318 protein-coding genes, 5 pseudogenes and 8 riboswitches are annotated in these 326,971 nt (G+C 42.2%); of the genes and pseudogenes, 77 read left to right on the forward strand and 246 right to left on the reverse strand.

The window, feature by feature from the left end; all coding sequences use genetic code 11:
• Positions 1–302: 302 nt before the first annotated feature.
• From ACGTN9_RS08645 to ACGTN9_RS08660, 4 genes are all read left to right on the forward strand, one after another.
• Positions 303–608, forward strand: coding sequence for a hypothetical protein (locus ACGTN9_RS08645; protein ID WP_499591942.1), 306 nt, complete (start codon positions 303–305; stop codon positions 606–608).
• A 384-nt stretch (positions 609–992) separates the two neighbouring features.
• Positions 993–1,940, forward strand: a complete 948-nt coding sequence (locus tag ACGTN9_RS08650; protein WP_499591943.1) for a D-alanyl-D-alanine carboxypeptidase family protein — start codon at positions 993–995, stop codon at positions 1,938–1,940.
• Positions 1,941–2,198: 258 nt separating this feature from the next.
• Positions 2,199–3,380, forward strand: coding sequence for a D-alanyl-D-alanine carboxypeptidase family protein (locus ACGTN9_RS08655; RefSeq protein WP_499591944.1), 1,182 nt, complete (start codon positions 2,199–2,201; stop codon positions 3,378–3,380).
• A gap of 159 nt (positions 3,381–3,539) precedes the next feature.
• Positions 3,540–4,454, forward strand: coding sequence for a ketopantoate reductase family protein (locus ACGTN9_RS08660; RefSeq protein WP_499591945.1), 915 nt, complete (start codon positions 3,540–3,542; stop codon positions 4,452–4,454).
• A 66-nt stretch (positions 4,455–4,520) separates the two neighbouring features.
• Here the strand turns inward: ACGTN9_RS08660 and ACGTN9_RS08665 are convergent, their stop codons facing one another.
• Positions 4,521–5,039 (reverse strand): GNAT family N-acetyltransferase, encoded by a 519-nt coding sequence (locus tag ACGTN9_RS08665; RefSeq protein ID WP_499591946.1) that lies wholly within the window; start codon positions 5,037–5,039, stop codon positions 4,521–4,523.
• A gap of 129 nt (positions 5,040–5,168) precedes the next feature.
• Here ACGTN9_RS08665 and ACGTN9_RS08670 point away from each other — a divergent pair, with 129 nt between their 5' ends.
• Both ACGTN9_RS08670 and ACGTN9_RS08675 read left to right on the forward strand, forming a co-directional pair.
• The gene (locus tag ACGTN9_RS08670; RefSeq protein WP_499591947.1) at positions 5,169–5,807 is read left to right on the forward strand and encodes a hypothetical protein; all 639 of its coding nucleotides are present in this window, start codon (positions 5,169–5,171) and stop codon (positions 5,805–5,807) included.
• Positions 5,808–5,871: 64 nt separating this feature from the next.
• Complete coding sequence (locus tag ACGTN9_RS08675) at positions 5,872–6,105, forward strand: YczO family protein (protein ID WP_499591948.1); 234 nt, start codon at positions 5,872–5,874, stop codon at positions 6,103–6,105.
• Positions 6,106–6,587: 482 nt separating this feature from the next.
• Here the strand turns inward: ACGTN9_RS08675 and ACGTN9_RS08680 are convergent, their stop codons facing one another.
• The 20 genes from ACGTN9_RS08680 to ACGTN9_RS08775 all read right to left on the reverse strand — a co-directional run bounded on the left by ACGTN9_RS08680 (position 6,588) and on the right by ACGTN9_RS08775 (position 20,954).
• Positions 6,588–6,836: a hypothetical protein gene (locus tag ACGTN9_RS08680; RefSeq protein WP_499591949.1), complete on the reverse strand. Its 249-nt coding sequence runs from the start codon at positions 6,834–6,836 to the stop codon at positions 6,588–6,590.
• 18 nt (positions 6,837–6,854) lie between these two features.
• Positions 6,855–7,499, reverse strand: a complete 645-nt coding sequence (locus tag ACGTN9_RS08685; RefSeq protein ID WP_499591950.1) for a class D sortase — start codon at positions 7,497–7,499, stop codon at positions 6,855–6,857.
• Positions 7,500–7,553: 54 nt separating this feature from the next.
• Positions 7,554–8,282, reverse strand: a complete 729-nt coding sequence (locus tag ACGTN9_RS08690) for an LPXTG cell wall anchor domain-containing protein (protein WP_499591951.1) — start codon at positions 8,280–8,282, stop codon at positions 7,554–7,556.
• A 48-nt stretch (positions 8,283–8,330) separates the two neighbouring features.
• Positions 8,331–9,311 (reverse strand): hypothetical protein, encoded by a 981-nt coding sequence (locus ACGTN9_RS08695; RefSeq protein ID WP_499591952.1) that lies wholly within the window; start codon positions 9,309–9,311, stop codon positions 8,331–8,333.
• 99 nt (positions 9,312–9,410) lie between these two features.
• Positions 9,411–10,001: a TasA family protein gene (locus ACGTN9_RS08700; RefSeq protein ID WP_499591953.1), complete on the reverse strand. Its 591-nt coding sequence runs from the start codon at positions 9,999–10,001 to the stop codon at positions 9,411–9,413.
• A gap of 66 nt (positions 10,002–10,067) precedes the next feature.
• Positions 10,068–10,613 (reverse strand): signal peptidase I, encoded by a 546-nt coding sequence (locus ACGTN9_RS08705; RefSeq protein WP_499591954.1) that lies wholly within the window; start codon positions 10,611–10,613, stop codon positions 10,068–10,070.
• A gap of 313 nt (positions 10,614–10,926) precedes the next feature.
• Positions 10,927–11,127: a YwbE family protein gene (locus ACGTN9_RS08710; protein ID WP_499591955.1), complete on the reverse strand. Its 201-nt coding sequence runs from the start codon at positions 11,125–11,127 to the stop codon at positions 10,927–10,929.
• Between the two features lie 215 nt (positions 11,128–11,342).
• Complete coding sequence (locus ACGTN9_RS08715; protein WP_499591956.1) at positions 11,343–11,792, reverse strand: ferritin-like domain-containing protein; 450 nt, start codon at positions 11,790–11,792, stop codon at positions 11,343–11,345.
• A gap of 55 nt (positions 11,793–11,847) precedes the next feature.
• On the reverse strand, positions 11,848–12,297 hold the full coding sequence (locus ACGTN9_RS08720; RefSeq protein WP_499591957.1) for a hydrogenase maturation protease: 450 nt from the start codon (positions 12,295–12,297) through the stop codon (positions 11,848–11,850).
• The gene (locus ACGTN9_RS08725; RefSeq protein ID WP_499591958.1) at positions 12,297–13,706 is read right to left on the reverse strand and encodes a nickel-dependent hydrogenase large subunit; all 1,410 of its coding nucleotides are present in this window, start codon (positions 13,704–13,706) and stop codon (positions 12,297–12,299) included. The genes ACGTN9_RS08720 and ACGTN9_RS08725 overlap by 1 nt, the downstream gene beginning before the upstream one ends.
• Before the next feature lie 5 nt (positions 13,707–13,711).
• Positions 13,712–14,608, reverse strand: coding sequence for a hydrogenase small subunit (locus ACGTN9_RS08730; protein WP_499591959.1), 897 nt, complete (start codon positions 14,606–14,608; stop codon positions 13,712–13,714).
• Positions 14,605–15,135 carry a cytochrome b5 domain-containing protein gene (locus tag ACGTN9_RS08735; RefSeq protein ID WP_499591960.1) on the reverse strand — a complete coding sequence of 177 codons (531 nt, stop codon included), beginning with the start codon at positions 15,133–15,135 and terminating at the stop codon, positions 14,605–14,607. The genes ACGTN9_RS08730 and ACGTN9_RS08735 overlap by 4 nt, the downstream gene beginning before the upstream one ends.
• Before the next feature lie 14 nt (positions 15,136–15,149).
• Positions 15,150–15,404, reverse strand: a complete 255-nt coding sequence (locus tag ACGTN9_RS08740; RefSeq protein ID WP_499591961.1) for a hypothetical protein — start codon at positions 15,402–15,404, stop codon at positions 15,150–15,152.
• Positions 15,405–15,426: 22 nt separating this feature from the next.
• Entirely contained in the window at positions 15,427–15,882 is a 456-nt protein-coding gene (locus ACGTN9_RS08745) for a HypE family hydrogenase expression/formation protein (protein WP_499591962.1), read from the reverse strand.
• Positions 15,848–16,426, reverse strand: coding sequence for an AIR synthase related protein (locus ACGTN9_RS08750; protein WP_499591963.1), 579 nt, complete (start codon positions 16,424–16,426; stop codon positions 15,848–15,850). Before ACGTN9_RS08750 ends, ACGTN9_RS08745 begins: the two co-directional genes overlap by 35 nt.
• 13 nt (positions 16,427–16,439) lie before the next feature.
• A complete protein-coding gene (gene hypD / locus ACGTN9_RS08755) occupies positions 16,440–17,558 on the reverse strand; it encodes a hydrogenase formation protein HypD (protein ID WP_499591964.1) in 1,119 nt (372 codons plus the stop codon).
• Positions 17,555–17,761, reverse strand: a complete 207-nt coding sequence (locus tag ACGTN9_RS08760) for a HypC/HybG/HupF family hydrogenase formation chaperone (RefSeq protein WP_499591965.1) — start codon at positions 17,759–17,761, stop codon at positions 17,555–17,557. The genes hypD and ACGTN9_RS08760 overlap by 4 nt, the downstream gene beginning before the upstream one ends.
• Positions 17,742–20,084, reverse strand: a complete 2,343-nt coding sequence (gene hypF / locus ACGTN9_RS08765; RefSeq protein ID WP_499591966.1) for a carbamoyltransferase HypF — start codon at positions 20,082–20,084, stop codon at positions 17,742–17,744. The genes ACGTN9_RS08760 and hypF overlap by 20 nt, the downstream gene beginning before the upstream one ends.
• Positions 20,027–20,710, reverse strand: a complete 684-nt coding sequence (hypB, locus tag ACGTN9_RS08770) for a hydrogenase nickel incorporation protein HypB (protein WP_499591967.1) — start codon at positions 20,708–20,710, stop codon at positions 20,027–20,029. Before hypB ends, hypF begins: the two co-directional genes overlap by 58 nt.
• Entirely contained in the window at positions 20,703–20,954 is a 252-nt protein-coding gene (locus tag ACGTN9_RS08775; RefSeq protein ID WP_499591968.1) for a hydrogenase/urease maturation nickel metallochaperone HypA, read from the reverse strand. The genes hypB and ACGTN9_RS08775 overlap by 8 nt, the downstream gene beginning before the upstream one ends.
• Before the next feature lie 279 nt (positions 20,955–21,233).
• On the opposite strand from ACGTN9_RS08775, the gene ACGTN9_RS08780 reads away from it, so the two are divergent.
• A complete protein-coding gene (locus ACGTN9_RS08780) occupies positions 21,234–22,220 on the forward strand; it encodes an acrylyl-CoA reductase family protein (RefSeq protein ID WP_499591969.1) in 987 nt (328 codons plus the stop codon).
• A 46-nt stretch (positions 22,221–22,266) separates the two neighbouring features.
• On the opposite strand, the gene ACGTN9_RS08785 is transcribed toward ACGTN9_RS08780, so the two are convergent.
• Together ACGTN9_RS08785 and ACGTN9_RS08790 are read right to left on the reverse strand one after the other, a co-directional pair.
• Entirely contained in the window at positions 22,267–23,310 is a 1,044-nt protein-coding gene (locus ACGTN9_RS08785) for a M14 family metallopeptidase (RefSeq protein WP_499591970.1), read from the reverse strand.
• A gap of 197 nt (positions 23,311–23,507) precedes the next feature.
• Entirely contained in the window at positions 23,508–23,978 is a 471-nt protein-coding gene (locus ACGTN9_RS08790) for a DUF2188 domain-containing protein (protein WP_499591971.1), read from the reverse strand.
• Positions 23,979–24,124: 146 nt separating this feature from the next.
• Between ACGTN9_RS08790 and ACGTN9_RS08795 the strand changes: the two genes are divergently transcribed.
• From ACGTN9_RS08795 to ACGTN9_RS08805, 3 genes are all read left to right on the forward strand, one after another.
• Positions 24,125–24,637: a DUF3231 family protein gene (locus tag ACGTN9_RS08795; protein WP_499591972.1), complete on the forward strand. Its 513-nt coding sequence runs from the start codon at positions 24,125–24,127 to the stop codon at positions 24,635–24,637.
• 108 nt (positions 24,638–24,745) lie between these two features.
• A riboswitch (SAM riboswitch) is annotated at positions 24,746–24,854 on the forward strand.
• Between the two features lie 80 nt (positions 24,855–24,934).
• Positions 24,935–26,047, forward strand: coding sequence for a methionine biosynthesis PLP-dependent protein (locus tag ACGTN9_RS08800; protein ID WP_499591973.1), 1,113 nt, complete (start codon positions 24,935–24,937; stop codon positions 26,045–26,047).
• Between the two features lie 114 nt (positions 26,048–26,161).
• Positions 26,162–26,557 carry a hypothetical protein gene (locus tag ACGTN9_RS08805; RefSeq protein WP_499591974.1) on the forward strand — a complete coding sequence of 132 codons (396 nt, stop codon included), beginning with the start codon at positions 26,162–26,164 and terminating at the stop codon, positions 26,555–26,557.
• Between the two features lie 181 nt (positions 26,558–26,738).
• Here ACGTN9_RS08805 and ACGTN9_RS08810 read toward each other — a convergent pair whose 3' ends face one another.
• The 5 genes from ACGTN9_RS08810 to msrA all read right to left on the reverse strand — a co-directional run bounded on the left by ACGTN9_RS08810 (position 26,739) and on the right by msrA (position 31,103).
• Positions 26,739–28,160 carry a hypothetical protein gene (locus ACGTN9_RS08810; RefSeq protein ID WP_499591975.1) on the reverse strand — a complete coding sequence of 474 codons (1,422 nt, stop codon included), beginning with the start codon at positions 28,158–28,160 and terminating at the stop codon, positions 26,739–26,741.
• A 143-nt stretch (positions 28,161–28,303) separates the two neighbouring features.
• Entirely contained in the window at positions 28,304–29,212 is a 909-nt protein-coding gene (locus ACGTN9_RS08815; RefSeq protein WP_499591976.1) for an HD domain-containing phosphohydrolase, read from the reverse strand.
• Positions 29,213–29,239: 27 nt separating this feature from the next.
• Entirely contained in the window at positions 29,240–29,668 is a 429-nt protein-coding gene (locus ACGTN9_RS08820) for a hypothetical protein (RefSeq protein ID WP_499591977.1), read from the reverse strand.
• Positions 29,669–29,856: 188 nt separating this feature from the next.
• Positions 29,857–30,555, reverse strand: a complete 699-nt coding sequence (locus ACGTN9_RS08825) for an AIM24 family protein (RefSeq protein WP_499591978.1) — start codon at positions 30,553–30,555, stop codon at positions 29,857–29,859.
• Between the two features lie 74 nt (positions 30,556–30,629).
• The gene (gene msrA / locus ACGTN9_RS08830; protein WP_499591979.1) at positions 30,630–31,103 is read right to left on the reverse strand and encodes a peptide-methionine (S)-S-oxide reductase MsrA; all 474 of its coding nucleotides are present in this window, start codon (positions 31,101–31,103) and stop codon (positions 30,630–30,632) included.
• 215 nt (positions 31,104–31,318) lie between these two features.
• Positions 31,319–31,433, reverse strand: a riboswitch (SAM riboswitch).
• Positions 31,434–31,584: 151 nt separating this feature from the next.
• Here msrA and ACGTN9_RS08835 point away from each other — a divergent pair.
• Positions 31,585–32,994: a Na+/H+ antiporter NhaC family protein gene (locus ACGTN9_RS08835; RefSeq protein ID WP_499591980.1), complete on the forward strand. Its 1,410-nt coding sequence runs from the start codon at positions 31,585–31,587 to the stop codon at positions 32,992–32,994.
• 145 nt (positions 32,995–33,139) lie between these two features.
• Here the strand turns inward: ACGTN9_RS08835 and ACGTN9_RS08840 are convergent, their stop codons facing one another.
• Both ACGTN9_RS08840 and ACGTN9_RS08845 read right to left on the reverse strand, forming a co-directional pair.
• Positions 33,140–34,447, reverse strand: coding sequence for a lysine N(6)-hydroxylase/L-ornithine N(5)-oxygenase family protein (locus tag ACGTN9_RS08840; protein WP_499591981.1), 1,308 nt, complete (start codon positions 34,445–34,447; stop codon positions 33,140–33,142).
• Positions 34,448–34,593: 146 nt separating this feature from the next.
• The gene (locus ACGTN9_RS08845; protein WP_499591982.1) at positions 34,594–35,652 is read right to left on the reverse strand and encodes a C45 family autoproteolytic acyltransferase/hydrolase; all 1,059 of its coding nucleotides are present in this window, start codon (positions 35,650–35,652) and stop codon (positions 34,594–34,596) included.
• Positions 35,653–35,784: 132 nt separating this feature from the next.
• On the opposite strand from ACGTN9_RS08845, the gene ACGTN9_RS08850 reads away from it, so the two are divergent.
• Positions 35,785–36,267 carry a DinB family protein gene (locus ACGTN9_RS08850; RefSeq protein ID WP_499591983.1) on the forward strand — a complete coding sequence of 161 codons (483 nt, stop codon included), beginning with the start codon at positions 35,785–35,787 and terminating at the stop codon, positions 36,265–36,267.
• A gap of 195 nt (positions 36,268–36,462) precedes the next feature.
• Here ACGTN9_RS08850 and ACGTN9_RS08855 read toward each other — a convergent pair whose 3' ends face one another.
• The 3 genes from ACGTN9_RS08855 to ACGTN9_RS08865 all read right to left on the reverse strand — a co-directional run bounded on the left by ACGTN9_RS08855 (position 36,463) and on the right by ACGTN9_RS08865 (position 39,195).
• Positions 36,463–36,888, reverse strand: a complete 426-nt coding sequence (locus ACGTN9_RS08855) for a universal stress protein (protein ID WP_499591984.1) — start codon at positions 36,886–36,888, stop codon at positions 36,463–36,465.
• A 70-nt stretch (positions 36,889–36,958) separates the two neighbouring features.
• Complete coding sequence (locus ACGTN9_RS08860) at positions 36,959–37,696, reverse strand: Cof-type HAD-IIB family hydrolase (RefSeq protein ID WP_499591985.1); 738 nt, start codon at positions 37,694–37,696, stop codon at positions 36,959–36,961.
• 158 nt (positions 37,697–37,854) lie between these two features.
• Complete coding sequence (locus ACGTN9_RS08865) at positions 37,855–39,195, reverse strand: MATE family efflux transporter (protein ID WP_499591986.1); 1,341 nt, start codon at positions 39,193–39,195, stop codon at positions 37,855–37,857.
• Positions 39,196–39,678: 483 nt separating this feature from the next.
• Between ACGTN9_RS08865 and ectA the strand changes: the two genes are divergently transcribed.
• From ectA to ACGTN9_RS08890, 5 genes are all read left to right on the forward strand, one after another.
• The gene (ectA, locus tag ACGTN9_RS08870) at positions 39,679–40,155 is read left to right on the forward strand and encodes a diaminobutyrate acetyltransferase (protein WP_499592423.1); all 477 of its coding nucleotides are present in this window, start codon (positions 39,679–39,681) and stop codon (positions 40,153–40,155) included.
• A gap of 51 nt (positions 40,156–40,206) precedes the next feature.
• A complete protein-coding gene (gene ectB, locus ACGTN9_RS08875; protein WP_499591987.1) occupies positions 40,207–41,484 on the forward strand; it encodes a diaminobutyrate--2-oxoglutarate transaminase in 1,278 nt (425 codons plus the stop codon).
• A 28-nt stretch (positions 41,485–41,512) separates the two neighbouring features.
• Positions 41,513–41,899 carry an ectoine synthase gene (locus ACGTN9_RS08880; protein WP_093043017.1) on the forward strand — a complete coding sequence of 129 codons (387 nt, stop codon included), beginning with the start codon at positions 41,513–41,515 and terminating at the stop codon, positions 41,897–41,899.
• Positions 41,900–42,575: 676 nt separating this feature from the next.
• Positions 42,576–43,808, forward strand: coding sequence for a peptidase T (pepT, locus tag ACGTN9_RS08885; protein WP_499591988.1), 1,233 nt, complete (start codon positions 42,576–42,578; stop codon positions 43,806–43,808).
• 79 nt (positions 43,809–43,887) lie between these two features.
• On the forward strand, positions 43,888–44,721 hold the full coding sequence (locus ACGTN9_RS08890; RefSeq protein WP_499591989.1) for an STAS domain-containing protein: 834 nt from the start codon (positions 43,888–43,890) through the stop codon (positions 44,719–44,721).
• A 56-nt stretch (positions 44,722–44,777) separates the two neighbouring features.
• Here the strand turns inward: ACGTN9_RS08890 and ACGTN9_RS08895 are convergent, their stop codons facing one another.
• From ACGTN9_RS08895 to ACGTN9_RS08940, 10 genes are all read right to left on the reverse strand, one after another.
• On the reverse strand, positions 44,778–45,341 hold the full coding sequence (locus ACGTN9_RS08895; RefSeq protein ID WP_499591990.1) for a TetR/AcrR family transcriptional regulator: 564 nt from the start codon (positions 45,339–45,341) through the stop codon (positions 44,778–44,780).
• A complete protein-coding gene (locus ACGTN9_RS08900) occupies positions 45,338–46,738 on the reverse strand; it encodes an efflux RND transporter permease subunit (protein WP_499591991.1) in 1,401 nt (466 codons plus the stop codon). The genes ACGTN9_RS08895 and ACGTN9_RS08900 overlap by 4 nt, the downstream gene beginning before the upstream one ends.
• Positions 46,728–48,224: an MMPL family transporter gene (locus tag ACGTN9_RS08905; RefSeq protein ID WP_499591992.1), complete on the reverse strand. Its 1,497-nt coding sequence runs from the start codon at positions 48,222–48,224 to the stop codon at positions 46,728–46,730. Before ACGTN9_RS08905 ends, ACGTN9_RS08900 begins: the two co-directional genes overlap by 11 nt.
• A 189-nt stretch (positions 48,225–48,413) precedes the next feature.
• Positions 48,414–49,205, reverse strand: coding sequence for an SDR family oxidoreductase (locus ACGTN9_RS08910; RefSeq protein WP_499591993.1), 792 nt, complete (start codon positions 49,203–49,205; stop codon positions 48,414–48,416).
• 14 nt (positions 49,206–49,219) lie between these two features.
• Complete coding sequence (locus ACGTN9_RS08915; RefSeq protein WP_499591994.1) at positions 49,220–50,098, reverse strand: fumarylacetoacetate hydrolase family protein; 879 nt, start codon at positions 50,096–50,098, stop codon at positions 49,220–49,222.
• Positions 50,099–50,111: 13 nt separating this feature from the next.
• Entirely contained in the window at positions 50,112–52,283 is a 2,172-nt protein-coding gene (locus ACGTN9_RS08920; protein WP_499591995.1) for a TRAP transporter permease, read from the reverse strand.
• Positions 52,284–52,287: 4 nt separating this feature from the next.
• Positions 52,288–52,773, reverse strand: a complete 486-nt coding sequence (locus ACGTN9_RS08925) for a DUF1850 domain-containing protein (RefSeq protein ID WP_499591996.1) — start codon at positions 52,771–52,773, stop codon at positions 52,288–52,290.
• 44 nt (positions 52,774–52,817) lie between these two features.
• Positions 52,818–53,822 (reverse strand): TAXI family TRAP transporter solute-binding subunit, encoded by a 1,005-nt coding sequence (locus ACGTN9_RS08930; RefSeq protein WP_499591997.1) that lies wholly within the window; start codon positions 53,820–53,822, stop codon positions 52,818–52,820.
• 244 nt (positions 53,823–54,066) lie between these two features.
• Positions 54,067–54,756, reverse strand: a complete 690-nt coding sequence (locus ACGTN9_RS08935) for a response regulator (protein WP_499591998.1) — start codon at positions 54,754–54,756, stop codon at positions 54,067–54,069.
• Complete coding sequence (locus ACGTN9_RS08940) at positions 54,753–56,354, reverse strand: ATP-binding protein (RefSeq protein WP_499591999.1); 1,602 nt, start codon at positions 56,352–56,354, stop codon at positions 54,753–54,755. Before ACGTN9_RS08940 ends, ACGTN9_RS08935 begins: the two co-directional genes overlap by 4 nt.
• Before the next feature lie 64 nt (positions 56,355–56,418).
• Here ACGTN9_RS08940 and ACGTN9_RS08945 point away from each other — a divergent pair, with 64 nt between their 5' ends.
• Both ACGTN9_RS08945 and ACGTN9_RS08950 read left to right on the forward strand, forming a co-directional pair.
• Positions 56,419–57,507 carry a DctP family TRAP transporter solute-binding subunit gene (locus ACGTN9_RS08945; RefSeq protein WP_499592000.1) on the forward strand — a complete coding sequence of 363 codons (1,089 nt, stop codon included), beginning with the start codon at positions 56,419–56,421 and terminating at the stop codon, positions 57,505–57,507.
• Between the two features lie 21 nt (positions 57,508–57,528).
• Positions 57,529–57,834: a DUF3870 domain-containing protein gene (locus tag ACGTN9_RS08950; RefSeq protein WP_028784830.1), complete on the forward strand. Its 306-nt coding sequence runs from the start codon at positions 57,529–57,531 to the stop codon at positions 57,832–57,834.
• 101 nt (positions 57,835–57,935) lie between these two features.
• Here ACGTN9_RS08950 and lhgO read toward each other — a convergent pair whose 3' ends face one another.
• The 5 genes from lhgO to ACGTN9_RS08975 all read right to left on the reverse strand — a co-directional run bounded on the left by lhgO (position 57,936) and on the right by ACGTN9_RS08975 (position 63,044).
• A complete protein-coding gene (lhgO, locus tag ACGTN9_RS08955; RefSeq protein ID WP_499592001.1) occupies positions 57,936–59,171 on the reverse strand; it encodes an L-2-hydroxyglutarate oxidase in 1,236 nt (411 codons plus the stop codon).
• A 27-nt stretch (positions 59,172–59,198) separates the two neighbouring features.
• Complete coding sequence (gene glaH, locus ACGTN9_RS08960) at positions 59,199–60,134, reverse strand: glutarate dioxygenase GlaH (RefSeq protein ID WP_499592002.1); 936 nt, start codon at positions 60,132–60,134, stop codon at positions 59,199–59,201.
• A 617-nt stretch (positions 60,135–60,751) separates the two neighbouring features.
• The gene (locus ACGTN9_RS08965; protein ID WP_499592425.1) at positions 60,752–61,474 is read right to left on the reverse strand and encodes an amino acid ABC transporter ATP-binding protein; all 723 of its coding nucleotides are present in this window, start codon (positions 61,472–61,474) and stop codon (positions 60,752–60,754) included.
• The gene (locus ACGTN9_RS08970) at positions 61,474–62,130 is read right to left on the reverse strand and encodes an amino acid ABC transporter permease (RefSeq protein ID WP_499592004.1); all 657 of its coding nucleotides are present in this window, start codon (positions 62,128–62,130) and stop codon (positions 61,474–61,476) included. The genes ACGTN9_RS08965 and ACGTN9_RS08970 overlap by 1 nt, the downstream gene beginning before the upstream one ends.
• Before the next feature lie 134 nt (positions 62,131–62,264).
• Positions 62,265–63,044, reverse strand: a complete 780-nt coding sequence (locus ACGTN9_RS08975; protein WP_499592006.1) for a glutamine ABC transporter substrate-binding protein — start codon at positions 63,042–63,044, stop codon at positions 62,265–62,267.
• Positions 63,045–63,340: 296 nt separating this feature from the next.
• Between ACGTN9_RS08975 and ACGTN9_RS08980 the strand changes: the two genes are divergently transcribed.
• Positions 63,341–63,592 (forward strand): hypothetical protein, encoded by a 252-nt coding sequence (locus tag ACGTN9_RS08980; RefSeq protein WP_499592007.1) that lies wholly within the window; start codon positions 63,341–63,343, stop codon positions 63,590–63,592.
• Between the two features lie 101 nt (positions 63,593–63,693).
• Here ACGTN9_RS08980 and ACGTN9_RS08985 read toward each other — a convergent pair whose 3' ends face one another.
• The 9 genes from ACGTN9_RS08985 to ACGTN9_RS09025 form a co-directional block, all read right to left on the reverse strand.
• Positions 63,694–65,142: an aldehyde dehydrogenase family protein gene (locus ACGTN9_RS08985; protein WP_499592009.1), complete on the reverse strand. Its 1,449-nt coding sequence runs from the start codon at positions 65,140–65,142 to the stop codon at positions 63,694–63,696.
• 16 nt (positions 65,143–65,158) lie between these two features.
• Complete coding sequence (locus ACGTN9_RS08990; protein WP_499592011.1) at positions 65,159–66,208, reverse strand: homoserine dehydrogenase; 1,050 nt, start codon at positions 66,206–66,208, stop codon at positions 65,159–65,161.
• Positions 66,201–67,421, reverse strand: coding sequence for a M20 metallopeptidase family protein (locus ACGTN9_RS08995; RefSeq protein ID WP_499592013.1), 1,221 nt, complete (start codon positions 67,419–67,421; stop codon positions 66,201–66,203). Before ACGTN9_RS08995 ends, ACGTN9_RS08990 begins: the two co-directional genes overlap by 8 nt.
• 15 nt (positions 67,422–67,436) lie before the next feature.
• Positions 67,437–68,636 (reverse strand): cystathionine gamma-synthase family protein, encoded by a 1,200-nt coding sequence (locus tag ACGTN9_RS09000; RefSeq protein ID WP_499592015.1) that lies wholly within the window; start codon positions 68,634–68,636, stop codon positions 67,437–67,439.
• A gap of 20 nt (positions 68,637–68,656) precedes the next feature.
• Positions 68,657–69,604 carry a cyclodeaminase gene (locus ACGTN9_RS09005; RefSeq protein WP_499592017.1) on the reverse strand — a complete coding sequence of 316 codons (948 nt, stop codon included), beginning with the start codon at positions 69,602–69,604 and terminating at the stop codon, positions 68,657–68,659.
• Positions 69,605–69,617: 13 nt separating this feature from the next.
• On the reverse strand, positions 69,618–70,823 hold the full coding sequence (locus ACGTN9_RS09010) for a M24 family metallopeptidase (RefSeq protein WP_499592427.1): 1,206 nt from the start codon (positions 70,821–70,823) through the stop codon (positions 69,618–69,620).
• A 180-nt stretch (positions 70,824–71,003) separates the two neighbouring features.
• Entirely contained in the window at positions 71,004–72,680 is a 1,677-nt protein-coding gene (locus ACGTN9_RS09015) for a PucR family transcriptional regulator (protein WP_499592019.1), read from the reverse strand.
• Positions 72,681–72,704: 24 nt separating this feature from the next.
• Positions 72,705–73,685, reverse strand: a complete 981-nt coding sequence (eutB, locus tag ACGTN9_RS09020; protein ID WP_499592021.1) for a hydroxyectoine utilization dehydratase EutB — start codon at positions 73,683–73,685, stop codon at positions 72,705–72,707.
• A gap of 127 nt (positions 73,686–73,812) precedes the next feature.
• The gene (locus tag ACGTN9_RS09025; RefSeq protein WP_499592023.1) at positions 73,813–74,364 is read right to left on the reverse strand and encodes a CotY/CotZ family spore coat protein; all 552 of its coding nucleotides are present in this window, start codon (positions 74,362–74,364) and stop codon (positions 73,813–73,815) included.
• Positions 74,365–74,553: 189 nt separating this feature from the next.
• Here ACGTN9_RS09025 and ACGTN9_RS09030 point away from each other — a divergent pair, with 189 nt between their 5' ends.
• Positions 74,554–75,351: a LysM peptidoglycan-binding domain-containing protein gene (locus ACGTN9_RS09030; protein ID WP_499592025.1), complete on the forward strand. Its 798-nt coding sequence runs from the start codon at positions 74,554–74,556 to the stop codon at positions 75,349–75,351.
• Between the two features lie 66 nt (positions 75,352–75,417).
• On the opposite strand, the gene ACGTN9_RS09035 is transcribed toward ACGTN9_RS09030, so the two are convergent.
• The 14 genes from ACGTN9_RS09035 to ACGTN9_RS09100 all read right to left on the reverse strand — a co-directional run bounded on the left by ACGTN9_RS09035 (position 75,418) and on the right by ACGTN9_RS09100 (position 89,738).
• Positions 75,418–76,863, reverse strand: coding sequence for a carbon starvation CstA family protein (locus ACGTN9_RS09035; RefSeq protein WP_499592027.1), 1,446 nt, complete (start codon positions 76,861–76,863; stop codon positions 75,418–75,420).
• 159 nt (positions 76,864–77,022) lie between these two features.
• Positions 77,023–78,072: a pseudaminic acid synthase gene (pseI, locus tag ACGTN9_RS09040; RefSeq protein ID WP_499592029.1), complete on the reverse strand. Its 1,050-nt coding sequence runs from the start codon at positions 78,070–78,072 to the stop codon at positions 77,023–77,025.
• Positions 78,072–78,620 (reverse strand): UDP-4-amino-4,6-dideoxy-N-acetyl-beta-L-altrosamine N-acetyltransferase, encoded by a 549-nt coding sequence (gene pseH / locus ACGTN9_RS09045; RefSeq protein WP_499592031.1) that lies wholly within the window; start codon positions 78,618–78,620, stop codon positions 78,072–78,074. Before pseH ends, pseI begins: the two co-directional genes overlap by 1 nt.
• Entirely contained in the window at positions 78,610–79,689 is a 1,080-nt protein-coding gene (gene pseG / locus ACGTN9_RS09050; RefSeq protein WP_499592033.1) for a UDP-2,4-diacetamido-2,4,6-trideoxy-beta-L-altropyranose hydrolase, read from the reverse strand. The genes pseH and pseG overlap by 11 nt, the downstream gene beginning before the upstream one ends.
• The gene (locus tag ACGTN9_RS09055) at positions 79,686–80,438 is read right to left on the reverse strand and encodes a cytidylyltransferase domain-containing protein (RefSeq protein ID WP_499592034.1); all 753 of its coding nucleotides are present in this window, start codon (positions 80,436–80,438) and stop codon (positions 79,686–79,688) included. Before ACGTN9_RS09055 ends, pseG begins: the two co-directional genes overlap by 4 nt.
• Positions 80,439–80,446: 8 nt before the next feature.
• Complete coding sequence (gene pseC, locus ACGTN9_RS09060) at positions 80,447–81,646, reverse strand: UDP-4-amino-4,6-dideoxy-N-acetyl-beta-L-altrosamine transaminase (protein ID WP_499592036.1); 1,200 nt, start codon at positions 81,644–81,646, stop codon at positions 80,447–80,449.
• 20 nt (positions 81,647–81,666) lie between these two features.
• A complete protein-coding gene (locus tag ACGTN9_RS09065) occupies positions 81,667–82,611 on the reverse strand; it encodes a dTDP-glucose 4,6-dehydratase (RefSeq protein ID WP_499592038.1) in 945 nt (314 codons plus the stop codon).
• Positions 82,612–82,686: 75 nt separating this feature from the next.
• Positions 82,687–84,192, reverse strand: a complete 1,506-nt coding sequence (locus ACGTN9_RS09070) for a hypothetical protein (protein ID WP_499592040.1) — start codon at positions 84,190–84,192, stop codon at positions 82,687–82,689.
• Positions 84,193–84,215: 23 nt separating this feature from the next.
• Positions 84,216–85,220 (reverse strand): SDR family NAD(P)-dependent oxidoreductase, encoded by a 1,005-nt coding sequence (locus ACGTN9_RS09075; RefSeq protein WP_499592428.1) that lies wholly within the window; start codon positions 85,218–85,220, stop codon positions 84,216–84,218.
• Between the two features lie 209 nt (positions 85,221–85,429).
• Positions 85,430–86,701 (reverse strand): surface carbohydrate biosynthesis protein, encoded by a 1,272-nt coding sequence (locus tag ACGTN9_RS09080; RefSeq protein WP_499592042.1) that lies wholly within the window; start codon positions 86,699–86,701, stop codon positions 85,430–85,432.
• A 60-nt stretch (positions 86,702–86,761) separates the two neighbouring features.
• Positions 86,762–87,907 carry a hypothetical protein gene (locus ACGTN9_RS09085; RefSeq protein ID WP_499592044.1) on the reverse strand — a complete coding sequence of 382 codons (1,146 nt, stop codon included), beginning with the start codon at positions 87,905–87,907 and terminating at the stop codon, positions 86,762–86,764.
• A gap of 208 nt (positions 87,908–88,115) precedes the next feature.
• Complete coding sequence (locus tag ACGTN9_RS09090; protein ID WP_499592046.1) at positions 88,116–88,424, reverse strand: hypothetical protein; 309 nt, start codon at positions 88,422–88,424, stop codon at positions 88,116–88,118.
• Positions 88,414–88,992 carry a hypothetical protein gene (locus tag ACGTN9_RS09095; RefSeq protein ID WP_499592048.1) on the reverse strand — a complete coding sequence of 193 codons (579 nt, stop codon included), beginning with the start codon at positions 88,990–88,992 and terminating at the stop codon, positions 88,414–88,416. The genes ACGTN9_RS09090 and ACGTN9_RS09095 overlap by 11 nt, the downstream gene beginning before the upstream one ends.
• 68 nt (positions 88,993–89,060) lie before the next feature.
• Positions 89,061–89,738: a BMQ_0737 family morphogenetic spore coat protein gene (locus ACGTN9_RS09100; protein ID WP_499592050.1), complete on the reverse strand. Its 678-nt coding sequence runs from the start codon at positions 89,736–89,738 to the stop codon at positions 89,061–89,063.
• Positions 89,739–90,008: 270 nt separating this feature from the next.
• On the opposite strand from ACGTN9_RS09100, the gene ACGTN9_RS09105 reads away from it, so the two are divergent.
• Both ACGTN9_RS09105 and ACGTN9_RS09110 read left to right on the forward strand, forming a co-directional pair.
• Complete coding sequence (locus ACGTN9_RS09105) at positions 90,009–91,067, forward strand: hypothetical protein (RefSeq protein WP_499592052.1); 1,059 nt, start codon at positions 90,009–90,011, stop codon at positions 91,065–91,067.
• Between the two features lie 7 nt (positions 91,068–91,074).
• The gene (locus ACGTN9_RS09110; protein ID WP_499592053.1) at positions 91,075–91,479 is read left to right on the forward strand and encodes a M67 family metallopeptidase; all 405 of its coding nucleotides are present in this window, start codon (positions 91,075–91,077) and stop codon (positions 91,477–91,479) included.
• Positions 91,480–92,222: 743 nt separating this feature from the next.
• Here ACGTN9_RS09110 and ACGTN9_RS09115 read toward each other — a convergent pair.
• From ACGTN9_RS09115 to ACGTN9_RS09165, 11 genes and pseudogenes are all read right to left on the reverse strand, one after another.
• Positions 92,223–92,822, reverse strand: coding sequence for a transposase (locus ACGTN9_RS09115; RefSeq protein WP_499592055.1), 600 nt, complete (start codon positions 92,820–92,822; stop codon positions 92,223–92,225).
• A 53-nt stretch (positions 92,823–92,875) separates the two neighbouring features.
• Positions 92,876–93,106 (reverse strand): DUF4372 domain-containing protein, encoded by a 231-nt coding sequence (locus tag ACGTN9_RS09120; protein ID WP_499592057.1) that lies wholly within the window; start codon positions 93,104–93,106, stop codon positions 92,876–92,878.
• 425 nt (positions 93,107–93,531) lie between these two features.
• Positions 93,532–94,182, reverse strand: coding sequence for a hypothetical protein (locus tag ACGTN9_RS09125; protein ID WP_499592059.1), 651 nt, complete (start codon positions 94,180–94,182; stop codon positions 93,532–93,534).
• A 220-nt stretch (positions 94,183–94,402) separates the two neighbouring features.
• Positions 94,403–95,503 (reverse strand): hypothetical protein, encoded by a 1,101-nt coding sequence (locus tag ACGTN9_RS09130; protein WP_499592061.1) that lies wholly within the window; start codon positions 95,501–95,503, stop codon positions 94,403–94,405.
• Between the two features lie 208 nt (positions 95,504–95,711).
• A pseudogene (locus tag ACGTN9_RS09135) lies at positions 95,712–97,014 on the reverse strand (AMP-binding protein).
• 51 nt (positions 97,015–97,065) lie between these two features.
• Positions 97,066–97,833 (reverse strand): 3-hydroxyacyl-CoA dehydrogenase, encoded by a 768-nt coding sequence (locus ACGTN9_RS09140; protein ID WP_499592063.1) that lies wholly within the window; start codon positions 97,831–97,833, stop codon positions 97,066–97,068.
• Between the two features lie 3 nt (positions 97,834–97,836).
• Entirely contained in the window at positions 97,837–98,985 is a 1,149-nt protein-coding gene (locus ACGTN9_RS09145) for a thiolase family protein (RefSeq protein ID WP_499592065.1), read from the reverse strand.
• Entirely contained in the window at positions 98,982–100,097 is a 1,116-nt protein-coding gene (locus ACGTN9_RS09150) for a CaiB/BaiF CoA transferase family protein (protein ID WP_499592067.1), read from the reverse strand. The genes ACGTN9_RS09145 and ACGTN9_RS09150 overlap by 4 nt, the downstream gene beginning before the upstream one ends.
• Complete coding sequence (locus tag ACGTN9_RS09155) at positions 100,097–101,245, reverse strand: acyl-CoA dehydrogenase family protein (RefSeq protein WP_499592069.1); 1,149 nt, start codon at positions 101,243–101,245, stop codon at positions 100,097–100,099. Before ACGTN9_RS09155 ends, ACGTN9_RS09150 begins: the two co-directional genes overlap by 1 nt.
• A gap of 261 nt (positions 101,246–101,506) precedes the next feature.
• Positions 101,507–101,908: a hydroxyphenylacetyl-CoA thioesterase PaaI gene (gene paaI / locus ACGTN9_RS09160; protein ID WP_499592071.1), complete on the reverse strand. Its 402-nt coding sequence runs from the start codon at positions 101,906–101,908 to the stop codon at positions 101,507–101,509.
• Positions 101,909–102,105: 197 nt separating this feature from the next.
• Complete coding sequence (locus ACGTN9_RS09165) at positions 102,106–103,431, reverse strand: phenylacetate--CoA ligase family protein (RefSeq protein WP_499592430.1); 1,326 nt, start codon at positions 103,429–103,431, stop codon at positions 102,106–102,108.
• A 292-nt stretch (positions 103,432–103,723) separates the two neighbouring features.
• Between ACGTN9_RS09165 and ACGTN9_RS09170 the strand changes: the two genes are divergently transcribed.
• Positions 103,724–104,785: an SDR family oxidoreductase gene (locus tag ACGTN9_RS09170; RefSeq protein WP_499592073.1), complete on the forward strand. Its 1,062-nt coding sequence runs from the start codon at positions 103,724–103,726 to the stop codon at positions 104,783–104,785.
• Positions 104,786–105,003: 218 nt separating this feature from the next.
• Here the strand turns inward: ACGTN9_RS09170 and ACGTN9_RS09175 are convergent, their stop codons facing one another.
• The 6 genes from ACGTN9_RS09175 to ACGTN9_RS09200 all read right to left on the reverse strand — a co-directional run bounded on the left by ACGTN9_RS09175 (position 105,004) and on the right by ACGTN9_RS09200 (position 109,922).
• Positions 105,004–105,780 carry an enoyl-CoA hydratase-related protein gene (locus ACGTN9_RS09175; RefSeq protein WP_499592075.1) on the reverse strand — a complete coding sequence of 259 codons (777 nt, stop codon included), beginning with the start codon at positions 105,778–105,780 and terminating at the stop codon, positions 105,004–105,006.
• Between the two features lie 208 nt (positions 105,781–105,988).
• Complete coding sequence (locus ACGTN9_RS09180) at positions 105,989–106,153, reverse strand: hypothetical protein (RefSeq protein WP_499592077.1); 165 nt, start codon at positions 106,151–106,153, stop codon at positions 105,989–105,991.
• Between the two features lie 80 nt (positions 106,154–106,233).
• On the reverse strand, positions 106,234–107,157 hold the full coding sequence (locus ACGTN9_RS09185; protein WP_499592079.1) for a VanW family protein: 924 nt from the start codon (positions 107,155–107,157) through the stop codon (positions 106,234–106,236).
• A gap of 156 nt (positions 107,158–107,313) precedes the next feature.
• The gene (locus ACGTN9_RS09190) at positions 107,314–108,639 is read right to left on the reverse strand and encodes a uracil/xanthine transporter (RefSeq protein WP_499592081.1); all 1,326 of its coding nucleotides are present in this window, start codon (positions 108,637–108,639) and stop codon (positions 107,314–107,316) included.
• A 172-nt stretch (positions 108,640–108,811) separates the two neighbouring features.
• A complete protein-coding gene (locus ACGTN9_RS09195) occupies positions 108,812–109,417 on the reverse strand; it encodes a TetR/AcrR family transcriptional regulator (protein ID WP_499592083.1) in 606 nt (201 codons plus the stop codon).
• A gap of 55 nt (positions 109,418–109,472) precedes the next feature.
• Positions 109,473–109,922, reverse strand: coding sequence for a DUF5392 family protein (locus tag ACGTN9_RS09200; RefSeq protein WP_499592085.1), 450 nt, complete (start codon positions 109,920–109,922; stop codon positions 109,473–109,475).
• Between the two features lie 1,738 nt (positions 109,923–111,660).
• Here ACGTN9_RS09200 and ACGTN9_RS09205 point away from each other — a divergent pair.
• Positions 111,661–113,028 carry an N-acetylmuramoyl-L-alanine amidase gene (locus ACGTN9_RS09205; protein WP_499592087.1) on the forward strand — a complete coding sequence of 456 codons (1,368 nt, stop codon included), beginning with the start codon at positions 111,661–111,663 and terminating at the stop codon, positions 113,026–113,028.
• 98 nt (positions 113,029–113,126) lie between these two features.
• On the opposite strand, the gene ACGTN9_RS09210 is transcribed toward ACGTN9_RS09205, so the two are convergent.
• Complete coding sequence (locus ACGTN9_RS09210) at positions 113,127–113,840, reverse strand: sulfotransferase family 2 domain-containing protein (RefSeq protein ID WP_499592089.1); 714 nt, start codon at positions 113,838–113,840, stop codon at positions 113,127–113,129.
• A gap of 196 nt (positions 113,841–114,036) precedes the next feature.
• Between ACGTN9_RS09210 and ACGTN9_RS09215 the strand changes: the two genes are divergently transcribed.
• The 4 genes from ACGTN9_RS09215 to dapA all read left to right on the forward strand — a co-directional run bounded on the left by ACGTN9_RS09215 (position 114,037) and on the right by dapA (position 118,397).
• Positions 114,037–115,293, forward strand: coding sequence for an SLC13 family permease (locus ACGTN9_RS09215; RefSeq protein WP_499592091.1), 1,257 nt, complete (start codon positions 114,037–114,039; stop codon positions 115,291–115,293).
• Between the two features lie 7 nt (positions 115,294–115,300).
• Positions 115,301–115,888 (forward strand): adenylyl-sulfate kinase, encoded by a 588-nt coding sequence (cysC, locus tag ACGTN9_RS09220; RefSeq protein WP_499592093.1) that lies wholly within the window; start codon positions 115,301–115,303, stop codon positions 115,886–115,888.
• 18 nt (positions 115,889–115,906) lie between these two features.
• Positions 115,907–117,052, forward strand: coding sequence for a sulfate adenylyltransferase (sat, locus tag ACGTN9_RS09225; protein WP_499592095.1), 1,146 nt, complete (start codon positions 115,907–115,909; stop codon positions 117,050–117,052).
• Positions 117,053–117,201: 149 nt separating this feature from the next.
• Positions 117,202–117,380, forward strand: a riboswitch (Lysine riboswitch).
• A 129-nt stretch (positions 117,381–117,509) separates the two neighbouring features.
• Positions 117,510–118,397, forward strand: a complete 888-nt coding sequence (gene dapA, locus ACGTN9_RS09230) for a 4-hydroxy-tetrahydrodipicolinate synthase (RefSeq protein WP_499592097.1) — start codon at positions 117,510–117,512, stop codon at positions 118,395–118,397.
• Between the two features lie 270 nt (positions 118,398–118,667).
• Here dapA and ACGTN9_RS09235 read toward each other — a convergent pair whose 3' ends face one another.
• The gene (locus ACGTN9_RS09235; protein ID WP_499592099.1) at positions 118,668–118,931 is read right to left on the reverse strand and encodes a DUF4190 domain-containing protein; all 264 of its coding nucleotides are present in this window, start codon (positions 118,929–118,931) and stop codon (positions 118,668–118,670) included.
• Between the two features lie 204 nt (positions 118,932–119,135).
• Here ACGTN9_RS09235 and ACGTN9_RS09240 point away from each other — a divergent pair, with 204 nt between their 5' ends.
• Entirely contained in the window at positions 119,136–119,531 is a 396-nt protein-coding gene (locus tag ACGTN9_RS09240; protein WP_499592432.1) for an SET domain-containing protein, read from the forward strand.
• Between the two features lie 847 nt (positions 119,532–120,378).
• Entirely contained in the window at positions 120,379–121,626 is a 1,248-nt protein-coding gene (locus ACGTN9_RS09245) for an MFS transporter (protein WP_499592434.1), read from the forward strand.
• Here ACGTN9_RS09245 and ACGTN9_RS09250 read toward each other — a convergent pair.
• From ACGTN9_RS09250 to ACGTN9_RS09285, 8 genes are all read right to left on the reverse strand, one after another.
• Positions 121,561–122,373 carry a helix-turn-helix transcriptional regulator gene (locus ACGTN9_RS09250; protein WP_499592101.1) on the reverse strand — a complete coding sequence of 271 codons (813 nt, stop codon included), beginning with the start codon at positions 122,371–122,373 and terminating at the stop codon, positions 121,561–121,563. The two genes, ACGTN9_RS09245 and ACGTN9_RS09250, sit on opposite strands and share 66 nt — an antisense overlap.
• 67 nt (positions 122,374–122,440) lie before the next feature.
• Positions 122,441–123,115: a VOC family protein gene (locus ACGTN9_RS09255; RefSeq protein WP_499592103.1), complete on the reverse strand. Its 675-nt coding sequence runs from the start codon at positions 123,113–123,115 to the stop codon at positions 122,441–122,443.
• A gap of 3 nt (positions 123,116–123,118) precedes the next feature.
• Positions 123,119–123,643, reverse strand: a complete 525-nt coding sequence (locus ACGTN9_RS09260) for a hypothetical protein (protein ID WP_499592105.1) — start codon at positions 123,641–123,643, stop codon at positions 123,119–123,121.
• Positions 123,644–123,658: 15 nt separating this feature from the next.
• Complete coding sequence (locus ACGTN9_RS09265; RefSeq protein ID WP_499592107.1) at positions 123,659–124,075, reverse strand: DUF4181 domain-containing protein; 417 nt, start codon at positions 124,073–124,075, stop codon at positions 123,659–123,661.
• A gap of 110 nt (positions 124,076–124,185) precedes the next feature.
• Positions 124,186–124,563, reverse strand: coding sequence for a hypothetical protein (locus ACGTN9_RS09270; protein ID WP_499592109.1), 378 nt, complete (start codon positions 124,561–124,563; stop codon positions 124,186–124,188).
• Between the two features lie 59 nt (positions 124,564–124,622).
• On the reverse strand, positions 124,623–124,913 hold the full coding sequence (locus tag ACGTN9_RS09275) for a hypothetical protein (RefSeq protein WP_499592111.1): 291 nt from the start codon (positions 124,911–124,913) through the stop codon (positions 124,623–124,625).
• Between the two features lie 122 nt (positions 124,914–125,035).
• Positions 125,036–126,370: a Na+/H+ antiporter NhaC family protein gene (locus tag ACGTN9_RS09280; RefSeq protein WP_499592113.1), complete on the reverse strand. Its 1,335-nt coding sequence runs from the start codon at positions 126,368–126,370 to the stop codon at positions 125,036–125,038.
• A gap of 276 nt (positions 126,371–126,646) precedes the next feature.
• Positions 126,647–126,750: riboswitch (SAM riboswitch) on the reverse strand.
• A 114-nt stretch (positions 126,751–126,864) separates the two neighbouring features.
• The gene (locus ACGTN9_RS09285; protein ID WP_499592115.1) at positions 126,865–128,346 is read right to left on the reverse strand and encodes a BCCT family transporter; all 1,482 of its coding nucleotides are present in this window, start codon (positions 128,344–128,346) and stop codon (positions 126,865–126,867) included.
• Positions 128,347–128,600: 254 nt separating this feature from the next.
• Between ACGTN9_RS09285 and ACGTN9_RS09290 the strand changes: the two genes are divergently transcribed.
• Positions 128,601–129,206, forward strand: a complete 606-nt coding sequence (locus tag ACGTN9_RS09290) for a MerR family transcriptional regulator (protein ID WP_499592117.1) — start codon at positions 128,601–128,603, stop codon at positions 129,204–129,206.
• Between the two features lie 63 nt (positions 129,207–129,269).
• Here the strand turns inward: ACGTN9_RS09290 and ACGTN9_RS09295 are convergent, their stop codons facing one another.
• Complete coding sequence (locus ACGTN9_RS09295) at positions 129,270–129,413, reverse strand: hypothetical protein (RefSeq protein ID WP_499592119.1); 144 nt, start codon at positions 129,411–129,413, stop codon at positions 129,270–129,272.
• A 267-nt stretch (positions 129,414–129,680) separates the two neighbouring features.
• On the opposite strand from ACGTN9_RS09295, the gene ACGTN9_RS09300 reads away from it, so the two are divergent.
• On the forward strand, positions 129,681–130,109 hold the full coding sequence (locus tag ACGTN9_RS09300) for a hypothetical protein (RefSeq protein WP_499592121.1): 429 nt from the start codon (positions 129,681–129,683) through the stop codon (positions 130,107–130,109).
• A 27-nt stretch (positions 130,110–130,136) separates the two neighbouring features.
• On the opposite strand, the gene ACGTN9_RS09305 is transcribed toward ACGTN9_RS09300, so the two are convergent.
• Both ACGTN9_RS09305 and ACGTN9_RS09310 read right to left on the reverse strand, forming a co-directional pair.
• Complete coding sequence (locus ACGTN9_RS09305) at positions 130,137–131,567, reverse strand: alanine/glycine:cation symporter family protein (protein WP_499592122.1); 1,431 nt, start codon at positions 131,565–131,567, stop codon at positions 130,137–130,139.
• A gap of 392 nt (positions 131,568–131,959) precedes the next feature.
• Positions 131,960–133,627 (reverse strand): glycoside hydrolase family 13 protein, encoded by a 1,668-nt coding sequence (locus tag ACGTN9_RS09310; protein ID WP_499592124.1) that lies wholly within the window; start codon positions 133,625–133,627, stop codon positions 131,960–131,962.
• Between the two features lie 284 nt (positions 133,628–133,911).
• Between ACGTN9_RS09310 and ACGTN9_RS09315 the strand changes: the two genes are divergently transcribed.
• The 5 genes and pseudogenes from ACGTN9_RS09315 (at position 133,912) to ACGTN9_RS09335 (ending at position 138,926) form a co-directional block, all read left to right on the forward strand.
• The gene (locus ACGTN9_RS09315; RefSeq protein ID WP_499592126.1) at positions 133,912–134,769 is read left to right on the forward strand and encodes an STAS domain-containing protein; all 858 of its coding nucleotides are present in this window, start codon (positions 133,912–133,914) and stop codon (positions 134,767–134,769) included.
• A gap of 129 nt (positions 134,770–134,898) precedes the next feature.
• Positions 134,899–136,290, forward strand: a complete 1,392-nt coding sequence (locus ACGTN9_RS09320) for a sodium:solute symporter family protein (RefSeq protein ID WP_499592128.1) — start codon at positions 134,899–134,901, stop codon at positions 136,288–136,290.
• A gap of 159 nt (positions 136,291–136,449) precedes the next feature.
• Positions 136,450–137,358: a homoserine O-acetyltransferase MetA gene (metA, locus tag ACGTN9_RS09325; protein WP_499592130.1), complete on the forward strand. Its 909-nt coding sequence runs from the start codon at positions 136,450–136,452 to the stop codon at positions 137,356–137,358.
• Between the two features lie 367 nt (positions 137,359–137,725).
• Positions 137,726–138,112, forward strand: coding sequence for a sporulation protein (locus ACGTN9_RS09330; RefSeq protein WP_499592132.1), 387 nt, complete (start codon positions 137,726–137,728; stop codon positions 138,110–138,112).
• Positions 138,113–138,140: 28 nt separating this feature from the next.
• A pseudogene (locus ACGTN9_RS09335) lies at positions 138,141–138,926 on the forward strand (TerC family protein).
• A 39-nt stretch (positions 138,927–138,965) separates the two neighbouring features.
• On the opposite strand, the gene ACGTN9_RS09340 reads toward ACGTN9_RS09335, so the two are convergent.
• The 4 genes from ACGTN9_RS09340 to ACGTN9_RS09355 all read right to left on the reverse strand — a co-directional run bounded on the left by ACGTN9_RS09340 (position 138,966) and on the right by ACGTN9_RS09355 (position 142,132).
• Positions 138,966–139,898, reverse strand: a complete 933-nt coding sequence (locus ACGTN9_RS09340; RefSeq protein ID WP_499592133.1) for an Nmad3 family putative nucleotide modification protein — start codon at positions 139,896–139,898, stop codon at positions 138,966–138,968.
• 67 nt (positions 139,899–139,965) lie between these two features.
• Positions 139,966–140,394 carry an NUDIX domain-containing protein gene (locus ACGTN9_RS09345; RefSeq protein WP_499592135.1) on the reverse strand — a complete coding sequence of 143 codons (429 nt, stop codon included), beginning with the start codon at positions 140,392–140,394 and terminating at the stop codon, positions 139,966–139,968.
• Positions 140,395–140,508: 114 nt separating this feature from the next.
• A complete protein-coding gene (locus ACGTN9_RS09350) occupies positions 140,509–141,564 on the reverse strand; it encodes an acyl-CoA dehydrogenase family protein (protein ID WP_499592137.1) in 1,056 nt (351 codons plus the stop codon).
• Between the two features lie 37 nt (positions 141,565–141,601).
• The gene (locus ACGTN9_RS09355; RefSeq protein WP_499592139.1) at positions 141,602–142,132 is read right to left on the reverse strand and encodes a DUF4242 domain-containing protein; all 531 of its coding nucleotides are present in this window, start codon (positions 142,130–142,132) and stop codon (positions 141,602–141,604) included.
• Positions 142,133–142,287: 155 nt separating this feature from the next.
• Here ACGTN9_RS09355 and ACGTN9_RS09360 point away from each other — a divergent pair, with 155 nt between their 5' ends.
• Positions 142,288–142,713 carry a winged helix-turn-helix transcriptional regulator gene (locus ACGTN9_RS09360; RefSeq protein ID WP_499592141.1) on the forward strand — a complete coding sequence of 142 codons (426 nt, stop codon included), beginning with the start codon at positions 142,288–142,290 and terminating at the stop codon, positions 142,711–142,713.
• A 33-nt stretch (positions 142,714–142,746) separates the two neighbouring features.
• Here the strand turns inward: ACGTN9_RS09360 and ACGTN9_RS09365 are convergent, their stop codons facing one another.
• The 8 genes from ACGTN9_RS09365 to ACGTN9_RS09400 form a co-directional block, all read right to left on the reverse strand.
• The gene (locus ACGTN9_RS09365) at positions 142,747–143,514 is read right to left on the reverse strand and encodes an ABC transporter permease (protein WP_499592143.1); all 768 of its coding nucleotides are present in this window, start codon (positions 143,512–143,514) and stop codon (positions 142,747–142,749) included.
• 4 nt (positions 143,515–143,518) lie between these two features.
• The gene (locus ACGTN9_RS09370) at positions 143,519–144,478 is read right to left on the reverse strand and encodes an ABC transporter substrate-binding protein (RefSeq protein ID WP_499592145.1); all 960 of its coding nucleotides are present in this window, start codon (positions 144,476–144,478) and stop codon (positions 143,519–143,521) included.
• Between the two features lie 25 nt (positions 144,479–144,503).
• Positions 144,504–145,283, reverse strand: a complete 780-nt coding sequence (locus ACGTN9_RS09375; protein WP_499592436.1) for an ABC transporter ATP-binding protein — start codon at positions 145,281–145,283, stop codon at positions 144,504–144,506.
• Between the two features lie 124 nt (positions 145,284–145,407).
• Entirely contained in the window at positions 145,408–145,860 is a 453-nt protein-coding gene (locus ACGTN9_RS09380) for an Hsp20/alpha crystallin family protein (RefSeq protein WP_499592147.1), read from the reverse strand.
• A 593-nt stretch (positions 145,861–146,453) separates the two neighbouring features.
• On the reverse strand, positions 146,454–147,869 hold the full coding sequence (locus ACGTN9_RS09385; protein ID WP_499592149.1) for an NAD-dependent succinate-semialdehyde dehydrogenase: 1,416 nt from the start codon (positions 147,867–147,869) through the stop codon (positions 146,454–146,456).
• Positions 147,870–147,883: 14 nt separating this feature from the next.
• The gene (locus ACGTN9_RS09390; RefSeq protein WP_499592151.1) at positions 147,884–149,275 is read right to left on the reverse strand and encodes an APC family permease; all 1,392 of its coding nucleotides are present in this window, start codon (positions 149,273–149,275) and stop codon (positions 147,884–147,886) included.
• Between the two features lie 18 nt (positions 149,276–149,293).
• Entirely contained in the window at positions 149,294–150,652 is a 1,359-nt protein-coding gene (gene gabT / locus ACGTN9_RS09395; protein ID WP_499592153.1) for a 4-aminobutyrate--2-oxoglutarate transaminase, read from the reverse strand.
• A gap of 17 nt (positions 150,653–150,669) precedes the next feature.
• The gene (locus ACGTN9_RS09400; protein ID WP_499592155.1) at positions 150,670–151,341 is read right to left on the reverse strand and encodes a GntR family transcriptional regulator; all 672 of its coding nucleotides are present in this window, start codon (positions 151,339–151,341) and stop codon (positions 150,670–150,672) included.
• 270 nt (positions 151,342–151,611) lie between these two features.
• On the opposite strand from ACGTN9_RS09400, the gene ACGTN9_RS09405 reads away from it, so the two are divergent.
• Complete coding sequence (locus ACGTN9_RS09405; protein WP_499592157.1) at positions 151,612–152,175, forward strand: hypothetical protein; 564 nt, start codon at positions 151,612–151,614, stop codon at positions 152,173–152,175.
• Positions 152,176–152,341: 166 nt separating this feature from the next.
• Here the strand turns inward: ACGTN9_RS09405 and ACGTN9_RS09410 are convergent, their stop codons facing one another.
• The 7 genes from ACGTN9_RS09410 to ACGTN9_RS09440 all read right to left on the reverse strand — a co-directional run bounded on the left by ACGTN9_RS09410 (position 152,342) and on the right by ACGTN9_RS09440 (position 158,910).
• Positions 152,342–153,628, reverse strand: coding sequence for a GntP family permease (locus ACGTN9_RS09410; protein ID WP_499592159.1), 1,287 nt, complete (start codon positions 153,626–153,628; stop codon positions 152,342–152,344).
• Between the two features lie 54 nt (positions 153,629–153,682).
• Positions 153,683–154,861, reverse strand: coding sequence for a thiolase family protein (locus ACGTN9_RS09415; protein WP_499592161.1), 1,179 nt, complete (start codon positions 154,859–154,861; stop codon positions 153,683–153,685).
• Between the two features lie 21 nt (positions 154,862–154,882).
• The gene (locus ACGTN9_RS09420; RefSeq protein WP_499592163.1) at positions 154,883–155,659 is read right to left on the reverse strand and encodes a 3-hydroxybutyrate dehydrogenase; all 777 of its coding nucleotides are present in this window, start codon (positions 155,657–155,659) and stop codon (positions 154,883–154,885) included.
• Between the two features lie 26 nt (positions 155,660–155,685).
• Complete coding sequence (locus ACGTN9_RS09425) at positions 155,686–156,360, reverse strand: 3-oxoacid CoA-transferase subunit B (RefSeq protein ID WP_499592165.1); 675 nt, start codon at positions 156,358–156,360, stop codon at positions 155,686–155,688.
• Positions 156,361–156,374: 14 nt separating this feature from the next.
• Complete coding sequence (locus ACGTN9_RS09430) at positions 156,375–157,070, reverse strand: CoA transferase subunit A (protein WP_499592167.1); 696 nt, start codon at positions 157,068–157,070, stop codon at positions 156,375–156,377.
• Positions 157,071–157,300: 230 nt separating this feature from the next.
• On the reverse strand, positions 157,301–158,665 hold the full coding sequence (locus ACGTN9_RS09435; RefSeq protein ID WP_499592169.1) for a sigma-54 interaction domain-containing protein: 1,365 nt from the start codon (positions 158,663–158,665) through the stop codon (positions 157,301–157,303).
• A 98-nt stretch (positions 158,666–158,763) separates the two neighbouring features.
• Entirely contained in the window at positions 158,764–158,910 is a 147-nt protein-coding gene (locus ACGTN9_RS09440; protein ID WP_499592171.1) for a hypothetical protein, read from the reverse strand.
• A gap of 240 nt (positions 158,911–159,150) precedes the next feature.
• Between ACGTN9_RS09440 and ACGTN9_RS09445 the strand changes: the two genes are divergently transcribed.
• Positions 159,151–159,645 (forward strand): L,D-transpeptidase family protein, encoded by a 495-nt coding sequence (locus ACGTN9_RS09445; protein ID WP_499592173.1) that lies wholly within the window; start codon positions 159,151–159,153, stop codon positions 159,643–159,645.
• 321 nt (positions 159,646–159,966) lie between these two features.
• On the opposite strand, the gene ACGTN9_RS09450 is transcribed toward ACGTN9_RS09445, so the two are convergent.
• The 3 genes from ACGTN9_RS09450 to cidR all read right to left on the reverse strand — a co-directional run bounded on the left by ACGTN9_RS09450 (position 159,967) and on the right by cidR (position 161,952).
• Complete coding sequence (locus ACGTN9_RS09450) at positions 159,967–160,341, reverse strand: hypothetical protein (protein ID WP_499592175.1); 375 nt, start codon at positions 160,339–160,341, stop codon at positions 159,967–159,969.
• The gene (locus tag ACGTN9_RS09455; RefSeq protein ID WP_028784763.1) at positions 160,341–160,874 is read right to left on the reverse strand and encodes an acyl-CoA thioesterase; all 534 of its coding nucleotides are present in this window, start codon (positions 160,872–160,874) and stop codon (positions 160,341–160,343) included. The genes ACGTN9_RS09450 and ACGTN9_RS09455 overlap by 1 nt, the downstream gene beginning before the upstream one ends.
• A 184-nt stretch (positions 160,875–161,058) precedes the next feature.
• The gene (gene cidR / locus ACGTN9_RS09460; RefSeq protein ID WP_499592177.1) at positions 161,059–161,952 is read right to left on the reverse strand and encodes a cidABC operon transcriptional activator CidR; all 894 of its coding nucleotides are present in this window, start codon (positions 161,950–161,952) and stop codon (positions 161,059–161,061) included.
• Positions 161,953–162,102: 150 nt separating this feature from the next.
• Between cidR and ACGTN9_RS09465 the strand changes: the two genes are divergently transcribed.
• Positions 162,103–162,402 (forward strand): DUF3243 domain-containing protein, encoded by a 300-nt coding sequence (locus ACGTN9_RS09465; protein WP_028784761.1) that lies wholly within the window; start codon positions 162,103–162,105, stop codon positions 162,400–162,402.
• A gap of 128 nt (positions 162,403–162,530) precedes the next feature.
• Here ACGTN9_RS09465 and ACGTN9_RS09470 read toward each other — a convergent pair whose 3' ends face one another.
• The 3 genes and pseudogenes from ACGTN9_RS09470 to ACGTN9_RS09480 form a co-directional block, all read right to left on the reverse strand.
• On the reverse strand, positions 162,531–164,891 hold the full coding sequence (locus ACGTN9_RS09470) for an FdhF/YdeP family oxidoreductase (RefSeq protein WP_499592179.1): 2,361 nt from the start codon (positions 164,889–164,891) through the stop codon (positions 162,531–162,533).
• A gap of 125 nt (positions 164,892–165,016) precedes the next feature.
• Positions 165,017–165,373 carry a Na-translocating system protein MpsC family protein gene (locus tag ACGTN9_RS09475; protein ID WP_499592181.1) on the reverse strand — a complete coding sequence of 119 codons (357 nt, stop codon included), beginning with the start codon at positions 165,371–165,373 and terminating at the stop codon, positions 165,017–165,019.
• Between the two features lie 60 nt (positions 165,374–165,433).
• Positions 165,434–166,687: pseudogene (locus ACGTN9_RS09480) on the reverse strand (L-lactate MFS transporter).
• Between the two features lie 350 nt (positions 166,688–167,037).
• On the opposite strand from ACGTN9_RS09480, the gene fdhD reads away from it, so the two are divergent.
• The 3 genes and pseudogenes from fdhD to ACGTN9_RS09495 form a co-directional block, all read left to right on the forward strand.
• Entirely contained in the window at positions 167,038–167,823 is a 786-nt protein-coding gene (fdhD, locus tag ACGTN9_RS09485; RefSeq protein ID WP_499592183.1) for a formate dehydrogenase accessory sulfurtransferase FdhD, read from the forward strand.
• 148 nt (positions 167,824–167,971) lie between these two features.
• Positions 167,972–168,304 (forward strand): hypothetical protein, encoded by a 333-nt coding sequence (locus tag ACGTN9_RS09490; protein ID WP_499592184.1) that lies wholly within the window; start codon positions 167,972–167,974, stop codon positions 168,302–168,304.
• Between the two features lie 185 nt (positions 168,305–168,489).
• Positions 168,490–168,660 (forward strand): annotated as a pseudogene (locus ACGTN9_RS09495) (cupin domain-containing protein); the annotation flags it as partial.
• 171 nt (positions 168,661–168,831) lie between these two features.
• On the opposite strand, the gene ACGTN9_RS09500 reads toward ACGTN9_RS09495, so the two are convergent.
• The 8 genes from ACGTN9_RS09500 to ACGTN9_RS09535 all read right to left on the reverse strand — a co-directional run bounded on the left by ACGTN9_RS09500 (position 168,832) and on the right by ACGTN9_RS09535 (position 174,242).
• Positions 168,832–169,449, reverse strand: a complete 618-nt coding sequence (locus ACGTN9_RS09500; protein WP_499592186.1) for a hypothetical protein — start codon at positions 169,447–169,449, stop codon at positions 168,832–168,834.
• 15 nt (positions 169,450–169,464) lie between these two features.
• Complete coding sequence (locus ACGTN9_RS09505; RefSeq protein ID WP_499592188.1) at positions 169,465–169,620, reverse strand: hypothetical protein; 156 nt, start codon at positions 169,618–169,620, stop codon at positions 169,465–169,467.
• Positions 169,621–169,881: 261 nt separating this feature from the next.
• Entirely contained in the window at positions 169,882–170,901 is a 1,020-nt protein-coding gene (locus ACGTN9_RS09510; RefSeq protein WP_499592189.1) for a serine hydrolase domain-containing protein, read from the reverse strand.
• 17 nt (positions 170,902–170,918) lie between these two features.
• A complete protein-coding gene (locus ACGTN9_RS09515) occupies positions 170,919–171,392 on the reverse strand; it encodes an RDD family protein (RefSeq protein ID WP_499592191.1) in 474 nt (157 codons plus the stop codon).
• Positions 171,393–171,962 (reverse strand): GNAT family N-acetyltransferase, encoded by a 570-nt coding sequence (locus ACGTN9_RS09520; protein WP_499592193.1) that lies wholly within the window; start codon positions 171,960–171,962, stop codon positions 171,393–171,395.
• A gap of 236 nt (positions 171,963–172,198) precedes the next feature.
• Positions 172,199–172,921, reverse strand: a complete 723-nt coding sequence (locus ACGTN9_RS09525; RefSeq protein WP_499592195.1) for a nucleotidyltransferase domain-containing protein — start codon at positions 172,919–172,921, stop codon at positions 172,199–172,201.
• 33 nt (positions 172,922–172,954) lie between these two features.
• Complete coding sequence (locus ACGTN9_RS09530) at positions 172,955–173,401, reverse strand: NUDIX hydrolase (RefSeq protein WP_499592438.1); 447 nt, start codon at positions 173,399–173,401, stop codon at positions 172,955–172,957.
• A 61-nt stretch (positions 173,402–173,462) separates the two neighbouring features.
• A complete protein-coding gene (locus tag ACGTN9_RS09535; protein ID WP_499592197.1) occupies positions 173,463–174,242 on the reverse strand; it encodes a nucleotidyltransferase domain-containing protein in 780 nt (259 codons plus the stop codon).
• Positions 174,243–174,500: 258 nt separating this feature from the next.
• On the opposite strand from ACGTN9_RS09535, the gene ACGTN9_RS09540 reads away from it, so the two are divergent.
• Positions 174,501–174,668: a hypothetical protein gene (locus tag ACGTN9_RS09540; RefSeq protein WP_499592199.1), complete on the forward strand. Its 168-nt coding sequence runs from the start codon at positions 174,501–174,503 to the stop codon at positions 174,666–174,668.
• A gap of 169 nt (positions 174,669–174,837) precedes the next feature.
• Here the strand turns inward: ACGTN9_RS09540 and ACGTN9_RS09545 are convergent, their stop codons facing one another.
• From ACGTN9_RS09545 to ACGTN9_RS09630, 18 genes are all read right to left on the reverse strand, one after another.
• Positions 174,838–175,377, reverse strand: a complete 540-nt coding sequence (locus ACGTN9_RS09545) for a P-loop NTPase family protein (protein WP_499592200.1) — start codon at positions 175,375–175,377, stop codon at positions 174,838–174,840.
• A gap of 134 nt (positions 175,378–175,511) precedes the next feature.
• Complete coding sequence (locus tag ACGTN9_RS09550) at positions 175,512–175,934, reverse strand: GNAT family N-acetyltransferase (RefSeq protein ID WP_499592202.1); 423 nt, start codon at positions 175,932–175,934, stop codon at positions 175,512–175,514.
• A 146-nt stretch (positions 175,935–176,080) separates the two neighbouring features.
• Entirely contained in the window at positions 176,081–176,941 is an 861-nt protein-coding gene (locus ACGTN9_RS09555) for an AraC family transcriptional regulator (RefSeq protein ID WP_499592203.1), read from the reverse strand.
• A 96-nt stretch (positions 176,942–177,037) separates the two neighbouring features.
• Positions 177,038–177,397, reverse strand: a complete 360-nt coding sequence (locus tag ACGTN9_RS09560; RefSeq protein ID WP_499592205.1) for a cupin domain-containing protein — start codon at positions 177,395–177,397, stop codon at positions 177,038–177,040.
• A 28-nt stretch (positions 177,398–177,425) separates the two neighbouring features.
• Positions 177,426–178,025, reverse strand: a complete 600-nt coding sequence (locus ACGTN9_RS09565) for a kinase (protein WP_499592207.1) — start codon at positions 178,023–178,025, stop codon at positions 177,426–177,428.
• Between the two features lie 26 nt (positions 178,026–178,051).
• On the reverse strand, positions 178,052–178,558 hold the full coding sequence (locus ACGTN9_RS09570) for a GNAT family N-acetyltransferase (protein WP_499592209.1): 507 nt from the start codon (positions 178,556–178,558) through the stop codon (positions 178,052–178,054).
• Between the two features lie 276 nt (positions 178,559–178,834).
• A complete protein-coding gene (locus ACGTN9_RS09575; RefSeq protein ID WP_235062676.1) occupies positions 178,835–179,023 on the reverse strand; it encodes a hypothetical protein in 189 nt (62 codons plus the stop codon).
• A 104-nt stretch (positions 179,024–179,127) separates the two neighbouring features.
• Positions 179,128–180,111 (reverse strand): ring-cleaving dioxygenase, encoded by a 984-nt coding sequence (locus ACGTN9_RS09580; RefSeq protein ID WP_499592211.1) that lies wholly within the window; start codon positions 180,109–180,111, stop codon positions 179,128–179,130.
• 203 nt (positions 180,112–180,314) lie between these two features.
• Positions 180,315–180,725, reverse strand: a complete 411-nt coding sequence (locus ACGTN9_RS09585; RefSeq protein ID WP_499592213.1) for a VOC family protein — start codon at positions 180,723–180,725, stop codon at positions 180,315–180,317.
• Between the two features lie 17 nt (positions 180,726–180,742).
• Positions 180,743–181,777: an ABC transporter permease subunit gene (locus ACGTN9_RS09590; RefSeq protein WP_499592215.1), complete on the reverse strand. Its 1,035-nt coding sequence runs from the start codon at positions 181,775–181,777 to the stop codon at positions 180,743–180,745.
• Positions 181,774–182,646, reverse strand: coding sequence for an ABC transporter permease subunit (locus ACGTN9_RS09595; protein WP_499592217.1), 873 nt, complete (start codon positions 182,644–182,646; stop codon positions 181,774–181,776). The genes ACGTN9_RS09590 and ACGTN9_RS09595 overlap by 4 nt, the downstream gene beginning before the upstream one ends.
• A 111-nt stretch (positions 182,647–182,757) precedes the next feature.
• Complete coding sequence (locus tag ACGTN9_RS09600) at positions 182,758–183,189, reverse strand: DUF1801 domain-containing protein (protein WP_499592219.1); 432 nt, start codon at positions 183,187–183,189, stop codon at positions 182,758–182,760.
• Between the two features lie 55 nt (positions 183,190–183,244).
• A complete protein-coding gene (locus ACGTN9_RS09605; protein WP_499592221.1) occupies positions 183,245–183,703 on the reverse strand; it encodes an ASCH domain-containing protein in 459 nt (152 codons plus the stop codon).
• Positions 183,704–183,856: 153 nt separating this feature from the next.
• Entirely contained in the window at positions 183,857–184,282 is a 426-nt protein-coding gene (locus tag ACGTN9_RS09610) for a DUF2935 domain-containing protein (RefSeq protein ID WP_499592223.1), read from the reverse strand.
• Positions 184,283–184,386: 104 nt separating this feature from the next.
• Positions 184,387–184,851, reverse strand: a complete 465-nt coding sequence (locus ACGTN9_RS09615) for an OsmC family protein (protein WP_499592225.1) — start codon at positions 184,849–184,851, stop codon at positions 184,387–184,389.
• A 125-nt stretch (positions 184,852–184,976) separates the two neighbouring features.
• Positions 184,977–186,149, reverse strand: a complete 1,173-nt coding sequence (gene chrA / locus ACGTN9_RS09620; protein ID WP_499592227.1) for a chromate efflux transporter — start codon at positions 186,147–186,149, stop codon at positions 184,977–184,979.
• 20 nt (positions 186,150–186,169) lie between these two features.
• Positions 186,170–186,475 carry a PadR family transcriptional regulator gene (locus ACGTN9_RS09625; RefSeq protein WP_499592229.1) on the reverse strand — a complete coding sequence of 102 codons (306 nt, stop codon included), beginning with the start codon at positions 186,473–186,475 and terminating at the stop codon, positions 186,170–186,172.
• A 145-nt stretch (positions 186,476–186,620) separates the two neighbouring features.
• Entirely contained in the window at positions 186,621–187,823 is a 1,203-nt protein-coding gene (locus tag ACGTN9_RS09630) for an MFS transporter (RefSeq protein ID WP_499592231.1), read from the reverse strand.
• 149 nt (positions 187,824–187,972) lie between these two features.
• Between ACGTN9_RS09630 and ACGTN9_RS09635 the strand changes: the two genes are divergently transcribed.
• Complete coding sequence (locus ACGTN9_RS09635; protein ID WP_499592233.1) at positions 187,973–188,356, forward strand: RidA family protein; 384 nt, start codon at positions 187,973–187,975, stop codon at positions 188,354–188,356.
• Positions 188,357–188,475: 119 nt separating this feature from the next.
• On the opposite strand, the gene ACGTN9_RS09640 is transcribed toward ACGTN9_RS09635, so the two are convergent.
• Both ACGTN9_RS09640 and ACGTN9_RS09645 read right to left on the reverse strand, forming a co-directional pair.
• Positions 188,476–189,072, reverse strand: a complete 597-nt coding sequence (locus ACGTN9_RS09640) for a YpjP family protein (protein ID WP_499592235.1) — start codon at positions 189,070–189,072, stop codon at positions 188,476–188,478.
• A gap of 156 nt (positions 189,073–189,228) precedes the next feature.
• Entirely contained in the window at positions 189,229–189,618 is a 390-nt protein-coding gene (locus ACGTN9_RS09645; protein ID WP_499592237.1) for a YuzC family spore coat inner layer protein, read from the reverse strand.
• A gap of 145 nt (positions 189,619–189,763) precedes the next feature.
• Here ACGTN9_RS09645 and ACGTN9_RS09650 point away from each other — a divergent pair, with 145 nt between their 5' ends.
• Entirely contained in the window at positions 189,764–190,252 is a 489-nt protein-coding gene (locus ACGTN9_RS09650) for a DUF2243 domain-containing protein (protein WP_499592239.1), read from the forward strand.
• On the forward strand, positions 190,245–191,021 hold the full coding sequence (locus tag ACGTN9_RS09655) for a cytochrome c oxidase assembly protein (RefSeq protein ID WP_499592241.1): 777 nt from the start codon (positions 190,245–190,247) through the stop codon (positions 191,019–191,021). The genes ACGTN9_RS09650 and ACGTN9_RS09655 overlap by 8 nt, the downstream gene beginning before the upstream one ends.
• A gap of 160 nt (positions 191,022–191,181) precedes the next feature.
• Here the strand turns inward: ACGTN9_RS09655 and ACGTN9_RS09660 are convergent, their stop codons facing one another.
• Together ACGTN9_RS09660 and ACGTN9_RS09665 are read right to left on the reverse strand one after the other, a co-directional pair.
• Positions 191,182–192,567 (reverse strand): NADP-dependent glyceraldehyde-3-phosphate dehydrogenase, encoded by a 1,386-nt coding sequence (locus tag ACGTN9_RS09660; protein ID WP_499592440.1) that lies wholly within the window; start codon positions 192,565–192,567, stop codon positions 191,182–191,184.
• Between the two features lie 229 nt (positions 192,568–192,796).
• On the reverse strand, positions 192,797–193,027 hold the full coding sequence (locus ACGTN9_RS09665; RefSeq protein WP_499592243.1) for an excisionase family DNA-binding protein: 231 nt from the start codon (positions 193,025–193,027) through the stop codon (positions 192,797–192,799).
• Positions 193,028–193,205: 178 nt separating this feature from the next.
• Between ACGTN9_RS09665 and ACGTN9_RS09670 the strand changes: the two genes are divergently transcribed.
• Positions 193,206–193,460: a hypothetical protein gene (locus ACGTN9_RS09670; protein WP_499592244.1), complete on the forward strand. Its 255-nt coding sequence runs from the start codon at positions 193,206–193,208 to the stop codon at positions 193,458–193,460.
• Between the two features lie 38 nt (positions 193,461–193,498).
• Here ACGTN9_RS09670 and ACGTN9_RS09675 read toward each other — a convergent pair whose 3' ends face one another.
• The 5 genes from ACGTN9_RS09675 to ACGTN9_RS09695 form a co-directional block, all read right to left on the reverse strand.
• The gene (locus tag ACGTN9_RS09675) at positions 193,499–193,999 is read right to left on the reverse strand and encodes a hypothetical protein (RefSeq protein WP_499592246.1); all 501 of its coding nucleotides are present in this window, start codon (positions 193,997–193,999) and stop codon (positions 193,499–193,501) included.
• An 85-nt stretch (positions 194,000–194,084) separates the two neighbouring features.
• Positions 194,085–194,384 (reverse strand): TIGR04104 family putative zinc finger protein, encoded by a 300-nt coding sequence (locus ACGTN9_RS09680; RefSeq protein ID WP_499592248.1) that lies wholly within the window; start codon positions 194,382–194,384, stop codon positions 194,085–194,087.
• 36 nt (positions 194,385–194,420) lie between these two features.
• The gene (locus ACGTN9_RS09685) at positions 194,421–194,945 is read right to left on the reverse strand and encodes a GNAT family N-acetyltransferase (protein WP_499592249.1); all 525 of its coding nucleotides are present in this window, start codon (positions 194,943–194,945) and stop codon (positions 194,421–194,423) included.
• Positions 194,938–195,420 (reverse strand): hypothetical protein, encoded by a 483-nt coding sequence (locus ACGTN9_RS09690; RefSeq protein ID WP_499592251.1) that lies wholly within the window; start codon positions 195,418–195,420, stop codon positions 194,938–194,940. Before ACGTN9_RS09690 ends, ACGTN9_RS09685 begins: the two co-directional genes overlap by 8 nt.
• A 104-nt stretch (positions 195,421–195,524) precedes the next feature.
• Positions 195,525–196,298: a class I SAM-dependent methyltransferase gene (locus ACGTN9_RS09695; RefSeq protein WP_499592253.1), complete on the reverse strand. Its 774-nt coding sequence runs from the start codon at positions 196,296–196,298 to the stop codon at positions 195,525–195,527.
• A 157-nt stretch (positions 196,299–196,455) separates the two neighbouring features.
• On the opposite strand from ACGTN9_RS09695, the gene ACGTN9_RS09700 reads away from it, so the two are divergent.
• The gene (locus ACGTN9_RS09700) at positions 196,456–197,286 is read left to right on the forward strand and encodes an ABC transporter ATP-binding protein (RefSeq protein ID WP_499592255.1); all 831 of its coding nucleotides are present in this window, start codon (positions 196,456–196,458) and stop codon (positions 197,284–197,286) included.
• A gap of 51 nt (positions 197,287–197,337) precedes the next feature.
• On the forward strand, positions 197,338–198,069 hold the full coding sequence (locus tag ACGTN9_RS09705) for a MerR family transcriptional regulator (protein ID WP_499592257.1): 732 nt from the start codon (positions 197,338–197,340) through the stop codon (positions 198,067–198,069).
• Between the two features lie 68 nt (positions 198,070–198,137).
• On the opposite strand, the gene purU is transcribed toward ACGTN9_RS09705, so the two are convergent.
• Complete coding sequence (purU, locus tag ACGTN9_RS09710; RefSeq protein ID WP_499592259.1) at positions 198,138–199,040, reverse strand: formyltetrahydrofolate deformylase; 903 nt, start codon at positions 199,038–199,040, stop codon at positions 198,138–198,140.
• A gap of 244 nt (positions 199,041–199,284) precedes the next feature.
• On the reverse strand, positions 199,285–199,761 hold the full coding sequence (locus ACGTN9_RS09715) for a YkvA family protein (protein ID WP_499592261.1): 477 nt from the start codon (positions 199,759–199,761) through the stop codon (positions 199,285–199,287).
• A gap of 173 nt (positions 199,762–199,934) precedes the next feature.
• Positions 199,935–200,045: riboswitch (SAM riboswitch) on the forward strand.
• A gap of 86 nt (positions 200,046–200,131) precedes the next feature.
• On the opposite strand from ACGTN9_RS09715, the gene metC reads away from it, so the two are divergent.
• The 3 genes from metC to metH are packed head-to-tail and all read left to right on the forward strand — an operon-like array spanning position 200,132 to position 206,609.
• Positions 200,132–201,313 carry a cystathionine beta-lyase gene (gene metC / locus ACGTN9_RS09720; RefSeq protein WP_499592263.1) on the forward strand — a complete coding sequence of 394 codons (1,182 nt, stop codon included), beginning with the start codon at positions 200,132–200,134 and terminating at the stop codon, positions 201,311–201,313.
• A gap of 3 nt (positions 201,314–201,316) precedes the next feature.
• Complete coding sequence (locus tag ACGTN9_RS09725) at positions 201,317–203,176, forward strand: bifunctional homocysteine S-methyltransferase/methylenetetrahydrofolate reductase (RefSeq protein ID WP_499592265.1); 1,860 nt, start codon at positions 201,317–201,319, stop codon at positions 203,174–203,176.
• Positions 203,157–206,609 (forward strand): methionine synthase, encoded by a 3,453-nt coding sequence (gene metH / locus ACGTN9_RS09730; protein ID WP_499592267.1) that lies wholly within the window; start codon positions 203,157–203,159, stop codon positions 206,607–206,609. Before ACGTN9_RS09725 ends, metH begins: the two co-directional genes overlap by 20 nt.
• A 240-nt stretch (positions 206,610–206,849) precedes the next feature.
• Here the strand turns inward: metH and ACGTN9_RS09735 are convergent, their stop codons facing one another.
• The 10 genes from ACGTN9_RS09735 to ACGTN9_RS09780 all read right to left on the reverse strand — a co-directional run bounded on the left by ACGTN9_RS09735 (position 206,850) and on the right by ACGTN9_RS09780 (position 221,972).
• Complete coding sequence (locus ACGTN9_RS09735) at positions 206,850–208,769, reverse strand: glycoside hydrolase family 13 protein (RefSeq protein ID WP_499592269.1); 1,920 nt, start codon at positions 208,767–208,769, stop codon at positions 206,850–206,852.
• 24 nt (positions 208,770–208,793) lie between these two features.
• Positions 208,794–211,232 carry a glycogen/starch/alpha-glucan phosphorylase gene (locus ACGTN9_RS09740; protein ID WP_499592271.1) on the reverse strand — a complete coding sequence of 813 codons (2,439 nt, stop codon included), beginning with the start codon at positions 211,230–211,232 and terminating at the stop codon, positions 208,794–208,796.
• Positions 211,233–211,259: 27 nt separating this feature from the next.
• Complete coding sequence (gene glgA / locus ACGTN9_RS09745; RefSeq protein WP_499592273.1) at positions 211,260–212,690, reverse strand: glycogen synthase GlgA; 1,431 nt, start codon at positions 212,688–212,690, stop codon at positions 211,260–211,262.
• A 74-nt stretch (positions 212,691–212,764) separates the two neighbouring features.
• On the reverse strand, positions 212,765–213,871 hold the full coding sequence (glgD, locus tag ACGTN9_RS09750; RefSeq protein WP_499592275.1) for a glucose-1-phosphate adenylyltransferase subunit GlgD: 1,107 nt from the start codon (positions 213,869–213,871) through the stop codon (positions 212,765–212,767).
• 14 nt (positions 213,872–213,885) lie between these two features.
• Positions 213,886–215,052 carry a glucose-1-phosphate adenylyltransferase gene (locus ACGTN9_RS09755; protein WP_499592277.1) on the reverse strand — a complete coding sequence of 389 codons (1,167 nt, stop codon included), beginning with the start codon at positions 215,050–215,052 and terminating at the stop codon, positions 213,886–213,888.
• Positions 215,053–215,055: 3 nt separating this feature from the next.
• The gene (glgB, locus tag ACGTN9_RS09760; protein WP_499592279.1) at positions 215,056–216,963 is read right to left on the reverse strand and encodes a 1,4-alpha-glucan branching protein GlgB; all 1,908 of its coding nucleotides are present in this window, start codon (positions 216,961–216,963) and stop codon (positions 215,056–215,058) included.
• A gap of 411 nt (positions 216,964–217,374) precedes the next feature.
• A complete protein-coding gene (locus ACGTN9_RS09765; RefSeq protein ID WP_499592281.1) occupies positions 217,375–218,286 on the reverse strand; it encodes a CBASS cGAMP-activated phospholipase in 912 nt (303 codons plus the stop codon).
• A gap of 18 nt (positions 218,287–218,304) precedes the next feature.
• Positions 218,305–219,387: a Ger(x)C family spore germination protein gene (locus tag ACGTN9_RS09770; RefSeq protein ID WP_499592283.1), complete on the reverse strand. Its 1,083-nt coding sequence runs from the start codon at positions 219,385–219,387 to the stop codon at positions 218,305–218,307.
• Entirely contained in the window at positions 219,377–220,486 is a 1,110-nt protein-coding gene (locus ACGTN9_RS09775) for a GerAB/ArcD/ProY family transporter (protein WP_499592285.1), read from the reverse strand. The genes ACGTN9_RS09770 and ACGTN9_RS09775 overlap by 11 nt, the downstream gene beginning before the upstream one ends.
• Positions 220,479–221,972 (reverse strand): spore germination protein, encoded by a 1,494-nt coding sequence (locus tag ACGTN9_RS09780; protein ID WP_499592287.1) that lies wholly within the window; start codon positions 221,970–221,972, stop codon positions 220,479–220,481. The genes ACGTN9_RS09775 and ACGTN9_RS09780 overlap by 8 nt, the downstream gene beginning before the upstream one ends.
• Before the next feature lie 112 nt (positions 221,973–222,084).
• On the opposite strand from ACGTN9_RS09780, the gene ACGTN9_RS09785 reads away from it, so the two are divergent.
• The gene (locus ACGTN9_RS09785) at positions 222,085–222,255 is read left to right on the forward strand and encodes a hypothetical protein (protein ID WP_499592289.1); all 171 of its coding nucleotides are present in this window, start codon (positions 222,085–222,087) and stop codon (positions 222,253–222,255) included.
• Positions 222,256–222,302: 47 nt separating this feature from the next.
• Here ACGTN9_RS09785 and ACGTN9_RS09790 read toward each other — a convergent pair whose 3' ends face one another.
• The gene (locus ACGTN9_RS09790) at positions 222,303–223,220 is read right to left on the reverse strand and encodes a DMT family transporter (RefSeq protein WP_499592291.1); all 918 of its coding nucleotides are present in this window, start codon (positions 223,218–223,220) and stop codon (positions 222,303–222,305) included.
• Positions 223,221–223,337: 117 nt separating this feature from the next.
• Entirely contained in the window at positions 223,338–224,687 is a 1,350-nt protein-coding gene (locus tag ACGTN9_RS09795) for a DHA2 family efflux MFS transporter permease subunit (protein WP_499592442.1), read from the reverse strand.
• 290 nt (positions 224,688–224,977) lie between these two features.
• Here ACGTN9_RS09795 and ACGTN9_RS09800 point away from each other — a divergent pair, with 290 nt between their 5' ends.
• Positions 224,978–226,582: a BCCT family transporter gene (locus ACGTN9_RS09800; protein WP_499592293.1), complete on the forward strand. Its 1,605-nt coding sequence runs from the start codon at positions 224,978–224,980 to the stop codon at positions 226,580–226,582.
• Between the two features lie 203 nt (positions 226,583–226,785).
• Here ACGTN9_RS09800 and ACGTN9_RS09805 read toward each other — a convergent pair whose 3' ends face one another.
• Positions 226,786–227,259 (reverse strand): divergent PAP2 family protein, encoded by a 474-nt coding sequence (locus ACGTN9_RS09805; protein ID WP_499592295.1) that lies wholly within the window; start codon positions 227,257–227,259, stop codon positions 226,786–226,788.
• Positions 227,260–227,437: 178 nt separating this feature from the next.
• Between ACGTN9_RS09805 and ACGTN9_RS09810 the strand changes: the two genes are divergently transcribed.
• Positions 227,438–228,604, forward strand: a complete 1,167-nt coding sequence (locus tag ACGTN9_RS09810) for a DUF4317 domain-containing protein (RefSeq protein ID WP_499592296.1) — start codon at positions 227,438–227,440, stop codon at positions 228,602–228,604.
• Between the two features lie 73 nt (positions 228,605–228,677).
• Here the strand turns inward: ACGTN9_RS09810 and ACGTN9_RS09815 are convergent, their stop codons facing one another.
• From ACGTN9_RS09815 to gatC, 6 genes are all read right to left on the reverse strand, one after another.
• Positions 228,678–229,139 carry a UPF0158 family protein gene (locus tag ACGTN9_RS09815; protein ID WP_499592298.1) on the reverse strand — a complete coding sequence of 154 codons (462 nt, stop codon included), beginning with the start codon at positions 229,137–229,139 and terminating at the stop codon, positions 228,678–228,680.
• 104 nt (positions 229,140–229,243) lie between these two features.
• Positions 229,244–230,620: a 23S rRNA (uracil(1939)-C(5))-methyltransferase RlmD gene (gene rlmD, locus ACGTN9_RS09820; RefSeq protein WP_499592300.1), complete on the reverse strand. Its 1,377-nt coding sequence runs from the start codon at positions 230,618–230,620 to the stop codon at positions 229,244–229,246.
• A gap of 213 nt (positions 230,621–230,833) precedes the next feature.
• A complete protein-coding gene (locus tag ACGTN9_RS09825) occupies positions 230,834–231,769 on the reverse strand; it encodes a diacylglycerol kinase (protein ID WP_499592301.1) in 936 nt (311 codons plus the stop codon).
• A 158-nt stretch (positions 231,770–231,927) separates the two neighbouring features.
• Positions 231,928–233,358: an Asp-tRNA(Asn)/Glu-tRNA(Gln) amidotransferase subunit GatB gene (gene gatB / locus ACGTN9_RS09830; protein ID WP_499592303.1), complete on the reverse strand. Its 1,431-nt coding sequence runs from the start codon at positions 233,356–233,358 to the stop codon at positions 231,928–231,930.
• On the reverse strand, positions 233,355–234,827 hold the full coding sequence (gatA, locus tag ACGTN9_RS09835) for an Asp-tRNA(Asn)/Glu-tRNA(Gln) amidotransferase subunit GatA (RefSeq protein ID WP_499592305.1): 1,473 nt from the start codon (positions 234,825–234,827) through the stop codon (positions 233,355–233,357). Before gatA ends, gatB begins: the two co-directional genes overlap by 4 nt.
• 13 nt (positions 234,828–234,840) lie before the next feature.
• Positions 234,841–235,131, reverse strand: a complete 291-nt coding sequence (gene gatC / locus ACGTN9_RS09840) for an Asp-tRNA(Asn)/Glu-tRNA(Gln) amidotransferase subunit GatC (protein ID WP_093045347.1) — start codon at positions 235,129–235,131, stop codon at positions 234,841–234,843.
• Between the two features lie 295 nt (positions 235,132–235,426).
• Between gatC and ACGTN9_RS09845 the strand changes: the two genes are divergently transcribed.
• Positions 235,427–236,233: an alpha/beta fold hydrolase gene (locus ACGTN9_RS09845; RefSeq protein ID WP_499592307.1), complete on the forward strand. Its 807-nt coding sequence runs from the start codon at positions 235,427–235,429 to the stop codon at positions 236,231–236,233.
• Between the two features lie 75 nt (positions 236,234–236,308).
• On the opposite strand, the gene putP is transcribed toward ACGTN9_RS09845, so the two are convergent.
• The 9 genes from putP to ACGTN9_RS09890 form a co-directional block, all read right to left on the reverse strand.
• On the reverse strand, positions 236,309–237,823 hold the full coding sequence (gene putP, locus ACGTN9_RS09850; protein WP_499592309.1) for a sodium/proline symporter PutP: 1,515 nt from the start codon (positions 237,821–237,823) through the stop codon (positions 236,309–236,311).
• A 535-nt stretch (positions 237,824–238,358) separates the two neighbouring features.
• Positions 238,359–239,909: an L-glutamate gamma-semialdehyde dehydrogenase gene (pruA, locus tag ACGTN9_RS09855; protein ID WP_499592311.1), complete on the reverse strand. Its 1,551-nt coding sequence runs from the start codon at positions 239,907–239,909 to the stop codon at positions 238,359–238,361.
• A gap of 178 nt (positions 239,910–240,087) precedes the next feature.
• Entirely contained in the window at positions 240,088–241,209 is a 1,122-nt protein-coding gene (locus ACGTN9_RS09860; protein WP_499592313.1) for a CamS family sex pheromone protein, read from the reverse strand.
• An 11-nt stretch (positions 241,210–241,220) separates the two neighbouring features.
• Positions 241,221–243,224, reverse strand: coding sequence for an NAD-dependent DNA ligase LigA (gene ligA, locus ACGTN9_RS09865; protein ID WP_499592315.1), 2,004 nt, complete (start codon positions 243,222–243,224; stop codon positions 241,221–241,223).
• 15 nt (positions 243,225–243,239) lie between these two features.
• Positions 243,240–245,468 (reverse strand): DNA helicase PcrA, encoded by a 2,229-nt coding sequence (gene pcrA, locus ACGTN9_RS09870; protein ID WP_499592316.1) that lies wholly within the window; start codon positions 245,466–245,468, stop codon positions 243,240–243,242.
• A gap of 21 nt (positions 245,469–245,489) precedes the next feature.
• Positions 245,490–246,173: a heptaprenylglyceryl phosphate synthase gene (gene pcrB / locus ACGTN9_RS09875; RefSeq protein ID WP_499592318.1), complete on the reverse strand. Its 684-nt coding sequence runs from the start codon at positions 246,171–246,173 to the stop codon at positions 245,490–245,492.
• Between the two features lie 402 nt (positions 246,174–246,575).
• Positions 246,576–246,878, reverse strand: a complete 303-nt coding sequence (locus ACGTN9_RS09880; protein ID WP_499592320.1) for a YerC/YecD family TrpR-related protein — start codon at positions 246,876–246,878, stop codon at positions 246,576–246,578.
• Positions 246,879–246,904: 26 nt separating this feature from the next.
• On the reverse strand, positions 246,905–247,972 hold the full coding sequence (locus ACGTN9_RS09885) for a DUF3048 domain-containing protein (protein WP_499592322.1): 1,068 nt from the start codon (positions 247,970–247,972) through the stop codon (positions 246,905–246,907).
• 41 nt (positions 247,973–248,013) lie between these two features.
• On the reverse strand, positions 248,014–249,756 hold the full coding sequence (locus ACGTN9_RS09890; protein ID WP_499592324.1) for an adenine deaminase C-terminal domain-containing protein: 1,743 nt from the start codon (positions 249,754–249,756) through the stop codon (positions 248,014–248,016).
• Between the two features lie 113 nt (positions 249,757–249,869).
• Between ACGTN9_RS09890 and ACGTN9_RS09895 the strand changes: the two genes are divergently transcribed.
• Both ACGTN9_RS09895 and ACGTN9_RS09900 read left to right on the forward strand, forming a co-directional pair.
• Positions 249,870–250,130: a YgaP family membrane protein gene (locus tag ACGTN9_RS09895; protein WP_499592326.1), complete on the forward strand. Its 261-nt coding sequence runs from the start codon at positions 249,870–249,872 to the stop codon at positions 250,128–250,130.
• Between the two features lie 72 nt (positions 250,131–250,202).
• Positions 250,203–250,298 (forward strand): EYxxD motif small membrane protein, encoded by a 96-nt coding sequence (locus ACGTN9_RS09900; RefSeq protein ID WP_499592444.1) that lies wholly within the window; start codon positions 250,203–250,205, stop codon positions 250,296–250,298.
• Here ACGTN9_RS09900 and purD read toward each other — a convergent pair.
• The 14 genes from purD to ACGTN9_RS09970 all read right to left on the reverse strand — a co-directional run bounded on the left by purD (position 250,266) and on the right by ACGTN9_RS09970 (position 264,080).
• Complete coding sequence (purD, locus tag ACGTN9_RS09905; protein WP_499592328.1) at positions 250,266–251,549, reverse strand: phosphoribosylamine--glycine ligase; 1,284 nt, start codon at positions 251,547–251,549, stop codon at positions 250,266–250,268. The genes ACGTN9_RS09900 and purD overlap by 33 nt on opposite strands.
• 21 nt (positions 251,550–251,570) lie before the next feature.
• On the reverse strand, positions 251,571–253,109 hold the full coding sequence (gene purH, locus ACGTN9_RS09910; protein WP_499592330.1) for a bifunctional phosphoribosylaminoimidazolecarboxamide formyltransferase/IMP cyclohydrolase: 1,539 nt from the start codon (positions 253,107–253,109) through the stop codon (positions 251,571–251,573).
• Positions 253,106–253,684: a phosphoribosylglycinamide formyltransferase gene (gene purN, locus ACGTN9_RS09915; protein ID WP_499592445.1), complete on the reverse strand. Its 579-nt coding sequence runs from the start codon at positions 253,682–253,684 to the stop codon at positions 253,106–253,108. Before purN ends, purH begins: the two co-directional genes overlap by 4 nt.
• Positions 253,681–254,703: a phosphoribosylformylglycinamidine cyclo-ligase gene (gene purM, locus ACGTN9_RS09920; protein ID WP_499592331.1), complete on the reverse strand. Its 1,023-nt coding sequence runs from the start codon at positions 254,701–254,703 to the stop codon at positions 253,681–253,683. Before purM ends, purN begins: the two co-directional genes overlap by 4 nt.
• Before the next feature lie 42 nt (positions 254,704–254,745).
• Positions 254,746–256,158: an amidophosphoribosyltransferase gene (gene purF / locus ACGTN9_RS09925; RefSeq protein ID WP_499592333.1), complete on the reverse strand. Its 1,413-nt coding sequence runs from the start codon at positions 256,156–256,158 to the stop codon at positions 254,746–254,748.
• Positions 256,134–258,359: a phosphoribosylformylglycinamidine synthase subunit PurL gene (gene purL, locus ACGTN9_RS09930; RefSeq protein WP_499592335.1), complete on the reverse strand. Its 2,226-nt coding sequence runs from the start codon at positions 258,357–258,359 to the stop codon at positions 256,134–256,136. Before purL ends, purF begins: the two co-directional genes overlap by 25 nt.
• Entirely contained in the window at positions 258,343–259,026 is a 684-nt protein-coding gene (gene purQ, locus ACGTN9_RS09935; protein WP_499592336.1) for a phosphoribosylformylglycinamidine synthase subunit PurQ, read from the reverse strand. Before purQ ends, purL begins: the two co-directional genes overlap by 17 nt.
• Positions 259,023–259,271: a phosphoribosylformylglycinamidine synthase subunit PurS gene (gene purS / locus ACGTN9_RS09940; RefSeq protein WP_499592338.1), complete on the reverse strand. Its 249-nt coding sequence runs from the start codon at positions 259,269–259,271 to the stop codon at positions 259,023–259,025. Before purS ends, purQ begins: the two co-directional genes overlap by 4 nt.
• Entirely contained in the window at positions 259,259–259,981 is a 723-nt protein-coding gene (gene purC / locus ACGTN9_RS09945) for a phosphoribosylaminoimidazolesuccinocarboxamide synthase (RefSeq protein ID WP_499592340.1), read from the reverse strand. Before purC ends, purS begins: the two co-directional genes overlap by 13 nt.
• Positions 259,982–260,046: 65 nt before the next feature.
• Positions 260,047–261,339, reverse strand: a complete 1,293-nt coding sequence (gene purB, locus ACGTN9_RS09950; RefSeq protein WP_499592342.1) for an adenylosuccinate lyase — start codon at positions 261,337–261,339, stop codon at positions 260,047–260,049.
• 33 nt (positions 261,340–261,372) lie between these two features.
• Positions 261,373–262,497 (reverse strand): 5-(carboxyamino)imidazole ribonucleotide synthase, encoded by a 1,125-nt coding sequence (purK, locus tag ACGTN9_RS09955; protein WP_499592344.1) that lies wholly within the window; start codon positions 262,495–262,497, stop codon positions 261,373–261,375.
• The gene (purE, locus tag ACGTN9_RS09960; protein WP_499592346.1) at positions 262,487–262,978 is read right to left on the reverse strand and encodes a 5-(carboxyamino)imidazole ribonucleotide mutase; all 492 of its coding nucleotides are present in this window, start codon (positions 262,976–262,978) and stop codon (positions 262,487–262,489) included. Before purE ends, purK begins: the two co-directional genes overlap by 11 nt.
• Positions 262,979–263,168: 190 nt before the next feature.
• Positions 263,169–263,269, reverse strand: a riboswitch (purine riboswitch).
• Positions 263,270–263,338: 69 nt separating this feature from the next.
• Complete coding sequence (locus ACGTN9_RS09965) at positions 263,339–263,542, reverse strand: NETI motif-containing protein (protein ID WP_499592348.1); 204 nt, start codon at positions 263,540–263,542, stop codon at positions 263,339–263,341.
• On the reverse strand, positions 263,514–264,080 hold the full coding sequence (locus tag ACGTN9_RS09970) for a DUF2179 domain-containing protein (protein ID WP_499592350.1): 567 nt from the start codon (positions 264,078–264,080) through the stop codon (positions 263,514–263,516). The genes ACGTN9_RS09965 and ACGTN9_RS09970 overlap by 29 nt, the downstream gene beginning before the upstream one ends.
• 139 nt (positions 264,081–264,219) lie before the next feature.
• Here ACGTN9_RS09970 and ACGTN9_RS09975 point away from each other — a divergent pair, with 139 nt between their 5' ends.
• A complete protein-coding gene (locus ACGTN9_RS09975) occupies positions 264,220–264,645 on the forward strand; it encodes an Hsp20/alpha crystallin family protein (RefSeq protein WP_499592352.1) in 426 nt (141 codons plus the stop codon).
• A gap of 96 nt (positions 264,646–264,741) precedes the next feature.
• On the opposite strand, the gene ACGTN9_RS09980 is transcribed toward ACGTN9_RS09975, so the two are convergent.
• The 5 genes from ACGTN9_RS09980 to ACGTN9_RS10000 all read right to left on the reverse strand — a co-directional run bounded on the left by ACGTN9_RS09980 (position 264,742) and on the right by ACGTN9_RS10000 (position 272,610).
• Complete coding sequence (locus tag ACGTN9_RS09980; protein ID WP_499592354.1) at positions 264,742–266,076, reverse strand: NCS2 family permease; 1,335 nt, start codon at positions 266,074–266,076, stop codon at positions 264,742–264,744.
• A gap of 149 nt (positions 266,077–266,225) precedes the next feature.
• Positions 266,226–266,327, reverse strand: a riboswitch (purine riboswitch).
• Between the two features lie 79 nt (positions 266,328–266,406).
• The gene (gene guaA / locus ACGTN9_RS09985) at positions 266,407–267,948 is read right to left on the reverse strand and encodes a glutamine-hydrolyzing GMP synthase (protein WP_499592447.1); all 1,542 of its coding nucleotides are present in this window, start codon (positions 267,946–267,948) and stop codon (positions 266,407–266,409) included.
• A 90-nt stretch (positions 267,949–268,038) separates the two neighbouring features.
• A riboswitch (purine riboswitch) is annotated at positions 268,039–268,140 on the reverse strand.
• A gap of 32 nt (positions 268,141–268,172) precedes the next feature.
• On the reverse strand, positions 268,173–270,386 hold the full coding sequence (locus ACGTN9_RS09990; RefSeq protein ID WP_499592356.1) for a transglutaminase TgpA family protein: 2,214 nt from the start codon (positions 270,384–270,386) through the stop codon (positions 268,173–268,175).
• Entirely contained in the window at positions 270,383–271,648 is a 1,266-nt protein-coding gene (locus ACGTN9_RS09995; protein ID WP_499592358.1) for a DUF58 domain-containing protein, read from the reverse strand. Before ACGTN9_RS09995 ends, ACGTN9_RS09990 begins: the two co-directional genes overlap by 4 nt.
• Positions 271,645–272,610 carry an AAA family ATPase gene (locus ACGTN9_RS10000; protein ID WP_499592360.1) on the reverse strand — a complete coding sequence of 322 codons (966 nt, stop codon included), beginning with the start codon at positions 272,608–272,610 and terminating at the stop codon, positions 271,645–271,647. Before ACGTN9_RS10000 ends, ACGTN9_RS09995 begins: the two co-directional genes overlap by 4 nt.
• Positions 272,611–273,156: 546 nt before the next feature.
• Between ACGTN9_RS10000 and ACGTN9_RS10005 the strand changes: the two genes are divergently transcribed.
• From ACGTN9_RS10005 to ACGTN9_RS10015, 3 genes are all read left to right on the forward strand, one after another.
• Positions 273,157–273,300: a hypothetical protein gene (locus ACGTN9_RS10005; protein WP_499592362.1), complete on the forward strand. Its 144-nt coding sequence runs from the start codon at positions 273,157–273,159 to the stop codon at positions 273,298–273,300.
• 113 nt (positions 273,301–273,413) lie between these two features.
• Positions 273,414–273,839: a MarR family winged helix-turn-helix transcriptional regulator gene (locus ACGTN9_RS10010; protein ID WP_499592364.1), complete on the forward strand. Its 426-nt coding sequence runs from the start codon at positions 273,414–273,416 to the stop codon at positions 273,837–273,839.
• A 6-nt stretch (positions 273,840–273,845) separates the two neighbouring features.
• On the forward strand, positions 273,846–275,045 hold the full coding sequence (locus tag ACGTN9_RS10015; RefSeq protein WP_499592366.1) for an MFS transporter: 1,200 nt from the start codon (positions 273,846–273,848) through the stop codon (positions 275,043–275,045).
• Between the two features lie 179 nt (positions 275,046–275,224).
• Here the strand turns inward: ACGTN9_RS10015 and ACGTN9_RS10020 are convergent, their stop codons facing one another.
• From ACGTN9_RS10020 to ACGTN9_RS10040, 5 genes are all read right to left on the reverse strand, one after another.
• The gene (locus ACGTN9_RS10020; RefSeq protein ID WP_499592449.1) at positions 275,225–275,989 is read right to left on the reverse strand and encodes an STAS domain-containing protein; all 765 of its coding nucleotides are present in this window, start codon (positions 275,987–275,989) and stop codon (positions 275,225–275,227) included.
• Positions 275,990–276,199: 210 nt separating this feature from the next.
• Positions 276,200–276,415 (reverse strand): DUF2187 family protein, encoded by a 216-nt coding sequence (locus ACGTN9_RS10025; protein ID WP_499592368.1) that lies wholly within the window; start codon positions 276,413–276,415, stop codon positions 276,200–276,202.
• 148 nt (positions 276,416–276,563) lie between these two features.
• On the reverse strand, positions 276,564–277,994 hold the full coding sequence (locus tag ACGTN9_RS10030) for a bifunctional metallophosphatase/5'-nucleotidase (RefSeq protein WP_499592370.1): 1,431 nt from the start codon (positions 277,992–277,994) through the stop codon (positions 276,564–276,566).
• Positions 277,995–278,055: 61 nt separating this feature from the next.
• Positions 278,056–278,679 carry a hypothetical protein gene (locus ACGTN9_RS10035; protein WP_499592372.1) on the reverse strand — a complete coding sequence of 208 codons (624 nt, stop codon included), beginning with the start codon at positions 278,677–278,679 and terminating at the stop codon, positions 278,056–278,058.
• 760 nt (positions 278,680–279,439) lie between these two features.
• Positions 279,440–280,978, reverse strand: coding sequence for a BCCT family transporter (locus ACGTN9_RS10040; RefSeq protein ID WP_499592374.1), 1,539 nt, complete (start codon positions 280,976–280,978; stop codon positions 279,440–279,442).
• A 213-nt stretch (positions 280,979–281,191) separates the two neighbouring features.
• On the opposite strand from ACGTN9_RS10040, the gene ACGTN9_RS10045 reads away from it, so the two are divergent.
• On the forward strand, positions 281,192–281,623 hold the full coding sequence (locus ACGTN9_RS10045) for a hypothetical protein (protein WP_499592375.1): 432 nt from the start codon (positions 281,192–281,194) through the stop codon (positions 281,621–281,623).
• A 184-nt stretch (positions 281,624–281,807) separates the two neighbouring features.
• Positions 281,808–282,533 (forward strand): toast rack family protein, encoded by a 726-nt coding sequence (locus ACGTN9_RS10050; RefSeq protein ID WP_499592377.1) that lies wholly within the window; start codon positions 281,808–281,810, stop codon positions 282,531–282,533.
• A gap of 105 nt (positions 282,534–282,638) precedes the next feature.
• Here ACGTN9_RS10050 and ACGTN9_RS10055 read toward each other — a convergent pair whose 3' ends face one another.
• Positions 282,639–283,235, reverse strand: coding sequence for a hypothetical protein (locus ACGTN9_RS10055; RefSeq protein WP_499592379.1), 597 nt, complete (start codon positions 283,233–283,235; stop codon positions 282,639–282,641).
• A gap of 194 nt (positions 283,236–283,429) precedes the next feature.
• Entirely contained in the window at positions 283,430–284,155 is a 726-nt protein-coding gene (locus tag ACGTN9_RS10060; protein WP_499592381.1) for a YybI family spore inner coat protein, read from the reverse strand.
• A 127-nt stretch (positions 284,156–284,282) separates the two neighbouring features.
• Between ACGTN9_RS10060 and ACGTN9_RS10065 the strand changes: the two genes are divergently transcribed.
• Positions 284,283–284,507, forward strand: a complete 225-nt coding sequence (locus ACGTN9_RS10065) for a hypothetical protein (RefSeq protein ID WP_499592383.1) — start codon at positions 284,283–284,285, stop codon at positions 284,505–284,507.
• A gap of 143 nt (positions 284,508–284,650) precedes the next feature.
• On the opposite strand, the gene ACGTN9_RS10070 is transcribed toward ACGTN9_RS10065, so the two are convergent.
• Positions 284,651–285,175 carry a YehS family protein gene (locus ACGTN9_RS10070; protein ID WP_499592385.1) on the reverse strand — a complete coding sequence of 175 codons (525 nt, stop codon included), beginning with the start codon at positions 285,173–285,175 and terminating at the stop codon, positions 284,651–284,653.
• 150 nt (positions 285,176–285,325) lie between these two features.
• On the opposite strand from ACGTN9_RS10070, the gene ykzP reads away from it, so the two are divergent.
• Positions 285,326–285,490: a protein YkzP gene (gene ykzP / locus ACGTN9_RS10075; protein ID WP_499592387.1), complete on the forward strand. Its 165-nt coding sequence runs from the start codon at positions 285,326–285,328 to the stop codon at positions 285,488–285,490.
• Positions 285,491–285,572: 82 nt separating this feature from the next.
• Here ykzP and rlmD (ACGTN9_RS10080) read toward each other — a convergent pair whose 3' ends face one another.
• On the reverse strand, positions 285,573–287,045 hold the full coding sequence (gene rlmD / locus ACGTN9_RS10080; RefSeq protein ID WP_499592389.1) for a 23S rRNA (uracil(1939)-C(5))-methyltransferase RlmD: 1,473 nt from the start codon (positions 287,043–287,045) through the stop codon (positions 285,573–285,575).
• A gap of 202 nt (positions 287,046–287,247) precedes the next feature.
• Between rlmD (ACGTN9_RS10080) and ACGTN9_RS10085 the strand changes: the two genes are divergently transcribed.
• On the forward strand, positions 287,248–288,006 hold the full coding sequence (locus ACGTN9_RS10085; RefSeq protein ID WP_499592390.1) for a DUF4397 domain-containing protein: 759 nt from the start codon (positions 287,248–287,250) through the stop codon (positions 288,004–288,006).
• Between the two features lie 86 nt (positions 288,007–288,092).
• Here ACGTN9_RS10085 and katG read toward each other — a convergent pair whose 3' ends face one another.
• The 6 genes from katG to ACGTN9_RS10115 form a co-directional block, all read right to left on the reverse strand.
• The gene (katG, locus tag ACGTN9_RS10090; RefSeq protein WP_499592392.1) at positions 288,093–290,297 is read right to left on the reverse strand and encodes a catalase/peroxidase HPI; all 2,205 of its coding nucleotides are present in this window, start codon (positions 290,295–290,297) and stop codon (positions 288,093–288,095) included.
• A 521-nt stretch (positions 290,298–290,818) separates the two neighbouring features.
• Positions 290,819–291,580 carry an RQC-minor-1 family DNA-binding protein gene (locus ACGTN9_RS10095; RefSeq protein WP_499592394.1) on the reverse strand — a complete coding sequence of 254 codons (762 nt, stop codon included), beginning with the start codon at positions 291,578–291,580 and terminating at the stop codon, positions 290,819–290,821.
• Complete coding sequence (locus tag ACGTN9_RS10100; protein ID WP_499592396.1) at positions 291,577–291,882, reverse strand: hypothetical protein; 306 nt, start codon at positions 291,880–291,882, stop codon at positions 291,577–291,579. The genes ACGTN9_RS10095 and ACGTN9_RS10100 overlap by 4 nt, the downstream gene beginning before the upstream one ends.
• 96 nt (positions 291,883–291,978) lie before the next feature.
• Positions 291,979–293,094: a glutamate 5-kinase gene (proB, locus tag ACGTN9_RS10105; RefSeq protein WP_499592451.1), complete on the reverse strand. Its 1,116-nt coding sequence runs from the start codon at positions 293,092–293,094 to the stop codon at positions 291,979–291,981.
• 243 nt (positions 293,095–293,337) lie between these two features.
• Positions 293,338–295,479, reverse strand: coding sequence for a type IA DNA topoisomerase (locus tag ACGTN9_RS10110; protein ID WP_499592398.1), 2,142 nt, complete (start codon positions 295,477–295,479; stop codon positions 293,338–293,340).
• Between the two features lie 361 nt (positions 295,480–295,840).
• The gene (locus ACGTN9_RS10115) at positions 295,841–296,356 is read right to left on the reverse strand and encodes a pyridoxamine 5'-phosphate oxidase family protein (RefSeq protein ID WP_499592400.1); all 516 of its coding nucleotides are present in this window, start codon (positions 296,354–296,356) and stop codon (positions 295,841–295,843) included.
• A 315-nt stretch (positions 296,357–296,671) separates the two neighbouring features.
• Here ACGTN9_RS10115 and ACGTN9_RS10120 point away from each other — a divergent pair, with 315 nt between their 5' ends.
• Positions 296,672–297,673: a tRNA dihydrouridine synthase gene (locus tag ACGTN9_RS10120; protein ID WP_499592402.1), complete on the forward strand. Its 1,002-nt coding sequence runs from the start codon at positions 296,672–296,674 to the stop codon at positions 297,671–297,673.
• Between the two features lie 269 nt (positions 297,674–297,942).
• On the opposite strand, the gene ACGTN9_RS10125 is transcribed toward ACGTN9_RS10120, so the two are convergent.
• A complete protein-coding gene (locus tag ACGTN9_RS10125) occupies positions 297,943–299,196 on the reverse strand; it encodes a benzoate/H(+) symporter BenE family transporter (protein ID WP_499592404.1) in 1,254 nt (417 codons plus the stop codon).
• A 321-nt stretch (positions 299,197–299,517) separates the two neighbouring features.
• On the opposite strand from ACGTN9_RS10125, the gene ACGTN9_RS10130 reads away from it, so the two are divergent.
• On the forward strand, positions 299,518–300,303 hold the full coding sequence (locus ACGTN9_RS10130) for an SDR family oxidoreductase (protein WP_499592406.1): 786 nt from the start codon (positions 299,518–299,520) through the stop codon (positions 300,301–300,303).
• A gap of 192 nt (positions 300,304–300,495) precedes the next feature.
• On the opposite strand, the gene ACGTN9_RS10135 is transcribed toward ACGTN9_RS10130, so the two are convergent.
• The gene (locus tag ACGTN9_RS10135) at positions 300,496–301,347 is read right to left on the reverse strand and encodes a DegV family protein (RefSeq protein ID WP_499592408.1); all 852 of its coding nucleotides are present in this window, start codon (positions 301,345–301,347) and stop codon (positions 300,496–300,498) included.
• Positions 301,348–302,038: 691 nt separating this feature from the next.
• A complete protein-coding gene (locus ACGTN9_RS10140; RefSeq protein WP_085505212.1) occupies positions 302,039–302,314 on the reverse strand; it encodes a hypothetical protein in 276 nt (91 codons plus the stop codon).
• Positions 302,315–303,363: 1,049 nt separating this feature from the next.
• Here ACGTN9_RS10140 and ACGTN9_RS10145 point away from each other — a divergent pair.
• The gene (locus tag ACGTN9_RS10145) at positions 303,364–304,869 is read left to right on the forward strand and encodes a potassium/proton antiporter (RefSeq protein ID WP_085505211.1); all 1,506 of its coding nucleotides are present in this window, start codon (positions 303,364–303,366) and stop codon (positions 304,867–304,869) included.
• A 286-nt stretch (positions 304,870–305,155) separates the two neighbouring features.
• On the opposite strand, the gene ACGTN9_RS10150 is transcribed toward ACGTN9_RS10145, so the two are convergent.
• The 7 genes from ACGTN9_RS10150 to ACGTN9_RS10180 all read right to left on the reverse strand — a co-directional run bounded on the left by ACGTN9_RS10150 (position 305,156) and on the right by ACGTN9_RS10180 (position 310,869).
• The gene (locus ACGTN9_RS10150) at positions 305,156–305,344 is read right to left on the reverse strand and encodes a hypothetical protein (protein ID WP_085505210.1); all 189 of its coding nucleotides are present in this window, start codon (positions 305,342–305,344) and stop codon (positions 305,156–305,158) included.
• Positions 305,345–305,992: 648 nt separating this feature from the next.
• Positions 305,993–306,661, reverse strand: coding sequence for a P-II family nitrogen regulator (locus ACGTN9_RS10155; protein WP_085505209.1), 669 nt, complete (start codon positions 306,659–306,661; stop codon positions 305,993–305,995).
• Entirely contained in the window at positions 306,651–308,153 is a 1,503-nt protein-coding gene (locus ACGTN9_RS10160; protein ID WP_499592411.1) for a DUF1538 domain-containing protein, read from the reverse strand. Before ACGTN9_RS10160 ends, ACGTN9_RS10155 begins: the two co-directional genes overlap by 11 nt.
• A gap of 364 nt (positions 308,154–308,517) precedes the next feature.
• Entirely contained in the window at positions 308,518–308,787 is a 270-nt protein-coding gene (locus tag ACGTN9_RS10165; RefSeq protein ID WP_499592413.1) for a hypothetical protein, read from the reverse strand.
• Between the two features lie 28 nt (positions 308,788–308,815).
• Complete coding sequence (locus ACGTN9_RS10170) at positions 308,816–309,298, reverse strand: class I SAM-dependent methyltransferase (protein ID WP_499592414.1); 483 nt, start codon at positions 309,296–309,298, stop codon at positions 308,816–308,818.
• A 124-nt stretch (positions 309,299–309,422) separates the two neighbouring features.
• Complete coding sequence (locus tag ACGTN9_RS10175; RefSeq protein WP_499592415.1) at positions 309,423–310,448, reverse strand: serine hydrolase domain-containing protein; 1,026 nt, start codon at positions 310,446–310,448, stop codon at positions 309,423–309,425.
• A gap of 154 nt (positions 310,449–310,602) precedes the next feature.
• A complete protein-coding gene (locus tag ACGTN9_RS10180) occupies positions 310,603–310,869 on the reverse strand; it encodes a CD3324 family protein (protein ID WP_085505204.1) in 267 nt (88 codons plus the stop codon).
• Positions 310,870–311,765: 896 nt separating this feature from the next.
• Here ACGTN9_RS10180 and ACGTN9_RS10185 point away from each other — a divergent pair.
• Together ACGTN9_RS10185 and ACGTN9_RS10190 are read left to right on the forward strand one after the other, a co-directional pair.
• Entirely contained in the window at positions 311,766–313,007 is a 1,242-nt protein-coding gene (locus ACGTN9_RS10185; RefSeq protein WP_499592416.1) for an IS110 family RNA-guided transposase, read from the forward strand.
• A gap of 277 nt (positions 313,008–313,284) precedes the next feature.
• Entirely contained in the window at positions 313,285–314,046 is a 762-nt protein-coding gene (locus ACGTN9_RS10190) for a MerR family transcriptional regulator (RefSeq protein WP_085505203.1), read from the forward strand.
• Positions 314,047–314,584: 538 nt separating this feature from the next.
• Here ACGTN9_RS10190 and ltrA read toward each other — a convergent pair.
• From ltrA to ACGTN9_RS10210, 4 genes and pseudogenes are all read right to left on the reverse strand, one after another.
• Positions 314,585–316,396 (reverse strand): annotated as a pseudogene (gene ltrA / locus ACGTN9_RS10195) (group II intron reverse transcriptase/maturase).
• A gap of 779 nt (positions 316,397–317,175) precedes the next feature.
• Complete coding sequence (locus ACGTN9_RS10200; protein WP_085505202.1) at positions 317,176–317,628, reverse strand: hypothetical protein; 453 nt, start codon at positions 317,626–317,628, stop codon at positions 317,176–317,178.
• A 366-nt stretch (positions 317,629–317,994) separates the two neighbouring features.
• Complete coding sequence (locus tag ACGTN9_RS10205; RefSeq protein WP_085505201.1) at positions 317,995–318,573, reverse strand: GNAT family N-acetyltransferase; 579 nt, start codon at positions 318,571–318,573, stop codon at positions 317,995–317,997.
• A 176-nt stretch (positions 318,574–318,749) separates the two neighbouring features.
• A complete protein-coding gene (locus tag ACGTN9_RS10210; protein ID WP_085505199.1) occupies positions 318,750–319,514 on the reverse strand; it encodes an AAA family ATPase in 765 nt (254 codons plus the stop codon).
• Between the two features lie 467 nt (positions 319,515–319,981).
• Between ACGTN9_RS10210 and ACGTN9_RS10215 the strand changes: the two genes are divergently transcribed.
• Entirely contained in the window at positions 319,982–320,539 is a 558-nt protein-coding gene (locus ACGTN9_RS10215) for a YqxI family protein (RefSeq protein ID WP_085505198.1), read from the forward strand.
• 18 nt (positions 320,540–320,557) lie between these two features.
• Positions 320,558–320,896: a hypothetical protein gene (locus tag ACGTN9_RS10220; protein WP_499592417.1), complete on the forward strand. Its 339-nt coding sequence runs from the start codon at positions 320,558–320,560 to the stop codon at positions 320,894–320,896.
• Positions 320,897–321,158: 262 nt separating this feature from the next.
• Here ACGTN9_RS10220 and ACGTN9_RS10225 read toward each other — a convergent pair whose 3' ends face one another.
• From ACGTN9_RS10225 to ACGTN9_RS10255, 7 genes are all read right to left on the reverse strand, one after another.
• Positions 321,159–321,440, reverse strand: coding sequence for an immunity protein CdiI family protein (locus tag ACGTN9_RS10225; protein ID WP_499592453.1), 282 nt, complete (start codon positions 321,438–321,440; stop codon positions 321,159–321,161).
• Positions 321,441–321,624: 184 nt separating this feature from the next.
• Entirely contained in the window at positions 321,625–322,095 is a 471-nt protein-coding gene (locus tag ACGTN9_RS10230; RefSeq protein WP_499592418.1) for a VOC family protein, read from the reverse strand.
• A 125-nt stretch (positions 322,096–322,220) separates the two neighbouring features.
• The gene (locus ACGTN9_RS10235; RefSeq protein WP_499592455.1) at positions 322,221–322,997 is read right to left on the reverse strand and encodes a class I SAM-dependent methyltransferase; all 777 of its coding nucleotides are present in this window, start codon (positions 322,995–322,997) and stop codon (positions 322,221–322,223) included.
• Positions 322,998–323,022: 25 nt separating this feature from the next.
• On the reverse strand, positions 323,023–323,568 hold the full coding sequence (locus ACGTN9_RS10240; RefSeq protein ID WP_499592419.1) for an HAD-IIIA family hydrolase: 546 nt from the start codon (positions 323,566–323,568) through the stop codon (positions 323,023–323,025).
• A 102-nt stretch (positions 323,569–323,670) separates the two neighbouring features.
• The gene (locus ACGTN9_RS10245) at positions 323,671–324,513 is read right to left on the reverse strand and encodes a tyrosine-type recombinase/integrase (RefSeq protein WP_499592420.1); all 843 of its coding nucleotides are present in this window, start codon (positions 324,511–324,513) and stop codon (positions 323,671–323,673) included.
• Positions 324,514–324,801: 288 nt separating this feature from the next.
• Complete coding sequence (locus ACGTN9_RS10250; protein ID WP_499592421.1) at positions 324,802–325,608, reverse strand: DUF5677 domain-containing protein; 807 nt, start codon at positions 325,606–325,608, stop codon at positions 324,802–324,804.
• 94 nt (positions 325,609–325,702) lie between these two features.
• Entirely contained in the window at positions 325,703–326,239 is a 537-nt protein-coding gene (locus tag ACGTN9_RS10255) for a GNAT family N-acetyltransferase (RefSeq protein ID WP_499592422.1), read from the reverse strand.
• Between the last annotated feature and the right edge of the window lie 732 nt (positions 326,240–326,971).

The raw sequence follows: 326,971 nt of genomic DNA on the forward strand, positions 1-326,971 counted from the left end.
ATTGTTGATTGCCAATTTGGGCAGGGAAACGATGAGACTCCTACGGGAGAGGCAAGGCTGACGAGGCCCCGCAGGGCGAAGCCCGAGGAGACTTGTCGTCTTCCCCGTGGAAAGGGAATCGTTTCCCTGCCCCACTTTTCCAGTATCAACAATAATGAAAAAAAAGGCTGCCCCTATAAGTCTCTTATAGACTTATGGGACAGCCCCTTTTTTATTAAAAATAGTTTATATGTCCTGTTGAACAGGAAAACTGATAAAATAGGACTACTAATAGTTTTTATATAGAATAGGAGTGAATCGCAATGATATCAATAACCTTAAAATGGGTAACAGGTATATTAGAAGGCCTGCTGGCCATCCCTATCGCCGGTGGATTATTCATCCTCGGATCCGGGTGGCAGCCATTGATGTTCATGTTTGTCCTTCACTTGATTACCCTTATCTTTTCCGTTAAAGACAGCCGCTTCAGCGCCGGAAGTGTGCTGGGACTGATCACCAGCGTTGTCGGCATCATCCCGGGAATCGGCTGGTTGATGCATACCATTACAGCAATTGTATTGATCATTGACGCTTCCATCTCGTCAAAAGCGATGAATAGCGCGAAATAATTATGCTATCAGGCTTGTTCCGTATTAACGGGATGAGCCTTCTTTATGGCATGTTTAATAAGGTTATGTTTTATTAGACACTCCAGCTGATTACCAGACAACAAATAGGGTGTGCTAGATAATTACGATGGTTCACTAGATAGTAATGTACGATACCATCCTAAAGAGTCGCCCTCCTACTTTTTCAGGTAACCCATCAATTCCCTGCTACCTTAATCATAATACAATATAGAGTTTTCCGTTTTTTGGCATAATCATGTTGCCTCTGTCCCTCTCCCCTTTTATGTAAATGGTCTTATTTTATAAGTATTTCTCTATAAGTATTCTTAATATTTCCTCTAAATGATAATCTTGTAAATAATCCATAGAAGGAGGAAAGAATACATGAACATACTACAAATGAAAAGATTCGTTCAGCTTTTTACGATTCTGTCGCTTATCTTACTCTTGTCATGGCCTATGTCTTCCAGTGCCCGTGATAAAGACGACATCCTGCTCGTCAACAAACAGTCGTCTCTTTCGGAAGACTACATACCTGCTGACCTAGTAACTCCTGATGTAGCTTTTTCTGGAGACGAGGAACAATTACAGGCTAAAGCGGCCGCAGCCTTAGAGGCAATGTTCACGGCTGCTGAAAGGGACGGCGTCCAATTGTATGCCGCTTCTGGTTATCGTTCATACCAGTATCAAAAGGGGCTCTTTCAATTCTGGGTCGACCAATATGGAGAAGCGCAAGCGAGCCGGGTGAGTGCCAAGCCAGGTCACAGTGAACATCAGACAGGCCTGACCATGGATGTAACCAGTAAGGACGTAGATTTTCAATTAAAAAAATCATTCGGTAAAACCAGAGCTGGTCACTGGATTGAAAAGCATGCCGCAGAATATGGCTTCATCATCCGGTATCAGGAAAATAAAGAGCCGGTCACAGGGTACGATTATGAACCCTGGCACCTAAGGTATGTTGGAAAAGACCACGCTAAGATTATCACAAATTATAATATCGCCCTGGAAACTTATCTTTCACATGACATGGATAGCATGCCAAATACATACACTGTACAAGGTGGAGATACATTCTACAGCATTGCGAAAAACAACGGAACCACCGTCGAACATGTCCTGGCTTTAAATCCTGAAATAAAGACTCGCTCCCTTCCTGTAGGCGCTGAAATTCAATTACCAGGTCAAGACGTCCATATAGTCAAAAAAGGCGATACCATTTCAGAGGTGGCAGCCAAATATTCAGGTGTCACTCCTGAACTGTTGATGGATGTGAATGATCACGTCGACCCAAACCAGCTTCCTATTGATGCCGCCATCAATATTCCATAACGCTTATGCCAAGCCTTATTCATCTGAGGCTTGGCATTTTCTATTTATATACAAGGGTTGTTAGCATCCATCCCCCTCTCTTGCTTGGTCACTTCCCATATTTTACCTTATATTACATTTATGTTACGGTTATTACATAACGATTACTGAAAACCACTTAAGGAGGGGTATCATTAATCAATTATTTTATTGCGTGTTCTAGTTGGAACTTCCTTGTTGTTGCGTTGGGTTTTAACAACTATAAGGAGGATGATTTTTTTGAATATCCGTGAATATTCTGCAAGAATAATAAATGTTTTAATGATACTCACCATTAGCGCATTCGTTGCTTGGCCTGCTACAGTTAAAGCACACGATAAAGATGATATTTTACTAGTCAATAAAAGCCACTCCTTATCGGAAAGCTATGTACCTGGTAATCTTGTTTATCCTGACGTTTCCTATTCCGGTGATCGAGAACGGATGCGGTCGTATGCCGCTGATGCTTTAGAGGATATGTTCTATGCCGCTAAACAAGATGGAATTCAGCTTTATGCCGCTTCTGGTTATCGCTCTTATGCATACCAGGAAGACTTGCATCAGTACTGGGTGAATCAATATGGGGAGGAAGAAGCTAACCGGATCAGTGCGAAAGCTGGCGAAAGTGAACACCAGACAGGGTTGGTTATGGATGTGACCAGCGCATCCGTAAACTTTGAATTAGTGAAAGGCTTCGGGGATACAAATGCCGGACAATGGATTGAACAAAATGCTGCCGCTTACGGTTTTATCGTCCGTTACCCTGAAGGTAAAGAGCATGTAACAGGCTATAGCTATGAACCATGGCATTTACGATATGTCGGTGCTGATCATGCCCAGGACATCATGGGGCAGGATATTACGCTCGAAACCTATCTATCTAGCAATTCTGAATCAGAACAAACTACTTCTTATACCATCAAGGCTGGTGATACTTTATACAAAATTGCGCTTGATCAAGGTACAACGGTAGACCAACTGGTGAGCTTAAATCCGGGCATTCAACCTCGATACTTGCAGATCGGAATGACGATCCAGCTGCCAGGCAGCTCATCTTCTCCCGATCAACCAAGAACAAGTACGTCTTATACCATCGAGCCTGGCGATACCTTCAGCGGGATTGCAGCTTCCTATTCTGGAGTGACTACCCAGGAATTGATGGATGCCAATCCGGGAATCAACCCTCGTTATCTGGTAATCGGTTCGACGATAACAATCCCTGGAGAATCTTCTGATAACCAAACTTCCTATGTAGAAGCTGACGGAAACGTATGGATCCATGCTACACCCGATTTCAACGCGTCCTCCCGACTCGGGGTTTTCTATGAAGGGGAAAAAGAAAAACTTCTGGGAGAAACGCCAAATATGTATCAAATCAGCAGTGGTTATGTTTCTAAACATTATGCTGATGTTATCGAATGATAGAGACAGCTGATTTCCTTTTCCCAGGTCAGTCAGCACTAAATGATAAAGGTGTCGGAAAATCTGTAATAAATTTTCTGGCACCTTTTCTAGTAGGTCTGCCATGATAATTAACAGGCTTCATGCTAAGATAAAGGTAAATGATCCGGAGGTGGAAAAATGAAAATTGTTATTATCGGCGCAGGTGCCTTGGGCGCTTATTTCGGCGGCCGCTGGCAAGAAGCAGGGCATGAAGTTACATTTTTGGTTCGTGAACGGCGGGCAAATCAGATTCAAGAGAATGGCATTCATATACATAGCCCCTATGGTGATTATAAAATGGACAACCCCTCCATCATCCGCCAGGCGGACGAAGCTGAAGGTGCAGACCTCGTTTTTTTATCCGTAAAAGGGTATCATCTTCCAGGCGCAATGGAAGATTTGAAGACACTGACTGCAAAAGGAGCGAAAGTCCTTCCGGTTCTCAATGGTGTTGAACACATCCCTACGTTACAAAAAGAACTGGGCGAAGAAACGGTGATCGGGGGACTATCCTTCATCATTGCCACTTTGGATGAACAAGGCCATGTCGTCCATTCAGCCAATGTACATGACCTCGTATTCGGTGCTCTCCACCAGTCCCAGCAACAGCTGGTTGATGAACTGGGCTTAGTCTGTGAGCAAGCTAATTTTGATGGAAGATTAAGCAACGATATTTTAAAAGAATTATGGAAAAAGTATATGTTCATCACAGCTTTTTCTGGAATTACAACAGCAGCCAATCTGCCAATCGGAGAGATTCGCAAGTATCCGGAAACCTACCACATCGCACGTAAGGTTTTAGAAGAGATGAAACAGCTGGCCAACAGTCATGGCCTCGAACTAACCGATAAACACGTAGACAAGGCGTTTGAAAGTATTAATAATCTAGGTGATGAAGCTACTTCTTCTATGCACCAGGATCGTCGCAAAGGACTTACGCTGGAAGTCGAACATTTACATGGTGGTGCACTTCGGTTAGGGGAAGCTGTAGACCTGAAACTTCCTTATATTGAATCGATTTATGGCATTATTAAACCATTCGAAAATGCTTGAAATAATTAAAAACAGCCCTGAAAATGGGCTGTTTTTTGCTGAGGATAAAAATACTATTACCCGGGTTCAAATTGTTATCCACTTTTCATAACAATTATAACGTTGTGCATCACTCGGCCGGTGGGGAAACTCTACAAATCCTCGCAATTGAAAATCATTATGAAGATATAACTGGTTGGAGACTGGATTTCCGTCAAAAGTGTCCAGGCGGATGCTTGTGTAATCTTGTTCTTTTGCATAGTTGTCACACCACTTTATCAACTGGCGCCCGTATCCTTTCCCCTGGTGGGTCGGCGAAATACAGAGACCATGCAATACCAGTGGCTTGCCAATTACATCCCGCCATTCGATTGCTTCCCACTCAAGCGTCCCCTCTTCATTCAATATCACCGCTCCGATAATACTCTCTTCCTCCACCATTACATATAGTTGCTTATTCATTATCGCCTGGAAAATAAAATCCCTGCCTGGATAATTTTCATCCCACTGAGAAATCGCTTGTGCTGCCAGCACCTCTGCACAAGCCTGGTAAAGATTAAAGACTTCTTCCGCCTGATGCTCTTCCGCCAATATGATGTCCGTCATTGCTCTTCCCCTTTTTAATTTTTAGATGTGATAAACTGGTATAAAGTATGTTTTTACCAGTAAATCTATGTTTCTATAATTTTAGCATAATTCAGATAAATACCAGAAATAATTTTAAGGATGGACGCCATGGGTTTTTTCACTGACCGAACCAAAACGCAAACTACATTTGAAATCTTCATGCTGCTTCTTGCTACAATATCCGTGGCTACTATTTGGAAAGAGACCGGTTATAACAGTATTATCGTCTGGACTACATGGGCAATATTTTTCCTCGATTTCCTGTACCGTTTATACAAAAGTGAGAGTATGTGGAAATTCATCAAAAAGCATCCCTTCCTGCTTATCGCTGCCATCCCTTTGGATGCCGTTTTTCAGTTTGCCCGGTTTGCAAGGATTCTCCATTTACTAAGACTGAAATCAATCACCAAATTTTACACCAAACCATTTATTAAATACTTTAAGCGACAGCATCTAGGTTTTGTAGCTGGGGCAACGGCAATAGTCCTCTTTCTAGCTATTATTCCGCTTTATCAATTCGAATCGGGAGTAGAAAGCTATGTTGAAGCTATGATTAGTGCCCTCACTGCCATTACATTTTTCGGCAGGACGGCATTTGAACCGGCGACAGGTATTGGTCAAACAATCATAGTAATTCTGACGATTTTCGGCGTTATTTTGCACGGACTTATCATCAGCACAGCATTCGATATCTTCTATCATTCAAAATGGGTGCAAACTTTTGTAAAGAAATTGAAAAACAGATAAGGTTTAGGATTTTCTCGCACGAGGTATACTCCACATATAACGCTGATGAATGAGGTGACTTAAGATGGCTGAAAACCAAAAGAAAAACGACCGCCAGCAAAAAGGTATGGCCAGAAGGAATCAGCCTGAACAAATCGAGTCTGATAATGAAAGCTTGCTGGACAAGCATAAAGATGAACAGTTGACTGATCCTATTCCGATGGATGACTTAAATAAAGAAATGAAGGAAGAAAAGAAAAAAGATAAAACAAAGAAAGATTCAGGTTCAGAAGAAAAATATAAGAAGGATTATAAGTAGCCGCATTGTTTGGGGTTTAAATTCAAAAACTTTTTGTTGACATGATGCTCGATATCCTGTAATATTGTCATTTGTAGCTATATAGCGAATGGAACGTAGAAATGTATAGACACGTCAAGAGTGTAGTATGATCGAACTTTTGACGAAACTAAACTGGCATTCTGTGCTAAGTTTTTGAAACACTTATTCACACTGGATCGGCTTCGGAGCCGTAAGGATGCAAGAGAGGTAGGGCTTGCGTCGTCTAAGTTAGAAAACTACCAAACGGAATTATAACCGCGGCAAATAGACACACATTAGAAAAACTTGGCTTGTCGCCAAGTACTAATGGCGAAAGCCTTAGTATTTTCTTATACTTTAACTCTTCAAAGTTTAACTTTCTTAAAGTATAACAAAAAAGTGTGCAACATAAATAAGCATTTCCAAACGTTTAAACTACAAAGCGGGTCTGACTGATTGTCGGATCCGCTTTTCCAATGGAATTATATTTTCATATCGATTGTAGCACAGTTAAGTTCCTGGAAAAGTACCGAGTCTTCGATATACTCTACTCTAGTGCGAGGCTGAAGTTTTTCAAGCAAATTGATTTGTTCTTTGATGTAATTAAACGGGCCAATTCCTCTGTACTGGCTATTTATATATATTTCACAGCGGTTTTCGCCAAGCAATACCAGCTTAACAAGCCTGCCATTAATCAGACTTACATAGGTTTTATCTAACAAACGAATCATATCCCTGCCTCCTTAAAATCAACTGCCTTCTTCTACAAGTTCAGCCTGGACAATTAACCGATGGGTCGGATCTTTAATCGGATGACAGGTGATCAGCGTCACCATCGACTTATCTGTTGGCTGTTCTAAAACCGACAAATCTGTGGGCAATACCAGCAATGTCTCTGTCACACGATAGGTGAAGGTTTCGTTCTTGTTGGCTACCTTCACATCCTGTCCTTCCTTCACTTCATCGAGACGATTGAACAATCGTCCATAGCTATAACCACGGTGGCCAGCCAAAGCTGCATTGCCGATTTCCCCTACTTGAGCTGTTTCTGACATATGACCGACTGCATATTCAAGGTTATCCATGCCTGCTCCTTCTAATAATGGAAGTTTTAAATCTATGGTTGGAATTTCAATACTTCCGATTAAAGGATCTTCTGAGACTTGCTGAGATTGTTTTTGCTGCGAACTTTCCCGCTCGCCAGCTTCCAGTATTTGATTTACGTTTTGATAACTTTCAATCATTTCATTGGTATCGATTTCTGGCTGTGTTTTCTCCAGTGCCTCCAGCATTTGACTTTGCTGGTTAGAGGTGTAATGGTTTTCTATAGTCGGATAAAGCAAAAAGCCAACACCTATCAGTACGACTATGGCAGCTATACCTCTCATCAGCATTTGACCCTCCCTCTATATAAAAAGAGCAGTGGAGTGTATTATGCTTGTTCCCCACTACTCTCTTCTTTTCACCTGTACAGAAGCATATAAAGCAAACCCAAAGGCAACGAGTAACCCGCCAATCAAATAGAACATAGTTGGCATTGATTCACCTGTTTGCGGTAAACCTCCTGAAAATGCAGGTGTTGCAGTGCCGGTTTGTGGCGTTCCTGAATCGTCTCCAGTGGTAGGAATACCTTGACCACCGCCGTCATCTTTATCTGATGGAGTAGAAGGTTCACCTGTTTTTGGTTTTTCTGGAGCTTTCCCCTTAAAAACAAAGTTAATCTGGAATAAAGTTTTTAATCCTTGATATTCATTACCTGCTTCTTTACCTAGTGCTACTTCAAAAGTCAGCTTATCAGCAGTTGATTTCTTTAAATTCCTTTGTTCATTAAGTTCAAACTCACTAAGTTTTCCTTTAAAGAGTTCATTACCTTTCTCATCAAACACCTTACAGGTTAATATATTGTAGAGTTGCTTTGACCCGTTTTTATAATTAGAAGTCACCGTATATTTAAGGTTGAAATCTTTTGTGTTGTTTACTATGATTTCTTGAGAGACGGTTCTCCCCGGGGCCAATTTTGACGAGTTAAATAATAGCCTATCAGGAAATATCCCTCCCACATTTACTTCGATTGAATCGTCATCACTGGCCAATGTGGGTAAGGCAGTGAGTAGAAAGCTTCCGAAAAAAATCAGGAAACCTAAACAGAACAAAGATATCTTATTAATGTTTTTCATTTCACATACATCCTTATTATTTGAGAATTGAATGATGATTTATAATCATTATTCATCTTCACTCTGTTTAAGGTTTTCCTCATCCTCTGGTTTATTACTTTTTGGTTTTACCCCATCTTCAACTTCTGATTCTTCTTGAGAATCTTTCACTGGATTATCTTTTTTAGAAGTAGCAGCAGTTACATTATCTTCACTTTCTTCTCCAACGGTATCTATAGATTCGTCTTTAGACTCAGTGCTGTCACCTTCTTGTTCATCCTTCTCTTCACTTTGATTACTGTCTACTTCTTTATTTTCGGTAGTATCACCTGAAGTCTCTTGGTTATTTACATTTTGATCTTCTTGTTTAGTATTTTCGTGATTGGATTCAGTATCTTTTGGTTCTTCCTCTTTCTTACTACCTTCTTCACTTTCATCATTTTCAAGTTTGGTTGACTCTTCTTCATCAGTCTCTGTAGTTTGTTTAGTAACTTCATCTCGTCCTTCTTTTCCTTGATTTCCACAATGCTTTCCTTGACCATTATCATTCGGTTTCCCATTGGCCTTATCGATAGCAGGTTGAGGGCATGGATTTAATTGTTCTTTTTCAACTTCCACATTTACAACATGGTCAAAATAGTTAACGAAGCCAATTATATGGTATTGTTTAGTACCAAAATCCCCACATGAATTGGCTAATGTCTTGGTATGGGTGGTTTCTTCACCGGGACTTAATCGATATGAAGTTCCATCCACTTTAATGTCAACAAAATAATCAAAGACATTCAAAATGGTTACATCCTGCTTAGCAACACAATCTTTCTTATAAACCACCTTACCTTCTGTAATTTTAACCAAATCTTCTTTAGTGGCATTAGTGATTTGAGAGTTGGCTTTATATCCAGCAGTGAAATATGAATAAGTATAATCTGACCAGTTACTAAACGAGACTAATAATAGATTAATAAAAAAAACAAGCAATAACGTTACCTTAAGATTTCTAAAATATCTATTTATTCTCGACTCAATATATTCGTCTTTTCTCCCCATAATATTATCTCCTTGAATTAATTATATTTTTAGTTCAGGGATAGAAAAAGTTAATATACAAATGGCCGGTATATTACCGACCATTTGAGATGATTAATATTAGTCATTAAATGTAGATGCAGCTTCAGTTTGTCTGGCATCTACTTCAATTGAGCCAACTAACTTTTTACCTTGATATTCATTGCCAGCTGAAGATTTAAGTCTAACACCTAAATCAAACGTCACTTCTGCTCCAGGAACAAAATAATTACCTTCATGCCCGGTATCGTCTGGCAACCATTCGCCATCCTTAAAGAATGTATCAATATCTTCTGCGCTAAAAGTTTGATTCACTACTGTAGTACCATTGTATTTCGCTAAAACATCTACCTCGTATTCACCTTTGTCAAGGCTTACTAATTGATTGCCATCATAGATTGCCAAATCAAGTTTTCCTCGAACAATCTGATCCATTGACCCCGTGTTTTTAATTGAAAAGCTATCTTCAACTGTGCGACTCGGTGCTAAGGTGGCTCCCTCAAAAAGTTTTTCATCAAAGGTAGTTTCTCCATTTAGTTGAAGTGTTTCATTTGTGATTTCTCCACTTGCTGTATACTCTGCATTAAACCAGGAATATGTACCTGCTCCTGCACCTACAACTAAAGTTCCTGCCAACGCTGTTCCTACTAAAGCTTTCTTAATGTTTTTCATTTTAATTCCTCCTGAATAATATTTTTTTTATAATAATAGGAGTATCTACTCCTAATACTATTAAAGCTAATTCTGAACTTGTTCCTTTTTCCTTTGACCAATTATTCCTAACCTTTGAAAAATCTCTATGACCAAGACTGCTAGTATCGGCATCGCTATCAATAAGAAGAAGCCAACCGGTCCTGAAACAAATTCAGCTACATAGCCAGCGTTAGGAATGATCACCTGCTGTACTCCTAATACGTCTGAAGTAGGAACTAAAACTTTGTCCTCTACATTGTTGTTGTCACCTTTTGTTTCATAAAAAGTTTTACCTTCTTTTTCAACTATGTTGATTACCCTGTGAGTAACTAATATTCCATCTGAATGTTTGAATGTGATGACATCTTGTTCCTTAGGCGTGTTGTTAACGTTGATTAATATGACATCCCCTGCACTGAAAGCGGGCTCCATACTATTTGATAATATAGTCAGAGGTTTATATCCGAATAAATCCGGCGCTTTTTCGATATCTCCTTTTGATTGGAAAACAACAATCACAACAGCTATGGCAGCTATAGCTAAAAGAGCAAGAAAGGTTGACGAAGCAATTTTCAGGGTTTTTTTAATCATCAAAATCACGCTCCTAAAAAATCTATGTTCTTTATACAAATCATTCCGTTCTCTTTTGAGAACTACAAGTTGATTATATGCTAACCCCCCTAGATGTAAAACTTCCGAAATCGCTCAAATATTCTATATAAAGAACAAAAACCATTCGTTTTCTCTCATTATCTGCTAATATCTTACTTTTTTACTTTATAAAGAACTATTTTGTGTTATATAAAGAACGGTAAATTACACTATTCCCTAACCTTTCTTACTCCTCAACGAACGAACCCCCAAGCTGATGATCCAGCTTGGGGGTTCATAGTACTAATATTTGTTATTCATATATTTCTTTCACTCTACCAACCTGACCGTCTTCTAGACGGACCTTTATACCGTGGGGATGCTGGGCTGACTTGGTAAGAATGTCCTTGACTACTCCTTTGGTAAGTTTTCCAGTCCGTTGATCCTGCTTTAAAACGATAGCCACTCCTGCTCCTGGCTGGATATCTTTACGGTTTTGACCGCTTTTGCTCATTTCTTTCACATACCTTCCATTGCAAATTTACTTCTTTCATTTTGACGCTAATTTTCCATTCCTGCAAGCTTAATATACGGCCAGGAGTAAATATTGATAAAGAAAAAATGCCAATTCTGATTGAATCGACATTTTTTTGACTCAACTTCTATATATTTAAGGTAATTAATTAGGCATTTAATCAGCCAGATTAGACGCCCACCAATTCTTATTGCCTAACGTCTTTTTGTCATAAAATATAAGAACCAGACGGCGTGGTTCTGTTCATCCGCGGAAGCACGGCGGAACGTTTGCTGAATGAACGGATCAGTGGCTTGCTCGGCGATATCCTGATAAAAATCTGCTGTATCCTGTTCATCTTTAAAAGCAGCTTCGATTCCCCTCCGATAATTATTCGGGCAGTCTTCAATCTGCTGCGGGTCAGGCTGCCTTCCTGTCAGGCTCCGGTAGATACGGCTAAATTGTCGTAAATGCTTCTCTTCATCGCGGCGGATTTCACGAATTTGGCGCTTTTCTTCATTGGTCGGTGCCAGTTCGATTAGTTTAGCATAACATTGGACAGCACTATATTCTCCGTTGATTGCCTGAGCGATACTACTAATTAACTGCTGTTGATTTTGTCGGTTCATTGGCTGATAATACGGATAATAATATGGATAATACATAAGAATCCCTCCCTATATTTCCCTCTCATTCTTAACTATGTGGTGGATATTCAAGCTATTTTTCTAACATTTTTATCTCGTCTTCCATTGTCCTCTTAACTTGCTCTACTATTTTCAAAAACTTTCTCTCTAATCCCTCACTCAATCCCAAGTTGAAATCAATGGTGGCAGCCTCGATGCCGATCAATTGCCCCTTAACTTTGCTGTCATGGAGCATATGGAAAAGGTGAAGGTTATGAGCGGATATCCCTAACTCCATTACTGGCATTTGCCTAAGGTCATAACGGCTGATTGTCCCTGGTGGTTTTCCGGTCGTAATAGCGTCAATCACAAACAGAAAAGAGGCATCTTCAGCCGCGGCAAGACAGTAATCCAGGTCAGTCTCTCCGATAATATACGTGACATCCAGCTGACCCAGCCCTTTTAAACTTTCCACCACATATACACCTATCCCATCGTCCCTCATTAATGTATTTCCGATTCCAAGCACCACTATTTTTTTCATTAAAACACCTGGATCGTTTTTGTTTCTTGACCTGGACTTGAGACATGGGTGGCGCATGACATACAGGGATCAAAGGAGCGGAGTATCCGTCCAAGCTCTACCGGCTGTTCCGGGTCAGCGATAGTTGTCCCCATAACAGCCTGCTCAGCAGTCCCCAGGCTGTTCTCGTCCGAAGCAGAATAATCCCAGGCAGAAGGTGTAATGATTTGATAAAAAGAAATCGTTCCATCTTTTATTTTCAGCCAATGACCCAAGGTGCCTCGAGTGGTTTCCACTAACCCGGCTCCCTGAGCCGACGAGGGAAGTTCCCACTCTTTCTGTACCATGTAATCAGGTACGACCTGGTCGAGTAACGTCGATATAATACTAGCAACCTTCGCTGCTTCCAGTGACCTGGCTATCGTCCGGTCCATAGCGGATATACCATTGCGGTAATCACCGCTCAACCAAAGCCTCGCCAAAGGGCCCACCTCTACCGCCATTCCATCATAGCGTGGGGCCTTGACCCAGGTATAGGCGTCTTCTTTCTCCATGTCGGGTTCAGGCATTGTTTCAAATGGCTTATATGTCTTTTTTCCTTGATACCAGGAATAATTGATATTCTCGGTAATCAAACCCGCATCAAAACGGGAAGTTTTATTCGTCTTGCCATTAAAAACAAGAGGTTCTGTGTACAAAGTGCCGAGCGCCTCATACCCATGGAAAGCGCCACAAGACATGAGATTTCCCGGTCCTTTCCCCATCTGGAATAACTCTGAATAATAGCGGCTGATGGTATACGTATCAGGAATCATCTTATCGACGATGAAGTTCCTTATTTTCTGCAGCATCGACTTGGCTTCAATAATTTTCACTGCGGTCGCAGGGGTCGTATAGCCGCCTACATAAACCCCATGATTATGCGGGGCTTTTCCGCCAAATAGCGCTAACAGTTGATGGGCAAGACGGCTGATGGCAAGCGATTCAAAATAGTGTTCCACGATGGCAGCATTTTCTCTATCCGGCAGCCTTGCCGTTCCTTCGTAGGAAGTGAAAAGTGGATGTTCGGGAGGCATTTTTACGTAGTCTGGAACGGAGTACTGGTAGAAGTGGCGGATATGATTCTGTAAAAATTCGCAGCCGTGGATGATGTCTCTCAAATAGCGTCCCTGTTCCTCCACAGTCACATTCAAAGCGTCTTCCAAAGCAAGGGATGAGCCTACAGAATGAGCAGTCGAACAAATCCCGCAAATCCGCTGGGTCAAATAGATGACATCAAACGGCTTCCTCCCTTTCATCATTTGTTCAAAACCACGGAACATCATGCCTCTCGTTCGCGCTTCGCTTACTACTCCATTTTCTACCGTGACATCCAGTTCCAAAAATCCGCTAATTCTGGTAACTGGGTTAATGATGATTTTTCGCGCCATACGAATTACTCCTTTGTTGTGTCATACGAAATGAAAGGGGCCATCCGGTCCGGAAATCCGAATTGCGCACAGCCGATACAGGTGCTGGCTCCGATGGGCCAGTTGACATGATCGTTCCACTTCCTGGTAGGGCAATCCGTACGTGTCACCGGACCACGGCATCCGACCTTGAACAAACAATATGGCTCTCCCAACTTTTCTGCAAAAATTCCCTTGTCAAAAAATGGTCTTCTTGGACAGCGGTCGTGGATAAGTGTGCTATAAAACATCAGCGGTCTGTTCATATCATCAAGCTTCGGTTCCCCGAACATTAACAGGTGGGCAAGTGTCCCTAGAAACCAGTCGGGATTGACCGGACAGCCTGGAAGCTTAATAATGTGCCGTTCCAGCACCCCTTGCAGTCCAACCGACTGTGAAAGGTTTGGACGTGCAGCCGAGGGCCCGCCATCTACAGAACACGCGCCGACAGAGATGACATGAGCCGCTTTTTTTCCAAGCAGTTCAGCCATTTCAAGCCCAGTCACAGGTCTGTCGCCAATTTTTCCGACCAGATGATACATGCCATTATTTTTTAAAGCCACAGCTCCCTCGACAGCCAGGATAAATTCTTCATCGCTGTCGGCAAGATCAAACAGCCGCTGCATCGCCTGTTCTCCTTCGGCTGCCATCAGACTGTTGCTGTACAGGAGATCCACCATCGATGTAATCATATACTCGAAATCCGGATTCGATCCGTTCAGAAGAGAGATGATATTGCCAGAACAGCCGTTCAGCTCCAGATAGACTAATTTCTTTTTTTTCAAATTGCCTTGAGCCACTTGCCGTTTCGCTTCCCTTGCCAGTCTTGCTGCCACTGATTCGTTATCTGTAGACTCTGGTGGCAATACAGGATGCTCACTCATGCTATCAGCCTCCCTACCGGTACGAGTGTGTCCAGAATCCATTGCTGCCCGGTGTGGCAGGAGGCGAATTCCTGAGTCAAATCCCTGCCTGCTGACAAACCGAAATGAGTAGCAACCGACCAGGCGGCGTTATTGGTAACATCATAAACGATGCCATTTACCGCCACATAGGCAGGCTGACCATTCATACCAGTGAATTGAGCCAGCTGTTCACGAGTGAACTCCATTTGGTTATTGGCAACAGGAGCGCTTGTAGAATCTGGAAGCATGGTTTGTGGAGAATTTTGTATTGGTATGGCTGCCTGCCCCTGTTGGAAACTCGCCGTAACAAGCAGCTGGTTCAAGAATTGCAGGTGGGCAATCTTATTCCACATCTGATTCAATGTAAGGTTTTTTGTATGTTCATCCTCTGTTGCATACATTAGGCGGATCAAATAGTTAATTTCAGCAAACGTCAAGTCTATCTGCCTTTGTATCATATCCACATCTATCATCAGGGCACCTTCCTTTCCAAAGATGAAGTTCATGCTGCCTTGCCCCGTCAATATTCCGTTATGGTTACATCCTCCTCCATCTGCCCGCCAGAAAGATAGTTCAGTTCAATTTGTCGCAGTTGGCCGATCAATTGCTCGGTGGAACGTTCTGCTTCTTCAAAATCCAGGCGGCACTTTGTCCCCTCTTTATCTGCCACCAGCTGTTTCCAGAGTCCAATATACGTATGAGCACTTGCAATCGATTCCTGCAGCTGCCTGAATGCCAGCTGCGCCTCCTGACGGTTCAATTTTTCCTGGCACATCAAACCACTCCTTCTCCTTGTGTTAACAAATCCGGGGCAAAGGTTCTCCGGACAACATATCTAATACGCGTGTACCTCCAAACTCCGTTTTCAATAGCACCTGACCGCTGCCCTCTGTCACTTCCCCTATCGCTGCAGCCATTTCATGCCCCTGGATATCCTGCAAAAATTGGACAAGTGCTTCCGCTTCTTGCGGACCTGCAATCAGCAGCACTTTTCCCTCATTCGCCATGTAGGCTGCATCCAGTCCCATCAATTCCAGCGTGCCCCTCACCTCTGGCTTGACCGGTATCCGCTCTTCTTCAAGTACAATATTCAGGGTTGTTTTCAAGGCGATTTCTTTTAAGGTTGTTGCTATTCCTCCTCTCGTCGGATCACGCATGAAACGTACCGTTTTAAATTCCTCCATAATCTTTTTTATCACCGCATGAAGCAGCTGGCAGTCACTCGTAATCGGTGCTGTAAAAGGAATTCCCATCCGTTCTCCTAATACGGCTGCGGCATGTTCGCCTATCCCCATTTATAATTACTCGATCTCCCGGCTGAATATGATGATAAGCCAGTTGGACGCCCTGCTCGCGATACCCGATGCCTGTGGTATTGATATACAGCTGATCGCACTTACCTCTTTCCACTACTTTGGTATCGCCTGTTACAATCCGGATTCCCGCTTCCTTTGCTGTCGCAGCAAACGACTGGACAATTTTCTTTAACAGCTTCATTTCCAGTCCTTCTTCTAATATAAATCCAACAGACATGTAAGCAGGCCGGGCACCACTGACAGCCAGATCATTGATGGTACCGGTCACTGCAAGCTTCCCGATATCCCCGCCTGGGAATTCTACCGGATTGATAACAAATGAATCCGTGCTGACCACCAAATCGCCGCTCTGAAATGGCAGAACTGCCGCATCATGTTCTTGTTCCAGTTCAGCATCACCGAATGCAGCTTGAAAAACTTCACTTATCAACTGGTGCGTCTGGCTCCCACCATCACCGTGAGACAATAAAATTTTCTTCATCATAACCGCTCCTTCATTTGGACAACGAATGCTTTTGCCGTTCATATTGATAGTAGGTCGAGCAGGTGCCCTCGGACGATACCATGCATGGTCCTAGAGGGTTGTCCGGCGTACAGGCAGTGGCGAACAGCTTGCAATCAAACGGCCCCTCTTTCCCTTTCACAATTTCTCCGCAACGGCACCCTTTCACGACCCTCGACTTCGGCTTGACAGTGAGAATGTTTTTCCTGGCATCAAACTCTTCATAATCAGAATGGATGGTCAGCCCACTTTCCGGAAGCTTGCCAAACCCCCGCCAGGAGGGAGAATGGACTTCAAACACTTCACCAAGTAAATGCTTAGCCCGTTCATTTCCGAATTCCCTGACATTCCGTTGATAATTATTTTGGATGACGCGCACCGGCTTCTCCATTTCCTTCAGCAATAATACGACCGATGTCAATAAATCAATCGGTTCGAATCCACTGATGACAGCCGGAACATTGTACTTTTCCAGCCCTCGCCAGCCATCACGGCCAATAATTACAGACACGTGACCAGGCAGCACAAAGCCGTCAATTTTGTGGTCACTATCTTGAAGCAGAGATTCCACAGCAGGAGGTGTCAGCTTATGGGCAGCATAGACATAATAGTTATCTACTTTCTGTTCTTTGGCTTTTTTCAACGTCAGTGCGATACTGGGGGCAGTCGTTTCGAATCCTACCCCTAAAAAAACGACCCGTTTACCAGGATTTTCTTTTGCGATTTCCAATGCTTGTGACGGAGCATGTACGATGCGGATATCCGCCCCATTCGCCCGTTCCTGGTATAAGTTCGACTTTGTCCCCGGCACCTTCATCATATCTCCGAAAGTCGTTACGATGACGTCCTCACATTTCGCATAGGCAATCATTTGATCAATATCGCTTTGATCTGTAACACAGACAGGGCAACCGGGGCCGCTGATCAGATTGACATAAGGAGCCAGCAGATCTCTGACTCCGGTTTTTGAAAAAGCGACCGTATGAGTACCACACACTTCCATAAAATTGAGCTTTCTCCCCACGCGTTCGTGTTGTTCTTTCAACAGAGGTGCCGCCTTGCGGAAAAGCCGCATAAACAATGGACCGTTACGATAAGCCAACAGGTTCATTCCAACAGCTCCTTCCATAAATCTAATGATTGTATGGCCTGTTCTTCGTCAATGACCTGGATTGCTTCTCCTGCATGTACCAGCACATACTGTCCGGTTTCCACTACCTCAAGTAATTCCACGCCCACCATGATCCTGCTTCCTAAATAATCAACAATAGCAGTACATTTTTCCTCCCCAATTTCAACAACCCTTGCTGGCATCGATAGACACATTATTTTTGCTACACCTCCATTTTGCTACAGCCGCTTGTCCCAAAGCGATGTTGCCATCTCCTGCTGGCACCTGCCGATGAGTGAATACGGAATATCCCTGCTGTTCAAGCAGGCGCTTCGTAACTTTTACGAGATATCGGTTGTGCCACACTCCGCCACTTAGTACAACCGGAAGTTTACTCATTTCCCCTGAAGCGATAAAAACGCCAGCACTAACCATTTCAGCAATCGTATGATGAAACTTTGCTGCAATCGTCTTTTTTTCTATGCCGTGATGGATATCTGCCAGAATTCCCTGGATCATTCCGTCAATCTTCCATTCTCCTTGAGCGATCGTAAACGCATAGTGGTCTGAAGTCTCGGGTTCTAAGGATTGCTTCTCCATCATTTCACTCAACAGAATAGCGGCTTCCCCTTCATACGAACTTTTCTTACATAAACCAAGCATCGCAGCTACCGCGTCAAACAATCTTCCCGCGCTGCTCACCCGGATTCCCTGACTCCTCTTCAGATGAGCAGCTACAAGAGAGACCTCATATTCCGGAAAAAGTGAAGCTGCAGCTTTACTCGCAATTCCTTTATCCTCTACAGCTTCGTAAATCAGTGAAACTGCCATCATCCATGGATGACGGATTGCTGCTTCCCCACCTGGAAGCCTAACGGGTTGCAGGTGGACTTTGCGCTCGAAATTGCTATAGTCTCCGGTTAGTATTTCAAATCCCCACATCGTGCCGTCTGTTCCGTATCCAGTTCCATCAAGAATGCAACCAATGACTGAAGTGTTCAGCTGGTGTTCAGCCATGCAAGCAGCCATATGGGCATGATGATGATAGACAGGTAAGGGATTTTCCAGTCCAGCGGTTATCTCCTTTGAAATCATATAAGCAGGATGAGGATCGTAAGCAATCACTTCCGGACTTGTTTCCGCCAGGTGCAGTACATGATCCAGCCGCTCCTGATAGCTTGCCAGGCTTTCCAAACTATCGATGTCTCCGATGTGCTGACTAAGCAGTGCTTTATCCTTGTCTAAAACGCAAAAAGTGTTCTTCATTTCCGCCCCTGCACCCAGAACAGCAGGGGCTTCCCCACTTATTGGAATGGAGAGCGAGTCAGGGACGAACCCTCTCGCTCTTCTGATAAGACAAAAATGCCCGTTCATGCTTTGTCCAACCGAATCATCAATACGGGTGACAATAGCACGGTCATGTATCAAAAAGCCTTCCACAACCCCCTTCAACTGGGTCAGTGCCTCATCATTTGTTTTGGCAATTGGCAAGCCGCTCTTGTTGCCACTCGTAGCTATCATCAACTCAGGACCTTGGGTGAATAGCAAGTGGTGGAGCGGGGTATAAGCCATCATCACACCGATTCTGTACAAGCCAGGGGCAATGGCATCCAAAGGCAGGACATCTTTCGCTTTTTGTTTAGGAGTAAGCAAGACGATGGGAGCCTGAGGGGATTGCAATGCTTTTCGTTCCGTTTCATCGAGATTAAAATACTGTTCGATTACATTGATGTCCGCAGCCATTAAAGCAAGCGGCTTACTCGGACGATTCTTCCGTATTCGCAAACGTTCAATAGCTTGTTGGCTCAACGCATTGCACATCAAATGAAAACCGCCGATTCCTTTCACTGCAAGAGTGCCACTATTGCCCAAGATACCTGCAGCTCCCCGCAGCCAATTGACTGCCTCCTCTTTTCCATTTTCATTAAGAAACTTCACCTGCGGCCCACAGACAGGACAAGCGATTGTCTGGGCATGAAAACGCCTGTTATTCGGGTCTTCATATTCTTGCTGGCAATCTTCACATAATTCAAACGTGCTCATTGAGGTAGTTTTCCGGTCATAGGGAAGTTCCTCGATCACCGTATACCTTGGACCGCAGTACGTACAGCTGGTAAAAGGATACTGATAATAACGGCTTGTCTCATCATAGATTTCTGCGAGACATTCCTCACAAACAGCCAGGTCAGCCGGAAAAGCGGTGGCAGCTTTATCATTCTTTTCACTTTGCTTGATTGAGAAATTTCCCTCTCCCGAAGGAACCAGCACGGTACCTTTGAGAGCATCGATCCGGGCCGGCGGAGCTGTCTCTGTTTTCAAAGCATGATAGAAAGCATCAATGTCTCCTTTTCTTCCTTCCACTTCAATGGATACTTTTCCAGCATTGTTAAGGACAAACCCAGTCAGGTGATTCTTCTCAGCCAGCCGATAAATGTATGGCCGAAAACCTACCCCCTGAACAACACCTGTCACGTCCAGTCGAAGTCTTTTACCTGTGTTTGCGCCACCCAGCTTTCCTTTAGCCACTTGGTCCACCTCCCGATCCCTTCTCCATTGTGTGCCGATAATTCAAAAATCGGGGCATCTGGATTGAGCTGGTGGACTTCATCTCTGAATTGCTTCAAATCAAACCTTACATAGGGCAGTAAATCTATTTTATTCAGAAGAATGACATCAGCATTTTCGAACACAGCCGGGTATTTAACAACCTTATCGACACCTTCCGTGGTGCTTAGCAGCGCGACATTCACATGCTCGCCTAAATCGAAAGCTGCTGGACAGACAAGGTTGCCGACATTCTCGATCACCATCAGATCAATCTCTTGCAATGGAAAACGCGAAAGCACCCCTGCTATCATTTTGGCATCCAGGTGGCAGGCTCCGTGCGTATTGATCTGCACCGCTTTTACGTTGTGTTTCGCAATACGTGCCGCATCTAAGTCAGTTGCCACATCCCCTTCAATCACGCCGATGTTCATGGTCGTTTTCAAATTATCGATTGTTTTTTCCAGCACAGCGGTTTTCCCTGAACCTGGGCTGCTGATTAAATTAATAGTGAAGACATTTTCATCATAAAAACGGGTACGATTCTGCTCTGCATATGTCTTATTGGTTTGAAGTACATCCTGTTTCATGGGGATATGTTTAGTCACTTGCGTCCTCTCCTTCAATATAATCGATATAAAAATCATTTCCTTCGACAGTCTCCCATTTCAGCTCTGCTTCATCTGCCGGTTCCCTCTGCAACGTATCAAAGGCAAACTGCAGTGCTTCAGGCATGACCATCATCTGGTTCCCAATCGTTAATTTAATCGTGGTAACCTTATCCATTCCTTCCTGTCTTGATGCTTGTTCCACATGTAATAACACTTCATAGATCAGACTAACTTCATGCATTGCGCTCACCTATTTCAGTCATAGTACATCGTATGTAAACTAGAGACTTAATATCACTTGTACGCATTTGTGCAAATAAAAAAAGCCAGCACATTTACTGGCTTCTAAACTTCTGGAATGAACATTCCGGTTTGCGGACGCCGAGAACGTAAATCTATTCTTTGAATAGCAGTCGAGGTTAGTGCCCCTGGATTAAATCCTACTTAAGGTGCAGTGTGCGAGAACTGTAAGCAGGGTAAACAAATGCTAGACTGATAGATAAGGAAAGGGGAGTTGTAAATGACATTTAAAGCTTTTCGAGTCAACCAGCAAGAAGAGGAATTTTCATCAGGAATAGAAGAACTGGAACTGGAGGATTTATCTGAAGGCGACGTAATAATCAAAGTTCATTATTCCAGCGTCAACTATAAGGATGCTATGGCTAGTGTAAAAAATAGTAAAATTGCACAGAAATATCCGTTGACGCCAGGAATCGACCTTGCCGGCGAGGTAGTCGAATCTCATTCAGAGCAATTCCGTGAAGGTGACAAAGTGATTGCAACCAGTTATGACATCGGAGTCGCCAAGGATGGCGGTTACAGTGAATACGCCCGCATCCCATCAGAATGGATTGTTGAACTGCCAGAAGGGCTGACGCTTGAGGAATCGATGATCTATGGCACAGCAGGGTTCACGGCTGCGTTATCCGTCCACCGGCTGGAGGAAGCGGGAATCAGGCCGGAGGATGGTGCTATAATTGTAACTGGTGCGACCGGCGGGGTTGGCAGTATGGCTATAGCGATGCTAGCGAAACTCGGTTATAGCGTAGTGGCCAGTACCGGTAAAGAAAGCGAACATAGTTATTTGAAAGAACTAGGGGCAAAAGAGGTCGTGTCCAGAGAAGCTGTCTATGATGGCAAAATCAAGCCATTGGACAAACAGCTTTGGGCCGGAGCGGTAGATGCCACCGGAGGCAATAACCTGGCTGCTATCTTAAGCAAGCTCCAATACAGCGGTGCAGTTGCTGTCAGTGGTCTGACAGCAGGTACGGACGTACCGACTACTGTCTTCCCATTCATCTTACGAGGGGTCAGCCTGCTTGGCGTTGATTCCGTCCAGTGTCCGATGACGATACGCAGGCAAATCTGGAACCGTATGGCGACTGATTTGAAGCCAGAAGGACTATTTGAGCAAATGAAAAATGAAGTAACCTTAGAAGAGTTGCCGGAAACGATAAATACTCTCTTGGAAGGAAAAGCCCGTGGAAGAAATATCGTGAAGCTGTAACCAATAAAATCAGAGCGCCTGCAATTAATGCAGGCGCTCTTTGTAATTATTCTTCTCCATGATAATAGCTTTGTGTTAACGTATCCCAGAAAGATGTATCAGCATCTTCAATCGAACCATCAGCGATCGCTTTCAATGTTGCTTTCATCGTTACTACACCCTGCTGAATCAGGTAGCCATTGCTTTTTTGGCCTAATACATAGTCTTCACGATAATGATCGGCCATCCCACGCATTTCAAATAATAATGTGGAAATACCATACTCATTCGCCAGCCCATTACGACTGATGGTATTGGCACTTCCGCCAGGATACTTGGATAATGTACCATATCCTTTCGATTCTACTGCATCATAGACAACTGCACCAAGTTTCTTGGAGCCTTCCAAAACTTCAGAATCGACTGTTTCATTGGTTGGATAAAGAATGGAGCCAGAAACTAGTGGCCCATCTTCACCTTTAGTCACCTGTGTTCCTTGATGATGAAGGTCGATCATGTAGTCTGGGCTGTATTTTTGCAGGACATTTTCATGCAAGGCTTTCGTTTCCGGCTGCTTACGGTCGACATGATCACGGTTCAGATCGACACCATTTGCGTTGTAGCGGGTATGTGTACCGGCGACATAATCATCGAGTGAGAAGTTGACATCACCTTCTGCCCCGTCGACATTCAGCCGTGGAGCTATCAACACGTTGACATTCGCAAGGATATCCTGGACTCCCTTACTGTTCGTGCTTAAGTATTTTATCATTTTCAAAGCAGCTTCCGTAGTCAATGCTTCGTTTCCATGCTGCTGGGTCAAAAACAAAATCGTTGGATTTTCTTCATTTTCCCCAAATTTCGCAAGATACAAGTCTCTATCTTTTACGGACTGGCCATACACTTCTAATGTCAGATTTTCGGACTGTTGATCGACCCTTTCAAGCAGCTTCGCCATTTCGCTATAGGAATGCAACCGTTCATTCTGAATCGTTTCATTACCATTGTAGTTCGGTCCATCGGCACTTACAGAGTTTACACCTGTTCCTAACACCACTCCAGAACTTAGCAATACTCCAGATAATGCGATATTCAATGCTTTTCTTTTCAAGATCCATCCATCCTTTCGTCATTTTTCTCGGGGTTCCTTTTGAGCTTTCTAGACGGTTTTCGAGGAATCCTGTCAAAAAAACTAAAGTCAGGAACATCGCCCTAACAAAAGGATGCCTTGGACCTATGCGTTTTACATGCAACTCCCATAAATACTATTCAATAAAAAACAGACCCTCATGTGAAGGTCTGCTTGCATTAGTTATTGCTATTCTCGTAATTGTGTTCGTTCTGGACGTCACCGTTTTTCTTATGGATGACTGCTTTTGTTCCTTTATTTTCAGCAATTTCTTTAGCGCGCTTGATCGCTTCATCTTTATTATCGAATACCTGGTCCGGCTTTTTAGCGCCTTTCGCCTGGACAGCCCAACCGTCATCATGTGCGACAACATGCTCACCGCGATCCAATAATTCAGGACGGTTGTCATATTGTTTATCTTCTTCGTCACGATCCTTCAACTCTTTATCGTCGGCGTCCTTCATTTCATTGATTTCTTTATTGGAAGCATTATCATACCATTCTTTCGCCTGACTGGTAGCAATAGGAATCGCACGGTTCTCATCATAACCTTCATCTACCATAGCATTCGCAATTTCAATTGCTTTATTCCTCACAGCAGTGTTCAAGTTTTTTAATGAGCTTGGATAATCATTCTTATCCCAAGGCATTGCGCTCACCTCCACGTAATATTTGTTTATTATGTTCCGCATTAGTGGCATTTATAAACATCTCCTGCCTGTTTTAGGAAGGTATACGTTTATTACAACGTATGAATACTACATGTGTACCACAAAATTAAAAAGGAGTGTTTCCAATGGGTATTTTAACTGGTGACCCCAAAGAACAGCCTCTTCACTACGGGGAAGTATTCGGAATGTGGTCCTATTTGACAGTAGCAAAAGGTAATTACACACGTTACCAAACGTTTATGAACCATACTGGTGATAAAGAATTGATGAAGTTGCTGGAGGAACTGATCGAAGGTATCAAGCATGAATCAGAAAGTATTGAAGAAATTTTAAAAACCAATGGAATAGCACTGCCTCCATCGGCTCCTGAACGTTCGAACGCAACTCTTGAAGATATCCCAGTCGGTGCACGATTCAATGACCCTGAAATCAGCGCGCAAGTCTCCGCCGATTTATCAGCCGGATTGGTTGCTTGCAGTACCGTTATCGGACAGTGCACGCGGGAAGATATTGCTATGATGTTTGGACAGTTCCACATGAACAAAGCTCAGGCAGCTGCAAAAGCACTTCGACTTAATAAAGAAAAAGGCTGGTTAGTAACACCACCGATGCACACTAAAGTACCAGAACCAGTTTAACCGGCAAAGGCAGACCACTTATGCGGTCTGCCTATTTTTTTCAAAAAATGATTGCATAATATTCAAAATTCCTGTATGTTGGAAATTAAATCAATTGAATATTCACTATTCTTATGAAGAGAAGCTGAGGGAACTGGACCGACGAAGCTTCAGCAACCTGCCGATTTCGGTGAGGTGCTACATCCAGCGAGCGGCTAAGCCGTTTGAAAAATAAGAAGAAGTGGCTAATTTACGGATAAAATCAGCTCTTCTTCTTGAGAGCTGATTTTTTTATTTTACGATAAAGGAGACGGAATCATGGGCACTTATCATCTTGATACGACATTAGCACAAACAGGAAACCGAAGCGAAACTACGACTGGAGCGGTGAATCCTCCCGTATATTTTTCTACTGCTTATCGCCATGAGGGCATCGGAAAATCAACCGGGTACGATTATTCGCGAACCGGCAACCCTACCAGGGACTTATTAGAACAGGCTATCGCTGATTTAGAAAACGGGTCTGGAGGTCTTGCTTTCAGCTCAGGAATGGCCGCAATCCAGGCTACTTTTTCAATTTTTGAGCCGGGAGATGAATTCATTGTTACAAAAGATGTTTACGGAGGCTCTTATCGTATTTTTGAAACCCATTTTAAAAAATTCGGCTTGCAATTCCGTTATGTAAATAGCTCGGACCCAGCCGATTTTGAACAAGCTATTACTGCCCGCACCAAAGGACTATTTATCGAAACACCAACCAATCCATTGATGACCCAGGTTAATATTGAATCACTTGCTCAGATAGCTGAACGAAATGGAATTATTTTGATTGTGGACAATACGTTTTACACCCCCTATTTGCAGAGGCCTCTTGAACAAGGAGCAGATATTGTCGTTCACAGTGGTACCAAGTATTTAGGAGGTCATAATGATGTCCTGGCAGGACTTGTCGTTGCTAAAAGTGAGAAATATTTAGAGGAGCTACGCCTGGAGCAAAATTCTTCCGGAGCGGTGTTATCTCCTTTTGACAGCTGGTTATTGATGAGAGGTCTTAAAACTCTAGGGCTGCGTATGCGTCAACACGAGGAAAACGCTAAACGAATGGTCGAATTTCTTGAACGCAGTGCTTTTATCCGTGATGTCCTTTATCCCGGTCAGGGAGGTATGGTTTCATTTCGCGTGGAAGATGAAAATGCTGTCCCCCATCTTCTCGAGCAATTGAAGCTTATCACATTCGCGGAAAGCCTGGGCGGTACAGAGACGTTCATCACGTATCCAGCTACCCAGACTCATTATGATATTCCAGAAGAAGTTCGCAGCAGTTACGGAGTCTGTAACCGGCTGCTTCGTATGTCTGTAGGTATTGAAAATATCGAGGATCTTTTACAAGATTTACAAGAGGCGTTAGAGGCTTCCCACCAGCGAGCCTGATTTTCAGCGGCTCGTCCTTTATACCAATTCTGGGCATCTGTCGTGCCATACCGTCAAAAGCCTACATAGGCTATACGGAATTGTTAGAATACCTAGTTAAGGGAGACGATCAGCATGAATCCTTACTATCTACCACAGAGCCACATGCCGCTGAATATGGAAGAGACGATGGGGTACGGTTTTGAATTTCAGCCAATAAACCATTTCCCCCAATATGATGGATATGAGCACTTTGACAACTATTACGGCCAGGATCGACAACCGCCTCAATTGGAAAGACGGGTAACTGCTCTGGAGAGGCAAAATGAACAGCAAGGAAGAGAAATCAACAGGTTGGATCGAGAAAACAATAGGCAAGCGAGAGAAATTAACCGTCTCAACAATGAAATCAATCAATTACAGCGAACTGTGGAGCAGCACACTAGAAGACTAAACCGTTTGAATCAACGGCTGCGGACAGTCGAGAACAGATTGGGCGTCCCATTCTCACCAGGGGAAGGCGGCTTTTAGTCTATATCCGCCTGCTTTTCTGAGATGCTCCCTGTTATGGTTGACAGATGTTTCACCATACGGGGAGTTTTCTATGTCCAATATAATAGTATTATGTCTTACATATATGTTCATGAACACTGAACACTACTAAACGATAAAAAAAGAACAGCAACGAAATGCTGTTCTTTTTTATATTAATTCACCAGATGAACAAGGCAAGGGTGGTTGATATGATCAATCCCATAATTACCGGGAAGAAATTTTTGCGGACCAGTTCCATTACTGAAATGCCGCAGAAACCGGCTACAGCTACCAGGGAAGACCATGCAATCAAGGTACCTCCACCAACCCAAATCGAACCCATCTGGCCGATTGCTGCCAGTGTAGCAGGATCGACATTGCCTGAAGCAAGCGCCCCGGATAACGCGCCTGTCAAAGGAAGCCCTGAAAAACCAGACCCATCAAGCCCGGTGATCATACCAATAATCAAAATCCCGAAAGCGGAAAGTACCATATTTTCAGGAATCACATTTTGCCCTGCCTGGACAAGATCGAACAAAAATGCCGGACTAGCCTCTTCTCCTAGTGACATAATGCTTCCAGCAAAATCTCCGCTTCCGAGGAAGAAAAAGCCTGCTATTGGAATCACAGGTCCCATCGCCTTGAAGGCAAAAACGAAACCTTCAGTAATATGCTCGGAAATACGATCCAGCGCTTTCCCTTTTCCAAAAGCAAGAGTGGCGAAAGATAGCAATAATACGGCCACTCCACCTATGAAAGCAGCACCATCTCCTCCTTCAAAACCGCCCATCCTGCCACCGCTGAATTTCGTATAAGCCATATATAACATAACAAGCAGCATAGAAAGCGGCACCACTATAGCAAATATTTTTCCCCAACGGGAGTTTAAGCTAGTAGCAGCAGCTGCTTTTGTACCGCCACCTGGAAGGGTTTTCAATTCCTTTTCATTTTGTGGATCATTCGGCTTACGTATTTGTTTGCGAATCATCATATATGCGATACCGATCGCAACGGCTCCCGTAATAACTGAAAGTAGCAATGCTTTATCAGCGACTGCCGTTGTTTCAATGCCAGCTGATTTAGCACTTAGCATTGGAGCCACCTGGATGACATAGTCAGAAGACAATGCCATACCCTGGCCGGATAAAGCGACAATCATCGCCGCTCCCATCACTGGAAGTCCCGCCCTCACAGCTGCTGGCACAAGAAGTGCACATATCAAAGGTACAGCCGGTGTCGGCCAGAAAAACAACGAGATGACAAAAGTAACGATAATAAGCATGACGAAGGCAATATGGCCATTAGTCATCACTTTTTGTATGGGGGCGATCATTTGACGATCGGCACCTAAATCTTTTAATGCATGCAGTAAAGCTACCATGAATGTAATGATAAGGAAAATACTGAATAACTCTTTTGCAGCGGTCAAGTTTGCATTAAATACAGACGTGAATCCACTGACAAGACTGCCATTGTACACCCATGCGACCAGAAAAGTACCGAGTAATGTCGGTAGCACAACTCCCTTTCTGAATATCATGGTAAGAATGACAGCAAGCGTCACAATTGCATAAACCCAATGAGCTGCAGTCAATACCATCTTGATGTCTCCTTTCGAGTCCATAACCCGAGTTTGGAGTATCATATGTGCATACGCCTATAAGCGTGTGTGCTCTTTGACCTTTCCGCTAAATAATCCATTCGGCCAATAAAAAGACATCCCGGATTACGGGATGCCTTCTTTTAAAATAATTTACCTTCTTCTTTCAATACCTCTTCAAATACCGATACAATTTCAGCCTCGTAATGAATTCCTACAAGACTTTTAATTTCTTCTATCGCGTATTCTGCTGTGAAAGCTTTGCGATACGTACGATCTTCCGTCATCGCATCAAATGTATCACAGACAGCGATGATCTTTGCTTCAAGACTAATCTCTTCCCCAGTCAGACCAAACGGGTACCCGGAACCATCCAGGCGTTCATGATGCTGTATGATGATAGGCGCGAGATCTTTATAATAGGTCTTCTCCACCATATCCGCGCCTTCACCTGGATGCTTTTTAATGAGGTCAAATTCTTTCGTAGTAAGTTTACCAGGCTTATTCAGAATTTCCTTAGGAATATTTATTTTTCCTACATCATGCAGTTCAGCTGCTAAATGTGCATATTCTAATTGCTGTTTATTCAAATTAAGCTTTTGAGCTACTTTTACTGTATAATGAGCGACCCTTTTACTATGCATGTAAGTATATCGATCTTTTCTTTCTACTGTATAGACGATATCTTTCAGCTTCTTTATATAATCACTTACATTTTTAAATGTAGGTTCTGTTATCACCCATAAATACCTGGTATCCTTTTTTGCTGTAAAATGTACAGGTGAGGAAAGGTTTTTAGTAGAAAAATAATCATTTTTCTTAAGATTAATCTTACGTCCTTCCACTTCCCCTTGAAGCTCTCCATTTAAAATATAGAAAAACTCCATTACCTCTTTATTTTCGCTTGGATAAATATAAAATATATTATCTTCATATACGGTTTGAAGCATGATTTCTACTCCATCACCATGCTCTAACAGGCTGAGTTCATGGGAACTTACTTTATATTTATCTAGGTATGAGCCGCTTTTTGCTATTTTAATGCCTTCCACATTCACTCCTCCTTACAAACCGTAAAATCATACACCTACTACTCGTACAGGATCAATCCATACCTGCCTGTCTGCGATATCGACAAGTACCCATTCACACTTCGCAGTTACTCCGAGTTTCCCGACAGTGGCAATCGTGCTTTGCGTCAATGTGCGAGTTGTATGATCCAGCACATCAATCAGTAAATCCAGGTCCTGATTATATTTTTCTGTGCGTGTAGCCGCTTCCTCTTTATCTTCGGTAGTTTCCATATCTGCTAAGTAATCCTCTTGAAGCATGTCCCCGGCCTCTTGAGCTTTTTCAATCAACCATTCAATTTGGCTGTTGGTTGCGTCCACAAGCTTTAACGCTGTTTCCGTTTTTTCGTCTTCGGAATCTGCAGCGAATACATTAACCCCTGTGGATAATGTCAAAATAATAGATAAAAGCATCATTCCAACTAACTTTTTCATCATTTGTCAAACCTCCTGTTAATTTGTTTTTGCTTTTATGTCATCTAAGTTGTCACTCGGTACCTTGAAAAGGGTCCAATCAGCTTTTATATCGGAAATTTTTTTGTAAACTTAACAATATCTTCGAATTTATGACAAAAACCGCAAAAAATACTCTATCGCCTGTAGAATTCAGCGATAGAGTTTGGTTCTTAACTGTTTTTATTGTTAGAGTAATAAACTTCTTCGAAAGGCTGGACGATTACAAAGCCTTCACCAGCGAATCTCATTTGAATCGATTCGCCGCTGCCTCTCCCCAAAAACGTCTTCAGCGTAATATCCGTCTGGAATTCCGGTTGCAAATGCCCCGACCAGGCAACCGTTGCATTTGGATCTGTGATGACCGGCTGGTCAGGCGTAACAAGCAGCGTGAGCGGTTCATAGTGAGAGGTAATTGCAACTCTCCCACTTCCCTGCAAAGTGATATTGAAAAGGCCGCCAGACATCATGCCTGCTACTTTTTTCATCAATTGGATATCCCACTCGATACCTGGCTCGAATGCGAGCAAATCATTCCCATTGACGGTGATGGCTTCATTATCCAAGTCTAAAATGGTAATTTTCTTACCTTGATCGGCAAGGTATAACCTCCCGTTCCCTTTCGCTTTCATCAAGGAACTGCCTTCTGAGGTAAAGGCTTTCTTCAACATCTTTCCTACCCCATGCTCCAAAATCCCTTCCCGTTCAAACTTGATTTCTCCCTGATAAGAAATCATCGCCCCCATTTTCGCCCATACATCTCCGGCAAGATTGACTTCGAGTAAACGAGGTGTTTCCAATTCGAAGTATTCATTTTCCGATTCATCCTGTTTCGTTTCCCTGATGAATGATGAGATAGAGTACTTACTCATTTCCGATCGCCTCCTATGGATAATACTTACGCCTTTAGCAATAAAAAGTTTCAAAAAAAAATCGTGTGATTGACTCACACGATTCCGCAAGAAGCAGTTCCATTCTTTTGTAAGTATTTTTGATGGTACTCTTCGGCTTCATAAAAAGGTCCTGCTTCTACAATTTCTGTAACAATTTCCGTTCGGAAAACACCCTTTTGGTTCCATTCGCTCAGCTTTTGCTCCGCTGCCTGCAGTTGCGTTTCATCAGTATAAAAAATAATAGAACGATATTGAGAACCGATGTCTTCTCCCTGACGATTACGTGTCGTCGGATTATGACATTCAAAAAATGCATCAATAAGCGACTCATAAGATATTTTTTCAGGATCGAAATCGACCTTCACTGATTCTGCATGGCCGGTTTTGCCTGTTTTCACTAATTCATAAGAAGGGCTTTCGACGTTGCCACCGCTGTATCCTACTCTTGTCTGTTCTACTCCATTTATTCTTTCAAACCATGCTTCTACTCCCCAAAAACATCCTGCTGCAAAAATTGCCGTTGCCATCACTCATCGCTTCCTTTCCACTCACGTAACTTCTTTCGCAAGAGATTGACGAGGCTTTATACGTTTAGAAAAACTCGGCTTCACGCCAAGTCTTATGGCGAAAGCCTAAGTGTTTCTTATACTTTAATCCTTTAACTAAAGTTAAATTTTCTTAAAGTACAAAAAGATCCCTCTCTTATCCAAAAGAAAGGGATCCGTACGTTTATGCATACGTCCTCTCATCTTTCAGGATCATTCATCCTGCAGGAATTGGCACCGTTCGAATCATGTGTTTGATCCGATGGTTGCCGGGCATCAAAGGGCCAGTCCCTCCGCCTCTCTGGATAAGAAGTTAACGATAGTATTTAAATTTGTAATTCTTATCTTACAATAAATTCTATGCCGAAGTAAAGGGATAAAAACCATTTTTTTCGAATACTTTACTTTATTTTTCCACAACCTATATGGAGCATGTTTAGGGAAAAGGGAAAGAGGTGTACATATGGGTTGGCTGTCGGTAATACCATTTATTGCGGTTGTCATTGCTGCTATTTGGACGAAACAAGTTGTGCCCAGTCTATTATTCGCTGTAGTGGTTGCTGGTTATCTGGCAGAGCCTGACTGGCTTGGCGGGATGACCACTTCTTTGGGTTTTATCATCCAAGGCTTACAGGATGAAAACAATTTAAAAATCATCATCTTTCTTTATGCTTTCTCATCGTTGATCGGTTTGATCAAATTCGCTGGCGGCATCAAAGGGTTCGTCCGGGCTGCAACAGAAAAAGTCAATACCAAACGTGGCGCATTCATGCTCACATGGTTATCCTCTCTCGGCACTTTCAGCGCACCCAGCTTTCGTATCGTAACGATAGCCCCAGTAATGAAAGCTATGAGAAAAAAACTGCCGATGACAAAACAGGAACTGGGATTCGTCATTGAAACGACCGCTTCTCCTCTGGTAGTCCTAATACCTGTAGCTACTGCTTTTGTAGGCTATATGAGCTCGGTCATTGAAATGTCGCTGCATCAGGCAGGTGCAAAAGGTGACCCTTATATGCTTTATTTACAGAGCATCCCTTTTAATTTCTTCGCTTTCGCTATGCTTATCATCGGCTTTTATCTGAGTTTTTTTCATCGTAATAAAAAGTCAGCAACCTGCGCGGAAGATGGCACAAATGAAACCGCTGACGATGATGATCAGTGGGAAGACTGCCACCCTGCTGTTGCTAAAGATTTACCAAACCGGCCCTGGACACTAATCTTGCCTCTTTTCACCGTCATCCTCCTGACTTTCTTCCTTATGTATGTGTTGGGGTTGAAAAAAGATAAAGAAGGGCTTCAGGCGTTAATCAATGCCAACGTGCTCGATGCGATGGTGTTGGCAGTAGTATTGACCGTAGTATTCTTGATGGTTTATCTAAAAATCGTCAACCAGCCCCTGAGGCAAATGATGAAGACGGTGATCAATGAAGGTAACGAAATGATGGGGGTCATCGTCCTTCTTGCCATGGTATGGGGGCTGAGTAAAGGATCAGAGGAATTGAAGTTTGCTGATACGGTTTCTTCATCGTTTGAATGGATACCGCCCGGTTACGTCGCCGTTGTATTATTTGTAGTAGGGTGCGGGTTGTCCTATTTCATCGGCTCTTCATGGGGGACATGGGGCATACTAATGCCAGTCGGCTTGTCCATTGCCGTCACTGCGGGCAGCTCCCTGCCTATCGTTATCGGAGCTGTATTCGCAAGTGGTACATTCGGGGCTTTTGCTTCTCCTTTAAGCGATGACACAAACACTACGGCCGGAATATTGAAGTTGAATCCTGTAAAATACGCAAAATTCAAGCTTAAACCCGCTCTGATTGCTGCCGGTGTGGCTGCTGCCATATACTTTGCATTGTCCTTTATCATATAAACGCTCGTATTATTTGGATGTTGATCGCAAATAAATCCGCTCGAAAATGAACCTTTTTTGTCTTGTATCAAATTTTTTGTTCACTTTAAAAAATTTCCCATTCAAAAACGACCAGCTCTTCTTAGTTAGAAGAACTGGCCGTTTCTTATTGTGCACTGAAATTTTGAAATACGTTTTTCTTCGGAACCTTATATATTTGACGATCGAGCAAATGATTGATAATCACTTTATTTCGATGAATCGCCAGACCAAGATTGGTAGACCCGACGCCATGGGTATGAGAAATCCCGCTGTGAACATAAATTTCATTCGCTTCTTCTGTTGTTTTCAAACGGTAATCCCCTTCAACCTTATAGCGTCCCTTCCCGTCCCATTCGATGATTGATTTAAGACTATCAATGAATTCAGGAACAAGCGGCTTGTACCCTGTTGCTGTGATTACCACTTCACTGTCATGGGTGAAAGTTTCCCCGGTTTCGGTCTGTTTACAATTGATTCGATATTCATTCCCATTGCCCTTAGCTTCAATATTCTCTACTTCTGACAATACTTGAAGCCCGACATTCAACTCTTCCTGGCCTACCGAATGTTCATATAGCAGATTATAGATGTCAGTCACCGTATGATTGCTGATCCCTTTATAGTAAAGTCCCTGGGTCGGGAAAATTTCGTCCTTCTTTTCCTGTGGCAGCTGGTAAAAATAATTGACGTAATCCGGAGAAAAATGCTCGAGACTCAGTTTGGACTCTTCCATCGAATCGAAGCCAGGAGAGCGAGTTATCCAGTCAAGTCTGTAGCCGTGTTCCTTTTGTTCTTTTAATAATTCACGGAATGCTTCCGCAGCACTCTGACCGGAACCAATGACAGTAACTGACTTTGCTTGTTTGCAGCGGTCTTGATGTTTCAAGAAGTCGGCTGTATGAAAAACATCTTCCTCAGGCAGTCCTTGGAAGGAAGATGGTACTGCAGGTACACTCCCCGTTCCTAGCACCAAATTTTTAGTGTGGAAAGCACCTTTTTCATTCGTGCCCAGATTCAGCACTTCCACTTCAAAGTAACTTTCATTATCTTTTACATGCCGAAGATTCGTTACCCTATGTCCAAACTGGCAACTTTCCAGCTGGTGGGCTACCCACTGGCAATAATCATTATATTCCCGACGCGGGATATCAAGGCGCTGTAAAAAATAAAATTGATACATACGTTCATGTTCATTGATATAGTTTAAAAAAGTATACTTGCTGCGTGGATCGGCCATCGTAACCAAATCAGCGAGGAACGGTACTTGCAGCTTCGTTCCTTCAATCAACATTCCTGGATGCCATTCGAATTTTTCTTTCTGCTCGAAAAAAAGCGCATCCACCTCAGGCTGATCATCCAGTAATGCGGCAAGGCTCAAGTTGAACGGTCCTACGCCGACGCCGACTATATCGTATAGTTTATCTGTGTCCAAATTCTTCACTTCCCCTGTCCGTTGAATTTCTCGGTTAGTCTTACCTGCCTTCTATCGTACCATATAATTATGTAAGCACTCTTTCATCAAAAAAAGAAGACCATAAGCAGTTAATCTTATAGTCCTCCATTTCGGGCTAATCTATTCTATTTTGAACTGAAGTGCGCTCCTTCCTCGCTATGAACAAACGGGATGTCTGTATCGACTTCTCCCGTTATTCGATTCATTGCTATGTCTTCGCCTTTCAGCCATTTACCGAAATCCAACTCGACCGGCTCCTGGTCTCCACCCAATGCAAACCAGGCAATCATATCGTGAGGCAAGTAAGCGGACGTATGGATGGTACCAGCCCAGCTTTTATATTTCTTTGAAAAAACACCTTTATCGGTATCATTCATTAATCGGAAAGCGTCATAAGCTTTTTCTGTCTCGCCCTGCTCCATTGCGTTCATCCGCTTATAGGAGTCGACAAGGTGGTTACGGTTTTCATGCTTCATAATTTCAAAATGGTTGGTACATATCGCTGACTTCCGTACCTCTACCCCCCGTGGAGAAGCCTCGATAACATAGGTCTCTCCACTTCGGTCATACACAATATAGCTGAATGAGTGACGATGAGGGATATCCTTTAACATTGCTATCGCTTCTGCCACGTCAGCACAGCTCTCTAACACGAGGCGTCCGATCATACAACAGATAAAACCTAAGCCCGGCTTTTTGCGATGCATAAAATTGTATCCCATCACGAGTCCTTTTTCATTCATTCCGTCCATACGTCCAGTAATCCGCTGAGAAGGGCCTGCAATTGCGTAACCCTGGTCCGTCGGCTGGAAAAATACATATCGGCCTTCATACGTTTTCGGCTGGTAATCATAATTACGTACAAAATAATTGGTCCCTGTCAAAATGGAGCAGCCAGACTTTTGATAATTAACGCGATAACCGCCAAATTCCTTCATAATCCGCTCCATCGGCCAATCAAGTGAATCCCGAAGCCCTTCCAGTTCAGCCCAGACTCCCGGAGCGAATTTTGTAATGGCCGCTTTTACTTCGGCTTCTTCGACCGTAAAACGTGGTATTCTTACCTTCCATTGCTTTTCACGGTTTTTCACCGTGAGAGAATCCCGTAATAACTCTCCCTGTTTATAGCCAAAATCGTAATGTGTGCCTCTGAATTGCAGTATGTCACTATGTATTTTCTTCAAGATGATCCCTCTTTTTGTCAAAGTATGTAATGTCATGTCATAATCCTACCTGTAATCGTCATCGTTTTTCAAATGAATGCAATTATTTTATGATAGAAGAAGTAATTCATTCCAAACGAAAGGGTGAATCCAATGTATCAAATAGATGAGAAGCGCCAGGAAGTCCTGGACTTTGTTAATGGTATAAACGATGAAGAGGCACGTACAAAACCTGATGAAAATACATGGTCGATTCTCGAAACACTTGAACATTTGTACTTGATTGAAGGCTGGGTCACGCAGCAATTAAAAGAGGCTTTAGCCAAAGAAGAAGTGCAAGAAGTCAGGGAAAAGCCGATTGAACGTACCGTAGATCGTTCCCATAAAGTGGATGCCCCAGAGTCTCTGCGCCCGAAAGGCCAGTTCGACTCTATCGAGGAAGCCACCGACAGCCTTGCCAAAACAAGAGATTCGTTATTATTTCTCATCCGAAACTATGACCAGGAACACCTTCGAAAAAGAGCCCTTCCGCACCCTGCTTTTGGAACAATGAATCTAGAGCAGTGGGTCGAGTTCATCGGCTTTCATGAACTCCGTCATCTTGAACAAATGAAAGAAGTGAAAAACGCTCTATAGTGGCTTCCACTTTAGAGCGTTTTGCGTTTTATGGAATCATAGGTTTTGCGCTTAGGCTAGGGAATACGCCTAAAATCCAATGATTTCGCGTATTAATTTGAAATTTATCCCCGCGCCCCACCCACATGTCGCAGCATGGCTGGCATTAAAAAAGCCAGCCCTCAAATTGGGCTGGCTAAAGCTTCTAAGGTTTAGTTATGGCACAATAGTTACTGGAACTTTTGCTGAATGAAGCACGCTGTAGCTTATGCTGCCTAGAATCGCACCTTTCAATGCGCCCCTTCCACGTGATCCCATAATGACTCCTTCGATGTCGTCCTCATCCGCTACTTCACAAATAGCTGGAGCTATTTTCCCAACCATCTTTCTCGTTTCTACCGAGACAGAAACGCTTTTCAGATGTTCATCCGCCAAAGCAATAGCTTCGTTAGCAGCTTTTTCCTGCTGGGCTTCAATTTCTTCATTAGTAAACACACGATGGGTGTTATATGTGTCAAATAACGGTTGTACATTGACGAGAAGGATACGATTTCCATTTTCCCTGGCCAGTTTAGCTGCATAATCAAGGGCGCGCAGGGAGTGCTCTGAACCGTCTACCGGAACGACGTATTTCTTGACCATACTATCCCTTCCCTTCTCTAGGAATCTACCTTTATTATACCATATTTTTACCTATTAGCGGACGTTCTGCTCAACCGTTCAAAATTCGTTCAATTGCATGCGCAACTCCGTGATCAGTATTCGACAATGTCACCCAGTCCGCTTCTTCTTTAACGATATCCTGGGCATTCCCCATCGCTACCCCTACACCTGCCTCGCGAATCATTGCGATATCATTCAAGCTGTCACCTACCGCCATCATTTGATTCATGGATAGATCGAGCCATTTGCTTACTTTCCTCAATGCAGCAGCTTTATTGACACCTGAAGCATTGACCTCGATATTCGTCAGGCTGGAATTAGTAACTTCCAGTGCTTCATTTTTTACTAATTCGTCAAAAATCACTTGTCGTACTTCATCGTCTTCAATATCAAAACCGAATTTAAGCCATTCATATGTTTCGATGTCTCTATCGAATGGCTGTCCTGAATTGAACATCCCTTCAGAGGTGGTCGACCAAAAGATAGTATCGTGCTGCTCTTTCAGTTCCCATAGCCGTTTAACCAGGTTGGCATCAAGGGGCTGACGATCAACCAAGCTAAAATTGTGATCATAAATTTCTCCGCCATTAACTGTGACAATATAGGAAGAGCGGCCAAGTTCTTCAGCAATGTCACGACAGTTCGGCAGCGACCGGCCAGTACTCAATACTACATGAATACCTTTTTCCTTAGCCCGCTGAATTGCCTGTTCATTCTCTTTTGATACGTGTCCTTCGTTATTAACAAGGGTTCCATCCATATCTAGTGCAATTAATTTTATATCCATAGCTAACACGTCCTCTCATTTGCTGACCTCATTTTAATATAACTTCATAACTTTTTACAGAATAACAGATAATGAAGGATGGATTCATCTTAGAATCCTTTTTAACGATACGAATGAAGTAGAAAAGAACAAGGATGAATCTCCCTCTTCGAGAGAATTCATCCTTGTTCAAATAACTGCTTACTGCTCCATTTTCCGTAGATATAATAAAGGGTGGCTACCACACTGCTGATGATAAAACTCACCCCCATACCTAGCGCAATTCCCGACTCTCCAAACAGATCTGAAAATAGCGCGGTCAAAGGGTATCGTAGAACCCAGAAAGATATGATATTCAGCACCAGTACCTGGTACATCGCACCTGACGCCCGGACGATGCCATTCAAAATAAAGTTTATGCCTAAGAATGGGTAAAAGAAGGCTACGATACGGAGGTATTCACCACCGAACGCAACAGGAGCTTTTTCCTGTACGAATAATTTGATTCCATACTCTCCAAACAACACTAAAGCCAGGGCCACAACCATCATTATGATCAGCGTATATAACAATCCATAACGAGCGATTTTATGTACCCTTTCCCAGTTTTGCACCCCGATATTCTGTCCGGCCATACTGTTTACAGCTGTAGCCAAAGCCATTGGTGGCAGCATCAATACACTATCCAAACGCTGGGCTGCACTGAAACCTGCTACTACATCCTCTCCAAAGGTTGTAACCACACTCATTATGGCAGCCACTCCTGCTGATATTACAGCCATCTGAAGCCCGGAAGGTATCCCTAATTGCAGAATTACCCCCACTTCCTGTTTATTTGGGATGGCAGGAATAGTGAATGGAGCCAATTGGTATTTAAGAACTATGTAAACGCCATACAGGAAAGATATTCCCTGCGAAACAACAGTTGCATAAGCCGCGCCGTCAATGCCAAGGTTGAACACAGAAATGAATATGGGGTCAAGAATAGCATTCAATATAACAGCCACCATGACAAACCTGAGCGGGGTCTTGCTGTCTCCTATTGCTCGCATGACTGTTCCAATGAAGTTGTACCCCATTAAGAAAAAAATGCCGATAGAGTTGATCTGCAAATAGGCTTTTGCTCCAGGTATCATTGCTTCTGGAGTTCCAAGCAGCAATAACACCCGTTCAGCCAGAATAAATCCAAGCAAGCCAAGGACGGTGGATATAAATAATAAAACCACCACAAAAGCATTTAAATATCGTTTCAGCCCCTCTGCGTCATCCTTCCCCTTCTGTTGGGATAAAACCGTTAACGTCGCGTTATTAAGCCCTATAATGAATGATAGCATGGTAAATATTACGGTACTAGCAACAGCAACGGCGCCTAATGCATTTCCGCCCAGGAGGTTTCCGACCCACATGCTGTCGATGAATTGATAGGATACCTGCAGCAGATTGGTCAACAGAATCGGACCAGAAAAGACAACCAGCTGTCTCCCTATACTTCCACTTGTAAAATTATGCTGGTTTTCCATAACAAACTTCCTTTCAACTATTACTTTACCATCATGCCTGAGTAATTGCTGTTTATAATTTTTCCAGTTGGGTATTTAAAGGTTGAACACTGCTGTGACAGTGATCAGTGTAATAGGAGGTACGGGAAGATAAGCATGTGCAAATGATTTTCTTTCCAAATAAGGGGGTTGAAGACTGGAAAAACAGCTAAATAAAAAAGTAATTTTATCCAACGTTTGAAAACCCTATCATATCAAGGGTTTAACTTTCTCTTTTTTTAAAACTTTTAGAAAATTATAGGATACTAAAGCATTTTTTAAAGAATTAAGGCTTAAGCGTCACTCAGTATAACTCAGCGACAATAAACCTCATTCAGCGTGATTAAGCTAGTTTGATAAAAAAATAAGCTCGATTTAACATTATCAAGTATGTAAGGTCACCATTATAAACAATGGAAAGGAGAATCCACCATCGCTCAAACGACCAAAGAACGAACTGTTACCATTACATTTAGCGAACCAACATTAGATGATGGAAAAGCAATGTGGGAATTAGTAGATAATTCCAGTCTCGATCAAAATTCAGCTTATAAATATCTCATGATGAGTGAGTTTTTTTCTGATACTTGTGTGATAGCCAAGGAAAATGAAAAGTTAGTTGGATTTGTTACCGCGTTTATCCCCCCTGAACATCCTGATGTGGTGTTTGTCTGGCAAATTGGCGTCGATTCTTCCCAGCGTGGCAAAGGAGTCGCATCCAAACTTCTCAATGAACTTGTAGCACGAGAAGCATGCCAGGAAGTTCGCTACCTTGAAGCGACTGTCACCCCATCGAATGAAGCATCTCAATCATTATTCCGAAGACTAGCACGTGATCACGACACTGAATGCAAAGTGACGGAGCGTTTCACCGAAGAAATGTTCCCAGGTGATAATCACGAAGAAGAATTGAATTTCAGAATTGGACCATTTAAACGGTAAATTTCAAATATAAATACCAAGTAAACCGATGATAAAACAAGGAGGAAAACAATGACTAAAACTAATATGAATATCTTTGAAAAATACGAATCTGAAGTACGCAGCTATTGCCGCGGCTTCCCTACTGTTTTTTCTAAAGCGAAAGGTTATAAAATGTGGGACGAAAACGGAAAAGAATATATCGATTTCTTCTCCGGAGCTGGCGCTTTGAACTACGGCCACAATGATGACCATATGCAGGATAAGCTCGTGGATTATATCAAAAGCGACGGCCCTACCCATACGTTGGATATGGCTACGACCGAAAAAGCAAACTTCCTGCAAAAATTCAATGATGTCATTTTGAAACCACGCGACCTCGACTACAAAATCATGTTCCCTGGCCCAACTGGAACTAACACGGTAGAAAGTGCTTTGAAGCTTGCTCGTAAAGTGACAGGCCGTACAGATGTCATCAGCTTCACGAATGGCTTCCATGGTATGACAATCGGTTCTCTATCTGTTACTGGTAATGCCATGAAGCGTAAAGGTGCCGGAATTCCATTGAATAACACGGTTACTATGCCATACGACAACTTTGTTGACGAAAGCATGGATACGCTTGATTATTTAGAGCGCTTCCTGGAAGACAACGGCAGTGGTGTTGATTTACCCGCTGCGATGATTCTTGAAACTGTCCAGGGCGAAGGCGGCATCAATGCTGCACGTATGGAATGGCTGAAAAAAGTTGATGAAATTTGCAAGAAGTGGGACATCCTGCTGATCATCGATGATGTGCAGGCAGGTGTAGGCCGTACAGGAACTTTCTTCAGTTTCGAGCCAGCAGGTATCAAACCTGACATCGTATGCCTGTCTAAATCTTTGAGCGGCTACGGTCTACCATTTGCTATCACCTTGTTCCGTCCTGACCTTGATATCTGGGCTCCAGGTGAACACAATGGAACATTCCGCGGCTTCAACCATGCATTTATCACAGCTTCTGCCGCGCTGGATTATTGGAAAGATGAGCAATTCGAGAAAGGTATCCAGCAAAAATCCGAGAAAGTCAAAGATTTCCTTGTTGGACTAACGGAAAAATATCCAGAGCTGCAAGGTACTTTCTGCGGCCGTGGACTGATGGTAGGTATCGAATGCGCAAAAGAAGGTCTTGCCGATGAAGTTGCAGCTGAAGCCTTCAATCGCGGATTAATCATGGAAACATCCGGACCGAAAAGCGAAGTATTCAAATTGTTCCCACCATTGAACATTGATGATGAAGGTCTACAAAAAGGCTTTGACATCATAGAAGAAAGTGTAAAAGCACTAGTAAGTGAACCAGTAACTAACTAAACTACCAACAAACCAGGAGGAATCAGACATGAAAACAGTCAAACTACAAGACGTAATCGATTCAGAAAATCACGTAAAAGCAGACACTTGGGAAAGCAGACGTCTGGTTTTGAAAAAAGACAACATGGGCTATTCTGTCCATGATACAATCATCAAAGCTGGTACAGAAACACACATCTGGTACCAGAACCATTTAGAATCAGTCTACTGCATCGAAGGCGAAGGCGAAGTAGAAACAGTAAAAGACGGAAAAGTATGGCCAATCGAAAAGGATACCATCTATGTGTTGGATCAAAATGACGAACATTACCTGCGTGCCAAAACAGATATGCGTATGGTATGCGTCTTCAACCCTCCGATCACAGGACAAGAAACACATGACGAAAATGGTGTTTACCCATTAGTGGAAGATTAATTTCTGGAAAGCAAAAGCTCTCAACTTAGGTTGAGAGCTTTTTTCATTTTATCTTCAGGTGCCAGGACACCCCCATAATTTTTTGTTGTTTTTTCATAAGATCCTTAATCAATTATAGATCCGAAAAGTCGAAGACTTGATTTCGAGATATTATTGGAGTTTAGGGGCTCCAGGAAACGATTCGCTTTCCGTGGGCGTGTGCTGAGTCTCCTCAGGCTTCGCCTTGCGGGGCCTCAGCGATCCCGCATTTCCCACAGGAGTCTCACCGTTTCCCTACGCCCCTAGTCATGGGAAGTTTTCGAAATCACCCTTGTAGAAACTGCCCTATTATAATAGAAAGAAGACAATGGTCACTTTATCTCCTTCATAAATGCGTCAGAATGAAGTTTTTAGTTGTGCCCTATTCTCTTTTTAAAGGGTCCGTTTAGTACAAAAACAGGCTGGATGGGAAGGGAAACGGCGAGACTCCCGCGGGAGAAGGGGCTAGGCAAGATCCCACAGGGCGCAGCCCGAGGAAGCTTGCCAGGTCCCCCGCAGGAAAGCGAGTTGTTTCCCAGACCATCCTATTTATCTCGTGGTAACGAACCCAATTCCTCTCGACAGTCTTAAGCTCTGTCTGGCTATCTATGACTTTCATGCTATATAATGGATGAAAAAGCATTGGAGGCTTACTATAATGAAAGATATATTGATCGATCGCTTTACGAGATATGTCAAAATAGATACCCAATCTGATGAAAACAACCCGGAGTGCCCTTCTACTCCAGGCCAGCTTACCCTTGCCAATATGCTTGTCGATGAGTTGAAAGAAATCGGCATGCACGACGTATCCATTGATGAACACGGTTATGTAATGGCCACGTTGCCCTCAAACACCGATAAACAGGTCCCTGCTATCGGATTTCTTGCTCATGTAGATACAGCTACTGATTTCACAGGGAAAAACGTCAATCCTCAAATTATAAAAAATTATAATGGCAATTATATTAACCTTAATGCTATACATAAAACCATTTTGTCACCGGACGAATTTCCGGAACTCGCAGGATATATAGGTCATACGCTTATAACCACGGACGGAACTACACTGCTTGGCGCTGATAATAAAGCGGGCGTGACCGAAATCATGACAGCAATGAACTATCTCATTAATCACCCTGAAATCAAACACGGTGATATCCGGATCGCTTTTACTCCTGATGAAGAAATTGGCCGCGGCCCTCACAAGTTCGATGTCGAGCGGTTTAATGCTGAATTCGCTTATACAGTAGATGGGGGTCCTATCGGTGAACTACAATATGAAAGCTTCAACGCAGCAGGAGCCCGTCTCACTTTTAAAGGAAATAGCGTCCACCCCGGTACAGCAAAAGGAAAAATGGTCAATTCCACTAAATTGGCGATGGAATTCAATGACCAGCTTCCAACAGAGCAAGCTCCAGAGTATACCGAAGAATATGAAGGATTCTATCACCTGATTTCCATGAACGGCAATGTCGAAGAAACGGAAATGATTTATATTATCCGGGATTTTGATAAAGAAGAATTCGCTGCAAAGAAAGAAAACATCCGCCGCATTGCATCAAGTATGAAGAAAAAATATGGAGAAGAACGTATTGTTTTAGAGATGGAGGACCAATATTATAATATGGGCGATAAAATCAAACCCGTCAAAAAAATTGTCGATACCGCATATCAAGCGATGAAAAACCTCGACATAGAACCACTCGTCAAACCGATCCGTGGAGGTACTGATGGCTCCCAGCTCTCCTATATGGGGCTTCCGACACCAAATATTTTTACTGGCGGTGAAAATTTCCATGGGAAATATGAATACATCTCTGTAGATAATATGGAAAAAGCGACGCACGTCATCGCGGAAATCGCCCGCTTATTTGAAAAGCAGGCATGAGGAAATAAATTCATGTGTGAAGCCATCCTCTAACGGGTAATACCTTAAAGGAGATCATTGATTTTTGGGGGAGTGCAAATTGACAAAAAATGAAGCATTACGTGCATACTTTCTAGATCATGCGCAGCAAATGACTGACGAATGGTATGAAACATTAGAAGAAAACGATCCAGCTTCTATCTATGCTGTAAGAACACCTGAAGTCGCCGAAAAGTTGAAAGAGCAAAATTATCAGTTCCATCCTTTTTTCACTCAGATTTTTATCCTTGATGAAGAACAATGGAAAAAAACATTTCAGGAGTGGGCATCGGACATATCAAGTGATGAAAACCACTTGACCACACCAAGTCATTATGTCATCCGTGAATTCATGCGGGTGCGTATGCAATACATTACTTATTTGAAACAATTCATTCAGGAATATGAGGGAGAAATCACTCAACCGGAAATTGACAGTTGGAATGAACTGATTATCCGTGGTTTCGATAACGCTATCCTGCAATTTGTCGAAGGTGCGAATAAAAACTCCAAAGAACTCTTAAAAGCGAAAGAAGATATTATTCAGCAGTTGAGCGCCCCTGTCATCGCTCTCGATGAAAAACGGGCATTGCTCCCGCTTATCGGTGAAATCGACAGTGAACGTGCCGGGGTAATCCTTGAGAACACCCTTAACCAATGTTCGAAGCTAGGAATTGGTCAATTATATATCGACTTGTCTGGAGTAGCAACGATTGATACCCTGGTCGCCCATCAGATCTCAAACTTGATCCAATCCCTGCAACTGCTGGGTATCAAACCGACGATTTCCGGTATGCGCCCAGAAATCGCCCAGACAGCCATTCAACTTGGTATCGCATTCGATGATGTTTCCATCAAATCATCATTAGCCAATGCGATGGGCACAAATAAATGAACAGCATATTAATGCCACAAAAAAGTCAGTATGTCTAAGCATACTGACTTTTCACGTCATGTTAAGGCCATCAATGATTTGGCGTACTTTTCCACAAGTTTATCCTTCTCCATTCTATCCAGCGTATGGAAAGGCTGCTGATTCGGAAGTACTATGTGACTCAGGAATATTCCGCCCAACTGCCGCGCACATAATTCTGTATCTACATCTTCTTCCTCAAAGTGATGATCCAGGCCCTGTTTCAAACTCGTAAATATAATATTCGGAAGGTCAATCTCTTCCGTGAGATTTCCCATCAGACTTTCTGAAATCAACATCTTAACCAATGGGGTGTTTTTTGAAAGCACCTCCAGCCGGTTTTCAATGATTGATTTAAAGAAATACTCGGTATTCCCTTCGTTTGCCAGCTTCATGACATGGGAATTGAACTGATTTTCAAGCACATGCTTAATGACAGTGATGAATAAATTTTGCTTGGTAGCAAATTTACGATACAACGTCACTTCAGCTACATCCGCTTCCTTAGCTATTTCCTGTGTGGTCGCCTGCAGCCCTTTCTTAACAAAAACTGCGACAGCCGCCTTTAATATTTGATCTGTTTTATCTCTCAAGCCCTTCACCCCACTTGTACTTCCTTCTTAACCTTTATTTTCACAAAACGGTCCAGAATAATCAAGATAGCAGGCATGACAACGACAGTACTGAACAGTGCCAATGAAATATTAATCAATGTCATCAAGCCAAAATTGCTTAATATCACAAAGTCAGATATGAGCAAGGCACTGAAACCGCCAATGGTGGTCAATGCAGAAGTGAAAATCGCCTTTCCGATTTTCTGGTTAGAGATCCTGATTGCCGCTTCACTATCGTGGCCTTTTTTTCGTTCTTCATAATAACGTTCCATGATAAGAACCGTAAATTCTGTGCCAATACCAATGATCAGTGCTCCTAGAGTAGCCGTCAACGGCGTATAATCAATACCTAAAAAGTACATCGCTGCCCCGGACCAACCGACAATCAGGATGATCGGAATCAAGGGAATGAACGCTATTACCGGGTGGCGATAAATGAGAAGAAGTCCTAAGAAGACAAGGCCCATTCCGAGCAAGGTCATTTGGTACCTTCCCGAAGTCAATGCAGAAATCATCTCAACATCAAGGACGGATTTTCCTGTAATTGTAGTTTCTACATTTGCAGCCTCTTTTTCCTCTAAATAAGTTTCTAAATCATTCAGGAACGCTTGCAGAGGTTCGGATTCCATATGCTTGATTCCTATATTGATCACACCCTGGGTATGCTCTTCATTGATCAGCAGCTTGACCTGTTCCTCTGGCATATCTTCCAAATACGGTACCCAGTCCCCATTTTCAGGGAGTTCACCATCATTCATCTGCTTGACAGCAGTAGTGATTGACTTCGTATCTACAACTTCTGCAAATTCCTCATCCAACGATTCACTGACATCATCCACCCAGTGCATTATTTCAGGGTTTATTACGTCCTTGCCTTTATAAACGAGGGACACCTGGTCAGTCGTCCCAATGATGTCTCTGAGCTTATGAATATCCGCAAGCGCCGGGTCATCCTGGGGCATGAAATTTTCAACATCGGTTTCCACACCGGCGTCTGTGTCGACCCATATCCCTAACGCTGCAGTTACGATAGCGAGGGTGATGATAAGCCACCTTAATTTAATTAATATTGTCGTTAATTTATCAAGAAATCGATCAGCCTTCCCTTCCTTTTTACTCTTGGATTCCTTTTTTCTCTTGCTTCCAAAAAAATGATCTCGTGTATATAAGATAGGAATCAGCAAAAATAACCCGACAAAAAAGCTTACAATCATACCTAATGTCAACATTTTACCGAAATCCTGAATCATAGGAACCGGCGAGGTATAGAGTGATATGAAACCTAACGCTGTTGCTATCAAAGCAGTCATAACCGCTGGAACCATCTTTGTAACGGTACGCCACAAGCTTTTTCCTGACTGGCTTGCAAAAAATTTATTCCTCATAAGAATCCGCTCCTTCACGCAATTCTTCAGTGTAACGGCTATGGAACTGGATAGCATAGTCAATCCCTAATCCAATCAAAATCGGGAATACAGCCATGGAGACCATTGTAATCGGTATATTGAGCCACCCCATTAGACCGACTGTGCCGACAACAGCAACCAGAATCACAACTAATGGTAGTAAGCGCCAACTTACTTTAAAGACCACAGAAAGGACAATGATCATGAATGCCACAGAGAGCATCATCATTTTCTGCATGCTTTCTTTCATGGACGTCCGGATGGAATCATCCAAGACAGGCTTTCCAGACACCATTATTTCTGCATGATCATTCGGATTTTCTTTCATATAGTTATTGATCGCTGCTACGGTATCACTTTTGGTGGTATCGTCTACATTTCCCTCAAACTTAATAATCATTAACATATACTCATCATCAATGACAATTTCTTCAAAAGAGCTTCTAAGCTGATCGTCATCAGTATAAATCATATGGTCAAGGGTCGTTTGTTTTTCCGGCAGTCCAGCCTTCATCGTATCAGAATTAGCGATCATCTTTTCCATGTTCTTGCTGATGGAAATAAGGTTATCTCCCATTTCTGTCAAGCCATCACCTAACTTGGCCAGCTCTTCCATCTGCTGTTTCTGTTCTGCCTGGAAATTCTGGAGCTTGCCGGTTTGCTGGCTCAGTCCTTGTTCCATATTGTTCAGCCCATTAACGGTACGGTCAGGTATTTGGGACAGGGTAGCAGATTTTTCTGAAGTCTGCATCATTTTCTGGGATAACTGCATCAACTGTCCACCTAATTGTTCTAATTGTCGGGCTTGTGGGTTTTGGTCTGCCTTCATTTCCTGGGACATGTTATGCAGATTTGCCCCAACTTCCTGCGTCTGCTTTCCATATTCGGCTAACCCTGTTTTCAGCTGTCCTGTTCCTGCTTTCAGCTTTTTCTGCCCAGACGTCATCTTAGCAAAAGCATCTTCTAACTCAGCCATTTTACTCTCCATATCTGGAAGCTGGGTCTGGCTGTCATCACGAGAATTTTCGGTTAGTTTTTCTCCGGATTCTTTTAACTTAGTACCCATTTCGTCTAAACCATCTATCATATCTATTAACCCTTCCTGATAGTTTTCCTGCTGCTTTGTTGACATATGTTCTACTAACGTAACCGGGCTTAAAATGCTGAAAATAGCGTTATTTTGTTCAAGCTGATCCTCTAACCCTTTCATATGATTCAAGTTATTCGGGGTAAGTAAATCCTCCCCTTCATACAATACGGTGATGGACTCTCCGCCAAATGCTTCTTCCAATTTTTTATTATCCTGATATACATCTGTATCCGTACTTACCAATGTTTCGTTACCAGTGGCCATATTCACATTACGCGCTCCCACTCCGAGCAATAATATGACCAGTAAAGCTATGAATATCATACGCATCGGATGATTAATTAATAGCTTGGATAGCTTCTTTAAGAACTTCATGTTTGTTCTTCCCTTCAAAGAATGTTAGTGACAACTAACATAAAGGTTAAAAAAATACTCCAACTATTTCAGTTGAAGATATTCATACTATTGTTAGTTGTCACTAACATTCATTATATACAACCTTTTCTTGTTTGTAAAGATAAGAAAATCCAGCCTTCTTTGTCATCGGCTGGACTTTCTTAACCATTATAGTGCTTTTACCAATCCACCATCAACAACAAGTGCCTGGCCGGTTAAATAAGTATTGGCCCCCGAAGCGAGAAACACTACCGCTCTGGCAAATTCGTCCGGCTCTCCATATCGCCCGATTGGAATCGACTGCTCGGTTTGTTCTTTTACTTCCTCTGCTGTAGTTCCCAGTTTTTCTGCTCTTTTTTCATCAAGCTGAGCCACTCTGTCCGTAGCAATCCGTCCAGGCCCGACGGTGTTGATGAGGATATTATCACCAGCAAGCTCCTGAGAAAGGGATTTTGATAGACCGACGATGCCGGCACGGAACGTGTTGGATAAAATCAAATTATCCAGTGTCTGTTTGATCGAAGAAGAAGCGATATTAATAATTCTTCCACTTTGCTGCTTACGCATAGAAGGCAATACTTCCCTGACGGTCCGGACAAAACTGAGGAGGTTTAATTCGAACGCATTCTCCCAATCTTCATCTGTGAATTTATCAAATGTTCCAGCTGGAGGCCCGCCGGCATTATTGATCAATACGTCTACCGTGCCATTCCAGTCCACCGCTTTTTTAACCAGCTGCTTGATTTGCTCTGCATTAGTAACATCACATACCGCATAATCAACATTATTATTTCCGCTCTCTTCCTGGATCTCTTTTTTTGCTGCCTGAAGCTCTTCTTCATTTCGGCTTGAAATCAAGACATGGGCACCCTCTTTAGCAAACTCCATGGCTGTTGCTTTTCCAAGACCTTTACTGGATGCTGTTACAATTACTGATTTTCCTTGCAATTGAAAGTCCAAAACATTCATCCTTTCTATCGTTTCTTCAAGTCTACTACATTATTTTTCAGTGGTGGAAAGCCATCTATCTGACATTCAATCACATCTCCGTCACGGATAACTATAGCGCCAGGAGTCCCTGTCGAAATGATATCTCCCGGTTGTAATGTCATCACCTGCGAATGGAAAGCGACGAGATAATAGGGATCAAATGTCATATTACTCACCACATTCTTCCTGTGTAATTCTCCATTGATAATGGTAGATACATTCAATTGGAACACATTGTCCACTTCATCCGGCGTAACCAGCTGGGGACCAAAGCTGAAAAAGGTGTCAAAACTTTTCGACCTTGTCAAATAACGGGGATTGCGCTGCAGGATATCTTCTGCTGTCATATCGATGACAGTCGTATAGCCAGCAATGGCATCCGGTGCCTCTGATTCGGAAATATTTTTACACGCCTTCCCGATGATCACCCCTAATTCAGCTTCTCCCGTGGTGCGATCCGACTGGACTGGTACCTTAATGGTATCTCCATGGCCGATAATGGTAGTGGATGGTTTCATAAAACTTGCTGGCTCAGAGCTTGGGGCTTTTTCATTCAAATCGGAAGCATGATCGACATAGTTGAGCCCGATTCCCCAAATTTTTCGAGGTTCACGATAAAGCGGCCGATATAGCGCTTCATCTCTTGCCAAATAGTGAGAATCCAGCCGATTTTTTTCATCAGCTGGTTGCTCTTTATACCATTCCGCTAATGAAGATATCTTCCCAGTATCAATCAAATCAAACAGGCTGATCGGCCAGTCCGTTTTAAGTTCTTCATTAATTGATGTGATGGGAAGCAGACGCTCCCCATCTACAATTGCGGCCATTTCTGTTCGATCTTTTTCGATCGTTGCAAACCTCATTTGCTACTTCCCCCTAATTCTTCGCTTCTACAGGCTGGTTCGATTGTAAATCAGGCTTATTCTTAAAATTGGTGAACAACACATATGCGAATACGACCAATCCGATAATATCTGTCCAGATACCCGGATAAATCAGCAACAATGCTGCTAGTCCGGATACCGCCCTCAGCCAGCCAGGGACCTCTTTCATCACATATCCTTCCGTCATGACGGATAATAAGAAGACACCGATCAATGAAGTGATTGTGATAACGAGAATATTCATGAAGTTAGCATCAATCATCAGCATCTCATGAGAGAAAACGAACATAAACGGTACAATGAACCCTGCGATTGCCAGCTTCATCGCCTGGAAACCGGTCTGGTTCGGGTTTCCTCCCGCTATTCCGGCTCCTGCGAAAGCTGCCAGGGCAACCGGCGGTGTAATATTGGCAAAAATCCCGAAATAGAATACAAACATGTGCGCTACAAACGTAGCCGTTTCGGTAGAGCCAGCCAGTTCTCTGTACAATGGAAGCTGCAGCAAAATTGGAGCTGCCATTGTGCTGGTGATAATATAGGTCGGAATGCTAGGTAGACCCATACCAAGGATAATTGAGGTAATCATGGTCAAGAACAACGTAATGATCAACTGGATCAACGGGCTGTTGACCGCACTACCGATATTGACAATACTGTTGGCTATTTCAAGCGCTACCCCCGTCAACGAGGCGATACCAACTACGATGCCGACTGCACCACAGGCAATTGCTACCGGAACGGTGGTCCTTGCGCCATCTTCTAAAGCGTTAAGGGCATCTTTCACCCCGACTTCATCAGCTTCAAGCTTCAGCCACTTTCTCCATAGGTTGATTGCCAATGGTATGGCAATAATCAATAACAGTTCCCACCAGTCACTTCGAACTTTTGGAATAGCACTGCCGCTAAGCATAGCAGTAAGCTGGGGCTGGAAAATCAGGAACATAGCTATCCCTGTTATAACAGGCACCATCTGTTTCGAACCGGCAATTACTACAGTTGCGATGATGGACCAGAAAGCCGCGTAAAACGGTGTCTTACCGGAAAACAGCAAATACAGCAAAATTAACATTGGAATGATCAAGTGACCACGTTTCGCGATGACATCTTTCAGCTTTGGCAGTTCACTTTTTGGCATCCCCTGTAAGCCCCGTTTGGAGGCACGGAAGTGCACTTGCAGCAAAATGCCAACATAAAATAACAAAGCGGGAATGATACCAGCAAGAATGATTTTTGTGTAAGCAAGATTCAGGTTTTCAGCCATGATGAAGGCAGCTGCACCCATGATCGGAGGCAATATTTGTCCGCCAACACTGGCTGCTGATTCAACAGCCCCTGCAAAGTTTTTCTTATACCCGATTTTTTTCATCAATGGAATCGTAAATGCACCTGTCGTTACGACGTTAGCAATGGCAGAGCCGTTGATAGAGCCAAGAAATCCACTCGAGATGACCGCGACTTTTGCCGGACCACCTTTTGTATGACCAGCTACTGCAAGAGCGAGATCATTGAATAATTGGCCCATCCCGGAGCGGCCCAGGAATGCCCCGAACAGGATAAATAGAATAATATAACTTGCCGAGACCCCGATGGCTGTACCTAAAACGCCTTCCGTTATAAAAACAAGTTGAGCAATAATTTGTTTGGAAACACTCATGACCACCGGTGTTGTCAACTCTGGGTAAATGGATAGTTTTACATAGAAACCATAGATTAAGAAGCCAAGGCCTAATAAAGCAAGCCCCCACCCAGTGACCCTGCGGGTAATATCAAATAATAGGAAAATGATCAAAATTCCAACATAGAAATCGGTGTCATTGATCCGTCCGCCAGATTCGATGATCCGTTCTGCGGTCATGAACATATAAATTCCTACGCCAAGGGATAAAGCGGCAGTAATGTAATCGTAGAAAGGAACCGACTTTGCCCCTTTTCCCTTTTTTCTTATAAATGGGTACAATAAGAATCCAAGCGTCATCAATGTGTACAAATGAATGCTTCGCTGTTTGATATCGACGAGCGATCCAGCGTAAGAAGTATATAAATGAAATAGCGACAGGGAAATCGCCAGGACGGAAATCACTAACGCAATCGGTTTGGCTATCCCTGTCCGCACTGTACTTTCGCGGTCATAATCTTCTGCGGATTTTTGTTGTTTCTTCCCCATACTCTCACCTCATTCTAGTAGCAATAAAATAGCCGATGGCATGCAATAGGTTTATTTTTTCAACGGTCACACGATAAGATTGGGCGGGTTCTAATTTAAAAACCTCATCCTCTTTAATGAAACGGTGCTCTGTCGTTTTTCCGGTTCTTGTGACCAGCTGATGGCCAATCGGCTGATAAATTTCTGTCATGTATACCCAGCCGTCTTTTATGAAAGTATCCTCACCTGCATCATTTGGCACCCCGGCGCCAAACGTCTTGAATCTGGTAGAATCTAAGACGATCTGTCCGTCTTCGACTACAAACATTTCTTCCCATTCCTCTTTCTCAACCGAATGAACCCAACGAATAGAAAAGGATTCTTCCTCTTGAATAAAAAAGGCCCTCTCTAGATCGTCATTAACAGAGACGGTGAGCACTGTTAGATGGATGAAAAGCAGCGGCAGCAGGAGGAGAATGAAAGCAGCTAGAAGCAGCAATAGTCGTTTCATAGAATTATTTTAAAAAGGGCACCAAAATTGATGCCCTTTTTTTATTACTCCAAAATCCCTTGTTCTTCATAGAATTTTTTCGCCCCAGGATGAAGCGGTGCAATCAAGCCTTTGGCAATTTCATCCCGATCCAGCTGCTTAAGTGCGCCAACAGCTACTTCTTCTGTGCCCAGGTACTCGTAATAACGTTTTGTGATATCGTAAACCAGGTCTTCACTCAAGTCAGGAGATACGATAATCATGTTTTGAATACCTACTGTTTCTACTTTGTTTTCTAAGTTGTATTGCGCTTCATTTCCTGCCTCAATAGTATATTCTTTATAGAAAGGATATTTTTCCATCAGCTTGGAAGCTATATCCCCTTTAATTTCAACAAAATTGATATCCGTATGCTGCATCAAATCAGTGATGTTGCTGTTTGGTACTCCGGATGTGAAGAAAGCAGCATCAAGGTTGCCGTTTTTCATTTCCTGGACACTGTCCGCGTAACCTGTATGCGTAACTTTTCCAAGATCCTCATAAGTAAGGTCGACAGCTTCTAACACTTTCTTCGCGCTTTGTTCTACCCCGGAACCAACCTTACCAACGCCTACTTTTTTACCTTTCAGATCTTCAATGGACTCAATTCCACTGTCTTTCAAAGCGACAACTTGTACGACATTCTGGTACATTCCGGCAACCGCCTGAACATCGACAGCATTGCCTTCAAATTGACCCTTACCTTCAATCGCGTCGTAGCCGACATCACTCATGATGATAGCCATCTGATTCAGTCCATCCTGGATATTCTGGATGTTCGCCACAGAAGCACCAGTAGATTCAACCGTTACATTTCCTACCTGATCGCTCTCTTCAAAAATCGGCTTCAGTGCGCCACCGATCGGATAATACGTTCCAGAAGTACCACCTGTACCAAATACTAGAGACTGAGCGCCCTCAGAACCGCCGGATTCTCCTCCGCCAGAACCTTCAGACCCTCCGTCACCGCCACAAGCAGCCAGCAGCATGACAAAAGTCAAAGCAAGAATAAAAGATAATTTCTTTATCATATAATTAACCCCCATTTCGAATTTTGAACTATCTCTATGTTATCGCTTACATGATATTTTTTGAATATTATGACCATATTGGACATTTTGGTCATTTTGGTCAAAAAATGACCTATTCCCCTTACCTTACATGGGAAGCCAGTCTGGTAAAGAGCCCCAATATTTCATCCGCTCGAAAGGGAACGATTTTGCTCCCCATTAACAATAAAAAAAAGACTGTCTCTTCACATTCGAGACAATCTTTTTACTGAGAGATTTTATAACGATTCACCGGTCGTCCTACTCCCCCATACTGGATATCAAGAACGACATCACCGGTATTCTTTAAGTAGTCCAGGTACCTTCTTGCCGTCACACGGGCAATACCAATCCCGTCAGCAACCTGTTCTGCCGACAGTGCTGCTTGCTGCTCTTTCAAAAAGCGGGTAATTTGTTGCAAGGTCTGTTCATTCAGCCCCTTTGGCAATTCTTTTGGTACGGATGATTTTTGTTTAGGAGTCTGGATGATATCATCAATCTGCTGCTGGCCAAGCTCCCCTTCTCCTGAAAAACGCACATGAAGTTCCCGGTAGCGGGTCAATGCCTGCTCCAGCCGCTCAAATTTAAATGGCTTGACGATGTAGTCAGCAGCCCCATGCTGAAGCATTTTCTTTATAGTACCTTTATCGTTGGCGGCCGTTATAACAATAACATCAATATCCAGTTGTTCAGCACGGAGATACTCTAGAGTTTCTACCCCGTCTTTTTCCGGCATATAGATATCTAATAGAATAAGGTCGGGGGATAGCTCCCTTGCAAGTGCCAGCCCCTCTTCGCCATCCGATGCAATCGCTGCAACCTTAAAGGCAGCAACCTGTTCGATGAACTGCCGGTTCACTTCTTGAACCATGGGATCATCTTCAATCAACAAAACCTTAATCACCGGCTGCGTCATGCGGAACCCTCCTCCAAACTCATTGGGAATGTCAATAATATGCTTGTCCCTTCACCTTCCTGTGAAATGACTTCTACCTCTCCAAGTCCCTTTTCAACTACGTTGTTGATGAGATACAACCCGAACCCGGAGCCTTCTTTCCCTTTGGTTGTATAACCTTTTTCAAAAATATGATCGATTTGCTCCTTTGGAATACCCTTGCCATTGTCCTCCACCGCTATTGTACAGACATGGTCGTTCTGACTGATGGAAATGTCCACCCACTTTTGATCCCGTTTGACACCCTGAAAGGAATGGAAAGCATTTTCAATCAAGTTGCCTAAAATAAGCACAAAATCATGCTTATCCAAAAGTGGCGGATAAGCTTTCAGCTCACTTGTCTCATCAATGGAAACATCTACTCCTATCTCTCGTCCACGGCTGACTTTACTGAGTAACAATCCAGAAATACTGTAATCTTTCATTTTCGTAATTAAAAATCGTGATAATTCTTCCTGCTTTTCAGAAGCATCAAACACAAATTGCAGCGCCTGTTCTTTTTTACCCAACTGGATCAGTCCTGCAATCGTATGTAATTTGTTCAAATGTTCATGGTTCTGGACACGAAGTGCATCGACAAAAGCTTTGACACCAGTCAATTCTTCAGCCAGCCTGGTTGCGTCTGTTCTATCCTGGAAAACTGCAACAGCACCTACGATTTCATTTTCAACCCGAATCGGCACACGTGTACTCATGATCAGCTTGTCCCCAATCCTCATTTCTTCATGATAGACAGGAATGCCCTCACGTAATACCTTCAATAACTTTGTCTCACGGATGACAGCTTCAATCGGCTGGCCTACCCAATCCCCTTCAATTCCTAATATCTGTTTAGCTTTATCATTTAAAATAGTTACCTTTCCTTCTTTATCAATGGCAATGATCCCTTCATTCATCGCCTGGAAGGTTGCAGTCCGTTCTACCAGCAGCTGCACGATTTCATGAGGCTCCAATCGAAAAGTCTGCTGCTTCAGATGGCGAGCCAGCAGCCAGGAGCCGGTAACACCGAACAATGCTGTCAGAAATAGAATGAACAGGATTTCATTTTTAATATCAAACAGAATTTCTCCAACCGATGGAAGAATATTTCCCACGATAGCTATGCCAATCTGTTCATGCTCATTATTCATGATCGGGACGAACGCACGTATGGCTGTCCCCATCTCCCCTTGCGCTTTTGCCGTATAACTATGCTCAGCAAAAGCCGGTCCTTCATCTTTTCCCGAAGAAACCTTACCAAGCTTTTCCGATACAGGATGGGAGTAGCGTATCCGGTTCATATTAAGTATCACGATATAGTCAGCGTCGTTAACGGTGCGAATTCTTTCTACGATGGGGTTTATTTTTGTCCATCCGCCAGGCTCCACCAGATATTCCTTGATATCCGGAAGGTTTGCGACTGTACGCCCGGTGATCATCGCTTGTTTTCCCAGCGCATCCTCTTTCGATTCAATCGTATTGCCGATGACAATAATTCCACCGATGACAATAGAGAATAAAACGACGCCGAACGATAAGATTGTAATTTTCCAACGGATCGGCATGTGCTTGAGTTTCATGAGGAATCTTCCTTCCCATCAGGCTAACCCTAGTGTACCATTTATTCTTTCTTGTGTTACACTGTTGAAAACGATTACGGGAGAGGTGAAAGCATTGCGTACAGTCATCATGATTACGCTTTTCATCATAACCGGCATTTTCACTGCCTTATTTTTCGGTTTCGATTTGAGTGAAGCATCCAGAACGCTGGAATATGATGATGAGCAGGAAGGCATCCAGGACGAACTCGTCATCCAATTCAGTCACGTAGTTGCCGAAAACACGCCAAAAGGCATGGCGGCAAGACGGTTCGCCTCTCTTGTAGAATCGCGTACGGATGGAGAAATCAAAGTACAAGTCCATTCCAATGGCACCCTCTATAATGATCAGCAGGAATATCAGGCGTTAAAAGAAGGGCGCGTGGAAATGATTGCGCCGGCTACGTCTAATTTGACAGAACGCTTTCCAAAATGGCAAGTGCTTGACCTTCCCTTCGCTTTTCCAAGCCACCAGGCTGTTGAGGAAGCATATGAAGGTGTCATCGGAGAGACATTGCTACAGGAGCTGGAGAAGGAAGGCATCAAGGGTTTGACTTTTTGGTATAATGGATACAAGCAAGTCACCAATAACAGCCGGCCGATTGTATATCCGAACGATTTCGACCGTCTTCATTTCCGAATCATGCCAAGCCCTGTCATAGAAGCCCAGTTCGAGCAATTAGGTGCAAGCACCAGTGTCCTTCCGTTTAACAAAACCTACCGGAACCTGGAAGTTGGATTTGTCAATGGACAGGAGAATACCGCGTCCAATATTTATTCCAAAAAACTCTATCAGGATCAGTCCTACATGACGTTCAGCAATCATGGCTATCTTGGTTATGCTGTACTGATTAATCAAGAATTTTGGGACAGCCTTTCACAAGAACATAAACAGATCATCGAATCATCGATGGCCGAAACAACCAGCTGGGTTCGCCGCCATGCTATCGAGTTGAACGACGAACATTCCAGAAGATTAAGGCAACAGGAAAACTTGCAGATCGATTACCTGACATATACACAAAGGGAAGCATGGAAACGAAGATTAGCACCGATTTATGACGAAGTCGAAGCAGTCGTAGGTGAAGATTTGATGAGTGAAATCTATGATTTGCAAGATAAATATGGCAACTAATCAGCTTTAGGAGGAGAAAAGATGAACACAATATTTGTAGCCGGACATTCTAAACTGCCAACAGGGATTGCCGCCAACCATATATCCGAATCTCTGACATTGACGCTTGAAATCGATAAAAAGTACGGGGTAATCGTTGATGCTTCTTGTACACTTGCAACCGATCACGGTAGAGAATATGTAAAGAACCTTTTGAAGGGATACAGTTTAAAAGAAGGGTTAGATGAACCCTTGAAACAACTGGAAGACGGCTACCGTGGAAAAGCAGGTAATGCTATCGCGGCAGCTTTGAAGGACTCTTACAAACAATATCAAATGCATGATTAGAAGAGCCTAAGTGTTTCTTATACTATAACCCTTTAACAAGATTAAACTTTCTTAAAGTCTTAAAAAAAGCCGCTCACTATGAGCGGCTTTTTCGTTGTGGATTAACTGGTTACAAGGCTTGGTTTAAGGTCATCCGTCGCCTTCAGATGATCCTGAGGAGGAATGCGGTGCACAATCTCTTTTCCGATTTCCAGGGAGGCAGTAGCCGCTGGTGACGGCGCGTTGCAAACATGGATGGATTTCCGGCCAGGAATGATATAAAAGTCATCGACCAGGCGGCCATCTCGCAGCATTGCTTGCGCCCGGACACCGGCATGAGTTGGAACAACATCATCCACCTGGATTTCTGGAACTAAACGCTGCAAACTTTTCACAAACGTCTGCTTATGGAAAGAGCGAACCATTTCTTTCATGCCTTCCTGAAGATTGCTTCCCGCCATTTTCCAGAACCCAGGAAAAGAGATTGTATCCAGCGCATCTTTGAGATGGAAAGCAGTTTTATGATAACCTTCACGCTTGAAGCTCAACACAGCATTCGGGCCGGCATGGATACTCCCATCGATCATCCTGGTGAGATGAACGCCCAGGAATGGAAAATCCGGGTTCGGAATCGGATAAATCAATCCTTTGACCAGGTGACGTTTCTCCTCTGTGAGGGTGAAATATTCTCCACGGAAAGGAACGATCTTTACATCCGTTTGGATCTTGGCCATCTTTACCAGACGATCACTATGAAGACCTGCACAGTTGATCAGAAAACGGGACATGATCGTTTTCTTGTCCGTATCAATGAACACTTCACGTGATGACTCATCAATGTTCATCACTTTAGTACCCAGCATCAAATCGACACCGGCTTCCTCTACCAGCCTGGCAAGGGTCTCGGTCACCTGCTTATAGTCGACAATCCCGGTCGTCGGTACCTTCAGACCAGCAATCCCATTGACGTGGGGTTCTATTTCAAGCAGCTCTTCCCGGTTCAACTTCGTCACATTCAATCCATTTTTGTGGGCATTTTGATGAAGCTTTTCCATCCTGGGAAGCTCTTCATCATCTGTTGCAACCAGGACTTTACCGCAAACCTCATGATCGACACCATGTTCTTTACAAAATTCGACCATGGAAGCGGCACCTTGTTTCGCAAGTTTCGCCTTCAAGCTGCCGGGCTTATAATAGACACCAGAGTGAATGACCCCGCTATTGCGGCCGGTCTGATGGCTGGCCCAGGATTTCTCTTTTTCAATGACCGCGATCTTCGCGGCTGGATATTTTTTGGTGAGGGAATAGGCGGTCGATAAACCGACTATTCCCCCACCGATAATGGTAAAATCATACATGCTGACTACTCCCTCCTCATCCAACAATTACTCGGCGAAACGGCCTCGCTGACGCAATAACTCTCTATGAAGTTCGGTATTTTTTTCAAAAGCTTCTCTGCCGTGAAGCCAGAAACGGTTGTTAAGCATAATCAAGTCACCTTCCGGCAGATCTAAACCGGTGGTAGCTGGTGAATTTTCCATTGAATGGGACAAGTCCTTCAAATACTTTGCCTGATCAATCGTTTCCGGATAAACGAACTGATCAATGAAGCAGATGCAAGGACCGTTGTTATTCTCATAGAACGTCTGGCGAAGGATATCTTCCGAGACATTTTTACTTGCTGGAGCTTTGTAGATAAACTTGTATTTTGCCAGTGGGTGGTTATAAAAATAATCCATCTCTTCCCAATCATCTAAATGGAGAATACGGGAACGTCCACCTACCGCATTTTCTTCCTCGAACTTCATCATCAACAGCCAGTCTGTCGGCTCATCAACATACGTTCCGTCGGTGTGAAGCGTGAATGTACGATATGCCTGGCGCAGGTAGGAATCACTGTCATCCGTATGCTTAACTGAAAAGCGCGCATAGTATTTCCCTGACATCGCATCGAAGTTCGGCGTACCAACAAGGTGAGTAAGAGCCGTGGAGAACTTCACATAATCCTGATCGTCTTTCGTACGTCCCTGCAACCCTACTGTGAATCCTCCTGTCTGCCGATCATGGAGAATGCCGCGAATCGTTTGAATGAACTCCTCTCCTACTAATTCTACTAGTTTATCAGCTGCCATCAACCGCATATATGGTACATATTCCAATTGCTCGTCACTGACATCCTTCAAATCCTCAATAAACTTGTCAATTACTTCATTTTCAAATTCGATATGATAAAGACGATGATGCTTCGGATGCTGTTCCACCTTATACCCTTTTCCAGTTTGAAGCTCTAATTTACCTTTTTGTAGATCCATCGCACACATTGTTAAAAACCTCCCGAGTTTTTAGATAGTTGTTTAGTTGCTGACGGGCCCTTTCAGCGATTAAAAAAAGCCAGTATTATCCCTTGATTAACAGGAAAAATACTGGCTTCTAAACTGCGTGGGTGCTCTGGCGTTCAGAGTTATAGCAGTCTTGACAGTCCTATATTCAAATGAATTACTAATAAACTAGCAAACCGGCTTTGAAAGGGGGTGCCTTTCTAAAGGTTGCTTTCTGATATCTACTATATAACAATCAAAATTTTCTGTCAACAATGTTTTTAACTTTTATATGGTGATAATAGTTAAATAGAGGCTATTCCTGTGGGTAAATTCCAATCCCATAGAGATCAAGCGGCAAAAAACACGGGCTAGCTATGCAGTTAAAGCTCACGATGGCTGAAGACTGATTCGAGATAGATACAACATCTTAAAATCAAGTCTTCTGGAACATCAAAAAAGCCTTCCCATTTTTCAGGGAAGGCTTTCTACGCTTTGTGGCGAAGGACCGACGACCACATTCGTCGTTTAGCTATAAAAGCATATCCATTCGTCTTACACAAGTTAGCTCATCGCTCAATTACTATACCACGCTTATCTGGTAAACACAATCTTTATTTTTATAATACTTTACTCAGGAATTCCTGTGTCCTCGGATTCTGTGGATTACCGAACAGATTCTCCGGTACATCTTCTTCCATAATGATGCCTTCATCCATGAACAGGACTCGGTCCCCTACTTCACGGGCAAAGCCCATTTCATGGGTGACAACTACCATTGTCATGCCTTCTTTGGCAAGGTCTTTCATGACCTCAAGCACATCCCCGACAAGTTCCGGATCGAGTGCAGATGTCGGTTCATCAAACAACATGATTCTTGGTTCCATCGCAAGTGAACGTGCGATGGCGACACGCTGCTTCTGCCCACCGGACAAACTTTCCGGGTAGACATCGGCTTTATCGCTGAGCCCGACTTTTTCCAGTAGCGGCAAAGCAGCTTTTTCTGCATCCTTTTTCTTTATTCCCTTTACTTTGATTGGACCGAGCGTAATATTTTCGAGTACGGTTTTATGAGGAAACAGGTTGAAATGCTGAAACACCATTCCTACTCGTGAGCGTACTTCGTTTATGTTGATTTTTGGATCAGTCAGGTTATCTCCTTCAATATAAACCTCTCCTGAAGTTACCTCTTCAAGCAAGTTCAAGCATCGCAAAAACGTACTTTTACCTGACCCTGAAGGTCCGATAACACAAACTACTTCCTGCTCTTTTATTTCGGCATCGATTCCTTTCAATACTTCTACGGAACCGAATGATTTATGCAAATCTCTCACGCTGATCATCATACGTCAAGTCTCCTTTCTACTCTTCTCAAGTAAACGGCTGTCGGTACTGTAATGACGAGATACATGATACATACCATCGTCAATGCTTCGAATGCAGCAAAGGTTGAACCATAATATTGCTGCCCCATGTATAGCAATTCTCCAACAGCGATGACAGAGAAAAGAGAAGTGTCTTTCAGGCTGATGACAAACTGGTTACCAAGGGGTGGGATCATTCTTCTGAATGCCTGCGGCCAAATGATATACCTCATCGTCTGGTTACGGGTAAGACCGATCGAACGGCCTGCCTCATCTTGTCCTTTATCGATCGAGTAAACCGCTCCACGGACAATTTCAGCAATATAAGCCCCGGCGTTAATAGCAATCGCTATAATAGACGCAGTAATTTTATCGATATTGACGCCCATCAAATCAGATAGACCAAAATAAATGAATAAGATCTGTGCAAGAATTGGTGTACCACGGATCACCTCTACATACACTGTGGCAAGCCCGTAAATGAGTTTATTTTTGGAAAGACGGGCAAAGCCGAAGATAGCCCCGAGGATAAAACCGAAGATCAACCCGATACCAGTAATCAATAATGTCCATACCAGCCCTTCGAACAGCATAGGCATGACTCGGTAATAATGAGATTCTGTTATAAAGTCCATATGTGTTTTCGCTCCTTATTCTACGAATTGTGCGATAAATGAAGTAGATTTTTTCAAAATAATAGCGCAACAAGCTAATCACTTGCTACGCTTTTACCGATCAGCTATATCTCTTCTCTTGGTGTCATTAAACGTTATTCAGATGATTCTGTACCGTATTTACGCTCACCGAACCATTTTTCATAGATGTCATCATACGTACCGTTTTCTATCAAAGTTTCCAGTGCCTTGTTTACATCTTCAACCAGCTCAGAATCTTTCGGGAATGCGATACCATACTGCTCCCCTTGAAGGATGTCGCCGACTGTTTTCAAATTAGCAGAATCATTAGCCACATAATATTGGACGCTAGGAACGTCATACATAACCGCGTCAAGACGACCGGACTCCAGGTCCATATATGCTTCAACGATACCAGGGAATGTTACCAACTCGGCATCTGGATGGTTTTCTTTAATGTAGGCTTCACTAGTAGTACCAGAACGTGTCCCTACTTTTTTGCCAGCAAGGTCATCTTCTGATTTGATTTCATTATTATCTTTATTAACAGCGATCATCAGACCGGCATCATAATATGGATCAGAGAAATCAATTGTCTCTTTACGTTCTTCTGTGATCGTCATACCTGCAATCCCGATATCGAAACGACCGGACTGCATGCCACTTACAACACCGTCAAATTTCATCGACTCGATATTGACCTTGAAACCAGCTTCATCAGCCACTGCTTTGATCAAATCGATATCGAAACCTTCCATCTCACCTGTTTCTTCGTTCAGGAATTCGAATGGAACGAAGTTGTTATCTGTAGCAACTGTGTACTCTTCCGCTGCATCACCGGAGTTACAGCCTGCTAATAGAAGAGCTGATAGTGCAATTGCAAGAATAAATAAGTACCCTTTTCCTTTTATCATGTTTCTTCCCCCTTTTTATGTGCGTAATTAATTATCTCAAAATTTGTTATTAATTAAAATTTTCTGAATTATATGTATTTTGTCATATAGATGCAAAATTTATTATTTTTATTAGGTATTACACCTGTTGCTAACAATTACGACTAATTAATCCTATTTCCTCTTTATTACGAAGAATTTACAACTTGACCTTCTGGCAATCTACTTTTCACCTAATCTTTTTTAGGAAATAACTAGGATAATTAATCTTATTCATAGAACTAAGTACTCATATAGAATTATAAAGGAGGAGCTTTATGAACTTCCTCGTCAACTTGATCGATTACTTGATTTCTACAAAAAAGACATTCATTTACTCAACCTACAGCTTGAAAGAATACTACAGAATTATTTCTAAACTAAAGGCGGCTTCCATCAAATACCGAGTCGCTTCGAACGTTCATATGTCCTCACATAGCGGAGTGACAAAAAATGACTATGGCAATGAATATAAATTTTACGTCAAAAAGGAAGACGAACATAAAGCCCTGGAAGCCATTCATAAATGATTATTAAATTGAAGTATTAGGGGTGTAATGTGCTAATAATCTACCAGGAATATACGAATAGAAAAACCGCCTGGAGATTCCAGACGGTTTCATTATTAGAATTATAATAGATTTTCCTGCAGCCGGAAGCAAACAACTTTCTGCTCGGTCATCGACTCGATTGCATAACGTACACCCTCGCGTCCGATACCGGAACCTTTCGTCCCCCCAAATGGCATCGCGTCGATCCGGTAGTCACTGCTGTCGTTGATCATGACACCACCGACGTTCAACCCTTTAATGGCATGGAAAGCGTTATTAATATCCGATGTGAAAATACCTGCCTGCAGTCCGTAATCCACATCATTAGAACGGTCGACTGCATCGTGGAGGTTTTCCACTGGCATAATCAATACGACTGGACCGAAAATTTCTTCGTAAGCGATTTTAGCCGTTTTCGGTACATCGCTTAGAACGGTCGGATAATAAAAACTTCCTTCGCGCTTTCCGCCAATATGGAGTTTGGCTCCTTTCATCAAAGCTTCGTTGACCCAGCTATCGACACGCTTCGCTTCCCGTTCATTGATCATAGGTCCGACATCCGTCAGTTCATCCATTTTATCGCCGACCTTCAATTCTCCCGTACGACTGATGAAGGTATCAAGGAAGCGGGAATAGCTATCTTTTTCTACATAAATCCGCTGGACACCGATGCAGTTTTGACCGACGGCAGAGAAAGCGCCGGAAACACAGGATTGGACCGCATCATTCAAATTAGCATCGTTCAACACAATCACCGGAGAGTTGGATCCCAGCTCCATGCTCACTTTTTTAGGCCCGGCTTGTTCGGATATTCTCGTCCCGGCGTCCGCACCGCCTGTGAATGACAGTACTTTGACCGCTGGGTGAGTCACGAGCGTTTCGCCAATTTCACGGCCGGATCCAGTTACAACGGACAAGAAGCCATCCGGTAAGCCTGCATGCACGAACGCTTCTGCCAGTTTGAGCGCACTTAACGGTGTTACGGAAGCCGGTTTTACGACAATCGCATTACCCGCTGCAATCGCAGGTCCGACTTTATGAGCAACAAGATTCAATGGATCATTGAATGGGGTGATCGCCCCAACGACTCCAACCGGAAAACGATAATGATAACCGACACGGTTTTCGCTGCCTTCATTCTGGTCAAAGTTGATAGTTTCTCCATTAATCCTGCGTGCTTCTTCCGCACTAATCTGAATGGTCTGGATCGCCCGCTTCACTTCCCCGCGGGCTTCATTGATCGTCTTACTACCCTCTGAAGCTATTGTCATGGCAAAATCCTCAGCATTTTCTTTCATATAAGCTGCGGCTTCAGATAAAACACGGATCCGTTCATGGGTCGGCCAGACCGCCGTTTTTGTATAAGCCTCTTCCGCTTTTTCGATGGCTGCTAGCATATCTTTACTGCTTGCTGATGGCACGGAAGCGATTGGACGGTCGTTCTGGGGATCGACCACCTCAAATGTTTGGTTAGAATGAACCCATTCTCCTCCGATCAGCATCTTCACTGCTTTCACTTTGGTATGCATGAAAACACCACCTTCCTTAAATTTTTTCCATCGTCTTTTGGCGCTGGTAGTCAATCAAATCAATCAATAAGGAGAAACCCGTTTCCTTTAATCCTGCGCCTGCTCCCGTCAACATGATCGGTCCTGCCAGGTCGCATTCATACAAAATCGCGTTGGTTGCTCCTGTGACTCCTGCGAGCGGATTATCAGCGTCCAAAAGCTGCGGCTCTACGGAAGCAATTACATTGCCATTTTCTTTTTTTACCTGTGCTAACAAGCGCCACTTTTTATTTTGCTCAAGAGCGTCATTGACCATTTCAAGCGTCATATCACTGATACCCTTGCAAGGAATATCTTTTGATGAAATTGGTGTCCCCATCAAGTATCCGGAGAGGATGGCTGCTTTATACCGGGCATCATATCCTTCCACATCATTCGTAGGATCCGCTTCGGCATATCCTAATTCCTTCGCTTTTTGTAAGGCTTCCTCATAAGACTTACCTTTTTCCATTTCCGTTAAAATATAATTGGTCGTACCGTTCAAAATCCCTTTAATTTCTGTAATTTCGTTGCCAGCCAGGGTAGCGACAGGCATCCTTAACGCCGGTGTACCACTCATTACCGTACCTTCAAAACCCCAGTAGGCGCCATTTTTATCTGCCAGTTCACTCAGTTCCTCGTAAGCGAGGGCTGCCGGTCCTTTATTGGTCGTAACGACACTTTTCCCTTTTTCAAAAGCGGCCCGGCAATGGTCGATGGCAGGCTGCCCTGTTACCACGTCTGTAAAAGTGACTTCGACAATCATATCAGCATTAGTCTGCTGGATCGTTTCCATACTGTTGAGTCCTTTCGTCACTCCTGGTCCATCTGGGTAATTCTCCACATTTCCGGTCTCCCGAACTGCTTCCAATAACTGATCAATATCCAACCCATCAGGCTTATAGACCGCACCTTTCATCATATCCGAGACAGCTACTACTTCTGCTTCAAGTCCATAAGAACTTGCAAGGTGCTCCTTACGTTCCTGCAAAATTTCGGCAAGCGCCTGACCGACACCACCGAAGCCGACAAAAGCTATTTTAGTCATCGACCTTCCTCCCTTCTTGAACTTGTAACAACCGGTGAGCACAGTTCGTTAAAATCGCTGCACCAATGGGCAATGCCTTTTCATCTATTTGAAAATCTCCTGTATGAAGCTTCCGTTCCGGAATCCCTTTTTGGGCGCACCCCAGGAAAAACATTGCACCAGGTTTATTCTCGATCATATGGGCAAAGTCTTCGCCTCCCATACCAAATGGCCCTTCATGGATTTTCATATTCGGATAGAGATGCCTGGCAGCCTTTTTAATCTGTTCATTTACAATGTGATCGTTATCCAAAGCAGGCTCTCCCGTTTCAATATATAAATCATAGGAGCCACCGAGTGGAGGAATGACGTCAGCTATTTGTTCCAATTCCCGGACTAGCTGCGCCCGCATTTCTTTTGTGTATGAACGCATCGTGCCAGTAATCGTCACTTCATCGGGAATGACGTTCGCTGTCTCCCCTCCATGAATTTCACCTACGCTGATCGTACCTACTGATAATGGATCGACTTTCCGACTGATCAGACTATACAAGGCCTGTAAAAAGTAGCTCGACATCCAAATCGGATCAGTAGCCAGGTGAGGATACCCGCCATGCCCGCCCGTTGCTTTGATGGTCATCCGGAAGTTATCGATATTCGCCATACTCGGTCCGTCGTTTACCTGGATTTCTCCGGTTGGACGCCAGGGACATACATGTAAAGCCAGGAAAGATTCAATGTCATCCAAAAGACCGGACTGCAGCATGAGTGGCGCCCCGGTCACTCCTGCTTCATTGGTATCTTCTTCAGCAGGCTGGAAAATGAACTTAATGGTTCCAGTCAGTTTACCTGTTTTAGCCTCTTCACTCAGCAGTCTGGCAGCCCCAAGCAAAATAGCAGTATGGGCATCATGGCCACAGGCGTGCATAACCCCAGGATGAACAGATTGATAATCTAAATCAGTGTGTTCATTAATAGGCAGAGCGTCCATATCTGCACGCAATCCCACCGTAGGCCCTTCCCTGCCAGTCAAGGTAGCAATTATCCCGTATCCTCCGACATTGGTTTCCAGATCAAAAGCATTCATCTTTTCTAATTCCTGCCTGACGTATGCACTTGTTTCTCTTTCCTGGAAACTAAGTTCCGGATGGCGGTGCAAATGGCGCCGCCATCGGATCAAATCTGCTTTGATTCTTTCTACATTTACGGTTACTGGATCATGTTTGATCTGCAACGGGATCCCTCCCTATCAGCCTTTCACTGTCAGGCTCTCTGGCAGCGACTGGAATGCTTGATTCAGATCCTCTTTCAAATCTTCAATATCCTCTATACCAGCCGAGTAGCGGATCAACCCTTCTGGAATGCCCATGGCTGCCCGCTCTTCCGGCGTACACTCCACATGACTGGTCGTTCTCGCCGGCCCGACGATTGTTTCTACTGCGCCAAGGTTCGCGGCACGATTGGAATATTTCAGTTTTGGCAGCAAATGACGGACGGTGTCCATGCCACCCTTGACAGAAAAGCTAAGCATGCCGCCGAATCCCTTCATTTGTGCTTTAGCAATATCGTGACCTCTATGCTCTTCCAGTCCCGGGTAGAATACGTCATCCACAACATCGATGGTTTTCAAATGACGTGCAATAGCGAGTGCATTTTCATTTTGACGGTCAATCCGCAGTTTTAATGTCTTCATCCCGCGAAGGAGCAGGTATGCTGCCATCGGATCGAGCGTGGCACCGTTTATTTCGCGGTAATGGTACACTTTTTCGACCAGCTCCTTGCTGCCGACTAAGGCTCCACCAAGCGCATCGGCATGCCCGCCTAAAAATTTGGTTGCACTGTGGATGACAAGATCCGCACCTAATGCCAATGGATTCTGGTTCACAGGAGTTGCAAACGTATTATCGACAACCACGATGGCTCCAACCTTTTTTGCCACCTTTGCCACCCGCTCAATGTCGGTGATTTTGACGGTCGGGTTGGTTGGGGTCTCCAAATAAAGTACTTTACAGCCTTTCATTACCTCTTTTTCAATTGCTTCATGATTCCCTGTATCACACAGTTCCACCTCAATGTGCTGTTGTGGCAGAAATTCCGTAAAAATCTTATTCGTGCCTCCGTACGTATCTTTGATAGATACGATCCGGTCTCCAGGGAAAAGCAAGGTACCAAGTGTATTGCTGATGGCTGCCATCCCGGTCGAAAAACTGGTTGCAGCTTCAGCATCTTCCAGGATTCTGATTTTTTCTTCAAAAGCCTGGACGGTCGGGTTCGTATTACGTCCGTAAATGTGTCCTTCTTTATTGCCTACGGCTACCTCATACCAATCATCCATATCGTCATAACCGAAAGATACACTGTGTACAACTGGAACTTGTGTTGCTCCAAATGCTAATTGTTCCTTTTCCCCCGCCCAAATGGCACGTGTTCCAATATTTGCTTTTTTCATCCTAAATTCCTCCCTTATCTTTATTTAGTAAGCCTGTCGTATGCAAATCTGGCAATGGCTGTATCCTGAACACCCGTTCCAGTCAAATCGCAGACGGTAATTTGCTTCTCATTTATGCGGCCTTGTTTATTGCCAGCGGTGATCTCACCAATTTCGATTGCTTCATCGATCACTCGCTGGTTATTACAGGCCCTCATTTCCCCGAGTCGAAGTGACTGCGCTTTGACATCACATACCACGTAATCCGTTTTCTCCAATACACTGCTTTCGAGTTCCTGCTTATGTTCCGCATCCGATCCCATAGCAGTGATATGCAAGCCTGGGTGGAGCCATTCGGCTTTTATCAGCGGATCTGTTGACGGTGTCGTTGTAATCACCACATCACTTTCAGTCACCACGTCTTCAGGAGATCTGACGATTTCTACATCGATGCCCAGTTCCTGTAACATCTCCTGTTGATACTGTTCCGTCTTTTCCGGAGTGCGTCCGTAAACGAGCAATTTATCAAAATCACGGACTAGCTTAAGCGCCTGGACTTGCAGACGTGCTTGGGCTCCTGTTCCGATAACCCCGATTGTTTTGATATCCTTACGCGCCAAATGTCTGGCTGCGACTGCTCCGGCAGCTGCCGTCCGGACTTCTGTGAGAAAACCGTTATCAGCAAGCACAGCTTTTGGAATCCCAGTTTCCGAACTCAACAGCAGCATCATCCCATTAGCGCTTGGAAGACCACGTTTATAGTTATCGAAAAAACCGGAGGACAGCTTTACGGCAAAACTATCATAACCTGCTACATAAGCCGATTTGATGTCAACTTCCCCATTATGTTCGGGGACATCAATCCTCATGATCGGTGGCATCTGCACCTTTTTCTGAACCAAATCATTAAATGCCTCCTCGACCACATCGACTACCTCGCTGTCGAGACGGATGACTTTTTCGATCTCCTCCTTAGTGAAAAGCTTCATAACCAGACACCCCCTAGCTGATCTTATCGGTTGGATTGATATTCAGTGGATCCCGTACGATCAACCCTTGCGGATAATTGGTGAACTGTTCACATCCTGTATCCGTCACCCGGAAGGTCTCAGAGATTTCAATACCGTAATGATCGAACCAAAGCCCTGGAATCAGATGGAATGTCATATTCGGTTCAAGCACCGTCTGATCCCCTTTTCTCAGGCTTGCCGTATGCTCACCCCAGTCAGGCGGGTAGCCTAATCCGACTGAGTAGCCGAGTCTCGATTCTTTTTCCATCCCATACTTTTTAATGCTCTTACGCCACGTTTCCTCAATGTCTCCGCAAGTGATTCCAGGCTTGATGGATGCTAATACTTCCTGGATCCCTTCGGTTACAATCGGTGATAGTGTGGTCATTTCTTCTGAAGGCGTACCGATCGAAACCGTCCTTGCTAATGGAACATGGTAACGTTTATAACATCCGGCCAATTCAATGATTACAGATTCTCCAGTCATGAATGACCGCTCTGACCAGGTAAGATGCGGTGTACACGTGTTTTCTCCTGAGGGTAATAATGGAACGATGGATGGGTAATCCCCGCCATGACCATTAGATCCTTTAACGAGATGATAATATATGGAAGCAGCCACATCGGATTCCTTCGCACCTGCATAGATGCTTTCAATACCTTTTTCCATGGCATGTTCGGCTATCATAGCTGCCCGTTTCATGTATTCAATTTCCTGATCCGATTTGACGATCCGAACCCGATTAACAAGTAAGTCCGCATTTTTGAATGTCGCGTTCTGCAGGTTTTTCTTCAACTGTTCAAAAGCTTTCGCTGAAAAATAATAGTTATCCATCTCCACACCGATTGTCCGGTTGCCTTGACCAATCTGCTTCAAAATTTCTGCGATGAAATCCATCGGGTGGTATATATCAGAATGCACATAGTAATCCGGGTAAGCGATTACATTTTCGTCATAGATCCAGGTCGTCTTCCTGGCGCCATTGGCATCCTGGAACCTGCCTATCCATAGCGGCTGTGCTTCATCAATGATAATCACAAGCATCTGATGCACATAAAAAGACCAGGCATCGTAGCCGGAAAGGTAGTTCATATTGGCGGGGTCTGTAATTAGCAGCACCTCTACCCCTTTCTCTTCCATCCGCTTCTTCGTTTTTTCCAGCCGTTCATGATATTCCAAAATATCAAACGGAAGCATCATCATATCCCTCCTTACAATAACTGAATATTTATATAATTCTTACTTCTAATTGTATTCATCTAACTCCTCAGATGTAATGTCCAATCTGTATGAACTTTTGTAGCTAGGCTTTATACAAAATAAATAGGCGCTCCGCAAGAACCCATCATGGGTCTCACAAAGCGCCTTATTCTGGCATTATTCCAGCTTTTTCAGCATCCATAGGCGGACGCTTAATTCCAGTAAAAACAAATCATCCGAATCCACCAGTGACAATTGTGTCAGGTGTTCGATATTCCTTAATCGATGCAACAGTGACTGCCGGTGCAAATTCAATGCCCGGGCTGTCTGACTGACATTACTGTTGTATTTGTTGTAAACGATGAACGTGTGAATCAGGTCTGTCTGCCGCTTCTTATCATATTCAATAAGCTTCTCTAATGTGTCTTTGACGATCGCGGATATATCAGGGTCATGGGATAAAGCCATCAGCAAACGGTTGATCCTTGTGTCGCTGAAAAAAGTCCGCTCCCCTTTTCCATATTGCTGCTTGCCGATATCAAGTGCCGTTTTGGCTTCCTGGTAGCTTTTATGGAATGAGTAATGGCCATCCTTATGAATGGCAATTCCCCAGGAAATCTCAATTCCAGCCAGCAAGTCGTTCAAACGCCGTTCTACCATATCGAGAAACTGATTGGAAGCTTCCATGTATGGGTGATGGTCTGCTTCCAAATAGACGATTACTTCTCCGTCCTCAAACGTCGTCATTGCGCTTCGATTCAATAGTTCCCCAGCCTGGTGGATTTCTTTTTGAATATAATAATTACGGCTATGAAGGGAAGATCCTGCTGAACGATCCGTTTTCTTCAGCTGCTTATTGGTTTCTGTAAAGCTGATTTCACCAACCATGCAGATATAGGACTTCGTCAAGTCATAGCCCAGCAGCTGACCCTTTGATAACGTCTGTTTCGTAATATCATTTTCATTCTTGGCAAGGTCTAATAAAAAATTATCTTTTAAGCGGATTTCTGTCATTTCAATGGCGTTTTCCTGTAAAAAATAAAGCGCACATGCGGTCAGGGCGTGTTCTAAAATGTTCATCACCAGCCAGGTCAGCTGATGACGATCGTCCGGCTTGAAAATAAGGTAGCCCTGCTTTTTCTGATTCGATAAAATCGTCAGCTGGTAGCACGTTTGCTGGTCGATGACAAATTCTTCAATATGATGATAGAGGGGATGCTCGCTGAACTGGATGTCCGTCTGGGGAATCTGTTGGACCTGACCCTCGACTTTTCCATTGAATACATCCAGCAAATGCGGGTCGACGTCATGATTAGCGCGGATTCGCTTATTTTGATCACTGATCGCAATTGGGATGTTGGTCTTCTCATAGAGCAGATTCGAAATTTCCTGCAAGCCTTTCCCGTTCAATACAAATGTTATCAATTCCTGTCTGATTTCTTCCGCCTGTTGTCTTTCTGCCTTTTTCTCCTGGCTGATTTCTTCCAGCACCACTTGCAGTATATCGCCGAAACGTACTTCCCAGGGGAGGTCGATGACGATTAAATCGTTTTTCTCAGCAAGTTGCAAAATACGATCAGGAATATCATAGATGTAACGGCCCGTGGCGAAAGCCAGGACAGAAGCTCCGGAGTGAATGACATCTTTTGTGAACTCTTCTAATAATAACGGGTCATTCTCACAGCCAATCCCAGTACTCAGCACGAATTCATTACTACGTACAAAATTCTCCACCGGTGTTTCAATTACCGAAATCCAATCCACCTCTTTCTCATTCAAAACAGCCTTACCTGTCTTTACCTTGGCCGTTTCCATAATCGGAAGCTGGATGATATCTTTAACTGTCAACCCCATATCCCCCACCTCACCCTTAGTGAACTAATACTTGTCAGTCAATGAACGGATCATGTCATGGTCCACATTATTTCCGCTGATAATGATGACAATGTTTTTATATCTATTACTTTCTTCTCCCAGCAGCCAGCCAATTCCTGCCCCGGCCGCCCCCTCTATTGCCATTTTATGATATTCGAGCATAAACATTATTCCTTTTGCAATTGCGGCTTCCGAAACCAGCACACTTTGATCCATCAACTGCTTCACCATTGGGAAAGTATAGCGATTGTCAGGCCCTAGCCCTCCCAACAGGCTGTCCGCTAATGTATCCGATTCTTTCAAAATCACGGGCTTGCCATACTTCAGACTCTCATGCATGACCGCCCCTTTTTCCATGGAAACACCAGTAATATCGATTTTAGGATCAGTGGATTTCAACGCCAGGCTGATACCGGAAAGAAGCCCTCCTCCTGAGAGTGGAATGATGGCTTGATCGACCTCGGGACATTCTTCTAAAATCTCTAAACCAATTGTTCCTTGGCCAGCAATCACTTCCCGATCATCAAACGGCTTTATCACGGTGATCCCGGATTGTTTTTCTAATTCATAGCAATACTGTTCCGCATCGTCCTGATTTTCACCGACGATTTCTACATGTGCACCGAGGCGCTTCAGCTTTTTGACCTTTTCCTGTGGTACTCTCCTGGAAATACACACGGTCGCTGGTATATGATGAGCTCCTGCAACATGAGCGACGGCGATGCCATGATTTCCTGTTGAAAAAGTAGCCACCCCTTTTTTCTTTTCTTCTTCAGTCAACGACAGAATTTTATTGGCCGCACCTCTTAATTTAAATGCCCCGGTCGGCTGCATGTTCTCAAGCTTCAAGTATACATTTGCGCTTGCCCGATCGGATAAAGGCTGTGAATATAACAACGGAGTCTTTTCTATTACGCCGGAAATACGTTTTTTTGCTTTCCAAATATCACGAAACACCACACCAGCTGTCTGCAAATTTTCCATTCGGTCACCCCCAATACCTTTCCTGAATTATATATAACGGAATAATTGTCGGTCAATTCAAAATTTTAAGTTTACAACAAAAAAAGAACCAGATACGTATTGGTATCTGGTTCTTTTTTTGGTTTTCTTAACAATCTTCTTCTTCACCCATTGTAAATTCAGATGCTGGAAGAGGTGTTGTCGGACTCAAGCAGGCAATGCCGCAGAAGCAATCCAAGTCGATTGTTATGCAGATGCCAGTTGCTTGCAGGTCGCGGATACTGTTACCAGGGAAGTACGAACATACAGTATCTCCACGCTCACCTGGAGTAGACCCTCCCTGTGTTACCGGTAACAACAACTCTAATTGTACACAGCATTCATCTTCATCGACGAACTTTTTCGCACGGAAGATAGGCGTTTGTACACAGCGTAAAGCAGTCATTCCAGATCCGCCAATAGGTGACTGGAAGACACCACTTCCGATGAATGGTTTACAGTTCCCTTTACAATACAGGAAGAACGGAATAGTGGTTGCCCCATTGCCATTCGTTGTTGGTGAAAGCAAATCTTGGATCGATTGCTCACACCCTGTCGAACAACAATCATCTGCGCCTGCAACTTCATTCTGAACCCGCACTATCTCACGAACGGTATCACAAACACATGTGTCAAAGTCTTTTCCTTTACCACAGCTCATTCATATTTCTCTCCTTTTCATAGTAGTTGCCCTATTAGGGTATGAGAAATAACGAATATTGGCAGGACATTTGTCTATATATAAGAAAAAAGTGGAGAAGCAGATCATTTTCGAACCAAAATTAAATTGAAATTGTAGTTCTCACTCGATGCCCTCGGCCATATTTTACTAGAAGAGGAGGTGTGAGCTTTGCCAATTATTCAGAATAAAAGCTATATGTACACAATAAAGCGCGGGGACACCTTATATGCGATTGCCAGGCGATTCGGCAGTACGGTAGAGGCAATTGAACAGTCCAATCACTTGTACCCGCCAGTAACAGATCGTGGATTGATTTTTCCTGAAGATGTATTGGTTGTTCCTACAGCTGAGCAGAATGCGATCATGAGTTATGTCGTCTTCCCTGGTGATGATGTAAGAGGAATTGCCGCTTCTTTTCAAGCTTCCGTGGACTTGGTTGCAGGTATTAATAGACTGGATAATCCAAACCTTATTTATATCGATCAATTATTGCTAGTCCCGGCTTTTACGTACGAAATTGAAACCGGCGACACGCTATATCGTATCGCCAGGCGATTCGGGGTGACCGTTGATGAGATAGAGCAAGCAAATAGTGACAGGCCTGGATTCCAAAGAGATGTTATCTGGCCAGGTTTCCACCTCGTGATACCTATTCGTACTTCAGAAAATATTTTCGTCACTAATCCTTTACCAGGGGTTAAAATAATGAACGGACAGCAAGTAGAAGGTTTTGCACGGGCTTTCGAAGCTACTGTGCTGCACCAATTACGAGATAGTAATGGAAATGTTGTATCCGATGAGCGCTTTACTACCGCTGATGAAGGGGCACCCGCCTATGGACGATTCACCAGCATGCTCCCATTTGACCGTCAGCCTGCGACCAATTCCGGAGAACTTTGGATATATACCAGAAGTGCGAAAGATAATAGTATCCAGGATCTAGTCCGCACCCCCGTCTCTTTTTAATTCATTAGCGGTGAGATTCACTCCATGCAAAAGCCCCAATCATAGGATTGGGGCTTTACAACTCTATCAACCTGCTTCTCTCGCGACTACTTGTTCACTAGAAGCACCTCTATATTTCAACATCTGTACGACAAACCAGGCAGCCACTGCCAGCCAGATCACTGCTCCAATCACCATCGAAGTGGAATAGGCTAAACCGAAGCCTTCTGGAGCATAGAAAATATACGTACTGACAACGCCTGTCATAAACAAAGCCGGGACACTGGCAATCCAGTGAAATTTCTTATTCTGGAGCAAGTACATCGCACCTGTCCAAAGCATGACCGTGGCCACCACCTGATTGGACCAGCCGACATAGCGCCATAGAAAACTATAATCCATTTGTGTCAATAAAAATGTCGGAATCGCAACAGGGAAAACAAGCACGATTTTTGACCATTTTCCGTTGAAGTCTTTGTTACTTACTTGTTTCAGGAATTCGGACAGCATCATTCTGGAAGAACGAAGTGCTGTATCCCCTGTTGTAACTGGCAGAATGATGACACCAAGTACAGCAAGTATACCGCCTAAAGTGCCAAGGGTTGTTTTACTGATTTCGTTGACGACTCCCGCAGGCCCTCCAGCAGCAAGGGCTTCTTGAAGACCTCCAGTACTGCCGAAGAACGCCATCCCGGCGGCTGCCCAGATCAATGCAATGACCCCTTCTGCAATCATTGCTCCGTAAAATACTTTGCGACCTTCACTTTCTTTTTTCAGTGTACGGGCAAGAATCGGGCTCTGGGTGCTATGGAATCCGGATATCGCGCCACAGGAAATGGTGACCATCAATAGCGGCCAGACTGGTAAATTATCAGGATGAAGACTATTGATCGTTAAATTCGGGACTGGATTTTCGAAAAAGAATAATCCGATACCAATGGCAACTGCCATGAAAATCAGTACGGCTCCAAAAATCGGATAAACTTTTCCAATGATTTTATTGACCGGCAATATGGTCGCTATCAGGAAGTAAGCGAAAATGATCAGCAGCGATGCCATAAAGCCCAGTGGTGTGACCTCTGCCATCAACTGTGCCGGTCCAGCCGTAAATGCAGCTGCTACGAGAATCATTAACCCAATCGATAACATATTAATAATCGTTTTAGCGTATTTTCCTAAGTATTTCCCTACAAGGGTGGGGTACTGTGCCCCATTATGCCGAAGCGACAACATCCCTGAAAAATAATCATGGACAGCTCCTGCGAAAATGGAACCGACGACAATCCAGATAAACGCTATCGGACCATACAATGCTCCGAGGATCGCGCCAAATATCGGACCAAGCCCAGCGATATTCAACAGCTGGATCAAGCTTGCCTTCCACCAGCTAATCGGCATGTAATCAAAGCCGTCATTGTTCGTGTATGCTGGAGTTTCTTGTTCATCGTTAATGCCGAAAATTCGTTCGACCACCTTTGCGTAAAATAAGTAACCTGCGAGTAATAATGCGATGGATGCAACAAATGTAATCATCGCTGAGCCTCCCTTCAAAAATGAGTGATAGGGAGTATTCTATAACGGAATTAGACAAAAAACAATATTTTTTCTGAAAAGTTTTTATTTTTCTATAACATTGAACGCTTTCATTGAAATAAAATGCTTTTTTTCATTCACATGAACATTTCAGTTATTTTAAATCAAATCCCAATTAAGAGGACTTCCTTTTTTAACGTCACGTATAATTTTTTTCCCTAAAAGAACATCGTAATATTTTGGGGGGAGACCATAACCGGGTCTAATAATTTTCATGTTTTCTTTTGTTAAACGGTCTCCTTTCTTTAAGTTTTTTACAATATATAAAGAACGACGGTACTGTTTTGAAGATTTTTCTGCTTCTGTTACACCATAAGCGACCTTTCCTAGAGCTTCCCATGCCCTTCTGGTTTCAGTTACCAATGCGGACATCTCCTCCGGCTCTAGTGAAAATGATGCATCTACTCCACCTTCTCTACGTGATAGCGTGAAATGTTTTTCGATAACTGTACCTCCCAAGGCTACGCTTGCTACAGCTACTCCATTTCCCATCGTGTGATCAGATAAACCGGTAGGGCATTGGAACAATTCTTTCATATGCGGAATTGTGAGAATATTGGAGTCTTTAGGAGAAGCCGGATAGTTGCTGGTGCATTTCAATAAAATCAGTTCCTTACAGCCTGCTGCACGGGCAGCAACTACTGAATCTTCTATTTCAGCAACTGAACACATCCCCGTAGAAAGGATGATGGGCTTACCTGTTTTTGCAACTTTTCTGATTAACGGCAAATCAGTGTTCTCAAAGGAGGCTATTTTGTAACAAGGAACATTGAAGGATTCCAGAAAATCTACAGCACTCTCATCAAATGGAGTGCTGAAGGCTGTCAGTCCTAATTCTTTACAGCGTTCAAAGATAACCTTGTGCCAATCCCACGGAGTATACGCTTCTTGATACAGCTCATAGAGTGTTTTATTTCTCCACAGGCTTTTTGAATCTTTGACAGTGAAATCATCTTTTTTTTCATTTAATGTCATGGTATCTGGGGTGTAAGTTTGAAGTTTTACAGCATCAACCCCAGCATTAGCTGCTGCTTCTACTATTTTCAAGGCACGTGATAAGGACTGGTTATGGTTCCCCGACATTTCTGCAATAATAAAGGGATAATGATCCCCGCCTATTATTTTCCCATCAATAATAATATCGCTCATCAATTACCCCTTTCTTGGATGTTAGCTAGTCCAGTTCTTACTTTCTGCCATTTGTCATTGAATAAGGCCATCCGAATCACATCTTTAAATTGATTGTCTTTCCAGACATGCTGGGCTAAAACTCCTTCCTGTTCAAAGCCTAACTTTTTGTGATATCGGATGCTCCCTGAATTGGAATCGATAACTTCAGCACATACTTTGTTCATCCTGGACTCCTGGAAAATTTTATCCAATGCCAAAACACCCATGATTGTACCTGCTCCCTTCGGAGCTTTTTCTTCCCCAATATAAAAGCCCCAAAAACACCGTGAATGCTCCTTGTTTATATCAGAAAAACTGACTAACCCTAATGGTGAATTCACATCATATAATACCCACACTAAATCACTGGAGCTTTTATTTATTTTATGGAACCATCGTATATGCTCTTCCCATGTAATATTATGGTTTGTATACATGAGAGATTTGATCCTTTCTGAGTTTCTCCATTCAAAGATGGTCTTCAAGTTGTCAAAAGTTAATGGCTTCAAAAAAAATTTATTCTTCATCTCTGCTTCCCCCAAGCAACTGCCGAACTGCTAATCCACTTTCAAAGTCTTTCATTATCTCTTTTGAACTCTTAATCATTTTCTCCAAGACACGTGGATTTTCCATCAACTTTTTAACAGCTCTTGCAATATCTTTTTCATCTACATCCTCACTTGTTCCTAAATGGTAAACAACACCTAATTTTGATAAACTGTACAATATTTCGGATTGGTTTTCAGCCGTTTCAATTGTTATTGCAGGTAAGGATAAATAACACCGCTCCCATGTTGTGCTTCCTCCTGCACCAATTGACAAGTCGGCTTTTGCCATCAATTCCGCTATATAGTCTATTTGATAATGCATCCGGATATTTGGATTGTCAGCACAGATAGATTTAATAGAAACATAGTCCAGATTGGATTTTCCGATGACGACATCAATGATACATTCAGTATTGTTAAGACATTGGACAGCTTTAAGAGCTTTCAATGTTTCTTTAGTAGGATCGCTCCCACCGAAAGATATCAGGATTCGAGTTACTGCCCCATCTCTTTCCCTTTGACGGACAAACTTAAATTCTTCTCGAAGAAGAAAATATTTAGGACCCAATAGCATGATAGTTTGAGGGCCTACCAGATGCTCATATCGTTTCTGTGAATTTGGATAGAAGTTCTGATCTAAAAGAACCTTACAGTTATGGGGGCGATCTGCAAGATCATCTATTACCATTATTTGATTTGCGTATGGTTTTGTGAACTGTTCCCACTTCTCATCAATTGCATAGTGGTCAATGACCAGCCAATCTACCTGCTTCTTTCTGATGAAATTAATGGTTTGCATTGCATCTAGTTTCCAGTTCTCTCTAAACCATTGAAAATAATGTTTCTGGTCTGTACTTTGCAAAGAAGGGAGCGTCCTTAGCCCATATCCCCGATTTTCAATAAACCCGGTCAAATCACCAGGGAGTCTCCGGCAAACGAAAGTAACTTCTGCGCCATTAAGCTGAAGCTGCTCTGCTAATACAAGACATCTCATGACATGGCCGGTGCCAATCCACCTCGATGAGTCAACTCTGAAGCATACATTCATTCATTTTCCTCTTCACTCTTTTTTTGTAAGATGTGAGCATTTATTTTCTGCCATTCCGGATGTTTTTCCAGTAATTCTAAAATATTTTCTAACGTAAAGTATGGGTTCCTGGGATATAATGCCTCCAAGATTTTTTTAACCAATAAAAAATCTTCCGTAGTATCCACAGTCCAACGGTGATTGCTTTCGTCCCGGCTATAGTTAACATTTGTCAGCCTGAATATATCAGGATGATCGATCATGTATTTAGTTACATGTTCTCGTTCGTTTGGTTTCTTTGCTCCATTATGAGCTGCTTCTAAAGCTTTATATGAAAAGATTTCTGTATCCATTCCCCTTGGAAAGGTTCGTTTCAACGTATTTGAGACATATTGAAGTGGATGATCATCTTTGAGTGATAAATATTTATTTACAACGTTATCGATTTGAAACGGATCAATCAACGGACAATCGGCCGTAAGACGGATTACTGTTTCTGCCTTTACCGATAAAGCAGCTCTATAATACCGCTGTAATACGTCTGTTTCTGAACCCCGATAATAAGTGACTCCATTTTTCTCACACCAGCTTACGAGCGGATCATCTTTGGCTGTATCAGTTGTAGCGATAACGATTTGATCAGTAAATAACGACCGTTTAACACGTTCAAGCTGATAGGCTAATAAAGGTCGATTCAGTACTTTTTTAAGCACCTTTCCGGGCAATCTTGTGGATCCCATCCTCGCCTGAACGATTGCAGCTACTTTCATATAACACCTCACATAACAGTGTAATAAGAGATCACTTTTTTCACACCATCAATGACATCCTCTACATCTTTTATAGACATTTTAGGAAACAAAGGAAGGGTAAGTATGGTACCGTAAGCTTCTTCAGCATTGGGACAGATCCCTTTCCTATAGCCTAACTGCTGATAATATGGATGCCAGTATACGGGAATATAATGTACATTAACGCCAATATTCTCCTTTTGTAATGCCTTGAATATTTCAGCACGGTCTGCGGATAAAACAGCTGGATCCAGTCGGAGGATATATAAATGCCAACTTGAATTACCATCTTTATTTTGAAAAGGGGTAATGACACCATCGATTTTATCGAACGCCTCCGTATATCTGGAAGCATATTCCCTTCTTTTTTTCAAAAAGCCGGGCAGTTTACCTAGTTGGCTCAAACCTAATGCAGATTGAAAATCCGTAATCCTGTAGTTAAAACCCAATCTTTGCATCTCATAAAACCAAGGCCCCGGATTATTTTCCAACTTATCGGGGTCACGCACAATTCCATGGTTCCTGAACAGTAATAATTTCTCATAATAGTCTTTATTATCAGTGGTAACCATTCCTCCTTCTCCAGTTGTTATGTGTTTAACCGGATGGAAGCTGAATATTGTCATATCACACATAGATCCGACCATCTTTCCTTTGTATGAGGCTCCTAATGCATGGGCTGCGTCACTAATTACAACTAGCCCAAATTCTTTGGCAATTTCCAGTACCTCCTCATATTCGATTGGCTGTCCGGTAAAATCAACAGTAATAATAGCTTTAGTATTATCATTGATAGACTCTCTGATTGAGGAAGGAGAAATATTGCAGGTAGCGGAATCAACATCTGCAAATACCGGTTTGCCACCAACATAAAGGATACAGTTAGCACTGGCCGCGAAAGTTAATGAGGTAGTTATCACTTCATCACTTTCACCTATTCCGGCTGCAAAACAGGAAGCGTGTAATGCTGCTGTCCCACTAGAAAAAGCTACGGCATACTTAGCACCTACATAATCAGCCATAGCTTCTTCAAAATTAGAGACAGCGGGTCCAGTTGTAAGCCAGTCACTTTTTAATATACGGATAACCGCTTCAATATCCTGATCATCAATCCATTGACCTCCATAAGCTAAATAAGAATCTCTTACAGGTTTTCCACCATATAAAGCCAGCTTAGCTTTTTGCATTTCCTCCCTCCCCCCATTATTCACAAAAGATCGGTTGTTTTTATCCATTTTTCCGTCTGGGCCAACCCTTCAGCCAAACTGTACTTAGGCTCCCATCCCAACAATTTTTTTGCTTTACTGAAATCGCACACTAGTTTCGGTATCTCACTTTGAGGATGAATATGTGGGACATGCTTGATTAATTTTCTATCTTTAACAATCAGTTCAGCTAATTTATTTATACTTATATCCTTGCCAATCCCTGCGTTTAGAATTTCTCCATCTGCTTTTTCCGAATAGCCTGCCTCCACCACAAAACGGGCACAATCTTCCACATACAACAAATCTCTTGTCTGGCTGCCATCGCCATATATAGAGAGTGGAAGTCCTTCTAGTGTGTTTTTCAAAAATATCGCTACAACTCCTCCTTCTCCTCCCGTTTTTTGATAAGGGCCATACGTATTGAACGGACGAAGAACAGTGACGGGGAGATCGTAGGCATGATAATAGGACAGAACTATATTCTCTGCCGCAATCTTTGAACCAGCATAAGGAGAGGCAGGCTTAATTGATGCTGTTTCTCTGATTCCACCTTCATTGTGAGCCCGGTCATACACCATGCATGTACTCATAAAAACAAGCTTGGTTTTATGCTCTCTGCTTTTTTCCAGAATATTGAACGTCCCAACAACATCATTATGAAATGTGGTATGAGGATCATCAATGCTATCCTGAACGTTAATGCTGGCTGCCAGGTGGTAACAAATATCAAACTTATGGGTAAATAGTTCTTTTATCAGCTTTGAGTCTTTGATATCCCCATGAATAAATTGTTTAAAATTAGGATTATCCTTTAAGGTTTTGAGGTTTTCCTCTCTCCCATTCGATAAGTCATCCAGGACCCAAACAAAGTGTCCTTCTTCCAATAACCTCGCTACAACCCATCGCCCGATAAATCCGGCGCCACCAGTTACAAGAATATTCATGACCCTCACCCTTTCATGTTGCTTCTTAAAACATACTATTACCGCTTTAACCAATATATGCTCTCCACACTTATTCTAGCTTGTCAGTCTATTAATTAATTTCCGCAGTCTTTTCCCCGACAAAGCCGGAACAGGGTATGCGTAAGAAAGAAAATCCTTAGTAACTTTTTGGGCCTTCCTTATCATTTGCTCCTTGCCAAAATACTTGATGACAATGTCGCCCAGTTGGTTTGCGTCATTCTGTGATAACTCTCCCAGTCGATTGTAGTACCCGGCAGAACCTGGAAAGTCCATATTCAAGATAAAAACAGGCTTGCCTGCAAGCATTGCTTCTAACCCAACGGTGGAAGGATAAGAAACGACTCCATCTATATTAGGGAGTATATCGTACAAATCTACATTCAAAAGTGAGTGAACTGATGGAAATTCTTTGGAGAGGGGGTGGGGTCTTTTATTAGGGTAATCTTTAATTAAGATGTTAATATCCAGTTTTTTTGAAATTTTTTTTATAAACAATCGCCAGCTGTCAATTTCTTTATTTCCTCTTACAATTATCAAGAGATTCTTTTTATTTGGGGCTAAACCGAATTTTTCATTAAACTGTAATCGACAGAAACGGGGCTTTTCAAAAGCCTGATCGAACCTCGGATGACCAATAACCTCTACTGTCTCGTCAGCTGCACCCTTTTCTTTAAACCAATCCACCTCAAACTGTCCATAAACAGCATCCACAGTAGCGACTTTGGGGAGATAGCCATGTTCACTTGAGATGATTCCATGCTGCATACATATAGTGGGTATGCCTTTTTCAGCTGCTACCAGCGCTAAGGTACGACATTCTGGGTAGTGAGTCGAGGGAACAACTATACATGAAACAGGGAAAAGTTCCAGTAGATTAGCAGATTCTTCTATCCGGTTAACAATCTTGGATAATTGTAGAAAAAAAACTTTTTTAAAACTTTCTTGGCTATATAGGGGATGGTTATGATGTTTCTTTATAATGGAATTTGCTTTTCTTGTTAGATTTTCTACCGCTTTCCTTGTATCAACAGAAAAGTCCGAAAAATACTTGACAGATGGTGTGCTGCCTGCTGCCTTTGCTTTCTTATTGTCCTTCATCCTCTTTGCTCCATTACCATCCCGATCATTAATTACTCTGATGTTTTGATAGCTTTTTGCTTTTGTACGCCTCTTCGTTTTCCTTCTATTTCCACCTTCATATAAGCGCATAACTTGGGAAGAATTAAAATACTTTATGAAGGTCTTTTGCGGTAATTTAAGCAGATTGTATACATCATGAAATATTACTATTCCATTTTTATTTCGTTCCAAAGGTTCATTAATATGTGACTGTACAAACTCATTAAATACTATTTGGATTTCTCTATTTTCTGTTATACTTCTGGGCAGCTTTGCGGTAAATGCTTGATTATACAAGCTATCCCATAGCTTTTCATTTCCTTTTAACAGACTTCTAAAATGATATAAATAAGGTATTGAAAAACCTTTATACTTTATATCTTCGAAGTCATTTAAAAAATTAATATATAGTGACCAGTAATTTTTTGAAAAAATGTCCATTTTATCTCCATACTTTCCATTTATTAAATTAGATTTGCTTCTCTTAGCACTCTTCTTAGTTGTTCTTTTGAAATGGCATCTTGCTCTTTTGAGCTATAAGTTCCTGGGATAATTTTTTTCGAACCGGCGTAAAAGACATCATTTCTTGCCCCTTCCACTATAATGTACATGTCTTTTAATTCTAAAGCTGATAACGACTCATCATAAGTCATCAATTCTTCATACATTTTTTCACCAGGTCTTAATCCCATCATTTCTATACCAATTTCTTTTTCCTCAATCCCGTATTTTTTGCATGTTTCCTCAATCAGTACAGATGCAAGATCATCCAATTTAATCACAGGCATTTTCAAAACAAAGACTTCTCCGCCCTTCGCTTCTCTAAGTGCTTTAATTGTCAATTCTGTAGCTTGTTCCAAAGTCATCATAAATCGTGTCATATTTCTATCGGTTAGGGTGATAATTTTTTCGTTTTGAATTTGCTTTTGGAAAAGTGGAATAACCGACCCTCTGGAACCCATTACATTTCCAAACCTTACACTTGCAAATATTGGATTAGTTACTGCTTTATTAAGTTCGACAGAAGTAATTAGTCTTTCCCCGATCAGTTTAGTTGCACCATATGTGTTGGTTGGTGAAATGGCTTTATCTGAACTTGTGAAGAGCACTTTTTTTACGTTTTGTTCAATAGCTGCATTTATTACATTAGTAGTGCCAAAGATATTTGTTTTCACAGCTTCATAAGGATTAAATTCACATGCAGTTACCTGTTTCATTGCGGCAAGGTGAAAGACATAGTCAATTTCATTCATTGTATTTTTCAAGACTTGGTAATCTCTTACATCTCCTAGAATAAACTCCAGCTTCTTATTATCTCCTAATTCCTTTTGCATCTGATATTGTTTAAATTCATCACGGCTAAAAATCCTAATCAAACTTGGCTCCTCCGTGAGAATGTTACGTACTAGACTTTTACCTATAGTTCCAGTACCACCGATAATTAATATTTTCTTTTCTTTGAAAAACACCATTATTTCCTCTTTTCCTATAAAAATGATTATAAACTTTTTCAGTAATACCATTTATATTCACCATTTTGCACTTAGTGAATATAATAGACTTTCACCTATCAAATTGGTCAATTGTCATAAAAACCAAAAAGGAAGCTATGCCTGCTTTGTTCAGCCTAGCTTCCTTTTTGTTTCAAACTTTCCTCAATTTTCAGGAAAAACATATATTACATCGAACGTATTGAATATAAATTTTCACCTATGGGGGTTACAGAAAGAACAGTATCCTGATTTTCTATCTCATCTATTTTATTAAAAAATAATTGTATTTCCTGTTTTGATAGAAACGGGAATAGATGTTCAAGTTTTTTGTTGGGTTTTACATTGAATGAATGATTGAAACGAGGGATTGGTTTCGTGGGAGTAAGGGATATTCCATCCATTATTTTAAGAATTGAATGATAAGAAAACTGGCCACTATCTTTTAAATAATAGCTGGACAGCAATTTATTCGCTGTGTCCTTATGTTTTTGGTTGAAATATTCCTGGAATTGTTTACTGTTTAAAATCGATTCCATAATTAATATTACATCATTTACTTTGACTGCCTTAATTCCTAATTCGTTCGGGAGTTTCATGTCCATTTCTTTAAAAGTAACAGGAATATAAGTTATGATTGGCTTTTCGAGCAAATAAGCTTCAATACTTGATGTACAATCATTGTGAACAATTGCCTTTGCAGCCATTAACCATTTGATAATGTTTCCTTCAAAAATCACATTGACATTATTTAACATAGAAAACGCTTCCCGATAAGGGTCAGTGTTTTCAGCAGGATGAGGTCTAACAATAATTTGATGATGGGGAAAAGCAACTGCCAGTCCCTTCACCATCTCAATAAAAGAGATGTATAATTGTTTAATATATAAAAGGAAAGAGTTGGAGTCATCTTCTCTCTTCCCCTGACTTCCATTATAAAGAGGAAACCTCGTATTAACTAAAATAAAGTCACCATATTTTTCTTTAATCCGATCAGCATCCTGGAGGTATAAGTTTTGAAATTTCGGATGTAATAAATCAAACCTGGGATTCCCTACAATATGGCATTTTTTTTTCTGGCTTGGATAAGCGTTCCCTATCACTTCGCACTGATAATGTCCCCAACAAAATTCTTTTGTTATCATTTTGAGGACCTCTTTTTGCATTCTGGTATTTAAATACCTGTCAGAATCCGGGAAAATCAAACCTTCTTCATCAAGCTCCACCACTTCGTGTCCATTAGTTACTGCTTGTTTGATCACTTTCTTTCTGTAGCCTCTGGAATATCCTTTCGAATAAAATATACCCTCAGGAAATTCGGCCGCTGCTAATTCTACCATTCTCTGCTCGCCTAAAATAACATGGTATTCTTTTTTAATTGCGTAGTAAGCAAGAAGTAATTTAGCATCCAATTCTCTCGCTTTTACTTCGACAGGTAAATATAACCATCTTTCACCCACAGTAGATCCCCCCTCAATTACTCTCCTGCTCAACAATATTTTCGAAAGCCGGAAAGAAGATTATTCTTCCTGCTCTTTTGCATCTATTGTTTCTTCATTATGCTCCATTGCTTCGCTCTCTAGCTTTTTGATCTTTTCCGATAATGTACCTATTTTATTTTCAAGTATTCGAATGATCGTATTTTGGGGATCCTCTTTTTTCGATGCATCAAATGAATCCTCTAATAATGTTTTTATATGAGTATCTAAAAAAGAAATCATATCATAAGGGTCTGCATCTTCGAAAATATCCAAAAATTCAGTTTGGACCTTAGCATCTTTTAATTTCTCCACTTGGTTTGACAATGTAAAATTCTCTTCTTTTAATTGTTCTATTATTTCTTCTTTACTTTTTAGTTTCTTCTCAAAGTCTGATTTTTCTTCTGCTAGTAAATTGTCCCGATGTGCAGCGATCTCCTGATTTTCTTTTTCTAATTGTTCCTTTTCAGTCTTTAACTGAGAATGGTCCTTTCTGATCTTATCAATATTTTTTTGGTAAGAGTCTATTTCTATTGTATGTTTTTCCTGAAGTTCACATATTTCCTTTTTTAATTGGTCAATATTTATACTTTGCTCCTTATTTTGGTGCTCCAATTCCTTGATTGTATTTTCTAACTTTATTATTTTCTTATATCTTGTTTCATTCTCTTCGTTTAAGTCAGTAACCTGTTTACGTAAGTTTTCTTTTACTACCTGGAATTCTTTTGTGCTTTCATCTAAGTTCTCATATAAATCCTGATTTGTTTTTTGCAGTTGAATAATCTCATTTCGGCTTCTTGAATAAGAAGATTTCAGATCATTTATTTCACTTCTTAATTTTTTCTCCTTGGATATTAACTGTTTGTTGCACATTTCCTCATAAACTAATTTTTCCTCTAAGGACTCCAGTTTCACACGCAGTTTCTCTTCATTATATCTGCTGCTTTTTAACTGAAATGCTATATTGCTAATTTTCTTGTTCATTTCCTTCTTTGTTTGACTTAATTGATTAGTCACCCTTTCCTTTTCCTCTAATAACTCAATATTTTGTTCTTTAAGGCTCTTAAGCTGGGAGTAATGGTAATTTTCCTGGTAATCCTTTACTTTCCCTTTATATTTTGCAAGCTCAGCTTTATAGTAAATTATCATTTGTTGGAGTTGAATAGGATCTGTTGTCGTTTTTTTCATTCGTCAACCTCCTTAGGAACATACTGATTAACTCTGGGCTATAGTATCTATATGTGCAACTAAGCTAAACGTTCCTTGGATATATGCAGATTCCTTCCTGTTTGTCGCCAAGTGTTTATAACAAAAAGCACTTACGCTTTAATCCTTAAAAACGTTAGAGTTTCAATAAAGTACAAAAAAAAGAACTGCCCGGAACAGTTCCTAACGCTTATTCTTTCAAAGATTTAATAATATCCTCATAGGCTGCCTTAGTTTCTGTGATGATTTGATCTAACCGTGAACTTACAGTTTCATATTGGAATAGGTCATCTTTTTTCGTCTCCGTTTTTAAAGGAGAAGAATGTCCCTGCATTAACATATATACAAGAATCAATTGAAAAATATCACCATCAAGATATAAAAAACTATTATTTTTATGATTATTATTTTTTATATCATTTAAATGATTTTTTAAATAATATCTAATTAACTGATGAACAAGCACTTCATTTTCTTTATCATGATAATCATTTGTCATCGCTCTCCCCCTCAGATGAAACCTTACCACTGATATTAATTTGATTAAACGCATTGATTCCACCTTGTATTTCATCTCCATAGATGTATCCCATTATTCCTCCGGTATATGAAGAACCTGCTTCCCACTTCAACTGAAAATTTGAAAAAACGAGTGTTTCCGACGGCTCCAGAGTATGAACATCTACAGGTTTCAACCAGAATTCTTCTCTATCTTCCGGACCATTTATGCGTTCCCAGGCATTTGATAATTTCAGCTTTTGTTTTGAATCCTTATAAACATACTTTCCCGAAAAAGTGAATGGAGCCGTGTTAGAAATTTTAATGCATATATAAGGGTTGGAAAGGGAACGACCTCCTGCATTCAAAATGTGAAAGTTGCCAATACATATATTTTCCCCATTACTTTTATGCTGGATGTTAAAGGAATAAGTAAAATAGCCTATGATTTGCATAGTATTTAATTCTCTTGTTTTTTCTGCCATATGTTTGATTTCTTTTAAGTATGAAGCATTCAATGTTTGCCACTCATCTAGTTTATCAAGAATTTTCGACTCCTTTTTTCTCATTGAGCCCACCTCCCCAAAAAAATAAAGAGAGGAAAATAAATTCCTCTCTTTATAGCTATGCTGAGTGATCAGCCATTATCACCGTCATCCCCGCTCGGGAAAATCACAGGACACTGTGGCGGCATGGTTGGTGCAGGGCATGGTGGGATAGGAAGCATATCTCTTGGTGCACAGAAGTCAGCGACAAGTTCAAGAGTTACTTCAAATGTTGATTGAATACTTTGGCATAGGCGAACGGATACTGTAATATCAGTTAGTTCATCCACCTCTGTACCGTTTTCAACACAGATAGCTGTACATACGAAGCAGTCTAAATCTGTGAACGTTACATCAACGTCTGTACCCTCTGGAGCACATAGGATTACCTGTTCACATCGTGTGAAGGATACCGTACCTACCTCAATGGTGGCTCCACCAAGTTCCGGTAACAGTTCAACAAAGACCGTAACGTCAAAGTTCTTCTGAATATTTACCAGTTGCAATGTTACAGTTGTGCCATCAATGACAAATTCCTGATCTACACGCCCAAGAACAACAATCGGGTCCACCTCAGCTGGAGCTACTTCACAAGTAACACCATTGTCAACGATATCATCACACTCGATTGGATCTCCTGTAGGACCAATTGGGAGTTCCAAATCACCTAAAGTCAAATCGAACGTTGTCTCATTAATAACCCAGTCATACACTTTCTCGGTATTAATGCATAGGAGCTCTTGGCCCCCGGTCAAATTTTTCGCTTGCATAATGCAAACTACACCTCCGAATAAGATATTTTGTTTTCACTCATAGCATATGAATGAAAGCTGAAAGCGGTATAGTGAAAGCGCGGAAATAGAAAACCTTTTGCGATATATGCAAATATCCAATTAAAAACTAATTATTTTTGCTAAACTTGTTGGCATCTACATAAAATGGATTAATGGAGGAATAAAAGTAACAATGTAACCGGACATTTGTCACGTATCGAAGGTTCATCAATAGTATATTAATGTGCTGCAAAAGGGTGATGAGTGATGTATAAATACAAGTTATATAGCACCGATGACATTGAGCGATTGAAACATCAGCTTAAGGTGTATGAACAAACCCTTAACGTAGTAAAAAAAGGGGAAGCTGTGGACGATTATCTTCTAATCAAGCACGAGTTTAATGAAACTCATTCAAAACTTATTAGATTAGAAGGAGAAATGAAAAGTATGGAAGAGAAATACCAGAGGCAATTAACCGATTTTGAGGAGAGGGAAGAAAATTTTTCTGATTATATGGCAAATGTTAATAAAATGATGAGCCAGTTAAAAGAAGATATCAGTAAAGTAATAGATAAAGTTGATCAGCTTAATATTAATGAATTGATGGAGAAAATAAATACAGTTATTTATTCTCAAAACAGTCATTTCAGGGAAAGCATTAGAGAAATCGACCGACTAAAAGAGGATATAGCACAAATTCAAGACCAAGTCGTCATTAACCAGGAGAATAATCAAAAAGCTCAAAATCCAAGAAAATCGGAGTACCGACAGCTGCAAAATATGCTCCAATCTTACAGGAACGTAGAGCAGCCATCTCAATCATTCAGCAGGCAAAATTCCAGCTTCACAAGAACCAGCAGCCAAAAACATCAGTCCAATATACCTTCGACAGGTGGGCAAAACACCTTATCAAGGGGAAAATCTAAGAGAAGAACTTTTCAGCAATCTCAGAATGAATTAAATAAAAATATCATCTATTCCAAACAACAAGGAAAAAAAAAAGCTAACCAGTTATCCAAATCACCAGAAAAACAACGCTCTGCAGTGAATCCAACAGAAAATATAACTGAAGAAATCCAAAGTAAGCTTTCTAAACAAAAACAAGCAAAAAAATCACAGGATTCCAGTGAAAACCTTATTAAAAATAATGAGTTTAAAAGCACACATGTTGATTCCAAAGCTTCAACACCAAAAAATAACGACATAACTGAACAAGATATGAAAAAGCAAGCACAACAAGAAACAAACGAGGAGACCCATCCTAAAAGCCAAAAGAAAATTGAGTTTTCATCTCTGTTCTCGATTTTCCAAAAAAAGGATTGACATGGTAATGAACAAAATTACACTTTCAAACACTATATATAATCAGCTTGTTGAACACGGTAAATCTTGTTTACCCTATGAAGCTTGCGGCCTTTTGGCAGGAAACAAGGATGATATAACCTCTATATGGCCATTGGATAATGAATGGAAGTCAGACAGACGTTTTTTTGTAAGCGAGAAGATAGTCGCACAAACCCTTAACGAAATTAAAATACGAAATGAACTGGTAATTGCAATTTATCACTCACACCCGACAACAGCACCTATTCCCTCAAGGTATGACCTCATCAACCACCCAGATAAGAATGTGAAGATGGCAATTGTTTCCTATAAAACTGCACAGCCCTCCCTCAAAACTTACATTATTAATAAAGGCAACTATAAGGAGTGCCCTTTTTTAATAAGAACATAGTAAAAGCCCGTACTTATTAGAAAGTCCCGAGTACAATATATTATCAATAGAAGGAGTTGATTTTTTTGATGAGAAGGACTTCCAAAGGAAAAAAAGTTTACCAAAATAGGTTTTTCAAATCGACAGATGAGCCAATCGTATTGGATGCTTCATTAGTTAAAAAAAGGCCTGTCAGTAGAGGCGGCTGTTGTGGTAAGAAGAGAAAAATTTAGACCATTACTATCATCTTCCGAATAAGATAAATATCAGTACGGTCTTCAATAAATTGTAATGACTTATTATATAAATTATTTAGGTGATCCACCTAGAAAAAGAGGGGAGGCAAACAACCTCCTCCCTTTCATTCTTAGTACATAGAGTTTCGATTACAATACTACAATAGCTTATCAATAAGGGAATGTAATTGGGAAGTTATTAAATGTATAAGTCAAGATGGGGTCCAAATTCAGTAGAATTGAAATGGATGTAAATCTTTGATGAAATCAAGCACGAGGCGTAGAAGAAATTTTTTCTTTTTGATGGATGGATGCGACCCACAACAAAATGTTATCCACAACCATTATTTTTATAATTTCCTCACTAGCGTTGCATAAAAAAATAATCGGAATGTCAAAAGTAAAAAATGGAAAAAATCCTTTTCATTCCATTTCAAAACATTCAGTTATTGATTTTTCTATTTCATTAGCCAAAAGGATAAGGGGGGACTTAGTGAAGGTGATCCTTATCCTTTTATTTCCATTTGTTTAAATTATGATTAGATCGTATGTTAAATCATCGAGGTGCTCGACCTGAGCACTTCTTTTGGCATCATTCATGTAGATTCTAATGAGGTTTCCTTGGCTGTCTTCGTTCTCAATTAACAGTACAGGGTGCTTCATTTTTCTTAACTTTACCATAGTTTCCAGAAGAACGGACATAGATGGGTCTATATCACATTCTTCGATGACCTCAATGATGGTATTGTCCTTAATACACGTACAAAAACGAACTTTCTTTTCGCAGTACTCATCAAACTTCTCAAAATTATAATAGCCACGATCAAATACGTTCAGCGCTCCTTCATCGACGACCATTAACGCGTTCAATTGGGTAGCGACCGCCGGTCTATCCGGTGTTGCGATTACCTTGTCGGGAAAGGTACACTCTTCGCGGAAGACGACCCGAGTATGAATTTTAACCCCGGCTTTCGTTTCGCGAAAATCAGCCCATTCATGTTGGGTTAAGCACATGGAAATCGTTGAAGAATCAATCAAATGAACCTTCTCTAAAGCTTTATCTCCATTCACTTCCCCTAACTCCTGATGAACTTGTTGGACCAGGTGATGAAAGACGGCTTGAAACAAGGCAGGAGGAAGCTCTGAGAGCTTCCGGGAGAGTTGCGATTTTCTGATACTTTTTAATCCCAAGATCCGTTGAAAGCGCTTGTTACGTTTGACTTTAAAACTAATCTTTTTAGGCTGTCGAACCTTGTCAATTGAGCGTAAATCGTAAGTTTGAGAAAAGGAAGACTATAAAGCTTTTTGGTAAAGTTATCGAGCTGCATATAATCAACCATTGCCTCAATAACTTTTTCATTAATCGGGTGGATGTATTCCGTAAAAACTGTATTTATGGTATGCTTGTCCATGGTTGTCTCCTTATGTTTAGGATGAGACAAGGTACCGACCTCCCCCCAAGTATTAGGGGTTTTTTTATGGCTTAAAAGACTATAAAATCCCATAAAAGGAAAATATTCACCTGATAATGAGGGTTGACAAATACAAAGAAGTTTTATGCAACGCTAGTGTAATTTCATAGACTATAAAAACAGAGCATCCCCAATTAAGAATGCTCGTTAAAAATATTGTTTTTTACCAGGTACCGTACTATCTAATGAGCGAGCTTCAAGTAAGATAGCCAACTGGCCCCTGGCGATGAACTAACTGCTTATTATCGAAAGGCTGAAGTAAAGGTTCTTAAAGTGAAAGTATTCATCTTGCCAACCCATTAATAAAGCCGAAAGACGTCTCACCCCAATAACTATCTTACCACTCTTCCGCACCATGACCGTACTTAAATTGATTCTTTGTTATCCAATTTTGCTTTCAACTTTTCAACCTGTGATTTTAAAATAAGGTTATCCTGAGTCAATTCTTCAATTGTTTCCTCTTTTGCCTGCTTCCATTTTTCCCATCCGTTAATTTTTTCTTCATTTGAATGGTACCGCTCTATTTGGCTTCTCAGCAGTTGTTCTGCCTCCTCATAGTTAGCCAGCTGCTTTGAAGTTTTCTGATATTTTTCCTGTAGTTCCCTATGGGCCTGCTTTAGACCGATCAACTTGGTTTGCAACTTCTCGTTCTCTTTCTGGATATGTTCATTCTTGGCCAATAAATTCTCTTTTATAACCTGGAATTCGCATTCCTGCTTTTGCAGAAGCTCCTGTAAGGATTTATTTCTAATTTGCATCCTTGAGCGATCACTTTGCTGCTCTGCAATGATTTCCTCAGCAGCCTGCAACTCTTTCTCCATCCGTTCTACTCGATAATCTAATTCCGCGTTATTTTCCATCAGCTGAATGTTTTGTTCTTTTAAGTTATCCAGATGGGCATAATGATAGTTTTCCTGATAATCTTTCACTTTCTCTTTATACTTAGCCAGTTCCGCTTTGAAATAAATGATTTTCTGCTGAAGCTGTATCGGGTCTTCCATGTTGTTTTTGTTCATACCGTAACCTCCCCAGGTTGACGTTTATATTATATATATGTAAGGATGGGCTGAAAGGTTACGAAAGTATGGACATATGTAAAAAAGCAGAGTTCCCCCTGCTTTTTATATGCTTTTTTCACACTAGGTATATACTTGGTTTCCTGAAACGCTTCTTGAAACTTCATTTACAGCAAGTAAGTTCTTAAAAAAACGTTTTATTTTATTTAGATTGATTATTTTAAAATAATTCTTTTCTAACTTTTTTAGGTTTATTATCTTTTTTTAGTTTTCTGAATTCATTACGGAGGGATTGTTCCCTGTCGATTGTTTTTATTAGGCTTTTTTTTAATTTTTGTATTTCTCTTATTTTTTCATGCATTTCTTCCTCAAGATAACTATATTTCTTCGTCCATTCACTTATATCTTCATCTCCTTTTTCTTTTTTGGTCTGAAAATAATTATTTTCCATTTGCAGACGATCCACTTCACCCTCAAACTTTTTTATCTGAGTCTTTAATAATGTATTTACTTTTTCTTTTTCTTTTAATTTATTTTCTGTTTCATCAAGCTTCTTCATATTTTCTGCCTGGCAATTTGTCAAAATACGACAGGTATCTTCGAGATTAGATATATTTCCTTCCTTAACCCTTATTTTTTCAATTAATTTCTGTTTAGCAAGTATGGACTTTTTATAATTTATATTAAGCTTCTCAAAAGCACCCCAAATTGCCTGCTCCCTTTTCTCATATTCCTTTTGATACTCATGTAGTTTATCTTTCTGATGACAATTTTCAGCTCTTAACGATGTTACAACTTGCTGGGAAATTAAATAATTCTTATGAAAATTTTCAATATCTTTCTTTAATAAATATAATTGTGATTGGTAAGTTCGGTATTTTTCTTTTTTGTAATTTATTACTTCATTAAAAGCGATGATTTCCTTAAGATATGACTCATTCTGTTGTTTAAGCTTTCTTGAAGTTTGTTTTTCTTCTTTCAAAGATTCTTCCGTTTCTGAGAGGCGTTCTTTCAATTCCTGCATATAATGTTGGAATTCTGAAAAATTTTGCTCTTTTTCCTGTTCTCTTAAGAGGTTTTGCTCTTCTTTACTTTCACGCAGATTGTTTCGCATAAGTTCTTTGCTTCTTCTAAGTTCTTCTGTCATTCTTTCATTATTTAAATAAAGTTGATGTGATTTTGTCTTGAATCTGTAATTTTCTTTATAGAGTTTTTCATTCTCCAACTTAAGCTTTTCTAGCTCATCCATTAATTTCTTGTTCTCTTCTGAGATCGCATTCATCATTTCAAATTGTGGCGGAAAGCTATTTCTTTTCCTCACACTTCATCCCCCTATCTTTTAAAAATGAAACTTATAATATAACTCAATGATTAATGTTTCCTCTTATAAATTTATGACTGGATTTCAAAAAAATGAGAATTTTTCCTCTGGGAGAGGAAGATATAAAACCATGATTTAAGAATGCTTATGTATAATCTATAAAAAGTGTCTTAAACCTAAAGAATCCAGGGATAGATCCCTGGATTCTTTAAATTTCCTTTGCTAATTCTTCCCTCAACTTGAACTTTTGCAGCTTCCCGCTGGCATTACGAGGCAATTCCTTAACGAATTCATAACGGCGCGGACGTTTATATCTAGCAAGCCGCTCATTAGCCGTACAAAACTCATCTAACTCTTTCTCTGTGAGTGAATCGTCTTTTTTCACAATATAAGCGACCACACGTTCTCCCCACATCTCATCCGGTTCACCAATGACAGCGGCATCCATTACCTGTTCGTGATCGAAAAGGACATCCTCAACTTCCCGGGAGTAGATGTTTTCCCCGCCGGAAATAATCATATCCTTTACTCGATCACTCACCCAGAGGTAGCCTTCTTCATCGAACGAACCGATGTCACCGGAATGATACCAGCCTTTATACATTACTTCCTCCGTCGCCTCTGGGCGATTATAATATCCTGGCATCATGCTTGGACCCTGGACGATAATTTCTCCGAGCTCCCCTGGTTCGCATATATCCGCGGGATCTGCTGGTCCGTCCTCTCTAGTTCGGACCACTTTGACTTCATGATTCAGCAAGGCCCTTCCTGCTGACCCTGCCTTGTCAATTTGTTCATCCTCGGTCAGCACTGTAATGGCCGGTCCCATTTCCGTCATACCATAGGCTTCGAACAAACGTATTCCTAATGTATCATGTAAATTCTTCACTAGTGCCGGGGCCATTGGAGCACCGCCATACAACCCTTTATTCAAAGTAGAAAAGTCAGCATCAGACAAGTCTTCATGCAGCATCATGTTCCACATCGTCGGGGCAGCAAAAAAGGTAGTGATCGCTTCTTCTTTTACCGTTTGAATAAGTGGCTTAGGATCGAAATGGTGCATGATGATATTGGTTCCCCCCATCATCACCCGCGGGAAAAAGGCGCAGTGCAGCTCAGCACAATGGAACATAGGAGCGACACTTAGTCCGCGTTCTTTGTTCTACCTGGGGATGGGTCGCTTTTTCAAATAAAACAACCTTAGGATCGGCATCCTGTAAAATGAAAGTGATTTCTTTCGCGGTCAAACGGAAGTTGATTGGGTTGAAAACTGCCCCTATTTTTATACAGGCGAATAACGTAGTCGCAAACTCTGCTGTATTAAATAATACGGTTGATACTTTATCTCCCTTATTGACTCCAGCATCCTTTAATGTATTAGCAAGACAATTGACTTCCTCATCCCACTCCCTATACGTCCACCGTTTAACTAAGCGAACATCAACTAATCCCTCTTTCTCCGGATATTTCGCCACCGTCTGTTCAAACATGCTACGCAAGGTTGGTCCCATCGATTCATCTCCCCTTATTAAAAGTTGAATTGCCAGTCATCTCTACTTTTCTTATTTTGGCTGCATCCGAATCGCTCCGTCTAACCGGATCACCTCCCCGTTCAACATCGGATTACCAATGATGCTTGCCACAAGCTCAGCATATTCTGCCGGCCGTCCTAACCTGCTCGGGAACGGGGTCATCTTACCAAGCGCCTCACGAGCGGATTCCGGAAGTGTCGCGAACATTGGGGTTTCAAATAAACCCGGGGCTATCGTCATGACTCTTATCCCATAGCGGGCAAATTCCCTGGCAATCGGAAGGGTCATACTGGCTACTCCACCTTTGGAGGCGCTGTAGGCTGCTTGTCCAATCTGCCCTTCGAAAGCGGCGACGGAAGCTGTATTGATAATTACTCCGCGTTCCTCATCCGCATTAACATCATTGCTTTGCATCCTTTCCCCTGCCAGACGGATCATATTGAAAGTACCGATCAGATTGACTTCGATCACTTTAGAAAAACTGCCCAAATCATGGGCTCCCTCTTTCCCGACAACTTTTTCAGCAATTGCAATGCCGGCACAGTTGATGACTGCGTTAAGATTCCCGAATTGATCGATCGTCAAATCCAGCAGCTGGTTGATATCCTGTTCAGAGGTTACGTCTGTCGTATGAAACAGACAACGATCACCAAGTTCCTGGGCCAGGTCTGCAGCACGTTCCTCATTTCGATCTGCAATCACTACTCTTCCGCCAGCTGTGATAATTTTTCTTACAGTGGCTTCTCCAAGTCCGGACGCGCCGCCAGTCACGATTGCTACGATATTTTTAAGCTTCATTTGTCATTCCTCCAATCGTTCGATGATAGTTGCGTTTGCCATGCCCATTCCTTCACAGACAGCCTGCAAGCCGTACCGCTTTCCTGTCCGCTCTAATTCATGGACTAAGGTGGTCATCAGTCTCGTTCCAGTCGCCCCAAGAGGATGACCAAGTGCGATCGCTCCTCCATTGACACTCAGCTTAGCAGGATCTGCACCTGTCTCTTTCAACCAGAATAAAGGAACTGGTGCAAAGGCTTCATTCACTTCAAACAAGTCCATATCTTCTAAACTTAGTCCAGCTTTTTGCAGTATTTTATAAGTGGCAGGAACAGGCCCTGTCAGCATGAATGTAGGATCCGAACCAACTACGGACCTTGCTACAATTCTGAAGCGTGGTTTCAAGCCCAGCTGCTCCGCTTTTTCACGCGACATAAGAAGCACTGCCGAGGCACCATCACTGATTTGACTGGCATTCCCGGCCGTTATCTTTCCGTCTTGCTTAAAGGCAGGCTTTAGTTCTGCCAACGTTTCAAGTGAAGTTCCTGGCCGCGGCCCTTCATCGGTATCCATTAAATTAACTGTTCCATTCCGATCGGTCACCGGCATGATTTCTTTTTTAAAACGTCCTTCCTTTATTGCATTCAGTGCTTTTTCATGGCTTTCCACAGCAAACTGGTCAAGCTCCTGCTTTGAATATCCCCAGTGCTCAGCAATCCGCTCGGCAGACAGCCCTTGATTGATGATTTCATAATGGTCCGTAAGTCTTTTACTGTGTTCCGTCCCTTGAATATTAGAGAACATTGGAACGCGTGTCATATTTTCAACACCACAGGCAACTACTGTTTCCATGTCACCACTGGCAATCGCCTGAGCTCCAAAGTGAACCGCCTGCTGGCTCGATCCGCACTGGCGGTCGATGGTCACCCCGGGTACTTCTTTCGGGAAACCTGCTATCAAGGCAGCTGTACGGGCGATATCCATCCCTTGCTCTCCGACTTGGGACACACAACCTGCAATCACATCTTCCACAGTTGCCGGGTCAACCTGTGCCCGGTCCACCAATTCCTTTAAAACATCTCCTAATAAATCGTCCGGCCGCTTTTCACTCAGCAGCCCTTTTCTCCTTCCAACTGGACTGCGGACCGCTTCAACGATGACAACTTCTCTCATTGGTTATCTCCTCCTGTTGAATTGACTCCTTTCTGGAGCCACGTTTCTACTATTTCTGTCTGGTGCTCTCCTTTTTTAGGAGGACGTTTTTTCATGGCAGGCGCTGGGTACATGGTAGCCAGTTGTGTTAAGCCGCCTTCCCTGATCTCCATCGTGCGCTGCTTCCATAATGGATGATGTTCCAACTCTCCGATCTCCATGACCGGAGTCAAACAGCAATCCACTTGTAACGAGATTTCCATCCACTCTTCTAGTGGTTTAGAACAAAAGTAAGCGCTTACTTGTTCAAAAATAGGAAAGCCCTTTTCCGCACGAGTAAATTGATGTTCGACCCAATCATTTCTACCAGCAAACTGACAAAATGAACGCCAAAATTTAGGTTCCAATGCGGCAAGAGCTATATAACGTCCATCCATTGTTTCATAGATGTGATAACATACTTTTTCTCCACTGATTTCTTTAATTCCTTTGTTATAACCACTTTCTTTTGCAAGGGCAACGTTGGTATTTAACATTGCATAAAGACCATCTGTCAGTGCCACGTCGAGATAGAAGCCTTCCCCAGTCCGAAAACGTTGTACAAGCGCAGAGAGTATCATCTCCGATGCGGTCAATCCTCCGATAAAATCAGCAATCTGAATCGAAGGATGAACTGGCTTTCCATGCTCATCTTTCAGCTGCGACAGCATGCCACTAAGTGCCATATAATTCAAATCATGACTAGCCAGAGAACTCATTTGGGTAGTGTCCTGCCCATAGCCCGATATCGAGCAGTAGACGATGCCTGTGTTGTGCTCCTGCACTTTTGCATAATCAAGTCCCATCCGTTTCATAACACCTGGACGGTAGCTTTCTACAATAACATCAGCTTTTGAAGCAAGTTCAAGCGCTGTAGTCTGGTTATTTGCCTCTTTTAAATCAAGCATAATACTTCTTTTCATTCGATTGTTTACAGTAAAGACGGTACTGTTCAAACTTCGTGCGGGTTCACCTTCAGGTGGTTCCACCAGAACGACATCGGCTCCTTTCTCCGCCAGTCTCAATGTAGCATAAGGACCTGGGAGATACCTCGAAAAGTCCAGGACACGGACTCCCTCGAGCATTCGCTCCATCATTCCAACCCCATCTTTTTAGCGATAATCGTTTTCATAATTTCATTGGATCCTGCATAAATAGCGGAAACCGGTGCGTCCCGATACCTTCTTGCAATCTCGTATTCTTCCATATAGCCATAACCACCATGCAGGTGCATACATTCCTCTGCCACTTTCTTGGTAAGATCGGTAATCCACCATTTGGCCATCGATACTTCTTTGACGACATCCTCCCTTTTGATATGGGAATCTATCACGCGGTCCAGGAATGTCCGGCCGATTTCTACTTCAGTTTCGAGTTCTGCCAGTTTGAATTGTGTATTTTGAAAAGATGCGATACTTCTCCCGAATGCTTTACGATCTTTAACGTATTGCGTAGTGATTTCCAGCATCCTTTCCGAGGCTGCAATGCCCCCGATAGCGACAATCAGCCGTTCCTGCTGGAGATTTTTCATTAAATAGTAGAAACCTTCGCCTTCTTCACCGATCAAGTTAGAGGCGGGTACTCTGGCATCTTCAAAAATCAATTCAGCCGTGTCCTGACTATGCAAGCCAATTTTATTAAGTTTTTTCCCTTTTGAAAAACCAGGTGTGTCCTTTTCCACAACTAGCAGGCTTATTCCTTTATGTGCAGGCTTTGCTTTCGGATTAGTTTTACAGACGACAAGCACTAAGTCTGCCTGGATGCCATTCGTGATAAACGTCTTCTCTCCATTTACTATGTAGTCGTCTCCGTCACGGACTGCCGATGTTTTGATGCCAGCCAGGTCAGAACCAGCACCGGGTTCGGTCATAGCAATCGCTGTAATAATTTTTCCTGTCGCGCATTTAGGCAGCCAACGCTTCTTTTGTTCATCTGTACCGTATTGCTCAAGGTATGGGACAACAATGTCACTGTGTAAGCCGATTCCAATCAGGCCGGTACCCACTTTTTCCAGTTCCTCATTGATGATAACCGAGTAGCCAAAGTCTGCCTCAACCCCTCCATGCTGTTCATCCAGCCAGGGACATAGATACCCCTGTTCCCCCATCTTTTCCCAAAAAGACCTGGGGATCAGCCCATTTCGCTCCCATTCATCAAAATAGGGATAAGCTTCTTTCTCTAAGAACTTGCGCAACGCTTCCCTTAAAATATCATGTTCTTCTTTTATGTAAGCTGCCTTCATGTTAAACCCCCTTACATTTAATTCATATGAAAATTCAGACTATAATTATTTTACCTTATTTTGCAAGTAAGGGAAAATAATTTATCAGCAAGACCGAGCACTTATAGCGCCCTATCAGTGATATGTTCAACCATAATTCAGAGGTATTCTTCCCTCACAGAGATACATACTACTCTAACTTATAATGATTCTTCTTTAACACATAAACATGCTGACTTAACGAAGCTGCAGAAAAAAAGACAGACATCTAGATGTCCGTCTTTACGCAAATATCTCTTTTTTACGGTAAACCATCCCATCAGCAGTTGCCAGCAGCTCTCCCGCATCATTTTTAACCATCATCCGGTACAGGCCGAGCTTCGGATTCTTTGATTCTTCGGTTGCGGTAGCAATAATTCTATCCTCAAGCATTCCCGCACGCATATAATTCATATTTACATTAATACCGACCGCTGTCTGACCATAAGAATTGCTGGCGATCGCAAATGCTACATCTGCCAGGGAGAATAGGACGCCTCCGTTAGCCGCTCCATGAAAATTCATCATATTCTCTGTGATCGTCATCGAAACTGTTGCTTCTCCTTCACCGACATGGTCAATTTCTATTCCCAGGAATCTGGCATACGGATCTCTGGATACCCGTTCTAAAATTGCTTCTTTCATTATTCATTCTCCCCCATACAGGAAAGGGACATCCCATTCGACGTCCCCTCCTTGCTTAATTTATTATTTAAACGTTCATTCCCACCGGGAGTTCAAAATTGCAACGAATCTAAAATTACATCCTTTCTCCCTTAAGAAATATAATTCTATTACGTTGATTTAACCAAACGAATATATTCATCATATCCATACGCTTTTTACACCTCGATAGCATCATTGGTACGGTCGACTATCCGCACTGCTTTTCCTTCCGATCGAGGAACCGACTTCGGTCCAAGAACTTTAACATCAACAGAAATAAGACAATGGTTTTTCATTACTTTCTGTATGTGCTTACCAAGCTTCACTACATCGGGGTGATCCAGATCTTCCTGGATGCGATTGTAAAAGGGTTCGTCTACCTCTACTTGGAGTTCTACATGCTGCATGCTTCCCTTTTTAAAGACATGGAGCTGGTAATGAGGAACAATATCCTCGACACTCAACAGATAATGTTCAATTTCTGAAGGGAACACATTCACCCCTCTGATAATCAGCATGTCATCAATCCGACCTTTCACCCGGGACATCTTGACAGTCGTCCTTCCGCATTTACACTTGCCGCGTTGCAAAGAAGCAATATCACCTGTCCGGTAACGTATGACCGGGAATGCTTCCTTCGTCAAACTGGTGAAAACGAGTTCACCATCTTCGCCATCGGGTACAGGTTCAAGTGTATCAGGGTCGATTACTTCAGCGAGGAAATGGTCTTCTGCAATATGTAGCCCGTCTTGTGCTTCATGGCATTCCATGGCCACCCCAGGCCCTAACACTTCACTTAACCCATAAATGTCACACGCCTTGATATCGAATTTTTCTTCCAGGGTACGTCGCATTTCTTCTGACCAAGGTTCAGCTCCGAATATGCCATATTTCAATGATGTCTGACGGGGGTCTTTTCCGTCCTGTTCCATATGCTCGGCAATGTTCAAAAGGTAAGATGGTGTTCCGCAAATGACAGTCGGTTTGAAATCCTCAATCAAAGTAATCTGGCGTTCTGTGTTTCCACCCGAAATCGGCACAGTAGCCATTCCCAATTCTTCACTTCCGCAATGAAGCCCCAGGCCACCTGTAAATAACCCGTAACCATAAGCGTTATGAAGTACCTCGCCCGGCTTACCTCCGCCGATAGTAATGGCTCGTGCAACCAATTCCGACCACATACAGATATCATTTTTGGTATAGCCGACAACCGTAGGCTTTCCGCTGGTCCCGGATGAAGCATGGATACGCACCAACTCACTACGATCTACCGCGAATAAGCCAAATGGGTAGTTATCCCTCAGCGCTTTCTTCTCAAGAAACGGCAGCTTGGTCACATCATCCAGCGAACGAATATCCTCAGGTACTAAACCCATTTCATCGAACTTTTGTTTGAAAAAAGGTACTTTTTCATAAACACGGTGAACGGTCTCCTGCAGTCTTTTTAACTGCATTTCTTTCCTATCTTCTGGTGAAGCGCTTTCAACTCCGTGCAATATCATTTCCCATCTCTCCCCTTGCATAGTATTAGCCCCTGACATCACCAAACAAATAAACTATTAATATGACGTAAATAATACGACATACAATTATTATGTTATTTAACACTAAATTTAACGTTAAAATAATGGAAAGTCAATGTTATTTTCGAATTTTCTGAAATTATTACGGTTAAACAAAGTTTTGACAGGAATGAAAAAATACAGTATTTTAAGCGGAGCAGGTACACAGGAGTTTCGCCAGTATCTTTTATCGGGAAAGACTAAGGGAAATGAATTACGGGAGTGAACACCTTTGAACATATTATTAACTGGCTCCACCGGTTTTCTCGGAGGAAAAGTCATGAAGGAACTGATCCACGGGACAAGCCACCACTTATATATCCTCGCAAGAAACCGTAAAAAAGCAGAACGATTGAAAGACAGCTTCACCAAGGAAGAACAACACCGAGTCCATTTGATAACCGGCGACATTACACTTCCATCGTTCGGCATGGAAGAGGAACGTATCAGCTCGCTTGCCGGTAAAATTGATTGCTTCTATCATTCCGCAGCCCTGGTAAAATTTGATGAATCTCTCAGAGACGAGTTATTTGCCATTAACTACGAGGGTACAAAGCATGCCCTGGAACTCGCAAAAAAACTCCAGGTGCCTAAGTTCTTCTATGTAAGTACCGCTTATACCGTCGGGAAGAGGCACACAGGAGTCGAGGACCTCTACCCGGAAGATGAGAGTTACCATAACCCATATGAAGAAAGTAAAGTAAAAGCGGAACATCTGGTGTTCAGCTATGGAGATGAAATGGATGTGTCCATTTTCCGGCCATCCATCATTGTGGGCGATTCGAAAACTGGGGAAGCGGATTCGGAGTTCACGCTTTATGGCTTTATGCGGGCATTGGATATTTTCAGGCGTAGAGTTGAACGTAAAAATGATGCTGAAAATGATAGTCTTTACCGGGTGGTCGCCAATCCGGCTGGCACCTCCAATTTTGTCCCAGTCGATTATGTAGCAGAAATTTTGGCACTTGCTATAACGAAAGCAGAACCTTACGGAATTTATAATATTACCAATCCAAGCCCTCCGACCAATGCAGAAGTGCTCGATATGTTCCAGGATGCTTTGGATTTCCACCGATTGACTACAGTAGACGACCACCATAATTATCAGCTTAGTCCAGAAGAAGAAAAATTGAATGAAATGATCGATACGTTCAAAGTTTATTTAGCTAGTGATATCACGTTTAAAGATGACAATACCCAACAGTTGATTAGCGGAACCGATACCGATCACCTTCATATGTCACGCGAGATGCTGGAAATGATCATTGGCGCCTATTTTACGTTCGATCAATAAAAACAAAAGCGCAAGCGCCTTGCTCACCCCCGACAAGCTTAAGACAAGCCTCGGCGTGACGTTCTTTGTCACAGAGAGGTTTGACTTAAGACCTCGAGGGGGTAGGCGCTGGAGCTGGATGACACCCACTACCAAAAATTACCCACAAAAAGAAAATTTTATAATTTCCTAACCTATAACAAAAGGGCTGGCCCCACAGGAGGACAACCCTTTTTCTGCTATTTCCCTTTAAAATTGGCTGGCCGCTTCTCTTTGAAAGCTTCCAATGCCTCGATTCGGTCTTCTGTCGGAATGATTACTTCATAAGCCTTTGCTTCAATCGCCAAGCCAGTATGTATATCTACATTGTTACCATGGTTGATGGCATATTTAGCCTGAGTGACAGCCAGTGGACCATTTTTCTTGATTTCATGAGCAAGAGCATTTGCGCCGTTCAGTAAATCCTTCCGGTCGAACACCTCATTGACCATCCCGATATTCAACGCTTTTTCAGCATCGATTCGGCGAGCGGTCAAAATCAACTCCTTTGCCCGTGACGTCCCGACTAATCTCGACAAACGCTGTGTTCCACCTGCCCCAGGTATGATCGCCCAACTCACTTCGGTGAGTCCCATGACAGCATCAGACACGGCATACCTGAAGTCACAGGCGAGAGCCAACTCCAGACCTCCTCCGAGGGCATAGCCATTGATGGCCGCAATTGTTGGCTGAGGAAGTTCCTCAATCGCTGTGAAGACATCGCGGATTGCCCGTACATTGCGGCGTACTTCCTTTTCTGACAATGTTCTGCGCTCTTTTAAATCAGCTCCGGCACTAAAAGCTTTCTCTCCTGCACCTGTGACGATGACCGCCCGAACATCTTTATCCGCCTGAATGGTTTCAACAATTTCTCCTAACACAGCAAGCGTTTCATAATCAAAAACATTCAATTGATCCGGCCGGTTGATGGTAATTCGGCCAAGATGCCCATCTTTCTCAAATAAAACTTTTCCCACGATTAATCCCCCAAGTTTTATGAATTTTAAACACCATTTCACTTAATTTAATGATTCGACACGAATCTTCGATCACCTGTAAAAATAAGCGAATATTTGTAAGAGCGAACTGAGTACGGCCGTCAAGGTATACTTGTAAAAGGGAACAAATAAAACATTGGACAATAAATAAGCAAAGAGCTGACAGCACCTCTATTGTCAGCTCTTTCTATTCTTCCACCGTTCCATGGAGCATCGCATAATAGTCAACTTTTTCATCAGATGTTGAAAAGCCATGATTTCCGTTATTATATGCAATCAATATATAACCCAATTCGCTTTCTAACTCCATAATTCTTCTTATCTGATCCTCACTTAAATGCGCAAATTCCATTTCTATAGTTCCACCTGCTTTCGTAGATTATATAGTTAATTTAACCAATAACAGAGCAGCCTGTCCTAAGGTCTGCTCTGTTATTCGCCTTCTTCAGTTGAATCCAGCTCGATTTCCTCAGGCAGTTTCTTCGTTGCTCCAGGAATCTTCCTTGATTCGAAGTCGACTACATCCGAAGAATACACGTTGATGCTTACATGTCCATTGGTCACTTTTGTCCGAATCAGCAATGGCTGATTGTAGACATTCTTAAAGGTAAAATCCGGGCCATACCAGCTGACAGTAGCATCTCTTCCTTCCGGTACATAAGGGACACGTTTGCTATGCGAGTAGCGTTGAAGAATTTCGACCCCTGCATTATCAACAGCATTATACATCGTGGATGAGATCTGACATATTCCACCGCCTATTCCTTCTGTGACTTCCCCTTTGACGATAACCGGGGCAGGTTTATAACCTTTCTCTTTCGTCCGTTTGCCTACTACCTCATTGAAAGAAAATGTCTCGCCTGGAAAGACCACATGGCTATCGATGGCTTCAGCAGCGAGCCGTATATTGTGAGATCGCTCTTTATTTTTAGGATTGAAATAAGTGACGTAACTACCGATTTCCTGCGTTCGAATGTTCGCCAGCAGTTCACTGTCCACTTTCGGGTGGACCGTTATTTCCGGCACCTCTATATTCGAACCACCACTCCCATACAAATAGCTGAACAGGCCTTCTGTAAATTTCTCCCGATTCAACTGGCGACCTACCTTCTCCTGTTTAATATCCCCATCCTTCCCGATTTTTGCATTTCTTGCCTGTTCATGCACTTCTTTCTCTACTTGTACGATCAATTGCTGGATTTTATCCAGGTTGAAAAAAGTATCAAGCAGTCCGTTTTCAACAAATTGAGTGCGGTTGATGTGTTGAATCACTTCATCATCGTGTGTAATCGTCAAGTCTTCATCATAAGTCATCGGTTGAATAAAAAGTAATAAAGTAACTATCACTGTAAACATAGGCATCCTCCCACGGATAGTATGGCAAAAATGCTCGATGTTCATGTGAAAGAGATACACAAGTTAAATTTTGGCATAAAAAAAGGAGAAGATAATCTCCTCCTTTGCTTGTATATACTCCTCTTCATTTATAATGGAATTTCTGTTCCAAAGAAGCTAGCCGCTTTTTTTCATAGCATCCCGCTGGACTTCTGAACCTTCCTCGTACTTCTCCCAGTTCACGGACTGTTCTAATAAAATGGCGAGCAAAACTCCAACGATAAACCCATTTGAGACAAGCGGCTGAACCAAAGCTGGCAGCTGATTAAATATAGCGGGATCAAGAAACATAATACCGATCCCGACCAATACCGGACCTGCCAACCGATGAATAGTTACAGAATTAAACCGATAACCGCCCAGACTCTTCAACGAAGTACCAAAGAGCTGCAGATAAGCGACAAATAAAACAGCATTTCCTACTGTAATGGGTAAAGTAGCCAATACTCCACCAAGGATTGGAATGATACCAAGCAATGACATCAGGGCACCACCGATTAAGAAAGGTTTACGATCAAAAATACGGGTACTTTCCAAAAATCCCACCGATGAAGCGAAAGGTGCATACGACACAAGTCCGAAGATACCTGCTACTACCGAGTAGCTTCCTGTTAACATATAAGATCGAAGGAATTGTCTCTCGTGCGGACTTTTTCTCATCAATTGAGAAGCGGCGCGAACAGAGGCAATCGTATTGCTTAAGTTAATCATGCTTGCTAAAAAGGTGATCAGGACAATCCCGACATTAAGATTAGGAGTTCCAAATGGAAATAATAACAACCCACCATTCGATTGCATGGAAGTACCCTGGTCGGATGGAAAAATTATCAGATAAAGTACCCAACCGACAACCATCCCAATCAAAATAGAAAAATTACTGACAGCCGGTTTGCCTTTTATCTTCAGCAGGCTGACAAGGATGACAATACCAAAGGAAAACAAGCTGACAGGAATATTCAGCACGCCCTCAGCATCAACTTTTAGCATCCCCTCAAAGAAAATAAGAATTAATTGGAAAGTCAATAAAAACAGGTAGACGCTCATCACCATTGGAGTGAATATCAATTGCATAAAAGAAAGAAGCTTTAATACCCCTAATAGAAGAACGACAACGCCTGCGAGAATCATGCCTGTAGCAATGCCTCCGCCAATAGAAGCCAAACTCACCCCCATTGCTGATGATGCCGCACTAAGGTTCAATATTAATCCCCACATGACGCCAGAAGGTCCTTCCATGAGTGGGTAACGGTGGCCGATCCATCCTTGCAGTACACAAGCTATCCCTGTAAAAATCAGTGCACTTCTGAGAATGGAAGCAATCTCTTCCTGAGACAATCCAAACGCAGCACCTACTGAAATCGGTACAACTACCGTGTTTGCAAAAATAAAAAACAACCACTGCAGCGATGCAGCAGCCGTGCCCCATGACGATAGCCGATTCATATAACCACCTCTTCTTTAAGAACTGTCACATTCCTCTCATTTTACTACTTTTTTCAGATTCCAGCCATTTTCCAGAACAAAACAGAACCATTATCCTATAAGAAATAGGAATAAGGCAAAGTTTTCTCCAAAAAAACAACTGCCTCTGGTGGAAGCTGAGGCAGTTTTACTGTTAACCGATATATATCCCTTTTTTCAACAAATTCATTTCCATACGATATTTCTCCATCATCTGATCTTCAGACAATCCTTTAGCAAATTTCTCGACAAAGTTTCGGAACGTCACTGCTGTAATGATCTGCATAACATGATACAATTCCTGCTCCCCTGATATATTCAGCTTGTTTTTATCTATCTTTTCACTCACTTCATCAAATTCGTCGATGCTTTCTTTATCACTGAAAATACCGAGAAAGCTATGTTCAACTTTATGTGTCATATTCAGGAAGGCATTCTTCATAAAGCTGACATTCTCTTCCTCGTCCAACATACACTCGAACATCGCGATCATTGCATCAACCAGATCCCCATCATGTTTTTGCAAAAAGGCGATGAATTTATCTTTGCGAAGCTGGGCCAGTTCGTCCAATAAATAAAAGTAGAGATCTTCTATTCCTTCAAAATACTGATAAAAGCTGCCGCGTGGAATGCCGGCAGCTTTGACAATATTGGATATAGATGCTTTAAATAATGGGACGCGGGAAAATTCTTTTTCCGCAGACTGGATCAGTACCTGTTTTTTTGCTTCTGGTAAATTGAAAAAAGTTAGTTTCGGCAATAATCTCCCACCATTCTCTATGTAAAGAAAACACCAGCATGTGGTGTTCCTTTTTCTAATATCCTCTATATAAATTCAACTTTTCTTGTCTTTTTTCTTCTTCTAAGAATGCGACGAAATGCTTCATCGCATTCATTGGCTGAGACTTTACCTGATCCGTAAAATCCTTTTTGGCCCGCTCCGTCGCGATATTACTTTTTCGGATTCGCTCGATAATATAATCAACGCTCCGCTTTTGGATTTCTTTTTGTTTATGTTTCGCTTCCTTCGATAAAGCCATACCCACCGCTCCGATAAGTGCATAAATAGCAATGGATGATAACCTTACTTCTTCCTCCGGTACCATGAATAATAACGTTAGGAGGTTAACGGTTGCGATTGCGATTAAAGGGAATGACAAAAATACATACTTTGCAGCTTTTTTAGTAACTGGTGACAGGTTTTTTTCTAGTTCCTCCACCTCTTGCTTCACAGAATTCGGCATATCCGTCATGGAAAAATTCATGTGATTTCCCCTTTTCTTAATAATAAAGTTAGTATTCAATCTTCCCTTTGTACGAGCTGCTTAACCATCGGTTTTTTACAAATTTTCACATCTACACCTTTGTGGCGCAAATCGAAGGCTAGCTTCTTTAGCTTCTCTACATAAACAGGGTTAATTTCCATATTTTTATGCACCTCTATGTGACATTATGTCTTTTATGTTCTATATCTAAACTATATATGACACTTTGTCATAGGTCAATTTTTAGGAGCGGTTGCTGTACTTACCTCTTTAAAATTTCAACAAGCTTAATTTCTGTTGAAAGGTTTGCCCTTCTCCGCTAAAAATAATATCTGGATTGCAATAGTTCTCGCCATTAATAAAAAATCGAAAATAACGAATAATACATTACTAGCTACTAATTTACATACAAGAGAAGGTAAAGCATTGTAATTTTGGTTGAATTAGGTAGGAGGTATAATATCAGTGTGAATTTACAGAAGAAGCAGTTGATTATCAAATATAAAGAAGTGATTCCTATGTTAATGAATATAATGGTTGGTATAGTTATCCCATGGAAAAATAAAAAGGGGGATAGCATATGGTGAATCTAATTATGAATAACACCACGATTTTCGTTATCTTAATTTCCGGGGTCCTTGTAGTTATAATGGGTTGGATACTTTATAAAGTTTTTTCATTACCTGCTAAAGAAAAAACAAACTTTAAAATTCAGCAAAATCATTCTACTTAACAATGGTTTTGTCTTAATTAAACCCTTTCTTTGAATAGCAGAGAATCATTATCGAAGTAATTCCCTATACAAACCTCTTGTTTAACCCGGTTGTCTATTCTAAATTACTATCAAAATAGATCATCATCCCCAAGTAAAAACCATACTCCTCTAAATATCCCAACCAAATTTGATTCTTCATAGATAAACGAAAATCGTACAGATTCCCATATGCCACTTGTAGTGATGGACTTTCTTTTTTTTTATTACTCAAAACGTTAAGCACATACTAAAATCAGGAAACCTCCAAAATAGGCTGGATAAAGAAATCAATTTGTAATACATCTAATATGATTCGTAACTTATCAATTTTACTCATCTTAATATTGACTGACACCTACACACCTTGACATACCAAAACAATAGCAGTTGCAAGGCTGTTCGCATTTATATAAAAGCCAAAATTAAACAACTTCACGACCCGCATTATTAACAGTTCGACTGTTACAGGAAAACCTAGAGTAACTAACATATTTTTTTACGGTCTACTTCCCAATAGCCGTATTTAGCTTCTCAAGCGTTAATCTCTACGTCAAGAGACATAAAGACTGCGATACAAATAGCTAAAACAGCTTTTGTCACACCAAATGCTGAAACGAACGCCACACCTAACTGTGAGACTAAATAAGTACCCCTCTCCAAGGAAATTATCTACTGATAAGCGATTTGTGAGAATCAGCACTTCACTTAGCAGTTTCTTTAGATTAAAGAGAATTATTCAGTTTTCTCGAGCTACTCAACCTTTTTTGGGCATAAATATGACCTACTCCTTCCAGGTAAGTTAACTCAATAACACCACAGGCGAAACAGATATTCAGTTAACACAAGAAATATTACTTTATCATTAACCCTTCTAGATTGCCTAGTCCTTACCATGTGCCTTTTTTATCTGTAATTATATAATAGTCCAACCTGGATTGTCTTACTATTCATATAATATGAGTAGTCTTGAAAGGAGGCTAATGAATGAAAAAAATAATTATTGACCCTGGACATGGAGGAAATGATCCTGGGGCAACTTACAAAAGTTATGAGGAGAAGCAATTTAATCTTTCAATCGCTTTAAAGGTGAGAGATTACCTGCTCAAAAACTACGAAGTGGATATAGGAATGACAAGAACCAGGGATATAACGGTTTCATTAGAAGAAAGAACCCGATTGGCAAATTCCAAGGATGCCGATTTCTTCCTATCCATTCACAACAATGCTGCTGGGGGAACTGGTTTTGAGAGTTATATTTTTAGCGGTACTGTCCCTCCGGCCACTAAAGCCCATCAGAACATTATTCATGATATGATCTTAGATTCCGTGGAATCAAAATATGGTATTAATGATAGAGGGAAAAAGCGAGCCAATTTTCATGTGCTAAGGGAGACAAAGATGTCTGCATTATTATTAGAGGTTCTATTTCTGGATAATCCTGACGACCTTGAGCATTTAACCGATCCTGAATTTATTCAAGATGTTTCTATAGCCATTGCGGAAGGAGTTAAGGAAGCCTTTGATTTACCGGCTAAAACTGTACCAGGTGTTCTTTATAAGGTCATTGCTGGTTCTTTTAAAAACCGTACCAATGCAGAAAACCGAGTTCAGTACCTAGCGACTCACAACATTGATTCTTTTATCGTGCCTACTACCATATCGGGAGAGCAATATTATAGAGTGCAAGCTGGAGCTTATTCTCAAAGAGAAAATGCAGAACAGCAAGTACAGAAATTGAAGAGCATCGGAATTACAGACGCTTTCATTCTGACAGAAGGCGAAGTGCCTTCCCCACCTCCATCAACCCCGGAAGAACGTTTTACCATCCAAGGAGATATTCATTTAAACCCTTGTCAATTAGAGGAATTTGTAAAAACGATTAATCCGGACGCTCCAGATCTTGGAGCCTACTATATGGAATATGGTGAAATTTATGGAATAAGAGCAGATGTGGCGTATGCGCAGGCTATTCACGAAACGGATTACTTCCGTTTTACAGGTGTAGTAGACGATAAACAAAACAACTTTGCCGGAATTGGAGCCACTGGCCCAGATAATCCAGGAGCAAGTTTCGCTACCCCTGCAGAGGGTGTCCATGCTCATATCCAGCACTTATATGCTTATGCATCCTCAGAACCGATTCCAAATGGATATACTAAAGTCGATCCAAGATTTGACCTAGTCAACAGAGGAAGCGCAACTACTTGGACACAGCTTAACGGAAAATGGGCAGTTCCAGGAAACAATTATGGCCAAAGTATTATAAGTATTTTTAGACGAAATATAAACCATGCTCTTGAACAAATTGATGCACAGCAAGTAGAATTGCAAGAGCTGTTAAACGATTTATAAGTGAATTCATTAACAGGAAAGGCCAGAACTCCTTAGTTCTGGCCTTTCCTGTTAATGAAAGATATTCTGTGAAAGCTATACCAACAATAAAATATCTACTAATGCATAGCTTTCCATTGATTTAACTTTTGGATTGATGTGCTGTCCATTTGGTTTAATTTATTATTAAATTCTTCCTTTGCCGATTGATACAATTCTATATCCAGGCTATTTAATTCAGCTATAGTTTTAATGATGGATTTGGGTACAACATTCTTTTTTGGCCGTTTCCTGTTAGTATTTATTTTATCTACTTTGGAAATATCAAAGTTAAAATGCTCTTTTAATAAAAACAGTGATTCATTATACATATCTGTAAAACCAACAACCGGGAAATAGTTTTTAAGATTTTCTTTAGCCTTCTTTATATCTGAAGGATTACCACCTGATAAATAACGGGTAGCAAGATTTACTGTTCTAAAACGTATACTACGCAAATCTTTTTTAGGATAAGGTTTATCTCCGATATCCTCATTCTTCATGTATTCAACAAATTCCTCGAAATTCATTCTCTTTACTTTTTTATGCAAAGGATCGCGCTCATAATTCTGTATATAGTAAAAGGTTGATAGCACTCGATCAACTGGATCCCTTAGGAATGTAAAGAATTCAAAAGGTTTACTGAGCTCTTCAAAAAATTTCCCATGCCAAACAAGGACATCTTCACTTTGTTTCTCTAATATATTCCATAACGTTTTCCCACCAGTTTTTGGTATATGCAAAAAACACACTAAACGATCTTGTTCAAGGTCATTTTTATTGAAATGAATCACACTAATTCATCCTTCTCTTTGATGTTATTTGGTCAATGTACTGTATTATAAAACGATTTTAAGCAAAAGGTGTGGGTTTATAACATTGTTATGTAACCCCTGCAAGAAAGATAGTACCCATACCCATTTTTATAACAAAAGTATAGAAAATGCATATTGTAGTCATAGTTATCAATATCATGGTGGTGGGCTCTAGATGGAGATCTTTTATGTAACACTTGTTTTAGCAGGAATGTTTACCATATTAATTAAACAGTGGTTCCCACCTGATTTGACTCTCTTTTCTGTATTATCGATCTTTATATTAACAAATGTCATCTCAGTTGAAGAAGCTTTTCAAGGTTTTGCAAATAAAAGTGTAATTACCATAGCCCTTCTTTTTATTATCAGTAATGGATTATTTAATAGTGGTATACTACATTATCTGATTGAAAAAGTATTAAAATACAATGGAAATTTTCCTTTGCTCCTTCTTAAAATGATGATATCAGTTTCAATGTTATCAGCTTTTATCAATAATACTCCTATAGTTTCTACGCTCACCCCACTTGTACGTAATTGGGGATTATCCAACGGGGTTAATCCCTCTAAACTATTAATCCCCTTATCCTATGCAGCAATTTTAGGTGGAACGATCACTTTATATGGCACTTCTACGAATTTAATGGTGCACGGTATGCTGCAGAAAAGCGGACATCCAGGGTTTACGGTTTTAGAATTCTCTTATCTCGGCATTCCTCTTACCCTTGTTGGCCTAGTTTATATGTATTTAATTGGCAGACACCTGCTTCCTCACAGGAATTATAAAAGCAACCTCACACCTATGGAGAAAAGCGATAATTCAGAAAATATACAGACAAATCTCTTTCGAAACAACAAAATATTAGTCTTTGTTTTACTTGTAATGTTCACCCTTGCAGCCTTCCAATTCATCTCCATCATAAAAGCTGCAATTATTGCTGTCCTCATTTTACTGGCTACTAAATCGATAAGTCCTGCAGAAGCACGAAAATCGATTGATTGGAGTGTAATTATCCTTATCTCTTCTGCTATAGGGATAGGGGCAGCTATAGAAAAATCAGGAGTAACCGAAGCGATTTCAATTGCAATATTATATATAAATGACATATTTGGTTTATTAGGAACAGCGATAACAATTTATCTGGTAACAATGGTACTAACTGAAATATCTCATAATATTGCTGCCGCAGCTATGATGTTTCCTTTGGGACATTCGGTTGCGTTAGAAATAGGAATCGACCCCAAAATGTTTGCGATGATAATAGCAATTTCTGCTTCATGCAGTTTCATCACCCCAATTGGATATCAAACAAACCTAATTATTTACGGCCCAGGAGGTTATAGATTTACCGATTATTTAAAGGTCGGATTTTTACTAAGTATTTTTTGTTTAATTTGTACTGTATCACTCACATTTTTAATTTGGAGGTAAGTTTTTTATGAGTGAGCATATCACTTGGAACCAAACCAATGTATCAAAAGAAGAACGAGAGAAAGCTTATGGTCATAAAAGCTTAATTATATGGCTTACTGGATTATCAGGGGCTGGTAAATCTACAATTGCTAACCATGTAGAAAGAGAATTATTTAATCAGGGTATCCATACGTACTTGCTTGATGGAGATAACCTGCGACATGGCATTAATAACAATTTAGAATTTACTCCTAAGGATAGAGCGGAAAACATTCGCCGAATTTCTGAAATTGGAAAATTGTTTGTTGATGCAGGAATGGTTGTCTTCGTCGCCGCAATTTCACCCTATAGAAAAGATAGGGATGAAGCTCGTCAAAGGTTTAAAGATAATACATTTGTTGAAGTATTCGTTAAATGTTCTGTTGAAGAATGTAAGAAAAGGGATCCTAAGGGTCTTTATAAAAAAGCCCTTGAAGGAAAGATAAGTAATTTCACTGGTATTTCACAAGATTATGAAGAACCTTTAGCACCAGAAGTAGTTATCGACACAACTGAAAAATCCATATCAAGCTCTGTGAATCATTTGGTGGATTTTATTCAAGATAGAATTTAAGAAAGAAAGGGTATTATTATGACTATTATAGAACCACATGGACATAAACTGATTTCCAAAGTAGATTATAATTATGATTATAGCTCTATATCAAAAGAAATTGAATTAGATTTAATGGCTCTTTCTGATTTAGAGTTAATCGCTACAGGGGCCTATAGTCCTTTGACAGGGTATATAGGAGAAAAAGATTATAATTCAGTGGTGGAAAAAATGAGATTAGCTAATGGATTGGTATGGAGTATACCTATTACACTGCCAGTTACTGCAGCCCTTTCTTCACGTCTTACAATTGGGGAAAAGATAAAACTGGTATTTGCTGACGAAGTATATGGAATTCTTCAATTAAATGAAAAATATAAACCTGATAAAAAGCTAGAAGCAAAACAAGTATTCAAAACCACTGACCCTGCTCACCCTGGAGTAGCAAAACTCTTTAATCGACCTGACGTTTACTTAGCAGGTCCTATTACATTAGTCAGACCTCCCAGATCCAAAAACTTATTTCCGGATTTTTATTGTAAACCAAAAGAGACAAGGGAAGAATTCATTAAAAGGGGATGGGAAACAATTGTAGCCTTCCAAACAAGAAATCCTATTCATCGTGCACATGAATATATACAAAAGTGTTCATTGGAAGTAGTAGATGGTCTTTTTTTACATCCTCTTGTCGGAGAAACAAAAGCTGACGATATCCCATCTGAGATACGAATGAACAGCTATCAGGTTCTACTCCAAAATTACTATCCAAAAAATCGAGTCCATTTGGGTGTATTCCCGGCTGCTATGCGATATGCAGGACCAAGGGAGGCAATCTTTCATGCCCTTATTCGAAAAAATTACGGATGTTCACATTTTATTGTAGGACGTGACCATGCTGGAGTAGGGGATTATTATGGAACTTATGAAGCACAAGAAATTTTTTCGTTATTCAGCAAAAATGAGCTAGGCATTAAGCCAATATTTTTTGACCATGCTTATTACTGTAAAAAATGCAGCCAAATTACAACAAAAAAAACATGCCCCCATGGAACACAGGATCATATACATTTATCAGGGACAAAAGTAAGGGAAATGCTAAGAAGAGGAGAACTTCCCCCAAAAGAATTTAGTCGATTAGAGGTTATTCAGTCGCTAATCGAAGGGTTGAACACTGAGCGTCCCTAATTTTTACTTTCCAGAATAACTAATGTGGTTAACCACTCTCCTATTGTACTTAAATCCTTATTAATATAAACTTGACTTAAACCCTTGTAATTGGATCAAATTTTTGTTACAGTACAATCAATTAAATATTTTCTTGCTTCAATAAGTTGAAGCGGGATAGAGGTGCGAAAACCATCAGTACACAGTGGGAGGATCATGAGGTCCAGCGAATATTGTGGAAAGGGGAATTCGCCGAAGCGGAGAGAATCTCATGTTCTCGAAGTTGGTTCTGCTATTGAATAAATACAGGACTGTCATATAGGCGACTATATGGAGGGCTATCTTACGCAATGGAACGCATCATTTGACGTTTCTACTGCAACAGCGAACCCTCGTTGTTGTTTTTTTAATGCGATAAATGGGAATGGCTCTATAAAACGCCTCTTATTTAAAATTTTACAAAAGGGTGTGAAATGCTATGAACTTCGGCCAAGTGTTAACCGCAATGGTTACCCCATTTGACCAGAATGGTGAGATCGATTTCAATGCTGCACGTACATTAGTCAATTACTTAATCGCTAACGGTTCGGACGGTTTAGTGGTAGCAGGAACTACAGGGGAATCCCCTACGTTGACCGACGCAGAAAAGCTTGAGTTGTTCCGTTTCGTCGCTCAAGTTGCAGACGGAAGAGCAGCCGTAATTGCAGGAACCGGTTCGAATAATACACGAGCATCAATCGAGTTGACAAGACAGGCTGAACAGACCGGCGTCGATGCGATTATGCTTACAACGCCATATTACAATAAGCCTTCCCAGGAAGGGTTGTTCCAGCATTATAAAGCAGTAGCGGAAGCCACCTCCCTGCCAGTGATGCTGTACAATATTCCAGGACGAAGCGCTGCTAAAATCGCACCGGAAACAATTATCCGCTTGTCTGAACTCGACAATATCGTTTCTGTAAAAGAAGCGAGTGGAGATCTGGATGCGATGACAGAAATCATCACGAAAACTCCTGAGGATTTCACTTTGTATAGTGGTGACGATGGATTGACCCTTCCGGTACTGGCAATCGGCGGCACCGGGATTGTATCTGTATCCGCTCATATCCTCGGAAATGAAATGCAGGAAATGGTCAACAGCTACAATTACGGTGATGTAAAACGCGCAGCAGCCATTCACCAGGAAATCCTTCCAGTGATGAATGCGATGTTTGCACAGCCAAGTCCATCCCCGGTAAAAGCAGCCTTAAATCTGATGGGCATCCCTGTTGGTGATGTGCGCCTGCCGATGGTTCCGCTGAACAGCGAAGAATTAAATGCATTGAAACAAAACCTGCCAGCTTATAAATTTACAGCTGCTGGTTGAGGAAAATAAAAAGCGATGGAAACCTCCCACGGTTCCATCGCTTTTTGTATTTATGTAGAAAGGATGTGTTTATCTATTTGCTTCGATGTGAAAATACACAACACTCCTAATAAAAGGATGCTGCAAGCGATCAACATCCCTCCCGCAGCAAAGGATACCACCAAAAAATATGCTCCCACACCGGCGGTGAACCAGCCCAGGACCAATAGTAAACTAGCCAGCATTTCTAATAACACTCGCACCAGTAACCACTTCTTCCATTCATTTTCACTAAGCAACCATAAATAAAGATAAGGTAACAATAAGGAGTATTCCTAACAACTGTACGATAACCCCGATGATACTGCATACCATCCCTGTAGTAGCAAACCCTTTGCCATCTTCATTTCTCTCTTCCATTTCACGAAGTGCTTTCCTTGAAACAAATATGCCGACCAAACCAAGAACCAATCCGATTACTGGAGTCATGATAGCAAGGATTCCTAATATTAAGGCCACTACCGCATGACTATTTGTTTTCGTTTTTTCACCCATGTCCTTATCCCCTTTGGTCTTCCTTTTTTTCGAAGTTATATCATAATAACGTTATTCAAAAGGAAAAATAGATATACACCTTTTTCTCTGACAGCGGGGAAATCAGGAGGGCCCCTTGGAGTATCGGGATTGCATTCTTACTCACTACCTGTCAGACTGGGGAAAGTCAAACATTACGAATATAAAGAAGGCGACGGTGAAAATTTGATTGAAGTAAGAACATCTACTATATCTGATGATGCACTTGATAAAGGCGTATTCGCCACACAAGATATTGCGGAAGGGGAACTAATCCACCAGGCACCAGTGCTTCCCTATCCTAATGAAGAACATGAACATATTGAGAAAACATACCTGGCGGACTATGCTTTCGAGTATGGTAAAAACCACACAGCATTTCTGTTAGGCTACGGGATGATGTTTAATCATTCCTACAAACCGAACGCAGTTTACGAAATTAATTTTGATAACGACTCGTTCGATTTCTATGCTTTCAGAGATATAAAAGCAGGTGAAGAAATCTTCATCAACTATAACGGAGAAGCTGATAACGATTCCCCGCTATGGTTTAATGAAGATGACGAAGAAAACGAAGAGTAAAATTTACACCCGGCTTTCTGGGTGTATTTTTTTTGTGAATTATTGAAGCTTTTCACATAGCTCATTCGTATATATACAATAAGCTCAAAAACAAAAAGGAGGTGTTGAGAATGTTTCCTCGTATCTTTCATAAAGCTAACCGGCCAACAAAAATAGCCCTTTTAGCAGGATCGATTATTTTGCTGATCGGTGGCCTGGTGAAACTTTTTCTATAACCCTTGGATTCTGTTTGCATTTATGTAATTTCCGCTCCCCATTGCTGCACCATCTGCAAATACTCTTTCCATACCTTTCTTTCATCCGAAAAGCGAGGAACTCAGCTTCGTAACAGGTTGACCATTTACTGACTATTTATATTGAAAAAACCACATCAGCAAAAGGACGGTAATGGTAAGGAGGTCACCTATTATTACCTTCCATTTTTGCCTTTCATAAATATGTTTAATTAAAAAAGGAACATAAGCTAATGCAAGAACCTGCAGAAAATGTAGATCAAGGAAGTACGGAACCAGGAAGATTATTGCCACAGATTGAATGTTAGCCCATGTAATCTCAGGGGTACTCGCATAAGGATCATCAAGAATCGGGTGTTTCTCTTCTTGGATAATGATCCCCCCTTTCTTCAGACTAGAACTACGGTGAGATGATTTCCACGACAGAGAAAATCTAATGTTTCCTACCATCCTTCCCGTCTGGTAACTTTAGACTATCTCCTAACTACCAATTATTTCAAAATAAGGGAAGAAACTCAATATTCAATTTTATATTGAACAACAGAAAATTGCTCGACATTCCAGCAATAAATAGAAAGAAAGTCGCCTCGCTTACTTTTATGCTGATAAGTGAGGTGATTACTTTGTATAAGACAATCTTGGAAAATAAAAATATTCGATATTATTTATTAGCTGGAGGCATATCCCGTCTGGGTGACATCCTATCTGGAATGGCTTTCTTGTTCTTAACCTATGACCTGACTGGCTCCAGCCTCCATACAACAGGGATGGCGATGGCTGAATCTTTCCCCTATTTACTATTCGGTTTGATTGGGGGAGTTATGGCAGATTGGCTGCCAAAAAAGAAATGGTTAATCTACTTGGATATTGCCCGCATTCCGTTAATTTCGTCCATTGTTTTGCTATACTACTTTGACATGCTTACCTATATTTACTTGCTTATTGTAAGTTTTCTCATCCAGAGCATCGGCTGTTTCTTCAACCCGGCTCATCGCTCTATTTTACCTGCCATAACCAGAGAACGAGAACGGACGGCTGCAAATAGCATAAATGACACACTGACACGAGGTGTGACTGTGATCAGTCCTGTTTTATCCGTATGGCTATTAAACTCCTTTGGCGCAGTACACTTTTTTACCGTGGATGCTTTCACCTATGCCATCAGTGCCCTTTTTATATACCAGGTCGATTTAAAGGAACCAAAAAACACTGCCACCAAATCAATCAAGGCCGTGTATGTTACAATTGCAGAATTTATTGAATGGGTAAAAGCACACCGTACGATCCGGCAGTTATTTCTATTCACTTTTATCACTGTCTTTTTCAATACATGGGTGTGGCAAGTAGGAATGTTGCTTGCATTGACCGAAATGAGTTCACAAAGCGAGGAACTCTACAGCATGTTGCAAGGGGTATTTGGCGGAGTAGTCATCATCACAAACCTCCTTTTGCCTTACTTTATTAAAAAAATGACGTTACGTCACTACTTGATCGGGGCGTTGATATGGGGGACGGGGATTTTATATTATGGTCTTCTGTATGACATTCCACATTTCTTTATCGGAGCTGCAATCGTAGGGGTAGGACTTCCAATTGCAGGGCTGGCACGTGTTTATCTATTGCAGACATTGGTTCCCGAGGAAAAATTGGGCCGGGCCTTCAGCTCTAATGCTGTGCTCTTGTACTTTTCCAACACGATATCCTTAGGGCTGTATGGTCTCTTAGTTTTAATTATTCCAATAAAAGTCCTAATGATCTCCAGTGGCTTATTCATTATTATTAGTAGTACAGGGGCGTTACTTTTTAAGCCCATTAAAGCTTCGAAATTCACCCGGCGTTTTACGGTACACTTTCTTAAATAGCTGGTTGTAGGAAGAAATACTTTTAAAACCGTGCTGAAGAGCAATGGAAAGAATCGATTCATTGGTATTCAAAAGGAAATGCTGACTGCGAAACAACCGATATAATTGCAGCCAGGAATAGGGAGAGACCCCAAGCTCTGACTTAAACATGTGTGCAAATTGATACTTATTCATTCTCGCTACCATTGCCATTTGATCTAAAGTCCAGTCTTCCCTATAACTTTCACGGAGGGCAGTTAGCACCAGGTTAATATTTGCTTCACACTTGAGCGCAGGAAACGTATTCATATGGGATCCTGGCCCAAATTGAAGCATCAGAATGGAGAGTTGTGTCAGACTATTATCTAGAAAAAACTGACCAGAAGTCGAGCCTGAGGGCTCATGAATAGAAAGAAAGTCACGAATAAATGACACCCACTGGCGAACCTGAGGATGCTTATAAGAAATCAAAGCAAACTCAGGTTCCGCTTGTTGAATCCCCATCCGTTCGGCTGCCTCCCTGAGCAATGATGGCTGGATTTCCACAAGGAACTTTTCCTGAGTGACGCTCAGTTGTTTATGATCTACCTCTGGATTGAAAATGAAGAACTCGTCCTTCTCGATGGACAGATCGCCACTGTGTGTCTGATACGCCCCTTTTCCAAAATAGGAGAATATCAATTTATAACAAGTGTCACTTCTCCAGGTCCGCTCTTCCAGGCGATCCCTGCGCATGAGTAATAACCCATTCTCGTTATCCAATATCATAGATAATCCCCCAATATGTAATCATTGATTGCGCTTGCTGAAAATATTATTCTCTTACATTGCGTAATTATGAATTTATAGCTAATTTGTTATCTTTGTTTATACAGACTTTCCTATTGTTTTGAAGTGTTATTTCTATAGGAAAAACCGCAGATTCTTTATCCGAGAATATCCACTTCCTCCCTGGCTGTACTAATAAAAGAAAGACTCCTAATGCTCTATCTCCCATAAAATTAAGGGAGGTGGAACTTATGGGCTCGTTGTCTCGTTCCTTAACCCCAATATCCCTTAGCTCTCCCCCGGCAGTTATCGCATCGTCTACTGTTACACTCATTTCACTGATGTTCACAATACTTGCTGCCGAAAAAGGTTCTACCCTTTCTAGTGATGTAGACCTTGAAATGAACTCCACTATATTTCCAGCAGGATCATAGAAATAAAATGCATGGGCATCCATGTGAGAAAAATATACGTCATCTTCTCCATCTTCCGCATTCAAACGAACCTTATCTTTCGTCCATGCTTTTGCTTCGGTAAATTTGTTAGAAGGTATATTAAAAGCAAAATGATAATAAGGATTGCCTTCAACGTTTTCTGATGTAAACTCTAATTCACTGTCACCGACCGCAATACGAAAACGGTTATAATCCTCTTGCAATAAAAGAAAACCAAGCCTGCTGACATAGAAATCTTTCATTTCTTTCAGCTTTGTTGTATGTAACACCACTTTCCTAATATTCAATGCTTAACCCTCCCTCTCCTTACCTTCATGTTCTTGCAGCGGCACTTCTTTATTGATAGATAAATAGTAGGCATGCAGCTTATCATATATTTCCGAATTTCCATTAACCACCTTATATAAGGGACCGGCAATACCTTTGTCAAAATTGACGAACAAACCTGAACCATCAGCAGTTAATTCAAGCATTAAAGAACCTTCCGAGTTTTTACTGTGTTTCATAAAAGTAATAAGCGATTTTCCGTCGTTTCTTAAATTATTCAACTTTTTATATACATCACTGCTCTGTTCTTTCTTTACCGCTTGTAATTCAAGCCCATTGATTATATTTTTGAACTTTTTAATTTTATCTTCCTCTGTAGTTTTTGCCTGCTCATTCATATTGTAATGAAAGTCATTAATATTCATTTCAAGGAAAGATACAGGCCTCTCTTTATCTAACAGGTCTGCCATCGTAGTCATTTCTAACTCTTTATTCTGACATCCTGCTATAAAGATAAAAAATAAGACCAAACATACTAGCCGCTTCATACCAAACCTCTTTCTTTACCATGACACTACATTGTTTCCCAGCCACCATAAAACCCATGAAATCGCCACGGTTGATAAGAATATCTCAATCAGCGTCACCTTATAGTTGCTCCGGTTATCAGAAACATCCCATTCGATATAAGCCCTAAACCCTAACTCAGTCATATTAATGACAAACGGGACGACAAAAAGTGTATACTGAGTCGGATATAAGATGACTAAAATAATAAGTGCTATAAATCCAACTACACGAATCCCAATAGCCCCTTTTTTGTGAAACGGGTTCAGATAACTATTAGAAAACCATGGTTGTTTATCCGCCATCATGATACGGCGAAGAAAACTCGGTATAATGATTACCATAAAAATAACCAATGCCATGACATTTAGGAAATCCAGCCAAAAACCAGGTGGAGAGCCGTAATTTTCCATATCCATCAACTCCATCCCTACCAATTATTTCAAAAACAGAAAATTAAAACAATACATTATTCCTATAAAAAAGCCCTGCTAGTCAAACGCAGCGCTCGATAAAGTCATTTTTATTTATTTTCTAAAATCATCCGTTCTGTTTCTCCATCCCATTCAATCGTTACACTTATCTTATGATCTTCCCTGGTGATCGCGCAGCCAGAACAACTGGATCCCGCAGAATCCAGGACCCCATTTTTCAAATGATCATTACCAGCTGTCCCCCCAGATGGACTGTCCATCTTATATGCAATCTTTTCCGGAGGCTCCCCTTCACCGATATACCTTATTTTAAAGCTGGTCGATTCGCTGTCATCTCCTCTAATGTCCGCCTGGTATTTGACTTCCCATTTTTCACTTTTCCCGTGAAATTCTAGTGTTTTATGGCCAAAACAGCCAGCCATCACTACTATCATAAAGCATAGAATCATCCAGAGCTTTACTTTCATCATTCACCTCCTTAAAATCTAAAAACTTAGATATGCTATATTATGCAATAGGCTTTCAATTAATAGTTCTTCCTGCGATTGATTTTTTTCAAAAACAGCCGTTGATACCCTCTGACATGCGCTTCCCTCAACAGATATTCCTCGCCATCAACCAGGAACGTGCGATAATCGATATATTCTACTTCCCTGCCCTGTGCCAGTAATTCTTCCGTTATGGCACAGACCTGGTCTTTTAAGTGAATATAATAGTTATCAAAATCAAACGTAATATTACCTTTCCGTTCCCCCATCAACCTGCTCACTCCGATCAATAAGAAGAGGAAGAAACCAATCCATAATAAGCTTGTCATCCGTGTCCCTCCAACTTTCTGCGTTTACTATCTATACGAACTACTCAAGAAAAAGCTTTCAATAATGGTACTCGAATGGAAAAACCAAAAAAACAGGCTCCGTAAAACACGGAGCCTGTCTGTTAGGAAGAAGTCACATCTACTTCTTTTCTTTTTTCTAGCGGTGTCCGGGTGAACTTCGGAAACCGGAATAGGATGGCTAGAATCCCTGACAACGCAAGAAGCATCGGGTAAAAGCTGTAAGGGACGATTTCCACCGGAGAAATCTTGGCTACTCCAGCAGCTGCCAGTATCTGTGCGCCATAAGGAATCAGACCCTGAACAGCACTGGAAAAGATATCAAGAAGACTGGCTGATCTACGGTTGTCGATAGCGAATCGCTCTGAAATCTGCTTTGCCAGCGGACCAGCTGTAATGATTGAAATCGTATTGTTGGCTGTGGCCAGATTGACCGCTGTGACTAGTCCGGCAATTCCTGATTCTCCGCCTTTATTGCTATCAATCCGTTTTGTTATACTTTCCAACAAGTACTCAATCCCACCATTCCGGCGAATTAGTTCTACTAATCCACCAAGCAGGATGACGAGCATCGTCAGTTCCTGCATGCCTGTGAAGCCTTCACTGATTAGCGTAACAAAATCCATCAGGGCAAACTCTCCAAAAGCAAGCCCGACAATCCCGGCAAAAATAATTCCGCCGATCAGTACAAAGATGACATTGATCCCAGCTATCGCAAAACCAAGCACAGCAAGGTACGGCAATACTTTTATAAGGTTAAATGGATGGCTTTCCTCTAAAGATCCTGCAGTGTCAGAACTCAACACACCGAAAATCACTGCTGTTAGGACAGCCGCCGGAAGGACGATGAATAAGTTTGCTTTAAACTTGTCCTTCATCTTAGTACCTTGTGTGCGAACAGCGGCAATCGTCGTATCAGAAATGATCGACAGGTTGTCTCCGAACATCGCGCCGCTGATCACCGCGCCCATTACGAGAGCGACCGGGATTCCGGTCTGCTCAGCAACTCCAAGGGCAATCGGCGCCAGGGCAACGATTGTTCCGACCGAAGTCCCCATGGAAATCGAGATGAAACAGCCAATGACGAACAGGCCGACCACAAGCAAACTCTGTGGAAGGAATGTCAATCCGAGATTGACCGTCGACTCAACCGCTCCCATTCCTTCTGCGACAGAGGCGAACGCTCCTGCTAACAAGAAAATGATCACCATCAGGATGATATTCGGGTGCCCGCCTCCTTCCGCCAGCTGCATCACTTTCGTTTGAAAACTCTCTTTTCGATTCATAAATAATGCAGCAAAAATAGCTACGAAAACAGCGACAAGGACGGGCATCTTGTAAAAGTCCCCCGTGACAACCCCTGAGCCTATGAATAGTAGGATGAATATTCCAAAGGGAATCAGCGCCAGCGGATTCCCCGTTATTTTTTTATCCTGCATGTATTTCCCTCCAATTACTTACATTATGTCCATTCTAGGTGGATTTTTGTCATAAGAACAAAAGCGCAAGCGCCTTGCTCACCCCCGACAAGCTTAAGACAAGCCTCGGCGTGACGTTCTTTGTCACAGAGAGGATTGACTTAAGACCTCGAGGGGGTAGGCGCTGGAGCTGGATGACACCCACTACCGAAAGTTATCCACAAAAAGAAATTTTTATATTTTCCTAGCCAATAAAAAAACCTCTTGCAGACGCAAGAAGGCTTCAGTTGACTTTCCTTCTTATCTGCCAAGTTCAATGACTTGCTGGAATTAGCACCTTCCCATTAGGGGGGGTTGCTGAAGCTTCAACGGACCAGTTCCTCTGCTTCTCTTGATAAGATAACTATGAAATTAGATTTTTTCTAAGGACTGTTATTCACAGTACAATAGAAGGCAACTGTATGCAAGCAGTTAATTTTTCCATCTCGTAAAGGACCACAGAAAGAAAAACAGAACTATACCAATTTTAAGAACGAGAGCGATAATAGTACCATGATAATACATGAGGGGAGGGCAACTAACAGTGTGACAGCCTGCAGGGATGTCAATCCTCCTATAATCAACAAAGCCATCGGAGGGAGTGCAAGGGCAAAAGCCCAAAACAAACGGTTTAACCGGATCGGTTCCCCCTCGATTCTTCGCTGGGTTACAGCAGCCAGCATATAAGAAGAGGTATCATAGGTGGTCGCTACAAAGATTACAGCCAGGATCAAAAATAAAACCAGGGTGAAATCGCCGAAGGGCAGCGAGTGAATGATAGAAATGACCGCTTCATTTGAATGACCTTGCTTGATCATAGTAGCTACATCCAATTGAGTCGTGTTCTGAAGATAAAGGCCATAGTTTCCAAGTACAAAGAAAAACAGCCAGCATCCGACGGGACCAAAAATAATCGTCCCCAATATCATTTCCTTGATCGTTCTACCTCTGGATATTTTAGCAATAAACAAACCGATAAAAGGAGCATAGACAATCCACCAGGCCCAGTAGAAGATTGTCCATTTTTCCGGAAAACCTGACTGCGCAATCGGATCCATCCACGTATTCAAGCGGAAGAAATTATTCAGTACAAGCCCGACACTATTAGTCGAAATCTCTAAAATGAAAAAAGTCGGTCCAAGTATGGTGACAAACAAGAGTAAAAAGAAAACTAAATAGACATTTATATTGCTTAGCCGTTTCACCCCTTTTTCCATTCCAGCAAACACACTGACCGCAAACACAACCGTACAGAGGAGGAGCAGGAAAATATCCAGGAAATAGGTATGCTGTATTCCTGTAAGTCGCTTTACCCCTTCAGCCATCATCGGTATACTGATGCCGAGGGTTGTCCCTGACGCACCCAGCAAACCAATCATAAAAAACATATCAATCAACTTTCCTACGAAACCATCGGTATGATGATTCAGCACAGGGCGGCAAGCCTCGCTGATTTTAAGAATCGGCACCTTCTTCACATGATACAGATAAGCAATCGGCAATGCAGGCAGACAATAAATCGCCCACGCTGTCGGCCCATAGTGGAATAATCCGTAAGCCGCACTCCACTCCACTGCAAACGGAGTACCAGGAATGAGGCCCAGCGGAGGCTCGAGATAATAATACCCCCACTCAATCGCTCCCCAATACATAATTCCCGACCCAATACCCGCGCAAAAAATCATCGAAATCCAACTGAATGTAGAAAACTCCGGAGACTCGTCCTTTTTACCAAGCCTGATTTGCCCGTGCTTGCTAAAAGCTGCCCATATTAAAAAAATCAAAGAAGAAAAACCGATCCATAAATACAGGACTCCTGTCACATCCGTTAATTGCACATGCATCTGTTCCAGCCAGGTATGTGTAACATTCGGGTAGAAAAAAACAATGCTGCAGAGTATTAACAAGGAGATAAACGCTACAAGAAAGAACGGCCAATCGATCAATGACTTTTTCAAACGCACACCCCTTACCTTTCAGTCTTCTAAGTTATATGTATGTGAGGAGAACCATGGAGAATTCTAGTTATTTTAGTGGGTATGCCGGAATAACAAATTAATTACCATTCACCAATATCAAAGAAAGCTACAAACTTTAACAATATATCTGAAAAGCTCCTTTTTTTCATCAAAGGAAATTGCAAAGACAATAGCGAATTCACTATATAACATAATTTGATATGTGATGCTCTATGAAAACTTGACGAAAGAAGGTGTTAACGATCGATTACGAACGGACTTACTCCCTGGCTGACATTGCCAAAAAGATGAACCGGCCGCGTCCCACCTTACAATCCTGGAAAGAGCAGTTTTCGGAATTCTTACCGTCTGTGGGAAGTGGAAGAAGTATGCGTTACGAAGAAGAAGCGCTCGAAATTTTCATGACAATTGAAAAGCTGAAAGGAATAGGAGAACCGAAAGAAAAAATACGGGATGTATTGCGAAGTTCTATAACGCTGAACACTAAGGATGATCCAAATGAACTCCTATCGGAGCCAGTTGTCAACAAAATGCAGGATGGTTATGAAGCATTCCTTCAAGAGATAAAAGCACAGAACGACTTACTTCGGGAACAGAATGATACCTTTCATCGACAGAATCAGGAACGCAAGAAAGAATTCGAAGAACTGAAAGAACAATTTGAGCGGATCCATCAAACAAGTAAGGCTTCTCATGAAGCAGTGATTACCAACATTAGCAGGAGAGATGAACTATTAATGAAAACGCTGAAAGAAATGATGGAACAAAAAAAGAAAGAAAGCTTTTGGTCGCGCTTATTCAACAGTAAAAAAATTATTAGAGAGCAGGTGAATCACTAATGGCTGAAGTAACTAATTGAACCCAACCGCTAAAATTTGCGGTTGGGTTCTTATTTGTAGACATCATGAATTATTGAACGCCTGGCCGATCTCTTTTTCCGCCTGGCTCTCGTTGAAAGACTCGATTTTCTTATGTTCATCCACTGAGTCTCCAGAAAGTCTATCCTCGGCATCAAATGGCTGATTGGACTTTACCGTATTTTGCATGCCTATTCCCCCTGTGCCATTTGCTTCCGTAGGGATATTAAATCTCTCTTTCGGCTGCTTTTTCATATTTATCACCTCAACTTTAGCTTTCACTAAGCTCCATTTTTCATGCCTCTAAAGAAAATGAACGTAAAATGGATGATATTTCCTCACCTATATTTAATAGGAGTTTGTTATAGTGGGGCTGGAATTTAATTCGGAGGTTTTGAATGAAGTAGTAGAAATACAAAAAGAAGTGAATAGTTTACATGACAGGTGTGTGTAATGTTGAAATCCATCGTAGAACAGCTTCGAAAAAATAATAAGGTATATTTAATTACTCTTATCAGCGTAATGATATTGATGATTGGTTCGGCAGCATTGACAAGCATTTCTTTGATATGGGGACAGCGCCTCATCCTTTTTTTCCTTAGTGTTATGCTATATCTCATGGTCTTTCTTGGCGTTAATCCCATTTTTAAAGGAATAATCTTTACGTTGATTCCTATCGCGTTAGGGGAAATTTTTACTGAATTACTTGAATTCGTTCCTGAGGAGTTTTATCAGAAATGGCTTGAAGCAGATACTGTAAGAGGTGGGAGCCCTGCCAGCCTCAGTTTCATCCTTTTTATTGTCCTTGTCGTCAAACTCTCTAAAGTAAAGCCTTATTTCCAACAGTTAGAAGAACAAGCAGCTAAGCATAAAAACAAAAGATGAGCCTGGCAATCCAGACTCATCTATTTTTTAATACCCTATGGCACTTTTTTCTTCACGCTTTTCATCTTCCCATGCTTCGGCATCCTCGATACCTAAATCAGAAGGATTGAATACCGGGTCTTTTCCTTTTTTTCGTTGCATTTCGTAATCTTTCAGTACCTTATATGCAACTTTTCCTAACAACCCGATAGCAATTAAGTTGATGACTGTCATAATTGCCATGAATAAGTCTGCCATTTTCCATACTAGGCTTAAACTTGAAACAGAACCAACCATCACAAACGCCATTGTTGCGATACGGAAGACAAATAATGCTATTTTGCTTTCTTTGATGAATTCGATATTTGTTTCTCCATAGTAATAAGAACCGATGATGGAGCTGAATGCAAACAAAAAGATCGCTACGGAAATGAATACTCCAGCCCATCCCCCGATGTGAGAGTTAAGCGAGTTTTGGAGCAGTTCAATCCCGGAAACGTCACCTGTTTTAAATACAGGAGCAAGCAGAATGATGAATGCTGTAGCAGAACATACAAAAATCGTATCGACAAATACTCCCAGCGATTGAATAAGCCCTTGTTTTGCCGGATGGGACGTAGTAGAAGTTGCCGCCGCATTCGGGGCACTACCCATACCAGCTTCGTTGGAGAACAACCCCCGTTTGACACCATTCATGATAGCTGCACCGATTGCACCACCGACAGCTTGTTCAAAACCGAACGCATGGCCGACAATCAAGCCGATGACAGAAGGTAGTTCAGAAATATTGGTAATCAGCACTACTGTAGCAATTAAAAGATATAGTAATGCCATTACCGGAACAATTACACTGGACAGATTCGCAATCCGATGTACTCCTCCGAAAATGACCAGCCCTGTTATAGCTGTAATGAGTACTCCCATTGCTACCCTGTTCATCCCAAAGGAGTTTTCGAACGCCAGGGCGATTGTATTACTTTGTACTGAATTAAAGATTAACCCGAATGTAAATGCAATTAATACAGCAAAAACAATTCCTAACCACCGAGCCTTAAGCCCTTTTTCGATATAATAAGCCGGACCTCCTCGGAACGCTTTTGAGTCCCTGATTTTATATACTTGAGCTAACGTACTTTCAATAAAAGCGGTAGCTCCGCCAAGGAGTGCCACTATCCACATCCAAAAAACCGCACCAGGACCGCCTAGACCAATAGCCACCGCAACCCCCGCCAGGTTGCCTGTCCCAATACGGGTTGCCGCACCAACACAAAAGGACTTGAACGGTGAAATGTTTTTCTGTCCGTCATTGAACTGCGGCTTCTCTGCGAGGACACGAATCATTTCACCGATGAACCTGAATTGGACAAACCGCGACACAACGGTGAAGTAAACCCCTATACCCAGCAGACCGGCAATTAAGACGTATCCCCACAATATACCGTTTAACGAATCAATAATCCCTGATAAAAGTTCTTCCATAATTAGTCGTCTCTCCTTAATTGTTTTTTTATTTTTCTGAAAAATTAAAATTAATTACGTTTGCTATTATACATTTGTTAACTAACCTTCCAACAAAGTTAACCATTTTATAATGAATTTAATAACTAATCGTAACGTTTATTACTTCCCTGTTAATTTTACGGTTTTTATTGGAGTTATAGGAAAATCAGGGAAAACATCGTTTCAAGCAAAAGAAAAAAGAGCTTGGATACCAAGCTCTCAGGCTGCCGAGAAAGTCTCTCCAGCTTCTATTCTTTTTCCGATATTTAATAGATCTCCACATTAAATAAGCTTGCAGAAAAACCAAGGGGTTTTTCTGCAAGCTGAGTGCTTTGATACCAGGCGCTTTATATGAGATTACTTCTCGAGGATTATTTTATTTTATAGACTCTTGCTTCATAAGGCTTGAATGTTGCAGACATTAAACCTTCCTCTGGATCAATGTTATAGTTGCTGATCAAAAGCTCTGCCTCTTGGTCCTGTAGATCTTCCGGCAGTTCCAAAACAGTCTCTTCTTCAAAAAGATTCGTGAAAACAAGGATCTTTTCATCTTCTAAAGTACGAGAATAGGCATAAATACTATCGTGCTCTTCCAATACAAGGTCATAGCTGCCATATATAAGAACGTCACTGCCTTTTCTCAAATCAATCAGCTGCTTATAGTAATGATAGATAGAGTTTGGATCCTCCATCCCTTTTTGCACATTGATTTCCGTGTAGTTCGGGTTCAGCTTCAGCCATGGTTTCCCTGTTGTAAAACCACCATTCTCGGTATCATCCCATTGCATCGGCGTCCGGGAATTGTCTCGGCCATTTTTCCAGATGACTTCCATGATTTCTTCATGGGACTTGCCGGCCTCCAATTCGCTGTAGTACATATTCTTAATGGCGACGTCATCATAGTCATTAATAGAGTCAAACTTTGCATTGGTCATTCCGATTTCCTGCCCCTGATAGATGAACGGCGTCCCTTGCATTAAAAAATACAGCGTCGCCAGACTTTTTGCCGACTTATTTAAATATTCCTTGTCGTTCCCCCAGGTAGAAACCGATCTTGGCTGGTCGTGGTTTTCCAGGAATAAGGCGTTCCAACCTCTTCCTTCCAGCCCCTTCTGCCACTTGGTCAATGTCTTTTTTAAAGCGTGAATATCGAGTTTGCCATCTGTGCTTTTGCCCCAAAGGTCCAAATGCTCGAATTGAAAAATCATATTAAACTTGCCATTTTCTTCGCCGACCCATTCTTCAGCCTGCTCGACTTTGACACCATTTGCTTCTCCAACGGTCATGATGTCGTAATTGTCGAACGTCTTTTCTTTCAATTCCTCCAGGAAAACCTGAATGCCTTCTCGGTTCATATGACCTTCAAAGGAAGGGACATACTTCTTGTTTTCTGGATTGGGCAAATCCGGAAAACCCGGGATTTTTTTAATATGGGAAATCGCATCAATACGGAATCCATCAATGCCCTTGTCTAGCCACCAATTAACCATTTCATAAAGGTTTTCGCGGACTTCCGGGTTCTCCCAATTCAAATCCGGCTGTTTTCGGGAAAACACATGCATATAATACTCTTTTGTCTTCGGATCAAATTCCCATGCTGACCCGCCAAAAATAGATTCCCAGTTGTTCGGCTCCTTGCCATCTTTCCCAGGATGCCAAATGTAATAATCACGGTATGGGTTATCTTTGGAAGATCGGGATTCGATAAACCACGGATGTTCATCGGAGGTATGGTTGATGACGAGATCCATGATCAGTCGCATGCCGCGCTTATGCACTTCCTTCAACAGCTGATCAAAATCAGCCATCTTCCCGAATTCCTCCATGATGCCTTTATAATCACTGATATCATAACCATTGTCATCATTCGGAGAGCTGTAGATCGGGCAAATCCAAATCACGTCAATACCAAGTTCCTTCAGATAGTCCAGCTTGGATATGACACCTTGTATATCACCGATTCCATCCCCGTTCGAATCCATGAAACTGCGAGGATAAATTTGATATGCTACTGCTTCTTTCCACCATTTCCTGCTCATAATAGCCTGCTCCTAACCTGTTGTCGTTTTAATATATAGTTTATGTGCAATCGATTGCACAAATAGACAAAAAAATAACAAGGCCAAAAAGCGACCTTTACTGATTCTCTGTATTTATCGTATAATTGCTGCTATCTATTGTCAAGCGGTAATTGAAATCGATTACAACTCCCTTGCTGTGCTGTTTATACTATACTTGTATATCTCCATTTTTCTGGTATTATATAGAAGATTAATCTTAGCATCTTCTTCAGATAGAAGTCATAATTAAAGGAGTAATTTTGATGGAGAAGGAATTCAAATATATCGGTGAAAAGATCGTAGACAATCGCTATGAGCTGACAGAAACCTTCAACGAAGAAGTCATGAAAGTTTATCCAGAGAATTTCGCTGAAACAGGTATGCCAGAAGCGGAATACTATAAAATACGAGCTGATTTATTCAAGTCATTTGGTGAAGTTCTATATAAAGATGAAAAAGAAGTTCAGCAACAGGTGTATGATTGGGCAGAACTAGCCGCTAAGCGAACCATCGAATATGATGTATCACTGACGCAAGCGCTCCGGGTCATTTCTTTTTTTCAGCCTACCATCTGGGATTTTTTTCAGGAAGAATTAGACCAGCAGCATATCAGTCCAAGAACGGTCATTGAAATCTCTAAAAAAATTGACCGGCTCGTCGATATCGTAACACGCGTATACGGCAGAGTGCATGAGGAACACCAACAGATGATTGCCGATACTGCTCATAGCGCACTGGAAGAACTGTCAGTTCCTATGGTACCGATTGCTGAAGGCCTTGCCGTTATCCCCCTTGTCGGAGCGATCGATACTCACCGGGCAGCTTTAATCAATGAAATCGCCCTGACAGAGGCCAATCGTCTTGGTCTCGAGGAAGTGATTTTCGATATTTCCGGTGTTCCGGTGTTAGACACCATGGTGAGCAATGAACTATTCACCATCATCAATTCATTGAATCTATTGGGAATCGAAACACGAATAAGCGGTATTCGTCCCCAGATAGCTCAAACCATCACCTCGTTTGGAATTAACTTCAAAGGGATCAAGACATTCGCAAGCCTTCACCAGGCATTGGAAGACTGCGGGATAAAAAAAGTAGAAGTAGACTCTCACTTAAAATAATTGTAGAAGTCCTGATTTAAGGACTTCTTTTTTTTGCTCTTAAAGATACCCCGTCAGCCATTTTTGAATTTTTCTATGTGAAGTGTAATAATATTCAAGGGCTACAAGACTTACAAAGGAGAGATTATTTTGGAAATCACAAACAACCCTGCCCTGCTCTGGTTTGTAGGAGCATATGGGGTAATTATGATCCTGATGGGGATTTACTTTTCACGTAAAATCTCCAACAGCGAAGACTTCATCTTAGCTGGTAAAGGACTGGGAACCATTGTTTTAACCGGAACCTTGCTCGCTACCTGGACAGGAAGCGGAAGCATCTCAGGCGGCGAAACATCCATGGCGTTCAGTTATGGAATTATTCCAGCACTGCTTATGATGGTTCCAACGCTTGTAGGTATTGCTATTTTATATTTAATTGCTCCAAAAATACGAGCGTTCGGTAAGTATACTGTTTCTGGAATTTTAGAAGAAAAATACGGACAAACGGCACGTATGATCGCCAGCATTATCATTATTCTGGCATTTGTAGGAATTGTATCTTATCAAATGACCGGACTAGGCTTTATATTAAACTTAACCACAGGAATATCTGTTGAGACAGGAACGATTATCGGGGCAGTAATGATTATTTTTCTTGCTACAATTGGAGGATTACGTTCGGTTGCCCCGACAGACGCATTAAGTGCCTTTCTCGCTATTGCGGCTCTATTCATTACACTTCCAACTATCATCGTAATTGCAGGAGGCTGGGATACCATAACTTCCAATGTTCCTGCCGAGCACTTGACTGCTACGAGCACCCTCAGTAATGTGCAGCTACTAGGTTTCTTGTTACCTTCGCTCTTCTTATTATTAGGTGATCAAAACATGTATCAAAGGCTGGCCTCTTCAAGCGGAGATAAATCATCGAAGAAAGCACAAATCGGATGGTTAATCGGTATGATTCTAATTTCTCCATCTATTTCCTTCATAGCCTTTGCATCACGTTCGATGTTTCCTGACATCGACCCTGGTATGGCATTGATGGCAACTACCGTTGTTATGCCTACCGCAGTCGGAGGAATTCTGCTTGCAGCTGCTACGGCCTTCATCGTAACTACCGGCAACTCTTATTTATTATCTGCCGCTACTAACGTGACGTATGACATTGTTGGCAAGTATATTAAAAAAGACGCCTCGGATCGTGAGTTATTAAAGATGACGAAACTCTTTATCGTTATTCTCGGTGTCTTTGCCTATATTTTAATCAGCTTCTTCCCTACCGTCCTCGAAGTACAAATGTATGCGTACACAGTATACGGAGCAGGACTTACGCCAGCATTATTAGCCGTATTCTTCTGGAAACGGGTGAATGTTGCAGGTGGTGTATCGTCGATGGTTGCCGGGGTATTGACTACGCTTATATGGGAAATTCCTTTAGCTAAACCATTCGAATTAAATAGTGTAATCATTGCCCTTCCAATTGCAGTTATAGTATTAATTGTAGTTACGTTAGCTACTTCTAAAAATAAACCTGCATAAATAGAAATAACATTAACCCAGGCCTGGGAAAAAAACAGGCCTGGGTTTTTATCACCTTTTATTCAGAAAATTCTTATTTAAAATGTTAATATCATTGCCCTCATTAAATTACGTCGCTATAATAAATATATTATTCTTTTTTCGAGGGAGGAACTTGGTTTGCCTATCAATATCCCGAAAGACTTGCCAGCAGGAGAAATTCTTTCAGAAGAAAACATTTTTACGATGGACGAAGAACGGGCGAAAACCCAGGATATCCGTCCTTTGAACATACTGATTTTGAACCTGATGCCAGAAAAAGAACGGACAGAGACTCAACTGTTGCGGCTCCTCAGTAACTCTCCGCTTCAGGTAAATGTCGAGTTTTTACATACTGCTACGTATGAATCTAAAAATGTCAGCAAGTCACACTTGCAGCAGTTCTATAAAAGCTTCAGTGATATCAAACACCAGCGTTTTGACGGCATGATCGTGACCGGTGCGCCGATTGAGCAACTGCCATTCGAAGAGGTGGTATACTGGGAAGAACTTACGGAGATCATGGAATGGACGAAAGATCACGTCACTTCCGTCATGCATATTTGCTGGGGGGCCCAAGCCGCACTTTATCATCATTACGGCATTGGTAAATATGAATTGCCAAAGAAACTGACAGGCGTTTTCAAGCACCGCTTGCTGCAGGAAAATATTAAGCTGGCGCGAGGCAGTGATGATGAATTTGTAGTACCACACTCCCGTTATACCAGTGTTTCTGAAGAAGAAATCCTGGCACACGATGACCTGATCCTTTTATCTTCTTCAGAGAAAACCGGGCCGTGTACCATCCTTTCTAAGGATCAGAAACACGTAATGATCACCGGCCACATCGAGTATGACGCTGAAACACTGGCAGACGAATACCACAGGGATACAAATAGAGGACTCGATCCTCATGTACCAGTTGATTATTTCCCAGACAATGACCCGGAGCAAAAGCCTTTGAACCGCTGGCGTTCTCATGCTTATCTGATGTTTTATAACTGGTTGAACTACTATGTATATCAGGAGACGCCGTTCGCCTGGAAATAACAGAGAAATTTTTCAAAAAAATAGATAGACGACGCAGCAGAAATAGATTATTATAAATATACAGATTCGAGTTTCATAAAAACCGAATAAAACTCCAAAGGGGAGTAGCTGACAGTTATGTCGCCAATACGTGATTCTTGATCACCGGCTTAACTGGCAACATTACGTTGTTTGCGAGACCTTTGCCAAAATGGTAAAGGTATATCCATGGACTTCACAAAACCTTTACCACATTGCTGGTAAAGGTTTTTTTATGCCTATAAGGAGGAGAACAGCATCTAATCATTTAAGTCTATCATGTCAGAAACACGGGTAATCAAAGTAAAACGTCACTTCTATTAACCTTAACTCTAGGAGGTAACTCTAAATGATTACGAAAGTATTAAGTAAGCTGAAAATCGGTTCACCTAAAGTGGATTTGGTCTTAAATACAAAAGAGATCACCCCCGGCAGCAGTATCTCCGGTTCCTTTCACTTATATGGCGGCTGGATTAGACAAAGGGTCAACCGTCTGGAATGCGATTTAGTGAAAGAACAAGCCGATAAAAAGACCGAATTCATTGAGCCAGTAACCACCGTATTAATGACAAAGACAATTGAAGCAAACGATAAAACGGTAATTCCCTTTCACTATCAGCTGCCTGAAGAACTCCCTCCGACTACAGAGGGCATAACCTACCGCTTACAGACAAAGATTGTCTTTAAAGATGATATAAGAAGCTTTGATCACGACGAAATCGTCGTTACTAATTAAAAATAACTATAATGAAGGAGAACATGAATTGGACATTTCTTTATTAATGGAATATGGATGGGTATTACTGATTCTCATTGGTCTGGAAGGTATTTTGGCAGCAGATAACGCGCTCGTTATCGCTACCATGGTATAACACCTTCCGGAAGAAAAAAGAAAGAAAGCATTATTTTACGGATTAGCTGGAGCATTTGTATTCCGTTTCGGATCTTTGTTCATCATTTCTTATCTCGTGCACATTTGGCAGGTTCAGGCGATCGGGGCTCTCTACTTGTTCGGCATCGCTGTCTATCACCTCTTAAAAAAGCATGTATTAAAGCCGAAGCAAAAAGCAGTAAAGGAAGCGAAAAAGGGATCAGGATTCTGGGCAACCGTCATCAAAGTGGAACTGGCAGACATCGCATTTGCCGTCGATTCTATTCTCGCCGCTGTCGCCTTAGCTGTTACATTGCCAATGACCAGCATGCCTGAAATCGGGGGAATGGATGGCGGCCACTTCGCTGTCATCCTTGCCGGAGGCATCATCGGACTTGTTATCATGCGATTTGCAGCCAGCTACTTTGTCGGACTGCTCGACCGCAGACCAGGTCTCGAAACTGCTGCCTATCTGATTGTCGCCTGGGTCGGAGTCAAGCTAGCCGTTTATACCCTGGCGCACCCGGAGCTCGCCATACTGGCCGAAGGCTTTGCAAAAAGTGCCGGCTGGAAAATCACCTTCTGGTCCGTCCTTCTTTCTATAGGTGTTGGTGGCTGGTTCTTATCAAAAGAGAAGCCACAGCAAGTGGTAGAGAGAAAGTCTGTTGTACAAAGTTAAGTTGAAAAGCTGCTGGAATTTCAGCAGCTTTCTTGTGTACTAAATTGTATCCCGATTTATAAATAGCGAACGTAACCACTGTAAAGATTTATCTTTTAAATTAGACACATACTCTTGCCCACGCCCGGTAGATTGCACAAAACAAAACTCTGTATTATCCGGGCACAAAAGCCATCGTTCTTCTAATTTCTTATCTACATTCAAATAAGTCGGACGATATTCATCCTCGTTAAAAAAGGAAGGAACTTTCCATATACTAGGCTTATTTTTGTGTAATTCTGATGACAGCAACAGCTCATTTGTTAGTTTGGGAAAATACCCACATCCCGGAATAGCCATATCATCGAACAATTTATCAGCAGCTAAGTAAAGCGTATTATTTTCCCGCCTCAGAAAGTCTTCATCAGAACCATGAGGATGCTCTTCTCTAACGGAGGCCGGCAACTCATCCTTGTTGCTCTTATTAATCACTTTCCCCACCTTTAACCATCCATATATATAGTAGGCGCCTTCCGTCCAGGCACCTCTTGGATCTAGAGGGTGAACCCGGTTCTTCATAGGTTTAAATCTACTGAAGAATAAAAAAATACTCCCTTCTTTCACATGATGATTCCTAAGATGCCCAGCAGCAGATTCAGATTGACCAAACGCCCCAAAAGCTGGTCCATTAGTCAACCATGGACTCTTTCCTAACACAGGATCGTAATGGGCAATAGCATCATTAATGATTTTCAGGGTTTTACGGCTATATCCCATTAATGGATCTTCGATAAGTTCTCTTAGGTTTTTGGCTTCCATTCCTTCAAGATAATTATCTTCAAGTAAAAGCTCATCATATTTATATCCTTTACTTTGTTCTTTATCTTCAGGGATAGGTAAAACGATATAGTTTCCAGTCTTAGGATCATAAGGTGAGTATCCATATCCAGAAGAAGAGTCAAAACCTTTTCTACTAAGAATTAACTTATCCATTTAAGCCCTCCTTTTGTTAAGAGAAAAAATGACCTAAATCTTTTTTAATGAAACTTATTTGTGGCCATTACCCTTTAATTACCCTCTTCTCAATTTTCTCTGTTACCTTAACCATATTCTTCGTCATAAATCTCACTTGCTCCCCAAATCGAATATATTTATATCCATCCACTTCCGGTGTCTCTTTTTCAGTATAACGATGGATGAAAAAAGATGAACAGCTCATCTTATCCGTGTCTGGAAGTTCTTCCACTTTCCATAAGAATAGATGAAGATTCTTCTTGGGGTTATACTCAAACACCCCTAAATCGACCAAATGATCTGCCGGAACATCCAGACTTGTCTCTTCCTTCGCTTCCCGAATACATGTCTCTTTTGGATTTTCGGCTCCTCCTACCTCTCCTTTAGGCAAATCATAGAACCAATTTCCGGTTGAATGGCATCCCAGGAACTTTTCTCCGTCTGTCAAAATAAGCCCTGCGGATAGCTTTTTCATTGTAATCACCTGCTTACGTCAAGATTTCTTTAAGAAATAGTATTCCCTCTTATAAGGAAATCAAAAAACCTATCTCATGGCCTATAAGCAGGCATTTGAGATAGGTTTTACAGATTAATTGTTTAATAGTTTTTCTAAATGACGAACCGTCGGAGTAAGGTTAGCCAGGAAGTATGCTTCTTTCAACCGTCTGGCAGGATTGCTTTTTTGCAGATAAGCCGCTCCTCCATTATGAAGCATATCCGCCTGGACGGCTGTCAGTGCCAGCTTGGCTACGGCTAACCGGACTTTAAGAATATCCACCCATTCCTGTGTAGCGATCAATGTGTATAATTTATTGCGGAGATACGAATGTTGTTCGGCAAGCTCGTCGGCTTGAACGGTCAAATGACAATTCGCGCCGCCTTGTTTCTTAGATGCTTTTCGAATTGAATCGATTGAAGCTTCAATAATCCCCAACCCTAAAGGAACCTGGTAGAGCACGAAATACGGACGGATAGTTTGGATAAATTGTTGGGCTTCTGTAGAGATAATCCAATTTTCAGGAATAAAAACATCGTTAAATTGGCAGGCGAATGTGGCACTGCCGTTCACCCCTAAATAATCCGCCTTCTCCTTCAGTCGTAACCCTTCAACATCACATGGGACAAAGGCCATGAGATGCTGTTCGGAATCCATATTCGCTACTACCCCGAACCAATGATTTTCGCCCAAGTTTGAAACAGAAGGAAGATTACCGTTTAAGATGTATCCACCTTCTGCAGGCTTTGCCTGTAAATGGAGTGGTTCCAGTCCAGCATAGTTTTTCATCGGGTTCGACAATCCTGTGCCCCCAAGCGTTACCCCATTTTCCAGCTGACTAAGCAGCTTCCTTTTCAGCCATTTATTCTCGCAGCAGCGAAGATAGGTTAATGCAGCAAGGTGGCACCATAGATTGAACCCCGTGGTCATACATGTTTTCGATGTTTCCTCGACCAATTTCATTTCATTATAGACGATATTGTTTTCAATGTGTCCTGAAGATTGGAACAGACCAGACTTGCCAAGATCCAGTAGATACTCCTCCGCATAATAAGCTTCAATATCCACTTTCTTGACATTTGGCTTTAGTTTTTCTTTGATTAATGGGGCTATCCTATTATGTTGATCCGCATTCCCTTCCGTTATCATAGTCGGTCAGCGCCCCTTTCTTTAAACTAATCCGTAGTTAATCGTTGTTGATTTCAGTAATCGAATCGAGCGGAGTATTCACTGCTTCTCTAGCACGTTTTACCGCATCTTCATCTGGTGCGTCATAGAAGCAGAGGCACTTCGTCATGTCTTCACAAACATACGTCCTCGAGAAGGAAACCTCCGGTACTTCCGCATAGTGGACGGAATTCTTTTTCTTGCGTGCCAGATATTGATCCATGGTCAAATCCTCAGGAAGATTCCACTCGACGAGGTAATTGACTTTATCTGTTTGCTGTTTCACTTCTTCGAGGTCTTTACCGACAATCCGTACTTCTTTGATCAGATCGATCGTTACCCCTTCTTCTTGTAATGCGCTCTCTAAAGTCTCGTTACCTTCTGCTTCAAAAATGAAAAATACTCTTTCAAAATCTTTGGATACTTGAACTTCAATGAGGTTTACTTCCTTCGCCTCTAACTGTTCTTTCAAGGTTTCAACTGAACTTTCAAATTGTGCTTTGTCAGTGATTTTTTCTTTCAAAGTCGATTCAACTAAAAATAATGCCATTTTATACCCTCTCCTTTTAAAAATAATAATTCCGATAAACTTAATCAACTTTAATCTTAATGTTAGTTTATGCTACTAAGTTCAAAAAATCAACCTAGTATTGCAAAAAAATTATGTTATCATCAAATTATGGTAAAAATGATGGAGGGAATAACGTGAAAGCTACTTATGATTTACCTTGCAATATAGCACAAACCTTAAACATTATCGGCGATCGTTGGACGCTTTTGATCGTTCATGAAATATTGGCCGGCAATAATACCTTCAGTGAGATCAAAAAAGCGTTAAATGGCATATCATCAAACTTGCTGTCAGATCGCCTGAAATATTTAGAAGAAAGCGGTCTTGTCGCTTCCTCTCTGTACAGCGATCATCCCCCTCGTTACGCTTATACTTTGACAGATAGCGGAAAAGATTTAGAGGATGTCTTCAACGCTATTATTCTTTGGGGGAGACAGCATCTGGATAAATGTTATAAGAAAATCATCCACAATAAGTGTAACCATGAAGTCGACATCACGTACTACTGCTCTCATTGTAATGAGAATGTTGATGAACTTTCCGTAGTGGAAGTAGATTAAAGACAGGGGGTGACCCTGTCTTTTTTCATTTTTTCAGTCGTTCGGTACGATGCCCCACTGTTTTTCAATCCATCTTTCAAACAAACGGATTGCTTTATCCAGCAAAAGCCCACATACACCGATGAAAATAATTCCGGCAAGAACTAGATCCAGCCGGAGCAAGTTACGAGCATCTACTATTAGGTATCCAAGTCCCGATTGTGCTCCTACCATTTCACCAGAAACGAGAAAAATCCAGGCGGTTCCAAGTCCGATATGAAGCCCGTTGGCGATGGCTGGAAACGCTGCCGGGAAAATGATTTTCGTCATCAGCTGCGGCTGCTTGATCTCTAGATTCCTAGCCAGCTTCATGTAAGTTACATCCACCTTTTTAACTCCGGAGACAGTTGATAAAAGAACGGGAAAGAATGCAGCAATAAAAATGATGACAATCGCTGGAGCACTCCCTATACCGAACCATAGAACGATGAACGGTGACCAGGCAATCGGTGCTACTGGTCTTAACACTTGGACAATCGGATCGACAATATCCCATAGCTTCGTCATCCTTCCCAGCAGCAAGCCGAGCAGTACAGCTACGATGACAGCGGAAAGGTACCCGGACAAAAAGCGGAACATACTTACCTTCAGGTGTTCAAAAAATGTACCATCCGCAATCAAGGAAACGATCCCCTCCGCTACCATTAACGGCGGAGGTAATAATGCTTCCTCGAAATCAAACAGCATGGTTGTCAATTGCCAGGTTACTATAATGATGCTTATGCCTATGAAAATATTAGTAGTTTTCCTTAGTATTTTCATTCAATCACTTCGCCTTGTCTATGAATGTATTATCTACAAATTCTTCATAAGAAGGAGGGTTTTCCGACAACCCCATTTCCTGAAGGTAGTTGCTTAACTTCTGGTAAGAATCTTCTGGTATCCTCAAATCGTCATATGAAATCCATTTCAAGGATAAGTCCATAACTTCTTCATTCACTTTCATATATTCAGAGGAAATGTCATGGACATCCTGGTCTTTCTTCTCCGCAGCTTTCCCTGCATCAACATAGCTGTTTATAAACTCCTGGACTAGTTCCTTGTCTTTTTCGATAAAATCATTGTGCAAAATCAAAGCACAATCGACAGAATCCGTCCATATTTCGTCGGATTGATAAAGTACTTTTCCTTTACCTAACACGACAGACTGGGCACCGAAAGGCTCTGCTACTACATATCCTGCAATCCTTCCTTCCGATAGCGCTGCTGGCATTTCAGCTGGAGGCATCTCCACGGCATTCACGTCTTCGTAGCTCATCCCCTCTTTTTTAAGCATTTGATACAACAGAATATTATGTGTGGAAAATTTGTGAGGAATAGCGAACGTTTCCCCTTTCAGATCCTGGGCACTTTCTATGTCATTACCTGTAACAAGTACATTTCCATCCCTGTGTCCTAACGCCACTGCTTTCAAGTCGATTCCTTGTTCTTTCGCTTTCATCGCAACGGTAACTAAGGCAGAGGCACCATCAATTTTTCTGGTATTCAATGCGTCCATCAAATCAGGCCATGATGGAAACTTGATCAGTTCAATATTAAAGTTTTTCTCGTGTTCTTCCGTCAAATGCTTTTCCATATATAATGGGACAGCATGCGTGATTGGCAAGTACCCAAGCTTAATGGTAGGTTTTCCATCCCCACTTGTTTCTGAACCTGAGCCGCAAGCACTCAACAGTAAAATAAAGGCAGCAAATGTTGCAACCCACAACAGTTTTTTTATTAACATTATGATCAGTCCTCCAATAATTTCGTTAAATGTTGTATTCCAAAGGAGGAGTGGAACTGCTCAGTTGGAATTCTTCAAGAATCAATTTCCGGAAATATTGAAAGTCTCTCCCGCTTCTATCCCTTGGCTTATAAGCATTGATGGTAACTTCCCGTTGGATATTACCGGACTCGGTACTCATGATGAAAACCCGGTCTGCTAAATAAATAGCTTCATCGATATCGTGTGTTACTAACAAGATGGTGGTCTTAGACTCTCTTTGTATTTTCAATAATTCGTCTTGTAAATAATAGCGGTTGAATGTATCCAGTGCCCCGAATGGTTCATCCATCAAAAGCAATTCCGGCTCGATGGCCAGTGCCCGGGCAATAGCCACTCGCTGCTGCATTCCACCTGATAACTGATGAGGGAAACGGTCCCATTTATCCTCGAGACCAACCATTCGGAGATAGTGGAGAGCTCTGTCTTTTCGTTCTGCTGAGGATAAACTTGTGTCTTCCAAACCTAATTCCACATTTTTTTGAACCGATCTCCAGGGCAATAGCCCGTAATTCTGGAATAGCATGACACTTCTCCTGCTGGGACTGGTCACTTCCTCCCCTTCAAAAAGGACACTCCCTTCATCGGGGGGTTCAAACCCTCCAATTACATTAAGCAGTGTACTTTTCCCACAGCCGCTTTGCCCGATGATCGCTATTGTTTCCCCTCTTGTAATATCAACATTGATATCCTTTAGTACTTCTTCCGTCCGTCCTTTATTTACAAAATTTTTGGTTAATCCTCTGATTTGAATAGCCTGTTCAATCAATTTGACACCCCCAATTCCTCTAATTCGTATAAAAATAGTAGGTTTTAATCTTGTAAGTTATTCTATAATACTTTGTATAAAAAAACAACTGGCTTAGCCAGTTAAAATTTCACTCATTTTCTTACATCCAGAAGTTATCCATCGAGGATTCCAGATGTTTCTTTTTAGGAGTGACGATTTTCAGGGTACCGTTCTGATAAGTTATTGTTGTCTCATTGTCTGCAATGATGAACGGCAATGTCACCGAGCGTTCCGCTTTTTGCATCGACTGTTCTTTATAATAATGGTTACTGTTTTCATCAATCGTTTCTGTGATTTCTTTTTTCTCCGCAGAAATCCATATTTGGTTCCCTGAGATATCAACTTTTATTTGGTCTTTGTTGTAACCAGCCAGCTGTGCTTCTACCACTACTTCAGAGGACGTTTCACTGATATCGATCGGAATTGTTGCATGATTGTATAATGGTCTTAACTGTTGCATGGATTTATCAAAAAAGTTCTCGACGGATCTTAGGACTTCATAAAATGAGTCATCAAAGATATTAGGCAGGCTGTTTTTCTTTCTGGAAGCCAATGGTGTCCACCCCTTTCATTTACTCACTACAATCTATGTGAAATGGGCAAAAGTGTAATGGGCTCCCAGCAAAATTGGGCGTTATTAAAGAACAAAAGCGCAAGCGCCTTGCTAGAAATGACGTTCGACTAAAAACGGCACGTCCTCAAAAAAGACTTTGTCTTTTTCTGCGAAGTACATTCTAAGAAGTAGTTCTAGTGTGCCAACGTCGAACTGACCTGCATCCTCGAAAAAGGAAAACACTTTTTCTTCGTGCGATGTAATTCTAAGGATCTTTCCTTGTCCTGCAGGCCTCCGACAAGCTTAAGTCAAGCCTCGCCGTGACGTTTTTTGTACTTTCATTCCAATTAAGTTTCATAAAGGTTTAAAGTATAAGTAAAACTAAGGCTTTCGCCATACACCATTGGCGATAAGCCGAGTTTTCCTAATCACAGAGAGGATTGACTTAAGACCTCGAGGGGGTAGGCGCTGGAGCTGGATGCGGCCCAACGCAAAATGTTATCCACAACCATTATTTTTATAATTTCCTAAACTGCAAAAAGGGACCAAGCCCGAGCTCTTAAGAGCATCGGTTTGGTCCCTTTACAAGGTTCTTACAGGCCAATTGAAATATATTTCGTTTCTAAATATTCTTCAATTCCAAAGTGTCCGCCTTCTCTTCCTAGTCCGCTTTCTTTGAAGCCTCCAAATGGTGCCTGTGCAGCTGATGGAGCCCCGTCGTTCAAACCAACAATACCGTAGTCCAGTTTTTCTGATAGTGTCAAAGCTTTACTAAGATTTTCGGTAAAAAGGTAAGCAGCAAGGCCAAATGGTGTATCGTTGGCCCGTTTGATCGCATCGTCTTCATCTCTGAACGTAGATACTGGCACGACCGGTCCAAAGGTTTCTTCACTCATGCATAGCATCGTATCTTCCGCATTTGTCAATACTGTAGGTTCAATAAAGTAGCCGCTGTCTGATTCAAAACCTTTCCCGCCGACCACAACTTTTGCGCCATTTTTCACAGCATCGTCAATATGCTGGGTCACCTTTTCAAAAGCATCCTGGTCGATAAGCGGTCCGATATCTGTATTTTCATCCAGTCCGTCTCCCACCGTTAATTTCTCGACGGCTGCTTTCAATTTCTCCGTAAACGGATCAAGTATATCTTCATGAACATAGAATCGGTTTGAGCAGATACATGTCTGTCCTGCATTGCGGAATTTAGAAGCAATCGCACCGGCTACCGCCTTATCAAGGTCAGCATCTTTCAGAACAACAAACGGTGCCTGGCCGCCAAGCTCAAGAGAAATCCGTTTCATTGTATCAGCAGATTGTTTCATCAATACCTTTCCTACTTCTGTAGAACCAGTAAAAGACAGCTTGTGGACGCGTGAATCAGATAGCCACACTTCACTGATTGTCCTTGCACTACCGGTGATAATATTGATCAGTCCTGCAGGTGCTCCTGCTTCAATAGCAAGTTCCACCAGTCGAAGTGCTGTCAAAGGTGTTTGACTGGCAGGCTTGATCACTACGGTACATCCTGCAGCAATAGCTGGCGCTACTTTCCTTGTAATCATCGCAGCCGGGAAATTCCATGGAGTGATTGCTGCCATGACACCGACCGGTTGTTTTTGGACAAGAATACGTTTATTGCGCTTCGAAGCCGGGATCGTTTCGCCATAAATCCGCTTCGCTTCTTCGGCGTACCAGGCTACAAAGTCATTTGCATAATTAATTTCTCCTAAGGCTTCTTTCAATGGTTTGCCTTGTTCCTTTGTCATTATTTCTGCTAATTCTTCCTTATGTTGCTCAATCAATTCGTACCAGCGCCAAAGGAATGCTGACCGTTCATTTGCAGTCGTTTCTTTCCATTGATGGAACTGTTCATATGCCGCGTCCACGGCAAGCTTCGCTTCCTTTTCCCCTGCATCCGGGACAGAATCCAGCCGTTCCTGATTGATTGGATTCGTAACATCAAAAGTGGCATCTGTCCTGTAAGGATTACCATTAATAAAATTATCCATTGTATTCCTCCTCGTTATAGTGCTTCTTTTTCTTGTGCAACACTTTCTTCATATTTACCTTTTTTCATATTCATAAAGAAATAAAGTCCTAAGATGGTCCAAGCTGCAAAAAGCAGCCATTCATACGGCCAGATGAGCGCCGCTGGCATGCCTGGCAAGTACAAAGTGATGAAGCCAAAGCTCAAAACCAGTGCCAGATAGCCATAAATCGACGATTTCCCCGCCTGGAATGGACGCTTCATTTCCGGTGCTTTCTTTCTCAGAATGAGAAAAGATAAAGCGACAAAGAAATAAGCGACTACAATTCCCAAACCGCCGGCGTCAACAAACCATACTAACGCTGACCTGCCAAGCAGAGGTGCCAGCATGGATAGGACACCGATAAAGAGAATCCCATTGGATGGGGTGTTATATTTGGGATGTAGTTTACCAAACCATGCCGGAAGCATCCCTGATTCAGCCATGGCGTAAAGCACCCGGCTGCCACCGATAACGAAAGAGTTCCAGCTGGTTATAATTCCAGCCACACCACCGACAATCAATAGCTGAGCAAAGAATTGTGAACCAAACAAAGAGGCGATGGCATCTGCAGTAGCCAGCTCAGAACCGGCAAGTTGTGTCTGATCCAGCCCAAGAGCCACACCCATAGCAATTGCAAGATAAAAGACGACTGCACCCACAACAGAAATGACAAGGAGCTTACCAATTTGTCTCTGTGGTAGTTTAGCTTCTTCCGCCACCTGAGGGATAACATCAAAGCCAACAAATAAGAACGGCACCATAACCAGAACCGTTACCATTCCGCCCATTCCTCCCACAAAGAATGGAGATAGGTTAGCCGGTTCCCCGTGAATACCAGAACCGAAAATTAATAATAGCCCGACTCCGACAATCATCAGCGTAAAGAACGTCTGCATAGCAGCTGCCTGTTTTACTCCAATATAATTAATGATTGTAATAATAAGGGCTCCAATAGAACCGATCAGTACCCAATTCAAATGAACATCCCAACCTGCAATGGTCCATAAATAACCCATCTGGTAGTTTGGCAAAAGGTAGTCAACAACAGTGGGCAAAGCCACCGCTTCAAAAGTGGCTACGGATATGTAACCTAATGTTATCGCCCAGGAAGCAACGAATGACATCTCCCTACCTAACGCCCTGTGGACATAGGCATGCTCCCCGCCAACTTTTGGCATAGCAGAGGCAATCTCAGCATAGTTCAGACCAACAAATACGACGAGCAATCCACCGATTGCAAACGCGATCACCGCCCCCATTGATCCGGCGGATGTAATCCATGCCCCTGACAGAACGACCCAGCCCCAGCCGAGCATGGCCCCGAGAGCCAGGAAAAGTAAATCGAATTTGGATAACACTTTTTTCAATTGTTTCTTTTCCTTCATCGAAACACTCCTTTGTTGTTATACGGAAACTTGGGAATTGTCTTTCCAAATGGTCTTTACAGAACTTTGGATAATTTCCAGCCCTTCTTCCAACTCTTCGTCTGTGATAACCAGCGGCATTAAAAAGCGGATAACGTTGTTATAAACCCCTGCTCCCAGTACCAGCAGTCCTTGTTGTTGAGCGTGGGAAATCATTTGACCTGCCAGTGCTTTATCAGGCTTTTTATTTTCTTTATCGCTGACGATTTCAACAGCAACCATGGCGCCTAACCCTCGAATATCACCGATACAATCGACTTCTTCCGATAACTTATGGAATGTGTCTTTCACTTTGTTGCCAATTTCATCGGCGCGTTGATTCAGTCCTTCTTCCTCGATAATGTCAATAGCAGCAAGCGCAGCACGGCAACCTAATGGATTACCACTATAGGTTCCACCTAATTCACCTGAATTGGCAGCATCCATGATTTCCTGCCTCCCTATGACACCACTGATTGGGGTACCTGCTCCTAATGATTTAGAAACGGTAATAAGGTCAGGCACGATGTCATAATGGTCCATCGCAAAATATTTGCCGGTCCGGCCAAAGCCAGTCTGGATTTCATCTGCGACAAATAAAATGCCGTGCTGATTGCAAAGTTCCCTTACTGCCTGGACAAACCTTTTGTCAGGTACAATGAACCCGCCTTCTCCCTGGACCGGCTCCATGACAACAGCAGCAATCGTCTCTGGCGCCACTTCTTTAATGAGGAAATCGTTGAATTGCTCGATCATGAAATCAACATAAGCCTCTTCGCTCATCTCTTTTGGACGACGATATGCATATGGGAATGGCGCTTTATATACTTCCGGTGCAAATGGACCAAATTCATACTTGTAAGGCTTCACCTTGCTCGTCATGGACATCGTCATCAACGTCCGTCCGTGGAAAGCGTTTGCAAAGGTCACAATTCCCTGACGTCCCGTATACTTTCTGGCGACTTTCACCGCATTTTCCACAGCTTCTGCACCACTGTTCTGAAGAAGCACTTTTTTGTCATGGCTTCCAGGTGATAATTCAGCCAATTTTTCTGCTAACGCTATGTAAGGCTCGTACATCATGACATTGAATCCGGTGTGGATGAATTTATCCACTTGATCGTGAAGCGCTTCTGTCACTTTCGGGTGGCAATGACCAACATTTATCGTACCGATTGCCCCAGCAAAATCGATGAATTTATTGCCATCGACATCGGTCACCTTGGCTCCCTCTGCCTTTGCTGCAAAAGTCGGAATCCCATAACTGACAGCGTCCGGAACAATCTGGTGACGACGCTCCAACAGCTCAGTGGCAAGCGGACCCGGTAAATTTGTTTTAACTGAAGCATGATTTGACATTACAATCTCCCCTTTTCTTAATTAAAAATAGATGTTCGATATGATAAATCTTTTGACAAATCTCCTAAGGTTGACAATAAATGAGATTCTATGGCATTACTCGCTTTGTTGACATCTCTTTTACTAAAAGCTTCCATTATTTTTTTATGTTCAGATGCAGACTTTACCTCATCCATAGGCGTCGAGTAAAATTCATCTTTTAAAATCAAGTAGCCATCCGACCATTGGTTGAGTGTCTCTATCTGCTGCAATAAAAACTTGTTGCCTGAAATTTTAGCCGGATAGGTGTGAATACGCGCGTTCACCTGCATAAAAGCTTCAAAGTCCTTTTCTTTATAGGCATCCAGCTCATCTTCCAATAACTGTTCCATATATGCGATGTCCTTGTCCCCCATATGAGGCACTGCTAATTGAGCAGCATACTTTTCTAACACCACACGCAGATGAAAGACATCCTCTAATTCTTTATTGGAAGGGCTGTATACGATCGCACCCTTATTCGGTACTAATTCAATCAACCCTTCATTTTCTAAACGTTTGAAAGCTGCACGAATCGGAGTACGACTCATCTCCAGCTCTTTACTGACCCAATCCTCTGTCACACGTTGACCAGGATTCAGTTTCTTCAGCATGATCGCACGCTTCACTTTTTCATAAGCCAGCTCTTCGTTATTCTTCTTGTTTTTCATAATTAACCCACCATTGTATGCTCAGATTGTATACAATCTTTCTAAGTTATTTATCATTCTAACGTAACAAATATCATTTTTCTAGTTATTTTTCAGAAAAAATTAATAATTTAGTTAATTCTTATTATTGGAGTTGGGACTTTTTACGCGCTCATGAAATTTGAAAATACTCATTATTTTTAATTTTACTTTTATTTCCAATATTATTTACCTTGCAAGGGTTTTCCTATAAAATGACAGATGCTATAGATGAAAGGGGAGGTACGAATGGTGAAAAAATTATTGATATCAGTTACATTGCTGGTTGCCCTTGTAGCAGCTGGATGCTCTCAATCCGACACGGAGGAAAACCAGGAATCCAATAATCAAGAAACGGAAGAAAAGAGTACTGGCAGTGAGGCTAAACCAGATGAAAATACAATCAAATCTGATTTGCTTAAAACACAACTAAATCTAGCTAATAAGCTTCGTCCGCATCATTCAAAGGTTGTGGCTTACCACAACATGAAGGCAAATGAAGAAGAACCACCTGCTCCAGAAGATTTGCAGGCTGCTGCTGAAGAGGCTAAAACTGAAGCAGGAGAAGCTGTAACTACCTTGGAAGGTTTTGAAATGAACAGTGAACTTTCTGACGATGTAAAGGAGCAATACTCCAGTGCACTTGATTCCTTGAAAAAGTATTATAAGGAAGTCCAAAAGACGTTAGAAGCGTCTCCTGAAAAAGCAGACTTGGCAGGAGCACAAGAGCACTTTGACCAATTCCAGCAAACCCTTGATAAAATTTATGAAGAGGCTGGACTGATTCCTACCGATATGAGTGCTGAATTAAGCTAAGCAAATGAATAAACATGGAGACTCACAGTTGCCGGTTCAGTCTCCGGGTTTTTCTATATTCATCAAGCCAACAGAATATTTTCACGTAAAATTTAGAGTGAATTATGACCAATGAAGCAAAAAACCAGACCACCGCACGATAGCGTTGGCCTGGTTTTTTCTATAATTATAAGATTCCGATAGCTGCCAGCAAGATGACTACTGCAACAGAGATAACCGGAATCAGTACGGCTACAACAAAGATATCTTTATAGCTGTCTTTATGGGTCATTCCAGTAATAGCGAACAATGTCAATACCGCTCCGTTATGCGGCAAGGCATCCAGACCGCCGGATGACAGGGAAGCAATCCGGTGGAAGGCTTCCGGACTGATGCCGGTGTTCTGTGCTATTTCATAATATTTGGAACCGAGTGCTTCCAGTGCGATTCCCATCCCCCCAGATGCGGAACCGGTAGCACCGGCCAGAATATTGACGGCAATTGCTTCTGAAATGAGCGGATGTCCTTTGACGCCCATCAGCAATTCAGTCAGACGTTCGAAGCCTGGTACTTCACGCACGACGGTACCGAAACCTACAGCAGCACTAGTGTTAATGATGGCAATAACAGAACCGTTCGCTCCTTTGTTCATCGATGAAATGAAGCGCTTGAACTTGCCTGGATTCAATACCATGATTAACAGGATACCTGCAATCAAGGCTGCGACGACGTCCCAACCAAATGCATTCAACGTTATAAGGACAGTCAAAAGTGGTAATACAGACAAGAGGAAGTTAGGATCGTCCTCTTCTTCCACTTCCATCATATTTTTGTCGCTTGGTTCAGTAAAGACTTCACCTTTTTTGGTCAGGTTCTTTTCCTGCCACCTTAAGTATAAATATCCTCCGACACCCATGATGATGGCTGCAATGATCCCCATAACTGGAGCGGCCATGGCATCTGTTTTGAAGTATTGCATTGGAATCAGGTTCTGGATTTGTGGTGTTCCTGGGATGGCAGTCATCGTAAAGGTGAAAGAACCTAAGGCGACAGTCGCCGGAATCAGCTTTCTAGAGATATTCGCCTCACGGAATAATGACAAGGCGAGTGGATAGACTGCAAATACGACGACAAATAAGCTGACACCCCCATAAGTCAATACAGCACAGGATGCAAGCACCCCAAGAATAGCGCGTTTTGTTCCTAGCAATTTTGTCAGTGCTACAGCGACAGAGCGGGCCATGCCGGTGTCTTCCATCAGTTTCCCAAAAATAGCCCCAAGCATGAAGACAGGAAACCATGCTTTAGCAAAATCTACGAACCCGCCCATATACGTATCTTTATAGGCTTCTAACAAATCGAGGCCGCCTGTGACCGCTACGACTCCAGCAGCGATCGGGGCTACCCAGATGATGGACCAGCCGAGATAGGCCAGTACCATCAACACAATGAGTCCTAATAATATTCCAAACATGTTGATTCCTCCACTAGTTGAATAGTTTCCCCCAAACCTCTTTTATCTGTTTAATCACACGATTTCTACGAGCATCGCGATTCCTTGTCCTCCCCCGATGCATAAGGATGCAATGCCGTACTTTTCATTTCTACGCTTTAATTCTTTTATGACTGTATATAAGACACGTGTGCCGCTTGCACCGATCGGGTGGCCAAGCGAAATAGCGCCTCCATTGACATTTACTTTGCTGCGGTCTAAGCCAAGTTCCTTTTCTACTGCCAGGTACTGGGCGGCAAATGCTTCGTTGACTTCGATCAAAGCAATGTCATCTAAGGACAAGGCCGTTTGTGCCAGTGCTTTTTTGATGGCTGGTACCGGCCCGATTCCCATATAGGCTGGATCCACGCCTGCTACTCCCCAGGATACGATTTTCGCTATAGGCTGGAGGTTTTTTTCTTCAACAAAACTTTCCCCTGCTAATACAACTGCTCCAGCACCATCATTAATTCCGCTTGCGTTTCCACCGGTTACAGTACCGTCCTTTTTGAAAGCAGGCTTCAGCTTTGCAAGCCCTTCAGGAGTCGTATCTTCACGGATATGTTCATCGGTATCTACAACCCTGGTACCTTTGCGTGATATTACTTCTACCGGAACGATCTCTTCTTCGAACTTTCCACTGTTGCGTGCTTCTGCTGAACGCTTGTGGCTTTCTGCCGCGTATGCGTCCTGATCTTCTCTACTGATCTCGTATTTTTCTGATAGATTCTCTGCTGTAACACCCATACCTTTTCCAATGTATTCATCGGTCAATGCCGCCCAGAGCATATCATCGATTTTCGGCGTGCCAAGCTTGGTGCCGAAACGGCTGCCACGCATGGCATATGGGGATTGGCTCATGTTCTCCACTCCACCAGTCAGGGCGACTTTCCCTTCTCCAAGCTTAATAGACTGGGCTGCAGATACTACCGATTGGAGTCCGGACCCACAAAGTCTGTTAACCGTAAGTGCCGGGCTTTCCATCGGCACCCCGGATTTCAACGCGATATGTCTGACCATGTATGGTGAGTTGTTCGCGGAATGAATGACATTCCCCATCACCGTCAAATCAATATCTTCCGGTATGATGCCGCTTCGCTTGATTGCCTCTTTGCTGACGGTCACACCGAGGTCAGTCGGATCGACGTCTTTCAGTGAACCGCCAAAGCTTCCGAATGCTGTCCGTGCACCTTCTAAAATATAAACGTTTTCCATGCTGCTATTCCTCCCTTTCGTTTATTGTGCTGTGTAGCCACCATCAATGACGACTGCCTGCCCGGTGACGCCTTTGGATTTATCACTGGCGAGGAACAATGCATAATCCGCAATTTCTTGTACTTGAAGCAAGCGTTTTTGTGGGACTAATGGATAGATCACTTCCTCCAGTACTTTCTCTAATGATACGTTACGATTTTTCGCCAGGTCCTCCAGCTGATTGCGGACAAGCGGTGTATCGACATAGCCAGGACATACCGCGTTTACGGTAATACCGTGCTCTGCACCTTCCAAGGCGGTAACTTTTGTCAGTCCGATGACACCATGCTTGGAACTGTTATACGCAGATTTTCCGGCAAAACCGACAAGTCCGTTGATCGATGCCATATTAATGATTCGCCCAAATCCTTGCTTTTTCATAATTGGAAATGCATGCTTAGTTGCCATGAATGGCGCCACCAGCATAACTTTTGTGATGAATTCGAATTTTTCTGTCGGGAAGTCTTCGATCGATGCTACATGTTGAAGGCCGGCATTATTGATCAATACATCGAGCCGGCCGTATTTTTCCACTGTCTGGTCGATTGCCTGCTGCAATTCTTCCTCTTTTGTGACATCGCACTTCACGCCGATGCAGTCATATCCTTCATCCGTGAGCTTCTTTGTCGCTTCCTGCAATTTTTCTTCATTGATGTCACTGAACGCGACTTTCGCACCGTTTTTCACGAACTCTACTCCGATTTCGTGGCCGATCCCACTTGCTGCACCTGTTATGAATACTACTTTGTTATCTACCATTCTATTTATCCCCCTTGAGTAAAAAATCAGAACGTTGCCGATAATAGGTTTTCGCTGACCTGAAGATCCGCGCCAGTCGCTTCTACTACTTCTTGTACTGTCCATCCTTCTGCTACTTCAACCAGTACTAGCCCGTCGTCTGTAACATCAATGACAGCACGGTCGGTGATAATGCGATCCACGACACCTTCACCAGTTAAAGGGAGACTGCATTCTTTTAGAATTTTCGGCTCTCCATGTTTATTTACGTGATCCATGATAATGACGATCTTCTTAGCACCGTGGACAATGTCCATCGCACCGCCCATACCTTTGATCATCTTTCCTGGGATCATCCAGTTTGCCAGATTCCCGGTTTCAGAGACTTCCATACCACCAAGAATGGCAAGATCCAAGTGTTCTCCCCGGATCATCGCAAATGATTCAGCACTGCTGCAATAAGATGCTCCGACCGCTGCTGTGACCGTTTCTTTTCCAGCATTGATTAAGTCCGGGTCCACTTCGTTCTCATACGGAGAGCGTCCGATTCCCACCAGACCATTTTCAGACTGAAGAACGATTTCTTTATCTTCCTGGATGTAGTTCGCTACCATCGTCGGCATTCCGATCCCTAAGTTGACATAGAAACCGTTTTCAATTTCGCGCTCTGCTCGTTTCGCGATTTTTTCTCTTACTAATGCTTTATCCAAATTAACTGCCATGCTGTTCCCTCCTATTATGCTTCTTTTCTTAAAGTCAGACGTTCGATGCGCTTCTCCTGCTTGCCTTCGATCAATCCTTGCACGTAAATACCCGGGGTATGAATGTGGTCCGGATCCAGTGTTCCAGCATCCACTAAGTCTTCCACTTCTGCAATCGTCGTCGTACCGGCTGCTGCTATTTCAGGATTGAAATTACGGGCCGTCTTATTATAGACAAGGTTTCCGAGCCGATCGCCTTTTGCCGCCCTTACAAGGCTGAAATCAGCTTTCAAACCTGTCACCATCAAATAATCTTTTCCGTCAAAATTACGTACTTCTTTCCCTTCCGCTATCGGGGTACCTACGCCTGCTGGTGTATAGAATGCAGGGATTCCTGCTCCACCCGCACGGATACGTTCTGCTAATGTGCCTTGTGGAGTCAGTTCCACTTCCAATTCTCCTGCCAGCACCTGACGTTCAAATTCTTTATTTTCACCGACATAGGAGCCGATCATTTTATCAATCTGTTTATTTTCAAGGAGCAAACCAAGCCCCCAGTCGTCTACGCCACAATTATTGGAAATCACCGTCAAATGCTTTACCTTTGATTCTACTAATGCAAGAATCAGATTTTCCGGAATTCCTACCAGTCCGAACCCTCCAACCATTATCGTCGAGTTGTCTTTGATATCTTTTACTGCTTCTTCAAATGATGTATAAATAGTTTTCATCATACTACACTCCCTTCTACTTTCATTAATGCAAGAAGCGTGCCAACTTTTATCCTGAATGAAAACTCAATAATGAAGGGTGATTCACTTGAAAGCGCTAACAATAAAATTACGAATTCTCGGAAAAATAATCAGAATACTACCATCACAATGATGAAACCCCTTACTTAAACCGTAAAAAATAAACCATTCCAAAATGTCGGAATGGTTTTCCGGAATCTCGGAATGGTTTATATGTTATACTTTTTCACTTTGTCATACAGACTTGATTTCCCGATGCCAAGCATTGCTGCAGCTTTTCCTTTGTCACCGTGGACTTTTTTCAGTGTCCGCTCAATCGCCTGGCGTTCTGCCGTTTCCATGATCGCCTTCAAGCTTCGGTCTTCATCGACTAACAGTGCATCTGGCTTAATGTGATCCGGCAGATCATCAAGCTCAATGGTTTCGTTGCTCGTCAAGTGGACAGCAGCTTCAATAACATTTTCCAGTTCACGAACGTTACCTGGCCAGTGATATTCCAGGAAACAGTCATAAACGGCGGGCTCAAAATCGACAACCCGTTTACCGATCCGCTCGGTTACCTTTTCCAGTAAATATTTTGCCAGCAACCGGAGATCCTCCGGGCGCTTTCTAAGCGGTGGAATGTCAATTTGGACAACGTTTATCCGGTAAAATAAATCTTCCCGAAACTTCTGCTGAGCTATTAACTCTTCGAGCGGCTGGTTGGTCGCGGCAATGATCCTTACGTCCACTTTCTGAGGTGTAACCGATCCAATCGCTTCAACTTCCCCTTCCTGCAGGACGCGAAGAATTTTCACCTGTGCCTGTAACGGCATATCCCCAATTTCATCAAGAAAAAGTGTTCCGCCGTCTGCCAGTTGGAATTTCCCTGGCTTACCGCCTTTTTTGGCACCAGTAAACGCGCCCTCCTGGTAGCCAAACAGCTCAGACTCGAGGAGGTCTGCTGGAATTGCCGCACAATTGACCTTGACGAACGGCTTCGTGTTACGTTCACTCAAGTGATGAATGCTATGGGCAAAAAGTTCTTTTCCTGTCCCACTCTCCCCCCTGAGCAGTACCGAAACATCCCCTGGGGCAACCTTCTTAATTTTATCCTTTAAAATATGCATCTCTGAAGAATTGCTAATGATGTCATGAAGCGAATAGGAAACGCCATTCAGTTGTTTCATTTGATTTCGATAGGATTCCAGTTCCAGGAATAAATCTTTGATATGGCTGTTCAGCTTCAGCCATTCCTCTGTATCCCGGAACAGCACCATCCCGAGCGCGCCGACTACTTCACCGTCCGCCCGGAGTGGAATCCGGTGGGCAATCATGTAGTTGCCGCGGATATACTGCAAATCCGCTAATTCCTCTTTTCCTGTTTCTGCTACGATGTGCATCCGGCTGTTTTCAATTACGTCGGTCACATGCTTCCCACGGACACTCTCTTTATCTATACCTAGAAAATCACAATAGCTGTCATTCATATAAGAAACAAAACCTTTTCGATCGACAACGACAATACTATGATTGACATTGCCAAAAATCGTCTCCAGAATCCCGTCCCGGTAATTCGCTAATATCTCCAGCATTCGTTCACGCTCCTGATGATTGAAATCTTTCCTATCTATTTTATCATGAGAGCGATTTCAATCAATCTCCCAAAATTTGCGAGCTTCTCTATCCGCAGTCACTTTATAAATTTTTTCAGCGTGGTATGGATGTTGTTCAATGTAATCAGCACAAAACCCAGCATAATGAACGTTACAATTTCCCCAGTAAAAATCGCCACGATTCCAAGTAGTAACATATAAAATGTATTCCAGGCGTTATTCATTAAGATCCTTCCCCCTTGCGATATGGAGTTGTCTCCTATCCAGCTGTTATTTCTCTTTTAACTAAAATTTATCTCTCTTTTTTTCGAAAGTGTCTCGTATATTTTTAAAGTGTCTCTCTTAGTTTCACTTTTGTCTCGCTTAAGATATAAATTGTCTCATAAACTTCTCATTTCTTCGTGCAAACTCACCTGCCGTAGCGATACACATAAAATAAAAGGAATCCAATGGAGGTGGCAACTTTGATCCATACTGTTAAAGCTGGCGAAACATTGACGCAGATTTCCCGTGATTACCGAATGCCCCTGCCTGAAATCATCCGGGCAAATCCAGGCATCAACCCGAATCTCATTTATCCTGGCCAACCAATTGTCATACCAGGCTACCCTTCTCCAGCCACTATTCCTTACAAAATCGATGTTTCCCTTAATAATCGCAAGATCCGATTATTGAAAAATGGTGGCCTGCAAAAGCAATATCCAATTGCGGTCGGAAGAATCCTTCATCATACACCGACTGGGAATTTTATTATCATTAATAAAGCCCCGAATCCTGGTGGTCCGTTCGGGACTATGTGGATGAGCTTGTCCAAACAGCATTATGGCATCCATGGTACCAATGACCCGAGTTCCATCGGCAAGGCGGTTTCGCGTGGCTGCATTCGTATGTATAACAAAGATGTGGAGGAACTGGCACGGATTGTACCAATTGGCACAGGTGTTTTTATTCATCCATGATATTATTTCTTTTCTATTGGTATCAAGCTCTACCAATCTTCCCCTCAGCGAGCAGCTCATTCAACGAACTGACTTCTGCATAAGCCCAATCCCATTTCAAACCAATCTCTCGATAAGCGGGTAACGTTACTATTTTGTGAGTAAACTCTACCAGCCTACATCCCCTCTTTTTCTAATGCATCTAAGCTTAACATTAGACATTTCTCCCTGTTATCCTTCCAGTTTTACCAAAATAGATAGATGGAAAGTAAACGGAGAAACGACTGAAAATAAAGCATGAAAACAGCCAGCAGATCATAACCTGCTGGCTGTTTTCGTGCTTTACTTTATAATGGTTGAACCTTGCAGCAATTCGGGCTTTGCGCCTAGTGTCAATAAAAATAGCTTAGAGTCGCTGATACTGCGGTGTTCCCTCATTACACTTTTCAGTTCATCTATACGGGGGTGGTCTTTCAGTTTTTGTACTTCTTGTTGATATAGATGAAGAATTGAACCTCTAACAAACTTGGGCTTATATTCCGGGAGGTCTTCATCCATCAATAACGATCCCATATAGCCATACTTGATCTGCAGCTGTCTAGTCAAGCTGACTACATGCACCAGATGGTCACTTAATTCGGGACAATCCTGCTTCAATGCATCCAAATCTTCCTTCGCTTCGTACAAGTCGTTCAAACCAGCAAGCATGTTAGCCATTATACTTCCTCTCCTTTTTCCCACGGTTTCTCCAAGCCGATGATTTTAGTCAATTCTTTGCTATGTTCTTTTCGGACTCTGCGTCGCTCCGCACGTTCTTTTCCGGATTCATATAAAAACTTCTCTTCTTCTGTCTCCGGTACAATCTCAGGAACTTTTATCGGTCTTTTATTCTCATCAAGCGCAACGAATGTGAGAAAAGCTGTGGCTGCCATTCGTCGTTCACCAGTGATCATATCTTCCGCAATTACTTTGCAAAAAATCTCCATCGACTTGCTGCCGGTGTAGGATACATAGGATTCTACACAAACCGAATCTGTCTGATGAATCGGATACAGGAAATCAATCGAGTCGGTGGAGGCAGTCACACATTCTTTTGCCCGCGCATGCCGGCGTGCCGACAAAGTCGCATTATTATCTAACTTTTTCATCAATACACCACCGAACAATGTATTGTAATTATTCAAATCATTGATCATCACTTGATCAGTATTCACGATCAGGCTTTCTTTTGGACTTTTTGTTTCAATCATAATTAATGATCCTTTCTTTGATGTAGTGTTTCTCAAACGTTTGATATTCCAAGTGTAAGCCTGTGTTTCCTATAAGTGAAATGGATATTAATCATGGGAAACATAGATACTATCTATGCAAATGCTTTCATCTATGCACGGCAAGTATCTGATTGGTAAAATCAGATATTAAAAAAAGCACCTCTTATTCCGAGGTGCCCGGTATCAACCTTTCCTGAGTAAACTTCAGCCATTCTTTCGTAGCATAAGACAAATAATGATTTTTCCTCCAAATAATCGCCAGATCCCACTCAATCATTGGTTTAACTATCCTGACCGTTCGAACGTCTTCTTTCAACAGCTTGGACACACTATAGGGCAATATCGAGATACCTAATTCAGAGGTAATCATTTTACCAATAAAGTCCCACTGGGAACTTTCGGAGACGACCTGCGGTATAAAACCCGCCTCCTTACAGGCACCTCTGATCCTGTCATTCAGTGCGAAATCTTTGTTGAAAAGAATGAATAATTCATCCTTAAGCTCTTCCAGTTTAATTTGCTTCCTTGCAGCGAGTTTATGGGAAGGGGGTACAACCGCCCGCAATTCTTCCTTCATAAAAGAAAAATGATCAAATTCTTCTCCTTCGGTCGGCAGAACAGCAATCCCGACATCAAGGTTATCTTCTATAATATCTTCTTCAATTTTTCTTGTCCCATTTTCCATCAGCTGGAACGTTATCTTAGGATAAAGCTGATGAAATTTTCCCAGAATCTGAAAGAAGTGATCGGCGTCCATAATTGGCGGAAGTCCAATTCTGATATGCCCTTTCTGCAAACCAATCAAATCATCAAGCTCCGTCTGCAGGTTATCGAAAGCTTTATCAATCGTTTGCGCTTGATTTAAAATCACCCGGCCGGCATCTGTAAGGACCAGCTGCTTTCTGGTTCTGTCAAATAGCTCTACTCCAAGTTCTGACTCTAGGTTTTTTATCATTTTACTGATTGTCGGCTGTGTTACAAATAAATGATCAGCGGCACGAGTGAAACTGCCGAACCGCGATACTTCTATGAAATATTTCAAGTGTCTGATATCCATATATTCACCTAATCCTCGGGAATGTTTATAGTATTACTTTAGTTAAAATTTTTTCATATGTAAATTGCCTTGCCACTTACCTTTTCCAAATGTTTCAATCTTATCAATAAGTGGTATTGTCTACCATCACACAAAAAGGAGCTTGATATAATGAAAGATCCACGCGACGCAGCAGCTAATATGAGCGAAGATAAAAAAGACGATATCATGCAAAGTTTCCAGACGTTCAAGGATTATTTAGGCGACCAGGTGAACAAAGGTGAAAAACTTGGATTAGGTGAAGAAGGACTGACTAAAGGAGCCAAGCGTGTAGGTGACTACCTCGCTAAGAATGAAGATCCAAGAAACCGCGAGGAAAAATTGCTTAATGAACTTTGGAAATTCGCTGACGAAGAAGAACGGAAGCATATGGCACATGTATTAGTAAAGCTTGCTGACTCCACCAATTAATATGTAGTTATAAACGAGATGGTTCAATGGACGAACCATCTCGTTTTTTTGTAATAATAACCTGGAGAATTTCCTTCGATATATAAAAACCCCTGATTGAACTTTCTAAGCCCAATCAGGTTTATCATCTATGCTCCTGGTGTATCTTCCAGATCCTCAATTCGTTTCTCTAAATACTGTGTGTCTTTCCTTGCATTGAACTTCTCCGCTTTCTCGACCTTCACTCCAATATTATAATCAGGAATTTTAGCGAATTGTTCATAACGGCCTTTTGGAAGTAAGAAATTACCTTCCGGAAAATGCACTCCAAGGTTTCCTTTTGCAATGCTGGCAATTTTGGCTCTCCCCTGGAATATTCCATACTGATTATATAAGACAACAGCTTCCCCATCCTGGATTCGGTTTTCCTCCGCATCTTCAGGGTTCATCAATACGTCATAGCGTTCTGCACCGTTGATTGGATCGGTCTCTTTGTACACCATGGAATTGAACTGCTTGCCGCGGCGTGTCGTGAGATAAAAATCACCTGGTTTTTTGTTCAAGTCTGGAATCTCTACAGGTATCAAGTTACCTTTCCCATCCGGGGTCGGACACACACCGCCTTCGCATAACCAGGCGCCCCCCCACTGAAAGACATCTCCCTGCCTCTTCAAGTGCTGGACACCGTCATAACTTGGATTCGCCTTGGCAATTTCCTCACGGACTGCTTGCCCATCTTTGAAGTCGACTAAATGAGCGGTTTCCGGTTTCACACGCTTGGCAAGATCAATGTAGATCTTCCATTCTGTACGTGCTTCTTCTATTTTATTTTTATTCCCTTCGATTTCCGGTGAAAAATAAACCATCCGCTCCGTGGAAGTAGAAGTTCCGCCACCTTCCTGTTCATAGCGGGTTTTTGCCGGCAGCACGATGACTGCTTCCTTGGCATCAACAAGTGTGGATGTATTCAGAATTATATCTTGATGGACGCGGATATCAAGCTTCGATAATGCCTTCTCAACAAACTCAGGGTCCGGCATCGTCTCTAAGAAGTTACCGCCGGATAAGTAGTAAAGCTTCACTTTACGTTCATGATCTTCCGGCAGTAAAATATTTTCGAGCGTCACCCCGACTACATCCCCCTGCCATTTCGCAAGCTCAAATCCCCATAATTTCTCGATTCGTTCAATATTTTCATCCTTGAAATCACCACCAGGCAAGACAAATGGATCAGCTCCCATTTCGCCACTTCCCTGGACACTGGAGTGGCCTCGGAACGGCATCAATCCATTGTGTTCCCGACCTAAAAACCCACGGAGCAGCGCCAGGTTGGCTACCTGTGAGATATTATCAGTAGCGAAGGAGTGCATCGTCAGTCCAAGCGCCCAGGCGAAGACAGCATTTTTACTGTTCGCTAATAGCTCGGAAAGCTCTATGATTCGCTCTTTCGTCACACCGGATGAGACAGTTATTTCTTCCCATGATTGGGATGTCACTTGCTGCTTCAATGCTTCATAGCCATTTACATGCTCTTCTACAAAGGAATGATTGATGGCAGCCCCATGCTGCACTTCTTCCATATCGAACCAGTGTTTCATGATTCCATGCATAAATGCAATGTCTCCACCAATATTGATCTGGTAGAAATCATCCGCCACTTTTGTACCGAATAAAGCGGACTCCGGGTTGGATGGAATCCAATACTTGTCCATCGAAGGTTCACGGTAAGGGTTGATAACAATAATTTTCGTTCCCTTTTTCTTCGCTTCTAGCATGTACTTGGTTGATACAGGTGAACTATTAGAAGCGACACTTCCCCAGAACAACAGGACATTTGTGCCAATCCAATCCTGGTAGTTCGCTGTCGAAGCACCCACACCGACAGAACGCTTCAAGGCTGTTTTACTCGGTGAGTGGCAGATACGGGATGCGTTGTCGATATGATTTGCTCCAAGAAAGCGTGCCACTTTTCCCGCTACATAATAGGATTCATTCGTGATACCCCTGGATGTCAGGTAAAAAGCATATTGTTTTGGATCCAGCTGCTTGATTTTACCTGCAATCATATCCATAGCATCATCCCAGGTGAGCCGGGAAAACTTCCGCTCCCCTTTTCTACGAATCATCGGATAAGGAATGCGGCCAAGCTCCCTTAACTCGGTGCTTGAGTATTGGCGTAATTCATCGATATCAGCGTGAAGGATCTCTTCTTTAATAGCTGGCATCGTATTCAGCCGGAGAACATTCAACCGTGTAGTACATATATGGGGACCTGTCAGTGTCTGGTCATAAAGACCGGAAACGCCTAATGCGCAACCATCACACACCCCTTTGGTAATGATGTTTTTGGCATAGCCTAAGTTATCTTTGTTATCCCATGCTACTTTCATGGTATCCCGGATGTGTTTCGGCTTCACTTTTCCCAGTCCGAACGGAATTGGACTCACCCAATGCTGCGGTGCTGGTATTTTTGATTTCTTCATTGGTCCCTGGTGTTTCGTTTGTCCCATGTTTATTTCTCCTTTCTTTATTCAACCAAAGAAAAAACCACCATCCTCCAGGAGTTATGTAATCAACAAGGGAGAATGGTGGTTAAGTCTTTTGCAGGGTCGCTGCTAAGTACCAAACCTTACTGTTATGAGAACTTCTTTTCTAAATCTCCACTGAATACAAAGATGGACATGCCAAAATCTTTTTCAATATCGATGTCGACAAATAGATCGACGAAATCACATTGCAAAAACTCTTCCATTTCCACCGGATGATTCTGACGGTACATGTTTTTGACCATTTCCGTTCGAGCGGCACGCACCATTTGCTTGCCATCGTCTGCATTGGCAATGAATTTTTCCACTGGGGACAGATTGCCTTCCATCTCGCAAATGGCCCAATTCTTGCAAAAAGTCGTACTGATTTTACTCGGCCCTTTTCCCATATGCCGTTTACGAAAAGCTTTAACAAGATTGCTGAATTCTGCTTCGTATTTATTCATCGCTGCTTCAACCTTTTCTAAAATATACTTATTAAATCGTATGCCCACAGACGTCAAAAATCAACTAGAAAGCTTATGCTCAGCAGGTGCTGAGTTCTGTGCTTTTTTCAGTTGTTTGATATCCATGCGGATAACGAGTGATAGGAGAAGCGCTGCAATGAACATGCCTCCAAAAATAGACAATGTCAATGCATAGCTGGCAGTCACTTCTCTGATCCATGATGCTAAAATCGGTCCGACCAAACCGGCTGCTGCCCAGGCAGTAAGAATATAACCATGGATCGCACCCAATTGCTTCGTGCCAAACAAATCTCCGATATATGCTGGTATCGAAGAAAAGCCCCCGCCATAGCAAGTGATGATTAAGAATAAAACCGCCTGGAATAACAGTGCATGCGTGATACTTGGCAACGCGAAAAACGTAATGACCTGAATGACAAAGAAAGTCGTATAGACATTCGGCCGCCCGATATAATCAGAAATCGTCGCCCAGGTAATCCTGCCGGCTCCATTGAAAAAGCCCATCAGGCCAACCATCGTTGCTGCAGCGGCAGCTGTCAATCCGGCAATTTCCTGTGCCATCGGAGAAGCTACAGACAGGATCGCAATTCCGCAGGTGACATTGATGAACAGCATTATCCATAGATACCAGAAACGACGCGTCTTAACTGCTTCATTCGCAGTCAATTGAGAAAGGTCAGGGGTTTTCTTTTTATCCTGAACAAAGTCTTTCATATAGCCTTCTGGTGGTCTTTCTAAATAAGATGCAGATGCCATCATAATGACAAAGTATACAGCACCCAGAATAAAAAATGTGGCTGGAATGCCGACGGATTCAATTAAATTTGCCATCACCGGACTGGCTATCATCGCTGCAAACCCAAATCCCATGATCGCAAGACCTGTGGCAAGACCTCTTCGGTCAGGAAACCATTTTACCAAGGTGGATACAGGAGTTATATAGCCGATTCCAAGACCGATCCCTGCTAATACACCGTAGGTAAAATATAAAAGCCAAAGTGATTCCATCGTTGTAGCCAGACCTGAACCAATCATACCAATCCCAAAGAAACTTGCTGCTACCATCCCCGACACGCGAGGACCATATTTTTATACGAAATGTCCCATAAAGGCAGCGGACAAACCTAAAAATAAAATAGCGATACTGAAGGTCAGGGATACTCCACTCAGACTCCATCCATATTGTTCAATCAACGGATTCGTAAATACGCTCCAGGCATAGACGGAGCCGATCGAAATATGAATTCCTACAGCTGATAATGCAATAAGCCAACGGTTTTTCGTCTTACTCATACTATTCACTCCCTTTTCAAATAAAAAAACGTCTCACTTCCCTTTTGCAGAATTTCCCCATGCAAAAGAAAATGACGACGTTTTTAGATCAAGCAGGTTCACTACTTGTACACCAAAGTAATCGTTTACATTGTTTGCGACATTTAAAATCGACGACAGGACCGCTATCTCGCATCTTAAATGTTACAATTTTATGAACATAAATTATCATAGCTGTTTTTTGCAAGAATTTCAATTCTTTTTCTGAATTTTACATTTATCAATTCTTATCGCTTGTATTTTGTCTGTTCTACTCGGTATATTTTAATAACGAGAAATTTACAACGCCGGTTACAAGTGAGGTGAAAGAAGTGAGAGACCAAAAAAGTATAAAAAAACCAATTATTAGATACGATGAGGGAGAGTTCCAATCTGTTGAAGATGACATCGTTACGGAGTTCCCATTGACGATTTATATTAATGATGAGGAATTCGCTACAATGGTCTGTACCCCTGCTCACCTCGAAGAAATGGTGATCGGATTTTTGGCATCAGAGGGTGTCATTCGGTTTCGCAGGGATATTCTAAATTTCCAAATTGATGAAGAACAAGGCTTTGCCTATATTGAAATAGAGGGAACCATCAATACACAACGTGATTTTTCTAAACGATTCATCGGTTCCTGTTGCGGGAAGAGCAGACAGTTTTATTTTCAAAATGATGTCAAGACCACCAAGACCTCTACCTCAACTACTACCATATCAGCGGCTCAATGCATTAAACTGATGGATATGATGCAAGCGACCAGTCATGTATTCAAAGGAACTGGCGGTGTTCATAACGCAGCCATTTGCACCAGCGAAGAAATGATCGTCGGCAGAGCTGATATTGGCAGACACAATGCGCTGGACAAATTATATGGGCATTGCCTGTTGAATAAAATTTCCGTTCGCGACAAGGTTCTTGTGTTCAGCGGTAGAATTTCTTCCGAAGTTCTGACGAAAGCAGCCAAAATCGGAGTAGGAATCGTGCTATCGAAATCTGCCCCGACAGATTTAGCGATTGAACTAGCTAATGATTTGAACATCACTGCTGTAGGATTTATCCGTGGCGGTTCCTTTAATGTTTATACACACCCCAAACGTATCACCCATTAAAAAAACACCTTTACTATCCACTACAAGGCAGCGTAATCGCTGCCTTTTTTTGTTTCCCCAAAACTGAATTTTCCTTAAAGAGAGTAAAAAAATTTAAAATGCAAACATTAAAAAATGCTTCAATTCAAATGGAGATGGAGGTGAAACGATGAAAAAGAAATGGATCATCTTAACTATGTCTTTCGCTATCTCGACTGGTGTTTTAACTGGATGCAATATGGATGACAACGAGATGAACGAACAGCCTGAGGATATTGATTACAATCCGGTTCGTTATGACAACAGGGATAATGACATGAGAGATAACGATATGAGAGACAACGACCTGAGAGATAACGACATGAACAACAACCAGGGGCCGGATATGGACACTGACCCTCGTGATGTAAGGGAGCCTGGTGAGCCTGACACACCTAATAACATGGATGAAGAAGAACCAGATCCGGACGAAGAACCGTCAGAAGAACGTCGTGGTCAATAACCAAATAAGAGCAGCGGCTTAATCCGCTGCTCTTACCATATTCCCCAGGAAATTCACTCGCCGAACTGCCATACACTATGGCTTAGATTGCCATACCGGTAACTTCTATGCGCTAATTTGGCACTTTGTTCGTCATCGGCCGCTCCCATTGCATAAAAAATCGGTATAGAATTTCCACCCGTTTTCTGGAAGGAAAGGTTTTTGCCCAGCAAGGAGAAGATTCTTATATTTTAGAGGAAGGGGATTCATTCAGTTGGAACGCAAGCGTACCCCATTTTGTGAAAAATATTGGCGACGAACCAGCAGTGGTGTTGATTGCGCAGTACACGGATATAGAACTGGAAGATAAACTATAATGACACGTTCAATCAGAGCCTGTTCCAAACAAAAAAAAGCGGATTCGCTGCTTAGGTCAAACGATTGAAATGGCTGTGATTTTGATAACTGTCACAGCATTAAGCTTTTACCCATCAACATAGAAAGCACCCAAACCTAACGTTTTAGGTCTGGGTGTGATTGGTTAATAGTTAATTTGCATCTGCTCTTTCTTCTATTTTAATTTTCAGTAGTAACACTGTGTGATCTTCTTTAATCATTTCTTCAATAGATCCTTTGCTTTGAAAATCCTGTACCTGGATAGAGCCTTCTGTAGAAGACTGCCTGTAACCTCCTAAAACCATTGTTTCACCCAGTTTCAGTTCCACTTTTTCCTCTCCAATGGCGTACCCCCATGCACTTGGAAGTTCAGGCTTGAAACCTTGAGTCATTTTTCTTGGGGATTGGGACGATCCAGGAGCATAAAGGAAAACGGAAGGTTCTTCTAAATGAGGACTGATGATGCCAAAGCCTAATTGTCCTTCTTTCACTTCTTTAGGGCTCATCCCATAAGACAACTGCGTGACAGGCTCTGATTCTTTCTCCCCTTCTTCATACCTTTCCACCCATAGAGTCACCCATCTTTTATCGGCCTCAGGTAAATAAAATTCAAAATCCCACAGCATCCCTAAATTCAAGCCTTTAAATGTATTTCTGTAATCTGAATCAGGTGTTTTGGCTATGGTCGCTGGGGTTTCATTATCTTTTGCGCATCCAGCACTTATCAGCAACAGAAATATCAACGTAGATAGCAAGTAAAGTCTTTTCATCCTATATCCTTTCTGTCAGGCTTTTCTTTCTAACTGCTTCACTTTGTTTTCAAGTTCATAGACCTTTTGCTGCAATTCTTTATTAGGTTCAGTGATTTTTTGACCCAAAATAACAATAAAACTGATAACCGCGACGATTCCTCCACCTATCGCAACAAGGGAAAATATCATAAGATCTAAAATGAAAAATCACTCCTGACAATTTCATCATGATTGTTACTAGGCAATCAGTTAAGAAAGAAACTTACTAGTACACTTAGAAACATCAACACAACACAGCCGATAATAAAGTAGCCTATATAACGTACCCCTCTGGGCAACTGATTCAGATTTGCGCGCTTTGTCGGATAGCCTTCATGTTTTGATAAGTGTTCCATAGCATCATTGATTGGCCGATCTTCTTTTTTATAAGAAATAATAACCCCTCCCTTTTTATAATCGTTTTTCAATGGCTTTCATTACATCAAACGGACCATTTTCTTTATTGGAAGGAACAGCAAGTTTTATGCCTTTTTCCGGGTAGACAGCTGAATGAAAGCTGACTCCTGGATCATATCCCATTACATGATATTTAAAGATCTTAGCATTTTTCCTATTTATCCATACGCCATAACCATAATCGACATCTGCATCAACATTTACTTGAGGTTCTAATAAGTATGAAGTGGTTTCTTTACTTAACAGCTCGTTATTGAAAAGTGCCTCCCACAGCTTGATCATGTCCTGAGCAGTTACAAAAGCCCCTCCGTCGGCGCCTCCTTTGACTGGAACAGAATAAATGTTAGTCCTCCAGGTCCCACCATCCGGGTTGTCTATGTATCCCAATGCTGTGTTTTCAGGTAGCTGGTCCAAGGAAAAATATCCGGAATCTCTCATTCCGCATTTCTTAAAAATTTCTGTTTCGATAAAGTCTGTAAAACTTTTGCCTGTCTGTTGTTCGATGATTAATCCCAGCGTGATATAGCCAGCGTTGTTGTAATGAAACCTTTCACCAGGTGAAAACTTCATTTCGTTATTTTGAAATAAAGGAAGGAAATCATGCAGACTTGTCATTTCATAAACCGGCCGGTCTTTCCATAACTCTTCGAAGTCTTCCATTTCCTCCTCATCAAAATAATCGGGGATACCTGAGGTATGAGTCAAAAGATGATGGATGGTGATGTTTTCATCAAAATTGGGAAAGTCGACTTTCAGGCACTCTTGTAATTTAGTATTAAAGGAGATGACTCCTGTTTCGACCAGTTGGCAAATGCCTATTGCGGTGAACAATTTACAGCCAGAAGCTATCCCGAATCGAGTATGGACGGTATTGGCCAGTCTTTCTGATCTGTGTGCCAAGCCATAAGCCGATTGGAAAATAACCTCATCTCTGTCTTTTATGTACACTACACCTGAGAAATCAACAGTTTTGACAATACCTTCGATAACTTTGTTTAATTCAGCTTTTTCCATTTATGATAGCTCCTCACTTAAAATACGTCTTTATAGGCCCAGCGGTTAGGATTGGATGGTTTATACTTCTTTATTTCTTTGTAGACAAAAGTCCCGGCCATTAAATCATGCAAGGCTCGCTTATCCTCTCTGGCTATAACCATAACGATGCTAACGAGAGTAGTTAATCCGAAAGTAAGATATCCCAACCCATATTTCCCAATACATTCCCGTATGAACATATCCCATAACGAAACATGTTGCCCGTTTGTTTTCATCACTTTTATTCCTACGATCCTTTTACCCACGATATAGCCGCCCCATATTACTGGTACAATCGTCAGGTAGGAGACATAGGCGATATTCCATGCCATTCCCTGCGTAAAATCCATAGCAAATTTGCCTGTAATCGTTTTCAGAGATAAGGCAATGATCATACTCAAAATCATGAAATCCAGTAAATCCGCACCTAGCCGCTTGCCAAAACCAGCCCTTTCCGTTGCAAAATTCAACTAATCCCGCCCCCTCATTTGCAGCTCTTCCCATTCATTTCTCATAACCCCCATTTTAATGGCATCATAGTAGACGCCATCGACCATGCGCGCTTGCCTGATTCTAGCTTCTTCTTTCATTCCTATTTTTTCAGCAACTTTGATCATTCTGCTATTTCCTGACCACGTAGACATCCCTAAGCGGTGTATGTCAGTAGATTGAAAGAGATAATCAATCCAGCGGCTGTATGCTTCAGAGCCGTAACCACCGTTCCAATATTTTTTATCATAGATGACAATCCCTGTTTCTAACCAGTTCGTATTTTTATCCACCCAATAGGAGCCTACTGTCCCTATCAACTGATCCTCTACTGTAATAATCAATGTATTTGGAACAGAGGAAAATATGTAATAATCTTGCTCCCAACTTTCCCTGTACTCTTTCATCGTCAATTTTGGTTCCGGGATATAAGGCCCATTCCACTTTTTAGCTGCCTGCTCTGTTTCTTCATATTTCCAGAAAAATAATTCATCAATGTGTTGTTCTGTAGCTTCTGTAAGTGTAATTTTATCTCCGTTTATTTCTACCATTTTTTTAACCTTCTCCTTTAATCGGAATCAATCGTAGTTTATAGTAATCAATCGTGTCCTGTAAGTCCCTGTGTCAAATTCAAATTGGTGACTCTTTTTAAAAACAGAGGCTATATTTGACAGCCTACTCGCCACTAATACCAATTATTTCAAAATCAGAAGATTAAAACAATACTTTATCTAATAATAAAAGACGCCTTCCCAATTCTGAGAAGCGTCTCTCTATAACTTATGATTCAATCATTTTTTCCTAATGAGAACCCTTCAAACAACCGTCCTCCATAAGGCTCCAATATCTCATCCACTAATCGAATAATGCTACTTTTATCGCCTGTTTGATAGAAAACATCAAATACCTTTATAAACTTCTTAGCAAATCGTTCATCATAGTTTTTCAGCGCTCGCACGGTCCATTTGGATGTGCCAATCCACCTTCGGTTTGTACGTAAAACGAATTCACTTACCAGCTCAGCCAGGGTATTAGCTATGAATAACTGTTCATCCCTTCGAGAGCTGCCGATTAAATCTTCCAGTGCATCTGTAATGAAATAACGTTTCATTTCAATTGTTTTTGCAGACCATTCTTCTGGTCCTTTTTCTAATAAAGTTTGAGCCTCTTGCTTAATAGGTACGATTATCCCTTCATCTTTCAAAATAAATCCTTCAACCACCATCCGCGGCAAGGATGGTCTTGCTCTTTGGCAATCACTCTTAAAATATTGTCTATAAGAAGTTAAGTTATGTACGAAAACTTCGATCCGCCAATCAAATTCAATTAATGACTCCCGATATGAGGAAGAAATCGTACGATCGAATATGATTATATCGAGGTCTGAAGTTTCTGTAACTTCACCCCGTACAACACTACCTGCTAATAAGGCACCTTTACAATCAGGATAATATTTTTCTATAAACTTATGCGCTGCCTTTACCGGATTCAGCTTTTTATATGGTTTCATTCGCTTCTCCTAATCCACGTTTTCCAAAAAATATTATAATAATGTCTTTTCAATGATACGTTTTGCTCGGTAGTCCATTATTTCTGGCAAGTCATTCAATGGAAAATACTTGAGTGCTAAACTTTCACCATCTTCCATTACTAATTCTCCATATGTGTTTATCGCCTCGTATACCCCAATGACATTGTAAACCTCATCCCCATTTGGATACTTGAAATAATAGTCCTCACCGGACAGCAGATTTCTGAACTGTAATTCTTCCGCCTGCAAGCCAGTTTCTTCTAATAATTCCCGCCTGGCTGTCTGCTCCAGGCTTTCTCCTGGCTCCATGTTTCCACCAGGCAATCCCCATTCCTTTGTATCGGAGCGGTGCTGCAGTAATAACTCTTGAGCACCATTGAATACAAACAAGGTAGAGCCAGGTAAAATTAGCGGTCTGGTTCCAATTAGTTTTCTTATTTCCTTAGTGTAGTCAAAGATAAAAACACTTCCTTCTTATATGTATCACGGTTTTCAAATTCATCAAACCTCTGGATCACCTTTAGCATAAATCTTCCCCCATAAATGTGTCCATCATCAATTGAAGAAAAGGAATTGTTTGGGTATCTGATTTTATCTGGGATCGAATCCATTCGAATTCATCATTCAATAACTTAGTAATTCCTTGAACAGCCACTGCATGAGAGGAAGGAGTCACTGTTTCATATATACGTTCATATCTATCCAGCTTCTCGCTGGGCAAAAATTCATGTACAGCCTTCAATCCCAGCAAGGCCCGGTCTGGTGCATAGTGATGTAACAACACATAAGACAGGTGTCTCATAACATAGCGCAGCATTTCTACTGCCCAGGTAAGATTCCCTCGTTCAGCGGCCTTCTTATACTGAAAAAGGAACCATGCTGTATCGAGCACATGATCATGGAACTCATCTTCGCTCAATGTCAAATGCTGCTTAGACTCATAGCTTTCCATCACACCTTCCGGATCGAACAGTACTGTGAAATAATCTTTACTTTGTATGTTTTTTTCTGTCACGGTAAATAAGTCAATATGCAGCCAATCCTCGTAAACTGCTATTATCTGCGGAGCTATGATAAAAATATCGTCATAAAAGATGATTTCTTTGTAGGCTTTTAAATGTTCCAAACGACGTAATAGAAATTCTTTTTCTTCACCTCCTTTAACAAGACAATATAAATCCACATCGGAATGCTCATCATGTTCCCCTCTGCCCATCGACCCTTTTAAAAATATACTCTTCACGCTGGAGTCCCTTTTCAAACTCTCAACGATCTTCTTTACCGCAATTTCCTGTCTCATCTCCTGCCCCCTATGACGAAAATAAAATATTACGTCATTGTACCGATAATTTCCTGATTTTTCAACAACCTTTTCCTACTTAAAAAGCCCTCTGCAAAGGCAAAGGGTTTTTAGGAACTGTTCAACATATTTTTTATTTTTTGCAAAACCTATGAAGTTCTTCACAAGCTTCTTTTTACCCAGTAACAATCATTGCATTATAATCAAAATAAGTTATACTTAAGTTATACAAAAACTATACATCAGGGGTTGTTAATTTTGTACAAACTTGTAAGGAATCATTCCAGTAAGACAGAAATATTGAAAAACCCATTGGATCAAACAGTTAAGATTTTTGACGATTATAGTGAAGCCAAACATTTAGCCGAAAAATTGAATGCTTATATGAAAGATAACCTGCTTTGGAAAGTTACCAGTTATTATTGAAGATCCATTAGAAAAAGCCCTCCGGAAGGGAGAGCTTTCTCTATGAATGTTATACACAAGGTGTGGTCGGAGTGTGATTTAATACGGGCATCGTACTGTTATGGTATGAGAAAAATTCATTACTGACTAAACCTATTAATCATATTTTAGAAAATATTCAGGAAGTGATCTAAGATGGCCTGTCATTCTCCCTTTGTAAACTTTCCAGATAAGACTCAATTTCATGTTTGCTTTTTAAAGTGATGATATCTTTTATATGCTCTTGTGATTGAAGAGCATACATCCTTTCCTTCATAATCCTTTTACGAGGTTTGTATGTGGTATAGATATATTTAAGGAACTCCCAATCTAATTTCTCCTTACACCCTTCCCCCATGTCAGGCCGCGTTTTTCCAATATTCATCAACCACCGTTTAACTGCACGATAAAGGCAAACATTACGTGGGAGTTCCAGATAAATAATGGTATCCGCGCATTCCGTTCGAATATCAAAGGTTTTGCTATAATTTCCTTCGATAATCCAGGTTTTTTCCTTAAGAATGTCTCGCTGCGCCTCCTTAAACTCTTCCAATGATGCCTCCACCCAGCCCGGCTTCCAATACAATGCATCCAAATGGTAGACATTAATTTGCAACGCTTCTCCCATTTTTCGCGCAAAAGTAGACTTCCCTACCCCTGCTGAGACCCCTAAAACCATAATTCGTTTCAAGTTCCCCCACCTCCATTTTCAACTATTAGCCATGTTCCTCATTACTGAATTAAGAGCCTCCTGTTTATTACAGGAACGCTTTTTGTATGCTTGGACGTCCGACAGAATGATAGAGCCTATATAAGCACACAAACCTATTCAGTCAACCGCTTTTGTAAGAAGTATTGATTGAATCCCTTAGGATGGTCTTCAATCACGCCGAACACTTGATATCCATTGTTTTGATAGAAATCGGGAGCCTGGAAACTGTATGTATCTAAATAAATCAGTCTGCACTCACGTTCAACAGCGAATTCTTCCAGTTTTCTAAGTAACTCTCGCCCATACCCCTTCCTCCTTAAGTTTTTATCAACCCAGAGAAAATCAATATGCATATGATACCAGAACATGTTGCCGGTGATGCCACCCTTCACGTTTCCTTCCTCATCTTTCAACATGAAACCAATTGCTTCATTAGGCGTTTTAATATGACCAGGTAACTGCTCCATATTATGTTCGATCACTTTTTTCTTCACTAAGTCGTAGTCTTCCTTGCTCCATTTCTCTACTATTTTCATTAACTTGCCACTCCTTTCTATGTTTGTAGAATCCCCCTTCCGCTTGAGCAATAATAGTTCATGTTCCTGCTCCCTGGCACGGTTCTGGTACTTCCTCTAAGTCAAAAAAAGCAGTGGACTCAATGAAAGCCACTGCTTTTAGCGTATTATTTTACCGGGATCCAAACCTCTGAATAATAATGAGGATCAAAAGGATCCCCTCCTCTATACACTTCCAGCTCTGGGGTGCCAGCGTGTTCATACCCGCTGGATGGAAACCATTCCGAAAAGATTTTCTTCCATGCATTTTGCATCGCATCCGGCATAGCACCATGAACCTCGAACACTGCCCATTTAGAAGCCGGGATTTCTTTACTGGAAAGACCATCAGGTATATCACCTTCATGGGCGGTTGCTATCCAGTAGTCTATGTGATTAGATTGGCTGGTGCTTTTATCAACACAGACTCCCAATACACCTTTGACATTACCGTTATTCATCTTAAACAATAAATCTGCTGTACCATCCTTGTTTACCTCATCCCACAACTTCGGAATACCTGTAAGATTCTCTTCATTGACTAAAGAAAATTGACGTTTGATTCCGACGATTGTAAATCCTTCTTGCTCCACCACTTTATATTGCATTGGCTCTGCTCCCTTCAGACTCACCTGGATGACCAGGCGGTTATAAGATTGCAGCTTTCCCGTATACTTCCGCGCTTCACTTGGTGATATACCGTGCTGCCTGCGGAATGCTTTCGAAAAAGCCTCGGGAGTGTCATAACCATACTTATAGGCAATATCAATGATACGGGCGTCTGTTTTATTCAATTCCTGAACTGCTAATGTCATCCGTCTTCTTCTGAGATATTCCCCAACCGATATTTCTGTCATCAAGGAAAATACCCGCTGGAAATGAAAGACGGAAACATTAGCCTCTGAAGCAATAGCTTCCATAGAAATCTCATCATAAAGATGTTCTTCGATAAAATCGATAGCCCTTTGCAATGATTCTACCCATGTCATGGCACTCACTCCCTTAATCTGATCGTAGCAAAGCCCTGGAGGGAATTCTGGTCATTTTCTGCTTTGTTTTGTCAGAGGTGTGAGCGAAGATAATTATCATCTTTTAAAAGGGGGCATATTAGAAGGGTTTAATTCCTCACCTTCGATTACAATAGCCATCAACCCATGTTCAGATCGTGGTGTTTCATGCCATTCGTCTTGCTCCCAGAAAACAGCCACTCCACTTTTTACTTGGTGAAATACTTTATCAGTTCCACATACTTCCCCTTCCCCACTAACGATAAGCAGGATTTGTGAAACAACCGCTTGATGATATCCTATTTTTCCTCCAGCTTCCAAATGCATGGCTCCTATATGTAGAGGTTTTTTTGTTTGCAAAATACGGCTCATGATGAAGTCTGATTCAAATTTGGTAATCGAATGTCCTGCTTCTTTATCAAATCGGTAAAAGTCCACGAGATTCCTCCCCCATGATGCCAACCTTTCAGGCTTCTACGACCATATCGGCATTTTCCATCGGATGCTCCTTATCGGTATAATATTCTTCCGCCTTCCAGTAGCGGTTGATGAACTTCGAGATATTCGTCCTGATTGCCTCTTTCTCTCGAAGGAATCTTTTTTCCCGTGGCCAATCAAGATATACCATATAATCAAAGTAATCTTTCCATTCACTTCTTTGAAGAAATACTCCTTCGACAATAATGAGACCATTTTCCGGAAGGGTGATCGTGCGTCTTCGGTGTGTATCTGAGTCTTTATCATAAAAGTCCAATGTCACCTGAGATAAATTCCTGATCTTTTCAAAGAGTTCTCTGCGTAAACCCATTACATTCCACTGTAAACGATAATATTCATACCATTCTTCCTGACCAGTATCATAACGTTTTCTCCGTTCCACAATATGATCATCCATATGGAATGTGCGATAAAGAATATTCTCCGCTTCAATCCTTTTACCCAGTTCACTGGCAAAAGTGGTTTTACCAGAACGGCTTAAGCCATCTATTCCTACTACGTATCTTTGATGATCAGTTACCTTGTCTTTAATAATATCAGCCAGTTTATCGACTTCTGCTTTCAACACCGCTCACCTGCTTCACGCTTACTTTTCTAATCCTTTGCGTAGACGTAAACTTCCTGGCCAGCCAGCACCATTCTCTTTTCCAGATGCATGCCGATTTTCTGTGCCACATGCCGGGAAGCCATGTTGGCAGGCTGGATGATTGCAATGAATCGTTTAATACCAAGCTGGTAATGCCCATAATCAAGGAATGCCTTGGCTGCTTCAGTCGCATAACCTTGGCCCCAGTAGTCACGGGCTATCCAATATCCGATTTCTATTTCTTTTGCTCCATCCAATTCCCGGGGCACCAGACCGGCATGGCCCACAGGAACATTATCTTCTTTCCTGACGAGAACCTTAAATCCCATATCTTCGCCATGCTCATATGTACGGTAGATCCACTGTAAAAACTCTTTCGCCTCATCCTTGTTTTTCGGCGTTCCCTCACCGATATAACGGACCATCTGAGGATCTGACAGCATACCTGCAAGGAAATCCATATCTTCATCTTCATAGGAACGGACATCTAATCTTCTTTCTGTATAAATTTGCATTTTCTCTAAACACCTCTGTTCTCAGTTTTCTGGTTGTAGTCGTTCTGCTTAAATATGTATTATAAAACTCCCATAAAAAAATCCTCCAGCATAATCAGTGATTCTTTGTTGTATTAGGCCGTATACTTCTCTTAAACAGGAGGAAAATGGCAACAATTAGAGCAATAGGAATCCCCCACGCCATTACTGCTCCTACTATTACCATAACAATAGAGGTAATACTCAAAAAGTCTTTCACCTCCCAGTCTGTTGTAAGTTGAACAAGACGGCGTGCTATCATCCAATTTTATGCGGGTATTCGATACGAATGGAAACAATTTCTCCACAGTTGACACAATAGGTGTAAATTTTATTGGATCCCATGCTCATTGGTTTACCCAAGGGCCTTACGTGTGTGTAATCTGTACCTTCCACAAGTTTCGTTCCACTGCATTTCGGACATTTCTCCTTGCTCAACCACACCATCTCCTTATTTAATTTTTATATTCGCTTATTAATAAATTCTCCTTTTCCCTTTCAATTCCTGCAGAAAGGCGTCTTCTTATTTCAAGAAGACGCCTCTAAGTCTATCATTCATATTCTTTTTCAATATTTTTCGTACTTCTTACGGTATCAATTGGCCGTACTTTAGCTTCAATGGCTTCCCGCTTCGGCTCCAGGAATGGAGGCAGGGATAATTTTTCTCCTAATGTTTCATAAGGTTCATCCCCCATGAATCCAGGTCCGTCGGTTGCGAATTCAAATAAGATTTGCGGAGCCACATTGCTATATAGAGACCCGAAGAAGTGGCGATTGACATAGCCGGATGTTCGGAAGTTAAAGCTTTCCATCCGCTCCTGCCATTCGTCAAGTACGGAGCGGTCTTCCACCCGGAAGGCAGCATGGTGAACCGTGCCGAATCCTTGGCGAGCCGGTGGCAGAACTGTATTATATTCTACAACTACCTGACCGCCATTACCGCCTTCTCCTACTTCAAACAAATGGAATGCGCCGGCCTGATCGATTTCTTTAAATAGAAGCACTTTCTCCATCATTTTTTTGAAATAATCGATATTGTCGACACGAACAAACAGCGGCCCTAACCCCGTAATCGCATATTCTAACGGAATCGGTCCATCCTGCCAGGGAGTACCAGGTGCAACCCCGTTATCATTTTCATCGGAAATTAATTGATATTGCTGGGCATCAAAATCAACGAACGGAAGCACTTTCTTGCCAAACTGTTTCTTGATACCTTCATGCTTCACTTCCAGCCGGTCAAACCGCTTCACCCAGTAATCAAGCGCTGCATCATCAGGTACGCGGAATGATGTTTTAGATATTTCGTTTGTACCATGGGTACCTTTCGGAATGCCAGGGAAATCGAAAAACGTCATATCGGTTCCCGGGCTGCCTTTATCGTCAGCAAAAAACAAATGGTATGTGCGGATATCATCCTGGTTGACCGTCTTTTTAACAAGACGCATGCCGAGCACATAGGTGAAGAATTCATAATTCTTTTCCGCACTGCTCGTAATCGCTGTAACGTGATGAATCCCTTTTAATTCATTCATGATTTTACCTCCTGTTTCCATTGTATCTATCTGAATCTCTGAATTATTTCGATTTCAAGATAAATATAATACGTTTAAAATACACTGTCAAACTATAAACTTCAGCTGGTCCCAGTACACCAATTGGCAAAAAAACTCCTCCCATCAGTAAATGAATAGGAAGAGTTATGAATTGACTGCTTGAATTTGCATAGAAATCCTTTTTATTGCTTTCTCTTTTTGAAGGAAGGACTTAACTCGCTCCAGACATCAAATAGATTTTTATCTAGATCCCAGAACACAAAATTGTTTCCTGGATGACCGCGGTCCTCTATTTCCCCCACCCTTACTCCTTTGTCTCTTAATTCTTTATGTAGTGCTTCCAGCGCATTCCATCCATCCACTTCAAATGTTAACGAAAAGTGTGCCTTACCTTTCTGGTCTATGAAATTAGCTGTCTCGTTTTCTTGCGTTTTCACTAAAAAAAAGCTCTGGTCTGCTAGGTTGATAATTGCTTTATCTTCATCCTGATAGCTTAATTCGGCATCCAAATTATTCACATACCAGTTTTTCGCTTCCTCCACATCTGCAACCGGAATATACGTAGTCCCTACTCGCAATAGCTTTTCTTTCATCATCACGCCATCCTTCCTTATCCATGGTTTTCCTTATGTGAATTTGATCCACTTACCATTATAAAATTAGAGGGATTCAATTGTGGCTCCGTGCTCTTTTCTGTTTGCGCCTTAGTCCTTAGCCCTGCAGGAAGGAGTGGAGGGGTTATGATATTCTTTACTCCACGTGCGATCCCAAGCAGGGAGAGGACGAACAATACAAGAAAAATCAGTGGAATTCCTACTAACCAGGGTGCATGAGTCTGTAAATTATAATAGTACATACCAATCAGTGAAGCCCAGTCGTAGGTGACTGGAACCGGACGGCTTCCCATCAAACTGTAATCTACAAGTGTTCCGCCAAAGAAGAGTTCAAATACTCCTAAGTGGGTCATTACTAATATGGCTTGAATCGTTTGCCTGGTAAACAAGTTAATCAAACTATGCTTCAGGTGAGGGAACAAATGGTAGCGGAATAAATGGAAAGGATTCCCTCCTAACACTCTACTGGAGATGACAAAATCTCTTTTTAAAATGACGCTCGTTTCACTTGCGATCAGTATAGCAGCAGGTGGAATCAGTAACATGCTGATCACCAGAACCTCCAACGTGAGGCGGAATGCAAGGCTTGTCGGAAACCCTTCAAACGGCTGCCAAAGCAAAGGCTTTAACAGGTTATAAGCAATAAGTGACGCAGGTATAAAATACAGGACAGAAATAGTGTTTTCTACTACCTTGGCTGTTCCTTTGAATTTGAAACCAAGAGGTACCCCGATTAAAAAAGCAACAAAAAAGCTCACCAGTCCAATGGAAAAAGCACCTAAAATCGTGTACTTGGCACCTTTCAAAATATAATAAATAAGATGATTGCCATTAAAGTCTGTCCCCAGAATAGAATAGTCGAAAGGAGCGAACGGGGCACCGACCATATTATTGTCACTGTCATATAGGTAAGGGGTTTTAGCTACGTAAGAATCAAAGAAACCCATATGGATAAAACTTGCCGCCAACATCACAACAATAAATCCAAGACCAGCTACCAGCAGCGGTTGTGTGACAATTTTCTTCCTCATAAGGACACCTCCTGCTTCGTTGACAAGTAAAGTGCTAACTCAATCAACTTAAGAAAAAGGTAAATTGGAATGAAAAATAGCAAAGCTGTCACAAAGAACACAGGAGGCTGTGAATAATCCAGTAAAAATGATGTCATTCCAAGATTGTTGAACAAGTACTCAATAATCAGGAGATTGCTGATCATGATACTGACCAGAAACTTTGCCTGGTAGGCTAGCCGGACGAACATATTTCTCAAAATGTGCATTAACAATATGTAGGATTTAGTTAACCCCTTGCTAACAGCAAGTTCATAATAATGTTCTTTCCGTTCTTCTTCCACCAGTTCCAGCATGGATTGGAAGAAATACATTGTTGGCAATACCGCCAATACAACCGCTGGTGCCAGGACAGCTTCTTCAGCACCGGCACCTGAAACTTTCGCAACATTCATCCCCGTTTTCTGATACAGCCAGACTAATAGCATTTGTGCTGCTACTACAAACACTATATCCGGAATGCTTTGCAAAAAAGAGGTTGTAGCCACAAAAGCGTTATATACCTTTTTAGGAGCCCGCCATAAGAGTATCGTTCCAAGAAGCGCGATACAAAAGGAAGCAGAAAGCGCGATTCCCAGAATGGTCATGGAACTTCGGAATGCTTTGAATATGAAAGGGAATAAATCTCTTTCAACCCCGGATGTCGGGTTGACATATATCAGTAAACCCGGCTCCATCAATTGCTTCCAGATAGGTGTGAACACTTGTAAACCTGGCCAGACAAACCCCTCCACCGACATGAACAAAGGTGAAACGCTTACAATGAAAATACCAATGATTAAAAAAAGAGGCTTAGTCACCTCTCGTGCTATGTATGATCCCCATTTCATCAATATATCCTCCGGTAACAATCTTTTCCTTTTATCTTATAGGAAGCTCGTCCTACTGACTACCCTAATGCATGAAAAAAGGCTGAGATTCTATCAGCCCTAATCGTTAAATTATTGATCGGGATATGTCTTTTGCAGGAAGTTCACAGATTGATGGATCAATTTCTTTAATACATCAACATCTACATCCGCCAATTTATTAATATAAACACACGCTTTTCCTTTGGTATGTTTGCCGAAATCTTTCAGCAGTTCTTCGTTGTCATCCCCGGTGGCAAAGTACAGGCTTATCTTCGCTTTGCGTGGAGAAAAACCGACCAATGGAGCGTCACCTTCGTGGCCGGAAGCATATTTATAATGATAGCTGCCGAAGCCGATGATACTCGTCCCCCACATATGGGCGTGGTACCCAGTCGCTTCGGTAAAGATATCTAATAACCGCCAGGCATCCTCCCGCTTCTTTGAACTTTCCACACTATCGATAAAATCAATGACACTATTATCATTTTGCTTGGTTTTCAATTCGTATCCGATAGTCCTCACCCCTCATCCCATTCAAATTTTGCTTATAGTCCTTGATACAATCAGCAAAAGCTCATTAATAATTTTCATTAACGTCCACTAATTCAAAACGCTCGCACACGAGCAGCATATTCTCAGAAAACTCCATTCCGACCTCTTGTAATTCTCGTTTGAAAAACCTTTCGTGCACCTCCCACCAATAACGATAGGTTCGATCGCCTTCCCCTTCTGAAATCGCAAACTCTTCCGATACCTTATTCATCGGCAATATTTCTACTTGGATGGTTTTAATAATGGCAACTGGTAAGTCCTCACTGTTCAAGATGATGCTATATTCCCCAACTGCAGGAATAGGCTCGCTTTCCATTTCATAAAAAACGTGCCCAGAGCAAGTAGCGGTTTTATACCCGTCAATCACTAATTGAGCCAGCTCATCCGGATCAGCTCCAAATTGCCAGGCGGTGACAGGAGTTGTTTTTTCTTCAGGATGGTTAACTAAGTATTCATTCCAGTATTTTTGTGCTGATTCATTCATATCCAGTTCTCCTCATTTGTTGATTTCTCACGACTTTCCCCCTCACCCTCCTTAATAAAAGGTAATAATCTAGTTATTCTACCATTTCCTGTAATCCCCTTTTAAAAGTAATAAAAAAAGTGCATCCCTTATCAACAGGATGCACCGATAACTCTAACACTGGTACAAGATTGTCTGGGCTACCCCTATAAAATACTCCGATTCGACAATGATATGATTCAATACTACTTTGGCGGTCGGATTATTACTGATCGGTTCGCTATCTTCCATCAAGCTGCGGCAGAAGTTGATGAATTGCTGGCTTTGCGAGAGACAGAATGAGACGAGCTGCATAATATCCTGGTATAGACTTGCTGTAACTTGTCCTTTCGATCGGTTTACTGTTTCAATATAACGGACTACTCGTTGGTGCGCGACCGCGAAATCTTTTTCCCACTGGGCTAATGCTTGTACATAATTTTGTTCCAGGTTAGGTACTAGTTCCCGAATGACGACGGTATGCTCCTCTTCCTGGTGCTTCCAAAACTCTGCTTCGTCAAGGACACGCAATGGCATTTGGTGTCCATAGTAAAATTGCATAGACGTACCCCTCCATCCTATTTTTCTCTTTTACTATATGAAGGGCACAGACAAAAAAAGAACTAGCGATTGAGGAATATCACCGCCAGTCCTTGTCTTTGTCCTTATCCTGCAGCAGCTTGTTTTTTCTTGTTGATAACGAAATCATCCAGCTTCAGATTGACCGGGTTAGCTATCGTATCGCCTACCGGGCATGTTTTTTCAATGAAAGCTATGAACTCCGCCACCTTCTCTTGTGGTGCGTCTGTCTCGATATGAATCGTATATCGGATGTCGCTATAGCCGCTACGTACGTCAGACTTATGCATAAAACCATCTGTATCAAGATCTCCGGCTACCTCTACCCGGAAATCATCAAACGCTATATCAAATTGTCTGGCATAGGCACGTGCAACAATAGCCTGACAGGCACCCAGCGCAGTTAACAATAGCTCCACTGGATTCATACCAGTGTCGGTTCCTCCCATTTGTGCTGGTTCGTCGATGGTCACTTCAAAATTTCTGGATGTTGCTTTGACCTGCATTCCTTCCTGGAGTTGTGCAGTGGCATAAAAAGTTGTGTTTGGCATGTTGATTACCCCTTCCGGTATCTTAATATACTTTTATTATAAACATTCTTGAGGAGAAATCCATGGACAAATTGTGAAATATTGAGCAATGTATTATAAAAAAAACTGCAGTTTACCTGCAGCTTTTAAAAATTGATGAGACTAAAGAAATAACCGCCTGCCACACCAAGAATCACAATCATCCAGGCAGGTACCTTCCAAATATTCAATAATGCAAACAATATCGCTCCTAAGGCAAAATCAGCGGCATCGAAAATAGAACTTTTGATTACCGGATCATAGAATGCCGCCAACAATATCCCCACTACGCTGGCATTGACACCCATCAGGATGCCTTGGAAATCCTTTCTTTTACGCAATTCATTCAAAAATGGTAAGGCTGCAATAATTAATAGAAAGGAAGGCAGGAAAATACCAATAGTCGAGACGATTGCGCCGGCTATTCCTTCCATCATCGTTCCCAGGTAACTGGAGAAGGTAAATAATGGTCCAGGTACTGCCTGTGCCATCCCATAGCCAGCCAGAAATTCATCCGCCGTCAACCAGCCTTGAGGTACAATTTCCCGCTCGATCATCGGAAGTACGACATGACCGCCGCCGAAGACTAGTGAGCCGACACGGAAAAAGGTATCAAAAATGCTTAAGAGCGGATTGTCTATCATTTTTGTTAACACTGGCAACATGACAAGCGTAAACACAAGGATGCCAAGCGACGTGAGCCCAAGTTTTTTAGAAATATTCACCTTGAACGTCTGCACTTTTGATTCTGCTTTGTCTTTGAACAGTTTTATTCCGAGCAATCCAGCCGCTACGATAACCATGATCTGCATCCATGCGGACGGATATAATAACATAATCGCTGCTGCGACGAGCGCGATTGCTATTCGTGTTTTGTCCGGAGTCAGCTTTTTCCCTAATCCGATTAATGCATGTAGTACCACCGCTGCCGCAACTACTTTTAAGCTGTGGATGAACCCTGCATCCCCTAACGTAAAAGTCTGGTACAGCATTGCAAAAATAACTAACACAATAATCGAAGGTACAGTGAAACCAAACCATGCGACAAAACCACCCAGGATACCTCCCCGCAGCATGCCGATGGATATACCTACTTGCGAGCTTGCTGGTCCAGGGAGGAACTGGCACAAGGCAATGATGTCTGCATATGTTTTATCGTCTAGCCATTTCCTGCGGTCGATGTACTCATCTTTGAAGTAAGCCAGATGAGCGACTGGCCCACCGAAGGAAGTAAGCCCAAGTTTCGTTGATACAGCTAAGATTTCTAAAAGTCTTTTCATCGTCCTTTATTTCCCGCCTTTCACTTGATTTCTTTAAACAATTCATACGCTTTGGCTCGCGCCTCTTCGAGAATGGTTTCTCCCTTTGTGGTAATCTGATAATATTTTCTGATTTTCCCGTTCACATTTTTTTCTTCTTTATCTAACAAGCCATCCACTTCCATATGATGGAGAATCGGATATAAAGTTCCAGGACTGATATCATATCCATGCTCATGAAGTTCTTCCAGCATCCATGAGCCATAAATCGCTTCTTCTTTTGCATGGTGCAGGATATGGATGTGGATGAACCCTAAAAATAACTTCCTCAAAATTTTATTATCCATTTGATTACCCTCCCGATATCGGTTTTCAATATCGAATTCCGATATTGATTATATATAATACCAGCTGTCTGGTCAACAATAAAATGCCCAGGCATAATACCTGAGCATTTTATTAGATTGAGTCAAAAATCTTAGTGCCTTTAAATTAAGCTGTACGCAGGTATGTCTGTCGTCCCCATAACACCCCTGGAATCAGCAACACAGCCAGTGCTATGACTCCGAGCCAGCCGATTGCTCCCCAGAGAAATCCGGTCAATGTCCCGCCTGATGCAACACCAATATAATAGCTTACGAGATAAATACTGGAGGCTCCACCTTTATGATGGGTAGCAGTCTGATTGACAGAAGCTGCCACCATAGAATGGACGACGAAAAAACCGAAACACATCAGTCCGAGACCAGTATAAATAAGCGCTACTACCGGTACCGCAGTCAGGACAACTCCTGTAAGCATGACGAAAACACTCGTGACTACAACTTTCCCCATACCAAACGAAAGAGAGAGTTTACTGGCAACCGGTGAGCTTACCAGTCCCAATCCATAAGCAAAATAAGCGAATGTAATGGTACCGATCGACAAATAGAAAGGTGCGTCACTCAAGTAAAATGGGAGATAAGTCCATATACCGGTAAACGCCAATTGGATGACAACCCCCATATAAAATGCCGGAATAAGGTTTTTATCTTTCAAATGGATGAACATTCCCGCCAGATCTTCTTTGATTGGAAGTTCGCTTGTTTCAAAGTTCCGCGATTTTGGCAGAAGGATTAGGAAAGCTATGAAAAATAATGCTTCTAACACAAACAGCAGCCATAAGGACATTTGCCAGGAGGCATACTCGGCTATATAGCCAACGAATACCCTCCCGAACATGCCGCCAATTGCGTTGCTCGCGATATAAAAGGAAATCCCGATTCGGACACTGCGCTGTTCGAATTCTTCTCCGATATAGGCGATTGCTGCTGCCGGCAATCCAGCAACAAAAAAACCCTGGATGAACCTTAGTACTAGCAGAAGCGCGAAAGATTCCAGGAAAGGCATGATGAACAGGGGGATGATCGAGAGAAGTATGGTGACTTTCATCAGTTTCACCCTGCCCCAGCGATCAGACATCAAGCCGAAAACAAGCAGCCCAATAATCAAGGAAACTATTGTAAGCGAGATTAATAAACTGGATGCTGTCGGCGATACATCAAATTCCCGTGTGAATATCGGCAGGATTGGCTGCAGCATATAGATGTTGGAAAAAGTCATGATCGAGGCCGCCGCAAGTGCGATGATCGCCATCCAGAATGGTTTATCCTTTGAAGTGTAGCCGTTTTTATATGTACGCTTTTGTTGCCCCACAAAAATCACTTCCTATCACACTATTGTATATGAAAATATCATTTCGTCTTTCCCACTACAAGAGTTTAAAGGACCAAAGTCAATCGATTCCGAATTTTCCATACTCGTGTTAGGATAGAAATAATCATACATAGGAGGAGTGACAAAGCATGTTGAAACCAATCGCTACTGATAAAGCACCTGCTGCTATCGGTCCCTACTCACAGGCAGTCGATGTCGGAGATGTCATTTATATTTCCGGCCAGATCCCACTCGACCCATCCACACAGAAGTTCGTCTCAGACGATGTGAAGGAGCAAGCTGAACAGGTAATGAAAAATCTCGGAGGCATCCTGGAAGAAGCGGGCCTCGATTACAGCCATATCGCAAAAGCGAACATCTATCTTGATTCCATGGACGATTTTGCTGTTGTAAATGACGTGTATGCCAGCTTTTTGAGCGAGCCTTACCCTGCCCGTGCAGCGGTTGAAGTAGGCAAACTGCCAAAGGGTGCGAAAGTTGAGATTGAAGCGATAGCCGTGAAAAATAAATAATGAAGCCGGGCCTGTGGGTCCGGCTTTTTATTTGCTTCATTTGAATTAGAGGAAGAATACTTTTATTAGGCAAGAGAGAGAAGGAAAATATAAAAAACACCCTCTTAAAAAGAAGGTGTTTATGCCATCCATTTTGGTGGTGTATTTTTATCCCAATAGATTTCCCCAATATCGTGATGTTTTTCAAATCCATCCTTGCTTAAGTGATAGTGGAAATTAAACCAATATCCTTCTCCGGGACGTTTTTCCCGGCGTACATCAAATCTTGCAATCTCTCCTTTTGTACGGTAGTCGGAAAGATGGAAAATTTTCTCTCCATACCCTGCCGCCGGCTGCTCTGAGATTTCATAATATGGTACTTGTTCTTCTGCTTCTTCTAAAAGGGCTGTTACCACTTCTTCGATTCCAGGCAGGATGACAGCAGCAAACTCATCTTCTACTTTAGTAGCAATTTTTGGTCCTAACTTTGTGACCGCCTGCTCTTTGGCACGCTCAGTCAGGACATCGATCAAATAATCACTCGATGGAGGTTCTGGGGTTATTTCTTCATCCGGTATGACTGCTTCAGCTGGTATGTAGGCATCTTCTTTTTCCTTCGGAGATGCTATCTCTTTTTTTGCAGGGGTCTCCGCATCAGCATAAGTCGGCGGTATATATAAACCAAGGGTAAGAATTGCGATTAATACGACAGAAACTTTTCTAAACCAGAGCTTCATATGAATTACTCCCTTTTATGTACTCTCTTAAATTCTACCATGTTACAAATGCTTGTCCATATGTTATACGAGTTTCCTAGAGAAAAGTTTCAAATTTTTCTAATAGATTTTATCAAGCTTAGAGGAACCAGCCGTACAACCTGGCCCCTCTCTGAGTCAAACCCTCCACCTGAGCGCAATTGTCAAATGACAGCAATCGACCCCTTCTACTTCAGAGGAAAGCTGCAGATTGAGCCCATCGGGATTCACTTTTGTTTGGACACCGGAATGAATGCCTGTCGACTTCAATAGGGCATCGACTTTTTTCATATCATTGACCTGGGCTGCTGCCATCACATCATGGGCAAACGTTTCTGATTCAGCAAGGCGGCGCAGGACAAGGCTCGCTTCATCCAATAATTTTTCCATAGCTGCTGCCGAATCAGAAAACATAGCAGAATCCACCGGTGGATAGACCGGTTCTTGCGGATACCTGACTGGAACATAAGGAAGATACCCATATCCAGACTGATAGTACGGTACATATGGATAATAGATCGGATACATCTTAATTTGTCCTCCCCTTCTTTTTCACTCTCCTAAAAGTATATGCATAACAATGGCATCCGGAAGTTGTTCTTTCATGCGATTGTTTTATCTTTCCAATATTGGGATATAAACCATTACAGATCATTTTAAAAAGGAGGATTCTATGGCCAACGGTGCACGAAATCCTTATTATTCTCGCAACCTATGGTCAGGTTTCTTATTCGGGCTTGGGCTCGTCGCTTTCTTTGACGAATCTGTTTTCCACCAGTTGCTCAATTGGCATCATTTTTATGATAAATCAACTACCCAAATTGGTATCGTATCGGATGGTTTCTTTCATGCGTTCAGCTGGTTTGCGACAATCGGCGGCCTCTTCATGTATGCCGACCTCCGAAGACGACAGGCGCTATGGAAAACCAGATGGTGGGGCGGCGTATTACTCGGAATGGGCGCCTTCCAATTGTATGATGGGACCATTCAGCACAAACTTATGCAGCTGCACCAAATCCGTTACAACGTAGACATTCTGCCTTATGACTTGGTTTGGAATATCACGGCGATTCTTATGGTCATTGCCGGTTCGATTATCTTGTTCAAGACACGGCGGCAGGCCGGTACGGGAGGAGTGACCAACCCACTTTCCAATGAATAATACGCTCGCAGCTTTCATATTAAGTGTTCCTTTTGTGTTATTGCTAGGACTTTACATTGTTGCAGTCTACCTTTCCAACCGCCATCACAGACATTGGCCCCTATACCGTAGTGCCTTATGGACGGTTGGGGTCTCTTTTGCCATTCTATCTGTTGCCGGACCATTAGCAGAGCGCGCGCACACTGACTTCACTGTACACATGCTCGGCCACTTATTTTTAGGGATGCTGGCTCCTTTATTAATGACGGTTGCCGCTCCTATGTCTCTGCTCCTTAGAACGTTGCCTGTAAAATCTGCACGTCGACTGACAAGACTGCTTCGGAGTAGGCCAGTCGGTGTACTTAGCAACCCGGTGACAGCGACAATTCTTAATATCGGTGGCCTGTGGGTGCTTTACACTACTGATCTTTATATGATGATGCACCACAGTATACTCTTACATGTTTTCATACACATTCATGTGTTTTTGGCTGGATACTTATTTACTATCTCGATGATCTACATCGACCCGATCCCGCACCGTTTCAGCTACCTTTATCGGGCTATTGTGCTGGTGATTGCTCTTGCTTGTCACGGCATTTTATCAAAATTCATTTATGCCAATCCGCCTTCCGGGGTGCCTGCTGACCAGGCACAGGCTGGAGGTAAGTTAATGTATTATGGTGGTGATATGATTGATATCATCATCATTTTCCTGCTTTGCCTTCATTGGTACCAGTCGGCACGGCCACGGAAACGTGCAGCACAAATAACTTGGCAGGATAGTTAAACGGAAGCAGAGATCTCGAGGGGTTCTGCTTCCGTTTTATTGGCTAAACCTTAGATTTATTGGCTGTTTTTTAAATATATTAGCTAGTCCCTCATTTTATTGGGTAAACGACGAAAAAGCGCCGGCCGTAAGTTACCAAGGCTGGCGCTTTTTAACGAATTTACATATTTAGAACAAATAGCTTATCGCGGGTCATGGACTCGATGCTTCGGCGAATGCCTTGCGCACCCAGTCCGGAGTTTTTCGCTCCAATAAATGGAAAATGATCTGGTCCGCGCTCTGTTTTAGCATTCAACTGAACAGAGCCGACATGGAGCTTCCCTCCGATGTCCATGGCTTTTTGGACATCTGCTGTGAAAATACTTGCCTGTAAGCCATATTGAGATTCATTGGCCAAGGATACAAAGTCTTTTTCATCAGTGATTCGAATGATTGGAAGCACTGGGCCGAACGGCTCTTCCCAGGCAATGTCCATAGCGGATGTTACATCATCAATCAATGTCGGGTAAATCAGGTTGCCTTCCCGCTTGTTGCCCGTCACTAATGTCGCACCTTTTTCCAGAGCGTTATCAATCAACCCTTGTACAAAGTCTGCTGCTTTGTCATCGATCAAAGGGGTGACAGCTGCGTCGTCTTCCGGATTCCCAACTGTCAGACCTTCCACTTTCTGTTTGATTTTTTCAGAAAGCTGGTCGGCGACTGAATTAGCGACTAACACACGTTTGATGGCTGTACAGCGCTGACCGGAATAAGAATATGCACCACTTACGATTTGGTCGGCAGCCAGGTCAAGGTCAGCATCATCCAAAACGATTGCTGGATCTTTTCCGCCTAATTCAAGAACAACAGGAATCATTTTCGCTTTTTCAGAGATGGACTGACCGACCTCCGTGCTTCCTGTAAACGTGATCATGCTGATTTCTGGATGGGTAACAATAAAGTCTCCGATTTCAGAGCCTTTTCCTGTGACCAGTTGGACAATACCTTCTGGAATTTCAGTTTCAAGCAAGGCATCAACCATGAGACGGCCGCTTAATGCGCCTTGAGATGCTGGTTTAAAAACCACTGAATTTCCAGAAATCAATGCTGGGGCAATTTTTGATGCGGCTAAATTAACTGGATAGTTGAATGGGGATATTGCTAAAACGACACCGAGGGGTTCTCGGTCCGCCAACGCTATTTTGTTAGAACTTCCTCCTCGGAATGAATCGCCACGGAGCATGTCGCCATGAATACGGCATCCTTCCTCAGCAGTATATCGGATCAAATCGGCCGTTCGTTTGACTTCTTTCATCGCAGAAGCTTTGTTTTTTCCTACTTCTTTGTAAATCATCGTACCGATTTTTTCTTGTTGTTCGAGTAAACGATCGGCCCATTTATGTAGAATGTCCGCTCGCTTATATACTTCTGTTTCGGCCCAGCCCTGTTGAGATTCACTGGCCTCTGTAATTGCCTGATTGACTTCTTCTTGAGACATCAATGAAAATGACCCGATTGCTTCTTCTCCTGCTACAGAATAAACTACTTTTTCTTTCTCCACTGTCATGCTGATAATGTACCACTCCTTCAAAATTGGATTATTCTGATTATTAGGGATGAGAAATAATTTCTCAAACCGCAATAAAGCGGTAACATTTTAGGAATAACCGCTTCTAGCTCAAATAGCGAGGGTTATACTTGCTTATCCTTAGTTTTTCACGTTAATGTGATAAAGTTCCAATTTTGTTGGGTGGAATTACTATAAGCAAAAAAGCAGAGCACGCAGGCTCTGCTTTTCAGTCTTCATCTTTGATGTCCGGATCAGGAGGAAGCGGCTCACTCAAGTATTCCTGGAGCTTAGCACGGTACTTCTCCACTTGCTCAAAATAATTCGAAAACTGATCCTTATTGATCAATACCTGTTGACCATCATCAATACTTTTCACTTTATTTTCTATAACCAATTTATGAAGATAAGATACCGGGACATCCAGGTATTCAGCGGTTTCCTGTATCGTCAAATACATCGGATCACCTGCCCCTAATAGAATTTTTTACAGCTAATCGATCCTATGTTTTCTTTCAAAAGGATGTGTCAAAACTAAAACAAACCGTTGATGAATATTATATCACTTTATCACTTTGGTATAATTGTTCATAGAATTCTTGCTTATAAGAAAACAACTCATAGAGAGTGGTGACAAAATGACAGAAGATCGTAGAAAAGCTAAATGGGAGAAAACAAGACAAGCAGGAAAAGGGAAATACATCGCCCTCTATGGTGTGCTTGGGTTCGGAGGCGTATTTGTACTGGTTTCCCTTCTGTTCCAGGCATATCGGGAAGACAGCATAACTTTCGACTATGTTGTACAACGAATTGTCATCGGGTTGATTGCCGGAGCTTTGTACGGCTGGGTCAGCTGGCGGTCCAATGAAAAACGATACCATGACCTCACGTGATATTTAACCCCCATTTTAAATCTAAGCGGAGCTGAATCTTACTGTGCTCCGCTTTTTATTGCAGAAACCATGATTCCAGTCAAAACTTCCTCATTAAATGTAAATTCGATATTCCGCTCCAGTTGTTTATCAAAGTATCCAATTATTGCAGCTCCTGTATCTGTCCGCTCATAATAATTTTTACCATAGGCTTCAATGATATGTTCTTTTGTATCCCCAATGGTTACATTGCGGGCGGTAGCATAGCGCTCATGCGAAAGAATGTAGCCAGTGACACTTCCCCCCTCTACCTTGAATTCTAAATTATCATAGACATAGTGGCGACTCGGTGGGGTATCCACCTCCTCCACCTTCTCAGGTGTACCGAAAATTTCTCCAAGTTTTTGCTCAGAGGCACCTAAAGACACTTCTTGGATTCCTTCTGCAGTTAAATCACTGCTGTAAATTTGATCATAAAAATCCATTTTATCTTTTGAAGTGCAGCCAGTAAGCAACAAACCTATTGTGAGAAACATAGCCAACGAAAATGTGACTTTCACTTGTTTTTCCTCCTGATCAATGAAACTTTTTCTAATTACTCCACTTCACTTGTACAACGGTTTATATAACCGTCGGCCGTTATAATTACCATAATGGTTCCTCTTTGCTGCTAAGCTCGTAATACAATGGTAATAGTCCCATAACAATTAAGAATACGATCAGCCCAAATAAAATATAAAACAACATGGAGAAATCAAATAATGACACGATAAACATCGGTATGATTACAGATAAAACCATAAAGCCTCCCCGCTTCCGTGTTTTTGCAGATGCATACTGCTTTTCTCCACAGTAAGGACATAGTGCACTACTGCTCAGCATTAACTTACTGAAAACCGTTTCTTTCCAGGTCCAATTCTTTTTACAATTATCACACACTGGCATGTTGATGACCTCCCTTACCAATTTTACTTATATATATCAGCCCGCCCATTCGTGTTCAAGAATGCTCATCTCCCACAGACTCCAATATTCATCTCCGACTTTCCTGTAGTCACGAAGCAGCCCTTCTTTTTTGAAGCCCGCCTTTTCATAACAGGAAATTGCTGAAGCATTGAAGTCGAACACACCTAAACTAACACGGTGCATCTCTAAATCATCGAATGCGATCCTTACAACTCTTTTAATCATTTGCTGGCAGATTCCCTGCCCTCTACAATTCTGTTCGGCTACCAAAACTCTGCCGATTCTTGCTGTACGATTATCTCTATCTATACTTGCCAAGGAAATGTGACCAATCATAGTACCTGTTTCTGTATGTACGACTTTGTAGATGAATTTTTCTGCCTGGTCATGATTGGCCCCTGAAATATATTCTGTCAACTGGTGCTCATCTAATGGAAAATGCAAAGAAGGGCCGGCCCATTGCATCATGAACTCTTTTGAATCTATCCACCGAATTAGTTGTTCAAAATCATCAGGCGTGAAATACTGAAGTTCAATCAATACTATCGGCCTCTCTCTCATATAGTAATATTCTCTCTTTTAAATCCTTTTCTTCTTGACTGTCCCGCCAAATAATAGTTGCATATACCTGATCAATATCTTCCTTTTTGATAACTTCACCGCTGTCCATTTTACTTCCTTCTATCGTACCGATTTGGTGATTGACGATATCCATATCGCTGCCCGATACGGAATAGCTTTGAACTCTTTCATCCTCTCCATGCATTACCACCTGAATCCCCATGGATAAGTAATCAGAAGCATATTCATCTGTGTTTTTCATTTTCAATGTGCCATTTCCAGACTTATATCGCTTGTCGTCATACTGCAGCTCATAACCTTCTATCTTCCAATGTTCACTTTCACCACTCAAGACGAAATGGAGTTGATAGGGTTGTATTTCCCCCTGGCTGTCATTACATCCAATCAGCAAAAAAATCATTAAAAACAGATACCAGCTCCGATTCTTCCTCATAAATACCACCATTTCCTTTTCAACAAAATCCCCATATTGCCGACTAATTTAAATATTTCCCGCGCAATAATTTTCGATTTCGAGTGAATGGCCTCTATTTCCCATCAGATTTTGACAGCTTTTGTAGCGATAAACGTTTTTATATAATGGTCAATCAACCGTTTCCCTCCAAAATCATCTTCATAAAAACCATTGATAGCATATCCAGCATCAATTTGACCTTGGATCTGGTCTTCCAATGTGTGACCAAATTCGACCGTCAGGTTATTTTCCACATGACGTTGTAGTTCTTCTTCGGAAATTGAGGTAAGACCTGAAAATGGAATCGAGTGTTTCACATCGAGGATGCCTTTTTCTTCCTGGTCATCATCAAACAGGTACAAAAGCGGGTTAGTGAAACCGGCTATAAGCGTACCACCATTCTTTAAAACTCTATAACTCTCTTTCCATACAGGCAATATATTTTCTACGAATACATTTGAAACCGGATGGACGATGAGATCAAACGAGCCATCCTCAAAGAAATGCAAGTCAGACATATCGCCTTGTATCGCCTCCAGATACAACCCGTCCCTATCGGCCACAAACCTGTCCTGTTCCAATTGCATATCGGATATATCGACCACCGATACATCGGCTCCAGCAGCTGCTAACACAGGGGCTTGCTGCCCTCCCCCGGAAGCTAAACAAAGAACTTTGATCCCTTTTAAAGAGGTTGGAAACCAAGATCTTGGCACTGGTCTTTCAGTGGTGACTGTTATTTCCCACTCCCCTGCTTTCGCTTTTTCTATTGCTTTGCTGCTTACCGGTTTTGTGTAGACCACCCCATCTTCCACTTTTTTATCCCAAGCTTTTTGATTATGTTTTACCAGTTTCATATTCGTCTTCTCCCTTTTCAATTAAACTATTCCTCTTAATACTTTAGCATATAACACTATTGTTTTTTCCATTAATATCCTTGTCACTCAAGAAAAAGGTTTTTCCTATCCTTTCGAGAATGTGTTACCTTAACAAAAACGTCTAGGAGGTACAGGTATGTGTGGACAAATTATTTCGCTGAAAGGAATTGAGTGGAAACAGAAAGATAAAACCATTTTAAAAGATGTTACCTGGAATGTAGCAAAAGGAGAACACTGGGCACTGCTTGGGTTGAACGGCTCAGGCAAAACCTCCCTTCTCAATATGATTACCGGCTACCAATGGCCAACGAATGGAGAAGTTAATGTATTAGGCCATAGGTTTGGTGAAACGAATATACTGGAACTGCGTAAATCTATCGGCTGGGTCAGCACTTCATTGGATGAACGTTTCAAGCATCATGGAGGAGAAACTGCCAGGGAGGTGGTGTTGAGCGGAAAACATGCCACCATCGGTATTTATGATGAAATCACAGCAGAAGATATAAACAGAGCTAACCATCTATTGGATCAATTCAGAATTATGACCCTTGCTGAGCAAAAATTCTCTTCCCTCTCCCAGGGTGAAAAGCGGAAAACCATGATTGCACGTGCGTTGATGGCGTCACCAGAACTGTTGATTCTGGACGAGCCATGCAGTGGACTGGATATCTTATCGAGAGAAGAGCTGCTTCAGACAATTGATCAGATGAATCGTTCATCTGACGGGCCAACTTTGATATACGTAACGCACCATATAGACGAAGTCATCCCGTCCATTTCACATACTTTGCTACTTCACCACGGGAGTATAGCGGCTAGTGGTGAAAAATATAAAACGTTAACCGAAGAAAATTTACAAGCAACCTTTGAACTGCCATTAGCTCTTGAGTGGGATAACGGCCGCCCCTGGATTCGTGTACAATCACACAATAATAATCCATCCATTGATTTTAATAATAGTTATTGACTCTCACGTTACGTGATAGCTTATAGTGAAAGCGATGGGAGGGATCCGAATATGAAAGTAAAAGAAGTTGCCGAACTGGTTGGTATAAGCGTGCGCACGCTGCATCATTATGATGAAATCGGGCTGCTGAAGCCAGACATGACCACAGATGCCGGCTACAGGGTTTATTCCGATGCCAACCTAGAAACGCTGCAGCAGATTCTATTTTTCAAAGAAGTTGGTTTTCCGCTGAAACGGATCAAAACGATTCTTGAAGATCCTTCCTTCGATCGGGAGGAAGCGTTAGAAATGCATCGGAAAATGCTGGTGGCAAAACGCCGCCGCCTGGATCAGGTGATTGATACGGTTGAAAAAACACTCCAACATTGGAAAGGAGAAATTGAAATGACTGCAGAAGATAAATTCAAGGGATTTGATTTCAGTCATAATCCTTATGAAAAAGAAGCTCGGGAACGCTGGGGAGATAAAGCAGTAGACGATGCCAACAGGAAAGTCAAAGGGATGAGCGAAGCAAAGCAGGAAGAAATCAATGAATTGTACCGGGAACTGGCATCAATACGTCACCAGGACCCTGCTTCTAAGGTAGCTCAGGAAGCTATTGCTAAATGGTATGTCCTCTTAAATGAAATCGGCAGCTATTCATTGGAGGCCTTCAAGGGATTGGGACAGATGTATATCGCCGACGAACGTTTTACGAAAAATATCGATCAGTTCGGTGAAGGCCTTGCCCAATTCATGACGGATGCCATGGCTGTTTATGCCGATAACCGGCAACCAAACTAATTCCCCCCCTAATATGGAGGCCCCGGGGTGTTTCATCTAACACCCCGGGGCCTCCCTTTTTTCTATCATTAATTAAATACAATTGTTTTATTTTTATGCACAAGAATGCGATCTTCCAAATCCCATTTCACACCACGGGCAAGCACACTACGTTCGACTTTACGTCCGATTTTTTTCATATCTTCTGCATTGTCACGATGGTCGACTCGCATGATATCCTGCTCTATGATCGGTCCTTCATCCAGATCATTGGTAACATAGTGGGATGTCGCACCAATCAGTTTTACTCCTCTCTCATAAGCTCTCCCGTATGGATTCGCTCCGACGAATGCCGGCAGGAACGAGTGGTGGATATTGATGATTCGTGATGGATAAGCGGCTACAAAATCAGGTGTCAGGATTTGCATATAACGGGCCAAAACAATTTGGTCGACGTTATATTCTTCCAACAGCTCCAACTGTTTTGCCTCTGCTTCCTTGCGAATATCTTTATTGGCTGGTATATGATGAAACGGGATACCGAACGATTCTACTAATTCCCTTGCATCATCATGATTGCTGACAACAAGTGCAATATCAGTTACTAACTCGCCGCTATGCCATTCCCATAACAGCTCACGCAGGCAATGCAGTTGTTTGGAAACAAAAATTGCCGTTCTCCTCAGTTCATAGACAAATTTTATGTCCCACTTCATGTTAAAGTTTTCAGCAACCGCCTGAAATTTGCTCTTCAATTCTTCTTCTTTCCCCTGCAAGCCAGGAGAATCGAATTCGATCCGCAAGAAGAATGTACCCTCATAAGCATCTGTCGTATACTGGCTGGACTCCATAATATTGGCTCCATTTTGAAAAAGGAAATTAGAAACAGCCGCTACGATCCCAGGCTGGTCCGGACAGCAGATCAGAAGTCGTCCTTTATCTTTATTTGCTTCTTGAAATTTTCGTAAGTGTTGGTGTGTTGTTTCAGCCATAATAATCCCCTTTACATGTATTACTGTTAGTTTAGTCTTTATCTTATCGCTCTATCCTATAACAAAATATTTGCTGACAGCAAATCAAAATCCCCTCGCTTTGGAGGGGATTTTGATTTGGCCGATCCTACCCCTGTTTAATAGAGGACAGGAGTGATTTTTAATGCTGCATTTCACTTATATTAGCGGCTTTCTGGATATATTTGCGACTTCCAGCATTTTATTTGAGACTGCCCCTAAGAACTTATTGAGCCTGCGAATGATCTTCTCCTTCTTCATCATTGGACTCATCCATCATAAACCTTTCATCAATATTCGCTTTACTGAAGTTTTTGCCGAAATACTTCACCATACTGGCATGTGCCTGCGCCTTGATCGGCTCATCGATATGGGAAACGACACTGTAAATAGCATAAATGATAGCAAGGCTATCATCCGCAAAACCGACGACCGGAATGAAGTCAGGAATAACATCAGCAGGAAAAATTAAATAACCAAGTGCTCCTGCTATCGTAAGCTTGTCTTTCTTTGGTGTATTCGGGCTCTTGAATGTGTAATACAAGAGAAAACTATAGTAAGCGATCTTGGAGCCCAGCAATAATGCATAGCGACCCATTTTGGCAAAAAATTTGTTTTCGGAAAAATATTTACGCCCGGTTTCTACTGCTTTGGCGGGATTGAAATTCTTCAGTTTTTTATTATAATTTTTTTCTTCACTCATCATTTGATTCTCCTTTTCAATAAAAGTGCTTCATTTATTTTACCTTCCCCGATTACATCGTTGTCAATCATTCTCTTCTACTAGAAAATTCGAAAAATTCTCTTCTCCCCCCTTGTAAAATTTATCGCTTTAGTGTAAGTTAGTGAGAACCAATTAAATACTAACTCGATTATTTCTTATCTAGAGAGGCAGAGGGACTGGCCCGTTGAAGCCTCAGCAACCACTGGTGATACCAGAAAGGTGCTAATTCCAGCAAGTTGTGCCAACAACTTGGAAGATAAGAAGAGGAACTTATCATTACAAAGTCTTCTTCTTATGGGAAGGCTTTTTTTATATTTACCCATGATTTTTCAACGAGGAGGAATTATAAATGACCGATCATTCGTATTCTTTTCAGACACGCGTGCTTCATGGAAATCATAAGTTTGACCCGACTACGGGCGGAGTAAGCGTGCCAATCCAGCAGGCGTCCACTTTTCATCAAGCAGACTTTGACAATCCGGGAAAATATGATTATAGCCGCTCCGGAAATCCAACAAGAGAAGCATTGGAAGAAGAGATTGCCAGACTCGAAGGCGGCAATCAAGGGCTTGCGTTCGCCTCCGGCATGGCTGCCATTTCCACCTCGTTCATGATGTTGTCCAAAAACGACCATGTGGTCATTACAGAAGACGTCTACGGGGGCACATTCCGGCTGGTCCACGATGTCCTGCACCGCTTCGGAATCGAGCATACTTTCGTCGATATGACGGATCTGCATGCGGTAGCTACAGCCATTCAGCCGAATACTAAAGTAGTGTACATCGAAACACCTGCTAACCCTCTCTTAAACATAACTGATATCAGCGCTGTCGCTAAGCTCGCAAAAGCGCACCGCTGCTACACGTTTGTAGATAATACATTTATGACCCCAGCCTTGCAGCGGCCGCTAGAACTTGGTGCCGACCTGGTGCTGCACAGTGCCACTAAATTCATTGCTGGGCATAGTGATGTCGTGGCCGGTCTTGCAGTTACGAACCACCCGGAGATAGCCGAACAGCTCCCGTATTTGCAGAATGCGTTCGGATCGATTCTTGGCCCGCATGACTCCTGGCTCGTTTTACGCGGATTGAAGACACTCGACTGCCGTTTGAAACAGTCCACCGAATCAGCAATAAAAATTACACAGTACCTGGCCGACCATCCGCTGATCGAGGAAGTGTATCACCCAAGCCTTAGTACTCATCCCGGCTATTCGACCCATAACTATCAAGCAGACGGTCCTGGTGCTGTCCTTTCGTTCCGACTGAAAGATGAAGCGGCCGTTAGACAATTTTCTAAACACGTAGAAATTCCGGTATTTGCCGTAAGTCTAGGTGCTGTAGAATCCATACTTTCTTACCCGGCGAAAATGTCCCATGCCTCCATGCCTGAACAGGAAAGGCTGAAACGCGGCATCACCGACGGACTGCTGCGTCTATCCGTCGGTCTCGAAAAAGCCGAAGATATCATCAAAGATTTTGACCAGGCATTGCAACAAACCACCAAGCTGGAAGTCGAACTAGGAGGATAACGAATGAGATTAGATCAAGCACTTCAGGAAAAAACATTAATTGGAGACGGCGCAATGGGGACCCTGCTCTATTCTTACGGGGTCGACCGCTGTTTCGAAGAAATGAACTTATCCCATGCCAAAGAAGTACGGAATGTGCACAAAGCTTATGTCCGTGCCGGCGCAGATGTCATTCAGACAAACACATATGGGGCTAATTATATTAAACTATCCCGCTATGGGCTGGAAGATCACGTCAAAGCCATCAATACTGCTGCCGTTCAGCTGGCAAAAGAGGCTGCCGGTGAAGACACTTATGTGGTAGGCACCATCGGCGGTATCCGGGATATTCAAAAAGAAATCCCAACAATGGAAGAATTGAAACGCAGTTTCCGTGAGCAGCTCTATTGCCTGTTGATGAAGGATATAGACGGACTTATTTTCGAAACCTTCTATGACCTGGAAGAGCTGACGACGGTTTTAGAAATTGCTAGGCAGGAAACCGATCTTCCATTGATTACGCAAGTATCGATGCATGAGCCCGGCGTCATGCAGAATGGCATGCCGCTTGCGGATGCGCTTCAACTGTTGGAACAAAAAGGTGCTGACGTTGTCGGTGTCAACTGCCGGCTTGGCCCTTATCATATGATTCAATCATTGGAAGACGTTCCATTACCTGAAAAAGCAGTGCTTTCCGCATATCCGAATGCCAGTCTGCCAGATTACGAGGATGGAAGATTGATTTATCCCACTGATCCAACTTACTTCCGAAAGAGCGCGCTGGATTTATACCGCCAGGGTGCACGTCTGATCGGCGGTTGCTGCGGGACTACCCCGGAACACATTGCTGCGGTCGCAAAAGAAGTGAAAGGCAGAAAGCCGATTACTGAAAAAGTAGTCCCTATTAAACAGCCTTCTGTCCCGAAACAGGCGGACGACAGCAATCGAGAGGAACACCTCCATGAGATAGCAAAGGAAAGACGTTCTATTATTGTCGAGCTCGATCCGCCGAAAAAATTGAACACTGAAAAATATCTGAGCGGAGCAAAGGCATTGAAAGATGCCGGTGTCGATTCGGTCACGCTGGCGGACAACTCCCTTGCCTCTCCCCGTATCAGCAATACGGCAATGGCGACGATTATCAAGCAGGAGTACGGAATCAACCCGCTGGTCCATATCGCCTGTCGTGATCGGAACTTGATCGGCCTGCAATCACACCTGATGGGACTGCACACGCTTGGCATCAGAGAGGTGCTTGCTGTGACTGGGGACCCTACGAAAATCGGGGACTTTCCCGGGGCTACCTCGGTGTATGACTTATCGTCATTCGATTTGATTCACTACATCAAGCAGCTCAACGAAGGCATCTCTTTTTCTGGTAAATCTCTAGGGGAAAAAACTGATTTTTCTGTTGCTGCTGCGTTCAACCCGAATGTGCGTAATCTAAACCGGGCTGTCGGCCGGTTAGAGAAAAAGAGTTCTTACGGTGCCGACTATTTCATCAGCCAGCCGGTGTACTGTGAAAAACAGATGGTGGAAGTCTATGAAGCTACGAAACACCTCAAAACACCGGTCTATATTGGCATTATGCCGCTGACTAGTTCACGGAACGCGGAATTTTTACATCATGAAGTTCCAGGTATCAAGCTTTCACCAGAAATCCGGGAAAGCATGGAAAAGTACAGCCACGATAAGGAACGTGCCCAGGCAGAAGGGATTGCGATTGCCAAATCGTTGATTGACGCTGCGCTTGATTTGTTTAATGGCATCTATCTGATCACTCCTTTTCTACGTTATGAAATGACTGTAGAATTGACGGAATACATCAAACAACAAACTGAAAAGCAGGAAAGGAAGATTTCCAATGGCATCCACATCATTTAAGGAACATCTGGCCAGAAGAATTTTAGTATTGGATGGTGCGATGGGAACGATGCTTCAACAGGCTGATCTGACACCGGAAGATTTCGGCGGGGAAGCCTATGACGGGTGCAACGAATACCTGAATATCACCGCCCCCCATGTGCTGGAGAGGATTCACACTGAATACCTGGAAGCTGGTGCAGATATTATCGAAACCAATACTTTCGGGGCGACCAGTCTTGTTTTGGACGAATATGACCTTGGCCACTTTGCCGAGGAGATCAACATCAAAGCAGCACAGCTAGCCAAAGACGCAGCTGATTCTTTTACAACGGCAGAGAAACCACGCTTTGTAGCTGGTGCGATGGGACCGACAACAAAGACCTTGTCTGTCACAGGGGGAACGACCTTCGATGCCTTGGCAGATGCTTATGAAGAACAAGCCCGCGGTCTGATTACCGGCGGTGTCGACTTGCTGCTTTTGGAAACATCCCAGGATATGCTGAATGTAAAGGCAGCCTACCTGGGGATTACCAGGGCTTTTGAAGCAACTGGCACTGAACTGCCGCTTATTATTTCCGGGACAATCGAACCGATGGGAACGACGCTCGCCGGTCAAAGCATTGAAGCTTTTTATATTTCACTGGAGCATATGAACCCGGTTGTGGTCGGTCTGAACTGTGCCACTGGACCGGAATTCATGCGCGATCACCTCCGCTCCTTATCAGACCTGGCGACAACAGCAACGAGCTGTTATCCAAATGCCGGACTTCCCGATGAAGAAGGCAACTATCATGAAACACCACAGTCACTCGCTGCAAAAATTGCCGGTTTTGCAGAAAAAGGCTGGCTGAATCTCGTCGGGGGATGCTGTGGAACGACACCGGACCATATTAAAGCGATCGCTGAAGCTGTGGAAGGTCTGGAACCGCGGACCGCACCGGATACCCATCCCCATGCCGTTTCCGGAATCGAGCCATTCATTTATGATGATGAAAATGACCGGCCGATTCTTGTCGGTGAACGGACCAATGTCATCGGCTCCCGTAAGTTCAAACGGCTGATTGCCGAAGAGAAGTTCGAGGAAGCATCGGAAGTCGCCCGTGCTCAGGTAAAAAAAGGCGCACAGGTCATCGATATCTGTCTTGCAGATCCTGACCGTGATGAAGCGCAGGATATGGAAGCTTTCATGAAGCAAGTCGTCAATAAAGTGAAGGTCCCCTTAGTCATTGACTCAACCGATGAAGAGGTCATCGAGAAGGCGCTCAAGTATTCCCAGGGGAAAGCGATTATCAATTCGATTAACCTCGAAGACGGAGAGGAACGCTTTAAAGAAGTGCTGCCGGTAGTGAAGAAGTTCGGGGCGGCGGTGGTTGTAGGTACGATTGATGAAGAAGGAATGGCAGTCACTGCTGAGCGGAAACTCGAGGTAGCCAAACGTTCCTATGATATCCTGGTTGGCGAATACGACCTTGACCCAGCCGATATCATCTTTGATCCACTCGTCTTCCCCGTCGGTACCGGAGATGAGCAGTATATCGGTTCTGCCGAAGCTACGATTGAAGGGATTCGCCTGATAAAAGAAGACTTGTCGGAATGCCAGACGGTACTTGGAGTCAGCAACGTTTCCTTCGGCCTGCCGCCGGTAGGACGTGAGGTGCTGAATGCTGTCTATCTTTATCACTGTACAAAAGCAGGGCTCGATTACGCGATTGTGAATACGGAAAAGTTAGAACGGTTTGCTTCGATTCCGGAAGAAGAAATCGAGCAAGCCAATAAACTGCTGTTTGATACAAATGACGAAACACTTGCGGCGTTTACTGCCTTTTACCGTGGCAAGAAAAAAGAGACGAAAATTCCGACCGAGACAATGACGCTTGCCGAACGGCTTGCTCATTATGTCGTCGAGGGGACAAAAGAGGGACTGCTTCCTGACTTAGAACAGGCACTTGAAGAATACGCTACTCCACTTGAGGTCATAAATGGACCGCTTATGGACGGTATGGCTGAGGTTGGCCGCCTGTTCAACGACAACCAGCTGATCGTTGCAGAAGTCCTGCAAAGCGCGGAAGTGATGAAGGCATCCGTTGCATTCCTGGAACCTCACATGGAAGTAGCGGATTCCTCGAGTAAAAAAGGAAAAGTACTGCTCGCCACCGTCAAAGGCGACGTCCATGACATTGGAAAGAATCTCGTCGAAATCATTTTAAGCAACAATGGCTTTGAAGTGGTTGATCTTGGCATTAAAGTCACTCCGTCAGAGCTGATCAATCAAATCCATCAGGAAAATCCTGATTTTGTAGGATTGTCCGGCTTACTCGTAAAGTCTGCCCAGCAGATGGTGCTGACAGCACAGGACTTAACCCAGCAAAAGATTTCCATTCCGATCCTTGTCGGCGGAGCCGCGTTGTCCCGTAAATTCACATTGACGAAAATCTTACCTCAGTATGAAGGACCGGTTTTTTATGCAAAAGATGCGATGGATGGTCTGGCGCTGTCCAACCGTCTCAGCAACGAAGAAGAACGGGACGCACTGGTCGGCGAACTCCATGAAAAACAACAGGCTGCCCTCGCCAAAAATGCAGAGCGAGAACAGTCTCAAGGGGCAACTGCTGTGGCAGTCAAACCGAAGTCTGCTGTATCAACTGAGGTACCTGTCTATCAGCCACAGGACTACAAACAGCATGTGCTCCGAAATTATTCCGTCGACCATATTGAGCCCTATATCAATATGCAGATGCTGATTGGCCATCACCTTGGTCTGAAAGGCAAGTTTTCCAGGTTGATAGCAGAGAATAATGAAAAAGCCGTCCATCTGAAGGGCGTAGTCGACGATTTGTTGACGAAAGCTAAAAAAGAGCGCTGGATCGAGCCATCTGCTCTCTATCAATTTTTTCCTGCCCAATCAGACGGAGACGATGTCATCATCTATGACCCGGCAGATGAAAAAACCGAAGTCGAGCGGTTCACCTTCCCGCGCCAGCCGAGGGAACCGTTCCTATGTCTGGCAGACTACCTGCGTCCTGTATCCAGCGGTGAAATGGACTATGTCGGATTCTTCGCCGTCACTGCCGGAAAAGGAATTCGCAACCGCGCGGAGGCCTTAAAGGAACATGGGGAATACTTGGAAAGCCATGCCCTGCAGGCACTGGCGCTCGAAACCGCAGAAGGCCTGGCCGAACATGTTCACCAGCTGATGCGTGATAAATGGGGATTCCCGGATCCTGTCGATTTCACGATGCAGCAACGGTTCTCGGCCAAGTATCAAGGACAGCGCTACTCCTTCGGGTACCCTGCCTGTCCGGATTTAGAAGATCAGGAGAAATTATTCAAGCTGGTTAAACCTGAGCAGATTGGCGTTGAACTGACCGATGGATTCATGATGGAGCCGGAAGCCTCCGTCACCGCCATCGTATTCGCTCATCCGGATGCCAGGTATTTCAATGTCTATTAAACTTGAAAGGCAGCGACTGAGTCGCTGCCTTTTGTATATTTTATTGTCTTATAACGTGCTGTATTTTCTCTTATATCATTTATTCTGTCTCTCTTATTCTCGAGATTGTCTCTCTTCTGTTCGATTTTGTCTCTCTTATTCACCATACTTTCTCTCAAACTGCAGGATTATCTCGTAAAAGTCCACTTTCACACAAAAAAGACCACCCTAAGCTCGCCATCGAGCAGAGGGTGATCCCTATTAATGCATATGACGGAGCAGCATGCTTTCAGACGGCCCTAGTGTAACAGTCAACTCACCGTCTTTAGCCTCAAACACACGCTTTTTATTCTCCATATGCTGCCACTTCCCTTTTCTCATCATTAGGGTCACTTCCCGGTCTTCATGAATATGGCGGTTGAACATATAAATCATATGTTCATCGCTGGCACTCCCGCCAAAGTTATCGACCCCATTTTCAATCCACCGCTCAAAGGAATAGACGTCAGGATGAAGGGAATGAGATTTCCAGCAGCCGGTACGTAATGCTGGGTGTTCACGGCGCCATTTCCCTACCTTTTTATACCAATCTACGAGACTATCATCTTCCCTGCTCCACGGATACGGCTTTCGGTTATCCGGGTCGCTGCCGCCGGTCAAACCTGCCTCATCTCCATAATAAAGGGATGGAACGCCAGGGAAGGTATAGAGCCATAAGCTCAGCGCTTTCACTTGGGCATCGACAATGACAGCTTTGTCATCTGCTTCCATTTCTTCTGGCAAAAACATGTCGAGCATCGTCTTGATTCGTTCGACGTCATGGCTGGATAACATATTCATCAACGCATAAAAGTATTGCTTCGGGTAGTGTTCAGACAACGTCAACAGCCGCCGTTCGACATCATGGGCATCAGCATCACCACTCATGAACGCGAGCATCATCCCCCTCAGCGGATAGTTCATGACTGAATCCAACACACCGCCAAGGAAATACTCCCTCCGCTTGCCATGGCCGATTTTTGTCGTGGCATCTTCCCACACTTCTCCCAGCAACACGCTGGAATCATCTTCTTTTTTCACCTGCTGGTAGATTTGCTTGATCAGGTCATCGGTCAGTTCATCAGCTACATCGAGCCGCCAGTGCTTCAACCCGTATTTTTGCCAGTACTTCAGGACACTATCTTCATCATGGATTAAAAAGTTCTGGTAGCTTTCATCGTCTTTATTGACGGTGGGGAGAGTCCCGACGCCCCACCATGATTCGTATTCATCAGGGTAGTTATGGAAAATGTACCAGGAATAATAAGGAGATTCTTTCGATTGATAGGCTCCGAGTGAATCATACTGGCCGCGCTGGTTGAAATAGATGCTGTTGCTTCCGGTATGGTTAAAGACACCATCAAGCATAATTTCAATCCCGCGTTCCTTTGCCTTCCGGGCAAGTTCTGCCAAGTCTTCATTGCTCCCAAGCAGCTGGTCGACCGTATGATAGTCACCGGTATCATAGCGATGGTTGCTTTCCGCTTCGAATACAGGATTCAAGTAAATCACCGTGACACCTAGCGATGCTATATAGTCGAGCTTCTCGATAATTCCCTGGATGTTCCCCGCAAAAAAATCCCAACGGACGACCGCCCCATTTTCATCACGGATATAAATCGGGTCATTTTCCCAATGGCTGTGCATCAAACTTGTCTTCGGGGCTTTGGCAAGCTCACGTTCACCAGCCGCATAGAAGCGGTCAGGGAAAATCTGATAGATGGTCCCATGCTTCCACCACTCTGGTGTTTCGTAGTCAGGATCATAGACCGTAATCTGCCAGGACGGAGGAACATGATCGTAAACCACCCCATCGCCACTTTCTTCTATGTTCCGGCGCCCGTAAAAAAACTTGCCATCCTCAAGCTGGATTTCAAAATAGTACCAGACCAGCTGAGGTTCCTCCGGCATGACGATTGTCGTCTCATATCCGGAAAACTGGTGCTGCTCCGCATAGATATCCATTTCCTGCGTCTCTTCTTTATCCGTGTTATCCAAAATGTAATGAAGGATGACGCTCGAAATACGGTAGCGGTTATGGATATCGATGGTGAGTGTGACATTCGAGCCATTCGGTGCAGCACCGAATGGCTCGCGATATTGTGTTTTAAAGCTGTTATGATAAACGTCATTTGATTTCATACTGCGTCCTCCTTCATTCATCAATCACTTTAACGTGTTCACTGGTGCAATCCGCCAGATATCCGAAGCATATTCCTGAATCGTCCGGTCACTTGAAAATTTTCCAGCATGTGCGATATTGATCAGGCTTTTTCTGCTCCAGTCCTGTTTTTGCTGATAATCGAAGTTAATCTTCTGGTGGGAAGCTGCATAAGCTGCGAAATCTTTCAGTACAAAAAATTCATCGTTATGATGTACGAGCGAGTCATAGATTTCCTGAAATTCTGTATCCCCTTTCGAAAAAGGACTGTAATGGATCAGCTGATCGACAGTGAGTCGAACCTCTTCGTTTGTGTCGTACACCTGCCTCGAGGAATAGCCGCCGGACCGGTAATATTCCAAAACTTCCTCCGAACTTAAGCCGAATGTGTAAATATTATCATCCCCGACAAGTTCATGGATTTCCACATTGGCACCATCCATCGTTCCAAGTGTCAACGCCCCGTTCATCATCAGCTTCATGTTTCCGGTGCCGGAAGCTTCCTTACTAGCAGTTGAAATCTGTTCACTCACATTGGCTGCCGGGATGATCCGTTCCGCAAGGGAAACCGAATAATTTTCCAGAAAAATAACTTTAAGCTTGTCGCTTACTACCGGGTCATTATTCACCACGTCAGCAATCGTATTGATCAGCTTGATGATTTTTTTAGCATAATGGTAGCCCTGTGCTGCTTTTGCTCCGAAAAAGAAGGTTCTTGGGGCCATTTCCAGAGAAGGATCTGTTTTGATTTTGTTATATAGATGCATGATATGCAGCGCATTCAGGAGCTGACGCTTATATCCATGGAGACGCTTGATATGGACATCAAAAATCGATAGCGGATCAAGGGAGATTCCTTTTGTTTTGTAAACCCAGGAAGCCAGCTTTTCTTTGTTCGCTTGCTTGATATTGTCTAAGCTATTCAATACACCCGCATCATCCTGATAACCCAGCAGGTCTGTCAAGCGCCTAGGTTCATTGATCCATTTTTCACCAATTGTTTCTGTAAGAAGTCCGGCAAGCGGCTTATTGGCATGCATTAGCCAGCGTCTATGGGTAATACCGTTCGTCTTGTTGTTGAACCGCTCAGGAAATGTATTATAAAAAATTTTCATTTCACGCTTTTTCAAAATCTCGGTATGCAGCCTTGCCACTCCATTAATGCTATGGCTGCCAACAATCGATAGATGCGCCATTTTCACCTGGCCATCAGCGATGATGGCAAGTTCAGCGATACGGTCGAATTCTCCGGGGTATTTTTCCCATAATGACTGGCAAAACCGCTCGTTGACCTCTTCTATAATCATGAAAATTCTCGGCAGCAACTGACGGACCATATCCACCGGCCACGATTCCAGTGCTTCACTCAGGGTCGTATGATTGGTATATGAAACCGAGGATTGAATGATATTCCAGGCTTCTTTCCATCCCAGCTGCTTTTCATCCATCAAAACCCGCATCAGTTCCGGAATCACCATCGCAGGATGGGTGTCATTAATATGGAGAGCGACTTTTTCAGGAAAGGCGGACCAGGGCAGCTCCAACTGTTCAAAAGCACGCACAGCGCTCTGTACCCCTGCCGATACTAAAAAGTATTCCTGTTTCAGTCTAAGCTGCTTCCCTTCTTCATGGGAGTCATCTGGGTATAAAAATTCCGAAATCGCTTCAAGAGAGCGCTTGTGACCGAGGAAATTCCCGAATTCATTAAGCCTTGATGCTTTTTTGATGGTATCATCCAGGTTCGCTTCTACAGACCAGAGACGCAGCGTATTGACGGTATCACTGTTATAGCCGACAACCGGGACATCGTAGGGGACCGCCTGGACCTGCTCATAATCATGGTGGTCAAAATGCAGGTTGCCATCTTCATCCTTGCTCGAAGACACATGGCCGCCGAATCGGACTTCTACTGCTTCTTCCGGGCGACGGACTTCCCAGACAAATTCACGCGACAGCCATAAGTCAGGAAATTCGACTTGATTGCCATCGATGAACTGCTGATCGAACATTCCGTATTTATAGCGGATACCATAGCCATGGCCGGCCAGTCCCAAGGATGCAAGGGAATCCAGGAAGCAGGCAGCAAGTCGGCCCAGTCCCCCGTTACCAAGCCCTGCATCGCTTTCTTCTTCCTCCAATTCACCCAAGTCGAATCCTAACTCTTTCAAACCTTCCGCGACGACATCGACCATCTGCATGTTCAATAGATTATTCCCCATCAACCTGCCAATCAGAAACTCCATGGAAAAATAGTAGACTTGCTTTTCCTTCTCTTGTTGATAGCGCTGATTCGTCTCCAGCCATTTTTTTCCGATTCTTTCACGCAACAGCGAACCAAGAGCTCTATATGCATCCACCTCTGTAGCGGTTTCAACTGTCTTGCCTAGCTTAGCTTCGAGCTTCTGGGAAAATGCCTGCTTGAATTCCTCTTTGTCGCTGAACATTTACGGTTTCCTCCAATTCATCCTGCCCTATTCCATTGCCTGCGCATACACCTCACGATACCGGCGTGCAGAATACTTCCATGGAAATTGACTTTTCGTAATGTTTTTAATGAGTGGTTTCCAGACCTCTTTATCCTGGTAAAATTCAAGTGCCCGACGGATGGTGAACAGCATGTCATGGGCATTGTAATTCGCAAATGTGAAGCCGTTCCCTTCCCCTGTTTGTTCATTGTATGGCTGTACGGTATCAGCAAGACCACCTGTTTCCCGGACAATCGGGACAGCCAGGTAGCGGAGTGCGATCAATTGACCGATGCCGCATGGTTCAAACCGTGATGGCATCAGGAACATGTCGCTCGCTGCGTACACTTGACGGGAAAAGGATTCACTGAATAAGATATTCGCGGACATCTTCGTTGGATACTTGGATTGAGCCCATTGAAACATCTGTTCATAATCGTATTCACCTGTGCCAAGTACGACTAGCTGGATATCCTCGGTATCCAGCAGTTCATCGATGACCCGGGCGATCAAATCGAACCCTTTTTGCTCAACAAGCCGGGAAACGATGCTGATCATGGGAACATCGCTGCGCACGGGAAGCCCCAGTTCTTTTTGCAGCCAGAGTTTATTATGGCATTTTTTCGTCAATGAACTTCGGTAAGGAAATGCGAGCGCTTCATCTTTCATCGGATCATAATCTTTTGTATTGATACCATTCACGATTCCAATCATTCGATCGGATTTGCTTCGTAATACTCCATCTAGGTTTTCCCCATAATAAGGGGTTTGAATCTCTTTTGCGTAAGTTTCACTGACAGTTGTGATACGATCAGCAAAATTCAACGCTCCCTTCATGAAGTTGATGTCCCCGAAAAATTCAAGTCCTTCCGGTGACATCAGGCGCTCGTCCAGCTCCATTAAGTCATATAAAACTTCATCAGAAAAAATCCCCTGGTATTTCAGATTATGGATGGTAAAGACCGTTTTCATATTGGCAAAGACAGGATCTTCCTTGTAATGAGTGTGAAGGAATACAGGGATCAAGCCGCTCTGCCAGTCATGGCAATGGATGACCTCAGGTGTCCAGTCCAAGGCTTTGACCATTTCCATTACGGCGCGATTGAAAAATACGAACCGTTCCGCTTCATCTCCGTACCCATACAAATTCGAGCGCTTGAAATAATATTCGTTATCAATAAAATAGACGGTTACGCCATTATGTTCGATGTATTCGACGCCGGCATACTGATTGCGCCACCCAAGTGTCACGTTCAATTCCAGCAATGGTTGCATTTGTGCTTTCCATTCATCGCTGATGTCCTGGTATTTCGGAAGGACAATACGAACATCCTCCTCCTGTTCCTGCAGTGCCTGCGGAAGTGAACCTAACACATCTGCAAGTCCGCCTGTTTTAATGAATGGGGTGCATTCGGATCCTACCATAAATATTTTCATCCTGTTCACTCCTTTTACCTGTTCATTTCATCACATGTAGGAAGAGGAAAAAGATTGCCGTTATAGGCAATCTCCTACATGGAAACCCGTTTTGCTACGACATAAGGCTTCTCCGGGACTCCGATCAACGTCCGGCTGTTAGAAATACGACAGTCCTTATCTAAAATGACATTTTCTAATACCGCATTGCTGTCGATTTCACAGCGCTGCATAATGATCGAGTTTTTGATTACTGCCCCTTTGGCCACTTTTACACCCCGGAACAAAATGCTGTCCTCCACATGTCCGTCAATGATACAGCCATTGGCGACCAGGGTATTAGCAACTTTTGAATCCTGAGAATACTTTGTCGGAGGCTCATTTTTCACCTTCGTGAAAATAGGCGCTTCTTCTTTGAACAAATCCTCATGGTTGGCCCCGTTCAGCAGGCTCGAACTATGACGATAATAGCTTTCGATCGAATTGATCAGTGCATGCGCTCCTTCGTATTCATAAGCATGCATATGAATTTGCGGCAGTCTCGCTTTTATACCATCGAGGAAAAAGTGAGAACAGCCGTGAGCAATGCAATCTTCAATCATCCCATATAGATAATTCTTCTCCAGGATATACATGTCCATATAGACATTGTTGCTACGTTGATCATTATGTATATCCGTAACACGGCCATTTTCATCGATTGTCAGTTTATGGGCTCGTTTATGTTCAGGGTAAAGCTCCTCCACTTTTTTATAGACTACCGTCACATCAGCACCTGACGCTTTATGTTCCTCCAGTACATCGCGGAAGTTGATATTGCAGATATTCTGTGTCCCGGAGACAACCACATAGTCGGCAAACGTACGAGTGATGAAGTCGATGTTATTATGGAAATGCTGGAGGTCACCTTTTGAAATGTCAGTCGGGTCATTCCAGTCTGGAGGAAGGATGAACAGCCCGCCTTGTTTACGATCCAAATCCCAGGCTTTCCCCTGCTCCAAATGATCCATCAGTGACCGGTATTTCCTGCGGGCGAAAACAGCAATCGACTCGATTCGGGAGTTGCTCATATTGGATATGGTAAAATCGATCATCCGGTAGCGTCCGGCAAATGGAACAGCGGCACTGCACCGAAAATAAGTAAGTTCATCCAATACATCCTGTTCATGGTCTAGATTTATGATTCCTGCTAAACGATCCATCGATTAGCCCCCTCCTATTTAATGATCTGCTCCAAATAGCTTTTTGCTAAAACACTGTCTTCATCTGCAACTAATGTAATATCGCTGTCAGGTGACGGATCGCCGATGACAGCCCCATCCTCGATAACACTTCCTGCTGCTATGATGGCACGGTTGATGGTCACGTTTTTTCCGATTTTAACGTCCGGCATGACGACCGAATCACGGATGATGGAACCTTCCTGGACATGCACCCCATAGAAGATGACGGAATGGTCAATGGTTCCATGGATACGGCAGCCTTCATTAATTAGCGCATTATGAACGTTTGCTTCATGCGAGATATACTGAGGAGGCTGATTCGGACTTTTCGAATAGATTCGCCACGAATGGTCATTCAATTCAAGTTCAGGCTTCTCTTCCAGTAAATCCATATTGGCTTCCCATAAACTCGCAACCGTCCCGACATCTTTCCAGTAGCCATCAAATGTGTAGGCCATCATTTTCTTGTAGTCTCCAAGCATCGCCGGGATGATATCTTTTCCAAAGTCATGAGAAGAATTTTCATTACCGGCATCATCGATCAAATAACGTTTCAAGACGTCCCACCGGAAAATGTACACGCCCATCGAAGCTAGGTTACTCTTCGGATTTTCCGGTTTTTCTTCAAATTCAGTGATCACCCCTGAGTCGTTGGTGTTCATCAAACCGAACCTGCTAGCTTCCTCCCACGGAACTTCTATGACTGAAATCGTCGCGTCCGCACCGCTCGCCTTATGGTAATCAAGCATATCGCTATAATCCATTTTATAAATATGGTCTCCAGACAGAACAAGCACATGGTCCGGGTCATACTGGTTGAGGAATTTAACATTTCGATAGATGGCATTAGCGGTACCTGTATACCATCCTCCCCCTTCTTCCGACTGGACGTATGGCGGAAGCACAGAAACCCCGCCGTATTTACGGTCAAGATCCCAGTCGCTTCCAATCCCGATATAACTATTCAAAATTAATGGTTCATACTGGGTAAGTACACCTACGGTATCAATACCGGAGTTGGTACAGTTGCTCAAAGGAAAATCAATGATCCGGTATTTTCCGCCAAAATAGACGGCAGGCTTTGCAATCTGCTTCGTGAGTGATTTCAGCCTGGTTCCCTGGCCACCGGCTAATAGCATCGCTACACATTCTTTTTTCATGATTTAATCCCCCTTCGGTCCATTGGTTCGTTTCCAAAAAGTTACCGCAAGCGGCGGTATTGTCATCTTGATATGATGGTTTTGGCCCTGCCACGGTTCTGGAACAGAGGCTGCTTTTAACCCGTTCCTCTGTCCTGAACCCCCAAAATGTTCCGCATCACTATTGAATATTTCCTCATAATGCCCCGGCTGCGGGACACCAACTTTATAGTCGTGATAGACTACCGGAGTAAAATTGCAGACAACCAAAAGCTGGTCTTTCGGTGTCCGACTGCAGCGTATGAATGATAGGACACTCTGCTCAAAATTATGAGGGTCAATCCATGAGAAGCCATCTTCATGGTGATCCAGTTCCCATAATGCCGGCATGTCTTTATAAAATTGATGCAGCTGTTTCACATAGTCCAATACCGAGGCGTGGGATTCATAATCCAACAGCTCCCAATCGAGATCTTCCAAGTCCTTCCATTCGTCGAACTGCCCGAATTCCGAACCCATGAACAACAGCTTTTTACCAGGATGGGCGTACATGAAAGCCAAAAACGCGCGTAAGTTGGCGAACTTCTGCCAGTAGTCTCCCGGCATTTTGTTTAACAATGATTTCTTGCCATGAACGACTTCATCATGAGAAATCGGCAGGACGAAATTCTCGGAAAAAGCATAGAACAAGGAGAACGTAATAAGATTATGGTTGTATTTACGGTGCACCGGGTCCATTTCCATATAACGGAGCATATCGTTCATCCAGCCCATGTTCCATTTATAGTTGAAACCGAGTCCGCCTATATAAGTCGGAGCACTTACCAGCGGATAAGACGTGGATTCCTCAGCCATCATCAAAACGTTCGGTACTTCTTCAAAAATCGCTTCATTCATTTTTTTAATGAACGCGATCGCTTCAAGGTTTTCCCTGCCTCCATGCTCATTCGTTTCCCATTCAGCGTCTTCCTTGCCGAAATCCAGATAAAGCATACTGGCTACCGCATCGACACGTAACCCATCGAGGTGGAATTCCTTCAACCAATAAATTGCATTTGAAATCAGAAAGCTCTGCACTTCATTGCGGCCAAAGTCAAACGTCAATGTCCCCCATTGCGGCTTCTCCGCTTTCAAAGGGTTTTCATATTCATAGAGTGGCTCGCCATCGAACCGGCGAAGACCATGGGCATCTTTGCAAAAGTGACCTGGCACCCAGTCCAAAATAACTCCAATGCCATGCTGGTGGCACTGGTCGACGAAGTAACGGAAGTCATCCGGTGTACCATAACGGGAAGTCACTGCATAATATCCCGTAGTCTGATAACCCCAGGAGCGGTCAAACGGGTGCTCCGCTATCGGAAGCAGTTCAATATGGGTGTAACCCAGCTCTTTTACATAGGGAATAACCTCATCTGCATAATCGCGATAATTATAATAGACTTCTGATTCGATATTTTTCCATGACCCTAAATGTAATTCATAGATGGAAATAGGAGATTCATAGAAATTCATCTCATCGCGGCGCTTCATCCATAAATCATCATTCCATTGGTAATCATCCAGAGGATAGATGACCGATGCGGTGTTCGGCCGCAACTCACTGGAAAATGCGTAAGGATCTGCTTTCAGCTGCAGATGTCCGTGGGGAGTGAGGATTTCATATTTGTAAATTTCCCCTTTTTCAAGGTGAGGAATGAACGTATGCCAGATTCCATTTTCGTTCAATTTCTTCATCGGATGTTCCCTGCCATCCCATTCATTAAAGTCGCCAACAACACTGACCTGTTGTGCATTCGGCGCCCAGACCAGGAATCGGGTGCCCGGGGTTCCGTTTTGTATGTCTCTATGTGCCCCGAGAAGTTCATAGCTGTATCGGAGATTTCCTTGGTGGAATAAATAAACGTCATGCTCTAAAGCGGTAAAATCTAACAATCTACCACTCCCCTTCTGGTTGATTTTAAAACCGTACAAGTGAACTTGTATTACTAGCATAAGATGTTCTTATCGCGATTACAATTATTTTTATGCTAATTTTCTGAAATGTTTTGTCGCATTTTGTCTTGATAACGGTTACATGTGAAATTTCTGTGTTATAAGGTTTCTAAGAGGAAAAATGAGGGAATTAAACACGTTGATTTTCATAAAAATCTTATTCATCAAAAGTGCCGAAAAGTCGAAGACTTGTTTTCGAGATATATACGGTTCTCTACCATAAAAGAGTCAGGGGCGGCTGGGACACTACTCGCTTTCCCGGATCTCCACACCGTTACTACCGTAACGGAAACAATATATCTTGAAACTGAGTCTTCAGCAATTGGGAGCTTAACTGTAATATCAAACATTTCATTTCTCGATAAATTTCAATATTCTTTCCCTGTTCTCTTCGTATACTTGCTCACCAAGGGCTATCAGTTCTTCGGTGAACTCGACTTCATCAAATGGGACTTCCTCTCCAAGTTCTTCGTTAATACGAAGATAATTATCCTGTAAGAGCAGCTGGCAATGGTAGGATACAGATTCCGAAGAGAGATTCAGTGCCAGATCTAACAGCTTTGGTGTAACTTTCATTGCCGGCAGATGGAATGGCATCCATTTTTTGATACCCCAAAACTTATCATGGTCAATTGTGAAATCAATGCTTTGTTTTCCCGTACCCAGGGAGAGAATTTCTATGTCCTGTAAACTTTTTTCAAAATAATGGACCACTTCCGTAATACAAACGAGCGAAGGGTTGTTGGCCCATAGACCCCCATCAATCGACAAGTAATTATTATCAACATTGTTCGGTGGAAAATAAATTGGTGCAGAACACGAAGACAAGACAGCATCCCACAGTGGTATCGATAAATTATCATTTTCTCCTTTAACGGCGTGAGACCGATGAATATATGGCCTGCCATTAGTAACATCCACCGCGGGAATTAGCAAAGGATCACTCATTTCACCGATTTTCTTATTTTCAAATGCTTCTTTCAACAACCGACGCAGATAGCGATCACTGTAGACGCTCTTGAACAACCCTACTTTTGCCTGCCTAATAAAAATCTTCTTGCCATATTTCTGATAAGAGTCCAATAATTCACCCATATTTTTACGTAGCATGACAGAGGCAGCAATAATAGAACCGGTACTGGTTCCGGCAATCAAGTCAAACTTTTCAGCAACTGGACACCCCAACTCTTTTTCCATGGCTTTTAACACAGCTATGGGCATCACACCTCGAATACCCCCGCCATCGATACATAATATTTTCATTTGCCTCACCATCATTCATCATGCTGATATTCCTGTCTCAATAATATCTACATTAACCTTTACTTCTACCGGCACTTCAGGATAGAGTTCTACCCACTCTTCATAAGTTATTTTCCCTTTACGGTTCTTCAAAAGGTGTCCCAGCCCCAGTGGGTCGATGTTCTTTTCCTTGAATTGTGCGATCATCCTTTCGCTTTTACTCTCAAAAAACGATTTTAGTGCCTTCTCTACCTTTTTGACATGAGCTTGTGTCTCAAAGGTTTTAATATCGGAAATTTCACTAAGGACCCCTTTCATGTTGACAGAAATAATAAATTTGGGGTTCGATTTATCTCCTTTCACCTGGTACTTCACTTTAGATCCGATATTATCAAAAGCAACACCTTTCCCTTCCACTTCAATTCCCTGAACCCCCTGATTGAAATCTTCCACCATCATCTTGAAAGTGAACACATCTTCAAACGGCAGTTGATCAACAACTTTTCCCCCTCGGAATAATGCTAATCCATCCATCTTCACTTCCCCCTCCTCCAACAAAAGATATGGTAAATATCCGTCCATCCCCATCGCATAATAGGAGTAAAGGAAGTTATGAAGATTGGTTGTTGGAAATAAAATCCTCTCGTTCTGTTCCATTAGCCCGATCAGGTAATCTGCATTCGTTTGGTTTTCACTATATTTTGTTTTAATCAGCTCTTTTGTTTCTCCTCTAACAATTCCCAGCCGCACATCTCTTCCTATGTGTGGGTCCCGGGCAAGCATATCGATGACGCCACTCATATCTTTTCTAGCCAGTTCCTCACCATATAAGGATACTGTCAGTTTCCCCATCCGTATCGGTCTAGGTGATTTGCTTTCCAAACCACTAATAATTTCTTTCATCGTATTCGCTTGAAAGGATAAAAATTGCTCAGTCGGCACTTGTTCTTTACTACGACCATAGTGTGGAATGGCCACCGTGCACTTAGTAGATTCATCATTAACATAATCACACCCGGACAGGTTGACTAGCGCGACTTCCTCAACACTGCGATACGGCAGACAGCCTGACAGGAAAAGGATTCCGGAAATTAGGATCGACAATAGTTTTTTAATTTCCATGACGGTATCTCACCTTTTTCATGATGTACATCAATAGGAATAGGAACGGAATATAGAGCAGGAAGTAAAATCCTACTCGGTTAGCAAATGTATTTAACACATCAATCATCGACCGATTATCAATTAAATTAGATGTTATTAACAAAACAACCAAATACATCCAGATCACAGGTTTTTGCTTGATTTTGAACATCCGCTTTGGAATCCGGCTGGCAGCCCATAACCCCAGACATATATTCGGCAGAACGACATACGCCCATAATCCGATACCCATATATTCAAACCGTTGCAGGAATGGAAAATTCACGATTTTCCATAAAGAAATCGTTCCCCATGTTACATGCTGCAATTGTTCCTCACTGTAATAAATGAAAGCAACAAGCGCGCTGATCAGGTAGATCATTGTGGTATAGAAAGCTCCAAAATGGGCCCATTTCTTTGATGCTTTCTGGTCTTTAAGAAAAGGATAAAATAGTAGGAGCAATTCAATACCGAGAAAGCTTAGTGTACTTGTTTTTGCTGAACTGAGGATATCCGGAACCGAAGCCTCAATCATAGGGTACAGGTGATTGACATCCCCAAGCTGTAAAGGGAAAAACTTGAACAACAGTAATGGCAATGCCAGAATGACACTGAGAAGACACATCCCAGTGATTACACGAAGTCCCCCCTCCACAAAGTAGTAAGCGAGGAGAAGGTAGACTAATGTAAACAGCCATGTATTCAATTGTGGAAAAACCCAGACCTGGATGACTTCGACAAATGTCCGTAATACCGTCAGAGTTAGTAACAGAAAATAGATGCTGAATACAAGATTCATCAATCCGCCTAAATATTTTCCGAAAAGAAAGTTATGGATAGAAACCAGGTCGCTACCACAGCCCTGCAATAGACGATAAATCATCCATAATAGTAGATGAATGGCCAGGCCAGCCACCAAAATTGCAATCCAGGCGTCATAGCCCGCGTCTTTGGCAATATACTTTTCGAACCCAAGAATCCCCACCCCTACTTGCATGGAATGTACTAAAAAAAATGCCATCGTAGAAGTGACCATTAAGTTTTCTGGTACGTTGAATCCGCCCCTTGCATCATTCATCTACATCCCTCTTCTCATTTGCCCGTTTCTGATTGAACCGGCTGGAATCCACCGGTCTAGTCTGAATTGGTCTCATTGATTGCTGGTTGAACGGAAGACGGATGAACGCGTCTTTCAAATCATGGAACCGAAGCGGATAAAGTGGAGCAAAAAAAGGTCTTCCAATTGATTTCAGTTTGATCAAATGGGCAATGAAAAAAGCCATCACGATCGATACCCCTATAAGCCCCCACATTTGTGCCCCGATTAAAAATGGAAACCTTACGAGCCGGATCGTATTACCAATCTGGTAGACGGGCGTTGTAAAGGAAGCCAGTGCGGCCAGTGCAACTATAATTAGCAATACATTACTGGTCAGACCCGCTTCCACAGCTGCTGTTCCGATAACGATACCACCGACGATACCGATTGTCTGACCAACCTTCGTCGGAAGTCGTGCACCCGCTTCCCGGAGCAGTTCAATCGTCAATTCTAAAATGATAACTTCCAATATCGGCGGAAAGGGTATATCAGCCCTGGAAGTTACAATGGTTGCCAGCAAGTCTTGAGGGATCATCTCCAGGTGATAGGTTAAAATCGCGACATATAACGGGGAGCTTAACACCGAAAATATAACAGCAAACAACCGGATAAGCCGGAATCCTGAAGCCAGATGCCAGGGAAGAAAATAGTCATCCGAGGCAGAGAAAAATTCAACAACAGTTGTCGGACAAGTCAAAGCATGAGGTGAACCATCGACTAAAATGGTCACCTTTCCCTCAACCAACGCTCCTGTAACCCGGTCGGGTCGTTCTGTATCCAACAGCTGAGGAAAAGGCGAATTGGAATTGTCCGCAATCATCTGGGTGATATAGGAACTATCATTAATCTGGTCATATTCGATATCTTGCAAACGCTGCATGACCGTGTTGACATTCTCCTTATTAGCAATGCCATCGATATATAAAACCGCCACCCGCGTTTTCGTAAGCTTACCGATATTTAATTCTTGTACCATAAGCTGAGGAAGAGCCAGACGTTTACGCACCAGATTGATGTTCGTATCAAGCGATTCGACAAACGCCTCTTTAGGTCCAACTACACTGAACTCTACTTCCGGGATGCTTACTTTCCGGGTTTCAGCGACTACAGCAGGGATTGTCAGAAATTTTTTGTCGTACTCTTTCATTTGAATGATGACATGCCCTTGCATGACCCGCTGCCGGAAAACGTTGACATCATCCGTTATATCCAGTCCCTCAACAGGAATGATATCTTCCATTTCCTCGAGAGAGCGCAACGTATTTTGCTTCAAAGCAGGGAGAATTATTTCATTTACAGTTTTAGGCTCAATCATGGTTTCAAAATACGATAAAACACACTTCGTCTCTCCTTTTAAGGGATAGACCATAAAATCCTTCGACTTTTCCAGTTCCTTTGTCACATCTTGGACTGTCTCGTTTTGTTTAGGAAATTCATTCCCTTTATCTTTCTTCCATTTCCACATGAGAAAGCTCCTTATAACCACGAATAGTTCATCTCTTTAGTACTTTGCAAAACAGAATAATTTATTCCAGACAGGGAAAGATGTAAGTTAGATGGAAATTGGAGGGAATAATGTGGTTGTAGCGTATATTCTTCCGCTTATAATGGTTGCTGCTTTTTTTATAGCAATCCTGCTATTGATAGACTGGCTTGCTAAATTGATTTTATACTCTTTGATTATTATTATCATTATCCTCCCGTTCGTGCTTCTCTATAAAGCAGAAGTTAAAGATGAAAAAAGATAAAAAACGATTCATCTCCGCTTGAAGATGAATCGTTTTTTAGTTGATATTTAACTGGCCATCCGCTTTTTGTTTTTTTTACGAATAGACTGCTCTAATGCCCCTGTACCGAGTATGACCCCCATTACAATGAACAAAAATCCGAACAACTGCCCAGCCATAATCCTTTCTCCTAAAAACAGGTAGGAACCTGTCAAGGAGAAAAACGGAGTAAGGTTGATAAAAATGGCAGTTTCCCCAGCACCCATCTGGTGAATCGCTTTATTGTAGACCATATGGCCGATCCCGGTCGCCAGGATAGCTGAAGCTAAAAATACCAGCCAGTCTGCCAGGGTACCAGTTGTCAAAGTGGAAAGGCCTGACGGTTCAAGCTGAATGCTGACCACAAATAGGAACACAGCGCCTAATATCTGCATCCATCCGGTTATCAGGCGGGCATCCATCGTTTCTGTCGCACGCTTGATTGCAATGAAACTGACTGCCTGGGTTACGACGGCTAAAAAGATATATACATCACCACGTGAAATGCTCCCTACACTCCCCTCTCCGTTCAGGACGATGAAGGAGACACCAGTAAGCCCTAATATGATTCCAATCATTCTGAGAAGCGTTAACCGGTCGCCAAGAAAAATAATAGCAAAGAGAGAAGTCATCAACGGAACCAAACCTAATATAAGCCCTGCATTAGAAGCATTGGTAGCTGTAAGTCCTACCGATAAAAAGAAATGATGGCCTAAAATCCCCGACAGAGCTCCCAGGGTGATATATCCTGCCTGTTGTCTGGTGATTTTTCGAAACTCTCTTTTTATACCAAGGAAGAGCATCACGACAATGCCAGCCAATAATATCCGAAAAGCAGTTATCGTAACAGGAGCAAAGCTTTCGACTAAAACCTTGATAGCAATGACATTGAAGCCCCAGATCATCATAATGAAAAATAATAGCGTATAAGTAAGTGATTTAGACATATGCTTTCATCTCTTTCTTTGAGTAAAAGTATAAACATATAGTTTACTTTCGTTGTCGAAAATCTTCAACACAAAAGCCCGGGATCATTTCTCATCCTCGGGCTTTACTGTTTAATATCAAGCGATTCCTGGGCGTGAATTTTTAATAAAAAAAGACATGATCAGCCCGGCAATTGCGATAAGGCCGGCTACGATGAACGATACGTTCACACCATGGATCAATCCTATCACCCCATCTGACGGGATTGCCTGTGTCGTCATGACAGACACAAGCAAAGCTGTACCGACAGCACCAGAAACCTGACGCATGGTGTTATTCATAGCCGTACCATGCGGCATCAGTTCATTCGGCAGTTGATTAAGCCCAGCTGTAGTCACTGGCATCATCACCATCGAAATACCGAACATGCGGGCTGCATTGACACTGGCTAAATACAGAAAAGTCGTTTCAAGTGTGGTATTTGAAAACATGAATGTAGTAATCACTAAAATCGAAAGTCCGATAATGGCCAGCCAGCGTGCTCCGAACTTATCAAACAGCCGTCCTGTGACAGGATTCATCAATCCCATCAAGACTGCTCCTGGCAGCAGCATCAACCCTGATTCCAGAGCTGTGAAGCCGAGCATATTCTGCATGAGGATCGGTAAGATAACAGCACCACCGATCATCGCTATGAAGGATACCATGCCGATCGCGGTTGTGACCGTAAACATGGTATTTTTGAAAATCCTGAATTCCAAAATTGGCTGCTCTAATTTCAGCTGTCTTAGTATGAAGAAAACGAGTGTGACAGCCCCGACAATAATCGCACCAAGAACCTCTCCGCGAAGCCAGCTGCCACTGCCCGCAACACTGAATCCATATAAGATTCCGCCAAAGCCGATGGTCGACAACATAATAGACAGCACATCAACCTTCGGGAAAGTTTGCTTCGTTACATTTTTCAAAATGAAGTAAGCAACTATGATATCAATAATAGCAATTGGCAAAATTACATAAAATAAGCTGCGCCATGGGAAGTTTTCAACCAGATAACCAGACAGAGTCGGTCCTATGGCAGGTGCGAATGCGATGACCATCCCGAACATCCCCATAGCCGCTCCCCGCTTTTCTACCGGAAACACCAGGAAAAGGATGGTCTGCATCAATGGAAGAATAATTCCCGCACCTGCTGCCTGCAGCACCCTTCCGGATAAAAGGATAGTAAAATTCGGAGCTATCGCACACACTAATGTACCTAATGCGAACGTACCGACAGCTGTAAGAAACAAGCTCCGTGTCGTAAAGCGTTCAATTAAAAAAGCTGTGATGGGGATCATGATCCCATTCACAAGCATGAAAATTGTCTGCAGCCACTGAGCCGTATTCGCATCAAGGTTTAAGTCGGCCATAATATGAGGGATTGCTGTCGCCAGCAATGTTTGATTCAAAATAGCGACGAAAGCGCCGGAAATAAGCACAATCATCAATGGAACTTTATTTATTGGCTCTTCTTGGGTATTTGATTGTTCCACGGTAATCCTTCTTTCTTTTTTAGGTAACTTAGAAATTTTAACCCAATTTATCTTGAAATTCAACATTTAGCTACTCGAAATGTTCACCAAAGTAGGCTGAAGTATTCCATAGTAATCAATTTTTGTCTCAAAACTACATAAAAATAACTAGCTTACTCACTTGTACAAACGGGTATATTAAGAGCAAAACTTTTTTTACTGGGAGTAAATCCCTTAATCTATTACTGCAAAGGAGACTGACTATGGGTAGCAAACGGAAGAAGTACAAATTTATGAACAGTATCTTCTGGGTATCATTTACCATCATTTTTTTATTCGCCTTGTGGGGTGCTTTAGCTCCAGGGGCACTAGCCTCCCAGGCAAATACCATCTATGGCTTCATTGCTAATACATTTGGCTGGTTCTATTTAGCTTTTGTCCTCTTCATTATCATCTTCAACTTTTATTTAGCATTCAGTAAATACGGAAAGGTTAAACTGGGCGGTGAAAATACCAAGCCGAAGTATCCGATTTTCACTTGGATCGCTATGCTATTCAGTACCGGTTTCGGTGTCAGTATCGTGTTCTGGGGTGTTGCCGAACCGATGACCCACTTTGGGTCGCCGCCACCATTTGATAATGTCGAACCTGAAACTGCTGAAGCTGCTCGAGTAGCGATGTGGAACGCCTTTTTCAATAACGGTATCCACCAATGGGCTTCTTTCACATTCGTAGGCTTGGCTCTTTCTTATTTCATCTATCGGCAGGACGAAAGAAGCTTGATTAGTGATACCATGAACCCTGTTATCGGCAATTCAGGGAAGAAGCCGCTTCGAAATACAATTGATATCATCGCGGTCATTGCAACAGTAATGGGTGTTGCCACTACCTTAGGCTTAAGTGTGCTGCAGATCAATGGCGGGCTCGGTTTCGTTTTTGATGTGCCAGCTGGGGCCACCACCCAAATTATCATCGTTGCATTGATGTTTCTATTCTTTATGGTCTCGACTATTTCCGGTCTGGACCGCGGAATCAAATACTTAAGTAATACCAACCTGGCACTTGCACTCTTGCTTATGGTAATAGTTTTGTTCATCGGCCCGACTGGGTTCATCCTTGATACCATAACCATGGGGATTGGTGATTATTTACAAAACTTTTTCCAGGCAAGCTTAAGATTAGACCAATATACAGATGGAACCTGGGTTCAGGATTGGCCGGTTTATTATTGGGCATGGACAATTGCATGGGCGCCATTTGTCGGTATGTTCGTCGCCCGGATTTCAAAAGGGCGGACCGTCCGGGAATTTGTATTAGGTGTTATGGTAGCTCCTCCAGCTATCGGGATTATCTGGATTGGAATCTTCGGTGGCACAGCGATTAACCTAGACCTTTTCCATGGAACAGACATTGCAGGTGCGGTAGCTAAAGATGAAACCACTGCACTATTCAATATGTTGCAAAACATACCGTTAGGCACTGTTCTCTCTGTTTTAGCAATCTGTTTGTTGTTTACATTTCTGGTCACATCAGCCGACTCCGCTACCTTCGTACTGGGAATGATGACCTCGAATGGAGACAACAATCCGTCTGTCATCGTAAAAGTCGTGTGGGGTTCCTTAATCGCTGTTCTGGCTGCTGTCTTAATTATCAGTGCTGGATTAAAAGGTTTACAGACGGCTTCCTTGATAGGAGCGCTGCCATTCTCCTTTGTACTGCTGGTAGCTGCGATTTCTTTATTGAAATCAATCCGGGAAGATTATAAAGATGCTCGCAGGAAAGCCGAGAAAAAAGCAGAAGAAAAACGCCATCAGCGGGTTATCGATCATATCGAGGAAAATTATGATTGGAATGAAAATGATCAGTAAAATCACGAAAGTCCTCTCGATGCGAGAGGGCTTTTTTCTGCGTAACATCCAATAGACGGCTTTCTAAATATATGAAGTTATAACTTTTACATCATATGTTCCGAATATGCTTCATACCATCCTCCAAAAAAATTTAGTATACCCTAATTACTTAACACAAAATAGCAACCTCGCCAAAGGTTGCTATTTTTGTCCTACGTTATTTATTTTCTATCTTCATATTTTGCTGAAATAAGACCTAATGTAGTGCCTAAAATCGCACCACCCAGCACTTCCAGTGGCTGGTGTCCCAGCAGCTCCTTCAATTCCTTTTCCCGCTGAACGAATTCCAGGCTCGGAAAATCTTCGGATATCATAGCAAAACTGTCTTCTAATTCATTAACCAGTTTGGCAATCTCCCCTGTATGACGGCGGATTCCCTGGGCGTCATACATGACGATTACCCCAAAAACAACCGCTAACGCAGTTTCCGTATGACGTGAACCTCTATTCGCCGCTATGTAAGTAGCGAGCGCTGAAACGCCAGCCGAGTGCGAACTTGGCATGCCGCCTGTTGTTGCGACCTGTTTTATATCCCATTCTCCTGACACACGTTTATGTGTCAGTATCTTTATTCCCTGCGCAATCCCTATTCCAGCTAAAGCTGTCAATATTCCTTTGTTCATTTTATCATCCATTTCTTAACCCTCCACTCTTTCATATACTTTCCCCAATCTCGCTTCTTCTATTTTCATTACCCGAAATGGGAAGATTTATTCAAGAAAGTCATTACGAAGATTACAGGTTCGGTATGTTAAAATGAAAGAATCGTTTAACGAGAAAGCACACCCCAAAGAGCTTAGGAGTGAAGAATTAATGGACAAAAAAGATGTAGCTGGAATTCGCAGACAGTTTAAAGTAGACAATGACTTATTGAAGATTTCTGATCTTTTTAATGTATATATCATGAAAGAAACGACGGAAATTTTTCATTATCAGAGTCAGCCGTTCGAAATGCTCGATAGAGATCAACAGGAGCTGTTCATCAATAATTTCAAGAAAGTACTGACAGGTCAGCTGGATGAAAAATTGTTTGAGCTTAAATTTCAACGGGATGCTGACAACCACACCCAACTCATCTTACATAGAGGGCTGCTTAGCAGCGAACTCGAAGACTGGAAGGCACAAATGCTGCAAATGACAGAAAAGATCATTAAAGATCATCCTTACGAAAAAGATGTCGTCATCTCCTTCATTCGCGCCGAATATATGAAGCCGATGAAGCGACGCAATGAAGAAACGGAAGAAAGCGAACGGGACGCTGTCTATTCTCATCCCTTTATCCTTTGCAGCATCAATAAAACGCAGGAGCCTAAAAGAGAATGGCAATTCGACTATATCGAGAAAGAATTCAAGTACAATATCGAGGTGGATCCAGTTATCGATCTCAATGCCCCTATGGCTGGATTCCTTTTCCCGTGCTTTACTGACAACTCAGCCGATGTAAACCATATACTCTATAGTGCCGGCAAGGCAAATGAGCCTGACTACCAATTTATCGAAGAAGTTCTGAATGGCGAAGAAATCATGACAGCAAAAGAAGACAAAGCGGTGTTTGAAGAAGTTATCAGAGATGTCGTCGGAGATCAGCTTCCTCCATCTACCCTGGCTACTGTTTATGGAGAAATCAATAATGTTGTAGAGGAAAATGAAGAAGGAGAAACCCCAAAGCTCGATTACAATGACGTCGAGCGGGTTTTGAGTAGAAGTGGCGCGCAAGTCGAAGCCGAAAAAGTGAAAGACGCTTTTCAAAGAATCACCGATGACGAAACCTACGAACTGAAAGCAAGCAGCATCGTTCCCAAATATAAGTCAAAGTCCATTAAAATCAATACAAAAGTAGCTAATATTTCTATCAGCCCCCAGGATTTGCAGTTTGTGAGGCAAGTCAACAATAATGGGAAACGTTACATTATGATTGAAGTCGAAGAGGATGCAGAGATTGAAGGATTCAAGATGCTTCCGGAAGCTTTTGGTGAATAACGCTTGATAAATCCAACTGCATGTAATACTGAAGGCATTCTCTCATTGAGAATGCCTTCTTTTTGTGAAATAATCATGCCTCACAATTAATATCGTTATTATCACACCACTCTCTAGCGATTGCTTCCATCTTCTTATCTCGGAATTGATACCATTCCTGGTCAATCCCCCAGCGCTGTACCTGATCTTTAAACCTGCGGAAAGCACCACGGCCACGAATAGCTTTCAACAGCTGCTCTCGCTTTCTTTCGTCTCCTAACTGGAAACAAAAATCCTCCATCATGATATATTCGTTAATCTCAAATTTATCAGGTAAACTTACAAAGCGATCTGGATACTCGAGGCATAAATCGGCCCTTTCCCTTTCTTCCTGCTGCCAGTCCGGCAAATGGTCAAATGGCTCTCCATCTTCAGCATCCTGATAAGCTTGTTCACTTAAATGTATGAATGTATAAGTTTCGCGGTCAAATAACGTATAATATTCATCCATTTGCATATCAATGACTTCGCCCACTTCTTTCAGTTTAACCTTCATTCCTTTCACCCTTTCTTATATAGTAATAACTAACTACTTATAGCTTGAGAGAGTATATTAATATATAAAAAAGCAGCAGCCTGATTAAGGCTCCTGCTCTTCTATTACATTTTCTTCTCCAACCACGAGACGCACTCTACGTGAGAAGTCTGCGGGAACATATCGACCGGCTGCACTTCTTTCGTTTCATAACCCCCATCTTCGAGAATTTTCAAATCACGCGCTAAGGTCGATGGATTACACGATACGTAAACGATACGCTCCGGTTCCATTTCTAACATCGACTGCAACAATTGCTCATCGCAGCCTTTTCTAGGTGGGTCGACAACAATAACATCCGGATTCAGCCCTTGTGACTTCCACCATGGCATCACTTTTTCGGCCTGGCCTACATAGAATTCTGCGTTATCAATGTGATTTAACTTAGCATTTTCCTTTGCATCTGCAACAGCTTCGGGCACCACTTCGACGCCATACACTTTTTTAGCGTTCTGGGCTAAGAAAAGCGATATCGTACCGATTCCGCAGTAGGCATCGATGACTTGCTCTTTTCCAGTTAATGCTGCGTAGTCCAATGCTTGATCATATAACGTTTTCGTTTGGCTAGGATTAACTTGATAAAATGATTTAGGCGATATGGCAAATTTGATATCGCCGATGGTATCGTAAATATATTCTTCGCCGTAAAGCACCTTTGTATCGTCACCCAATACGACATTCGTCCGTTTGGGATTTACATTTTGAACAATCGACTTCACACTTGGATAGGCTTCCCGTATTTCATCAATCAGCTTGTCCTGGTCAGGTATTTCTTTTGTTCTTGTGACCAATACGACCATGACATCCTGGGTGTTCTGCCCGGTACGGACCATGATATGGCGCAATACGCCACGATTGCTCTCTTCATCATAGGCTCGAATTCCGTATCGCTCGGCGATACGGCGCACCGCTTCAACCATCCGGTCATTTGATTCATCCTGGACGACACAAGTATCCATATCGATGATATTATGACTCCGTTTTTGATAAAATCCAGCAACCAGGCGACCATCATGCTCTCCCACTGGCATCTGAACTTTGTTACGATAGCGCCATGGGTCCTTCATTCCTTTTACCGGGTGAACAGGTACATGTTCGAGATGGCCAATTTTACGCATCGCATCTTTGACCTGCTTCTGCTTCATTTCCAGCTGCATATCGTAGCTCATATGCTGGATTTGGCATCCACCGCACTGGAAAAAGACATTGCAAGGCGGCTCCACACGTTCCTGACTTTTCTCATGCAGGTCGAGCAGTTTACCGAACCCAAAGTTCTTCTTTACTTTGACAACTTTCACTGTCGCTTTTTCGCCTGGCAGTCCATAGGGAACAAATAGCGGATAGCCATCAATTTTTCCGACGCCGTCTCCTTCATGGGTCAAATCCTCAAAAGTCAGTTCCACCCTTTGATTTTTTTGTACTGGCGGCTTTGGTTTAGCCATTTTACATCGTCCTTTTTCTTAAGTTTTCTCAAAATTAACGCCAACGCTCAATTCCAGAAGAATAACGCCCAATTATATGAGAGAGAGTGAAAACACCCTCATCATTCACTTTCATATCAAATATTTAATAGGTGTTCGCTGACAAAAGTTTAACACAATACCCTTTTGAAAGCGAAAAGGCTGTAGATATTCATATCTACAGCCCCTCCGGCTCTATTTCATATCGATGTCTTCTAATTTCTTTTCTTCTGCGACAAATTTATCTTCAGGGACAAAAAAGTCGATATGTCGATACAAATTTACAAATTTCCCGGGCAATAATCCACCATATTCCCCGTCGATATTCAACTGCATCTTCTCTTCGGTGTGCACTTTGATCAGACTTGCCTTGGTATAAATGATATGCGGATCATTTAAATGCCTTCCCTGGGCTGCTAATGAAGCGATCCGGATAAAATCGGCCATGTTCATCTTTTTGATGATCAGCAGGTCGAATAACCCATCGTTCATTTCGGCACCCGGTGCCAGCTTCTCGAAGCCACCGACTGAGTTTGTATTAGAAACGAGGAAAAGCATGATTTCCCCTTTAAATTCTTTGCCGTCATACTCTATTTCTACATAGGTCGGCCTAAGTGAAGGGAGCATCTCGATTCCTTTCAAATAATAGGCAAGCTGACCCAGCATCGTTTTAAGCTTGCTAGGTACCTCATAGGAAAGTTCGGTCAATTTTCCTCCCCCGGCAATATTCATGAAGTACTGATTATTGACTCTGCCGATATCCAACGCTACAGAATGATCATCCAGAATGACATCGACCGCTTTATGGATATTATTACGTGGTACAGAAAGTGCGCGTGCAAAATCGTTGGTCGTGCCGACAGGGATGATGCCGAGCTTTGGACGGTTTTTCTGTTCAGCGATGCCATTAATCACTTCGTTGATCGTTCCATCACCGCCAGCCGCTACTACGACATCAAAACCACGCTGAACCGCAATGGTAGCGGCTTCTGTCGCATCACCCGCACAGGTAGTGGCATGTGTTGATGTTTCGTAGCCGGCTTGCTCAAAGCGCTGCAGTACATCAGGTAATACTTTTTTAAATACTTCCCTTCCGGAGGTCGGATTATAGATGATCCGAGCACGTTTCATAAGGTCTCCCCCTCATCCAGGCTTGTTCCATTATCTATCATAGCTTGTTTACATTTTTTTCGCCATTATTATAGTGTATGGTCCAAAATTTTAAACATACAAAAGCACGCAGTTCTATGCGTGCTTTCGCAAGCCAGTGTTCTGTTCTTTAGTATGATTTAGTGTTTTTCCATTTCCGAAAGAATGATCTTGTTGACCATCGGCGGATTCGCTTGTCCTTTAGTTTCTTTCATGACCTGACCGACAAGGAAACCAAGGGCACGGTCTTTCCCATTCTTATAATCCTCAATCGACTGCTGATTGTCATCAAGAATCTTCGTGATGATTTCAGTCAGCTGGCCTTCATCAGAAATCTGTACAAGCCCTTTTTCTTTGACGATTTTCTCTGGATCGCCGCCTTTTTCAACTAGTTCGGCAAAAACTTTTTTGGCGATTTTAGAAGAAATTGTACCGTCTTCAAGCAGCTTGATCATCTTAGCAAGCGATTCCGGAGTTAATGCTATCTCATCGAACTCCTTTTGCTGCTTGTTCAGATGAGCGGAAACTTCACCCATCAGCCAGTTGGAGGCTTGTTTGACGTCCGCTCCATGATTGATGGTTTCTTCAAAGAAATCAGACATGGCTTTGTTATTGGTAAGCACCATTGCATCATATTCCGGAAGCTCAAGGTTTTCAATATAACGTTTCTTTCGTGCATCCGGGAGCTCTGGAATTTCTGCACGAATACGCTCTTTCCAATCTTCATCGATATACAGTGGAACCAAATCCGGTTCCGGGAAGTAACGATAATCGTCCGAACCTTCTTTGACACGCATTAAAATCGTTTCTTTCGTCTGTTCATCATAACGGCGTGTCTCCTGCAGGATTTCCCCTCCGGAAAGCAGCACTTGCGCCTGTCGCTTTTCTTCAAACTCCAGACCTTTTTGCACAAAGGAGAATGAATTCAAGTTCTTCAACTCTGTCTTGGTACCGAACTCCTCTTGTCCGATTGGGCGCAGGGAAAGGTTGGCATCACAACGGAGTGAACCTTCTTCCATCTTACAGTCCGATACACCGGTGTACTGGATGATATTCTTCAGTTTTTCCAGGTAGGCATATGCTTCTTGTGGAGAACGAATATCGGGTTCCGATACGATCTCTACAAGCGGTGTACCCTGGCGGTTATAGTCGACCAGCGAGTAGCCTTCGTCGCTATGAGTCAGCTTACCAGCATCTTCTTCTAAATGAAGACGAGTAATTCCGATACGCTTTTTTACCCCATCAACTTCGATATCGATATGGCCGTTTTCCCCAATGGGCTGATCGAATTGGGAAATCTGGTAGGCTTTCGGGTTATCGGGATAGAAGTAGTTCTTCCGGTCGAACTTAGTGTCTGTCGCAATCTCACAATTTAAAGCCATTGCAGCTTTCATAGCGAAATTGACCGCTTCCTCATTCAATACAGGAAGAACACCAGGATACCCGAGGTCAATTGGGTTTACGTTTGTATTCGGCTCATCTCCAAACATATTAGGAGATGGGCTGAAGATTTTTGAGTTTGTTTTTAGTTCTACGTGTACTTCGAGACCGATTACTGTTTCAAAGTTCATGACTGCGCACCTCCAAGGGATGGGCGTTGTTTATGAAAATCTGTCGTTTGCTCAAAAGCATGTGCCGTGCGATACACAGTGGTTTCATCAAAGTGCTTACCGATGATTTGCAGTCCGATCGGAAGTCCATCTGATGAGAACCCGCATGGCACAGAAATTCCTGGGACTCCTGCAAGGTTGACTGGAATCGTCAAAATATCATTGGCATACATCGTCAGTGGGTCATCTACGATCTCACCAACTTTGAAAGCAGGTGTCGGGGTTGTCGGTCCGATAATGACATCGTAGTCTTCCAACACTTTTTCAAAATCATTCTTAATCAATGTACGTACTTGCTGTGCTTTTTTATAATAAGCATCGTAGTATCCAGAGCTTAGCGCAAACGTACCAAGCATGATACGGCGTTTCACTTCATCACCAAAACCTTCGGAACGGGAACGCTTGAACATATCAAGCATGGTTTCGGCATTTTGTGTACGAACACCGTAACGGACACCATCAAAACGAGCAAGGTTAGCAGAGGCTTCTGAAGATGCCAGCAAATAATACGTTGCTACTGCATATTTGGAATGCGGAAGGGAAACCTCTTCCCATGTCGCGCCAAGTTCTTCGTATTTTCTCAACGCGCTCATAACAGCTTCTTTCACTTCAGGAGCGACGCCTTCACTTAGATATTCTTTCGGTACGCCAATTTTCAACCCTTTGACATCCCCTGTTAAAGCATCGGTGAATTTCGGCACGTCAACATCCGCAGAGGTAGCGTCCATTTTGTCGTGTCCGGAAATCGCTTCAAGCAAATAAGCGTTATCTTCTACCGTTCTGGTGATTGGTCCGATTTGGTCCAGAGAAGAAGCAAAAGCGACTAACCCGAACCGTGAAACGCGCCCGTATGTCGGCTTCAATCCGACCACACCACAGAATGCCGCCGGCTGACGGATGGATCCCCCTGTATCTGAACCGAGTGAGAAAAACACTTCGCCTGCAGCGACAGAAGCAGCAGAACCACCACTGGAACCGCCAGGAACGTAATCCGTATTCCATGGGTTGCGTGTTGCATAGTAACTGGAATTCTCGTTGGAAGAACCCATTGCGAATTCATCCATATTCAATTTACCAATTGTTACAGACTTAGCATCTGCTAATTTTTCTACAACCGTTGCATTATATAACGGATCGGTGAAGTTATCCAAAAATTGGCTGGCACAAGTCGTGCGCAAGCCCTTGGTAACAATGTTGTCCTTCACGCCGATCGGCAGTCCGAATAAAGCTGCAGATTCCGTTCCACGTGATGCATCCAGTTCTTCTGCTTGCTTTAATGCTTGTTCTTTATTCAAAGTCAAAAATGCTTTGACTTCGCCATCCACTGCTTCAATACGCTGGTACGATTCTTCGACCAGGTCCGTAACACTGATTTCTTTATTATGTAGCTTCTCCTGAAGCTCTCTTAATGTGTAGTCAAACAATGACATAGGTGTACCTCCTTTATTCCAAAATAGATGGAACCTTGAATTGTCCGTCTTTATGATCTGGTGCGTTATTTATTACATCTTCTTTCTCCAGCCACTTTCTCGGCTCGTCCTTACGCATGACATTCTTCAAGTCCAATACGTGTGTCGTCGGTTTGACATCGGTGGTATCCAGTTCATTTAATTGTTCGGCATACGTAATGATATCGTCCAACTGTTTTGTAAACATGTCCGCCTCTTCTTCACTAATCGCAAGACGGGCCAGATTGGCCACGTGTTTCACTTCATCTTTACTGATTCTAGACATAACCAAACCTCCATTCAGTCTCGTACTCACATAATATTAGATGATACCAAATGATTGATTCAATAAGCAATGTTCAAGTTTTTCACCTTTCCTATCTTAACATAAAACAACGGATAGCTCATAAGAAACTCTTAAATAGGAAGGAAAGCATTACCGCAAGATTTTCTATCCAAATCATGCTATAATTTCGGTGGTACAACCGTTTTCACAACCAACACACCCTATCCCCTCATAGTTTAAGGACTAGAGCAAAGGGGAAGCATTTTTGTATGTGTTGTCACAAAGGAGATCATCAATGCTTGACTACGTTTTGAAAACAAAAGATTCTACATCTGAGTATGTTGTTTTTGTTCATGGTATTGGAGGAAACTCTACGATATTTTATAAGCAGATTAAAGCTTTCCGTAAACATTTCAATGTATTGTCCATCCATCTGCCTGGACATGGTGATTCACCCAGCACGACATCTTATCCGGAAAAAATGAGCTTTCAAACGGTAAACGAGGAAATTATCGCTTTGCTCAACTATTTGAAGATCCCTAAGGCCCATTTTGTTGGAATTTCATTAGGGTCGATGGTTATCCAGAGCTTGATCAGTCATTTTCCTGAACGAGTAAGATCGACGGTACTTGGCGGCTCTATAGTCAGGTTGAATGCGATGGCAAAAGTATTGCTCGTATTGGGTGAAGCACTCAAAAATTTCATGCCTTACCACGCACTATACAAATTGTTCGCGCGTATATTGATGCCAAGATCCAATCATAAATCAGGACGAGAAGCATTTGTCCGGGAAGCCAAAAAAATGAAGCGAAAAGATTTTTTGACCTGGTATAAAGTAGCCAGACACCCGAAAAAGACATTGAAGAAGATCCACAAGGCAGCAAAGGTTCCAAAGTTATTTATCTCGGGAACACAGGATCATCTTTGTATCAAGGATGTTCGCAAGACAGTGCAAAAAGTTGCCCATGCCCAGTTAGCCGAAATTCCGGACTGCGGTCATGTCTGCAATATTGAACAAGCAGACAAGTTCAATGAGTTGGCAATCAACTTCATCAATCAGTATCGTCATAAGAAAAAGATTCAAAACTCTATTGCTTTGTAAACATTTCCATACAGAAAAAAAGAGGCTGTCCCAGTAAGTCTGTTGCAGACTTATGGGACAGCCCTTTTTATTTGATTAACGGCGAGCCGCTTCATCAAATGCACTGATTACTTCTTTCGATGGTTTCTTCCCTGCTAAACTGACAATAACAGCAACAAGGGTGTTCAAAATGAAACCAGGAACAATTTCATACAAGTCGAAGATACCGCCGCTTAGGAAATCAGCCCATACAACGACTGTAACCGCACCGACAATAATACCTGCTAATGCACCGTTTCTAGTAATGCCTTTCCAGAATAGGGACAAGATGATGATCGGACCAAATGCGGCACCGAAACCTGCCCATGCATAGGAAACAAGACTTAACACGGAGCTGTCAGGGTTACCGGCAAGCAGGATTGCGATCAATGCAATTGCCGCAACTGCGATACGGCCTACCCAGACCAATTCACGCTCTGTCGCCTGTTTACGGATGATGGCTTTATAGAAATCTTCAGCCAATGCAGAAGAAGATACAAGCAACTGAGAGTCAATCGTACTCATAATCGCAGACAGAATTGCCGCTAATAAGATACCCGAAATAATCGGGTGAAACAGAATTTGAGAAAATGCGATAAATATTTTTTCAGGGTCTGCAAGCATTTGGACGCCATTTTCATTGACAATTTCGATTCCAAACTGGCTTAACATTCCAACATCCTGGGAATTGATATAAGCAAGACCTGCAATACCTGTAAAAATAGCACCATAAAGACCTAGTACCATCCAGCCGATACCGATGAAACGGGCTTTCGGTACATCTTTTGCTGAACGCAGTGCCATAAAACGTACAAGAATGTGCGGCTGACCGAAGTAACCCAGTCCCCAGGCCATAGACGAAATGATGGCGATGATACCTACACCTTGTACCATATCTACGTGCGACGCGCTAATGTTTCCAACAGCATCAATCGTAGCATCCCATCCACCGATTTGACTGATTGCTACAATCGGAACTGCAATCAACGCGACGAACATCAAGATACCTTGGACGAAGTCTGTCCAACTTACAGCTAGGAAACCACCTAAGAAAGTATAAGAAATGGTTACGATGGCACCGATCCAAAGCGCTTGGGTATAAGTTAATCCAAACGAAGCTTCGAACAGTTTGGCACCTGCTACCATACCGGAAGATGTGTAGAAGGTAAAGAATAGAAGGATTACAAGTGCTGAAATCACGCGCAAAATATGTGAGTTATCGTGGAAGCGATTCTCTAAGTAGTCGGGAACCGTGATCGAATCATTCGCAACCTCCGTGTAAACACGCAGACGACGAGCAACGAATTGCCAGTTCAAATATGCGCCAATGGCAAGACCGACACCGATCCATGCTGCTGAGAATCCAGAAGCATAAATAGCACCAGGCAAACCTAGCAATAGCCATCCACTCATATCCGATGCACCTGCACTTAATGCAGCAACACCAGGTCCAAGACGGCGGCCACCTAATACATAGTCAGATAAATTACTTGTCATTTTGTATGCGGCAAAACCGATGCCAAGCATACCTAAAAGATAGATAATAAACGTTATTAACGTTGCTGTACCCATTGTTTGTTATTCGCTCCTTTCAGTAAATAAGGTTATGACGGATAGTATGATTAATATTGGCATTGGGACAAACAGCCAGAACCATGTTGCCCCGGATAGTGCGAATTCTTCCATATTTCCACCTCCAAGTTTTTTGTCCGTAGCTCCGTTATACACTCCCATGCAATTTTTTAAAAATTTCAAATAATGATTCAAAAGTCACAGGAGTGCTAAATCACAAACGCAGGTACAACTATATCATATACAAATGATTTGAACATTGCAAAAATTATATCATCGACAAACAGATGTATATTTATTCATATAAACACTATATTTAACGTCATATAATTTTTATATGCGATATATATTCATAAAAGGTAATAAAAAAAAATTTAATAAATTTGCAGAAACACCCAATTAAGACGGTACTACTATCTACCCATACATTTTTTAACATATCTTAAGCCCTCTCGAAGGACGTTAATATTTTTCCCAAACCTACAAAAAAAATCCTCCACGAATGGAGGAATTTTTTGTATAGTGTGCATTGATTTTATAGCATTTCAGAAGTAGTTTTTGGCTGCATGTGATGCAGAAGGTAATCCGGACCACCGGCTTTAGAATCGGTACCTGACATATTGAAGCCGCCGAATGGATGGTAGCCGACAATCGCAGCTGTACACCCACGGTTAAAGTAAAGGTTTCCGACGTGGAAATCCTGACGAGCCTGTTCCAGGTGCTGCCTGTTGTTCGTAATGACAGCTCCAGTCAAACCATAGTCGGTATTGTTAGCGATATCGATCGCTTCGTCAAATGACTTAGCTTTCGTAAACGCGACAACCGGACCGAAAATTTCTTCTTGCATAATGGTGGCTTCCGGGTCGACGTCAGCGAATATAGTCGGTTCAATGAACCATCCCTTGCTGTTGTCGCCTTTGCCGCCGTGCATCAACCGGCCTTCTTCTTTCCCTGTTGAAATGTAACCGAGAATCTTATCATAAGCTCCCTGGTCGATGACAGGACCCATATAGAAGCTATTATCCGTCGGATCGCCGTATTTTACTTCTTTTTTAGTTTTTTCTACGACACGCTCAAGCAGTTCGTCATAAACATCTTCATGCGCGACAACACGGGAACATGCCGAACACTTCTGACCAGAGAAACCGAAAGCAGAATAAGTGATAGCATCCGCTGCCAGCTCCAGGTCAGATTCATTATCAACAATAATGGTATCTTTTCCACCCATTTCGATAATCGTACGCTTCAGCCATTTTTGGCCATCCTGAACTTTGGCTGCACGTTCGAAGATACGAGTTCCTACTTCACGGGATCCGGTAAAACTGACAAACCTTGTACGTGGGTGATCGACAAGATAGTCGCCCACTTCTTTACCGCTTCCAGGCACATAATTGATGACACCTGCAGGCAAGCCTGCTTCTTCTAATACTTCCATCATTTTATAAGCAATGATAGGAGTTGCACTCGCAGGTTTCAGAAGAACTGTGTTGCCAGAAACCATAGATGCCACTGTCGTACCGCACATGATCGCGAATAGGAAGTTCCATGGGGAAATAACAACTCCTACGCCCAGCGGGATATAGTGGAAACGGTTGTTTTCTATCGGACGGGAATTCACTTCCACACCTTCATCAATGCGAAGCATCTGGCGGGCATAATATTCCATGAAGTCAATCGCTTCTGCTGTATCCGCATCCGCTTCCTTCCATGGCTTACCGCCTTCTTTAATCAGATGCGCAGTAAATTCATGTTTACGGCGACGTACGATTGCAGCAGCACGGAATAGGATATCGGCACGTAAGCTGGCATCCGTTTTGCGCCACCATTCAAAAGTTTCGTCTGCAATTTTATGCGCTTTCTCAGCAAGGTCTCTATTAGTTTTTGATACATACCCGATGACTTCTTTCCGATTGGCCGGGTTGACGACCTCAATTTTATCGTCCGTCATGATACGCTCGCCACCAATGATCAGTGGATATTCTTTACCTAAATCAGATTCCACTTTGGAAATCGCTTCTTCCATTGCCTTACGATTTTCTTCCACACTGAAATCTGTAAAGGGTTCATGCTTGTAAGGTACTACCATTCTAAAACGCCTCCTTGGGAAATAGAAATAGAAGCCCGCTTTCATCTCACTTATGTAACCTTATTAAAGCGCTTCCATAACATATTCTATCCTATCTCTTCCAACTCTTCAAACGTAATACCTATTTTTCCGTTTCAGACAAAAAACCACCCAGCAATTTAGCTGGGTGGATATTAGTTTAATAGATATGAACGGTGGGTTCTTCTTTCCCCCGCTCTTTTACAATCAAGCTTTCGGGCTTGTTATTACTATGAATTTTCACTTCTATTTTGTACCCTTTATTGAACATCTCCATGACTAAGCCATAGACATATTGGGTGAAACCGACAACTTCTGTTTTAGAATAGAATTGGATCGGGATTTCAATGGAAATTTCCCTTAAGGTATCTTCGACATAAAAACCTTCACCCACGAAGCCTACGAAGTTAGGGAAATACTTGGAAACTTCATTTCGAAACTCCCCAATCAGCTGAGAATCTTCGAAATGCTTTTCTTCCGCTTCGCCTGATGGGAATAAAATGTAATCTTCATTAACGTCTTCCCAACCGGATGCTGATTTGCTCCCGCCTTTTACATACGTTTTTTTGACAAAATCACCCGGGACAGCTGAACCTGCTTCTTCCTCACGATAGAGCGCAATCATAACGGGAACATTCTGTAATGCTTCATTACTGCGAATTTCCTCAAGCACACGATCAGCTGTTTTTTGTCCCACTGCCAAAATTTCTTCGTTAGAGACATCTTCATGGTAGGTGGGTCCCCCGATTTCCGTTTGAAAGGAGTAGGTGGATTTAAGGGCTATTCCAATCGAAATCCCCGCAACCTTGACTACCCCTTCTTCTTCCTCTTTCAAGTAATTTTGCTCTAAAATATGGGACAATACCCGTGGATTTTCTCTGTAATCTTCTTCGGCTTCCAATTTATCACGGTTTGGATTCAATCCGTCTATCAACGACAGCACTGTCCCTTTATCTAAATACTGGCCGGCCTGAAAATAAAAGGATTCAGGATTAAAAAATTCTTTCGAATGCCGTTGCAGCCCAGTTTCCAGCGCATCAATATCAAGACGATTACTGATTTGGCGGGTAAGAGCTCCTCTGGCTTCAGCCTGTTTAGGCCCATCTTCGGTCAAAATCGTTTTGTAATGTTCCTCGGAAATATTATGGCGCGGTACGATGGCTGTCTCGTTTTTATTTTCCTCGGAGTTCTCTTGTACAATTTCTTCTTCATTATCATAGACCGGAATACACCCGGTCAGCACCAGGAGAGTACTTATCCATAATGCATGCAGCTTTCTCATATTTCCACTCCCTAAGCATCCAATGCTTGTTTGAACTTTTCTTCATCCCAGATCTCAACTCCAAGATCTTTCGCTTTATCATACTTCGAGCCAGCATCTTCCCCTGCAATCAATATATCCGTTTTCTTGCTGACACTCCCTGTAATTTTACCACCAAGGTCTTCGACTAATTTTTTCGCTTCCGAACGGGTATAATCTTCCATTTTTCCGGTCAGTACAATTGTTTTATCCAAAAATAGTGAATCAGTGGGCTGGTCGTTCTTTTTACGTCCTTTATATTCCATATTAAGGCCGAGGCGTTTTAATTCCGTAAGCAAATCCTGTACTTTCGGCTCGTCAAAATAACGATAAATAGAATCAGCCATCTTATCTCCGATTTCATTGACTGCTGTCAAGTCTTCATAGGTCGCTTCCTGCAGCTTTTCCATCGTCCCGAACGCTTCTGCCAAAGTTTTAGCAGCTTTTGAGCCGACATAACGGATTCCGAGACCGAATAAAAGCCGCTCCAACGAGTTTTCTTTGGAAGCATCAATCGCACTTAGAAGATTATCTACCGACTTTTCTCCCATCCGTTCAAGCTTCAGCAGTTCCTCGCGATCCAGTTTATAGAGATCGGCTATTGTCGATACAAGATTTTCTTTAAATAGCTGGGCAATCACTTTTTCTCCAAGACCATCGATGTTCATCGCATTTCTTGATACAAAATGGATCAGACCTTCACGTAATTGTGCGGGACAGTTCGGATTGATACAGCGTAGAGCGACTTCCTCTTCTAAACGAACCAGCTCACTTCCACATTCCGGACAGTGGTCCGGCATCCGGTAAGGCTCCTCTTCTCCAGAACGTTCATCCATCACAACCCGTACCACCTCGGGGATGATGTCTCCAGCTTTTTTGATGACTACCGTATCACCAATACGGATATCTTTTTCTTTGATCAAATCTTCATTATGAAGGGATGCACGCTGTACCGTTGTACCTGCTACCTTTACCGGTTCAAGGATGGCAGTTGGTGTAACTGCTCCTGTTCTTCCTACACTTAATTCAATATCTTTCAGATGAGTGATCGCTTCTTCTGCCGGGAACTTATAGGCGGTTGCCCAACGGGGGCTTTTAGCGGTAAAACCTAGTTCTTCCTGCTGATCCAGCCGGTCTACTTTGATGACGATACCGTCGATTTCATAATCGAGGTCCATACGGCGTTCCACCCAGCCATTGACATAATCGATCACTTCATCAATATTACGGCACTTTTTCCATTCTGGATTGGTTTTCAGACCTAGTTCTTCTAATTTTTCAAGGCGCTCACTATGAGACTCAAGTGTGCTGTCCTCCCACTCCCCGACACCGTATAAGAAAATGTCGAGATTACGTTTGGAAGCGATTTTCGGATCAAGCTGGCGCAAAGATCCTGCTGCTGCATTCCGAGGGTTGGCAAACGGCTCGTCCCCATTCGCTTCTTTTTCTTCGTTAAGGGCTATAAAGGACCTTTTCGGCATATAAGCTTCCCCACGAACTTCCAACGTATGGTTCTCCTTCAGTCGCAGTGGAATATTGCGGATGGTACGCAGATTTTTTGTAATATCTTCTCCAGTTGTCCCGTCTCCACGAGTGGCCCCGCGGACGAACAAGCCATCTTCATATGTCAAAGACACAGCAAGCCCGTCAATTTTCAGCTCACATACATATTGGACCTCTTCCTCGACACCACCCTGGGCACGACGGTCGAAATCCCGGAGTTCCTCTTCATTGAAAGCATTTCCGAGACTGAGCATCGGAACGTTGTGCTGGACCTTTTCAAACGCATCCAGTGGGGGACCGCCGACACGTTGGGAAGGGGAATCAGGTGTTATCAATTCTGGGAATTGCTCCTCAAGCTCAATCAATTCCCGCATTTTCATATCATATTGGTAATCAGAAACACTTGGGTTATCCTGAACATGGTATTCATAATTGTACTGGTTCAGTTGTTCACGCAGTGTTTCCAGTTTTTGTTTTGCTTCCTTTTCATTCACAGGAGCCACCTCACCTTATCCTTTTGTTATTGGTGCGAATTTGGCCAGCAGGCGTTTGACACCGACTGGTGCCGGGAACGCGATATCAAGCTCCATCGCTTCTCCTTCTCCCTGTACCTTGACGACTGTTCCCTCGCCCCATTTTTTATGTTGAGCTTTGTCGCCAGCCTGCCAGGTGATCTTTTCACCGCCAGACGCTGTCTTTTTCTTGATCTTTTGAGCAGCCCGTTTCGGCTGAGCAGGTGCCTCAAATCCGGTAGAGCGTTTTTGGTTATTGAAAAATGGCAAGTTTTCTTTTTCTGCTTTACCTTCGATCATATCCGCTGGAATTTCATTGATAAACCGGCTGACCGGGTTCATATTCGTCCTTCCATATAACGTGCGCATTTTTGCATGACTCATGTACAGCTGCTTTTCCGCTCGGGTAATACCGACATAAGCTAGACGACGCTCTTCCTCCATTTCATCCTCATCCATGATGGAACGGCTGTGCGGGAAGACATTCTCTTCCATCCCGATTAAAAAGACAATCGGGAATTCCAGTCCTTTTGCAGAATGAAGCGTCATAAGGACGACTTTATTATCACCCATTGGATCTTCATCCATTTGATCGATATCGGCAATCAAAGCAAGGTCAGTTAAAAAGGCAATCAACGTTTTATCTTCGCTGTTTTCTTCGAAGTTCTTCGTCACTGACTTGAATTCTTCGATATTTTCCAGACGGCTTTGCGCTTCAATGCTTTTTTCGTTTTTCAGCATTTCTTCATAGCCTGTCTTATCGATGACTTCCTGAACCATGTCTGTCGCAGATAAAAATTCCTGCTGCTGCGTCCAATTCCTGATCATGGTACGGAAATCCATGATCGACTTTGCTGCCCGGGCGCTGACACCGACAAAGTCCACTTCTGCCGCTGCTTCATAAAGGGAAATATCATGATCAGCCGCATAGGCCTGCAGCTTTTCAATACTTGTTTTACCAACCCCACGCTTCGGCTCGTTAACGACTCGAGTAAAACTTAAATCATCATTTGGATTAGCGATCAAACGTAAGTAAGCAAGCATATCCTTGATTTCCTTACGATCGTAGAACTTTGTACCGCCAATCATTTGGTAAGGGATGCCGGCTTTTACGAATGTTTCCTCAATCGTACGGGACTGGGCGTTCGTCCGGTAAAGAATCGCAATGTCTTTATACTGGCATTTGTTGTTGTGAACCATTTCTTCTATTTTATTTGTGACAAACAGTCCTTCTTCCCGCTCCGTCGCTGCCTCGTGATAAAAGATTTTCTCCCCGCCGTCATTATCGGTCCACAAGCGCTTCGGTTTACGGCCGGAATTGTTCTCGATCACCTTGTTGGCGGCATCAAGAATCAATTTAGTGGAACGGTAATTTTGCTCCAGCATGATGACGCGTGCGTTCGGATAGTCGCTTTCAAAAGACAGGATATTCTGGATGTCCGCTCCTCGCCAGCGATAAATCGACTGGTCCGAATCCCCGACAACACATAGGTTCTGGTAGCGGCTCGCCAGCTGGTTGACCAGCTGGTACTGGGCATGGTTAGTATCCTGATACTCATCGACATGAATATATTGGAACCGGCGCTGGTAATATTCCAGCACTTCCGGCACCCTGTCGAATAGATTTAGCGTCTGCATAATCAAGTCATCGAAGTCTAGCGACTGATTTTTCTGCAATGTTTTTGAATAACGCTTGTACACTTCAGCTACTTGCTCTTCATAAAAGCTTCCTGCCTGCTGCGCATAGTCGTCCGGGGACATCAGTTCATTTTTCGCTCCACTGATCGCACCAAGCATGGCACGGGGGTCCCATTTTTTAGGGTCCAGGTTGAGCTGCTTCAACACCTGTTTGATAACCGACAACTGATCACTTGAATCTAGAATGGAAAAGTTGCGGTCGAATCCGATCCGGTCAATATCGCGACGCAGAATTCTCACACACATCGAGTGGAAGGTCGACATCCAAATCGCATCGCCTTCCGCTCCGACAAGACTTTCGACCCTTTCTTTCATCTCGCGTGCGGCTTTATTGGTAAATGTGATTGCCAGAACACTGCGCGGAGAAACTTCCTTCTCTTGCAGCAGATAGGCAATCCGATGTGTAAGTACTCGTGTTTTCCCACTTCCTGCACCTGCCATGATCAGTAGTGGTCCTTCTGTATGTGTCACAGCATTCCGCTGTTCTTCATTAAGGCCTTTCAATAACCCGTTAATTGCCTGGGCCATGTTGACACCATCCTTTATTATTTATGCTTTTGCCGCCTTGACCGTTTTCAGGGCAGCTTTTATATCATCATAAATGACATTTCCTACGACGATGACATCCGCGTGCTGCTTCATTTCTTCTGCTTGTCCAGCTGTGGTGATCCCGCCGCCATAAAAAAGGCACGTTTTTTCAAGCGTGTCTTTCACCTCTTTGACGAGCTCGGTATCACCGTAGACGCCGCTATATTCCAGATAAAAAATCGGCAGTTGGTACATATGCTCTGCCATTCGCGCATAGGCGATGACATCTTCATTTGAGGGGAGGCTGCTGTTTGTGTGTTGAAAAGCTTTTGCATTTTCATTAAGAATACAGTAGCCTTCCACCAGCATCTCTTCCCAGTTCATGATATCGCCGTACTCTTTTACTGCCTGGTGCTGGATATCCATCATCCATTTTTTATCCTGACTATTCATCACCATTGGAATAAAATAAAAATCGAAGCCTGGTGTGATGGCATCAAGATTGGAAACCTCCATCACACACGGGACGGAATAGCGCCGTATTCTCGCCATTAAATTCAGGACACCATCAAGGGTAATATTGTCCGTACCACCGACGATGACAGCGTCTGTCCCTGATTCGCAAATCTGTTCCAAATGTTCATCTGAAATTTCTTTATTCGGATCGAGCTTGAATACATGCTGCCACTCGTTCACATTGTACACGATTGTATCCTCCAATACCTATAATCCATTATTTCATTATAGCAAAAATCACTGGCAGAAAGGAACCAGCACAACCCTTTCTTCGATAGATGGATATGAGGAGCGAAAACCTGTATATGAGAACAATAATACAGATTTGTAATCAAAAATATCATAATACGAACGAATTGCCTGCTTCTAAAGAGCAAAAGCGCAAGCGCCTTGCTCACCCCCGACAAGCTTAAGTCAAGCCTCGCCGTGACGTTTTTTTGCACAGAGAGGATTGACTTAAGACCTCGAGGGGGTAGGCGCTGGAGCTGGATGCGGCCCATTGCAAAATGTTATCCAAAACCCTCATTTTTTATAATTTCCTAGACCATGAAAAAATCGCGCCCCTTATGCGGAGCGCGATTTTGTTGTTGTTTATTCACTTTTTTGGGCGGCCAGACGATCCAGTGCCATCTGGTATGCATCGTTTCCATAGTTCAAGCTGCGCTTGACCCGGGAGATTGTCGCTGTCGAAGCTCCTGTTTCCGTCTCAATTTTATGATAAGTATACCCTTCGCGAAGCATCCGGGCCACCTCAAGACGCTGAGCCAATGACTGGACTTCATTCATCGTAGCCAAGTCATCAAAAAAGCGATAGCATTCTTCTACATTTTCTAGTGCGAGGATAGCTTCAAAAAGTTGATCTAGCGTCTTCCCTCGCAACTTATCAATTTGCATTAACTTTCATCCTCCTATTCTCCTGTTTACCGGTATGACACGGAATGTTCGAGACCAGGATCAGCCGGAATGACATTGATCCATGTTTGTCCCGGAACCAGTCCTATTTTTTTATCTCCCTGATACGGAATGATACGGCCTGCTTCATTTTTCCATGTCACTTCATGAAGCTTTCCTTTTTGGAGTAAATACCCTTTTCCGCCGGAGTTTAAATCAATATCCCTGCGGCCAGCCGAATCAATAACTCGATGACTTGTTTCTATAATCAACACATTATCGAGTTCGATCGGAGTTTTCCCCTCTCGTTCTAGTGTCTGTTTCCCATCATTATAGCGGAGATAACGACCTTTATCCTCATCATACGCGTAAGCTACGGTCACATCAAAACGTTTCGAGTAGACGATCTTCAAGTCAGAAGCATCTTTTCCGTTCTTCGTCTCCGCCGACTCCTCATCCGTATAGAAGTATGGCTCGATTTGACGGCTTGCCGCGTAGCCTTTCCGCTCGATAACCGGGGATATACCGTCTGTCAGCATATATGAATTGTGCGGGGCTTTCCTGGTATTATCCCGCTGGAACAGCTTCCCGTCATTATCATATGTTGCCCCGTTCAGATAGTCGTGGCCATCATTCCTGATTTGGTCATCAATGAATTTAGCAGCTCCATGGTAGGTGTAAATTGCGTCATGAACTTTAGCCAGGTTGAAATAATAAGGACGCGCACTCCTGACAGGACCGATTTTATCCGGTATGTTACTATGAAAAACCGCTAAAAATCTGGTGATTTCCCCCTCTGCCAGCAACTCAAAAACAATATCGGCCTGGCTGAGCCCTGTCTGTGGCCTTGCTTTCGAATGATTGTTCACCATTACAGCGATAGCACGCTGATCCACCGTTTCGTTGGTCGGCTCCCCGGTAAAAGGAAATACATGGCTATATGTATTCTCCTCGGGTTCTTTCTTCTCATAACTTTCCGAGTCCTGTGTCTCCTTTTCAGGAGCATCGGCTGGTTCTTTGCCTTCGGTTTCTTCATTTGTACAGGCAGCGAGCAGAAGAGACAAGAGCAACAACACACCCATTACATACTTTTTCACGGATTCCCACCCTTATTTCATTATTTCTCTATATTAACATTTTAACGCATTATTGCAGGAAAGAGTACCTCTTTCTTCTTGATATCCAATATTCCTACCGGGGTAATGCGTATATAAGGCAAATGTACAGAAGATAAGAAAAGCAATGTGTATACAGGGTCCTCATGACGATAACCGAAGTTTTCCATGTGCTTCCGCAGCTCTTTTTCCTTAGCCATTACCTGCTCCATTTTTTCATCGGACATGACACCGCCCAGCTTAAGCGGCATTTCAAAGATGATTTCTCCTTCATGGGCGAGGACAATGCCGCCTCCAATTTCCTTCATCCTGTCAAAGGCCACTCTCATATCATGCTTGCTTTTTCCAATCATGACAATATCGCCAGTATTGGAATAAGAACTTATCAAGGCACCCAGTTTATTAGTAAATCCTTTTAAAATCGTATTTACCCGCCATTCCCCGTCACGGTCGAGAAGCATCAGGAATGATTCATCATTTTCTTCCGATAGTTTCTCTGCTGAAGCGTCAATACTTACCGCGTAGGGCTGCAGAATGACAGCACTAGTCATTTTAATTCCTAATGGCATAGAAAATTGCAAGTCTTCCTCCTGTAAATCCCAGTCCAATTGGAGTGGAGTTACACCGAAGGCAGGAAAATCAATCTTCTTATCTGTTGTGATTGCTTCACCATCACGCTTCACCCATTCTCCCTTTGCCAGAACCGAGTGTGGATGCGGGTCATCCGGAGCACGGAGAAAATTTAAATGAGCAGTTCTCCCCGGAGCGATACTCCCGACGCGATGTTCAACACCGAAATGCCGTGCCGCATGATAGGATGCCATTAAATAGGCATCTACTACTGGGACCCCTGCTTCGATGGCTAATTCAACACAGGTATCCATGATTCCCTGTTCATAGAAGCTTGGGGTAGATCCATCAGTTGTCATCATAAAATGATCGAACTGCGTGTGACCGCGATCGACCAGCTCTTTTAACATGTCGTACAGGTCAGGGCGAATCGAAGAATTACGAAGCCCGACATTGTAACCAAGTGCTAACCGCTTCAATACTTCATCCGCGGTGATCGCTTCATGGTCCGAGTCCACACCGAGCAGGCGCATTTTCGTCAACGTCTTTTCCGAAGCTCCCGGCAAATGACCTTCCACCGGCTTACGAAGCCTCGTGGTTTCTTGCATCCAGTATAATGTCTGATCATCACCCTTCATCACTTCCGGCCAGGAGGTCAACTCACCTCCCTGGATGACGGCATCATGATTCAGCCAGGGCAATACTTTTTCTGAGAATTCTTCCTGATCTGTTTCCTGGAGGACTGATTGTGAATCGTAGCGCCCCCACCAGAACATGGAGCAAGGAAGTTCTACAAATTCTTCTAATAAAGAAAACGCTTTCTTTTCATCTAATAAAAAAAGCCACATTAAGTTGTCATTTATTAGGGTCGTGGTCCCTGTCTTAGCTGCATAAAGCCCCAGGCTTTGGGGATTATATAACTGAAATGGATGAGAGTGGGGCTCAATATAGCCAGGTACAATATATTGACCTTCCGCATCAATGATATCAGTTCCCTGGGTGTTGCCAGGCATTTCCTTGCCCACATAAACGATCCTGTCTTGATCAATCCATATGTTGCCTTCCATCCATTGTTTCATATATACATTTAAATACGTCGCATGTTTGATTACTTTGGTAGGCGCTTGTTTTCCATCGATGATGGAAGCATGCTCCCTTAGCTGCCGATTGCGCCAACGGAATCGATTTTCGTTCATTACTCTTCCCCCAATTTGGAGTTTCTTTCTATCTTAACACAGGAAGCGTTTTCACGCAGTAACGTTTTGAAGTATTATTTGACGAAAATATGACAGGGAAAGGGGTGTTTTTTATGTTTAAACGAATCAAGCCGAATATTGGTATCTTGAATGCTATGGTGCGTATTACAGCAGGGTTCACTTTGATGAGTTATTGCACGATCCGGGCATTGAAGCGTCCTTATTCTGAGACCAATGTACTGTGGATTATGATTGGCGCTATGAAGGTTGCGGAAGGTATCGTGCGGTACTGCCCGGTGACAGCGCTTGTCCAAACAGGGATGAAAGCCAATGATGGCAAGAAAGAACAGGAACAGACCTTCAATCCATCTTAACAACATAGAAAAAGGGTTACTCTCATCAGGAGTAACCCTTTCCTATAAAAAGGAGTGAATATTATGGACATCATGGAATATTTTACGGACACTTCATTTGTGCTGGCTGTCATTATCGGGAGTATTATTGCGCTTTTATATGCTTTTATGAAAAAACGACGGTCTTAGTGCACGCTTGGCTATGTCAGTACGATAAAAAAAGTGTCCCGAATCATCGAACGCCTGCAGTTTTTGATAAACATTCTGCATCGCATTTTCGAGCTCCATCGCATAAGAATATGCCAGCAGGACGCGTCCTCCATCCGATACAAAGCGGTCTCCCTGCCGCTTCGTCCCGGCATGGACGAGGGTCACTTCAGGTTCTTCTATAGGTAAATCCGGGAGTGGCTTCCCTTTTTCATAAGCTTCGGGATAACCTTCAGAGGCAACGACTACTCCACCGCAATAACCATGTTTCCATTGAAGTTGTGGATCATTCCCCTTCAATACGTCAACCATCACTTGAACTAAGTCATTTTTCAATAAAGGCAGCACAACCTGTATTTCCGGATCGCCAAACCTGGCATTGAATTCAATGACCTTAGGCCCTTCCTCTGTCTGAATCAGTCCAGCATACAGGATGCCGGTAAATGGCCTTCCTTCGTCAGCTAATGCTTTTGCTGCCGGCTTCAGAATATGGTTGATTGCAGTATCTATATCTTCCTCAGATAAAAAGGGGACTGGAGCATATGCCCCCATACCTCCTGTATTCGGTCCCTTATCGCCGTCAAAAGCGCGTTTATGATCTTGTGAAGGGAGCATTGCATATACCTGTTCTCCGTTTACGAACGCCATCAGTGAAAACTCTTCCCCTTGTAAAAATTCTTCGATGACAATTTCCTTGCTCGCTTCCCCATACTGTTCTTCAATCAGCATTCTATCCACCGCTTGTTTCGCTTCTTCATCGGTTTCTGCAACGACTACACCTTTTCCTGCTGCTAAACCATCCGCTTTGATAACAATTGGCGCTCCCTTGGCATCAATATATGCTTTCGCTTCGTCCGGATTCGTGAACACACGGTACCCTGCTGTCGGAATATCGTATTTTTCCATCAATGCCTTAGCGAAGTGCTTACTGCCTTCAATTTCCGCTGCCCGCTTCTCTGGCCCAAAGACGGTGAGTCCGGCTTTTTGGAATTCGTCAACGACCCCGGCCATCAAAGGGTTTTCCGGTCCTACAATAGTAAGATCTACCTCGTGTTCCCGAGCGAAAGCAATCAATCCCTCACTGTCTGTTTCATTGATAGCCACCCGTTCTGCCAGGGCTTCCATTCCGCCATTTCCAGGGGCTGCGAAAATCTGATTGACCTGAGGACTTTGATAAACCTTTTGGATGATGCTATGCTCACGCCCGCCACGGCCGATAACTAATACGTTCATAACGTTCCACTCCCGTCTGGATTAATGTTTGAAATGCCGCATTCCCGTAAATACCATTGCTATTCCATGCTTGTTGCAGGCATCAATGGAATCCTGGTCGCGCTTCGAACCGCCCGGCTGGATGATTGCTTTGATTCCTGCTTCAGCTGCCGCTTCTACCGTATCAGGCATCGGGAAGAACGCATCAGATGCCATCACAGCTCCCTTCGCTTTATCGGCCGCCTGCTCTAAGGCTATTTTTGCTGCGCCGACACGATTCATCTGCCCGGCACCAATGCCTAACGTCTGGTCTGCCTTGGCAACTACAATTGCATTTGATTTGACATGCTTAACCACTTGCCAGCTTAGTTTCAAGTCTTCCATTTCCTGTTCCGTAGGTTCGCGATCTGTTGCCACCTGTAAGTCAACGGAATCTAAGTTTCCTTCATCCGTATCCTGGACTAGCAGCCCACCACTGACCGAAGTAAGCTTATGTGCCTTTTTGCTGTTTTTCGTCCATTCAACTTCCAATAAGCGCAAGTTTTTCTTTGTGGTTAGTAAATCTAATGCCTCCTGGCTGAATTTCGGTGCAATGATAATTTCCAGGAAGATCTCTTTCATCTTTTCTGCAGTGAGCAAATCGACTTCCTGATTAACAGCGACGATGCCGCCAAATATGGAAATCGGGTCCCCTTCATAAGCTTTTTGATAAGCCTCAAAAAGATTAGCACCGGTACCGACCCCACAAGGGTTCATATGCTTGACTGCAACTGCTGCCGGTTTCTTGAATTCCTGAACGATTTCAAGCGCAGCATTGGCATCCTGGATGTTATTATAGGAAAGTTCTTTTCCATTCAACTGCTTAGCATTGGAAAGTGTGGCACCTTCCGCATTTGCCTGCTTATAAAATGCCGCTGTCTGATGAGGGTTTTCACCGTAACGAAGAGACTGGACTTTTTCAAAAGTCGCCGTGTATGTTTCCGGATAGTCATCTTCTGTCCTTTCTGTAAAGTATGCCGCAATCGCAGCATCATAGTTGGCAGTATGGCGGTAGACTTTGCCTGCGAGGCGCTTGCGCATATCGACACTAAGTCCGTCTTTTTGCAACCCATCCGCTACTGACTCATAATCCGCTGGATCAACGACCACAACCACATCGTGGAAGTTTTTAGCCGCAGCACGAAGCATAGTAGGACCGCCGATATCAATATTTTCAATGGCATCAGCTTCTGTGACATCAGGCTTGGCAATCGTTTGTTGGAAAGGGTATAAGTTGACGACTACCACATCAATCGTGTCGAGTTCCAATTTACGCAGCTGATCCATATGGACTTCGTTGTCCCGTTTCGCCAGCAACGCACTATGGACAGCTGGATGAAGGGTTTTGACGCGCCCATCCATGATTTCCGGGAAGTTGGTTACATCACTGACCGATAGTACCGGCAACCCTGCTTCCTCGATCACTTTTTTCGTCCCGCCAGTGGATACCAGCTCGTATCCGTTATCCACTAATTGTTTCGCAAAACCAGGTAATCCGGTTTTATCAGAAACACTTAACAATGCGCGTTTTTTTTCACTCAATGTATTTCCTCCTCGACTAATAATGTTTGGATGACTTTAGGATAGAGGGAATGTTCAACTGCCTGGATTTTTTTCTGCAGGCTTTCTCTTGTATCTTCGGCTGTAATCCGGACTGCTTCCTGTTCTATAATCGGACCGGTATCCATCCCGTTGTCAATATAATGGATGGTCACCCCTGTCACCTTCACTTGCTTTTCAAAAGCCTGGCCGATGGCATCTTTACCTGGAAAAGCAGGCAAAAGTGATGGATGGATATTGATGATCCGGTTTTGATATGGAGCTAATAAAACAGGCCCGATCAACCGCATATAACCAGCAAGAAATATCCACTCAATTCCCCGTTTCCTACATTCTAATAGAATTTGCTGCTCATACGCATCCTTTCCATCAAATTCCTTGGGTGAGAATACGAACGTGTCGATGTTTTTCTTCTCTGCTTTCTCAATCACCCGCGCATTACTGCGGTCACAGACAAGTAAACGGACATCACAGGCAATTTCCCCCTGCTCGGCAGCCCGGACAATGGAATCAAAATTACTTCCTGTACCTGAGGCGAAAATAGCGGCCTTGATCATGCCCACTGAATCCCTTCCTGGGCTGTTACCATTCCGATGTGATAGGCGGTTTCTCCGCTTTCTTCCAATCGTTCCATCACTTCTTCCCGGACTGCTTCTGAGACGATGACGATCATTCCGATGCCCATATTGAACACCCCATACATTTCATCATCAGACAGATTTCCCTTCTGCTGCAGGAAAGGGAATACTTCAGGCTGCTTCCATGCGGCACGATCGATTTCCACACCAAAACCATCCGGCAGTGCACGAGGAATATTCTCATAGAAACCACCGCCGGTAATATGAGCGATACCTTTGATTTCTGCATGCTGTTTCATTGTCTTCACTTGCCTTGCATAAAGTCTTGTCGGTGTCAGAAGCATTTCTCCTAAAGATCCCGGTAATTCCGGAAAAGCTTCTTGAAGATCCAGGTTATGCTCGGCAATAATTTTCCTTACTAACGAAAAACCGTTGGAATGAACGCCTGATGAAGGTAAACCAATGATTGCATCGCCTGCTCTGACATCTTCGCCGGTAATCAATTCACTCTTCTCTGCGATACCAACGACAAACCCGGCCAGGTCATACTCCTGTGGGTCATACATTCCTGGCATTTCCGCCGTTTCCCCGCCAATCAAAGCACATCCGGATTGTTCACAGCCATCCGCGATACCTTTGACAATCTGTTCGATTTGATCGGGATTATTTTTTCCACAAGCGATATAATCCAAGAAAAATAACGGATCAGCCCCTTGAGCGACGATATCATTGACACACATCGCTACCGCGTCCTGACCGATGGTATCGTGTTTACCCATATCGAATGCCAGCTTCAGCTTCGTCCCGACCCCATCCGTCCCGGTGACCAGTACCGGATGCTCATAGTCGAATTTACTGATATCAAATATACCTGCAAAGGCGCCCAGACTTCCGACCACTTCCGGACGCAGTGTCCGCGTCACGTGTTTTTTCATCTGTTCCACAGCTTGATAACCTGCTTCCACATCGACGCCTGCTTGTTTATAACGATCGCTCATATTAACCCCTCTTTTCATTTTGTTTCTTCTTAACAGCAGTTTCTAAGCTTTCACATAAGGAGGCACGGTGTTCGGGTAGATTTCTGTTGGGTAATTGCCTGTAAAGCAGGCCGCACAAGCACCGTGCTCCATGGATTGGCTACCTTCATAAATGGCATCTTCCAACCCTTCGACTGATAAAAATGCCAAACTATCCGCACCGATGATTTCCTGCATTTCTTCCAGGCTATGATTGGCGGCTATCAACTCTCCCGATGTCGAGGTATCAATCCCGTAATAACAAGGGTTTTTGATCGGTGGCGAAGCAATGCGGACATGAACCTCAGTCGCCCCCGCTTCCTTCAGCATCTTAACGATCCGTCTGCTGGTAGTTCCGCGAACGATCGAATCATCAACCATGACGACGCGTTTGCCATTGACGATACCTCGGACCGGGGATAGTTTCATTTTCACCCCTTGTTCCCGAAGCTCCTGCGATGGCTGGATGAAAGTTCGGCCTACATATCGGTTTTTTATCATCCCAAGTTCATACGGGATGCCAGCCTCCTCGGCATAGCCGATGGCTGCAGAAATACTGGAATCAGGAACGCCTGTCACTACATCTGCCTCAATCGGCGCTTCTTTAGCCAGCGCCTTTCCCATCCGTTTGCGGGAAGCGTGGACATTGATGCCGTCCAAATCACTATCCGGACGAGAAAAATAGACATGTTCCATCGAGCAGAGTGTCCGTTGAATAGGAGCAGAAAAACGCTTCGACTCTATTCCGTTTTCATCGATGATCAATAATTCTCCCGGCTGCACGTCACGCTCATATTGAGCTCCTACGACATCAAAGGCACAGGTTTCTGAAGCCACCACATAACCGGTGCCGAGGCGTCCGATCGACAAGGGACGCAGCCCGCGTGGATCCTGAGCTACAAACAGCTGTTTTTCTGTCATGACTGAAAATGCGTAAGCTCCTTTGATCATCGTCAGCGCCTGGACTAAGGCTTCTTCCATGTCCAAGTGGCCGCTTCGTTTAATCAAGTGGGCAATTACTTCCGTATCGGAGGTCGTTTGTAAAATGCTTCCTTGTGCTTCCAGCTGATATTTGAGCGCCTGGGCATTGACGAGGTTGCCATTGTGCGCGAGTGCCATGCTGCTTTTTTGTGATCGGAATAACAACGGCTGGACGTTTTCATAGCCGCCACCGCCCTGAGTTGCATACCGAACATGACCGAGCGCTGCATGTCCTTCCATATCTCCAAGCAAGTCCTGTCGGAAAACGTCATTTACAAGGCCTAACCCTTTGGCCAGCTTCAATTCTTCTCCGTTGCTGACAACAATTCCGGCTCCTTCCTGCCCGCGATGCTGTAAGGCGTGAAGACCATAGTACGTAATCTGTGCCGCTTCTTCATGTCCCCACACTCCAAAGATGCCGCATTCTTCATTTAGGCCTTTGATTTCACCAAGCATGGAATTGCTCCTTTCCAGGCGTCCTTCAATTTTTTCGTCGGTGTATGAAGGATAGTTTCTCCATCCAGACTTACACGGTAATTGCCATCATTATTGAGGGTACCGACGAAGACTGCCTCTGTCATCAATTGCTCCCATTTCTCATGGTCTTCCGGACGTACAGAAACAAGAAAACGAGATTGTGTTTCCGCAAAAAGCTCCGCTGCTGCATTTCCTGTCAAACTGACATCACAACCAAACTCCTGACCAAACAGGCTCTCTGCCAAAGCAACCGCAAATCCGCCTTCTGAAATATCATGTGCTGATTGAACAAGACCTGATTGAATTGCAGCTAACAAACTGGATTGACGCTCTTTTTCCACTTCTAAATCAATACGAGGTGCTTTACCAAAATGACGACCTTCAAGCATCCCTTGCAATTCGCTGCCGCCAAATTCCGGTTCTGCTCTTCCAATCACATAAATCAAGTCACCAGCTCGTCGAAAATCGGATCTCGTAATATGGGAAGTATCTTCAATCAAACCGACCATTCCAACAATCGGGGTCGGGTAAATCGCCTTACCATAGGATTCGTTGTATAGCGACACATTTCCACTAATTACAGGCGCTTCAAGCATCTTACATGCTTCACTCATTCCGTCTACACTTTTTTCCATTTGCCAGAAGATTTCCGGATTTTCCGGCGAACCGAAATTCAAACCATCCGTCAAACCTAATGGACGGGCACCGGAACAGACGATATTACGTGCTGCTTCTGCTACAGCGATTTTCCCGCCTGTTTCCGGATCAAGGTAGATATAACGGGAGTTACAATCCGTCGTCATGGCCAGCGCTTTTTTAGTATCCCTGACTCTGAGAACCGCCGCGTCAGAGCCTGGTGTGACGACCGTATTGGTCTGCACCATGGAATCATACTGATCGTAGACCCATTCTTTACTGGCGATTGTCGGCTGCTGCAATAGTTGAAGCAATGTCTCTTCGTAGTTTTCAATAATAGGCTGATAGTCTTCCATCGCTTGAAATTCTTTATAGTATGCTGGAACGCTGGAAGGCTGGTGATAGACCGGTGCATCTTCTGCCAGGGCATCTACCGGTACATCAGCGACTACCTCATTATGATGAAGCAGACGGAACCGGCGCTCTTCGATGACTTCCCCTACCGCTACAGCTTCCAGGTCATACTTTTTGAAAATCTCACTAATTTCCCGCTCGCGTCCTTTTTCAATAACCAAAAGCATCCGCTCCTGTGATTCTGACAGCATCATTTCATAAGGCGTCATATTCTTTTCCCGCTGCGGAATGTGGTCTAAGTTCATTTCCATTCCTGTGCCGGCTTTACTTGCCATTTCACTTGCTGAAGAAGTCAGACCAGCTGCTCCCATGTCCTGAATACCGACCAGTGCATCATGATGGATGACCTCCAGGCACGCTTCAATCAACAGCTTCTCCATGAACGGATCGCCGACCTGTACGGAAGGGCGCTTGCTTTCCGCTTCTTCTGACAGTTCTTCCGAGGCAAAAGTAGCACCATGGATCCCGTCACGGCCGGTTTTCGCTCCTACATACATCACCGTGTTGCCGACACCAGCGGCAATCCCCTTCTGAATGTCATCATGGTTGATCAAGCCGACACACATGGCATTGACAAGCGGGTTGCCTTCATAGGAATCATCGAATTGGACTTCTCCTCCCACCGTCGGCACGCCAACACAGTTGCCATAACCGGCAATCCCGCGTACTACTTCTTCAAACAGGTACTTGATCCGAGGATGCTTCAGGGAGCCGAAACGAAGCGAGTTCAACAAAGCAATCGGGCGGGCACCCATAGAGAAAACATCACGTATAATCCCACCGACACCGGTCGCTGCTCCCTGGTATGGTTCGACCGCAGAAGGATGGTTATGGCTTTCGACTTTAAAGACGACAGCCTGATTATCACCGATATCAATGACTCCTGCGCCTTCACCTGGTCCCTGTAATACGTGAGGACCTTCTGTTGGGAACTTTTTCAAGAGCGGCTTCGAGTTTTTATAACTGCAGTGCTCGGACCACATGACGGAAAACAAACCGATTTCGGTATGATTCGGGCGTCTCCCTAACAATTCGACAACCTGCTGGTATTCCTGGTCGCTGAGTCCCATTTCTGCGTATAACCGTTTCTGTTCTATTTCTTGTGGACTTATTTCAAGCATGGATGACATGATTATTCCTCCAATACATCAAAATGGACTGAAATAAACGCAGACCGTCTGCATTTCCGAGCAGGCTTTCAACCGCGCGTTCCGGGTGTGGCATCATACCGAGAACATTACCAGTTTCATTGACAATGCCTGCGATATCTCCAGTCGACCCATTAGGATTATTCGTGTAAGTGAAAACAATCTGTTCATTATCCTTCAACTGTTGATAAGTAGCATCATCACAATAGTAATTCCCTTCTCCATGAGCTATCGGAAGACGGATTAGTCCGCCTTTTTGATATTCAGAAGAGAACATCGTTTCCGCATTTTCGACACGCAATTCTTCGTGGTGGCACATAAACTTAAGATCCCGATTGGGAAGCATCGCACCTGGCAAAAGGCCGGATTCCAATAAAACCTGGAACCCATTACAAACACCTAAGACCGGCTTTTTCTGAGCTGCTGCTTCTTTGATCTGCTGGACAATATTCGACGTGGAAGCAATCGCCCCGGAACGAAGATAGTCGCCATAAGAAAAGCCGCCAGGCAGTAAAATCGCGTCATATTCAGATAAATCTGCATCCTGGTACCAAACTAAGTCCACTTCTTCGTTCAAGCCATCTTTGACGGCATGGTACATATCCCGATCACAATTGGATCCCGGGAATACAACGACAGCGAATTTCACGCGATGACCTCCTCTATCTGATAGGAGTAGTCTTCGATGACCGGGTTAGCAAGCAGCTTTTCACACATCTCCTCTACCTGAGCTTCCAGATTCTCAGCGTCTTCCATCATGACTTCCATGTACTTTCCAACCCTTACCTCGTTGACATTTGTATAATCCAATGTATTCAAAGAGTTTTTCACTGCTTTACCTTGTGGGTCTAAGACGCCTTCCTTCAATGTGATATAAACCTTTACTTTACGCATTTGTTCTCCTCCAGTCGTTGTAAAATAGATTCATAGGTTTCAATCAAATCTCCGATATCTTCGCGGAAGACATCTTTGTCCATTTTTTCTCCGGTTGTGACATCCCAGAGCCGGCATGTATCAGGTGATATTTCATCAGCTAATACAATAGTTCCATCTGCCAGACGGCCGAATTCCAGCTTGAAATCTACCAGTTCCAGGTCAGCCTGCCTGAATAACCGTTTCAATATTTCATTGATTTTAAGTGCGAGAATTTTGATATGGTCAAGATCATGTTCCGTTACGTCCGCTAAACGTTTGGCATGATCATCATTGATGAGCGGATCATCGAGTTCGTCATTTTTATAAAAAAGTTCGATGATGGGAGGGGTAAGCACTGTTCTTTCCGGGATAGCTAGCCGTCTGGTCAAGCTGCCGGCGGCAATGTTCCGGACTACTACTTCTAACGGAATGATTGTTGTTTTTTGAACAAGCTGTTCAGTATCATTCAGTGCTTTCAAAAAATGCGAGGGGATATGCTGCTGGTGTAAATGCTCGAAAATACGGGCAGTAATTAAATTATTCAAACGGCCTTTACCGGCAAATTGGTCTTTTTTCTTGCCATTGAAAGCTGTAGCATCGTTTTTGTAAGAGAGTATTAATTGCTCAGATTTACCGTCGACATAATAAACTTTCTTCGCTTTACCTTCATATAATAGGGAGCCTTTCATCTTCAGAACACCTCGTTTAGTAAAAGTAAAGGGAGAAACACCATGTGTTCCTCCCCTCCAGTCGACTACAATCCAATTCGTTCGAAAATACGGTCTACGTTTTTCAAATGATGATTGTAATCAAAGCATTGGTCGATTTGTTCAGGGGACAGTGTTGATGTTATTTTTACGTCTGATTCAATTAACTCTCGGAATGGAATACCTTGCTCCCAGGCCTCCATCGCCTTCGGTTGCACCAAGTCGTAAGCTTCTTCACGCACCATGCCTTCATCAATCAATGTCAGCAACACCCGCTGTGAGAAAATCAAGCCGTAGGTTTTCTCCATATTGGCTTTCATCTGCTCTGGGAATACAGTCAGGTTTTTGACGATGTTTCCAAACCGGTTGAGCATGTAATTAATCGCGATGGTCGCATCCGGTAAAATGACACGTTCCGCGGATGAATGGGAAATGTCGCGTTCATGCCAGAGAGCGACATTTTCAAACGCAGTCATCATTTCACCTCGGATCACCCTTGCCATTCCGGTCATATTCTCAGATCCGATTGGATTACGTTTGTGCGGCATTGCCGAAGAACCTTTTTGACCTTTTGCAAAAAATTCTTCCACTTCACGGGTTTCCGTTTTTTGCAGCCCGCGGATTTCAACGGCCATTTTTTCAATCGATGTCGCAATCAAACTTAAGGTAGAAACGTAATGAGCATGACGGTCACGCTGCAGTGTCTGCGTCGATACAGGCGCTGGCTTAAGTCCCAGGTTGCGGCATACATAATCCTCTACATATGGATCGATGTTGGCGTAAGTGCCAACCGCCCCGGAAAGCTTTCCGACTTCGATATGGTCGATGGCGAGATCCAAACGTTCCAGGTTGCGCTTCATCTCCTCATACCATAGGGCAAGCTTCAAACCAAAAGTCGTCGGTTCGGCATGGACCCCATGGGTGCGTCCCATCATGACGGTATGCTTATGCTCCAGGGCTTTGTCCGCCAGGATGTCGATGAATTGCACCAAATCTTTACGTATGATTTCATTCGCCTGCTTCAATAAGTAGGAAAGGGCGGTATCAACGACATCCGTTGAAGTCAGCCCGTAATGGACCCATTTCCTTTCCTCCCCTACCGTTTCGGAAACAGCACGGGTAAAGGCGACGACATCATGGCGTGTTTCTTTTTCAATTTCATAGATACGCTCGATATCAAACGATGCATGCTGGCGCAGCTTCTCCACATCTTCTTTCGGAATAATGCCAAGCTCACTCCACGCTTCGCAGGCAAGCAGTTCAACTTCAAGCCATGCTTTGTACTTGTTTTCTTCTGTCCAGATAGCTCCCATTTCTGGACGTGTGTAACGATCGATCATGTTACTCCTCCTAAAACTGTCCCACCCAACACTTTACCATGTGGGAAGCTGATTTTCTTCTATCCTTTTAAAAATCTCGTCTAAGCTCTCCCCTATCATCGTGATATGTCCCATCTTCCGTTCCGGCCGTGCTTCTTTTTTGCCGTAGTCATGGAGATGAAAATCATAAAGTTGAGGCAGCTTAGCAAAAAGTTCTTCCTGATGTTTCCCGAGGATATTGATCATGACCGCAGCCGGAAAAGATTGGATTTTGAGTAGCGGAAGTCCGCAAATTGCACGGATATGCTGCTCGAATTGTGAGACGTTGCATGCTTCAATCGTATAATGACCGGAATTATGTGGGCGCGGTGCCATTTCATTGATATACACGTGGTCATCTTTTACAAACAGTTCGACAGTAAATGTGCCGACTACTTGTAAATGCTCTGCTAATGTCTTTGCAGCTTCTTTAGCCTGAATTGCCACTTTTTCGGTGATTGCTGCCGGTATCTGCGTCTGATGAAGAATCTGGTTATTATGGGTATTCTCTGCAATTGGGAAATAAGTTATGTCTCCCGTTTGACTTCGTGTAAATACTACCGAAATTTCTTGTTCAAAAGGGATGAACGCTTCAATAATGTAAGTAGAGTCTGGAGCGATAAAGCTTTCTACTTCCGCGAGATCCCCTTCTTCATTCAGCTTCATCTGCCCTTTCCCGTCATATCCTCCCGTAATCGTTTTAATGATTGCAGGGTAACCGATCGTCTGGATAGCTGTTTCTACTTGATCAAACGTTTGAACTATCTCATATTCCGGCACATTCAAACCTGATTCGACAGCGATTTGTTTCTCTTTTTGTCGATTTTGCGTGACTTCCAAAGGTAGTGACCCTTGCGGGAGTTTCCCCGTCTTTTCGAGCATGTTCGCCACATTCAGGTCGACATTTTCAAATTCATAGGTGATGACATCACTGACCTTATTAAGCTGTTCAGCAGCTTCCAGGTCATCATAGGCTGCCTCGATATGATAGTCAGCGACCTGGGCACATGGGCAATCAGGTTTCGGATCCAGCACAGCGATCCTGTAGCCCATATGCTTCGCTGCTACAGCCATCATCCGTCCCAGCTGTCCGCCTCCTAAAATTCCAATCGTCTGGCCCGGTTTGAGTCTAACTGTCATGAAGCTCTCTCCTCATCTCATTTACTTTTTCTTTCATATCGGAACGATAGTCTGCCAGTTTTCCAGCAAGTTCATCATCAAAAGCACCAAGGATTTCTGCAGCTAATAGCCCAGCATTCTTCGCCCCAGCTGTACCGATAGCAACCGTAGCGACCGGGACGCCTCCTGGCATCTGGACAATCGATAATAGTGAATCCATCCCTTTCAGTGCTTTGGATTCAACCGGGACACCGATGACCGGAAGGGTCGTCTTGGCTGCTGCCATCCCCGGCAAATGAGCGGCACCACCAGCTCCGGCGATAATCACTTTCAACCCTTTATCTCTTGCTTCATCTGCATAGCGGAACATATCTTCCGGTGTCCGATGAGCGGAAATGATTTCTTTTTCATAGGCGATTCCGAGATCATCCAGAACATCACATGTATGCTTCATCGTCGACCAGTCGGAAATGCTTCCCATAATTACTCCTACCTTAGTCATCAAATCCCTCTTTTCGTTAAATTTACGGATTCGCGCGTAACTTCAAATTTTCACGCTGTTAGCAGCTTTTTTTGAGCTTTTATTCGGATTTTCACCTATAAAACAAAAAGCGCCTATCCAACCTCCTCTACGACTGAGAGAAGATGGGTAGACGCTTTTTGCGGATACCGAATATAACCATTGCAAGACAGCAATGATCCATCTTCCTCATAGTCCGGCAATTTAAGGTTGCCGGGTAGAGACGAACGGGCCATATTCCCGTCTTATATGAGGTGCTCTATTCAATTTCTACATCCATCATAACAATTTGTTCGAATAGCTGTCAACGCCAAAAACGAACATTTAAAATCATGTTCATTTTCATTGTTCGTTTTTTATCGCCTGGAAGACAATTTTTCGCCCAACCGGTTCGTAGGCTTTCGTGCCGTCACGCTTCATTTCCTGAAAAATCGGCTCTTCTGCCCTTCGGATCGGTGTGTAGCCTTCCTTTTTCATCCGGTCCAGGCATTGATCGATGGTTTCACCTTCATGGACTTCAAAGCGTATTTTCTTGTTTTTCGCCATTACTCAACCTTCCCTTCTTCACCTGTTTGACCCAGAACCCACCGTGGATCTGTTTCGGTTCATAAGCGATGATGAATGCTTTCGGGTCAAGTGTACGAATGGTCTCATATAACTTCAATTCATACTTGCGAGGGGTCAGTATTTGCATGGCTAACCGGTCACCTTCCATCCCATAGGCAAACCAGCTGGTAACCCCGTACCCTTTTTCCCGCAGCTTACGGGTGAATTCAATGTCCGGGCTGGATGAAATCACGTTCACAGTAATGTACCCAAGTGCCAGCTTTTCTTCAATTTTCATACCGGCAATGACACCGAGTGCATACCCGACTGCATAAGCGATGACATTCTGGATCTGATCAAGATTTTCCAATACTAAACCTAAACCGAGGATATAAATAACAATTTCAAACATACTGATCAAAGCAGCTAAATACCGCTGTCCTTTCAAGGTCAAAATCATCCGGATGGTAAAAAAGGATACGTACACGATATTGATGACTAAAATGATGGCGATCATGACCAAGGCATTATCCAGCATGGCAGCCCCTCCAAACCTATTAACTTATCGTCCCACCTCATGGGTATTCACACAGGTAAAAGATATGCATACACTATATAACATGAATAATCATCTGCACAATATCTTTTTAACATTTTAAGGGAGAGGCTGGATCACCATGAATCAATTCGATGATTGGAAAAAGAATCTGGATCGTTTTTTTGGCCATGATTTCTGGGGAGATTTTGAAGGACTGGTCAAGCCCCCGCTGCCCCAAATGAATTTATATCAATATGATAATGAACTGCTGTGCATTTTCAATATCCCTGGTTTAAAAGACTTAAATAAGGTAGATGTTTTCGTGAATCACGCCACATTAGAAGTCAGAGGGATAGTCGAAATCAACCAGAAAGGCGGCCAACAGCTGAAAGGCGAAATCATTCAAGGGGCTTTTGATCGTAAAGTCGACCTGCCTTACCCTGTCCGGGACGATAAAATTCATGCGTCCTATAAACAAGGGTTATTAGTCGTGCAGCTCCACCGCTTGATTTCAGATGCCGACCAAAAGAATCGTATTCAAATCACTAATATGGAAGAAGAATAAATGCATCTCTCTTGTGAAAATAACCAATGCTGACTTTCGTGCAGCATTGGTTATTTTTATTTAGTGTTATAACGCAAATGTTTGCGTCCAGCTCTTTTACGACAAGAAAATAAAGTAAAGAATAAAGATGACAAACAATAGGTACATGACCGGATGGATTTCTTTGATCCGCCCTTTCATAATCATTGTAATCGGGTAAAAAATGAATCCAAGCGCAATACCAGTAGCGATACTATACGTCAGCGGCATCGCGATGATGGTGAAAAAGGCAGGGACAGCAATTTCAAATTGATCCCAATCGACATTTTTCAAAGATGATGCCATCAACACGCCGACGATGATCAACGCTGGGGCCGTTACTTCCGCAGTCACTACTCCCAACAAAGGAGAGAACCACAGAGCTAATAAGAAAAACCCGGCAGTTACGACAGAAGTAAAACCCGTACGGCCGCCGGCTCCAACACCAGCAGTCGATTCGATATAAGAAGTTGTGGTTGATGTACCAGCCACTGCCCCTACCACGGTTGCAGCAGAGTCAGAGAACAAAGCACGTCCTGCACGTGGCAATTTATTATCTTTCATAAAACCAGCTTGTGTCGAAACAGCAACTAATGTTCCAGCAGTATCAAAGAAATCAACAAATAAGAACGTCAATATGACTACCAGCATTTCGATCGTGAAAATATCTCCAAAGTGGAGGATAGCCTGTCCAAAAGTAGGTGCAATACTTGGTACGCTTCCTACGACATCTCCGGCCCCACTCGGCGGGTCGATCAACCCAACGATCATGCCAGCGACAGCAGTCAGAATCATCCCATAAAAAATTCCGCCTTTGATTCCGAGCGACAATAAAATGACAGATGCGAAGATACCGAAGATGGCTAGCAGAACGGTTGGTGAGGTCAAATCACCAAGTTCAACCAAAGTTGCTTCATTAGCCTGGATAATTCCCGAACTCTGAAAACCGATGAAGGCGATGAATAACCCGATACCAGCCCCAACCGCCATTTTTAAATTGGCTGGAATAGCATTGATGATTCTTTCGCGCAGGCCGGTCAGTGTTAAAACAATAAAAATAAGTCCAGATGCCAAAACACCAGCAAGGGCCGTTTCCCATGGAATTCCATACCCTAACACAACCGTGTAAGCAAAGAATGCGTTCAATCCCATACCCGGAGCTAACGCAATCGGATAGCGGGCGAATAGCCCCATAATCAAGGTACCAATAGCAGCAGCAATAGCAGTAGCTGTGAACACCGCCCCTTGATCAATGCGTGTCACGCCTTCAGGCAACTCTTCGATTCCGACAAGTGCCAGGGTCGCCGGGTTGACGAATAAAATATATGCCATCGCCAGAAACGTCGTCATACCAGCCATGAATTCTGTCCGGTAATTTGTTCCGAACTCTTCGAATCTAAAAAACTTCTTCATTGTAATACTCCCCCTCTATTTTAACCAGTCGTATGTCCAAAAGCGTCAGCACTTCGTTCAAGTAAATAAAAAGCACTCCCGGAACTTCTCCAGGAGTGCTGAACTGACGTGGGGGAATTAGACCAGCAGCAAAATAATACACCTTTGCCACTTGTCCAATTCACCAGCGTAGTCAGGCCATTTACGGCAGCCTGGTAGAAACGATCGGGCCTTATCCCCGAAATTATACGACGGTGTAACGGTATTAATTTCTCTTTTATCGTACGAGCCTTTCCGACAGTTGTCAACACAAAAACCGAATATTATTAAATCAAATATTGGTAATGTTCGTTATTCCCACTCAATAGTCGCAGGCGGCTTGCTTGTTATATCATAGACGACACGATTGATATGATCGACTTCATTGACACAGCGAGTTGAAATCTTCTCTAAAACATCCCACGGGATACGAGCCCAATCGGACGTCATGCCATCGATAGAAGTAACCGCTCTGATTCCGATCGTGTGGTCATAAGTCCGTGTGTCTCCCATAACCCCGACGGAACGGAAATTCGGAAGAACCGTGAAATATTGCCAGATATCCCGGTCCAGGCCGGCGTTGCTAATTTCTTCACGAAGAATTGCATCGGATTCACGAACTATTTTCAGCTTTTCTTCGGTAATTTCTCCTAACACACGAATCGCAAGTCCCGGACCTGGGAACGGCTGCCTCCATACAATTTCATCAGAGACGCCAAGCTCAGAGCCAAGCACACGGACCTCATCTTTAAACAGCGTATTCAATGGTTCAATCAATTCAAATTGCAAATCTTCCGGAAGCCCGCCGACATTGTGGTGAGATTTGATAGTCTGGGCTGTATCGGTACCACTTTCGATAATATCGGTATAAAGCGTTCCTTGGGCCAGGAAATGGGTATCTTTCAATTTAGCCGCTTCATCATCAAAAACGTAGATAAACTCATTGCCAATGATCTTTCGCTTTTGTTCCGGATCCGACACACCCGCAAGCTTATTCATAAACCGGTCTTTGGCATCCACCTTGATGACATTCATGTTAAAACCATCGCGGAAGGTGCGCATGACACTATCAGCTTCCCCTTTCCGCAAAAGTCCATGATCGACAAATATACATGTCAGCTGGTCGCCGATTGCTTTATGGATCAAAGCAGCAACGACAGAAGAGTCGACCCCGCCGCTCAATGCGCACAGGACTTTCTGGTCGCCGACCTGTTCACGGATTTTTTCAACTTCCATATCGATGAAGTTTTCCATCGTCCAGTCTCCTTCACAATCACAGACAGAGAAGACGAATTGCTTCAATAGGTTATTTCCATATTCCGAATGGCGTACCTCTGGATGAAACTGCACGCCATACATTTTACGCTCTTCATCACTGATTGCGGCTACCGGACAAGAAGGACTCGTAGCATCCGTAGTGAAACCCGGAGGAGCTTCGATCACCTTGTCGCTATGGCTCATCCAGACGGTTTGAACCAATGGAGTATCCTGAAATAGGACAGGCTGGGACTCTTTCAGTGTAATAGCAGCCTTTCCGTATTCACGCTCGTTTGCCCGCTCTACTTTTCCACCGAAATGGTGCGTCATCAGCTGCATCCCGTAGCAAATGCCAAGAACAGGGATACCGAGTTCAAAGATCTCTTCATCGCAACGGAAACTATTTTCTCCATAAACACTGTTCGGTCCACCGGAAAGAATGATTCCCTTCGGATTCATCGCTTTCACTTCATCAGCGGTCAGCTTATGGGAATGCAACTCACTATATATTCCAAATTCCCTGATCCGTCTTGTAATCAACTGGTTGTATTGACTTCCGAAATCCAGCACAAGAATAAAGTCGTCCATCTGTGTCATTTCTTCAGCTCCCTTTTCTCCAAAAAGCTTAATCATCGTAAAAAAATAGACTTCTGCCCCTGGACATAGGAAGGCAGAAGTCCGCTATCATCAATGGAAATCCGCCTTCATAGTCAGGACATTTACGGCATCCCGGTAGAGACTCTCGAACCCTATTATCGAGGATATATGAAGGTGTGTTTGGTTGTAATTTTCATTCATTCTATCAATGGGGATGATAAGAATCAAGACAATGCCTTGTTAATTAAATTTTCCCATAATTCTGTTACCTTGTCCCATTGATTGGATTGTTGTTCATTCCGGTAGAGCATCCGTTCATAATGGTGCGTCAATATTTTCATATCATTCGACTGGAAACGCATATCTACATCCCGGGCATATTCCCGGAGTGTCTGGTTCGACTTCCGCTGCATCCCTTTATAATCAAGGAGTTTCAGTAGATATTGGTAAGCTTTTTGATAAGTGGCTGCATCTTCAATATGTTTATATCTACGCTTCAGATAGGCGGACATCCATCGGAACCTTGTGAGGTATAAAACAATCGTTATTCCAACTACTACAATAGCTAAGATAAGATACTTCCAGAAGTTACCGCGATCTCCAGCAGCTCCCGTTCCACTTTCACCTTCATTGAAATCTTCCTCAATTTCCATTTGCTGTTGGGGATTTCCTGTTTCAGGAGTGGTGGTATCCGCTGAATCTTCTTCCTCTGAACTATCCCCCGCTTCCTCTGTATCTACATAAAAGTCGGTAGGATTTGAAAAGCCTTTGGTTGGTTCGAATGGCACCCAGCCGATTCCAGGAAAATGGACCTCTACCCATGAATGAGCATTGCCATTTGTCACTTGATACAAATTATACGACTCGCCGTCATCCAACTCGACATCTGACTGATGCAGCTCCCCGCCAGTAAACCCTTTCACCCAGCGTGCCGGGATTCCGACAGAGCGCAGCATGACGACCATGGAGGTAGAAAAGTTATCACAATAGCCTTTCTGCGTTTCAAATAAAAACTGATCGACATAGTCATCACTTTCTCCAGGCACGGCTACGTCTTCCGTATTGTATTCAAACCCGCTGGAAGAAAAGTAATCTTCTATCTCTTTTACAGCATCGTAGCGGTTATCTTCATCCTTAATGATTTGCCGGGAAAGGTTCCCGACTCGATTCGGCAAGTTATCCGGAAGCTGGAGGTAGGTTGCACGAATATCCTCCGGATCGTCTTCTCCTGCTTCTCTTAATTGGTCATACTCATAAGAAGGCACATCAATCCTCATCCGGTAGCCAGGAATCTGACTTGCCCTATCATTCTTTCGGGTTGTGACTTCTCCTGTCGGCTGGTTGACATAAAATTGAAAGTCTTCCGGGTAGGCTACCACTTCTTCGGCACCATAGGGGTAGACCATTTTTTTCAAGTCCGCTTCATTGGTGAAGTTGACTACGGTAAATTGTTCTTCGGTTTCTACTTCATCCGTGAACGTTTTGATTCCGAGATCGCCGCCATTAATCTGACGTCTATCTTCTTCTAGGGTATTTTCCCAGCCTTTACCGGTATAATGGTTCTTTGATTCTACCCGCCAGTATCTTTCTTTTTTAGCAGCCACCTGGAAGACTGGTGTTTCATCCTGTAGGAAACCCCCGCCTAACTCGGTATCATCTTCACCGTAGCCTATTTTCTGGATGCCTTTCCCGCTACCACCTGTGCCACTGTTGCCACCGACCGCACTCTCCAGATAAGGAACGGGATCAGCCCATTGCGGGCCCGGTTTAGGAGCGGCATAGCCCACAACCGTGGATAATAAGATGATCGCTGACATCGGCAGTACCCACCGCCGTAACCGGTTCATCCCCATCCATGTGACCTCTTCTTTTTCCATTTCTTTGAAAAAGCTAGAAACCCCAAGGGCGATAAGAGCGATTAAAAATGTCCGTACGATCGCCCACTGGCCGTTATACGCCGTAAATGTATCCATGACCGTAATGACGATGAAGGTCATCAGCACGAAAAGGAAGATTCGCTTGGCGACGACAAACCAGAAGTATAATAGATAACTCATCAGCCAAAGCAGAACCAGGAACAAAAAGCTTCTGAAGAACCCCGTCATCTCCCCCCATGACTGAGCCAGTATCACTTCAAAGTTATAAGCGAACTGCTGATATACAATGATGAACCATTCTTTACTGAACAATCTTTCATAAAGAAACAATCCATCTAAAATGAACACAAGCCCCAGAAATTTCAATGGCATGGAAAGCCACCAATTGACATGTAAAAAGGAGATAAAAAAACAGAAGGCTGCATAAATCACAAAAATCGTCAGGTTATGGGTATCCGTCACTTTTTCTAACGGACGCATCCATTCCCAAAATAACAGAAATCCACATAGGTACAGGATCAGCTGATAATAATTTTGTTGTTGACTACGAGAGAGTGTCATACCTTCACCTCGAATTTCTTCTTGCTCAGCTCTTCTTCGGTTAAAAGATTAACGATGATGTTTCGGTAATCCAGTTGTTTCATCAGCTTGCGTGTGTGTGCTGTGATTTCTGTTGATGGACTGATAAAAAACAAAACCACTCGTTTAGCTTTATGCTGCAAGCGGACAAGTGCTTCTAAGAGCTCGTCATCAAGCGCCGTGGTCACTACCATCGTTATGACTCCTGCCGGTAGCTGGCGCTGCTCCTTTGCTAAACGCTTAGAAAAAGAGGCCTGACCTACAGGCATGATCGTCGATAAGTGACGCCGGATATTTTCCATTTGCATCTTATTCTGCTGAAAAGAAAACGAAGCGGACCGATCCGTCATCGTCTTCACCATCAATTGGGAAGATTTCTTTTGCAGCGTGGCAAGCAGTGAATCGGTCAATTCCACTGCCCCTTCAAAGGCAATCATATTTTGTGACGCTCGTCTGCTGGCATCCAATACCACCAGCATATCCACACTTTTTTCTTGCTCAAATTCTTTCGTCATTATAGCATCTTTGCGAGCCGTCGCTTTCCAGTCAATCCATTGGAATCGGTCCCCTGGCATATATTCCCGGACACCAGCCACAATGTTTGTGTTCTTATCACTAAGAGATAATGATGGACTGGCTCCCTGTTGGTAGCTGTACGCCTGTTCTTTGTATTGCAGATCACGACGGTAAGGATACGCGATCAGCATGTGATCGGATTCAAAAACGTGTTCCTTTTTGATGAAACCAAAAAAATCACCGGTTTTAATCCGGATTGATTTCAAATGATGTTCGCCTCTCGGGATATGATCCAGTTCATAACGATAACGAATCGATCGTTGAAACCACGGAAATACCACCCGTTTCATCACTCGTTCATCGATTACTTTTTGAGGCTGAGCCATCCAGTGGAATTTTTCAATATGGGTATCACGCTTTTTCAAGGAATCAGGGAAATACTCTTCGAGCACACAATAAAAGAGCGGGAAAGGGGTCCGTCTGGTCAATATGACTTCAACCTCAACAGACTCACCTGCCTGGACAATCCGTTTGGATAAATGCCGGGAAACATTCCAGTTATCAAGCGGATATACCAATAGCAGCAACATATAGAGGATAAAAGGCAAGAAAGCCGTAAACAAAAACCAGCTGACAAAACCACCCTGGAACATTGCATAGGAATATACCACCGCAAACAGTAGCAGAATCACCAATAACTGAAGGGTAAAACTTAACCAGCGTTTCATTCATGCTTAGTCCTTTGTACAGGAATGGCGATATTTTCAAGAATGGTCTTGGTGATGCCTTCCGGTGTATATCCTTCAAACTTCGCCTCTGAAGTCAATATGATGCGGTGTGGCATCACAAACGGGGCCAAATATTTCACATCATCCGGAATAACGTAATCCCGGTCCTGAATGAAGGCATATGCTTTAGCAGCTTTCATCAACGCAATGGAACCACGGGGACTTACGCCAAGATAAACACCCTCATGTTCTCTTGTGGCCGTTACGATATCAACGATATAATGATGGATGGTATCGTCCACATAGACATCTTTTACCTTATTTTGAATATCAATCAATTCATCCTTGGTCAGCACAGCTTCTACAGTGGTCAATGGATGTTCTCCTGAGGTGCGACTCAACATTTCCCGTTCCTGCTGTACTGTCGGGTACCCCATATTCAACTTGAGGAGGAAACGATCCAGCTGCGCTTCCGGTAAAGGATAAGTTCCTTCGTATTCAATCGGGTTCTGGGTCGCCATGACAAAGAAAGGTTCTTTTAATGGCACGGGAGAACCTTCCACCGTGATACTGGATTCTTCCATCCCTTCCAATAAAGCGGACTGAGTCTTCGGCGAGGTACGATTGATCTCATCAGCAAGGACGACATTCCCCAAAATCGGTCCCGGCCGGAATTGGAATTCCATTTCTTTCGGATTATAAATAGACACACCAGTCACATCAGACGGCAACAGGTCTGGGGTGAACTGGATCCGTTTGAACTCACAATCCAGTGATTTCGCAATTGTCCGTACCATCATGGTCTTTCCGACACCTGGTACGTCTTCCAACAGGACATGTCCTTTTGCTAAAAGGGCCACCATACTTAAGAGGGTGACCTCCTCTTTTCCTACCATTACTTTATTCACATTCTTCAACACTTCCGAAATTTTCGGTTCGTATAAGGATAATTGCTGGGTCATTTGTCGACTCCTCTCACCTTCGATAACTCCTAGAAAAATTAAATTTTCCGTATATTTCAACTATACTATATCCTGTCTAATGGGACAAAGTTCACCGCATTTCGACCTATCTATGCAAAAATACAAAAAAGCCTTATAAATAAGGCTTTTCACACATTTTTCAGCTTGAAGTTACGAAAATTTTTTAACAGGATAAAATTGTCATACATTTCTATGCGGAATTTTCCGCGAATGGATTCCCGGTAACCTTCTCCTTCAAACTCCAGTCGCCATAGATGGAGGGGTTCTTCCAATAACTTTCCTATTCTGTGTAAGGAATGAGAAGAAGCCGTAATCTTTATGATACTACATTCCCTGACATAGGCGCCTGTTAAGGAAAAGGTCTTACTGCCGATTTTCATTTTTGAAAAATATCTCACTCTATCTCCTGCTTTCGGAAGCTCTTACTAAGTTTTTCAATCTAAAGCCTTTGCAATAGACTTCATAAATTATACCATATGACTAACTCAACTACTCGTCATATTCCAAAAAGAAGGAGGGGCTATCTTGAGTTTGAAGTCCAATATTTATAAAGTATTGCGTGTCTGGAATGATATCGATGCTGTCAGAAAAGGAAAAATCGGCCGCAGAATTGGAAGAAGAGCAGCTGGAAAAGCAACCGGGAAAATCTTGCGAAAGTTATTTAAATGAATGCAGGGAAGCTTCTTTTTAGGGGAGCTTCTCTTTTTGTTTACTTTTTTTATCAAAAGCGTTAAACTGAAGCAATAAATTAGTTAGCTAGGTAAATAATCGAGGTGAATGTAATGGCTGATAATGAAACCCGTGAGTTATTCCACTTATTGAACCAGCGGGTCCGACTGATAACAAAAGAAATGAACACCGTTTTGAGTGACCATGGGCTATACCATTCCCAATGGTCCATTATTTTTTGTCTGAACCAATTCGGCCCAATGACGCAAACAGCTATATGGAAGTACTTGAACGTAGAAGCCCCTACCGTCACCCGTACCCTGTCCCGGATGGAAAAGAACGGCTGGGTTAGCAGGAAGTACGGCGAAGATAAACGGGAGCGCCTCATCGAAATGACGGAAGCGGCCAAAGAAAAATTCACTGCTGTCAATGAAGCAGTAGCACAAGCCGAAAAAGAAATGGCACAGCCGCTGTCCAGCGAGGAAATTCAACAATTACAACACTTGCTAAGGAAATTAGCTGCTACAGAAGGAGAGTAACACATCATGAAACAAAGCAAGCGGGAACCGATTTGGACGAAGAGCTTCATCAGTATCTCGTTAACGCAATTCACGGTTTTTTTGGCTTTTTACGCCCTGTTGACCACTCTGCCAATCTATGTCATCCAGGATATGAACGGAACAGAAGCCCAAGGCGGCTTGACGGTCACCGCCATGTTAGTGGCAGCGATTCTTATCCGCCCTTTTTCAGGGAAATTGATTGATGTGATTGGAAAAAAGAAGACGTTGATCGCCGGCATCATGGTTTTCACTGTGACCACCTTCCTTTATATAGGGATTACGGAATTTATACCTTTGTTATGGTTACGGCTTTTTCACGGCCTGTCATTCGGCCTGTTTACTACTGTAAGCGGAGCGATTGCAGCCGATGTCGTTCCTGCATCGCGCCGCGGTGAGGGGATCGGATATTTTGCTATGGCTATGAACCTTGCCGTAGTTGCCGGTCCGTTCATCGGCTTGTCGGTACTACAGTTCGCTCCATTCCATGTGCTTTTCATCCTGTTAAGTGTATTTATGGTTAGCGGAGCCTTATCTGCTTTTCTGGTTAACGTACCAAAAACAACTGAAACGGGCCAGCAAACGGCCAAGATAACATTATCCCTGCATGATTTGATAGAGACAAAAGCAGTGCCGATTGCCTTAATCAGCAGCCTGGTCGCATTATCTTACTCAAGCATCCTTTCTTTCCTGTCCGTTTATGCAAATGCTATCGGACTATCATCGGCAGCAAGCTATTTCTTCCTGGTTTTCGCGGTAGCCATGCTGCTCTCACGTCCATATTTAGGAAGGGCTTTTGACACTAAGGGACCGAGGTTTGTAATTCTGCCTTGTCTATTTCTCTTTGCAGTCGGACTTGTATTCATCAGCTTTACCAGCACAGCCTGGATGCTGCTTATTTCTGCTGCTATTATTGGGCTCGGTTATGGAACCCTGCTGCCAAGCTTCCAGACGATGGCTGTCCAGTCGGCTTCCATCAAACGCAGCGGCCATTCAACCGCCACCTTCTTCATGTTTTATGACTCGGGGATAGCTGCAGGCTCATTTATTTGGGGACTGGTCGTCGCCCAGGCGGGATATCAACAGCTTTACATCATCAGCGCACTTATCGTGCTGGTAGTAATCGCTTTATTCAGTATCCAGACAAAGAAACAGCCTGGTTATACACCAAAGAACAACCCTGCATAATAACATGAACCAGAAATTCATCCTGCTCCACACAGTGGTCGGGTAAAACTTTAAGATCCTCTAGTACAGCGTGCAAATTGTCTAGAAAAATTAGCCTTATAGCAAAATGAAAAGGCATGAACAGAGCAACCCCCAAGGTGGAGAAACTGCTTGTTCATGCCTTTCTTTCAGCACAAAACTTAATTTTGACCAGACTTTTTGATAATATACTCCAGTCCGGCATGTGCGTTACGGAACGTTGCTATTTCATTATTAAGTATTTCAAACGTCATCGCTAACTTCGGTGTGATACCCACAATAATGCACTCGGTGCCTATCAGCGTCAAGCTATTGTTCAACTGCTGGATTTGATGACTTACCCCTTCATCAAACGTATGCATACCACTTAAGTCAATCAAGGCATATTCAATATCTGCCGAAGCACACTCTTTCAAAATAATAGAAGTCAATTGCTCGGAACGCTCTCTATCGAACACCCCAATCAATGGAACAGCAATTGTCTTATCCCAAATTGTTATCAAGGGGGTCGATAATTCCTCGATCAGTTTGTCTTTCCTCGCTTCTTCTTCTGCCCTGGTGGTGACATCCATCAGCATCACGACGTATCCATCAATAGACTCCTCCTCATTTTTAATCGGAGTCACGACGATATCTGCTACAAAATTGTTTCGGATGTTGATCCGGGCACGATGGGTCTTTTCTATATGTGCCATGACCCGCCGCTGCAATGCCGGGTTTTCATGAAATTGATCCATGTTCATTCCAATGACGTCTTCCGCTCTTTCAAGCCCATACAAAGGAGCTATTACAGTAAAGAGCCCAAGCGCATTGTCATTCATCCATGTCACATGATAATCTTTATCTGCAATTAAAATATTTTCTCCGATGCTGTTTAAGGTATCTAATAATGATATATTATCAGGAATTTCACCATTACCCTTCATACTTTTCACCTTACCTAACCTCGTTTGTAATGACAATTATATACCTTTTACATTCATTTAAAAAATATATGTACCCTACAACAAAGAAAACCAACAGAAGATAGAATAAGAAAAAGCCTGTATCCATCCTGAGAGCTGGATACAGACTTATTTCATTTTAACTTGTATAGCCATGACCGTAGCCATGGATTGTTTCATTTACTATTTTTATTATTTTGATGCGTGGATCACTTTATATTTGCCTGGAGCTACTACGGTATGCGTGTGCTCGAAACCTGTATCTTCCAGGTTCTCCATGACGCTAAGGTCCACCATGACACAGCGCTGGCAGGACGAGGTAACTACCTTCCCTTTGGCATCTACGCCGTTCAATTTAAAAGAAATGATATCTCCAATATTTGCTTCATGACCTTCAGGGGTTTCCATAGCCAACATCCTTTCGATTGAAATGAATATGATGTTTTCTAGACATTATATCAAATTAATAGAAAATTTCCATCTTTTTGATACACTCCGGCTATCCATTTTATAAAACAAAAGGAGCAGCTTCCGAGAACTGCTCCGTTTATCCGTTTTAAACACTGATGATATTTCCCATCTTTCCCGTTTCATAAGGACCTTTTTCCTTAAGAAAACTTCGCAGCATGTCGATGGCATGGGTTCCATGGTATGTTTTCCGGGCCTCTTTCGCTTTGAATAACTGTTGTCCTCCCCCTGCCAGTGTATAAGTTTTATGAAGATCAAGATCCTGTCCGCCTATCTGCATCGTTTGAATACGGTAACCTTTTGGATTGTATGGTTTAAAAGTCATCAACAAACCAGAGGAGCGCAGGATGTAGCCTCCTTTCTGTTGAAATGGATCATCGGAGAATACTTGCTCCAGGTTTTTTTCAAGGGTTTGCCACAGTGTATGACCATCCATTTCCAATGTAAACATCTCAGGATTAGTTGGTATGATGCTGTACAAATCTTCGATCGATAAAGCACCAGGAGACTTCGGCGAGCCATACCGCCACCCATGGGAAAAAGCGAGATCACATTCGAACGCATGACGGTATGCATCGGTAAGAAAACGATCCATCGGAGCTTCATTCAATGTCATCCGGTGCAAAATAGAATTCGTCTCCCCCGCTATCGTTTCTCTTTCCTTACGATAAGGTTCCATGGCTGCCTGAACGATTTCTTTCATCTCCCCATCTTCCCCAATGGTTTCATCCATATCAACCAATCGATAATCCGCATCTTTTATTTTACCGTTATCCATGGTGATATCCAGCCGACCTAAAAAAGAAGAGCTCGATCCCGCTTGGACAATTAACGCTTCACCAGCAATAATCGGTTTTGTCACTCTGTCATGGCTATGCCCAGAAAGGACGACATCGATGCCATCCACCAGTGTCGCCAGCTTTGCGTCGAGCGGAAGACCCATGTGACTCACCAATACCATCAGGTCGACTTGTCCTCTTATACTATTTACGGTTTCCCGTACTTCCTCGACCCCTCTGGAAAACTGGAGCCCTTCCGAAAAACTCCCAGGCATCGTGATATCGACATAAGGGTATGTCAAGCCGATGATACCAGCTGTCATCCCTTGCATTTCTTTAATGAGATATGGATGCAGCAACGGTTCTCCCGTATCCTCATCGCGGACATTACAGGCAAGAGCCGGAAAAGGAAGGCGTTCCACCAAGTGTTTCAGCTGATCTTTGCCATAGGCGAAATCCCAATTACCAGGGATGAAACCGTCCAACTCCATCTGTTTCAATAAAGGTAGAATTGCTTCCCCTTTACTTGCCACTAAGGGTAGGGTGCCATGGAAGAGATCGCCGCCATCAAAAAATAAAACATTATCATTTTCCCGTTTCACTTCTTTCACATAGTTGGCAACCCTCGAAAAGCCGCCAGCCTTTTTCAAGACAGGCCCTTTCGCCTTCCAATAAAGCTCATCGTGCATTTCGAGACATCCGTGGGTATCATTTTGTTGAATCAATGTCAGTTTTTTCATCGTCCCTTCCTCCTCCGATTTCCAAACAAATCTAATTGTAGTGTTTTTATCATCAAAGAAATCATGCATGCCCTGTTGAATTATTCTCCTGTCGTTCCCTCTTTTTTCTAAAGGTCAGTACCAACACAAGGCCAGCCATAAGCAAGTAAAAGCCAGCGTGCATCCGGTAACCCAGGATTGTCGGAGTATAAATGAACAGCCCTGTCACTCCTGATATCACACCAATCCCCACCACCAGCCAATAAGGATTACGAAACAGCAACGTTCCCAGAAGAAATACTGCAGCTAGGACAAGGTCGACCCAGTGGCCGTTTTCAAGACCAAGTCTCGCAATCACTGTATAGCTGAAAATGCCGATGGATAGCATGAGTATGTAATCATAGAGTCGCGGTAGATGATCAGCTCGCTTAATCCAAGCGAAAAGCATCAATATAACGGAAGCGATATAGAATTCTTGCGTACCACTGGGATAGGCAAGCACCGCCATCGGATTATCGATGAAGATCTCCCATTTGGTCACAAACTTGATACTGAAAAATAAAACGAACCATGTGGCCAAAAGCGAAATGAAGGAATCCATGCTTTTCTTTTTTTCTCTTTTCGCTTTTTCGGTAAAAAACCAGAAAATGATGATTGCAATTATAAACGATGCAACCCTCACTCCGAACAATGGTTGGATAAACATAACTTCATCACCTGCTTCCTTTATCAATCAAGTATAAGTTTTATTTATGAAGGAAAAATGAAGCCATATTAGAAAAACGGGCTTGTCACCAAGGACTTATAGCGAAACGCCTCCGTGTTGATTTTGCAATTAAGCTCCCTTTAATTGAAGACTCAGTTTCGAGAGAAACTGTTTCCGTTATGTTAGTTAGCGTTTGGAGGTCCGGGAAATCACTCGCTTTCCATGGGGGTACGGTGAGCTTCCTCGGGCTAAAGCCCTGCGGGATCTCACCATGTACTATCCTCCCATTGGAGTCTCGCAATTTCCCGGACCTCCTTGCGTTTATAAGAGAAATGGAAACATCGGTAGGAAGAATCATTCAAACATAGTAACAGCTACAAAGAGGGCTTGTTTCCTGAATCATTGGGCCTTGTCATGCAGTGAATGTGGAAGATACCTCTTACAATGTAGGGTTCCTTCATCAAATAAACGGATAGGGTGGCGGGGAAACGGTGAGACTCCCGTGGGAGAAGGGGATAGGCGAGACCCCGCAGGTCGTGAAACGACTGAGGAGGCTTGCCAGCTCCCCCACAGGAAAGCGAACTGTTTCCCAGCCATCCCTTACTCTATTTTGGTAAAGAACCCCTTTTACCTTGAAACTGAATCTTCCACGATTCTGCCCTATTATTGAATGGGGCTCTTATGATGAATCAGTCACAATGTTTAATAGCGCCTTATAAAAAAATCTCTCACCAGCGAACTGATGAGAGATTTTATAACTTTATGATTTTCTAATATTGTGCTTCCAAGCCTGGTCTTTATCAATCATCCGCTTCGCAGCATAGATGAGCAGGAATTGTATGAAGATAATCGGCAGACCCATCAGACCTGAAATTACTTCTAATGGTGGTAAGCCACCGATACGCATCAATAGCAATGCCAGACCTGTGATGACAGCGGCGATCACGATACGCAGTGTTTTAGGTGGTTCAAATTTACTCATATCCCTCGTACTCGTATAAGCCGCTACGGTATAAGTTGTAGAATCCAGTGTGGTGGTCAAGAAAATCAGTGCCACTATCATAAAGATGACAATAGCTATATTACCAAGAGGCAGTGTACCCAATATTTCTGGAATAGCTGCCATTCTGGCTTCATTTTCGACAAAATCCAAAATACCCATGTCCCCTTCAAGATAACGATGGACACCTAATCCTCCAAGAACGCCGGTGGCAACCCAGGAAATTAACGTAGGGGCCAACAGATACGTAAGAATCATCTCTTTGATTGTTCGTCCCCTGGAAATTTTGGCTGCAAATACACTATGGAGCATAGCCCATGTAGCACTATAGGCAAACCAGAATACAGTATTGCTTTGAACATGGGAGGCTTTCCCTTGATGTACCGACTCCGTGTTCAATGAAAGATTAACATAATTAGATAATAGAAACGAAACACTATCTGAGAAATAGTTCAAGATAAATACGCCGGGACCAGCAACCAAAATAAAGATAGCGAAAAAGCCAGCTATATACATATTCCATGTACTTAAGCGTTTGATCCCTTTCTCGATTCCTAAATAGGCACTTAGTGAAAATAAAAATACCCAGATGATTGTAACTATGATGGTCATTGTGAATGACACTTCCATGCCTAACAAGTTGGATAAATTATGCGTAATAATTGGCGCACCAAGGCCTAATGTTACGGAAGCACCTGCCAGAATACTGATGAGGAATAAGATATCAAGGAACTTTCCTCCCCATCCATCTGTAAACTTATCACCAAAAATGTCACGGCATGCTTCTGAGATACGCATTAACGGACGTTTCTTCACATGAAGAATATAACCCATGGCTGGCGCAGCCATAACGAAGATAGCGAAAACCTGGAAGCCCCACAAGAACATACTGTAGGAATTCCCCCATAACAACGCTTCTGCTGATCCAGGGTCCACCCCTGCAGGCGGGTCATTCGCTACAGATGTCCATTGCAGCATTCCGGTCCGCATGATTGTCGAACCGACACCCATTGCAATTAAAATGGATGCATATTCAAAGAGAGTGAACCGGGGTTTTTCTTTCGGATCCCCCAGTACGACTTGTCCATATTTAGAAAATGATAAGTACAGCCCTGCTGCTACTAAGAGAATTCCATACCAGAGATAACCCCAGCTGAATACTTCGACGATATAGTCAAAAATAGAGTTGAGTAACTCTAAGGACTCTTTTTCGTACAAAGCAAATGGAATACTGATAGCAATGATGACTAGTAATGCTGGAACAAATATTGAGTAGTCAATCAGCTTCTTCTTATTCATCGAATCCTCCTCTATTTTCCTTTGCCTCCTAATGGTTCCCTTATCCTAGTACCCTAAAACCAAAAAAATTAACGAAAAAGAAATATATGAAATATTCCATTTATAACCCCAAAAAAGTTGTGATTCCTTAGATGACTGCAATCATGAAAGATATTAATTTATATAACAAAGTCTTTAACTTATACTGGAGTAAATAGTAAGTAAAGGATAGGGATGAATAAAATGCTATATATATGGAATATTGAGGAAATTATAAAAGATACACTCCAGGAACACGATTTAGATATTAATTATGAAGCGAACAAAAACCTGCCTGCACCAATGAGTTATAACGTATCGACTAATACGATCAGTTTCAATTATCTCGAAGTAAATGGGTATATCAGTAAAATTAAAATTAAGGAAACCGAAGAAAACTTTGTAAAAATTATGCTATGCCACGAAATCGGCTATTACCTGACCTTCAAGAAACACAAACACGATTTGAGGACATTGATGTATGGAGAAGATGATGAAATTGCCGAACTAAAATCTGAAATAGAAACGAACGCCTGGGAATATGGAAGAAAGTTGGTCCCCGTAAATTTACTTGAATCCTATGATAAAGTCAGGGAACTCAACGGAATGCTGATCAAGGGATTATAAGGTTCCTGCCATTGAGCAGCCTCTCTAAAAGTGGAGAGGCTTTTTCAAATCTCCAAATAAGACTCAAAAAAGACTCACTTGTAAAAGATACGCCTCTAGACCTAGATGAATTTATACCTGAAGCCGTTATTTATTCTCCCTAAGATATCTATAATGAAGATAGATGATTAAAGGAGCGATGTTTATGAAAAAGGGGCTATTGTTATCCGTAGCAGTGGTGAGTGCTGGAATCCTGTTGTTCACCGGTTATCAAATGGTGGGGGCTAAAGAAGGAAAAAGTACACAAGTGGTAGAACGAGATGACGCAGAAGCTTTGACTGTTGATTTGGATATGGGGGTTGGAAACCTGAACGTTTCACCAGGTTCAAAGAACTGGCTGGAAGGTCAATTCGAATACGATAATTCAAAGAAAGAAGCTGTCGTCTCCTACAGGCGAAGTGGGAAAGAAGGTCATATTGAAATCAGCGAAAAACGGAAATGGTTCCAGGTGAATATATTTGGGTTCAATAAGAAAAGTGATTGGAACATACAATTGAACGAAGAAGTCCCAACTGACCTTAATGTAGAAACCGGCGTCTCCGATTCCTACTTGGATTTACGTGAGTTAAACTTAACAGATTTGGATATTGATACTGGCGTCGGAGACGTCACATTGGATCTTTCCGGGGAAAGAAAAGAAAGCTTTCACACAAGTATCGATTCCGGGGTCGGTGAAAACAAAATTTACCTTCCTAAGGAAATCGGAGTCATACTTAAAGTAGACAAAGGCGTAGGTGATTTGAACATCGAAGACTTCATCGTCAAAGGTGACGGTACCTATGTGAATGAAGCTTATGAAAATGGAGCAGATGTAGTTATGGAGATTGATATAGATATGGGAGTTGGAGACATCACTTTAGAGGTGAAGTAATAGTAAGGGAACTTCCAGCGTGTAGAAGTTCCCTTTCGTATAGCTATTAATATAAGAAGAATAGTATAAGTTCGTCTATAAAAAGAGTCAGCTCAGCTCTCCGGTCTATTGATCGTAGAGCTTTTCTCTTTGATTTGGAATACTCGTATCCAATACCGTGATTTTTCTCTTTCCACTGATTAAGCTTCTTAATCGCGAATCCTCTTTTCTCGCCCTCCAAATGATTTGCGAAAAGTTTTCAGGGGTGAAATTGTAGTGATCGATCAGATATTGCTCAAATGCTTCGTGATCCACCTGATTGTTATGCTCCTTCGCGTAGTTAATTAAAATACGGGTCAATTCCTTATAACTCATGCGTTTTGTTCCATCCTCGGAAACTGCCTCTGGATCTGTCGGAAGAATATAATCATTTTTTGCCACTGCATTTGGTAAATGATCGTTGGTTTTGTGTGTCTCTTTTTCTACTACTTTCTCTTCAGGAATATATGAATTCATTTCTTTCAAATCGTTATCAGCTTCGTCAAAAGTAGCTATAACGGTAGCAGGATCGTCGCCGCTCCCCCTTTTCTCCTCCAGCCGCTCCAGTCGGGCGATCAGTTCCTGCTGTTCTTTGGTCAGCTGATTCAGCATTTCCCGAAGCTGCTTTTTCTCCTCCTGGATATCCTCTAACCGCATGTATATAGCTTTGCTCAGCGTAAACATGGTAAGGCACCCTCCTTTAATAGGAATGATTATAGTTATAATAGCATACGAAAAAGGCGGGTTATTAGATAACTGCCCGCCTTATTGAAAAATGATAGAAAAGTTGCTGTTATTATCCAGTGTTTAAGTAGGTGAAAATCACTTTAAAGAAAACTGTCTCATGCAGCCAAAGGTACGGAATATTTGAATCCCACCTATGCTTGAGAACCATAAATGGCTAAATCCTGATAGTCCAATACGAACATATAGCCATTCCATTTTAATCTATTTTGAATAGTGCCTAAAGAATCTGCATGATATGTTCCAGCAATCTGCTGATAAGCAATGAGATCATACATATCATCAAATGCAAAATCAATTGGATATAAGCCGCTTATGGGATCTACCCATCCACTGACAGGCTTCCTCAGTTTCCCATTTGCATCGTAAATTTCATTTAAGTAACCCGGATCTCTCAATGATAAATCGATCAGATACCTTGTATTATTCCTTTTACTTAATACTTCGACCTTGTAATTATCTTTGTAAGTAACATCATAGGTATACGCCTGGTTAAACGCATCAGAGTCGAACAATAAACGGGCTTCGTTATTTACAAAAGAGTATATATAGTCATTTGTCGTTCCACCACTGCCACCTGTAGGAATGGAAATCAAAATGTCATTGATTCCATCACCGGTAAAATCCCCTAAAAACAGTATGGGGTCATAACCCATATTTTCCTTCAAGGGAATACTGACAGAAACTCCTGTCGCTCCATCGCGGATGCCGAGTGTCATATTTTGGATTATGGAAACATCTGACTCTCTATAACCGGTCACGTATACCATATCAGGGATATTGTCCCCATTCACATCGCCAGTAGCAGAAGCAACAACCCCAGATATCCTCATGTTTGGGTGAAAATAATATCTATTCATATTAGGCTCCCTGCATAAATTAAATTGATGCAATAACCTATGCACGCAACTGCATTCCTGTTCACCAGTTCATACAGGCACTTAAATTCTCTAAAGGTTATACAATAGAGTGGAAGGAGTGTCATCTATGCCTTGGTTGCAGAAAGTTCAATACTTATATGGTCAGCCGATAGGAGTCTCATTTGTAGATGGAACAGGAACTTCAGGAATTTTATGTGGGGTTTCTGATGAAAAACTTCTCGTTATGCAATACCTCTATCAGGCTCAATTTGCGTTAATGCAGTATGACTTGTTTATGATACAGGATATCCATGGGTTTCCACTCTGTCCTGATCAACAGCCACTCTATTAATAAACAAATTTTAAAAAGAAAGCTGAGTAATCAATAGTCGAGTAAAAATGATCCCATGATATAGAAGATAGTTAAACTATTTTTAAATCATGGGATCTGATTGTTGAGGGAAAGAAACATATTCCGCGTTTTGACAGGCTCTCTTATCCTCTATATTTTATCGTCAACCCTTTTAGGAAATTCCGTGCGTACTTATCTCCACACTCTTTATAATTCTTGTGCCCTTCTTTTCTTAATAACGCGCTTAATTCACCTTTTGTTATCGTGACCCCGGCTTCATCTAAAATATCAATGATATCCTCACTTGTTAATTTCAGTGCTATTTTCACTTTTTTCAGCATGACGTTATTGACACTTGCATGATTCTTTATAGACCGATCCGGTTTATTCGGCTGGCCGGGTTTTGGTTCCTGCGGGCCTCTTTTGAAAGTAATCAAGCCATTTAAAAATGACTCCAGCATGCTATTCGTGCATTTTATATGGTCTTCATGCTCAACTGCATCCTCATCGTCATTTTCATCCTCGTAACTGTCATCTGATTTTGTAAGTACCTTTAACACTTCTTCTTTGGTCAAGTCAACGCCACCAAGTTTAAATATTTCTACCATATCTTGATCTTTTATATCCAGCGCATATCTTAATCTAATTAATATATCATTATTATCCATTTATAAACCTCCAATATTATTTAACCAATAAATAATCACATACTTGATAAGAAGCCCTCTTCTGTAATATGGCCAATTGTCACGGATATTTTTACTAAGGATTTTATTTCAATTAATGACAAAAGATAATTGTAAGAAGGAGGGTATCAAATGAAACGAAAAGCATTAAGAGATGGTGCATTAACTAACAATCAGACACCTACAGAAAGCCTGCCTGAAAGAGAAAGCAAGGAGACATTTACAGATGTAGATGCTGCCAAAGCCCAGGAAAGAGCAAAAATAGCCGACCGGGAAGAGCTTGAAGGAAAGAAATAATAACGAAAGCGCAAGCTCCTTGCTCACCCATTAAGTTTTACAAATAGTATCTCTTATTCAACTAAGAAAAAGCAGGAACCCTTTAGCGGCTACCTGCTTCTTCTTTTAATACTAATTTTGCAACTGCTTCAACATGGTGTGTCTGAGGGAACATGTCCACCGGCTGTATACCTTCAACCTTATACCCATTATTCACCAGGTATTTCATATCCCGTGCTTGCGTCTCGGGGTTACAGGATACATATACTACCCGTTTCGGACGCAGCTTCACTATGCTGGATAAGAACGCTTCGTCACTTCCGCTTCGCGGCGGATCCATAATGACCACGTCAGCTTTCTCACCCCGCGCTGCCATTTGCACCATGAACTCCCCGGCGTCTCCCTGATAAAACCTGGCATTCTTCACGCCGTTGCGTTTGGAATTGCGGATGGCGTCGCGAACTGCATCCTTATTCAACTCCACGCCAATAACCTTTCCGGCTTTCTGGCTGGCAATCAGACTAATGGTACCGATTCCGCAGTAAGCATCCACCACGGTTTCCTTTCCAGTCAGCTCTGCCATTTCAATCGCCTTGCCATATAACTTTTCCGTCTGGGCCGGGTTAATCTGATAGAAAGATTTCGCCGAGATCTCAAACTTCATTCCACAGAGGGTATCCGTTATCGTCCCCTTGCCAAACAGCACTTTTTCCTGATCGCCGAGAATCATACTGGTGTCCCGATTATTTACGTTCATCAGAAGCGTTGTGATTTCTGGATGAGCCTTTCGCAAGGCTTTGACAAAATTATTCTTGCCCTTGAACACAGGTGAGGCGACTACAAGCACCACCATGATCTCACCGCTGACTTTGCCGACCTTTACCAGTACGTGCCGTAGGAAGCCCTGGCCGGTGTCTTCGTTGTACGGCTGCATTTTAGAGGACTTAAGCATGCCCTTGATGGTTTGCACAATCTCATCCGCTTTTGGATCATGAATGAGACACCGCTCCATCGGTATGATCTGATGGGTGTTCTGGGCGTACAGCCCGCCAATGACCTGCCGCTCCTTATTCAGACCGAATGTCGTATGACTCTTGTTCCGGTAATCATAAGGGTCGTCCATAGTCAAAATAGATTCCGGCTTTCCGAACGGCTCCATGAGGGCATCTACGGTTTCCTGCTTAAAACGCATTTGTGCCTGCTCGTTCATATGCTGCAGCTGACATCCCCCGCAAGCGTAGTAATACTCGCACGGTGGCGTGATACGGTCTTTAGACGGTTTGATCACCCGCTTCAGCTCGGCGTTAACATATCGCCCTCTTTGGGAAACGATCACTTCAGCCTTTTCACCAGGCATCAGATGTGCTACCTCCAGCCTTTTCCCTTCCCACTGGACAATGCCTTTGCCCTCATTGGTAAGACCTGAGCAGGTCACCTCCGCGGTTATGGTTTTCTTTTTGCCTTTAGGTTTCCCACCCGTTTGATTCCGCGACGAATTAGGTTTTATATTCTGTTTTTTTGATCGATCAGTTTTTTTTCCCGATTTTCTATATCCGCTGTTCTTACGTTTTTTCATAGGCACTTCCCATCTTTCTTCATCCTTGACACTCCATTATATACTACCTAAGGCCGGCAGGTAAATGGCACCTCTCCCCCACTAGAGAGTTGATCAAAGTGTAACCAGTCACCAGGATAATGCATGCTTATAAAGGACAAAGCACCATCTTTATAATAATGAATAGGCTAATGATGGTACTTTGTATGAAAGGAGCAGAACAATGTATTACAATCCAAAGTTTTCTGCTGACCAACTGGCATGGAAAGCCATGAAATACGATATGAAGGCAAACTATTATAAGTATTCTAACCCTGAGAAACATATTTATTATTATCAAAAACACCTTGCATGTATGCAGCAATTAATGCATAACCGCCAGGAGGGGGCGATGAGCATGGGCGGAAATTCGATGGTCCGCGTGTTGCATGCTTCTCCAAACGCACCTGCAGTAGACGTGTATGCGAACGGACAAAGGATACTGCAGAATGTTTCTTTTAAACAAACCAGTGACTATTTAAATGTTCCCGCCGGCCAATATCAAATTGAAATTTACCCTGCCGGTCAAACGACACAGCCTGTGTTAACACAAATGGTTGAAACAGAGCCCAACAATATGTATACCGTTGCCGCTGCCAATACAGTAGATAATCTACGACTAATTCCAGTAGTGGATAGTGAAAGCATGGCACCAAGAAAGGCTAAGGTGCGGTTCTGGCATTTATCTCCTAATGCCCCAGCTGTGGATATTGCTGTAAAAGGCGGTGATGTCCTGTTCCGCAATGTTTCATTCGGAAGAGCGACCCGTTACATCCAATTACCACCGACAACTGTCGATCTTGAAGTCCGGGTTGCTGGTACGGACAATGTAGCACTGACGATTCCAGGTGTAACGTTAAATCCGAATCAAGTGTACACAGCAGTAGCTGTAGGGCTTGCCGGAGAGCAGCCGCCGCTGGAGGCCATCTTTTTACAACCTTGAATTAAAGCGAGAAAAGCAGGCCTGTAATGGGCCTGCTTTTCAGCTAATTAATCTAAATCTTTACCCCGCAGGGAGAAAGATCTCATTTATTGTTTTATAGCTAATTCTTCTGGTTTACTTGTTAAATCGAAACGATCTGCATTCATTACTTTAACCCAGGCAGCGATAAAGTCACGTACGAACTTCTCTTTGTTATCATCCTGAGCATACACTTCGGCAAGAGCCCGAAGAACGGAATGTGAACCGAAGACGAGGTCTACCCGCGTTGCAGTACGCATAAGCTTACCGGTCTTCCGGTCATATCCTTCATAAGTCCCGTCGTCTTTTGCCTTCCACTCGACCCCCATGTCAAGCAGATTCACAAAAAAGTCGTTTGATAGGATGCCGACACGATCTGTGAAGACGCCGTGTCTGGTGCCGCGATAGTTGGTCCCCAGGACACGCATGCCGCCGACCAGCACCGTCATTTCATGGGCAGAAAGTCCAAGTAGCTGTGCCTTGTCTAAGAGCAGCTCTTCCGGGCTTACAGCATATTCTTTTTTCTGATAATTACGGAAACCATCTGCCACCGGCTCAAGAACTTCAAAGTTTTCTTCGTCCGTCTGTTCCTGGGCAGCATCGCCGCGTCCAGGTGCAAACGGTACTGTTACATCAACGCCTGCATCTTTCGCCGCTTTTTCAATAGCTGCACTGCCACCCAACACGATTAAATCAGCCAGGCTGACCTTTTTATCCAGCTCATTTTGAATATCTTCAAGAACCCACAGTACTTTCGAAAGCTTTTCCGGTTCATTTACCTCCCAATCCTTCTGCGGAGCAAGACGAATGCGGGCACCATTCGCGCCGCCACGCTTATCTGAACCACGGAAGGTGCTGGCAGAAGCCCATGCCGTTTTAACTAACTCGCTCACGGTAAGTCCGGAATCCAGAATCTTCGCCTTCAACTCTTCAATTTCTGTATCTGTGAGGTCATAATTACCCTTTGGTACAGGATCCTGCCAGATAAATTCATCTTCCGGAACTTCAGGTCCCAGGTATCTGTCACGAGGACCCATATCGCGATGCAGAAGTTTGAACCACGCGCGGGCAAATGTATCAGTAAACTCGTCCGGATTATTGTAGAAACGGCGGGCAATCTTTTCGTATTCAGGGTCCATACGCATAGCCATATCCGCCGTAGTCATCATCGTCTTCACGCGTTTCGTTGAATCATTCACCTCAGGCGCGAGATGATCTTCCTCCGGATCTACAGGCTCCCATTGATAGGCACCAGCAGGACTCTTCGTCAGCTGCCATTCATAGCCGAAGAGCATATCGAAGTAACTCATATCCCACTTTGTCGGAGTAGGTGTCCAGGCCCCTTCAATTCCACTGGTGATAGTGTAGGGACCATTACCTGTTTCGTACGTGCTTTTCCAGCCGAGGCCCTGGTGTTCAACAAGAGCTCCTTCTGGTTCTTCTGTGACATGAGAAGGATCTCCTGCGCCGTGTGCTTTACCAAATGTGTGACCACCGGCAGTAAGTGCCACTGTTTCTTCATCGTTCATACCCATACGTTTAAAGGTTTCACGTATATCGCGGGCACTTCCGAGTGGATCAGGTTCGCCATCAGGTCCTTCCGGGTTCACATAAATCAAGCCCATTTGAACAGCAGCAAGGGGATTCTCCAACTCACGCTCGCCAGCGTAGCGTTTATTCCCGAGCCATTCTGTCTCCGGTCCCCAGTTGACGTCTTCTTCCGGATGCCAGATGTCCTCGCGCCCTCCGCCAAACCCGATGGTCTTTCCGCCCATGGATTCAATCGCGACATTCCCTGCCAGAACAAGCAGGTCAGCCCATGAGAGCTTGTTGCCATATTTTTGTTTTATTGGCCAGAGCAGACGACGTGCTTTATCAAGGTTACCGTTGTCCGGCCAGCTGTTAAGAGGAGCAAAACGCTGAGAACCGCTCCCTCCGCCACCACGGCCGTCTCCAATACGGTATGTACCAGCAGCGTGCCAGGACATACGGATAAAGAAAGGACCATAATGGCCATAGTCCGCAGGCCACCAATCCTGACTGTCTGTCATAAGGTTATGCAAGTCCTTCTTCAGTGCATCGTAATCCAGCTTTTTAAATTCTTCGGCATAATTAAAATCTGATCCAAGCGGGTTTGTCTTCGTGTCATGCTGATGAAGCAGATCGAGATTCAGCTGATTCGGCCACCAGTCTTCGTTTGTTGTCACACTGGAAGATTTCCTCTCACCACTTGCACCAGTAAACGGGCACTTGCCATTGTTCTCATTGTCCATACGTTTTTCTCCTTTCTAATTTGAAAGATTACCAGAAGAATAGAAGCTTTCCCTACATGAATCTTTTAAGAATGATTTACATCCATTCTTACATTAAAATTATACTAAATAAATCCTTTACTAAAAACAAATATGCACAAAATTTTGAATTTTTCCTCATTCACTATTTTTTATGAGAAAAACAACGTGACGCATCTGCTTCCCAAGATTTGAAAAGTTGCTCAACTATTCTCAAGTTATATGCTTAATTAAGTGTAACTAGAAGTAAGGCTGGCATTAACTTCTTTTTATATCATTCAGGAATTTCGATCACATACAACCGAAGACTACCATCAAATAGGCTTGGCTTATGGATTACCATTAAAAAAAGTCTCCCTTAAAATTGAAAATCTTAAGAGAGACTCTTTATGTGTTGATTTAAGGTTACTAAACCTTAGGCTCCTAAATAGTGCCTGACCCCCACCACGATAAAGCGGTATTTTAGTGGGGGTCAGGCACTACAATTACATCTTTTCTCCAAATTACCATAATAATTCTTCATCCCTTTTATGACGACACTTTTCACATCTCTTTGGGTATACAAAACCTTTCTCTTTATAAAACCGCTGTTCCCCCACTGTAAAGACGAACCGTTCCCCACATTCATAACATTTTAATAGGAAATCTTGAGGAGCCTCCCCCTCCAGCATTTCTTTGATCGATTCTTCTCTTTTAAATTTTACTCCACCATCAGTCTGTTCATTGGATTCTACCGCTTCGACAATCTCTTGAATCTTAGCTTTCACTTTTTTGTAATCCACTTCCGCCCATGCTTTTAAATATGGTATGTACTTTTTGTCTCTGGTTTCTTTCACTTTATCAAGGAACAAAAAGATCATGTGACGATTGCGGTCTTTTAAATAATTCATGTCTGGATCACTAATCCCTTGTTCTGCCCACTGCTGCCATTCGCTCAAAAATTCATCTGCCCGTTGGTCAGCCTCAATCTGCCATCCTCTTTCCGTAAAAATAATCATCGGTAATTTTCCGCTGTACTGAATATCCAGGAAATCGTAATCAATCATCCAATCAATTTTAGTCAAGACCTCTTCCAGTTTTTCTGATTTAAAATAACCGTAGACTGGACATGTATCCAGCTCCAGTTGTAATATCTTTTTCTCACGTGATCCCTTCAAAATCTTAGCAAGAAGCGTTCGTCCTCCTTCTGCAATAATTTCATCGGCTGCTCGTAAAATCACTCTTTTTTCTTCTTCCGGCAAGTAGCTGTTATTTGATTTCTTCAAAATGGTAACTCCTCATCTGAGAAATTATTTTGTTTCGGGGCTGACTTTCTTTTCTTCCCCTGGCCTTTCCAATTTTCAGGATGCTGATTTTTTGTTTTTATAGTGTAACCAAACTTTTTATCGTACATGTTACGTATCCATACCTTAACGGGGGCCTTCCATTGTTGTTTAGGAGAAGGAATGTTTTTCACCAAACTTTTAGGAGACATCCCCAACTCCTTTGCCATTTGGATATCCTCATGGTTCAGGCGGCATCGTTTTTTCGCTTCTGCCCAATCCGTACTTTTTTTGTTCTTTGCCATTATTCAAATCCTTTTCTAGTTTTTTAACACTTATTTTAATATATAAATCTGTATCTTTTTGTACTTACTCACTACTTCAGTAATCTTGATAGAATTTCATTTACTTTTATGATGACTGACCCAATAATCTCTATGGATAACTACCTTTTGATCACTATTGGCTTTGATCATAGCCTCTGTGCTTGATAATCCCTTAATTTCTAACAATTGATTAGAAGAAAAGTTCACACTTCCTCTCCCAATAAGCTGCCCCTTTAGATTAACTACCTCAACTACATCATTGGCTCTAAAGCTACCAATAATGTTTGTTACACCAGCAGGCAGGAGACTTTTACCATGTCTTACTATAGCGGCTTCAGCCCCATGATCAACTTCAATTTTCCCATTAGGAATGGAATGAAGCGCCAGCCACTGTTTAGCATTATTCATACTGGGCTGTGAGCTGCTTCCGATATAAGTTCCATCGCCTTTCCCCACTAGAATATCAACAAGTTTTTCTTCCCCCGTCCCAGAACCTATAAATACTTTCACCCCTAAAGCTAATGCTGTCCGCGCTGCCTCTACTTTTGATTTCATCCCGCCAGTCCCTACTTTTGAACCAGCTTCAGATGCACCATTTACTAGATGATCATCAATCGAATCAAGGAAATTATATCTTTTTGCATTTGGATGAGTGCTTGGATTTTGATCGTATAGGCCATTGATGTCCGTTAGTATCATTAAAAAATCGGCATGCACGAGCCCGCTAACCAGCGCGGATAACATATCATTATCCCCAAAGGTCAATTCTTCAATGGCCACGGAATCATTTTCATTAATAATAGGTGTGACGTTACGCTTTAAAAGTTCAGATAAAGTCGCATGGGCATTTTGATATTGTTCTCTTTGCAGGAAGTTTTGCCTCGTTAACAGTAATTGTGCTGCCACTATGCCATGCCTTTTAAACGCTTCCGTATAACCTTGTAATAATTGGCCTTGCCCTACTGCTGCGGCTGCTTGTTTGCCTGCAATCGTTACAGGCCGTGAGGAATAGCCGAGGTCTTTAAAGCCAGCAGCTACTGCACCGGATGATACTAAAATCACCTCATGCCCCAGCTGCTTCAAACGTGAAATCGCATCAACGTGCTCACGTAACTTTTCACTACTGAGTCCACCAGTTGTATTTGTTAAAGAACTGCTACCTATTTTGACAACGACCCTTTGCTTGTTCATTTTCCATTCACCACCCAACTTCTTGTTAAAGTGTAAAAAACGCCCTTCCGCCCTTTTACAAAGGCAGAAGAGCATTGGCTTATCAATATTACTATCCATTTTCACATCTCCAGGTTCCATAACATGCAGGTTGTAAAACCTTACCTCTCTTTCACCGGAGCCGAATCTGAAATCTTATATATTTTAATTTTCTGTTAATAACATAGTATGATGCAAAGTTAATTAGGAGTCAATGTGAAAAAGTCATGTTTTCTTCCCGAAATCAAATATGATCTTATAGTTTTCATCCAGCACTAAAGCCGTGCTGAATGGTTTCTTTCCTTTAAATCCTTTCAAAACCTTTGTACGCTTCTTCTCGCACAACGTCTTTATCATATTCTGCGTCAGCGTCTTCCTTGCTAGTTTCTTAGGAAAAGTTACGTTACACCCTTTTTTGTAGTCCGAGCACGCGTAGAATTTATAGCGGTCTACAATTGATCCTTTCTCACAGGCAGGGCATTTGGCAATCGGTTCGTTCCACTTGCGTTTCTCAGGCTCACCAGTATTCCGCACGTTAACCTGCTGGATGGACTCCGGCGTTTCCTGAATCAATTTTTCTATGAATTGGCGGGTTTGCTTGATAAACAATTGCTTTGATCCATCCCCGCTCCCGATTTTCTTTAAATAGGACTCCCATTTGGCTGTCATCGAAGGACTGGATAGAAGCGTTCCTTCAATCGCCTCACAGAGCATGATCCCTTTTTCGGTAATCGACACGTTGTTCCGCTTCACTTCTATATATTTTTGTGCTTTAATCGTTTCAATAATGCTCGAGCGGGTAGCTTCTGTACCCAGCCCTTCGACTTCTTTCAAAATCTCGACATCCGCTTCATCATTCACCAATTTCCCACACGTCTTCATCATATTGATCAGCTGACCTTCCGTGTACGGCTTCGGAGGCTGCGTCATGCTTTCTTTAATATGAAGTTTTGCCTCAACCTGCTCCCCTTTTTGAACACCAGGGAGGTCGGCTTCTTTCTCCTGTTTCGACTTCGCTGACTTTGGAAACAGTTCCTTCCACCCTCTGTCCACATCTCTTTTTCCGGTAGATTTGAACGGTAAATCATGCACATGGGTAAAAATCGTCGTCTCCTCATAAACATAGTCCTTGTGAAACATCGCAAGTGTAGTCGCCATGATCTCATTATAAATATTGCGCTCTTCCCGGCTTAACCCACTCAGCTTCTTTTCGGTCGGAACAGACTTTGTCGGAATGATCGCGTAGTGCTCCTGCACCTTGCTGCTGTCCACATACCGTTTATTCGGCTTCAAGGACGAAGCTGTAAAAGAGACGTTCATAGCTTCCTGGTACCCCTGCAAATTCTTAACCAAATAGGAAAACTCACTGTCGGTGATAAAATTACAGTCCGTTCTTGGATAGCTGACAAGACGCTTTTCGTACAGCTTCTGCATCGTTTTGAGTACTTGCGACGGAGAGTATTTCCAACGCCTGTTCGCGACACTTTGCAACGTGGAAAGCGAATGCAGCTTTGGTGACTTTATCCGCTTCGTCTTTTTATCAATCCGCTGGACAACGCCCGGGAAAGATTCCTTTTCCTGTAACTGATGCTTGTCCAGCACGGCCTGAACCTTCGCCTTGTCCTTTTCCTTTATCTCAGCCAGCCCTTTGTATGTACCTGCCTGGGCGTTGAAAAGTCCCTCGATCTGATAAAACGGTTCCGGCTTGAAATTCTCAATCTCCTTATGCCGTTGATAAATTAAATAAACCGTCGGCGATTGTACTCGCCCGATGGTAAGGTAGCTTCCATACCCTTTCTTCTGGAGCAGTAGGGTAAACAGCCGACTCGCATTGATTCCTACCATCCAGTCGCTTATCTGACGAGCTTTCGCTTCATCAAAGAGACGTAAGTCCTTCTCATTATTTTGCAGCTGACTGAACCCTTTCCGAACTTCATCCTTTTCAAGCGAATTGATCCACAAACGCTGAATCGGCTTTCCCTTTATTCCCGTCAGCTGAAGGATACTGTAAAAAATATTTGAGCCTTCCCGATCGACATCCGCTGCATTGACGATGATATCCGCCTGTTGAAAAAGCTTCTTGACCGCCTGGAACTGTTCCCATTTCCCTTTCGCTACTTTTTCCAGAAACCGATCCGGAACAATCGGCAATTGATCCAGCTTCCACTTTTTCCACTCATTTTTATAATCATGGGGTTCTTTCAATTCCACGAGATGACCTACTCCCCATGTGATCGTAGCCCCATTCGGGAAAGTATCATCCGCCTTAAGCTGGATGTATGTTTTGGTCTTCTCCTGTACCGTAAATGCCTCTGCATACGCTTTTGCCTGCGAGGGTTTTTCCGCTAAGATGACTACTCTTGCCACGTCCTCGTACTCCTTTCGATGAATGACTGTTAGAGGTTCGATGAAAAAATTAATTAATGAAGGGGGATGGTAATAAAGGTATTTAATAGGGGTGTCTGGAGTTTAATCAAGAAGGATAAAACATTCAAACTAATAAAGAACATACATTCCCATCTATTATACTATAGGTGAATAATGAATGGGAGGGAAAACACTCATTTCTCTTTTTAAAAAGTCAAAAAAAGCAGGCACCTTATGATCGGTTCCTGCTTCGTCTTTACGCATTAGTTTTAATCCTTGTTACCTGACCCCACATTATAAAAGCGTTTAAGTGAAGGTCAGGCAGTAAACATAGTTTTGTTCAGATTATCTCAACAAAAAGTTAGTTTTGATCAAAGTGAACTGTATCTTTTAAATCATTGCTATCATCTAATGATTTACTGCTGGTCATCTTTTTCACAAATTCTTTAACGGTCTTGACGTTCACGCCGGACTCCCAGTATTCGGCGATTTCTGGTGTCACTTTGACCAGTACAACATTCGGATCATCAGGAGAAGTGTTCAATAATCGTCCGAGAATCTTATTCCAGTAGTCTTTCTTCTTATCTTCATCCTGGACAAATTCAGCAGTGCCGCTGATCGATACATAGGAGTTGCCTGCATATGCCAGGTTAACGGCAGAATTACGTTCGATATCCCTATATTTTTCGGTATCTTTTTCGGTAATAAACCAGATTTCTTCCTTATCCATATCCATTTCTACTTCCTGTGTACGCATCGGCCGGGACAACAGCCTGCCCTCTGGAGACACCGTAGTCAGCATCGCGACCTTTTCATCTTTAATCAAGTCTTTAATTTTTTTGATGGTTTCCTGGTTTTCAGAAGTTTGGTTAGTCATTTATGTTTCCCTCCTACTCATTATTAGCAGTTACTGCTCTCCTTTTTCAAAGCAGTCTACCTTCTATCACATCTTTTTCTTCTTGTTCCCAGATAATCACAAAATTACACGTTCATTCTTAAGTTTGGGAACCACGAGCACCTGCACCACTCATTTCCAGCGCTCTCCACGGCGACTTTCTCTTGCACTTTTCGTTTGATACCATTAAAGTATATATTGGTTGAAATCCAGCCTAAGTGGATATAGATAAGAAGATACATTTTCTTTTTTAATTTTGGAACTACAGCGTTCCTTAAGGAAAGGTTTAGATATATTATGAAAGATAATTTTTGGCATGAGTTGCCGCGACCGTTTTTTGTTCTGGCGCCAATGGAAGCAGTAACGGATGTCGTTTTTCGTCATGTCGTGAGTGAAGCAGCAAGACCTGACGTGTTTTTCACAGAGTTTACGAATACCGAGAGCTACTGCCACCCGAGAGGAAAAGACAGCCTGCGGGGACGTCTGACGTTCACGGAAGATGAGCAGCCAATTGTCGCTCACATTTGGGGAGATAAGCCCGAATACTTCCGCCAAATGAGTATCGGTATGGCGGAGATGGGATATCGAGGCATTGATATCAACATGGGCTGTCCTGCTCCCAATGTAGCAACGAAAGGGAAAGGCTGCGGACTGATCCGTCGTCCGGATGTCGCAGCGGAACTCATCCAGGCCGCCAAAGCGGGAGGACTGCCTGTCAGCGTGAAGACCCGCTTAGGTTACACGGAAGTGGATGAATGGTACGACTGGCTGAAGCACCTGCTGGAACAGGACATCGTCAACCTTTCCATTCACCTCCGTACCAAAAAAGAAATGAGTAAAGTTCCGGCGCACTGGGAGCTGATCCCCGAGATCAAGAAACTCCGTGATGAAGTAGCACCTGATACGCTTCTGACGATTAATGGGGATATTCCTGATCGCCAAAAAGGACTTGAACTCGTGGAAAAATACGGCGTGGACGGCGTAATGATCGGCCGCGGGGTCTTCCATAACCCGTTCGCTTTTGAAAAAGAGAAAAAAGAGCACACAAGCGAAGAACTGCTCGACCTCCTTCGCCTGCAGCTCGACCTTCATGATAAATATTCCGAAGAACTCGAGCCGCGTCTCTTCAAACCGCTCCTCCGTTTTTTCAAGATATACGTCCGCGGATTCCGTGGAGCAAGTGAGTTAAGAAATCAACTGATGAACACTAAATCCACCGATGAAGTACGTGCTCTGCTTGATGAGTTTAAGGAAGAATATGGTGGAGTAAAAGAAGAGAAAAGTTTTTCTATTTCGTAGTAAGTCTTTTTCCAAGAGAGGAAAGCCAATTGTGCTTTTCTCTCTTTTTATTTTTAAAATCCCTGTCCCCCACGCGGAACTAATCTAAGTTAGTATCATAAACAAAAAAGAGACTACTTCCTTTTGAACTACCCCCACTTAATTTCTCCGAAATTTGAAGTGGGGGATGAATGCCAATAAATGATAAATGGAAAGTCTCTTTACTGAAGTTTCCCGAGCACTGTACTAAAAAACCAGGTTTCGAATAAACCTGGTTTTGGTGTGTATGATTAAGCACTTGTTTCTATTTTTTCTTTTCTCACTTCCATCTCTTTCTTTTTGTTAAATGTAAAGTGACTTTTTTCAACGAGTAAGGAGACAAGCAGACTACCTATAATTGCCCATAATGGTGCACCGATATTGAAGAAGTTCACGCCTGACATTCCGATGATTAACGCAAAGAATGCACCTATTTGAAACTGATTATCGGAGAACGCCGTTTTCAGTGAGTTGATGAGAACCCTTAGCATAGCCAGGCCGGCAATCACCGTAACGATGACACTCGGCATGGCAGTGACAAATGGAACAACGAACGCTGCAAACAGACCAAAACTTGCGAAGAACACGCCGTTCATGACCGATGCTGCATAGCGGCTATCTTTTTTTCCGACTTCGTCTGCTGAACAGATGGCCGTCATTGGTCCAGCGATGCTGATTGCATGCCCACCAAACAGTGAAGCGAATAGTCCAACGGAAGATCCATATACCGCCATGCCAGTTGTTGGCGGTTTGTAACCTTGAGCCATTAGTATACCTGTCGCTTGAGCATTTTCCGCACAGATAATCAAGAGTGTAAGTGGAATACTAATCGACACAATCGCCTCCCAACTAAATGCGGGCATCACGAGCTCCGGAAGCACAAACATACGCTGGGCAGCTTGATATTCAAAAGCATTTGTAAAGGTCGCCACAACTACCGAAACGATTAACGCAGACAATACAGGTGGAACCTTTCTAAGGTATCGTGATGAAAGTAAAAACGCGAGGATCGCTGAGCCTGCGAGTAACGGGGCAAGTGTGATCGATGTAATCATGTCTATCGCAAATTGGATCATCACTCCAACAATCATTCCCATAACAATCGGAAGAGGAATCCATTTCAGGACCTTTTCGATTAAGCCGGTAGAGCCAAGGAGGATAACAAGAATATTTGCAATGATATACGCCCCGACCGCTTCATGGATCGAAAAGTGATTTAAGGACCCTGCCATTAGTACAGCTCCAGCAATTGTATGGGCTACGGATATCGGCTGGCGATACTTTAATGCGATAAAGATGCCGAGTAATCCACTAAAAAAATAAACAGCAAAAATCCAGCTGATAGCTTGTGTATACGTTAATCCACCATTCGTTGCTGCTCCGATGATAATTAATGCAGGCCCAGTGCATCCAAAAATGGCTGCCACTAAACCCGAACTAATGGCATTAATATTCAAATTCTGAGGCAGTTCTTTTAGATTTGTCGGAAAACGATTCTCTTCCATATAATCTCCTTTCTAGTAATGCCGAATAAGTGTTAGTCTTAAGGAAAATGTTCAAGAAGGCTCGTCACCCATCTGAGTGGAAGTTCTAACCCTTCCTATCCGTAAACCCATTATATTGGCAGGTAATTGATAATATAAGATTGAGATTTCTCTATACGGAACAAAATTAAAATAATTTTGAAAATACAATCAATTAACAGAAAGCTAATTTACTGATGATAAAGAAATATTAAAAGAGATAACGTGCTCTACTCCTTATGGGAAGTTTTAACAAAGGGGCAATAGGGAACTTCTCTGACATAGGAAGGGAGGAAATAAAATATGAGTAAAACAATTTTCATTACTGGTGCCGGAAGCGGTTTAGGTAAAGGTACAGCAATCGGATTAGCCAAAAAAGGCCATCACGTAATTGCAGCGGTTGAGATTATCTCCCAAATTACTAGTTTAAGAGAAGCAGCTTCAGAAGCTGGGGTAGAATTAGAGGTAATTAAATTAGACATTAAAAATAAGCGTGATCAGCAGTTAATCAATGAGTACGATTATGATATTTTCGTAGCCAATGCAGCTATTGGTGAAGGCGGACCCATTGCGGAGGTTCCAGTAGATCGTGTCCGGGATATATTTGAAACTAATGTATTCAGCACACTGGAAAATGCTCAAATTGCAGCTAAGAAGTTCGTAGAAAAGAAAGCGGGAAAAATTGTGTTTCTAAGCTCTATTGTAGGGATTGTTGGGATGCCGTACCTTGGTCCATATGTAGCTTCTAAGCATGCAGTCGAAGCGCTAGCGAAGACCATGAAAGCCGAACTTGAAGAGTTTAATGTCCAGGTAGCTACGATCAATCCTGGACCATTTGAAACCGGCTTTAATGACCGTATGTTTGAAGAGAAACATAAATGGTACGATGAAAATAAAAACTTTACACCAAGAGAATCGATTGCTGAAACGGAGAAAATTTTAGACGATCAATACGATCCGCAAGATATGATCGATAAAATGGTAGAAGTAATCGAATCTGATCATCATGCTTACAGAACAGCCTATCCTCAGGAGGCAGAAGACATGATGAAAGAGGAAGAAAAGAAGAATTGGGAAGCGAAAATATAATTGCTTAATTTTTGAAAGTGCCTGCCCCCACTGCGTTATCACTTTAGCATAGTGGGGGCAGGCACTTATTCATGAAAATTGTCCATTAGTATGTCAAAAAGTATGTCATATTAAATTTCCAGCACTCACAGAATCCAAGTAGTGTTTATTTAATTTATAGGAAAGATCCGCTCACTCCTAGTCTTGCCCGTACTATTGCTCTAATCCTGCTACTCCAAAGCCCCCTGGGCCAGAATGAGTAGAAATCATACCTCCAGCTTGGATCCATCTTATATTTTGGAATCCGTTTGCTTTGGCAACCTCCTCCATCCGCAACTTGATCCTTTCATCTAGTCCAATTGAGTAGATAAAATAAAGCTGCTCTCTATCGATGTTGAACTCATTTAAATAATTACTCAAGAGTTTTTCAGTAGCTCCACTCATTTTTCCGCGGTACTTCTTTGTAGATATAAGCTCCCCATCCTTCAACTCTATGCATGGCTTTATTTTCAACAGAGCTCCTATCAGAGAAGCCATATTGCTTACCCGTCCTCCCGCTTTAAGAAACTCCAGGTTTCCTGGGATGAAAGCCAGCCTTGAAGTAGGAATGATTGCCTTTATTTTTTCAACTAAGTGTTCCGGGTCAATGTCAGGTTCTTTTTCTAATAACTCAGCGGCATACAATACTATCGCAGCTAATCCTCCAGTAACGTTCAGAGCATCAATGAGAAAAATGTCTTCAAATTCTTCCGCAGCAATGACAGCATTTTGAAAAGAAGAAGACGCTTTTGATGTATAACCAACATGGATAATGATGCAATCCGGGAAATTCTCTCTTATAGTTGTAAAAAACTCTTGATACTCATGAGTGTTAGTGGCAGTCGTAGAGGGTATTTTCTTCGTACGCCTGTAATAGTCATAAATATCCTGAACCGGCAAGGAGCCGTCTAAGTGATCCTTTCCATCCATAATAATGTGCATGGGGACTACTTGAACCTCGTACCTTTCAGCTAAATCATCCGGTAAGTCGGCACCGCTTTCGGTCGATAAGATTATCCTTCTCATTCTATTTCCCCCTTGGTTATATTTGGGCTGCGTCCATTCTTCCTGCATTACATTATACTTTAACTATACATGAGATAATCCCATTAGCATTGTGATAACTTTTGTTTTCCGTACTTTTAGTGCACATTTCGGGGATTTGGTTCTTTAGGAAGTCTGATGCTTTTACTTATAAGTTTATTAGAAGAGTGAGTACAAAAAACAAAAAGAGGCTTCTCAAAAGTATCATTAACTAATGAGAAGCCCCTATTGTTTTTACAAATATTATAGCATCCACTTATGGAACTATTGCAAAACCTTACATAGCAAGGGAACTGGGCGTTATTACATCATGCCGCCCATGGATTCACTTAAGTTAATAAAGGAAAATAACATCAAAACCGAGGGATAAAAGCAGTGTATATAAGGTCCGTATTCAACATCTATAACAAAAGAAAATAAATAGTTCTGTCGAATAGTATGTCAAAAAGTATGTCAATTGGGAAAGACCTGGTGAAAATAGTGGCTGACTATATCCGATTCCATAGGTGAAGAAAGTTCATAGCTTCTCCTTCCTTTCATTGAGTATAACTTATTTCTTTGAATAATTAGCACTGAAATTGAAATAAAATAACAGCCACTTACGGCTGTTATAGTTCACCAGTATTCTTATAGCGCTCGTATTTTTCTGTAAGTTAATTGACTTACAACATAACTAGGCATCTTCTAATTCGAAAAACTCCTGATATTTTTCAGGGTCATTGGCAAGTATCTCTTTTACTTTATCTTCATTTAATTTATTTAGTACATCTGATGTATTTTTACCTTCAACCAACTCAAACCAGTTTCCCTTACTTGTCTGATACAATTGCGCTGTCACCCAAGTCTTAGTATGACCATAAGTACTATCTATGTTGGCATATTTCTGAAACTCATAAATAAGGTTCGCTTTTTCAGTATCATACAATTTCCCCTCAATAACCTTTCTCATACCAATCCTCCTAAACCTTTATTTATGTTTTATTTCTCCGTGATAAAACTTTTCTCCTTGCCAGTATATAGTATGAGAACCAAAACATGAAGTGGTTCTGTTAATTCTTTAATCTATAATATTATTCATTTTTGATAATACAGCACAAAAGAACATAATAAAATAGATTATTTGTTAAAAGAACCTAATTTAGGACGGTTCCGGATACTCAAATAATGATCCTCCTAAAATAGGATGGCAACATAATAAAACAGACTAACATTTTTATTATGTTTTTTGGAACAGGTATATATGGTATTAACCAAGCCTTTTAAAAAGGTTAGAAGGATTTCATTGTATCGTCAACGGATACCGGTCAAGAGAAAAGAGCCACCCGATGCTCCTCCGCGGACCTTGTAACATAAAGACAATTATCTAGTCTTCTAAGTTTGCCTCTTATCAGAAGACTTAATATCAGATAATTTGATAACCATAACTCTACAGGCTAGTGCTTCTGTAGGCCGTTGCTAATTAATCCATAACTTTTCTCTTAATTAAGAAGCTATTGACTATGCGCTTATATTCTTGAAATCTTTAAGTACAATTTTTTGCTTTAGCGGCTAATTCTCCTTCTTTTTTGTTCAAATTATATCTATTATTGGTATAATTAGTTATAGTCTTAAAGGGGTGGAGTTTGGCAATTATGTGGTTTAACTTGTACTTCTTTCGCTGGTAAAGTCCAACTGAAATAGTTGCAACCATTGAGAGAAATTATTTAACCTAAACCTACAATTACATCTATAACTATTTCTGTCCATAAAGCTGTTAAAATCAACGGTTTGAAAATTCCTCTTCCTTACTCAGATCCACCTCAACAATGCAATTCACCGGTTTCTTTTTTAACACCCGAATAAGGTTGAAAAAGAAAAGTTCGAGGAACAACAAGGTGAGAATATAGGTTTTATTGTGACTGTAAAACACCAATCAGACTATACATAAATATTTCAAAATTGTATTCCAGTTAAAAAAGTATATACAAATTACATAATTTATAAGGAGAATTAAACACAATGTTTTTTGAAACATTCGGTACGGACACTTTCTTAATGCTCACTGCATTATTACTTTTCAGTGGAATATTCGCTTCAAAATTTTCTACTAAGTGGGGACTCCCCTCTCTTATCTTATTTATAATCGTAGGTATGCTCGCTGGAAGTGATGGTTTAGGAATTATTTTTTTCGATAATGCTAAGGTAGCCCAGATCATAGGTGTGTTCGCTTTGGTGATTATCCTATTTGAAGGAGGGCTACATGCAAAATGGGCAACGATTCGCTCGGTAGCGATTCCTTCATTATCCCTAGCTACAGTAGGAGTACTAATAACCTCTACAATTATTGGATATTCTGCTTTTCTCTTATTTGACTTAACTCTCCTAGAAGGAATGCTTTTAGGGGCGATTGTTGGATCTACAGACGCGGCAGCAGTTTTCGCTGCTCTTAAAGAAAGGAATATAAAAGCTAAGATGGGGGCTACTCTTGAGGCTGAATCCGGTACAAATGATCCTATGGCTGTCTTTTTAACTATATCACTCATAGAGTTAATTTCACGGCAGGATAGCTCTATTTGGATGCTAGTCCCTACATTCTTTTTACAAATGGGACTGGGACTTATTTTGGGAGTTCTTTTTGGCAGGTTAGCTTCTTTTTCTATTAACCGAATAAGATTAGAATCAAGTGCGCTTTACCCTATATTATCAGTAGCTTTTGCCCTGCTTATTTATGGGATAACTGCACTTATTGGAGGGAGTGGCTTATTGGCAGTATATATAGCCGCATTAGTGATAGGAAATCGGGAATTAACCTATCGATATTCCATTTTTCAGTTTAATGAAGGATTTGCTTGGATGGCGCAAATTATCATGTTTATTATCTTGGGGCTGTTAGTGTTTCCAGCGCAACTTTTTTCCTTACAAGTTATTCTAGGTGGATTAATTTTATCTGTATTGTTAATGCTTGTGGCCCGCCCTATTGCAGTTTTTCTTTCTTTAATAAAACTCAATTATTCAGTTAAAGAAAAGGTCTTAATATCCTGGGCAGGCTTACGTGGAGCCGTTCCAATTGTTCTTGCCACATTTCCAATCGTCGAGGGCCTTGAGAATAGCCAAACCCTCTTTAACATCGTATTCTTTATCGTATTAACATCAGCATTAATTCAAGGTTCCACCATCTCCTGGGCAGCTAAAAAATTAAAACTGGTAGGACCTAAAAAAGATGTTCCACACCATTCTATTGAACTGATATCCATGGGAAAAGTGGCTGCAGAGATGGTTCAATTTCAGACGAACAAAGAATCTGCGGTTGTTGGAAAGAAACTGAAAGAACTTTCTTTACCCAATCGTTCAAATGTAAATGCAATAATTAGAGACAACCATGTGATAACCCCCTATGGAGAAACCACAATACACCCGGGAGACTTCTTATATATTCTTGTTGAGTCAAAGTATAAAGACCAATTAACAAAAGAATTAGAACAAAAGGTTAGCTCAAAGGAAATAGATAAGCATCTAAAGGATTAAAATACAAAAACCAGCCCTTAATATTTATTAAGGGCTGAATGATTTCGTACTATATCAGATTTGAATTTGTCTAATGAATAGGTATGTTGTATTTCAGGTTCTGAAAGCGTGACAATAAAGAGACGGTCAATTAACAGAAACAATCACTATAGTACAATTTTAATCATGCTTTACAGGACATATATGAATCCAGCTAAAAGGATTCTGTTTTTTTCCACCAAAATTCACCATGCTAAATTTGATCATCAGTGGGTGTGACTTAATAAATGGGTTTACCATTTTATCTTTATTCCAAACCCACTATCTGTTTTAATTCCCTAGCATTGAACATATCCCAGGAAAATCGAGGTATATATTCTCCCCATTCAACACCTGTAACAATACCTGAAATAAAAATACCTCCAAAGAAAATGATTAACACTAAGAAACTCATACCATAATACAATAACGTATCTTTATCATTTGAATATTTCATGTTTTCTCTCCTTTTTATCCTACTTTGTGCTTAGGTAGAGAGAAAATCATGTATAGCTTGATTGAAAGAACTTCACCTTCATAAACTGTGATAGTGATCTCACTGAAGTTACATAAGTGGGATAGGTATAACAAGGGAGAGAGCGCCGCAAACTGTAAGCTCTCTCTTTCGAGAGCTTTAATGGACGGAAATCCTCTTTCTCACTTTTCGGTAGAACAGTGGCATTTGAAAAATGCACAGCTTTCTGAGTTGAAACTACTGGTTTAGCCGTCAATTCAGTGGGGGAGGGATTGTATGGCTTTACAGCTATCTCATGAAATGAATTCACTGTTACCAACAATAAGAATAGTGAAATAACAATTTTATAAAAGTTAACCTCTCTCCCCTCCCTTCGGCTAGCAATGAAATATACCTCATTTTTATTTTACCAGCAAAAGTAAATAGTAAAAAGCATGCTTATCTATCCATTTGCTCTTTTTGTGAATTTTCATAATCCATTATAAATAATATATTCAGAAATATATTTAAAAATTGTATCGAAGAACTTTTTTGTGGTATATTCGCCAATAAGTCTAAGCAGACAAAAAACAGGAAAAGCACATTTACCGCATTTCCTGCACTAATCAATTACCTTTTAAATTCTAAAAATCACTTATATAAACCATAAGTATTATTTACATCTTGAATGAAGATAATCCCGTTTCCTGGCTCATCAATCTTAAGCTTACTCCTTATTGACGCTACTATTTCTTCAGTACTTTCTTTTTCACTCAGAATCAAAACAATTTCTTTTTCAGGTTCAATATCCATTGCAAATACCTTGCTAGTCTCATGGATTCCAGATCCTCTTGCATTAATAATGGTGCCTCCTTTTGACCCCGCCTTGGTTGCTGCACCTATTACTTCTTCGGCATTCCCTTTTTCAACGATTACCGTAATTGCTTGATACATACTATGATCTACACCTCTTTCTTCTTTTCCTTTGTGTCCTTTATAATTTCTCGCCCCTACTACCTTACCTACAGAGATGGTAAATACAATACCTTTATGCTTTTTTATAAAATTGAATTTCTTTGCAAGTTGTTCAATTACATGATTGGCTTTTTCTCTATAAGAAAGCATCATTACAATCTCTTTGCGTACATCGTTGATTCCTAATAAATTCAGGAGGCGGCTTTTTAATGTCCCTCGTCCAAGTAACACTGTTCCGCCTGAAATACCATGTTTTTTAGCTGTTTGTACTACTTTGCTTCCAAGTCCCAGATCAACGATTACATAAACTAATTCTAATTCGGCGATATCTGAATTACTGGACATCCCTTACTTCGCCTCCTTTTCTCGCTTTTAATTTAAATACAAAACCAACTACCTGTAATGTGATTAGCGGGGTTAATGCTACCAGTGCAATCATACCAAATCCATCTATTAACACGTTGGCACCCTCTATCGCTTCAGCTGCACCTTGAACAAACGCCAATATAAACGTTGCGGTCATCGGTCCTGAGGCAACCCCTCCTGAATCAAAGGCAATTCCGACAAAAAGCTTTGGTACCACATAGGTCAAAGCTATGGCGATGATATAACCTGGTAAAAGATAATGCCATAATTGGAGTTCGGGAATAAGTATTCTTAAGATTGATAATGACACGGCAAAACCAACCCCGATACAGAGAGAAAACATGACGATCTTTCTCCTTACATAACCACTGGTAACATCCTCTATCTGATGTGTTAATACATAAACTGCTGGTTCTGCAAGAATCGTAACGACCCCAAGAACAAAAGCTATAATAACAATATATGATTTATTATCCAAAGATGCGATTGAATGTCCTATAGCGGTTCCAACTTCCATAAATCCAGCATTTACCCCTACTAAAAATAAAACAAGCCCAACAAATGTGAATAAAATCCCTGTCAGTATTTTTCTAACCGCTTTTATAGACATTTTAAATGAAAATTTTTGGAATACAAGAAAAATTATTAAAATGGGGAGAAGTGCCAATGTGATTTCTTGTGCAATTATAGGAAGCTCATGTAAAAAAGCACCTAAAATCGATACGGAATCAGCCGAATGTTGATCAAGACTCCCCGATAACTTGTCCGTCTGAGCAATGATATTCATAATCATAACAGCTATAATTGCGCCTGTTGATGCAATAGCAACAAGTCCAAAACTATCTTTCTCCGAAGCTTTACTATCCCTCTTTAGAGAAGAAATCCCTAGTGCAAGTGCCAAAATGAACGGAACCGTTAACGCTCCTGTTGTTGCTCCAGAAGCATCAAAGGATATAGCTAAAAACTCGGGTGAAGTAAATAAAGATAGGACTAAAATAATCAGATACAAAACAGATAGTACTTTATATAATGGGATATTGAACACAATTCTAACAAGTCCTGTCGCAATAAGTACTCCAATTCCTATTGAAACAACAACCACGATACTAGCTTTTGGGATCAGACCTGACGTGACTAGATCAACCTGTCGGGCCAATATATGTAAATCAGGTTCCGCGATTGAAATAAAAAAGCCAAGTAACAGCCCAGCGATCACAACCACCCAAATTTTATTGGTTTTGGCTATTGTTTTCCCCATCGCTTTTCCGATAGGTGTAATTCCGATATCAACCCCAAATAAAAATATAGATAATCCAATAATGATGAATATTGCGCCGATTATAAAACTGACAATTAATGAAGACTCCAACGGAGCTAATGTAAAGTTCAAAATCAAGACCATTACTGTAATGGGAAGGACTGCATATAATACTTCTTTTAACTTTGAGACTATTACGGTCAAAAAGCTCATTCCTTTCTATGTAGTTTTAAGAAGCTCTGACACTAACATGTTCTAATTATTGATACTGGGCTAATGAGAGAATGTGAATTCAAGATGGAGGTTTAAAGAGGGTAATCAATAAAAAGGATACTACAGAATAATTGGAAAACTAAGATAAATTGATACCTAGTATAGTCAACGCATCTTCCTTTTTTAACCATACCGATATTTTATAATGATTGTAAGGTCTACTTTTAATTTTATCATTAACAAAGTTTTTGTAGGTAATTTTCTATTTTTATAACCTACGTATCAGCTAGTAATAGCTGCAATCGAGTTCGAGATATATCTTGGGGAGTCTTTTACTTTAGCACCCGTTTGTATTATAAGGATTTTATTTAGTTTTTTTACCGATATAAATTATATGCTCTGCCATACTGAGTAAATCTTCTCGTTCACACACCTGCTCAGCTAAATCCAGCCAAGCATTTATAACTTTAGGGCGTTGTCTTAGAAGTTCAGGCTCACGTAGATACAAAAAACTTTCGCAATTAAGCAAGTGAAGTTTTTCTAGGTTAAATTGACTGAATAAAGGAAGTACATTTTTTGGTGATATAAAAAAGTTATCCGAAAACCCTTGTCCCGCAAAGTTTTCATCTTCCACCAAACTATTTAGCTGAGATTTCCGTTCTTCATCTAATATTAATTCGGGATTTCGTATGAGATAATCCCATACGAAAGAATAGGAAGAAACAAATGCCACAAATATAGTTCCATTTGGTTTTAGTTTTATTTCGGTCATCCTCACTTTTGAGATGATACATCGGTCCCATACAAAGAATGTGGTCAAATCTACTGTTGCCTAAAGATGATAAGTCACGTGCGTCTAAACACAAACCTTTCAATGAAAGACCGAGCTCCTTTGCTTTATTCAATGCATAATCAATATTATTTTGGGATAGATCTGCTAAAGTCACATCATATCCACGTTCAGCAAGATAAAGTGAATATTTACCTGGTCCACCGCCAAGGTCCAACACTTTATCATTTGGTTTAATATAACGGTTCATAAAGCGTTTACTAAGTTCATACTCCACTTTATGACGTTCAAGGCGCTCCCACTCATAATTTACTGTTTCGTCGTAAAATTTTCTCACAATTTCTAAGTCATCCATATATATCCCCCTGTATTTTATATTTCCACAATCCTGCTCCGTTAGCACGATAAGCGATAAAAACTGTTCAGCTATCGCCCCCGTTTGTTGAATACTTGATTTCGAGATACTTTACCCAGCGAGTTTATTTTAAAAGTACTTCCTCAATTTTTTTCGTAATATCGAAAGGACCAGATTCGATATTGGAAGGTATAACCATCTTCAAATTAGATTCAGGGTAAATAGAAGATCTAAAGCTGACACCTGGATCATACCCCATCACATGATATTTATATATTTGCTGCATCCTTTTGTTCATCCATACACCGTAACCATAATGGATTTCTCCATTTACATGAACATGCGGTTTAAGCATTTTCATTGTCGTCTCTTCATTCAAAAGTTTAAAGTTAAATAACGATTCCCACAATTTAATCATATCGGCTGCTGTAGTAAATGCACCACCATCAGACCCACCTTTTTTAGGAATAGAATAAATATTTGTTCTCCAGGTATTATCTTTATTGTTATCAATGTATCCTTTTGCTGTGTTCTCGGGTAGTTGGTCCAAAGAGAAATACCCTGAATCTAACATATTGCACTTAAAAAAGACTTCTTTTTCTATGTATTCTGTAAAAGGCATTCCTGTTTGTTCTTCCAAAATCAGACCTAAGAGAATATATCCTGCATTATTATAATGGAAGCTATCCCCTGGCTTGAAGTTCATTGGTTCAGCTTGAAATAGAGGTAAAAAATCTTTAAGAGTATTGATTTGATAAACAGGATAGTCCTTCCACAAATCTTCATAATCACTCATCTTTTCTTCATCAAAGTAATCAGGTATGCCAGATGTATGTGTTAAAAGATGATGGATCGTAATCTCTTTATCGAAGTTTTGAAATTCTAGATCTAAGCAGTCAACTAAACGAGTCTCGAAATTTATTAAACCTCTTTCGACTAACTGTGAAATCCCGATAGCCGTAAATAACTTACATCCAGACGCTATCCCAAAACGGGTGTCCATATTGTTCAGCCTTTTTTCAGACCTGTCCGCATAGCCAAAGGACAAATTCGTTACATCCCCGTTATGTTTCACATGTACCACACCTGAAAAATCAATCTTATCGCCTATGTTAGTGATTATATTGTTTAATTCACTGTTCCCCATCATTTTTCCCCTCCGCATTGTTTCGCAATTTCAACTATTAAGTTAATTACAGTTTACGCTTCTTAGAGCTTCGGTTAAATACTCAAAATGATTATGAAAAAAACTCACCATAGAAAAGGGCTACCTTTAACAATGTAGCCCTCTATTTCAACCTCATTTAATTTCTTTGGTAAACAATATTCTTGATTGTTTCGGCAGAAAGAAAATATTCCTCAGATATCTCATCAATATTTATACCCAATTTGAATTTTTCTTTAATAATGCGATTCCTTTGATCTAACCTTCTTCTACTACCAGAATGTGTCCCCCACTTCTGATAGTCACTTTTATCCTTAGGTATATAAATCGTCTTACCTTGAACGTATTTTTGTAACTCTTCCAATAGTTCTGGAGGTAGTATACTTTCAGCTTTAACATAACTCATTTCTTTTGCCCCTTATAAGATATTTAAATTAGATATCACAAGGTGCAAAGCCTAAAAAGGTAGAAATGGTTACTAATAGCGAGCGACTTCTTATATCCTCACGCAAAGTATCGCTATACCTTATTAGACTTTGCATGAGGCATTAGCGATTTAGCAAATGAAATAACTTGTCTAATTTCAATCCCTCCCAACATTTTCAATTCAAACATATCAAATGAACAGTTCCTTTTCCATTTGTTCACTGGAAATGTATGCTATCAGTAAAAGAAAAAACGACCTCCGTATTTAACTAAAGCCCCCTCGTATAATACTTATAAGAGCTCTTCCTAGAGGAATTTCCAGTTGGATCCGGATCCCAGAAAGCCTCTTTGTATGTTTGATCCATGGAAGTATATCGGGACCCTGAGTTGGCATTCGCTTCCTCATTCACATCCGATATGATTTTGGCTGTTTGCCCTCGTGAATGAGGAAGCGAAGCCTCTCTACTTTAATGAATCTTAATGCGTCTCTTGGAGGAAGTGGCCTTCCTCCAGCTTATTAATCATGCCTAAAACTTCATATAGGGAAATGTCGGAGGATGGGTGATGATCCATGGGTTACCTCCGGCATTTATTTTTCCTAGCTTTTCAGACCTGCCTGCCGGACAATTAAGGGGACAAGTTTTTTTCAGGAGATAGCTAAGCTCCCTTGCGGCCATTACGGACTGCTTAAAAAGCCTGCTACCCATCGTTCATCACGAAAGGTCTAACCACTAGTTGCGCCGTATCGAAGAAGGAATGTAGCGATGAATGGACTTCTTCAATAGCGAGTGCTGATGACGAGGAAGACGTCGATGATTCCGGTGGGCACCCAGGTCTGAAAGAACCTTGATTATTGATAATGAGGAGGTGATTGGTATGTCTCAATTGCTTGTCGGTATAGACGTAAGCTTAAAATCTCATCATGTCCATTTCATGAAAGAGGATGGAGCTTCGCTCCAAGAATTCTCGATTCCCAATAATCAAGAAGGGGCGAGACTCTTGCTTCAGAAAGTCATGACCTATCGAGAAAAGGCAAAGGTGAAGGATGTGAAGGTTGGGCTCGAAGCCACATCCAATTACGGTTGGCATCTCGCCCATTTCCTTCATGACCACTTGTGTTCATCTGACGATGAATCCTTTTCTCCAGCTATTTACGTTCTTAACGCGCGAAAAGTCAGTCGTTTCAAAAAGGGCTATGATACGCTGCCCAAGAACGACCGAATTGATGCCTGGGTCATCGCGGACCACTTGCGATTCGGACGTCTACCCCATGCCATGAAAGAAGTTGCTCAGTATGAAGCCCTCCAGCGATTAACGAGGACACGATTTCATCTCGTTAAAGATATCGCTCGCCATAAGACCTATATCATGAATCAGGTCTTCTTAAAGTTTAGCGGGATCACGCAAGAGTCCCCGTTTTCCAATACTTTTGGCGTTACCAGTATGGCGGTGATTCAAGAACTCGAACCGGAGGTCATCGCACAAATGTCGCTTGAAGAACTCATGCATTTCATTCAGGAGAAGGGGAACAATCAATTCCGAGAACCTGAAGAAGCTGCCAAATTTCTTAAAAAGATCGCTCGTGATTCCTTCCGTCTCCATCCGAACATGGAAGACGCCGTGAATGTTTCGCTAAGTATCATGGCCAGTACGATTCAACACTTGACTTCCCAAGTGAAACGTTTGGATAAAGAGATACAAAAAGTGATAAAAGCCATTCCGGAAACGTTGACCTCTATCAAAGGTATTGGTCCTGTATATTCCGCTGGTCTAATCGCAGAAATCGGAGATATTCAGCGATTCAAAGATCACCATGCCCTCGCTAAATATGCGGGATTGGTATGGAATCAACATCAATCAGGTGAGTATGAATCGGAAAGTACATCTCGAATGCGAACCGGAAATAAGTATCTGCGATACTATTTGATTCAAGCTGCCGATACGATCCGAAAGCATGATTCGGAGTATCGTGCCTTCTATCTGAAGAAGTTTCATGAAGTTCCCAAGCACCAACACAAACGAGCCCTCGTCTTAACCGCAAGAAAATTGATCCGGTTGGTTTACTCGCTACGTAAAACCAACCAACTCTATCTTCCACCCGAAAGGAGGAACTCTTAATTTAAGAGAGCCATCCACGGGTTCATTCACTTCCTTTTTTTAACAGATGGAAGGGAGCTTCTTTAGTGATGTGTTTTTTAGATACTTCTTGCATACCTAGCAAAATAATTTCCAATTCGATATCAATTTACAGTTGACATTATACCACTAGGCTTTAGCGAAAGATTCAGTTTCAAGATAAACAATATAAATAACATTTATTTATAAACATCCTAAAAAAACTCTTTACCTTGACGTTGCGTAAAGGTGTATATTAAGAATGTCAGGAGGTGAGCAGATGGAATATACGGTGAAAAAATTAGCAAAATTAGCTGGAGTCAGTTCCAGAACTTTACGTTATTACGATGAAATCGGGATTCTTAAGCCGGCAAGAATCAATTCTTCGAGATATCGTATCTATGGTCGAAAAGAGGTAGATCAACTGCAGCAAATATTGTTCTATCGTGAACTCGGTTTAGAACTGGAGAAAATAAAAAAAATTATAACCTCTTCCTCTTTCGACCCGGCTCAAGCACTTTTGGATCACCGAAGAAAGCTACTGGCAAAACGAGCACAGCTCGATCAATTGATTGACAGCGTGGATAAAACAATCGCTGCCTCAGAAGGGAGGATCACTATGCAGGATAAGGAAAAGTTTGACGCATTCAAGCAAAGACTCGTGGATGAAAACGAGAAAAAATATGGCAAAGAGGTTAGGGAAAAGTACGGAAATAATACTGTTGAGAAATCTAATCAACAAGTACTGAAAATGTCTGAAGCCGAATATGAAGAAGTTCAGAGACTAGAAAAAGAAATGAAAGATGAATTGAGCAAAGGGTTAAAAACAGGAAACCCAGCGAGCGAAGCAGCTCAAAAAGCTGCTGCTCTCCATCGCCAATGGCTAAGCTTCTTTTGGGTAAAATATACCCTTGAAGCACATGCAGGAATAGCGCAAATGTATGTGGATGATGAACGTTTCACAGCTTATTACGATGATGAGGAACCCGGTACAGCTAAGTTTCTCCGTGACGCTGTACAAATTTATACAGGGGCTAAGTAAGAATAACGGAGGAAGTCACACCCCAGTAGCTTCCTCTTTTTTTAGACTTTTTTATAGTTAAGGATAGACCTCACCCAAAAAAGCTTCCAATTCCCAAATATTCCACCTACGAGTGAAAAGAGTTATTGCTGCTATCCATTATTACTAATTATATTAACCATAGTAAGACCAACTAATATTCCTATTAAAAGAATTAACTACGATTTTAGATTTAATTTAATGGTGCCAGCCCCCTTATTACTACAGAAAAGTCTAATGAAAAATTCTAAAACCTCCAATAAAATTTTAAGCTCTGCTCATAATTAGTTCCAATTATTTCAAAACCACCTATTTACTCAGCCTTTTTATAAATAAAACATGAGTTATCTCGAAACTGAGTCTTCCACAATCCTGCCCCTTAGCAAAAAAGCGATTGCTCTTATTGAACAATGGTTAGCAATAGGTAAGCGTTTGAAGTTATCTCCAGCTTTTCCCCTGCTCCACACCGAACGTGCTAGTTTCCCAGCATTCGGCGCTCCATCTAAAGATATGTACTAAATTATAACTTTTCGAGACTGGATGCGTCGATCCCTTCCACCCCACATACCTTTCGGTATTGATTGATTTTATCTAAGATCAATCGATTCTGTGGTAATTGTTTGAGATAAACCTTTATCTTCTCTATATCTTTTACATGAATCAGTCGATGAATTATGAAGAATACGCAGGTTTTTAAATTGGTCGCTTCCTCCAAGATTCTTTGGCATATAGTGGTGACAGTGAACATCTGAAGCGTGAAGATATTCGCCTGTAATTTCGCATTTCCCCATCTTCATACTATACCGACTAATACGATTATCCAGGTATTCGACACTTCGATTCGGTAAAGAAGACTTCATTAAGTGTCCAATTTCTTTCTGGATATCTGGGCGGATACTTTTGTGTATCTGTTCTCTGCCTTTCTTCGTGTAAAGCGAAAGCTTTGAACTGAAGCTCATCGCATGAAATGTTTTCACATTTCCGATGGGAAATAGATACGTACCATTGATATAGATCGTTTTCGTTCCTAAACTAAAGGTTCTCTTATAAAAAGGCGGTGGCTGAAAAGGATGTTTTAGCGTTCCAATCGGTCGAAGGCGGTTCACTAAAAATGGTTTAAGATCGTAAGCAAGACGTGAAAACACGAGACTTACATGAGTCGCTCGCTTAAAGTATTGGTGAAGTCCTAGAACAAAGCTATTGTAACGATGAATATTCTCAGCAGAAGGCGAAGCTTTCATTCTTCGAATGAGCTTCTTCGCTTCCTGTTTGATTTTCTCACTTTTTTAGAAATGACCCCAGTATGGGCCACTCGTTTCTTACCCTTTTTATTCGCACGAATGGTGAACCCTAAGAACTCAGATTCCCGTTTTCTCAAGTTTACAATTTGAGGTTTTTCTGGAGAGATGTCCAGTTTTAAGCGCTCTTTAAGGTACAGACGTACCGCGTGGTACCACCGTTGCGCTGTCTTTCCATCCCTGCATAGAATTTTAAAATCATCAGCATATCGGACCAGGTATCCCTTTTTCAGGTTCGTTTGTTTTCTCGCTCGCCTTCTGGCATCATCTGAGCTGTAAGGTTTCATCAGAGGAAATACTTCCCACTGATCCGCAACCCATTGGTCTAGATCATTTAAGACGACATTGGAGAGTAATGGTGACAGGATACCACCCTGAGGCGACCCTTTTTCTGGAACACCTTCACCATCAATTTCCGACTTGATCATTTTAGAAATACAAGCCAGTACCTTACGGTCTTGAATGCCGATATTCCATAGTTGCTTCTTCAATAGACGATGATTCACGTTATCAAAGAAACTTTTAATATCTACATCAACGACGTAATGTAGTTGACCGTGATTGATCAATGATTGTGTCCTTGCCATAGCATGATGAGCAGATCGTAGAGGTCTGAAACCATAGCTATGTTTAAAGAATTGAGATTCTACAATCGGTTCGAGAGCTTGTTTGAAGCATTGTTGGATCACTCGATCCAAGATGCATGGAATCCCAAGGGGTCTCCATTTTCCGTTCTCTTTTTCAATCCATTCTCTTCGAACTTTCTTCGGGTGATAGTTTCTAAGTTTGGTTCGGACTTCGTTTACCAGATCTTTTTCGGATAGCTCTTTCATGTCATCGCTGGTCTTCCCATCGGTTCCTGGTGTTTTTGATCCCTTATTGGTTTTAATCATGCGGAAAGCGAGCAGGATGTTTTCTCTCGATATGATGGTTTCATATAACTGAGAGAACGTATTTCCCTGACTCGCTTTTTCATGAAGATCCGTAAAGGTCTCCGTCATATTATAATAATCCCAGTTTCGCAGCGTTGACACTGTGGCATCCCTCCTTTGGAGGGATGTTCCCACGTTCCTACCCGATCGGTGCCATTCACGTTAGGAAAATAATCGTTTCATACTCTAGACTTGGGGCTATTCCTCCACTTCCATTACAGAAGTTTCATCAGTCATTCCCCTACCCTCACAAGAATAAATGCTTTTCAGCATAACTTTATAGCAACCGTTTCGGGTGACAGCCCTTGATTCAACGTTCCTTGCTTTCCAAGTACCATACAACGTAGCTATCCATACTAAACGTAGATGCTTCCTTTAAGCCTGTGAGCTGGATACCGCCATCGTTCGGTATAGCGTCTTTCAGAGGGGGCAGTTTTACTCCACACCACTCACGTCATCGTAAGATGACACGTAAGTTTCCTTACGTTCGAATCTTTAGACCCTTACCTTCGGAAGTTCGTCGGTTCCTATCTCAAGGAACCATTCTCATCTTATCTAGTTTTTCAGCCGTGGGGCATATCCGTCAGCATACCCAATGGCTTCAGCCTTCGTTCTGCCCAATCTACCTGTGCTTCACACCCTAAGACCTGCCCGTCTTAGCGCATGCAGGAGTGTTGACGGGATGGTTTCCGGAAACATGGATCCATCATTCCCATCCTCCGTTGTACCGTTGAAGTTTATTAAAATAAACTTCCTGCCTTTCACGCTGAAAAGCGTTTATAGCAGAGCTTGTCGCGCGCCCCCTATTGTTGAAGAATTGTTTTCGAGATACCCTGCATTAAATGAGCACTAACCCTGTACTAATAGAGGGAAATAGATCTCTACTCTAAAATATTATACTTCTTAAGTATTTTTATATAGAAGGCCGATACCATAAACCCAAATAAATAGATGAAAAGTGTCCAGAAAATGTTCCAACCATGTGAATAGATAATTTTACCCACCCAAACCCCCACAAGTTCCATAAAAGCGGTAATGAGCGTGAATAAAATAATAAGGAGAGGTGTATTGATTATTTCCTTTGCTTTTATATAACCAAACAAAACGGACAATAGGGGGAAGTAACCGACTTTGAAAGGAAACGCTGACAAAGAATTGTTCTGCTCATAAGTCGGAGTAACTTCCCAAAAAAGTCCAAAACCCCAATCACTGCCCACAAATGCAATAGCTACACCTAGTGGATACATCAATATGATTACCACTGGATTTTTTATAAATAAATAACCGATCGTTACCCAGGGAATAACTAGACCGACCACTATATTGATCCACATATCTGGGAACTCCTTTTACTTTTTTATTTTAATGTTCCCAGGCAAGAGTTATTTTATTAAGTAAGATATCTCGAATTCAAGAATTCAAACCTTCCACAATCCTGCCCATGAGTTAAAAAAAGGGAGCGTCTATATTGAACAAACGCCCCCTATTGTGGAAGACTTGATTTCGAGATATCTTGGAGCAGAACTTAAACTAAAGCCCCCATCAGTTTAATACATCAGGGGGAGAAACTTCATTATTGTTTTTATCGAACAAAGTTAACTCTGTGGGGAAAGGTCTTTCAATATAAACAATTGTATTAGTGACCAAGTAGATCCGCTATTAAATACACCGTCTGGGAACTAAAAATTGTAATAGAAAGATTATTCTCTTTTCGTTTTCCCAATTACAGTACCCTTAACCAGCCAATCGTTTCTTGTTAATTTCATGTTTATGGAGTCTATCCATTCCCCCTCGAACTCCAATTCATTTTCATCTACATTTTCTACTACAAATCCAACCTTTTGATATACATGCTTAGCTCTTGGGTTAAAGTCATACACACTCAAAGTTAATTGGTTTAGTTTCGTGTGATTAAATACATAATCTATCATTCGTTGGGATGCTTCCGTCCCTAAACCTCGATTTCTTCCTCTCGGACCAATAAGTATTCTAAAATTCATACTATTACTATTTTCATCATATAAATTGACGACAACTTCTCCTACTAAGATATTTTGGGATTGATCCACGATTGCAAGATCTAAACGATCCGTTTGTTTATTTCTTGTGTTATACCACTCTTGTACCGCATCCTTATCATAATCTGTGGTGCTTCCTGTTAGTTTTATGACTTCGGAATCTTTTAAACATTCCTCTATATAAGGAAAATCCTCCTCTTTAAAAGGTCTAAGAAAAATTTTCTCTCCCACAATCATTGGTTTCTGATTTGAAAATACCATTTCTCTCTCCCTCCATTGCATATACGCTTAAACAAATGGTCACCCCTTAGAATGATAAGTCCCCCTTGACAAAACTACTCAATTATTAGACGTTCGTCTTCCACTTTTGCCCCCTTTACTTGAAGACTCGAATTCAAGATAGTTCAAAAGATCTTTCATTATTTATTAGATATCAATTAACTGTCTTGTTCAAAAAGGTGATGTAATAGCCGATCCTTGTCTTCAAAAAATTGCTTCATTATATTGTAGTGATCGGTGTTCTCTAATTTTGTCTCTTTCATTCCTTCTTCACTAAGTTGAATAATTTTTGAATTTGGATAAGCCATGATTATTGGAGAATGGGTAGATATTATAAATTGAGAACCTTTATTAACAAGTTCATGTATTCGTGAAAGCATAGACATTTGTCTTAAAGGAGATAAAGCAGCTTCTGGTTCATCTAAGATGTATAGACCGTTACCTTGAAAACGGTTAGTAAATGCTGCAAAAAAAGATTCCCCGTGTGATTGTTCATGTAATGAATCTCCACCAAATGAATCAACAATTTTTGGACCAAAAGACGGGGCTCTATCTAACTCTTCAATATTCGTAGCTAAATTGTAAAAAGTTTCAGCTCTAAAGAAAAAATTATCTCTTGCCTTACTAGCCCCCTTGGACAATAGTAAATATTGTTCTAAGATAGAGTGAGAATCATAATTGGAAAAATTAAAATTGAGAGTTCCACCCTCGGGATTAAAGCCAAACTTAATGGCAATACCTTCTAACAGTGTTGACTTACCCATTCCGTTCTCTCCGATAATATAGGTAACATTAGGATGAAATAGCAATTCTTTAAAATTCCTAATAACAGATAAATTAAATGGAAAAGCCTCATATGAATTTATACTTTCTGTTTTTAGGTTTAGTCTTTTAAGGTACTGATTGTCTTTATTCAATATCACTCTGCAACCCCCTCACTCTTATTTACTTCCTAAAGAAATCAACTACTTAATAGAAATTCACTCAAAGCTATAGATTTTAAATTTGTAGTTTTCTGCAATCAGGGCTATACATCAATTCCTGCATAACCCTGGACAAGTGGTTAAGATAGACTGTGTAGCCCTGCATGACCTTACTGGCTACACTTCAAGGATCACTTAGCCACATAGGCCCCATGTCAAGTTACTTAGGCAAAGAATAAATATAATTCAACCCTTATATTGCCGATTGCCATTTCCTACATATTTCTTAATTGCCAAATATATTCAAAATAAAATAATATACCACTATATGACAATAGCCTAATGGTAACATTTTATAAAGTTTATTAGTTTAATTAAAAATGAGAATTCATAGAATTAGATGTTGCATTTAAAAAGGAATAAAGTTACTATTAGGAAGTATTTTACATTTTTGGGAGGTATGTAGTATGAAAAAGCCTATGATTTCTTTAATCAGTGCAAGTATTATTTTTTCTGGATTTTCTCCAAGCTTAACAAACGTCGTTTCTGCTGAAGAACATGACAACAATCCCTCAGTAAATGTTGAACAACAGAAAGAGGGTATTGCTTATGATGAAAAAACTATTTCAGATAAGTTAAGAGAAACATCAACGTTTGCTTTGGTCTTACCATACAAAGAAGGTATTGTGGAGGTTCCTGAAGGTTATGTAGTTTCTTTAATAACCAATCCTCAAACTAATCTTTCTTTCTACAAAATAGAAAGCCAGGTACAAGTTCAAGGATTAAAGAAAACAGCTATCGTCTATGCTTTTCGATATGGAGGTAAAGCCTTAAGTACTGTTTTGGATGTAGTTAGTGACAGTACAGCGAAGTACGTGAAAAAGAATTCCGGTAAGATTGCGGATGCTATAGATGACGCAAGTACAATGATTCATGGTGAGATTTATCAATCTCTCCTCTCTGCTGGGGTTCCAACTTTCTATGCTCGAAATATAGCGTGGGCAATAGATGCATTCCTACTGTAAGAAAGGAAATAGAACATAATGGAAAATAGCCAGTATAAAGAATTATTAGCTGAAATAGAGAAATTAAAGTTTCACAACCGCAGTCTCCTTACACTTGTGGGATTACTACATGACGATAAAATGAAAGAGCCTACTATACATGAAACAGTAGTTACGTATGATTTATCAAAAAAAGATTTGAGAGAACTTACAAACCTTATTCAAAATTACGATGGTAATAACTTTGCTTTGGAACAAAAAGCAATAAAAATTAACCCGACCTTTAATAGGACTAACATAATTTCTATTGTTAAATCGCTTGTAGTCTCGGGTTTATTTAAAGAAAAGAGCTTAGAAATCTTAGAATCATATAAGTAATTATTTAGTTTTTAGATCTTTACATAGTTTGTAAAGATCTTTTTTTTGGGATTTCGAAATTAATTAGTATATTTATCCATTTATCAAATTTTCTTGAAGTTAAATCTTCCACTATCCTACTTGTTTTAAAAATAAGAGAAAAAGCTGAAGATCAACTATACTATCTTCAGCTATCGCCCCCGTTTCTGTAATACTCGAATTCGAGAAATATTTTGAGAAATCTTTACTTTAGCACCGTTAATACAATAAGGGTGACTGTATTCTATTTATATGTCTTTGCAAATGTCGAAGGTGAAAATGAAACTTTATACTTTCCTTCAAGTTCTTTCTGTACTTTTTCTGTTAGTTTCAATCCTTCTTTATTATGCTCTTCTTCAAGTTCAACGGCATTAGGTACTATTCCATCTTTGTCCCAATCAATCCATACACCATACTTCCCAATCCATTTTATTAACTCCAACTTCAAATCGTATTTAATTGAAATCTCTTCTATGTCAAGGTTACAATTACACCGATTACACCAAATAGGGTCTGCTCCCTTAATTCATTTGTTTCCTGTTGTTTACAAAGACATCTCATAGTGTATTCCATCTCCATTTATTAAAGTAAACCACCCCTTTAGTGATCATCCTTATTAAACGATTGCCCCCTATTACGGAAGACTCGAATTCAAGATACTTCTTATGTTATCTTTTCTAAAGTCCTGTCTATTTAATAGAAGGTACTTATTACTTTGATAAACCATTTAATTGTTCCCATTCACTTAAATACATTCTTTCTGTCAGATTATTAGGATTACCAATTTTGCAGATGAACTCTAAACTATTTCCATCTGGATCATTAAAATGTATCTTTGCATGTCCAAAACCCTCATTAGGGTTAGGCATCACAAAAGGTTCGGAAGGCTCAAATCCAAAAGCTTTTCTCGGTTTATAACCTCTATTTGTTAGCCAACTAACCGAGTTTTTTAACCCCTGTAATGATACTTCAAAAGCTATGTGTCTAAGCGAAGGATGATACTCCACCTCAACTTTATCGGTTTGCCATAATCCAAGCCAACTCTGGTCTTTTACAATCCATAAAAATGCTAATTTATCTTCCACTTTATGATCAAACTCCAAACCAAGCCCTTCATAAAATTCAACCGACTTTGTTAAATCACTTACTGGCAAATGTGCTTCGTAAAGACCTTTAATCAATGAAAATACCTCCAATAATTTCATATGTATGTTAACTACAGTCCTACAATACTGTTTAGGAAAGAGATAACCATTTACGCAGTATGCCCCTTTTATTGAAAACTTGAAATCGGGAGATCTTTTAATTATTTAATCGCTTTCCAAATTGTCCATCTATCTTTCTCGATTATGCTCTTATTATATGAAAGTGACTTATCTACATGATTAATAAATATCCTCAATTCATTATCATCTAGTCCTTGTAAAATACTTCTTCCGGTTCGCTCACTTAAATCTTTTAGCAATTGATTTTTGGTAGGATACACTTTTCTTGTTTCCCACACCTTTACTTCCTCAATTTTTCTAAATCCAACTTTCTTCAAAGTCTTCAATACGAATTGACTGGTATACCTGCGACTTACCTCTTTATCGATTAATCTTGGAAATAATTCAAAAAGATATCCTCTGATATGATTATCGTTGCCTTTTAGTAGACAATCATCAGGGGTACGGTCCTGCACAATATAATATCCCTCATCATTGAGTATTCGATAGGCTTCTTTAAAGCAATTTTGTAATTCATCCAGATGATGTATTAATGCTCTTTCAAGTACTAAATCAAAATTGTTGCTATGTAATCCAGTATCGTAAGCACTCCCATATCTGAAAGATATGTTTTTATTATCCTTACAGTTTATTGTTGCACCCTCAAGTATTTCTTCAGAAAAATCTATGCCAGTGACAGAAGCTACCCCCATGCCCGCTAACGCCTTAGAATAGATTCCTCCTCCGCATCCAATATCTACAGCTTTTGATACATTCTCGAAAGGTACAAGTTGTTTTATTGTCTTCTTCCATGAGCTGTCTGCAGTGCGAGTAGTATATGTGAAACGATTCTTTTTACTATGGAAATCAATCCCCATCATACATACCTCTTTTCCAAAAATATCATGCTTTACGACATACAAGGTAATTCTTATATAACCAGCTTACGGCATCCTTAAGATCATTTGCTATGTAATCTATTTTAATATCCTTTAATTTATCGAAGTGTTCAATTAAAGAAGAATCGCCAGCTCCGGTCCTGACTAAAATTGATATACTTCCTACCTTTGATGCAGCAGCCATATCACTCCAACGATCTCCAATCACTACGCAATTCTCAAGGACTAAATCATAATCTTTACTCGCTTTAGTCAGCATTCCTGTATTTGGTTTCCTGCATATGCAGCCTGCATTATGATCATGGGGACATATATAAACATCATCAAACCCAAACGCAATTAACTCCTCTTCAAATTCTTTATGTGTAGCTAACCCCCTTGATATCCCAGGCTGATTGGTAAAAGAGAATATCCTAATTTCATCTCTTTTTAATCTATTGATCTCATATGCGGTGTAAGGAAAAAGTTCAAATACTCCGGGGTAGTGGACGGTATCGTCCCCACCAATTGTTCCATCTCTGTCTAAAAAAACTGCATCTATCTTTTTCACATAATTTCTCCCTTTCTACTATATCTCTACCAATTATTTCAAAACAACGTTGAATCCGCAATCAATCCCGCAAAAAAACACCTTCTTATCGAAGGTGTGTTTCTAAAAGTACTTTGTATAAAAATCTTGTCTTAGTTTTCCACTCAGTTGAGCATAAACCTTTGTCGTCTCACTCTTTTCGTGACCAAGCAAACTTTGGATAACGTCGATAGGAGCTCCGTTGTTTATCATATGGGTTGCATAGCTATGCCTTAATTGATGAGGATGAATGGTTTTATTGATGCCCGCTCGACTGGAAATTCTTTTAATAATATACCTGATCAAGTCAATACTCATCCTTTTTTGCGGTCTTCTTTCTGTCAGGAATAAACAAGGGTTGGAATCTGTCCGTTCTTCTAAATATCGCTTTAACCATAAGGAACAGCGAGTGTTAAAGTAAACTTCTCGTTCTTTATTGCCTTTACCTTGTACGATAACAGCGTTGCTATAAAAGTTGATATCTTCCCTATTCAACTTTACCACTTCACCTATACGACACCCAGTTGAATAAAAGAACTCAAACAAAGCATTTTCTGCAGGTGACTGACAAGCTTCTCTCAGGTATTCGATTTCTATTTCAGAGAGAAATTTTGGGATTCTCCTACCATCCTTTGGTTCTTTTAATTTCATAGCAGTATTTTTTTCAATTAAGCCTTCATCAAAAGCCCATTTAAATAATGAACGGATACAACGTATGCGATGCCCCAGGCTCGAAGGTTTAAGATGGCCACCAGCTTCTAAGAGATAAGTTTTCAGTTGTTCCGTCTGAATCAAATTAATATCAATATCCCCAAAGTGACTTAATAGCTTCTGGTATTGAATGCGGTAAGTTTTTAAAGTTAATGGAGAGTATCCTTCAATTTTTTTATCCAATTCGAACTTCTCCCAAGTTTCTGATAGCAGCACCTTATTCACTCTCCCACTAGTAATCAAGCAATCTTGATTCTAGTATGGGCAAGGAAAGAAATTCATATACTCGAGTTATTCAATAATACCGGTTTGGGATACTTAGCTAAAGGGCGTGTTATTACAGTACTTAAAAGGGAATTAATATTCCATTAAAGCCCCCTATTCTTGAAGACTCGAGTTTGAGATATTTTTTTGAAATAAATTCTAAACTAACTCTCCCGTTAGCCCTTTAATAGAACACTTGGTTGATTTCAAAGTAAGAAATAGTTGAGTGAAAGGAGTACATTATTTATAAAGTTGTCTACGTTTTTCCAATCCATAATTAACTGATAATAATGTCCTGAAAGTCTTCAACCTGGCTTTCAAACCATAAAATGTATAGGCAGCATCAATAGTATTTAGCAACAGAGTAGTGGCCATATTTATATGCATATTCGTATCTTTAAAATTTTCAAGAATAGAAATTTCGTTTGGATCGAACTTCCACCTATTCATTACGTCTAAAGCATGGACTTCTGAAGACATTAATCTATAATAAATTTCATAATCTGCCTGCATTCCAAGTTTAATACATAATTGTTGAAAGTTCCGTGTCTTTCCATCTAAATTATACCATTCTTGATTTTCGTTTCTTAATTCGAATACATCAGCATACCTCTTTTTAAGTTGTTCTAATTCTTCACTTAGTTCATTAATTGGACTTTCATTTAAGAACTTATCCCTATCAATATCTAACCACTCTCTTATCTTTCTTCCAGTTTTGTTTTCTGCTATTACACTTTGATACATTTTATAACCTCTATATTTCACAAATGCATTGTATGACCTCCCATATATTTTGTTATGTTCTGATAATAGCAATTTCAAATATACAGACAGTTCGAATATGCTCCTTGAAATTGAATCAATGTAATCGCTTTTATTTTCAATTAAACATTTTAAGGTTTCTGCTTTTTTAGCCATATCTTCAATGAAGGCGATTGTAACCACATCCTGTACATCCATTACAATTTCCTTTTGTGCAAAACGCTCTTTTATTATTACTTCCTTTGCAGCACTAGCTTCATCTATAGCTTTGTTCAAAAATTTCAAAACTCTACCCCCTTTTTTCAAACTTCAGTATTTGTAATAAAATCTGAATTAGAGTAAATGTATACTTGGAAAAAGTTACTCTTAATAGATTGCTTTAATAGCGTTGTCGTAAATATTTTTCTTGAAAAATCGCTAAGTAGGTAATCCCATGCCATTCTCCATTTCTAAATAAGTGGTCTTTTAGTTCTCCTTCTTTTTCAAAACCTAAACGCTCATACAAATTAATGGCCCTTTGGTTAAAGGAAAATACCCTTAAATAAACCTTATGTAAGTTCAATTCAGAAAAACTATAGTTCAAAAGCAGTTTCATGGCCTCTGTGCCATAGCCTTGACCCCAATAATCTACATTACCAATGTCGATGATACATTCAGCATTGCGATTCTTGTAATCAATATTGACAAGAGATACAATTCCTATCGGTTTATCGTTCTCGTTCACTTCAATGATATAACTTTTAGATGAGTTCGAATGGCAAATACTTTGTATAAATGCTTCTGTTTCTTTTAAAGTATGGACATCCAGCTCTGGGTTTGTGTTTTCCATCACATCCATATTGTTTCTCCAGTCATAATAGGTAACTGCGTCACTTTCTGTTAGCTTTCTTAAATGAATACGATCAGTAGCAAACATAATTTCCCCCCTGGTTATTTATATGGTCTAAGATAATTTCTACTTCTACTATCCCAGCTTTTTAACGGTTTCCTTTATATTTTCGGTTAATTGGGAAGTAAATGTAACTCGTTGCTTTTCTTTCATCGTTTTGTCATTCATTGCAAGGAAATCTATGGCACTCCATGTTTTGGCCAGATATATGTGGTTGACTAATTCTTTCCGTGAATAAGGGAATACCATATGGCATCTTTCCATACAGAAAGGTACTTTACTGCTATTTCATTCTCAAGCCATCCATCGTTACTACCAAATCCCGGCATGGTGATAGCTAAATCAATAGCTGGATGACCATAACCGATACGTTCAAAATCATATAAAACTAATTCACCGTTTTTTCTGATCCCCCAATTTGTCGAGTTTGGGTCTCCTGAGATTAAAAAACTCGAGTGGAAGAGAGTCTGTGTTAGCTCTTTGAGGATGTCGATGTGTTCCAGTATGTCATGAGGCAGGTATGAAGGATTTTTTCAATTGAATGATCATTCCAATAAAACGGGTAGGGATCATTTATCCTTATTGGTTTATTTCGACTCTTCATATGTAACCGGGCTAGATGAGCTAATTGTTTGAGTATTGCGGACAGATTGAGCCATCAGTGCGGTGATTTGAGCCACTATTTGCGGTCAACTGAGCCATTAAGTGCGGGGGTGAGAGCCACTCTTATTAATGTAGCTAATAATATAAACAACCACT

The sequence above is a fragment of the Halobacillus sp. B23F22_5 genome (genome assembly GCF_043497085.1).
Lineage (GTDB): Bacteria > Bacillota > Bacilli > Bacillales > Halobacillaceae > Thalassobacillus.

Coding starts and splice junctions, on each gene's coding strand:
- pseC (WP_499592036.1), bottom strand. CDS start 81,646: ATGCAAAAAGCTAAGCTGGCTTTATATGGTGGAAAACCTGTAAGAGAT.
- ACGTN9_RS10060 (WP_499592381.1), bottom strand. CDS start 284,155: ATGAATAGATATTATTTTCACCCAAACATGAGGATATCTGGGGTTGTT.
- ACGTN9_RS09765 (WP_499592281.1), bottom strand. CDS start 218,286: ATGAAAATATTATGTATCGATGGCGGGGGTATTCGAGGTGTGATGCCC.
- ACGTN9_RS10015 (WP_499592366.1), top strand. CDS start 273,846: ATGAAACAAAGCAAGCGGGAACCGATTTGGACGAAGAGCTTCATCAGT.
- ACGTN9_RS10045 (WP_499592375.1), top strand. CDS start 281,192: ATGAATAAAATGCTATATATATGGAATATTGAGGAAATTATAAAAGAT.
- ACGTN9_RS08690 (WP_499591951.1), bottom strand. CDS start 8,282: ATGAAAAACATTAATAAGATATCTTTGTTCTGTTTAGGTTTCCTGATT.
- ACGTN9_RS09740 (WP_499592271.1), bottom strand. CDS start 211,232: ATGTTCAGCGACAAAGAGGAATTCAAGCAGGCATTTTCCCAGAAGCTC.
- ACGTN9_RS09825 (WP_499592301.1), bottom strand. CDS start 231,769: ATGAAACGTGCTCGGATCATCTATAATCCGACCTCCGGAAGGGAAGTA.
- eutB (WP_499592021.1), bottom strand. CDS start 73,685: ATGGAAAATTTGCAGACAGCTGGTGTGGTGTTTCGTGATATTTGGAAA.
- ACGTN9_RS08750 (WP_499591963.1), bottom strand. CDS start 16,426: ATGAAGAAAATTTTATTGTCTCACGGTGATGGTGGGAGCCAGACGCAC.
- ACGTN9_RS09345 (WP_499592135.1), bottom strand. CDS start 140,394: ATGAAAAAGCTATCCGCAGGGCTTATTTTGACAGACGGAGAAAAGTTC.
- ACGTN9_RS09185 (WP_499592079.1), bottom strand. CDS start 107,157: ATGTTTACAGTGATAGTTACTTTATTACTTTTTATTCAACCGATGACT.
- chrA (WP_499592227.1), bottom strand. CDS start 186,149: ATGAAAAGACTTTTAGAAATCTTAGCTGTATCAACGAAACTTGGGCTT.
- ACGTN9_RS08920 (WP_499591995.1), bottom strand. CDS start 52,283: ATGGGGAAGAAACAACAAAAATCCGCAGAAGATTATGACCGCGAAAGT.
- purM (WP_499592331.1), bottom strand. CDS start 254,703: ATGAGCGATCGTTATAAACAAGCAGGCGTCGATGTGGAAGCAGGTTAT.
- ACGTN9_RS10160 (WP_499592411.1), bottom strand. CDS start 308,153: ATGAGCTTTTTGACCGTAATAGTCTCAAAGTTAAAAGAAGTATTATAT.
- ACGTN9_RS08650 (WP_499591943.1), top strand. CDS start 993: ATGAACATACTACAAATGAAAAGATTCGTTCAGCTTTTTACGATTCTG.
- ACGTN9_RS10050 (WP_499592377.1), top strand. CDS start 281,808: ATGAAAAAGGGGCTATTGTTATCCGTAGCAGTGGTGAGTGCTGGAATC.
- ACGTN9_RS09465 (WP_028784761.1), top strand. CDS start 162,103: ATGAAAGATCCACGCGACGCAGCAGCTAATATGAGCGAAGATAAAAAA.
- ACGTN9_RS09425 (WP_499592165.1), bottom strand. CDS start 156,360: ATGGCAGTTAATTTGGATAAAGCATTAGTAAGAGAAAAAATCGCGAAA.
- ACGTN9_RS09650 (WP_499592239.1), top strand. CDS start 189,764: ATGGCCAACGGTGCACGAAATCCTTATTATTCTCGCAACCTATGGTCA.
- pruA (WP_499592311.1), bottom strand. CDS start 239,909: ATGGTAGTACCTTACAAGCATGAACCCTTTACAGATTTCAGTGTGGAA.
- ACGTN9_RS09355 (WP_499592139.1), bottom strand. CDS start 142,132: ATGGCATTATTTTTAGTTGAATCGACTTTGAAAGAAAAAATCACTGAC.
- ACGTN9_RS08780 (WP_499591969.1), top strand. CDS start 21,234: ATGACATTTAAAGCTTTTCGAGTCAACCAGCAAGAAGAGGAATTTTCA.
- ACGTN9_RS10000 (WP_499592360.1), bottom strand. CDS start 272,610: ATGACCCAGCAATTATCCTTATACGAACCGAAAATTTCGGAAGTGTTG.
- ACGTN9_RS08695 (WP_499591952.1), bottom strand. CDS start 9,311: ATGGGGAGAAAAGACGAATATATTGAGTCGAGAATAAATAGATATTTT.
- ACGTN9_RS09700 (WP_499592255.1), top strand. CDS start 196,456: ATGTGTGGACAAATTATTTCGCTGAAAGGAATTGAGTGGAAACAGAAA.
- gatA (WP_499592305.1), bottom strand. CDS start 234,827: ATGTCATTGTTTGACTACACATTAAGAGAGCTTCAGGAGAAGCTACAT.
- ACGTN9_RS08905 (WP_499591992.1), bottom strand. CDS start 48,224: ATGAAGTTCTTAAAGAAGCTATCCAAGCTATTAATTAATCATCCGATG.
- ACGTN9_RS09695 (WP_499592253.1), bottom strand. CDS start 196,298: ATGAAACTGGTAAAACATAATCAAAAAGCTTGGGATAAAAAAGTGGAA.
- ACGTN9_RS08680 (WP_499591949.1), bottom strand. CDS start 6,836: ATGATTCGTTTGTTAGATAAAACCTATGTAAGTCTGATTAATGGCAGG.
- ACGTN9_RS10085 (WP_499592390.1), top strand. CDS start 287,248: ATGTATTACAATCCAAAGTTTTCTGCTGACCAACTGGCATGGAAAGCC.
- ACGTN9_RS09610 (WP_499592223.1), bottom strand. CDS start 184,282: ATGCAATTTTACTATGGACACCAAATGCCATTGCGTGTCCTTGACGAA.
- ACGTN9_RS08730 (WP_499591959.1), bottom strand. CDS start 14,608: ATGAGTGAGCATCCTGTATTGCCACCAGAGTCTACAGATAACGAATCA.
- ACGTN9_RS08725 (WP_499591958.1), bottom strand. CDS start 13,706: ATGGCGCGAAAAATCATCATTAACCCAGTTACCAGAATTAGCGGATTT.
- cidR (WP_499592177.1), bottom strand. CDS start 161,952: ATGGATATCAGACACTTGAAATATTTCATAGAAGTATCGCGGTTCGGC.
- ACGTN9_RS08915 (WP_499591994.1), bottom strand. CDS start 50,098: ATGAGGTTTGCAACGATCGAAAAAGATCGAACAGAAATGGCCGCAATT.
- ACGTN9_RS09490 (WP_499592184.1), top strand. CDS start 167,972: ATGAAAAAGAAATGGATCATCTTAACTATGTCTTTCGCTATCTCGACT.
- glgA (WP_499592273.1), bottom strand. CDS start 212,690: ATGAAAATATTTATGGTAGGATCCGAATGCACCCCATTCATTAAAACA.
- ACGTN9_RS09145 (WP_499592065.1), bottom strand. CDS start 98,985: ATGAGAGAAGTTGTCATCGTTGAAGCGGTCCGCAGTCCAGTTGGAAGG.
- pseI (WP_499592029.1), bottom strand. CDS start 78,072: ATGAGCGATATTATTATTGATGGGAAAATAATAGGCGGGGATCATTAT.
- sat (WP_499592095.1), top strand. CDS start 115,907: ATGACTATTATAGAACCACATGGACATAAACTGATTTCCAAAGTAGAT.
- ACGTN9_RS09520 (WP_499592193.1), bottom strand. CDS start 171,962: ATGGTAGAAATAAACGGAGATAAAATTACACTTACAGAAGCTACAGAA.
- ACGTN9_RS08930 (WP_499591997.1), bottom strand. CDS start 53,822: ATGATAAAGAAATTATCTTTTATTCTTGCTTTGACTTTTGTCATGCTG.
- purD (WP_499592328.1), bottom strand. CDS start 251,549: ATGAACGTATTAGTTATCGGCCGTGGCGGGCGTGAGCATAGCATCATC.
- ACGTN9_RS09085 (WP_499592044.1), bottom strand. CDS start 87,907: ATGAAAAAAACGACAACAGATCCTATTCAACTCCAACAAATGATAATT.
- ACGTN9_RS08675 (WP_499591948.1), top strand. CDS start 5,872: ATGGCTGAAAACCAAAAGAAAAACGACCGCCAGCAAAAAGGTATGGCC.
- ACGTN9_RS09315 (WP_499592126.1), top strand. CDS start 133,912: ATGGAGAAGGAATTCAAATATATCGGTGAAAAGATCGTAGACAATCGC.
- ACGTN9_RS09215 (WP_499592091.1), top strand. CDS start 114,037: ATGGAGATCTTTTATGTAACACTTGTTTTAGCAGGAATGTTTACCATA.
- ACGTN9_RS09365 (WP_499592143.1), bottom strand. CDS start 143,514: ATGAAAATACTAAGGAAAACTACTAATATTTTCATAGGCATAAGCATC.
- ACGTN9_RS09090 (WP_499592046.1), bottom strand. CDS start 88,424: ATGACAAATGATTATCATGATAAAGAAAATGAAGTGCTTGTTCATCAG.
- lhgO (WP_499592001.1), bottom strand. CDS start 59,171: ATGTATGATTTTACCATTATCGGTGGGGGAATAGTCGGTTTATCGACC.
- ACGTN9_RS09625 (WP_499592229.1), bottom strand. CDS start 186,475: ATGGATAATAAAATTTTGAGGAAGTTATTTTTAGGGTTCATCCACATC.
- ACGTN9_RS09510 (WP_499592189.1), bottom strand. CDS start 170,901: ATGGAAAAAGCTGAATTAAACAAAGTTATCGAAGGTATTGTCAAAACT.
- ACGTN9_RS09790 (WP_499592291.1), bottom strand. CDS start 223,220: ATGTCTAAATCACTTACTTATACGCTATTATTTTTCATTATGATGATC.
- ACGTN9_RS09100 (WP_499592050.1), bottom strand. CDS start 89,738: ATGCAAGCGAAAAATTTGACCGGGGGCCAAGAGCTCCTATGCATTAAT.
- purN (WP_499592445.1), bottom strand. CDS start 253,684: ATGATCAAGGCCGCTATTTTCGCCTCAGGTACAGGAAGTAATTTTGAT.
- ACGTN9_RS09235 (WP_499592099.1), bottom strand. CDS start 118,931: ATGGGTGAAAAAACGAAAACAAATAGTCATGCGGTAGTGGCCTTAATA.
- ACGTN9_RS09010 (WP_499592427.1), bottom strand. CDS start 70,823: ATGCTTCCGTTTGATATTTTGGAATATCATGAACGGCTGGAAAAAACG.
- ACGTN9_RS08705 (WP_499591954.1), bottom strand. CDS start 10,613: ATGATTAAAAAAACCCTGAAAATTGCTTCGTCAACCTTTCTTGCTCTT.
- ACGTN9_RS08735 (WP_499591960.1), bottom strand. CDS start 15,135: ATGAACTTCATCTTTGGAAAGGAAGGTGCCCTGATGATAGATGTGGAT.
- ACGTN9_RS10155 (WP_085505209.1), bottom strand. CDS start 306,661: ATGTCCAGTAATTCAGATATCGCCGAATTAGAATTAGTTTATGTAATC.
- ACGTN9_RS09500 (WP_499592186.1), bottom strand. CDS start 169,449: ATGAAAAGACTTTACTTGCTATCTACGTTGATATTTCTGTTGCTGATA.
- gatC (WP_093045347.1), bottom strand. CDS start 235,131: ATGTCTAGAATCAGTAAAGATGAAGTGAAACACGTGGCCAATCTGGCC.
- ACGTN9_RS10215 (WP_085505198.1), top strand. CDS start 319,982: ATGAAAAAGCCTATGATTTCTTTAATCAGTGCAAGTATTATTTTTTCT.
- ACGTN9_RS10120 (WP_499592402.1), top strand. CDS start 296,672: ATGAAAGATAATTTTTGGCATGAGTTGCCGCGACCGTTTTTTGTTCTG.
- ACGTN9_RS09550 (WP_499592202.1), bottom strand. CDS start 175,934: ATGAAAATAGTAGAGAAATGGAGCAAGGAAGACTACGACTTAGTGAAG.
- ACGTN9_RS09200 (WP_499592085.1), bottom strand. CDS start 109,922: ATGAATTTTTCCATGACGGATATGCCGAATTCTGTGAAGCAAGAGGTG.
- purE (WP_499592346.1), bottom strand. CDS start 262,978: ATGACTAAGGTAGGAGTAATTATGGGAAGCATTTCCGACTGGTCGACG.
- purB (WP_499592342.1), bottom strand. CDS start 261,339: ATGATCGATCGTTACACACGTCCAGAAATGGGAGCTATCTGGACAGAA.
- ACGTN9_RS08825 (WP_499591978.1), bottom strand. CDS start 30,555: ATGAGTAAGTACTCTATCTCATCATTCATCAGGGAAACGAAACAGGAT.
- ACGTN9_RS10205 (WP_085505201.1), bottom strand. CDS start 318,573: ATGGTATTTTCAAATCAGAAACCAATGATTGTGGGAGAGAAAATTTTT.
- ACGTN9_RS08950 (WP_028784830.1), top strand. CDS start 57,529: ATGAACACAATATTTGTAGCCGGACATTCTAAACTGCCAACAGGGATT.
- ACGTN9_RS09450 (WP_499592175.1), bottom strand. CDS start 160,341: ATGGCTAACATGCTTGCTGGTTTGAACGACTTGTACGAAGCGAAGGAA.
- dapA (WP_499592097.1), top strand. CDS start 117,510: ATGAACTTCGGCCAAGTGTTAACCGCAATGGTTACCCCATTTGACCAG.
- ACGTN9_RS09555 (WP_499592203.1), bottom strand. CDS start 176,941: ATGACATGGGTAGAATCATTGCAAAGGGCTATCGATTTTATCGAAGAA.
- ACGTN9_RS09005 (WP_499592017.1), bottom strand. CDS start 69,604: ATGAAGCTTTTCACTAAGGAGGAGATCGAAAAAGTCATCCGTCTCGAC.
- paaI (WP_499592071.1), bottom strand. CDS start 101,908: ATGAAAGAAGCAATTTTAGAACGGGTATCCAGAGATCCGTATGCCAGA.
- ACGTN9_RS08665 (WP_499591946.1), bottom strand. CDS start 5,039: ATGACGGACATCATATTGGCGGAAGAGCATCAGGCGGAAGAAGTCTTT.
- ACGTN9_RS09585 (WP_499592213.1), bottom strand. CDS start 180,725: ATGAAAGAAAAGCTATTGCGAGTAGGGACTACGTATATTCCGGTTGCA.
- ACGTN9_RS09070 (WP_499592040.1), bottom strand. CDS start 84,192: ATGGACATTTTTTCAAAAAATTACTGGTCACTATATATTAATTTTTTA.
- ACGTN9_RS09110 (WP_499592053.1), top strand. CDS start 91,075: ATGAACAAAATTACACTTTCAAACACTATATATAATCAGCTTGTTGAA.
- cysC (WP_499592093.1), top strand. CDS start 115,301: ATGAGTGAGCATATCACTTGGAACCAAACCAATGTATCAAAAGAAGAA.
- ACGTN9_RS09055 (WP_499592034.1), bottom strand. CDS start 80,438: ATGAAAGTAGCTGCAATCGTTCAGGCGAGGATGGGATCCACAAGATTG.
- ACGTN9_RS09035 (WP_499592027.1), bottom strand. CDS start 76,863: ATGATTACATTTGTTGCATCCATCGCATTATTACTCGCAGGTTACTTA.
- ACGTN9_RS10115 (WP_499592400.1), bottom strand. CDS start 296,356: ATGACTAACCAAACTTCTGAAAACCAGGAAACCATCAAAAAAATTAAA.
- ACGTN9_RS08800 (WP_499591973.1), top strand. CDS start 24,935: ATGGGCACTTATCATCTTGATACGACATTAGCACAAACAGGAAACCGA.
- purK (WP_499592344.1), bottom strand. CDS start 262,497: ATGACAGTTAGACTCAAACCGGGCCAGACGATTGGAATTTTAGGAGGC.
- ACGTN9_RS09505 (WP_499592188.1), bottom strand. CDS start 169,620: ATGATATTTTCCCTTGTTGCGATAGGTGGAGGAATCGTCGCGGTTATC.
- rlmD (WP_499592300.1), bottom strand. CDS start 230,620: ATGGCTAAACCAAAGCCGCCAGTACAAAAAAATCAAAGGGTGGAACTG.
- ACGTN9_RS08715 (WP_499591956.1), bottom strand. CDS start 11,792: ATGTATTATCCATATTATTATCCGTATTATCAGCCAATGAACCGACAA.
- ACGTN9_RS09900 (WP_499592444.1), top strand. CDS start 250,203: ATGGAATATTTTACGGACACTTCATTTGTGCTGGCTGTCATTATCGGG.
- ACGTN9_RS09860 (WP_499592313.1), bottom strand. CDS start 241,209: ATGAGAAAGCTGCATGCATTATGGATAAGTACTCTCCTGGTGCTGACC.
- ACGTN9_RS10070 (WP_499592385.1), bottom strand. CDS start 285,175: ATGGATAATAATGATATATTAATTAGATTAAGATATGCGCTGGATATA.
- ACGTN9_RS08835 (WP_499591980.1), top strand. CDS start 31,585: ATGGGTTGGCTGTCGGTAATACCATTTATTGCGGTTGTCATTGCTGCT.
- ACGTN9_RS10140 (WP_085505212.1), bottom strand. CDS start 302,314: ATGAGAAAGGTTATTGAGGGGAAATTGTATGATACTGAAAAAGCGAAC.
- pepT (WP_499591988.1), top strand. CDS start 42,576: ATGAAAGATATATTGATCGATCGCTTTACGAGATATGTCAAAATAGAT.
- ACGTN9_RS09970 (WP_499592350.1), bottom strand. CDS start 264,080: ATGCTGGATAATGCCTTGGTCATGATCGCCATCATTTTAGTCATCAAT.
- ACGTN9_RS08760 (WP_499591965.1), bottom strand. CDS start 17,761: ATGCCAGCAAGGGTTGTTGAAATTGGGGAGGAAAAATGTACTGCTATT.
- ACGTN9_RS08775 (WP_499591968.1), bottom strand. CDS start 20,954: ATGCATGAAGTTAGTCTGATCTATGAAGTGTTATTACATGTGGAACAA.
- ACGTN9_RS10190 (WP_085505203.1), top strand. CDS start 313,285: ATGGAATATACGGTGAAAAAATTAGCAAAATTAGCTGGAGTCAGTTCC.
- ACGTN9_RS09775 (WP_499592285.1), bottom strand. CDS start 220,486: ATGAATGATGCAAGGGGCGGATTCAACGTACCAGAAAACTTAATGGTC.
- ACGTN9_RS09140 (WP_499592063.1), bottom strand. CDS start 97,833: ATGAAGCTTAAAAATATCGTAGCAATCGTGACTGGCGGCGCGTCCGGA.
- ACGTN9_RS09430 (WP_499592167.1), bottom strand. CDS start 157,070: ATGAAAACTATTTATACATCATTTGAAGAAGCAGTAAAAGATATCAAA.
- ACGTN9_RS09155 (WP_499592069.1), bottom strand. CDS start 101,245: ATGAAGGCAGCTTACATAAAAGAAGAACATGATATTTTAAGGGAAGCG.
- ACGTN9_RS09595 (WP_499592217.1), bottom strand. CDS start 182,646: ATGAAATGGGGATCATACATAGCACGAGAGGTGACTAAGCCTCTTTTT.
- purU (WP_499592259.1), bottom strand. CDS start 199,040: ATGGCTGAAACAACACACCAACACTTACGAAAATTTCAAGAAGCAAAT.
- ACGTN9_RS10100 (WP_499592396.1), bottom strand. CDS start 291,882: ATGGCAAAGAACAAAAAAAGTACGGATTGGGCAGAAGCGAAAAAACGA.
- ACGTN9_RS08940 (WP_499591999.1), bottom strand. CDS start 56,354: ATGAAACTCAAGCACATGCCGATCCGTTGGAAAATTACAATCTTATCG.
- ACGTN9_RS09800 (WP_499592293.1), top strand. CDS start 224,978: ATGGGTAGCAAACGGAAGAAGTACAAATTTATGAACAGTATCTTCTGG.
- metH (WP_499592267.1), top strand. CDS start 203,157: ATGGCATCCACATCATTTAAGGAACATCTGGCCAGAAGAATTTTAGTA.
- ACGTN9_RS09120 (WP_499592057.1), bottom strand. CDS start 93,106: ATGGACAAGCATACCATAAATACAGTTTTTACGGAATACATCCACCCG.
- ACGTN9_RS08985 (WP_499592009.1), bottom strand. CDS start 65,142: ATGCATACCAAAGTGAAAGCAGTGAAGATGCTGATCGGAGGAGAATGG.
- ACGTN9_RS10185 (WP_499592416.1), top strand. CDS start 311,766: ATGTCTCAATTGCTTGTCGGTATAGACGTAAGCTTAAAATCTCATCAT.
- ACGTN9_RS08970 (WP_499592004.1), bottom strand. CDS start 62,130: ATGGACTTTATAACAGAATCTCATTATTACCGAGTCATGCCTATGCTG.
- ACGTN9_RS08880 (WP_093043017.1), top strand. CDS start 41,513: ATGAAAACAGTCAAACTACAAGACGTAATCGATTCAGAAAATCACGTA.
- ACGTN9_RS08670 (WP_499591947.1), top strand. CDS start 5,169: ATGGGTTTTTTCACTGACCGAACCAAAACGCAAACTACATTTGAAATC.
- ACGTN9_RS09670 (WP_499592244.1), top strand. CDS start 193,206: ATGACAGAAGATCGTAGAAAAGCTAAATGGGAGAAAACAAGACAAGCA.
- ACGTN9_RS10025 (WP_499592368.1), bottom strand. CDS start 276,415: ATGGAAACCCCTGAAGGTCATGAAGCAAATATTGGAGATATCATTTCT.
- ACGTN9_RS08820 (WP_499591977.1), bottom strand. CDS start 29,668: ATGATGAAAAAGTTAGTTGGAATGATGCTTTTATCTATTATTTTGACA.
- ACGTN9_RS09770 (WP_499592283.1), bottom strand. CDS start 219,387: ATGGAAATTAAAAAACTATTGTCGATCCTAATTTCCGGAATCCTTTTC.
- ACGTN9_RS09455 (WP_028784763.1), bottom strand. CDS start 160,874: ATGATTGAAACAAAAAGTCCAAAAGAAAGCCTGATCGTGAATACTGAT.
- ACGTN9_RS08795 (WP_499591972.1), top strand. CDS start 24,125: ATGGGTATTTTAACTGGTGACCCCAAAGAACAGCCTCTTCACTACGGG.
- ACGTN9_RS09440 (WP_499592171.1), bottom strand. CDS start 158,910: ATGAATAACGCCTGGAATACATTTTATATGTTACTACTTGGAATCGTG.
- ACGTN9_RS10145 (WP_085505211.1), top strand. CDS start 303,364: ATGTTTTTTGAAACATTCGGTACGGACACTTTCTTAATGCTCACTGCA.
- ACGTN9_RS09000 (WP_499592015.1), bottom strand. CDS start 68,636: ATGAAAAAAGCAAATATTGGAACACGTGCCATTTGGGCGGGGGAAAAG.
- ACGTN9_RS10235 (WP_499592455.1), bottom strand. CDS start 322,997: ATGGGGATTGATTTCCATAGTAAAAAGAATCGTTTCACATATACTACT.
- ACGTN9_RS09250 (WP_499592101.1), bottom strand. CDS start 122,373: ATGATATTGGATAACGAGAATGGGTTATTACTCATGCGCAGGGATCGC.
- ACGTN9_RS09295 (WP_499592119.1), bottom strand. CDS start 129,413: ATGCAAAATACGGTAAAGTCCAATCAGCCATTTGATGCCGAGGATAGA.
- ACGTN9_RS09310 (WP_499592124.1), bottom strand. CDS start 133,627: ATGAGCAGGAAATGGTGGAAAGAAGCAGTAGCATATCAAATTTATCCT.
- ACGTN9_RS08975 (WP_499592006.1), bottom strand. CDS start 63,044: ATGATAAAAGGAAAAGGGTACTTATTTATTCTTGCAATTGCACTATCA.
- glgD (WP_499592275.1), bottom strand. CDS start 213,871: ATGGATCGTTTAGCAGGAATCATAAATCTAGACCATGAACAGGATGTA.
- pcrA (WP_499592316.1), bottom strand. CDS start 245,468: ATGGCCCAGGCAATTAACGGGTTATTGAAAGGCCTTAATGAAGAACAG.
- ACGTN9_RS09065 (WP_499592038.1), bottom strand. CDS start 82,611: ATGAATATTCTTGTAACTGGTGGCGCCGGATTTATCGGGCGATGGGTT.
- ACGTN9_RS09735 (WP_499592269.1), bottom strand. CDS start 208,769: ATGAAATCAAATGACGTTTATCATAACAGCTTTAAAACACAATATCGC.
- ACGTN9_RS09420 (WP_499592163.1), bottom strand. CDS start 155,659: ATGGTAGATAACAAAGTAGTATTCATAACAGGTGCAGCAAGTGGGATC.
- ACGTN9_RS09025 (WP_499592023.1), bottom strand. CDS start 74,364: ATGAGCTGTGGTAAAGGAAAAGACTTTGACACATGTGTTTGTGATACC.
- pseG (WP_499592033.1), bottom strand. CDS start 79,689: ATGAATGTATGCTTCAGAGTTGACTCATCGAGGTGGATTGGCACCGGC.
- ACGTN9_RS10030 (WP_499592370.1), bottom strand. CDS start 277,994: ATGAAAAAACTGACATTGATTCAACAAAATGATACCCACGGATGTCTC.
- ACGTN9_RS10130 (WP_499592406.1), top strand. CDS start 299,518: ATGAGTAAAACAATTTTCATTACTGGTGCCGGAAGCGGTTTAGGTAAA.
- purS (WP_499592338.1), bottom strand. CDS start 259,271: ATGCGTAAAGTAAAGGTTTATATCACATTGAAGGAAGGCGTCTTAGAC.
- ACGTN9_RS10180 (WP_085505204.1), bottom strand. CDS start 310,869: ATGAGTTATGTTAAAGCTGAAAGTATACTACCTCCAGAACTATTGGAA.
- ACGTN9_RS09780 (WP_499592287.1), bottom strand. CDS start 221,972: ATGTGGAAATGGAAGAAAGATAAAGGGAATGAATTTCCTAAACAAAAC.
- ACGTN9_RS09635 (WP_499592233.1), top strand. CDS start 187,973: ATGTTGAAACCAATCGCTACTGATAAAGCACCTGCTGCTATCGGTCCC.
- ACGTN9_RS08850 (WP_499591983.1), top strand. CDS start 35,785: ATGTATCAAATAGATGAGAAGCGCCAGGAAGTCCTGGACTTTGTTAAT.
- ACGTN9_RS10135 (WP_499592408.1), bottom strand. CDS start 301,347: ATGAGAAGGATAATCTTATCGACCGAAAGCGGTGCCGACTTACCGGAT.
- ACGTN9_RS09390 (WP_499592151.1), bottom strand. CDS start 149,275: ATGAAGGAAAAGAAACAATTGAAAAAAGTGTTATCCAAATTCGATTTA.
- ACGTN9_RS08740 (WP_499591961.1), bottom strand. CDS start 15,404: ATGTGCCAGGAAAAATTGAACCGTCAGGAGGCGCAGCTGGCATTCAGG.
- purF (WP_499592333.1), bottom strand. CDS start 256,158: ATGCTTGGTGAAATCAAAGGCCTAAATGAAGAATGCGGCATCTTTGGA.
- ACGTN9_RS10035 (WP_499592372.1), bottom strand. CDS start 278,679: ATGTTTATCCAACCATTGTTCGGAGTGAGGGTTGCATCGTTTATAATT.
- ACGTN9_RS08685 (WP_499591950.1), bottom strand. CDS start 7,499: ATGCTGATGAGAGGTATAGCTGCCATAGTCGTACTGATAGGTGTTGGC.
- metC (WP_499592263.1), top strand. CDS start 200,132: ATGACCGATCATTCGTATTCTTTTCAGACACGCGTGCTTCATGGAAAT.
- ACGTN9_RS09410 (WP_499592159.1), bottom strand. CDS start 153,628: ATGTTTGGAATATTATTAGGACTCATTGTGTTGATGGTACTGGCCTAT.
- ACGTN9_RS09475 (WP_499592181.1), bottom strand. CDS start 165,373: ATGAATAAATACGAAGCAGAATTCAGCAATCTTGTTAAAGCTTTTCGT.
- ACGTN9_RS08900 (WP_499591991.1), bottom strand. CDS start 46,738: ATGAGGAATAAATTTTTTGCAAGCCAGTCAGGAAAAAGCTTGTGGCGT.
- purC (WP_499592340.1), bottom strand. CDS start 259,981: ATGAAAGGCTCCCTATTATATGAAGGTAAAGCGAAGAAAGTTTATTAT.
- ACGTN9_RS09525 (WP_499592195.1), bottom strand. CDS start 172,921: ATGAAACCATATAAAAAGCTGAATCCGGTAAAGGCAGCGCATAAGTTT.
- ACGTN9_RS09260 (WP_499592105.1), bottom strand. CDS start 123,643: ATGAAGCGGCTAGTATGTTTGGTCTTATTTTTTATCTTTATAGCAGGA.
- ACGTN9_RS08980 (WP_499592007.1), top strand. CDS start 63,341: ATGAACTTCCTCGTCAACTTGATCGATTACTTGATTTCTACAAAAAAG.
- ACGTN9_RS09990 (WP_499592356.1), bottom strand. CDS start 270,386: ATGACACTCTCTCGTAGTCAACAACAAAATTATTATCAGCTGATCCTG.
- guaA (WP_499592447.1), bottom strand. CDS start 267,948: ATGACACAGATGGACGACTTTATTCTTGTGCTGGATTTCGGAAGTCAA.
- ACGTN9_RS09340 (WP_499592133.1), bottom strand. CDS start 139,898: ATGGATAAGTTAATTCTTAGTAGAAAAGGTTTTGACTCTTCTTCTGGA.
- ACGTN9_RS09965 (WP_499592348.1), bottom strand. CDS start 263,542: ATGGCGAAAAACAAGAAAATACGCTTTGAAGTCCATGAAGGTGAAACC.
- ACGTN9_RS08990 (WP_499592011.1), bottom strand. CDS start 66,208: ATGACTAAAATAGCTTTTGTCGGCTTCGGTGGTGTCGGTCAGGCGCTT.
- ACGTN9_RS09995 (WP_499592358.1), bottom strand. CDS start 271,648: ATGAAACGCTGGTTAAGTTTTACCCTTCAGTTATTGGTGATTCTGCTA.
- ACGTN9_RS10020 (WP_499592449.1), bottom strand. CDS start 275,989: ATGAAGGGTAATGGTGAAATTCCTGATAATATATCATTATTAGATACC.
- ACGTN9_RS09280 (WP_499592113.1), bottom strand. CDS start 126,370: ATGCAGGATAAAAAAATAACGGGGAATCCGCTGGCGCTGATTCCCTTT.
- ACGTN9_RS09105 (WP_499592052.1), top strand. CDS start 90,009: ATGTATAAATACAAGTTATATAGCACCGATGACATTGAGCGATTGAAA.
- ACGTN9_RS10175 (WP_499592415.1), bottom strand. CDS start 310,448: ATGATGGGGAACAGTGAATTAAACAATATAATCACTAACATAGGCGAT.
- ACGTN9_RS08700 (WP_499591953.1), bottom strand. CDS start 10,001: ATGAAAAACATTAAGAAAGCTTTAGTAGGAACAGCGTTGGCAGGAACT.
- ACGTN9_RS09580 (WP_499592211.1), bottom strand. CDS start 180,111: ATGAATGAATTAAAAGGGATTCATCACGTTACAGCGATTACGAGCAGT.
- glaH (WP_499592002.1), bottom strand. CDS start 60,134: ATGTGTGCGATGGATCTACAAAAAGGTAAATTAGAGCTTCAAACTGGA.
- gabT (WP_499592153.1), bottom strand. CDS start 150,652: ATGTCAAATCATGCTTCAGTTAAAACAAATTTACCGGGTCCGCTTGCC.
- ACGTN9_RS08925 (WP_499591996.1), bottom strand. CDS start 52,773: ATGAAACGACTATTGCTGCTTCTAGCTGCTTTCATTCTCCTCCTGCTG.
- ACGTN9_RS08790 (WP_499591971.1), bottom strand. CDS start 23,978: ATGCCTTGGGATAAGAATGATTATCCAAGCTCATTAAAAAACTTGAAC.
- ACGTN9_RS09435 (WP_499592169.1), bottom strand. CDS start 158,665: ATGCTGGAGATATTAGCGAATTACCGGGACGGGATTCTGGAGACGATT.
- ACGTN9_RS08710 (WP_499591955.1), bottom strand. CDS start 11,127: ATGAGCAAAAGCGGTCAAAACCGTAAAGATATCCAGCCAGGAGCAGGA.
- ACGTN9_RS08720 (WP_499591957.1), bottom strand. CDS start 12,297: ATGAAAAAAATAGTGGTGCTTGGAATCGGAAATACATTAATGAGGGAC.
- ACGTN9_RS09845 (WP_499592307.1), top strand. CDS start 235,427: ATGCTTGACTACGTTTTGAAAACAAAAGATTCTACATCTGAGTATGTT.
- proB (WP_499592451.1), bottom strand. CDS start 293,094: ATGAACAAGCAAAGGGTCGTTGTCAAAATAGGTAGCAGTTCTTTAACA.
- ACGTN9_RS09535 (WP_499592197.1), bottom strand. CDS start 174,242: ATGAGACAGGAAATTGCGGTAAAGAAGATCGTTGAGAGTTTGAAAAGG.
- hypD (WP_499591964.1), bottom strand. CDS start 17,558: ATGAACCTGTTGGCTTATCGTAACGGTCCATTGTTTATGCGGCTTTTC.
- ACGTN9_RS09205 (WP_499592087.1), top strand. CDS start 111,661: ATGAAAAAAATAATTATTGACCCTGGACATGGAGGAAATGATCCTGGG.
- ykzP (WP_499592387.1), top strand. CDS start 285,326: ATGAAACGAAAAGCATTAAGAGATGGTGCATTAACTAACAATCAGACA.
- ACGTN9_RS10150 (WP_085505210.1), bottom strand. CDS start 305,344: ATGAAATATTCAAATGATAAAGATACGTTATTGTATTATGGTATGAGT.
- ACGTN9_RS09370 (WP_499592145.1), bottom strand. CDS start 144,478: ATGTTAATAAAAAAACTGTTGTGGGTTGCAACATTTGCTGCCTTTATT.
- ACGTN9_RS08860 (WP_499591985.1), bottom strand. CDS start 37,696: ATGGATATAAAATTAATTGCACTAGATATGGATGGAACCCTTGTTAAT.
- ACGTN9_RS09400 (WP_499592155.1), bottom strand. CDS start 151,341: ATGAAAAACAAGAAGAATAACGAAGAGCTGGCTTATGAAAAAGTGAAG.
- ACGTN9_RS09715 (WP_499592261.1), bottom strand. CDS start 199,761: ATGAGTGAAGAAAAAAATTATAATAAAAAACTGAAGAATTTCAATCCC.
- ACGTN9_RS09265 (WP_499592107.1), bottom strand. CDS start 124,075: ATGGAAAATTACGGCTCTCCACCTGGTTTTTGGCTGGATTTCCTAAAT.
- rlmD (WP_499592389.1), bottom strand. CDS start 287,045: ATGAAAAAACGTAAGAACAGCGGATATAGAAAATCGGGAAAAAAAACT.
- ACGTN9_RS10200 (WP_085505202.1), bottom strand. CDS start 317,628: ATGTGGATCAATATAGTGGTCGGTCTAGTTATTCCCTGGGTAACGATC.
- ACGTN9_RS09180 (WP_499592077.1), bottom strand. CDS start 106,153: ATGGAATTTGCGCATTTAAGTGAGGATCAGATAAGAAGAATTATGGAG.
- ACGTN9_RS09810 (WP_499592296.1), top strand. CDS start 227,438: ATGGACAAAAAAGATGTAGCTGGAATTCGCAGACAGTTTAAAGTAGAC.
- ACGTN9_RS09660 (WP_499592440.1), bottom strand. CDS start 192,567: ATGACAGTGGAGAAAGAAAAAGTAGTTTATTCTGTAGCAGGAGAAGAA.
- ACGTN9_RS09795 (WP_499592442.1), bottom strand. CDS start 224,687: ATGATTGTGCTTATTTCCGGCGCTTTCGTCGCTATTTTGAATCAAACA.
- ACGTN9_RS10170 (WP_499592414.1), bottom strand. CDS start 309,298: ATGGATGACTTAGAAATTGTGAGAAAATTTTACGACGAAACAGTAAAT.
- ACGTN9_RS09655 (WP_499592241.1), top strand. CDS start 190,245: ATGAATAATACGCTCGCAGCTTTCATATTAAGTGTTCCTTTTGTGTTA.
- ectB (WP_499591987.1), top strand. CDS start 40,207: ATGACTAAAACTAATATGAATATCTTTGAAAAATACGAATCTGAAGTA.
- ACGTN9_RS08805 (WP_499591974.1), top strand. CDS start 26,162: ATGAATCCTTACTATCTACCACAGAGCCACATGCCGCTGAATATGGAA.
- ACGTN9_RS09095 (WP_499592048.1), bottom strand. CDS start 88,992: ATGAGAAAAAAGGAGTCGAAAATTCTTGATAAACTAGATGAGTGGCAA.
- purL (WP_499592335.1), bottom strand. CDS start 258,359: ATGTCATCCATGCTTGAAATAAGTCCACAAGAAATAGAACAGAAACGG.
- ACGTN9_RS10255 (WP_499592422.1), bottom strand. CDS start 326,239: ATGTTTGCTACTGATCGTATTCATTTAAGAAAGCTAACAGAAAGTGAC.
- ACGTN9_RS09415 (WP_499592161.1), bottom strand. CDS start 154,861: ATGGAAAACGTTTATATTTTAGAAGGTGCACGGACAGCATTCGGAAGC.
- ACGTN9_RS09605 (WP_499592221.1), bottom strand. CDS start 183,703: ATGAATGAATCAGCACAAAAATACTGGAATGAATACTTAGTTAACCAT.
- ACGTN9_RS09690 (WP_499592251.1), bottom strand. CDS start 195,420: ATGAGGAAGAATCGGAGCTGGTATCTGTTTTTAATGATTTTTTTGCTG.
- ACGTN9_RS09680 (WP_499592248.1), bottom strand. CDS start 194,384: ATGCCAGTGTGTGATAATTGTAAAAAGAATTGGACCTGGAAAGAAACG.
- ACGTN9_RS09890 (WP_499592324.1), bottom strand. CDS start 249,756: ATGAACGAAAATCGATTCCGTTGGCGCAATCGGCAGCTAAGGGAGCAT.
- ACGTN9_RS09815 (WP_499592298.1), bottom strand. CDS start 229,139: ATGAAGGTTAAACTGAAAGAAGTGGGCGAAGTCATTGATATGCAAATG.
- msrA (WP_499591979.1), bottom strand. CDS start 31,103: ATGGCAACGGCAATTTTTGCAGCAGGATGTTTTTGGGGAGTAGAAGCA.
- ACGTN9_RS09975 (WP_499592352.1), top strand. CDS start 264,220: ATGAATCAATTCGATGATTGGAAAAAGAATCTGGATCGTTTTTTTGGC.
- ACGTN9_RS08865 (WP_499591986.1), bottom strand. CDS start 39,195: ATGGAAAACCAGCATAATTTTACAAGTGGAAGTATAGGGAGACAGCTG.
- ACGTN9_RS08965 (WP_499592425.1), bottom strand. CDS start 61,474: ATGATCAGCGTGAGAGATTTGCATAAATCATTCGGTTCCGTAGAAGTA.
- ACGTN9_RS09645 (WP_499592237.1), bottom strand. CDS start 189,618: ATGTATCCGATCTATTATCCATATGTACCGTACTATCAGTCTGGATAT.
- ACGTN9_RS09385 (WP_499592149.1), bottom strand. CDS start 147,869: ATGGATAATTTTATTAATGGTAATCCTTACAGGACAGATGCCACTTTT.
- ACGTN9_RS09880 (WP_499592320.1), bottom strand. CDS start 246,878: ATGCAAATTGATAAGTTGCGAGGGAAGACGCTAGATCAACTTTTTGAA.
- ACGTN9_RS10125 (WP_499592404.1), bottom strand. CDS start 299,196: ATGGAAGAGAATCGTTTTCCGACAAATCTAAAAGAACTGCCTCAGAAT.
- ACGTN9_RS08935 (WP_499591998.1), bottom strand. CDS start 54,756: ATGACGCAGCCGGTGATTAAGGTTTTGTTGATTGAAGATGATCCCATG.
- ACGTN9_RS09270 (WP_499592109.1), bottom strand. CDS start 124,563: ATGAAAGTAAAGCTCTGGATGATTCTATGCTTTATGATAGTAGTGATG.
- ACGTN9_RS10010 (WP_499592364.1), top strand. CDS start 273,414: ATGGCTGATAATGAAACCCGTGAGTTATTCCACTTATTGAACCAGCGG.
- ACGTN9_RS10055 (WP_499592379.1), bottom strand. CDS start 283,235: ATGTTTACGCTGAGCAAAGCTATATACATGCGGTTAGAGGATATCCAG.
- ACGTN9_RS09805 (WP_499592295.1), bottom strand. CDS start 227,259: ATGGATGATAAAATGAACAAAGGAATATTGACAGCTTTAGCTGGAATA.
- ACGTN9_RS10220 (WP_499592417.1), top strand. CDS start 320,558: ATGGAAAATAGCCAGTATAAAGAATTATTAGCTGAAATAGAGAAATTA.
- ACGTN9_RS09725 (WP_499592265.1), top strand. CDS start 201,317: ATGAGATTAGATCAAGCACTTCAGGAAAAAACATTAATTGGAGACGGC.
- ACGTN9_RS09275 (WP_499592111.1), bottom strand. CDS start 124,913: ATGACAAGCTTATTATGGATTGGTTTCTTCCTCTTCTTATTGATCGGA.
- ACGTN9_RS09150 (WP_499592067.1), bottom strand. CDS start 100,097: ATGGAGCGAATGCTCGAGGGAGTCCGTGTCCTGGACTTTTCGAGGTAT.
- gatB (WP_499592303.1), bottom strand. CDS start 233,358: ATGAACTTTGAAACAGTAATCGGTCTCGAAGTACACGTAGAACTAAAA.
- ACGTN9_RS09470 (WP_499592179.1), bottom strand. CDS start 164,891: ATGGGACAAACGAAACACCAGGGACCAATGAAGAAATCAAAAATACCA.
- ACGTN9_RS09570 (WP_499592209.1), bottom strand. CDS start 178,558: ATGCAAATTTATACAGAAAGAAGATTAGATGTCCGTTCCTATGAAGAT.
- ACGTN9_RS08855 (WP_499591984.1), bottom strand. CDS start 36,888: ATGGTCAAGAAATACGTCGTTCCGGTAGACGGTTCAGAGCACTCCCTG.
- ACGTN9_RS08660 (WP_499591945.1), top strand. CDS start 3,540: ATGAAAATTGTTATTATCGGCGCAGGTGCCTTGGGCGCTTATTTCGGC.
- ACGTN9_RS09350 (WP_499592137.1), bottom strand. CDS start 141,564: ATGATAACGGAAGGGAATGCGGATCAACATAATAGGATAGCCCCATTA.
- ACGTN9_RS10040 (WP_499592374.1), bottom strand. CDS start 280,978: ATGAATAAGAAGAAGCTGATTGACTACTCAATATTTGTTCCAGCATTA.
- ACGTN9_RS09190 (WP_499592081.1), bottom strand. CDS start 108,639: ATGAATCGGCTATCGTCATGGGGCACGGCTGCTGCATCGCTGCAGTGG.
- ACGTN9_RS08645 (WP_499591942.1), top strand. CDS start 303: ATGATATCAATAACCTTAAAATGGGTAACAGGTATATTAGAAGGCCTG.
- ACGTN9_RS09330 (WP_499592132.1), top strand. CDS start 137,726: ATGATTACGAAAGTATTAAGTAAGCTGAAAATCGGTTCACCTAAAGTG.
- ACGTN9_RS09615 (WP_499592225.1), bottom strand. CDS start 184,851: ATGCCAAACACAACTTTTTATGCCACTGCACAACTCCAGGAAGGAATG.
- ACGTN9_RS09980 (WP_499592354.1), bottom strand. CDS start 266,076: ATGAAGAAGTTTTTTAGATTCGAAGAGTTCGGAACAAATTACCGGACA.
- ACGTN9_RS09590 (WP_499592215.1), bottom strand. CDS start 181,777: ATGAGGAAGAAAATTGTCACACAACCGCTGCTGGTAGCTGGTCTTGGA.
- ACGTN9_RS09705 (WP_499592257.1), top strand. CDS start 197,338: ATGAAAGTAAAAGAAGTTGCCGAACTGGTTGGTATAAGCGTGCGCACG.
- ACGTN9_RS09575 (WP_235062676.1), bottom strand. CDS start 179,023: ATGGTGTGGTTGAGCAAGGAGAAATGTCCGAAATGCAGTGGAACGAAA.
- ACGTN9_RS08810 (WP_499591975.1), bottom strand. CDS start 28,160: ATGGTATTGACTGCAGCTCATTGGGTTTATGCAATTGTGACGCTTGCT.
- ACGTN9_RS09895 (WP_499592326.1), top strand. CDS start 249,870: ATGTTTAAACGAATCAAGCCGAATATTGGTATCTTGAATGCTATGGTG.
- ACGTN9_RS09640 (WP_499592235.1), bottom strand. CDS start 189,072: ATGAAGCTCTGGTTTAGAAAAGTTTCTGTCGTATTAATCGCAATTCTT.
- katG (WP_499592392.1), bottom strand. CDS start 290,297: ATGGACAATGAGAACAATGGCAAGTGCCCGTTTACTGGTGCAAGTGGT.
- pseH (WP_499592031.1), bottom strand. CDS start 78,620: ATGAAGAATAAATTTTTTTTGAAGCCATTAACTTTTGACAACTTGAAG.
- putP (WP_499592309.1), bottom strand. CDS start 237,823: ATGGGTACAGCAACGTTAATAACGTTTATTATCTATCTTTTAGGTATG.
- ACGTN9_RS10065 (WP_499592383.1), top strand. CDS start 284,283: ATGCCTTGGTTGCAGAAAGTTCAATACTTATATGGTCAGCCGATAGGA.
- ACGTN9_RS09015 (WP_499592019.1), bottom strand. CDS start 72,680: ATGGGGTTGACAGTTAAAGATATCATCCAGCTTCCGATTATGGAAACG.
- ACGTN9_RS09305 (WP_499592122.1), bottom strand. CDS start 131,567: ATGGAAGAACTTTTATCAGGGATTATTGATTCGTTAAACGGTATATTG.
- ACGTN9_RS09165 (WP_499592430.1), bottom strand. CDS start 103,431: ATGATATTGCACGGAGTTGAAAGCGCTTCACCAGAAGATAGGAAAGAA.
- ACGTN9_RS08745 (WP_499591962.1), bottom strand. CDS start 15,882: ATGGGAATTCCTTTTACAGCACCGATTACGAGTGACTGCCAGCTGCTT.
- ACGTN9_RS09125 (WP_499592059.1), bottom strand. CDS start 94,182: ATGAACAAAAACAACATGGAAGACCCGATACAGCTTCAGCAGAAAATC.
- ACGTN9_RS09755 (WP_499592277.1), bottom strand. CDS start 215,052: ATGAAAAAAGAATGTGTAGCGATGCTATTAGCCGGTGGCCAGGGAACC.
- ACGTN9_RS09665 (WP_499592243.1), bottom strand. CDS start 193,027: ATGTATTTGACGATACAGGAAACCGCTGAATACCTGGATGTCCCGGTA.